413 protein-coding genes, 6 tRNA genes, 2 pseudogenes and 1 riboswitch (2 of these 422 only partly in view) are annotated in these 461,373 nt (G+C 37.6%); of the genes and pseudogenes, 170 read left to right on the top strand and 251 right to left on the bottom strand.

Going from position 1 to position 461,373, the window contains the following annotated elements:
• Window positions 1–4,596, top strand: partial view of an Ig-like domain-containing protein gene (locus RE431_RS02870; protein ID WP_309560446.1) — the 3' portion only. Its footprint begins 5,517 nt before the window's first position; only the last 4,596 of its 10,113 coding nucleotides appear in the window; its start codon lies off the left edge, out of view; its stop codon occupies window positions 4,594–4,596.
• Between the two features lie 150 nt (window positions 4,597–4,746).
• Window positions 4,747–11,274 carry a LamG-like jellyroll fold domain-containing protein gene (locus RE431_RS02865; RefSeq protein WP_309560445.1) on the top strand — a complete coding sequence of 2,176 codons (6,528 nt, stop codon included), beginning with the start codon at window positions 4,747–4,749 and terminating at the stop codon, window positions 11,272–11,274.
• Window position 11,275: 1 nt separating this feature from the next.
• Here RE431_RS02865 and rsmG read toward each other — a convergent pair whose 3' ends face one another.
• Window positions 11,276–11,905, bottom strand: coding sequence for a 16S rRNA (guanine(527)-N(7))-methyltransferase RsmG (gene rsmG / locus RE431_RS02860; RefSeq protein WP_309560444.1), 630 nt, complete (start codon window positions 11,903–11,905; stop codon window positions 11,276–11,278).
• Between the two features lie 160 nt (window positions 11,906–12,065).
• Here rsmG and RE431_RS02855 point away from each other — a divergent pair, with 160 nt between their 5' ends.
• A complete protein-coding gene (locus tag RE431_RS02855) occupies window positions 12,066–13,253 on the top strand; it encodes a pyridoxal phosphate-dependent aminotransferase (RefSeq protein WP_309560443.1) in 1,188 nt (395 codons plus the stop codon).
• Window positions 13,254–13,325: 72 nt separating this feature from the next.
• Here the strand turns inward: RE431_RS02855 and RE431_RS02850 are convergent, their stop codons facing one another.
• Window positions 13,326–14,822, bottom strand: coding sequence for a TrkH family potassium uptake protein (locus RE431_RS02850; RefSeq protein WP_309560442.1), 1,497 nt, complete (start codon window positions 14,820–14,822; stop codon window positions 13,326–13,328).
• Window positions 14,822–16,171: a Trk system potassium transporter TrkA gene (gene trkA / locus RE431_RS02845; RefSeq protein WP_309560441.1), complete on the bottom strand. Its 1,350-nt coding sequence runs from the start codon at window positions 16,169–16,171 to the stop codon at window positions 14,822–14,824. Before trkA ends, RE431_RS02850 begins: the two co-directional genes overlap by 1 nt.
• Before the next feature lie 133 nt (window positions 16,172–16,304).
• Here trkA and ubiE point away from each other — a divergent pair, with 133 nt between their 5' ends.
• Complete coding sequence (gene ubiE, locus RE431_RS02840) at window positions 16,305–17,033, top strand: bifunctional demethylmenaquinone methyltransferase/2-methoxy-6-polyprenyl-1,4-benzoquinol methylase UbiE (protein WP_309560440.1); 729 nt, start codon at window positions 16,305–16,307, stop codon at window positions 17,031–17,033.
• A 4-nt stretch (window positions 17,034–17,037) separates the two neighbouring features.
• Window positions 17,038–17,745 carry a type IX secretion/gliding motility protein PorT/SprT gene (porT, locus tag RE431_RS02835; protein ID WP_309560630.1) on the top strand — a complete coding sequence of 236 codons (708 nt, stop codon included), beginning with the start codon at window positions 17,038–17,040 and terminating at the stop codon, window positions 17,743–17,745.
• Here the strand turns inward: porT and RE431_RS02830 are convergent.
• Window positions 17,732–18,472, bottom strand: a complete 741-nt coding sequence (locus tag RE431_RS02830) for a TrmH family RNA methyltransferase (protein ID WP_309560439.1) — start codon at window positions 18,470–18,472, stop codon at window positions 17,732–17,734. The genes porT and RE431_RS02830 overlap by 14 nt on opposite strands.
• 37 nt (window positions 18,473–18,509) lie before the next feature.
• Here RE431_RS02830 and tamL point away from each other — a divergent pair, with 37 nt between their 5' ends.
• The 9 genes from tamL (at window position 18,510) to RE431_RS02785 (ending at window position 29,440) form a co-directional block, all read left to right on the top strand.
• On the top strand, window positions 18,510–21,074 hold the full coding sequence (gene tamL / locus RE431_RS02825; protein WP_309560438.1) for a translocation and assembly module lipoprotein TamL: 2,565 nt from the start codon (window positions 18,510–18,512) through the stop codon (window positions 21,072–21,074).
• Between the two features lie 45 nt (window positions 21,075–21,119).
• Window positions 21,120–22,187, top strand: a complete 1,068-nt coding sequence (gene fbaA, locus RE431_RS02820) for a class II fructose-bisphosphate aldolase (RefSeq protein WP_309560437.1) — start codon at window positions 21,120–21,122, stop codon at window positions 22,185–22,187.
• 81 nt (window positions 22,188–22,268) lie between these two features.
• A complete protein-coding gene (gene accD, locus RE431_RS02815; protein ID WP_309560436.1) occupies window positions 22,269–23,126 on the top strand; it encodes an acetyl-CoA carboxylase, carboxyltransferase subunit beta in 858 nt (285 codons plus the stop codon).
• Between the two features lie 111 nt (window positions 23,127–23,237).
• Window positions 23,238–23,507: a 30S ribosomal protein S15 gene (rpsO, locus tag RE431_RS02810; protein WP_300437411.1), complete on the top strand. Its 270-nt coding sequence runs from the start codon at window positions 23,238–23,240 to the stop codon at window positions 23,505–23,507.
• Between the two features lie 201 nt (window positions 23,508–23,708).
• The gene (locus RE431_RS02805) at window positions 23,709–25,958 is read left to right on the top strand and encodes a polyribonucleotide nucleotidyltransferase (RefSeq protein WP_309560435.1); all 2,250 of its coding nucleotides are present in this window, start codon (window positions 23,709–23,711) and stop codon (window positions 25,956–25,958) included.
• A 328-nt stretch (window positions 25,959–26,286) separates the two neighbouring features.
• Window positions 26,287–27,150 carry a sigma-70 family RNA polymerase sigma factor gene (locus tag RE431_RS02800; protein ID WP_072552879.1) on the top strand — a complete coding sequence of 288 codons (864 nt, stop codon included), beginning with the start codon at window positions 26,287–26,289 and terminating at the stop codon, window positions 27,148–27,150.
• A gap of 190 nt (window positions 27,151–27,340) precedes the next feature.
• Window positions 27,341–27,742, top strand: coding sequence for a BLUF domain-containing protein (locus RE431_RS02795; protein WP_309560434.1), 402 nt, complete (start codon window positions 27,341–27,343; stop codon window positions 27,740–27,742).
• Between the two features lie 59 nt (window positions 27,743–27,801).
• Window positions 27,802–28,464: a ribulose-phosphate 3-epimerase gene (gene rpe, locus RE431_RS02790; protein WP_309560433.1), complete on the top strand. Its 663-nt coding sequence runs from the start codon at window positions 27,802–27,804 to the stop codon at window positions 28,462–28,464.
• Window positions 28,451–29,440 carry a YpdA family putative bacillithiol disulfide reductase gene (locus RE431_RS02785; RefSeq protein ID WP_309560432.1) on the top strand — a complete coding sequence of 330 codons (990 nt, stop codon included), beginning with the start codon at window positions 28,451–28,453 and terminating at the stop codon, window positions 29,438–29,440. Before rpe ends, RE431_RS02785 begins: the two co-directional genes overlap by 14 nt.
• A gap of 53 nt (window positions 29,441–29,493) precedes the next feature.
• Here RE431_RS02785 and RE431_RS02780 read toward each other — a convergent pair whose 3' ends face one another.
• On the bottom strand, window positions 29,494–29,853 hold the full coding sequence (locus RE431_RS02780) for a hypothetical protein (protein ID WP_309560431.1): 360 nt from the start codon (window positions 29,851–29,853) through the stop codon (window positions 29,494–29,496).
• A gap of 231 nt (window positions 29,854–30,084) precedes the next feature.
• Here RE431_RS02780 and RE431_RS02775 point away from each other — a divergent pair, with 231 nt between their 5' ends.
• Together RE431_RS02775 and RE431_RS02770 are read left to right on the top strand one after the other, a co-directional pair.
• Complete coding sequence (locus RE431_RS02775; RefSeq protein WP_309560430.1) at window positions 30,085–32,031, top strand: sensor histidine kinase; 1,947 nt, start codon at window positions 30,085–30,087, stop codon at window positions 32,029–32,031.
• A gap of 4 nt (window positions 32,032–32,035) precedes the next feature.
• Entirely contained in the window at window positions 32,036–32,701 is a 666-nt protein-coding gene (locus RE431_RS02770) for a response regulator (RefSeq protein ID WP_309560429.1), read from the top strand.
• A gap of 117 nt (window positions 32,702–32,818) precedes the next feature.
• Here the strand turns inward: RE431_RS02770 and RE431_RS02765 are convergent.
• Both RE431_RS02765 and RE431_RS02760 read right to left on the bottom strand, forming a co-directional pair.
• Window positions 32,819–32,892: transfer RNA gene (locus tag RE431_RS02765), tRNA-Arg, on the bottom strand.
• Between the two features lie 12 nt (window positions 32,893–32,904).
• Window positions 32,905–33,354, bottom strand: coding sequence for a GatB/YqeY domain-containing protein (locus tag RE431_RS02760; RefSeq protein ID WP_309560428.1), 450 nt, complete (start codon window positions 33,352–33,354; stop codon window positions 32,905–32,907).
• 128 nt (window positions 33,355–33,482) lie between these two features.
• Between RE431_RS02760 and RE431_RS02755 the strand changes: the two genes are divergently transcribed.
• The gene (locus RE431_RS02755; RefSeq protein ID WP_309560427.1) at window positions 33,483–34,364 is read left to right on the top strand and encodes an alpha/beta hydrolase; all 882 of its coding nucleotides are present in this window, start codon (window positions 33,483–33,485) and stop codon (window positions 34,362–34,364) included.
• A complete protein-coding gene (locus RE431_RS02750) occupies window positions 34,364–36,937 on the top strand; it encodes a glycoside hydrolase family 2 TIM barrel-domain containing protein (protein WP_309560426.1) in 2,574 nt (857 codons plus the stop codon). The genes RE431_RS02755 and RE431_RS02750 overlap by 1 nt, the downstream gene beginning before the upstream one ends.
• A 57-nt stretch (window positions 36,938–36,994) precedes the next feature.
• On the opposite strand, the gene bglX is transcribed toward RE431_RS02750, so the two are convergent.
• The 9 genes from bglX to RE431_RS02705 all read right to left on the bottom strand — a co-directional run bounded on the left by bglX (window position 36,995) and on the right by RE431_RS02705 (window position 54,420).
• Window positions 36,995–39,271, bottom strand: coding sequence for a beta-glucosidase BglX (gene bglX / locus RE431_RS02745; protein ID WP_309560425.1), 2,277 nt, complete (start codon window positions 39,269–39,271; stop codon window positions 36,995–36,997).
• A gap of 6 nt (window positions 39,272–39,277) precedes the next feature.
• On the bottom strand, window positions 39,278–40,075 hold the full coding sequence (locus RE431_RS02740; protein ID WP_309560424.1) for a carboxylesterase family protein: 798 nt from the start codon (window positions 40,073–40,075) through the stop codon (window positions 39,278–39,280).
• Window positions 40,065–41,444 carry a glucoamylase family protein gene (locus tag RE431_RS02735; RefSeq protein WP_309560423.1) on the bottom strand — a complete coding sequence of 460 codons (1,380 nt, stop codon included), beginning with the start codon at window positions 41,442–41,444 and terminating at the stop codon, window positions 40,065–40,067. The genes RE431_RS02740 and RE431_RS02735 overlap by 11 nt, the downstream gene beginning before the upstream one ends.
• Window positions 41,445–41,465: 21 nt before the next feature.
• Window positions 41,466–43,583 carry a glucoamylase family protein gene (locus RE431_RS02730; protein WP_309560422.1) on the bottom strand — a complete coding sequence of 706 codons (2,118 nt, stop codon included), beginning with the start codon at window positions 43,581–43,583 and terminating at the stop codon, window positions 41,466–41,468.
• 52 nt (window positions 43,584–43,635) lie between these two features.
• Entirely contained in the window at window positions 43,636–45,012 is a 1,377-nt protein-coding gene (locus tag RE431_RS02725; RefSeq protein ID WP_309560421.1) for a glucoamylase family protein, read from the bottom strand.
• A gap of 119 nt (window positions 45,013–45,131) precedes the next feature.
• Window positions 45,132–46,847, bottom strand: a complete 1,716-nt coding sequence (locus RE431_RS02720; protein ID WP_309560420.1) for a LamG-like jellyroll fold domain-containing protein — start codon at window positions 46,845–46,847, stop codon at window positions 45,132–45,134.
• 4 nt (window positions 46,848–46,851) lie between these two features.
• On the bottom strand, window positions 46,852–48,432 hold the full coding sequence (locus tag RE431_RS02715) for a RagB/SusD family nutrient uptake outer membrane protein (protein ID WP_309560419.1): 1,581 nt from the start codon (window positions 48,430–48,432) through the stop codon (window positions 46,852–46,854).
• A 12-nt stretch (window positions 48,433–48,444) separates the two neighbouring features.
• On the bottom strand, window positions 48,445–51,453 hold the full coding sequence (locus RE431_RS02710) for a SusC/RagA family TonB-linked outer membrane protein (RefSeq protein WP_309560418.1): 3,009 nt from the start codon (window positions 51,451–51,453) through the stop codon (window positions 48,445–48,447).
• Between the two features lie 228 nt (window positions 51,454–51,681).
• A complete protein-coding gene (locus RE431_RS02705; RefSeq protein ID WP_309560417.1) occupies window positions 51,682–54,420 on the bottom strand; it encodes a helix-turn-helix and ligand-binding sensor domain-containing protein in 2,739 nt (912 codons plus the stop codon).
• Window positions 54,421–54,510: 90 nt separating this feature from the next.
• Between RE431_RS02705 and RE431_RS02700 the strand changes: the two genes are divergently transcribed.
• From RE431_RS02700 to RE431_RS02680, 5 genes are all read left to right on the top strand, one after another.
• Entirely contained in the window at window positions 54,511–56,211 is a 1,701-nt protein-coding gene (locus RE431_RS02700) for a sulfatase family protein (RefSeq protein WP_309560416.1), read from the top strand.
• A gap of 92 nt (window positions 56,212–56,303) precedes the next feature.
• The gene (locus RE431_RS02695; RefSeq protein ID WP_309560415.1) at window positions 56,304–57,563 is read left to right on the top strand and encodes a putative DNA modification/repair radical SAM protein; all 1,260 of its coding nucleotides are present in this window, start codon (window positions 56,304–56,306) and stop codon (window positions 57,561–57,563) included.
• Window positions 57,563–58,339 (top strand): TIGR03915 family putative DNA repair protein, encoded by a 777-nt coding sequence (locus RE431_RS02690; RefSeq protein WP_309560414.1) that lies wholly within the window; start codon window positions 57,563–57,565, stop codon window positions 58,337–58,339. Before RE431_RS02695 ends, RE431_RS02690 begins: the two co-directional genes overlap by 1 nt.
• A 48-nt stretch (window positions 58,340–58,387) precedes the next feature.
• Window positions 58,388–58,642, top strand: coding sequence for a hypothetical protein (locus tag RE431_RS02685; protein WP_309560413.1), 255 nt, complete (start codon window positions 58,388–58,390; stop codon window positions 58,640–58,642).
• Between the two features lie 74 nt (window positions 58,643–58,716).
• The gene (locus RE431_RS02680) at window positions 58,717–58,962 is read left to right on the top strand and encodes a hypothetical protein (RefSeq protein ID WP_309560412.1); all 246 of its coding nucleotides are present in this window, start codon (window positions 58,717–58,719) and stop codon (window positions 58,960–58,962) included.
• Between the two features lie 51 nt (window positions 58,963–59,013).
• Here RE431_RS02680 and RE431_RS02675 read toward each other — a convergent pair whose 3' ends face one another.
• The 14 genes from RE431_RS02675 to RE431_RS02610 form a co-directional block, all read right to left on the bottom strand.
• Complete coding sequence (locus tag RE431_RS02675) at window positions 59,014–59,991, bottom strand: polyprenyl synthetase family protein (RefSeq protein ID WP_309560411.1); 978 nt, start codon at window positions 59,989–59,991, stop codon at window positions 59,014–59,016.
• A gap of 58 nt (window positions 59,992–60,049) precedes the next feature.
• Complete coding sequence (rlmN, locus tag RE431_RS02670) at window positions 60,050–61,093, bottom strand: dual-specificity RNA methyltransferase RlmN (protein ID WP_309560410.1); 1,044 nt, start codon at window positions 61,091–61,093, stop codon at window positions 60,050–60,052.
• 116 nt (window positions 61,094–61,209) lie between these two features.
• Window positions 61,210–62,259 (bottom strand): tRNA preQ1(34) S-adenosylmethionine ribosyltransferase-isomerase QueA, encoded by a 1,050-nt coding sequence (queA, locus tag RE431_RS02665; RefSeq protein ID WP_309560629.1) that lies wholly within the window; start codon window positions 62,257–62,259, stop codon window positions 61,210–61,212.
• A gap of 90 nt (window positions 62,260–62,349) precedes the next feature.
• A complete protein-coding gene (aroA, locus tag RE431_RS02660) occupies window positions 62,350–63,567 on the bottom strand; it encodes a 3-phosphoshikimate 1-carboxyvinyltransferase (protein WP_309560409.1) in 1,218 nt (405 codons plus the stop codon).
• Window positions 63,568–63,597: 30 nt separating this feature from the next.
• Complete coding sequence (locus RE431_RS02655; RefSeq protein WP_309560408.1) at window positions 63,598–63,852, bottom strand: hypothetical protein; 255 nt, start codon at window positions 63,850–63,852, stop codon at window positions 63,598–63,600.
• Entirely contained in the window at window positions 63,852–64,178 is a 327-nt protein-coding gene (locus RE431_RS02650; protein WP_309560407.1) for a nucleotide pyrophosphohydrolase, read from the bottom strand. Before RE431_RS02650 ends, RE431_RS02655 begins: the two co-directional genes overlap by 1 nt.
• Entirely contained in the window at window positions 64,144–66,195 is a 2,052-nt protein-coding gene (locus RE431_RS02645) for a DUF3857 domain-containing protein (RefSeq protein WP_309560406.1), read from the bottom strand. The genes RE431_RS02650 and RE431_RS02645 overlap by 35 nt, the downstream gene beginning before the upstream one ends.
• Before the next feature lie 4 nt (window positions 66,196–66,199).
• Window positions 66,200–68,116, bottom strand: coding sequence for a DUF3857 domain-containing protein (locus RE431_RS02640; RefSeq protein ID WP_309560405.1), 1,917 nt, complete (start codon window positions 68,114–68,116; stop codon window positions 66,200–66,202).
• A 52-nt stretch (window positions 68,117–68,168) separates the two neighbouring features.
• Complete coding sequence (gene dtd / locus RE431_RS02635; RefSeq protein WP_309560404.1) at window positions 68,169–68,621, bottom strand: D-aminoacyl-tRNA deacylase; 453 nt, start codon at window positions 68,619–68,621, stop codon at window positions 68,169–68,171.
• On the bottom strand, window positions 68,621–69,568 hold the full coding sequence (gene rsgA / locus RE431_RS02630) for a ribosome small subunit-dependent GTPase A (protein WP_309560403.1): 948 nt from the start codon (window positions 69,566–69,568) through the stop codon (window positions 68,621–68,623). The genes dtd and rsgA overlap by 1 nt, the downstream gene beginning before the upstream one ends.
• Window positions 69,569–69,665: 97 nt before the next feature.
• A complete protein-coding gene (locus RE431_RS02625; RefSeq protein ID WP_309560402.1) occupies window positions 69,666–70,754 on the bottom strand; it encodes a chorismate mutase in 1,089 nt (362 codons plus the stop codon).
• A complete protein-coding gene (locus RE431_RS02620) occupies window positions 70,744–71,628 on the bottom strand; it encodes a prephenate dehydrogenase (RefSeq protein ID WP_309560401.1) in 885 nt (294 codons plus the stop codon). Before RE431_RS02620 ends, RE431_RS02625 begins: the two co-directional genes overlap by 11 nt.
• The gene (locus tag RE431_RS02615; RefSeq protein WP_309560400.1) at window positions 71,625–72,770 is read right to left on the bottom strand and encodes a pyridoxal phosphate-dependent aminotransferase; all 1,146 of its coding nucleotides are present in this window, start codon (window positions 72,768–72,770) and stop codon (window positions 71,625–71,627) included. Before RE431_RS02615 ends, RE431_RS02620 begins: the two co-directional genes overlap by 4 nt.
• On the bottom strand, window positions 72,767–73,594 hold the full coding sequence (locus RE431_RS02610) for a prephenate dehydratase (protein ID WP_309560399.1): 828 nt from the start codon (window positions 73,592–73,594) through the stop codon (window positions 72,767–72,769). The genes RE431_RS02615 and RE431_RS02610 overlap by 4 nt, the downstream gene beginning before the upstream one ends.
• A gap of 351 nt (window positions 73,595–73,945) precedes the next feature.
• Between RE431_RS02610 and gldA the strand changes: the two genes are divergently transcribed.
• Entirely contained in the window at window positions 73,946–74,863 is a 918-nt protein-coding gene (gldA, locus tag RE431_RS02605; RefSeq protein ID WP_309560398.1) for a gliding motility-associated ABC transporter ATP-binding subunit GldA, read from the top strand.
• Here gldA and RE431_RS02600 read toward each other — a convergent pair.
• From RE431_RS02600 to RE431_RS02545, 12 genes are all read right to left on the bottom strand, one after another.
• A complete protein-coding gene (locus tag RE431_RS02600) occupies window positions 74,850–75,599 on the bottom strand; it encodes a head GIN domain-containing protein (RefSeq protein ID WP_309560397.1) in 750 nt (249 codons plus the stop codon). The genes gldA and RE431_RS02600 overlap by 14 nt on opposite strands.
• On the bottom strand, window positions 75,596–76,699 hold the full coding sequence (locus tag RE431_RS02595; RefSeq protein ID WP_309560396.1) for an acyloxyacyl hydrolase: 1,104 nt from the start codon (window positions 76,697–76,699) through the stop codon (window positions 75,596–75,598). Before RE431_RS02595 ends, RE431_RS02600 begins: the two co-directional genes overlap by 4 nt.
• A 59-nt stretch (window positions 76,700–76,758) precedes the next feature.
• A complete protein-coding gene (metF, locus tag RE431_RS02590; protein WP_309560395.1) occupies window positions 76,759–77,715 on the bottom strand; it encodes a methylenetetrahydrofolate reductase [NAD(P)H] in 957 nt (318 codons plus the stop codon).
• Between the two features lie 187 nt (window positions 77,716–77,902).
• The gene (gene metH, locus RE431_RS02585) at window positions 77,903–80,605 is read right to left on the bottom strand and encodes a methionine synthase (RefSeq protein ID WP_309560394.1); all 2,703 of its coding nucleotides are present in this window, start codon (window positions 80,603–80,605) and stop codon (window positions 77,903–77,905) included.
• A gap of 57 nt (window positions 80,606–80,662) precedes the next feature.
• Window positions 80,663–81,703, bottom strand: coding sequence for a homocysteine S-methyltransferase family protein (locus tag RE431_RS02580; protein WP_309560393.1), 1,041 nt, complete (start codon window positions 81,701–81,703; stop codon window positions 80,663–80,665).
• Between the two features lie 51 nt (window positions 81,704–81,754).
• A riboswitch (SAM riboswitch) is annotated at window positions 81,755–81,859 on the bottom strand.
• Window positions 81,860–81,935: 76 nt separating this feature from the next.
• Window positions 81,936–82,358, bottom strand: coding sequence for an OsmC family protein (locus tag RE431_RS02575; RefSeq protein WP_309560392.1), 423 nt, complete (start codon window positions 82,356–82,358; stop codon window positions 81,936–81,938).
• A gap of 99 nt (window positions 82,359–82,457) precedes the next feature.
• Window positions 82,458–83,087 carry a phosphoadenosine phosphosulfate reductase domain-containing protein gene (locus tag RE431_RS02570; RefSeq protein WP_309560391.1) on the bottom strand — a complete coding sequence of 210 codons (630 nt, stop codon included), beginning with the start codon at window positions 83,085–83,087 and terminating at the stop codon, window positions 82,458–82,460.
• Window positions 83,088–83,213: 126 nt separating this feature from the next.
• Window positions 83,214–83,630 (bottom strand): RrF2 family transcriptional regulator, encoded by a 417-nt coding sequence (locus tag RE431_RS02565; protein WP_309560390.1) that lies wholly within the window; start codon window positions 83,628–83,630, stop codon window positions 83,214–83,216.
• 33 nt (window positions 83,631–83,663) lie between these two features.
• Entirely contained in the window at window positions 83,664–84,881 is a 1,218-nt protein-coding gene (locus RE431_RS02560; RefSeq protein WP_309560389.1) for a trans-sulfuration enzyme family protein, read from the bottom strand.
• Window positions 84,882–84,887: 6 nt separating this feature from the next.
• On the bottom strand, window positions 84,888–85,961 hold the full coding sequence (locus tag RE431_RS02555) for a homoserine dehydrogenase family protein (protein WP_309560388.1): 1,074 nt from the start codon (window positions 85,959–85,961) through the stop codon (window positions 84,888–84,890).
• Window positions 85,924–86,937 carry an alpha/beta fold hydrolase gene (locus RE431_RS02550; RefSeq protein WP_309560387.1) on the bottom strand — a complete coding sequence of 338 codons (1,014 nt, stop codon included), beginning with the start codon at window positions 86,935–86,937 and terminating at the stop codon, window positions 85,924–85,926. The genes RE431_RS02555 and RE431_RS02550 overlap by 38 nt, the downstream gene beginning before the upstream one ends.
• A gap of 63 nt (window positions 86,938–87,000) precedes the next feature.
• On the bottom strand, window positions 87,001–88,293 hold the full coding sequence (locus RE431_RS02545) for an O-acetylhomoserine aminocarboxypropyltransferase/cysteine synthase family protein (protein ID WP_309560386.1): 1,293 nt from the start codon (window positions 88,291–88,293) through the stop codon (window positions 87,001–87,003).
• A 982-nt stretch (window positions 88,294–89,275) separates the two neighbouring features.
• Between RE431_RS02545 and metK the strand changes: the two genes are divergently transcribed.
• From metK to RE431_RS02500, 9 genes are all read left to right on the top strand, one after another.
• Window positions 89,276–90,538 carry a methionine adenosyltransferase gene (gene metK / locus RE431_RS02540; protein ID WP_309560385.1) on the top strand — a complete coding sequence of 421 codons (1,263 nt, stop codon included), beginning with the start codon at window positions 89,276–89,278 and terminating at the stop codon, window positions 90,536–90,538.
• Between the two features lie 126 nt (window positions 90,539–90,664).
• Window positions 90,665–92,029 carry an acyl-CoA dehydrogenase family protein gene (locus tag RE431_RS02535; RefSeq protein WP_309560384.1) on the top strand — a complete coding sequence of 455 codons (1,365 nt, stop codon included), beginning with the start codon at window positions 90,665–90,667 and terminating at the stop codon, window positions 92,027–92,029.
• 16 nt (window positions 92,030–92,045) lie between these two features.
• Window positions 92,046–92,975 (top strand): 2-hydroxyacid dehydrogenase, encoded by a 930-nt coding sequence (locus RE431_RS02530; protein WP_309560383.1) that lies wholly within the window; start codon window positions 92,046–92,048, stop codon window positions 92,973–92,975.
• Between the two features lie 18 nt (window positions 92,976–92,993).
• Window positions 92,994–93,440, top strand: a complete 447-nt coding sequence (locus RE431_RS02525; protein ID WP_309560382.1) for a universal stress protein — start codon at window positions 92,994–92,996, stop codon at window positions 93,438–93,440.
• 95 nt (window positions 93,441–93,535) lie between these two features.
• Complete coding sequence (locus tag RE431_RS02520; protein WP_309560628.1) at window positions 93,536–94,444, top strand: threonine ammonia-lyase; 909 nt, start codon at window positions 93,536–93,538, stop codon at window positions 94,442–94,444.
• A gap of 92 nt (window positions 94,445–94,536) precedes the next feature.
• Window positions 94,537–97,839, top strand: coding sequence for an amidohydrolase family protein (locus tag RE431_RS02515; RefSeq protein WP_309560381.1), 3,303 nt, complete (start codon window positions 94,537–94,539; stop codon window positions 97,837–97,839).
• A gap of 27 nt (window positions 97,840–97,866) precedes the next feature.
• Complete coding sequence (locus tag RE431_RS02510) at window positions 97,867–99,672, top strand: SLC13 family permease (protein ID WP_309560380.1); 1,806 nt, start codon at window positions 97,867–97,869, stop codon at window positions 99,670–99,672.
• 2 nt (window positions 99,673–99,674) lie between these two features.
• Window positions 99,675–100,007, top strand: coding sequence for a DUF202 domain-containing protein (locus tag RE431_RS02505; RefSeq protein WP_309560379.1), 333 nt, complete (start codon window positions 99,675–99,677; stop codon window positions 100,005–100,007).
• A complete protein-coding gene (locus RE431_RS02500) occupies window positions 100,008–100,361 on the top strand; it encodes a DUF6122 family protein (RefSeq protein ID WP_309560378.1) in 354 nt (117 codons plus the stop codon).
• Here RE431_RS02500 and RE431_RS02495 read toward each other — a convergent pair.
• Entirely contained in the window at window positions 100,358–101,305 is a 948-nt protein-coding gene (locus RE431_RS02495; RefSeq protein WP_309560377.1) for a DUF302 domain-containing protein, read from the bottom strand. The genes RE431_RS02500 and RE431_RS02495 overlap by 4 nt on opposite strands.
• A gap of 179 nt (window positions 101,306–101,484) precedes the next feature.
• Here RE431_RS02495 and RE431_RS02490 point away from each other — a divergent pair, with 179 nt between their 5' ends.
• Both RE431_RS02490 and RE431_RS02485 read left to right on the top strand, forming a co-directional pair.
• On the top strand, window positions 101,485–102,099 hold the full coding sequence (locus RE431_RS02490) for a deoxynucleoside kinase (protein ID WP_309560376.1): 615 nt from the start codon (window positions 101,485–101,487) through the stop codon (window positions 102,097–102,099).
• A gap of 12 nt (window positions 102,100–102,111) precedes the next feature.
• Window positions 102,112–102,780, top strand: a complete 669-nt coding sequence (locus RE431_RS02485; protein WP_309560375.1) for a sterol desaturase family protein — start codon at window positions 102,112–102,114, stop codon at window positions 102,778–102,780.
• A 66-nt stretch (window positions 102,781–102,846) separates the two neighbouring features.
• On the opposite strand, the gene RE431_RS02480 is transcribed toward RE431_RS02485, so the two are convergent.
• Together RE431_RS02480 and RE431_RS02475 are read right to left on the bottom strand one after the other, a co-directional pair.
• Window positions 102,847–103,884 carry an App1 family protein gene (locus RE431_RS02480; RefSeq protein ID WP_309560374.1) on the bottom strand — a complete coding sequence of 346 codons (1,038 nt, stop codon included), beginning with the start codon at window positions 103,882–103,884 and terminating at the stop codon, window positions 102,847–102,849.
• A gap of 102 nt (window positions 103,885–103,986) precedes the next feature.
• Complete coding sequence (locus RE431_RS02475) at window positions 103,987–104,235, bottom strand: DUF7218 family protein (protein WP_309560373.1); 249 nt, start codon at window positions 104,233–104,235, stop codon at window positions 103,987–103,989.
• Window positions 104,236–104,619: 384 nt separating this feature from the next.
• Between RE431_RS02475 and RE431_RS02470 the strand changes: the two genes are divergently transcribed.
• Window positions 104,620–105,012, top strand: coding sequence for a hypothetical protein (locus RE431_RS02470; RefSeq protein WP_309560372.1), 393 nt, complete (start codon window positions 104,620–104,622; stop codon window positions 105,010–105,012).
• A gap of 52 nt (window positions 105,013–105,064) precedes the next feature.
• Here the strand turns inward: RE431_RS02470 and RE431_RS02465 are convergent, their stop codons facing one another.
• The 4 genes from RE431_RS02465 to RE431_RS02450 form a co-directional block, all read right to left on the bottom strand.
• Window positions 105,065–107,476, bottom strand: a complete 2,412-nt coding sequence (locus RE431_RS02465; RefSeq protein WP_309560371.1) for a sodium-translocating pyrophosphatase — start codon at window positions 107,474–107,476, stop codon at window positions 105,065–105,067.
• Window positions 107,477–107,609: 133 nt separating this feature from the next.
• Complete coding sequence (locus RE431_RS02460; RefSeq protein WP_309560370.1) at window positions 107,610–108,122, bottom strand: inorganic diphosphatase; 513 nt, start codon at window positions 108,120–108,122, stop codon at window positions 107,610–107,612.
• A gap of 67 nt (window positions 108,123–108,189) precedes the next feature.
• Window positions 108,190–110,682 (bottom strand): DUF5686 and carboxypeptidase-like regulatory domain-containing protein, encoded by a 2,493-nt coding sequence (locus RE431_RS02455; protein ID WP_309560369.1) that lies wholly within the window; start codon window positions 110,680–110,682, stop codon window positions 108,190–108,192.
• 59 nt (window positions 110,683–110,741) lie between these two features.
• Window positions 110,742–111,719: a pyruvate dehydrogenase complex E1 component subunit beta gene (locus tag RE431_RS02450; protein ID WP_309560368.1), complete on the bottom strand. Its 978-nt coding sequence runs from the start codon at window positions 111,717–111,719 to the stop codon at window positions 110,742–110,744.
• Between the two features lie 308 nt (window positions 111,720–112,027).
• Here RE431_RS02450 and RE431_RS02445 point away from each other — a divergent pair, with 308 nt between their 5' ends.
• The 12 genes from RE431_RS02445 (at window position 112,028) to RE431_RS02390 (ending at window position 122,409) form a co-directional block, all read left to right on the top strand.
• Entirely contained in the window at window positions 112,028–112,774 is a 747-nt protein-coding gene (locus tag RE431_RS02445; RefSeq protein ID WP_309560367.1) for an electron transfer flavoprotein subunit beta/FixA family protein, read from the top strand.
• A gap of 50 nt (window positions 112,775–112,824) precedes the next feature.
• Window positions 112,825–113,793: an electron transfer flavoprotein subunit alpha/FixB family protein gene (locus RE431_RS02440; protein ID WP_309560366.1), complete on the top strand. Its 969-nt coding sequence runs from the start codon at window positions 112,825–112,827 to the stop codon at window positions 113,791–113,793.
• A gap of 85 nt (window positions 113,794–113,878) precedes the next feature.
• Window positions 113,879–114,505 (top strand): bifunctional nuclease family protein, encoded by a 627-nt coding sequence (locus RE431_RS02435; RefSeq protein WP_309560365.1) that lies wholly within the window; start codon window positions 113,879–113,881, stop codon window positions 114,503–114,505.
• Between the two features lie 6 nt (window positions 114,506–114,511).
• Complete coding sequence (locus tag RE431_RS02430; protein ID WP_309560364.1) at window positions 114,512–116,218, top strand: NupC/NupG family nucleoside CNT transporter; 1,707 nt, start codon at window positions 114,512–114,514, stop codon at window positions 116,216–116,218.
• A 135-nt stretch (window positions 116,219–116,353) separates the two neighbouring features.
• Window positions 116,354–117,328 carry a YihY/virulence factor BrkB family protein gene (locus RE431_RS02425; protein WP_309560363.1) on the top strand — a complete coding sequence of 325 codons (975 nt, stop codon included), beginning with the start codon at window positions 116,354–116,356 and terminating at the stop codon, window positions 117,326–117,328.
• 117 nt (window positions 117,329–117,445) lie between these two features.
• Window positions 117,446–118,270: a thymidylate synthase gene (locus RE431_RS02420; protein WP_309560362.1), complete on the top strand. Its 825-nt coding sequence runs from the start codon at window positions 117,446–117,448 to the stop codon at window positions 118,268–118,270.
• A gap of 28 nt (window positions 118,271–118,298) precedes the next feature.
• Entirely contained in the window at window positions 118,299–118,676 is a 378-nt protein-coding gene (locus RE431_RS02415; protein ID WP_309560361.1) for an energy transducer TonB, read from the top strand.
• An 18-nt stretch (window positions 118,677–118,694) separates the two neighbouring features.
• Complete coding sequence (locus RE431_RS02410; RefSeq protein ID WP_309560360.1) at window positions 118,695–119,105, top strand: energy transducer TonB; 411 nt, start codon at window positions 118,695–118,697, stop codon at window positions 119,103–119,105.
• 1 nt (window position 119,106) lies between these two features.
• Window positions 119,107–119,880, top strand: coding sequence for an energy transducer TonB (locus RE431_RS02405; protein WP_309560359.1), 774 nt, complete (start codon window positions 119,107–119,109; stop codon window positions 119,878–119,880).
• A 90-nt stretch (window positions 119,881–119,970) separates the two neighbouring features.
• The gene (gene egtB / locus RE431_RS02400) at window positions 119,971–121,134 is read left to right on the top strand and encodes an ergothioneine biosynthesis protein EgtB (RefSeq protein ID WP_309560627.1); all 1,164 of its coding nucleotides are present in this window, start codon (window positions 119,971–119,973) and stop codon (window positions 121,132–121,134) included.
• Between the two features lie 6 nt (window positions 121,135–121,140).
• The gene (locus tag RE431_RS02395) at window positions 121,141–122,109 is read left to right on the top strand and encodes an L-histidine N(alpha)-methyltransferase (RefSeq protein WP_309560358.1); all 969 of its coding nucleotides are present in this window, start codon (window positions 121,141–121,143) and stop codon (window positions 122,107–122,109) included.
• Window positions 122,110–122,127: 18 nt separating this feature from the next.
• Window positions 122,128–122,409: a DUF427 domain-containing protein gene (locus tag RE431_RS02390; RefSeq protein WP_309560357.1), complete on the top strand. Its 282-nt coding sequence runs from the start codon at window positions 122,128–122,130 to the stop codon at window positions 122,407–122,409.
• Window positions 122,410–122,412: 3 nt separating this feature from the next.
• Here the strand turns inward: RE431_RS02390 and RE431_RS02385 are convergent, their stop codons facing one another.
• Complete coding sequence (locus RE431_RS02385) at window positions 122,413–122,703, bottom strand: isoamylase early set domain-containing protein (protein ID WP_309560356.1); 291 nt, start codon at window positions 122,701–122,703, stop codon at window positions 122,413–122,415.
• 194 nt (window positions 122,704–122,897) lie between these two features.
• Window positions 122,898–123,974 carry an aminotransferase class V-fold PLP-dependent enzyme gene (locus RE431_RS02380; protein ID WP_309560355.1) on the bottom strand — a complete coding sequence of 359 codons (1,077 nt, stop codon included), beginning with the start codon at window positions 123,972–123,974 and terminating at the stop codon, window positions 122,898–122,900.
• Window positions 123,975–124,037: 63 nt separating this feature from the next.
• Between RE431_RS02380 and RE431_RS02375 the strand changes: the two genes are divergently transcribed.
• The 6 genes from RE431_RS02375 (at window position 124,038) to RE431_RS02350 (ending at window position 129,964) form a co-directional block, all read left to right on the top strand.
• The gene (locus RE431_RS02375) at window positions 124,038–124,505 is read left to right on the top strand and encodes a 2TM domain-containing protein (protein WP_309560354.1); all 468 of its coding nucleotides are present in this window, start codon (window positions 124,038–124,040) and stop codon (window positions 124,503–124,505) included.
• A gap of 6 nt (window positions 124,506–124,511) precedes the next feature.
• Entirely contained in the window at window positions 124,512–124,994 is a 483-nt protein-coding gene (locus tag RE431_RS02370; RefSeq protein ID WP_309560353.1) for a dihydrofolate reductase, read from the top strand.
• Complete coding sequence (locus RE431_RS02365) at window positions 124,981–125,841, top strand: fructosamine kinase family protein (RefSeq protein ID WP_309560352.1); 861 nt, start codon at window positions 124,981–124,983, stop codon at window positions 125,839–125,841. Before RE431_RS02370 ends, RE431_RS02365 begins: the two co-directional genes overlap by 14 nt.
• Before the next feature lie 99 nt (window positions 125,842–125,940).
• On the top strand, window positions 125,941–126,441 hold the full coding sequence (locus tag RE431_RS02360; protein WP_309560351.1) for a pyridoxamine 5'-phosphate oxidase family protein: 501 nt from the start codon (window positions 125,941–125,943) through the stop codon (window positions 126,439–126,441).
• A 91-nt stretch (window positions 126,442–126,532) separates the two neighbouring features.
• Entirely contained in the window at window positions 126,533–127,414 is an 882-nt protein-coding gene (gene fabD / locus RE431_RS02355; protein WP_309560350.1) for an ACP S-malonyltransferase, read from the top strand.
• Window positions 127,415–127,588: 174 nt separating this feature from the next.
• A complete protein-coding gene (locus tag RE431_RS02350; protein WP_309560349.1) occupies window positions 127,589–129,964 on the top strand; it encodes a hypothetical protein in 2,376 nt (791 codons plus the stop codon).
• Window positions 129,965–130,016: 52 nt separating this feature from the next.
• On the opposite strand, the gene RE431_RS02345 is transcribed toward RE431_RS02350, so the two are convergent.
• A complete protein-coding gene (locus tag RE431_RS02345) occupies window positions 130,017–131,300 on the bottom strand; it encodes a metal-dependent hydrolase family protein (protein ID WP_309560348.1) in 1,284 nt (427 codons plus the stop codon).
• 177 nt (window positions 131,301–131,477) lie between these two features.
• On the opposite strand from RE431_RS02345, the gene RE431_RS02340 reads away from it, so the two are divergent.
• Window positions 131,478–133,841 carry a hypothetical protein gene (locus tag RE431_RS02340; RefSeq protein ID WP_309560347.1) on the top strand — a complete coding sequence of 788 codons (2,364 nt, stop codon included), beginning with the start codon at window positions 131,478–131,480 and terminating at the stop codon, window positions 133,839–133,841.
• A gap of 50 nt (window positions 133,842–133,891) precedes the next feature.
• Here RE431_RS02340 and RE431_RS02335 read toward each other — a convergent pair whose 3' ends face one another.
• Entirely contained in the window at window positions 133,892–135,022 is a 1,131-nt protein-coding gene (locus tag RE431_RS02335) for a DegT/DnrJ/EryC1/StrS family aminotransferase (protein ID WP_309560346.1), read from the bottom strand.
• Between the two features lie 97 nt (window positions 135,023–135,119).
• Here RE431_RS02335 and RE431_RS02330 point away from each other — a divergent pair, with 97 nt between their 5' ends.
• The 3 genes from RE431_RS02330 to RE431_RS02320 all read left to right on the top strand — a co-directional run bounded on the left by RE431_RS02330 (window position 135,120) and on the right by RE431_RS02320 (window position 137,064).
• The gene (locus RE431_RS02330; RefSeq protein ID WP_309560345.1) at window positions 135,120–136,343 is read left to right on the top strand and encodes a 3-deoxy-D-manno-octulosonic acid transferase; all 1,224 of its coding nucleotides are present in this window, start codon (window positions 135,120–135,122) and stop codon (window positions 136,341–136,343) included.
• A gap of 109 nt (window positions 136,344–136,452) precedes the next feature.
• Window positions 136,453–136,692 carry a hypothetical protein gene (locus RE431_RS02325; RefSeq protein WP_309560344.1) on the top strand — a complete coding sequence of 80 codons (240 nt, stop codon included), beginning with the start codon at window positions 136,453–136,455 and terminating at the stop codon, window positions 136,690–136,692.
• A 51-nt stretch (window positions 136,693–136,743) separates the two neighbouring features.
• On the top strand, window positions 136,744–137,064 hold the full coding sequence (locus RE431_RS02320) for a hypothetical protein (RefSeq protein ID WP_309560343.1): 321 nt from the start codon (window positions 136,744–136,746) through the stop codon (window positions 137,062–137,064).
• Between the two features lie 52 nt (window positions 137,065–137,116).
• Here the strand turns inward: RE431_RS02320 and RE431_RS02315 are convergent, their stop codons facing one another.
• The 5 genes from RE431_RS02315 to RE431_RS02295 all read right to left on the bottom strand — a co-directional run bounded on the left by RE431_RS02315 (window position 137,117) and on the right by RE431_RS02295 (window position 141,213).
• Window positions 137,117–137,884 (bottom strand): XRE family transcriptional regulator, encoded by a 768-nt coding sequence (locus RE431_RS02315; RefSeq protein ID WP_309560342.1) that lies wholly within the window; start codon window positions 137,882–137,884, stop codon window positions 137,117–137,119.
• Window positions 137,885–137,966: 82 nt separating this feature from the next.
• Window positions 137,967–139,952: a heavy metal translocating P-type ATPase gene (locus RE431_RS02310; protein ID WP_309560341.1), complete on the bottom strand. Its 1,986-nt coding sequence runs from the start codon at window positions 139,950–139,952 to the stop codon at window positions 137,967–137,969.
• Between the two features lie 88 nt (window positions 139,953–140,040).
• Entirely contained in the window at window positions 140,041–140,457 is a 417-nt protein-coding gene (locus RE431_RS02305; RefSeq protein WP_309560340.1) for a Fur family transcriptional regulator, read from the bottom strand.
• Window positions 140,458–140,562: 105 nt separating this feature from the next.
• Window positions 140,563–140,757: a hypothetical protein gene (locus tag RE431_RS02300; RefSeq protein ID WP_309560339.1), complete on the bottom strand. Its 195-nt coding sequence runs from the start codon at window positions 140,755–140,757 to the stop codon at window positions 140,563–140,565.
• 114 nt (window positions 140,758–140,871) lie between these two features.
• Window positions 140,872–141,213, bottom strand: a complete 342-nt coding sequence (locus RE431_RS02295) for a hypothetical protein (RefSeq protein WP_309560338.1) — start codon at window positions 141,211–141,213, stop codon at window positions 140,872–140,874.
• A gap of 733 nt (window positions 141,214–141,946) precedes the next feature.
• On the opposite strand from RE431_RS02295, the gene RE431_RS02290 reads away from it, so the two are divergent.
• Complete coding sequence (locus RE431_RS02290; RefSeq protein WP_309560337.1) at window positions 141,947–143,062, top strand: DUF2914 domain-containing protein; 1,116 nt, start codon at window positions 141,947–141,949, stop codon at window positions 143,060–143,062.
• Window positions 143,063–143,527: 465 nt separating this feature from the next.
• Here the strand turns inward: RE431_RS02290 and RE431_RS02285 are convergent.
• From RE431_RS02285 to RE431_RS02255, 7 genes are all read right to left on the bottom strand, one after another.
• Window positions 143,528–143,613, bottom strand: a tRNA-Leu gene (locus tag RE431_RS02285).
• Window positions 143,614–143,628: 15 nt separating this feature from the next.
• Window positions 143,629–143,701: transfer RNA gene (locus RE431_RS02280), tRNA-Gly, on the bottom strand.
• A 211-nt stretch (window positions 143,702–143,912) separates the two neighbouring features.
• Window positions 143,913–146,492 carry a DNA mismatch repair protein MutS gene (gene mutS / locus RE431_RS02275; RefSeq protein WP_408914506.1) on the bottom strand — a complete coding sequence of 860 codons (2,580 nt, stop codon included), beginning with the start codon at window positions 146,490–146,492 and terminating at the stop codon, window positions 143,913–143,915.
• Window positions 146,493–146,618: 126 nt separating this feature from the next.
• Entirely contained in the window at window positions 146,619–148,451 is a 1,833-nt protein-coding gene (locus RE431_RS02270; RefSeq protein ID WP_309560335.1) for an ABC transporter ATP-binding protein, read from the bottom strand.
• Window positions 148,452–148,652: 201 nt separating this feature from the next.
• Window positions 148,653–149,213 carry a Pycsar system effector family protein gene (locus RE431_RS02265; protein ID WP_309560334.1) on the bottom strand — a complete coding sequence of 187 codons (561 nt, stop codon included), beginning with the start codon at window positions 149,211–149,213 and terminating at the stop codon, window positions 148,653–148,655.
• 38 nt (window positions 149,214–149,251) lie between these two features.
• Complete coding sequence (locus RE431_RS02260) at window positions 149,252–149,587, bottom strand: hypothetical protein (protein ID WP_309560333.1); 336 nt, start codon at window positions 149,585–149,587, stop codon at window positions 149,252–149,254.
• An 89-nt stretch (window positions 149,588–149,676) separates the two neighbouring features.
• A complete protein-coding gene (locus RE431_RS02255; protein ID WP_309560332.1) occupies window positions 149,677–150,108 on the bottom strand; it encodes a hypothetical protein in 432 nt (143 codons plus the stop codon).
• Between the two features lie 159 nt (window positions 150,109–150,267).
• On the opposite strand from RE431_RS02255, the gene RE431_RS02250 reads away from it, so the two are divergent.
• Window positions 150,268–150,813: an RNA methyltransferase gene (locus RE431_RS02250; RefSeq protein ID WP_309560331.1), complete on the top strand. Its 546-nt coding sequence runs from the start codon at window positions 150,268–150,270 to the stop codon at window positions 150,811–150,813.
• On the opposite strand, the gene folK is transcribed toward RE431_RS02250, so the two are convergent.
• Window positions 150,810–151,946 carry a 2-amino-4-hydroxy-6-hydroxymethyldihydropteridine diphosphokinase gene (gene folK / locus RE431_RS02245; RefSeq protein ID WP_408914505.1) on the bottom strand — a complete coding sequence of 379 codons (1,137 nt, stop codon included), beginning with the start codon at window positions 151,944–151,946 and terminating at the stop codon, window positions 150,810–150,812. The genes RE431_RS02250 and folK overlap by 4 nt on opposite strands.
• Before the next feature lie 106 nt (window positions 151,947–152,052).
• Between folK and RE431_RS02240 the strand changes: the two genes are divergently transcribed.
• Both RE431_RS02240 and RE431_RS02235 read left to right on the top strand, forming a co-directional pair.
• Window positions 152,053–152,757: a queuosine precursor transporter gene (locus RE431_RS02240; RefSeq protein ID WP_309560329.1), complete on the top strand. Its 705-nt coding sequence runs from the start codon at window positions 152,053–152,055 to the stop codon at window positions 152,755–152,757.
• A 27-nt stretch (window positions 152,758–152,784) separates the two neighbouring features.
• Window positions 152,785–155,490: an AsmA family protein gene (locus tag RE431_RS02235; protein ID WP_309560328.1), complete on the top strand. Its 2,706-nt coding sequence runs from the start codon at window positions 152,785–152,787 to the stop codon at window positions 155,488–155,490.
• Between the two features lie 119 nt (window positions 155,491–155,609).
• Here the strand turns inward: RE431_RS02235 and RE431_RS02230 are convergent, their stop codons facing one another.
• Entirely contained in the window at window positions 155,610–156,407 is a 798-nt protein-coding gene (locus tag RE431_RS02230) for a DUF2797 domain-containing protein (RefSeq protein WP_309560327.1), read from the bottom strand.
• Between the two features lie 113 nt (window positions 156,408–156,520).
• On the opposite strand from RE431_RS02230, the gene RE431_RS02225 reads away from it, so the two are divergent.
• A complete protein-coding gene (locus tag RE431_RS02225; RefSeq protein ID WP_309560326.1) occupies window positions 156,521–158,032 on the top strand; it encodes a GH3 auxin-responsive promoter family protein in 1,512 nt (503 codons plus the stop codon).
• A 15-nt stretch (window positions 158,033–158,047) separates the two neighbouring features.
• On the top strand, window positions 158,048–158,644 hold the full coding sequence (locus tag RE431_RS02220) for a sugar O-acetyltransferase (protein WP_309560325.1): 597 nt from the start codon (window positions 158,048–158,050) through the stop codon (window positions 158,642–158,644).
• A 55-nt stretch (window positions 158,645–158,699) separates the two neighbouring features.
• Here RE431_RS02220 and hemL read toward each other — a convergent pair whose 3' ends face one another.
• The 4 genes from hemL to RE431_RS02200 form a co-directional block, all read right to left on the bottom strand.
• Window positions 158,700–159,989: a glutamate-1-semialdehyde 2,1-aminomutase gene (gene hemL, locus RE431_RS02215; protein WP_309560324.1), complete on the bottom strand. Its 1,290-nt coding sequence runs from the start codon at window positions 159,987–159,989 to the stop codon at window positions 158,700–158,702.
• A gap of 15 nt (window positions 159,990–160,004) precedes the next feature.
• Complete coding sequence (locus RE431_RS02210) at window positions 160,005–160,817, bottom strand: glucosaminidase domain-containing protein (protein ID WP_309560323.1); 813 nt, start codon at window positions 160,815–160,817, stop codon at window positions 160,005–160,007.
• Window position 160,818: 1 nt separating this feature from the next.
• Entirely contained in the window at window positions 160,819–161,748 is a 930-nt protein-coding gene (locus tag RE431_RS02205; RefSeq protein ID WP_309560322.1) for a 1-aminocyclopropane-1-carboxylate deaminase/D-cysteine desulfhydrase, read from the bottom strand.
• A 113-nt stretch (window positions 161,749–161,861) separates the two neighbouring features.
• A complete protein-coding gene (locus RE431_RS02200; RefSeq protein WP_309560321.1) occupies window positions 161,862–162,188 on the bottom strand; it encodes a hypothetical protein in 327 nt (108 codons plus the stop codon).
• A 32-nt stretch (window positions 162,189–162,220) separates the two neighbouring features.
• On the opposite strand from RE431_RS02200, the gene RE431_RS02195 reads away from it, so the two are divergent.
• The 4 genes from RE431_RS02195 to RE431_RS02180 all read left to right on the top strand — a co-directional run bounded on the left by RE431_RS02195 (window position 162,221) and on the right by RE431_RS02180 (window position 166,829).
• Window positions 162,221–162,391, top strand: a complete 171-nt coding sequence (locus tag RE431_RS02195; protein ID WP_309560320.1) for a C1orf53 family protein — start codon at window positions 162,221–162,223, stop codon at window positions 162,389–162,391.
• Between the two features lie 6 nt (window positions 162,392–162,397).
• Window positions 162,398–164,386, top strand: a complete 1,989-nt coding sequence (locus RE431_RS02190; protein ID WP_309560319.1) for a urocanate hydratase — start codon at window positions 162,398–162,400, stop codon at window positions 164,384–164,386.
• 25 nt (window positions 164,387–164,411) lie between these two features.
• A complete protein-coding gene (locus tag RE431_RS02185; RefSeq protein ID WP_309560318.1) occupies window positions 164,412–164,954 on the top strand; it encodes a DUF4136 domain-containing protein in 543 nt (180 codons plus the stop codon).
• A gap of 117 nt (window positions 164,955–165,071) precedes the next feature.
• Window positions 165,072–166,829 carry an aromatic amino acid hydroxylase gene (locus tag RE431_RS02180; protein ID WP_309560317.1) on the top strand — a complete coding sequence of 586 codons (1,758 nt, stop codon included), beginning with the start codon at window positions 165,072–165,074 and terminating at the stop codon, window positions 166,827–166,829.
• Here the strand turns inward: RE431_RS02180 and RE431_RS02175 are convergent.
• The 3 genes from RE431_RS02175 to alaS form a co-directional block, all read right to left on the bottom strand.
• Window positions 166,826–167,440 carry a DUF4230 domain-containing protein gene (locus tag RE431_RS02175; protein ID WP_309560316.1) on the bottom strand — a complete coding sequence of 205 codons (615 nt, stop codon included), beginning with the start codon at window positions 167,438–167,440 and terminating at the stop codon, window positions 166,826–166,828. The genes RE431_RS02180 and RE431_RS02175 overlap by 4 nt on opposite strands.
• Before the next feature lie 319 nt (window positions 167,441–167,759).
• Window positions 167,760–168,710, bottom strand: a complete 951-nt coding sequence (locus RE431_RS02170; protein ID WP_309560315.1) for a GSCFA domain-containing protein — start codon at window positions 168,708–168,710, stop codon at window positions 167,760–167,762.
• 45 nt (window positions 168,711–168,755) lie between these two features.
• Complete coding sequence (gene alaS / locus RE431_RS02165) at window positions 168,756–171,371, bottom strand: alanine--tRNA ligase (RefSeq protein WP_309560314.1); 2,616 nt, start codon at window positions 171,369–171,371, stop codon at window positions 168,756–168,758.
• A 131-nt stretch (window positions 171,372–171,502) separates the two neighbouring features.
• On the opposite strand from alaS, the gene RE431_RS02160 reads away from it, so the two are divergent.
• The 6 genes from RE431_RS02160 to RE431_RS02135 are packed head-to-tail and all read left to right on the top strand — an operon-like array spanning window position 171,503 to window position 175,264.
• Window positions 171,503–172,480, top strand: coding sequence for a M23 family metallopeptidase (locus RE431_RS02160; protein WP_309560313.1), 978 nt, complete (start codon window positions 171,503–171,505; stop codon window positions 172,478–172,480).
• Entirely contained in the window at window positions 172,480–172,809 is a 330-nt protein-coding gene (locus RE431_RS02155; RefSeq protein ID WP_309560312.1) for a MerR family transcriptional regulator, read from the top strand. Before RE431_RS02160 ends, RE431_RS02155 begins: the two co-directional genes overlap by 1 nt.
• Window position 172,810: 1 nt before the next feature.
• Complete coding sequence (locus RE431_RS02150) at window positions 172,811–173,407, top strand: LemA family protein (RefSeq protein WP_309560311.1); 597 nt, start codon at window positions 172,811–172,813, stop codon at window positions 173,405–173,407.
• A gap of 4 nt (window positions 173,408–173,411) precedes the next feature.
• The gene (locus RE431_RS02145) at window positions 173,412–173,855 is read left to right on the top strand and encodes a TPM domain-containing protein (RefSeq protein ID WP_309560310.1); all 444 of its coding nucleotides are present in this window, start codon (window positions 173,412–173,414) and stop codon (window positions 173,853–173,855) included.
• Entirely contained in the window at window positions 173,815–174,654 is an 840-nt protein-coding gene (locus tag RE431_RS02140; RefSeq protein ID WP_309560626.1) for a TPM domain-containing protein, read from the top strand. Before RE431_RS02145 ends, RE431_RS02140 begins: the two co-directional genes overlap by 41 nt.
• Window positions 174,655–174,691: 37 nt before the next feature.
• Complete coding sequence (locus tag RE431_RS02135) at window positions 174,692–175,264, top strand: pentapeptide repeat-containing protein (protein WP_309560309.1); 573 nt, start codon at window positions 174,692–174,694, stop codon at window positions 175,262–175,264.
• Window positions 175,265–175,334: 70 nt separating this feature from the next.
• Here the strand turns inward: RE431_RS02135 and clpX are convergent, their stop codons facing one another.
• The 8 genes from clpX to RE431_RS02095 all read right to left on the bottom strand — a co-directional run bounded on the left by clpX (window position 175,335) and on the right by RE431_RS02095 (window position 183,640).
• Complete coding sequence (gene clpX, locus RE431_RS02130) at window positions 175,335–176,567, bottom strand: ATP-dependent Clp protease ATP-binding subunit ClpX (RefSeq protein WP_309560308.1); 1,233 nt, start codon at window positions 176,565–176,567, stop codon at window positions 175,335–175,337.
• Window positions 176,568–176,614: 47 nt separating this feature from the next.
• On the bottom strand, window positions 176,615–177,292 hold the full coding sequence (clpP, locus tag RE431_RS02125) for an ATP-dependent Clp endopeptidase proteolytic subunit ClpP (protein WP_309560307.1): 678 nt from the start codon (window positions 177,290–177,292) through the stop codon (window positions 176,615–176,617).
• Between the two features lie 108 nt (window positions 177,293–177,400).
• Window positions 177,401–178,723, bottom strand: coding sequence for a trigger factor (gene tig / locus RE431_RS02120; RefSeq protein WP_309560306.1), 1,323 nt, complete (start codon window positions 178,721–178,723; stop codon window positions 177,401–177,403).
• Window positions 178,724–178,808: 85 nt separating this feature from the next.
• Complete coding sequence (locus tag RE431_RS02115; RefSeq protein ID WP_309560305.1) at window positions 178,809–179,150, bottom strand: phage holin family protein; 342 nt, start codon at window positions 179,148–179,150, stop codon at window positions 178,809–178,811.
• A gap of 85 nt (window positions 179,151–179,235) precedes the next feature.
• A complete protein-coding gene (locus RE431_RS02110; protein ID WP_309560304.1) occupies window positions 179,236–180,786 on the bottom strand; it encodes a G-D-S-L family lipolytic protein in 1,551 nt (516 codons plus the stop codon).
• Between the two features lie 7 nt (window positions 180,787–180,793).
• The gene (locus tag RE431_RS02105) at window positions 180,794–182,044 is read right to left on the bottom strand and encodes an OmpP1/FadL family transporter (protein ID WP_309560303.1); all 1,251 of its coding nucleotides are present in this window, start codon (window positions 182,042–182,044) and stop codon (window positions 180,794–180,796) included.
• 120 nt (window positions 182,045–182,164) lie between these two features.
• Window positions 182,165–182,926, bottom strand: a complete 762-nt coding sequence (locus tag RE431_RS02100) for an alpha/beta fold hydrolase (protein ID WP_309560302.1) — start codon at window positions 182,924–182,926, stop codon at window positions 182,165–182,167.
• The gene (locus RE431_RS02095) at window positions 182,927–183,640 is read right to left on the bottom strand and encodes a pyridoxine 5'-phosphate synthase (protein WP_309560301.1); all 714 of its coding nucleotides are present in this window, start codon (window positions 183,638–183,640) and stop codon (window positions 182,927–182,929) included.
• Between the two features lie 90 nt (window positions 183,641–183,730).
• On the opposite strand from RE431_RS02095, the gene RE431_RS02090 reads away from it, so the two are divergent.
• The 8 genes from RE431_RS02090 to murI all read left to right on the top strand — a co-directional run bounded on the left by RE431_RS02090 (window position 183,731) and on the right by murI (window position 191,698).
• Entirely contained in the window at window positions 183,731–184,387 is a 657-nt protein-coding gene (locus RE431_RS02090; protein ID WP_309560300.1) for a CBS domain-containing protein, read from the top strand.
• A gap of 3 nt (window positions 184,388–184,390) precedes the next feature.
• On the top strand, window positions 184,391–185,275 hold the full coding sequence (locus tag RE431_RS02085) for an NAD kinase (RefSeq protein WP_309560299.1): 885 nt from the start codon (window positions 184,391–184,393) through the stop codon (window positions 185,273–185,275).
• 100 nt (window positions 185,276–185,375) lie between these two features.
• On the top strand, window positions 185,376–186,077 hold the full coding sequence (gene porG, locus RE431_RS02080) for a type IX secretion system protein PorG (RefSeq protein WP_309560298.1): 702 nt from the start codon (window positions 185,376–185,378) through the stop codon (window positions 186,075–186,077).
• A complete protein-coding gene (locus RE431_RS02075; protein ID WP_309560297.1) occupies window positions 186,078–186,818 on the top strand; it encodes an isoprenyl transferase in 741 nt (246 codons plus the stop codon).
• Between the two features lie 7 nt (window positions 186,819–186,825).
• On the top strand, window positions 186,826–189,447 hold the full coding sequence (locus RE431_RS02070) for a BamA/OMP85 family outer membrane protein (protein WP_309560296.1): 2,622 nt from the start codon (window positions 186,826–186,828) through the stop codon (window positions 189,445–189,447).
• A 31-nt stretch (window positions 189,448–189,478) separates the two neighbouring features.
• Window positions 189,479–190,288, top strand: coding sequence for an OmpH/Skp family outer membrane protein (locus tag RE431_RS02065; RefSeq protein WP_309560295.1), 810 nt, complete (start codon window positions 189,479–189,481; stop codon window positions 190,286–190,288).
• Window positions 190,289–190,325: 37 nt separating this feature from the next.
• Window positions 190,326–190,835 carry an OmpH/Skp family outer membrane protein gene (locus tag RE431_RS02060; protein ID WP_309560294.1) on the top strand — a complete coding sequence of 170 codons (510 nt, stop codon included), beginning with the start codon at window positions 190,326–190,328 and terminating at the stop codon, window positions 190,833–190,835.
• A gap of 71 nt (window positions 190,836–190,906) precedes the next feature.
• Window positions 190,907–191,698 (top strand): glutamate racemase, encoded by a 792-nt coding sequence (murI, locus tag RE431_RS02055; protein WP_309560293.1) that lies wholly within the window; start codon window positions 190,907–190,909, stop codon window positions 191,696–191,698.
• On the opposite strand, the gene RE431_RS02050 is transcribed toward murI, so the two are convergent.
• Entirely contained in the window at window positions 191,695–192,795 is a 1,101-nt protein-coding gene (locus RE431_RS02050; protein WP_472924701.1) for a PorP/SprF family type IX secretion system membrane protein, read from the bottom strand. The genes murI and RE431_RS02050 overlap by 4 nt on opposite strands.
• Window positions 192,796–192,805: 10 nt before the next feature.
• On the opposite strand from RE431_RS02050, the gene RE431_RS02045 reads away from it, so the two are divergent.
• A complete protein-coding gene (locus RE431_RS02045) occupies window positions 192,806–193,720 on the top strand; it encodes a NifU family protein (protein WP_309560292.1) in 915 nt (304 codons plus the stop codon).
• A 53-nt stretch (window positions 193,721–193,773) separates the two neighbouring features.
• Here RE431_RS02045 and RE431_RS02040 read toward each other — a convergent pair whose 3' ends face one another.
• Window positions 193,774–196,044, bottom strand: coding sequence for an inorganic phosphate transporter (locus RE431_RS02040; RefSeq protein ID WP_309560291.1), 2,271 nt, complete (start codon window positions 196,042–196,044; stop codon window positions 193,774–193,776).
• Between the two features lie 181 nt (window positions 196,045–196,225).
• Here RE431_RS02040 and RE431_RS02035 point away from each other — a divergent pair, with 181 nt between their 5' ends.
• Window positions 196,226–198,268 (top strand): thioredoxin domain-containing protein, encoded by a 2,043-nt coding sequence (locus RE431_RS02035; protein WP_309560290.1) that lies wholly within the window; start codon window positions 196,226–196,228, stop codon window positions 198,266–198,268.
• A gap of 72 nt (window positions 198,269–198,340) precedes the next feature.
• Window positions 198,341–199,204, top strand: coding sequence for a mechanosensitive ion channel family protein (locus tag RE431_RS02030; RefSeq protein WP_309560289.1), 864 nt, complete (start codon window positions 198,341–198,343; stop codon window positions 199,202–199,204).
• A gap of 11 nt (window positions 199,205–199,215) precedes the next feature.
• Here the strand turns inward: RE431_RS02030 and tsaB are convergent, their stop codons facing one another.
• The 7 genes from tsaB to RE431_RS01995 all read right to left on the bottom strand — a co-directional run bounded on the left by tsaB (window position 199,216) and on the right by RE431_RS01995 (window position 207,017).
• A complete protein-coding gene (gene tsaB / locus RE431_RS02025) occupies window positions 199,216–199,875 on the bottom strand; it encodes a tRNA (adenosine(37)-N6)-threonylcarbamoyltransferase complex dimerization subunit type 1 TsaB (RefSeq protein WP_309560288.1) in 660 nt (219 codons plus the stop codon).
• A gap of 11 nt (window positions 199,876–199,886) precedes the next feature.
• On the bottom strand, window positions 199,887–201,167 hold the full coding sequence (locus RE431_RS02020; RefSeq protein ID WP_309560287.1) for an efflux RND transporter periplasmic adaptor subunit: 1,281 nt from the start codon (window positions 201,165–201,167) through the stop codon (window positions 199,887–199,889).
• Window positions 201,168–201,171: 4 nt separating this feature from the next.
• Window positions 201,172–202,608 (bottom strand): TolC family protein, encoded by a 1,437-nt coding sequence (locus RE431_RS02015; protein WP_309560286.1) that lies wholly within the window; start codon window positions 202,606–202,608, stop codon window positions 201,172–201,174.
• Window positions 202,609–202,669: 61 nt separating this feature from the next.
• Window positions 202,670–203,788: an efflux RND transporter periplasmic adaptor subunit gene (locus RE431_RS02010; RefSeq protein WP_309560285.1), complete on the bottom strand. Its 1,119-nt coding sequence runs from the start codon at window positions 203,786–203,788 to the stop codon at window positions 202,670–202,672.
• 26 nt (window positions 203,789–203,814) lie between these two features.
• Complete coding sequence (locus tag RE431_RS02005; RefSeq protein ID WP_309560284.1) at window positions 203,815–205,077, bottom strand: ABC transporter permease; 1,263 nt, start codon at window positions 205,075–205,077, stop codon at window positions 203,815–203,817.
• Between the two features lies 1 nt (window position 205,078).
• Window positions 205,079–206,323, bottom strand: coding sequence for an ABC transporter permease (locus tag RE431_RS02000; RefSeq protein WP_309560283.1), 1,245 nt, complete (start codon window positions 206,321–206,323; stop codon window positions 205,079–205,081).
• Window positions 206,316–207,017 (bottom strand): ABC transporter ATP-binding protein, encoded by a 702-nt coding sequence (locus RE431_RS01995; RefSeq protein WP_309560282.1) that lies wholly within the window; start codon window positions 207,015–207,017, stop codon window positions 206,316–206,318. The genes RE431_RS02000 and RE431_RS01995 overlap by 8 nt, the downstream gene beginning before the upstream one ends.
• 184 nt (window positions 207,018–207,201) lie before the next feature.
• On the opposite strand from RE431_RS01995, the gene RE431_RS01990 reads away from it, so the two are divergent.
• Complete coding sequence (locus RE431_RS01990) at window positions 207,202–208,395, top strand: acyloxyacyl hydrolase (protein ID WP_309560281.1); 1,194 nt, start codon at window positions 207,202–207,204, stop codon at window positions 208,393–208,395.
• Window positions 208,396–208,399: 4 nt separating this feature from the next.
• On the opposite strand, the gene RE431_RS01985 is transcribed toward RE431_RS01990, so the two are convergent.
• The 16 genes from RE431_RS01985 to RE431_RS01910 all read right to left on the bottom strand — a co-directional run bounded on the left by RE431_RS01985 (window position 208,400) and on the right by RE431_RS01910 (window position 228,439).
• The gene (locus RE431_RS01985; protein WP_309560624.1) at window positions 208,400–208,642 is read right to left on the bottom strand and encodes a hypothetical protein; all 243 of its coding nucleotides are present in this window, start codon (window positions 208,640–208,642) and stop codon (window positions 208,400–208,402) included.
• 46 nt (window positions 208,643–208,688) lie between these two features.
• The gene (locus RE431_RS01980; RefSeq protein WP_309560280.1) at window positions 208,689–209,228 is read right to left on the bottom strand and encodes a DUF420 domain-containing protein; all 540 of its coding nucleotides are present in this window, start codon (window positions 209,226–209,228) and stop codon (window positions 208,689–208,691) included.
• Window positions 209,225–209,959 carry an SCO family protein gene (locus tag RE431_RS01975; protein ID WP_309560279.1) on the bottom strand — a complete coding sequence of 245 codons (735 nt, stop codon included), beginning with the start codon at window positions 209,957–209,959 and terminating at the stop codon, window positions 209,225–209,227. Before RE431_RS01975 ends, RE431_RS01980 begins: the two co-directional genes overlap by 4 nt.
• A 1-nt stretch (window position 209,960) precedes the next feature.
• Entirely contained in the window at window positions 209,961–210,605 is a 645-nt protein-coding gene (locus RE431_RS01970; protein ID WP_309560278.1) for a hypothetical protein, read from the bottom strand.
• 85 nt (window positions 210,606–210,690) lie between these two features.
• On the bottom strand, window positions 210,691–211,053 hold the full coding sequence (locus RE431_RS01965) for a cytochrome C oxidase subunit IV family protein (protein ID WP_309560277.1): 363 nt from the start codon (window positions 211,051–211,053) through the stop codon (window positions 210,691–210,693).
• A 17-nt stretch (window positions 211,054–211,070) separates the two neighbouring features.
• On the bottom strand, window positions 211,071–212,051 hold the full coding sequence (locus RE431_RS01960; protein ID WP_309560276.1) for a cytochrome c oxidase subunit 3: 981 nt from the start codon (window positions 212,049–212,051) through the stop codon (window positions 211,071–211,073).
• A 45-nt stretch (window positions 212,052–212,096) separates the two neighbouring features.
• Window positions 212,097–212,678, bottom strand: coding sequence for a cytochrome c oxidase subunit 3 (locus tag RE431_RS01955; RefSeq protein ID WP_309560275.1), 582 nt, complete (start codon window positions 212,676–212,678; stop codon window positions 212,097–212,099).
• Window positions 212,669–213,571 (bottom strand): heme o synthase, encoded by a 903-nt coding sequence (cyoE, locus tag RE431_RS01950; RefSeq protein ID WP_309560274.1) that lies wholly within the window; start codon window positions 213,569–213,571, stop codon window positions 212,669–212,671. Before cyoE ends, RE431_RS01955 begins: the two co-directional genes overlap by 10 nt.
• An 88-nt stretch (window positions 213,572–213,659) precedes the next feature.
• Window positions 213,660–215,777: a gliding motility protein RemB gene (locus RE431_RS01945; protein WP_309560273.1), complete on the bottom strand. Its 2,118-nt coding sequence runs from the start codon at window positions 215,775–215,777 to the stop codon at window positions 213,660–213,662.
• Window positions 215,778–215,898: 121 nt separating this feature from the next.
• Window positions 215,899–216,621, bottom strand: coding sequence for an energy transducer TonB (locus tag RE431_RS01940; protein ID WP_309560272.1), 723 nt, complete (start codon window positions 216,619–216,621; stop codon window positions 215,899–215,901).
• Window positions 216,622–216,731: 110 nt separating this feature from the next.
• Entirely contained in the window at window positions 216,732–217,454 is a 723-nt protein-coding gene (locus tag RE431_RS01935; RefSeq protein WP_309560271.1) for an energy transducer TonB, read from the bottom strand.
• A gap of 31 nt (window positions 217,455–217,485) precedes the next feature.
• Window positions 217,486–217,884 (bottom strand): VanZ family protein, encoded by a 399-nt coding sequence (locus RE431_RS01930; RefSeq protein ID WP_309560270.1) that lies wholly within the window; start codon window positions 217,882–217,884, stop codon window positions 217,486–217,488.
• Window positions 217,874–218,254, bottom strand: coding sequence for a glycine cleavage system protein GcvH (gene gcvH, locus RE431_RS01925; protein ID WP_309560269.1), 381 nt, complete (start codon window positions 218,252–218,254; stop codon window positions 217,874–217,876). Before gcvH ends, RE431_RS01930 begins: the two co-directional genes overlap by 11 nt.
• A 61-nt stretch (window positions 218,255–218,315) precedes the next feature.
• Window positions 218,316–225,473 carry a T9SS outer membrane translocon Sov/SprA gene (sov, locus tag RE431_RS01920; RefSeq protein WP_472924700.1) on the bottom strand — a complete coding sequence of 2,386 codons (7,158 nt, stop codon included), beginning with the start codon at window positions 225,471–225,473 and terminating at the stop codon, window positions 218,316–218,318.
• A 5-nt stretch (window positions 225,474–225,478) separates the two neighbouring features.
• Window positions 225,479–226,060 (bottom strand): Holliday junction branch migration protein RuvA, encoded by a 582-nt coding sequence (ruvA, locus tag RE431_RS01915; protein ID WP_309560267.1) that lies wholly within the window; start codon window positions 226,058–226,060, stop codon window positions 225,479–225,481.
• A 90-nt stretch (window positions 226,061–226,150) separates the two neighbouring features.
• Window positions 226,151–228,439 carry an NADP-dependent malic enzyme gene (locus RE431_RS01910; RefSeq protein ID WP_309560266.1) on the bottom strand — a complete coding sequence of 763 codons (2,289 nt, stop codon included), beginning with the start codon at window positions 228,437–228,439 and terminating at the stop codon, window positions 226,151–226,153.
• Between the two features lie 138 nt (window positions 228,440–228,577).
• Between RE431_RS01910 and RE431_RS01905 the strand changes: the two genes are divergently transcribed.
• Window positions 228,578–229,351: an energy transducer TonB gene (locus RE431_RS01905; RefSeq protein ID WP_309560265.1), complete on the top strand. Its 774-nt coding sequence runs from the start codon at window positions 228,578–228,580 to the stop codon at window positions 229,349–229,351.
• On the opposite strand, the gene queG is transcribed toward RE431_RS01905, so the two are convergent.
• The 3 genes from queG to RE431_RS01890 are packed head-to-tail and all read right to left on the bottom strand — an operon-like array spanning window position 229,348 to window position 231,312.
• Window positions 229,348–230,277, bottom strand: a complete 930-nt coding sequence (queG, locus tag RE431_RS01900) for a tRNA epoxyqueuosine(34) reductase QueG (RefSeq protein WP_309560264.1) — start codon at window positions 230,275–230,277, stop codon at window positions 229,348–229,350. The two genes, RE431_RS01905 and queG, sit on opposite strands and share 4 nt — an antisense overlap.
• A gap of 41 nt (window positions 230,278–230,318) precedes the next feature.
• Entirely contained in the window at window positions 230,319–230,861 is a 543-nt protein-coding gene (locus tag RE431_RS01895) for a hypothetical protein (RefSeq protein WP_309560263.1), read from the bottom strand.
• Between the two features lie 28 nt (window positions 230,862–230,889).
• On the bottom strand, window positions 230,890–231,312 hold the full coding sequence (locus tag RE431_RS01890; protein WP_309560262.1) for a cupin domain-containing protein: 423 nt from the start codon (window positions 231,310–231,312) through the stop codon (window positions 230,890–230,892).
• A gap of 91 nt (window positions 231,313–231,403) precedes the next feature.
• Here RE431_RS01890 and RE431_RS01885 point away from each other — a divergent pair, with 91 nt between their 5' ends.
• Window positions 231,404–232,000: a TetR/AcrR family transcriptional regulator gene (locus RE431_RS01885; protein WP_309560261.1), complete on the top strand. Its 597-nt coding sequence runs from the start codon at window positions 231,404–231,406 to the stop codon at window positions 231,998–232,000.
• A 1-nt stretch (window position 232,001) separates the two neighbouring features.
• Here the strand turns inward: RE431_RS01885 and RE431_RS01880 are convergent, their stop codons facing one another.
• The 10 genes from RE431_RS01880 to RE431_RS01835 form a co-directional block, all read right to left on the bottom strand.
• Window positions 232,002–233,333 carry a cytochrome P450 gene (locus tag RE431_RS01880; RefSeq protein WP_309560260.1) on the bottom strand — a complete coding sequence of 444 codons (1,332 nt, stop codon included), beginning with the start codon at window positions 233,331–233,333 and terminating at the stop codon, window positions 232,002–232,004.
• Window positions 233,334–233,336: 3 nt separating this feature from the next.
• Window positions 233,337–234,365, bottom strand: coding sequence for a Holliday junction branch migration DNA helicase RuvB (gene ruvB, locus RE431_RS01875; protein WP_309560623.1), 1,029 nt, complete (start codon window positions 234,363–234,365; stop codon window positions 233,337–233,339).
• A 137-nt stretch (window positions 234,366–234,502) separates the two neighbouring features.
• On the bottom strand, window positions 234,503–236,326 hold the full coding sequence (locus tag RE431_RS01870) for a cytochrome c oxidase subunit I (protein ID WP_309560259.1): 1,824 nt from the start codon (window positions 236,324–236,326) through the stop codon (window positions 234,503–234,505).
• A gap of 17 nt (window positions 236,327–236,343) precedes the next feature.
• Window positions 236,344–237,528, bottom strand: coding sequence for a cytochrome c oxidase subunit II (locus RE431_RS01865; RefSeq protein WP_309560258.1), 1,185 nt, complete (start codon window positions 237,526–237,528; stop codon window positions 236,344–236,346).
• 33 nt (window positions 237,529–237,561) lie between these two features.
• Entirely contained in the window at window positions 237,562–238,983 is a 1,422-nt protein-coding gene (locus tag RE431_RS01860; protein WP_309560257.1) for a quinol:cytochrome C oxidoreductase, read from the bottom strand.
• A gap of 18 nt (window positions 238,984–239,001) precedes the next feature.
• Window positions 239,002–239,721, bottom strand: coding sequence for a c-type cytochrome (locus RE431_RS01855; protein WP_309560256.1), 720 nt, complete (start codon window positions 239,719–239,721; stop codon window positions 239,002–239,004).
• A gap of 12 nt (window positions 239,722–239,733) precedes the next feature.
• Window positions 239,734–240,255: a DUF3341 domain-containing protein gene (locus RE431_RS01850; RefSeq protein WP_309560255.1), complete on the bottom strand. Its 522-nt coding sequence runs from the start codon at window positions 240,253–240,255 to the stop codon at window positions 239,734–239,736.
• A 5-nt stretch (window positions 240,256–240,260) separates the two neighbouring features.
• The gene (gene nrfD / locus RE431_RS01845; RefSeq protein WP_309560254.1) at window positions 240,261–242,075 is read right to left on the bottom strand and encodes an NrfD/PsrC family molybdoenzyme membrane anchor subunit; all 1,815 of its coding nucleotides are present in this window, start codon (window positions 242,073–242,075) and stop codon (window positions 240,261–240,263) included.
• Between the two features lie 35 nt (window positions 242,076–242,110).
• On the bottom strand, window positions 242,111–245,173 hold the full coding sequence (locus tag RE431_RS01840; protein ID WP_309560253.1) for a TAT-variant-translocated molybdopterin oxidoreductase: 3,063 nt from the start codon (window positions 245,171–245,173) through the stop codon (window positions 242,111–242,113).
• Window positions 245,174–245,221: 48 nt separating this feature from the next.
• On the bottom strand, window positions 245,222–246,580 hold the full coding sequence (locus tag RE431_RS01835; protein WP_309560252.1) for a c-type cytochrome: 1,359 nt from the start codon (window positions 246,578–246,580) through the stop codon (window positions 245,222–245,224).
• Window positions 246,581–246,806: 226 nt separating this feature from the next.
• Here RE431_RS01835 and RE431_RS01830 point away from each other — a divergent pair, with 226 nt between their 5' ends.
• On the top strand, window positions 246,807–247,196 hold the full coding sequence (locus tag RE431_RS01830) for an SPOR domain-containing protein (protein WP_309560251.1): 390 nt from the start codon (window positions 246,807–246,809) through the stop codon (window positions 247,194–247,196).
• A 66-nt stretch (window positions 247,197–247,262) separates the two neighbouring features.
• Here RE431_RS01830 and infB read toward each other — a convergent pair whose 3' ends face one another.
• From infB to rimP, 3 genes are read right to left on the bottom strand one after another with little or no spacing between them, the layout of a single operon-like run.
• Window positions 247,263–250,040, bottom strand: coding sequence for a translation initiation factor IF-2 (gene infB, locus RE431_RS01825; protein WP_309560250.1), 2,778 nt, complete (start codon window positions 250,038–250,040; stop codon window positions 247,263–247,265).
• 51 nt (window positions 250,041–250,091) lie between these two features.
• Window positions 250,092–251,324: a transcription termination factor NusA gene (nusA, locus tag RE431_RS01820; protein ID WP_309560249.1), complete on the bottom strand. Its 1,233-nt coding sequence runs from the start codon at window positions 251,322–251,324 to the stop codon at window positions 250,092–250,094.
• A 12-nt stretch (window positions 251,325–251,336) separates the two neighbouring features.
• The gene (rimP, locus tag RE431_RS01815; RefSeq protein ID WP_309560248.1) at window positions 251,337–251,798 is read right to left on the bottom strand and encodes a ribosome assembly cofactor RimP; all 462 of its coding nucleotides are present in this window, start codon (window positions 251,796–251,798) and stop codon (window positions 251,337–251,339) included.
• Window positions 251,799–251,955: 157 nt separating this feature from the next.
• Between rimP and RE431_RS01810 the strand changes: the two genes are divergently transcribed.
• The gene (locus tag RE431_RS01810; RefSeq protein ID WP_309560247.1) at window positions 251,956–252,783 is read left to right on the top strand and encodes a universal stress protein; all 828 of its coding nucleotides are present in this window, start codon (window positions 251,956–251,958) and stop codon (window positions 252,781–252,783) included.
• Here the strand turns inward: RE431_RS01810 and RE431_RS01805 are convergent.
• Complete coding sequence (locus tag RE431_RS01805; RefSeq protein ID WP_309560246.1) at window positions 252,780–254,306, bottom strand: hypothetical protein; 1,527 nt, start codon at window positions 254,304–254,306, stop codon at window positions 252,780–252,782. The genes RE431_RS01810 and RE431_RS01805 overlap by 4 nt on opposite strands.
• A 185-nt stretch (window positions 254,307–254,491) precedes the next feature.
• On the opposite strand from RE431_RS01805, the gene RE431_RS01800 reads away from it, so the two are divergent.
• The 3 genes from RE431_RS01800 (at window position 254,492) to RE431_RS01790 (ending at window position 255,876) form a co-directional block, all read left to right on the top strand.
• Complete coding sequence (locus RE431_RS01800; protein ID WP_309560245.1) at window positions 254,492–254,707, top strand: hypothetical protein; 216 nt, start codon at window positions 254,492–254,494, stop codon at window positions 254,705–254,707.
• A gap of 84 nt (window positions 254,708–254,791) precedes the next feature.
• Entirely contained in the window at window positions 254,792–255,409 is a 618-nt protein-coding gene (locus tag RE431_RS01795; RefSeq protein ID WP_309560244.1) for a metallophosphatase domain-containing protein, read from the top strand.
• 137 nt (window positions 255,410–255,546) lie between these two features.
• A complete protein-coding gene (locus RE431_RS01790; RefSeq protein WP_309560243.1) occupies window positions 255,547–255,876 on the top strand; it encodes a hypothetical protein in 330 nt (109 codons plus the stop codon).
• 60 nt (window positions 255,877–255,936) lie between these two features.
• On the opposite strand, the gene RE431_RS01785 is transcribed toward RE431_RS01790, so the two are convergent.
• The 31 genes and pseudogenes from RE431_RS01785 to RE431_RS01635 form a co-directional block, all read right to left on the bottom strand.
• Window positions 255,937–256,323 carry a response regulator gene (locus RE431_RS01785; RefSeq protein WP_309560242.1) on the bottom strand — a complete coding sequence of 129 codons (387 nt, stop codon included), beginning with the start codon at window positions 256,321–256,323 and terminating at the stop codon, window positions 255,937–255,939.
• Entirely contained in the window at window positions 256,320–258,671 is a 2,352-nt protein-coding gene (locus tag RE431_RS01780; RefSeq protein WP_309560241.1) for a PAS domain S-box protein, read from the bottom strand. Before RE431_RS01780 ends, RE431_RS01785 begins: the two co-directional genes overlap by 4 nt.
• 165 nt (window positions 258,672–258,836) lie before the next feature.
• Window positions 258,837–260,186 (bottom strand): capsule assembly Wzi family protein, encoded by a 1,350-nt coding sequence (locus RE431_RS01775; RefSeq protein ID WP_309560240.1) that lies wholly within the window; start codon window positions 260,184–260,186, stop codon window positions 258,837–258,839.
• Window positions 260,187–260,240: 54 nt separating this feature from the next.
• On the bottom strand, window positions 260,241–262,646 hold the full coding sequence (locus tag RE431_RS01770; RefSeq protein WP_309560239.1) for a GumC family protein: 2,406 nt from the start codon (window positions 262,644–262,646) through the stop codon (window positions 260,241–260,243).
• 2 nt (window positions 262,647–262,648) lie between these two features.
• Window positions 262,649–263,440 carry a polysaccharide biosynthesis/export family protein gene (locus RE431_RS01765; RefSeq protein WP_309560238.1) on the bottom strand — a complete coding sequence of 264 codons (792 nt, stop codon included), beginning with the start codon at window positions 263,438–263,440 and terminating at the stop codon, window positions 262,649–262,651.
• Between the two features lie 60 nt (window positions 263,441–263,500).
• Window positions 263,501–264,625 carry an MraY family glycosyltransferase gene (locus tag RE431_RS01760; protein WP_309560237.1) on the bottom strand — a complete coding sequence of 375 codons (1,125 nt, stop codon included), beginning with the start codon at window positions 264,623–264,625 and terminating at the stop codon, window positions 263,501–263,503.
• Between the two features lie 58 nt (window positions 264,626–264,683).
• Window positions 264,684–265,805 (bottom strand): non-hydrolyzing UDP-N-acetylglucosamine 2-epimerase, encoded by a 1,122-nt coding sequence (wecB, locus tag RE431_RS01755; RefSeq protein ID WP_309560236.1) that lies wholly within the window; start codon window positions 265,803–265,805, stop codon window positions 264,684–264,686.
• A 27-nt stretch (window positions 265,806–265,832) separates the two neighbouring features.
• On the bottom strand, window positions 265,833–267,044 hold the full coding sequence (locus RE431_RS01750) for a glycosyltransferase family 4 protein (RefSeq protein WP_309560235.1): 1,212 nt from the start codon (window positions 267,042–267,044) through the stop codon (window positions 265,833–265,835).
• A gap of 39 nt (window positions 267,045–267,083) precedes the next feature.
• Window positions 267,084–268,718, bottom strand: coding sequence for a heparinase II/III domain-containing protein (locus RE431_RS01745; protein ID WP_309560234.1), 1,635 nt, complete (start codon window positions 268,716–268,718; stop codon window positions 267,084–267,086).
• Between the two features lie 8 nt (window positions 268,719–268,726).
• Window positions 268,727–269,785, bottom strand: coding sequence for a hypothetical protein (locus RE431_RS01740; RefSeq protein ID WP_309560233.1), 1,059 nt, complete (start codon window positions 269,783–269,785; stop codon window positions 268,727–268,729).
• Window positions 269,786–269,787: 2 nt separating this feature from the next.
• Window positions 269,788–270,687 carry a sulfotransferase family protein gene (locus RE431_RS01735; protein WP_309560232.1) on the bottom strand — a complete coding sequence of 300 codons (900 nt, stop codon included), beginning with the start codon at window positions 270,685–270,687 and terminating at the stop codon, window positions 269,788–269,790.
• On the bottom strand, window positions 270,687–272,015 hold the full coding sequence (locus RE431_RS01730) for a phenylacetate--CoA ligase family protein (RefSeq protein WP_309560231.1): 1,329 nt from the start codon (window positions 272,013–272,015) through the stop codon (window positions 270,687–270,689). Before RE431_RS01730 ends, RE431_RS01735 begins: the two co-directional genes overlap by 1 nt.
• 10 nt (window positions 272,016–272,025) lie before the next feature.
• Window positions 272,026–272,478 carry a serine O-acetyltransferase gene (locus tag RE431_RS01725; RefSeq protein ID WP_309560230.1) on the bottom strand — a complete coding sequence of 151 codons (453 nt, stop codon included), beginning with the start codon at window positions 272,476–272,478 and terminating at the stop codon, window positions 272,026–272,028.
• 16 nt (window positions 272,479–272,494) lie between these two features.
• Window positions 272,495–273,520: a glycosyltransferase family 4 protein gene (locus tag RE431_RS01720; RefSeq protein ID WP_309560229.1), complete on the bottom strand. Its 1,026-nt coding sequence runs from the start codon at window positions 273,518–273,520 to the stop codon at window positions 272,495–272,497.
• The gene (locus RE431_RS01715) at window positions 273,517–274,614 is read right to left on the bottom strand and encodes a glycosyltransferase (protein ID WP_309560228.1); all 1,098 of its coding nucleotides are present in this window, start codon (window positions 274,612–274,614) and stop codon (window positions 273,517–273,519) included. Before RE431_RS01715 ends, RE431_RS01720 begins: the two co-directional genes overlap by 4 nt.
• 6 nt (window positions 274,615–274,620) lie before the next feature.
• A complete protein-coding gene (locus RE431_RS01710; protein WP_309560227.1) occupies window positions 274,621–275,814 on the bottom strand; it encodes an O-antigen ligase family protein in 1,194 nt (397 codons plus the stop codon).
• A gap of 5 nt (window positions 275,815–275,819) precedes the next feature.
• Complete coding sequence (locus tag RE431_RS01705; protein WP_309560226.1) at window positions 275,820–277,268, bottom strand: lipopolysaccharide biosynthesis protein; 1,449 nt, start codon at window positions 277,266–277,268, stop codon at window positions 275,820–275,822.
• The gene (locus RE431_RS01700; RefSeq protein WP_309560225.1) at window positions 277,268–277,972 is read right to left on the bottom strand and encodes a sulfotransferase family 2 domain-containing protein; all 705 of its coding nucleotides are present in this window, start codon (window positions 277,970–277,972) and stop codon (window positions 277,268–277,270) included. The genes RE431_RS01705 and RE431_RS01700 overlap by 1 nt, the downstream gene beginning before the upstream one ends.
• Window positions 277,959–278,873 (bottom strand): sulfotransferase, encoded by a 915-nt coding sequence (locus tag RE431_RS01695; RefSeq protein WP_309560224.1) that lies wholly within the window; start codon window positions 278,871–278,873, stop codon window positions 277,959–277,961. The genes RE431_RS01700 and RE431_RS01695 overlap by 14 nt, the downstream gene beginning before the upstream one ends.
• A gap of 9 nt (window positions 278,874–278,882) precedes the next feature.
• Complete coding sequence (cysQ, locus tag RE431_RS01690) at window positions 278,883–279,668, bottom strand: 3'(2'),5'-bisphosphate nucleotidase CysQ (protein ID WP_309560223.1); 786 nt, start codon at window positions 279,666–279,668, stop codon at window positions 278,883–278,885.
• Between the two features lie 144 nt (window positions 279,669–279,812).
• Entirely contained in the window at window positions 279,813–281,069 is a 1,257-nt protein-coding gene (locus tag RE431_RS01685) for a sulfate adenylyltransferase subunit 1 (protein ID WP_309560222.1), read from the bottom strand.
• Window positions 281,070–281,112: 43 nt separating this feature from the next.
• Window positions 281,113–282,018, bottom strand: a complete 906-nt coding sequence (cysD, locus tag RE431_RS01680) for a sulfate adenylyltransferase subunit CysD (RefSeq protein ID WP_309560221.1) — start codon at window positions 282,016–282,018, stop codon at window positions 281,113–281,115.
• Window positions 282,011–282,613 (bottom strand): adenylyl-sulfate kinase, encoded by a 603-nt coding sequence (cysC, locus tag RE431_RS01675; protein ID WP_309560220.1) that lies wholly within the window; start codon window positions 282,611–282,613, stop codon window positions 282,011–282,013. The genes cysD and cysC overlap by 8 nt, the downstream gene beginning before the upstream one ends.
• Window positions 282,606–283,070 (bottom strand): DUF2061 domain-containing protein, encoded by a 465-nt coding sequence (locus RE431_RS01670; protein WP_309560622.1) that lies wholly within the window; start codon window positions 283,068–283,070, stop codon window positions 282,606–282,608. Before RE431_RS01670 ends, cysC begins: the two co-directional genes overlap by 8 nt.
• Before the next feature lie 5 nt (window positions 283,071–283,075).
• Window positions 283,076–284,416: a nucleotide sugar dehydrogenase gene (locus tag RE431_RS01665; protein WP_309560219.1), complete on the bottom strand. Its 1,341-nt coding sequence runs from the start codon at window positions 284,414–284,416 to the stop codon at window positions 283,076–283,078.
• Between the two features lie 260 nt (window positions 284,417–284,676).
• Window positions 284,677–285,685, bottom strand: a pseudogene (gene rfbB / locus RE431_RS01660) (dTDP-glucose 4,6-dehydratase).
• 3 nt (window positions 285,686–285,688) lie between these two features.
• Window positions 285,689–286,565, bottom strand: a pseudogene (gene rfbA / locus RE431_RS01655) (glucose-1-phosphate thymidylyltransferase RfbA).
• 32 nt (window positions 286,566–286,597) lie between these two features.
• Window positions 286,598–287,383, bottom strand: coding sequence for a 3'(2'),5'-bisphosphate nucleotidase CysQ (gene cysQ / locus RE431_RS01650; RefSeq protein ID WP_309560218.1), 786 nt, complete (start codon window positions 287,381–287,383; stop codon window positions 286,598–286,600).
• A 294-nt stretch (window positions 287,384–287,677) separates the two neighbouring features.
• Window positions 287,678–288,355, bottom strand: coding sequence for a porin family protein (locus RE431_RS01645; RefSeq protein WP_309560217.1), 678 nt, complete (start codon window positions 288,353–288,355; stop codon window positions 287,678–287,680).
• Window positions 288,356–288,429: 74 nt separating this feature from the next.
• A complete protein-coding gene (locus tag RE431_RS01640; protein ID WP_309560216.1) occupies window positions 288,430–288,903 on the bottom strand; it encodes a UpxY family transcription antiterminator in 474 nt (157 codons plus the stop codon).
• A 204-nt stretch (window positions 288,904–289,107) separates the two neighbouring features.
• Window positions 289,108–289,180 (bottom strand) — tRNA-Gln (locus RE431_RS01635).
• A gap of 201 nt (window positions 289,181–289,381) precedes the next feature.
• Between RE431_RS01635 and RE431_RS01630 the strand changes: the two genes are divergently transcribed.
• Together RE431_RS01630 and RE431_RS01625 are read left to right on the top strand one after the other, a co-directional pair.
• A complete protein-coding gene (locus RE431_RS01630) occupies window positions 289,382–292,690 on the top strand; it encodes a DUF2723 domain-containing protein (RefSeq protein ID WP_309560215.1) in 3,309 nt (1,102 codons plus the stop codon).
• A 94-nt stretch (window positions 292,691–292,784) separates the two neighbouring features.
• Complete coding sequence (locus RE431_RS01625; RefSeq protein ID WP_309560214.1) at window positions 292,785–293,429, top strand: polysaccharide deacetylase family protein; 645 nt, start codon at window positions 292,785–292,787, stop codon at window positions 293,427–293,429.
• Here the strand turns inward: RE431_RS01625 and RE431_RS01620 are convergent.
• Complete coding sequence (locus tag RE431_RS01620; RefSeq protein ID WP_011708070.1) at window positions 293,413–293,709, bottom strand: thioredoxin family protein; 297 nt, start codon at window positions 293,707–293,709, stop codon at window positions 293,413–293,415. The two genes, RE431_RS01625 and RE431_RS01620, sit on opposite strands and share 17 nt — an antisense overlap.
• 75 nt (window positions 293,710–293,784) lie before the next feature.
• A complete protein-coding gene (locus tag RE431_RS01615; protein ID WP_309560213.1) occupies window positions 293,785–295,011 on the bottom strand; it encodes a metallophosphoesterase in 1,227 nt (408 codons plus the stop codon).
• A 118-nt stretch (window positions 295,012–295,129) separates the two neighbouring features.
• Between RE431_RS01615 and RE431_RS01610 the strand changes: the two genes are divergently transcribed.
• From RE431_RS01610 to RE431_RS01600, 3 genes are all read left to right on the top strand, one after another.
• On the top strand, window positions 295,130–296,107 hold the full coding sequence (locus RE431_RS01610; RefSeq protein ID WP_309560212.1) for an isoaspartyl peptidase/L-asparaginase family protein: 978 nt from the start codon (window positions 295,130–295,132) through the stop codon (window positions 296,105–296,107).
• An 89-nt stretch (window positions 296,108–296,196) separates the two neighbouring features.
• On the top strand, window positions 296,197–299,025 hold the full coding sequence (gene polA, locus RE431_RS01605; protein WP_309560211.1) for a DNA polymerase I: 2,829 nt from the start codon (window positions 296,197–296,199) through the stop codon (window positions 299,023–299,025).
• Between the two features lie 10 nt (window positions 299,026–299,035).
• Complete coding sequence (locus RE431_RS01600) at window positions 299,036–299,545, top strand: DUF3124 domain-containing protein (RefSeq protein WP_309560210.1); 510 nt, start codon at window positions 299,036–299,038, stop codon at window positions 299,543–299,545.
• A 421-nt stretch (window positions 299,546–299,966) separates the two neighbouring features.
• On the opposite strand, the gene RE431_RS01595 is transcribed toward RE431_RS01600, so the two are convergent.
• Window positions 299,967–300,581 (bottom strand): lipocalin-like domain-containing protein, encoded by a 615-nt coding sequence (locus RE431_RS01595; RefSeq protein WP_309560209.1) that lies wholly within the window; start codon window positions 300,579–300,581, stop codon window positions 299,967–299,969.
• A gap of 313 nt (window positions 300,582–300,894) precedes the next feature.
• Here RE431_RS01595 and rplM point away from each other — a divergent pair, with 313 nt between their 5' ends.
• From rplM to RE431_RS01555, 8 genes are all read left to right on the top strand, one after another.
• Window positions 300,895–301,350, top strand: a complete 456-nt coding sequence (rplM, locus tag RE431_RS01590; RefSeq protein WP_309560208.1) for a 50S ribosomal protein L13 — start codon at window positions 300,895–300,897, stop codon at window positions 301,348–301,350.
• Window positions 301,350–301,736, top strand: coding sequence for a 30S ribosomal protein S9 (gene rpsI / locus RE431_RS01585; RefSeq protein WP_309560207.1), 387 nt, complete (start codon window positions 301,350–301,352; stop codon window positions 301,734–301,736). Before rplM ends, rpsI begins: the two co-directional genes overlap by 1 nt.
• Before the next feature lie 168 nt (window positions 301,737–301,904).
• Entirely contained in the window at window positions 301,905–302,804 is a 900-nt protein-coding gene (gene rpsB, locus RE431_RS01580) for a 30S ribosomal protein S2 (protein ID WP_309560206.1), read from the top strand.
• Between the two features lie 88 nt (window positions 302,805–302,892).
• Window positions 302,893–303,717: a translation elongation factor Ts gene (gene tsf, locus RE431_RS01575; protein ID WP_309560205.1), complete on the top strand. Its 825-nt coding sequence runs from the start codon at window positions 302,893–302,895 to the stop codon at window positions 303,715–303,717.
• 147 nt (window positions 303,718–303,864) lie between these two features.
• Entirely contained in the window at window positions 303,865–304,587 is a 723-nt protein-coding gene (locus RE431_RS01570; protein ID WP_309560204.1) for a tRNA1(Val) (adenine(37)-N6)-methyltransferase, read from the top strand.
• 195 nt (window positions 304,588–304,782) lie between these two features.
• A complete protein-coding gene (locus tag RE431_RS01565; RefSeq protein WP_309560203.1) occupies window positions 304,783–305,958 on the top strand; it encodes an acyl-CoA dehydrogenase family protein in 1,176 nt (391 codons plus the stop codon).
• An 11-nt stretch (window positions 305,959–305,969) separates the two neighbouring features.
• A complete protein-coding gene (locus tag RE431_RS01560; RefSeq protein ID WP_309560202.1) occupies window positions 305,970–306,407 on the top strand; it encodes an SRPBCC family protein in 438 nt (145 codons plus the stop codon).
• A gap of 297 nt (window positions 306,408–306,704) precedes the next feature.
• Window positions 306,705–307,490, top strand: a complete 786-nt coding sequence (locus RE431_RS01555; protein ID WP_309560201.1) for a DUF3050 domain-containing protein — start codon at window positions 306,705–306,707, stop codon at window positions 307,488–307,490.
• 55 nt (window positions 307,491–307,545) lie between these two features.
• Here the strand turns inward: RE431_RS01555 and RE431_RS01550 are convergent, their stop codons facing one another.
• The 7 genes from RE431_RS01550 to trmB form a co-directional block, all read right to left on the bottom strand.
• Entirely contained in the window at window positions 307,546–307,899 is a 354-nt protein-coding gene (locus RE431_RS01550; RefSeq protein ID WP_309560621.1) for a 2Fe-2S iron-sulfur cluster-binding family protein, read from the bottom strand.
• A gap of 91 nt (window positions 307,900–307,990) precedes the next feature.
• Window positions 307,991–309,052, bottom strand: coding sequence for an NAD(P)/FAD-dependent oxidoreductase (locus tag RE431_RS01545; protein ID WP_309560200.1), 1,062 nt, complete (start codon window positions 309,050–309,052; stop codon window positions 307,991–307,993).
• Between the two features lie 28 nt (window positions 309,053–309,080).
• Window positions 309,081–309,323: a NifU family protein gene (locus RE431_RS01540; protein ID WP_229341851.1), complete on the bottom strand. Its 243-nt coding sequence runs from the start codon at window positions 309,321–309,323 to the stop codon at window positions 309,081–309,083.
• On the bottom strand, window positions 309,324–310,460 hold the full coding sequence (locus RE431_RS01535; RefSeq protein WP_309560199.1) for an Mrp/NBP35 family ATP-binding protein: 1,137 nt from the start codon (window positions 310,458–310,460) through the stop codon (window positions 309,324–309,326).
• Window positions 310,461–310,606: 146 nt separating this feature from the next.
• Entirely contained in the window at window positions 310,607–310,939 is a 333-nt protein-coding gene (locus RE431_RS01530) for an MGMT family protein (protein ID WP_309560198.1), read from the bottom strand.
• The gene (locus tag RE431_RS01525; protein ID WP_309560197.1) at window positions 310,939–311,562 is read right to left on the bottom strand and encodes a LysE family translocator; all 624 of its coding nucleotides are present in this window, start codon (window positions 311,560–311,562) and stop codon (window positions 310,939–310,941) included. Before RE431_RS01525 ends, RE431_RS01530 begins: the two co-directional genes overlap by 1 nt.
• Window positions 311,563–311,568: 6 nt before the next feature.
• Window positions 311,569–312,243, bottom strand: coding sequence for a tRNA (guanosine(46)-N7)-methyltransferase TrmB (gene trmB / locus RE431_RS01520; RefSeq protein WP_309560196.1), 675 nt, complete (start codon window positions 312,241–312,243; stop codon window positions 311,569–311,571).
• A 66-nt stretch (window positions 312,244–312,309) separates the two neighbouring features.
• On the opposite strand from trmB, the gene RE431_RS01515 reads away from it, so the two are divergent.
• Window positions 312,310–313,371 carry a glycosyltransferase gene (locus tag RE431_RS01515; RefSeq protein WP_309560195.1) on the top strand — a complete coding sequence of 354 codons (1,062 nt, stop codon included), beginning with the start codon at window positions 312,310–312,312 and terminating at the stop codon, window positions 313,369–313,371.
• On the opposite strand, the gene RE431_RS01510 is transcribed toward RE431_RS01515, so the two are convergent.
• Together RE431_RS01510 and RE431_RS01505 are read right to left on the bottom strand one after the other, a co-directional pair.
• A complete protein-coding gene (locus RE431_RS01510) occupies window positions 313,309–314,388 on the bottom strand; it encodes a sensor histidine kinase (protein ID WP_309560194.1) in 1,080 nt (359 codons plus the stop codon). The genes RE431_RS01515 and RE431_RS01510 overlap by 63 nt on opposite strands.
• Complete coding sequence (locus RE431_RS01505; protein ID WP_309560193.1) at window positions 314,388–315,071, bottom strand: response regulator transcription factor; 684 nt, start codon at window positions 315,069–315,071, stop codon at window positions 314,388–314,390. Before RE431_RS01505 ends, RE431_RS01510 begins: the two co-directional genes overlap by 1 nt.
• A gap of 177 nt (window positions 315,072–315,248) precedes the next feature.
• Here RE431_RS01505 and RE431_RS01500 point away from each other — a divergent pair, with 177 nt between their 5' ends.
• From RE431_RS01500 to RE431_RS01485, 4 genes are all read left to right on the top strand, one after another.
• Entirely contained in the window at window positions 315,249–318,047 is a 2,799-nt protein-coding gene (locus RE431_RS01500; RefSeq protein ID WP_309560192.1) for a TonB-dependent receptor, read from the top strand.
• Between the two features lie 61 nt (window positions 318,048–318,108).
• The gene (locus RE431_RS01495; RefSeq protein WP_309560191.1) at window positions 318,109–320,085 is read left to right on the top strand and encodes a hypothetical protein; all 1,977 of its coding nucleotides are present in this window, start codon (window positions 318,109–318,111) and stop codon (window positions 320,083–320,085) included.
• A gap of 164 nt (window positions 320,086–320,249) precedes the next feature.
• Window positions 320,250–320,588 (top strand): T9SS type A sorting domain-containing protein, encoded by a 339-nt coding sequence (locus RE431_RS01490; protein ID WP_309560190.1) that lies wholly within the window; start codon window positions 320,250–320,252, stop codon window positions 320,586–320,588.
• Window positions 320,589–320,669: 81 nt separating this feature from the next.
• Window positions 320,670–321,644: a LuxE/PaaK family acyltransferase gene (locus RE431_RS01485; protein WP_309560189.1), complete on the top strand. Its 975-nt coding sequence runs from the start codon at window positions 320,670–320,672 to the stop codon at window positions 321,642–321,644.
• A gap of 357 nt (window positions 321,645–322,001) precedes the next feature.
• Here the strand turns inward: RE431_RS01485 and tyrS are convergent, their stop codons facing one another.
• Entirely contained in the window at window positions 322,002–323,297 is a 1,296-nt protein-coding gene (gene tyrS / locus RE431_RS01480) for a tyrosine--tRNA ligase (protein WP_309560188.1), read from the bottom strand.
• 81 nt (window positions 323,298–323,378) lie between these two features.
• On the opposite strand from tyrS, the gene RE431_RS01475 reads away from it, so the two are divergent.
• Entirely contained in the window at window positions 323,379–324,392 is a 1,014-nt protein-coding gene (locus RE431_RS01475; RefSeq protein WP_309560187.1) for an NAD-dependent epimerase/dehydratase family protein, read from the top strand.
• On the opposite strand, the gene RE431_RS01470 is transcribed toward RE431_RS01475, so the two are convergent.
• From RE431_RS01470 to RE431_RS01460, 3 genes are read right to left on the bottom strand one after another with little or no spacing between them, the layout of a single operon-like run.
• Window positions 324,389–324,907 (bottom strand): DUF4296 domain-containing protein, encoded by a 519-nt coding sequence (locus RE431_RS01470; RefSeq protein WP_309560186.1) that lies wholly within the window; start codon window positions 324,905–324,907, stop codon window positions 324,389–324,391. The genes RE431_RS01475 and RE431_RS01470 overlap by 4 nt on opposite strands.
• 28 nt (window positions 324,908–324,935) lie before the next feature.
• Window positions 324,936–326,279 carry a dihydroorotase gene (locus RE431_RS01465; RefSeq protein WP_309560185.1) on the bottom strand — a complete coding sequence of 448 codons (1,344 nt, stop codon included), beginning with the start codon at window positions 326,277–326,279 and terminating at the stop codon, window positions 324,936–324,938.
• Window positions 326,279–327,010, bottom strand: a complete 732-nt coding sequence (locus RE431_RS01460; RefSeq protein WP_309560184.1) for a polyprenol monophosphomannose synthase — start codon at window positions 327,008–327,010, stop codon at window positions 326,279–326,281. The genes RE431_RS01465 and RE431_RS01460 overlap by 1 nt, the downstream gene beginning before the upstream one ends.
• Before the next feature lie 102 nt (window positions 327,011–327,112).
• On the opposite strand from RE431_RS01460, the gene RE431_RS01455 reads away from it, so the two are divergent.
• Together RE431_RS01455 and RE431_RS01450 are read left to right on the top strand one after the other, a co-directional pair.
• Window positions 327,113–327,766 (top strand): DUF4271 domain-containing protein, encoded by a 654-nt coding sequence (locus tag RE431_RS01455; RefSeq protein ID WP_309560183.1) that lies wholly within the window; start codon window positions 327,113–327,115, stop codon window positions 327,764–327,766.
• A 24-nt stretch (window positions 327,767–327,790) separates the two neighbouring features.
• Window positions 327,791–328,537, top strand: a complete 747-nt coding sequence (locus RE431_RS01450; RefSeq protein ID WP_309560182.1) for a uroporphyrinogen-III synthase — start codon at window positions 327,791–327,793, stop codon at window positions 328,535–328,537.
• 80 nt (window positions 328,538–328,617) lie between these two features.
• Here RE431_RS01450 and pckA read toward each other — a convergent pair whose 3' ends face one another.
• Window positions 328,618–330,216, bottom strand: a complete 1,599-nt coding sequence (gene pckA / locus RE431_RS01445) for a phosphoenolpyruvate carboxykinase (ATP) (protein WP_309560181.1) — start codon at window positions 330,214–330,216, stop codon at window positions 328,618–328,620.
• Window positions 330,217–330,294: 78 nt separating this feature from the next.
• Window positions 330,295–330,684: a DUF423 domain-containing protein gene (locus tag RE431_RS01440; RefSeq protein WP_309560180.1), complete on the bottom strand. Its 390-nt coding sequence runs from the start codon at window positions 330,682–330,684 to the stop codon at window positions 330,295–330,297.
• 66 nt (window positions 330,685–330,750) lie between these two features.
• Here RE431_RS01440 and RE431_RS01435 point away from each other — a divergent pair, with 66 nt between their 5' ends.
• Window positions 330,751–332,124 (top strand): saccharopine dehydrogenase family protein, encoded by a 1,374-nt coding sequence (locus RE431_RS01435; protein WP_309560179.1) that lies wholly within the window; start codon window positions 330,751–330,753, stop codon window positions 332,122–332,124.
• Window positions 332,125–332,174: 50 nt separating this feature from the next.
• Window positions 332,175–332,645 (top strand): Lrp/AsnC family transcriptional regulator, encoded by a 471-nt coding sequence (locus tag RE431_RS01430; RefSeq protein ID WP_309560178.1) that lies wholly within the window; start codon window positions 332,175–332,177, stop codon window positions 332,643–332,645.
• Between the two features lie 53 nt (window positions 332,646–332,698).
• Here RE431_RS01430 and RE431_RS01425 read toward each other — a convergent pair whose 3' ends face one another.
• The gene (locus tag RE431_RS01425; RefSeq protein WP_309560177.1) at window positions 332,699–333,391 is read right to left on the bottom strand and encodes a zinc metallopeptidase; all 693 of its coding nucleotides are present in this window, start codon (window positions 333,389–333,391) and stop codon (window positions 332,699–332,701) included.
• Between the two features lie 196 nt (window positions 333,392–333,587).
• Here RE431_RS01425 and pyrH point away from each other — a divergent pair, with 196 nt between their 5' ends.
• The 8 genes from pyrH (at window position 333,588) to RE431_RS01385 (ending at window position 344,484) form a co-directional block, all read left to right on the top strand.
• The gene (gene pyrH / locus RE431_RS01420; protein ID WP_309560176.1) at window positions 333,588–334,295 is read left to right on the top strand and encodes a UMP kinase; all 708 of its coding nucleotides are present in this window, start codon (window positions 333,588–333,590) and stop codon (window positions 334,293–334,295) included.
• A gap of 26 nt (window positions 334,296–334,321) precedes the next feature.
• Entirely contained in the window at window positions 334,322–334,873 is a 552-nt protein-coding gene (gene frr / locus RE431_RS01415) for a ribosome recycling factor (protein WP_309560175.1), read from the top strand.
• Window positions 334,874–334,962: 89 nt separating this feature from the next.
• On the top strand, window positions 334,963–337,425 hold the full coding sequence (locus tag RE431_RS01410) for a DUF5686 family protein (protein ID WP_309560174.1): 2,463 nt from the start codon (window positions 334,963–334,965) through the stop codon (window positions 337,423–337,425).
• Between the two features lie 76 nt (window positions 337,426–337,501).
• On the top strand, window positions 337,502–339,916 hold the full coding sequence (locus tag RE431_RS01405) for an efflux RND transporter permease subunit (protein ID WP_309560173.1): 2,415 nt from the start codon (window positions 337,502–337,504) through the stop codon (window positions 339,914–339,916).
• A gap of 73 nt (window positions 339,917–339,989) precedes the next feature.
• Window positions 339,990–341,432, top strand: a complete 1,443-nt coding sequence (gene asnS / locus RE431_RS01400) for an asparagine--tRNA ligase (protein ID WP_309560172.1) — start codon at window positions 339,990–339,992, stop codon at window positions 341,430–341,432.
• Window positions 341,433–341,436: 4 nt separating this feature from the next.
• Window positions 341,437–342,306 (top strand): RluA family pseudouridine synthase, encoded by an 870-nt coding sequence (locus RE431_RS01395; RefSeq protein ID WP_309560171.1) that lies wholly within the window; start codon window positions 341,437–341,439, stop codon window positions 342,304–342,306.
• Between the two features lie 82 nt (window positions 342,307–342,388).
• A complete protein-coding gene (gene rpoN, locus RE431_RS01390) occupies window positions 342,389–343,846 on the top strand; it encodes an RNA polymerase factor sigma-54 (protein WP_309560170.1) in 1,458 nt (485 codons plus the stop codon).
• Window positions 343,846–344,484: a hypothetical protein gene (locus tag RE431_RS01385; protein ID WP_309560169.1), complete on the top strand. Its 639-nt coding sequence runs from the start codon at window positions 343,846–343,848 to the stop codon at window positions 344,482–344,484. Before rpoN ends, RE431_RS01385 begins: the two co-directional genes overlap by 1 nt.
• Here the strand turns inward: RE431_RS01385 and RE431_RS01380 are convergent.
• The 12 genes from RE431_RS01380 to RE431_RS01325 all read right to left on the bottom strand — a co-directional run bounded on the left by RE431_RS01380 (window position 344,447) and on the right by RE431_RS01325 (window position 353,113).
• Entirely contained in the window at window positions 344,447–345,163 is a 717-nt protein-coding gene (locus RE431_RS01380; RefSeq protein ID WP_309560168.1) for a porin family protein, read from the bottom strand. The genes RE431_RS01385 and RE431_RS01380 overlap by 38 nt on opposite strands.
• An 88-nt stretch (window positions 345,164–345,251) precedes the next feature.
• On the bottom strand, window positions 345,252–345,734 hold the full coding sequence (locus RE431_RS01375; protein WP_309560167.1) for an ExbD/TolR family protein: 483 nt from the start codon (window positions 345,732–345,734) through the stop codon (window positions 345,252–345,254).
• A 30-nt stretch (window positions 345,735–345,764) separates the two neighbouring features.
• Window positions 345,765–346,373, bottom strand: coding sequence for a biopolymer transporter ExbD (locus RE431_RS01370; RefSeq protein WP_309560166.1), 609 nt, complete (start codon window positions 346,371–346,373; stop codon window positions 345,765–345,767).
• A 1-nt stretch (window position 346,374) separates the two neighbouring features.
• The gene (locus tag RE431_RS01365; RefSeq protein ID WP_309560165.1) at window positions 346,375–346,812 is read right to left on the bottom strand and encodes a hypothetical protein; all 438 of its coding nucleotides are present in this window, start codon (window positions 346,810–346,812) and stop codon (window positions 346,375–346,377) included.
• Window positions 346,813–346,825: 13 nt separating this feature from the next.
• Entirely contained in the window at window positions 346,826–347,629 is an 804-nt protein-coding gene (locus RE431_RS01360) for a MotA/TolQ/ExbB proton channel family protein (protein WP_309560164.1), read from the bottom strand.
• 67 nt (window positions 347,630–347,696) lie between these two features.
• Window positions 347,697–347,784 (bottom strand) — tRNA-Ser (locus RE431_RS01355).
• A 66-nt stretch (window positions 347,785–347,850) separates the two neighbouring features.
• Entirely contained in the window at window positions 347,851–348,879 is a 1,029-nt protein-coding gene (locus RE431_RS01350) for an asparaginase (RefSeq protein ID WP_309560163.1), read from the bottom strand.
• The gene (locus RE431_RS01345) at window positions 348,869–350,005 is read right to left on the bottom strand and encodes a 1-acyl-sn-glycerol-3-phosphate acyltransferase (RefSeq protein WP_309560162.1); all 1,137 of its coding nucleotides are present in this window, start codon (window positions 350,003–350,005) and stop codon (window positions 348,869–348,871) included. The genes RE431_RS01350 and RE431_RS01345 overlap by 11 nt, the downstream gene beginning before the upstream one ends.
• 50 nt (window positions 350,006–350,055) lie before the next feature.
• Entirely contained in the window at window positions 350,056–350,823 is a 768-nt protein-coding gene (locus tag RE431_RS01340) for a TatD family hydrolase (protein ID WP_309560161.1), read from the bottom strand.
• A 114-nt stretch (window positions 350,824–350,937) separates the two neighbouring features.
• The gene (locus RE431_RS01335; protein ID WP_309560160.1) at window positions 350,938–351,399 is read right to left on the bottom strand and encodes a QcrA and Rieske domain-containing protein; all 462 of its coding nucleotides are present in this window, start codon (window positions 351,397–351,399) and stop codon (window positions 350,938–350,940) included.
• A gap of 109 nt (window positions 351,400–351,508) precedes the next feature.
• Window positions 351,509–352,558 (bottom strand): flavin-containing monooxygenase, encoded by a 1,050-nt coding sequence (locus tag RE431_RS01330; protein WP_309560620.1) that lies wholly within the window; start codon window positions 352,556–352,558, stop codon window positions 351,509–351,511.
• Window positions 352,559–352,615: 57 nt separating this feature from the next.
• Complete coding sequence (locus RE431_RS01325; RefSeq protein WP_309560159.1) at window positions 352,616–353,113, bottom strand: DUF456 domain-containing protein; 498 nt, start codon at window positions 353,111–353,113, stop codon at window positions 352,616–352,618.
• A gap of 108 nt (window positions 353,114–353,221) precedes the next feature.
• On the opposite strand from RE431_RS01325, the gene RE431_RS01320 reads away from it, so the two are divergent.
• The 5 genes from RE431_RS01320 to RE431_RS01300 all read left to right on the top strand — a co-directional run bounded on the left by RE431_RS01320 (window position 353,222) and on the right by RE431_RS01300 (window position 357,476).
• Window positions 353,222–353,584 (top strand): BlaI/MecI/CopY family transcriptional regulator, encoded by a 363-nt coding sequence (locus RE431_RS01320; RefSeq protein WP_309560158.1) that lies wholly within the window; start codon window positions 353,222–353,224, stop codon window positions 353,582–353,584.
• Window positions 353,584–355,197, top strand: coding sequence for a M56 family metallopeptidase (locus tag RE431_RS01315; protein WP_309560157.1), 1,614 nt, complete (start codon window positions 353,584–353,586; stop codon window positions 355,195–355,197). The genes RE431_RS01320 and RE431_RS01315 overlap by 1 nt, the downstream gene beginning before the upstream one ends.
• Window positions 355,198–355,213: 16 nt before the next feature.
• Window positions 355,214–355,714, top strand: coding sequence for an energy transducer TonB (locus tag RE431_RS01310; protein WP_309560156.1), 501 nt, complete (start codon window positions 355,214–355,216; stop codon window positions 355,712–355,714).
• 19 nt (window positions 355,715–355,733) lie between these two features.
• Window positions 355,734–356,879 (top strand): tetratricopeptide repeat protein, encoded by a 1,146-nt coding sequence (locus RE431_RS01305; protein WP_309560155.1) that lies wholly within the window; start codon window positions 355,734–355,736, stop codon window positions 356,877–356,879.
• A gap of 123 nt (window positions 356,880–357,002) precedes the next feature.
• The gene (locus tag RE431_RS01300; protein ID WP_309560154.1) at window positions 357,003–357,476 is read left to right on the top strand and encodes a hypothetical protein; all 474 of its coding nucleotides are present in this window, start codon (window positions 357,003–357,005) and stop codon (window positions 357,474–357,476) included.
• Between the two features lie 10 nt (window positions 357,477–357,486).
• Here the strand turns inward: RE431_RS01300 and RE431_RS01295 are convergent, their stop codons facing one another.
• Together RE431_RS01295 and RE431_RS01290 are read right to left on the bottom strand one after the other, a co-directional pair.
• Window positions 357,487–357,777, bottom strand: a complete 291-nt coding sequence (locus RE431_RS01295; RefSeq protein ID WP_309560153.1) for a YciI-like protein — start codon at window positions 357,775–357,777, stop codon at window positions 357,487–357,489.
• An 11-nt stretch (window positions 357,778–357,788) separates the two neighbouring features.
• Window positions 357,789–358,955, bottom strand: coding sequence for a glycosyltransferase family 2 protein (locus tag RE431_RS01290; protein WP_309560152.1), 1,167 nt, complete (start codon window positions 358,953–358,955; stop codon window positions 357,789–357,791).
• Between the two features lie 73 nt (window positions 358,956–359,028).
• On the opposite strand from RE431_RS01290, the gene ruvC reads away from it, so the two are divergent.
• The 13 genes from ruvC (at window position 359,029) to RE431_RS01225 (ending at window position 369,240) form a co-directional block, all read left to right on the top strand.
• A complete protein-coding gene (ruvC, locus tag RE431_RS01285; RefSeq protein ID WP_309560619.1) occupies window positions 359,029–359,580 on the top strand; it encodes a crossover junction endodeoxyribonuclease RuvC in 552 nt (183 codons plus the stop codon).
• Window positions 359,581–359,603: 23 nt separating this feature from the next.
• On the top strand, window positions 359,604–359,975 hold the full coding sequence (locus RE431_RS01280) for a four helix bundle protein (protein ID WP_309560151.1): 372 nt from the start codon (window positions 359,604–359,606) through the stop codon (window positions 359,973–359,975).
• A 21-nt stretch (window positions 359,976–359,996) separates the two neighbouring features.
• Entirely contained in the window at window positions 359,997–361,121 is a 1,125-nt protein-coding gene (gene hemW / locus RE431_RS01275) for a radical SAM family heme chaperone HemW (RefSeq protein ID WP_309560150.1), read from the top strand.
• 157 nt (window positions 361,122–361,278) lie between these two features.
• Window positions 361,279–362,031 carry a cyclase family protein gene (locus RE431_RS01270; protein ID WP_309560149.1) on the top strand — a complete coding sequence of 251 codons (753 nt, stop codon included), beginning with the start codon at window positions 361,279–361,281 and terminating at the stop codon, window positions 362,029–362,031.
• Window positions 362,028–362,378 (top strand): DUF4260 domain-containing protein, encoded by a 351-nt coding sequence (locus RE431_RS01265; RefSeq protein WP_309560148.1) that lies wholly within the window; start codon window positions 362,028–362,030, stop codon window positions 362,376–362,378. Before RE431_RS01270 ends, RE431_RS01265 begins: the two co-directional genes overlap by 4 nt.
• Window position 362,379: 1 nt before the next feature.
• Window positions 362,380–362,997 carry a DUF4230 domain-containing protein gene (locus RE431_RS01260; RefSeq protein WP_309560147.1) on the top strand — a complete coding sequence of 206 codons (618 nt, stop codon included), beginning with the start codon at window positions 362,380–362,382 and terminating at the stop codon, window positions 362,995–362,997.
• Window positions 362,998–363,089: 92 nt separating this feature from the next.
• A complete protein-coding gene (locus RE431_RS01255) occupies window positions 363,090–363,374 on the top strand; it encodes a GIY-YIG nuclease family protein (protein ID WP_309560146.1) in 285 nt (94 codons plus the stop codon).
• Between the two features lie 116 nt (window positions 363,375–363,490).
• A complete protein-coding gene (locus tag RE431_RS01250; protein WP_309560145.1) occupies window positions 363,491–363,850 on the top strand; it encodes an MmcQ/YjbR family DNA-binding protein in 360 nt (119 codons plus the stop codon).
• The gene (locus RE431_RS01245) at window positions 363,850–365,628 is read left to right on the top strand and encodes a MutS-related protein (RefSeq protein ID WP_408914504.1); all 1,779 of its coding nucleotides are present in this window, start codon (window positions 363,850–363,852) and stop codon (window positions 365,626–365,628) included. The genes RE431_RS01250 and RE431_RS01245 overlap by 1 nt, the downstream gene beginning before the upstream one ends.
• On the top strand, window positions 365,629–366,633 hold the full coding sequence (locus RE431_RS01240) for a metal-dependent hydrolase (protein ID WP_309560143.1): 1,005 nt from the start codon (window positions 365,629–365,631) through the stop codon (window positions 366,631–366,633).
• 24 nt (window positions 366,634–366,657) lie between these two features.
• Window positions 366,658–368,367, top strand: a complete 1,710-nt coding sequence (locus tag RE431_RS01235; protein WP_309560142.1) for a DUF885 domain-containing protein — start codon at window positions 366,658–366,660, stop codon at window positions 368,365–368,367.
• Between the two features lie 74 nt (window positions 368,368–368,441).
• A complete protein-coding gene (locus RE431_RS01230) occupies window positions 368,442–369,020 on the top strand; it encodes a PhnA domain-containing protein (RefSeq protein WP_309560141.1) in 579 nt (192 codons plus the stop codon).
• Between the two features lies 1 nt (window position 369,021).
• A complete protein-coding gene (locus tag RE431_RS01225) occupies window positions 369,022–369,240 on the top strand; it encodes a VF530 family protein (RefSeq protein WP_309560140.1) in 219 nt (72 codons plus the stop codon).
• Window positions 369,241–369,402: 162 nt separating this feature from the next.
• Here RE431_RS01225 and RE431_RS01220 read toward each other — a convergent pair whose 3' ends face one another.
• Together RE431_RS01220 and RE431_RS01215 are read right to left on the bottom strand one after the other, a co-directional pair.
• Entirely contained in the window at window positions 369,403–371,496 is a 2,094-nt protein-coding gene (locus tag RE431_RS01220) for a dipeptidyl-peptidase 3 family protein (protein WP_309560139.1), read from the bottom strand.
• A gap of 127 nt (window positions 371,497–371,623) precedes the next feature.
• Window positions 371,624–373,015, bottom strand: coding sequence for a dipeptidase (locus RE431_RS01215; RefSeq protein ID WP_309560138.1), 1,392 nt, complete (start codon window positions 373,013–373,015; stop codon window positions 371,624–371,626).
• Window positions 373,016–373,320: 305 nt separating this feature from the next.
• On the opposite strand from RE431_RS01215, the gene RE431_RS01210 reads away from it, so the two are divergent.
• Window positions 373,321–373,402 (top strand) — tRNA-Leu (locus RE431_RS01210).
• Window positions 373,403–373,451: 49 nt separating this feature from the next.
• On the opposite strand, the gene RE431_RS01205 is transcribed toward RE431_RS01210, so the two are convergent.
• The 3 genes from RE431_RS01205 to RE431_RS01195 form a co-directional block, all read right to left on the bottom strand.
• Window positions 373,452–375,494, bottom strand: a complete 2,043-nt coding sequence (locus RE431_RS01205) for an ATP-binding protein (RefSeq protein WP_309560137.1) — start codon at window positions 375,492–375,494, stop codon at window positions 373,452–373,454.
• Window positions 375,495–375,714: 220 nt separating this feature from the next.
• Window positions 375,715–376,824 (bottom strand): Gfo/Idh/MocA family protein, encoded by a 1,110-nt coding sequence (locus RE431_RS01200; protein ID WP_309560136.1) that lies wholly within the window; start codon window positions 376,822–376,824, stop codon window positions 375,715–375,717.
• Window positions 376,825–376,944: 120 nt separating this feature from the next.
• Window positions 376,945–377,583, bottom strand: a complete 639-nt coding sequence (locus tag RE431_RS01195) for a class I SAM-dependent methyltransferase (protein ID WP_309560135.1) — start codon at window positions 377,581–377,583, stop codon at window positions 376,945–376,947.
• A gap of 195 nt (window positions 377,584–377,778) precedes the next feature.
• Between RE431_RS01195 and RE431_RS01190 the strand changes: the two genes are divergently transcribed.
• From RE431_RS01190 to RE431_RS01180, 3 genes are all read left to right on the top strand, one after another.
• A complete protein-coding gene (locus RE431_RS01190) occupies window positions 377,779–378,249 on the top strand; it encodes a hypothetical protein (RefSeq protein ID WP_309560134.1) in 471 nt (156 codons plus the stop codon).
• An 85-nt stretch (window positions 378,250–378,334) separates the two neighbouring features.
• Window positions 378,335–380,107: an adenylate/guanylate cyclase domain-containing protein gene (locus RE431_RS01185; protein ID WP_309560133.1), complete on the top strand. Its 1,773-nt coding sequence runs from the start codon at window positions 378,335–378,337 to the stop codon at window positions 380,105–380,107.
• Window positions 380,108–380,339: 232 nt separating this feature from the next.
• The gene (locus RE431_RS01180) at window positions 380,340–382,820 is read left to right on the top strand and encodes a family 16 glycosylhydrolase (RefSeq protein ID WP_309560132.1); all 2,481 of its coding nucleotides are present in this window, start codon (window positions 380,340–380,342) and stop codon (window positions 382,818–382,820) included.
• A 79-nt stretch (window positions 382,821–382,899) separates the two neighbouring features.
• Here the strand turns inward: RE431_RS01180 and RE431_RS01175 are convergent, their stop codons facing one another.
• Complete coding sequence (locus RE431_RS01175; protein WP_309560131.1) at window positions 382,900–383,085, bottom strand: hypothetical protein; 186 nt, start codon at window positions 383,083–383,085, stop codon at window positions 382,900–382,902.
• Between the two features lie 220 nt (window positions 383,086–383,305).
• Complete coding sequence (locus RE431_RS01170; protein WP_309560130.1) at window positions 383,306–383,929, bottom strand: CatA-like O-acetyltransferase; 624 nt, start codon at window positions 383,927–383,929, stop codon at window positions 383,306–383,308.
• 226 nt (window positions 383,930–384,155) lie between these two features.
• Here RE431_RS01170 and RE431_RS01165 point away from each other — a divergent pair, with 226 nt between their 5' ends.
• Both RE431_RS01165 and RE431_RS01160 read left to right on the top strand, forming a co-directional pair.
• Window positions 384,156–384,677 (top strand): DUF4494 domain-containing protein, encoded by a 522-nt coding sequence (locus RE431_RS01165; protein WP_309560129.1) that lies wholly within the window; start codon window positions 384,156–384,158, stop codon window positions 384,675–384,677.
• 199 nt (window positions 384,678–384,876) lie between these two features.
• On the top strand, window positions 384,877–386,286 hold the full coding sequence (locus RE431_RS01160) for a glycosyltransferase family 2 protein (RefSeq protein ID WP_309560128.1): 1,410 nt from the start codon (window positions 384,877–384,879) through the stop codon (window positions 386,284–386,286).
• Window positions 386,287–386,353: 67 nt separating this feature from the next.
• Here the strand turns inward: RE431_RS01160 and RE431_RS01155 are convergent, their stop codons facing one another.
• The 8 genes from RE431_RS01155 to RE431_RS01120 form a co-directional block, all read right to left on the bottom strand.
• Complete coding sequence (locus RE431_RS01155; RefSeq protein WP_309560127.1) at window positions 386,354–386,686, bottom strand: nuclear transport factor 2 family protein; 333 nt, start codon at window positions 386,684–386,686, stop codon at window positions 386,354–386,356.
• 70 nt (window positions 386,687–386,756) lie between these two features.
• On the bottom strand, window positions 386,757–387,308 hold the full coding sequence (locus RE431_RS01150) for a DUF4256 domain-containing protein (RefSeq protein ID WP_309560126.1): 552 nt from the start codon (window positions 387,306–387,308) through the stop codon (window positions 386,757–386,759).
• A 50-nt stretch (window positions 387,309–387,358) separates the two neighbouring features.
• Window positions 387,359–387,856 (bottom strand): hypothetical protein, encoded by a 498-nt coding sequence (locus RE431_RS01145; protein ID WP_309560125.1) that lies wholly within the window; start codon window positions 387,854–387,856, stop codon window positions 387,359–387,361.
• A complete protein-coding gene (locus RE431_RS01140; protein WP_309560124.1) occupies window positions 387,857–388,018 on the bottom strand; it encodes a hypothetical protein in 162 nt (53 codons plus the stop codon).
• 35 nt (window positions 388,019–388,053) lie between these two features.
• On the bottom strand, window positions 388,054–389,277 hold the full coding sequence (locus RE431_RS01135) for an outer membrane beta-barrel protein (RefSeq protein ID WP_309560123.1): 1,224 nt from the start codon (window positions 389,275–389,277) through the stop codon (window positions 388,054–388,056).
• 112 nt (window positions 389,278–389,389) lie between these two features.
• Window positions 389,390–390,298 carry a carbohydrate kinase family protein gene (locus tag RE431_RS01130; RefSeq protein WP_309560122.1) on the bottom strand — a complete coding sequence of 303 codons (909 nt, stop codon included), beginning with the start codon at window positions 390,296–390,298 and terminating at the stop codon, window positions 389,390–389,392.
• A gap of 15 nt (window positions 390,299–390,313) precedes the next feature.
• On the bottom strand, window positions 390,314–391,915 hold the full coding sequence (locus RE431_RS01125) for a glycoside hydrolase family 32 protein (protein ID WP_309560121.1): 1,602 nt from the start codon (window positions 391,913–391,915) through the stop codon (window positions 390,314–390,316).
• 1 nt (window position 391,916) lies between these two features.
• On the bottom strand, window positions 391,917–393,257 hold the full coding sequence (locus RE431_RS01120; RefSeq protein ID WP_309560120.1) for a sugar porter family MFS transporter: 1,341 nt from the start codon (window positions 393,255–393,257) through the stop codon (window positions 391,917–391,919).
• A 372-nt stretch (window positions 393,258–393,629) separates the two neighbouring features.
• Between RE431_RS01120 and RE431_RS01115 the strand changes: the two genes are divergently transcribed.
• Both RE431_RS01115 and RE431_RS01110 read left to right on the top strand, forming a co-directional pair.
• Window positions 393,630–394,118, top strand: coding sequence for a hypothetical protein (locus RE431_RS01115; protein WP_309560119.1), 489 nt, complete (start codon window positions 393,630–393,632; stop codon window positions 394,116–394,118).
• An 83-nt stretch (window positions 394,119–394,201) separates the two neighbouring features.
• The gene (locus RE431_RS01110; protein ID WP_309560118.1) at window positions 394,202–394,918 is read left to right on the top strand and encodes a TerC family protein; all 717 of its coding nucleotides are present in this window, start codon (window positions 394,202–394,204) and stop codon (window positions 394,916–394,918) included.
• On the opposite strand, the gene RE431_RS01105 is transcribed toward RE431_RS01110, so the two are convergent.
• From RE431_RS01105 to RE431_RS01090, 4 genes are read right to left on the bottom strand one after another with little or no spacing between them, the layout of a single operon-like run.
• A complete protein-coding gene (locus RE431_RS01105) occupies window positions 394,915–395,493 on the bottom strand; it encodes a DUF1989 domain-containing protein (protein ID WP_309560117.1) in 579 nt (192 codons plus the stop codon). The genes RE431_RS01110 and RE431_RS01105 overlap by 4 nt on opposite strands.
• Window positions 395,494–395,503: 10 nt before the next feature.
• On the bottom strand, window positions 395,504–396,121 hold the full coding sequence (locus tag RE431_RS01100; RefSeq protein ID WP_309560116.1) for an FMN-binding negative transcriptional regulator: 618 nt from the start codon (window positions 396,119–396,121) through the stop codon (window positions 395,504–395,506).
• A gap of 3 nt (window positions 396,122–396,124) precedes the next feature.
• Complete coding sequence (gene gntA, locus RE431_RS01095; protein ID WP_309560115.1) at window positions 396,125–396,814, bottom strand: guanitoxin biosynthesis heme-dependent pre-guanitoxin N-hydroxylase GntA; 690 nt, start codon at window positions 396,812–396,814, stop codon at window positions 396,125–396,127.
• A gap of 10 nt (window positions 396,815–396,824) precedes the next feature.
• Window positions 396,825–397,346, bottom strand: coding sequence for a DUF421 domain-containing protein (locus RE431_RS01090; RefSeq protein ID WP_309560114.1), 522 nt, complete (start codon window positions 397,344–397,346; stop codon window positions 396,825–396,827).
• A gap of 204 nt (window positions 397,347–397,550) precedes the next feature.
• Here RE431_RS01090 and RE431_RS01085 point away from each other — a divergent pair, with 204 nt between their 5' ends.
• On the top strand, window positions 397,551–398,264 hold the full coding sequence (locus RE431_RS01085; protein WP_309560113.1) for a glycerophosphodiester phosphodiesterase: 714 nt from the start codon (window positions 397,551–397,553) through the stop codon (window positions 398,262–398,264).
• A gap of 60 nt (window positions 398,265–398,324) precedes the next feature.
• On the top strand, window positions 398,325–399,554 hold the full coding sequence (locus tag RE431_RS01080) for a BaiN/RdsA family NAD(P)/FAD-dependent oxidoreductase (RefSeq protein ID WP_309560112.1): 1,230 nt from the start codon (window positions 398,325–398,327) through the stop codon (window positions 399,552–399,554).
• Here the strand turns inward: RE431_RS01080 and RE431_RS01075 are convergent.
• Window positions 399,523–400,002, bottom strand: a complete 480-nt coding sequence (locus RE431_RS01075) for a TspO/MBR family protein (protein WP_309560111.1) — start codon at window positions 400,000–400,002, stop codon at window positions 399,523–399,525. The two genes, RE431_RS01080 and RE431_RS01075, sit on opposite strands and share 32 nt — an antisense overlap.
• Before the next feature lie 97 nt (window positions 400,003–400,099).
• Here RE431_RS01075 and RE431_RS01070 point away from each other — a divergent pair, with 97 nt between their 5' ends.
• The 8 genes from RE431_RS01070 (at window position 400,100) to RE431_RS01035 (ending at window position 408,302) form a co-directional block, all read left to right on the top strand.
• Window positions 400,100–401,188, top strand: coding sequence for a diphosphomevalonate decarboxylase (locus RE431_RS01070; RefSeq protein WP_309560110.1), 1,089 nt, complete (start codon window positions 400,100–400,102; stop codon window positions 401,186–401,188).
• A 49-nt stretch (window positions 401,189–401,237) separates the two neighbouring features.
• Entirely contained in the window at window positions 401,238–402,176 is a 939-nt protein-coding gene (locus RE431_RS01065; RefSeq protein WP_309560109.1) for a mevalonate kinase family protein, read from the top strand.
• 8 nt (window positions 402,177–402,184) lie between these two features.
• Complete coding sequence (locus tag RE431_RS01060) at window positions 402,185–403,090, top strand: geranylgeranylglycerol-phosphate geranylgeranyltransferase (RefSeq protein ID WP_309560108.1); 906 nt, start codon at window positions 402,185–402,187, stop codon at window positions 403,088–403,090.
• A gap of 80 nt (window positions 403,091–403,170) precedes the next feature.
• Window positions 403,171–404,010 carry a pseudouridine synthase gene (locus RE431_RS01055; protein ID WP_309560107.1) on the top strand — a complete coding sequence of 280 codons (840 nt, stop codon included), beginning with the start codon at window positions 403,171–403,173 and terminating at the stop codon, window positions 404,008–404,010.
• Window positions 404,011–404,284: 274 nt separating this feature from the next.
• Window positions 404,285–405,688 (top strand): arginine decarboxylase, encoded by a 1,404-nt coding sequence (locus tag RE431_RS01050; RefSeq protein ID WP_309560106.1) that lies wholly within the window; start codon window positions 404,285–404,287, stop codon window positions 405,686–405,688.
• A 45-nt stretch (window positions 405,689–405,733) separates the two neighbouring features.
• Complete coding sequence (gene speB, locus RE431_RS01045) at window positions 405,734–406,609, top strand: agmatinase (protein ID WP_309560105.1); 876 nt, start codon at window positions 405,734–405,736, stop codon at window positions 406,607–406,609.
• Window positions 406,602–407,573, top strand: coding sequence for a deoxyhypusine synthase family protein (locus RE431_RS01040; RefSeq protein ID WP_309560104.1), 972 nt, complete (start codon window positions 406,602–406,604; stop codon window positions 407,571–407,573). The genes speB and RE431_RS01040 overlap by 8 nt, the downstream gene beginning before the upstream one ends.
• Window positions 407,574–407,654: 81 nt before the next feature.
• Window positions 407,655–408,302: a lipid-A-disaccharide synthase N-terminal domain-containing protein gene (locus tag RE431_RS01035; protein ID WP_309560103.1), complete on the top strand. Its 648-nt coding sequence runs from the start codon at window positions 407,655–407,657 to the stop codon at window positions 408,300–408,302.
• Here RE431_RS01035 and RE431_RS01030 read toward each other — a convergent pair.
• Genes RE431_RS01030 through RE431_RS01010 form a run of 5 tightly spaced genes read right to left on the bottom strand, consistent with a single transcriptional unit; the run spans window position 408,299 to window position 414,791 of the window.
• Window positions 408,299–409,654: an MptA/MptB family glycosyltransferase gene (locus tag RE431_RS01030; RefSeq protein ID WP_408914503.1), complete on the bottom strand. Its 1,356-nt coding sequence runs from the start codon at window positions 409,652–409,654 to the stop codon at window positions 408,299–408,301. The two genes, RE431_RS01035 and RE431_RS01030, sit on opposite strands and share 4 nt — an antisense overlap.
• Window positions 409,655–409,690: 36 nt before the next feature.
• Entirely contained in the window at window positions 409,691–411,157 is a 1,467-nt protein-coding gene (locus tag RE431_RS01025) for a cellulose synthase family protein (RefSeq protein ID WP_309560101.1), read from the bottom strand.
• Window positions 411,154–411,858: a glycosyltransferase family 2 protein gene (locus tag RE431_RS01020; RefSeq protein ID WP_309560100.1), complete on the bottom strand. Its 705-nt coding sequence runs from the start codon at window positions 411,856–411,858 to the stop codon at window positions 411,154–411,156. Before RE431_RS01020 ends, RE431_RS01025 begins: the two co-directional genes overlap by 4 nt.
• A 48-nt stretch (window positions 411,859–411,906) precedes the next feature.
• On the bottom strand, window positions 411,907–413,502 hold the full coding sequence (locus RE431_RS01015) for a 4Fe-4S binding protein (RefSeq protein WP_309560099.1): 1,596 nt from the start codon (window positions 413,500–413,502) through the stop codon (window positions 411,907–411,909).
• A 2-nt stretch (window positions 413,503–413,504) separates the two neighbouring features.
• Window positions 413,505–414,791, bottom strand: a complete 1,287-nt coding sequence (locus RE431_RS01010; RefSeq protein ID WP_309560098.1) for an NAD(P)/FAD-dependent oxidoreductase — start codon at window positions 414,789–414,791, stop codon at window positions 413,505–413,507.
• Between the two features lie 98 nt (window positions 414,792–414,889).
• On the opposite strand from RE431_RS01010, the gene RE431_RS01005 reads away from it, so the two are divergent.
• Complete coding sequence (locus RE431_RS01005) at window positions 414,890–415,921, top strand: glycoside hydrolase family 113 (protein ID WP_309560097.1); 1,032 nt, start codon at window positions 414,890–414,892, stop codon at window positions 415,919–415,921.
• Here RE431_RS01005 and RE431_RS01000 read toward each other — a convergent pair.
• Genes RE431_RS01000 through RE431_RS00970 form a run of 7 tightly spaced genes read right to left on the bottom strand, consistent with a single transcriptional unit; the run spans window position 415,911 to window position 421,758 of the window.
• Complete coding sequence (locus RE431_RS01000; protein WP_309560096.1) at window positions 415,911–416,597, bottom strand: TIGR04283 family arsenosugar biosynthesis glycosyltransferase; 687 nt, start codon at window positions 416,595–416,597, stop codon at window positions 415,911–415,913. The two genes, RE431_RS01005 and RE431_RS01000, sit on opposite strands and share 11 nt — an antisense overlap.
• Window positions 416,598–416,606: 9 nt before the next feature.
• Complete coding sequence (locus tag RE431_RS00995) at window positions 416,607–417,398, bottom strand: DUF547 domain-containing protein (protein WP_309560095.1); 792 nt, start codon at window positions 417,396–417,398, stop codon at window positions 416,607–416,609.
• An 18-nt stretch (window positions 417,399–417,416) separates the two neighbouring features.
• Window positions 417,417–418,385: an arsenosugar biosynthesis arsenite methyltransferase ArsM gene (gene arsM / locus RE431_RS00990; protein WP_309560094.1), complete on the bottom strand. Its 969-nt coding sequence runs from the start codon at window positions 418,383–418,385 to the stop codon at window positions 417,417–417,419.
• A gap of 1 nt (window position 418,386) precedes the next feature.
• Window positions 418,387–419,199, bottom strand: coding sequence for a purine-nucleoside phosphorylase (locus tag RE431_RS00985; protein ID WP_309560093.1), 813 nt, complete (start codon window positions 419,197–419,199; stop codon window positions 418,387–418,389).
• Window positions 419,199–420,308, bottom strand: coding sequence for a TIGR04282 family arsenosugar biosynthesis glycosyltransferase (locus RE431_RS00980; protein WP_309560092.1), 1,110 nt, complete (start codon window positions 420,306–420,308; stop codon window positions 419,199–419,201). The genes RE431_RS00985 and RE431_RS00980 overlap by 1 nt, the downstream gene beginning before the upstream one ends.
• A gap of 10 nt (window positions 420,309–420,318) precedes the next feature.
• A complete protein-coding gene (arsS, locus tag RE431_RS00975; RefSeq protein WP_309560091.1) occupies window positions 420,319–421,374 on the bottom strand; it encodes an arsenosugar biosynthesis radical SAM (seleno)protein ArsS in 1,056 nt (351 codons plus the stop codon).
• A 48-nt stretch (window positions 421,375–421,422) separates the two neighbouring features.
• Window positions 421,423–421,758 carry an arsenosugar biosynthesis-associated peroxidase-like protein gene (locus RE431_RS00970; protein WP_309560090.1) on the bottom strand — a complete coding sequence of 112 codons (336 nt, stop codon included), beginning with the start codon at window positions 421,756–421,758 and terminating at the stop codon, window positions 421,423–421,425.
• A 411-nt stretch (window positions 421,759–422,169) separates the two neighbouring features.
• Between RE431_RS00970 and RE431_RS00965 the strand changes: the two genes are divergently transcribed.
• Together RE431_RS00965 and RE431_RS00960 are read left to right on the top strand one after the other, a co-directional pair.
• Window positions 422,170–423,216, top strand: coding sequence for a helix-turn-helix domain-containing protein (locus tag RE431_RS00965; protein ID WP_309560089.1), 1,047 nt, complete (start codon window positions 422,170–422,172; stop codon window positions 423,214–423,216).
• Between the two features lie 98 nt (window positions 423,217–423,314).
• Window positions 423,315–423,770, top strand: coding sequence for an SRPBCC domain-containing protein (locus RE431_RS00960; RefSeq protein ID WP_309560088.1), 456 nt, complete (start codon window positions 423,315–423,317; stop codon window positions 423,768–423,770).
• A 68-nt stretch (window positions 423,771–423,838) separates the two neighbouring features.
• Here the strand turns inward: RE431_RS00960 and groL are convergent, their stop codons facing one another.
• The 7 genes from groL to miaB form a co-directional block, all read right to left on the bottom strand.
• The gene (gene groL, locus RE431_RS00955; protein WP_309560087.1) at window positions 423,839–425,476 is read right to left on the bottom strand and encodes a chaperonin GroEL; all 1,638 of its coding nucleotides are present in this window, start codon (window positions 425,474–425,476) and stop codon (window positions 423,839–423,841) included.
• Window positions 425,477–425,583: 107 nt separating this feature from the next.
• On the bottom strand, window positions 425,584–425,859 hold the full coding sequence (locus RE431_RS00950; RefSeq protein WP_309560086.1) for a co-chaperone GroES: 276 nt from the start codon (window positions 425,857–425,859) through the stop codon (window positions 425,584–425,586).
• 154 nt (window positions 425,860–426,013) lie between these two features.
• On the bottom strand, window positions 426,014–426,358 hold the full coding sequence (secG, locus tag RE431_RS00945) for a preprotein translocase subunit SecG (protein ID WP_309560085.1): 345 nt from the start codon (window positions 426,356–426,358) through the stop codon (window positions 426,014–426,016).
• A gap of 2 nt (window positions 426,359–426,360) precedes the next feature.
• Window positions 426,361–427,233 carry a hypothetical protein gene (locus RE431_RS00940; RefSeq protein WP_309560084.1) on the bottom strand — a complete coding sequence of 291 codons (873 nt, stop codon included), beginning with the start codon at window positions 427,231–427,233 and terminating at the stop codon, window positions 426,361–426,363.
• Entirely contained in the window at window positions 427,233–427,739 is a 507-nt protein-coding gene (locus RE431_RS00935; RefSeq protein WP_309560083.1) for an LptE family protein, read from the bottom strand. Before RE431_RS00935 ends, RE431_RS00940 begins: the two co-directional genes overlap by 1 nt.
• Window positions 427,740–427,756: 17 nt before the next feature.
• Complete coding sequence (locus RE431_RS00930; RefSeq protein WP_309560082.1) at window positions 427,757–429,022, bottom strand: sigma-54 interaction domain-containing protein; 1,266 nt, start codon at window positions 429,020–429,022, stop codon at window positions 427,757–427,759.
• Window positions 429,023–429,052: 30 nt separating this feature from the next.
• Entirely contained in the window at window positions 429,053–430,498 is a 1,446-nt protein-coding gene (miaB, locus tag RE431_RS00925; protein ID WP_309560081.1) for a tRNA (N6-isopentenyl adenosine(37)-C2)-methylthiotransferase MiaB, read from the bottom strand.
• A 144-nt stretch (window positions 430,499–430,642) separates the two neighbouring features.
• Between miaB and RE431_RS00920 the strand changes: the two genes are divergently transcribed.
• Window positions 430,643–431,869 (top strand): LVIVD repeat-containing protein, encoded by a 1,227-nt coding sequence (locus RE431_RS00920; RefSeq protein WP_309560080.1) that lies wholly within the window; start codon window positions 430,643–430,645, stop codon window positions 431,867–431,869.
• 58 nt (window positions 431,870–431,927) lie between these two features.
• On the opposite strand, the gene RE431_RS00915 is transcribed toward RE431_RS00920, so the two are convergent.
• From RE431_RS00915 to RE431_RS00895, 5 genes are all read right to left on the bottom strand, one after another.
• Complete coding sequence (locus RE431_RS00915; protein ID WP_309560079.1) at window positions 431,928–433,478, bottom strand: carboxylesterase/lipase family protein; 1,551 nt, start codon at window positions 433,476–433,478, stop codon at window positions 431,928–431,930.
• 36 nt (window positions 433,479–433,514) lie between these two features.
• Window positions 433,515–433,814 (bottom strand): TIGR03643 family protein, encoded by a 300-nt coding sequence (locus RE431_RS00910; RefSeq protein WP_309560078.1) that lies wholly within the window; start codon window positions 433,812–433,814, stop codon window positions 433,515–433,517.
• A 99-nt stretch (window positions 433,815–433,913) separates the two neighbouring features.
• A complete protein-coding gene (gene rpmA / locus RE431_RS00905) occupies window positions 433,914–434,174 on the bottom strand; it encodes a 50S ribosomal protein L27 (protein ID WP_026913974.1) in 261 nt (86 codons plus the stop codon).
• 26 nt (window positions 434,175–434,200) lie between these two features.
• Entirely contained in the window at window positions 434,201–434,722 is a 522-nt protein-coding gene (gene rplU, locus RE431_RS00900; protein WP_309560077.1) for a 50S ribosomal protein L21, read from the bottom strand.
• 116 nt (window positions 434,723–434,838) lie between these two features.
• Window positions 434,839–435,303, bottom strand: coding sequence for a DUF4199 domain-containing protein (locus tag RE431_RS00895; protein WP_309560076.1), 465 nt, complete (start codon window positions 435,301–435,303; stop codon window positions 434,839–434,841).
• Between the two features lie 169 nt (window positions 435,304–435,472).
• Here RE431_RS00895 and RE431_RS00890 point away from each other — a divergent pair, with 169 nt between their 5' ends.
• Window positions 435,473–436,795 (top strand): M16 family metallopeptidase, encoded by a 1,323-nt coding sequence (locus RE431_RS00890; RefSeq protein ID WP_309560075.1) that lies wholly within the window; start codon window positions 435,473–435,475, stop codon window positions 436,793–436,795.
• A 20-nt stretch (window positions 436,796–436,815) separates the two neighbouring features.
• On the top strand, window positions 436,816–438,882 hold the full coding sequence (locus RE431_RS00885; protein WP_309560074.1) for a M16 family metallopeptidase: 2,067 nt from the start codon (window positions 436,816–436,818) through the stop codon (window positions 438,880–438,882).
• A gap of 48 nt (window positions 438,883–438,930) precedes the next feature.
• Here the strand turns inward: RE431_RS00885 and RE431_RS00880 are convergent, their stop codons facing one another.
• The 7 genes from RE431_RS00880 to mutY all read right to left on the bottom strand — a co-directional run bounded on the left by RE431_RS00880 (window position 438,931) and on the right by mutY (window position 447,882).
• Window positions 438,931–439,827 carry a DMT family transporter gene (locus RE431_RS00880; protein ID WP_309560073.1) on the bottom strand — a complete coding sequence of 299 codons (897 nt, stop codon included), beginning with the start codon at window positions 439,825–439,827 and terminating at the stop codon, window positions 438,931–438,933.
• Window positions 439,828–439,940: 113 nt separating this feature from the next.
• Entirely contained in the window at window positions 439,941–441,266 is a 1,326-nt protein-coding gene (locus RE431_RS00875) for a RagB/SusD family nutrient uptake outer membrane protein (protein WP_309560072.1), read from the bottom strand.
• Window positions 441,267–441,276: 10 nt separating this feature from the next.
• Entirely contained in the window at window positions 441,277–444,255 is a 2,979-nt protein-coding gene (locus RE431_RS00870) for a SusC/RagA family TonB-linked outer membrane protein (RefSeq protein ID WP_309560071.1), read from the bottom strand.
• An 87-nt stretch (window positions 444,256–444,342) separates the two neighbouring features.
• Window positions 444,343–444,909, bottom strand: coding sequence for a gliding motility lipoprotein GldD (gldD, locus tag RE431_RS00865; RefSeq protein WP_309560070.1), 567 nt, complete (start codon window positions 444,907–444,909; stop codon window positions 444,343–444,345).
• Window positions 444,906–446,228, bottom strand: a complete 1,323-nt coding sequence (locus tag RE431_RS00860; RefSeq protein ID WP_309560069.1) for a gliding motility-associated protein GldE — start codon at window positions 446,226–446,228, stop codon at window positions 444,906–444,908. The genes gldD and RE431_RS00860 overlap by 4 nt, the downstream gene beginning before the upstream one ends.
• A 21-nt stretch (window positions 446,229–446,249) precedes the next feature.
• Entirely contained in the window at window positions 446,250–446,720 is a 471-nt protein-coding gene (locus RE431_RS00855; protein ID WP_309560068.1) for a single-stranded DNA-binding protein, read from the bottom strand.
• A 109-nt stretch (window positions 446,721–446,829) separates the two neighbouring features.
• Window positions 446,830–447,882, bottom strand: coding sequence for an A/G-specific adenine glycosylase (mutY, locus tag RE431_RS00850; protein ID WP_309560067.1), 1,053 nt, complete (start codon window positions 447,880–447,882; stop codon window positions 446,830–446,832).
• Window positions 447,883–448,023: 141 nt separating this feature from the next.
• Here mutY and RE431_RS00845 point away from each other — a divergent pair, with 141 nt between their 5' ends.
• The 3 genes from RE431_RS00845 (at window position 448,024) to RE431_RS00835 (ending at window position 450,962) form a co-directional block, all read left to right on the top strand.
• Window positions 448,024–448,314, top strand: a complete 291-nt coding sequence (locus RE431_RS00845) for an HU family DNA-binding protein (RefSeq protein ID WP_011711414.1) — start codon at window positions 448,024–448,026, stop codon at window positions 448,312–448,314.
• A 318-nt stretch (window positions 448,315–448,632) separates the two neighbouring features.
• Complete coding sequence (locus RE431_RS00840) at window positions 448,633–450,171, top strand: Rne/Rng family ribonuclease (RefSeq protein WP_309560618.1); 1,539 nt, start codon at window positions 448,633–448,635, stop codon at window positions 450,169–450,171.
• Window positions 450,172–450,485: 314 nt separating this feature from the next.
• Window positions 450,486–450,962, top strand: coding sequence for a regulatory protein RecX (locus RE431_RS00835; RefSeq protein WP_309560066.1), 477 nt, complete (start codon window positions 450,486–450,488; stop codon window positions 450,960–450,962).
• Here RE431_RS00835 and RE431_RS00830 read toward each other — a convergent pair.
• From RE431_RS00830 to RE431_RS00795, 8 genes are all read right to left on the bottom strand, one after another.
• Entirely contained in the window at window positions 450,952–451,833 is an 882-nt protein-coding gene (locus RE431_RS00830; protein ID WP_309560065.1) for a cupin-like domain-containing protein, read from the bottom strand. The two genes, RE431_RS00835 and RE431_RS00830, sit on opposite strands and share 11 nt — an antisense overlap.
• Window positions 451,830–452,702 carry a cupin-like domain-containing protein gene (locus tag RE431_RS00825; protein WP_309560064.1) on the bottom strand — a complete coding sequence of 291 codons (873 nt, stop codon included), beginning with the start codon at window positions 452,700–452,702 and terminating at the stop codon, window positions 451,830–451,832. The genes RE431_RS00830 and RE431_RS00825 overlap by 4 nt, the downstream gene beginning before the upstream one ends.
• Before the next feature lie 16 nt (window positions 452,703–452,718).
• Window positions 452,719–453,810, bottom strand: a complete 1,092-nt coding sequence (gene bioB, locus RE431_RS00820) for a biotin synthase BioB (RefSeq protein WP_309560063.1) — start codon at window positions 453,808–453,810, stop codon at window positions 452,719–452,721.
• Window positions 453,811–453,899: 89 nt separating this feature from the next.
• On the bottom strand, window positions 453,900–455,054 hold the full coding sequence (locus RE431_RS00815) for a beta-ketoacyl synthase N-terminal-like domain-containing protein (protein ID WP_309560062.1): 1,155 nt from the start codon (window positions 455,052–455,054) through the stop codon (window positions 453,900–453,902).
• A gap of 57 nt (window positions 455,055–455,111) precedes the next feature.
• Window positions 455,112–455,711 carry an SET domain-containing protein gene (locus RE431_RS00810; RefSeq protein WP_309560061.1) on the bottom strand — a complete coding sequence of 200 codons (600 nt, stop codon included), beginning with the start codon at window positions 455,709–455,711 and terminating at the stop codon, window positions 455,112–455,114.
• A 76-nt stretch (window positions 455,712–455,787) separates the two neighbouring features.
• Window positions 455,788–457,077, bottom strand: coding sequence for an adenosylmethionine--8-amino-7-oxononanoate transaminase (gene bioA, locus RE431_RS00805; protein ID WP_309560060.1), 1,290 nt, complete (start codon window positions 457,075–457,077; stop codon window positions 455,788–455,790).
• Window positions 457,065–457,688, bottom strand: coding sequence for a dethiobiotin synthase (gene bioD / locus RE431_RS00800; protein WP_309560059.1), 624 nt, complete (start codon window positions 457,686–457,688; stop codon window positions 457,065–457,067). The genes bioA and bioD overlap by 13 nt, the downstream gene beginning before the upstream one ends.
• A complete protein-coding gene (locus RE431_RS00795; protein WP_309560617.1) occupies window positions 457,688–458,845 on the bottom strand; it encodes an aminotransferase class I/II-fold pyridoxal phosphate-dependent enzyme in 1,158 nt (385 codons plus the stop codon). Before RE431_RS00795 ends, bioD begins: the two co-directional genes overlap by 1 nt.
• 33 nt (window positions 458,846–458,878) lie before the next feature.
• Here RE431_RS00795 and RE431_RS00790 point away from each other — a divergent pair, with 33 nt between their 5' ends.
• The gene (locus tag RE431_RS00790; RefSeq protein ID WP_309560058.1) at window positions 458,879–459,331 is read left to right on the top strand and encodes an MgtC/SapB family protein; all 453 of its coding nucleotides are present in this window, start codon (window positions 458,879–458,881) and stop codon (window positions 459,329–459,331) included.
• A gap of 3 nt (window positions 459,332–459,334) precedes the next feature.
• Here the strand turns inward: RE431_RS00790 and mnhG are convergent, their stop codons facing one another.
• The 4 genes in view from mnhG to RE431_RS00770 are tightly spaced (at most 6 nt apart) and all read right to left on the bottom strand, a layout consistent with a single transcriptional unit that may run on beyond the window.
• Window positions 459,335–459,736, bottom strand: a complete 402-nt coding sequence (gene mnhG, locus RE431_RS00785) for a monovalent cation/H(+) antiporter subunit G (RefSeq protein ID WP_309560057.1) — start codon at window positions 459,734–459,736, stop codon at window positions 459,335–459,337.
• Complete coding sequence (locus RE431_RS00780; protein ID WP_309560056.1) at window positions 459,733–460,005, bottom strand: cation:proton antiporter; 273 nt, start codon at window positions 460,003–460,005, stop codon at window positions 459,733–459,735. Before RE431_RS00780 ends, mnhG begins: the two co-directional genes overlap by 4 nt.
• Window positions 460,002–460,478, bottom strand: a complete 477-nt coding sequence (locus RE431_RS00775) for a Na+/H+ antiporter subunit E (protein WP_309560055.1) — start codon at window positions 460,476–460,478, stop codon at window positions 460,002–460,004. The genes RE431_RS00780 and RE431_RS00775 overlap by 4 nt, the downstream gene beginning before the upstream one ends.
• Window positions 460,479–460,484: 6 nt before the next feature.
• A protein-coding gene (locus tag RE431_RS00770; RefSeq protein ID WP_309560054.1) for a proton-conducting transporter transmembrane domain-containing protein crosses the window boundary here: on the bottom strand, window positions 460,485–461,373 show its 3' portion. Its footprint extends 626 nt past the window's final position; 889 of the gene's 1,515 nt are visible here — the last part of the coding sequence; its start codon lies off the right edge, out of view — the gene reads right to left on this strand; the stop codon is at window positions 460,485–460,487.

Here is a 461,373-nt window from a genome sequence, read left to right as displayed (position 1 = left end):
GATAATGCTGAAATATGTGTTTCGCCAGGTGCAGTAACGCTATCTTTAGGTGAATACACGGGAGAAATAATTAAGTGGGAATATAAAAATACTTCTACTTCAGATGTTTGGACAGAACCAGCTAATGTCAATTTATCTGCAGAAAGAACTTTTAACAATTTAAAGGAAGATACCGATTTTCGAGTCACCGTTAAAAATGGTGTTTGTTTCGAAGATTACGCTGAAACCAGTATTAAAGTTTGGCAATTACCTGTTGGTGGAGAACTTGAATGGGACACCAATAATGATCGGATTTTCCTTACCTGTGAAAACCCGGCAGATGGATTTGCCAGTTCAGTAACACTATCAGGACATACTGGAGAAATTCAATACTGGGAATATCGAAATGCCCCTTCCACAACCTGGGAAAAACTGAATGTTCAGACGACTTCCCTGAGCGGACAACAGGTTGAAGATGTAATCAATAATTTATCTACAGCTTTTAGAGCCGTTATCAGCAATGGTAGCTGCACGAATGTCGTTTATTCAGAAACAGCTATTACCAGCGTAATTGTGGCAGATATCAAGCCTACTCCAGTTCAGGTAGACAAGGAAGTTATCTGTATAGGTGATGTGATTAGTTTAAGTTCTGAAACAGGATATAGTACTGAAGGTGGAAATCTAGAGGGCGGAGCTTTTGATAATGCCGGAATAAAAAATAATGGCTGGAAATTCACGAACTTGGAGGGTGGTACTAATGATTTTGATTCCGGTGCAAACAATGGAAGAGCAGATCACTGGTTAAGAATGAATCCTCATGGGCAGGGTTCTGAGGATAATGAAAAAGTATATACAGCACATCTGGATCCTATAAATGAACAAAGTCCTACCAATGGATATATGGTAAACTTTGACACGTATGAGGCTCCTGAAGGAAATAAAGGTTTTGCAATTGTAACCGGAGATAATGATTCCTATATGGAAACAGCAGTTTTCTCTCTTAGCGGACTGGATGAGGCAATTCTAACTTTCGACCAGGCGTATAATTTAACGGAAGGAGCTAGAATTATTGTTGAAATTTCTTCAGACGGAGGAGCAACTTACAATACAGTTTTACAGGATATTACTGGAACTGCTACTAGTGGAAACTATGATAATTTTGGAGATTTCACACCGGAAGAAAGACCTTTAAACAAAATGGTTTTTGATCTCGGTGATTTTCTTGGACTGCCAAATCTTCGCGTTCGGTTCCATTTCGACGGAATGATTGATGGTGACGTTTGGGCTGTTGATAATATTGAAATTCCTCAAGGCCCACAAGATGTTTTACTGCAATGGTATTATGACGAAGACCTCAATGATCCTGATAACTCTTTAGAAACAATTGGTGAAGTAAATCAAGGAACGGTTCCTTTTGAGCCAAGAAAAATTGGATGGAACGATTTTGAAGTTCAAACCAGATTAATTTTAGATAGTAACGGCAATGCCTGCCAGAGTATTGATAACTTTGAAACAATAAGAGTTTGGGCATTTGATAGATATACCTCTACCGTAGCTTCTGAAGTTGGTGCATGTGGTAGTCTTTCAGTAAAACTTACCGCCACGGTAGATGCTACTTATCAAGCAAAAACCATTACAGAATATCCAACCTTAGATGGATATGTTGGATCATGGAAAGTGGAGGATCTTAATGGAAATGAAGTTACTTCAGGATTTACAATTACCAATCAGGATAACACTACAGGCTTAGAACCCGTTAATGATCCAAACGCAATTTTCACTGCAGATGAACTTGGAGATTACAGGTTTAAGTGGATTTTAACACCAACAGCTAAAGATGAAAATGACGTACTGATTGATAATTTTGGATGCCCACCAGTTGAAAATCCATCCAATGTAGAATTGGTAGATTGTGTAACTCTAGACTTTGATGGAGATGATGATTATGTTGACCTGGGGCAGGCTGAATATACAGGCAGTTATTTCATAGAAGCATGGATCATGCCGTTTGATAGACCAATAGATGGTGGTGGTACTACAAATGCTACTACCGGTACAATTATAAGCGGACCAGGTTTCGAAATCAAGATGGAAGATTTACCAGCCACGGTAATCCCGAATACAAGATGGTATCATATCGCCGTATCGAATTCTGGAAACATTTGGGTAGATGGTGTGGCCGCACCAGAAAAGGCTTCTGGAAATGGAGGTACCAGAACACTTATTGGAGCTAGATGGAATACCACAAATAAATCGACTGAAAATCATTTTTCAGGATGGATAGATGAAGTTAGAATCTGGAATAATACTCCAGAATTACGAGAAGTTAGGTTTATGATGAACCAGCGAATCAAATTAAATGGAACAAGCGCTACAGATCCAATTGAAGGTGAAGTAGTTCCAAACCTAACGGTAGCAGGAAGTTATCTTACCAAAGATGGTCACAACATGCATCTCGAGGACGATGGAAATTTGAAGAAATTCTATGATCAAAAATGGGGTGATCTTGCCGGTTATTATAGATTATATTCCAACAATCCTGATCCAGATGCCATTCCTTGCTTTATTATTGATGAAAACTTAAAACCATCTGGTGGATATACTCCAGACCATTCTCTAAACCCAGTTGATGGAAGAATGGTTAACATTACTACAGATCAGGAAAATACTTCTCCCACTCCTTATTGTAGCGGTGCAGATGCAACCTGGGCAAATGTGAATACCTGGGCCAGACCAGATGTTTGGGATTATCCTAATAGCACTTCTGGCGGAACCGCAATTGAATGGAATATCGCAAAGGTTAACCATAATATCACCTCAGATAGTAAAACTATTACTATGCTGGGCTTACTTTCAGAAACTGAAAATAAATTATTAAGTATTAATGGAAACCACCCAATTACGGTCACTCATTATTTATTGCTTGATGGAAATATGGATCTGGTAGACGATTCTCAATTATTACAGGATCATGGAAGTATTCTTGCCAATAGCAGTAAAGGATGGGCAGAAATAGACCAGGAAGGTAGAAGAAGTAGTTTTAACTATAATTACTGGACCAGTCCGCATAGTAATCAGGGATCTGATAATAACTCAGGTTTCATGATCAATCAGGTATTAATGGATGGTACCACACCTGGTACACCAAAGGCCATCAATTTTGCGAATGGATATTTTGTTGCAGATGGTGCAAGAACGAATCCTATAACAATTAGTAACGAATGGATCTGGGATTTTAGAGGAGGAAGAAATGATGATTATTCAGACTGGTTACATTTAGGCTCAGACTATACCGAAATTGTAGGTGCAGGATACTCCATGAAAGGAACCGACGGAACTGCTAGTTTATCTGCAAAACAGAACTATGTCTTCCGCGGAAAACCAAATAATGGTAATATCCCCACAGCAGATCTAAATATCCTAAGTGGTAGAGACTTTCTCGTTGGAAACCCTTATCCATCTGCAATAGATGCCAATGCTTTCATTAAAGATAATCTTACACAGATTGGGAACATCACTGGAAATAATGAGAACAACGAGAATGTCTTCAATGGTTCAATTTATTATTGGGACCATTTTGGCGGTCAGACACATATTTTAGCAGAATATATAGGTGGATACGCTACCTGGAATTTATCTGGAGGATTAAAAGCTATTTCTAATGACTGGAGAATTAATGCAACTGAAGACAGACCAGGTGATGAAAATACACCTCAGCAATATATTCCTGTTGCTCAAGGATTCTTCTTAAGCACCGTTGGTGGAGACGCATTTGGTGGTGATATAATATTTAAAAACACCCAGAGAATTTTCAAAACCACTAATTCAGATCCTTCAGTATTCATGCAACATGAAGAGAATATTAAAGGTAAGGTCAGCTCAAAAAAAGCTCCTCTGAGTGATGATACCAGAGTTAAGATAAGGTTGAAATATGAGTCACCGAAAAAATACTATAGACAGATATTGGTGACAATGGATCAGAATACAACGAATGGTTTTGATTTTGGATATGATGCACCGCTCATAGAAAACAATCTTGAAGACATGTACTGGTATTTTGATAAGAAAGGATATGTGATTCAAGGAGTTCCAGATTTTGAAAAAGAACAGGTGTTACCATTAGCTATTAAATCTAAAGAAGGCGGCGAGTTTACCATTAAGATCGATGAAACTGAAAACTGGCCGACTGGTAAAGAACTTTATTTAAAAGATAAAGTATTGGATACTATTCATGATCTTTTAGCTGCCGATTATATTAGCTCTACTGAACAAGCTGGAGAAATAAATGACAGGTTCGAAATTATTTTCTTTAAAGAAAAAGCTGAGATACCAGATCCAGATGAAATAATAGATCCGGATGAATTGCCTGAAATTGACGGACTTGTAGGAATTAGTTATAGTACATTTACTAAACAGGTTAAGATCAGTAATTTCGATATGCTTGATGTCTCAAAAGTGATGATCTTTGACATGGGTGGTAAATTAATACAGGAATACGATGAATTACCAACGCAGAGGGAAATCCTTCTAGGAATGCGTCCTGTAAGGTCTGGCATCTATATCGTAAAAGTGTTCAGTGAGAATGGAATCTCTAACAAAAAAGTAGTTATAAAGTAAATTTTATTTTTGGAAATTCAGAAAATAGAAGCTTCTATTCATTTCTATTCTACTGATTCAAAGAGCCTTATTATAACATTTTTCTAATTTTTTTATCCGTTTATCGATTTTATATGTATTTTTACCGACGAAAATCTAGATCGGTAGCCTATGTACAAAACTACTTGTGGACCCCAATTCCATAGTTTTAAGGCATTTTATATAATTCTATTCACCTTACTTAGTTGGTCTGGTGCTAGCCTGAATGCTCAAAACCTTAGTATTAGTTTAGATTCAAAGACTAATGCAACCTGTCCTAATACCTCGGATGGTGCAATCTCCATTTCTGTAACTGGCGGAAATTCTCCCTACTCCTATTCCTGGACCGGGCCTAACTATTCTAAAAATGAGGCGAATAATATATCCGGATTAGCTGGTGGAACTTATACAGTAACGGTTACTGACAGTTCTGACCCTCAATTATCAGAATCTAAGAATTTCACTATTGATGATACAGACAGCATCAATCCAGATATTACTGCTCCCAATGATATAACTTTTAATTCAGATTCAGTTTCGTGCTTCAAATCAAATTACAATCTTGGAACCGAGTCGACCAGCGATAATTGCGGAGTAGCTTCAGTCACAAATGATGCCCCGTCTGAATTCAAATTAGGGGATACCACAGTAACCTGGACAGTCACTGATAATTCCGGAAATACATCACAAGACACTCAAAAAGTTACGGTTTTAGATGAAACTGATCCCATCATAAATGCGCCGGCAGATGTTACCTTCAACACTGATTCCGATTCTTGCTTCAAAACGAATTATAATCTCGGTTCGGAATCTACAAGTGATAATTGTGGAGTAGCATCAATCACTAATGACGCTCCTACTAAATTCGGATTGGGTGAAACAATTGTTACCTGGACTGTAACCGATAATTCGGGAAATACTGCGCAGGACATTCAAAAAGTTACTGTAATAGATAAGACTGATCCCTTTATAACCGCACCATCTGATGTTCAGGCAAATACAGATTCAAATGACTGTAATGCTTCTAACGTAAATTTAGGAACACCAAATACTAATGACAATTGCGGTGTCGCTTCTGTTGAAAATGATGCTCCTGCTGAATTTCCTCTTGGCGAAACCACAGTTACCTGGATAGTAAAAGATGACGCAGGGAATACTGCATCTGCTACTCAAAAAGTTGTGATATCCGATAAGACAAATCCTACTATCACAGCCCCTGCAGATTTAAGCTTTTTTACAGATTCTAATTCGTGCTTCAAATCAAATTATGACCTCGGTTCGGAGTCGACAAGTGATAATTGCGGAGTAGCTTCAATAATCAACGACGCTCCGGCGGAATTTCCATTAGGAGAAACCACAGTAACCTGGACAGTTACTGATGATTCAGGAAATACCTCACAGGATACACAAAAGATAACCGTAGAAGATAATGTAAAACCTGTTATCACTGCAGGAAATACAGTAGAAGCAACCAATGATACAGGATTATGCCAGGCTGGTCTGGGAATCGCTCCTGCCACAGCGTCAGATAATTGTAGTGTGGGTAACCCGGTTGGAACCAGAAGTGATGGGCTTGGTTTAGATGAGCCTTATCCAGTAGGAACCACCACGATTTCATGGAATGTAAAAGACGCCCAAGGGAATGCTGCAGAAACCGTTATTCAGGAAGTGATTGTAGCTGATAATCAGGCACCAGAAATTCCAACCATCGAAGATATTACCTGGGGCTGCGAATATACCGTTGATGCCCCTGTCACTTCTGATAACTGTTCCGGAGAAATTACCGGAACTACTACAGATCCAATTACCTATTCTAACGCAGGAACTTATACAATTACCTGGAATTTTACAGATGAGAATGGTAATACTGCGCAGGCCACTCAAAAAATAACCATTCAGCCAATCGAAGCTGAAGCTACGAAGGTTGATGTACTTTGTAATGGTCTAGCTACCGGGGAAGTTGAAGCGATTGCCACTGGTGGAGTTGCTCCATTGCGTTACGATTGGGGTTCTCTGGGAACTGGAGCTAAAAAAACAGATCTGCCCGCAGGTAGCTATACAGTTACGGTAAGTGATGCTAATGGATGCGAAGCAGAACCCATTACGGTTATAGTTGAAGAACCAGACACTTTTGTTGAAATCACAGGAGTTCAGACAACTACAGGTTGCTTTGAGGAAAATAATGGCACTGCAACTGTTACAGTTCAGGGAGGTGTTGGATCTTATACTTATCTATGGGATAATGGTCAAACTGATGAAACCGCAACTGGACTAAGTCCGGGTGAGCATACAGTTACGGTTACTGATGCAAATGGCTGTTCAAAAGAAAGAACTTTTACAGTATCTGAGCCAGCCGAACTTTTAGTAACGGGATTTTTAACTACTGAAACCACCTCGTTTGGATCTAACACAGGTAGTGCTACGGCGCAGGTTACCGGTGGAACACCAAACTATACTTTTGAGTGGATTGGAGGTCCAACCGGCAAAAAATATACTGGTCAAACGGCAAGAGATCTGGCGGCTGGAATATATACTGTTACCGTTACTGACGCCAACGGATGTACTGCAACTGGTGAAGTTGAGGTTGTAGATTCCCTAAGTGCTAACATTGTTCCAATTTCCCTTTGTGAGGGAGAGGATGTAATTAGAACTTCTACTTTTAGTGTGGACGGCGGTTCTGCTATTGGAGGAACTGCTCCTTATACGTATGAATGGAATTTTGGAGAAAGTGCTTCTCCAGCTACAGGAACCGGGGCCGGACCAATTGATGTGAAATACGGTCAGATTGGTGATAAATTGATCACCCTTACTGTAACCGATGCTAAGGGTAGAGAATTCACTCAACAAGTTATTCAATTTGTAGGAGGTTGTTTTGCAGATGACTGTGGCTCTAATGACCTTGGACTTGATTATTACTTTATCGGTGATGCCAATCAGAATCCTATTTCTTCTAACGATCAGTGCGAACAGGTTGATCAGAAATTTATTTACATCAATTTTCCTACCCAGGCCACTAGATATTCACTTCAGATAGAATTGATCTATTCTATTGAAAACCTGGAAACAGGAACCATAAATAATTATAAGGTTAAAGATTGCTTCTATGAATATGAAGCAATCCCAAAAACGGCTAAAACCTTTCCAATAGAATACAATTGTGGAGATGAGGTAAAAGTGGAAGGTGTTTATCTAACTTTTCAGAATAATGTGAATCGTGCATGCGGTACCACTGCTACTAACGGTAATGGAAATGGAAATGGAAATGGTGGCGATGGCGGAAATAACCCTAAATGTTTTTCAACCAATAATGAATCCACTGTAAGATCTCCTCTGTTTGCAATTGCCTTTGCCAATGAATTGCTTTGTAACGGAGCAATGAATGGAACTGTTACTTCAAGAGCTTCAGGTGGATCTGGTAATTATTCATTCGAATTACTTGATGAAAATGGAAACCTAGTTGAAGGTCCGCAATCTGACGGAACATTTGAAGAACAATACGGTGGTGATTATTTTGTAAGAGTTACAGACACCGACTCTAATGAAACTTTTACTTCTAAGAAGGTAACAATTGAGGAACCTTCAAACCCACTTACCCTCGAAATATCTTCACAGACAAATGTGAGTTGCTTTGGTGGAACTGACGGACAGGCTACATTAGTGGCTTCTGGCGGAACACCAGATTATATTTACGTATGGCCTGATGGTCAAACCACTGCAAATGCTACAAACTTAACTGCAGGTGAGTATGACGTAAGGGTTGTAGATGCCAATGGCTGTGAAGTTATCACTACAGTCGTAATTGAACAGCCTGTTGAAATTACACCTAATGCAGGACCAGATCAGGTTCTTGGATGTGGTTTCAGTTCTACTCAATTAAAAGCTGAAGAGAATCTTGATGAAAATGGTGAACCTGTGACTGGAAACTGGACAATTGTAAATGGTCCTGCAGGTGGTAGCTTCGCGGACGGCACAGACCGCAATACTATATTTACAGGAGCTCAGGGAACTTATACGCTGAGATGGAGCGTTAGTTGCGGTAAATCTGATGATGTAAAAATTAGTTTCACATCCTGCAGCACCCTTGATTTCGATGGATTAGATGATCATGTTAATTTTGGAGATAATTATGGTTTTACAAATGGTGTATTCACTGTTGAAGCCTGGATTAAACCAAAGTCTAATGACGGCACGAGAACTATCATGTCGAAAAAAGATATTGCTGATCCTGCCTCAGGATTTGAACTAGTAATGGAAAATGGGGTGCCAAATTTTAAAACTTCAGGCTCCTCAAGTTTTACAAGTGATAAAATTGGAACTGATCGTTGGTACCACGTAGCGATTTCCTTTAATGGATCTGCTTACAGTCTATATGTCGACGGTTTGTTATTGGGTACTAATTCTGGATCGGGACCATATGCAAACTCAGCACCATTTTTACTTGGCGCTATATATGATTCTGCTGAACCTAATTTACCTAAAAATCCATTCCATGGCTGGATGGAAGAAGTTAGACTATGGTCAAAAGCACTTTCAGCTGATCAGATTCAATTGATGATGAATCAGCATATTTCTGAAAATAATAGTTCCGTAAAAGGTGAAGTATTACCAATTGTAACTCCAAATCTAACTTGGAGTGATTTACAAGGATATTATAGATTACAACCTTCAGAAATTACCGGAGGCTTTACTGATGATAGAGCGACGAATAAGGTGAAGGGCAGATTGGTTAATATAACCACAACCCAAGAAACTACTGCACCATTGCCATATTATTCCGTTAAAAACGGTAATTGGTGGGATAGCAATAACTGGGAAGAACCGGCAGTTTGGGATGTTCCAAACTCAACTGGAATCAACGGTGAAAAAATCGATTGGAATATTGCAGTTACATCTCATACGCTCACCTCAAATTATAAGGATATAGTTTTACTCGGATTGATATCGAAAAGTGGAACGACCAGTAGATTAGATATGCAAGGATCTGTAAATGATCAAACTGGAAATGAACTTTATGTCAGTCACTACTTACAACTTAATGGGGTGATAGATCTAAATGGAGAATCGCAACTGGTGCAGCCGGAAGGAAGTATTCTGGAAAATTCGAGTTCAGGATATTTAGATCGTGACCAGCAAGGAACGGCAAATAGTTTTAATTATAACTATTGGACCCCTCCTGTATCTTTAATAGGACAGCCCAACAATTCTGGCTTTTCTATCCAAGAGGTACTTAAAGACGGCTCAAATCCAACCGATACCAAAAGCATTAATTTCAATTATCAATACCACTGGGCTGATGGGAAATACTCCGGAAATAAAAGAATTAGCACCTATTGGTTACATACTTTTAAAGGGAACGATAATGATTATAGTGAATGGCATCAATTTGGACCCGAAGAACAATTACAATCTGCCATCGGTTACTCTATGAAAGGCACCACAGGTTATGTCCCAGTTAGAAAACAGCAAAACTACACTTTTAGAGGAAAACCTAATAATGGTGATATTACCGTGTCTATAGGTGCCGGACAAAATTTACTAACCGGAAATCCTTATCCTTCAGCCATTGATAGCAAATTATTTATAGAAGAGAATTTAGGCAGTTTCAATGGTTCACTATATTACTGGGATCACTTTGGAGCAATCAACACACATATTCTTGAGGAATATGTAGGTGGTTATGCGGTATATAATTTATCAGGAGGAGTTGCTTCTGCCTCATCTGTAGATTCCCGTATCAATCCTAATGGCGATAGAAGTTCTAATGATCCACCTGGGAAATATATCCCGGTGGGACAAGGATTTTTTGTGAGTTCAGTGGGAGTTTCGTCACCTTCAACCATAACATTTAAAAATAAATACAGAGCCTTTACACCGGAAACATCGAGTGAGTCTTTATTCCATAGCCAAGAACCTACAAATACTAAAGCGCAGGAACCTCGACAAAAATATACAGCCGATAGTAGATATAAGATCAGATTGAAGTTTGAATCACCTAAAGGTTATCACAGGCAAATACTGGTAACTGCAGATGCCAATAGTACTTCAGATTTCGATTTTGGTTATGATGCTCCACTTATAGACAACAATGTTGAAGATATGTACTGGATGATAAATGAAAATGAGTTCGTTATCCAGGCAGTGCCGAATTTCAATTTAGACCAGGTATTGCCAATAGGCTTTAAAATTGCTGAACCGGGTGAATACGCTATTAAGATCGATGAGCTGGAAAATATCAAGATGGAATTCAATATTTATCTTAAGGATAAATTGAATAACACTTATCATAATCTAAAAGAAGATTTCGTTGCAACTGCAGATGAAACCGGAACTTTCCACGATCGATACGAAATTGTTTTCAGAAAGCCAGTTGCTGAAAAGCCTGAAGAAGAACTACCATCAGAACTAATTGATGAACCAATTCTGGATTTAAGCTATTTTAGAGATACCGACGAAATTGCGGTTTTAAATCCTGATCTTCTTAAGGTAGATCACGTGGAACTATATAGTATTTCAGGACAACTTATTAAAACTTTTGATGAGGTTCCAACAGAGAGATCAATTCTACTAAGTATAAATCAAAAACTAAGTTCAGCGGTATATATCGTAAAAATGTATTCAGGAGAAAAAACTTACTCCAGAAAAGTTATTATTACGAAATAGATTAACCCCTGAATTTCATAGGGAGATAGACCACTTTCTTGGTTTCAAAGAAATCTTCCTCAAAATAATCGGATAGCTCATAGATTTTCGCCGTACGATAATCTTTGAGCTCTTCGCTTAAATCTCCACCTTTTAAATAAATAATACCATTTTTTCTATCATGATTGCTGTCTTTCGCAATTTTTCCTTTAACCCATCTCACGAACGTTGGCATAATTGCTACTGCCCTACTCACGATAAAATCATAATTTCCATCTAAGTCTTCTACTCTTTGATTGAAAGAAGTAACGTTTTCGAGACTAAGACCTTCAGAAACTTCATCTACTACCTTGATTTTTTTTCCGATGGAATCTACAAGATGAAAAGTGCTTTCAGGATACATAATGGCTAAAGGTATGCCTGGAAAGCCACCACCAGTTCCAACATCAAGAATTTTAGAACCTGGTTTAAAACTTTGAACTTTAGCGATCCCAAGAGAATGGATCACATGCCTTAAATAAAGCTCATCGATATCCTTTCTGGAAACAACATTGATCTTTAAGTTCCAATCCTGATATAGTTCTTCTAATTTTTCAAATTTTGAAATCTGATCTTGTGATAAATCAGGAAAATATTTCTTTAGTAATTCCAAGGCCATACATTTTCTGCAAAAGTAGTTATTTTTTATTGCTATTTTTTTTCAAAATCAGATTGATGAAATTTAGAAAATCATAACTTTGAAATTATTCTCATCTACACTGAGGATCACGCGCAAAAAACAGTTGCATCAGTAATTAAAAAAAATTAAAATTATGCAAGAAAAATTATCAGATCGCATTAACTCAATGGCAACATCTCAAACCCTCGCTATGGCTGCGAAGGCGCGTGAATTAAAAGCAGAAGGAAAAGATATTATTGGTCTAAGTTTGGGAGAACCAGACTTTAACACACCAGATTTTATTAAAGATGCCGCGATACAGGCAATTAACGACAATTACAATTCTTATACACCGGTAGATGGTTATGTTGAATTAAAGGATGCTATAATCAATAAGTTTAAACGTGATAATGATCTAACTTATGACAGATCACAGATCGTTGTTTCAACTGGTGCAAAGCAATCATTAGCCAATGTGGCTATGGTAGTGCTTAATCCCGGAGATGAAGTTTTACTTCCATGTCCATATTGGGTAAGTTATGCTGAGATCGTAAAATTAGCCGAAGGTGTACCGGTGGAGGTTCCTACGAGTGTAGAAACCGATTTTAAGATCACTCCTGAGCAATTGGAAGTTGCCATAACACCGAAGACCAAAATGATCTGGTACAGTTCTCCTTGTAACCCAAGTGGAATGGTATATAGCAAGGAAGAACTTCGAGCGCTAGCAGATGTTTTAAAAAAATACCCAGACATCATCGTAGTAAGTGATGAGATCTATGAGCATATCAACTTTGTAGGAGATCATGCTTCCATGGCTGGTTTTGAAGATATGTATGATAGAACTGTAACCGTAAATGGAGTTTCAAAAGCATTTGCCATGACAGGTTGGAGAATTGGCTACATAGGTGCACCGGCCTACATCGCCAGAGCGTGTAATAAAATGCAAGGGCAGATTACCAGTGGTGCAAATTGTATCGCACAAAGAGCTGTAATTACTGCACTGGAAGCACCAGTCAGTAAGATCAGCCATATGATCGATACTTTTAAAGGCAGAAGAAAACTTATTATAGATCTACTAAATGATATCCCGGGATTTGTTACTACAGAACCTGAAGGTGCCTTTTATGTGTTCCCTAATGTGTCCTCTTTCTTCGGAAAAACTATTAATGGTCACGAGATAAAGAATGCCACTGATTTCAGTTTATTTTTATTAGAAGAAGCAAATGTGGCAACTGTTACAGGTGATGCATTCGGAAATCCAGATTGTATTAGAATTTCTTATGCTGCAAGTGAAGATCAAATAATAGAAGCTTTATCCCGAATCAAGAAAGCATTATCATAATAAATAATTACTTAGATCATAACTTTTAAACCGGCTTAGGCCGGTTTTTTTTATTCTAAGCTTTATTATAAATTACCTATTTCTCCAAAAGAAGGGGGTAAGGATAATTAGCACGGTAAAAAGTTCGAGTCTTCCTATCAGCATTAAGAAGGCAGTCCACCATTTTCCGAAATCTGGCAACATATCAAAATTATTCACCGGGCTTAATCCGCCAAATGCAGGACCAATATTCCCTAATGAAGAAGCTGCACCTCCAATGGCTGTTTCAAAATCAAGCCCTAAAGAAGCGAGAACAACCGCACCAATTATAAAAGAAAGCATATAAAGGATAAAAAAGCCAAGAATGTTAAATACGATCTCCTTGCTAATGGACTTCCCGTTGAAACGAACCGGCAAAATCGCATTTGGATGTAATGTCCTTTTAAACTCGATGATCCCGTTTTTAATCATTATTATATGTCGCATCACTTTTACACCACCCGCTGTAGATCCGGCCGATCCACCAAGGAAGAATAGTCCAAAATATAGAATCGTCAAAAATGGCGTCCACATAGTATAATCAGCAGATACAAATCCTGTAGTTGTAATCACTGTTAATACCTGAAATAAGGAATGCCTGAAGGCACTCTCTCCTTCACCCCAAACCATTGGATGATCTATAGAGGAAATACTAACATCTGCCTGAAAATATACAATTAGCGAAGAAATAGCTGTAAAACCAGCAATAAAATAGATATACCATTTAAATTCATCATCATGAATTATTTTGCTTATTCTACCCTTAAAAGCGAAGTAACTTAATACGAAGTTACTTCCCGCTAGAAGCATAAACAAAATGATGATATACTGAATTATTGGATTATCATTCCAGAAAGCCAGACTGGCGTTTTTGGTTGAAAAACCTCCTGTAGATAAAGTACTGAATGCATGATTTATCGCATCAAAGAATGTCATTCCAGCGGCCCAAAGTAAAATAGTTTCCGCAAGTGTATAAGAAACATAGATCAACCATAGCCTTTTGGCTGTATCGGTAATACGTGGTTTTAGTTTATCGGCACTTGGACCTGGAGATTCTGCCGTAAACAGCTGCATCCCCCCTATTCCCAACAATGGTAAGATTGCGATAGCCAGAACAATAATCCCCATACCACCTATCCAGTGCGTTAAGCTACGCCAGAATAAAATTCCTTTGGGAATAGCTTCAATATCATTTAAAATCGAAGCTCCAGTTGTGGTATAACCTGACATGGTTTCGAAAAATGCATTGGTAAAACTTGGAATAGATTCACTTACGAGGTATGGCAATGATCCACTAAGCGCCATAAAAATCCACCCGAACGTTACTATGATATAACCCTCCCTAATCTTGACTTCTTTGCTATGTCCCCTCGTGGTGAACATTAAAAGCGTTCCTATAAAGAGCGTTATTAAAGCTGCAGTTGAAATTTCTAGAGTTACTCCATCCTGGTAAAACCAGCTAACCAAGGTTGCTAAAAGCATGAAGCCACCATTACATAGCAGCAACAATCCCATTACATGAAGAATTATTTTATAATTCAGTCTGGGCATTATAAAAAGAGTTTTTCAACTTTATTGATAGATCGAGGTAGGCAACAAACTACGATCCTATCGCCAGGCTTGATTAAGAAATCTCCAAGAGCAATAAGGCCCTCACCATTCCTGATAATCCCACCAATGATTGCCGATCTAGGAAAGTCAAGATCTTTGATCTTTTTATTGCTAACCTGAGATTTTGGTTTTACAATAAATTCTAGAAGTTCAGCATTCATATTATTCAGTTTGGTCATTGCTACAACCTCACCTTTTCTAACAAATCTGAAAATATTGTTCGCTGCAAGAAGCTTTTTATTGATAAGTGTATCAATTCCAATTGAATGACTCAACTGAAAATAGTCCATATTCTCTACTAAGGAGATTGTCTTCTTTACGCTTTTTGATTTAGCGACTAGGCAAGACATGATATTGGTTTCCGAATTACCCGTAACAGCAATAAAAGCATCCATATCATGGATATTCTCTTCTTCCAGAAGCTCTACGTTTCTTCCGTCACCATTAATGATTAATGTGTCCGGAAGTTCATCTGCCAACTCATAAGCTTTATCTCTATCCTTTTCAACAAGCTTCACCTTGAAGTTATTACGACAAAGATCTCTTGCCGTCTTGCGACCAATCTTACTCCCGCCAAGAACCATTACATTCTTAATTTCCTGCTTGACCTTACCTGTAAGTTTATACAACTCCTCTACCCCATTTTTCAGGGTAATAAAGTACACCTGATCACCATCTTTAAATTGAGTATCACCTCTTGGAATCAAGGTATATTGAGTTCCAAACCTTTGAATAGCAATAGGAACGAAATTTAATTCTGGAAATATTTTCGCCGCTTCTTTTACAGTTTTTCCTACAAAGGTAGCAGTTCTTGAAAGGCTCACTCCTATCATTGTCAACGCCCCTTCTTCAAACTCATAACTATCATTAAAAGCCGACTGATTCAGTAATAATTCAATCTCACGTGAGGCTAAAGCTTCAGGAGAGATCAGTTCATCAATTCCAAATCTGGTAAAACCTAACTCACCCTGATTCTCGAGAAATTCTGTATTAGAAATTCTAGCAATAGTTCTTTTAGCACCTAATTGTTTTGCCAAAACACATACGGTAATATTCGTGGCCTCGCTCGAGGTAACACTAATCACCATATCTGTATGCTTAACCTGCGCTTCTTTCAGAATTCTGATGGAGCTGGCATCACCCTTAACCGTTCTAATATCCAAGTGAGTATCTGCATAAGCCAGATTGTCTCTGTTGGGGTCAATTAGCGTGATATCCTGAGATTCAAAGGAAAGTAATTTAGCTAAATGAAATCCTACTTCACCTGCACCGGCGATAATTATTTTCATATAACAGCTTCAAATTGTGAACGCAAAGTTAAGCTATTTTAGAGAAACGAAAAATCAGATATTAAAAGATAAAAATTTATTGATTAACAAGGAATTTTGAGCATATCGGTTATCTTTGAGCCAAATTTTTTCTATGAGTAAGAAGGTTACGCCTTATAAGGATTCTAAACTCACAAAGAAGAAACAGGTTGAACAAATGTTCGATAACATATCGGGCAACTATGACGGTCTCAACCGGGTTATTTCTTTAGGTACAGATGTTAAATGGAGGAAAAAAGTTGTAGCAACTGTTGCAGCTACTAATCCTGAAAGCATTTTAGACATCGCCACCGGTACTGGTGACCTTGCTATGCAGATGGTAAATACTGGTGCTAAAAGGATCGTTGGTCTTGACCTGTCTGAAGGAATGCTAAAGGTTGGAAGGAAGAAAATCTCTGAAAAAGGAATCGATTCTAAAATCGAAATGATCCAGGGAGATTCTGAAAATCTACCTTTTGAAGACAATTCTTTTGATGCTATTACAGTAGCCTTCGGAGTTCGAAATTTTGAAAATCTTGAAAAAGGTTTAGAAGAAATTCACAGAGTTTTGAAACCCGGCGGTATTTTCGTAGTATTGGAAACTTCGGTGCCTACTAAATTTCCCTACAAGCAAGGTTATCGTTTATATTCTAATCTAATTTTACCCGTAATCGGAAAGATTTTTTCAAAAGACAAGGATGCATATTCTTATTTAAGTGAAAGTGCTGCTAATTTTCCATACGGCAATGCCTTCAACAATATTTTGAAGAAAATCGGGTTTATAGATGTAGAAGATTTGCCACAAACATTTGGCGTTTCAACAATATATATTGCTTCAAAGTAATACCATGAAAAAATTAATTGCGATAATTCTTATTGCTTTAAGTTATAATACTGCCCAATCACAGATTTTTTCTGGAGAGCGTGTTCTTAACCAACAAAATTTTGATCAACAACGTTGGTCGTGGGGATATTTTCTGGGACTGAATAGTTATGATTTTAATTTTGATTATGAGGAATATAATCCTAGCCCTGTTACTGGACAGGATCTAATAGTTGAGACAAGAATGGGATTCAACGTGGGTTTAATTGGAAATCTACGATTAAATAATAATGTAGATTTAAGGCTGGAACCGGGAGTAAACTTTAGCACACGTGGTTTTCAAGCTATTCGTGCGGATGCCGATACATATAGAGAAATCAGCTCCACATATGTACACATTCCACTTTTGGTTAAATTCAATGCAAATAGGCTGAATAATTTCAGACCCTTTGTTACCGGTGGCATCTCAACTTCAATTAATCTAAGTAGTAATGAGAATAATCCGGATGACAATAGTGCCGGGCAATTCCGAATGACAACCAATACTTATTACTACGAAATTGGCTTTGGAATTGATCTATACCTCTATTATTTCAAATTATCACCATCTATTAGAGGAGTATTCGCGATTAATGATGAATTGATCAGAGATGCTGACCCAAATAGTTTATACACTGGTAATGTCGACAAGATGTCTACAAGAGCTATTTTTGTAAACTTTACTTTTCAATAAAAGTAGATCGCTTGAATTCACTTAAGACAATTGAGGTTGCGGTAGCCACATTTAAACTTTCGGTTTTCTGAATTTCACCAAATTGGGGTATTGTAATTTTTCTGGTTATCAACTTTTGAATTTCTTCTGAAATACCATTTGCCTCATTTCCCATGACAATAATAGCTTGTTCAGGTAACTTTTCTGAATAGATATTTTCACCTTCAAGCAGAGTTCCGAAAACAGGAACATTTTGATTTTCATTTAAATAATTCTCCAAATCAATATATGAAATTACTACTCGGGTCATAGAACCCATACTTGCCTGTACGACTTTCGGGTTAAAACAGTCTACGGTGTCTTTAGAGCAAATAAGACTTTTAATTCCGAACCAATCGCAGAGTCTTATAATAGTACCAAGATTTCCAGGATCACGTATACCATCTAAAGCAAGCGTAAGGCCGCTTATTTCAAATCTTTCAGATTTTGGAATTTTAAAAACTCCGAGAAACTTTTGTGCCGAGGTTAGAAAACTTATTTTTTTTAATTCATTTTCAGTTACAGTTTGATAAGATTCTGCCTTCAATTGGGAATCATCTTTAGTAGAAAACAGCGAAACCAGTTCAAAATCAGAATTCAGGAATTCATTGACTCCTTTAATTCCTTCCACCACAAATAGTCCGTGCTTATTTCTAAACTTTTTTTGGGAAAGGCTTTTTATTAACTTAATCTGGCTTTTGCTAAGCATTAAAAAAATGTATTTTTGAGCCACTAAACATCTTTGTTTGAAACGGCTTTTCGCAAAAATATTATTATTTTTTTTAACCTTCGTCTTAATAATTAGCTGTAATGCCGTAAAAAGACTGGATGCTGATCAGAACTTGCTGGTTAAAAATGAAATATTTGATAATGACGAACTAGTTAAGGACTCAAGAATTTACAGTCAGCTTTATCAGGAACCCAACACAAGAATTCTAAATTTCCCGTTAAGCCTTCATGTCTACAATCTGGCAAGACCTAATATTGACAGTATACTATCAGAAAGGTTTCTAGAAAATGAAAGAAAAAAGAATAAATTAATTGGATTACTTTCTAAGAAACAATTCGATAGATATCTGCGTTCAAGAGTAGAATTCAATGAATGGCTCAAAAGAACCGGTGAGGCTCCGGTTATCGTAAGCGAAGAAGAAACCAAAAAATCTGTAAACAGATTAAAATCATGGTACTGGAATAATGGTTGGTTTAATGTGGAAGCTGATTATAAGATCTATCCGATTGAGGATAAGGAAAAAAGAGCACGTGTTGAATATTACGTAACTCCAAATACACCTTATGTATTAGACTCAATCAATACAGATATCACTTCAAAAGCACTGGATTCTTTATACGAATTACACAAATCTGAAAGTGAAATAAAATCTGGAGTTCAGTATAACACACTTGATTTCAACGAGGAAAGGGACCGCTTATCAGATCTTTTTAGAAACAATGGGGTTTATAATTTTGACCAGGAATATATTAGCTTCGACGCAGATACCGTAGATACCAATTATAAGCTGAACACAACCCTTATCATCAAGAATCAAAGAAATAATGTTGGCGACAGCGTAACTAGAGTCCCTTTTAAAGTTCATAAAATTAGCAAGGTGAATATTTTCACCGATTATGCATATTCAAAAAGAAATGAAGCCATTGTAGATAGTGCTTTTCACGAAGGATATTCGCTTTACAGCTTTGAAAAAATGCGCTATAAACCTGAGTCTATCAGTGATGCCATTTTCGTGAAATCTGGTAATATTTATAGCGATACCGATAGAACCAGAACTTATAATAGATTAAATGCACTTCGAGTTTTCAAATATCCGGATATTCAATACACGTTAGATCCAGCTGACAGTACTGAAACTGATTTGGTGACAAATATTTTCCTCTCGCCCTTACCTAAATATAGCCTGGGTTTTGATTTTGATGTATCCCAGAGCAACATTCAGGAATTCGGAATTGGATTTGGGGGTTCCTTTTTGATCAGAAACATATTTGGCGGACTGGAAAACCTTGAGTTTTCCGGACGAGGAAGCATTGCTTCTTCTACCGATGCCGCAGGAAGTAATAATGATAATCGCTTTTTTGATATTACTGAAGTGGGCGCAGATATGAAGCTAAGTCTTCCGAGGATCTTTTTGCCTGTAAACACTGAAAAGATCATCCCGAAATACATGTCTCCATTTACCAATATGAGCCTTGGATTCTCTACGCAAAGAAATATAGGACTTGATAAACAGACTTTTTCAGGAATATTAAATTACAGCTGGAAACCATCCAGAAAACTTTCCAATAGTTTCGATCTTTTAAATATTCAATACGTTAGAAACCTGAATACCGAGAATTATTTTAATGTTTATCGAAATTCGTTTGAAGAGCTGAATGATATTGCCAGAACGAGTAATTTCAACTTTAATGATCCTGATAATACACCAACCTTAGAAATTCCCAATGAGGCAGATGAATTTATCGGTTATGTGATTTCTGATGATTTCCCGAACACTGGTCTGAATCTAGATGATTTCCTAAACGTTTTGGATATCTATGAGCGTAAACTCAGACTTACTGAAAACAACCTGATTTTTGCGTCTTCATATACCTATTTATGGAACACCAGGGAAAGCCTTTATGATAAAGAATTTTCCCGTTTCCGATTCAAAATTGAAACTGCTGGAAATGTTCTTTCAGCATTATCAGGAATTTTCGATTATGATCAGAATGAACAGGGCAAGGATAAAGTTCTAGGTGTCGCATTTTCTCAATATGTAAAAACTGAACTCGATTTTATAAAACATTGGGATCTTGGCAAGGACCAGGTTTTTGCCGTTAGAAGTTTTGGAGGGATAGCTATACCGTACGGCAACGCAACCAACATCCCTATAACTAAAACCTTCTTTGCCGGTGGACCTAATGACAATCGGGCGTGGCAGGCTTACGATCTAGGACCCGGAAGCAGTGGTAGTATCTTAGAATTTAATGAAGCGAACATGAAACTGGCTTTTAATGCAGAATATCGCTTTGGTTTGATAGAAAATTTTAAAGGAGCCCTGTTCGTGGATGTTGGAAATATCTGGAACGTCCTTGATTCCAATAATAACGAGAACTTCGTCTTTGAAGGCTTTTCAGACTTAAAGGAATTAGCAGTAGGAAGCGGTTTCGGCCTTAGATATGACTTTAACTTTTTCATCCTAAGATTTGATATTGGCTTCAAAACTCACGATCCTGCAAGACCTGAAGGCGACCGTTGGTTCAAGGAATATAATTTTAACCATGCCGTTTATAACGTAGGTATCAATTATCCTTTTTAAGCCAGTTTATTTTCTTATTTTTGTAAGCCTAATCAATAAAAAGTTATGAGTCACAATATTAAACCAGGCGTAGCCACGGGAAAAGAAGTTCAGGAAATATTTAATTATGCAAAGGAAAAAGGTTTTGCATTACCTGCAGTAAATGTTATTGGATCCAACACTATTAATGCTGTTCTTGAAACTGCAGCAGAAATTAAATCTCCTGTAATCATTCAATTTTCAAACGGCGGTGCCCAGTTTAATGCTGGAAAAGGTCTTTCAAACGATGGCGAGAAAGCGGCCATTGCAGGAGGTGTTGCTGGTGCAAAACATGTTCACGAAATGGCGAAAGTTTACGGAGCCACTGTAATCATGCATACAGATCACTGCGCGAAAAAATTACTTCCTTGGATTGATGGTTTACTGGATGCCAGTGAAAAACATTACGAACAATTCGGAAAACCATTATATAGTTCTCACATGATAGATCTTTCAGAAGAATCTCTTGAGGAAAATATCGAGATCTGTAAAGAGTACCTGAAGAGAATGTCTAAAATGGGAATGACTCTGGAAATTGAATTAGGGATCACTGGTGGTGAAGAAGATGGCGTAGATAATACAGATGTAGATTCTTCAAAACTTTACACTCAGCCAGAAGAAGTAGCTTACGCATATGAAGAGTTGAGCAAGGTTAGCGATCAATTTACTATTGCTGCGGCGTTTGGTAACGTTCACGGTGTATATAAGCCAGGAAATGTAAAACTTACTCCCAAAATCCTTAAAAATTCTCAGGAGCACATTACTAAAAAATACAATGTAGAAGAAAACCATATTGACTTTGTATTTCACGGAGGAAGTGGTTCTACTGTTGAAGAAATTAGAGAAGCTATTGGTTACGGGGTAATCAAAATGAATATCGATACAGATCTTCAGTATGCATTTCTAGAAGGAATTAGAGATTATATGGGAGACAAGAAAGATTATCTTGCCACTCAAATTGGTAATCCAGATGGAGATGATGTACCGAATAAAAAATACTACGATCCTCGTAAATGGTTACGTGAAGGAGAGCTTACCTTCAAAGCCAGACTTAAAAAAGCATTCGAAGATCTAAATAATGTAAATACATTATAAAATAAACTAACAGTCTTTTTCTATAAAAAGGCTGTTTTTTATTGCCATAAATTGAGAATCAGCAGATAAAAATTGAACGAAATGGCTTGGTTTAAAAGGACACAAAAAGGAATTCAGACCCCTACAGAACAAAAAAAAGATGTTCCTAAAGGTCTATGGTATAAATCACCAACAGGAAAGATTGTAGATGCAGAACAATTAGAAAGTAACTTCTATGTAAGTCCTGAAGATGGATATCACGTTAGAATTGGAAGTAACGAATATTTCAAAATTCTGTTCGACGATAATAAATTCAAGGAACTTGATAAGGGTATGACCGCAAAAGATCCTTTGAACTTCGAAGACACAAAAAAATATACTGACAGGCTTAAGGCTGCACAGGAAAAAACGGGATTAAAAGATGCTGTTAGATGTGCGGTTGGAAAATCTAAAGGAAAGGATTTAGTTATCGCCTGTATGGATTTTAAATTTGTAGGCGGAAGTATGGGTTCTGTGGTAGGTGAGAAAATCGCCAGGGCTGCAGACCATGCTTTAAAGAATAGAATTCCTTTTATGATCATCTCTAAGTCAGGTGGTGCAAGGATGCAGGAAGCTGCACTTTCTTTAATGCAGTTAGCCAAGACTTCGGTAAAATTAGCACAATTAGCAGATGCTAAAATCCCTTACATTTCTTTAGCTACAGATCCAACTACTGGTGGAACTACCGCTTCTTTTGCGATGCTGGGAGATATAAATATCTCTGAACCTGGCGCGTTGATTGGTTTTGCAGGTCCTCGTGTAGTAAAAGATACTACCGGAAAAGATCTTCCAAAGGATTTTCAGACTTCTGAATTTCTGAAAGAAAAAGGATTTCTGGATTTTATCACTAAAAGATCTGAATTGAAAGATAAAGTAAACCTTTACCTGGATCTAATTCAGAATCAACCAGTAAGGGCCTAATCCACTTTAAATAAAAATATCGGTTTAAATAGGTAATATTTAAATAAGTATTATCTTTGCCGCCTGACAGAAAAACTGTCAATACATAAAAATCATTTAAATAATATTGGAATGTATTTAACAAAAGAAAAGAAAGAAGAGATTTTCTCTAAGCACGGTAAAGGAAAAAACGATACCGGTTCAGCTGAAGGTCAAATCGCATTGTTCACTCACAGAATCGCTCACCTATCAGAACACCTGAAATCAAATCGTAAAGATTTTAATACAGAACGTTCTCTTGTAAGATTGGTTGGTAAAAGAAGAAGTCTTTTAGACTACTTGATGAAAAAGGATATCATGAGGTATCGTGCCATCGTGAAGGAACTAGGATTAAGAAAATAATTTTCAGGGGGCTTTGTGCCCCCTTTTTTTATATATTAGTTTGGCCTGATTAGGCATTCAAAAATTGTCGCCCAGAGGGGTAGTTTTTCATTGGTCCACAAACAACTACACACAACACAACCCGGCCGTCCGGATGGCGGAGACCTTTGTTTAACTAAATGATCTGGTTGAAGTTATTCAGATCAAGAATTCGAAATTATTATGATTCCAAAAACATTTAAGGAGGTTATCGATTTAGGAGATGGTAGAACCATTTCCCTCGAGACCGGTAAATTGGCAAAACAGGCTCACGGGTCGGTTGTTGTTCAAATGGGTAATGCAATGTTACTTTGTACGGTAGTGTCTTCATACACTCCTACTACAATGGATTTCTTTCCATTAACATTAGATTACCGTGAAAAATTTGCTGCTGCAGGTCTTTTCCCTGGGGGTTACTTCAAAAGAGAAGCGAGACCAAGTAGCGAAGAAATTTTAGTAATGCGTTTAGTAGACCGTGTTTTGCGTCCACTATTCCCAAAAGACTACAAATTTGAAACTCAGGTAATGATCCAGTTAATGTCTCATGACGATGAAGTTATGCCAGACGCATTAGCCGGACTTGCCGCATCTGCCGCTATTCAATTATCTGACATTCCTTTTGAAACACCAATTTCAGAAGCGAGAGTTGCGAGAATTAACGGCGAATTTGTTCTTAACCCAAGCAGAGAGAAACTAGTTGAAGCAGACATGGATATCATGGTTGGTGCTTCTGCAGATTCTGTAATGATGGTTGAAGGACAAATGGACGAATGTTCAGAAGAAGAAATGGCTGAAGCTATTAAATTCGCACACGAAGCTATTAAAGTTCAGTGTGAAGCTCAGACAAGACTTGCTGAAGCATTCGGTAAAAAAGAAACTCGTGAGTATGAAGTAGCAGATACAGACGAAGCTATTGAAAAGAAAATTCACGAAGCTACTTACCAAAAAGCTTATGATATCGCGAAAAGCGGAACTAGCAAAAAAGAAAGAAGCCAGGCTTTTTCTGATCTGAAAGATGAAGTTAAAGCTATGTTCTCTGAAGAGGAGTTAGAGGAGAAAGGTAAAATGATCTCTGGTTATTTTGCAGCAGCACATAAAAATGCTGTTCGTGACCTAACTCTTAAAGAAGGAATTAGACTTGATGGTAGAAAGACGGACGAAATTCGTCCTATCTGGTGTGAAGTAGATTACCTTCCATCCACACACGGTTCTGCGATCTTTACTCGTGGAGAAACTCAGGCGCTTGCTACGGTTACTCTAGGAACTTCAAGAGAAGCTAACCAGGTGGACCTTCCAACACAACAGGGAGAAGAAACTTTCTATTTACATTATAACTTCCCTCCTTTCTCAACTGGAGAAGCTTACCCAATTAGAGGGACTTCAAGACGTGAGATTGGTCACGGAAACCTTGCACAACGTGCGCTTAAAGGAATGATCCCAGCAGATTGCCCTTATACTGTACGTGTGGTATCTGAAGTTTTAGAATCTAACGGTTCTTCTTCTATGGCAACCGTATGTGCAGGAACAATGTCGTTAATGGACGCTGGTGTTCAATTGAAGAAGCCAGTTTCTGGTATCGCCATGGGATTAATTTCTGATGGTGAGAACTACGCTGTACTTTCTGATATTCTTGGAGACGAAGATCACCTTGGTGATATGGACTTTAAAGTAACAGGTACTGAAGATGGTATTACAGCTTGCCAGATGGATATCAAGATCAAGGGACTTTCTTACGAGATCCTAGTGAATGCATTGAAACAAGCCAGAGCAGGAAGACTTCATATTCTTGAAAAACTTACTGAAACAATTCCTACTCCAAACCAGAATGTAAAAGCACATTCTCCTAAGATCATTACCAGAAGAATTCCTAACGAATTTATTGGTGCATTGATCGGACCTGGAGGAAAAGTGATACAGGAACTTCAAAAAGAGACCAAAACTGAGATCGTGATCAATGAAGATCCGGTAACTGAAGAAGGTATTGTTGAAATTCTTGGAACTCAGCAGGAAGGTATCGATAAAGTTCTTGCTAAGATCGACTCTATTACGTTCAAGCCTGAAAAAGGAAGTGTATACGAAGTGAAAGTGATCAAGATCCTTGATTTTGGTGCAGTTGTAGAGTATGTTGATGCTCCAGGAAACGAAGTATTACTTCACATTTCTGAACTTGCATGGGAACGTACCAACGACGTAAATGACGTTGTAAAAATGGGAGATGTTCTTGATGTTAAGTACTTCGGACTGGATCCTAAGACGAGAAAAGATAAAGTTTCTAGAAAAGCCCTTCTTCCAAAACCAGAAGGTTATAAGGAAAGAGCTCCTAGAGATGATAAACGTGATAACCGTGGTTCACGAGACAATCGTGGTGGTAGAGATAACCGTAACCGCGATAATCGTCGTGATGATAGAAAACCAAGAGAGGATAGAGACTAATCCTTTACTAAATATCGTAAAAAGCCCATGGAAACATGGGCTTTTTTTTATTTCTATTTTTTAAAAACAGGTTGAAATTATTGAAAACTCCTTACGACTACCTGTCTGCTTTGTTAAATAATTTAATTTATTTTTTCTTAATTTTTGCGTTAGGGATTGCAGAGTAAAGCCCACAGCGACAGGAAGGAGCGAGGACTTGAAGCGTAAAGTCCGGCACGAAGTGAAACGTCCAAATAAAAAAAATTAAATATTTTGTAACATTAAGAGTACTTCTTACGTATAAACATGTACAAGAGCTATGCACAATTAAAATCCAAGTAGAAGATAGATGAGACAACTGAAGATTACGAAGCAGGTAACCAATCGTGAAACCGCTTCGTTAGACAAGTATTTGCAAGAAATTGGAAAAGTAGACCTGATCACCGCTGATGAAGAGGTAGAATTGGCACAAAGAATTAAAGCGGGAGATAACCGTGCCTTAGAGAAATTAACAAAAGCGAACCTTCGTTTTGTGGTTTCTGTAGCAAAACAATATCAAAATCAGGGATTAACCCTTCCCGACCTTATTAATGAAGGAAATTTAGGGCTTATTAAAGCTGCTAAACGTTTCGATGAAACACGTGGTTTTAAGTTTATATCGTATGCTGTATGGTGGATTCGTCAATCTATCCTTCAGGCATTAGCTGAGCAATCACGTATTGTTCGTTTACCGTTGAACAAAATTGGTTCAATTAACAAAATCAATAAGACTTTTGCTTTCCTAGAGCAGTCACATGAGCGTCCGCCAAGTGCTGAAGAGATCGCGAAAGAGCTTGACATGACGATTAACGACGTTAAGGAATCTATGAAGAATTCTGGACGTCATGTATCTATGGATGCTCCTTTAGTAGAAGGAGAAGATTCTAACCTATATGACGTATTACGCTCTGGTGAGTCTCCAAACCCTGATAAGGAGCTATTGCACGAATCTCTTAGAACTGAGATAGAACGCGCTTTAGAAACTCTTACTCCGCGTGAAGCTGATGTGATCAGACTTTATTTTGGATTGGGAGATCAACATCCTATGACATTAGAAGAAATTGGCGAGACTTTTGATCTAACAAGAGAAAGAGTACGTCAAATTAAAGAAAAAGCCATAAGAAGATTAAAGCATACGTCTAGAAGTAAAATTTTAAAAACGTATCTTGGCTAAAATATTTAAAGCAACAACAGTTTAGTGGCGGCGTGATGAACCGACATGAAAATAACTGTTCGTTTTTTGATTGATGAATGACCCCGGAGTGATGACCGGGGTTTTTTCTTTAATTATTGGAAGTATGCAGTATTCTCTGTATTTTTCTTCCCGATAGAAAGACCCTACATTTCTTAAATTTAATTACAATATGCGCTACGCAATTAGCTATGTTAGCTCAGCTGCAAGGGATCTATCTGAAACTGAAATAAATGATGTTCTGAAGGAATCGGAGATCAGGAATAACCAGAAAGATATCACCGGCTTATTATTATATTCTGAAGGTAACTTTTTCCAGGTGATAGAAGGAGAAAAAGAAATTATTAAAAGCCTGTATAGCGATATAAATAAGGATTCCAGGCATTTCAATTTGATAAAGCTTTTTGAAAAAACCATTCAAAATGAAGCCTATGATGGTTATAAATCTGACTTTATTTCAGAAGACGCTCGTTACGGCAGATCAGATTTTAAATATTACCAGCACTACCTGGAGGTTCTAGACAAACCGGCAAAACAAGCAACATCCCAGATTTTAAGGGCATTTATCCAATAAGAATTAGAGAAGCTCCTTTTTCTTAGTATTTTTGTGTTCTCAAACACAACACAATTATAATGAGTAACAAACTAATTGCCCCTTCTGTATTAGCTTCAGATTTTGGAAATCTACAACGAGATGTGGAAATGATCAACAATAGTGATGCCGATTGGTTTCACATTGATATCATGGATGGCGTTTTTGTTCCAAATATTTCTTTTGGAATGCCTGTTTTGAAAGCAATTTCTAAGCACGCAAAAAAAACGATCGATGTTCATTTGATGATCGTAGATCCTGATAGATATATTAAAGAATTTGCTCAATTAGGAGCGAATATATTAACTGTACATTACGAGGCATGCACTCATCTTCATAGAACCCTACAGGCAATAAAAGCTGAAGGAATGAAAGCAGGAGTTGCTATTAACCCGCATACTAATGTAGACCTATTGAAAGATTGCATCAAGGATATCGACCTAGTTTGTGTAATGAGTGTAAATCCTGGTTTTGGCGGGCAAAGTTTTATTGAAAACACATACAATAAAGTTCAGCGACTAAAGGAATTGATCACAATGAATAATGCTGAAACTCTTATCGAAATCGATGGCGGAGTAACAGATAAGAACGCAGCTGAACTTGCGAAGGCAGGAGCTGACGTGCTGGTGGCAGGAAGTTTTGTTTTCAAATCTGATGATCAGCCCAAAACAATTAAAAATCTAAAAGAAGTTGCAAATTCGTAATAAATTCCAAGTCGTAATTATCGGTGGTGGTCCAATAGGGATCGCCTGTGCTCTGGAAGCTAAAAAGAAAGGTCTTAGCTATATCATTCTAGAAAAAGGATGTCTGGTGAATTCACTATACCACTACCCTACCAATATGACTTTCTTTTCAACTTCAGAAAAACTGGAGCTGGACAATATCCCATTTATCAGTAATAATCCGAAGCCTGGTAAAAGAGAAGCCTTGGAGTATTACAGAAGAATTGCTACAAATAATGAAGTGAACATTAATTTGTTTGAAAAGGTAATAGATGTAAAATCTGAAAATGATATTCATACCGTAGTCACCTCAAAAAATGAGTATAAAGCCGAAAATGTGATCGTAGCCACAGGTTTCTACGATATTCCGAATCATTTAGGTGTTCCCGGTGAAGAATTACCAAAGGTTTCTCATTATTATAATGATCCGCATTACTACGCCACGCAAAAAACCATTGTAGTTGGAGCCAGTAACTCAGCGGTAGACGCAGCGCTAGAGATTTATCGAAAAGGTGGTGATGTAACGATGGTAGTTAGAAAGCCCGAAATTGGTGAGCGAGTTAAATATTGGGTGAGACCTGATATTATAAATAGAATTGAGGAAGGGAGTATAAATGCTTATTTTAATTCTTCAATTAAAGAGATCAAAGAAAACGAAGTAACTATAGAAACACCGGAAGGTGAACAAAGCATCGCAAATGACTTTGTTCTTCTACTAACGGGCTACAGACCAAATTTTGGTTTTCTTCAGGATATTGGGATCAAACTTTCAGATGATGGTAGAAAAATCCCATTTTACGATGAAGATACTATGGAAACTAATATTCCGGGTTGTTATCTAGCGGGAGTTATTTGCGGAGGCGTTGAAACGCATAAATGGTTCATAGAAAATTCTCGTGTCCATGCTAAAATGATCATGGAACACATTGGATCACCAAAAAGCGAAAAAGTAAAATAAAAAAAGCAATTCTGATTTCTCAAAATTGCTTAATAACCGAGGGGCTTTTATACTTACATCAGAACAACTGAGTTCGATCCAATCCCTTTATTTTTTCCTATTAGCTTACCGTAAAATTCTAGATCTTCAGAATTATTCTTGAAAGAGTGATCTACTTTTTTACCAATTTCACTCAGGCTGAAAGTGTAAATTTCTATTTCTGGATATCCTGCAAAGTCATCAGATTTATCAATACCGATTTCTATATTTCCGTTAGCTTTATCATACATAACAAATTCAGCTGCGAAATTGTGCCTTAAAAGTTCCATACAATCGCGGGATAATTCATTACATTCTTCACATTCTGATACGAATTGCTTCACTAATTCCTGCAGTGAAGATCTTAATTGATTAGAATTGAAATAAGCTGCCATAGGTGTTTCTTTTTATTTGTGAAGGCTAATTTATTAGTTAAGTATTCTTACAAAAACTATTTATACTAGATTTAACGCTAAGGCTTAAAGAAAACCAAATTATTAAAGCGTTATTTTAAATTTTCATAATCCTGAATTACAATCAAATTTTTGTAAAATAAATCCAGAATTGAAGTAAATTTCGCGCGTTAATTATTTCGCATCCTAAAAATTTTTGATATTTATAAAGCTTTGAAAACGCAGGTAATTCCATACATTCGTGTCATGAAATTTTTATGGGCCAGGGTTATATTTCTGTTCGCAATTATTCTTATTGTTTCATGCGAATATGAATCAGGCGTGAATAAGAATATTAAAGTTGACGACGCCAGGCGCTTTTATGAAGAAGGTTCTACTAGCAGAGACCTGGATGAGCAATTATTGTCCTACAAAAAAGGGCTGAAGATTTCAAAGAAAAATGGCGACTCTCTAATTCCATATTTCTATGAAAAGCTGGTTTATACTTTTAACAAGCTTAAGAGTTATCAGCCTGCCATAGCATATTCAGACTCATTACTTGATTATTCAATTAGCAAGGAAGATATAGATTTCCAGGTAAAAGCTTATCTGGCCAAAAGTGAAACATACAGAAATTTTAACAAGGATATAGATTGGTTTAAAAGTGCCTTTAGAGCTAAATCCCTGGCATCACAGTCCGATGATGACCGGTTATTAGGTTTAAGCTTAATATATATGGCTTCAGCTGAAGGCGCTATGGAAGATTTTCGCAGTTCCCAGGAGACTGCCACCAAATCTTTACAATATCTTGATGAAGAAAAAGATTCAATCTATATAAGCGCGGCTTACGATCTAATTGGAAGAGCCTATATTTTTAATAAATTCTATAAAGATGCCATAAAGGAATTTGAAAATTCTTTGAGGTTCGCCGGAATAGACACTACTTGCATTCCCGTTATTCAAAATAATATTGCCTTTACCTTATTCGAACTTGGTAAAGAAAAGAAGGCATTTGAAATTACCGAACAACTGGCGGAGGAAGCCAGCGACCCTATTTTAAAAATATACACTAAAGATCTTCTATTATTCAACAAATGGAAATTCAATAAGGACCTGCACATCGAAGAAGGACTATTATCCAATCTCGAGGAAAGAGAGAAAATGGAAGATTTTCGCGGAGTGATAAGAAGTTACGAGCACCTATTGGCCTACTATGAAGAAAACGATATTAATAAGGCGTTGGAAACTGCTGTAAAGATCTTGAATTATGATAAATACAATAGTGAACGGGCACAAAAAGAGGCTTATGAAACCCTGATCAACTATAGTCCTCCTCAAACATCTAAAGATTATTCTGTAAAATATATAGGTTATAGAGATAGTATCGATCAGGCTAAACTTGAAATTCAAAATACCTTTGCCAAGATCAAATATGATGAGGAAAAGAAACAAAACGAAATAAATCAGCTTGTAGCAAAAAATAAAAAACAAGACTTAGAGGCAAAACATTTGAAGAATCAATTTGCGATCATCTCACTATTGGGACTACTTGTAATTGGAATTTCATGCTTCTATTTTTATCATCAAAAACAAAAACATAAAAAGGAAAAACTAGCTGAAATCTATCAAACGGAAACCCGTTTATCAAAAACCATTCATGATGAGTTGGCGAATGATATATACAACCTCATGGGTAAACTGGAATCTGAAATTTCAGCTTCAGAAATGGATAAACTGGAAAATATCTATAATCGCACCCGCGATATTTCTCGAAAAAATAAAAGTATAGAAACAGACGAAAATTTTAATGAAGCTTTATTCTCGATGCTTTCAGAAAATACGCCTGCTAACACAAGGTTATTTTTAAAAGGCCTGGAAGAAATAGACTGGAATGAGATCTCTACCGAAAAGAAGATCGTGATCTATAGAGTATTACAGGAATTATTTATAAATATGAGCAAACATAGCGATGCCAATTTTGTAAGTCTTCAATTTCAAAAAAAAGGTAAAAAGCTCAATATAGATTATTCAGATAATGGAAAAGGATTTAATCCTGAAGTGAAATATCGAAGCAACGGAATCCAAAATGTGGAAAACCGTATTTATTCTATACAGGGAAATATTAATTTTGAAACCCAGGTTGAAAAAGGTTTGACCGTAGAGATTAATTTACCAGCTTAAGTTCATGTTCAAAAAGGTACTTATTGCAGAAGACATGGATACTGTAAATCATGCAGTAACCAGTGTATTAAAAGATCTGAAGATCGAAAATTCAGACCATGTGCAATATTGTGACAACGCCTATATCCTTGCGAAAAAAGCCTTGAACGAAAATACTCCTTACGACCTTCTCATTTGTGATCTTTCCTTTAAAAAAGACCATCGTGAAGAAAGTATAACTTCCGGACAGGAGCTCATCAGGATTCTTAAAGAGGAAGATCCAAATTTAAAAGTACTGGTTAATTCAATTGAAGATTCTCCGCTCACGGTCAACAAATTATGGGAATCTGGCAACATCAATGCATATGTTTGTAAAGACAGGAATGGAATGTCTTCTCTTAAAAAGGCTATAGAAGCCATACATCGCAATAGAAAATATAATTCGCCCGGTATTGAAGAAAAGTTGAATAAGTCTAATACATTCACTTTAAACGACTTTGAGATCAGTCTACTGGATTGCCTGGCGAAAGGAATGACGCAGGATCAAATACAGGAACATTATAAAACTAACAATATTAAGCCAAGTAGTAAAAGTTCCATCGAAAAGCGACTGAAAGAGTTAAAAGAAGAATTTCAGGCGAATACTACAGCGCATTTAATTGGAATTGTAAAAGATTTAAGGCTTATTTAGAATTGTCAGACCACGAAGGATGGGTGGATTGAGTAGGGTCGGTTTACTTATCTGGTCTGACATTTTAAAATTAAAAAATCCGTAAAACTATCTGTTTTACGGATTTTTATTTTTTAGTGACCCCGGCAGGATTCAAACCTGCAACCCTCAGAGCCGAAATCTGATGCGCTATTCAGTTGCGCCACGGGGCCTTTAAATATTTTCTAACTTAATTTTTTTCTTACGATGGTAGAAATTGTCTTACCATCAGCTTTACCAGCTAATTTGCCGGTGGCCATTCCCATTACTTTCCCCATATCCTGCATTCCTGAAGCACCCGTTTCAGCAATGATTTTTTCTACTTCAGCTTCAATTTCCTCTTCACTCATCTGTTCTGGCAGGAACTGCTCTATAACCTCAGCTTGTTGAAGTTCTGGCTCTGCAAGGTCTTCTCTCCCCTGCTCTTTATAGATCTGAGCACTGTCTTTACGCTGCTTTACCAGCTTTTGCAAAAGTTTATTCTCTTCCTCTTCAGTTAGACCATCCTTAGAAGAAGTTTCGGTATTAGCTAATAAAATAGCTCCTTTCACAGCTCTAAGAGCCTCTAATTTAGCGCTATCTTTCGCTCTCATTGCGGCTTTCATTTCAGCCATTACTTTTTCCTGTAAACTCATAATGCAAAAATTATAGGTGCGAAGATAAAATTTTATAGTTGAATTCGCCACTTATTTATCCCTTCAAAATTAAGTATATTCAGGCTTCAAAAAGAATACACAAGATGAACCGAATTATGATTTTTTGTATGTTTTTATTAGCGCTTCAAAATGTTGAGGCACAGGAAAAATATATAGACAGCCTTTACGAAGTTTCAGAAGTAAGCAGAGAGATCTATGCTGAAAAAGATGATCAGGAATTAATAATTGATCTGTATCAGCCAGATAATTCTGAAAAATCAAGACCATTAATCGTTTTTATGCATGGTGGAGGTTTCTCTGGTGGAAGTCCGCAGAATCCGCAGGAAGTTAAATTTGCCAGAATAGCTGCAGCAAAAGGTTATGCGGTAGGGCTTATTTCTTACCGTTTGGTTAGAAAAGGAACTGAGACAGGATTTAGTTGTGATTATGAAGCTTCAGGAAAAATCGAGACCTTTCAATTAGCTGCTGAAGATTTTATGGACGCCATAGTATTCATGAGAGATAATTCCGAAAGACTCAATATTAATCCTGAAAATATCATAGTTGGAGGAAGTAGTGCCGGTGCCGAAGCAGTACTGAATGCGGTGTATAATCCAGATCTCATGTTCGAAGATCAGGAGAAATACGCTGGAATTAAATTTTCAGCAGTGATTTCGCTCGCAGGCGCCATTATAGATGCCCGATATTTAAACGAAAAGGAATCGATACCTGGAATTTTCTTTCATGGAACCGATGACAACCTGGTTCCTTACGCATCTGCTCCACATCATTATTGCGAAAATAACAAGCCGGGATATTTGATGCTGGATGGTTCAAAAACAATAGCTGACAAACTGGAAAAGCTGGACGAATCTTTTCTATTTTATACATTCAAAGGTGCAAAACATGAAATTTCGGGAATGCCATTTAATGATCTACCGGAAGTTTTCCAATTTCTGAAAAATGTTGTTTTTAAAGATCAGAAAATTCAATCGAGAATCTATAAATAATGAAAAAGCTATTTAGTACCATCCTACTTTTCTTCCTATTTCATCCTGTAGCAAGTAGCCAGAGATTAATTAAAACCATCAATTCAGGATGGGAATTCAGTCTGGAAGGTCAGAATAAATCAAAAACTGTAAATATCCCGCATACCTGGAATGCAAAGGATGCATTTAAGGATGATACCGAGTATTTCAGGGGAAAAGGAATTTACCAAAAAGAGATCTCTATTCCCGAAAATTGGAAAGACAGGTCGGTTTTTATAAAGTTTGAAGGTGCGAACCAGGAAACAAAAGTTTATGTGAACGACCAGTTTGCCGGTGAACATATTGGCGGTTATACCTCTTTCGTCATTGAGATTTCCAATCTTTTAGAATTTGAAGATAAAAACATCCTGAGAATAGAAGTTGATAATTCACATAATAATGATATCCCGCCACTCGAAGCTGACTTTAATTTTTACGGTGGTATTTACAGGGATATCGAGTTAGTTGTTACCGGAAAAAGTCATTTTAAACTTACAGGTCCTGAAGCTGGAAATCTTCTGATCAAAACTCCAGAAGTATCGCAAAAAATCGCCACGGTTTCTTTTCAAGGCGAGATCGTAAACCCTTCTAAAGAACTTTACCTTCAACTAGAGATTACCGATCCTTTAGGAAATATCGTGTTTAAAAATACTCAAAGTGAAACTTCAGAAAAGTTTTCTATAAGGACTGAAATCACAAATCCTCAACTCTGGTCACCAGATACACCCAATTTATATCAGCTCAAGGCTGAACTCATCGATAGAAATTCCGGAGAGATTCAAGATTCGTATATTTCAAAATTCGGCTGTCGCTGGTTCGAAGCAAATCCTGAAAAAGGTTTTATACTAAACGGAAAACCTATCAAACTCATCGGTGCGAATCGCCATCAGGATTTTGACAATATGGGAAATGCAGTTCCGAATTCCCTACACCGAAAAGATTACCAAATGATCAAGGATATGGGAAGTAATTTTATTAGAACAGCCCATTACCCGCAAGATTCCGAAGTTTATAAAATTTGTGATAAACTGGGACTTCTTGTATGGACAGAAATTCCGGTAATCAATGACGTGACTGACTCAGAAGCTTATCATCAAAACTCTGTAAACATGCTTCGTGAACAGATCCTGCAATTGCAAAATCATCCTTCCATCGTATTCTGGGGATATATGAACGAGATCTTCATTCGCCTCGTTTTTACAGGAAACATGCCTGAAGCAGATAAGGCAGCAAAAATTAAAACCAGCATAGAGCTAGCAAGAAAACTGGAGGCTGAAACCAAAAAATTAGATAGCTCCAGGCTTAGTGTGATGGCGCTTCACGATAATAATCTTTATAACACTACTGGTATAGCAGATATTCCTGATGTAATTGGCTGGAATCTTTATTTTGGATGGTATACTCAGGGGCTTGAGAATCTTGGAAAGTTCCTGGATGAACAACATAAGAAATATCCTGATAGACCTATTCTGATTTCAGAATATGGGCCCGGAAGCGATTCAAGGATTCAGACGAATACTCCAAAACCATGGGATTATAGCGAAGCCTACCAATTAAAAAGCCATGTGAGTTATTTAAATCAAGTTATAGAAAGAGATTATATGATTGGTATGGCTGCCTGGAATTTTGCAGATTTTGGATCTTCCGGAAGACAGGATAGTAGGCCGTACATCAATCAGAAAGGATTGGTGAATTTTGACAGGGAGCCAAAAGATATTTATTATTACTATAAAGCGAGACTTGCGAAGGAAAATTCAGTTTTCATCGCTGGTGGAAATTTTGAGCATAGGTTTATCGAAGAAGGAGATTCGGTTAATATAAAAGTTTTCTCCAGCAGTCCGGAAGTAGATGTAATCATCGATGATAATGAAAAACTTACTACTAAAGCTATCGATCATATTGCCAGTTTTAGCATTCCGCTTTCTGAAGGAACTCATTTGATAAAAGCTATTTCTAATGGTAAAGAACACCAGCGAAAACTTCAGATCAATTTCCGTGATAATTTGATTGAACGCTTATCCGCAAAACCTATTCAAGTGAATATTGGAAGTCATTCCGATTTCATAGACGAAGAAACTGGCGAGATCTGGATCAGCGACCAGGAATATTTTAAAAATAATTTCGGTTTTACTGGAGGGAAGGTTTACCAGCAATCTGAAAATAAGTTCCAGGGTTCTGCCTCTAACATAAAGCTTACGACGAAGGAACCTTTGTATCAAACCATGAGAGAAGGAATAAACAAATACACTTTTGATGTTCCGAAAGGAAAGTACCGAATATCGCTCCTAATGACCGAACCTAATAGAAAAGCCTCCAAACAAAGTATTTATAATTTAGGCTCAGAAACCCTAGAAAATACAGAAGGATCAAGAATTTTTGACATTCTTATTAATGGCAAACTGGTTGAAAGCAATTTGAATCTTGCTGCAGATTATGGTATTCTCACTGCTGTGGAATTAAATTACACTGTGTTTACTGCTACAGGTTTGGAAATTAATTTCCGAAGTATTTCAGGTGAACCAATACTGTCAGGAATCCGTATTGAAAAGTTATAAAAAAGCCCCGGAGTAAAAACCAAACTCCGGGGCCAAACAAACTAAAACTATGAGAAATTAGTTTTTGAGAGTAAAAGAGCCGTCAAATTCTGAATCTGATGTTCCTCGAACAAAATATTCGAATTCACCCGGCTCAAACACATGATCCAACTGTGAGTTATAAAACTTTAGTTCTTCAGGGGTTATGGTAAAAGTTACCGTTTTAGACTCCCCTTTCTTTAGCATTATTTTCTGAAATCCTTTTAATTCTTTACCCGGAGGAGTCACATTCCTCACCTTATCATGGATATATAGCTGTACAACCTCTTCACCATCATAATCTCCTGTATTCGTTATAGTCGCACTTACCTCAATGGAACCATTTGAACTTAATTCTGAAGAACTCGCTTTTATATTACTGTATTCAAAAGTGGTGTAACTTAACCCAAAACCGAATGGTAATAATGCAGAATTTGGCGAGTCCAGGTAATTTGATTTAAACTTCTGAAAATCTCCAGATTCAGGACCAGGTCTTCCTGTGGTCTTCATTCTATAGTGAATTGGGATTTGTCCAACACTTCTTGGCCAGCTGTTAGTTAGTTTTCCAGAAGGATTATATTCTCCGAAAAGCACATCGGCAACTGCATTTCCTGCCTCCACACCAGGATGCCATATCTGAAGAATACTTACTGGAAGATCCATTTCTTCCGAAATATCTAAAGGTCTACCACTCATTAATACCAGCACTACAGGCTTCCCTGTTTTGGCCAATTCTCTGATAAGTTTCTTTTGGCTTTCCGGAATCCTAATATCTGTACGGCTTGCTGCTTCACCACTCATTTCAGTTGCTTCACCAACTACGGCTACGATCACATCAGCTTCCTTAGCCAAATTCATAGCTTCCTTCATTAGAGTTTCTGAAGACTCCTCCGAAATTTGAATACGTTCACCAAAAACATTTACTTTCTTCGCAAACGTACTATCATCAGCAATATTCGCACCTTTCGCATATTGAATCGTTGCATCTGGTGCTACATTTTTCAATCCGTCCAAAATTGGTACTGAAAGTTGAGGATTCCCGGTTGGAGCCCAGGTTCCAAGCATATTATTTTTACTATTCGCCAATGGACCAACTAAAGCGATATTAGCATTTTTAGAAAGTGGTAAAGTATTGTTATGCTTCTTCAGCAATACAAAAGATCTCGTAGCAGCTTTTCGCGCTAAACTTCTGTTCTCATCAGTAAGAATATCTCTGGCCGGCCTACTTTCGTCAGAATACAAATATGGATCATTCAAAAGACCAATTTTATGCTTTGCTTCCAGGATTCTCCTAGCAGCCTTAGTGATCTGTTCTTCGGAAACAGTGCCTTCTTCAACAGATTTTTTAAGGGTAGTTAAAAAGCCTTCGCCAACCATATCCATATCCAGTCCAGCATTAATTGCCATGGCTGAAACATCTTGAATGTCACCCATACCATGAGCTATCATTTCATTGACTGAGGTATAATCTGAAACTACAAATCCGCCAAAGCCCCATCTTTTACGAAGAAGATCGGTAAGCAACCATTTATTACCTGAAGCAGGAACTCCATCTATATCATTGAATGAAGTCATAACACTTCCCACGCCAGCGTCTACCGCAGCCTGGTAAGGAGGCAAATATTCGTTGAACATTTTAAGCCTGCTCATGTCTACTGAATTATAATCTCTACCAGCTTCCGGAGCTCCATAAAGAGCCATATGCTTTACTGTAGCCATCATCGTGTATGGTAGGGTAAGATCTTCACCCTGGTAACCTTCAACCATTGCCTTGGCTATCTGAGATCCTAAATATGGATCCTCTCCTGCACCCTCGGCAATTCTTCCCCAACGAGGATCACGTGCAATATCTACCATAGGAGAAAAATTCCAGTTGATACCATCTGCTGTTGCTTCTTTAGCAGCCATCTGTGCTCCGCTTTTGATCAATTCCATATCCCAGCTGGAAGAAAGTCCTAACGGAATTGGATAGGTAGTTTTATAACCATGAATAATATCAGATCCTATTAAAAGCGGGATTCCCAACCTGGAGTTCTTTACGGCAATTTCCTGCGCCTGTCTTACTTTTTCCGGACTGGAAACACCAAATACACCACCTACGTTACCTGCTTTTATTTTGGCTTCAACATCTTCACTTACTACAGATCCTGTAGCGACCCCTCCGCCGGGAGTAAGCAAATTTAATTGGCCAATTTTTTCTTCAAGCGTCATTTTGGATAGTAGTTCTTCAACTTCAGGAATTTTTTCCTGAGCTTGAGTTACTACAGCTCCTCCTAATAACAGCAATAAGACACTTAGTTTTTTCCTCAATTTCATGCGTATTTATTTTTTTGATTGTTTGAATAGCCATTCCAGTAAATAAGGTTCTGAAAATGCAGAATCCCAGCTATTGTGATTATCATCAGGATACAATGATAGTTTTGCATTCCCACCATGATGATTAATTGCTCTCGCCATAGACTTAGAAAATCTAGGCGGTACGATATCATCCTTTTCTCCATGGAAAATCCAGATATTTAAACCTTCCTGATAGTCTTCAGCAATTTCAATATTTGCTCCACCGCAAATAGCAAATGCCGCAGCGAACATATCCGGTTTTTTATATAGAATCTCGTAAGTTCCCATTCCTCCCATAGAAAGTCCTCCTACATATACTTTGTTAGTATTTACAAAATCTTTAGAGGTAATAGAATCCATTAACTTCATGACGAGACTCAATGACTTCGTAGGTTCTTCTTTATTCATAAAGTCAAATTGAAATGGCATTGTATCCCTTTTCACTTCGACTTTAGCCCAATAATCCTCTTTTGGAGCCTGCGGAAAAATTACAATAGCAGGAAAATCTTCCCGGTTCGTTTCATTCAGAAAAATATCACTCCCGTGTACCAATTGAGATTCATTATTATCTCCTCGTTCTCCTGCACCATGAAGGACCAAGACAACCGGATATTTTTCTTCTTCTGAAAAATTTTCTGGAAAAAGAATTCTGTAATTCAAAGTATCAGCATCCGATATGAATTGTTCTCTTTTAAAATCTTCTTTTGTTTGAGAAATAGCATCTATTGAAGGCATAAGCATCAATAGAAAAGCCATTACTGAAAAGCCTATGTTATTTTTCATATTCAAATCCTAAATTTTTTAATCCAATTTGTACTTCGGGTGCACCCATAAAAAGATCCCAGATAAGTCCAGATCTGTAATTTTCGATCATTACAACCATTGGCCCCTGGTCTATCGCTAGATATCTTTGCGCAGCCCATTCTTCTCCTTCAAGACTAAAAGCATCATAAAAACCAGCCGGTCCCCAAACAAGCCCATTCAAATCTGAATAAAAATATCGCATTGCCGCCAGAGATTCTTCCGGAGTATATGGAATAGAACTTATGGCTGCAGTTGGCGAAACCACTCCACGATCATTATCTGGAGAATGAGCTGTATAGCCAATACTACCATCTTCGTTTCGGGTATAACTTGCTGTTAGGCCCCATGAAGCCTGGTTATAGGTTTCAAAGCCTTTTGGGTTTTCCTGGCAGTATTTATAATCTATTAAACTGTGATTTACATTCAGACCCCAATAATTGGCATATTTATCTGAAAGTCCTTTTGGATTTAAACCCAGGTATGAATAGTGCGCCCAGAATAATGGACCTCCCATATCTCCTCTGGTATTATGCTTTAAGATAAGTGGTAACCCATAAGCCTCAACATCGGTAGTGATCTTTCCACTTCTCGCCCAACCATCATGATAAGCTTTCGCATCTATTGCATGATCTGGAGAAGAGGCAGCCATTACATAAGTTATAAGGCACTCATTATAACCTTCGATCATAAAATCCATTTCCCACTCGTAAACAGGAGACCAGTGCCAGTAAACTCCATCTTTATTATTAGTGTACCAGTTCCATTCGATTCCCTGCCATAACTCATCATATTTATTGGCAACTTCTTTCTCTTTCTCAGATCCGTTTTTAAGATACTCTCTTACCACGATAAATCCCTGTGCCAAAAAAGAGGTTTCGACGATATCTCCTCCATTATCCTTTTCTCCGAAAGCCTGAACATCTCCGGTTTCACCATTTAACCAGTGCGACCAGGCTCCATGAAACCTTGGGGCAGCATCCAAAAAATCTGCAATTTTATTCAACCTGGCAACTGCAGAGTCACGAGGAATAAAGCCTCTTTCCATTCCAACTACAATTCCCATAAGTCCGAATCCTGAACCACCGGTAGTAACTACATGCGCGTCATCTTTAGGATAGTTCCCATCGGGATGAAATCGTTCGCGAGCCATCCCACTGTTAGGTTCAGCGTAATCCCAGAAATATTTCAGGGTTTGTTCTTGAACCGTGTCCATCAATGCTTCGTCGGACAATTGCTGCTGAGTAGTTTCAGCGTTCATTGCCAGTTCTTCCTTTCGGTTTTCAGTATTCTTACAGGAAGTAAAAATTAAACCGGTTAATAATGATATTGCTAGATAATTTCTAAACATTTTTGATAGTTATCTATAGTTCTATTTATTGATTTTCTGTTTTTGAATATTTTGCAGAGCTTCTTTTACCTCTTCATTTTGCATGAACAAATTCCATAAAAGTCCAGTTCGATGATTTTCGATCATCACAGTCATTGGTGCCTGATTGAGACCCATAAAAATTGGAGCTACCCAATCTTCGGAAAGATTAAATGCATCTCTAAATCCATATTCTCCCCATAAAAAACTTCCATTTTCTCTATAAAAATGTTTCAATGCTTTCATGGACTTTTCAGGAGTATATGGAAAGGAAGCGATCGCACCAGTTGGTGCAATGGTACCATCATCCTGAGATGGTTTAGCCTCTCTGGCTTTATATCCTAAAGGACCATCACTGGCTGTTAATCCCCAGCTATTTTCAGCATAACCTTCATAACTTCCAGGATTTTCCATGCTATACCTGTAGTTGATTTCCACTATTTTCTTATTATTTTCAAAATAGTTTACATATTGATCCTCCATTTTATGAGGATCCAGACCCAGGTAAGAATAATGAACAAAGAATAAAGGTCCGCCGACGCCTACTCCAACTTCTAGCGGAATTCCGAAATAATTCGTTTCATTCTTGTATTCTGAACCTTTTGAAGTCTCACCCCAATTGGAACGGTAATTTTTTGCTTTTTCCTGTTGGCTTGCCCAACCGCTGTAATACATCTTCGCATCAACTCCATGAGTTTTAGACGCAATGGCTAGAAAATAGGTGATCATGGTTTCATTCCAACCTATGAGCTGATGATCTATCACCCATTGCTGATCTGGGGACCAGTGCCAGGTTAAATATTCACTGCTATTATCCTGAACAAACCAATTCCATTCTACGTCTTCCCAGATCTTCGTGATTCTTTTTCTCAATTCGTTCTCCTGTGGTACATCCTGCGATAGATATTGTTTCACAGTTAACAAGCCCTGCATTAAGAACGAGGTTTCTACCAGATCTGCTCCATTATCCTTATTTCCGAAAAATGCAACCGTTTTTCCTGATGGACCATCGATAAAATGAGAATAGGCACCATGAAAACGATCTGCATTCTCCAGGAAGTCGATGATCTTTTCCATCCTGCCAACAAATTCATTCCTGCTAATAAAATTTCTTTCAGCGCCAACTACAAGTGCCATCAATCCAAAACCAGAGGCTCCCGATGCCACCATATCCTTTCTGCCAGGTATATTTTCAAGTGCTAAACCGCTATTTTCTTCAGCTCCATCCCAATAATAATTAAGTGAAGCCTCCTGAATCATAGTAATAAGTTCATCATCATTCATGCTTTTGGTGGAAACCTTAACAGGTTGAGACAATTCAGATTCTGAATAATCATATCCAATGGCACTTATCTTATAGGAATATGTTTGATCTGGAGATCCGGTGTAATCAGTGTACTTAGAGAAATATTGCGTGTTCTGGACACCAACAGGCTCAAAGTCAGAATTATTTTGAGATCTGTAGATCTTTATAAGCTTGACTTTTTTAGTATCAATATCATTCCAGTTAATCTCTACATGTCTTTCAAATCCTTTTGCGGATTCTATTTCTACCTTTGAAACTGAAGAATATTCTGCTTTAAGATCTAATAATTCAACCTGATCCAGCAAAATTTCATGGGTACCTGAACCAGACTCCGACTGTGAAAATTGAACTCCTGTAATTCCTGAAATTTCAGTTGAATCCAATCCAAATTTTTCAAGAGGAACTATTAATTGTTTCCAGGAGTTTTTTTCAAAATTTTTAAGCTGTTCTGAAATTTTTAATGATTTTGAAATATTGTCACCAGAAATAATCGCTATTTCTGGTAATTGCTTTAGTTCTGTATCAGACTTTACATAAAACCACATACTAAAGTGATCTGCCTTATTGAATTGATCTTTACCTCGCCATTTTGGGTAATTCAATACAACATTCCAGTCACCATCAGGATTTGAGTCATATATCAAAGAAAGACTGTTTCCTGGCGTAAAGGCTTCTTTATTATTAACCGGAAGTTTGCCCTCCAGATTTAATACAAACGAAGGATTGCTATACTCAACATCAGAATTATACCAGCTCTTGTTCATTAGACCGTTCTCGAAGAATACCTTATCATAGGCAGAACTTTGAGAAAACATTGAAAATGAAATTAAACAAAAAAGTATGTAAACTGATATCGATCTCATTCTGTTAATAGCTAAAATCAAGTTTATCTAATCCCGACTTAACATCTTCATCTGCCATGAAAAGATTCCAAAGCAACTGAGTTCGATGATTTTCGATCATTGCAATAATAGGACCCTGGTCTATTGCCAGATATCCGTCGGCATACCAGTTATATTCTTCAGAAAAAGCGTCATAAAAGCCCATTTCTCCCCAGAGATCGTCTCCCTGTTCTTCATAGAAATAGCGCAAGGCAGCCATCGATTCTTCCGGAGTGTATGGAAATGAGGATAATGCGGCAGTTGGAGTGATCACTCCAAGATCATTTGTAGGGCTATGAGCCGCATATCCGTCTTTACTATCAGAAGCAGTTAAGCCCCAGGAATTTTCTCCATAACCTTCAAAGTTCTTTGGGTTATCTATGCAATAGTTATAATTGATCAAGCTATGCGCTTCATTCTGTTCCCAATATTGAGCATATTGGTCTTCCAGTTTTCTTGGATCCAGCCCAATAAATGAATAATGACTGAAAAATAGAGGTCCGCCATAATTAGGTCCCATAGGCATATTTATACCATAATGAGATCTACTGGTTACGATTCCTCCGTTAGATGCCCAACCTTCTGTATATACTTCTTTTGAAATGGGATAGGTTGGAGACGCAGCCGCCAGAACATACACAATCAAAGATTCATTCCAACCCTTGATCTGCAGGTTAATCGCAAACTGATTATTTGGAGACCAATGCCAGTAAAGCACATTCTGACCTTGTGTGTACCAAGTCCATTCAACCCCTTCCCAAATCTCTGTTATTCTCGCATTTATTTCATTTTCTTTTTCTGAATCACTATCGAAATATTGACGGCAAATCAAAAGTCCCTGAAGTAGAAAAGCTGTTTCCACGAGATCTCCCCCATCGTCCAGATCACTAAATGGTCTTGTTTCAGCAGAATTTCCCATATACCAGTGAGAGAACGCACCATGATATTTTGGAACAGCATCCAGAAAATCGAGGATCTTTACCAATCGGTCTGTGGCTTCATCTCGGCTAATCCAGCCACGTTCCACTGCGATAGGAAAGGAGGCCAGACCAAAACCTGTACCACCTGTAGTTACAATCTGTGGTGCTTGCCCTCCATAGGCATCATCCTGCGATCTTTCGCGAGCCATACCACTATTAGATTCTGCAAAATCCCAGAAATATTTAAATGTCTCCTTCTGAACAAGATCCAGTAATTCATTATCTGTAAGTGTTTCTTCCGCCGGCCCATCATCTCCAGACAAATCATCAGTAGGATCAGGAGTGTAGGGCTCCTGGTAACCTGGTCCTGAATCATCTGAACAGGAAAATAATAGAATAAATACTGGGAATAACAAAAATCGGGATAGATTGAGTTTTAGCATAATGGTGTTATTATCCACTCCTTTTCATCATAGATCATGAAGTAGAAATTTTTAAAGTAAAAAGCTAACTTAAAATCAAAGCTCCGAATTGAATCTCCGGAGCTCTGACCTGATAAATGTTATTCAGTTGCCATAGCCTGAATTTCTTCAGGAGTAAGCACTTTGTTGTAGAATGTAAGTTCATCCATCATGCTGGCATCTGCAAGGTGACCCCAACCAGTAAATCTCGGCGCACCAGACATAATGGAAACAATATCTGTCCCTGTCCAGTCTACCGGAGCACCTAATGAACCTGTATTTACTAATTCTCCGTCCAGATAGATCGCAGTTTCGGTTTCTGAAATGGTAAAGGCCACATGAACCCACTCTCCAGCGGTCACATCAATAACACCTCCGTCATTCCAACTTTCAGCTTCACCTGTACCAACATTAAGTTTGATACGTTGTTCGGTAGCATTTCCTTCACGGAAAAGTCTGAATCCGCTAGTTCTCACATTCTGAGCATCCGGATTTTCTGAATCTTCCGGACCAACAACAATAATTCCAGCACGATCTGGAGTGGCGTTCACCTTATACCAGAATGTTGCACTGAGAGTTTTACTAAGCAGTCCTTCTGAAGGTAAAGTTAAGTAAGAGTCTGCCGCACCGGCATAAGCTCCTGAACCTTCAAAAGTATCAGAAGAAATAGACGGACTTCCTACCACAGTAACTTCTTTGTTGGAAGCATCGTCCTGGTAAGAACCATCAAATGACAATTTCAGGGTTTCTGAAGAGGCATTAATTAGACCTTGAATTTCTTCCTGGCTTAGAGCCTTATCGAAGAATCTCAACTCATCTAAAGAGCTGGTATCATGCTCATGACCCCAGTAGCTAAAGGTTTCACCTCCAGCACCAATTGTAAGATTTTCAACACCTGTCCAGTCAATAGCCATTCCAGCCATATTTCCGGTATTCACAAGCATTCCATCAATATAAATGGCAGTTTGTTCAGCAGTTACTGTGAAAGCTACGTGAACCCATTCATCAGAGCTTGGATCTACGGTACCACCATCATTCCAAACTTCTCCTTCACCTGTACCAACATTCAATTTAATTCTCTGTTCTGTAGCACTTCCCTCACGGAAAAGTCTGAATCCCTGGGTACGGTTTTCATCTGCACCGGCTACTAAAATTCCGGCACGGTCTGGATCACCGCTTACATTATACCAGAATGTAGCAGTAAATTCAGTTCCTATTGATCCATCAAATGGAAAATCAAGATATGAATCTGCAGCTCCCATATAAGAATTAGATCCAAGAAAGGATTCTCCAGCAAAACCAGGATTTCCGGTAACATCAGAAGTCTTTAGGGTAATTAAGTCTACATAATCACCATCAAATGGCATATATAAATATTCATTCTGAAACTTCGGAGTATACGGTGGTTCTTTACTAAAGTTAACAGTTTTAGACGCCGTATTTCCATCAAGGTCTGTAGCTGTAACGGTAACTGTGTGTTCACCGTTGGTAACATTATCAAAAACAACCTCTTCATTCACGATCCTGTAATCTAAGAACTCATTCATAGAAGCGATCATGTTTCCATCTACCATTACATCAATATTGGCAACTTCAATATCGTCTACCACTTTAAATTTAATATTGATACTGGATACTTCCTCCAACACTTTTATGGTATTACCCTCTGCAGGTGCCGTGATAGTAATCTCTGGAGCTCCTTCATCTGCTCCCGGATCTACGGGAGTGATAGAGTCGATCCCATCATATTCACAGGAAGTGAAAAGCAGCAGAGAAAAAATGAATCCGAAGAATTTAATATTAGAAAATTTCATCATCTGTTTAGTTTAAATTGTTAAGAGCTTCGTTCATTGCAGTATCCGTATCAACCGGAGTAGCATTCAACGGCAATGCGTCTACTTGCGCCTGTGGATAAGGAAGATATTCATTTGCAGCAGAGAAAGATCTGCCATCATAACTCAATTCGTTATAATTATCCAAACGAATCATATCATAATATCTAATTCCCCATTCCATAGCCAGTTCAGCAAATTTTTCATCCAGAACCTGCTCTGTAGTAACACCAGAAAGTGCAGAAAGACCAGCTCTTGAACGAACCTGATTTACAGCCTCATCTGCTGAAATTGCACTACTGCTAGCGCCTTGAGTAAGAGCCTCAGCATACATTAATAGAATTTCAGCATAACGAATAACGATATAGTTCTTTCCAGCTCCATAATCATTTCGCATATCTGTAAGTTGATTAGATGGTAAATAGTGTTTACCACTTGCAAAGTATGCTCTAGCGTAATCGTTAATTATATCGCCATCTCTGGTTGTATTATTAACAAAAGAAGGTAAGTCTGTATATCCGTCAGCTTCCAGTTCAGCAATTCCCCTGTCGGTGAATAATACACTGGTTTCTAAACGAACAGTTTCATCCCTATCAAGCATGAATTCGATCCATTTAAAGCTTGGCTCAAAGAATCCCCATCCTGCAGATGCATTTTCTCTTGCAGGAGTCCAGTTAGAAGGACCAAACGGAGCATATAAATGATAAAAACTATCTCCTGTTTCCTGACCATAATCTGAAAACTGAAGTTCAAGTAAACTTTCGTCACTTAATTCACCTGGTTTTTTGAATAGTTCATAAAAATCTGGATAAAGTGAAAACAATCCTGAACCTATGATGGCTCCGGCTGCATCAGCCACTCCCTGGTAATTCTGTAATTCTTGTTGTGCCTGTGCTTTTATTGCATAAGCTGTATACATGGTCACTCCACCAGGAATATCTGTTCTTTGATTTGGTCTCAAATCCGGTAAATCCTGAATTGCTTCATCCATCTGGTCTGAGATCCATTGCATAATTTCTTCTTTCGAAGAAACACCATTTTCAATCTCTTCTTCTGGCTGATTGCTGGTGATGATAAATACATCATCCCAGGTACGAGCCAGGTTCAAATGAAACCATGCTCTAATCACCTTCATTTCTGCAATGTATTGATCTGCTCTGGCCTGACCATCTTCATCTGCAAATTCTCTGAATTGCAGAATTTGCTGAATTGCAGTATTCGCAGTAATAATATCACTATACTGTTGGTTCCAGAGTGAATTGTACATCCAGTAGTCTTTAGAATATGTAAACATATCTGTATCAGCAAAAGGTTGCTGATCTCCAAGTCCACCTGCATTTACATCATCACCACGAACAGATAGTAATAATGGATCTTCCCAGCCTCTTGTATATAGCTCATAATAAGCACCTATAACGGGCTGTATCATTTCTTCTGTGTCAGTATAGTCAAGATCTCCAGTATTTAATTGACCTTCCCGGGTATCCAGTTTGTCGGAGCAGGAAAATATCAAAGTAAATCCGGCGATCGCGACCATACTCTTCAAAATTGTTTGTTGAATGTTTTTCATTTCGCGATTTTTTTAAATTTTTATATTCAAGCCTACTGTATAAACAGCAGGAATTGGGTAAGTCTGTCTATCTACACCATTTGGAACTTCAGGACTAAAACCATTATAATCGAAAGAAGTAAATGGTCTTTCAGCAGTCATGTAAAGCCTTGTCTGCGGTAATCTTTCAGAATTAATAGTGTATCCTAATTGGATATTCTGAATCCTGAAGAAATCTCCGTCTTCCACCCAGAAATCACTTAATCTCTGGTTCCAGGCTTTTCTTAAACCAGCAGAAGAAGGGTAAGAATTACTGGTTCCTTCACCATGCCATCTGTTAATAGCTAGATCGGCATCCATATTGGTATCCTGAGTAAAGATTATTTCTCCTCTTTTTCTGTTCAGAATTTTATTACCTCCCTGACCATAGAAATTCATTGAGAAATCCCAGTTCTTATAATTAACCCCGATATTTCCACCATATGTATAATCTGGAAGGAAAGATCCTAAAATCGTTCTATCGGCATCATCTATAACACCGTCTCCATTTCTATCGTTGTAAATAAGATCTCCTGGCTCTAGATCATTAGCCACAGCTATAGGGTCATTATCAATTTGTTGCTGATTCTGGTAAACCCCAACTCTTTCATATCCATAAAATCCGAATAATGGTCCACCTACCTGAGTTCTTTGACGAAATTCTGCACTTCCAGAATCTATATAACCTGCCTCATTTTCAATATAAGTAGCTTCGTTCTTAAGAGTTGTGAAATTAGCACCGATAGAGAAGCTAAAATCATCAGAAACCTGTTGATTCCAGCTAGCACTCAATTCTAAACCTTCATTCCTGATCGTTCCAGAATTTCTGGCAACAAAAGTATTTACGATAGGAATATAAACTGGAAGAATTGCATTCTTAGTATCTCTAATGTAATAATCGGCAGTTAATGACAGTTTATTATCAAAAGTCTCAAAATCTAAACCAAAGTTCTTTTCTTCAATAATTTCCCATGTATTATTAGAAAATACACTCGTAGCAGTAGTACCTGTATATTGAGTATCTCCAAAAGGAACTGTTATAACATTGATGGTATTGGAACCTGCACTTGCTCCTACATTATCATTACCTAACTTACCCCAACTGGCTCTTAATTTCAAGAAATCTACAGCTGAATTATCGCTAAGGAAATTTTCTTCAGAAATCACCCAACCTAAACCAACTGAAGGAAAATAACCCCAAGGGTCTCTGGTAAATTTAGAAGAACCATCTGCTCTTAAAGTTCCGTATAATAAATACTTATCATCATAGTTATAGGCTATTCTACCAAAATAAGAGATCCCATAATAACGCCTTCCAATTTCACTAACGCTATTATTAAAAGATTCTGGATCGGCAAAATTCAGATACCAGCTAGTTTCCAGGCTTATTCCGGCTATATCTCTACCAGTAGCAGAAAAAGTATTAGAAGCTTCATCTCTATATGAAGCACCTGCCATTACTGTAAGATCATGGTTTCCGAACTCATCATTATAGGTTAGAATATTGTCCCAATATTGATTGGAAAATGTATTATTCCCTCTTGTTATGCTTGAAATTCTTTCAACATTGTTACCTAATGTAAAAGGAAGATTCACGTAACGCTCCTCTAGGGCAGTCAAATTATGGCTATAAGTTGTCTTAAAGTCAAGCTTTTCTGGAATAATATCATATTGCAAGTAAATACTTGCTAATATCTTACGAATCTTCTGACGGTTATTATTATACTCCATATCTGGAAAAGGGTTTTGAGTACCTCTATAACCAAGATTTTGAGCATTTGAATACATAATAGGAGCTGCATCTGTATTTAATGAGTCCATAACAGGCATAATCGGCACAGCGAAATATGCTTTAAACCATGCTGAATTTTCCGGAGTATACTTTGTAGCATTACTAAAAACTGAATTTACTCCGACTTTGAATCTATCTGATAAATCAACATCAACCTTCGACCTAATATTAAAACGTTCATATTCGTTCTTCATATCAAGGATACCTTCCTGCTCGAAGTAATTTGTACCTACAGAATAGGTTATCTTTTCTGCTCCTCCAGATACTCCAATACTATGACTTTGCATAAATCCATCTCGCATTACCTCTTTGTACCAGTCAGTATTCACTGCAGGTACATTAGGATTTATTCTGCTTCTTCCGTAGCGCTGCATGGCATTCATGATAAATTGTACATCCGGATCTGAACCAGATTCATAGGCCATAGTTGTGAATTGCTCGGCATTCGCCATTTTTACAACATTCTGAGCTCTTTGAATACCTGTATATCCATCATATTCAAATACAGGTTTCTGGTTTTTCTTACCAGATTTCGTTTCAATTAGTACAACACCATTCGCCGCTCTAACTCCATAGATTGCAGATGATGATGCATCCTTAAGTACATTTATAGACTTAATATCTTTAGTATTCAAAAAATCAATATTGTCATAAAGTACTCCGTCCACTACGTATAAGACACTTGTTGCATCTTGAAAAGTTCCTAAACCACGTACTCGAACTGTTGGCGAATCTCCAGGAGATCCAGCACTTACAATCTGAACACCAGAAACTTTCCCTTGTAATGATTGCATTACGTTGGCCGTAGGAGTTTTTTCTATTTCTTCAGAATCTACTGTAACTATAGAACCTGTTAGATCTCTTTTCTTCTGAGTACCATACCCAACAACTACAACTTCATCAAGTTGCCCGGCATCCTCTTCCAGGACTACAGAATAATTATCACTTTCTCCAATTTCAATTTCCTGGTCTGAAAATCCAAGAAATGTTACACGAAAAACATCTCCAATCTCGACGTCCTCGAGAGTGAAGTTTCCGTCAAAATCTGTTACACTAAAGGTTGACTTACCTATAACTTTAACTTCAGCACCAGGTAAGGGAACTTGATTAGCATCTGTAACAATACCATTAATGGTTTTGCTTTGCTGTGCATAAGAAAGGCCAGAGAAGACCATTAAAATTACACTAGCCAAGAATAGTTTTACTTTCATACTCGTTGGGTGTTTTTGCTTAATTTGTTCTAGAAAGATACGCTGACACAAAACTTTTACGCAAACGTTGTAGTACACAACTACTACATCAAAACAATTTAACATTTAAATTACTTAATATCAAGTATTTAAGTAATTATTGAAGTATGATTTTAAGAAAATATTTTATAGGTGATGTAGTAATGTAGTAGTAGAATTTGTGAATTTTTTGACCTTTTAATTAAGAAATTAAAAATTCTTTATCAGGAATTTTGTCAAATTTACATCACTATCAAGTTCCATTTTTTTCCTAAGCCTGTATCGATGAACTTCTACCCCACGAACCGAAATTCCCATTAAAGGAGCTATTTCTTTTGAACTTAAATTCATCTTGAGGTAAGAACATAATTTTAAATCCTTGCTGGTAAGTTTTGGATATTGATCCAGAACATCTTTAAAGAAATCTTCATGAACTTCGTTAAAATTAGTTTCAAATACCTTCCATTCATCCTTACTTTTAACAGCACTATTTATCTTATTCATTATATGCTTCAGGCGGAATTGATTCGAAAATTTGGTTTTATCCTTATTTAATTCTCCCTGGATTTCCATCAAAACTTCATTCTTCTTCGCTGCCATCATAGTAGTATTGGCTAATTCCTTACGTTTTAAATCTATTTCGTTCATTAAACGTTCCTTCTCTATTCGATTTAATCGCTCTGCATGTTCCTTTTCAAATTTCTCCTCCAGTTGAAATTGATGTTTTTTCAGTTTTAATTGATTCAACCAGTAAATAAGAAATATGAGGCCAATAAATAAGAAAACATATATGGTCTTCATCCAGGCCGATAAGTACCAGGGTGGAGCAATACTAAAATGGAATTTTCTTACTGCACTAGAATCTTCATTACTACCACTGGCGGTAAGAGTCAACTCATAGTCGCCATGTTCAAGATTTCTTAGATTGATCATTCCATTATTCAAAGTTCCCTGAATATTTTCTTCCCCATCCAATCTATATTTAAGATTGACAGCATCAGAAACTGGCATTCCTGCCTTCAATACAATATTCCTGGAATTTTTAAATGGGATGACTGGCGTTTCCGTAAGATTGTATCTATTTGAAAGATCTGAAAACTCTTTTATGAAGGGTTCACTTATCCATTGTCCTGAATCTTCTCCCTTGAGCTGATTCAAGTTCAATCTGGCAAAACCATCATTTAAGGTGATATAGAAAATAGAATCATTCTCCTTAACAAAATTCTCATTCGACCTAACTAGCCTATTGTTTAAACTTTCAGTAGGTATGACGATTTTCTCATCCTTTAGATCGGTGATGATGATGGATCCATCATCTGAACTGGAAAAGACATACTCAGCATTTTCCTCAAAAAGCAACCTGGATTTGCTGTATTCACCAAGCTCTTCAAATATTTCGAAATCAGCTTTGAATGGATTGTATTGAAACCATTTTTCATTTACATAGATGATGATCTGCTTGTTAAGCTCATATAATTTAGGATTGAAATTGGCCTTCCCCCCTAATGCGGAAATCTTTTCCACCTGAACATTACTAAAATCATCATGTGTTATTCTATATACGCCTTCATAAGGATGTGCTGCCCATAAGGTGGAATTATCGCCAATGATTACCTCTTTTATAGGAAAATTAACTGATGAAACTTCAGAAATTTCTTTTGAATCTAAATTATAAAGACTTAAACCTGTATAATTCGCTATTAATAATCTGTTTGAGCCATCAGTAAGTTTCTTTATACTAAAACTTCCTGTTCTTGCCTCTATAGGAATAAACTGATCGTTCTCTATCCTATAAATACCAGTGTTGTGGTTTGCATAAAGTACACCATCTATAACTTCAAGATTCCATGTATGATCCTCTGCATTTTCAATTAGATTTAAGTTGTTTTCAGAAAAACTATAAACCCCGGTATTACTAGCCAGGTAATAATCATCATCAAATTTCTGAATATCATATACAGCACCAAGCTCTCCCGTATTATCTGTATAAAATCTTACCGGAGCTTTAAGATCTATCATATCCACTCCTTTATCTAAGGCGAGCCATAATCTACCTTTATCGTAGCTCATCCCCAGAACGGTATTATTCTGAAGTCCGGAGGTTCTGTTGAAAACCTGAATCTGACCGGTCTTTAAATTATAATTTACGATCCCATTTTTAATGGTACCAATAACTATCTCATCTTCCGAAATAGAAATAATATGATTCAACTCAGAACGCTCCAAGATCTCATTCAACCGATTATCAGGAAACTTCTGAAATCTATTGTTGGTATAAGTATAAATTGATTCCTTCCCTGCTATAAACAAAGTGTCTCCTTTCGATTCGATATCTATAATATTAATATCGTCGAGTATTTTTTGGTCTCCCTTTAAGGGTATTAGTTCATTATTATCAAGATATGCCAGGCCTTCCTTACGTAGAGTAAGTATTATTTTATCCTGAAAAACACCTAAAGCTGTAGATACAACATCCTTAATTTTGGTGATCCTGTCACCTTCATATTTATAAACTGCACCAAAAGACCTGAAATAAATAGCTTCCTTATATGATATAATTTCCCAGAATTCATCACTCTGCATGTTGAATTCACTCATTAACGGAGTTAATGAATTATAAGCCATATCACCGTCTGGGAGATTCTCCCAGTATCCGAATTCTTTATAAGAGCCTGTATAAATTCTATCGGAATGCGGATAAACAGACCGGATAATTGACTGACTTTCTAGGGTGAATATTTCCCAGCTTAAACCATCATAAACTAATAGTCCCTGGTTATTTGCAGTATACACCACACCGCGATCATCAAGTGCTATATCCCAATTCTGACTTGCAGCAACATAATTCGATGGCGAAAAATTTTGTATAGGTGGTACAAGTTCCTGCGAATAAGCATTATTAATCATCAACACTATCAGAATCAGGTATTTATGCATATTATATATCATCCTGTAGTTGGGTTTGTGCAGTCATTGTGCAGGTGAAAAGTAACAATTTTCAACGAAAACTTTCGTAATTTTCATTTCAAAATATTTTTTATGCAACTTTCTTTACCAACTAAAAACCTTGGGCATTTTACATTCATGGTTATTTCATTCCTTCTTATTAGCTGCGGCGAAAAAAATGATAATGAAGAACAAAAAATTACTTCTAAAACCAAAAGACCCAATATTGTATTTATCATGACCGATGATCATGCTGCACAGGCAATTAGTGCATACGGTCATCCGGTTAGTCAAAAGGCACCAACTCCTAATATTGATAGAATAGCAAATAATGGAGCAAAGTTTTTGAATAATTTCTGTACCAATTCAATTTGTGGACCTAGCCGTGCCGTAATTCTAACAGGAAAATTTAGTCATATAAATGGATTTAGAATGAATGGAGAAGTATTTGATGGCTCTCAACCTACCCTACCAAAATTTTTAAAGAAAGTGGGATACCAGACTGCCATTGTTGGCAAATGGCATTTACATGGCAAACCCCAGGGCTTTGATTACTGGAATATTTTAAAAGACCAGGGTAACTATTATAATCCGGAATTCATTCATGAAAACGACACAAGTATTGTTAATGGTTACGCAACAGATATAATTACTGATATGGGGATAGACTGGATGGAGAAGAAGAGAAAAAAAGACGAGCCTTTCTTCTTAATGGTCCATCACAAGGCCCCGCACAGAAACTGGATGCCACCCCTAAGACATATTAATACTTATGATTCTGTAAATTTCCCATTGCCAGAAACTTATTTTTCAAAACATAGGAATCAGGTGGCCGCACAGGAACAGTTACAGACTATTTATGAAGATATGTATGAAGGTCATGATCTGAAAATGACCGTTAAAAAAGGAAGTGATTCTTTAAGGCACAATCCGTGGAAAACAGATTTTGAAAGAATGTCTTCGGAACAGAGAAAAGCCTGGAATGATGCCTACAGACCAAAGAATGATGCATTTCACGATGCAAATCTAAGCGGAAAAGAACTAGCTGAATGGAAAGGTCAGCGATATTTAAGAGATTATATGGGCACGGTAGCCGCAGTTGATGAAGGAGTTGGTAAGATCTTAGATTACCTCGAGGAACAGGGTTTAACCGAAAATACCATAATTGTTTACACCACAGATCAGGGATTTTATTTAGGAGAAAAAGGCTTCTTCGATAAAAGGTTCATGTATGAGGAATCTTTAGCTATGCCTTTATTGATGCAATATCCTAAAGGAATTAAAAAAGGAACCACTATAGATGCACTGACTCAAAACCTTGATTTCGCTCCAACCTTTCTGGATTTTGCCGGTGCAGAGATACCCGAAACAATGCAGGGAAAATCATTAAAACCACTTCTTGCTGAAAATAGACCTGACGAAAAATTTAGAGATGCTGTTTATTATCATTATTATGATTTCCCGGCCTTTCATATGGTAAAAAGACATTATGGAGTAAGAACGGATAGATATAAACTAATCCATTTTTATGACGATATAGATACCTGGGAATTATACGATCTGGAAAAAGATCCTAAGGAAGAGAATAATCTATATGATGAAGCAGATTATGCCGACATTCAAAAGAGCTTACATGAAAAACTGAAATCTCTTCAGGAAAAGTACATGGTAACCGACCAGGAATTTCAAACCACACCTAAGGAAAAAGTAGATCAGGCATATAGAAACTTTGCAAGACTCTCCGGTGAAAATCCAGACACTTATCCAAAGGAGAAAAAATCGAGTTTAAAATAAGTCCTTATTGGTTGATTTGAGTTAAAAGTTGATTTTCATTAATTAACATGTAATTGGAATTTTTCCTAATTTTGGAAAAATTCCAATTTTTTATGGACTTCGATCGTATCAAAGAAAAATTAAACATCCTTGCCGATGCGGCTAAGTATGATGTTTCATGTTCAAGCAGCGGAAGTAAAAGAAAGAATACTAAAAAAGGTTTAGGTGATTCCTCAGGCATGGGAATATGTCATTCTTATACTCAAGATGGCCGATGTGTTTCTCTTTTAAAAATTCTGCTTACCAATCACTGTATTTTTGATTGTGCTTATTGTGTTACCCGCCGAAGTAATGATATCAAAAGAGCCGCCTTTAAAGTTCAGGAGGTTGTAGATCTTACCATAAGTTTTTACCGAAGAAATTATATAGAAGGCCTGTTTCTTAGTTCCGGAATTTTCAAAAGTCCAGATCATACGATGGAAAGACTTATTCAGGTTGCTAAAAAGTTACGCGAAGAAGAAAATTTCAACGGTTATATTCATTTAAAGAGTATTCCAGGAGCAAGTGATGAACTTATGCGTGAAGCCGGGTTATATGCAGACCGTTTGAGTGTTAATATTGAAATTCCCACAAAATCTGGTTTAAAACTATTAGCTCCAGAAAAAAATCACGAAGATTTCATGAAACCGATGAAAAAGGTGAAAAATGAAATCATTCAATACAAACAGGAATCTAAATTGATAAAAAGCACTCCTAAATATGCTCCTGCCGGACAAAGCACCCAAATGATCGTTGGAGCTACCGGTGAAAGCGACAGGGACATTATGTATTCCTCCGCCTTTTTTTACAAGAATTATAATATGAAACGGGTTTATTACTCGGGCTATGTCCCTATTAGTAATGACCCTAGACTTCCCGCCTTGAATTCCCAGGTGCCGATGCTTAGGGAAAATCGTTTATATCAAACTGACTGGCTTATGCGATTCTATGGATTTGATGTGCGAGAATTGCTTAATGAAGATTTTCAATTCCTTGATATGGATATAGATCCCAAATTGACCTGGGCCTTAAGGAACAGACATCTTTTTCCGGTAGATATTAATAGAGTTGATAAACAATTATTATTAAGAATTCCGGGAGTAGGATTAAAGTCAGTCAACAAAATTCTGAACGCGAGGAAATTCAGAAAATTAAACTGGGATCATTTAAAAAAGATCGGGATCGCCTCTAACAGAGCAAAATATTTTATTACCTGTGACTCCAGGGAAAAGGAATTAAGAGATATTTCAAGTGAAAACTTGAAGTCCATAATAATGCAGAATTCGCAAAGCAAATTCAGAAAAGACCTGAGCAATCAATTAAGCCTGTTTTAATGACTCAGAAAGTATTAAAATATGACGGTAGCTTTATGGGGTTTCTCACCTGCATCTTTAATGCTTATGAGCAGAAAATGGATGTGGTAGAGATCGTACCGGCAGGTGAAGATCAAAAACAACTTTTTAGCGAGACTGAAAATATTATCACTGAAGATCTAAAGGCGCTCAGGGTTTTGAAAGGTCTTAAATCTAAAGTTTCTTCTAATGGATTAAGAAGAATGAGGTGGGCTTTTCTAAGTGAAGCTCAAGGAATAGAGATTAAGCTTTACGAAATGATAAAATATATCTTCGCCTCTAAAACTAAAGTAGATCTTGATTATTCAAATCCAGTTGTGCTTTATATAGAAAATATTGCCAAGCAGGTTGGTCGCGAAAAACATCGTATGGAAGCTTTTGTAAGATTCAGACTGACTAAGGATGATATATATTTTGCCATTATTGAGCCAGATTTTAATGTGTTACCTATTATTACACCTCATTTTAAGAGTAGATATGCAGATCAGAAATGGTTGATCTATGATATAAGGAGAAAAATTGGTGTCTATTATGACCTCTCAAAAACCGAATATGTATCGATAGATCTTCCCGAAGATATGGGCGTTTCTGGAGGAAATTCAGAATATTTTGAAGCCGGTGAAATCTATTTTCAAAAATTATGGAAGGAATATTTCGACTCTACAAACATCAAAAGCCGAGTAAACATGAGGCTTCACGTGCAACACGTACCTAAACGATATTGGAAATATTTAAGTGAAAAGAGTCCTTTTGCATAATTAAAATTTGTTTAACTTTGTTTCTTCAACTAATTAAACATTTTAACAATGAAAAAATTATTCTTACTATTTGCTGTTGCAACAATGTCTCTTTCTATCTACTCTTGTAGAGAAACAACTGAGGAAAAAACCGAAGATGCTGTAGAATCTATGGGTGAAGATATGGAAAATGCTGCTGATGAAGCAGGAGATGAGATCGAAGAAGCTGGACAGGACGTAGAAAACGCTGCTGAGAACGCAGAAAATGAAATGGAAGAAGAAGTAGAAGGAACTGACGACATGAACGGTGACGATGATATGTAATCATCTTCTTTCTTTATAATAATAAAGCCATTCAATTGAATGGCTTTTTTTAATTAACCCTAAATTGTATTGTAATGAAAAAAACAGTGATTTTACTAATGGCTGCAATATTCAGCCTTTCAATTTACTCTTGTCGTGAAACCACACAGGAAAAAACTGAAGAAGCTGCAGAAGCGATTGGTGAAGATATCGAAGCAGGTGCTAAAGAAGCAGGTGAAAAAATCAAAAAAGGAGCTGAAAAAGTAGAACAGGAGATCGATGAAGAAATTCACGAAACAGATGACGTGAATGGCGAAGAAGCTACAGATGATGCTGCTTAATTAGGAGGATATCCTGAATAAAAAAAGCGAAGATTAAGATCTTCGCTTTTTTTATTTTTTTCTTTCTATAACATAATTTACCATGAGTTCCAGACTTTCCTTATAAGGTGATTCCGGATAATCCTCCAGGATTATTAATGCTTCGCGCTGGAATTCTTTCATACGCTTAACCGCATAATCCAGACCACCTTTATCTCTTACAAAATCTATAACCTCTCTAACCCTCTTACGATCTTTATTGTGGTTCTTAATCGAATTGATCACCCAGTCGCTTTCCTTTTTTGAAACATTGTTCAGAACATAAATAAGCGGTAAGGTCATTTTTTGTTCCTTAATATCAATTCCTGTTGGTTTACCAATCTTTTGTGTTCCGTAGTCAAAAAGGTCATCTTTTATCTGAAATGCCATCCCGATCAATTCTCCAAAGCGTCTCATTTTAGCGATCTCATTACTTTCAGGCTTTACCGAAGCAGCCCCAAGGCTACAACATGCAGCAATTAGGGTCGCTGTTTTCTGCCTGATAATATCATAATAAATAGCTTCAGTGATATCCAGTCTTCGAGCCTTTTCTATCTGGAGAAGTTCCCCCTCACTCATTTCTTTAACCGCAACCGATATGATCTTAAGTAGATCAAAATCATTATTATCAATTGATAGCAGCAGCCCTTTGGATAAAAGGTAATCACCAACCAAAACTGCGATCTTATTTTTCCATAAAGCGTTAATGCTGAAAAAACCTCTTCTTCTATTCGAATCATCTACGACATCATCATGAACCAGAGTAGCCGTATGAATTAACTCTATCACAGAGGCGCCGCGGTAAGTTCTTTCATTTACTGAACCTTCAGAAACCATCTTAGCAACCAGAAAAACGAACATAGGTCGCATCTGTTTTCCCTTGCGATTAACTATATAATGAGTGATACGGTTTAGAAGCGCAACTTTTGAAGACATGGATTCGAAGAACTTTTTTTCGAAAAGTTCCATCTCTTTCTCCACGGGAAGTTTTATTTGGGAAATAACCTTCATAAAGGCCGTAAATATACATATTTAAACCGAAGGAAAAGCCGGAGAAATACTCATGAAATTATGCAGATTTGTTAGCAAGTTGTCCGCAGGCAGCATCAATATCCTTACCTCTGGAACGTCTCACTGTAACGGTAATTCCGTTTCTCTCTAACATGTCCTGATACATATCTGTAGCCTTTGAAGGAGCTTGCTGGAAATTCCCGTCATCAATTGGATTATATTCGATCAAATTCACCTTACACGGCACGTATTTACAGAATCTAACCAATGCCTGAGCATCTTCCCTAGTATCATTTATATCTTTCCAAACTATATACTCATAGGTGATCCTGCTTTTGGTTTTAGAATACCAGTATTCCAGGGCTTCTCGCAGATCTTCCAACGGGAAGGTTTCGTTAAAGGGCATAATTTGGGTACGCACTTCGTTTCTTGCGGAATGAAGGGAAACGGCAAGCTTGATCTTGGCTTCGTCATCTGCCAGTTTCTTGATCATCTTCGGCACACCAGAAGTTGAAATGGTAATTCTCTTAGGAGACATCCCTAAACCTTCCGGAGAAGTGATCTTTTCTACCGCTTTCATCACATTATTGTAATTCATCAATGGCTCTCCCATTCCCATGAACACAATATTTGATAGAGGTCTATCAAAATACAAGCGGCTTTCGTTATCTATCGCCACCACCTGATCGTAGATTTCATCAGGATTTAGATTTCTCATCCTCTTTAATTTGGCCGTAGCGCAGAACTGACAATCAAGGCTACAACCAACTTGTGACGAAACACATGCAGTTGTACGTGTTTTCGTAGGTATCAAAACAGATTCAACTGTTAGACTATCGTGAAGTTTCACGGCATTTTTTATAGTACCGTCACTACTACGCTGCATCCTATCAACACGAATATGGTTGATCACAAAGTTATCTTTCAGCATTTGCCTGGTTTCTTTTGAAATATTGGTCATATCGTCAAAAGAATGTGCTGCTTTATTCCAAAGCCACTCATAAACCTGGGTTCCGCGGAAAGATTTATCACCTTCAGAAACAAAGAATTTCTGAAGTTGTTCTTTAGTTAATGCCCGTATGTCTTTCTTTTTGTCTTTCACGCTCCTAAATTACAAAGTTAAAACCGAATGCTTCAGTCTTTTAAATATCAATAGCTTACAAAAAAGGCCATAAACCGGAAATTCGATTTATGGCCTTTAAATATTTTGATGGCTGATTATAAGATCAGCATGGCATCACCATAAGTATAGAATCTGTATTTTTCCTTCACAGCTTCTTCGTAAGCCTTCTTCATAAAGTCATGTCCTGCAAAAGCAGAAACCATCATCAACAAAGTAGATTTAGGTGTATGGAAGTTTGTGATCATACAGTTCGCGATATTGAAATCGTATGGAGGGAAAATAAATTTATTCGTCCATCCACCAAACTCATTAAGGGTTTGATCTGAAGAAACAGCACTTTCAAGCACTCTCATTACCGTGGTACCAACGGCACAAACCTTACGCTTTTCAGACTTCGCAGAGTTAATAGTTTCTGTAGCATCTTTAGTAATAAATGCTTCTTCGCTATCCATTTTATGCTTGGAAAGATCTTCAACCTCAACAGGGCTAAATGTTCCAAGTCCAACGTGAAGCGTTACCTCAGCAAAATCGATCCCTTTAATCTCAAGTCTTTTTAAAAGATGCTTGGAGAAGTGCAATCCTGCTGTTGGTGCAGCTACAGCTCCTTCATTCTTAGCATAGATGGTTTGATATCTATCTTCATCTGATGGCTCAACATCTCTTTTAATATATTTTGGAAGTGGAGTTTGCCCAAGTTCCTTAAGTTTCTTTCTGAAGTCACTATAAGACCCGTCGTATAAGAATCTAAGTGTTCTACCTCTAGAAGTAGTATTATCAATAACTTCAGCAACTAGACTCTCATCTTCACCAAAGTAAAGTTTATTTCCAATTCTGATCTTTCTTGCAGGATCTACAAGAACATCCCATAATTTGGTTTCAGGATTCAATTCCCTAAGTAAGAAAACTTCGATTCTAGCTCCTGTTTTCTCTTTATTACCGTATAATCTCGCAGGAAAAACTTTGGTGTTATTAAGAACCATCACGTCTTCCGGCTCAAAATAATCAATTAGATCTTTAAATTTTTTATGTTCAATCGTCTGCTCTTTTCGGTTTAGAACCATCAGTCTCGCTTCATCGCGATTTTCAGATGGATACTCAGCCAAAAGTTCTGGTGGCAGTTCAAAATTGAAATTCGAAAGTTTCATTCCCATAGTTCCTGTTTTAAAAGGCGCAAATATACAATCTCAAGGTAGGGGTTGTCAAGTAAATGCGGATTTATTTGGCAATAAAATAATTTATTGCACTAAAAAGTCTAATTCCTTAAGGTCTTTCCAAAAATCTGGATAAGATTTAGAAACAACATCGGCATCCAGTACTCTAATTGGGACTTTTTGAGCCAAAGGAGCGAAAGCCATAGCCATACGATGATCATTATATGTTTCTATCTCCACGTTCTCTTTCAAAGATTTGCAAGGTAGTAAATGCAGGCAGTCGTCTGTGATCTTAACCTCAGCACCAAATTTTCCCATCTCATTTTTCAAGGCTTGTAATCTATCTGTCTCTTTGATCTTTAGCGTGTGTAAACCATCCAATTTACATTCGATCCCTAAAGCCAGGCAGGTCACTGCAATTGTCTGGGCAATGTCTGGTGAATTTCTTAGATCCTCACAGATCCTAACCGATCGGGTTCCAGCTTGTTTTTTTAAGGTGATACTATTTCCGTCAAAACTAGTTTGCACACCAAAATGCTTGTAAATTTCTGCAAGACAGGAATCTCCCTGACGGCTTGTTTTTCTATAATTTGATAATTTGATTTCTGCAGTATCAGCAATCGCTGCGATGCTATAAAAATAGGAAGCTGAACTCCAGTCAGATTCTACTTCGATGGTGGATGACTCTAGTTTATTGGTTGGTTCAATATAAATACGATCATCTTTAAACTCCCCTTTAATTCCAGCGTGCTGAAGGATCTCTAAAGTCATTAAAATATATGGCGTAGAAGTTATCTGACCTTCCAGAATGATCTCCAGACCCTTCGGAAGTGAAGCGCCAATAAGCATTAAAGCGGAAACATACTGACTACTAACATTCGCCTGAAGTTTCACAGAATCTACATGTAATTTTTTTCCTTTTATCAGTAATGGAGGATATCCGCTCTCATTCTTATACTGAATATCGGCTCCCATTCTTTGAAGTGCGTCCACTAACAATCTAATAGGTCGCTCCTTCATTCTCTTGCTTCCCGTTATCTCGACCTCACAACCTTCTTTAGCCGCAAAATAAGCAGTAAGAAACCTCATTGCTGTACCTGCATGATGAATATCGATCACGCCTTCACCCTTCTCCAGTGCTTTTTTCAGAACTACTGTATCATCACTGTTTGAAAGGTTTTCAATAGAAATATTTGGATATAAAGCCTGTAAAATCAATAAGCGGTTCGACTCACTTTTAGAGCCCGTGATCTTAAGATTTACAGCCAGGTCTTTATTTGGATTATGGATGGAAAGCGTCATTTCAAAAAATAAAAAGAATGAAATACTAAATTAGTCTTTCTTTTCTTTTCCACGAAACTGTCCGAAGGCTAAAATAAAACCATATAGAAATGCTGCCAGAAGTTGACCTATAATAAATCTAACCAATTTACCATCTGCCGTTCTTTCTTCAAAAAAGGTTTCAACAGCAAATTCTCCATATTCAAAAAATATCGTGATAACATTGTATAGGACTAAAAACGACAGGCCTAACCAGAAAACAGATTTCCAGAAAGACCTTTGTGAAATAATAGATTTAAACTTCATTATTTCAATTTATCGTTATTCTTATGACGATCTTTATCTCTTTTGGTTTTGATGTCGAGTTTTCTATCAAAAGCTTCCTGAAGATCTACACCTGTTTGGTTCGCCAGGCAAAGTACCACGAAAACAACATCTGCAAGCTCTTCCCCTAGATCTTTATCCTTATCGCTTTCCTTTTCACTTTGCTCTCCATATCTGCGGGCTATGATCCTGGCTACTTCGCCTGTTTCTTCAGTAAGCTGAGCCATATTGGTCAATTCGTTGAAATAACGAACACCATGCTCTTTGATCCAATTATCTACCGCTTTCTGCGCGTTCTTCAAGTCCATCAGTCGAAATTTTTCTCAAAACTATGCTTTCGTTTTGTTTTTCTACAATGTTGTTGAAAAACTTTTTAATAATATCATAGTCCTCGGCCAGATATACGGTTTGGGATAGATTCACTTCAGAATCAATTATTAAATAACTACCGCTTTGCTTGACAATGTACCTGAATTCACCTGAATTATCTTTCAACTTTACGATCACGCTCTCTGGCACAGAAACCACTTCATAATCTTCAGGAATCATGATATTAACCAGATTGTGCTTCTGAGTTGGGAAATCAAAGAAAATAGGATATGTCCTCTTTTCAGCTTTGAAATCATTTACGGTATTAGTTTCAAAAAATAAGGGTTGGAAGTAAATCTTATCACCAATTACTTCCTGTGCTTTAGTGCTTTCAAATATATAGGAGTTGGTAATTTCTCCTCCAACCTTAGCAAAATCCTTAATCTCAGCATTAGAAATTTCGTAAGTATTAAGAGATTCCGATAATTCATTAACTGCATTATCCAGCGAGTTGTGATTCATTCGGTAATTCTTTGCATGCAGTCCACTTAGTTTATTGATATATTTTCCTTTGATAGAATTTTCAGCTATTTGAATGTTCATTACAGTTCCATCTTTAGAATAATAATTTGGTTGTAAACTTACCCATTCTGATGTTCCATCTTCCCTGATCAATCTTCCTTGCCAGTTTCTCGCTCTTTTTGGCAATTCTCCCATTCCTGCAGCCTGATCTGTAGCATCTAATAGCAATTGCTTTCCATTTATCTTTACAGAAGCTAACAGGTAATTGAATCCGCTTTTCGTTGGGAAAGAAGGAACACCGTTGCTTGGTGTGCTTACCAATACTGGATTGGCGTCCAGTTTTGCATATTTAAGCATGGATACCAATAAAAGGTTAATATCTCCCGTATTCCCTGAACCGTCTTTATATGCGTTCTTTAAACCGTTTTCTGTCACAAAACCTATGTAGTCATTCCACTTTACTTTCTGCTTTACAAAATTAAAAATAAGAGCAGCCTTTTTCTGAGGATCAGATGTCCCTCCGATTAATGCGTTTAATTCATCATCATAATAATTTGAATTTCTTAGTTCTCTCTCAAACCCATTATCAAGATAGATTGATTTCGCAACTCCCTCCCAGGTATTCGAATAGTTTTCTATAGCTGAATTTGGAAATTTGGTATACTTCAATTCCCAATCAAGATAAGCGGCATAATTTTCAAGATAATCTACATGATTTTCTTCGATAAGAGATGGGATGTTTTCTTCTTCAACTATATAAGAATTCTGCATGAATTCTACTGAATAGCGGTTAGTTTTCATACTTTGATTACTCGATATACTTCCACTAGGACGCGTAGATTTTGAAAAACTTCTTTTAAATGGTTTTGAATCCTGATCAACTTTCACGTAAAAAGCCGCTTTAGGATTGTTATAAACCCCATAGTTCAGATATTCCGGAACCGTAACCTTCACGTCAAGCTTGTTGATAGGAATTGTATACTGCAATGGTATTCTATCTATTGAAGATGACAATTTATCTGCAGTGATCTTATATTCAAATTCCACCACGCTGCCTTCTTTTATTGCAGGCATGGTAAACTTGGTTACTTTACGATATTTGCTGGCATCCTCTTCGTATATATTATCGCGGTCCAGTTTTGTTTCTTCAACTTTTCCATTTTCCATATTATAAGTGATCCCTTTGATACTCACTACACTTTCATCAATATTTCCCTGGCTGGCACTTATCTCTTTCGTAGCCCATTCAAAACCTTCTTTATTGTAGATCTTGATTCTCTGGTGATATTCTGAAATGATCTTAAAACCTGTAACCTGATTATAATCATAATAGGTTCTTTGATAAGAATAAAGTACCGCTGCATCAGCATTTTCCTCTAAAGGATGCTGCTTTTCTGAAACTTCTTCCTTGGAGACTTTTCCGAATTTATAATTCTGCGCATTTGTAACAGCTCCTACCAGTAGAAAAAGAGCCAGAATAATTGATCTAAACATAATTTTAGGATTTTGCATTATTTACTATAACCGCTTTTAGATTGTTTAACCTGCTTACCATTCCAAGAAATAACTGGAATTCGTCAAACCGGTCTTTAGGCCATTCTCCTTCTTTGATCACAAGAAGTCTTTCAATTTCAATGGCGGAATTTTCATCCTCTAAAGCAGTAATTTTAATTGAGAATTCTCCAAAATCTGAAGCAATGTTCTGACTCTCTGGTAGGGCTTCGATCTCAAAACCTTCTGGAAGTTGGAAAATAAAATGATCTTTATATGTTTTACCACGACTCACATGAAGCGGCATGGTTCTTTCGCTGGTCGCTCTGATATTCAGACTTTGCTGCTGAATAAAATTTAAAGGAATAAGTAGACGATTTCCTGCATTAGTAGCCAGTCTATCCCCGGAAAATTTTAGTTTCTCCTGAAATTTGATGTTATTTCTATCATTTTCAAGTTCGATATTTCCAAACTTCAAATTTTGAAACCTTGCCCAGCTATTGCGATAATGTTCCTTTAGTTCATCCTCATCTTTATCTGCGAGATAATATTTATCTCCATAAGGCACGCCAAAGGAAGCTCGTGTAAACTCTGCATGAAAACCACCATTTTCATTCAACTGAAGCAGGCATTCTATTTGCTGAAGGTTCTCCTCTGCATCATACTTTTTAGTTTTAATGATCTCTCCTCCGTCATTTGAAACCCTTAAGGCATAACGATCATCTGTAAAATCTCCCAGGTAATTGAATGGTGCTTTCTGGCTGGTACATTCTAACCAAATATCTGTAGAATCTTTTCTGGGAATGTTCAAAATCACATGATTTCCCTGCATCAAAGCAAAATCTGGAGAAATGTTTCGCTTGGCTCCTCCATAGATAACAGTGTAGAAAGAATCTATTCCTTGCGTTTTTAATAAGGCTTTCGTGTAATTGGTAAGCGCTTTACAATCACCATAACCAAGCTGATCTACCGATGTTGCATTTTCCGGCTTCCATCCACCAATTCCATATTGAACAGATATATACCTTGTTTTATCCTGAACATATTGATAGATGATCCTTGCTTTCTCTTCTAAAGTTTCCGCATCCTTGGTAAGTGAAGTAATCTCGGTTACAGTAGAAGCCGGCAATTCATCATGACCCTGCACAAGATTATCATGCATCCATTTCCCAAATTGCTTCCAGTCCACAGTTTTACCACGAACGCCTTCCAATTCAAAAACATCCAGAGAAAATAATACTTTTGGAATTGTATTATTGAGATCCGGACTCAGCGGCTCTGATCTTCTTGCAGGTATATTCTTTACTGAATAATTGAAATTCCCATTCGAATTAGATCTGGAAATATCGTAACCCTTCAAATTCAGTTCTTTATGCCTAATAGGAAAATTTTGAGGATTCTCTAATTCGAAAACCGCCTTTTCTATACTTATATCATAACCTTCAACAGGGTGCCAGCTATCAAGAAATACAGAGTTTTCTCTTTCAAATTCACTGGTGTAAACTACGGTATAGGGATATCTTCTTGCTGTATAATCAAGAAAGCTAACTCTTGAGTCTGAAAATAATGTGGAAGAACCATAAGCACTAACATCATTAAAATCTTTCTGCTTTATCTTTTTGATCTCATTTCCAGCCGAATCAAGGATTAGAGCTTCCTGATCTTCCACTTTATCGCCATCACTGTAATATTCGTAGGCATCTATAAAATTCTCACCCTGCTCATTAAAAATAGTAATAACACGGGTTGTATAGGTCACAACCTTATTAAGATCTTCAATAACAGTTTTTTGATGAATGCTTCTAATTACCGCATCAGCATTTTGAAGTAATTCTGGAGCTATATGAGATGTCGCATATTCCTGCTGAGCATAGGCCGACGGAAAAGTAGCCAGTAGCAGGAAATACAAAATTTTCTTGCGCATTAATTAAAAAGAGAATTTGATCTGGGCGCAATATATAAAATTTTAACTCTTTTTAACGTTTTTCTTTCGAATCTATTATAATTGTAACCGGCCCATCATTCAATAATAAAACTTTCATGTCGGCTCCAAACTTACCAATGCCTACATCTTTGCCTAATTCTTGTTCAAATTTCGCAATGAACTTTAAATACATTGGTTCAGCGATCTCCGGCTTGGCTGCTTTAATATAACTAGGTCTATTTCCTTTTTTTGTACTTGCGTGAAGGGTAAACTGACTAACTATGATCGCGTCTCCGTCAACACTTTTTAGAGAATCATTCATCACTCCCTCATCATCATTAAATATTCTCATATTAATGATCTTACGGCAAAGCCAATCAATATCATCCTCCGTGTCTTCCGCCTCTATTCCCAATAATATCAATAAACCCTGATGTATTACAGCGCAAACTTTATGATCTACGGTTACTGAAGCTTCTGAAACTCTTTGTATTACTGCTCTCATTATTTCTGATATTGATCTACTCTGTAATTGTCTTCTTCACCTTCCATGATCTGCAAATAGCTTTTATACCTGGACCAGGCAATCTCTCCTTCTTCCAATGCATCTTTTATAGCACATTTAGGTTCCTCTATATGAAGACAGTTATGAAATTTACAATCCTGTTTACGTTCAAAGAATTCAGGAAAATAATCTCCGATCTCTTCCCTATCCATGTCAACTACTCCAAAACCTTTTATGCCCGGAGTATCAATAATTCTGGCATCGATTGTGAGATCGAACATTTCTGCAAAAGTTGTGGTGTGCTGTCCCTGGCTGTGTTGCCTGGAAATTTCAGAAGTTTTGAGATCCAGAGTAGGTTCTATAGCATTGATAAGGGTAGATTTTCCGGTTCCACTATGTCCTGAGATCATACTGGTTTTACCAATCATTTTATCTCTAACCTTATCTACATTTTTACCGTTTTTAGCAGAGATCCCGATACACTCATAACCGGCGATTCTGTAAAGTTCAGCCAGGTATTTAACTTCCGCAAGTTCTTCAATTGTATAGGTATCTACCTTGTTGAATAAAAGGACCGCTGTAATGTCGTATGCCTCCGCTGTCACCAGAAATCGATCTATAAATGTGGTAAGTGTTGGCGGATTATTTAAGGTCACGAGGAGAAAAACCTGATCGATATTCGAAGCGATAATATGAGTTTGCTTTGAAAGGTTCACAGATTTTCTAATGATATAATTCTCCCGTTCCTTTATTTTCTTGATGACTCCGGTATTGCCTTCTACTCCTTCTTCAAGGTCAAAGGTCACTTCATCTCCTACCGCTACCGGATTGGTACTTTTAATTCCTTGAATTCTGAATTTTCCTTTAATTCTGCATTCGTAGAATTCACCATTTTCCGCCTTCACCTGATACCAGCTACCTGTAGATTTATAAACCGTTCCCTGCATTTATGCTAAATTATTCATATCCTGAATCATATAATTTTCATTGCAAATTTATAGGTTTAATTCAAGACCGCACATACTAAGCACGATTGCTTTCAAATTACCTGGTTCCGTCAAGGATTTTTTGCTGATGATTAATTGACTCCTGGTGAATCGCCTTGAACATTCTTAACACGAATTCTTCGCTAAGCCCTTTCTCTTCCCCTTCAAGAACCATTTTTCCCAAAATCTCATTCCATCTTTTGGTTTGAAGAATCGCAACGTTCTGATCCTTTTTAACCTGACCTATCTCTTCTGAAATTTTCATTCTTTTAGAAAGTATTTCCAGGATCTGGCTATCTGTTATGTCGATCTTAGATCTCAGAGCAGTTAATTTATTCTGAAAATCTTCACTGGCTGAAACTTCTTTTCTCACTTTTAGATCATTCATAATTTGAATCAATGTTTCTGGTGTAATTTGCTGGGCAGCATCACTCCATGCTTTATCTGGAGTATGATGAGTTTCTACCATGATACCATCGTAATTTAGATCTAATGCAGTCTGGCACAGATCAAAAATGATATCTCTCCTACCTGCAATATGTGAAGGATCAAGAATTAGTGGAAGATCTGGAAATTTGTTCTGCAGCTCGATTGGGATCTGCCATTCCGGGTTATTTCTGTATTTGGTCTTTTCATAAGCAGAAAAACCTCTATGGATAACACCCAGTTTATTGATGTCTGCCGTATGCAAACGTTCAACTGCACCAAGCCATAGGGAAAGATCGGGATTTACCGGGTTTTTCACTAATACGATCTTATCAGTTCCTTTAAGAGCATCAGCAATTTCTTGCACGATAAATGGAGAAACGGTAGTTCTTGCCCCAATCCATAAAATGTCTACATCATGTTTTAAAGCAAGATCTACATGATTAGGATTTGCAACTTCAGTCGTAGTTAACATTCCTGTCTCTTCTTTAGCTTTCTGAAGCCATTTTAATCCCAAGGCACCAACGCCTTCAAAATTACCAGGTCTTGTTCTTGGTTTCCAGATTCCCGCTCTTAACACAGTCGCATCACTATCTTTTAACTGATGCGCGATCGTTAACACCTGTTCTTCTGTTTCAGCGCTGCAAGGTCCTGCAATCACCAATGGATGTGACAATCCGAAATCGTCCAACCACGTTCTAAGTTCTTTCTTATTTTCCATTTTCCACTATTTTAAATTCTTCGTTCTTATTTAATCCGTTTAATACTTCTCTTATATGATTTGTTCTTTCCATTTCACTGAAAACTTCCTCAAAATTATCTTCTTCCATCAACCGGCGGAAATGTTTCAGATTTGAAATATACTCGTCCAGCGTCTCCATCACATTCTTTTTGTTCTGATTGAAAATTGGCGTCCACATGGCGGGTGAACTTTTTGCCAACCTTACCGTAGAAGCAAATCCACTGCCAGCAAGATCAAAAATATCACGCTCGTTCTTCTCCTTTTCCAGAACCGTTTTCCCAAGCATAAATGAACTGATATGCGATAGATGTGATACATACGCGATATGCCGGTCATGTGAAGCAGGATCCATATACCTAATTCTCATGCCAATTGCCTGAAAAATTTCCAGCGCTCTTTCCTGAAGTTTGAAAGCTGTCTTCTCTACCTCACAAATGATATTCGTTTTATTTCTGAACAGTCCGTGAATCGCCGCTTTAGGTCCTGAAAATTCAGTTCCGGCGATTGGATGTCCTGCCAGGTAATTTCTTCTTTTGGAGTGGCTGGAAACTGTCTTACATAAATGTTCTTTTGTAGAACCTGCATCAATCACAACGCAATTGTCATTTACTAAATCAAGTATTTTTGGAAGTACATTTAGCGATACATCTACCGGGATTGCTAGAAAAACCAGGTCGGCAATATTAAGATCATTTAATTCAGCTTTAGTATCAATAAGACCCAATTCCAGAGCTTGCTCTAGATGGTCTTCCCTTTCATCTATTCCGAAGATCTTAACATTTTTCAATGACGCTTTCAGATCCAGTGCAAATGAACCTCCAATCAACCCGAGACCTATTACAAAAACTTTCATTTTTTTATTCTTTTTAGTGCTTCTTCAATTGCACCCAGAGATGCACACAGTGAAAATCTAACATATCCTTCTCCCTGCTCTCCAAAAATAAAACCGGGTGTTATAAATACATCTTTCTCATAAAGCAACTCATCTACGATATCTGCAGAAGTTTTTCCCTCCGGCACTTTTGCCCAGATGAACAAACCTGCCTGGTCATCTTTAACTTTACAATCTAATTCGTTGACCAGCTCCAGTACTTTTACTTTTCTTTCTGCATATACCTTATTCTGCTCCTCAAACCAGGATTCAGGAAGTTTCAAGGCTTCAACCGCCCCAGCCTGAACAGGATAAAACATTCCACTATCCATATTCGATTTTACTTTTAAAACCGAATTGATATTTTTTTCACTTCCGGTAAGAATTCCAACGCGCCATCCGGCCATATTAAAACTCTTACTTAACGAATTAAGCTCCATCACATAATCGCTTCGCTTCTCTTTACTCAATATACTTCTGGGAGCATCATTTTGAATAAAACTATATGGGTTATCGTTTACGATGAGGATCTTATGCTTTTCAGCAAATTCAGTGAGATTGTCAAAGAATTCAGCTGAAGCCTTGGAACCTGTAGGCATGTGAGGGTAATTCACCCACATTAATTTTACTTTTTCCAAGCCTTGCTTTTCCAATTCAGCCAGATCTGGCAACCAAGCATTTTCTTCTTTCAAGCTGTAATTTCGCTCCTTAGCCTCAAGCAATTTCGCTACTGAACTATAAGTGGGATAACCAGGATCTGGCAAAAGCACTTCATCACCAGGATTTAAAAAAGCCATGGAAATATGCATGATACCTTCCTTACTTCCCATTAGCGGAAGGATCTCGGTTTCAGGATTTAATTTCAATGCGTAATATCTTTGGTAAAAATCAGCGATCGCGTCTCGCAATTCCTTAATGCCTTTATATGGCTGATATTGATGTGCACCATTATCATTAAGTGCGTTGTTTAAAGCTTCAATAACCGAAGCTGGAGGTGCAAGATCTGGACTACCAATTCCAAGATTGATAATATCCTTTCCTTGAGCTCTCAAATCTGCGACTTCCCGAAGCTTTTTCGAAAAATAATATTCCTGAACTGTATCCAGTCTTTTTGCCGTTATCATGACAAATTGTTTTTATAGATCCCTAAAATTTTTAATTCTTCTGTCATCAGTTTCAAAACACTCACCGCCTTTTCAAAATCCTGTGGTTTCTCAAAGATGACATCAACGAAAAACGAATATTTCCATGGTTCATCAATGATAGGTAGAGATTGAATTTTTGTAAGACTTAGAAAAGAGTCTCTCAGAATGTTCAATACCGATACCAGACTGCCACGATCACTACTAAGATCAAATTTCAAAGAAGCTTTATCTAACTTAACTCCGTTTGACTTCTGTCTCTCAGTGCCTAATATTAAAAACCTTGTTGCATTACTTTTAATCGTATGAATTTCTTTCGCCAGGATCTCTAGTCCGTACATTTCTGCTGCCGCCGGACTTGCAACTGCAGCTACTTTCATTTTCCCTTTATCTGAAATTCTTTTAGCAGCTTCCGCAGTATCAGCATCTTCAATAAGTTTTATATGCGGATATTTTTTAAAAAACTCCTTACACTGAAGTAAAGCCATAGGATGAGAGAACACTTTCTTAATATCCTCAATCTTCTGACCTTTAAGTGCCATCAAATTCATGTTTACCGGCGTATAATGTTCTCCAATAATGCTGAGATCATATTCATCTATCAAAGTGTAATTGGGGAGAATGGACCCGGCGATACTATTCTCAATGGCCATCACAGCTTCATCAGATTCTTTGGACGCGAGTTTCTGGGCCAGCTCATGAAAGGACAGATGCTCCATCACCGAAACATCTTTATGATAATAATCCATTGCCACCAGATGATGAAATGAACCTTTTATTCCCTGTATCCCAACTTTCTTATTCATATAGGTATAAATAAAAAAAGTCCCGATCTAAGATCGAGACTTTTATATAATTCTATGTTTAAATTAATCATATAGCATTCCCGATCCTATCTCTGGTATAGAAATAAAAATAATAGATTGCGTTCCAATTAATTACTGTTGTCATTTTGCAATAATAATGAAAGACTAAAGTAGCGCTTAAATTTTAGATTCAAAATAAATTATAATCAAAATTCCCAGTTTTCTGAAATTCGGAAAATTGATGACGTTTTAATACAAATTACAATTTTTACCTACTCATTTTCGTTGAAACTTTGAAATATTTTCATCGGGCTGCCTTATTATTTATTCCTAATTTTGATTTCTGAAGCTATGTCTATAACTGTAAACAACATATCTAAACATTTTGGAAGCCAGAAAGCGCTGGATGAGATAAGTTTTGATATTTCAAAAGGTGAGATCGTTGGATTTCTAGGTCCGAATGGAGCAGGGAAATCTACACTAATGAAAATCCTTACCGGCTATCTAACTGCTGATAGCGGAGAAGCAAAAATTGATGGATTAGATCTAAATGATCAAATCGCTGAAATTCAAAAACGCATTGGTTACCTTCCTGAACATAATCCTTTATATACTGAAATGTTCATTAGGGAATATCTCAGGTTCAACGCATCAGTTTACAAGATCGATAAGCAGAGAGTTGAAGAAGTTATAAAACTTACCGGTTTAACTCCCGAAGCTAACAAAAAAATAGACCAACTTTCTAAAGGTTATCGCCAGAGAGTTGGATTGGCTGCTGCTTTACTTCATGATCCTGAAGTTTTAATTCTGGATGAACCAACAACCGGCCTTGATCCAAATCAGCTAGTGGAGATCAGGAATTTAATTAAGAATATTGGCAAGAACAATGCTGAAGGCAAAGCTGGTAAAACTGTTTTTCTTTCCACGCATATCATGCAGGAAGTAGAAGCGATATGTGATCGGGTAATTATCATCAATAACGGAAATATTGTTGCCGATAAGAACTTAAAAGAATTGCGCCAGGGTAACGACCAGATCATTTTCGTGGAATTCGATTATCGAATCGAAGAAGTTGCTTTACAGAAAATACCTCATCTGGTTTCAGCTAAAAATACCGGTGGATTCACTTATGAGCTGATTTTTGATACTGATAAGGATATGCGCCCGGCAGTATTCGATTTTGCTCACGATAATGGCTTAAAGACACTTCAGCTAAATCAGAAGACGAAGAACCTGGAAAGTCTTTTTGCTGAGCTTACTCAAAAATAAGCTGTCCTCTAAAATGCTCTTCAACATCAACTTCAGGAGGGCGATTCACCGAAATTATATCACCATAACTAAAAATATCTCCCTTTAAACTTTGCTGCGGATTTATAATTAACTTGTTAGTTCCACGGTGAAAAAGATCATAATTCTGTACGATCAGGTCTCTTGCTTCCAGTCGGCCGTCTCCAGCGGCAAAAAAGCCATCAAAATTCTGAACAGTTCCGGTTAGGAAATAATGTGAATAATTATCGTTGGTTACTCTAAGGTTTTCAACCTGCAGATCCAAGATAAAATCTCCATTAGTATGGATTTCAGGATCCTGGTCCTGATTTTCAGAAACCAGCCATAGATCATCAAATTTCAGGGTTCCAATACTTTCTAATGGAATATTCCCTGCGTGGCGTAAATACTTAAGATCTGGAATCGTGATATATATCTTGGTGATCTCATATTCTCGCACAAGATTACAAACATTTTCATTTTTAAGAACCAGCTGATTATTGATCACTTCAGCCGAGATCTCATTCATTAGGTTCTCGCCACTTTCAATTACAACTTTTTGCTCGGGTCCTTGCTCTATAAATAGTTTGATCTTATCGTAAAGCATGATTTCATTGAAAGTTTCAACTTCAACTTCCTTCTGAACTATCGATCCTGCCTTCTGGAAACAGTCCCCTGTATCTTCAGAATCACAGCCTAAAATGGTGATGCTTAAAAATAAAAATATCAGTCTTTTCATAATCTGTATCCAATTGAAAATTCTACTGCTTCAGCATTAGCCCCATGTGATCTAACTGTTGCCGAAGCCCACCAATGATCTGTGATCTCCCTCTGCAAACCCATTCTGTTATAAACCTGTTCCACATAATCTGTATATGGGTAGTAAACATAGTAGCCCAGATGGGAAATAAGAGACATCTTATTAAATGTAAGTTTATGACCCACAAAAATCCCGACTCTCTTGGCATCTTCATCTCCTGTTGTTCCTTTCTGTGGAAAAGCTGCAGCCTGATATTCTATAAATTCTTCCAGTGATCTTGAAAAGAATAATTCTGCTCCACCTTGCAAGGTGCTTTTACGATTCAGTACTTTATCTGCGTAAGCCGATAAAGTTAAAAACGGAAGTCTTGGTGAACCCACAACCCCGGATGTATTCACACCGCTTCGTAAGGCAAAATTATAATGAAAAGGCTCCGTATACTTTTCTTTGGGACCACGCGGAATATAATCTGGATGCTCTTTATAATCCAGTAAATAATTCAATCCTACATTAAAAGTAAAAGTATTGGTGCTATGATTAGGTGAACCAAGATCGGCATTGGAATAATGGATTATCGTCACCCCAGCATTTATACCAAGCCCTCCAATAATATTCTCTTTGTGAATATTCCCCATGAGGTAAGTAGAACTCAGAAATCTCGTTCCGTAAGCGTTATTCTGGTAATTGGTCTCAGCGTCATAAGGGTTAGTAGTATAAGCAACTCCCTGCCCTATTCTAAACATTAAAAGTCTTTTCAGATAATAGAAACTAAAATGCCCGTAAACTGAATAGTTCTTTCCCAGGTATGGATTCTTCATATCCTGATAGATAAATGAATACCCAAAATCAGGATAATTATACCTGCTTTCCCATTTTTCCAATCCATAGGTTTTCCTGTTAAAACTCAATAGAAAACCATTTGGATGATCTGTAATAAGATGAGCAATATCAGGATTATGTTCCAATATGGTACCGTAAAAATAACTGGCGTCTAAGGAAAAATACTTCTTGGGTTTCTCTTCCTGAGCCTGCGCAAACAGACCACAAAAGAAGAAGAGCAATGGGGCAATTCTTTTCATACGAGAGCAAATCTAACATATTTACGAAAAAAACTGCCTATTGGTTGAAATGTAATTCTTTAGAAAACTGCCGATGCGATTTTCTGAATATTTGTGCTTTTCCCCATTGAATAATAATGTAGAACTGGCGCGCCTCCAGCGATAAGATCCTTACTTTGCTGAATACACCACTCTACCCCAACCTGTCTAACCGCCTGGTTATCTTTACATTTTTCAACTTCCCTAATCAGGCAATCCGGCATATCCACATGAAATCTATGCGGAATTATACTTAGTTGTTTCTTGGTAGCCAGCGGTTTTAAACCAGGAATGATAGGAACTGTAATTCCGCTTTCTCGACATTTTTCTACAAAATCGAAATACCGTTCATTTTCAAAGAACATTTGGGTTACCACATATTCGGCTCCGGCTTCGATCTTTTCCTTTAATCGCTGAATGTCTTTATCAATGCTTGGAGCTTCCATGTGCTTCTCGGGATATCCGGCCACACCAACACAAAAATCGGTGTTATGACCTTTTTCAATTACCTCATCAAGATATTTCCCGCCATTTAATTCCACGATCTGCGACACCAGGTCTTTAGCGAAATTATTTCCGTCGGCTTCCGGTTTAAAATAAGTTTCGCTTTTCACCGCATCTCCGCGCAGTGCCATGACATTTTTGATTCCAAGAAAATCAAGGTCTATCAGGAAATTCTCGGTGTCCTCTTTGGAAAATCCACCGCATAAAATATGAGGGACAGTGTCAACACCATACTTGCTTTGGATTGCCGCACAGATTCCCACAGTTCCAGGCCGTTTTCGAACGATCTTCTTTTCCAGAAGGCCGTTTTCCCTTTCAGAATACACATACTCCTCCCTGTGATAGGTCACATCAATGAATGGTGGCTTAAATTCCATCAAAGGATCTATACTCTCATAAATTGAATTAATATTCTGGCCCTTTAGCGGCGGCAGAATTTCGAAAGAGAATACGGTGCGGTTTTTGGCAGCCGCTAAATGTTCTGTGATCTTCATGGATATTTTACTTTTCTTTTTATTCTGGGCGTTGCCTTTCCGGCCGGGCTTTTCGCTATATCTTTTTCTGAAAAAAAGGATGCCGCTGCAATCCCTAACGCGTTAACTATATCTTTCAAATTTTCGTCAAGCTGAATTTATTTCAGCTTCCCATGAGATTCTGAAACAAGTTCAGAATGACGTCTAATTAGTCAGCAATATTCGGATTCAACCATTTTTCTGCTTTGCGGTAATCTATCCCTTTTCGCTCCGCATAATTTTTCACCTGGTCTTCCTTAATTTTCCCCAGTCCGAAGTATTTCGCTTCAGGATTGGCAAAATAATATCCGCTTACACTGGCCGCAGGCCACATGGCCAGGCTTTCAGTAAGTTCCACTCCTATATTTTCCTTCACTTTTAAGATTTCCCAGATGGTTAATTTCTCCAGATGATCTGGACATGCGGGATATCCCGGAGCCGGTCGAATTCCCTTATAATTTTCTTTGATCAGGTCTTCATTGCTAAGATTTTCATCAGAAGCATAACCCCAATCTTGAGTTCTAATTTGTTTATGGAGGTATTCTGCAAAAGCTTCCGCAAGTCGGTCGGCCAATGCTTTGATCATAATCGAATTATAATCATCGTGCTCTTTTTCAAATCGCGCGGCTAATTCCTGGGTTCCAAATCCGGTTGAAACACAAAAACATCCAATGTGATCCTGAATTCCCGAATCTTTCGGCGCTATAAAATCTGATAATGCATAATTTGGCTGATCTCCATGCTTCTTCAATTGCTGACGAAGTGTTCTGAAAATCGCAGTTTTCTGTTCTGAATCTTTAGAATATCTAACTTCAATATCATCATCATTCACTGAATTAGCTTCAAATAATCCAAATGTTGCTTTAGCTTTCAGTAGATTTTCAGATAAAATCCGCTGCAGTAAAACCTGCGCATCATCAAATAAATTTTGTGCCTGTTCACCAACCTTTTTATCCTTGAGAATATCTGGATAGCGACCATGCAGATCCCAGCTTCTAAAAAACGGACTCCAGTCTATATAATCCACCAGTTTCTTCAGATCAAAATCTTCAATAATTTGAATTCCGGGTTTATTCGGCTTAAAGATTTCGGTTTTGTCCCAGTCGATCTGGAATTTATTTTTTCTGGCTTCTTCAATATTTAGAAAAGATTTGACCTTGCTTCTCTTGCTAAAATTCTTCCTGAAAACCTTATACTGGTCTTTCAGTTCTATTTTATATTTTTCGCGGGAACTTTCTTTTAAAAGATCGCCGACCACGGTAACAGCACGGGAAGCATCATTCACGTGCGCTACCGCATGCTTGTATTGCGGATCTATTTTTACCGCCGTATGTGCTTTCGAAGTGGTCGCGCCACCAATCAATAACGGTACAGAAAAATCCTGCCTCTCCATCTCTTTGGCTAAGAAAACCATTTCATCCAATGACGGAGTAATGAGTCCGCTAAGACCAATCACATCCACATTCTCTTTTTTGGCAGTTTCAATGATCTTTTCCGGAGGCACCATAACACCCAAATCGATGATCTCGTAATTGTTACATCCCAAAACCACCGCCACGATATTTTTACCAATATCGTGCACGTCTCCCTTTACCGTGGCCATTAGAACCTTTCCAGCCGATTGTCTTTTATTCGATTTATCAGCTTCAATGTATGGTAACAAATGTGCAACTGCTTTTTTCATCACCCGCGCCGACTTTACCACTTGCGGAAGGAACATTTTTCCACTCCCGAATAGATCACCAACCACATTCATCCCAATCATTAATGGACCTTCTATCACGTCCAGAGGTTTTTCAGCTTCTATACGGGCCTGCTCAATATCTTCCAGAATATAGGCATCGAGACCTTTTACGAGCGCATGCGTAATTCTCTCCTGCAAAGGTTTTTCACGCCAGGATAGGTCAACTTTATTTTCCTTCTTTCGTCCAACAACATTTTCAGCAAAATCCAGTAAACGCTCGGTAGCATCTTCCCGACGATCTAAAATCACGGCTTCTACATGCTCCAGCAGATCTTTCGGAATCTCATCATAAACCTCCAGCATCGAAGGATTCACGATCCCTATATTCATCCCGGCTTTGATCGCATGATATAGAAAAACCGAATGCATCGCCTCCCGAACCGGGTTATTCCCACGGAAAGAAAAGGAAACATTACTCACTCCGCCGCTCACACTGCAATGCGGCAGATTTTCTTTTACCCAGCGTGTACCTTCAATAAAATCGATAGCATTTCTTTTATGCTCATCCATTCCTGTTCCCACCGGGAAAATGTTTAAATCGAAAATGATGTCTTCGGGTGGGAATTTTACTTTATTCACCAGAATATCATAAGACCGCTTCGCTATTTCGATTCGGCGTTCATAATTATCTGCCTGCCCTGTTTCATCGAATGCCATTACGATCACGGCGGCGCCGTAGCGTTTTATTTTTTTGGCATTTTCGATAAACTCCTGTTCTCCCTCTTTCAGGCTAATGGAATTCACCACGCATTTCCCCTGCACCACCTGAAGTCCGGCTTCAATAATTTCCCATTTTGAGCTGTCTATCATTATAGGAACACGGGAAATATCCGGTTCAGCCACCAACAAATTCAGGAATTTCACCATGGCTTCTTTGCCATCGATCAACCCATCATCCATATTTACATCGATGATCTGGGCACCATTATCAACCTGTTCGCGAGCAACATCAAGGGCTTCATCGAATTTTTCTTCTTTGATGAGCCGAAGGAATTTTTTAGATCCGGCGACATTGGTACGTTCACCAACATTTATAAAATTACTATCCGGTGTGATCACCAGTGGTTCGAGTCCGGAAAGTTTTAAAGGTCTAATACTCTTTCTATTATTTGTAGTAGCTAAACTCATATACTCAATTTTCGTCACCCTGAACTCGATTCAGGGTCTCCTTTTTTTTTTTAGATCTTAAATGTTTGATTGTTGAGATTCTGAAACAAGTTCAGAATGACGTTCTGTATTCAATTTTCTTGGCTCGTAATCTTTAGCAATTTCAGCAATAGCCTTAATATGATCTGGAGTGGTTCCGCAGCATCCACCAAGAATGTTCACCAAACCTTTTTCCAGATATTCTTTGATCTGCGAGGCCATTTCCTGTGCATCCTGGTCGTATTCTCCGAACGCATTAGGCAGGCCGGCATTAGGATACGCTGAAACACCGGAATTCGCATAACGATTCAAAACTTCCAGATGCGGAGTCAATTGTTTTGCTCCCAAAGCGCAGTTAAAACCTACGCTCAACAAAGGAATATGTGAAACCGAAATAAGGAAAGCTTCGGCTGTCTGACCCGATAATGTTCTTCCGGAAGCATCAGTAATGGTTCCGCTTACCATAATTGGAATATCAATATTCAGTTCCTCCTTGAGCTCTTCGATCGCAAAAAGAGCAGCTTTCGCATTCAACGTATCAAAAACAGTTTCTACGAGAAGAACATCAACACCCCCTTCTATTAATGCCTTTGCTTGTTGCTTGTAAGCTTTCCGAAGTTCATCAAAAGAAATGGCGCGATATCCGGGATCATTCACATCCGGACTCATACTCGCGGTTTTATTGGTTGGACCAATCGCTCCCGCCACAAATCTTGGTTTTGAGGGATCTTCAGCAGTCACCTGTTCTGCCACACCTTTGGCGATCCGAGCCGACTCAAAATTGAGTTCGTAAACAAACTCTTCCATTTGATAATCTGCCATCGCGATAGTGGTTCCGGAGAAAGTATTGGTTTCAACAATATCGGCGCCGGCGTCAAAATATTTACGATGAATGGTGGCAATCGCTTCAGGTTGCGTGATGGAAAGCAGGTCGTTATTCCCTTTGAGAGAAACGGGCCAGTCAGCAAAACGCTGCCCACGAAAATCCTCTTCAGAAAATTTATATTCCTGAAGCATGGTACCCATGGCACCATCCAGTATTAATATTTTTTGAGAGAGTAACTCTTCTATTTTTGACATGATTATTTAAATAAATCGATATCAAAAAAAGAAGACTGGAAAGAATTCTGTTGGTTATCTATCCGAGATTGAACTCAGTAGAATGTAGCACCTTCTCCAAAAGGAGGGTTGCTAAGGTTTCACAGGGTCTAATCCCTCAACCTTTCTTGATAACGAATGTTAGTAAACAATGAACTTACAGGGCAAATATAATGTTATAATGCACCCAATAGCAAGGATTTAAGAAATTTTTCTATAAAACCTTTTCTCCATTTAACTGGATTGAATAGCTAATCTCGGCAGCTTTCTCCAGCATTTTTGATACAGAACAGTATTTATCCATCGATAACTTTACCGCTCTTTCAACTTTGGCCGGCGGCACATCACCTTTCAAAATGAAATCCAGTTGAATCTTTTTGAAAACATTCGGAATAGCACCATCTTCCCGATAACCATCTACCTCAACCCGAAGATCTTCCAGCTCATGTTGCTGCTTTTTCAAGATCATCACTACATCAATACTACTGCATCCTGCGATCCCTCTTAGAATTAAGTCCATAGGGCTTGACCCTTTTGGCTCCTCATCAGATTTATTGTCCAGGAGAACAATATTGCCACGCTCATTTACAGTTTCAAACAGGTAATTATCGTTGATTCTTTTCAGGCTGATCTTCATTGTCTTGAATTTTGATCAAAGATAGGAATTCTGAATCTTCTTATTTGTAACCCGGGTTACTATATAAGCTTGTTTGAGTAAACAGATACTAAATTTAAATTATCCATGAAGACCACATTCCCTATTAGAAAGTACCTTAGTAGGATCAAAATATTTGAACTCATTAGGCAGATGGTTCTGTTTTAAATAAGTATCCAGTTCTTCATCTGTCCAATGATAAAAAGGACTAACTTTTAGCAATCCATCTTTACTATAGCTCAGAATATCGATACTATCTCTAAAGGCAGTCTGACCCTTTCTTAGGTTAGTGAACCAAAGGTCTGGCTCCTGTTCAGCCATAGCTCTCTGAAAAGGCTCTAATTTTACTTGTCTGGTAAATTCTTCATGTTTACTACTATCAACACCTGGAATACCACCATTTATAGCATCCCTGTATGCTGCGGTTTGCTTAGGAACGTACAAGGCTATATTCAATTTTAACTGACTAATTAGATCATCTGCATGCTTATAGGTTTGAGGAGTATTATATCCTGTATCACACCAAACCACCGTAGTCCCGGGACGTACATTTGTTACCGCATGTAATATAGCCGCTTCATAAGGTCTGAAATTAGTTGTAACAACAGGTTTTGAGCTGTCTATAAGAATTGTCCTGATTATTTCCTCCGGGGTAGAATTCTTTAATTGACTATTGAGGTTCTTAAGTTCTTCTGTTGAAAATTTTCTCATGATTATGCTATTTATCAGTATAAAATTTATACCCTATAGATTTAGTAGGTTTTAAGCAAAACTACACTTAACATGATAATTGGCAAATTAAATCACTATTTAAAAATCCCATTTTAACACTTCAGATTATTGCGGGATAGCAATATCTTCCAGAGTGTTTTCGCCAAGTACATTTAGTGAAGCATCCCTGACCTGTATCATCAATTTATGAACTGAACAGGCATTTTCATCAGGACAATCGTCACACTTTTCATAGTAATTTAGGCTTACACAGGGAACCATTGCAATAGGTCCTTCTAGAACCCGGATAACGGCGGTCATTTTAATTTCCTGAGGTTCCTTGATCAAATAATAACCTCCACCTTTACCCTTTTTCGAGCCAAGAAATCCTGATTTTCGTAATTCAAGTAGAATACTTTCGAGAAATTTCTGAGAAATATTCTCACTTTCAGATATTTCTGAAGCCTGGACCGGTTTCCTGTCCTTTTTCCTGGCGATATAGGCCAGCGCCTTAATACCGTACTTGGTCTTTTTGGAAAGCATAGGACGAATATAAAAATATTCCCTTTGCTTTCTCTAATTGTTCAACGCGTTTTTTAAATCGTTAATAATATCATGAATGTGTTCCAGGCCAACAGATATCCTTACAAGTCCGTCGCTGATTCCTGCTTCTAAACGTTCATTTTCATTTAGTTTGCTATGAGTTGTTGAAGCAGGATGGGTTACAATGGTCCTGGTATCTCCGAGATTAGCAGACCTGCTGCAAAGCTGTAGCCGATCAATAAATCTTCTTCCCGCTTTTATTCCTCCTTTTATTTCGAAAGCCACTACATTTCCACCTAGCTTCATCTGTTTTTTAGCCACTTCAAATTGGGGATGAGATTTTAAAAATGGATATTTCACATTTTCAGTTTTGTCCAGTGCTTCCAGAAATTCAGCTACTTTCAATGCATTTTCGCAATGTCTTTCTAATCGAACCGGAAGCGTTTCCAGGCTTTTAGAAAGTATCCAGGCATTGAATGGTGAAAGCGCAGGACCGGTATTTCTACTGAATAGATAAATTTCCCTAATCAGATCTTCTCTACCTACTGTGACTCCACCAAGCACCCTACCCTGCCCATCAATCAATTTAGTGGCAGAATGTATTACCAGATCAGCTCCAAATTTTATAGGATTCTGAATGTATGGCGTGGCAAAACAGTTATCAAGGATCAGAATAAGTTTATGTTTTCTGGCGACTTCACCCAGATACTCCAGGTCCAGGATATCAACTCCGGGATTTGTAGGAGATTCAGCAAACAAAATCTTTGTTTCAGGTTTAATTAGTGCTTCAATGCCCTCTGGTTGGTTGACATCAAAATAAGAATGCGAAATATTCCATTTTGGAAAATACTTCGTGAACAAACCATGGGTGGAACCAAAGACAGATCTTGCCGCCACAATATGATCTCCGCTATTGAGCAAAGCCGCCAGCGTTGAAAAAACAGCTGCCATCCCGGTAGCAAAGCTAAATCCTGCTTCAGCACCTTCCATTTTAGTAACCTTTTCAATAAATTCTGAAGTGTTAGGATTGCTATATCTGCTATAGATATTGCGTTCTTTTTCCTCAGCAAAACTGGCTCTCATATCTTCGGAATCTTCAAAGACATAACTCGAGGTGAGGTAAAGCGGTACTGAGTGCTCCTGAAATTGCGTTCTTTCGCTTTGCGTTCTTACCGCGATAGTCTCAAAATTCTCATGAGAAAAGGCATTCCCGTTGATTCTTTCTGTCCCGATAGCTTGTAGGTTTTCCATCTTATTCTAGTTTAATCGTTCAGATATTTTCAAAATATCTCCAAATACTCCTCTCGCGGTCACCTCAGCTCCGGCTCCGGCTCCCCGAATCACTAATGGCTGATCTTTATAAGATTCCGTATAGATCTCAAAAATATTATCAGCTCCTTCGATCTGGCCTAAAACTGAAGTCTTTGGTTCATTAATAAGTTTTGCTTCCAGATCTCCAGTTTCGGCATTTAATTCACCAACATATCGCAAAACTTCATGAGCTTGTTTCTTAGTTTTAAAATCCCCAAAATGAATATCCAGTTCTCCCGTTCTTTTATTGAATTCTTCTAAAGTGGTATCTCCGTTCAACTGGTATGGGATTAGAGACTGGATCTTTACTTCTTCGAATTCCTTTTGCAATTCAAGTTCGCGGGCAAGGATCAGTAATTTTCTACCAACATCCTTTCCGCTTAGGTCTATCCTTGCATCGGGTTCAGTATACCCCAAAACTCCAGCTTCTTTCAGTACTACTGAAAACTCTTTTTCTTCTTCAGAAAACGTATTGAAGATATAACTCAATGAACCAGAGAAAACTCCTCTTATTCTCGTAACTTTCTCTCCGGACAGATGCAGATTTCTCAAAGTTTCAACTATCGGAAGTCCTGCACCAACATTGGTTTCGTAAATGAATTTTTTATTATTCCTCTTAAGTTCCTGCCTTAGCTTTTTATAAAATTCAGAAGACAGGGTATTGGCAACTTTATTGGCCGCTATGATATGACTTCCGGAATTTATCAGCGAGATGTAATTTTCCGGAAATTCATCACTGGCCGTTGTATCTATAGAAACCAGGTTCTCAAAAGCATTTCTTCTGAAATATTCCTCGACCTCCTTAAAAGAATAGCGCTGAGAATTTATTTTAAAATTACTATCCCAACCAGATTTTATTCCATTTGGATTTAGAAGTGCATGAGATGAATCTGCCACCAGGATCACCTTCACGGAGATACCGGAAGAATTTTTCAGATGTTCCTCAGATTTAGCAAGTTGTTCCAGCAATTTGCTTCCTACCTTACCCGGCCCAAACAGAGCGAGATGTATTGTTTTCATAGTTTTGTGTAGTTATTTGAAATATTGGTTTTAAAAATTGGTTGAGCTGATCTGTCTCGATCAAAAATGCATCGTGCCCATGAATAGATCTTATTTCATGAATACTGATGTTTGGCTTAAGCAGGGATAGTTCCACATAAGTATTCCAATTTTCTTCGGCTAAAAAGAAAAGATCTGAATTCACTGTTACCAGATGCACATTTCCTTTGATCCTGCTGGCTGCTTCTAGATAATTCCCGCTGCCATCACTAATATCTATAGTGGTGAGCAAGTGATTCATCAACTTATAAGAAGGAAGCGTGAACCTATTTTTCAACTTTTCACCATGATGCAAAAGCCAGTTCTCTACTTCATAAGCCTGGTTTTCATTATTTCTTTTTCCTTCAAATTTTTGAGCCAGAGACTGCGGAGTCCTGTAAAATGTCATCGCATGCATCCTTGCATCGTGCACAGGATCTGAAGAATTATTCAGAATATGATCCTGGATTCTGCAATTGGCCACCAACCAGTCTGTAGACTTATAATCGCAGGCGATGGGAATAATATTTTCAGCCAGATCTGGTTTTAGGACTGCCAGTTCCCAGGCCAGTGCGCCACCAATACTTCCGCCAATAATAGCAAACAGCTTAGTGATATTTAATTTTTCCAGCGCCAGCGCCTGAATCTCTGCGATATCTTTTAATTTGAATTCCTTATAATTTTCAAAGAACTGATCTTCGTGACCTTTGAATCCGTTACCCGGAATATTAAAAGCTAGCACGCAGAATTTATCTGTCTCGATACATTTATTTTTTCCTATCAGATCTTTCCACCATCCTTTGCTTCCGGTTACCAGTGAGTTACCGGTGAGCGCATGATTCACCAGAATGATCGGGGCCTCTGTTGGCTTTTTTCCGAAGAACTGATAGCTCAGGTGAATATCCTGAACCGTTCCCGCGGAATTTTTATAGTTTTCTATTTTAATCTCTTGAAGCATCTTTTTTAATTTAATCCGGAAGAGGCCTTGACCTTTCCCGGACCTATTAACCAAACCAACATTTTAAACCAATGATTTCTTTTTAATTTGTGCGAAGGCCTCCTTGAGATCTGTCTTAAGATCTTCAACATCTTCAAGCCCAACTGAAAGCCTGATGAGATCTGGAGTAACTCCTGTAGATTCCTGCTCCTCCTCTGATAACTGCTGATGGGTTGTACTGGCCGGATGAATGATAAGAGACTTTGTATCCCCAATATTGGCCAGAAGTGAAAAGACTTTTGATTCGTCAACCACAGTTTTTGCAGCTTCAAAACCTCCTTTTACTCCAAAAGTCACCAGTCCGCTTTGGCCTTCCGGAAGATATTCCTTGGCGAGTTTGTGGTATTTGCTGGATTCCAGTCCCGGGTAATTAACCCATTCTACTTCCTCCTGTTCCTGCAGCCACTCTGCCAATTGCAATGCATTTTTACTGTGCTCCTTGATCCTGATCTTTAAAGTTTCCAGACCCTGAATGATCTGAAATGCATTAAACGGACTTAGCGCCGCACCATGATCTCTTAAACCTTCTATTCTCACCTTGGCGATAAAGGCTGCTTCTTCAAGTGCCTCATGATAAACTAATCCGTGGTAACCCGGTGAAGGCTCGGTAAATTCCGGGAATTTTCCGTTTGCCCAGTCAAAATTACCGGCATCAATAATCACTCCGCCTAGAGTAGTTCCATTTCCATTAATATATTTCGTCAGTGAATGAATAACTATATCAGCTCCATGATCAATTGGATTAAGCAGATATGGTGTTGCTACTGTATTGTCCACAACGAAAGGAACTTTAAAAGCTTTGGCTTCTTTAGAAATCCCCTTGAGATCTAACACATCAAGTTTTGGATTCCCTACAGATTCCGCAAAGAAAACTCTTGTATTTTCTTTAGCTGCTTTCGTGAAATTCTCAGGATCTGATGGATCTACGAAAGTTGTTGTGATCCCGAACCTTGATAAGGTGTTTTTGAACAGATTATAAGTTCCACCATAGAGACTATTAGATGAAACGATATGGTCTCCGGCTTTGAGTAAAGTTAGCAAAGCAGTATTCGTAGCCGCAGTTCCGCTTGCAGTAACCACTGCCGCGATTCCACCTTCCAGCGCTGCAAGTCGTTGTTCCAGAATATCCAGAGTTGGGTTATTGATCCTGGTATAGATAAACCCTGGTTCGGCTAAAGAAAATAGATTTGCCGCGTGATCTGAATTATTGAAAACGTAAGAGGTTGTCTGATAGATTGGAACTGCTCTTGTTCCAACGTTCTGTGTTACATCGTGCCCTGCGTGTAATGCCTTAGTTGAAAAATTCTTTGTGCTCATAATATTGATTTTAAATATTGATATTTTACTAATAAAAAAGTCCCCCTGATATGCTATTACCAGGGGGACTTTTGAATTGAACTTTATAACTAATTAAATTCTACAGTTTTGGTAATAGCTTGTCATGTAACGCATACACATCATGTACATGCACATAGTCATCATTAGGTTACAAGTAGTTCTCATTAGTTTTCTCATCGTTTAAAACTCAATTTGGGAGCTTTGATTTTTTTACTGTTTCAATTTTTTCTTTTTCGTCAGGCTGAACTCGTTTCAGCTTTTTAAAAAGATCCTGAATCAAGTTCAGGATTACGTTATATTTTATTTCAACTCAAAAATTCGGATATAAAAAAAGCCGCTGCGGTTGGCAGCGGCTTTTTGCAATTATCTTTTCAGTTTATGCAATAGAGTACGCTGCGGAAATCTCCGGCATCATACACATCATATTACAAATATTACTGATCATTTTTTCGTTTTCTGAATTACAAAGATATGCACGGAAATTTTTAATATCCAAGCTACTAGAAGAAAAATAATTAAAAAAAATTTTCATCTCCTTATTTTACTGGCCTTTACAGACTGATTTTTTTAGATCATTTTTTCATTAAAAAATTATGCGTTAGGGATTGTGCGGGATGTTTGAGCTCTCCCGATCTTTTCATCGGGAAGCGAGCCGCGAAAGCCCGGCGCGAGCCAGTAATGGCGGAGTGCAACGCCCAGATCAAGATTGAGAATTACAGGTTACGAGTTAAACAAAGCCTATAAAAACTTGAAATTGGATAAAATGACGTTAAATGCATTTGCCATGATATGAATTTTTATACATTTGTAGCCAACATATTGAAAGGGATAGATTTGACTGATTGCAACCCTATTATACTTGAAGAAAGTATTTTAAAATGCTAAAGCAGAATGTTTACTACACTCCACTTAGCTCTTCACGTCAAATTTTTCCATTCTTATAATTAAAAAAAGGAATTAAATGGCTTATTTATTTACTTCGGAAAGTGTTTCTGAAGGGCACCCAGATAAAATTGCAGATCAGATTAGTGATACTTTATTAGATAATTTCCTGGCATTTGACGGGGAATCGAAAGTTGCCTGTGAAACGCTGGTAACTACAGGACAGGTGGTGCTTGCTGGTGAAGTTAGAAGTAATACATATTTAGATGTTCAGAACATCGCCAGGGATGTGATCAATGACATTGGTTACACCAAAGGCGCTTATAAATTTAGCGGGGATTCTTGTGGCGTAATTTCTTTAATCCATGAACAATCCCAGGATATTTATCAGGGTGTAGATCGTGGAAATAAAGAAGAACAGGGAGCTGGTGATCAGGGAATGATGTTTGGTTATGCGACCAACGAGACTGAAAACTATATGCCATTGGCCCTGGATATCTCTCACAAGATCCTTATTGAACTGGCAAAATTAAGACGTGAAGGAAAAGATATCGAGTACCTAAGGCCCGATTCTAAAAGTCAGGTAACTATAGAATACAGTGATGATAATGTTCCGCAAAGAATCGTAGCGATCGTGGTTTCTACTCAGCATGACGATTTTGATGCTGATGATGAAAAAATGCTTTCTAAGATCAAGAAGGATATCATAGAAATTTTGATCCCAAGAGTGAAGAAACAACTACCTGAATATGTTCAGGAATTGTTTAATGACGATATCATATACCATATAAACCCAACCGGAAAATTTGTAATTGGTGGACCGCATGGTGATGCCGGACTTACAGGAAGAAAAATTATTGTAGATACTTACGGTGGAAAAGGTGCTCACGGTGGTGGTGCATTTTCAGGAAAAGATCCTTCTAAAGTAGACCGTTCTGCGGCTTATGCTTCAAGACATATTGCAAAGAATCTTGTTGCTGCCGGAGTTGCTCCGGAAATCCTTGTACAGGTATCTTATGCGATTGGTGTGGTTGAACCTACTTCAATTTCGGTATATACTTACGGAAAGAAAAATACAGATCTAACCGATGGCCAGATCGCAGAAAAGGTCAAGGAAATTTTTGACATGCGTCCTGCTGCTATTGAAGAAAGACTTAAACTTAGAAACCCAATATATCGCGAAACTGCTGCTTATGGACATATGGGAAAAGAACCTCGCACCGAGACTAAGGTTTTCGAGAGTCCGTACAGTGGTAAAATCACAAAAGAAGTTGAATTATTTACCTGGGAAAAGCTGGATTATATAGACAAGGTGAAAGATGCGATTTCGATCAACGATTAGTTATCTTTTTACACAAAATTATAAAGGCCGCCAGTGTGCGGCCTTTTTTTATCATTTCTTCGGAAAACCTTAACAGCAGCGAGCTTTATTAATTCCTATTTTTAAAACTCACCAACCGGTTTTCTAATGTCTATATTCAAAAAAGTAAAAAACACTATCAACCTTCTAAAGTCGGTTGACATGGATCAATTAGCCAAGATCAATGAAAAAATAGATCTGGCAGATGCCATGAAATCTTTAGGAAGTTTAGACGAACGTCAACTGGCCGGATTGATGAAAATGTTAAAATCAAAACGGAAAAAAGGTCAGCATGATCTCCCTCCCATCGATGGCGACTTTTATAATCTGGATCTTAAACTCACGGAGAAACAACGTGAAATTCAGTTGAAGGTTCGCAATTTCATGGAGGATGAAATTAGGCCATTAGTCAATGAATACTGGAAGAAAGACCAGTTTCCATTTGAGGTTATTGAGAAATTCAAAGACCTTAATATCGTGGGAGTTCCTTATGAAGGATATGGATGCCCTAACCTCCCATTTTTAATGGAAGGGATAATCGCCCAGGAAATTGCCAGGGTTGATGTATCTATTTCAACATTTTTTGGAGTCCACAGTGGTTTAGCAATGGGCTCAATTTATTTATGCGGAAGTGAGGAACAGAAACAGGAATGGCTACCCCAGATGCAAAAAATGGAAAAGATCGGTGCCTTTGGACTTACCGAACCAAATGTAGGTTCTGGAGTTGCCGGTGGACTAGAAACCACCTGCAAATTTGATGGAGAGAACTGGGTCCTGAACGGACAGAAAAAATGGATAGGAAATGCAACTTTTGCCGATGTAACTATTATCTGGGCAAGAGATTTAGACTCCAATCAGGTGAAGGGATTTTTAGTTAGAAAAGAAAATCCCGGTTTTAAAACCGAAAAGATCAAAGATAAAATGGCGCTTAGAATAGTTCAGAATGCTATTATCACTTTGACAGATTGTAAAATTCCGGAAAGCGACAGGCTACAAAATGCCAATTCCTTTAAAGACACTGCCAACGTTTTAAGAATGACCAGAGCCGGAGTGGCCTGGCAGGCGGTAGGATGTGCTAGAGGAGCATATGAAAGCGCCTTAAAGTATACCAAGAAAAGAGAACAATTTGGAAGGCCGATAGCTTCTTTCCAATTGATCCAGAATCACCTGGTAGAAATGCTGTCAAATCTTACGGCAATGCAAACTCTAGTTTTCAGATTGTCTGAAATGCAGGATCAGGATCTTTTAACAGATGAACATGCGAGTCTTGCCAAAGTGTATTGTAGCATGCGTATGCGTGATGTTGTTAGCCGGGCCCGTGAGGTACTTGGTGGAAACGGAATTTTACTTGAATATGATGTAGCTCGATTTGTGGCAGATGCCGAAGCGATCTACAGTTATGAAGGAACCAAAGAAATTAATTCGCTTATCGTAGGTCGTGCCATTACTGGTTACAGTGCCTTTGTAAGCTAAAAGGAAAAGAAAAATTATGTCTGTATTGATTGTATGTCCGGGGAAGGATCCGGAAAACTGGGTGAATGCTTTAAAGAATCAGCACCCTGGAATGAATGTTTATGTTTATCCTGAAGATCATGATACTGAGGAAGTTGAATTCGCCTTATCATGGAACCACCCTAGAGGTTTGTATAAGAACTATCCGAATCTAAAGGTAATTGCCAGCATGGGCGCAGGAGTAGATCATATATTAAGCGATAGTGCCTTGCCCGAAGGTGTAGAAATTACCAAAGTAGTAGATGATACGCTTACGGAAGATATGGGTGATTTTGTACTGAGCCAGGTAATGAATCACATTAGAGGTTTACATCACTATGTAAAATCTCAGAATAAAAAGGAATGGGAAAAATTTCAATATAAAAGACCACAGGATACTACTGTTGGAATTATGGGATTAGGAGTCCTTGGTAATGCCGTGGCAGATAAACTGCACAAAAATTTCTTTAAGGTAAATGGTTGGTCCAGAACCGAGAAGAACTGTGAGAATGTAAAAAGTTACTTCGGAAAAGATCAATTGGAAGAATTTCTTCAGAATTCCGAAATTCTAGTATGTTTATTACCATTAACTGAGGATACTGAAAATATCCTGAATGCTGATCTTTTTGACATGCTACCTGAAGGCGCGTATGTTATCAACGTTGGTAGAGGTGAACATTTAGTAGAGCATGACCTTATGGAAATGATAGATAATGGACATCTTTCTGGAGCATCTTTAGATGTATTCAGAGAAGAGCCTTTACCAGATGAACATCCATTTTGGGAACATACAAAGATCAATATTACTCCCCACATCGCAAGTTTAACTATGCCTGAATCTGTAGTTCCTCAAATTGCTGAGAACTATGACAGGATGAAAGAGGAAGAACCACTGAAGAACAAAGTGGAATTAGATAAAGGTTACTAACCAATTAAGCTTTTACAGATGGACACATTTAAGAATATCATGGTTGCTGTAGATTTTAATGACAGTATTGGGGAACTGATGGTTTACGCCGATAGCCTGGCACAGAAATTTGGTTCAAAAGTATGGGTGCTCCACGTAGCCGATCCTGAACCCGATTTTGTAGGTTACGAACCTGGACCACAATACATACGTGATATTAAGGCTGAAGAATATCGTGAAGAACATCATAATCTTCAGGAGATCTGTAAAAACTTTATAAGCGAAGAAGTTCAGGCTGATGCTCTACTCATTCAGGGATCAACCGTAAAAACAGTTCTTAGTGAAGCTCAGAAATTAAATGTAGATCTTTTGATCGTCGGTACCCATAAGCATAGCTTTTTACACAATCTTTTGCAGGAAAGTGTCTCCATGGAGCTCATAAAAAAAGCTGAGATTCCCATGCTCACAATTCCTATTGAAGAATAAAGTCTAGCAAAATTCCCTGATATCCTCAGGGAATTTTTATTTTCACTCTAAACTTACAAATCTTGAATATAGAGAAGTCTCAATTGGAAAAAGTCATGGAAAGGGTGAAGCCCCATATCCATCGAACACCTATTTTAACTTCAGGTCTTCTTAATCAAATTTCTGAATGTGAGCTTTACTTCAAATGTGAGAATTTTCAGAAAATGGGAGCCTTTAAAATGAGAGGAGCTACCAATGCTATTTTGAATCTTTCCGTAGAAAAAAAGCAAAAGGGAGTAGTCACTCACAGTTCTGGAAATTTTGCCCAAGCGCTTTCTCTTTCCGCCAAAAATCTCAATGTCCCCGCTTATATCGTAATGCCAGATTCTGCTCCGGAAGTTAAAAAAGCTGCCGTAAGAACTTATGATGGAAAGATTACAGAATGCCCTTCAACACTAAAAGACCGTGAAGAAACAGCCAGTAAAATTCAGGAAGAGACTGGCGCTACTTTTATTCATCCGTCAAATAATTTGGATGTGATCTTAGGGCAGGGAACCGCTGCGATGGAATTACTTGAAGATTATCCCGATCTTGATTATGTAGTCTGTCCTGTTGGCGGTGGCGGACTCATCGCCGGAACAGCTCTTACAGTAAAATATTTCGGAAATAATTGCAAATGTATTGGTGGTGAGCCTATGGAAGCAGACGATGCATGGAGATCTCTTAAAAGCGGAAAAATAGAAACCAATGAATCTGCAAATACAATGGCAGATGGACTTAAAACTCAACTAGGAGACCAGAATTTCCCAATTATCCTGAAACATGTAGACAAAATTATCAGGGTGACTGAAACTGAGATCAAAGAATCCCTGAGACTTATCTGGGAACGCATGAAGATCATTGTAGAACCTTCTAGCGCCGTGCCGCTTGCGGCCATTTTAAAAGAAAAGGAGAACTTTAAAAATAAGAAGGTTGGGATCATCATTTCTGGTGGAAATGTAGATCTAAGCAAACTTCCATTCTAAGCCAGATTAGGTAGTTATAGAAAATAATAAACAGGCCAACTTTCAACAAATTGAAAGATGCTGTATATTTAAATACTATAAACTACTCAATCATGCATTATTACTTAAAGGTTTCAATCCTTTTACTTATTATTTTCAGCTTTAATTCTGTTTTCGCTCAAAAAGACGAAAAAAAGGAAGAGAATTGGGATGTTTCTGACCCTTATACCGATGACTGGAAATTCAAAATCCTAAACCTTGATACCGATGAAGGCACCTGGATGAATCTGGACGTTAGCCCAGATGGAAAAACAATCGTTTTTGATCTTCTGGGAGATATCTATAAAATGCCAGTGAAAGGCGGAAAAGCCACAATCTTAAGATCTGGAATTCCATATGAAGTTCAGCCAAGATTCAGTCCTGACGGATCTAAAATTTCATTTACGAGTGATGCCGGCGGGGGTGATAATATCTGGATAATGGATACCAATGGTAAAAATACTGAGCAGATCACTGAAGAAAAATTCAGGTTATTGAATAATGCGGTCTGGACTCCTGATGGAAACTCACTGATCGCGAGAAAACATTTTACATCAGGCAGATCACTAGGTGCTGGAGAAATGTGGCAATATCATATTGCAGCAAAAGCCGGTTTACAACTTACTGAACGCAAAAATGATCAGCAGGATGTAAATGAACCAAGTATCACTTCAGATGGGAAATATCTCTTTTATAGTGAAGACATGTATCCTGGAGGAAACTTTCAATATAACAAAGACCCGAACAAGCAGATCTATGTTATAAAAAGATATGATTTTGAAACGGGCGAAACAATTACGATCACCGGTGGTCCGGGAGGAGCGGCCAGACCTGAAGTCTCTCCTGACGGAACTAAACTTGCCTTTGTAAAACGTATCAGAACAAAATCGGTTCTCTTTATTCATGATCTTGAAACAGGTGAAGAATGGCCAGTTTTCGATAAATTAAGTAAGGATCAACAAGAGGCATGGGCGATCTTCGGAGTTTATCCAAATTATAGCTGGATGCCGAATAACCAGGAATTAATATTCTGGGCGAACGGTAAGATCAATAAAGTGAATATTGAAAATTATGAGGTTTCAGAAATTCCATTCGAAGTATCTAACGAATTGAAGATCGCTGAAACACTTCAGGCAGATCACCAGGTATTTTCAGAAAAATTTGACGCTAAGGTGATTCGTCACGCGGTAACTTCTCCAGATGGAAAAACTTTAGTTTTTAACGCGGTTGGATATCTGTGGAAAAAATCACTTCCAAACGGGAAACCTCAACGAATTACAGATTCAGATGATTTTGAATTCGAACCTTCATTTTCACCCGATGGGAAAAATATTATTTATGTAACCTGGGATGATTCAGAATTGGGAAGTATCAAAACCGTATCATTATCGGGAAATTCAGAAAAAACCCTGACAACCAAAAAAGGGATTTACAGAAACCCATCATTTTCGAATGACGGACAAATGATCGTTTTTTCGAAGGAAAGTGGGAATAGCGACCAGGGACAAACCTTTACGAAGGAGCCTGGTGTCTATACCATGTCTGCAGAAGGACAGAATGAAAAAAGACTAGTTAAAGAAGGTCTTTTCCCTATTTTCAATAAAGATGATTCCAGGATATTCTATCAAACCGGTGGATATTTCTTTGGAAGTATTACAAAAAGTCTGAAAAGTGTAGATCTTAATGGTAAGGATGAAAGAACCCATATCAATTCAAAATATGCGAATAGAATTCTGCCGAGTCCGGATAATAAATGGATACTTTTCAGCAATCTGCACAAGGCCTATGTGGCGCCGTTTGCCATGACCGGTCAGCCGGTTGAGCTTACCCCAGATTCTAAAACCCTTCCAGTTACACAGGTAACCAAAGATGCGGGAGTGAATTTACACTGGTCTAATAATAGCAGAAATATACACTGGACTTTAGGAGATGAATATTTTACGAATGATATTGAAAAGAGGTTCACTTTTCTGAAGAATTCACCAGATTCTATTGCTCCAATTACCGAAAAGGGAACAAAAATAGGCTTGCAAATAAAGACTGATGTACCTGAAGGAATTATCGCTTTCACCAATGCTCGCATCATAACCATGAATAATGATGAAGTTATTGAAAATGGGAGCATTATTATTAAAGGAAATAAGATCCAAGCCATAGGAGCTTCAGGTGCAGTAAACGTTCCGAATTCAGCAAAAGTATATGATGTAGAAGGCAAAACAATCATGCCGGGAATCGTTGATTCTCATGCTCATATTGGTGCTTTTAGATACGGACTAACTCCAAAGAAACACTGGCCATCTTACGCCAATCTTGCTTTTGGTGTGACAACCGCGCATGACCCTTCGGCATTAAGTGAAACGGTATTCGGAATTGCAGAATTGATCAAAAGCGGTGATATGGTTGGCCCAAGACTTTATTCTACAGGGATCATTTTATATGGTGCTGATGGAGATTTTAAAGCAGAGATCAACAGCATTGAAGATGCAAGGTCGGCGATTAGAAGAACAAAAGCATTTGGGGCGACTTCAGTTAAAAGCTACAACCAGCCAAGACGTGAGCAAAGACAACAGGTTCTTCTTGCGGCAAAAGAGCTTAATATGAATGTAGTTCCGGAAGGTGGTTCTACATTTTTCCATAATATGAACATGATCGTAGATGGTCACACAGGAATAGAGCATAATATTCCGGTTGCGCCGGTTTATAAGGATGTACTTAGTTTATGGGGTGCATCTAATACCGGCTATACTCCTACTCTTATCGTAAATTATGGAGGAATTAATGGTGAATATATTTTTTATGATAAATCCAACGTATGGGAAAATGAAAGGCTACTTACTTTCACTCCAAGAGAACTTGTAGATTCACGATCAAGACATAGAACTAAATTACCTGAAGAAGAATACGAAAACGGACCTGTCCTGGTATCTAAAACTGCCAAAGCACTAGCCGATGAAGGTGTAAAAGTAAATATGGGTGCTCACGGACAACTTCAGGGTTTAGGAGCACATTGGGAACTTTGGCTACTTCAAATGGGTGGTTTAAGTAATATGGAAGCCCTTAAAACAGCGACCATCAATGGTGCGCAATACATTGGAATGGATAAGGAAATTGGTTCCTTAAAAGAAGGTAAACTCGCAGACCTTATTGTTCTTGAAAAAAACCCGTTAGATGACATCAGGAATTCTGAGTCTATCATCTATACCATGGTTAACGGCAGACTTTTCGATGCAAAAACTATGAACCAGATAGGGAATGAACCGAAAGAAAGAACTAACTTTTACTGGGAAAATAATAAATACAACTCGGCCTTCCAATGGCACGAAAGCACCCAAAGCTTCACCAGACCTACTTGCGTTTGCCATGGCACAAAAAATTAATGCATAGCATGAGATAGACCAGGGATTATGGAATTGTATCTAACAGTCGCGATTATCATCATAGGGATCATTCTCTTTGTGCGCGATTATTTTTCGATAGATACCACTTCCATTATCATTATGGCCCTATTCATTGTTTCAGGTGTATTGAGTCCTGAAGAAGGTTTTTCCGGATTTAATCATCCGGCTACCATCACGCTTGGTTGTATGTTCGTGGTGAGCGCTGCGGTTTTTAAATCGGGCGTAATCGATGGCTTAAGCGCTAAACTTATAAAGATCGCCCGAATCAATTATTTCCTGGCTCTGGTTTCCCTTTGTATTACCTCCGCTGTACTTTCAGCATTTATCAATGATTCGGCTGTTGTTGCTATCCTAATACCCGTAGCACTGTTGGTTTGTCGAGAAGCGAATATCAGCCCGGCAAGATTACTGATTCCTATTTCATTTTCAGCATTGTTTGGAGGCACCTGTACTCTAATTGGTACGTCCACCAACATTCTTGTTAGTAGTTATGCGGAAAAGTTGGGCTCAGAGCCATTCGGAATGTTCGAGTTTTCACTGGCAGCACTTTGCCTGCTTACCATCGGTATGACCTACATTTTTATAGTCGGGCCAATATTATTACCTAAAAGAGACCTCCCTGATCAAGCGGGATTAAAAAAAGAAGCCGAAAAATATATGGCTGAAATAGAGCTTCTCAATAGTTGTGACGACGTAGATGTATCTATTTCCGAGTCAAAACTTGTAAACGATTTTAAAGTTCAGATTCTCAGAATTAAAAGAAAACATTATCGTGTCTATGAGATCAATGGAGAGACGGTTTTACGTGAAAGTGACCTCATCAGAATATTGGTAGATCCTGTGAATCTTGCAAAATTAAAAGTGCGCAAAGGTTTAAAAGTGATCGGTGATAAGGAAAATGTTCATGATGTTGAACCTAACGATAAGATTAGTGCGAATAACGTAAATCCTCACGAAGACAAGAAAATCTATGAAGTGATGATCCCCTACGGTTCAGAACTTGCGGGAAGGTCTATAAAACAACTCAATTTCAGAAGTACTTATTATGCGTCTGTCCTGGCAATAAGACATCGCAAGGAAACAATTACAGAAGATGTTTCTCATGTAGTTTTAAGGGAAGGTGATATGATGCTTTTGTTCGCTTCAGAAAAGGCTATATCCTTGCTAACTGCAGAAAAATTGATCGTTACCCTTTCAGAATACCAAGGTAGAAGAGTTGATTATAAAAAGGCTATACCTGCTCTTTTGATCGTCATTGGTGTGGTAAGCGCCGCTGCATTCAATATAACCTCGATCCTGATAAGTGCTATGATCGGTAGTTTATTACTGGTAACCCTGACTATTTTAAAACCTCAGGAAGCCTACGAAGCTATTGAATGGAAAGTTATATTTATGATCGCAGGTGTACTCTCCATGGGTAAAGCCCTTGAAAAAACCGGTGGGTCAGATATCATTTCTCAATACATTTATGAATCACTTGGAACCATGGATCCCAGGTGGACCCTGAGTTTGATATTCCTGTTTACTTTTCTTTCCACTAATGTTTTATCCAGCAAAGCTGCAGCAGCTCTTATGACGCCTATTGTTATTAGTCTCGCCGCGGCAATGCAGGTAAGTGAAAAGCCTTTTTTGATAGGTGTAATGTTTGCCTGTTCCCTTACCTTTATGACTCCGGTAAGTTATCCAGTAAATACTATGGTATATGCTCCGGGAAATTATAGGTTCAGAGATTTTTTAAAGTTCGGAACTCCTCTTAACTTTATAATCTGGGTTGCAGCATCATTTGTGATCCCAATATTTTTTCCTTTTTAAATATGAGAAGAGTTAAACTCCACAATCCATTTAAGACCAGAGTAATTGATGAAAAGCTTGTTCGGGAGCATCTTGCCCTGGAAAGAACAAAGCTGGCCAATGAACGCACGTTACTTTCATATATACGCGCTTCCATTTATCTGCTCATTAGTGGCCTGGCTCTTCTTCAAATTAAAGATTACCAGGGAATAAGCCTTATGTGGGTGGGTTATCTATCTTTATTTATCTGTATCGTATTTCTTCTGGTTGGTATATCCAGGTATATCGCATTAGAAAGAAAGCTTAATAGGTTATTAAGAGATGATGATCATGAAGCATCTAAAAATTCGAATTAAGTGATCCAGCAAATTGTTCATTATTCCCTTCATTTCTTTGTCATTGGAGCGATCGCGTATTTTTATGATAAAAATAACTGGTTAAAATACTGGCTTATTTTGGCAGCTACTATGATGGTAGACCTTGATCATTTGCTCGCCGATCCTATTTTTGATCCGGAACGCTGCGGTATAGGATTTCACCCTTTACATTCTGAATTAGCGATTACCGCATATGTTTTAGGTATGATATTTATAAAACACAAGGTCATCAGGTTGATATCAATCGGCTTATTTTTTCATATGCTTACAGACCTAATAGATTGTATTTGGACCTATGCAAAATGCGCGACCTGTTTACAGGATTTCTTTTAATTATTGATTGCCTCATCTGAAATCTTATTCAGAGCAGTTGAAATTGTATTAAGAACATCCTGATTATCTTCGATATCATGCCTCTCAGCTATATAGAATGGGTCGTTGTAGGAGATAAAAACTTCAGCTTCATCATTCTCCCATACCAGCATTTTCTGTGGAAGGTCTAGGCCAATACTTTGCTCTTCCAGCATCAAAGGTGTTCCAAGTTGAGGATTACCGAATATTATGATCCTGGTTGGATTAAGTTCCAGACCGGCACTTTCGGCATTCTTTTTATGATCCAGCTCTGCGATTATTGAAATATTCTCATTAGCATTTAGTACATTCTTCAATCGGCTATAAGTATCTTCAAAATTATTGGAACTCGTTTTGGTTATGATCCCTTCTCCAGGACCTACCGTTTGTTCCGCAGCATAATTTATTTCAGTTTTAGTTGCTCCAGAAACAAGATTTTGCAAGGCTCCAGAAATTTTTTCCAGAGATTCAAGACATTGCAGTTCGTGTCTTGAACTCAAATAATCCATACTGTTATATAAAGCTATGTCATTCTTTTTTGAATTTCTATAGAAAAGGATCTTTTGAGGAAGGTCAAGGCCGGCAAGTTGATTTTGTTGCATTAATGGAGTTCCAAGCACAGGATTTCCAAAAAATATGATTTTGGTGTAATCCAGTTTTTCATTCACCATCCTGGCATTTTTTGAATGATCAACTTCAGCGACAATACTAATTGCATCATTTTTTACCAGGTTTTGCTTTAGCTGATTGTAAGCTCCCTCTGCAGCAACCTGACTTCTGGTATATGCTGTCCCAACCGGAAAAACTTTATTTTCATTGGGGATTTCAATTTTTGCATCTGCAATAGTTAAAGAATCTGCCGGTTCATTTTGCGAGCAGGAATTGAAACCTGCGATCAAACCTATAACTAAAAATAACTTCTTCATATTCTTTTATTATTTATTAAAATAGTTTTATAAAATACTGTATTTCAATTAATTAATATTTTTTAACTGCCAATTGTTAAGCATCGCAAAAAAATATCTTTAGTCCGAGCCGGATTTCTCCCATTTTAACTCAATTATTTTATCTTTACAGTCCTTAATTCAGCCTAAGAAATCAAATTATGCATGTAGCCATCGCCGGAAACATTGGTGCAGGAAAAACCACTCTAACCAGATTACTCGCAAAACATTATAATTGGGAACCACAGTTTGAAGACGTTCTTGAGAACCCGTATTTAGAAGACTTTTACAACAAAATGGAACGTTGGTCGTTTAACCTTCAGATCTATTTCTTAAATAGCAGGTTCAGACAGATTTTGCAAATACGTGAGAGTGGAAAGAAGATCATTCAGGACAGAACGATCTATGAAGATGCTTATATTTTCGCGCCAAACCTTCACGCGATGGGATTAATGACCAATAGAGATTTTGAAAATTATAAATCTTTATTTGATCTGATGGAGAGTGTGGTGCAGGGACCAGATCTTCTAATTTATCTTAGAAGTAGTATCCCGAATCTTGTTGCTCAGATACATAGCCGTGGTAGAGATTATGAAAACACGATATCTATAGACTATCTAAGCAGGCTGAATGAACGCTATGAAGCCTGGGTGCATAATTACGATAAAGGAAATTTGCTGATTATTGACGTAGATAATATTAACTTTGTAGACAATCCTGAAGACCTTGGTGATATTATCAACCGTATTGATGGAGAGTTACACGGACTTTTTTAAAAGAGAATGAACATGGAATCGACAAAATTAAAAAGACCTAAGCATAAGGGATCACCAAAGTTATTTGACAACCCTATACTTGAGAAATTAACGCATACCCATATTTCCATACCATTGATCATCTTTGGCCTTATCGCCACAGCATTGGTTTATTACGGAATCATAGAAAAAGGATTTGAAGCACCAGCGATGATAGGATTGTTCCTGGCGGGTCTTTTCTTCTTTACTTTCATTGAATATGTTATGCACAGGTATTTATATCACATTCCTGCCACTTCACCCAGAAAGCAGAAATTATCTTATACCATGCATGGTGTTCATCATGATTATCCGAAAGATAAATCAAGACTTGCCATGCCTCCACTTTTAAGTTTGATCATTTCTACGGTATTATTCATTATTTACCGTGCAGTTTTAGGAGATTATGTGTTTGGATTCCTTGCGGGATTTCTAATTGGATATGCAGGCTATCTTGCAGTACATTATTCTGTACATGCATTCAAGGTGCCTGGTAACTTCTTAAAGATCTTATGGCATCATCATAGTATTCACCATTATAGAGAGCCAGACAGAGCTTTCGGAGTATCTTCTCCGTTATGGGACCAGATCTTTAGAACTATGCCAAGAAAATCACCAAACAGCAATCGAGCTGCGGTTGGTACGAGTATAGACCCGAGTTAGTAAGAAAATATTATAAATAAGAAATCCCGGCATCAACCGGGATTTTTCTTTTTACTTATGTTTCAGTTATTGAATGAATCCATTCTCACGGGCATGTTTTTCTGCTTCATTAGAATCTTCAGCCAGCAGAACGGGAACAGTATCAAATTCATCAATGATACTTCTAACCCTTTCCATCCTCTTTTTATGCTTTACACTTCTAAGATAAATCGCCAGAATTCTGTCTGAATATTGCGCAGCGATATCTGTATAAATGCTCGCGTCATGTTCTCCACTATCCCCTATCAAAATGAATTTTAGATCTGGGTAAGTCTTTAGAATGCTAATGATCTCTTTTTGTTTGTGAGGTTTCTCCGGTTTTAAAGTGCTTTCAAATGGCGTATTAAAATCACGCAATAAAATTGGCCCTTTTGGAAACTTATTGAAACCTAAAAAGAGTTTTAAGTATTCATACATATTCCAAGGACTATTGCTCAGGTAAAACATCGGGTTCTTATTCTTACCGCTTTTACCTTTGTGTAATTTTTGATAAAGATCTGGCGCATCCTTCAGCGGAATACGTTTATAAGCATTGGTTAAAAGGGAGTTTTTAAGCAAGCGCCATTTTAAGAATGAAGTAACACCCGTATGCAAAATTGTATCATCGATGTCGCTAATCACCCCAAATTCGGCATCTACCTGCGGCACCAGAAATTCTCCCTTAAACGGATTCGCGATCAATTCTGTATTTCCCTTAACTTCGCTTCTGTAAAAGATCTCGTAATCTACCCAACCTTCATCCGAAGCATGTTCAGATAGATTTTCTTCTATAGTCTTATCAAAAAGGAAATAGCCTTCATCATTGGTTTTGGCTTGTAAAGTGATCTTATCTGGAATTCTTAATTCTATCTCTGCATCTGGAATTTCAAAACTATCGAATTGTTTCCAGGTATTTTTGATGGTTCTGTAAATAGACTGATCTTTTACGATCTTTAATGGCTCATTGTCCAGAGCCCTTCCTTTTACATACAAATGAGAGAATGTGCCGTAACTGCGATAAGGAATTATATATACCTGTTCAAGTTTTCGGTATCTTCCAATGATCTTTTTAAAACGTTTTATCATTAAAACTGAAGCTTTGAAGTCAATTTAGTCTTATTTCTGAAGAGCATTAAATTCAGATATAAGTTTTATAAAACATTTAATATCTGAGGTACAATTTCCGGTTTAATTATTCCGAAGAGCCTTTATAAGTTCATCTTTGGACATTTTACTTCTTCCGTCTATACCAATTTCTTTCGCTTTCTGATAAAGCTCATCTTTGGTTCGCTCTTCATACTTTTCAGCTTTACCACCTTTTTTACCAGAATCTGGATCATTAGCAATACGAGCTGCCTTTTGCTTGCTCATACCCTGCTTCACCAATTCCTCATACTGTTCATCGTTCTTAATACTTGGGCCGTGATCTTTTGCCATAATTCAAATAATTTAATTACCTATAAACTTACGATTTCAAAGCATTAATTCTTTCGCTGTAAAATGAGATTAACCAGAGTTTAACGCTTGTAATTAACAGGAAAATTCTAAAATTAAGAGTTTATTAGTAGGTTGGAATATTCTGAAATGTGTTTACTGAGTCTTTGCATTATTTCTAACCTCGGGCTCTAAAAAATTTTATAATAGAGCGTTAATTAGGTTAAAAACCTGGCTCTTTTGGTAGGCTGGTTCTAAATTTAAATTTGAAAATATTAAAATCAGAAATCGTCAAAAAACGGAGGAAGAATCATGCATGTTGGGGAGAAGAAAAAAACATTAAAACTACTTGAAAAATTAAGGGTGCTGAATTATAAAAGTGCTTATATGTACAGAATCAAGTCAGAGGACGAAAAGAGATTAATGCTGAGAAGTTTTTATGCGAACATTTACCAGCAAAAACTGGATTTCCTTAAAGATATAGAAGAAAATATAGATAGACTAAAAAAGGAAATATCACCATTACTGGATCCGAAAACTTTATCCTTTTATAGAAGAAAAAAATGTGAGTTATCTCAATTCTATTTGAAATATAAGCTCAAGTATAAATTTGCCGATATCCATAGAAGAGAATGGAAGGCTTTCAAGAAATATGATAAATACCTGCCTAAAACAAACCATGCTATAATTCGAGAATTAATACTGGAACATAAACACAAGATCAAGAACAACCTAACCAATATGAATAATTCGGGTGTGATGAAATATCCCGTAGCATAAAAAAACCTCCACTAGTAAGTGGAGGTTTTTAATTATTATAGTAAATGATGATCTATTTTATCTCATCTACTTTGGATCTTACTTCAGATTCTGTTCCTTCAAATTCAAAAGTCTCAGTAATTTCTTCTCCGTTTTCAGATTTAGTTACTACAACGTATGCGGTTACATAATCATTTTCAGAGTTCTTCTCCATTTTAACTTCTTTCGAGATCATTTCAGAATTAACATCAGAAACCATAACCGTTTCCTCCTGATTTGGAATATCACCTTCAGTATGTCCTCCAAGAATCGGAGCGATCACAAGACCGATCAAACAGGTAAGCTTAATAAGTATGTTCATTGATGGTCCTGAAGTATCTTTGAAAGGATCACCTACCGTATCACCAGTTACCGCTGCCTTATGAGCATCAGATCCTTTATAGGTCATTTCACCATTGATCATAACCCCAGCTTCGAATGATTTCTTAGCGTTATCCCAGGCTCCACCGGCATTATTTTGGAAAATAGCCCAAAGTACACCGCTTACCGTTACTCCAGCCATATATCCTCCAAGCATTTCGGCAATAAGAACATTTTCGTAACCGAATAACATTGGCAGGAAAGCGATCAAAATCGGGAATCCAATGGTAATCACACCAGGTAATAACATTTCTTTAAGTGCAGCTTCAGTAGAGATCGCCACACATTTATCGTATTGAGGTTTTCCTGTTCCTTCCATGATACCAGGAATTTCTTTGAACTGTCTTCTAACCTCTCTAACCATTTGCATGGCTGCTTTACCAACTGAGCTCATAGCCAGGGCAGAAAAAACTACCGGCACCATTCCTCCTACAAATAGCATTGCGAGAACTGGAGCTTTAAAAATATTAATTCCGTCTATTCCGGTAAAGGTTACGTAGGCCGCGAAAAGAGCTAAAGAGGTTAATGCTGCCGAAGCAATTGCAAAACCTTTACCAGTCGCGGCAGTAGTGTTTCCTACTGAATCAAGAATATCTGTTCTTTCACGAACTTCTGAAGGCAATTCACTCATTTCAGCGATACCACCAGCATTATCAGCAATTGGTCCGAATGCATCAATAGCAAGTTGCATGGCTGTAGTAGCCATCATAGCTGAAGCCGCTAACGCTACTCCGTAGAATCCTGCAAAAGCATATGATGCCCATATCGCCACAGCGAATAGTAATATTGAAAAGAAAGTTGAGATCATTCCGGTTGAAAGTCCGGCGATGATATTAGTCGCGGCTCCGGTACTTGAATTCTGAACAATTCCAAGAACCGGCTTTTTACCAAGACCTGTATAATATTCGGTAACTGCCGAGATCACTCCACCAACGATAATACCTACAAGTGAGGCGTAAAATACATTTAGAGAGCTGATAGAAACCATCTCAAAACCATCCTGGCCTCCAACAAAGAATCCCATGGTCATAGGTTCTGCAGGCAACATCCAGGTTACAAGGAAATAACTTGCAATAGCAACCAGTATTATAGAAACCCAATTTCCGATGTTCAAAGCTTTCTGAACCTCAGCTTCTTTTGCGTCATTAGAAGAAATTCTAACGAGTAACGTTCCGATAATAGAAATAATAATTCCGGCACCGGCAATGGCCATTGGTAAAAGAATTGGTCCTATTCCGCCAAAACCTTCAGAGGTAATATCTCCTCCCATGTCTTTTATGATGTAGTTACCAAGAACCATCGCAGCCAAAACGGTCGCCACATAACTACCGAAAAGATCGGCACCCATTCCGGCAACATCTCCTACGTTGTCTCCAACGTTATCTGCTATGGTTGCAGGGTTACGCGGATCATCTTCAGGAATTCCAGCTTCTACTTTTCCAACAAGGTCGGCTCCAACATCGGCTGCTTTGGTATAGATACCGCCACCTACTCGAGCAAAAAGCGCGATAGATTCAGCACCTAATGAGAAACCAGCTAAGGTTTCCAGAACCACGGTCATCTGTTCTGTATTTGTCCATTCTCCTCCCATAAAATAGTTGAAGAAAAGAATGAAAAATCCGGTAAGACCTAGAACGGCAAGGCCAGCAACTCCAAGTCCCATAACGGTTCCTCCTCCAAAAGAAACATTTAAAGCTTTTGGAAGGCTGGTTCTGGCAGCCTGGGTTGTTCTAACATTTGTCTGGGTTGCGATCTTCATCCCCATATTTCCAGCAAGAGCTGAAAAAAAGGCTCCAAAGATAAATGCAACTATAATAAGGTAGTGTGTGGTAGGCACAAAGTACGCAATAGCAGCCAATGCAACACTGGCACCAATCACGAAAAGAGTTAATAATTTATATTCTGCTTTTAAAAAGGCGAGGGCGCCTTCATAGATGTGAGATGAGATTTCTTTCATTTTCCCGTCTCCGGAATCCTGTTTCATCACCCAGGATCTTTTGACCCACATATAAATGAGTCCGATTACCGCCAGCACAGCAGGCATATAAATCATTATTGCTTCCATATTTTAGCTAGGTTAATTTGTTAATTATTTATTAATGCCCGCTAATGTAGTAAATTCAGCAATAATTAAAAAAGCAATAACTTTTTAAGGTTATTGCTTTTAATATCTCAATATATATGGAAAATATTTATGATTATATACCGAAGCGTGATTTATCACCTTCATAGTTCTCAAAACGCTCAACACATTGTCTAATGATCTCGCGTGCTTCACTAGCATCTCCAAAATCACCGGTATCAACCTTTTTCTTTTCAAGATCTTTGTACACTTTAAAGAAATGTTCGATCTCCTTGATCATGTGACCATTCAATTCCTTAAGGTCATTAAGTCTATTCCAGATAGGATCTGAAACCGGCACACAGATGATCTTCTCATCAGGGCCTTTTTCATCTGCCATGTGGAATACACCAATAGGCTTAACTTCCATCACTATTCCAGGGAAGGTAGGCTCTGTAACCAATACAAGCACATCTAGTGGATCTTCATCCAGTGCTAAAGTGTTTGGTATAAAACCATAATCTGCAGGATACATCATAGAAGAGAAGATCATCCTGTCATAACGTACCTTCTTTAATTTAAAATCATATTCGTATTTGTTTCTACTCCCTTTTGGGATCTCGATCAATACATCAAAAGTATCAGACATTGTTTTTGTTTTCTTCATTAAAATTAAAGGCTGCAAATATAGTTAATTCTGATCTTTAAAACCTTAACTAAAAGTGAAATCCGAAATCTATTGTAAATGCCATGGATCTGGCATCGGGATTATCAAAATAATTTCCACGGAAATGGACGTCAAATCGCATGACTTTAAAGATGTTTCCTATACCTACACTGTATTCATAAAAGGGATCTGAATCTGGTGCGATCAATGGCAAACCTGAAGCATCGATATCACGGCTCTCCTGAGAAATATCTCCGTAAACCGCTCTAAAGCCGACAAGCTCACGCAAGTTCAGCTCACGAAGTAACGGAATTCTTGAAAAAATACGACCATTAAAATTATGATCGATATGGATCGCTGAATAAGAATCGGTTACAAATTCGTAGAAATCCAGGGTTGGAAAAGTATTGTATAGTGCAAAATAAGTCTGGTTACCTGGAACCACGCTTAGCAGTCCTAAAGGTATAGCTCCAAAGGTTTTTCCCGCCTCCAGACTAACATTAGATCTTCCGAGACCACCAACCAACAAAGGCTGATTATAAAAGAACTGCAATTTCTTATACTCAAAATCACTTTTGAAGACATCTTTAATACCCAGACTGTAATTCAGGAATATCGTAGGAAAATCTTCTTCATTAATAACATTTCGTTCCACTCCAAAACCTGAAACCTTTCTACCCGGAGTCCAGGTTAAAATAGTGGAAAGTTCAGTCTGGTTAATTTCAGAATCAACGATCGTTCTATCTTCGTCCACATAATAGTCGAGGCTGAATTCAGGAGAAGCAGGTTTTAAAACCCGATAATTCGCTCCCACCCTAACCTTAAAATTCTTCAATGGCTCCATTTCGATCGCGAAAACACTCAGATTAATAGAACTCAATTTATCATTATCACCAACATTCAATAATGATGAGGAAGCAAGACTTCTTCCAAGAACATCTGTTGAATTGGTAAGGCTCGTTCCTAACTGTTCAACATCTCTCCTGTTTCCTCCTGTTAGAATCAACCTGGATTTATGATCCAGTAATACCTTTCCTGAAATTCCATATTTGAATTTCTTGTCTTTAAATCCGTACGCACCGTAAGCTTCTATCCTCCAGGGATCATTTTGTCCAAAGTATGTTCTTCCTCCAAACCTTGTTCTAACTCCTTCCACATCATTAAATCCGAAGGTGGAATAAACAGGGCCGTAATCCCAGCCATCAAATTCTACATATCCAGATTGAGCGATGGTAGCGATATCATATAATCTATTAAAAGCTTTTGTTTTGGTAAGACTATCCAGCATTACATAAATACCTTCCTCATCTTCATTCAACCTTTCCATTCGATTCTCTGCCCAGAACTCTTCACTTCTACTGTAAGCTTCAGATTGTGGATTATAAACCGGTTGTTGGTAGAATGAAGCAGCCTTCTCCTTATTAAATTCATATTCATCATATAATAAGGTCCTTTTCGCATAAATACCCCTACTGGTCTTTTTCTTGTTCAGACCAAAATCTGCCATGAAAAAATCCTTTGTAATAACAAATACTGAATCATTAAGAACTTTGAAATCCTGTTCTATATATACCTGTTTGATCCAGTTGATATTTACATCCTTGGTAGTTTCAAGATTGATATTCTTAACCGCCCAGGTGGTATCATTTACCCAGAAATCTCCTTTAAAGGTCAGCTCATTTTCCCGCCTTGGATAATAGACAATATTATAACACCATTTATTGTCTACATAAGCACTATCAGATAACACATAATTATAGGTATCAATCCCGGTGGTGGAAATAGGACTTACAAAGCTCTTATCGAAGAATTTGATGTAATTCTTATAAATGTCATAATCGTCATAAATATCTTTCACATATTCAATCAGGTTTCTGTTCTGGCTAAATCCTGAATTCTTATTTCCCAGTAGAACTTCTTTTTCCTGATTCAGTATATTATCACCATAGACCTTATTTAGCGATTCATTTATGAACATGGGTAAATAGGTCTTACCGGTGACATTATTTGTATCGGCATAATCAAATATGAATTCCATACCATTAAAAATACGACTCTCAATGAGTGTGCTATCTATGGTATTGATATCGAATTCCAGTTTTTCATATTCCTTATATGAATACTGGTCAAATGCTTTCACTCCGTTGCTTCTCCTGTTTTCCCATACCCTTTTCAGGATATCTATGGCAGGATTGTTCTTTTTTGAAGTTTTTCCACGATAGATCACCACCTCATCGAGACTGGACGCTTCCTGCTCCAGAGTGATCTCCATTTTCAGATTTACAGAGGACTCTAAAGGAACTTCCAAAGTTTTGTAGCCGATGAAAGAAACTATGATCGTATCAAAATTCGCATCAGATTGAAGGTAGAATTCTCCATCTTCATTGGTAGTTGTACCGGTTGAAGAATTGGCAAAAACAACATTGGCAAAAGGAACGGTTTTTCCGGCATCATCATTTACTACTCCTCCAACCTTAGTTTGCGCCTGGAGAAAGTTGATACCGATAAAAAATATGAATAAAAAGTAGGCTTGTTTGCTCATTATAGGATAAAAAAAAACTTCATCTAAAAGATGAAGTTTCAAAGATAAGTTGATTAAGGTTACTTATACATTACCTTTTTCACAGCTTTAACAACATCTTCACTATTAGGGAGCCATTCTTTAAGAAGACCCGGTGAATATGGAGCCGGAGTATCGGCCGTATTCAGTTTTACAATCGGAGCATCCAGGTAATCGAATGCTTTAGATTGCACCTGATATGTAATCTCAGTAGCAACATTTCCAAAAGGCCATGCTTCTTCAAGGATCACTAATCTGTTTGTTTTCTTCACTGATTCCAGGATAGCATCATGATCCATAGGACGAACCGTTCTAAGATCTATGATCTCGCAGGAAATATCTTCTTCAGCAAGTTGTTCTGCTGCTTTATATGCTTCTTTAATAATCTTACCGAAAGAAACGATGGTCACATCTGTTCCTTCTCTCTTAATATCAGCTTTACCTATTTCAATTAGGTATTCCTCTTCCGGCACTTCACCTTTATCACCATACATCTGCTCACTTTCCATAAAGATAACAGGATCGTTATCACGAATAGCCGATTTTAAAAGTCCTTTCGCGTCGTAAGGGTTAGAAGGTACGATCACTTTTAAACCAGGAGTATTTGCATACCAGCTTTCAAAAGCTTGTGAGTGAGTCGCCCCTAACTGACCTGCAGAACCTGTAGGCCCACGAAATACGATTGGAATATTGAATTGTCCACCGCTCATCTGTCTCATCTTAGCAGCGTTATTAATGATCTGGTCAATTCCAACTAGAGAGAAGTTGAAAGTCATGAATTCAATAATAGGTCTGTTACCGTTCATTGCAGATCCAACTCCAATACCAGCAAAACCAAGTTCAGCAATTGGAGTATCTATAACTCTATCAGGACCAAATTCGTCTAGCATTCCTTTAGAAGCCTTGTAAGCTCCATTATATTCAGCAACTTCCTCTCCCATTAAATAGATGCTGTCATCCAGACGCATTTCTTCGCTCATCGCCTCTGCAACGGCTTCTCTAAATTGAATTGTCCTCATTATATAATATCTTATTTTTTATTCCTGCACAGCAAAAATAGTAATTCATAAAGGTATATACCATATTTGCTGATTAAAATTTTCGTAAGTCTTTTATTCTCCATCACTCTAAAAATTCATAAATAAGATATCTCAAAATTTTAGACATTATTATGAATTATCCACAGTAGAGTTGAACAAATTCTAAAAATCACTTAAAATACACGTTATATTTTATATTAAATTTATTATGCATGCATAGCTTTTTTTGATTAAAAATACTTACCTTCGTCAACGAAAACGTTTTATTAAAAAAAAGAAACTTATATATGAAAATCTTAGTATGTATTAGTCACGTGCCTGACACTACATCGAAAATCAATTTCACTGATGGAGACACCAAATTTGACACTAATGGTGTTCAATTCGTAATTAACCCTAATGATGAATTTGGTCTTACTAGAGCGATGTGGTTTAAAGAGAAGCAAGGCGCGAGCGTAGATGTTGTGAACGTTGGTGGTGCTGAAACTGAACCTACGCTTAGAAAAGCATTAGCAATTGGTGCAGACAGCGCAATTAGAGTGAATACTCCTGCAACTGATGGATTTCAGGTTGCGAAAGAACTTGCTAAAGTTGTAAATGATGGTGGATACGATCTAGTAATAGCGGGTAGAGAATCTATTGACTATAATGGAGGAATGGTTCCTGGAATGTTAGCACAGATCATCAAAGCAAATTTCATCAATAACTGTATCAGTTTAGAGATTGAAAACGACAAGGCAAAAGCAATTCGTGAGATAGATGGTGGTAAAGAGACTTTATCTACATCCCTTCCATTGGTTATTGGTGGACAGAAAGGACTGGTAGAGGAAAGTGATCTTAGAATTCCTAATATGAGAGGAATTATGCAAGCGCGTAAGAAACCTCTAAATGTGGTAGAACCTGCAGATACTTCAGTGAAAACCGAAGCTGTGAAATTTGAAAAACCAGCTCCTAAGGGAGATGTAAAACTTATTGATCCAGAAAACCTTGATGAATTGATCGATCTGCTTCACAACGAAGCTAAGGCGATCTAATCATATAAATACGGATCAAAAGGAATTTCAAAATTTAAAATCAAAAGAAAATGTCAGTTTTAGTATATATAGAATCAGAAGAAGGAAAATTCAAGAAAGCTTCTTATGAAGTTGCTTCTTATGCCAAAGGAGTGGCTGATAAGATGGGGACATCTGTTACCGCAATCGCTTTTAACGCAGAAGATGTTTCTGAACTTGGAAAATATGGTGTAGAAAAAGTTCTGAATGTAAAGAATGATAAATTAAAGAACTTTAACGCTGAAGCTTATTCAGATGCCGTTAAACAGGCAGCAGAAAGCGAAGGAAGTAAAGTTGTAGTTCTTAGCCAGAGCGCAAATAGTAAATACTTAGCGCCACTATTGGCAGTACAACTGGAAGCAGGATACGCTTCGAACGTAGTTGAATTACCAGAAAGTACAGATCCATTTACGGTGAAAAGAACAGCTTTTACAAATAAAGCTTTCAATATCACAAAGATCTCTACAGACATAAAAGTTCTTGGTCTTTCCAAGAATGCTTACGGACTAAAAGAGTCTGAAGGAGCTGCAACAGCAGAAGATTTCAATCCAAGCCTTTCTGAAGAAGATTTTTCAGTAAATGTAGAGTCAGTAGATAAGGCAACAGATAAAGTAACTATCGCAGATGCAGAAGTTGTAGTATCTGGTGGTAGAGGACTCAAGGGACCTGAAAACTGGGGAATGGTAGAAGAAATGGCTGATATTCTTGGAGCTGCTACTGCTTGCTCTAAGCCGGTAAGTGATATGGGATGGAGACCGCACAGCGAACACGTTGGGCAAACAGGAAAACCTGTTGCATCTAACCTTTATATTGCTATTGGTATTTCTGGAGCTATACAGCACCTGGCAGGTATCAATGCCGCTAAAACTAAGGTCGTGATCAATAACGATCCAGAAGCGCCTTTCTTTAAAGCTGCAGACTACGGAGTAGTTGGAGACGCCTTTGAAGTTGTACCTAAGCTAAATGAAAAATTGAAGGAATTTAAAGAGAAAAACGCATAATTTTCATAAATTGCGAGCCATAAAGGGGCTGTCTAAATTTGGTAAATGTCCTTATTTTAGACAGCCTTTTTAATTTTACTGAAGTATGAGTTTAGTGCGACTGAATATCAAGGGAATATCTTATAGTCAAACACAAAACGGAGCTTACGCATTGATTCTCAACGAAGTTGGGGGTGAACGCAAGTTGCCTATTGTGATCGGGGCATTTGAAGCACAATCAATTGCAATAGCCTTAGAGAAAGAGATAAAACCTCCAAGACCTCTTACCCACGACCTTTTCAAGAACTTTTCAGACAGATTTGCAATCGTCGTTAAGCAGGTAATTATTCATAAACTGGTAGATGGTGTGTTTTATTCGAGCCTCATCTGTGAGAGAGACGGGATCGAGGAAATCATTGATGCCAGAACCAGCGATGCTATAGCATTAGCACTAAGATTTGATGCTCCAATATTCACTTACAAAAACATTCTCGATAAAGCCGGGATTTACCTGAAGGCTGAAGAGAAGCAGCGTGAGCAGGACGAAAAAGAAGAGGAAGAAATCATTGAGGAAGAACTTCTGAAAGAGGAAATTGAATTAAAATCTGATGATTCTACAGATTATAAAAAAATGTCTCTGGAAGAACTAAAAGAAATGCTTGCACAGGCTGTTAGTCACGAAGATTACGAAAAAGCCGCCCGCTTAAGGGACGAAATTTCCAAAAGAAAATAACCCGAAATGAATAAAATCTGGTGTTGCCTCATCCTGATCGTATTTTCTATTACATCAGCTTCCTCACAAACAATTTCTAAATCCTGGCAACTCGACACATCGGCAGACAGCATTAGTCAGGAAACTGCATTTGGCGGAGCAAAACAATTAAATTTCAAAGAAGGTCAGTTTAACTTCCTGGCTGAAAAAGATGGTGATACTCTGGCTACAGGTGACTACCTGTATCAGAACAAACTACTGGTTCTTTTCTATAATAGCCCAAAAGACACCATTCAAAATTTAAGAATTTCTGAACTTACAGATTCGAATATGATCGTCACTTCTGGTAGATCAGAATTCAGTTTGAATGCACAGGATCAGGAAGCTTCAGAAGTGATACCTGCTGAAACCGCGAAGGAAATGATCCCAAGCGCCGGGATAAGCACGTCAAGTATTACGAGAGGTGTTATTGGTATGTTCGCTTTGATCTTTATCGCATTCCTTTTTAGCAGCAATAAAAGAGCCGTAAACTGGAAAACTGTTGGTATTGGCCTGGCAGCACAATTATTACTAGCTATTGGTGTTTTAAAGATCACCGTAGTACAGAAAGTATTTGAATTCGTTGGAAATATCTTCGTACTTATTCTTGACTTTACCGCCGCTGGAAGTGAGTTTCTACTTGGTGGAATGATGGATGTGGATAGTTTTGGATTCATATTCCTATTCCAGGTTTTACCAACAATTATATTCTTTTCAGCCCTAACATCGGTACTTTTCTACCTTGGAGTGATCCAGATAGTAGTAAAAGGAATGGCCTGGGTTTTAACCAAATTATTGGGTATTTCAGGACCTGAAAGCTTAAGCGTTGCAGGTAATATTTTCCTGGGACAAACCGAAGCACCCTTAATGATCAAGGCATATCTTGAAAGAATGACCAGGTCTGAGATCTTGCTTGTAATGGTGGGAGGAATGGCTACCGTTGCTGGTGGTGTACTCGCTGCCTATATTGGATTTTTAGGTGGAGATGACCCTGAACTTAGATTACAATTTGCGAAACACCTTCTGGCTGCATCTGTTATGGCTGCACCGGGAGCAATAGTAATTTCAAAAATTCTTTATCCGCAACAGGAATCTGTAAATACAGATGTAGAAGTTTCTTCGGAGAAAATCGGTTCAAATATTCTGGATGCCATTGCCAATGGTACGACAGAAGGTTTGAAACTTGCTGCAAACGTAGCAGCGATGCTACTTGTTTTTATTGCATTCATTGCTATGATCAATTATATTTTAGGATATATTGGCGGCCTTACAACCTTGAACAGCCTAATGGCTGAATACACGCCTTATTCTAAGTTCTCTCTGGAATCTATTCTGGGAATCATCTTCGCGCCACTTATGTGGTTAATTGGTGTTGCCAAGGAAGACATGATGCTTATGGGGCAATTGCTAGGAATAAAGCTTGCTGCTAGTGAATTTGTAGGATATGTTCAGCTCGCAGATCTTAAGAATCCAGCAAATGCTTTAAGCCTGAATTATGAGAAATCTGTGATTATGGCTACTTATATGCTATGTGGATTCGCCAATTTTGCTTCTATAGGAATCCAGATTGGAGGGATTGGATCACTAGCCCCGGGACAGAGGAAAACACTTTCTGAATTCGGAATGAAGGCTCTAATTGGTGGAACTTTAGCATCTTTACTTTCTGCAACTATCGCAGGAATGATCATCGGATAACCCATAAAAAACAATCTTAGTTTTTAGAAAACTTTCTAATTTCATTTTCTTTCAGGTGAGTTATAAACTCTAAATTGCCTGTCGGTCTAAAATTAAATATTGTGATTAGACCACAAGCAAATCTGGCTGTAGAAAATGAGTGAAGAAAAGACCAAATCTGTATATCGCGGTGAAGAAGCCCAGTGGCCCCATCATATTCCTTTGAAAGGCTGGATAGATATTGGTAAACGTGTATGGCACGAAATGAAAGTTGATCATGTGCAGATCGTTTCTGCCGGAGTTGCTTTCTATTTTTTTCTTTCCATTTTTCCAACCATTGTTGCGGCAATTTCAATTTACAGTTTGGTACTAGAGCCTTCGCAGATCCAGGACCAGATATCCCGACTAAACCTTATCCTTCCAGAAAAGGCCTTCGGAATGATTAGCGATATTTTGAATCCGGTAATTCAACAAACTCGCAAAGAGATTGGATGGGGATTAGTGGTAAGTATTTTAATTAGTATCTGGAGTGCAAACAAAGGCACAAATGCTTTATTTCAGGGAGTTAATATCGCTTACGATGAAATTGAAAGCAGGAATATTTTCAAAAAAAACCTAATAACCCTTCTTTTTACCTTATGCGGACTGGTATTAGGCCTGATAAGCTTATTAATAGTGATCTTTTTTCCACTGCTAATAGATAAGATAGGTTTTACCAAAGAAATTGAAGATGTTTTAACCTGGTTTAGATGGGTCATTCTGGGACTAATACTTATCTCTACTTTGAGTATGGTTTATAAGATCGCACCAAATAGAAGAAGTCCACGATTTAGATGGGTTAGCTGGGGCGCATTTCTAGGAACAGGATTGTGGCTTGCAGGATCTATGGCCTTTTCTTGGTATGTAAGTAATTTTGGTAGTTATGATGATCTTTACGGAAGTTTTGCGGCCGTAGCAATTCTCATGCTATGGTTATTCCTAACAGCTTTTATCGTTTTAATGGGAGCTGAGATCAATTCTGAAATGGAACACCAGACGCGTTATGACACTACCATAGGAGCTGAAAAGCCCATGGGCGAACGTAATGCCTGGCATGCAGATCATTGTGCAGTAGATGAAAGTAAAGATTAGTTGATACTAAGTTGATAACTCTTCCCTATTCCATTTAAAATTCAGCCCTGTTTTTTACTCATTTTGTTATTTTTATTGGAATTAAACCTGAAGTATTTCCGATAAAAATATGCTCCTATGAAACAATACCACGACCTTCTGAATCATGTTCTGGAACACGGCGCGCAGAAAGGAGACCGTACCGGTACGGGAACAAAAAGTGTATTTGGTTACCAGATGAGATTTGACCTCAGCAAAGGCTTTCCTATGGTTACCACAAAAAAATTACATCTGAAGTCTATAATCTATGAGCTTTTATGGTTTCTGAAAGGAGATACTAATATTGACTATTTAAAAGAAAACGGTGTACGCATCTGGAACGAATGGGCCGATGAGAATGGTGATTTGGGTCCTGTCTACGGTCATCAATGGAGAAACTGGAACAGTGAGGAAATAGATCAGATAAAAGAGATTGTTCATACATTAAAAAATAACCCGAATAGCAGGAGAATGCTGGTTTCTGCCTGGAATCCTTCAGTTTTACCAGATACTTCAGTTTCATTTTCAGAAAATGTCGCAAATGGCAAAGCTGCACTTCCACCCTGCCATGCCTTTTTTCAGTTTTATGTGGCCGATGGAAAGCTTTCCTGCCAGTTATATCAAAGAAGCGCGGATATCTTTTTAGGCGTACCTTTTAACATTGCTTCTTATGCTTTATTAACCATAATGATGGCTCAGGTTTGTGGTTATGAGCCGGGTGATTTTGTTCATACCTTTGGGGATGCTCATATTTACAGTAATCATATGGAACAGGTAGAGCTTCAATTAAGTCGTGACCCACGGCCTCTTCCAAACATGAAGATAAACCCAGAGGTAAAAGATATTTTTGATTTTAAGTTTGAAGATTTTATATTGGAGAATTACGATCCGTATCCTGGCATTAAGGCCAAGGTCGCGATCTAGTTTAACCTTATAAAATTTTTAAATTATTATGAAGAAGTTAATTGTTATTACATGTTTTTTACTTGGAGGCGTTGCCCTTTCTAATGCTCAGCAAACATCACCTGTTTGGCCGGGTTGCGAAAACAGCGAAGATGTAAAAAAATGTTTTAACCAGAAGCTATCTCAACATGTGAGTGAGAATTATGAATATCCTCAAAATGATGCTGGAGAATATATTAGAGGAAAGGTAACTATTTCATTTGCTATAGATGAGAATGGCGAGGTTGTTGTAAACTCTATAGAAGGTGATGAACCTAAAGTTAAACAGGCAGCAAAGGAAATGATCATGGAGATCCCAAAAATGCAACCGGGAACTCTTAATGGTGAAGCCGATTCCAGAACTTTTACGGTTCCCTTCAATTTCTAATTAAAACTAAAAAATACTATGAAAAAATTATTCATTATCGCATTGATGTTTACAGGCCTTAGCACTTTTGCACAGGATGACGTTAGTGTAAAAGGTAATTCGGTAACCATGAAAGAGACAGCTCCAGTATGGACCGGTTGTGAAGATAGTTCAGATACCAAAGCCTGCTTTAATAAGATGCTAATGCAGCACATTAAAGAAAATATCAAATATTCTAAAAATTCTAAAGGTGAATGGATTCGCGGAAAAGCGATCGTGAAAATGGAAGTGAATGAAGAAGGAAATGTGGTAGTAAATTCTGTAGATAGTAAATACCCTGAGCTAAAAAAGGAAGCTAAAAGGCTTATGGAATCTATTCCAACCATGACCCCTGGTAAGCTCGGAGGTAAAGCAAAAGCTATTAAATACACCATTCCTTTAACATTCTAGAATGAGAGAATTTAGTGTATTTTTACTTTTAATTTTAAGTATTACAATAGCTAGATCTCAAGAATCAAATAATTTAATTTCATGGGAGGACGTTCAATCACCTCCCATTTTTTCTGGCTGTGAAAATGCAGATTCTTCAGATAATTGCTCTAAAAAATCCCTGATCAATTTTATAAAAAATAATTTTGATTATGAGGCAATACCTGATTCTATTGCTAGTCCAGCGATTAATTTTAAATTAATCATTGGCACCAATGGGAAATTGAGATGGTCTTCTGTTCAAACAGAAAATCCCGTTGTCAAAAAGGAGGCAGAACGCATTCTGCAATCTCTTCCACAGTTAAAGCCAGGTTACCAGGATGGAGATCCTATGAATGTAATGACCAACATTCAAATTTTATTAAATAGAGTAACTGATATAATGGAATTTAATTTGGTTGACACTCCTCCAATTCCACTAAACTGCAAAAAAGCATCGAATAAAACTAAATGTTTCACTGAATCAGTTTCCAGATATGTCAATTCACATTTTGACACCAGATTAGTATTGAATTTAAGGGGAAGTCAGAACATTTTTCGAACTAACATAAGTTTTGTAATCGACGAAAGCGGCGAAATCAAGAATATTAAAGCCACTGGAGATAACGAAATTATGAATAATGAAGCTATTAGAGTTGTAAAAGAGATTAATAAGATGGAACCAGCAATTTATAATGGTAAGCCAGTTAAGGTGAGTTTTCAATTACCTATAGTTATTGGCAGGAGCAGCCGTTGATACTTTAACTCCACCTTAACGACTGATTAGCAAAGTCATTTTCAAAAAATTGTAAATTTGAGTGATACCCTAAAGTATCACTCTTTTTTTATGCTTTCACAAAAAGAACTAATTCAACTTTTTAAAGAGACTAGGCTGGATTCGGAAAAGATTTGTTCTTTTCTTGAAACAGAAGATTATGTTGTGCAGCCGGTGGAAAATGTTTCTCCACCAAAATGGCACTTAGGCCATACCACCTGGTTTTTTGAAGAGTTCGTTTTAAAAAAATATGCTAAGGATCATCAGCTTTTTGACGAGAATACAGCTTATGTGTTCAATAGTTATTATGAAAGTGTAGGCGAAAAAGTGATCAGGACAAACCGCGGTAACCTTTCACGTCCTACAGTGGCATGGATTTATAAGTTTAGAGAATATGTTACCAAGGAAATGCTGAAACTCCTTCAGGAAACCGAACTTGATAAAGAAGCTCTGGAGGTTGTGGAAATTGGTTGTCATCATGAAAAGCAACACCAGGAATTGCTATATGCAGACATCAAGTATATACTAGGCAACAATCCTCTTTTCCCTAAATATAACGATGATTTTCAGGAGAATCTAATCGAAGATTTTGACAGAGAATGGATAGATGTTTCCGAAGGTATATATAAGATAGGTCATAAGACCGATGATTTCTGTTATGATAATGAAAAGGGAGTACATAAAAAGTATTTATGCGACTTCAGCATTTCTAATAAGCTGGTTACAAACCAGGAATTTATTGAATTTATAGAAGCCGGAGGATATAGTGACGTTCTTCTCTGGCATGCCGAAGCATGGGACTGGCTAGAAACAAACAAGATCGATGCTCCCTCCTACTGGCATAAGATAGATGGAAACTGGCATCAATATACTTTAAACGGACTTAAAAGACTTGATCTAAAAGCACCGGTAACGCATATTTCGTATTACGAGGCTTTCGCTTATGCGCAATGGAAAGAGATGCGACTTCCCACGGAAGAAGAATGGGAAACGGCTCAGGAACAATTCGCCTGGGGAAGCCGATGGGAATGGACCGAAAGCGCTTATTCCCCATACCCTGATTATAAAAAACCAGAAGGAGCCCTTGGTGAGTACAATGGTAAATTTATGGTAAATCAAAAAGTATTAAGAGGAGGATCTGTTGCAACCTCCCGTAACCATACCAGGTTTACATACAGAAACTTTTTTCATCCACAGCTGAGATGGCAGTTTACAGGCTTCAGACTGGTCAAATAAAATTTTATGAAAAACCCAACGGAAACAATGTTTGAAACGGCCTTTGCTGAAGATACCTATAAAGGTTTAACCACCTATCCAAAATATTTACTATCTAAATATATATATGATAAGAATGGAGATAAGCTTTTTCAGAAGATCATGGAAATGCCAGAATATTATCTCACTTCCTGTGAATATGATATTCTGAAACTGAATGCAGAAAGCATATCAAAATCTTTCAGTAGTGATTCCGGGTTCGATCTAATTGAACTTGGTGCTGGTGATGGTAAAAAAACCAAGATCTTACTGAAAGAACTGATCTCGAAAAAATTTCATTTCGACTATCTCCCGATCGATATTAGCCGAAATGTTCTTGAGGAGCTTGAAGAGTCATTGAAAAAAGAGATCCCAGAAGTAAATGTCAACATTCAGGAAGGGACTTATTTTAAAACGCTGGAAAAGCTTTCAGAATATAATACTCGTAAGAAGGTCATCATTTTCCTTGGAAGTAATATTGGTAATCTTTCTCATAAGGAAGCGGTTGAATTTCTTGAAAATATTGCGCAGGCGATGAGTGAAGATGATATGTTGTTTATGGGATTTGATCAAAAGAAAAATCCTCAGACCATACTTGATGCTTATAATGATCCCGCTGGAATAACAGAAGAGTTCAACAAAAATCTACTAGTAAGGATAAATCGTGAACTCGAAGGAGATTTTGATACCGATAAGTTTCTTCATTGGGAATCCTACGATCCGGAAACCGGAACAGCCAAAAGTTTTCTTGTAAGCAAAGAGAAGCAAACTGTGAAAATCAAGAAACTGGGATTAGATATAAATTTTGATGCCTGGGAAAGTATCCACACCGAAATATCTCAAAAGTATGACGATTCTATCGTGCACTGGCTAGCCGATGAAGCCGGCTTAAAGGTTGAGAAATCCTTTGGCGATAAGGAAGACTGCTATAAAAATTATATCTTTAGAAGAAAGTAACTTCTAAATCTATTAAGCATGAAAGCTGTCTGGAATGACACGATAATAGCTGAAAGCAACAATACCAAAATCGTTGAAAACAACCATTATTTTCCTCAGGAGGATATAAAGAAGGAGTACTTCAAATCCAGTAACGAACATTCAAGATGTCCCTGGAAAGGAAAAGCCTCTTATTATCATATTGAAGTTAATGGGCAGACCAACGAAAATGCAGCCTGGTATTATCCTGAAGCCAGTTACGCAGCAAAGCCAATTGAAAATCATGTGGCTTTCTGGAAAGGGGTAAAAGTGACCGAATAATACTTAAACGATCACTACACTATTATCTGAAGCTGCAAAATCGTTCCATTTATAATCATCAGCTTCAGCATCATTAACCCATTCGCCATCTACGATATATTTAAACTGATATTCATTATCAACTGGTAATGTAAACTGACCTATGAATTTTCCGTTTTTGTATTTTTTAAGTTCCGTTAAACTCCAGTCATTAAAATCTCCGGCAACCTCAACTTTAGTCGCCTCTTTGGCAGGAAGACAAAATGTGATCTTACATTCCGGCTTCGATTTTAGATATTGTTTAGTTATAGACATGCTATTTGAATTACAGGTTTTACACTTCAAATTAAAATAATAAACACCTATAAAACAATATAAATCAGTGCATTAAAGTCACTTTTTCGAATATGAAAATTTATTCTGAAATTTTTAATGAAGTTGAAAATACGCAAACGATATAATAGATTTTTTATCAAATTATTTCGCCTAAAATCAATGCGAGAACGATGCTAAATTTTCAAAACTCTGAAAAGTTTATCCAGATCCTGATCTGAATTGAAGTAGTGAAGACTAATTCTTATACCATCACCCCTTTGAGAAGTAATAATCCCTTCTTCTCTTAAATTATTAAAAAGCTTTTCATCTCCTTTAATATTGAAAAGGGAAGAAAAATCATCACGACCTAAAGTCCATTTTTCAAGCAATCCCGCACTTGCAAACCTATCCCTGGCGATCTTCTTTAAATGATCTATCTGTTTACTGATATTTTCAATACCCTTTTGTTCTATAAGATCCACCGCAGTTTTGAGACTTCCGAAATTGAGAGTATCGTAATGACCGGGTTCAAATTTACCAATAAAGTTACCTTCATGAGCCTTGTACTTTCCCTGCAAGGATCCGAAACCAAGATGCTTAGGAGATAATTTCCCCTGGATACTTTCATTAAAAAGCATGAATCCGTTACCATAACCCGCATTCATCCATTTATAGCAGCTGCTAATTACAACATCAATCCCTGTAGTATCAAAATTGAATTGTTCTGTTCCGAAGTATTGTGTGCCATCAGCGATCAGGATAAGATCAGGGAAACGCTCCTTTAGTTGTTTTAAAAATTCAATGCTAAGCTTGACACCGTTTATATACTGTACGATGCTAAAAGCAAAAAAATAAGGTTTTTCCTTTTCTATCTGCTCAATGATATTATCTTCCAACTTTTCATTCAATTCAGCATATACAACCTCAAAATTTCTGGACTCAACCGGCCAGTTAATAGATGGATAATCGTTCTTAATTAACAGCGCTTTTTTAGGTTTATCAAGACTTTCCAAAACCGAATTGAAGCCATACGAGAAATTAGGAATTAAAGCGACTCGATTTGGTGCACATTTCATAAATTCTCCCAGACGCTCCCTCACTTCGGTAAGCATCTCCCCCATTTTTTCTTTTAATATGCTACCCTGGATCAAAAAATCCATATCATGATCCTGCCTGAATTCCCAAACTCTTTCATGTAAAAGTCCGGAGGCCGCCGTGTTTAAATAAGTATATTGTTCTAATACCGGGAAGCCTTTTCTTAAATTATCCATAAGCCTTTGGAAGTTCTTTTTATAAAAATGTAAATTTGAAACTACACTAATGTAACTGTTATTATGTTTTCTAAAAAGAAAAACACTTCAGAAGTAGATTACGAACAGCGCGAGCTTTACGAAAATGCAAGAACCAGGGCGAAACAAAAAAAGCGTCTTTTTCAGCATTTTGTAGTATTTCTAATTGGTGCGGTATTCCTTATTGTACTTAATGTAGTGATTGGCTACCAGGAAGATTTTAAACCACTTGGTTATAATTGGTTCGTTTGGGCAGTTTTACTCTGGACCTTATTATTCCTAATCCATTTCTTTAATGTTTTTATAGTAAACAGTTTCATGGGAAAAGAATGGGAAACTAAACAGGTGGACAAACTGGTGAAAAAGCAAAAGGCCAGAATTGCCAAACTTCAGGAACAGGTGGAAAAAGATCATCCTTTACAAGAAAGAACCAAGGCGAATATCAATGTTGAAAAAACAGATAATTCCAGGAAAATAAGTCCGGAAGATCCAGAAAGACCTATAAACAGCTAAGAATACATGCTTACAATGATCGCTGCTGCAGCAGAAAATAATGCTTTAGGAAAAGACAATGACCTTGTGTGGCACCTGCCAGACGATTTTAAAAGGTTCAAACTTCTTACATCTGGACATTACATCATCATGGGTCGAAAGACTTTTGAATCTTTCCCGAAATTATTACCTAACAGGACTCATGTGATCATCACAAGGCAGAAAGATTATAATCCAGACAATACCATCGTGGTTGGATCTCTAGAAGAAGCTATTAGAGTTTCGAAATTAGATGATCAGGCTTTTATTATTGGCGGCGGTGAGATCTATAAAATGGGTATGGATCATGCTGAAAGAATTGAACTTACAAGAGTGCATGGTGAATTTGAAGCAGATACTCATTTCCCTGAAATAGATGAAAGAAAGTGGAAACTTGTAAAGGAAGAATTTCATGAAAAAGATGAAAAGCACGATTATTCCTTTACCTACCTAACCTATGATCGCAAATAATACGAAGGAAATATTACATGAGATCGCAACAGACTTTGGAGAAAAGCTAACGGGTCTCTCAGCTCTGACCGGTGGAGATATTAATGAAGTTTTTCTGATAGAAACAAATTCCGGCAAATTCGTGGTTAAACTAAATGACCACAAAAGATTTCCAGGCATGTTTGATGCTGAGAAATCAGGTCTGGAAAAACTACGAGAAACCAAAGCTATAGATATTCCGGAAACTTTCAAGACTGGCATTTCAGTCTCAAAATCCTACCTAATCCTTGAATTCAAAGAATCTGCCTCAAAGACTGGAAATTTCTGGGATTTGTTCGGGGAGCAAATGGCTCAATTGCATCTTAACACTTCAGAAGAATTCGGGTATGAAAAAGACAATTATATTGGAAGTCTTCCTCAATACAATGAAACCAGAACTTCTGCCGCAGAATTTTATATCGAAATGCGCTTACAGCCGCAAATAGAAATGGCCGAAAGAAAAGGATTCGATTTAAAGATCCCGGCTAGTTTTTATAAGAATTTGGAGCAATTGATTCCAAATGAACCGGCGTCCCTCGTACATGGGGATCTCTGGAACGGAAATTTCATTACCAATTCAATTGGACAACCTTGCCTAATAGACCCTGCAGTTGCCTATGCTCCGCGTGAGATGGATCTGGGAATGATGAAACTCTTCGGCGGTTTCAACGAAAGCCTGTTTGAAGTTTATATGGAAACCTATCCTCTTCAGGGAAACTGGCAGGAAAGAATACCATTATGGCAATTGTATTATCTGCTGGTTCATTTGAACATTTTTGGGGCAGGTTATAAATCTCAGGTGACTTCAATCATTCGTAAATACAGCTGATTTTACAATTCTTAACAGGAGCTATTCTTTTTTTAGGACTTCATTAGCGCATCAACCATACATTCTAAAGTATCTTCATATCAAACTAAAAAATTGACTATGAGTACTAAAAATTTGTATGACGATAAGGCAAGAGAAAAGATCAAGGAACTGGCAGAAGATGTAGATTTCTGTATGCTGGTTACTAATATGGACGAGAAACCATTGAGTGCTGTACCAATGTCTACCAAACAGGTTGACGATCATGGAGCAGTATGGTTCCTGAGTAAGAATGATAGCGAACACAATAGAAATATTGAGAAGGATAGCGATGTACAATTATTATACAGCGGAACTTCAGACATGGAGTTTTTAAGCGTATATGGGGAAGCTTTCATTGAAACAAACAGAGATGTGATCAAGGAATTATATTCCAAGGCTGATAATGCTTGGTTTGATGGCGAAGATGATCCAAGTGTAACTGCTATAAAGGTTAATCCTAAAGAAGCCTATTATTGGGATAACAAAGACAATAAAATGGTAACCATGTTCAAATTAGGAATGGCAGCGGTTAGCGGAAACAACCAGGATATTGGAGAAAAAGGAAAATTAGAGCTATAAAAGCTGTATTTGTCGGAAGAGACCTCATAACGAATCTTTGTTGTGAGGTCTTTTTATTTATACCTATTTTTGTTCATCTAAACCAATATTTATGAAAGCATATGTATTTCCCGGCCAGGGAGCCCAGTTTTCGGGAATGGGATTGGATCTTTATGAAAAATCTCCCGAAGCTCAGGAACTGTTCAACCAGGCAAACGAAATTCTTGGATTTTCCATTACAGATATAATGTTCGAAGGTTCTGCTGAAGACCTTAAAGAAACCAAAGTTACTCAACCTGCTGTCTTCCTACATTCGGTAATATTAAGTAAGGTATTAGGGGATAGTTTTAAGCCAGATATGGTTGCGGGTCACTCATTAGGAGAATTCTCTGCGCTGGTGGCTAACGGAGTCTTGAGCTTTGAAGAAGGATTAAAACTGGTTTCCCAGAGAGCACAGGCAATGCAAAAAGCTTGTGAATTGGAACCATCTACCATGGCTGCTGTTTTAGGTCTTGAAGATGAATTAGTAGAATCTGTATGTTCAGAAACCGAAGGAATCGTAGTAGCTGCGAATTACAATTGCCCTGGACAATTAGTGATCTCTGGTGCCTACGATGCTGTGGAAAGAGCTTGCGAAAACCTTAAAGAAAGAGGAGCGAGAAGAGCGATGATCCTACCGGTTGGAGGTGCATTTCATTCTCCATTAATGGAACCAGCGAGAAAAGATTTAGCTGCGGCTATAGAAAATTCAACATTCAATAATCCAATTTGTCCGGTATATCAAAACGTAAGTACATTTGCTGTAAATGATCCGGCAGAAATTAAAAAGAATCTTGTATTTCAATTAACTGCTCCGGTGAAATGGACTCAATCAGTTCAAAATATGATTAAAGACGGTGCTTCAGAATTTATTGAAGTTGGCCCAGGTAAAGTTTTGCAAGGGTTAGTTAAGAAAATAGATCGAGGAATGGAAACCTCTTCCGCATCCATCTAAATGAATTTCAGGTATTTAAGATAAAGGCTTCCATATAGGAAGCCTTTATTATTTGAATAATATTAAACGGAATTTAATTTTTTAACATATCGGCATAGAGTTTGAGCACTTTTTTTCAATTAAATTGTTCTTTCCCTATATCGAGCATCATTATTAATCAAAAAACTAACCATTTTGAAAAAAACTACCATCCTGAGTATGCTCATATTCGCCAGTATGCTTAGTGTCGCCCAAATTAACCCGAAACTAAAAGAATTTCAGAACAATTATTCCGAAAATCTTTCAAACAACGCTAAGACTGTATTTCTTCATCTTAATAAAAATCTTGTTCTAGAGAAGGAAAGCCTATGGTTCGCAGGCTATATTTATGATCTTAAAACCGGGCGACCAGATAGTGAAACTACAAATCTGAATATCAGCATTTTTAATGAGGATGGTAAATTTCTAGATTCTAAAGTATTGTACACATGGTCTGGGAAGGCTTCAGGCTATTTACAACTGAAAGATCAAAAATTTAAACCGGGTAATTATATCATCCGTGCTTCTACAAGTTATATAGATAGTTTTGAAGATAATCACAGCTACACCGGTACTTTCACCATATTAGGCTCAAAAAAAACACCTAAACCTCAACCACAACTTAATTATGATTTACAATTATTACCGGAAGGTGGGCATCTTCTTGCGAATGTGATGAATACTGTTGGTGTAAAGTTGCTCAACAATCATGGAAAAGGGGTAGAATTTGATAAAGGTTATGTTCTAAATAATGACAACGATACCATAAGTCGTTTCAATTCAAATAGATTTGGAATGGCCAGTTTCAATATTCAGCCTAAACCCATGGACGGTTATAAGGTTGTAATTAACATGAAAAATGGAGACCAGGTAAAAAGCCCAATCGAAAGGGCTGAAACAACAGGTATTAGTCTTGCTTCAACCATATCTTCTAAAGACGTTCGCCTTAGTTTACTAACTAATGAAAGTACATATCCAGATATCAAGGATAATACTTTCTATCTTGGATTAACTAAAAATGGAAAAATAAAGACCTATGCATTTAAATTTCCTGAAGAAAGCTTGACTGCTAATTTTCAGCTGAAAAAAGACTCTTTATTTAGCGGTGTAAATACGATTACTGTATTTAATGAAACCTTTGAGCCAATCCTTGAAAGACTTATTTTCAACGACTACGACACTAAAAGAGTTTCGATTTCTGCTGAAACAACCCAAACAAAAGGCGATTCTCTAGGTTTACAACTTTCAGGTCTGGAAAATCAAGTTTCAAGCTTATCTGTTTCTATATTACCAGGTAAAACTAAAGCCTATAATGCTCAGAATAATATTCTTTCCAAATTTCTACTTGAGCCTTATTTAAAGGGAGAAATTGAAAATGGTTCTTACTATTTTTCCAATAGTATCTCTGAAAGAAGGAGAAATTTTGATCTGGACTTACTTTTATTAACCCAGGGTTGGAGTAAATACAGCTGGAAGGATTCTTCAAAAAATAATTTGAACCAACCAGAATTAGTTCAGGGGTTTAATATCGATGGAAAAGTATTTGAAAATATTAAAAATAAAAATCAGGTTTTTATCAGAAATGAAAAATCTGGGGTGATGGAGATTCTTGAATTAGAAGAGGACAAAAGTTTTGCCCTAGAAAATGTCTTTATAGAAGATAGCACTGAAATTGCAATTGGAATTATAAGAGATCGTAAAGGGAAAATTCAGAAACCTTCTATCTCTCTAAATATAACTCCCGCAAAAAATAAAAGCAACCTGGATAAAAAAATTGCATTCTTTAAAGATAACCAAGTACAAACAAAGGAGATACCTCAGGACTTCATCTCCGATGCTGAAGTTCTGGATACAGTTAATATCAATGGTATTAAAAAGTCCGATAGGAAAAAAGATTTTCTTATAGCCCCAACAACGGGAGCTAGCTCAGATTATATTGAAATAGATGAGAATATTGCTCGTTCTAACCTGTATATTACAGATCTCATTCAAAAGAAGTTTTTCATGGTAAGAAGAACACCTGCAGGTGTTGAAATTACCGCCAGAATGCCTAGTAGAATAATAAATGACGGACCATTTCCAACTCCCCAAATATTCTTAAATGGAGCCAGACTACGCGATGATCTGAATATTTTAGCAACCTTGCTAACTTCTGAAGTAAAATCTATCTACATTAATAGGGCTCCAACCGCGGGCTTTGGAGGTTTCAATCAAGGTGGAGGAGTTATTCGAATAAAAACTAAAACTGGAGCTGAAAGATTTGGAAGCAAGGATAATTCAGTGGCAAAAGTTACCGTCAAAAACGGATATCAACCTTATAAAAAATTCTATGCGCCGAAATATGATTCTTATAACAATTGGATTTTTGAAGAATATGGTGTGATTGGCTGGTTCCCGGAAATTAATACTGGACAGGGGGAGCCAGTAAATTTATCTGTTTTAAACACTTTGCAAGACGAATTGAAAATTTATATCCAGGGAATCACTCCCGATGGTAAATTGATCTCCGAAGAACTATCGTTAAATCGATAATATTAAAAAGCCCGGTTACTAACCGGGCTTTTCATTTATTATAAGTCTATACTTACTCTGATTTATATACTTTTCCTTCCTTCATTACGAAAACAACATTCTCCAATGTTTTGATATTCTGAGTTGGATCTTCATCTACGGCAATGATATCTGCATAAAATCCTTTTGCTGCCTGTCCACTTTCATTTTCCATATTCAGAATTTTTGCCGGAACAAGGGTCGCAACCTGCAAAGCTTCCATTTCGGGCATTCCTGCTTCTACCATGAATCCAAACTCCTTAGCATTCTCTCCATGCTTAAAAACACCAGCATCTGTTCCAAAAGCGATAGGCACTCCCCTTTTGTAAGCTTTTGAAAAAGTATTCTGGATCTTAGGACCTATCTCTTTAGCTTTTGGTACTACCAGTTCCGGATAATAATTTTCAATCTCCGCCTTTTCAGTAACCTCTTTACCAGCCGTGATCGTGGGCACCAGGTAAGCTCCTTTTTCTTTCATAAGATCCATGGTTTCCTCGCTCATTAAAGTCCCGTGTTCAATAGTTAGAACACCAGCCCTTACGGCACGTTGCATACCTTCATCTCCATGAGCATGAGCAGCAACATGATAGCCGTAATCTTTTGCCGTTTTCACGATCTCTTCGATCTCTTCATCAAAAAATTGCGGATTAGAGCTACTTTTTGCCACACTTAGAACTCCACCTGTCGCAGTGATCTTAATAAGATCGGCTCCATTTTTATAACGTTGTCTCACCGCTTTTCTGGCATCTTCCACACTATTCACTACACCTTCTTTTGGTCCAGGATCCCCTACCATACTATTATTCATTCCGTTGGTTGGATCTGCATGTCCTCCGGTAGTCGCCAGAGATTTCCCAGCTGTAAAAATTCTTGGTCCGGAAACCTTGCCTTTATTAATAGCATCGCGAAGAGCGATATTCACTCCAGAACCACCAAGATCTCTTACAGTTGTAAAACCTGCCATCAAGGTTTTTTCAGCAAAACCTATAGAACTAAAAGCATCATCAGCAGGATTATTGGTAAATCTCTGAAGATATTTACTTGGGTTAGTTTCACTTTCAAGGTGCACATGCATATCGGTTAGCCCAGGAAGCACCGTTTTATTTTTAAGGTTGATCACCTTATCATCAGGATTCGCAGGATCTGAATATCCTTTTCGAACTTCCTTAATCTTATTCCCTGAAATTATGATTGTTTGTTCTTTTAGAACTTTTCCATTTTTAGTATCTACCAGTTTACCTGCATGAATATAAGTATCCTGTGCGGTAAGATTTAATGAGAGAAGAATGATTGAAACGAGACTTAGTAATTTTTTCATAGATAGTTAGTTACATTCAAATTAGAACCGTTAATATAAAGGTTTTTAGGGTTGATTTTTTAAAGTTCCTAAGGCATTTCTATAAAAGCCTCAGAATTTACAAGGATTTTGGTATAAAAATTGTGATTTTTCAAGCCTAACCGTCTTGCCCTACCTGAGACTTAAACTTCTAAAATTTTGACTAAAAACTACTTCCTGGGAGTTGCTTTGATTTTTTGCTTTAGCATGTTTTCCCAGAAAAATCAAAATCTGCAAAATCTTCAGAATAAGTATTCGATAAAAGATATAGAAAATCAAAAGTCCTTATTCCTTCATTTATCTAAAACCAAGTTCCTTCCGGGAGAAGATCTGTGGTTTTCTTCGTATGCCTTCAATCACAAAACTTTAAGGCCTGTTTCAGGCGATCAGAAAATTCATATTCAGATATTAAACCGAAATGGAAATATACTTGAGTCAAAAACTTATTTATCTTCTTTGGGACATGCTGAAGGTATGATTGAATTATCTGATAAAAAATTCAGAAGTGGCGAATATCTCCTGGTAGCTTACACCGATTCTAAAATAAATTATTTTTCACAAGCGATTGAAATTTTAGGACCAACTCAAAAAAATATAAATACGAAAGAACTGGACTATGATCTCCAGCTTTTGCCTGAGGGAGGGCATTTGGTTGAAGATATTTTAAATTCTGTTGCCGTTAAATTGATAGATTCGAAAGGTCAGGGAATATATTTCTCTGAAGCTTACCTTGTAGATGAAAATCAGGATACACTTACAAATTTCAGTTCTAATAAATTCGGTCTCGCTAAATTTCCTATTATTCCAAAAAAAGATGTTGAATACTCGGTAGTAATTCCAAATAAAGTACAAAAGTACTCGGCTAAACTTCCTGAAATTGAAAGAAATGGAATCACCCTAAGTGCTAATTCACTTCAGGGCCAAATTATATTTTCAGCAAAAACTAACCAGATCACCAATGAGAACATTCGGAATAATAAGTATTTCTTAGGTGTTGAAGATCGTGGGGAAATAAAGTTCTATGAATTTCATTTTCCTGAAAATCAGCTACAGGTTAATATTGCCATTGAAAAAGATTCATTGATTCCGGGAACGCATAGAGCAACTTTATTTGACGAAAATCTAAAGCCCATTGCAGAAAGAATTGTATTCAATAATAGAGATTTTAGATCGAATATAAATCTGGAAATCACTGATAATTCGGGTGATTCGCTTCAGGTTAAAATCTCTTTAAAGGATAAAACTGCAGCACTTTTTAGTATTTCTACCTTACCTGCTTCAACAATAGCATACGGAAATCAGCAAAATATTTTCTATACCGCATTTATAAAGCCGTATGTAAATGGCCTGGTGGAGCAACCGGCATATTATTTTGATACTGAAATGAACGAAAGAGAAAGGTTATACGATCTGGATCTGCTTTTTCTTTCTCAAGGCTGGAGTAAATATGACTGGGAAAATACTTTTGAATCAAATGCGCCTATAGCTTCATCAAATATTGGGTACAGTATTGAAGGTAGAATTCAAAGCGATTTTGACGATTCTAATAAGATCCTTATAAAATCTACCGATTCAGGTCTTTTTGAAGTTCTGGACATCCAGAAAAATGGAAGTTTTAAAATGGACAGTCTTTTTGTTTTAAAAGATTCAGAAATTTCAATTGGCCTATTGAACAAGAGAAATAATGTAACAAAACCAGTTTTATTTGCGAAAATTCTACCTAGAGAAAGTAATTTATCAATAGAAACAACAGGTGCTGATTGGTTTTACGATGATACCGAATTTTCTGCTAGTGATGCCGGTGATTTCAGAAATTTCACCAGAAATACAACACAACTGGATACCCTAACTATAAATGTTAAAAAGAAAAGAGTTGAAGAAGTAGACTTAGATCCATTTATGAAGCGAACACCCATGACAGATGTGAAAATTGTTGATGATAATATGAGGTCTTCTTTTGCACTCGTCCTGGATTATATAAGGTCTAGAGGTTTCACCGTTAGATCTTCAATATCTGGCGTAATGGTTTGTAAAAGAGCAACTGGTTTAGGAGGATGTACACCTGCTAGGATCTATCTAGACGGAATGGAACTTGGAGACGATTCTGGACGATTATCAAATCTTATGACTGAAAATATTTCGGCAATTTCTATTAATAATTCAGGAATAGGACTTTTACAACCAAGCCAGGGTAATGGCGGTGGCGGAGTTATTCGCATTCAAACACGCAAGAATTATGAGACCGAGAATAAATATAATGAGGAAACCACTTTCAAGTTAAAAGCGAAAAATGGATTCAGTCTGGCCAAAGAATATTATAATCCAAAATATGGTTCCTATACTTCCAGTTTATTCGAGAATTACGGAATAATAGACTGGCAGCCACTTGTTTATTTTTCAAAAGATAAAAGCGATGAAACTTTTAAAATATTAAATACTACAACAAAGATGATCAGCTTTTATGTGGAAGGGATCACTGGTGATGGAAAATTGATCTCCCAACGTATCGATATGGATCTATAATAAAAAAACCCGGCATTTAGCCGGGTTCCTAATTTAATATAAGTTCTGAATTACTTCAGAAAATCAATAATTGTATCTGTTATATGTTTGATCTGGTCGTCTTCCAGCTCAGTATGCATTGGTAAAGAGATAACTTCCTGCACCAACTGGTTGGTCACAGTAAAATCTTCCTCTTTATATCTTTCATCTAGATATGCTTTTTGACGATGAAGCGGAATTGGATAATAGATACCGAAAGGAATTCCTCTATCCTGTAGATGCTTTGCCAGAGCGTCTCTTTTACCATTCCTGATCTTTAAAGTATACTGATGGTAAACATGGGTATCACAATCTCCTGTTCTTACAGGAGTTTGAATATGCTCATTTCCATGAAATGCATTGGAATATTTTAAAGCGGCTTCTTTCCTGGCTTCATTATAAATATCCAGATTTTTCAGTTTAGCCCTCAGCACCGCAGCTTGAAAACTATCTAATCTTGAATTCACTCCAACCACATCATGATGATAACGCTCATACATTCCATGATTTACAATTCCGCGGATGGTATGGGCCAATTCATCATTATTGGTGAAGATCGCTCCACCATCTCCATAACAACCAAGATTTTTAGATGGAAAGAAGGAAGTAGCAGCAACATCTCCAATGGTACCAGCTTTTCTAGGCTCTTCGTTTTTTGAATGATAATCTGCACCTATTGCCTGCGCATTATCCTCTATTACATAGAGATCATGTTCTTTGGCAATCTCCATGATCGCATCCATATTCGCGGTTTGTCCGAAAAGATGAACCGGAACTATTGCCTTGGTGTTTGGGGTGATCGCTTTTTTAATCTCTTCAGGATCTATATTAAAAGTTTCAGGATCTACATCTACAAGCACCGGAGTTAACTGTAGCAAGGCAATCACTTCTACCGTCGCAGCAAATGTAAAATCGGCAGTGATTACTTCATCTCCAGGTTTTAATCCCAGTCCCATCATAGCGATCTGAAGCGCATCTGTTCCATTGGCACATGGAATTACATGCTTTACCCCAAGATAATATTCTAATTCCTTCTGAAATGCATGAACATGCGGCCCGTTGATAAAGGATGTTTCTTCCAATATCTCCTGCATCCCTTGATTTACTTCATTCTTTATACCTTCGTATTGACCTTTAAGGTCAACCATTTGAATCTTTTTCATCTACAATATTTTTCAGGTCTACGAAAATACGAAATATAGGTCCTACTGGCAATCCATTTATTGGAAAGGCCTATTTTAGCAACTTCAAGTAATTATTGTGCAGGGAATTTACAATGTATTAGTAAAGCTAAGCGGAGTCGTTCTTAAATCGGCGGGGAGTTTTAGTCCTAAACTTAAGGAATTCACCGAAGGCCGAAAAGATCTTTTTTCTAAGCTGGAAAATGAAATAGATCCAGAAAAAGAACATTTATGGATACATGCGGCCTCGCTTGGGGAATTTGAAATGGCAGTTCCGGTTCTGGACATGCTGAAAAAAAAGTATCCCGAAACCAGAACGGTGGTAAGCTTCTTTTCTCCCTCAGGATATAAGAATAAAAAGAAGCATCCGCTCGTAGATCATTTTACATATTTACCGCTGGACTCTCCAAGTAATGCTAAAAAATTCCTTGATATCATTCAGCCGAAAATGGCATTTTTTATCAAGTATGATTTCTGGCCTAATTTCCTAGCCGAACTTAAAAAAAGAGAAACCAGAACCTTCCTCGTTTCAGGAGTCTTTAGAAAAGACCAGGCATTTTTCAAAGCATATGGAAAATGGATGCTGAAATCCTTAAATGCATTTGAACACTTCTTTGTGCAAAACGAAGAGTCGGCCACCTTGCTTAAGAGAGCAGGATTTGAAAATAGTACTGTTGGCGGTGATACAAGGTTTGACCGTGTAGCCGCACAAATAGAAGCTGATAACAGGATTCAATTCATTGAAGATTTCAAAGAGGACAAAATGCTCGTAGTTCTGGGAAGTACATGGCCGGAAGATGAAAAACTATTTATTGATTTCATCAATAGATCGGTAAAGATCAAATTCATTATAGCTCCGCACGAGATAAAATCAGAGAAAATTGAACGCTTATTTTCAGAATTAAAACTTCCTACTATAAAGTATTCTGAAATGAAAAATAAATCATTATCAGATCATTCGGTATTGATCCTGGACACTATAGGCTTGCTTGGTCGTGCCTATAGTTATGCAGATGTAGCATACGTTGGTGGCGCTGCCGGAACTACTGGTTTGCATAATATTCTTGAACCGGCAACCTTCGGAATACCTATAATAATAGGTGAAAATTTCAGTAAATTTCCTGAGGCTGAGCGGTTAAGACAGTTAGCAGGCCTGTTTTCTGTTAAAAATTCAACTGAATTTTCCGCAATTATGACCAAATTATATACAAATTCAGAGTTCAGGCAGAAGTCTGGAATGATCGCAGGACACTTTATTAACAGTAATACCGGCGCTACCCGGATCCTTGAAGAACACCTTTGATCCCGATATTTTTCTTATTAACATTCTTTGCTAAAAAAAAGTAAAAATTAATCGTTCGATTGGTTTTAGTTGTAATTTCGACCCCTATAACCAAATAAACTATTGAACCATGAAACGATTATCAATCTTAGCCAGCGGGCTAATAATGTTTTCTGCGGTACTTACTTCTTGTAGAGATACTACCGAAAAAGAAACGATTGTTAAGGAAGTGGAAGTAGAGAAAAAAGTAGAAACACCTGAAGAGGCAGAAGAAAGAGAAGGAATTCTTGAGAGAACTGCTAAAGAGGTAGATAAAGAAGTTAACAAAGAAATTAATGAAGAAATTGATAAGATTGGTGACGATAACTAATCTTCACACTTATCAACTAAATACTGAATAACTAAACCAAAATTAAAAACGATGAAAAAACCAATAGTAATGCTGGCTTTAATGCTCTCAATGGGAGTAATTTTTACATCTTGTAGAGATACAGCAAAAGAAAACGAAGCTGATGACATGGAAATGTCTGACGACATGGATGATGTAGCTGACGATATGGAAGATGCTGCTGATGACATGGATGATGTTAATGACGATAATAATAGCGTTGGAAGCGACATCGAACAAGCTGCAGATGATGCAGGTGATGCGGTAAAAAATGCTGCTAACGAAACTGGTGATGCTGTAGAAAATGCAGCTAACGAAGTTAGTGACGAAGTAGATGGAAACGACGATTATTAATCGTTCATTCTTATAGAATTAAAGCCCTTTCAAATGAAAGGGCTTTTTTTATTTATTGCTTAAAAGATTTTAATTCTCTTTTCAGTTCATTCATAGATTGCTGTAATTCCTGGAACAATCCGCTATTGGAAGGATTATCCAAATTGAAAGTAAGTTTGGAATTCACCTGCCAGACCTCCTGGATATCGTGAACATTGATCTCTAACGGCAAGTATTCTTCATTTAGTGATATAAGTAAAACCTTAGATGGATCTGGCATCTTCTGAAGTTTCTTAACCAGAACAGAATCATACATCACGATCACATAGACTCTGTTGTTGCTTGCCTCTTCTATACTTGGCACGGCTTTTCCCATCACCCATTCTCCAGGCCTGTAATCAGGCAACATACTATCCCCTTCTATTTGAAAACCTCGGTAAGTTGCATTTCGAAATTCTGGTAAGGGAATATCAAAAGCCGGAAGCTGATTGTACCATTCCACATCCTGAACATTATGCGGATAACCTGCAGCGGCTTTTTGGTTCACTAATACGATATTCTCATTATCCGCATTATCTACGGTAACCACCTTAGGGCTCACATCTCCTTTAGAAATCTTCAAATATTTCTGACCACTTTCGCCAAATAACCAAAGTGGATTTATGGCAAATTGACGAAGTAATTCGGCAACCACTTTACCCGAAAGTTTAGTTCTTCCGCGCTCGATATCTGCTGTTGAATTCTTGATACCTAGTAAGCTGGCAAATTCAGATTGCGTAAAATTATTTTCTTCGCGCACTTCCTTAAAGTGCTTGATCTCAATTGATCCTGGTGTACCCATATTTGATTTATTAGGAATAATTCCAAAATTTACTCAAAAATATTGGATTAAATCCTATTTAACCAAAAAAGCTGCATATTTTTTAAATATTGCTGTATTTATCTTTGAAGGCCAGCAAGCGAAGTGCATTCAACACTACTACGATTGTAGAACCTTCATGAAATAACACAGCAATTCCAATATTCGCCCAGCCGAAGATCGTGGCTGGTAAAAGTAATGCGACTACGCCAAGGCTGATCCATAAGTTCTGTTTTACGATCTGCTGAGCTTTTCTACTAAGAGCTATAGCAAACGGTAGGATCTCTAGCCTATCGGCCATTAGAGCAATATCTGCAGTTTCCAAAGCGACATCACTCCCAGCTGCGCCCATGGCGATACCAACAGTAGAATTAGCCATAGCCGGCGCATCATTTACCCCATCCCCGATCATGGCAATTTTAGATTCATCTTCTTTTAATTGTTTGATACGCTCTACTTTTTCTTCGGGCAGTAAACTTCCATAGGCATTTGTGAGACCAATTTCTGAAGCTACCGCATTGGCCACTTCCTGGTTATCACCGGTTAACATGATCATTTTCCTAATGCCAATCTTTTTAAGTTTCGCTAGCGTAGACTTCGCAGCTTCTCGTGGAGTATCCATCAAAGCTAAAATACCACTGAATTCATTTCCATTTTGAACAAGCATCACAGTTTTACCTTGCTTTTCAAGGCTTTTAACCTGGTTCTGAACCTTAACAGGCACTTCAGAGTTCTCTTCAAACAGCTCTAGATTTCCAATTTGAACAAGTTCACCGCCTATATTTCCTCTAATTCCCTTACCCTGAACAGCTTCAGAATCATGGACTTCTGGAAACCCATTTAACTGGGTCATTTTTGATTTCCCATCTCTTACCACAGCTTTAGCGAGCGGATGATTACTGGAGCTTTCCAATGCGATCACATTCCGTAGAAATTCATCATTAGACAATCCATTTAGAAGTACCACATCGGTCATTTTTGGTTTTCCTTCTGTGAGCGTTCCTGTTTTATCGAAAGCAATCGCTCTTAAAGTTCCAAGATCTTCGAGTGGCTTCCCTCCTTTTATCAGCACTCCTCCTTTAGCTGCGCGAGCTATTCCGCTTAAAACAGCAGAAGGAGTTGAAATGGCCAAAGCACATGGACTAGCGGCAACTAGGGCAGCCATAGAGCGATAAAAACTATCCTGCCAGGTTTCATCTACCACCAGAAATGCGAAGTTCATGAGTACAATTAGTATGAGTACTGCGGGAACGTAATATTTTTCAAATTTATCGGTAAGTAGCTGTGTTGGTGATTTCTTTTCCTGCGCCTCCTGAACCATATTAATGAGTCGGTTCAAGGTTGAATCTTGCGATTCTTTGATCACTTTAATTTCAATACTATTATCTCCATTAATAGTTCCTGCATAAACCCTGCTCTTTTCGGGAATATCAGAATCTGCAGAAAATTCATCTTCAGGATTTTTAACCGGTTCTTTATCTACAGGGATACTTTCTCCTGTTATGGGCGCCTGATTGATACTGGTTTTACCTTTGATAAGAACACCATCAGCACTCACGGCAGAATTTGGTTTAATGCGAATGATATCAGCAATTCTTAAGGCTTCAATACCAACCTCAACAAAAGAATCACCTTCTTTTCTCATAGCGATCTTTGGAGATAACTTAGTCAAAGATTCAATAGACTTCCTGGCTTTTGCCATAGCGAGATGTTCCAGCGAATGCCCAAGGCTGAAAAGAAATAATAACAAAGCACCTTCTGCCCACTTATTTAAAAGAGCTGCACCAACTGCGGCAACCAGCATTAAAAAATCGATCTCAAACCTACCTTTAGAAATCTCCGTTATAGCTTCTTTAAGAGTATAATAACCACCAAGAATATAAGAAATCAGGTATGGTACCAGGATATATATGAAGCTGAGAGCTGAAAATTTATCAAGTAAAAACCCGATAAGTAGAAATACACCACTACCTACAGCAAAGATCAGCTCGGTCCTCTCGCCAAAAATTCCATGACTATGTTCACAACTGCCGTGATTATGTCCAGACATTCAAATCAGAGTTTAGAATTATTAAACTTACAGACTAATCTGTAAACCAGGCACTAAGTTAAGATGAATTTAATGCAATCTTAGTGCATTAAATCTTACTGCATTTTTCACAGGTTCCTTTAATCACAAGGTTGATATCCTGTGTTATAAATCCTTTTGGCAGGCTGATATGCGGAATTTTATGATCGGTAAGGCAAAGCGTTTCATTACAATTTGTACAATGAAAATGCAGGTGAAGGTCCTGCGCGTTTGAGGAATTAGATTCCGGTAGGTCTAAGGCATATTTAGGAACACCAGTGCCATCATCTATCTGGTGAACGATTCCGTTCTTTTCAAATGTCTTAATAGTTCTATATAAGGTAGTTCTTTCAGATCTATCAAAACCGGCTTCAATATCATTTAGAGTAACTGCCACACTTTTGTCGCGTAAAAACTTATATATCAACAAACGAATAGCTGTTGGGCGAACCTTATGCTTTGTCAGAACCAATTCAATATCATTCATATAAAAGTCTTATCATACAAAGTTAGGTGGAATTGCAAAAAAATAAAACCGCTACTAACAAAGTAACGGTTTTGAAAAACAAGTTCTAACAATAATAATATAAACTTAAGTGCAGCATTTACAAACTTTCACCTTGGCCAGCTGTAGTTCGTTCTTTGCTGTTTCCATTGCGAGATTCCCATTGGGAAACATCCCAATATATATTCTTCCCAGAATATCTGGAAGACTCTTGCAGGTTTCGGCATGAACCCTAATCACTCCATAAGCGTCGGGTTGCTTTCCTGAATAGTAAAATTTCATGCGGCAATTTATCTCATTGCCTATTCTGAGAATACGGTAATTCGTAAATATTTTGACCTATTTCGTAATTAAATGTTAAAAGTACAGGTCTAAAATTGGGAAGTTTAAAACCTTCTATAATCCTTTTAACTGAATCGCCCAGAAACCAATAATGAGGATAAGAGATATAAACATCCCGCCGAATATCATTAGTAATCCTCGGTTTTCAACTTTCATATTATTGATCTCCTCGTTGAAAAATTCTTTTTCAACCTTTTCCATTTTCAGATAATTATCCACACCAAACTTGGATGCGACTCTACCTTTAGGAGTTAAACGTATTTCTCCTTTTCTGGTAATTTCAATTAAATCGTTTTCGCGTAGGGTATTGATAAAATTAACCGAAGTATTCTGTCTTAATTCTGACACCATCATACCCTCCTGGAAGTTCGCTGCTGCTTTGATTGTTGTATCCATATTAACACTTCATTAACTTTTTAGTAACACTAATTAACAACTTAAAAAAGAAAAATCAAAATGAAATCGGTGAGGATTTATCAACAGAGTTAGAGCAACATAAAATGAATTTTTAGGGAGATTTAATTCTTTTTACGCCATTCAAATTTTAATTGTTTGGAATACAGTTAATTAATTCTACACAATTAAGAGAGCGAAGGAAAGAACAAATTCTTTGGAATTACTAAAATAGGTACAAATGATCAGAACTTTAACAAATATGGGGGTAATAGGAATTTTTTTTGATCTCAAACAATGGAATTTTAAAAAAAAATTCTGCTCTATCATTATGATAATATTCTTTGTTCGTACATGATACCATCAACAATCCTTTGTTTAATTAAAATGCGCATAAGCCTGTTAAAGTTTCACTGAGATTAAAATCATTATTTGAAACAGATGATGTGAAGGAAGTTAGAATTTATTTCTCTACTTAAGATAAGCCCTATGAGTCACAGGAGTTTCAAGTTTTGACTTCAGATGGACAGGAAGCAGGGGGCGTATTTAAAATTAGCAGCTAAAAGATCTTTAATATATCCATAGATTTTTTGAAGCATCAAATAATCAAGTCTCTTCTAATGGAATATAAAATATGATCCTGATTCTGCCTTTTTTAGCAAGCTCTCTGGTATTAAAGACAGATCAAATATTCGGATGAAGTTTTTATCCTAAATTTGGCCCTACTAAATACAGTATGAAAAGAACTTTAGTAAGATATAGAAATACTGCTTTTGGAAGATTTGTTTTTCGCAATCAAAAGTACGCCCCCATTCTATTTTTTATGGGTGGTTTTATTTTTGATACCCTGACCTTAGGCCGAATAGATCGTGTATATGATACGGTGGTACTTTGTTCGCATATGACCTTATTATCCATTACGCTTTATTTGTATAATATAGTGGATGAAAACAAATGGGGAGGTACTTTTATCGAACGTTATTCCGAATATTTTCCGCTAGCCATACAGTTCTTCTTTGGCGCACTTTCAAGTGCTTTTGTCATCTATTTTTACAGAAGTGTGTCCATGTCCAGAACGATGTTTTTTTTCATACTGCTGGTAACACTATTATTTGCGAACGAATTCCTTAAAAAGAAGATCTCTAACAAATACCTTCAGTTTAGTGTTTATTTTTTTATAAGTTTTACCTTTTTCGCCTTTATTATTCCTACGCTGATCAAGGAAATGAACACCTTTATTTTTATCATTTCGGGGCTCATAAGTTTGGGGTGTACGCTAGCACTCATCACTTTTATTTACAGTTCAAGTCCAGGCGCAAGAGCTGAGATAAATCTAAAAATACTGATTAGTCTTATCCTTTCTATCTATATAACGATTAATGTTTTTTACTATTTCAATCTTATCCCACCAGTACCTTTGGCCATGGATACCGGATTGGTGGCTCACGATGTGCGAAAAATAAATAATGAATACATCGTTACTTACGAGAAGAACCCATGGTATATATTCTGGCGCAGACATGACACCAATTTTCATCACCAGGCAGGTGAAAGAGTTTATGTGTTCACTTCTGTTTTTGCGCCTACAGATCTAAAAAAGGCCATTTTTCATAGGTGGAAATGGTACAATCCTGAAATCAGGAAATGGGAAGTTACTGATGATATTGATTTTGAAGTTGCCGGTGGGCGTGATCGTGGTTTCCGTGGATATACCTATAAAAATAACCTTAAGGAAGGCCAATGGAAAGTTGAAGTAATTACAGAAGAGGAACTGATACTTGGTATTGTGGATTTTGAAATTAAAAGTACTTCTGAAACTAGTAAAAGAGGATTGGCAAAGAAATCGTTTTAATTGTTTTGCTCCAATTATAAAATACCTGGTTAATTTTAAAGAACTTCACAGAAAAAACATCAAAGCACTCGACGACCAAAAACTTGTTATTCCTTCAAAATATGTCATTAAGGTTACTAGATTAATGTTAATGCTAACAGAAGATGATTTATTTTGGGAGGATGTCGAGAAGCACTCTTATTTCTTGGGCATAAAATGGCGAGCAACCCAGTATCTAACTGAGCTACCTTAAAATACTATTGCGGGTTTAATAGCGCACAAATATTTCATTAGACGATATAAGTCATATTCTACGCAAGAATTTAACTGGGGATTCGTAGGTAATTACAAACTCCGGAACGATAATGTTGCTTTATCAGAAAATGCATACCAGCTTCATAAAGCTTTTTTGGAACTGGTTGATTAAATGTTGACTAAAAAACTTATCTAAAACAAAAAAGCCCCTGCGATTGCAGAGGCTTTAAGTACTCGGAGCGGGACTTGAACCCGCACGACCGTTGCTGGTCATTGGATTTTAAGTCCAACGTGTCTACCAATTCCACCATCCGAGCGTAAATTTATAAATGAGCGAAAAACGGGATTCGAACCCGCGACCTCCACCTTGGCAAGGTGGCGCTCTACCAACTGAGCTATTTTCGCGATTTTTAAGAACATTGCAACTCCTGCCGTAGCGCTTGTTGCGGAGGCAAATTTAAGACAAATCTTATAATGGCAAAGAATTTTTTAAGAAAAAAGCAGCAGGAAAATCTATAATCTTAAACCCGCACTTCTTATCCCTTCAAAATGAGATAAGAGCACCTGAATTTTCAATGTTTAAATAACATCAAAAAAAGAAAAAGCTGAAAATTTTCTATTGTTTCTTATTGATAGAAAGCATTCGTTTGATCTCATTAAGCTTCATCAAAGCTTCTACGGGAGTTAATGTATCTATATCTATCCCCAGTAATTCCTGCTTAAGATCTTCCAATAAAGGATCGTCCAGATTAAAGAAACTCAATTGCATTTCATCTTCCGCAGATCTTTTCAATATTTCCCCCGAGTCTTCCATAGAATGCGATGCTTCTAGTTTCGCCAGGATCTTATTTGCTCTGTGCAATACCATTTGAGGCATTCCGGCCATTTTTGCGACATGTATCCCAAAACTATGTTCACTCCCTCCCGGTACAAGTTTCCGTAGAAAAAGTACATTATCCTTTAGTTCCTTCACAGAAACATTGAAATTCTTTATCCTGTTAAATGTCTCACACATTTCATTTAATTCATGATAATGTGTGGCAAATAGTGTTTTTGGCTTAGCAGGATGTTCGTGTAAATATTCACTAATGGCCCAGGCGATGGAAATCCCATCATAAGTACTGGTACCGCGGCCAATTTCATCCAGTAAGACCAAACTACGGTCTGAAATATTATTCAGAATACTGGCAGTCTCATTCATTTCTACCATAAAGGTAGATTCTCCCATAGAGATATTATCACTGGCTCCAACTCTGGTAAAGATCTTATCTACAAGCCCAATTTCAGCAGCAGTAGCCGGAACAAAACTTCCCATTTGTGCCATTAGCACAATTAAAGCTGTCTGCCTTAAAATAGCCGATTTACCACTCATATTAGGTCCGGTGATCATAATGATTTGTTGCTCTTCCCTATCCAGATGAAGATTATTGGTCACATAAACTTCCCCAGGCGGCAATTGCTTTTCTATAACCGGGTGTCTTCCATCTTCAATATCTAAACCATAAGAATCGGCGATTTCTGGTTTAGAATAATTTTCAGCCTGCGCCTGTTGTGCAAATGAGCAAAGACAATCCAACCTGGCGATCAATCTCGCATTCTGCTGTACCGGGTCTATATATTCTCCCATCCAGGTGATAAGCTTTCCAAAGAGTTCCTGCTCTAGTTGCTGGATCTTCTCTTCAGCTCCAAGTATTTTGGATTCATATTCCTTTAATTCCTCAGTGATGTATCTTTCAGCATTTACAAGAGTCTGCTTACGCGTCCATTCTTCAGGAACTTTGTCTTTATGGGTATTCCTAACCTCAATGTAATAACCATAAACATTATTATTACCGATCTTTAAAGATGAAATTCCGGTAGTTTCCGTTTCCCTCTTGATCATATTATCGAGGTAATCCTTTCCGGAAAATGCAATAGCTCTAAGATCGTCCAATTCTTTAGAGAAGCCTTTTGCAATGACATTCCCCTTTTGAAGATTTACAGGCGCATCTTCACTGATACTTTCCGAAATTTTCTGCCGCAGGAGATCACAGGAATTAAGATTATCACCAATGACCTTTAGAGCATCGTTATCGCAATTCGCCGATAACTGTTTTACCGGAATAATCGCATTCAGGGAATTCTTAAGCTGATTTACTTCACGCGGACTTATTCTTTGAGTTGCCACCTTCGAAATCAATCTCTCCAGGTCACTTATCTCACGAATTTGGTCCTGGATATCTGCCAGTTTTTCCGGGTTTTTTATAAGAAAATCAACCACTTCCAGACGCTTATTGATCATTTCTGCATCTTTAAGCGGAAGAGCAAGCCATCTTTTTAAAAGTCGGCCACCCATTGGAGAGATCGTTTTATCTATCACATCCAGCAACGTTACCGCATTTGCTGCGGTAGAATGATATAATTCAAGGTTTCTAATCGTAAATCTGTCCATCCAGACATACTGCTCTTCAGCAATTCGATTTATGGAACTAATGTGCTGTAACCTATGATGCCTGGTTTCTGCCAGGTAATAGAGAACGGCACCGGAAGCGATCACTCCTTCATCCAAATGGTCTACACCGAAACCTTTAAGCGATTTAGTCTGAAAATGTCCATTCAGAGTTTCTTCAGCATAATCTGTTTTAAAGATCCAATCGTCGAGGTAAAAACAATGCAGATCCTTCCCGAAGCTATCGCTGAATTCTTTTTTAAATTTTTTCTGAACAAGGATCTCACTCGGCCCGAAATTCTGAAGTAATTTATCAATATACTCACGATTTCCCTGGGCACACAAGAATTCACCTGTAGACACATCCAGGAAAGAAACTCCAAGATTCTTTTTTCCGAAGTGAACGGCGCAAAGAAAGTTGTTAGATTTACTCTGAAGTATATCATCGTTCATCGCTACACCAGGAGTCACCAGCTCGGTCACCCCACGCTTTACGATGGTCTTGGTCATTTTAGGATCTTCCAGTTGATCACAGATCGCCACGCGCTGGCCGGCTTTAACCAGTTTTGGTAAATATGTGTTTAGTGAATGATGCGGAAATCCTGCAAGTTCGGTTCGCTCTCCACCATTATTACGATTGGTTAGAACTATATTTAAAATTCGTGCTGCCTTGACCGCGTCTTCACCAAAAGTTTCATAGAAATCTCCAACCCTAAAAAGCAACATCGCATCGGGATATTTGAGCTTGATGCTGTTATACTGCTGCATTAAGGGAGTGACTTTCTGAGATTTCTTTGCTGCCAAGGTTGAGATATTTTGTTGGTCGCTAAAGTAAGTAAAGTATCCTATTCAAGTAAAGTGCAGAAACTTCAATTTTTGATTGTTCGCAAACTCCTATTGATATCCCGCAGCCTGAAGGTTGAAAAGTTCCGCATACAATTTATCATTTTCCATAAGTTCCAGGTGCGTTCCAATTTCAAGCACAGCTCCGTCCTTCAAGACCATGATCCTGTCGGCAATTCTTACGGTACTGAAACGGTGAGAAATGATCACTGCTGTTTTCCCTTCAGTTAGTTTTATAAAGCGCTGAAATGCTTCTGTTTCTGCTCTTGCATCTAATGCAGATGTAGGCTCATCAAGCACCAAAACCTCAGCATCCTTCATATATGCCCTTGCGATTGCGATCTTTTGCCATTGCCCGCCGGAAAGATCTTTCCCATGCTTGAATCTTTTTCCTAATGGCTGATTGTAACCTAACGGAAGATCGCCAACAACTTCCTGCGCCAGACTCTTTTCTGCTGCTCCATCAATCCTTTCCTGGTTATTTATCTGCTCAATTTCACCCATGGCGATATTCTCTCTAAGGGTCAGTTCAAATTTTACGAAATCCTGGAAGATCACTCCAAAATACTGCCGGTAAGCTGCCTGGTCGTATTTATTAATAGATATTCCGTCAAGAAGAATTTCTCCTTCACTTGGTTCGTAGAATTGTAATAGCAATTTGATAAGCGTGGTTTTCCCAGCGCCATTTTCTCCAACAAAGGCTAGCTTTTCCCCTGCCCTAAGTTCAAAATTGATATTTCTAACCACCCATTTTTCAGACTTTGGATATTTAAAACCAACATTTCTGAATTCGAATCCTTTTTCGATTTTCTCAGGCAGATCCAGTTTTCCGTCTGTGCTGCTTTCTTCAAAGGCCAGGTCCAGAAATTCAAAATAATCCTGGAGGTATAAAGCACTTTCAGTAATCGCGGTAAACCTGGTAAAGAAACCCTGTAATTTTGATCTAAGCCTGTTGAATGAACCTGAAAGAAAAGTAAGATCACCTAAACTGAAAATCCCGGCAACCGTTCTGAAAATTATAAAAATATAAGCTCCATAATAGGCTCCGGTACCAATCACATTAAAGAAGGATCCCCAACTGGCGCGCTGTTTTGCCAGCCTTTTACTTTGTAAATAATATTTATCTGAAAGGCCTTTAAAACGATCGGCCAGGTAATTTGATAAGCCGAATAACTTCACTTCTTTTGCTGTTACATCACTGGCACCGGCATAGCGCAAATAATCCAGCTCACGCCTCTCCTGCGTCCAGCTTCTGGCCAGTGAATAACTGGTTCCGCTGAATTTGATCTCGTTGATGATCGTTGGAATTATGGAAACTACAAGTAAAATAATAAGCCAGGGCTCAAAAGCCACTACCCCGGCCAGAAGTGAAATAATAACAATAACATCTTCACCCTGGGTTAATATATTAGACATCAATCCAACTCTTCCGGTGGTTTGCTGCCTCGCTCTTTCGAGTTTATCATAGAATTCAGAATCTTCCAGCTGATCCAGGTTCAATTCTGAGGTCTTTTTTATAATTCTAACCGATGTGTCTATAGAGTATTGATCGCCAAGCAATGCATCACTTAGACTAATACCCCGACTTAGCAAATCTGAGATGATCGCCAGCCCAAATTCAGCTGCTACAAGCAACCACAACTTGTCAAGGTCTTTAGTTTCAGCAGCGATCTGGACAACTACCTCGTCTATGATCAGTTTTCCCAGCCAAAGCATAACTACCGGAAGTATGGCATTCAGTATCCGGCCTGTAACATTCGCATAGAATAATACCGGATTAACTTTTCGGATCTCTTTAAAGAATCTTGGAATGAACTTCAGGGAAGCGAAACTTTCCTTAAAATTGATATTATTGGTTTCGAAGGATTTTTTAGGTCTTGGCAAGCTTTCAAATTTAAATTCACTGCAATTTAAGACAATCTCAAATTAAGCCTTTCCTCTGTCGTTATTAAGCACTGAACATTTCAGAAAGAAGAAAATGACACCAAATAGATGCCATTTTCCCCTTCAACTAATTAACAAAATAATACCTAAGTCATGTTTTTCCTTAGCTTTTAAAACGTCTTAGAATTACTGAAATTTTCATCATATAAATGTGGCCACCACGTAATATACAACGATGATTAGCAAAAAAATAAACTGCACTGCCAGGAATTTTAAAGCCTTCTGAACATTCCTGAATTTCAGGTTTGCAATCTTGGCATTGATGAAAATCTGCTGCCCCAATTGATCGAATAACTGATCTTCATCTATACTAATTGAAAAAAAGGTTTTTGAAAATTCCTTAATATCTCCAAACTTCGTGATCACATCTCCGAAGAAAAAAATGTTCTTATCATATTTAGATTCTATCCTAGGCATAAAACACCTGATGCTATAATAAATGGAAGCCACCGCGCAACTAAACCAGACGGCCAGTAATATGTAAATGATCGTATCGTCATCGAAATGATCCAAAACCAGGCTGATGTTCTGGTAGACAAAATTCAACAGGATCCCGTAAAAGGACAAAATTAGCCCTGCTTTTATCTCTGAAGCTTTGATCAGGCTGGACACATAGCTAATACTACCCCAATAATGATCAATAAGATCATCTGTATGCTTATTCTTTAAATGAGTGGAGGGTTTATTATCTGGTGTATCCATAGGCTGAGCTTCAGAAAATTTGATTACCTATATTTATTCTAGTAAAGTATATTATTTAGTATCTTGTCTAAAGTATTTTCCATCTGATTGAATTTTTTATCTGAAAAGAATACCTCGAACATTTCCTTTCTCAAATTCACCAGCTCCTTATGTGAATATTCATGTAACACCAGGTTATCCTGAATTTTTTCCAGGCTTTCATCCTCGCTATCCTTCGCAAATTCCTGGTAGAGTCTTTCAAAAGTGTCTTTATCAGTCTTTGTTTTAATCACCTCTAACTCTTCATTAGTAATATTGGAATCGGCATTAGCGCACAGCATTAAAATATAGATCTGGAGTTCAGATTTTGTCCATTGCTCTAGCTTATCTTTCATAAATTCATTTTTTGGTTGGTAATTTTAAGTCGAATCAAATAAAAGATGGGATTTTTAAATCCCATCTTTCCATATAAGCTTAACGAGGTTCATTCTCTACGTGCCATTGTATTCTCCCATGCTTCTACATAGGTCATGAATTCATCTAATTTCGCCATGGCCTTATCCTGCCCTCCGGCAATTTTAGACATAGATTCCATCCATTTTACATCACCCGGAGTTGTTTTCCAGTTCAATGTTTCAATGCCGTCTTCCATATCCCAAATCACCATCATATCATATTTTCCCATCGGAAAATTATAGGCTACAGGTGGATCTATTCCTGCATCCTGGTCTGCCTTAGCAAAATAATTCTCAATAATACTCATCGCGGGACCTTTTTTCATCGGTTTGAATTTGATGTAAGAAATGCTGACCCATTGCGGATTCTCATACTTTTCAGCTTTCATTTCCTGAGAAAAGCTGAAGCTGCAAGCGAATAGAAATACTAAGACTGCAATTGTTGTTTTGAAAAATTTCATAATGATTGGTTTTAGTTAATAACTGAACCATAACAAAAACAAGCGTCTGTGTGAAATAGGGGGAAATAAGTATTCTAATTTAGTAAAAAAATACTAAAGTTTTGAATAACAGTATATTATAAAAATTAAAATAATACTTCAAATTTCTATTTTTGCGGAATGGAAAAGAGAAAATTACGCAATAGCGAACTGGACAGGAAAAGCGTAAATGAGTTTAAAGAAGCCAAAAAAACTCCTATAATCGTAATCCTGGATAATGTAAGAAGCCTGAATAATATAGGTTCGGTTTTTCGCACCGCTGATGCTTTTCTAATCCAGAAAATTTATCTCTGCGGAATCACGGCGCAGCCACCGCATAAGGATATTCAAAAAACCGCTTTGGGTGCGACTGAAACTGTTGCCTGGGAATATGTTGAAGACAGCCTGGAACTTGTTGAAAAGCTAAAGTCTGAAGAAATTAAGGTTTATTCTATCGAGCAAGCAGAAGGCGCCATTATGCTCAATGATTTCAATCCTGATAATGATAAGATATGCGCTGTAGTTTTTGGCAACGAAGTAAAAGGAGTGCAGCAGAAAGTGGTATCAAAAAGCGATGGAGTTATTGAGATACCTCAACTTGGAAGTAAGCATTCACTGAACATTTCAGTAAGTACGGGTGTTGTTCTTTGGGACCTGTTCTCTAAGCTAAACCTGAAAAATACTTAACTAACCGCTTTATCAATTTCTGAAAGAAGCCATAAATAGTCTTTTCTATTAGAAACAAAGTCCAGGCCTGAAATATCTATCACCTGCACTTTCATGTTACTTTGAGACTTTATAAAATTCAGGTAGCTTTTATTGATATTAATCAAATATTCCGGCTGGATATTCTGTTCGTAGTCTCTTCCTCTTTTCTTGATATTCTCAAGTAAGCGCTCTGTATTCTGATACAAATAAATATAAAGCTCCGGCTTTACCAACTCTTTGTACATCAAATGAAAGAGCTTGTGATATAGAGAATATTCATCTTCGTGCAGCGTGATCTTTGCAAAAATCAATGATTTGAACACATCATAATCTGAAATCACAAAATCTTTAAATAGATCATATTGAGCAAGATCATCTGAAAGTTGCTGATATCTATCAGCTAGGAAAGACATTTCCAGAGGAAAGGCATAGCGCTCTTTATTCTCGTAAAATTTTGGCAGAAAAGGATTATCCTTAAAACGTTCCAGGATGAGCTTCGCATTAAAATCTTCAGAGATCATCGTGGAAAAACTCGTTTTTCCCGCTCCAATATTTCCTTCTACCGCAATATAATTACAGGCTGGAAAATTATAATTAAAGGCTGGTTTTTTTAATTCTTCGGTAGTAATTGAAATTTGCGAAGTGTCTGCAGTTTCCTTTAAAAGCTGACTTATTTTTTTTCCGGAAACAGGATGTTTTTCTGAACCGGCAATATCATTCAGCGGCTTCAAAACAAAACTTCTATCAGGGATTCCGGGATGTGGAATTCTAAGAGAATCGGTTTCTATTAGTTCCTCTTCGAAAAGTAAAATGTCAAGATCTATAGTTCTGTTCTGATAATTTTCAGCATCAGATCTTTCTCTTCCTAATTCGGTTTCTATAGATAAAAGTTCAGTTAGAATTTGCTGAGGTTCCAGTCTTGTAGAAACAGAAATACAGGAATTCAGAAATGAATTTCCTTCAAATCCCCAGGCTGGTGTTTCATATATCTTTGAAACTTCAAGGATCCAACCAATATTTTCATGTATCTTTTCAAGGGCTTGTTGCATGAAACCAAGGCGGTTACCGAGGTTACTTCCCATTGCTATTATTACTGTTCTAGGGGATTTCAAAGCGAATTAAGAAAATTTTAATAGGTAGCGCCAAATAATTTCACAGCAAATTAAGCAAAACAAAAGCACATACTATTAATTTTGATAAAAGACTTAATAACAAAATTTGGCAAAACTCTACCCAAAAGATAAGCTTAAGGCTCAGCAAATTTATTTGGTCTTAAGTGCGCTTTTTATCGCTTCACTGGTCGTATCTAACCTCATCTTTCAAAAGTTTTTTTACTGGGATTTTTTCGGACTATATACTTTTGAGATTTCAGTTGGGATATTACCATACCCGATAACCTTTTTAATAACAGATATTATCAGCGAGGTTTATGGTAAAAAGAAAGCAAACCTGGTGGTTACCACCGGAATTTTCGCGTCGTTCTTTTCCTTATTGATCGTTTACACAGCAGATGCAGTCCCGGCCACGGCATGGTCTCCAATAAGTGATTCATTATTTGAAAAGGTTTTTGGAGCTACGGCTATCGCGGTATTTGCCTCTATGGTTGCCTATTTGCTGGCGCAATACATAGATATACAGTTATTCCATTTCTGGAAAAGACTTACTAAAGGTAGGCATCTCTGGTTGCGTAATAATTTTTCGACTTTCCTGTCGCAATTCGTAGACACTTTTTCGGTCTTGTTTTTGCTCTGTAGCTTTGGAAAGATCGACTGGGAATTATTTGGCGGACTGTTGCTTAGTGGATTTTTATTCAAAGTACTGGTTGCGGCGCTGGATACACCGTTTTTATATGCGGCAGTTTACGGTTTGCGAAGAATGTTCAAACTTAAACCTGCAGAAGAACTCAAATTTGAAGCTGTTTAAAGCAGCTAAAAATAAATTTTATATAAGATGAAAAAGGCTTTAAAAATTTTCGGATTTATCATCCTTACTATTATCATCCTATTGGTAGTAGCTCCTTTCGTTTTTGAATCACAGTTAAAAGACCTTGTGAAGAAAACATTGAACGATAACCTGAACGCACAGGTAGATTTTGAAGATATAGACTTGAGCATGTTCAGAAGTTTTCCGCAGGCGACTTTGGTGATCGAAGATCTAAGCATCATTAATAATGAACCTTTTAAAGGAGATACGCTGGCTATTGGTGAAGAAGTTACTTTGGAAATGTCTGTTAAAGAACTTTTCAAAAGCAGCGATGAACCTAAAAAAATAGATCAGCTTACATTGAACAATGCATTTATCAATATAAAAGTTGATTCCCTCGGAACTGCCAATTACGACATTGCTGTAGAGGACACTACCACTACAGGTTCTGAAAGCACGCCTTTCAGCCTAGATCTGAAGCATTACGAGATCAATAATTCCAGGGTAAAATATGACGACAGGAATTCAAAAGTTTCCTTAGAAGTTAAGAATTTGAATCATGAGGGAACCGGTGATTTTTCATTAGATCAGTCTGAACTGGATACTTATTCAGAAGCTTTGGTTTCGCTTGATTATGACGGAGTGAATTATCTAAATCAAAATGAAATTAGCCTTGATGCCGTTTTCCAGATGGATCTTGAGAACATGAAATATACTTTCCTCGAAAATGAAGCAAGGGTAAATCAGTTGCCGTTGACTTTTGACGGTTATGTACAGGTGAATGATGAGGATACTGAAATGGATATCACTTTTAAAACACCTTCTTCAGACTTTAAAAACTTCCTGGCGGTGATCCCAGAAATTTATGCGAAGAATATTGAAAATGTAGAAACCAAGGGAGATTTTGTAGTGAATGGTAGAATTTTCGGTAAGACTGACGACACTTATATTCCAAAAATGGATATCAAGATCGCTTCGGACAATGCCTCCTTTAAATATCCAGATCTTCCAAAAAGCGTTCAGGATATAAGCCTTGATATGGAAATACTGAATGATTCAGGATTAGCAGAAGAAACTTATATCAATATAAATAACGCAACTTTCAGAATAGACCAGGACAGATTTACTGCTAACGGAAATATTAACAATATCACTGAAAATATGTTGGTTGATCTGGCTTTAAAAGGCACCGTAAATCTTGCAAATATCAGCAAGGCTTATCCACTGGAAATGGAGCAGGATCTCAATGGTATTCTTACTGCTGACATAAAGACGAACTTTGATATGAATTCCATTGAAAAGGAACAGTATCAAAATGTAAAAAGTAGCGGTAAAGCGTCTATAAGGGATTTCAAATACTCTTCTCCTGAAATTCCAAATGAAGTGAAAATCGCCAATGCAGATATGAGTTTTAACCAGGGAAATGTGAACGTGCCTAATTTGAAGATGACCACTGGAAAAACTGATATTTCTGCCTCAGGAACCCTTCAGAATCTAATGGGATTCTTGTTCACAGATCAGCAATTAAAAGGAAATTTCCAGGTGCAGTCTAACACATTTTCAGTTAACGACTTTATGGTTGCTGAAACCGAAGAGATCACTACTACAGATGAAGACGGAAAAGATAAAACGGTTGCAAAAACTACCGGAAAAGAAGCTGTAAAAGTGCCATCCTTCCTGGATATGGAATTAAGGTTTAATGCCAACACGGTACTTTATGATGATCTTGAATTGAAGAATGCAAAGGGTATTTTGGTTATTCGAGATGAAACTGCCAGACTTCAGGATATTTCAACTAATATTTTCAATGGGAGTATTGGTCTTAACGGATTGGTTTCCACTAAGAATGCAACACCTGTTTTTGAAATGGATCTTAACCTGAACTCTCTGGATATCGCATCTTCTTTCGATGGATTAGATTTGATGCAAGGTCTTGCTCCCTTAGCGAAAGCAATCGAAGGTAAGCTTCAGTCAACGATGAGTCTCAAAGGAAATTTAAATGAAGATCTTACTCCTCAATTAACCAGCCTTGCCGGGAATGCCCTGGCTGAACTATTAACTGCAGAGATCAATCCTGAAAAGGCTGAATTATTGTCTAAACTTGATAGTCAGCTGAAATTCATCAATTTTAAGGATATAGACCTGAGCAAGATCAAAACGAACCTGACTTTTACAAATGGAATGGTTCAAATTGCTCCGATGAATTTCAATATCAAAGGAATAGATTTTCAGGTTTCCGGAAGTCACGGATTTGATATGAACATGAACTATGACCTGAAACTGGATGTTCCGGCTAAATATCTTGGTTCTGAAGTGAGTTCTACTCTTGGAAAATTAAGCGGTGAAACTATTGAAAATACTACTGTAGAATTACCTATCGGGATCACCGGAAGTTTCCAGAGCCCGAAGATCAATTTGAATATGCAACAGGCGGTAAATTCACTCACCCAGAAAGTGGTAGCGCAGCAAAAGAAAAATCTTGAAAATAAAGCGGTAGATGCGATCAACGATATTCTTCAGGGTAAGCGAGACCCTAACAAACCATTCAATAAGAATGATACTACTGCGGTGAATTCTCAAAATGCAGATTCGACTGCCACCAAAGCTCCGGTAACTAAAAGAGATTCAATTAACCAATCTCAGCAAAAACAGGTTCAGGATGCAGCGAAAAATATTCTGGGTGGTATTTTAAAGAATTCCAAGAAGAAAACCGATACAACTTCAAATAATTAAAGAAAAAGCAGTCTTAAATTGAGACTGCTTTTTTTATTACTATTAAGTGATTCTGAACTAGTTTCAGGATCTTAAGAGATGCTAAAATAACATTAGCATGACCTAAAATGAAATTTGCTCTAAACCAAAACCTTTAATTCAACTACTAAACCTTCATTCCCGCGGACGTTGAAAACGGTCCCATCCTCAAAAATGAGGTATTGCCCTTTAATGCCTTTCAACTTTCCTTCGTAAAATGGGTTCTTTACCAGATTCAAGGATTTCACTTTCTCCGGAAATTGTATCACCGGGAATTTGATCTCCGTTTCCTTGTTGCTGGCGATAAAATATTGCCTGGCCTCATCAGGTATAAAATCCTTTAATTTCTCTCTTTCCTCTTCAAGGTTAAGATCCACGATATCATTCGTAAGCATTTTACGCCAGTTGGTCTTATCTGAAACATGGTCTTTCAAAGCAACTTCTGTAATTCCGGCTAGATATCTATTAGGCACTTCAACAATTTCTATCGCCTCATGTGCTCCCTGGTCTATCCACCTTGTTGGCAGCTGACTTCTTCTAGTAACTCCAACTTTTACGTCACTTGAATTCGCCAGGTAAACCACGTGTGGTTGTAACTGTGCTTTCTTTTCATATTCAAGGTCACGATCTTCTTCGTCCAGATGCGCTTTACTCAATTCTGGTTTCATGATCCAATCTCCGGCTTGAGGGATCGAGCTAAAACAATCGTAACAAAATCCCTGCCTGTAGATCTTTTTTTCCAGTCCGCAATTTAGACACTGATACCTCAGAAAGTTCAAACTTATTTTTTTGTCTATCAACTGGTTGAAATTGATAAAATCATTATCCCAAATCAGATAATACTGAACTACATCTGTAATTTCCGTTCTCATTTTCCTTAGAACTCCTTCGTATCTCATCTAAATTTTTGTTTTAAGACTGAATGAAATTTTTGCAAGCTTCAAAGTTTCGTTTATTTTTAACCAAATAACCGAACGCCCTTTAAATATAAGCGTTAAAGATAAGAAGAATAATGCCAATTCCATTAGTTAACTCAATAGCCTCATGGTTTCTTAAAAAGAGAATTCATCAGATGGAATTGTTCATAAAGTACCCTCATGAGGTTCAGAATGAATTGCTTAAAGACCTCTTATCTAAAGCAAAAAATACTGAATTCGGGAAGCGATATAATTTCTCAGAGATCAATTCTTATGAGACTTTTAAACAGCGTGTTCCAATTCAGAAATATGAAGATTACCAGGATGTGATAGAGCGCAGTCGTAAGGGTGAGACAAATATTTTCTGGCCTACTCCTATCAGATGGTTTGCAAAATCTAGCGGGACTACAAGTGCTAAAAGTAAATTCATCCCGGTTAGCCAGGATTCATTAGAAGAATGTCATTATGCGGCTGGAAAAGATCTTTTATGTATTTATCTGAATAACAATCCGCAATCTCAAATGTTCACGGGTAAAAGTTTGAGACTTGGAGGAAGTAAAGAGCTTTATCAGGAAAATGGAACGTCCTATGGAGACCTTTCAGCAATTTTGATAGATAATATGCCTTTCTGGGCAGAATTCAGTAGTACACCTAGCAACGAAGTTTCTTTGATGCACGACTGGGAATACAAGATGCAGGCGATCGTTGACGAAACCATTAAAGAAAAAGTGACCAGCCTTGCCGGAGTTCCAAGCTGGATGTTAGTTCTTTTAAATAATGTTTTGGAAACTACAGGTAAGGAAAGTCTTTTTGAAGTTTGGCCGCACCTGGAAGCCTATTTTCATGGAGGGGTGAGTTTTGAACCTTATGCTTCACAGTATCAAAAAATACTTCCTAAAGAAGATTTCAGGTTCTATGAAATCTACAATGCTTCTGAAGGATTTTTTGCCTGCCAGGATCATAATGATACCAAGGACATGCTTTTAATGCTGGATTATGGTATCTTCTACGAGTTCATCCCCATGGACAACTACGGAACCGATGAAGAGATCGCTATCCCTTTAAGTCAGGTTGAAGTTGGAAAGAATTATGCGGTAGTTATCACCACAAATGCCGGACTATGGAGATACAAGATAGGTGACACCGTAAGATTTACAGATGTAAACCCTTACCGAATTAAAGTATCTGGTAGAACGAAGCATCACATCAATGTTTTCGGAGAAGAATTAATTATAGAAAATGCAGAATCAGCACTTAAAAAAGTTTGCCTGGTTACCAATTGTGAAATTATAGATTATACCGTTGCACCTATTTTCATGGAAGGAAAAGAAAAAGGGGCACACGAGTGGATCGTTGAGTTCAAGACTCCACCAAAAGATTTTGACAGTTTTACAAAGCAACTGGACCTGGCATTACAGGAAGTAAATAGCGATTACGAGGCTAAACGTTATAATAATATGACGCTGAATATGCCAAAAGTACACAAGGCCCGGAAAGATCTATTCTACGACTGGCTAAAAAAACATGATAAACTTGGAGGTCAGCATAAGATCCCAAGACTTTCAAATTCGCGCACTTACCTAGAGGAACTGCTGGAAATGGCTTAATCTAATTCTAAAAATATGGCGACAGAAAAAGGTAAAATGCTTGGGCAGCTGCCATATATCGCTTCAGATCCTGAATTATCCAAAGAACGAATCCTTGCTCAAAAAACTTGCTTTCAGATTAATTCAACTTCACCGGAATTGGTTGAAAAGCGAAATGAACTTATGAAAAATATCCTCGGTTCAACTAAAGATAATTTCTATATAGAGCCTCCTTTCCACTGCGATTACGGCTATAATATTTCATTGGGCGAAAATTTCTATTCCAATTATAATCTTATCATTCTGGATTGTGCTGAGGTGAAAATTGGAGATAATGTGATGCTTGCTCCAAATGTGAGCATTTTCACAGCGGGACATCCAATCGACGCTGGAAAAAGAAATGAAGGCTGGGAATATGCTATACCAGTGACCATTGGAAATAACGTCTGGATTGGTGGAAATTCCGTCGTTAATCCCGGAATTAATATTGGTGATAACGTGGTAATTGGTTCAGGAAGCGTGCTCACTAGAGATTTGCCTTCTAACGTGATCGCCGCCGGAAATCCCTGTAAAGTAATTAGAGAAATTACTGAAGAAGACAGGGCATTTTATTTTAAAAAACGCAGATTTTAAAAAAAAATCCGGAAAAGCTTAGCTTCCCGGATTTTATGTATTCTGAAATCTTATTCTATAAGTCTTTTGAAACCTTAGCGACTGCCGCAATCGTTTTGTCCAGATCTTCATAGCTCAATGCTTCACTGATAAACCAGGTTTCATAAGCACTTGGTGCTATGTAAATTCCGTTATCCAGCATTCCGTGGAAAAATTTATTGAATAAGCCAAGATTTGCAGATTTTGCAGCCGAATCGAAATCGGTTACCGGTTCTTTTCCAAAATGAACAGAAATCATTGATCCAACTCTATTTATTGTGAAATCAACTTTATTTTCCGTCAGAACTTTTTCCATTCCTTCGTGAAGATATTTGGTCTTTTTCTCAATGCTTTCAAAGATCTCTCTTTTAGAATCAAGTTCTGTCAGCATCGCTAATCCGGCAGCCATCGCCAAAGGATTTCCGCTTAAAGTCCCAGCCTGGTAAACAGGTCCTACGGGCGCCAGGTAATCCATAATTTCATTACGTGCTGCGAAAGCACCAACCGGCAATCCACCGCCGATCACTTTTCCGAAACAAACAATATCTGCCTTTACTCCTGCTCTTTCCTGAACTCCTCCGGCCGCAAGTCTGAAACCTGTCATCACCTCATCAAAAACCAGTAAAATTCCGGTTTCATCACAAATCTTTCTCAGTCCTTCCAGGAAACCTTCCGCAGGTGGGATACATCCCATATTTCCGGCAACAGGCTCTAAAATAATACAGGCGATCTCATCCTTATTAGCTTCAACCAGCTCCTTTACATTTTTAAGATCATTATATTTTGCCAGTAGTGTGTCTTTGGCAGTTCCCTGAGTAACTCCCGGGCTATTAGGACTTCCGAAAGTCACCGCTCCACTTCCCGCTTGAATTAGGAAAGAATCACTATGGCCGTGGTAGCAACCAGCGAACTTGATTATCTTTTCTTTCCCGGTAAATCCTCGAGCCAGACGAACTGCACTCATGCAGGCTTCAGTTCCGGAATTCACCATTCTTATCTTATCTATATTCGGAACCATTTTAACAGCAAGTTCCGCGATCTTCGTTTCAATTTCCGTAGGAGTTCCAAAAGAAGTTCCTTTTCTGGCTTTTTCAACAACCGCATCAATAACAGGTTTATGAGCATGTCCTAAAATAAGCGGACCCCAGGAATTGATATAATCGATTAATTTATTTCCGTCTTCATCATACAAATAAGCACCTTCAGCTTTTTCTACAAAAATTGGCTCTCCACCTACAGCTTTAAAAGCTCTCACCGGGGAATTCACCCCGCCAGGGATCACCTTTTGCGCTTCTGCGAATAACTGACTACTTCTTTTATAAATCATAAAATCTTGTCTTCTCTATTTTACACTTAGAACCTGGCCGATAGAAATCGTATTTCCATTAAGGCCGTTCATTTTTTTTATTTCGTCTACGGAAGTGTTATACTTTTTGGAAATTGAATACAAAGTATCTCCCTTTTGCACCACATGAGTTTCATTACTTTCTGGTGTTTTTTCCACATATCGTGGCGCGGCAATTCTTGCAGATCCTGAATCGAACTTATAAAGTTCGTATCGCTCTATAAGATCAATAAGTTTGTCGGGGTATCGGCGATCTGTAGCATAACCTGCTTTTCTTAAACCTTTTGCCCAGCCTTTGTAATCATCGGGATCAAGCTCGAAAAGCTCTGAATACCTTCCTCTTCTGGAGAGAAATAAGGAATGATCGCGATAAGAATATTTGGCGTGTTTATATTTTCTGAAACATTCTCCACGACGATCGTCGTCATGATAAACTTTTTCACCATTCCAGTCATGGCACTTAATTCCGAAGTGGTTATTGGCCCGTCTGGTCAATTCACCATTTCCAGCACCAGATTCCAAAATTCCCTGTGCCAGCGTAATACTTGCCGGAATCTTATATAATTTCATTTCTTCCTGGGCGATCGGTGCGTAATCTCTAATGTAATCCTCTATCCTGTAGTGATAGGTTTTGGGAGGTAATTTCTCTTTAACATCATCAACTACTTCTGCCGGAGTTTCACGGTTCTCTTCTCCCCGGTTGTCCATTTCAACATCATCTTTCTTCCTGGTCACCACTTTCTTTTTACTTCCGCAAGAAGCAGCAAAAATAATGATCATTAAAAGAGCTAAAAGGCTTGTGATTTTCATATTAATACTCGATTTGAGGCAGATCTTTTTTCTTTAACAACCGGTTCATTCCTTCTATTCCCTGCAGTCCGCCGGTATGGATTGCAAGTATCTTAGAATTTTCAGGAAAATATCCCTGTTTAACAAGGTCAAAAATACCAAAAACTAATTTTCCTGTATAGACAGGATCCAATATGATTTTATATTTTTTGCTGAAATCATTCATAAAATTAATCAGATCTGCATTCACCCTGGCATATCCTCCAAAATGATAATCCGGTATTATTTCCCAATTATCTGAATTCACCGATTTAGAAATTTCATCTTTCAGATAATCAGTTTTTAGAGATGAAAAACCTAGAACTTTCTGACTTCCATTTGCTGAATTGATCAAACCGGATAAAGTTCCGCCGGTACCAACCGAAGAACAGATATAGTTAAAGTCATCGTCCTGTTTCGATAATATTTCCTCACAACCTTTGATCGCCAGATCGTTGGTTCCACCTTCCGGAATTATATATGCCTCCGGGTATTTCAGTTTCAGGTTTTCTAAATAGTCTTCCGAATCCTTTTTTCTGTATTCTTCGCGACTGATAAAATCAAATTTTATTCCGCAGGAACTGGCATATTTAAGTGTAGGACTCCATTTCTCTTCAGAATCTGTTAGCTCTTCCCCTCTTACAACAGCAATCATTTCAAAACCCAATATTTTTCCAGCAGCTGCAGTAGCCGAAATATGGTTGGAATGGGCACCGCCAAAAGTCAGAATCTGTCTTTTTCCAAGCTCTTTCGCTTGCAGCAGGTTGTATTTTAATTTGCGGAATTTATTTCCTGAAACTTCAGGATGCAGTAAATCTTCCCTTTTAATATAAAGCTGAATACCTTTATCGAATTCGGCTACAAATTGATTCGGGGTATTTTGAGAAATTGCATTTTCAAATAAGTCCTGCATAAATGCAAAAATACCTATTGAATTTCAGAATGAATAAAATCTCGAAGAAATCGTTTTCCTTAACTTGATTCAGGATCTAATAGAAGCTGAATCAAGTTCAGCTTGACGAAAAATTACATAAATTTCAGAAAAGCCCAGAATGATCTTTTCTTCAAATATTTAAGATCTGCTTCTCTTCTATAAGCCTCGCGTTCAAAACTTATATTTCTGTAGGCCAGCATTCCGTCGCGGCAATCTATATAGCGAACAAAGAATTCTATCGCATACCACACATAAAAGAAAATGACCAGAAGTTCGAGTTGTTGCCTTAAATGTATTTTTTCATGATTAAGGAAATAATCATCTTTCTTCAGCTGCTTACTTTCCAGTATGACAAAGGGCCACAAACTTATACCCTTAAACCTACCCGAAAGCAACCTTTTGTTGACGATCAAAATCATGCTTTCAAGATAAGAAATTGTATTTTAGCCTCATGAATTTTCAGAAAAAAAGAATCCCGATAGAGGACGGAGACTACTACCTTACTCCTGAAGGCTACCGCTGTTTTACTGAACAATATCACCTGAAACGAGGTTATTGCTGTGAAAGCGGATGCCGGCATTGCCCCTACGGATATAACAAAAAAACCAACTCTCAAGAATAATACAGAATGAATTTTAAGGATCAGATACTTGAAGGAATACCAGATGAATTACCGGCAGCGAAGGCTTATGATGAGTCGCTGAATCACGCTCCAAAACGCAAGGACATTCTTGATAAAGACGAGAAGAAGCTTGCCCTGGAAAATGCCTTAAGATATTTTGACAAAAAGCATCATGAAACTTTACTTCCGGAATTCAAAGAAGAGCTGGAGAAATATGGAAGGATCTATATGTACCGTTTTAAGCCAGATTATGATTTCTACGCAAGGCCTATAGACGAATATCCTGGAAAAAGTGTGCAGGCGAAAGGAATTATGCTGATGATCCAGAATAACCTGGATCCTGAAGTTGCACAACATCCTGAAGAGTTGATCACTTATGGAGGGAATGGAGCTGTTTTTCAGAACTGGGCACAATACAGGCTTACGATGAAATATCTGGCAGAGATGGACGATGACCAGACTCTCGTGATGTATTCCGGGCATCCTATAGGATTATTCCCTTCACACCCAAACGCACCTCGAGTGGTTGTAACCAATGGAATGATGATCCCAAATTATTCTCAACCTGATGACTGGGAAAAATTCAATGCGCTTGGAGTTACACAATATGGACAAATGACCGCGGGAAGTTATATGTATATAGGTCCGCAGGGAATTGTACACGGAACTACCATTACCGTTTTAAATGCGGGAAGAAAAATCTCTAAAGATGGTGAAGGCCTTGAAGGAAAATTATTTGTGACTTCAGGACTTGGCGGAATGAGTGGAGCTCAACCAAAAGCTGGAAATATCGCCGGATGCATCACTATTTGTGCGGAAGTAAACCCAAAAGCTACTCAAACCAGACATAAGCAGGGTTGGGTAGATGAAGTTATAGATGATGTGGAAAAGCTGGCAGAACGAGTTAAAAAAGCTAAAGCTGAAAAAGAAGTGGTTTCCATCGCGTTTCAGGGAAATGTTGTGGAGATCTGGGAATATTTTGCTGAAAATGATATTTATATTGACCTTGGAAGTGATCAGACCTCACTACACAATCCTTGGGCTGGAGGATATTATCCGGTTGAATTGAGTTTCGAGAAAGCTAATGAAATGATGTCTTCAGATCCTGAAGAATTCAAAGAAAAAGTAAAGGAAAGTTTAAGGCGACAGGCTACCGCCATAAATAAGCATACAGAAAAAGGAACTTATTTCTTTGACTACGGAAATGCATTTTTGCTGGAAGCTTCCAGAGCCGGAGCAGATATCATGAAAGAAGATGGAAAGGGATTCCGATATCCAAGTTATGTACAGGACATTATGGGTCCAATGTGTTTTGATTTTGGATTTGGACCTTTCAGATGGGTTTGTGCTTCAGGAAAGGATGAAGACCTTCAAAAGACAGATGAGATCGCCACAGAAGTTTTAAATAAATTAAAAGAGAATTCTCCTGCTGAAATTCAGCAACAGATGCAGGATAATATACAGTGGATCAAAGGCGCTCAGGAAAATAAACTGGTGGTTGGTTCCAAAGCTAGAATTCTTTATGCAGATGCTGAAGGTAGAATTGCGATCGCTAAAGCTTTTAATGATGCGATCGGCAAAGGAGAAATTGGCCACGTTATACTCGGTCGTGACCATCATGACGTTTCAGGAACCGATTCTCCATATCGCGAAACCTCTAATATTTACGACGGATCCCGCTATACCGCAGACATGGCCATACAGAATGTTATCGGTGATAGTTTCCGCGGAGCTACCTGGGTTAGTATACATAATGGCGGCGGAGTCGGCTGGGGAGAGGTTATCAACGGGGGATTCGGCATGATTATTGAAGGTGATAAGGCATCAGAAGATCGTTTAAAATCTATGTTATTCTGGGATGTGAATAACGGAATCGCTCGCAGATCCTGGGCCAGGAATGAAGAAGCAATATTTGCCGCAAAGCGTGCGATGGATATGAATCCGCAACTTAAAGTTACAATTCCCAACCTCGTAGATCCGAAACTTCTGGATTAAATTTATATAAATTAAAATCTAACCTATGAAATTTCTAAGATTTACTCCTATTATTCTGCTGTTTGCAGTGCTTTTATCTTCCTGTAGTAGTGTAAGAGTAGCATCAGATTACGATCATGAGGCCGACTTTACTAATTATGGGACCTATGCTTTCTTTAAACCCGGCATAGATAAAGCAGATATCTCTGATCTGGATAAAAAAAGAATCCTGAGAGCAATTGAAACTGAAATGGAGAAAAAAGGCTTTTCAAAGTCTGAAGATCCAGATCTTTTAATCAGCATTTTCACAAAAACCAATGAAAATATAAACATATACAATAATATGAATCCTTATTGGGGTTATGGATGGGGATGGAACCCTTGGTACTGGGGTAGCGGTTTTAATACTGTGAACAGAACCAGCGAAGGAACATTGTACATAGACCTCATAGATTCTGAAGGAAAAGAATTGGTTTGGCAGGGAATGGGAACTGCAGCCCTGGCTCGTGAAGTAAATAAAAAACAGGAACGTATAAATGAGATCGTTGCCAAGATCATGGAAAAATATCCACCGGGAATGGATAAATAGAAATTCAATTAGAACCCCTTCTTAGGGGTTTTTTTATGCACAGTCGTTAAGCGATATTCTTCCCTTTCTCTTTCAAATTTTGTACTTTTAACGCAAACGTTTTAGTTTAAACTAATCATGTTAGATAATATACAATCCAACGAAATACTAGATAGGCTTCCTGCACATCTTCAGCAATATATAAAACCTCAGAACTATGATGATTACAGCCCTATAAACCAGGCTGTTTGGCGATATGTAATGAGGAAGAATGTAGACTACTTAAGCAAAGTAGCTCATGATTCTTATTTAGAAGGTTTGAAAAAGACCGGAATTTCTATAGACAGCATTCCAAATATGTATGGAATGAACAGGATTCTCGAGGAGATTGGCTGGGCTGCAGTGGCTGTAGATGGATTCATTCCACCAGCTGCATTTATGGAGTTTCAGGCCTATAATGTCCTGGTTATAGCCAGTGATATTAGGCAATTGGAACATATTGAATATACCCCTGCCCCAGATATTATTCACGAAGGCGCTGGGCATGCTCCTATCATCGCCAATCCTGAATATGCAGAATACTTGAGACGTTTTGGGGAAATTGGCTGTAAAGCGATCTCTAGCTCACATGATTATGAAGTATATGAAGCTATCCGCGAGCTTTCAATTTTGAAAGAGGCAGAAGATACTCCTAAAGAAAAAATCGAAGCTGTTGAAAAGCGTGTTGATGATCTTCAAAATGCTGATGTAAAGCCGAGTGAAATGGCTCAAATAAGAAATTTGCACTGGTGGACCGTGGAATACGGATTGATTGGCACTCCCGAAGAGCCAAAGATTTACGGTGCGGGGTTACTTTCCTCAATTGGTGAAAGCAAATCCTGCATGACCGATGCGGTGAAGAAATTTCCATATACGATTGAAGCGGCCAAGAAAGAGTTTGATATTACCAAACCTCAACCTCAGCTTTTTGTAACTCCAGACTTTGCCCATCTAAGTCTTGTCCTAGAAGAATTCGCTAATAAAATGGCTTTAAGAAGAGGTGGCCTGGAAGGAATTCAAAAATTGATAGATTCAAAAAATTTGGGAACGGTAGAATTCAGCACAGGAATTCAGGTTTCAGGGAATTTCTCAAATGTAATCGAACATGAAGGAAAACCAATCTATATTCAAACCAAAGGTAAAACGGCACTTTCATATAGAGAAAAAGAACTGGTAGGACATGGTATTTCAACCCATCCTGAAGGTTTTGGGTCACCTATTGGAACTTTGAAAGGAATCAATCTTGCAATTGAAGATATGAGTCCGCGTGATCTGAGGGCTTATGCCATTTATGAAGGCGAAAAGGTTAGCCTTGAATTTGAAGGCGGAGTAAAAGTGGAAGGAGAAATTATCACCGGAACAAGGAATCTCCAGGGCAAGATCATTATCATAAGTTTCAGAAACTGTACGGTGACGCATAATGATGAAATCTTATTTCAACCTGAATGGGGTAGATACGATATGGCAGTAGGAAAAGAGATCATATCAGCTTTTGCCGGGCCTGCAGATCACGAATCCTTCGATCTTATCACGCATACGCCTTCAACAACCACAATAAAAAGCAAGAAAACTCCCGAACGTGAAGAGCTTGAGTCACTTTACAAATCGGTTAGAAATATCAGGAATGGTGAGAACACTAAATTCTCCCTTAACGCAGCTTTTGATATTGTAAAAAAACATCATCCTAAAGACTGGTTGCTTTCTGTTGAGATCTATGAACTGGCCACGGAGAATGATCAGAAACTGGCGGAAGAGGTGAAAAACCGATTGCTGGAGATTAAAAAAGACAGACCTGAAGTTGTTCATTTAATTGATGACGGAATCGAAATGACCGAATCTAAAATGGTGACACCTTAAAGCCTGATATTTTCCAGGCTTTCAGAACTTTCAATGGGCTGGTTCTCATATTCCAGGGTCCAGCCCATACTATTCGTTAGAATATAAATCTTTTGTAATTCACTAACCAATCTGTTCTTGGCATTGGTCTTAAGACTGGATTTCTCTATTTTCTCTTTTAACCCCTTCTCTATTCGCGTTTTAATTTTATTATAGTCTTCTGCTTCAAACTGATTTAGATAATCTTGGGTAACATCATAATACTTGATATTGGGATTAATATTGATCTCTTCCTCCGGAATTCCTTTTATGATCACTCTCTTAGCTTCTTCATCTACTTCAATATCCAGTTTACTTAGATCGTAAGCAACGCTTACTTCAGCATTCACCACAATCAGCGCTTTCTTTCTAGCGGAAAGAACATCAAAATAGAAGCTTTTAGAGTTTTTGTAAGTAAATACCTGGGAAAACGTACCTTCAGTAACTACAAGCTTTCCAACATTTCTAATTTGCTCCTGAATAAGTGCGGTATTAGCATCTAAACTTTCCTTTTCATCATTCTTTTGATCCCAATACATAAATCCTAAAATGACCACTGCAACCATTAAAATGGCCAAGAGAATATTCTTCATAAATTTTCGTTTAGAATAAGGAAAGTAGAAAAAAACTGAGAAGATGAGGATTTTTAATACTGAAAAGAAAGTTAAAATAGTCTTATCACAAAAACTAAAGGACGGCCCCACCCGCCCTTTAGTATATTCTAAAATCTACCCCAACAAATTTTAGAAAACAAATCTTCTATAATTATCTGATTATTCGTGGTCTACAAGAATAATAATAGACGTAAATTATTTTAGATCTGCATGGTAAAAATACGAATATTTTGATATAACACATTAAAAATGTGTTGCATTAATTTTAAAATTTTAACAATCTCAGTAACGACAAGGGCTAAGAAAAGGTAATTTCAGGGTGCTTTTTATGGATTTCCTCGATTTTCGTTTGTAGATTCGTAAGAAATTTCCTATGAGTAGGCGAATTTTCTTCCCGTGGACGATGCGATAAAGCTCTTTGTATCTTATCTATTTCTTCATTTAATTTCAAGGACTTTTCAGAGATCCATTTTTCAGAAAAAATGGACCATATATAATCGATGGCCAGATCATTTGGATGAATCATATCTTCTGAATAAAATCTATAATCTCGAAGTTCATCCATTAGAATCTCGTAAGAAGGAAAATAAGAAGACTCCTTACTTCTTTCCAGAAATTGATGAATTGCCGCGATCAAATGCGACTTACTCCTTTGATTCTCCTGAAATCCATCCTTTAGATGTCTAACCGGGGAAACTGTAAATATGATTTTGGCATTTTTATTTATTTGAGCAACCGAATGACTTATAACTTCAAGATCATTGACGATCTCCTGTACAGATGAAATTTCCTTCCTGAATTTTTTTTGCGGGATCTTATGGCAATTTGCAGCGATCTTATCGCTGCTCTCATACACATAACCCCAGGCAGTTCCAAAGCTGATTATTATATGACTTGTATTTTTTAGGAATTCCCTACTTTCCATTAAGGCCGAATTTAAAGCATCCAGACATTCAGATTCTGAATTGCGACGCATGTCTGAGTGTGCCTCCAGTGATTGCCAACCATCATTAAATTCAATGAGATTCTTCTTCTGAAATGCTTCATTATTAGACATTCTCTGGAAGAACCGTCTAATTGGAGATGGATGAAAGATTATTCCTGTAGGATTCTGATAATTCTTAAACTTGAACCAATCCAGTTTCTTCCCGATATTTTCTACAAAACAAGACCCAATTAAAAATACACCGGATGCATGCTCCATCTTTGGAGCACCTTCTTCAACCGGAATTTTGGTTCTAAAATCCATATCCTTAAATTAAAAAATCCCGGTGAATTTCCGGGATTTTTCAGGTTATTTTATAAAGCTTTCTGCCTTTTGAAGTGCTTCATTCAACCCGACCGGGTTCTTCCCTCCGGCCGTAGCAAAAAATGGCTGACCTCCGCCACCTCCCTGGATATATTTACCAAGTTCACGAACTATCTGGCCGGCGTTAAGATCACGCTCCTCAGTCAAACTCTTAGAAATATAACAAGAAAGTAAAGCTTTTCCATCCTGTTCTGTTCCGAATAAAATAAATAGGTCATCGATCTCTTCTCCCAATTGAAACGCCAAATCTTTAATACCCGCAGCATCAAGATCTACTTTTCTAGAAAGGAAGTTTACTCCATTAAGAGACTTCACTTCTTCCTTGAGTTCTGACTTTAAATTCTTAGCCTTGTCTTTTAATAGAATTTCAACCTGTCTTTTCAGACTTATATTTTCATCCTGAAGGTTACTAATAGCTTTCACCGGATCATTCGCATTTTTCAGTCCGCTTTTAATCTCTTCAAGAATATTCGTCTGCTTCTCAAAATAATTAATAGCTGCTTCACCTGTAATCGCCTCAATTCGTCTGATTCCAGATGCAACCGCAGATTCCCCTGTAATCTTAAAATACCAAATATCTGAGGTATTCTTTACGTGGGTTCCACCACATAATTCCATAGAATCTCCAAACCTAATCGCTCGAACAGAATCACCATATTTTTCGCCAAATAACGCAATTGCTCCTTGTTCCAGAGCTTCATTGTATGAAATACCTCTCTGTTCTTCTAGTTTAAGACTTTCACGAATTCGGGCATTTACAAACTTCTCCACCTTTTGTAATTCTTCAGAACTCACCTTACTAAAATGAGAGAAATCGAATCTTAGGTAACCGCTTTGCACCATAGAACCTTTTTGCTCCACGTGATTTCCAAGAACACTTCTAAGTGCCTGGTGCAATAAGTGCGTTGCCGTATGGTTTGATGCTGTATTTGATCTTTCAGAACTATTTACTAATGCTTTAAAGTCTGCTTCAGTATTCTTTGGTAGTTTTTTGGTGAAATGAATGATCTGGTTGTTCTCTTTTTTAGTATCCACAACTTCTATTGCTTCGCCGTCTGAAGATAAGATCACTCCCTTATCTCCTACCTGGCCACCGCCTTCAGGATAAAATGGAGTCTTATCCAGAACTACCTGAAACATTTCACCTTTTTTCTTAGATTCTACTTTTCGGTATTTCGCGATCTTCACCTCAGCTTCAAGCTCATCATATCCTACAAATGACTCTTCATTTACAGAATTCAACTCCACCCAATCTCCGGCGCTAACCTGAGTTGCTTCACGTGAACGATCTTTCTGCTTTTTCAGTTCGGCTTCAAAACCTTTTTCATCCAGATCATATCCATTTTCTCTTAGAATAAGCGCAGTAAGGTCTATTGGAAAACCAAAAGTATCATAAAGCTCAAATGCTTTTTCGCCGGAAATGGTCTTATCTGCAGAATCTTTCATTAGATTTTCAAGCAACACCAATCCCTGGTCCAGGGTTCGAAGGAAAGACGCTTCTTCTTCACGAATCACATTTTCGATCAAACTTTTTTGAGATCTGAGTTCAGGAAATGAAATTCCCATCTGGTCACTAAGAATAGCTACCAGTTTATATATAAATGGCTCTTTAGTATTCAGAAATGTAAATCCATACCTGATCGCCCTTCTTAAAATCCTTCTGATCACGTAACCAGCACCAGTATTACTTGGTAACTGCCCATCAGCTATTGAAAATGCTACAGCCCTAACGTGATCGGCGATCACACGCATAGCGATATTAGTATCATCTGAAGCACCATATTTTACTCCAGTAATGCTTTCTATTTCTTTAAGCAAAGGCGTAAAAACATCGGTATCGTAATTAGACTGCTTGTTTTGAAGAACCATACAAAGGCGTTCAAAGCCCATCCCTGTATCTATATGCTTAGCAGGTAATTCTTCAAGGTCTCCGTTAGCCTTTCGATTATACTGCATGAATACAAGGTTCCAGATCTCAACTACCTGAGGATGATCCATATTCACCAGGTCACGACCAGGAATTTCAGCTTTTTCTTCTTCTGAACGAATATCTATATGGATCTCAGAACAAGGTCCACATGGTCCCTGGTCACCCATTTCCCAAAAGTTATCTTTCTTATTTCCGTAGATGATCCTTTCTTCAGGAACGATCTTCTTCCACAATTTCAATGCATCTTTATCCAGACCAAGATTATCCTTATCATTGCTACCTTCAAAAACTGATACGTATAAGTTTTCAGGATTTATCTTATACACTTCAGTAAGTAATTCCCAGGCCCAGCTAATAGCTTCTTTCTTAAAATAATCTCCAAAACTCCAGTTACCGAGCATTTCGAACATGGTATGGTGATAAGTATCATGCCCTACTTCTTCCAGATCATTATGCTTACCGCTTACACGCAAACATTTTTGAGTATCGGTCACCCTGTTGTTTTTCGGAACAGAATTTCCAAGGAAAAACTCTTTGAACTGAACCATCCCGGCATTGGTAAACATCAACGTAGGGTCATCTTTTAAGACCATAGGTGCAGATGGCACAATGCTATGAGATTTCGATTTAAAAAACTCTAGAAACTGTTTTCGGATATCCTGTGACTTCATTCAGTTATTTTCTTGCAAAATTCATTAAATTATGAAGACGGCAAAACAATTCATATATTTGTTCGTTTACCGTATAAATTTACACGGTAATTTAGCCGTTTCTGGACGCAAAAATAGCATAAATTTAACTCATGTCGAAGGTTAAATATTATTACGATAGCGAGACCCTTTCTTACAAAAAGATCGAGCAAAAAAAAGGCAGGCGTTTAGGTATTGCCCTGCTTAGTGTTACCGGTTCATTTCTAGCCGGTTTTATTCTTTTAATTATCTATTTGAACATTCCTCAGATAGAAACTCCTAAGGAAAAAGCGCTTAAGCGTGAATTACAGAACATGAAACTTCAATATGGTCTTCTGAATAAAAAGATGGACCAGATCCAGGACGTTATGGCAAATATTGAGGATCGAGACAATAACATTTACAGGCTATATTTCGAAGCAAACCCAATTCCTGAAGAACAGCGAAGAGCTGGATTTGGAGGGATAAATAGATATAAGGATCTTGAGGGATTTGACAACAGTAAGTTGATCAAGGAAACAACTAAAAGAATAGACGTTCTAACTAAAAGGCTGGTTGTCCAATCAAAATCATTAGACGAGATCGCCGGTCTTGCCAAAGAAAAAGGTGAATTACTTGAAGCGATTCCGGCCATTCAGCCCGTTAACAATGAAGACCTGAGTAGAATTGCTTCCGGATATGGATGGCGAACAGACCCTTTCACGAAGGTTAGAAAATTCCATTATGGTATGGACTTTACTGCTCCACGTGGAACTCCGGTATATGCTACTGGTGACGGAAGGGTGGTTAGAGCCGATAGCAGGTCTACCGGATATGGAAATCATATTAGGATAGATCACGGCTATGGCTACACAAGTCTATATGGTCACCTGTACAAGTACAATGTTCGAAGAGGGCAAAGAGTGAAAAGAGGTGATGTGATAGGTTTTGTAGGAAGCACAGGGCGATCTGAAGCTCCACATCTTCATTATGAGATCTTCAAAGACGATGACAGGATTAATCCTATTAACTTCTACTACGGAAACCTTTCTCCGGAAGAATTTGGAGAAGTACTTGAAAAAGCCCAGAGAGAAAATCAATCGCTCGATTAATGCACATAGATCTTCCTGAAAAGCGTTATTACAGCATTGGCGAAGTTGCCGAAGCTTTTAAAGTGAACACTTCCCTCATTAGATTCTGGGAGAAGGAGTTTGATGTGATCAAACCTAAGAAGAACGCCAAAGGAAATAGAAAATTTACTCCAGATGATATTAAAAACCTGGAATTAATATATCACCTTGTAAAAGAAAGAGGTTTCACCCTTGAAGGAGCGAAAACTCATCTTAAAGAAGAAAAACAGAAAACACTTACCAATTTTGAAATCATTCGAAAACTGGAAAGTGTAAAAGCAGAACTAGTTAACCTGAAAAACCAATTGTAATATGAAAAAGTGGCTAATCCCATTAATAATAATCGTTATCGGAGTGGTTGTGATCTGGAGATTCACAGCTGGATTTAATAACAATGCCGTAGCGAAAGAAGAAAATGCCAAGCTTGCCTGGTCTAATGTTGAAAGTTCTTATCAACGAAGAAACGACCTTATTGGTAACCTTGTAAAAACTGTGGAAGGTGCCGCAGATTTTGAAAGAGGAACATTAAAAGAGGTGATCGAAGCTAGGGCAAAAGCAACTTCAGTAAATGTTGATGCCGAGAATTTAAGCGCAGCACAGATCGAGCAATTCCAGCAGGCACAACAAGGAGTAACTTCAGCATTATCGAGGTTATTAGTTACTGTTGAAAAGTACCCTGACCTCAAAGCAAACCAGAATTTCCTTCAGTTACAATCGCAACTAGAAGGAACTGAAAACAGGATAAATGTTGCTCGTGACCGTTTTAACGAGGCAGTGACAGATTACAATACTTACATCAGGGTATTCCCGAATAATCTGTTCGCTGGAATGTTCGGTTTTGAAAGAATGGAGCGCTTCCAAGCAGATGCCGGAGCTGAAAATGCACCAGACGTAGAATTCGACTTTTAAAATAATGAGCAAACAAAGCGAAGATTTTCTAAGCAAATCTGAAGAAGAGGAAATTGTTGATGCCATAAGACAGGCTGAAAGAACTACTAGTGGAGAGATTCGAGTTCACCTGGAGCCAAGCACTGGAGAACTGGATATTTTTGAACGTGCCATGGAGGTATTCCATATGCTTAAAATGGATAATACTAAACAGGATAATGGCGTATTGATCTATGTTGCCGTTGAGGACAGAAATTTTGTGATTTACGGAGACAAAGGAATCAATGATGTAGTCGCTGATGATTTCTGGGAAAGCACAAAAGACCTAATTGTTTCACATTTTAAAAAAGGTCGTTTTAAAGACGGCCTTGTAGAAGGAATCATCAAAGCGGGAGAACAGTTACAAAAACACTTCCCGTGGGATGAAAATGACACGAACGAATTATCTGATCAAATCTCTAAAGCTTAAGCTTATCAAACAATATATACTTTTATTCATTCTTTTTATTGGATTCACCGCGATTGCACAACGTGATATCCCTCCTAAACCTTTAGAACAAACCAGCGTTTATGATGAGGCCGATATGCTTTCATCATCTGAAGAAAAAAGACTGGAACAAAAGCTTATCAATTACGCAGATACTACATCCACCCAGATTGTTATTGTCACCATAGAATCCTTACAGGGAGAATATGAGGGAACCTATGCCGCTCACTGGGCTCATGAGTGGGGAATTGGCCAGAGTGAGAAAGACAATGGCCTTTTAGTTCTCATCGCCGAAAATGAGCGAAAGATCTGGATGACTACTGGTTACGGACTCGAAGCTTATCTAACTGACGCGAAATCTAAGGAGATCATTGAGCTAATTATTCTTCCAGAATTCAGAAATGGAAATATTTACGCCGGACTAAATAAAGGGACTACTGCAATTTTCCAGGTTCTAAATGGAACCTTTAAAGGCGCCCCGGGCAGGAAAAGTGGTTCTGGAGGCGGAATTCCACTTAAAGCCATTGTAGTATTTTTTATTTTCATCATGATCATTATCTCTATGTTCAATAAAAGAGGTGGCGGAAGAAATGGTGGAAGGAGAACCGGTAGAAGCGTTCTTTGGGATGCCATTATTCTAAGCTCACTTGGCCGAGGCAGTTTTGGCGGAGGCGGAGGTTTTGGAGGTAGTTCCGGTGGCGGCTTTGGCGGCGGTGGAGGCTTTGGAGGAGGTTTCGGTGGCGGAGGCTTTGGCGGTGGCGGTGCTGGTGGAAGCTGGTAATATCTAAATTATCCTATCAAATCTTTAAAACTTCCAAATGAACGATCAATTCTTCGAGGAAGAACAATTTGAAAATATACACTTCAATTCTGGCAACTTCAACATTGCAGACTACGAAGCCTGCAGCTTTATAAATTGCAGCTTTTCAGAAGTTAAATTAAATGGTTCGAAATTTACCGATTGCGAATTCAAGGATTGTGATCTTAGTAACGCAAAAATAGTTCAGACTGCTTTTCAGGGTTGTGAGTTTTTCAATTGTAAAATGATTGGTTTAAGATTTGACATCTGTGAAAGTTTTGGGTTTTCTATTAATGCAATCGAATGCGTTTTAAATCATTCAAGCTTTTTCCAGCTAAAGATGCCCGGAACCAACTTCTGTAAAAGCACACTTGAAAATGTCGATTTTTCCAGCGCTTTAATTTCGAAAGCTAAATTTTTTGAATGTGACCTTTCCGAAGCTATTTTTGACAATACGAATCTGGAGAATGCAGATTTCAGAAAAGCGACGAATTATATTATTGATCCTGAATTGAATAAAATTACCGGCGCGAAATTCTCAATGCCAGAGGTTACTGGCTTACTTGACAAGTATAAAATAATCATCGACTAGAATCTCGCTTAAAAACATAAAAAAAGCCACCTGAAATGGTGGCTTTTTTTCTATTACATAGTCAAATCTTTTAAGAAACTGCTTTCAGTTTACTCATTGTAGACTTGTTCAATTTATCATTTGCGTACTCTCTGGTAACGGTGAATTGATCTTCATCACTTTCAGGAAGCTCGAACATTGCATCTGTAAGTATCGCTTCACAAAGAGAACGTAGTCCTCGAGCACCTAACTTATACTCTACCGCTTTATCTACAATATAATCTAAGGCATCATCGGTGATTTCAAACTCGATATCATCCATTTCGAATAACTTCTTATACTGCTTAACGATCGCGTTCTTAGGCTCGGTTAGAATAGCTCGTAATGTTTTTCTATCCAGCGGATTCATAAACGTAAGAGCCGGTAAACGACCAATGATCTCTGGTATCAATCCAAATTCTTTAAGATCTTTCGGAATGATGTATTTAAGAAGATTAGTGCGCTCTATGGCATCTTCACTTTTTGAAGCACTAAATCCAACAGCCTGCATGTTTAATCGCTTACTGATGATCCTTTCGATTCCATCAAAAGCACCACCTGCGATAAACAGGATATTTTCAGTATCTACTTCTATAAATTTCTGATCAGGATGCTTACGCCCACCTTTTGGCGGAACATTTACAGTAGTTCCTTCAAGAAGTTTCAACAATGCCTGCTGAACACCTTCTCCTGAAACATCACGAGTAATTGACGGGTTATCACTTTTACGGGCTATCTTATCTATCTCATCGATAAATACGATTCCGCGTTGCGCTTTTTCAGTATTATAGTCGGCAGCCTGAAGAAGTCTGGTTAGAATTCCTTCTACATCTTCACCAACGTAACCAGCTTCAGTAAGTACTGTAGCATCAACGATTGCTAAAGGCACATTAAGCATCTTCGCAATTGTTCTTGCCATAAGGGTTTTACCTGTTCCGGTCTCCCCTACCATTACAATATTACTTTTCTGGATCTCTACGTCATCTTCACTTGCTGGTTGTAATAATCTTTTATAGTGGTTATAAACAGCAACCGACATTACCTTTTTTGTCTCTTCCTGACCGATGATGTATTCATCTAAAAACGATTTGATCGTTTTCGGTTTGCTTAACATCAGGTCTGAAGAAAGCTCTCTCGCTTCTCCCTGCTTGGATTCTTCAACTACAATTCCGTGAGCCTGTTCTATACAGCGATCACAAATATGAGCATCCAAACCAGCAATAAGCAGATTTGTTTCGGGCTTTTTTCTACCACAAAAGGAACATTCTAGATCTTCTTTCGCCATCATTTAAATTTTCGGGGTAATTACCTTCTTCAAAAGTAATTTACAATTTATCCTTCTCTTTTTAAAATTTCATCTATCATACCATACTCTTTAGCCTTTTCAGCTTTCATCCAGTAATCACGATCACTGTCCTCATGAACTTTCTCGTAAGTTTGCCCTGAATGCTTGGCAATGATATTATATAATTCCTCTTTTAAAGTCACTATTTCTCTTGCTGTGATCTCGATGTCACTTGCCTGTCCCTGTGCACCACCCATTGGCTGGTGAATCATCACACGACAGTGAGGAAGACCACTACGTTTTCCTGCCTCACCTGCACATAGAAGTACTGCTCCCATAGAAGCCGCCATTCCTGTACAGATCGTTGCAACATCTGGCTTTATGAACTGCATGGTATCATAGATCCCTAAACCAGCATAAACACTTCCTCCTGGTGAGTTGATATATATCTGAATATCTTTAGAAGCATCTGTACTTTCTAAAAATAACAACTGTGCCTGCACTATGTTAGCTACCTGCTCATTGATTCCGGTACCCAGGAATATGATCCTGTCCATCATCAATCTTGAGAAAACATCCATTGCCACGGCATTCATCTGGCGTTCTTCTATAATATTAGGAGTCATGCCTTGAGGCAACATACTACTAACAATCTTATCGTAATAATTGCTGTTTATGTTATGATCTGAGACAGCATATTTTCGAAATTCCTTTCCGTAGTCCATCAATTTTTTATCCTTTTCTTTTGTAATTAGTATCCCGGAATAAACAAAAAAAGGCGTTACCCCGGTTGAGTTAACGCCTTAAAGATAGGTAATATATCGTAAAAAGGCTTACTTATAAATAGCTTTCACAAATTCTTCGTAAGTAACCTCTTTTTCATCAAATTTCATGTTCTCTTTATAGAACGCAAGAAGCTTCTCATTCATCAATTGCTCTGAAAGTCTCTTCACTTCTTCCTGGTTTGACAAAATTCTTGCAGAGATATCATCAAGCTCTTTTTGAGAAGGATCCATCTGTCCAAACTGAGCCATTTGTTGTTTAATTTTTTCTGAAGTGAATTCTTTAAGGTCGTTAAAGTCTACATTCAGATTATTATCATTTACAACTTTTCCTTCGATCAACTGGTAACGAAGTCCTTTTTCGCTCTTTTCGTATTCTTCTTTAGCTTCCTCTTCAGTCATTGGTTTTTCACCAACCGTCTGGATCCACTTCTGAAGAAATTCTTTTGGCAATTCAAAATTAGTCGCTTCAATAAGAGCTTCAGTAATATCGTTCATCAATTGCTGATCACTCTGCTGCTCAAATTGCTTCGCTGCGTCTTCCTTGATCTTTTCTTTAAGTTCAGTAACCGACTTAACTTTATCCTTTCCGAATAATTTGTCGAATAATTCCTGATCAAGATCTGCAAGTTCTCTTTCGTTAACTTCAGAAATAGTGAATTCTACCTCGATATCAAGATCGTGAGCCTTATCATGCTCAATGCTTAAATGATTGATTAGCGCGTGATCATCTTCAAATAAATTCTTTGTCTTAAGAGTGATGGTATCACCCACTTTAGAACCTACAAATTTATTAAGGTTACGTTTCCCTTTGATGTTTTCAAGCTCGATAGTAGTTTCATTCTCGATACCTTCTTCTTCATTCTTGAAAGTACCTGCAACTGTATCTCCTTCAGCAACCTCTTCTTTTGTCTTTAGTTTTCCATATTGCTTCTGGATGCTGGTGATCTGATCGTTCACCATCTTCTCGTCTGCAACGATGTTATATTTTGTAACCGGCTTCTTAAGATCAAGGTCTACATCAAATTCAGGAGCGATTCCAAGTTCAAATTCGAAGCTATAGTTATCACTTTCCCAGTCAAAATTTTCCTGATCTTTTGGAAGCGGGTTCCCAAGAACGTCTAGTTTCTCTTCTGTAAGGTATTTGTTAAGACTTTCCTGAAGTAATTTATTTACCTCATCTACCAATACAGCCTGACCATATTGTTTCTTAACCATCCCCATAGGTACATGACCTTTTCTAAAACCGGGAATATTGGCATTCTTACGGTAATCCTTTAAAATCTTATCTACTTTACCGGCATAATCTTCTTTAGCGATATCAACTTTAACTACCGCATTTAATTCATCAATATTCTCTCTGGTAATATTCATTTTGATCTGTTATAAAAATTGGAGTGCAAAATTACGTTTTTTATTAAAGTCTGCAAACTTTCAAAATGTTGAAATTCAGTTAAATCTAATCTGTTTTAAGAATTGAGAAAAGTATTGATTGGATAAGAGACAGTAACAAACTAAATATTATAGCGATAAGCCATCCATCTACGTCAAATCCTCCTACAAATCCGTCTGCCAGGAAAATAATAACGGCATTAATCACCAGTAAGAATAATCCTAAGCTAAGAATGGTTACCGGAAGGGTTAATAGCACCAGTATCGGCTTAACTATAAAATTGAGTAATGCCAGTACTAAAGCTACTATGATGGCGGTTAAATAACTATCTACACTTACTCCAGGAAGCAACTTTGCCAGTATAACAACTGCCAGTGCGGTAAGCAATAATCTTAATATGAAATTCATAATTTTATTTGTTGGTTATTGGTAAAGTTGCAAAAAAAAGGTCGGGAATATCCCGACCTTTTTAAAATTTATATCAATTTTAATACTACTGAACGTTGTTGTTTATAGTAACTGTACCATAACTTCCAACATCTACACCAGGCACATCTGCACTGTAAGTAGCATTAATCTCGTTAACGATTTCATTAGCAATAACAGCATAACCTCTAGGAGTTAAATGAACACCATCTAGAGAAAAAGCTCCACCTGTAACAAAAGCAGATGAAACTGGCACACCGTCATAAAGTGTTCCTCCGTCTGCACCGATAGTTGCAAGTAAAGAATTAGCATCTACCAGACCTAAAGAATAGTTCTGAGCGATAGAAGCGATAGCTCCATTATACTGGGCAGTTACCTGAGCAACCAATGCCTGCTCTGAAGCAGTTAGCACGTGTTGATCACTAAGAGGCACAGAAACACCATTTACTAACATAGGATTATTATTCACGGTCGTTCCTATGAATGAAGCAGAAGTCAACGGAATAAGATCTGATGGAGTAGCCTGTCTCAACTGACCAAGTAATCCTGCAGTTTGAGCATCAAGACTAAATGGCGGTTGTTGAAGAACACCAGAAATATCTGTAAGATCTTCATCAACTAAAGTTACAAAGTTCTGAGAGCTTTCAGCGAAAGTGATCTTTCTACTGTTAGCTTCAGCTTCAGTTAACAATCCAGCCTGAACAAGACCTGGAAGAATTTGCGTGTTGTAAGCTCCAAATTGAGCGTTAAGCGCTCCAGCTGTCGCAGCATCTAATGGAATTGGATTTACTGGAACAACATTAAAAAATGGTATATCTGTAACATTAGGAATATTGATCAATACTCCTTCAGCTCCAAGTCCACTTTCACCTGCTAATTGAGAAACCAATGAATTATATACAAAAGCGAAGGCGTTTGCATCTGTAATATCATTAGGACCATATTGAGTAAAATCAGTCACATTTTCCTGGTATACACCAACACCACCTGAAGTAGCATAGCTTAATACATCATTGTTTCCAATCCATAATGTAAAGAAAGTTGGATTCTGAGCAATCGCATCTGCAAGAACTGTAGTAGTTTCAGAAGAAGCGAATCTAGCGAAATAAGGGTTTGCAGCACCTGTTGCCACACCAGCTACGCTACCGTATCCAGGAGCAAGAAGATGATAAGACTTGGCACCTGGAACGCCCATGTTTCCAAAAGGACCGCTAAGTTTATTAGAAACTTCTGTAGTAGGAGTTCCGTTATATCTAGCTGGACGTGCAGTAGCAAGAGATTCACCTGCCAATACAAATCTTGGTTCAGCAATCTGGTTTCCTCCTAAAAGAAGACCACCAACATTATCATTTACTAATGGCTGAGTAAAATCCATAGTTTCCTGAGTTAGAGCAAACTTGCTCGCCAGAATGTTAGGATATGAATTTTCCTGACCTGTAATGTAAAGAGATCCATCAGCGTATCCGGCTGTTAAAGAGTTTCCTAAAGCTACATAGTTAGAAAAATCTGCCTCTCCATTACTATAAACGTTTCCGTCTTCAATTGGATTGTCTAATTCAGGCTCACAGGAAACAACTCCAAGGGCCAGAATAGCTATATACTTAAAATAGTTTTTCATCGTCAAATTATATTTTAATAGTTACACCTAAACCTGGCACAAATGCGCTAGACTTGTAAGTTCCCTCAAAAGGAACATTTTGTCCGTTTTCCTGATAGTAATCATAAGATTCATCGATCTCTTTGAATTTACTGTAAAGGAAAGAAACATCGATTGCAACACTATCAGTAATATTTACTGAAAGTCCTCCGGTAAAGTTGTTTGAATCGTTTCTAGGAGTTTCAGGAGCAAAGTATCCTGATTGTACTGGTGATTCATCAAAGTAATAACCAGCTCTCAAAGTAAACATATCGTTAGCAGTATACTGAAGACCGAATCTATAGATTGAAGAATCTTCATATTCCCTTGGATTAAACGAATCTGGAGTTCCCGGAGCAGCAAAATCTACATCCAGTGATTCATAAACACCCCAAAAGGTTCTGTTATAATCAAAAGCAAATAACCACTTATCGTTTAACTGGTACGATGCACCAATGGTCAACTCAGCAGGTAGCGGTAATTCCGCATCAAAAGTTGTATCAGGGAACGCAGTTAGAGGTGAATTTGGCACATTCTGAAAATCTGCATCTCCATCTTCAGCCTTCACGATGATTTCTGAACGGTAATTCACACCAATATTCAGACTATCAATAGGGCTCCACATAGCACCAGCAGACCATCCAAAGGCACTTACACCAGAAGCGTCAACGGTAACATTCGTACGATTCCCTTCAAGATCGGTAAGTGTTCTATTCAGGTTTCTATTGAAGTTAACTGAACCGCTAACATAGATAGGTCCACCACCAACAGCTAGGTTATCAGTAATTTTATAAGAAGCTAACGCCTGCACATAAATAGCAGCCAGCTCAATATCATTTACAAGATGAGAACCTGCCCAATCTTTTTCCCATTCAACTGAACTTCCGTAAGGAGTGTAAGCCGCCAGACCAACACTAAATTTTTCACTTAATTTATACGAGAAATAAGCGTAGAAAGGGGTTCCTACCGGGCTATCGGTTCTGGCCATTTGCCCGTACTCTTCATTTTGCCATACTACATCAGAGAATACAGCACTCACACCAACAGCAGCATTGATCTTGTCTTCAAGAAAAACCAAACCAGCAGGGTTAAAGAAGGCCAATTCTGCATTGTTCACCACAGCAACTCCAGTGTGTCCCATAGCAAGTCCACGCTGACCTTGTAGACTTACCCTGTAACCACCGGCATAGTTCACTGCCGTAGCCATAACAAACAGGCCAAGTAAAAATAGTCTTTTCATAATTTAATTAGGATTATATTTAATATGTCTTAAAAAGCTCGTCCAAAAATAGCATAAAATACATATTATGCAATATTTTGACGCTATTTATTATGCATACATAATAAATTTAGAAAGAATTTAAACAAATTGAATTACAGCTTCGAAAAAGTCTTTCATATTTTCAGCATGAACCCAGTGCCCAGCTTTGGAAATCGTTTCGATCCTTGCTTCAGGAAAATGCTTTTTAATAAGTGGTTCCTCAGCCTTTGTGATATAATCAGAAAGCTCTCCGTTTATAAATAATGTAGGTCCATTATATTCCGCATCCTGAGGAAGCGCTCTTCCCACCTGCTCGATATTTTCTTTAAGAGCGTGAAGATTCATGCGCAGAGAAAGTTTTTCTTTAGTTTTCCAGTAAAGATTTTTCAAAAGAAATAACCGAACACCGGTTTCTTTAATATAGCCTTCAAGAAAATCTTCGGCATCTCCTCTGGAAGTGAGATTAGCCTCATCCAGTGCCGTTAACCCTTTTAAGATCTGCTGATGATGTGGCTCATAATATTTTGGCGCAATATCTACAATAACTAATTTCTCTACCAGGCCTTCGTTCTCGCAGGCGAGCAACATAGCTGTTTTCCCTCCCATAGAATGCCCCATTAAAGTGATATTTTTAAGATCGTGAGATTGGCAATATTCAACTACATCTGCAGCCATCAATTCATAAGAAAAATCATCACTATGTGGACTCTTACCATGATTTCGCTGATCTATCAAGTGAACCTGAAAACCGTTTTCGGCAAATTTCTTACCCAGAGTTTTCCAGTTATCGCTCATTCCTAAAAATCCGTGTAGAATTAGCAAAGGCTTTCCTTCACCAAGTATCACTGAATGTAATTTCATCTATTTCAATAATTTTAAATATTGCTGAATCGTTTTCTCCAACCCCATATAGAGCGCTTCTGAAATTAAAGCATGCCCAATGGAAACTTCGTCCAGATGCTGAACACTATCTTTGAAGAATTTAATGTTCTGCAAGGAAAGATCATGCCCTGCATTGATTCCTAATCCTAATTTATTTGCCAGCACAGCACATTCGGCATAAGCTTTGGCTGCGTTCTTATCTCCTTTGGCATAATCTACCGCGAAAGATTCAGTGTAAAGTTCGATCCTGTTAGTGCCTGTTTCCGAAGCACCTTTAATCATTTCATTTACCGGGTCTACAAAGATCGAAGTTCTTATTCCGTTAGAATTAAACTCTGAAATCACTTCTTTCAGATACTCCTTATGTTTAATAGTATCCCAACCGGCATTCGAGGTAATAGCATCTTCAGCATCTGGCACCAAAGTAACTTGCGCTGGTTTCACTTCCAGCACCAGATCTATAAATTGCTGAATTGGCTTACCTTCTATATTAAATTCAGTCTTCAGAATTGGTTTTAATTCACGAGCATCTGCATAGCGAATATGTCTTTCATCGGGTCTTGGATGCACAGTAATCCCTTCTGCCCCAAAAGATTCAATACTCCTTGCTGCTTCCAGAACATTGGGAACATCACCGCCTCGTGCATTTCTAAGGGTGGCGATCTTATTAATATTTACGCTTAATTTCGTCATTTTCACATCATTTATTTATCAAAAATACAAAGTGTAGTCTGCTTCAATGAATTTTATTTTGATTAATTTGCATAAAAGGAATAGATAGAAATGAGTTTGAAAGAGTACATATTGAATGATGTTGAGATCATAAATCTTTCCGAAAAGATTGGTGAGGTTCAGAAACTTTTCAATCAATTAACCTTTACACATCTTCCGGTAGAAAGTGAAGGTATTTATATTGGTTGTATCTCAGAGAACGATGTAAGATGTTTTGAAAACGACAAAACCCTGGAAGATTACCGCTATGCCCTGGAAGGTTTCTTTGTAAAAGAAAGCAATTACTGGCTAGATAGCCTGGAAACTTTTGCCCAGAACAATTCCAATATTTTACCTGTTCTGGATGAAGACAACACTTATATGGGTTATGTAGAATTGAATGAAATGATCTCTTTATTCAAGGAAACTCCTTTTTTAAATGAACCCGGAAACATCCTGGTAGTAGAAAAAGCATTTAAAGATTATACCTTTGGCGAAGTAAGCCAGATCGTAGAATCTAATAACGCCCATCTTTTAGGAGCTTTTGTTTCTAAAATGGAAAATGACATGGCAGAGATCACTTTAAAGATCACTCCATCTGGAATGAATGAGATCATTCAGGCGTTTAGAAGGTATGGCTATATTATAATTTCAGAACACCAGGAAGATACTTTTAATAAAAATTTGAAAGATCGCTCTAAATATCTGGATAAATACCTGAACATATAATTTATGAAAATAGGCATTTACGGTCAGTTCTATCACGCCAATGCAGCTCAATATATAGGTCAGCTTCTAGAATTACTCGACCAGAAAAGTATAGAAGTATTTATTGAAGAGGATTTTCTAAAACTCATTCATAGTAATAATAATATTGAAAAAGATTATAAACACTTCAGCGCTTTTGAAGAGTTAGATAATTCATTTGATCTATTTTTCTGTATCGGAGGTGATGGTACAATCTTAAAATCTATTAATTATATAAGGAACCTGGATATTCCTATCGTTGGAATTAATACCGGAAGACTTGGGTTTCTTGCGACTATTCAAAAAGAACAGATCAAAAGTACCCTGGAAGAAATTCTGGAAAAAAAGTTCAGTCTTTCTCCAAGATCTGTTCTTACCATGGAAACTAATCCAAAAAGTTTTGATCCTGTCTTTTCCCACATCGCATTGAATGAAATTGCCGTTAGCCGTAAAAACACGACTTCCATGATCACTGTAGATACATGGCTGGACGATCAATACCTTACATCGTACTGGGCAGACGGTTTAATAATCGCAACCCCAACCGGGTCTACTGGTTACTCCTTAAGTTGCGGCGGCCCGGTAATCACGCCAGATGCCGACTCATTAGTAATAACTCCTATCGCACCACATAATCTTAATGCAAGACCACTTGTAATTAAAGATCACACCAGAATAAAATTAAAGGTTTCAGGACGAGGAAAGGAACATTTGGTTTCCATGGACTCAAGAATCGCTACCCTACAAAACGATACTGAGATCATTATTAAAAAAGCACCCTACACCATTAATTTCGTAGAACTACAGGAAGACAGCTTTCTTAATACCCTTAGAAAAAAACTTCTTTGGGGTGAAGACAAGCGTAATTAAGCAATAAAAACTTCCAAAAACTGTTTATACGTATGTACAAATCTGCTCAAATTATTGCAGAGCAAACAGAATTGTTATATTTGCAAACTTTTGAAAACCTATGAGGTACCTAATCGCATTTGTGTTAATGGCGTTTTTTACTGTAAGTTCCTACTCTCAACAAGTTGAGATCGGGGCTTTTGCCGGAGGTGCAAATTTTATTGGAGATGTTGGAAAATCCAATTATATCCTACCGAATTCACCGGTGGGCGGCTTGGTTGCCAAGTGGAACCGAAGCTCCAGGCATGCATTAAGATTATCATTATTATATGCACAAATTTCAGCAGATGATGAAAAATCTGATGATACAAGAAGACAGCAAAGAGGTTATTCATTTGATAATACCATTGCTGAAGCTACTTTAGGACTGGAATTCAATTTTTATGATTTCGATCTTAGCGAACCGCTACCTCAAAAAACCCCTTATTTATATACGGGGATAACCTATTTCAAAGCAGATCACCTGTATCTTGAGAATGGGAGAGCTAACAACCTGGTAAATCAGGATGCTGCAAACTGGGAATTTGCCATTCCCATGGTGATGGGTTATAAAGAAGCTGTTAGTGAACATATTATCGGGGCAATAGAAATTGGTGCGAGATACACCTTTACCGATAATATAGACGGTAGCTGGCCTGAAGAATATTTAGGAAGAAGAGAGCCGGCAGCCGAATTTGGAAATAGAAATACAAACGACTGGTACGTTTTTACCGGTATAACATTCACTTTTACTTTTGGGCGAAAGCCATGTTATTGCTTTTAAATGAAATATAAAGACAATTTAAACCTTCAAAAATTACCCGAGCACATTGCCATCATTATGGATGGTAATGGCAGATGGGCTAAGCAAAAAGGTTTCCTTAGGGCATCAGGGCATAAAGAAGGCACTAAGGCGGTAAGAGATGTTGTAGAAGGTTGTGCTGAAATTGGAGTGAAAAACCTTACACTCTATGCTTTCTCTACTGAAAATTGGAACAGGCCTAAACTTGAAGTTGACACTCTTATGAAACTCCTGGTTTCGTCATTAAAAAAAGAGATCAAAACTTTAAAAGACAATAATATTAAGCTTAACTGTATTGGAAATATTTCCAGTCTTCCTAAAAAGGCAAGGCATGAACTACTGGATGTGATTGAAAAAACATCTTCCAATAACAGAATGACCTTAACTCTTGCTTTAAGCTACGGAAGCCGTGAAGAAATCACGAATTCTTTTAGGCAGATTGCAACGAAGGTTAAAAGTGGAGAATTATCTGAAGATGCTATTGATGAATCGGTTATAAATGAGCATCTTTACACCCAAAATTTACCAGATGTGGATCTTTTGATCCGCACCAGCGGTGAGCAACGTATAAGCAACTTCCTTTTATGGCAGATTGCTTATGCCGAATTGTATTTTACGAAAATCTTATGGCCTGATTACAGAAGGGAAGATCTTTTTGAAGCCATATACAACTATCAAAACAGAGAAAGAAGATTTGGAAAAACAAGTGAGCAACTCAGTTAGTGCATTCATGACGAAAAAGATATTTACACTTTTTGCAATTTTTTTCATTTTCAGTATAGCTGCCAAAGCACAGGACCTACCCCTTGGAGATTCAAAAAAATATACCATTGGAGAAATCAAGGTTACCGGTACTACTACCTATAATGAAAAAACCGTAATCACCTATACAGGACTTAAAGAAGGAGAGGAAATTTATATTCCGGGAGAAAAATTACGTGATGTAATTAACAAACTCTGGAAACTGGAACTCTTCAGTGATATCAACTTCTACATTACAAATGTTGATGGTAATGTTGCAGATCTTGAACTTGAGATTAAAGAAGTTCCTGTACTTAACCAGGTTAAATTTACAGGGATCAAGAAAAAGAGCGAACGTGAAGATCTAATTGACGAGAGCGATCTAAAGCCCGGTGTTAAAGTAAACGAAAACCTGCTTACCACTTCTCAGAATTATATCCAGAACAAATTCAAGAAAGAAGGTTACTTCAATACGAAAGTTGATATTCGAACTTCAGAGGCTACAGACACCACCAATTCAAATAAAGTGAATATGGTAGTTGATATCGAAAAAGGTGAGAGAGTAAAGATCGCCGATATCGATATTATTGGTAATGAAAAACTTTCTGATGCGAAGTTGAAACGCAACATGAAGAATACCAAGGAAAAGAAATTCTACAGATTCTGGAAGCGTTCTAAGTTTGTAAGATCAGATTATCAGGAAGATAAAGTTTCCCTGATAGATAAATACAAAGAAGAAGGATACAGAGATGCGAGAATCATTTCAGATACTTTGGAAAAGGTAGGTGAAGAGGATATTGCTCTTACATTAAATGTTGAAGAAGGAAATCAATATTACATCGGTGAAATAGATTTCCTTGGAAACTCTGCTTATACGGACGAAGCTTTAGGAAGAGTTCTTGGACTGGAAAAAGGAGATATATACAACGGGGTACTTATCGATGAAAGAATCCAGGGAAGAGAACCAAATAAAACTTCGGTTGCCAACCTTTATCAGAATAACGGTTATTTATTTTCTACTATAGATCTTGTTGAAACAAACGTTTATAATGATACTATAGATTTTGAAGTTAGGATCATAGAAGGTAAAGAAGCTTATTTCGATGAAATTAGAGTTACCGGTAACGAAAAAACGAAAGATCACGTGATCTACCGTGAAATGAGAACGAAGCCTGGACAAAAATACAGTCAGGAAGCAGTTGTCGCTACCGTTCGTGAACTTGGTGCACTTGGTTTCTTTGATGCTGAACAATTGAATCCTGAATTCGTTGAACCAGATCCAAGAGAAGGAACCTTAAGCCTGGAATATCAGGTTGTAGAGGCCGGAGCAAGCCAGATCGAACTACAAGGTGGTTACGGTGGAGGTGGTTTCATTGGAACCTTAGGTCTTTCTTTCAATAACTTCTCTATACAGGGATTATTTGATAAAGACGCCTATGACCCAATCCCAATGGGAGATGGACAATCGCTTTCGCTTAGAGCTCAGGCAAGTACTTTTTATCAGACTTACAGCCTATCGTTCAGAGAGCCTTGGTTAGGAGGTAAAAGACCGGTTAGTTTATCTACTTCTTTCAGTTATACCAGACAATTCCTATTCGATTATATTGAAAGAGAAGCAGATAAAACTAGAAGTTTTGATATTCTTGGAGTTAGCGTTGGTCTTGCAAAAAGACTTACTTCTCCAGATCAATACGTAACCATCGCCAACAATGTAGGATTCCAGAGATATAATCTTAACAACTATAATACTGGATTATTTACTTTCGGTAATGGTCACTCTAACAACCTTTATTACCAATTAGGAATTACTAGAGATAACACAGCATTCAACCCTATTTTCCCTACAAGAGGTTCTAAATTCGCATTTACTGCGAAACTAACCCCTCCTTACTCATTATGGAATGGTGTAGACTACGGGAATTTGGAGAATATGGATGAATACCAGTTAAGAGATGATAATGGTAATCTAATTGACAACCAGGGGAATCGTGTAACAAGAGAAAACTCTGTTCCAGATCAGGAAAAAGTTGATCAGAAAAAATACAACTGGTTAGAATTCTATAAAATTAAACTTGACGGTAGCTGGTATGAAACTCTTGCTAGTTTTGGACCAAGTAGCAACCTTGTATTAAGAACTCATGCCGAATTTGGATTCTTAGGAGCGTACAATAGTGAAAGAGGTGTTCCACCATTTGAGCGTTTCTACCTTGGTGGTGATGGTCTTGGTGCTTATAGCCTTGATGGTAGAGAAACAATCCAGTTAAGAGGATATCCAAACCAGTCTGTTGTACCTTTAGATAGACCAGCAGATGAGAGAGATGATGGAGCTGTGATCTATAACAAATACTCTCTGGAACTTCGTTTTCCAATTACTTTGAAACCTGCAGCATCTATTTATGCACTTTCATTCCTGGAGGCTGGAGCGACTTATGACAATTTTAGAGACTACAATCCGTTTCAATTAAATAGATCTGCGGGAGTTGGATTAAGAATATTCATGCCAACCTTCGGATTATTAGGTATTGACTTTGGATACGGATTTGACGAGATAGTTGGTCAATCAGGTCCAAATGGATGGGAAACACACTTTATCATTGGTCAACAGTTTTAATTTGGCACGATATTTTCTATATTCGATTTAAATGAAAAAAAGAATATTATCCATAGTAGCAATTGCAGCACTTAGTATATCATCGCTATCAGCTCAAAAAAGCATCAGACTTGGTTACATAGATATGGAGTATATTCTTGAAAATGTTCCGGAATATCAACAAGCCAGCAGGCAACTTGATAATCGCGTTCAGGAATGGAAAGCTGAAGCTGAAGCGAAAATGCAGAAGGTGGAAGATATGAAGACCAGACTGGATAATGAAAGAGCTCTTTTGACTAAGGAATTGATCGAAGAGCGCGAAGGAGAGATCGCATATATGGAGCAACAGGCCAGGGAATATCAGCAAAATAGATTTGGCCCGAATGGTGATTATATGATCCAGAAAAAACAATTGGTAAGACCAATCCAGGATCAGGTTTTCACCGCTGTTCAGCAGATAGCTGAAAATAGGAATTTAGATTTCGTTTTTGACCGCACTGCAGATATTGGAATGATATATGCAGATCAACAATACGATGTTAGCGAAACTGTTCTAAGAACTATTAAAAGAACTGCAAACCGTGAACAACTTGAAAACAGGGATGAGATCAAGAAATTCGAGCAGGAAGAAAACAGAACTGTTGAGCAGGACAAAGAAATAACCGAAAGAGAAGAATTGGTTGAACAGCGTAAAACTGAACGTGAAGCTTTTATCGAAGAAAGAAAGAGAGAAAGAGATTCATTAAAGGCTGCGAGACAGAAAGAGTTTGAAGATAGAAGAGCTAAAATTCTAGCTGAAAGAGAAAGAAAAAGAGATTCTATTATCAATGCAAGAGAACAAAAGAACGATACAATAAATTAAATTTTTTAAACCTTAATTAAACTTAACGAAGATTACAATGAAACAATTCAGAACACTTTTTATAGCTTTAGCTTTAATGATTGGCGCTACTGCTTTCACAAATGCACAGTCTAAGGTTGCACATATCGCTACTCAAGATCTAGTACAATCATTACCTGAGTATAAAGGCGCGATGGATCAGCTTCAAAAACTAGAAAAGACTTATGACGCAGAGATAAAAGATATGTTATCTGAAGCTCAAAGTACAATGCAACGTTACGAAGCAGAAGCAAATACTAAGTCTGAAGAGGAAAACCAAAAGAGAGCTACAGAACTTCAAGCTGCACAAAGAAGAATTCAGGAGCATAGCTCTAAAGCAAGACAGGATCTACAGAAAAAAGAAACTGATCTACTTAGACCAATCCTTGAAAAAGTTCGTACAGCTATTCAGAAAGTAGCAAGAGCTAAAGGTTACGATTACGTTCTAGATTCAACTACTGGAACTGGAGTACTTCTAGCTGATGGTTATGATCTAATGCCAGACGTAAAGAAAGAATTAGGACTGTAATTACAGCCCATTCCAAATAATTTTATAAAACTGCGTACAGAAATGTACGCAGTTTTTATTTTTGTACATATATGAATGATCCCAGACCTATTGGAATTTTTGATTCAGGCGTTGGTGGCACTTCCATCTGGAAGGAAATCCACAATCTATTGCCGTCTGAAAAAACGATCTATTTATCTGATAGTTTAAACGCTCCGTACGGAATTAAAACCCAGGAGAAGATCATTCAGCTCTCCATTAAGAATACTGAAAAGCTCCTGGAGATGAATTGCAAGCTTATTGTTGTTGCTTGCAATACAGCTACCACAAATGCCGTAAAAGTGCTTCGTTCAACTTATAATGTTCCTTTTATAGGTATTGAGCCGGCTATTAAACCAGCAGCATTAAAAAGTTCGAATAAAGCCATTGGAATTCTAGCGACTCGCGGAACACTTACCAGTGAATTATTCGCTCAAACTTCAGAATTATATACCAGGGATATTGACGTTATTGAAGTTGAAGGAAACGGGCTCGTTGAATTGATTGAAAGCGGAAAAAAAGATTCAGAAAAAACAAGGGAATTACTGGAGATCTTATTAGCGCCTATGATTGAGGCCAAAATTGATTACCTCGTGCTAGGCTGTAGCCATTATCCTTACCTGATACCACTACTTACCGAAATTTTACCTGAAGATGTAAAGATCATCGATTCGGGAGAAGCTGTCGCGAGACAGACGAAGGCAATTTTAAACAATAACAATATTCTAAATTCAAATTCTGTGAAGGTTACTCCTGAATTCTACACGAATATTGATCCACGAGTGCTTTCAGAAATTATCAACGCAAATGTAAATGCGTATAAAGTAGAACAGCTGGATTTCTAGTTGTTGATAGCAGGACATTTACAATGGTAACGTTCCCGGCTTTCACCAAAGTTATATCCCAGAGTCAATTGGTGAAATCCTCCATTACTAAGTACAATAGAATTCAATTGATAACTATAGGTATATCCAAATACGAATTTCTTGTAATTGATTCCTACAAAAGGTGTGATATATCTTAATTGCTGATTATTCACCTGCTCACCGTCCCTAGTATATTCTGCACTTTCAAAACCATTACGGTAAGAAAGCCCTCCCCATAATTTTCCATTTTCAAGTTCATAATACGCTTTGGCATTTACATCCAATGCCATTTCGTTAGTAGCTTCACGGGCCTGAAAAAGTATGGAAGGTTCAAAACTCCATGGATCATATTGATTCAGAGAAAATACATAACCTGCCGAAAAAAGATACTTTCTCATATTACTCGGTACGGCATCAGAATAAAATAATTCCCTGCTTACTGAAAGAATATTTTTTGCTGCAAAATGGAAATAAAGATCTCTTACGTAGTAAGATATTCCAAAATCCATATTGGCAAAAATATCTGAATCATTCTCCCCAATTAAAGGATCAAATCTGGTAAAACCACTAGTATCAAGTCGATGTTGGATGACTCCAGCACTAATCCCAAAAGACAATTGATTAAGATCTACCGTACTTCTGGAAAACATTAAATGATAAGCAAAAGTGGCATAACCACCAAGCTTGGAATAATTACCATTTTCATCCCTGAATAAAATTCCCCCTACTCCAATTTTATCACTGATCCTGGAATTATATGCCAACGTTTGTAAGTTGGGTGCTTCCTCAACGTCGAACCACTGCTGCCTGGCAGTAAGTCTTAATTTATCGTAATTGGAGGCCCCGGCCATCGATGGATGGATGAGATATAAATTGTCGGTTAAGTAATCGGAATATGTTGGAATTATTTCCTGTGCCTTTACTGCCGAATTATTAATTAATAAACTCAACAATAAAAACAAGGAATACTTTAGAACATTAGGACGTCTGGTATAAGCCCAAAAAATAAGTGTATTAGTCCCCATAAAGGCTGTAAATATATGTAATAGCTTGTTTTTCTTTAGTATTTTTGTCAAAAATTTTGAAATGAAAGATTTCACTATCAACATAGTAAGAACAACAACTCCTTCGATTGTAAAATTTGAAGCAGATAAATTTCTTACACGCCACGAAAATTTTGAATTTAAGAATATCGATGAGGCTTCAAGATCACCTCTTGCTCAACAATTGTTCTACCTCCCTTTTGTTAAAACGGTTTATATCGCACAGAATTTCATTGCGATAGAAAAATATGACATTGTTGAATGGGAAGACGTTGAAAAGGAAGTGGCTGATCAAATTAGCGCCTACCTTAATAAAGGCGGAGAGGTTATTAAAGAAGTTAAGGCAACTTCTGGAAAGGTACCGGTAACGGTCTACGCTGAAAGCACTCCGAATCCAGCGGTGATGAAATTTGTCGCCAACAAGAAGCTGGTTTTAAAATCGGTTGAATTCAAGAATATTGATGAAGCGAAGAACGCACCATTAGTGCAGAAACTTTTCCATTTTCCATTCGTAAAAGAAGTTTTTATTGACGAAAACTATGTTTCTATCCAGAAATACGACATGGCGGGATGGGAAGAGATCACTCTTGAATTACGAGAATTTATTAAGAATTACATCGAAGAAGGAAATGAGGTTTTAACTGCTGAAACGGTTGAAGCTACCAATAAAGCTTCAAAAACTCAGGAAGGAAAAACTGCTGAATTTGATCATCTTGATGATACTTCTCAACAAGTGATCGCGATTCTTGATGAATATATTAAACCTGCTGTTGCCAGTGATGGTGGTAATATTTTATTCGACAGCTATAACGAAGACAATAAGACCGTTCGAGTAATCCTTCAGGGAGCCTGCAGCGGATGCCCTTCTTCAACAATGACATTGAAAAGTGGAATTGAAACCATGCTTAGAGATATGATGCGAGGTAAGGTTGAATATGTTGAAGCGGTTAATGGTTAAATAGAAATTTGATATACAAATAAAAAAATCCCTTTTTCAAGGGATTTTTTTATTTAATAAGTTGTTGTTCTTGCTTCATTGTAAAACTCCTGGAACAATTGGAGCAAACTCATCGTTGACCCGATAAGATCTTTTGTCTCCAGAAGAATGCCGAAGTATAATTTAGTGTTTTTGGGACTTGATTCAGAAGTTCTGATCCTTTCAATCTGTTTCTGGATAAGATCGCTTACATAGTTCATTAATTCCTGCTTTTCGCTTAGCAGGTTATCAATATTTCCGAATTCATGATTATCAAAAGTTTCTGTGATCTCATCAAATAGGATCTGCATTTTATCGTCAACTTTCTTCAGATCCCTGATTTGATTGAACTTTAAATTTTTATGGTTATTATGAACGTGGTTGTAACTATTCCTTGTAATAAAACCAATAGATTGAACCATATCCTGAAGATAATCCAGGGTTAGAATATAGAATTTACTTGCTTCAACCGAATCTTCATCCAGAGATTTAATGAAGTAAAAAATATTGTCTTTTAGTTCATCTACTTCAGATTCCAGTTTCTCAATTCGCTTATAATTCTTCTTCAGTTTGCTTAGATCATAATATCCTAATTGATCTACAGTCCTGGAATACATTTTATTGATCCCTCCTATCACATTTGAAATATTTTCAGAGGTTTCTGAAGTGATCTCATTAATGGTAATAATATCACTCTTCTTAAATTTCTTATTCGTTTTTTCTGCCTTGGCTTTTTTCGAATGCAAAAATCCACTTCTTACCACAAGTACTATCGCCAGAATGATTAGTACGGCTAGAGCAATGGTACCGCCAAAATATATGATCGCACCAAAGATTGCTGCTGCCGTAAAGGCAACTATTGCTGTAACAAACCAGCCTCCAATAACATTAAGAACTCCTGCTACACGGTAAACGGCACTTTCCCTATCCCATGCCCTGTCAGCTAAAGAGCTCCCCATAGCTACCATAAAAGTTACATAGGTGGTAGAAAGAGGTAATTTCATATTGGTGCCAATAGAGATCAGCACACTTGCCACAACAAGGTTCACAGAAGCGCGAACCATATCAAATGCAGGAGCATCAATCCTTCTATTTTTTAATCTAGCGGTTGGTTTATCGAATTTATTATCAATCTTCCTCTTCATTCTTTCCGGTAGTACTGTAGAAACCGCATTCCCGAATAAAACCGAATATCTTACAATACCTCTGGAAAGCCAGTTAGGCTCAAAACGTTCAACTCCATCGCCCTGCCTGGCCAAGTTAATCCCTGTATCTACTACAGAACGTGCTTTGCTAGAAAACCACAAGGTAATTACCATGATTCCCCCTGCAACAACCAAAAGTATTTCTGGAGTGGGAACACTTCCCGATAAACCTGTCATCGCAAATTCTGAAGGAAGAACACCGGTTGCCTCGTGAGCACTTTGCCAAAGATCAAAAGATTGCCACGCGGCTATTGGAACCCCGATAAAATTCACCAGGTCGTTTCCGGCGAAGGCTAAAGCCAGTGCGAAGGTCCCGATGATAATGATCACCCTTAAAATATTCACTTTAAGAACACTCATTAAAAATTGAGAGATCGCGGTAAATATCACGAATCCAATAAGTACAATTATGAATGTATTGGTATTGATATACTCCACTACCCCATCAGAGATAAATGAAACACTTTTCATCCCTTTGATCACAATGAAAAAAAGAATCGCAGTAAGGGAAAGTCCTCCAAAGGCAGAACCGAAGTATTTTATTTTACGTTCAAATTGAAATGAAAAAACGAGCCGGGAAATATACTGTACTATCGCTCCAATGAGAAAAGCAATCACCACAGCCATTAGTATTCCTATAATAATTTCGGTTGCTTTCGAAGTATTTATATAATCTGTAAGAAGACTCAAGTCTCCATTGCTTTCCTTATAAATCTTGATTGCTGCCATACAAACTGCAGCTCCAAGAAGTTCAAAAACTATGGAAACAGTTGTAGAGGTCGGTAGACCAAGGGAATTAAAAAAGTCGAGTAAGAGGACATCTGTGATCATGACGGCCATGAATATGATCATGATCTCTTCAAAATAGAATTGTCCTGGCATGAATATACCTTTCCTGGCAACTTCCATTAATCCGCTTGAAAAAATCGCTCCAATGGCAACACCCACACTGGCGACAATAAGAATGGTTCGCATAGATATGGCTTTGGAACCGATTGCCGAGTTAAGAAAGTTAATCGCATCGTTGCTAACTCCAACAACTAAGTCTGTAATAGCAAGGGCTAAAAGCGCCACTAACATTACCAGGTAAATGTCTTCCATAGATAGATCAATTATCAGCCTGCAAAATTTATAATTAAATTTTACATTGGCTTGGGGCTTAAAGTTATTAAAAGATTATTATTCCGGGCTTTTTTAAGCATTTCTTATATAATCACTAATTTTAAATCACAGATTCTGCTACAAGTCTTTTATTTAAATACATTGAAATTTTCTTCCGAATATGAATAAAGAAAAAAATACTAATGAACTTATTCATGAAACCAGCCCTTATCTCCTTCAGCATGCACACAACCCTGTTGATTGGAAAGCATGGAATGATGAAAGTCTGGACTCCGCAGAAAATGAAGATAAATTGTTATTGATAAGTGTAGGATATTCAGCCTGCCACTGGTGTCATGTTATGGAACACGAAAGTTTCGAAGACTTTGATGTTGCAGAGATCATGAATTCTAATTATATAAATATTAAGGTAGATAGAGAAGAACGCCCCGATGTAGACCAGGTTTATATGAATGCCGTGCAGGTTATGACAGGAATGGGTGGCTGGCCCATGAATGTGATAGCCTTACCAGATGGCAGACCAGTTTGGGGTGGAACATATTTCAAAAAAGAACAGTGGATGGATGCTTTAAAGCAAATATCGCACCTATACAAAACTCAACCTGAAAAATTAATTGAGTATGCAGATAAGCTGAAACAAGGATTAAAACAGATCCAGATCATAGAACCGGCAAAGGATTCTCAAAAAATTCACAGGGACATTTTCTTTCCGATAATTAATAAATGGAAAAGATCTTTTGACAAAAAAAACGGCGGCTATCAAAGAGCACCAAAATTTATGATGCCGAATAATTATGAATTTTTGATGCGATATGCTTTTCAGAATTCTGATAACGAAATGATGGATCACTGCCTTTTCACCTTAAATAAAATTTCCTGGGGTGGAGTTTTTGATCCTATAGATGGTGGATTTTCCCGGTATTCTGTAGATGAAAAGTGGCATGTGCCGCATTTTGAGAAAATGCTTTACGACAATGCCCAACTGGTAAGATTATATTCAAGAGCTTACAAGATCACTCATAATGAGTGGTATAAAAGCGTGGTGGAGAAAAGTCTGGAATTCATAGAATCGGAAATGACCGATGCTTCGGGAGCATTTTATTCAGCATTAGATGCCGATAGCGAAGATAAAAAAGGGCATAACGAAGAAGGTGCCTATTACGTTTGGAGTAAATCAGATTTAATAAAGTTGCTTGAAGACAATTATGAGATATTTTCTCAGGTCTATAATATTAACAATTTTGGTAAGTGGGAGGAGAATAAATATGTGCTTATCAGAACTAAATCATTTGAACAGCTTTCTGGAGATCTCAATTTATCTGAAAAAGAACTTCATGAAAAAATTTCTTCATGCCATGAAAAATTAAAATCTGCAAGAGCTACTAGAAAAAAACCAGGTCTGGATGACAAATCCCTTACTTCCTGGAATGCTTTAATGATTAGTGGTTACACGGAAGCTTTCAAAGCTTTTCAAAATTTAAAATATCTAAAAATTGCTGAAAAGAATGCAGAATTTATCATCAACAATCAAATCCAGGAGAATGGAAATCTCTATCATTCCTATAAAAAAGGCAAAAGCACCATTAATGGATATCTAGAAGATTACGCCTTCAGCATAACCGCCTTTCTGGATCTATACGAAGCGACTTTCCAAGAGAAATATCTGCAAACTGCCTATACTCTGCTCGAAAACGTGGAAAATAATTTTCAGGATAAGGATTCAGGTCTGTACTTCTTCAAATCTAAAGAAGACCGTAAATTAATAACCAATACTTTGGAGATAAATGATAATGTTATTTCAGCCTCAAACTCTGAGATGGCCAAAAATCTCTTCAGAATTGGAAAATTAAAAAGTCAGGAGGAGTTGATAGAAAAGTCTGAAAGTATGCTAAATACGGTACTTGAGCAGATTAAAGAACATCCTCATTCCTATTCTAACTGGCTCGATCTGGCTTTAAACTTCAGCCATCCATTTTACGAAGTGGCTATTACCGGAGATGAATTCAGAAAAAAGGCAAAAGTTTTTCAAAAAGAATTTTTACAAAATATTGTTATCGCCGGAACTGATAATGAATCTGAGCTTCCAATATTAAAGCAACGTTTGGTGAAGAATAAAAATCTGGTCTATATTTGCGAAAAAGGTGCTTGCCAACTTCCTCTAAGCTCGGAAAGTGAGTCATTACAACTGATTCGGCAAGTTTAACATAATTTAAAGAGGAAATAAACTCTATTTTTTTACAATTAGGGCTTAATTAAAAATACTAACAAAAAATTTATGGAAAAGCTGGATAGCTGGGGCGATATCGTCAAAGAATACGGAGCTAAATTTATCGATTATCTTCCTACATTAATTGGAGCGATCGTTCTACTTTTCGTAGGACTATGGATCATTAAACTGATCGTAAAATACCTGAAGAAACTATTTGAGAAAAAGGATTACGATCCAACACTGGAGAAATTCACTGTGAACGCAGCGAGCTGGGGATTAAAGATCATTCTTTTCGTACTTGTAATCACTCAATTAGGAGTTGAAAGTGCTTCGCTGGTAGCCGCAATTGGTGCCGCAGGTTTAGCCATTGGTCTTGCATTACAGGGATCTTTAGCGAACCTTGCCGGTGGTGTGCTCATCATCGTACTTAAACCTTTTAAAGTTGGAGACTGGATAGAGGCTCAGGGAGTTTCAGGAACTGTAGTTGAAATTTCTTTGTTCTACACGAAACTTGATACTTTCGGTAATCAACGCGTAGTGATCCCTAATGGTGAATTGAGTAATGATAATATCACCAACTACTCTTTCAACAAAACAAGGAAGGAAAATCTTTCTTTTGGTATTTCTTATGATGATGATATCAAGAAAGCGAAGGAAGTTCTTACTAATATGGTGATGGAGCAGGAAAACGTACTGAAAGATCCTGCGCCGCAGATCATTGTTTCGGAACTAGGTGATAGTTCTGTAAACTTCTCAGTAAGATATTTTGCTGAATTGCCTAATTTCTGGGATCTGCATTGGTACATGATCGAAGAAGGTAAAATAAGACTAGAAGAAGCAGGAATGACAATTCCTTATCCTCAGAGAGATGTTTATCTATATGATCAAACCAAAATGAGAGGTACTGTTAGAGAGAAAAAATCTGAATAGATCTAGAATCTTTAACCAACAATAAAGTCTTTTAAATAATAAGGCTCGAAGTAAGCGACATCTTCGGTGTCGCTTTTTTGATGCTTGAATTCGGCAATTTCAGCCATTTCTTTTGCTGAAGGAAATTCCTGTTTATGAAAAATGGCATTGGAGTTCTTACAGATATCTTCAAACTTAGCTACTCCATTTCCAATGAAATGAACCTTCGATTTTTCAAGGTATTCAGCAAATGAGTTTTCATCCAGAACCTGTGCCTGGGTATCTCTCACCTGCTCAAGATGAGAATTAAATACAGCGGAATAAACTTCCATTCTACGTGCATCCAGCATAGCAATGAAAATTCCCTCTTCCTCTTTCAATTTATAAGCGAGAAGATCTAAGGTAGGTATCGAGATAAGCGGTATATCCAGCGAAAAACATAATCCTTTAGCTGCAGAAACGCCAATCCTAAGACCTGTATAAGATCCAGGGCCTTTACTCACGGCAACAGCATCTAGTTGGTTTTTACTAATGCCAGCCTCAGACAATGCCTCATTGATAAACAGATGAAGCTTTTCTGCGTGAGAATAATTCTTACTATTATCTTCTTTTAGGGAAAGTAATTTTCCATCTTTAGCTATCCCAACCGAACAATTGGTCGTAGCTGTTTCAAGACATAATATGATTGCCAAAATATGCGGATTTACTCAGTTTCTTTCTCTTCTCCTTCTTTCTTCACTTCAATTTCGTCCCCAGAATCCAGGCTTTTAGTCACGGTACTATATGGCCCGGTAATTACAATATCACCCTTTTTGAGACCTTTCTTGATCTCGATATTAGAGTCATCCTGTATTCCAGTTTCTACCACGCGAAGTTTAGCTTTTCCGCCGTCTTTTACAAATACACATTCAAATTTTTCTTCATCATTCCCGGCTGGTTTTGCTGAAAATGATTTCTTCGTGGAAGTCGTATCACTTTTGATCACAATAGAGCTGATCGGGATACCGATCACTTCCATCCTCTTATTAGTAATTATGTCTACAGTTGCCGTCATTCCAGGTCTGAAAGGTGAATAATTTTCCGACTTTCCTTCCATAAGATCAGCATAAGATTCTTTAAGAATTCTAACTTTCACCTTAAAGTTGGTCACCTGGTCTGTAGTGAGTTCATTGTCTGCTGTATTCGAAATTTCAGTAACAACGCCGCTAAATTCCTTTCCAAGATATGCATCAACCTCAACGATCGTAGAATCACCCACAGAAACTTTCACAATATCATTTTCATTTACATCAACCTCCACTTCCATATTATCAAGGTTGGCTACACGAAGAATTTCGGTACCGGCCATTTGCTGAGTTCCAACCACTCTTTCACCAAGTTCAGCATCAAGCTTGGAAATAGTTCCGGTCATTGGCGCATAAATATTGGTTCTTCCAAGGTTATCCTGAGCTTCGGTTACGGTTGCCGCACTACTCTGCATGCTGTAATATGATGATTCTTTGTTCGCCTGAGCCATTTCGTAGTTAGAAATAACACCATCCCATTCAGCTTTAGAGATAACACCTTTTTCAAAAAGTGTTTTATTTCTGTTGTAATCTGCTTCAGCCTGCTTTAAGTTAGCCTGAGTCTGAGCATAATTAGCTTTTGAATTCTGATAACCAGCTCTAGCTCTTTGTACGCTAGACTGGTAAAGATCAGGGTTTACTCTTACTAAAAGATCCCCCTTTTCAACACTTTGCCCTTCTACAACCGGTAATTCAATGATTTCCCCAGATACTTCCGATGATAGTTTCACCTCAACTTCAGGCTGGATCTTTCCAGTAGCAGAAACGGTTTCGGTAATATCTATAGGCTGAATTTCTGTGATCTCAACCTCCTTAATATTTGCTGATTTCCCAAACCAACCAGCTTTTTTACCGATTACCAATACAATAATCAAGGCTACTACAACCCCGAGAATGATGAAAAGTGTCTTTTTATTCATTTAATTAAAATTTTAAATCCCTTACCGGAATTCCAAAATACAATTCTACAACCTTTAATTTAAAAATATAGTCGTACTTAGCCCTTAAAGCCTCTCTTTGAGTGTTTTCGTAACGAATTTTTGCCTGACTGAAATCAAAGGCATTGGTCAATCCCACATCATACCTTTCGGTCGCGTATTCGTAAGCCTTCGCCTGAGCTTCAGAAGCAACCAAGGCAGCTTCGTAAGCTTCGAAAGCACCTTTAGCATCTGTGTAAGCCTGGTAAACATTTGCTTCCAGATCAAGTTCTGCCTGCTCTAACTGAAATTCAGCACGCTTTACATTGATCTCATTTCTCTTCACCTGGTTTCTTGTTGCAAAGCCGTTCAGGATCGGCACATTCAACTGCACACCATAGCTAATACCGTCATTTCTATACAATTGCTCCATAAATGGTAGCGGACTCCCAACTGTTGGGATTGTATTTGGCGCCACAACGATCTCCTGCGATCCTTGCACAACACCTATCTGCCTTGATGGTTCATTAGGATCTAATACTGCACCGGTAATTCTACCCTGTCCGGTTTCCCTGGTATTATAATTGAAAAATGCATTAAGAGTTGGTAAATAGGCCCCTCTTGCAAGTTCAACATCTTTTTCCGCAAGTTCCTTATTAGCTTCTGCTATCCTGATCTCTGAACGCTCTTCTTTTGCTCTTTCAACAACCTCATTAGCCGAATTCTCAAGGATCTCATTTCCGAAAACATCGTAATCACGATCTACGATATCGAAATTCTTGTAATCCTGAATTCCAAGGATCTGCGCAAGGCTGATCAAAGAGATCTGGATCTGGTTCTCAGCAAGGATCATTCTTTGTTTTTCATCTGCCATGCTCGCTCTTATCTCCAGAAGATCACCTTCCGGTAAAACACCAGCATCAACAAGATCCTGAGTTCTTTGAAGTTGCTCTACGGTAACTTCATTCTGTGCACGCAGCACCTCAAGACTTTGCTTATTGAAAAGCACCTGTAAATATGAATCTGCTACAAAAAGAGCAATATCATCTTCCATTTTATCCAGGGCATATTCATTGGCCATTTTAGAGATACGAGCTCTTTGTAACTGTTTAAAATTTCTAAGTCCGTCGAATAAAGTGATCCCGGCACTAACTCCTGCAGAGAAGTTTCTCACGGTTTGGTTTTGAAGGATACCGGTGGTAACGTTCTGCGTTAAACCTGTATTCCAGGAATTGGAAGCCTGTGCATTGATACTCGGAATAAAATTTCCAAGGGCATCTATTCTTTCAATTTCAGAAACCTCCAGATCAAGCTCAGATTGCTTTACCTGAATATTGTTCTCAAGTGCATAATTCACACACTCTTCTAAAGTCCATTCCTTTTGTTGAGCGCTCACCTGGCTACAAAAAAGCAATAATATGGCTATTAAGCTAAAATTCTTCATAATGTTATTCTGTAAGATATGTCTGTAAAATGTGTAGGTTGTTACACAAGGAATAAATTTTCTAGTTTTGAGCGATGTTCATTGCCGGTTTCAGCTGGTTCCAAACCTTGATCTTATCTCCTTTTTGCACTCCGCTAAGCACCTCAACATTAATTCCGTCGCTAACACCCAGCTCAACATCCTGCTTTTCGAATTCCTGGTCTCCGGTCATAATTTCAACATATGGCTCCTGAGTTTCTGAATCAAACTGAACCAATGCTTCTTTGATGGAAAGAACATTTTCAGCTTTAGCAAGGATAATGGAAGCATTTGCACTTAATCCTGCACGAATGAAGGTAGTATCAGATTTGCTCAATGTTCCTTTAATTTCAAATTGGATAGCTCCATTCTCTTCAACTCCTTTTGGTGCGATATAATCAAGTATAGCATCAAAAGATTTATTTTCTATCGCTCCAACCGTAACTTCCAGTGGTAATTCTTCTTTGATCTTTCCTACTTCGCTCTCGTCAACTTTTCCTTCAAAGATCATTTCATTCACATCTGCAAGGGTTGCAATGGTAGTACCGTCATTGAAGTTGTTACTTTCAATAACCTGGTTACCGGTCTTCACAGGCACATCCAGCACCATACCTTCAACAGTAGACCTGATCAAGGTATTGGCTGCACTTCCAATACCGCTGGTAGTTCCAGTTCTTACGATCTCGTAGTTCTGTTGAGCCGATTTGTAATTCTGCTCTGCTCTTTTAAAGCTCACTTCAGCTCCGTCAAAATCGTTGGCAGCAATAACTCCTTTATCAAAAAGCTCTTTCTGCCTTTCAAAAACCTTTCTTTCATTTTCTAAATTGATCCTTGCAGTTGCTACAGCATCTTTTGCACTCTGAAGTGAAGATACGTTAGGAATCACCCTGATCTTTGCAATTAGATCTCCAGCCTTGATCTTGTCTCCGGCTTCAATATATATCTCATCGATAATACCTGAAATATTAGGCTTGATAAGCACTTCTTCTTTAGGAACTATCTTTCCTGTTGCAACGGTTTTCTTGATGATTGTTTGTTCAGTTGGCTCCTCGGTTTCATAAACAACTGGATCCTCCTGGTTTTTTTGATACAAATAGTACAAGGCTCCAACAAAGGTCACAGCGATAAGCACTAAAATTCCGATGGTTACAAATTTTTTCATTTTTTGATTGTGTTTCTATTTACTTTCTATTCAGTACGCAAAGCATCAACAGGCTTTACCTTTATCGCATGCTGTGCTGGGATTAGACCGGCTAACAAACCGGATATTATTAATATGGTTAATGCGATCATTACTACGCCGAGATTCACCGACGGATTTAAAAACATCATTTCTGAAGTATCCATGCCGTCCAGCTGAAGATTCACCAGCCAGATAACTGCGGTTGCCAGGATAATACCTGCCATCCCAGAAATTATGGTAAGGAAAATTGACTCCATTAAGATCTGACCACGAATAGACCAGGGAGTTGCTCCAAGCGCCCGGCGCACTCCAATTTCATTCGTTCTTTCCTTTACTACGATGAGCATAATATTGCTAATACCAATAATTCCAGAAAGCAATACCAGTACACCTACGAAATAGGCAACTGCTTTCAATGCTATAAAGAGTCCGTTAACTTTGCTAAATTCCTGGTAGAGATCAAAATTTCCTACCGCACGGTCATCTTCAGGATGAATTGTGTGTCGGCTCTTAATGATCTCAATAATATTCCCTTTTAAATTAGTAATTGAGGAACCATCTTTTGCCGTAATAGCCATCCAACCTACCTTATTTCCGCGGTTGAAAGCCTGTGAAAATGCTGTAAAAGGAACATAAATTTCCTTTTGTCCTTCTTCTGCATCACCTCCACGACTCTTTTTCTTATAGGTACCAATGACCATGAAATTCACTCCGTTGATCTTAATATAAGTTCCTAAAGGATCTTCACCCTTATCGTATAAGGCAGATTCAACTCCGTCGCCAATAATGGCAACTTTCCGCTTCCCATTTATATCTGAGTAATTCAGAAATCTACCTGAAGTAATGTCCATGGTTTCCTGCTGAATGATCTCAGGATAATCTCCATAGACATTGAAAGCTCCACTATTCAAGCCTCTAACTACATTATTATCACCACCAAATCCTCCTAACTGATTTCTTGGAGAGACAAATCTCAATCCCGGAACCTGCTCTTTTATAGCCGCTACATCTTCGATCTCAAAACTGTATCTGCGGCCCTTAGGCATTCCTTTATATGGTTTAGATGCTACCTGAGTCCACATGAACATGGTATTTGTAGCAATTCCACTAAAACCTTGTTTTACTCCGTTTTCAAGCCCTTTACCTGCCGCCAATAGAATTACAAGGATAAATATTCCCCATAACACTCCAAAAGCTGTTAGAATGGTTCTGAACCAGTTCGCAGTTAGTGCTTCTATTATTTCTTCCCAACGATCCCTGCTAAACATATTATTCGTCTCTTAAAGCTGTTATCGGTTTGATCCTTGCGGCTCTCCAGGCTGGGAAAAATCCCGCCAGTGCTCCGGCAAGAACAAGTATGAAAACTGTATTTATGGCTACAGTAAAGTTCACTGTTGGATTGTAGATATATTGCGTTTCTATAGCAGGACCAACAAATTCAAGTAAAGCAAGACTAAAGATGAGTCCTAGAAATCCAGCAATCGCCGTCACAAAAATAGACTCATGAAGAATCATCCCAATGATAGACATAGGCTGAGCTCCTAATGCTTTTCTAATACCAATCTCTCTAGTACGTTCCTTAACGATGATCAGCATAATATTACTAACCCCAACAACCCCAGCGATTATGGTACATATACCAACTCCCCAGAAAAAGAATTTGATCATATCCATTAGAGTGAAGAATCGCTTAGCATTTTCCAGTGTATTATTAATATAGATCGCACTGTTATCATCAGGTGCAATGGTATGTCTTGATTTTAGAAATTCTTCCAGATCGGCAGAGAATTGAGTTGAAACTGCAACTGCTTCATCAAAGCTATCTTCAGGTTTCAAAGTGATATATAATCTATCGATATTATTACCACCTCCAAAGGCCTTCTGCGCAGTAGTGATAGGTATTACCGTTCTGGTTTCTTCTCGTTCACCACCCGGATCTGTATAAACTCCAACCACCTTAAAATTCACTCCGGAAACCTGAACAATTTCACCAATAGGATCTTTATCTTTAAAAAGATCCATTTTAACCCGGTTACCAATTACCATGGTTTTTTCAGAGTTCTCTACATCATGAATATCGATGAATCTCCCACTCATCAGCGATATGTTCTCCAAAGTCTGGTAAGCCGGAAAGCTACCACGCACGTCGTAAGAACCAGATTCTTTTCCGTAACTAATAACTCTACCCCAATTCTGAAAAGTTGATGCAGATTTATCTAATTTATCTCCAAAAAGAAGAAGTATTTTATTGTAATCATCATTCTTCATCTGTATCCTTCTACCAGGATTTAAACCTTTATACTCTTTTGAAGTAACGCCAGGAAAGACATAAATGAGATTGGAAGCATCTTGCTCAAATTCACGAGCAATTCCGTTACGCATTCCTTCACCAATACCCAGTAAAATCACCAAAATAAATATCCCGGAAGCAACCGAAAGTCCTGTTAGAAACGTTCGTAATTTATTCTTACGAATGGTTTCAAAAATTTCGTTCCACCTGTCTAAATCAAACATTCTCTAATGCTCTTACCTGTGAAACTACCGTGTCCTCTATAATAACACCATCTTTCAGATTCACGATCCTTTTGGTCATCTGAGCGATATCGTGTTCGTGGGTTACGACCAGGATAGTTCTTCCGTCGTCGTTGATCTCCTGAATAAGATCCATTACCTCGTACGAGGTTTTAGTATCTAAAGCTCCTGTAGGCTCATCGGCCAGCAGAACTTTAGGATCACTAGCCAGCGCCCTTGCAATGGCAACCCTTTGTTTTTGCCCTCCTGAAAGTTCATTTGGTAAATGTCCTGCCCAATCGGCGAGACCTACCTTTTCAAGGTAACTGTTAGCTCTATCCATTCGCTCACCTCGGGAGAATCCCTGGTAATACAATGGCAAAGCAACATTATCTAAAGCTGTTTTATACGATATGAGGTTGAAAGACTGGAAGATGAAACCCAGGAACTTATTCCTGTATTTCGCAGCTTTTTTCTCGTTAAGATTCTTAATAGGCACTCCGTCAAGAATATAAGAACCCTCATCTGCTTCATCTAACATTCCCAGAATATTAAGAAGAGTAGATTTTCCAGATCCTGAAGAACCCATGATAGATACGAGTTCACCTTCCTTTACGTCAAGATTAATTCCCTTAAGTACATGAAGAGAATTAGCACCCATTTTATAGGATTTGTGAAGATTTGATATTTCAATCATGATTGATGGTTATTAATTGGAGAAATGACTCTCTACTTAATAAGACTATCAAAAAAATAAAATGTTACAGTTATGTTATAAAAATCATATAATCTTTACGTTTCTTTGCTTTCATTTCAGGCTTTAAGAGGCCTAGATACTATTATCCTAAAATCTATTTGCAATACTTCTACCTTACCATTTCATGAAAAAAGCCTTTTCATTTCTGCTTTTCGTTATATGTTTAAACAATCTATTTGCTTTCCAGGATTCCGACGAAAAGAACTCTCTCAAGGGACTATATCTATCTGCAAGTTTTGGAGTTATAAATTATGATTACTCCGAAAATCTTCTAATTGGAAATTATGAAACCACCGGAATCACCGGAAGAAATGCATTTGCTGGTAGATTTTCTGTTGGATATCATCTTACTGAAAAATGGGATATTGAATTTAGCGTAATGAGACCAGGTGCATGGGTTCAGTATAATTTTGACGAACCCAGGAAATTTGATAAATCTGTCTGGACCAATATCTGGGCGCTCAGCGGAAGAAGAAATTTCAGGTTTTTCAGCAATACCAGATTATACCTTGAAGCTGGTATCAGCAATGTTTCAAGAACCGGTTTCGACATTAATAAAGAAGTAGTCATTCCTTCAGTTAGATATATCTACCCTATCACTTCGGCCGGACTTTTATATCCTATCTCCTCAAAGATCGATGCAGCTATAAATTTCACATATTCTCCGCAGAGTAATAAATACAATCAGCCCGCGACCAGTTTTATTGCCGGAGGAATCGTATACCATGTTAGAGAACAATCTGATGAAGTAAAGAATAAATATTTGAATACTGAATACAAATTTCCAGATCATCTATTTCATATAGGATATGCTTCAGATGCCGCAGGATTTAATATTAACAGGCAATTCTCCAGCGGATTGGACACAAGTATTCCAATGTTCTGGCTTGGTGATGTTTTTGTAGAAAATGGAATTACGGCTTCCTATCAGAAAAACATTTTTCATACCGAAAAGAATTTCTCTTTTAGTGCAGGCGCGAGCCTTTCCTATTTAAATACGCAGAAAGACGAGTCATTTTATACAATTTCAGTTTTTCCGGTGATCAAGTGGTGGTTTCTAAGAACAAAACCAGTGGACCTGTACTTTAATTATTCACTTATTGGGCCGGCCTATATATCTTCGAGCGTACTTGACGGACTGGATACCGGTGAAGAATTCACTTTTCAGGATTTTATGGGCATTGGATTTTTATTTGGAAAAGGGCGCAATTACAATCTTGACCTCAAGATCGCGCATTATTCAAACGGAAACATTTTCACTGATAATCCCGGAGTAGCTGTACCTCTTATGCTAAGCTTTGGATATGCACTATATTAATATTCTAAGCTTCTGAAGGATTTTTCTTTCTTTTCTTACGGGAGCGATATATGAAGTATCCCACTCCACCTATTAAAAGGTAAGGAAAGATCATAAGGTAAAGAATGCCATCGTTTATTCCTTTGGCGGTACTTTGATCTGCTTCACTTTCAAGAACTGCACGACACATGGCACATTGAGCTTCGGCAAATTCTGGAATTAGAACTAACACCAGTAAAATAAAACCTATGTATTTAAAATTCTTCATCATCAATTCATTTACCTAAATACACTCAAAATTAAGCATTTTCAGATCAATAATATGGCATCATGAATAGAAACACCAATACACCTGTAATTGCAACATATAACCAGATTGGGAAGGTATACCTGGCGATCTTTGAGTGTTTACTGTATTGCCCACTTAAACCTCTGTACATCGTAAAAAGTACTAGGGGAACTATGATCCCAGAAAGCACAATATGAGTAACCAGGATAAAGAAGTAAACATATCTTAGAATTCCTTCACCTCCATAAGGCACAGGTTCATTACTAATTTTGGAAAGCACATAACTCAAAAGAAATACCACTGATAGTCCAAAAGCAGCGATCATGGTATTTCTATGTTCAAGATATTTTTCAGATTTCATGAAATAGTAACCGATGATCAACAAAATCGCTGTCAAAAAATTCAGAATTCCATGGTAAAGTGGAAATGTTATAGCATCAACCCCAAACATATTATAACGCTCAGGCAACAGCATAAGAACTAAAACGATCACCGGAACTGCGATAGAAAGTCCAATAATTACAGGTACGGCAACCTTATCTGATGATTTTATTGTTGTCTTCAAAGTAATTTCTTTATATCCTCAATTAATATTTCAATTTGCGGTTCTTCTTCTCCACGAACCACAGACTTATTTCTTTCTACCGAACCTCTGTAATAAATGAGCGGATTTCCAAACTGATCTTTTCTTGACCTAATGTAACCTTCCTGATCTACCAGCGCAAACATTCCCTGGTGAGCAAAACCACCTGCAGCGTCTGCATCTTCACCAGCATAAAGACCAAAACCCTTATTTGCCAGGTTATAGATTTTTGTTCCTTCACCAGTCATAAGATTCCAGTTTGGATGATCAATACCATAATTTTCAGCATATTCAGCAAGTACTTCCGGAGTATCGTGACCAGGATCTATGCTGAAAGAAGCAATGCCGAAATCATCTTTATCTTCAAATTCGTCCTGAATTTCTACCAGATTTTTATTCATAATCGGGCAAATGGTGGGACAGGTAGTAAAGAAAAATTCTACCAAATACACCTTCCCTTGGTAATCTTCATTACTGATTGTATCACCATCCTGATTGATAAATTCAAATTCAGGTGCTTTCTTTTTCTCTCCATCGAGAACGATATAAGACAGTGCTTCTCCAGAATCTTTACTGGTCTTTTCTCTTTTCTGATTTAACCTGTCTGATGAAACCACTTCATCTTCACTTATCCTGTCTATGATCTTCGGAATGAAAAGTATCCCGAAAACAAGAATAACCAATGATATACCTACGTAAGAGTAATTTTTCATTTTACTTTTTTCTTTCAGAATTATTTCTTTTCAGCGCTAATCTGTATTCTGCGAGGATCACTTTAACATCGTCGTTCATCTTATTATTAAGCTCGGCAACATCCCTGGAATCATAACCGTATAATTCTCCATAATCTTCATCATCATCCCTTCCTCGAAGGTTTCCATCTTTATCTACTATAAAAACATATGGAGTGTGACTTTCTGAATCTAATTTATGAGTTGTCTGGAAGCTCTGGAAGACTTCTGAAATTTCTTCCGGGCTGGCATAAGCGATGCGCCATTCAGAAGATTCTGTGATTTTCTCAAAGCTCTGTATATATTCGTTAGTTTCCTGCCTGGCTTCTTCCGGTAGTACTAATACAAATTGAAAATCGTCAAAACTGTAATATTTTTCAAGGATCTTTTTATCGAGGTTGAAAGTATTCCCCTTGATCTTTTCAAGGTCTGAACCAAAGAAAGCCACAACGCTAATATGATCCTGAAAGCTGATAGACTCCTTGGAATCTGTCTTAAAAGAAGAAATGTCTTTTACATTTTCTGTCAATACGGGGAGCCTGGCAAAATTGTTCTTTCCGGAGGCAAAAAACAAGTATGCGGTAATTGGGAGGGCAAATAAAATACCGAGTACCAGAAACTTTTTCATAAGCTGAAAATCCAGTTTTACAAAGGGCTACAAAAATAAAAAGACGGTTTCATAAAACCGCCTTTTCAAATGCTTTTAACTTTTGTTAAAAATCCCAGGCTACATGACCCGACTTGTAAACGTCGTAAATGTAACCTCCTTCAGTAAGAAGGATAAAGATCAAATAACAAATTAGGAATACCGCTGTCCAAACAATTGCTCTACGCAATCCTTTGGTCTCATGCTCAAGGTGCATGAAAGCCCATGCGATGTAGTATGCTTTATAAATAGTAAGGATAATGAAGATCCAGTTAAGCAACTTCATTCCCAACAGGTAAGTATTAGTTAAAATTTCAGGTTTAATAATACCCAGAATAACTTCAATAATAGTTACAACTGAAAGTATTGCGAAAACTGACCAGATCCTTTTGCTTGCCGATCCGTGATTATGTGTTGTATCGTGAGCCATAATAATTTATTTCAGAATTAAACCAAGTAAAAGAATGTGAATACGAATACCCATACAAGGTCTACAAAGTGCCAGTAAAGTCCAACTTTTTCAACCATTTCATAACTTCCTCTTCTATCGTAAGTACCAATGATCACGTTAAAGAAAATAATGATATTGATGATCACTCCAGATAATACGTGAAATCCGTGGAATCCTGTAATGAAGAAAAAGAAATCTGCGAATAACGGTGTTCCATATTCGTTCTGAGAAAGGTTTGCTCCTTCAACAGTACCTATGGCATCATTATTCAGTTTCATTAGAGACTCTTCTCTGGTAAGAATTGTTTTCTCACCCTCTTCGGTAAGCATTTGTGTTCTTATAAGTAGATCTTCATTCTGAATGAATCCTGCTTTTACTTCGTCAAGACTATAAGTTGGAAGCGCTTCACCAGAATCGAACCAGATACCGTTGTTTGCATCGTGCTCCACTCTGTCTCCAGCGATAGGCACTGCAATTTCTGAAAGTGCTACTCTCTCTCCCTCTCCATCTATGAACTGAAGGATGTTTCCACCTTTAGTAGTAACAGCTCCATATTCTCCGCTAATGAAATTTTTCCACTCCCATGCCTGAGATCCAACGAAAATCACACCACCAATAATGGTAAGGAACATGTAAATAGTAACTTTCCCTTTTTTCATATGATGACCAGCATCTACAGCCAATACCATCGTTACAGATGAGAAAATAAGTATAAATGTCATCAAGGCCACATAATACATTGGAGCATCTACTCCATGTAAAAATGGGAAGTGAGTAAACACCTCATCGGCGATTGGCCATGAATCGATGAATTTAAATCTTGAAAAACCGTAAGCGGCAAGGAATCCTGAAAATGTTAAAGCATCAGAAAGGATGAAAAACCACATCATCATCTTTCCGTAACTTGCTTTTAGTGGTTGATTACCACCACCCCAGGTTTTACCTTCTGTGCCTGTTCTAACGACAGTAGCCTCCATAGAAGTAGTTTAATGTTAAAGGATGCGCAAAAATACGCAATTTTATTATCTAAAGAAATATAAAAAGAAAATCAAGTAAAGCCATAGCAAGTCAACGAAATGCCAGAAAGTTGCACCTAGCTCAAATCCAAGCATTTGTCCTGCTTTATAACGTTGTTTAAAATGGTTATAAATTAAGACCAAAAGCACTATAATTCCAATAGCTAGGTGGGCAAGATGCGCTAAAACAAGTACATAGATGAAAGAAGTGGTGATTGAACTCTCACTTCCTGTAAAATAATACCCATTCTGAATGATCTCAGAAAAGCTGTAAAACTGAAACACAACAAAAAGAATGGCAAGGATCAACGTGCCAATCAAAAAAGCACTCGCATTTCTCCTATTCCCAGCCTTGATCATTCTTTTACTAAGTATCAGCGTAAGACTACTTCCTACGATAACCAATGTGCTCCATAAGAATGAGATTGGTAATTCAAAGTCGGTTAGCCAGTCTGGCCTGTTCTTACTTACCACATAAGCACTGGTAAGTCCTGCGAAGGTCATCACCATACTTATGATCCCAAACCAGAGCATCATCTTCTTGGCTCTGCCGTGTTTTTTCTCTTCAGATCCCTGAGTTAAATCCATTGTCTAATAAATTTATCCAATACGTATACAATTTGCAGTAGCGTGATATAAGACACACTCGCAAACATTAGTTTTTTGGCTGCTTCAGCCGTCTTTTCTTTAAATAACTTTATCGCGTAATAAAGCATTCCCATGCCCAAAAGGAAGATAATAACTCCTGAAACCGGTGTCAGCATTAGTTTACCTGTAACTCCAAATACTGGAATCAACGAAACCATGATCGTCCAGCAGGTATAAAGAATTATCTGAATAGCCGTTCCGCGATCGCGCTTTCCGGTTGGCAACATGAAGAAACCTCCTTTTTTATAATCATCGAATAACCACCAGCCTATAGCCCAGAAATGTGGGAACTGCCAGAAGAATTGGATCATAAACAAGGTTCCCGGTTCAATGCTAAAACTACCTGATGCAGCAACCCATCCCAACATAAATGGAATAGCTCCCGGAAATGCTCCTACAAATACTGAAAGTGGTGTTTTTGTCTTTAGCGGAGTGTAAATACTAACGTAAAGAAATATACTTATCGCCCCGAACATTGCTGTCTTCGGATTAATAATATAAAGCACTATCAAACCAAGAACGGTAAAAACACTGGCAATTGTAAAAGCAACCGGAACAGTCATTCTACCAGCAGGCAGCGGTCTGTTTTTGGTACGATCCATCAAAGCATCCAGGTTCCTTTCAATGATCTGGTTATAAGCGTTAGAAGCGCCAACCATAAGATAACCACCAATCGCAAGAAGCGTCACTACCACGAAATCTATATTATCTGCTCCAAGAAAATACCCTGCAACAGATGAAAAGACTACACTTATAGCCAACCTCATCTTGGTAATTTCCTTAAAGTCTGATAGAATGGAAGCGTTGGGATTATGTACGCGAGTGTTGCTCAAAAAAGCTTTTTTTTAACTGGCGCAAAGATACTTCTTAATTAGGTTTTAACAAGGAAGGCAATGTGTTAATTTTCAAACATGAAAATCTCTAATAATCAAAGTACCAATTAAAAATATCGGTTCTGAGTCCAAAATTTATCCAGGTGGTAGAATTTTCAAAATTGGTAACTGTCTTTGCCTGGGGATTAAAATCACGATATATAAAGCTCGCGAACAATTTTAAATTAGTGGTTGGATTAACCAGATAACCTGCTTCAAGTTCAGAATAGAATGAATTTGTAGTATTTCCCTGCCCTATCTTCACTCCAGAATCAAAGGGTCTGTCTTCTTCAGTTCTATAAATATCCTGCCCGTAATAATCTCCGGTTTCAGAAAAATCGAAACCTCTTTTTCCGTAGATAAGTTTAGCCGAACCATACCACCTATCTTTACGATACCTGGCAACACCAATAATTTCCCTGAAGTTAGCTCCCCAAAGATGCGCCATAGACTGGTTATTATGCCCGTAATTGAGGGTTATTGAATTATGAGAATATGTATATGGCCTTACCTGGTTGTATTCTGCCTGCAAATACAGGTCGTCTACTCCAAATGCATTAAAATATTTTAGGCCAGCCTGGAAGCCAAGTTTATTTTTCCAGCTACCATCACCGCCAAATACGTCTGTAGAGGAAAATTCATCGATCAACCATTGACCATAAGCATACATCTGGTTGGAGAATTTATACTTCCCGGTTAGACCAATAATGGCATTCCCACCATCTGCTCCGGTGGCGAATTCAATAGCACGATAAAAGATCACTGGATTCAGGTAATTGAGATCAAAACCACGGTCATTATCATTTTCCCACATTACCGATTCGAAGAAACCAAGATTCAACCTTTTGCTGATGTTTAAACTCAGGTAATGATTGGCAATGTATTTAGTTCTGAATGATCCGCTATTCACCACCTCCGGACGAACGTCTCTTAAAGACATCCAGGTATTGGTATATTTTATTTTCCAGAATTTAGTATTCAATTTTAGATATGGATGCGGAGTTGGATTATCGCTTAATAGCAAGGATCTGTAACCATCACCTATAAAATTGTTACCATGACCAAACTGGATATTTATAAATTCTGAAGGTGTAAATGACAAATATCCTTCAGCAACAGGATAATCGTAACCATCATCCATAAAAGTTTTGGCAATTCCCCTACCCGGAACAATGGCTGGATCTCCTCCCGCCGGCCTAATGGATTCAGCATAATTATTATAATATTGGGCAAATCTTCCCTGGTTCTCATAAATGACCGAGTAGAAATTGAATTTCTTTCCTAATCCGCCCTGGATAATTAATTCTCTAGTATTGTTATAAGTGAAATCATGTTCGGTTTGTTCAAAATCCTTTCCTATTTGCAGATCAAATCCTGGGTCTAAGGTAAACCAGTATTTCTCGGTCTGAAATCTGATTAAATGTTCATTCCATAATTTTCTTCCAGCAAGACTATTTCTATCCTGAAGCAACTCATCTCTGTTAGCCTTAAAATCATAATAAGGATTTACTTCAGCAAACATTAAAGGTTTAGACGCAGAGTGCGTATTAGTTCCAATCTCATTAAAAGCAGCATCAAACCTGCTATAGAACTCATGTGAAAGTGGAATACTTATCTGGCTGGTATAGCGCGGACTCGTAAATTCATCAGACTTAATTCTTTCATATTCTGACAAGGCATTCGGCTCCTCCTTATCTTCAACCTCAACATCATCCCTTAGTTGAATTTCATCTTCTTCACCAACAGGTTCTACTACCACATTATTCTGTAAAGGAATTTTTAGAGGCATTTTGAATTGCATATGAACTGGCCTGCCATTGTATGTAGCAGGTTTAATTTCCGGAAGCGCTTCAAAAACTCTTTGAGTTTCCGTTTTCAATTCATCATAGGCAGCATCCATATAGATAAGCTGAAATTTTCCAGTCTCATCTACTTCAAAAATAATCGTAAGCTGACCTTTATAATTTTCGTTTTGAACTATTTCAGGAACCTCAAAATTTGATTTTATAAAATTTACCAGCGTGCTATTAAAGCAATATTCCTGAGAAGAATAATCTACGCTTGCACATTCTTCGAATTCCGGGTAGATCTCAGAAGAGAGATTTACATCCTGTGCGGAAATTTGAAAACTAAATAATAATAAAGGAAGAAGTAAAATATACTTCATACGCCGGGGACCTATGGTTAATGATTTATGGGTGTAATATACATTTTTTCCAAAAGGGAATTTATATAAAACAAAAAATCCCGGCCATAGCCGGGATTTTCTAAATTATATCAAGAGTAAATTAGTCCTGAACTTTAAATGCAATTGGAAGTGAGTACATAACTCCTACCGGTTTACCACGTTGCTTACCTGGTTTCATTTTAGGTAAACTATTGATCACTCTTGCAGCTTCCTGCTCAAGTCTAGGGTGTGGAGCACGAGCTCTTACCTGACCGATATTTCCTTTTTCATCAATTCTAAACTGAACGATTACACGGTTAATTCCGCTTAGCCCGAGTTCAGACCCAAGATCTGTATCAAACTCTTTGTTCACATATCTACTGATCTTTTCACTCATACACTGCTTACGCTCATTGTTGTTACTTAAGTTTTCACAACCAGGGAAGATTGGCACATCTTCAATAACCGCGAAAGGAACATCTTCAACTTCTTCCTCTACAGGAGCCTCAACAACTTCTTCCACTTCAACGATCTCATCAAGATTAGTTTCGGTAGATTCAATTTCATCCTCCTCAACATCTTCCTCATCTTCTACTACCTCGATAATTTCCGGTGCCGGTGGAGGTGGTGGAGGTGGTGGAGGTGTGTTCTGCATTTCAGTAATTGGCACATCCTCTTCTTCAAGGGCGTCCATATTCACCTGTCCTATATCTATATTATCAGGGTCATAAGTCTTCCACTCTATTGCCTGCCAAGTAATTAGCAGTACAACAATAAGACCCAGCTGCAGATAAAGAGTTCTGTTCCTGTTTAAATCAGCCTTTGGATTTTTCTTAGGTTCCATAATGCGTTATATTGTTAAGGGTTGCTAAAATAAAGATTTTTTCTAAAAAACTAAATTTATCTGGGATAATAAGTAATTAAAACTACGGTTAATTTCTAAACCGTTCATTATCATTCCTGAACTTTAAATCGAATTGGTATTGTATAAGAAACCGGAACAGGCTTTCCTCTCTGTTTTCCAGGCTTCATTTTAGGCAATTCCCCAATAACTCTTCGAGCTTCCTTTTCTAGTTCAGGATGCGGAGCTCTGGTTTGAATTTGTTCTACTTCGCCTTCTTTATTCACCACAAACATAACAAGCACAAGATTTGCACCAGTGAGACCTAACTCACCACCCAATGCTGTATTGAACTCCTTATTCACAAATTTACTGATTTTAGAACTCATACAGCTCTTACGTTCATTATTATCAGTCAGGCTCTCACAACCGGGAAAAATGGGAACATCTTCAATAAAATCAAAAGGAACGTTTATAGGTTCGTCATCTGGTGTCTCCGGCTCTTCGATATCTGAAGGTTCAAGAATATCGTCAAGGTCAATTTCGGTAGGTTTTACCGGATCTTCTTCAATATCTGAATCATCAGGGATTTCCTCAATTACGTCTACAATCGTTTTTGGAGGCGGCGGAGGAGTAATTTCAGGCGTTATAACTACAGGAGGAGTTTCTTCCTCTAGAACATCCATCCCAATCTTTGGATCGTTAAATGATTTCTCATCATAAGTTTTCCATTGGAAAGCTTGAAGGGTTGTAAACAATATTAGGATAAGTCCGATTTGCAGAAACAGGACCCATCTCCGACGAAGGTCGGCTTTCGGGTTTTTCTTAGGTTTCATAAAAGTTTAGTTAATAAAGGTTATAATTTAGCTAGGCTACTTTATGTTTTAACTTCTTTATCGTCGGCGCCATGACCATAAAAAAGAAAACAGCAAGCAGTACACCAGTTGAATTTGCCAGAACATCCCACCAATCGGGTGTCCTGTAACTGGTTAGGGTTCCTTGCAAAACCTCAATTAACATACCAAATATGAAACATGCGAGTGCTACCCACCATAAATTGGAGGTATACCTTTTAAAATCTGAATTTTTAAATAGAAAAAATAGCTTCCACAAGAAAGCTAAAAACAAATATGCTCCGGCATGGAGCATTTTGTCTGTAGGATCAAAACCGGCTACACTTACCTTAAAGTCCATCACTATTAAAGAAAAATAAGTGATGGCACTGGTATAAAGCAGCGCGGCAATAAAAAATATCTTAGCTACCAATTACTTCCTTGTATTCATCAGCAGAAAGTAGGTCATCTAATTCAGAAGTATCAGAAAGTTTGATCTTGATCATCCAACCTTCTCCATAAGGATCTTCGTTTACCTTTTCAGGCTCATCTTCAAGACTATCGTTAAATTCAATAATCTCACCAGATACTGGCATATAAAGATCAGAAACAGTTTTAACTGCTTCTACCGTACCGAATACCTCTTCTTTTTCAAGAGTTTCGTCCAGCGTTTCAACCTCAACATACACGATATCCCCAAGCTCTCCCTGGGCAAAATCTGTAACTCCAATAGTTGCGGTGTCGCCATCAATCTTAACCCACTCGTGGTCTTTAGTGTACTTTAATTCTTGTGGAATATTCATAGTATAGTTTTATAAGATCGCAAAGGTAGTTTTTTAGCCGAATTGTTCAAATATGCCTTCGTTAATTTCCGAAATTATATATAAGCGTAAATCCAGACCTGATGGTAGTTTGCGGAAAGGCTGTGGAAACTGCATATTCTGAGAACGTATGATCGTAATAGAACCTGGCGGTAAGATTTCTGGTAAAGGCATAATCTGCCTTGAAATTGATAGACCAGATATCCTGTCCAGATATGGTTTGGTTATTAGCCAGATCTAGATACCTCACAATGGTTCTGTTCTTTCTGTAAGAAACATCGGCACGGAAGTTAAGATCACTGCTTAGAACTCTTCTTGTTCCACCCAGGGCTGTTGCAATTTTAAGATCCTTGATCCTGTAACCTAATCCAAGGGTATATTCATTTCCACTGTATTCGGTCAATAAATTATTATCAAAACTAAAAGCTAGTGACCTGTCTTTTTCCATTTCGGCTAGGATCTGGATATTCCCTTTAGTCTCAAAATCCACTCTGGCCAGAGGAGTAAATAATTCAGTCAAGACAAGATTTGAGAATAAGACCGGATTTTTGAAATCTCCTGCCTGATTTAATTCCTGCGGATTTGCCGGATCGTAATCCAGGTTCGTCTGAAATTGATTTAATGTGTAATCTGATCTATATCCATGGTTGATGGAAAATCTTCTGAATTTATCTCTAAACCATTCCAACCTCATCAATCCAGTATACTTCAAATTCCAGTTTGGCAGCGGAAAACTTCGTAAAGCACCAAGCTTCACGCTTCCCGCATCCTGACCGGAATATGCCGCAACAAATGCCGGTAATAGCACTGCCTGATTTGTTTTTCCTATACCACGAGGGAAACCATCTTCGTCTAAATCATTCGGATCAAGCCCTCTTTCGCGAGCCAGTCTTTGAGCGATCTCGATACGATTCTGTCTGAATGTCTCAAAGGTTTGAGAGCTGGTTTCGGTTGAATTATTAAAAGCGGTTTTAATAAGTATTGTTGAAATATTCAGGTTTCCGAAGGTATATGGAGTTAATGATTGATATTCTAGCGTAATTGGATCTACTTTATAATTTTCAGAGTAATTCTCTGAATAGTTTTTTCTACCTGTTAATTCAATGGTAAGGTCTGGTAAAAAGCCTAAACCGGCCTGGTAATCTAATTGTTCGTTTTTAAGCGCGGTATATTGCTGGTTGAAATTCTGGAATAGCGTTAACCATCCTCTCTCCGCAGCCATATATCTAATATCATCCTGCAATCCGAAAGTGAATCCCGCAGTTGGCCTGAAGGTCCCCATAAAACCGATACTTTCTGTATAACCCGGAAGAAAAATACCACGGCTGTTTCTATAATTAACCTGGAAAGTTTTAATCCCTGTAACAACACTAATCATAGTGTTGTACGTCTTATTTGATCGGTTTCTTGGTTGCGGTGCAGCTTCCTCCTCTTCTTCCTCTCCTGGAGGGCCAAGAGTTGGCACTCCCCGACTTCTTTCCTGGATAGATTTTCCAGCGCTATTATCTTTTTTCTCAACCAGTCCGAAATAGTTGTAAAGATCCTGCATATTCAAACTCGCATTGATCTGGTGTGTATTCGAGTTTTGAACGCTATTTCCAATATCAGGCACTCCTTCCAGTTGTTGAAAAACTCTGGAACCCCTTTGCCATTGGAAATCTCCAGTATAGGAATAGGTAGCTTTCACAAATCTTAGTACAGGGATCTTATCAAATGGCAACTGATAATTTACCTGCAAAGTCTGGAAATGAAGATTCGGCTCACCAATATTGAAGAAATCGTCCCACAAACCAATACTATTATCTGCAAAACCTTCTTCATCGATGTAATTTCTAATGATCCTGTTATTACTGGCATTAAAAGAGAAGGTTAAAGACCTCGTAAGATTATAATTGACCCCATATTGCCAGTCGAATAGATAGTTTCTTTGATATAGAGTTGGAATTCTAATATCATCTGCTCCCAGTTCCAGAGATCTGAATTTCTGCTCATTATACTGCCTGAAAATATTGGAACTGGCATTGATACTTGACGGAAGGTAGTTTATATTGAAATCTCTGAAAATTGTGAAATAATCACTACTATCTAAAACTGCCACATTTTTAAGAGGCTCGATCGTTTTTTCCGGGAAATTGAATTCGTAAGTACCGCCAACCCGAACACTTTTATCTACGCTTTCTTCTACCTCAAAATCCCGATGGTCTACCTGGTTATAAGATGTCGAAAAAGCAAAGTTTTCCACATCATAAGGCATTGGAGTTTTTTCTCCAACCCGTTCCTTTCTAAGGCCGATCACATTTACACTTTCCCTCTTTGTGTAAGATTGAGATTGCTTTTCAACTCGGTCTCTTTCCACAGGATCCTGGATATTCGCAAGTCTTGTATCGAGTTCCACATCCAGAAATTCCTGGTCGTATTTTGGTGTAATTAACTCTTCTCCCCTGCTATAGTTCACCGGAAATTTAATTCCCCATTTCTTCGGAAGTAACTGTCCCATATTCACATTGGTAACAAAATCATATTGCTTTAGATCTTCCCTGCTTCGCTGATTTGGGCCCTGCTCTATACTTCCAAAACCAACCGTACTTCTTCTTCCGGTAGCAGAAACATTGGCAAAATCTGCCAGGTTACTATCCATACTTACAACTCCGGCCCATCCACCTTCATTTTTCAAGTCTGAAAGTCTAAGCTCATTGAACCAAACCTCACCACAAAGATCGGTTACACCTTCTACGCTGGTTCCGTTCTTCACACCAACCATCAGCAATCTTACGTTTCCAAAACTTGGATTACCTTTTACACCTAACCTCAGACTTCCCATATCATAAGGCGCTTCAGCATTCACTGGCTGCAATTCTTCGGTAAAAAAATTAAGATCTGTAGAAGTCAGGGATGGATCACCCAAAACTGCTGTTTTTATTTGTTGTAAAAGATCAAGCTCTAAATTCAACCGGTTGATCTCAGGCCAGATCTCTTCAGGCGTAGAAGCTCCGAAAAGCGTAGGTGATAATGGGATTTCAATTTGATAAAAGTTATCGGTAAAATCTGTTCCCATTCTTACGAAGGCAACTAACTGACCATCTTTAAGAGGCTGCCTGTTCAAAAGTGACTCGGCGTGTAAGAACATTTCCAGGTTCTTATACTGACGCATGTCTATCTGGAAATTCTTATAAACCGCTCTGGCATCCTGAGGTTGCAAATCACAGGTTCTCAAGGAAAGTGACTGCTCATTCTGCCTGATATTAGAATTACTCTGGTATAATTCTTCTCTTTGCACTCCAGGAGGCAATACATACGGAATTGGCTGCCTGTTTTCGTTCTCTTCAATATTTACCGCATTTACTTCAAAAAGCGTATTCGGATTTTCTATCTGGCTTTGATCTTCAAAAAGGCTTTGGTTATATCTTCTGTAATCACCTCTCACAAGATCCATCGTTCCAAATCTCAAAATAGTTTCATTCTGAAAATCTGAAAGGAACATTCTAATAAATCTGATAGACCTAAAATCTGCGATTCCTCCAACAGCATTGGTTGGTTCAAAAATTGGAACTTTGAATTGCAACCATCTTACCGGTAATTCCTGACCATTTCTCAGGGTTACATCAAGCTCCTTTACATCTGTGATGTACTGGTTATTATCAATATTCATCCCCTGGAAAAATGGAATTTCATATTCAAAATAACTGTTTATCGTATTCATCGTGTTATCACGATTGATGTCTTCTGTAGTTGGAAGCGTGGTATTCCCTCTATTCGTATCGGTTACCTGAGTTGGCGAGTTTCCTTCGGTCCCGTTATAATTTCTATATCGCTGCAGGATGCTACCTTCAGCACTTAGGAAATATTCGTAATTATCTGCAGAGGGATCGGGCAATCCTGCGAAATCAGAAAATTTTGTTCCTTCTTCAGCATCCAGAAGTCCATCAAATCCAGCATCTTGTTGAGTTCTGGCTTCTCCTTCAGTATCAAAAGCATAAACCAGCGAATTGTCCGCAGGAACTATACCGAATGAAGTATTTATCGTGTTTGCCTCACCCAGACCTTCAGGCAATCCATTTTCGTACTGTTTTCGTCCATCCTTCAAAACATCTTCAGAAATATTACCAAGGTTAAAATTGATAGTCCCTCTGGAATTTCCGGCGTTTTCAGAATAAATATATGGGTCCATCACCCAGAACTGGATATACTCTACATTAGATTGCTCAAAATTCGTGGTGTTGATAGAGCGCATGATCCCACCAAAATTTCCTCCAGGATTTGGTAAACTATTAGATCCTGTTGCAGCCGGATTGTAATTGTAAGGTCCACGCTCGGTTGGATCGTAATTCACATCCATGGTATAAACTACCTGAGGCTGGCCTTGCACCACATCTGTATTTGGGAATATTTCGCTTAATGCCACTCTCCTGGCCTCATAAGTAGAAATATCTGAATCGCTTATCCCATCAGGTCTTCTATTGCTATAGAAAATAGGATCTATGGTATACCAGGACAATTTCCCTCTTTTATATCCTACAGAAAGATCTCCGTTAGCCAGTTCTCCTCCAAAACCAATTGGAACACTCGACAATTCCCAGCTAAGCGGATTGTTGATATCTATAGAAGTTTGTGCGGCTTCAAAATCATCTATATAAGTAGTTGCTTTCCCATCAAAGTCGTTCGAAGCAGGAGATCCCGGGATCAGGTAAGCGAACTCACCTCGAACCGATACATTAGATTTTACATCAGTATCGATATTTGGCAATTTATTTACCAGCCTGGTTAGAAAAGGAACTTCAGTACTGTAATTCATGTTGAACCCAAGAATGGTATTATTAATAGGTTCATAACTGTAATTAGCCTTTTGAGTTAAAGGACGCTCTTTAAGGTTAATGAAAGTACCACCAATCAGGAAGTTTTCATTGAATTGATGTTCTACATTCAATCCGGTAAAACGTTTTGTTTGCTGACCGAAAAGTGCATTGTTCTCTGTATTTACCTGAATTGGAATATCTGAGGCAAGCAAAGCTTCATCAAGAATCTGAACCCTTCCCAGCTCATAGTTCACTACATAATCTACACCCTCCTGAAGAATTCTACCTCCGGCAGTCACGGTCACAGATCCTGGTGGAAGATTAAAACCGATCGGAATCCCTTCAACTTCAGCCGATTTATATCTACCCTTCAGCTGGAATTTGTTCTTATCTGCTTCTTCCTGCTCTGCCTGTGTTTTGGTGGTTCTATACATGGCACGGAAAACATACCTCTGCTGGTTCTCATTCCAGGTATCAGGAAGCGTATAATCCTCTGTCCCGCTATTTGGCGTTTCATCCAGCTTTCGGAATAAATGACTACCAAAAGGCTCTACCGTGGTAAAAATGATATTACCGTTCTGAGGATCTATGGTGATTTGCGGTACATAATCAAAGAAACCATCTCCACCATTAATAGGATCGTTATTGTTATTTAACTGGTCTAACCTGAAAACCCTTAATAAAGGCGTTTGAGTTACATCTCCAGGAAGAGTAGTCCCTTCTACCGGCTTGATATAATTTAAAGGCTGCGGATCTGTATAAAGAATGTTCATTCTAAAATCCTGGCGTTCTAACTGGTAAGCACCAAGACTATAAATGTTCTTCATCATCAGATCCCAGATAGGTTCATTTACATTGGTAATGGTACTTTTAAGCATCTTCACCACAAGATTCTGGCTAGCTCTCGGGTTATTTCCTGTATCTGGCTGTTCGCCATTATCCTCATTCGTGGCATTCACTCCGTCATTGGCAAATTCACCAACCTGGTAGACCTGCCCGTTGATAGTATATTGAAAAGCAACCCCCAAAACCTCATCATTACTAAGTCGCTGGTTTAAGGAAATATATCCTAACTGAGTATTTACCGTATATTCATTCGGTTTTAACTGTCTTGCATTTTCAAGTTTCGCATAATCTGTTCCTTCGGAAACTGTTACCGGACCAAAACCCTGATCTACGGTAGCAATATCACGAATAGCAGGCGTTAAGACAGATTCTCCCGCACCTGTAATTCCGAATGGATTAAAATCATTCACCGTGTTATCTGGAAATGCTCCTGTAGGCTGATTGAAGAAACCACCAGGAGGTGTATCCAGACCGATATTACCCGGAATATTGGTTTCCCCAAGATCCTGAATAGCCACAATGTTACGTGTATCCTGGATATTCTGAATATTATTAGTTCGGTTAGTCACCCAAACCTGAATTCTTTTAATCTGAATATTGGTATTGATAAACGGATAGTTCACCAAGGCTTCATCATAAGTATCACGGAAGTAATGCGCCAGGAAAAAGTGCCTGTCCTGATCGTAATCCAAAGCGAATTTTTCAAAATCCTCTACGGTTGCTCCACCTTCAACATTCACCGTTCTTCTCTCCGATTTCTGTTCAGAAAATACACCGGTTATCCTTGTTTTCCCGAATTGCAATTCTGTTTTAAAACCAAATAGACTTTGAGCTCCCTGGATTAAGGCATTATTCAAAGGCATATTCACGTTACCAACTTCAATCTTTTGAACAATATCGTCCTCATTCGGAGTATATTCAAGTTTCAGCTGGTTCTGAAAATCAAAAGTAGACTCTGTATCGTAATTGGCTGTTACCTGAAGCCTTTCACCTATCTGCCCTAGCATGCTCAGACTTATTCTCTGATCAAAATCAAAAGAAAGGTTACGCTGGTTACGGGGAGAAAAAGCCGGGTTATCCTGTTTTGTATATAATAACCCAAGATCCAACTCAACAGAACCCTGTGGCACTATATTGATCTCTGAGCCACCAAAAATGGTTTCAAAAAAATTATTGTTTACGTAAAAGTCTGGAAGCAGGTCTCTTTGAATATCTTCTGAACCTTCCTTTCTACCAGTAAGCGCGTCATTCTTTAGCTTGAAATACTTACGCATTTCCTCCTGGAGAACCAGATCTTCATATTCCTGAGGGGTTAAAACCAGTGGCAAGCCAAGATTGATCCTACCTAAACTTTCCTTATAGAAATAACGGTTAAGGATAGGGTCATATTCGTATTTTGATTCTATACTTTCAGGGTCGGGAAGGCTTATCTGACCGATCACATAGCCGGTGCTAGTGGTATCCTGAGGTGTGTCCTGTGCTACCGCATCTACAGAGAATGCTAGTAATATCAGGAATGTTAGGCGTACCGGTAAAGACAATTTCGGGTAATTGTTCCTCAATTTACTTACAGCTTTTTAAGTGCCAGTTTTATAATAGATTCTACGGTAGAGTCGGGATCTTCTTTCAGGATCTTTTCAACAACTTTGCCTGCCTGGCGTCTATTATATCCTAAGATCTCTAAAGCAGATAACGCTTCTTCCTTATTTGTATTGCTTTGAGACACAAAAACTTCATCCTCGCCAAGGATTTTTAAAACCTTATCTTTAAGATCGAGGATCACCCTTTGAGCAGTTTTTGCACCTATTCCCTTTACACTTTGAATTGTTGGCACGTCGCCAGAAGCAATTGCGTCTATTACTTCTTTTGGCTGAAGCGATGATAACATCATCCTGGCTGTACTTGTTCCTACTCCCGAAACTGAGATCAATAACCTGAATATCTCTCTTTCAGATTTTTCTACAAAACCATACAAGGTATGAGAATCTTCCTTTACCTGGAGATGAGTGTATAAGCTCACTGCCTCCGAGTCTGGAATTAATGAAAATGTGTGAAGTGAAATATTTACAGAGTAACCAATCCCGTTGCATTCAATAACAACATATGTAGGATTTTTTTCAATTAATTGCCCTTTTAAATGATGAATCATGAAAAAAACTTGTGTTCAATCTCAAATGTAGTAAAATAAACTAAAGGCAGAAATCTACTTTCTGCCTTTTAAATTGAGGGTTTATGTGTATTATTTTTTTAGTCTCTTTTCTTTCTCCTGGGCATCTACCACTGCAACAGCAGCCATATTCACCATTTCCTCAACACTTGCTCCCAGCTGCAAAATATGCACCGGTTTCTTCATTCCCATCATAATAGGACCAATTGAATCCACATTATTCAGTTCTTTAATCAGTTTATAAGTACTATTTGCTGAATCAAGATCTGGGTAGATGAGCGTATTTACTTTCTTTCCTGCCAGTTTAGAAAAAGGGAATTTACTCTGAAGCATTTCACAATTCAGGGCGAAATCTGTTTGCAGCTCACCATCTACATTTAATTCCGGATGAAATCTATGTAAATAAGAAACCGCATCTTTCACCTTCCTGGCTCTCGGGTCTTTTGACGAACCGAAGTTTGCATAAGAGATCATGGCGATCACCGGTTCCATACCGAACAACTGAACTGTACGAGCAGTCATTTGCGCGATCTTGGCGAGATCTTTTGCCGGCGGATCTATATTTATAGAGGTATCACTTATAAAAATAGGACCTCTTGAGGTATTCATTACGTTAGTCGCTGCAACTCTTGAAACTCCCTTGGCCATTCCAATTAACTCCAGCATAGGTTTTACTACTGTTGGGTAAGCACGGGAATATCCAGAAAGCAATGCATCTGCATCACCTTCATTTACCATCATCGCTGCAAAATAATTGCGTTCACGCATCAGCTTTTCTGCGTCGTACTTGGTAACACCATTACGATGTCTGGTTTCCCAGTATTTCTGAGCGTAAGCTTTCCTATGCTCTTCCTCTTCATCAGATTTTGGGTCAATGATCGCTACTTCTTCCTCTTCAAAGTCGATCTCTGCCATCAATTCTTTAATAACCTCACGTCTTCCAAGAAGAATAGGAACTCCAATCCCTTCATCACGTACAATTTGAGCGGCTTTTAGAACATCCAGATGATCTGCTTCAGCAAAAACAATACGTTTTGGATTCGTTTTAGCCCTGTTAAGCAACAAACGAGTGATCTTGTTTTCATTACCCATACGTTCCAGAAGCTCTTCTTCATAACGTTGCCAATCCTGAATATCCTGTCTGGCAACGCCACTTTCCATAGCAGCTTTCGCTACAGCCGGCGGAACTTTTGCTATAAGCCTTGGATCAAATGGTTTCGGAATAATATAATCTGCACCGAAGTTCAACCTCGTTTCGCCATACGCGATATTCACCTGCTCCGGCACTGCTTCCTTGGCAAGTTCAGCCAGGGCTTTTACTGCAGCCTTCTTCATTTCCTCGTTGATCTTCGTAGCTCTTACATCAAGGGCGCCACGGAAGATAAATGGAAAACCAAGCACATTATTTACCTGGTTAGGATGATCACTTCGGCCAGTCGCCATAATGATATCCTTCCTGGTTTTCATCGCCAGTTCATAATCTATCTCCGGATTTGGATTAGCCATCGCGAATACGATAGGACGCTTAGCCATGCTTTTCAACATTTCAGGAGAAACGATATCTGCAATAGAAAGCCCAACGAAAACATCAGCGTTTTTCATGGCCTCTTCCAAGGTATCTATTTTTCTTGCGGTAGCGAATTCAGCTTTTTCCTCGGAAAGATTTGAGCGGTCTTTTCTAATCACACCTTTACTATCCAGCATTACAATATTTTCAGCTTTGGCGCCGAAAGCCTTGTAAAGTTTGGTACAGGAAACTGCCGCCGCCCCCGCTCCACTAATAACGATCTTTACCTTTTCGATCTTCTTTTTAGCAAGTTCTAATGCATTCAATAATGCAGCAGCAGAAATAATTGCGGTTCCATGCTGATCGTCATGCATCACCGGTATGTCCAGTTCTGCTTTTAAACGCTGCTCAATTTCAAAAGCTTCAGGAGCTTTGATATCTTCAAGGTTAATTCCTCCAAAAGTTGGAGCGATATTCTTTACAGTTTCGATGAATTTATCTACGTCTTTGGTATCTACCTCAATATCGAAAACATCAATATCTGCAAATATCTTAAACAGTAGTCCTTTACCTTCCATTACGGGCTTTGAAGCCTCAGGTCCTATGTCACCAAGTCCCAGAACTGCGGTTCCGTTAGAGATCACGGCAACTAGATTTCCTTTAGTAGTATATTTATAGGCGTTTTCCTTATCCTTTTCTATCTCAAGACAAGGCTCTGCAACCCCTGGAGAGTATGCTAACGAGAGATCCCTTTGTGTAGCGTATTTTTTTGTTGGTACAACTTCAATTTTTCCTGGCTTCGGTTTCGCGTGGTAAACCAGTGCCTCTCTTCTCTTCCTGGAAGTGTTACTCATAATTATATTTTTTCAGCTGACTAGCAAAGTTAACAAGGTTACCGTCTTAAATAAAATAATAAAGACAAAAGCTTTCTGGTGGAGGCAAAATTTAAGAATCCTATTATTTTACCTAAATTCGAGTTCTAAACATACTTAATGAAAAAATTGTTATTACTGGTATTTCTTGCAATACCATTCACCCAGACTTTTGCTCAAAATTTATCCATTCAAAATGTAGACACCGCTCCCAAACTTAAAGCTGAATGTCTAAAAGATGATTCAACTGAATGCTTTGAAAAGTCTATCATGAATTATATCAGAACTAATTTAGATATCACCAAACTAGTGAATAATGAAGGAGGTACAGCTTATGCACAATTTGTTGTGACAGAGGAAGGAAAAATTACAGATATTAGAACAAGATCAACCTCCAAACCGCTTGAAAAAGAAGCTAAACGTCTAATTAAGAAACTTAAGATCAAGGAACCAGCGGTAAAGAATGGTGAAAATGTTTCAATTATATATACTGTACCTGTAACATTCCAAAAAAGACAGTTTAATAATTATGATGAATTTCTGGATAGTGAAACTGCAGGAAAAGAATTTATAGAGTTAACCGATGTATACAAGGCTCCCAGCCTTTCAGGATGCGAATCAAACAAAAACTGTTTAAAAGAAACAATTCAAGATATAGTGCTGAATAAATTAAAGGATGAAAAATTCAGTAGTGGCGAAATAAAATTATTAAATCTCAGCTTTGTAATTAATAAAGATTCTGAAATAACCAATATTATGGCAATGGTTCCGAATGCTGAAATGCAGAGAGTAACAAAATCGGTTTTAGAAGCTATTAAAATCGAAAGCCCAGGTTTAGATGAAAAGGGAAATGCTGTAGATGTACTACTGAAATACAAATTCAATAATATTTAATCATTTTTCAAAAAGCTAATATTTCTCTTTAAACCTTCGAATTTAGTTCTTTTCACCGCAGATTTTCTAAAGATCTCATTGAATGTTTCCCGAGTGATCTCCTCCCAGTCTTTCTTATCATTTGATAATAATTCAGGATGCGGATTAAATAAAGGCTCATTATGCGGTTTTGAAAATCGGTTCCAGGGACAAACATCCTGGCAAACATCACAGCCAAACATCCAGTCATCAAACTCATTTTTATAAGAATTTGGCAGCTCATCCTTCAGCTCGATCGTGAAGTAAGAAATGCATTTGCTTCCGTCAACTTTATAAGGTTCTACGATGGCATTCGTAGGACAGGCATCAATACAAGCGGTACAACTACCGCAGTGATCGGTTACGGGAGTGTCATATTCAAGATCCAGATCAACTATAAGCTCTGCAATAAAATAAAATGAACCGGTCTTTTTTGAAAGAAGGTTCGAATGTTTTCCTATCCAGCCGAGTCCGCTTTTTGCCGCCCATGCTTTATCTAAAACTGGTGCAGAATCTACAAAAGCCCTGCCATGAAAATCTCCAATTTCCTGCTGAAGGCTTTGGAGTAATTCTTTCAGCTTATCTTTTATTACAAAATGATAATCTCTGCCATAGGCATATTTACTGATCTTGTACGATTCATCATTTTGAAAATCTGAAGGATAATAATTGAGCAATAAAGAAATAACACTTTTTGAGCCGGGAACAAGTTTTGTTGGATCAAGGCGTTTATCGAAATAGTTTTCCATATAACGCATTTCGCCATGCATATTTTGATTTAGCCAATTTTCTAATCGCGGTGCTTCTTCTTCCAGAAATTCAGCTTTGGAAATACCGCAAGAAAGAAAGCCGAGGCGCTTGGCTTCGGCTTTGATTAAACTGGAATATTTTTGAGCTGATGTATTCAAAATTGAACTTTGATCAGCTAATTTAAAATTAATATTGGAGATTATTGCAGTTTAGGATTATATGGCGCAAAAACTCCATCCGGGTTTTCCAGACCTACCCAGGCATGTAAGGTCCATCCACCGGCGGTACAATTTAAACGCCAGTGATCCTGATCCCCCAAAAATCGATCGGTTGGCGGTGTATGATCTTCTTCCAGACCGCAATTTTTTACAGGAATTAAATATTCTGCAGCAACAAATTGCATCACACCGTTTTCATCCGGATGATATACCAGGATCTCTGGTTTTAAAATTTCGAAATTCATATCTACATACTCAAATTTCGCGTAATGTATTCCCATCCCTTCTACCAATGGACTTACTGCTACATAGCCCTGATCTACGGCCACATCAAAATTGTGAAATCTTCTCATGGCCTTGGTGAGCATTTCCAACTGATCTTCTACAGTCTCAGCTTTTTCAATTTTGAAATCATAACTTTCCAGAACCTCTTCTTCTAACTTATCGTTACTACAGGACAATACTGAAAACATAAGAATTAAGATCAACGAAGGCTTGATGAATTGTAATACTGCATTTTTCATTTTATAATATTAGTTGGTTAATAAATAGTTACATTTCCATTTGAATCTTCATATCATAGTCAGCAGCTTTTTGCAGCACATTTTGAATAATTTCAGGAGCTACAGATTTTTGCATCGCTTCAGGATCTTCTTCATCAATTCCATATTGCTGAAAAAATTCAGCGAAACCCTTCGGACTATGCACATTCACCCACTTACAAACCTTATCACCGGAATTCTTAAAAGTATGTAGCGTACCTTGAGCAATATCAATAGATTCACCTTCTCTTATGGTTTTCACCTCTCCATTAATGATAAAATCCATTTCTCCCTCAACAATTAGAAAGCTTTCATGATAATTTTCATGAAAATGAGGCGGTGGCCCCGGTACATTAGGTGCTGATTCACCCGTTGCTAAATCGTAATCCCCTGATAATTGATGACCTGAAACTTTATGCCCTAACACCCACATATTGAATATTTTAATTAAACTTATGAGATAATTGTCTCGTAAATATATTTTTAAATTTTCATTTCTCAAAATTTTATGAGACTTTTGTCTTATGAAAAAGAAATATTTAGGATCGGGACGAAAGAATCAAAAGCTCAAAACCAGGGATAAGATTCTTAATAGCACTCAGGCTCTACTTGAAAAGAAGAAGGATATAACTCTTGAAGAAGTGGCAAATCATGCGAAAATATCCAGAGCTACTATTTACCGATATTATTCAAATATTGATATTCTAGCTGCAGAAGCTATTCTGGATTTGAGCACCAAAAGTTCAGAAGAAATCATCGAGGAAGTAAAAGATCTGAATTTAAAAGAGGCAATTATGCATATTCAGAAGTATTACAACGATTTAGCGATAGACCACGAACCTGGTTTTAGAAAATATTTGAGTGTGACCCTGAATGCGGATCAAAATAATAAAATGCGGGGCGCTCGAAGAAAGAAAACTATTCTAATGCTTTTGCAACAAAGAGAAAAGAATATGCACCCAGATGAAATTGAAAAACTGGCTAACCTGGCAACTGTTTTAATGGGAATAGAGCCTTTTATTGTAACTAAGGACGTCTGCCATCTAAATAATGAAGAATCTAAAAAGGTTCTAAGCTGGGGACTTGAGCAATTCCTAGAAAAAATTATTGGGAACAGATAATCTATCGCTTTTCAAACTTTAGAATTGCATTTTTAGGTTTTAGAGTAATTAATGGTTTGATATCAATTTCTCCTGAAACAGATTGAAACTTAAATCTTAAGACAAGATCTGAAACTGCAATGATCATCTCAAACATTGCAAAGTTATTTCCTATACATTTTCGAGGTCCCGCACCAAATGGGAAATATTGAGACGAATATTTTTTTCCGCCGTCCTCAAAACGTTCCGGTAAAAATTCATCTGGCTTTTCCCATAAATCAGGATGTCTGTGTATTTCATGTACCGAAAAAAGTAAATTCTCACCAGGCTCTAGGATCTTACCATTGAATTCATCGTTTTCAACGTTCACCCTGTCTATAAAATATGCCGGAGGATATAATCTCATTCCCTCCTCGATCACCTGCTGGGTAATTTTTGAACGGGTAACCAATTCCATCAAGTCTGAAGTAGCTTTTTCAAGATCGTTACTTTCTTCCAAAATCTTTTCCTGCCATTCAGGATGAAGTGCCAGGAGCTGAGTAATAAAAGTTAGCGCATTAGATGTTGTTTCATGCCCGGCAGTAAAAAGTATCAATATCTCATCTATCAATTGCTCTTCATCCATAGAGTTTCCATCTTCATACCGCGCATCGAGAAGCATATCCAGCAGGTCATCATATCGTTCTCCAGAATCTCGGCGTTCCTGAACCATTCCTTTTAAAATCTCCCTGGCCTCAGCAGTCAATTTCAGGTAAGAGTCAATTTTACCACTTGCTTTGAACCACCAACCCAGATAAGGCTGTCTGAGTTCTTTAACGAGCATTTTCTGAGCAGATTCGGTTATATATTGCAGCCTATTGATCTCATTTTGATTTGCCGCACTACTGAAAAGTGATTTCACCACCGTTTGAAAGGCCAGATGATTAAAGATCGGAAAGATGTCTATCTCCTTATCAGTCTCAATTTTATCATACTCTGTATTGATAGCTTTTTTTATAGAATCTAAAAGATTTGCCAGATGCTTTTTATGAAAAGCAGGTTGAATAAGTTTTCGCTGTTTTTTCCAGTGTTCCCCATCTGAAGTTAGTAATCCTTTCCCAACATATTTCGCCAGGTCTTTGGTTTGAATCTCAGATTTGATATAATTTCGCTGGTTCTTCTGAAGCACATATTCCAGGAAACCGGCATCTCGGGAAAATATTACGGATTTACTAAAACCAATATTAAGCCTGAAACTATCTCCTTTTTCAGTAAAATTATTATGATGAAAAGGCAGCGGATTTTTGAGAATATTCGCTGAATGTTTTAAAAACCGAAGCAGAGATACTTCGGGTATTTTACCATAATCAGCCATAAATTATTGATTAAATAGTCCGCCCTGAGTACTTCCTTTTATCCTGCCAAGATGCTTATAAGCATGCTCAGTCACTTCTCTACCACGAGGGGTTCTGTAAATGAATCCCTGCTGAATTAGGAATGGCTCATAAACTTCTTCGATGGTTTCTGCGCTTTCACTTACGGCAGTGGCCAAAGTAGTGATCCCTACAGGACCGCCTTTGAATTTGTCTATTATCGTAGCCAGGATCTTATTATCCATCTCATCCAGACCGTGTGCATCCACATTCAATGCTTTCAATCCAAATTTGGCAATTTCAATATCAATTTTTCCATTTCCTTTGATCTGCGCAAAATCACGAACCCTGCGCAATAAAGCGTTTGCAATTCTAGGTGTCCCTCTACTTCTTCCGGCAATCTCAATGGCCGCATCCTGAGTAATAGGGACTCTCAAAATATCTGAACTTCTTTCAACGATTCCTGAAAGTAATTCGGTAGTATAATATTGAAGCCTGCTGGAAATCCCGAATCTTGCTCTCATAGGAGCAGTTAATAGACCTGATCTCGTGGTTGCACCAATTAGAGTAAACGGGTTCAAATTTATTTGAACGGTTCTGGCGTTCGGGCCTGTTTCTATCATGATATCGATACGATAATCTTCCATTGCCGAATACAGGTATTCTTCAACAATAGGGCTTAACCTATGAATTTCATCAATAAAAAGTATGTCTCTTTCTTCAAGGTTAGTAAGAAGTCCGGCAAGATCTCCCGGTTTATCCAATACAGGACCAGAGGTGATCTTAATACCAACATTCAACTCATTAGCCAGGATATGCGCCAGGGTGGTCTTACCAAGCCCCGGAGGCCCATGAAAGAGCGTATGATCTAATGCCTCTTCACGTAAGTTTGCAGCCTGAACAAAAACCTGAAGATTTTCCAGCACCTGCTCCTGACCAGCAAAATCATCAAAACTTAAAGGTCTTAATGCCCTTTCTATATCAAATTCTTCCGGAGAGAAATTGTCTCCACTCGCATCGAGGTTTTCGTTCATCATTTAAATAAGTTATCCGGATGAATATAAGAAATAATAGGTCAAAAACCGGATAGAAATTGAGAATCAAAGATAATTAAAAAAGCCTCTTCCGATTTGGAAAAGGCTTTTCTATATAGTGTTTAAAAAACTTCTGTTTAATGATTCAGCTCTTCTTCGCCATCCTGTAAAGGAGTGATCTGAGAAACGAAATCCTGACCTTTGATCACATACTCTCCATCTTCACCAGTCTTAGAGTAATCATATGCCCAACGGTAAACTGAAGGTATTTTTCCAGGCCAGTTTCCGTGAATATGCTCTACAGGAGTAGTCCATTCTAATGTATTTGATCTCCATGGATTCTGAACAGCTTTCTTTCCGAAGAAAATAGAGCTGAAGAAGTTGTAGATAAATACTAACTGAACTAATGCAGTGATAATCGCCGCAACCGTTATAATAACGTTCACATCTGCATAATCATCAAAGTAAGGGAAGCTAGTATTCGTATAATAACGTCTTGGAAGACCTGCTATCCCAATAAAGTGCATCGGGAAGAAAACTCCGTAAGCACCAACCGCAGTTACCCAGAAGTGGATATAACCAAGGTTCTTATTCATCATTCTACCGAACATCTTAGGGAACCAGTGATACACTCCGGCAAAAAGACCGTAAAGTGCCGAGATACCCATTACTAAGTGGAAGTGAGCTACCACAAAGTATGTATCGTGTACATTAATATCCAGTGTTGAATCTCCAAGAATAATACCTGTTAGACCACCTGTAATAAAAGTTGATACAAGACCAATAGAGAATAGCATTCCAGGATTCATCTGGAGATTACCTTTCCATAAGGTGGTGATATAGTTAAATGCTTTTACCGCAGAAGGAATCGCGATCAATAGTGTTGTAAAGGTAAACACAGATCCAAGGAATGGATTCATTCCAGAGATAAACATGTGGTGACCCCATACAATAGTTGAAAGGAATGCAATTGCTAATATAGAAGCAACCATCGCACGATAACCAAAAATTGGTTTACGTGAGTTAGTTGAAATAATTTCTGATGTTATACCAAGTGCCGGTAGAAGTACGATATATACTTCCGGGTGTCCAAGGAACCAGAAAAGGTGTTCGAACAATACCGGAGAACCACCCTGGTGACTCAATACTTCCCCTTTTATAAAGATATCACTAAGGAAGAATGATGTACCAAAACTTCTATCCATGATCAACAGTAAAGCAGCTGAAAGTAAAACCGGGAATGAAACCACACCGATAATAGCTGTTACGAAGAAAGCCCAGATAGTAAGTGGCAATCTGGTCATAGACATTCCTTCAGTTCTTAGGTTGATCACAGTAACAATATAGTTAAGTGAACCAAGTAATGAAGAAGCAATGAATATGGCCATAGAGACTAACCAAAGCGTCATACCTGTACCAGAACCACTAATAGCCTGAGGTAATGCACTCAAAGGAGGATAGATTGTCCATCCCGCCATTGCTGGTCCAGATTCTACGAATAATGAACTTAACATGATCACACTTGAAAGGAAAAATAACCAGTAAGATACCATGTTCAGGAATCCCGATGCCATATCACGTGCACCAATCTGCAACGGAATTAATAAGTTAGAGAATGTACCACTCAATCCTGCTGTAAGTACAAAGAATACCATAATGGTACCGTGAATCGTAACCAAGGCAAGATACATACTTGGAGTCATAACCCCGTCTGGAGCCCATTTGTCACCAAGTAAAGCTTCAAATACCCAGAAAGATTGTTCTGGCCACGCAAGTTGGATACGGAATAGGATCGACATCCCGATACCTATAATTCCCATAATTAATCCGGTAATAAGATATTGCTTGGCAATCATCTTATGATCCTGACTAAAAATGTACTTTGTTATAAAAGTTTCTTTATGATGATGTCCGTGATCGTCGTGGTGATCGTGTGCCGGTGCTGTTGCAATTGCTGACATATCTTTAATTCTTTATCTTAGTTTTGTTCGTTATCTACTACAGCCACTGCATCACTCTCCTGTGGCTCCTCTGTTCCGTTTTCCTGCTCTGAAGGCACTTCTTCACTTTCAGTTGCTTCTGAATCTTCAGAATCACTATTCTGATCTTCCATTGTGCTTCCAAAAGTTGGCTGCTCTTCAAGCCATGCATTGAAGTCTTCTTCAGATTCAACTATAATCTTCATTTGCATATTATAGTGAGCCTGCCCACAAATCTTATTACAAAGAAGGAAATAGTCGAATTCATAAGAATCTAAAGTAGGTTCTCCATTCGCTAATAGCTCTTTATTACGTTCGTTTCTTTCTTCATTTACACTCTTTACTTTATCAACCATGTATTCACTTTCTCTCATTTCTTCAGAAGTGATGGTTGGAGTAAATCCAAACTGAGTGATCATTCCTGGAACAACGTTCATCTGTGCTCTAAAGAATGGGAAGTATGCAGAGTGTAATACATCCTGAGATCGGAATTTGAATAAAACTGGCTTACCCACTGGTAAATGTAATTCGGTAACGATCTTATCATCTTCTCCATAAGAATCAGATTCATCTACACCTAATTGGTTAACACCTTCAATAAAACGAACATTCGCTTTCCCAAGAGTGTTGTCTTCACCAGAATATCTTGCTCTCCAGTCGAACTGATATGCATAAAGTTCAACTATCATAGGATCTTCATCTTCGTTGATATTCATGATATCACTCCAGGTAAATAATCCGTAGATAATAAGTCCTGCAAGAACAATTACCGGGATGATCGTCCAGATAAATTCCAGCTTATCGTTGTCTGCATAGAATAAAGCCTTCTGAGTTTTCTTCCCTTTGTATTTATAAGCGAAGTAATGCAATAATCCCTGCGTAATGATCTGAACAAACATGATCAGAGCGATAGAGATAAACATTAAAGTATCGTATTCACCACCATGTTCAGATGCTGATTCCGGAAGATAGAATCTACCGTATTCCCAGAAGCAGAAAATGGTAATTACATAAAGGAAAATTACGAAAGCTAACATCAATATCCCGTGCAGCTTGTTATCCTTATCATTTGCAACCTGAGAAGTATCGGCATCGTGTCTCTTAGATAACTGAAAGATCTTTGAGATCTGCCAACCTGTTACGGCCAGAAGTGCTAGTACTATGATTACTAAAAATACGGTCATTTTATAAGTTCTTCTTTAAACAATCAATCTTAATTAATAATGGTAATGCTTACTCTCCTTGATAAATGGATTTCCTTTAACCAATAAAGGTGCTTTTGTTAGCGCATTGAATACTATGAAGGTAAACAACCCACCAAATAACAATACGGCACTTATTTCAGGAATTCCAATAAACCATGACTCTCCAACGGTTGCAGGCATTACTAAAACATAAACGTTAAGGTAATGACCACAAAGGATCACAATTCCGGTCATGATCACGAACCAGTTAACTCTCTTATAATCGCTGTTCATCAATAATAGAACAGGGAAAAGGAAGTTAGTTACAAGCATTCCGAAGAATGGTAACTGGTAATCTTCCATTCTCTGGATAAAGTATACAACTTCTTCAGGAATATTTGAATACCAGATCAGCATGAACTGAGAGAACCAAAGGTACGTCCAGAAAATACTGATACCGAACATGAACTTAGCAAGGTCATGAATATGACTATCGTTCACAAACTCAAGGTAACTTCTTGATTTCAGGTAAATAGTTATAATAGCAATAGTTGTAATCGCAGATACAAATAAACTTGCGAATACAAACCATCCAAATAAGGTACTAAACCAGTGCGGATCTAAACTCATGATCCAGTCCCAAGACATCATAGATTCAGTCACTATGAAGAATACAAGAAAACCTGCAGCCAGTTTAAAGTTCTTTTTAAAGTATACGTTATCTGTTGCATCATCCATCTTGATAGAGTTCTTTCTTAATAGATGTCTGAAAAAGATCCAACCTCCAAGGTAGATCGCAGCTCTAATAAGGAAGAAAGGCACATTTAAATAGGCCGTCTTCGCCTGGATGATCTCATCGTGTGCTACTACTTCAGGATCCATCCACACAAACAAGTGGTTTAAATGAAGCCCTGAAAGCACTAATAATACAAATACAATAATCCCTCCAGGTAAAAGGTAAGCTGTAATTGCTTCCATCACTCTGAAAAGTACCGGAGACCATCCTGCCTGTGCAGCATATTGTATTGCATAGAAAGCAAGAGCTCCTAGAGATATCATAAAGAAAAAGAATGCAGCTACATATAATGCAGCCCAAGGCTTATTCTGTAATTGGTGTAAAATGTGTTCGTAATGCTCGTTATCATGAGCCCCCTCTTCACCATGAGCAGCTTCAGCACCATGCTCTGCAGATGCCTCTTCGTGTGTTCCGTGCTCGTCTTCCTGTGCATGAGAAGCAGCCGCATCAGATTCCATTTCAGCGTTTTCACCTCCTGGAAGCTGTTCAACATTTACCTCATGAGTATTTTCTTCACCATGTTCACCATGAGAAGCCATCATTTCTTTGACATCCTCTACGGTTTCCGGTGCGGCGATGAATCCATAAATGAGACCTATTGCGCCAACAATCATACAAATGATTGCCGTTAATTTTAATTTACTGGATAGCGTATACATATCGATAGATCTAAATCTTTATTCTTGAGTTTCGGTTTGGTTGTTTGCAGTTTCCTGCCCGTTTTCATTGTCCTGCATAGACTCTTCCTCACCTGCATCTGGAGTTACCTCTGCATCTGCTCTGGAAGGTAGAAGCTGAGTTTGTTCCTCAGTTTCTTCTTCATATTCTCTTTCAGGCTTTCCTTCCAACTTATCTTTAAGGCTCATCACATAGTGATCTATCTGCCAACGTTCTTTAATAGTCGTTTGAGCAGCATACGATCCCATATTATTGATCCCGAAATACATTACGTGGTAAACACTACCTTCAGTAATTGCACGTCCTGCATCGTCATAAGATGGTATACCTAGAATCTTTTCACGTTCAGCAAGAATTCCTTTACCGTCTCCTTTATCACCGTGACATACTGCACAATAAATAGTGTAAAGTGACTTTCCTTCTACCAGGTTATCCTGGGTATAAGGAAGTGGATTCTTAAGATTTGCTTTTGCTTCTGCAGATCCTTCCGGAGTATTTTCATAATCGTAAGGCATCCAACCACGAGGCACAGTACCTTCTACAGGTAATTTAGCTTCCTGACCGTTCTCGAAAACGTCGTACTCACCGTAAGCTTCGTAACCTACCGGCTCATACATATCTGGCATGTACTGATAGTTTGGATCCTCCTTGTCATGGCAGGAAACAACTGCAAAGCCAAGCAGACAAAATCCTATAGTTTTATGGAACAAACTTCTCATTATCACTATTTATTATTCTATTAATTTAATTTCAGATGCACCAGTTTGATATAAAAAGTCGGTTAGGTCATCTATATTATGATTGGCAGCATCAACCTCCATCAAGAACATATCATCTGTAGTTCTTACATCTGGGTTTTCAGCTTTTTTGAATGGCCATAGTTTACTTCTCATGTAGAAAGTGATCACCATAAGGTGAGCTGCGAAGAATACCGTTAATTCGAACATAATTGGCACGAATGCCGGCATGTTCTGGAAAAAACTGAAACTTGGCTTTCCACCGATATCCTGTGGCCAGTCTTCTATCATGATAAAGTTCATCATAGCAACTGCTACAGATAGTCCAACTAAACCATACATGAATGATGTGATAGCAAGTCTTGTTGGAGCAAGTCCCATTGCCTTGTCAAGTCCGTGCACCGGAAATGGGCAATAGATCTCACCAATATGATAGCGTGCTTCGCGAATCTGTTTTACGGCTTGTAAAAGCAGATCGTCATCTCTGTAAATAGCGTGTAAAACTTTAGATGCCATCCTGATTATTTATTTTTTAGTTTGTTTGCCTGAGCAACCCATCCTTCTCTATTCTCTTCGATAGGGAAGTTTTCGATCACTTCATCAAGCAATTCAAAATCCTGTTCTGTTAATTTGCTTACCTGATCAAACAGATAGATACCAACCTGATGTAAGTGCTGCTGAAGTAGCGGTCCAACATTTTTCAGTTTTGTTAGATCATTAGCATCCTGAGTTTTCGGATCATAAGTTCCAATTCTGGAAAGCATTTCGTCAATACGGTCTTTCATCACTTCAGATACAACCATACCATCTGCATTCACAGTCTCTTCGTGAACGTGATCTGCTTCAGTTCTTTTAGTATGCTCCGTATCTTCTATCTTATTATGAATTCCGGTCTCCTCATTCATTTTTGGATCACGACCTACAGCTTGCGGATCATAATGCAGAACATCATCTCCATGTTCAGCTCTAAGTTTCTTATACTTTTCTCCTGAAGCCTTCAAGATAGTCTTCACCTCTGCCTGTGCGATCACCGGGAACGAACGTGCATAAAGAAGGAACAATACAAAGAAGAATCCAATAGTTCCGATGAAAATTCCAATATCTACAAAAGTCGGAGAGAACATAGTCCAGGAAGATGGAAGGTAATCACGGTGAAGCGAAGTCACGATAATTACGAAACGTTCAAACCACATACCGATGTTCACAACGATCGAGATAAAGAAAGAGAACATGATACTAGTACGTAGCTTCTTGAACCACATGAACTGTGGAGAGAACACGTTACAGGTCATCATACTCCAATATGCCCACCAGTAAGGTCCGGTAGCCCTGTTAAGGAATGCATACTGTTCGTATTCAACACCAGAATACCATGCAATAACCAATTCGGTAATGTAAGCAGTACCAACGATAGAACCCGTAATCATGATTACAATGTTCATCAATTCGATATGCTGAATAGTAATATAGTCTTCAAGATTAGAAACCTTTCTCATGATTATAAGCAAGGTGTTTACCATCGCAAATCCAGAGAAGATCGCACCCGCAACGAAGTAAGGAGGGAAAATGGTGGTATGCCATCCCGGTATTACCGAAGTTGCGAAGTCAAAGGATACAATGGTGTGTACAGAAAGTACCAGTGGAGTTGCAAGACCTGCAAGTACCAGAGATACTTCTTCAAAACGTTGCCAGTCTTTAGCACGTCCACTCCATCCAAAAGATAATATTCCGTAAACTCTTCTAGTGAAAGGCGTTATTGCTCTATCACGGATCATCGCGAAATCTGGAAGTAATCCTGTCCACCAGAAAACAAGTGATACAGAAAGATACGTAGAGATCGCAAATACATCCCAAAGAAGCGGTGAGTTAAAGTTCACCCAAAGAGACCCAAACTGGTTAGGAATTGGAAGTACCCAATATGCCAGCCATGGACGCCCCATGTGAATTAATGGGAAAAGACCCGCCTGCATTACAGAGAAAATGGTCATAGCCTCTGCAGACCTGTTAATCGCCATTCTCCATTTTTGACGGAACAGTAAAAGTACCGCGGAAATAAGTGTACCGGCGTGACCAATACCTACCCACCATACAAAGTTGGTAATATCCCAGGCCCAACCTACTGTTTTGTTTAATCCCCAGGTACCAATACCTGTAGAAATAGTGTAAACTATACATCCAACACCCCAAAGAAAGGCAACAAGTGAGATAGCAAAAACTATCCACCAGGTTTTATTAGCCCTTCCTTCAACCGGAGCAGCAACATCCACAGTCACATCGTGATAGCTTTTGTTCCCGGTAACTAGAGGCTTTCGTATAGGTGCTTCGTAATGAGACATATCCTTATCTGATTGATTCTTAGTTATTCGTTAATTTAAGCTTCGGTTGTATTTCTAACTTTTGTCTGGTACATCACGTTTGGTTTTGTACCTACATACTCAAGCAGATGATACATCCTGTCATCATTTTTCTTTTCTAGAACTTTCGAGTCCTCGTTATTCACATCTCCAAATACCATCGCACCTTTATCACATGCAGCTGAACAAGCAGTCTGGAATTCACCATCTTTAATTGTTCTACCATCACGCTTAGCGTCAAGAATAGTTTTCTGAGTTTTCTGAATACACATAGAACATTTCTCCATTACCCCTCTAGAACGTACAGTAACATCTGGGTTAAGCACCATTCTTCCAAGGTCATTGTTCATGTGGTAATCAAATTCATCGTTCTGCGCATAGTTGAACCAGTTGAAACGACGAACTTTATAAGGACAGTTGTTTGCACAATATCTTGTACCAACACATCTGTTATAGATCATTTGGTTCTGACCCTGCCTACCATGTGAAGTAGCCGCTACAGGACATACAGTTTCACAAGGAGCATGGTTACAGTGCTGACACATTACAGGCTGGAATACAACCTGAGGATTATCAGCTGGCTGCTCTAATTCACCAAATTCTGAAAGTGAACTTCCAAGCCCACCAATATTTTCTTTTTTCTCAAGGTCGCTAGTGAAAGAATCTTCAGAAGAGAAATAACGGTCAATACGCAACCAGTGCATATCTCTAGATTTTCTCACTTCTTCTCTACCAACAACAGGAACGTTGTTTTCAGAATGACAAGCGATCACACAAGCACCACAACCTGTACAGGCGTTAAGGTCTATACTTAAGTTGAAGTGAGGACCAGTTGATCTGTCAAAACTTTCCCAGATATCAACATCTGGAGAAGTCACCGGAGTTTCCTGGTGATCTAAAGAAACTTCAGGAACGTGGTTCCAAACGTGAGCATCTTTAGTATTGAAGATCTCAAGGGTAGTTTCCTTGATAATATCACCTCTACCCATTAAGGTATTATGCAACTGCACACATGCAAATTCATGCACACCTGCAGCTTTTTCAATCTTAACTTTTTGAACTGAACTGAAGTTCTTATACAAAGGATAAGCATTCACCCCTGTTTGCATTTCAGACTGAATACCAGCTTTTCTACCATATCCAAGCGCAAGACCTACAGATCCTTTCGCCTGACCAGGCATAATGTAAACAGGCACATTCTGAACTACAGTATCACCTACGCTTAGGTTCACATAACTTCCGTTAAGCCCACCGTTGGCAACATTTTCATTCTCAAGACCTAATTCTTCAGCATCAGCTTTAGAAACAGTTACGTAGTTATCCCAGCTCGCTCTTGTTAGCGGATCTGGTAATTCCTGTAACCATGGGTTGTTAGCCTGCTGACCATCACCAATAGCCGTATTGGTATAAAGGGTCAACTCATAACCATCACCTTCCATTTCATCCATATTGAATGAAACAGCAGAAGAAGTTGAATTTCCAGGGTTAGTTACAGTAACCGGAGACGATGCTTCGAAAACTCCATCATGAAGTACTTCATTCCAGCTTCTATCTCCCAGTCCACCAGACCAGGTCTCTTTAATATATTCGTTATAAGACATATTATTATCTGTCCATCTCAGAAGTATCTCCTGGAATTGTCTGGTATCAAATAATGGTCTTATAGTTGGCTGCATCAAGCTGAATGATTTTTCAGAAAACTGAATATCACCCCAGCTCTCCAGGTAATGAGGAGTAGCAGCAACGTATTTACTTAATTTTGAAGTCTCATCGGTTCTGGTAGCAAAATCAACTACAGTTTCAACCTTCTTAAGACCTTCAGCGAATTCCTTTCCGTTTGGCAGAGTATGCACAGGGTTAAGTCCAGCGATCAATAAAGCACCAACACTACCGTTATTCATATCTTCAACCAACTGAGCAACTTCAGCAGCGTTACCCTGACGGATAACTCTTGCATTTGAAGTATCCATCACCTGGCTACCAAGAGCTTCGTTAATTTCTAATGCCCATGATTGAGCTTCCTCATCTGGAATTCCACAAACTACAACAGCACCGCTTCCAGCCTGTCTTAGTTGTCTTGCAGCCTTCACTACAGCGTCATCTATATTTGCAGGAAGTTCACTTGTAGAAGATCCTCCAGCTACATATCCTCTCAATGCTGAAAGAACTGCTTTTTGCTGAGATGGCTTTAATGGCACACGCTTATCTGCGTTTGCACCGGTTAGAGACATATTAGACTCAAACTGAATATGACGAGACATTTCGCCATTTTCAGGAATTCTTGTTTTTGCGAAAGCAGAGTCAAATCCTCCACCTTGCCAGTCAGCAAGAAAATCTGCACCTACACCAACTACCGTTTTCACTTTCGAGAAATCATAGTTTGGCAAAGCACGTCTTCCGTACTTAGACTGAAAAGCATTCAGAGCAGCATCTTCTGAAACCGTATCATACACTACGTGACGTACGTTTCTATATTTTGAAGAAAACTCCTGAATTAATTTTGAAGTCGAAGGACTTGCAAATGTCTGCGTAAGAAGAACAATATCTCCACTTGCATTATCCAGCGCAGAACCAACCTCACGGTCAAATTCTTCCCAGGAAACATTTCTTCCCTCGATCATTGGGCGTTTCACCCTTTTTGTATCGTATAAAGAAAGTACCGAAGCATGAACACGTGCGTTAACACCGCCTTTGAACTTCGATAGATCATTATTCTCAATTTTTATTGGACGACCCTCACGAGTTTTCACCAAAACGCTTGCGAAGTCGAAACCATCAGCAATCGTAGATGCATAAAAATTCGCGATTCCCGGTACAATCCTTTCAGGTTGCACAACGTAAGGAATAGACTTGGTCACAGGGCCTTCGCAGGCAGCCAGTGATGCCGCTGCTGTACTGAATCCAACATACTTAAGGAAGTCTCTTCTTGAAGTTTTTGAATCTCCAAGATTCTCTTTATCCCCAAGGAAGTCCTCTACCGGGATCTCCTCAGCAAATTCCTTTTGTTGGAGCGTCTCAACAACAGAGCTGTTTTCATTTAGCTCTTCAACACTTTTCCAGTATTTCTTGTTTGATGACATATTATATCTAGATATTAGCTTCTTATATTATACCTGAACTTCAGGATTTTAATAGTGACACTTACCACATTCCAATCCGCCCATCTGAGCAGCAGTAAGTTCTTCTACACCATATTTTTTAGACAACTCCTCGTGGATCTTTTCGTAATACTCATTACCCTCGACCCTGATATTGGTTTCACGGTGACAGTTAATACACCATCCCATAGTTAAAGGAGCGTTTTGATATACAATTTCCATCTCTTCAATAGGCCCGTGACATTTCTGACACTCGATACCCGCTACACTTACGTGCTGAGAGTGGTTAAAGTATGCGAAATCTGGAAGGTTATGAATACGAACCCACTTAACTGGTTTCTCTTCTCCAGAATAAGTTCTGGAAGCTGGATCCCATCCGGCAGCAGCGTATAACTTCTGGATTTCTTTATCGTAAAATTCTTTTGAATATTCTTCTGTAGCAGTTTCAGGAGCAACTTCTCCAATTGCTTTGTGACAGTTCATACATACATTAAGAGAAGGAATCCCTGAATGCTTAGATGTCCTTGCTGAAGAGTGACAGTACTTACACTCGATCTCATTATCACCTGCGTGAATTCTGTGAGAATAATGGATTGGCTGAATTGGTTGATACCCTTTATCAACTCCAACCTGCATTAAAAATCCGTAGGCAAAGTAACCAACAGCTAAAAGAACCATTATTGCACTTACAAGTACCAGGAACTGATTTTCAACAAATGCTTTATGAATTGGTTTTCTTTTCGGCTTTTCAGGAATTACAATTCCGGAAGCATCTGCGAAATTTCTAAGCGTTTTATTAACTAGAAATAAAACAAGAAGTAAAATAGCAAGTACAAAAACAAGTATCCCCAGGATCACATCTGTAGAAACTCCACCAGAACCACCAGATGTACCAGCTTCTCCGGCAGTACCACCAGCAGCCGCTTGAGGCTCAGGTTTTGGCTGCTCAACATAAGCAAGGATATTATCAATATCTCCATCTGACAATTGAGGAAAAGCAGGCATTGCCGTTTGACCCCATTCTTCATAAATAGCATTCGCTTCAGAATCTCCACTTGCGATCAAAGCAGCTGAGTTTTTCACCCACTCATGGATCCAGGACATATCGTGTCTATCTGTCACACCATTTAAGGCAGGACCAATAGAATTAGAATATGGTTTATGACATGCAGCACACAAAGAATTAAATAACTCTTTACCTGCAGCTGGATCACCTAAACTTGAAGCCGCAGCATCTGTAGCAGCAGCCTCCTGACCAGCTTGCGCCTGAGCGGTCGTATCTTGTGCCGCCTGATCTTGCGAAAACCCGGATACGGTGAATGTAAATAAAAATGCTACGCTTAATAGTAGTTGTCGCGAAGTTGAATGGCGGAAAATCACCTTTTTCATATTATAAGTTCGATTAACGTCTAAACTTTGGTACGGTTTTTACACTCAGTATTTTAGGGCTAAAAACCTAAAAAGGTACCTTTAAATTCAGGCACAAAAGTAATACTTATAGACGATTTTAGGAATGTTACATAAGTGTTAATAGGTAATTTATATTAGTTCTAAATAATAAATTACAACCTGTTTAAGTTATTTAATTTTACATTTGTCAAAAAGCCAAAATATTATGAGAAAAACAAATTCTGCTTTCCTACTTATTATCGCTGTTTTTCTATTCTTTTCCAATACAGAAATGAATGCGCAACAAGGTAATGTTCAGATTCAACAAAACAAAAAGATAGAAAAATTAATGGAAGTGAAGTCTGAGCTGAATAAAAACAACAAGATAGGTGACCGTTTTGTTATCCAGCTTTTTTACGGAGATAATGGAGAGGCAAGTGAAGTAATTCAGAAATATAAAACTTTATACCCTTATCCTTCTCAGATCACCTATGAAGCTCCAAACTATAAGGTTTGGGTAGGAAACTTCAGAAGTCGCCTGGAAGCAGACAGAGCTCTTCTAAAAGTGAAAGAAAACTTCCCGTCGGCTTTTATTCCGAAGCCACAGAGAAAGTAAAATTTAGTTTTAATGCATAAAAAAAGCGACTTATTTCTAAGTCGCTTTTTATTTATTTATCTAATATTATTTAGATTTCAGTGTTTTCTTAACCTCTACTTCTCTAAAGGCTTCGATAACATCTCCCTCTCTAATATCATTGTAGTTCTTAACCTGCATACCACAGTCGTAACCTTTCTTCACTTCTTTAACGTCATCTTTGAAACGTTTCAGCGAAGCCAGCTCTCCTGTGTAAACAACCACACCGTCACGAATCAATCTAACTCCGGCACTTCTGTAAATAGTTCCTGAAGTAACCATACAACCCGCAATGGTACCAATCTTAGAGATCTTGAATGTTTCTCTAATTTCAGCAGTACCAGTAATCTCTTCCTTCAGTTCTGGAGAAAGCATACCTTCCATCGCATCTTTAAGATCGTTGATCGCATCGTAGATGATCGAATAAGTTCTGATATCGATTTCTTCTTTATCAGCAACCATTCTCGCATTTCCTGCTGGTCTTACGTTAAATCCAATAATTACCGCATCTGAAGCAGAAGCCAACAGAACATCACTTTCTGTAATTGCTCCTACCCCTTTATGGATAATATTCACCTGGATCTCTTCAGTAGATAGTTTCTGGAATGAATCTGTAAGTGCTTCAACAGAACCATCCACATCACCTTTAAGGATAATATTAAGCTCTTTAAAGTCACCAAGCGCAATACGACGTCCAATTTCATCAAGCGTAATGTGACGCTGAGTTCTAACATTCTGCTCACGTTGTAATTGTGTACGTCTTGCAGCGATATCTTTAGCTTCTCGCTCATCTTCCATCACTTTAAAGGTATCACCTGCCTGAGGCGCACCATCAAGACCAAGGATAGAAACCGGTGTAGAAGGACCTGCCTCTTTCACCTCATTTCCACGCTCATCGTGCATCGCTTTAACCTTACCACTATTTCTACCGGCAAGCACATAATCTCCAACCTTAAGCGTACCAGCCTGAACAAGGATAGTAGCTACATAACCTCTACCTTTATCAAGGAAGGCTTCAACTACAGTACCTTTAGCTAATTTCTTAGGATTTGCCTGCAATTCAAGAATTTCAGCTTCAAGAAGTACTTTTTCAAGTAATTCCTTCACACCTGTACCTGTTTTTGCAGAAATATCATGTGATTGAATCTTACCACCCCAATCTTCTACCAGAAGATCCATTGCAGCAAGTTTTTCTTTAATCTTTTCTGGGTTCGCAGTTGGAAGATCAGATTTGTTGATCGCGAAGATAATTGGAACTCCTGCAGCCTGAGCATGAGAAATAGCCTCTTTTGTTTGAGGCATCACATCATCATCTGCTGCAATTACAATAATCGCGATATCTGTCACTTGCGCACCACGAGCACGCATCGCCGTAAAGGCTTCGTGACCCGGTGTATCAAGGAAAGCGATTTTTTGTCCGCCTTCCAGCTTCACTCCGTAAGCCCCGATATGCTGAGTAATTCCTCCACTTTCACCTGCAATTACATTCTCTTTACGAATATAATCCAGAAGGGAAGTTTTACCGTGGTCTACGTGACCCATTACCGTTACGATTGGAGCTCTTGTTTCAAGATCCTCCGGGTTCTCCTCTACTTCTTCAACAGTTTCTTCAACATCAGCCGTTGTAAATTCAACCTCGTAACCAAATTCTTCAGCAACGATACTTAAAGTTTCAGCATCAAGACGCTGATTCATTGTTACCATCATTCCAAGAGACATACAAGCAGAGATTACCTGAGTTACTGAAACATCCATCATGGTTGCAACTTCACTCACCGTAACAAATTCTGTTACTTTTAAGATCTTCTCGTCAGACTCCTGTTGAGCAAGATCCTGCTCAGAACGCTGTCTGTGCTCGTCACGTTTCTGTCTTCTATATTTTGCACCTTTACCCTTAGAAGATTTTCCCTGAAGTTTTTCAAGTGTTTCACGCACTTGTTTTTGCACTTCTTCTTCAGTAGGCTCTTCCTTAGTAATTGGTTTACTTCTTCTTTTACCTCCTTTGTTTCCACCACGCTGGTTTCCACCTCCACCTTTTACATCTTTACTAATGCGGCGGCGACGTTTCTTACGCTTGTCCTTATCGTCCTTCTTATCATCTTTCTTCTCATCCTTTTTCTTAACAGGCTTTTTGAATTGAGACAGGTCGATCTTTTTACCGGTGAAATTAGGACCATCAAGTTTAGTATACTTGGTTTCGATCCTATCGGAAGTTTTCTCTTCAGAGACTTCAGATTTTTCATCTGATTTAGACTCTTCAGTTTTTGCCTCCTGAGGTTTAGCTTCTTCCTTCTTAGGCTCGGCTTTTTTCTCCTCTTTTGGCTTCTCTTCTTTTTCTTCAGCTTTCGCAGCAGGCTTTTCTGCTTGCTTGGTCTCTTCAGCTTCTTTGACAGGTTCTTCAGCTGGAGTTTCCTTTGCTTCTTCTTTAGAGGCTTCGGCTTCTTTCTCTTTAGACTTATCGCCTGGTTTTTTATCCAGATCTATCTTACCGACAGTTTTAGGACCTTCAAGCTTAGCTCTAGACGAAACAGCTTCTTCTTCCTTCTCCTTCTTCAACTCGTCTGCCTTACGCTTGTCTTCGATCTCCTTACGCAGCTCTTCCTTTTCCTTCTTTCTCTCCTCTCCAACTTCTTTAGAAGCAACTTTTTTACTCTTGTCGGTTTGGAATTCATCAGAAAGCACCTCGTAGATTTCTCCCGAGATCTTGGTAGTTGGACGTGCATCTATCTCGTAGCCTTTGGAATTAAGATATTCCACAGCCCTGTCTAACGAGATATTGAACTCACGTAGAACTTTATTTAATCGCGTTGTTTTCGCTTCTGCCATAAATTGCCCTCTAAATTAACCTCTTTTAATGTATTCTGTATTAAAAAAATATTATTCTTCAAATTCTGAACGAAGAACTGCCATTACATCTTTAATGGTTTCTTCTTCAAGATCTGTACGACGAACAAGGTCATTAACATCCTGCTCTAATACAGCCTTTGCAGTATCCAGACCAATTTTTGAAAATTCAGCAATTACCCAATCTTCAATTTCGTCTGTAAACTCTTTTAATTCCACATCTTCCTCAACACCTTCACGATAAACATCAATTTCATAACCCGTCAGTTGACCAGCTAATCTAATATTGTGCCCACCTCTACCAATAGCTTTAGAAACTTCTTCCGGCTTCAGCATAACCTCAGCAGTCTTCGCTTCTTCATCCATTTTAATGGAAGTTATTTTCGCCGGACTCAATGCACGGGTGATAAATAACTGCTCATTATTGGTGAAATTGATCACATCAATATTCTCATTCCCCAATTCACGTACGATACTGTGAATTCTAGAACCTTTCATACCTACACAAGCTCCAACAGGGTCGATTCGATCATCATAAGAATCTACTGCTACTTTCGCTTTTTCTCCAGGAACTCGAACTACTTTCTTTATAGTAATTAAACCATCAAACACTTCCGGGATTTCCTGTTCGAATAATTTCTCAAGGAAACCGGGAGCGGTTCTGGACATAATGATTGTAGGCTTGTTACCTTTTAATTCGACGCTCTCTATAATTCCTCTTACATTTTCTCCTTTACGGAAGAAATCTGAAGGAATCTGGCGGTCTTTTGGAAGCACAATTTCATTCCCCTCATCATCAAGAAGAATGATAGCTCTGTGCCTAATATGATGAACTTCTGCAGTATAAATCTCTCCTTCAAGATCTTTGAACTGCTTGTAAATATTCGTGTTGTCATGCTCATGGATCTTAGAGATCAAATTCTGACGCAATGCCAGAATCGCTCTTCTACCAAGATCTGCAAGCTTCACTTCTTCAGAAACATCTTCACCAACTTCAAAGTCTGGCTCAATCTTTCTTGCCTGAGTAAGAGAAATTTCCCTGTTAGAATCTTCTACTTCACCATCTGCTACCACGATTCGGTTTCTCCAAATCTCAAGATCCCCTTTGTCAGGGTTTACAATAATATCAAAATTATCGTCTTCTCCATACTTTTTCTTTAAAGCATTTCTAAAAACATCCTCTAAGATCGCCATCAGCGTTACACGATCTATAAGTTTATCGTCTTTAAACTCTGAGAATGACTCAATCAACGCGATATTTTCCATATCAATTTGTGATTAAAATGTTATTTTAACTTTCGCTTCCACAATATCAGCATAAGGCAAAACCACCTCTTTCTGTACTGTTACTTTCCCTTTACCAACTGGCTTAGGCTCTCTTGCTTTCCATGAAAGCTTTATTTCACTATCATCTGCAGATACGAGATCGGCCTCGAACTTTTCGTTCTCAGTCTTCACTTTTAATCTACGTCCAATATTCTTTTTGTATTGTCTCGGCATTGTTAGAGGCTCAGAGACTCCTGCCGAAGTAACTTCAAGAGAAAAATCTTCCTCTTCCCTATCAAGGTTATGCTCAATTCCCCGGCTCACCGTGATACAGTCGTTTACCGAAACACCTTCATCACCGTCCAATACTATCTTGATATGATTGGCGGAGTTCACTTCAAGGCTGATTAAAAATAATGAATTATTTTCTTCAAATACCTTCTCTGCTAACTTTTCTACCTTCTCCTTCAGCATGGTTATAAAAAGAGGGGACTTCTGTCCCCTCGCTGTACTTTTTTAGTTTCAACGCTGCAAATATAGCAATATTTTCCAAGTATAAAAACGTGGAATTAAATGAAATATTCTTTGTAAATTTAATAGAGCTTTAATTATTAAGCCTTTAACTTCAATCATGAAAAATATTCTAGTTCCCACAGACTTTAGTGACCAGGCTGAGATCGCTCTCAAAGTGGCCGCTCAATTAGCCAGAAAATTTGATGGCGAGATCTTTTTACTACACATGCTTGAACTACCGCTTCAGCTCATAGACCCTATAGGTGGCGGAAGTCAGAATATTCCAGAAGCTATATTTTTTATGAAACTCGCACACCAACGCTTTTCCAAGATCATGCGCGAACCCTATCTGGATGGAATTAAAGTTCATGAGACTGTAGAGTTTCATAGAGCTTTTGACGGGATCATGGAAATTGGAAAAGAAAAGAAATGTGACTTGATCGTTATGGGCTCCCATGGCGCCAGCGGATTCCAGGAGATGTTCATTGGTTCTAATACTGAAAAGGTGGTGAGACATTCTGAAATCCCTGTCCTGGTTATTAAAAATGAAATACCAGATTTCAAAGTCAGTAATTTTGTTTTTGCCACCGATGCTAATGAGGATCATAAGCACGTTTTAAAAAAAGCCATCAAATTCGCTAAAACTATCGATGCTAAACTGCATTTGTTGTTTGTAAATACGCCAAACGATTTCATGACTAGTGAAGAGGCAACTAAAAGAATTAACGATTTTGCAAAAGATTCCAATTCAGGAAATTACCAGGTGCATATATATAATGACATCAGCGTAGAAAAGGGAATTCTCAATTTTGCCAAAAAAATGGATGCCGGTCTTTTAGGCATTGGAACCCACGGAAGAAAGGGTATTGCTCACTTCTTTAATGGAAGCATTAGCGAAGACCTGGTTAATCATGCGAATAGACCCGTGGTAACCTTTAAGATCTAAAGAAATGATTTTAAGGCGCCATTCTTTAGTAGATTCCATAGGTAATTCCAGAATGATTTAGTTTTATCTCGAGTAAAACTGATCTCCTTGTAATTTGCTTTTTTATTAACTGCCTTGTTCTTAACGATAAGATTAGCAAGGGCCGAAATGATCTTATTCTTTCTTTCTCCATCCTTTCTAAGCACCTCAACTTTAAAATCTTTATACTCCAGCTTCATATCACCACTTCCCTGAGTATTATTTCCATAAAAATTGAAATACATATCTAATATTTCCCCTTTAGCTTCCACATTCATTGCCGGTTTCATAAAGCGATTCATTTGTTCCGCAGCAAGCCTACCCATGTTTCCAGTAATATGAAATCTATCGCTTTTGTCACTTACATCAAATTCCATAGTTACCTTTAGCGGAGCTCTCTTCATAAAATTAGCATCTGCTTTAAGTACGGTTTTCGGAAATTCTTTACGATCCAGACCAACATTGGTAATATTGCTGATTTGTGCATTCAGATTTGAAAAATCTACAACTCCACTTTTCCTGTCTGCATGTATGCGTTCTTCATACCTGATATATGAATTTTCAACTACCACACTATCCAGCTGTATTAAAATGGGCATTTTTCTAATCATTTTACTGTAAAGAGGTTTTATGCTGGTATCATCGGGCTGAAGTTTATCTCTGTATATATCGAAATTGGCTCCGGTGATTCTAGTAAGTGAATTCTGAACTTTCAGGGAGTCATCCTGCATAGACCAGTTGAAACTATCTAATGAAATAGAATCGATACTCAATTCATACCTGTCTTTTTCAACGGAAGTAGTTTTTTGATGTCCAGCCTTGGAATATTTTGGAGATATTCTGAATTTCTTGATCAGTACTTGATTATTGTCAATAACAAAATCTGCCGCTGAAAGTTCGTGTCTTGGATCAAGATCATAGAAAATACTATCTGCATTCAAAAGGATAAGATCATAGTTAAATGGCACAGTTTCCTTAAGGGTTTTGGAGTTTACCCTAACCTGCTGCATTTTCACATCTCTAATCTTCGTATATAATCTATGTTCTAAACTATCTTTTTCGAAAATCTGAAAACTACCTCCCTGAATACTCACATTTTTGATCAGCAGTTTATTTTTGAACTTTGAATTCTTTTTTTTAGTAGAAGTTAAATCCTTTTTTTCATTCTTGAGGTTATAGATCTTTATAACTGGTTCTGATATATCCAGTTCACCAATAATAATTTCTTTATTAGTTATGTAATCCCATAATTGAATGTCATTCAAAAGAATTTTATCCACCTGAAGTGTTTTACCTTTAATTACAAATGAAGGATTAGTGACTTCAGCACGACGACTCAGTAATTTCACATCTACGTTCTCATAAGTCGCGCTTGCCTTTTTGAGATTATCCTCAATACTTTTTTTGATCTTACTTTCCAGAAGATTATTTACGAACAATAATGCGAGAGCTAAAACACCTATCCCAATGAGTATTCCGACAGCAAATTTTGTAGTTTTTTTCAAATTATATTTTTCTTTTCCAAAAGCAATTTACAATTCAAGTGGCTTCAAATAAGGCAGTTTAAGATTTTTTAACTTAAAAGATTGTAATACAGATGTTATCAAAGTTAAATTTTCGTCAAACTTGATTTTTCGTTTCCACGGTATTGTATTTGAGTGGTATATTTGAACCAAATCAAAAAAAGAAAATGTTTTTAAAAGTCGGTATAAAAGTATTGTTTGTTCTAATAGAGATCTTCCTAGGTTTTTACAGTTTTGTAATTACAGAAAGTCTATTGATCAAATTTTTATTCTTTGCCGTTACAGCCGCGATTATTGCTTTTGCTGTTTTAAAAACCATAAATAAAATTCTTCCAACTGACAGAGCTTTAATAGATATTCAAGCAGATGAAAGAGATCTCTAGATCTTTTAAAATATACAGTGAAAATCCGTTGACAAAATCAACGGATTTTTTTATTTAATTTGCTCAACATAATAATTCAAATTTATGAGGCTAGTCTGCCTTTCAGATACCCACAATTTTCATCACGATGTAATAATTCCTGAAGGAGATATTTTAATTCATGCAGGAGATTGTACCGACGGCGGAACCAGAAATGAGACTGAAAATTTCCTTAGATGGTTCTCTTCTCAACCTCATAAATTCAAGATTCTCGTTCCAGGCAATCACGACTTCTATTTTGAAAAACCCAAACTTCTTGAAAAAGTACCTTCTAATATAAATCTTCTTATTAATGAAGGATTAGTAATTGATGGAATTAATTTCTGGGGTTCTCCAGTAACTCCTGGAATGGAAAACTGGGCATTTAATAAAGAAAGAGGTAGCCAGATTAAACAGTTTTGGGACCTCATCCCGTTAGAAACCGATATTTTAATAACACATACTCCACCACAAGGTATTCTGGATGAAATAAGCAGCGGATTAAAACTTGGATGTGAGGAATTGGAGCAAACTTTAAAAGTTGTTAAGCCAAAACTCCATTTCTTTGGACATATTCACCACGCAGCGGGTAGTACGAAAAGGCTAAATACTAAGTTTTTTAACTTATCTATCCTCGATGAACGCCATCGTATCATGCATTCCCCGCTTATTCTCGATTTGTAGTCTAAATTAAATCTTAAGAAGAAGCCCATCTAGTTAAAAGTTTATTAACGAGGGAAGTATTACATTTTTTTTAACAGCTTTTGCCCTGTCTAGTAGTAATTTAGCCTCAGAAGAAAATGTCGAATAAAGGATTACTTATGAATAGATTTACTACCCCGGAGATTCTTGATGAAGTCAAAAATCTTATTTCTTACAGCATAATCAACAGAACTCAGGAAAATTCTAATTTCCAGACAATGCACCGCGCTATCGTGAAGAAGTATTTCGAAGCTAAGCATGTCAATATTAATTATAACGAGCAGACTATCGATTTACAATTACCGGTAGGTCAAAGGAAATACACTAATCTGACATTTGAATGCCAGGATCTTGAGAGATTTTTAAGATCTTGTTTAAAGAAAGATGAAAAAAGTCTATTCTTTTATCAGAATATCCTTAATCACTATAATATTACAACTGCAGCGTAGTTAAAAATATTACCCCAATACTATTTCAGTATAAGCCTTGGTCCCTACACCAGGCTTTTTTTATGCCATAGAATTGCCAATCTCTTCAAGCTTCTCCACACTTAAAGGTTTAGATAAGAAATCAGATACCTTTGGGAACTCTTCTATTTTATCTTTATCTGAATAAGCAATGGATGATGTAACTATATAAACTTTAGTATGATCATAAAGACTCGGGAAAGTATTTTCCAATTTTTTCAGGAATTGCCAGCCATCCATGATCGGCATATTGATATCTAGTAAAATTGCTGAAGGTAAATTTGAAATATTTTCATCAAAATTCTGCAGAGCTTCTGTTGCACTCATGAAATATGAAGTCTCATCGAAAGCCTTAGCTTTTGTTATCAGCCTTTTGATGATCATTTGATAAATCTCATCATCATCTATTACACAGATGCTCTTTATCATTTAAAAGTCACTTTAAAACTAGTTCCCACTCCAGTTTCGCTTTCCACTTTTACGGTTCCGCCCATGGCGTTGATCTGGTTCTTGGTAATAAATAAGCCAACACCCCTAGAGTCTTTTCGATCAGAAAAAGTCTTATAAAGACCAAAAACTTTTTCTCCATGTTTGTCCAGATCAATTCCAATCCCGTTATCCTTAATTACCAGAACCCAGTTTTTTCCTTCTTTATAACCGATCAATTCAATAATAGGTGATCTTTCCGGGTCACTATATCTCAATGCATTTGTAAGGAAATTCAAAAGTACGCTTTCCATATATGCCGAATTAAACGAAACCTGCATCTCTTCAGGAACTTCATTTATTACTCGAGCTCTCTTGGAATGCATCTGTAAACTAAGAATATCGAGCGCCTGGTCTATAAATTCTGAAACATTTACCGTTTCAGCTTTTATATCCATATTCGTATTAATAGATACCACTTCATTAAGATCATGCAGCGACTGATCGAGATTTTTCGAAACCTTGCGTAACAGATGAACATAAGTATCCTTTTCTTCCTGAGATTCCTCAGTATCATAAAGCTCGAGAATGGAAGACATATTGCTGGAATGAGAACGTAAATTGTGAGATACTATATATGCGAAATTGAGCAGTCTTTTATTTTGTTCCATTACCAACTCGTAAGATTTTACCAGGTTTACCTCAGCTTCTTTCTTACCGGTAATATCCCTTAGATTGATCACAAATCCGTTCACGTTATTTACGGCAAGCATATTCGTAAGTGTCGCATTTACCCAGAACCAGTTATTTTCTGCATCCTTAACTCTAAGAACTATATCAGAAATTGGAACTCCCGGCTTTGTATAGGCATTTTCAACTTTAGATCTCAACAAATCATGATCCTCTGGATGAATATAGAAAAGTACGCCATTGGCCGCAAAATCTATTTTCTCGTATTTGGAGATCTTCGCTAAGGATGGAGAATAATATTTCACTCTATTCTGATCGTCGACTATTAGAATGATCTCGTTTGAATTTTCAACTAAAGATCGAAATCTATTCTCATTATCTACCAGCCTTTGTTTTGCCTTCACCCTGGCCGAAATATCCTCAACCAATGCGATGTGACTGGTTACTTCTTCGCCGACCTCCCACAAAGGAGAGACATTGATACGCACCCAAATTAGCGTTCCGTCTTTACGCTCCAATCTTTTCTCCAGGCTATATTGCCTTATTTCATCTTTACTTAGCCGACGCATTAGATCGGAATTTTCAGTAAGATCATCGGGATGAGAAATCACCTTATAATCCATTAATTTCAATTCCTCTTCTGAATAACCTAAAAGGTCCTGAAACTTTTTATTTGCTTCGAGGATCATTCCGCTCCTGGAATTCACTCGGGCCATACCGATAGCAGCCTGATTAAATATTGTTCTGAAATGTAATTCGCTTTTGGCAAGTTCACCTGCCTGCTCCTTTACCAGTTCCTGTAATTTAGCTGGTTGCTTTAAGCTATTATAAACGATCCACCCAAGTGCTCCTGAAATTATAAGGATCATAATGGCCACAGGAATGATCGTATAAAAAGGCTCATATGGATTTACCGGAATAATATAAATTTTCCAGTCACCGTCTGGCAATACAAGTTTTTCAGAATAAGATTTATCCATTTCGGATGTATCATTCAGAAAAAACTCTTCCTTTTTTGTAACCGGATTAATTTTAGAAAATTGAAATCTGAATTCATCTCCTGCAAGATCTTCCAATCCGGACTGATCAACGAGGTTTTCAAAATGAATTAAAACAGCCACAAAACCCCAGAATTCATTTTTCTTAAAAACCGGAAGTCTTCCAATGATCGCGAGTCCGCCCTGACGAAGTTGTAAAGGTCCGGCGAAAAACATTCGTTTTCTTTCAATGGCGATAAAAGCTTCACCGTTACGAGTACTATCTTTTAGAATATTGTAGTTAATAGCATCCTTATTTTTTTCATAAGGATACACCTTAGTGATGATCCCATCAGGCACAATCTCAATAGCATCAATGTTTGGATTGTTATCTACCAGTTGAGGAGCTACTTCATCAAAGTTTTCAATCTTCCCGTCTTCATCTATCTGAAGTGCCAGAGAAAGAGCTGCGGAGTAACTGTATTTAAGAGACTGATCTATGTTTTGCTCGGCAACACCAATTATTGCTGCCATTTCACTTTGCCGATCATCAAGTAAGATCTGATAACGTTGCCAGAGCATAAAAAATCCTGCCAGCAATAGCATAAGGAAGGTTAGAAAACCTATGAGAATAGGTCGCCTCTTTGCTTTTAATCTGGTAGGGTTTTCTACTTTTTTTGCCATTAAACTAGAATTACAATGCTAGTATTTAGGAGAAGTTAGAATTTCAGCAGGCCAAATATACCTAAATAACTGTAAAATAGGTTTTTTAAAGAAAAACTCTTAAGCCTAAAACGAAAGAACCCGGATTATGAAATCCGGGTTCTTCTTTAAATTGATTTAGAATTTTTAAAAATGTTTCGAAATGCTGATGCCGGCACCGATATTGTTACTTGAATCAGAGTTAAAATCGGCTCCAAAAAGAAAGTTTAATTGAATTGGCATTCTTAAAACTTTCACTTCAGCATAATAGCTCAATCTATCTTCATTTAATTCATCAATTCCAGAGGGGACGCTATATAATCCTTCATTGTTAGAATAGCTTACCATAAATTTATAAGGTATCAAATTATCAAATATCGATAGTTGGCCACTTAAACCTATATGATGCGCTAAAAATTTATTATTTATGATATAATTGTATTCTGAATGGTAAGTAAAAAATGGGCTTCCGATTACTCTGCCTTTATATGTCCAGCCAAAGGGATAAACTCCATTATTAAAATAGTTGTCGTAAAGATGAGGCCCTGTTTTACTTTGGTCTTTTGTATAATAAAATTCATATAATAATGAATTTATTACTTTTTCGGAATTCGATGATTCGTAAAAAAAAGTATATCTCCCGTCTGGAAAATTAGCCAATCTACTACCTGAACCATCTTCAAATAGATTATTAAAAAGAAATTTGACAGATGAATTTTTCCCTTGTCTCTTAACACTGAATATCCAGGAACCCAAATGATTCCCTAAAGCATTTGCCTGATCAGATTCAATAGAATTTTCTCCACCTCCGCGCCCGGTTATTACCTTTAAATAATCTGTAAATCCCGAAGGTTGAGTTCCAAATCTTTCCGAAATCCCTCCCCATTGCACAAAATGCCTTAAACTTGCTTTGAATTGCCAGTTTTCATTTAAATTATATAATAATTGAACCTGCTTATGATGTAATCTAACATTTTCCGCACCCGGATTGTCTCCCAAATAAGATTCACTCCAATAAAACTCCAGTCCTAATCGCTCCTGTGAAGAGAAATAAACCGGTCTTGATGTTTCGATCTTAAAACCTGGTATAGCACGAGAATTTAAAGACCATAAAATGTTCTCATTTGAAGCGCTTAGACCATTATATAAATCCTTCTCATGTTTTGACCCAGCTATAAGGCTAAGAAACTTATAGTTATATTGAGCATATAGTTCATCTATATAAATTTTATTAGAACTATTATCATTATAAAAAAATCCAGCACCTATTTCAAAACTGGATTTCTCAGAGGATTCATAGCTGGTTCGAGCATTTACCCAGGCAGCCAAATTTGTATTTTCAGAAATTCTCCCACGTTGATTGGAATAAAACCAGAATGGCAAAGCTTCATTTTCGGTATAATAACCTTCTAAAGTTGCACTTCCGCTGAATTCAAACTGACCAAAACTGAGCTGTGACCAGATGATGAGGACAAATACTAAAAACTTGATTTTCATTTGCATAAAAAAAGCCCTGATCAATTCAGGGCATATTTTAAAAACTAATTAATATTACCAGATTGCCGCTTTGTTTCTTAACCTGGTAAGAAAAGATTTTTCCTCCTCTCCGTAGGCATAACCATATTTATTTCCGTAACCAAAATTAGCCCACTTAACATCATTCAACACAAAACTTACGTCATGCAGTTTACCGTCATTCTTGGAGTCAACTGCAAAGTTCAGTAATTTCTTTTCGGTATAGCCCGCGCGAACCACATAAAGAGTAAGATCTGCCCATTTATTGATGAGGAAGGTATCTGTAACCAATAAAGATGGAGCTGTATCAACTATTACGTAATCATACATCGCTTCTAATTGCTTAAACATCTCACCGGTCTTTTCCCTTCTCCATAATTCTGAAGGATTTGGAGGAATCGTACCTGAAGGAAGTAATTCCAGATTTGGATTATCAACATTTGTTTGTCGAATTAAATCCTGGAGTTTCAAATTATCGTTAGCTAAATAATCGCTAACCCCAATATGTTCTCGTGCATCAGCTTCAAATCTTTGCAATTGCGGATTACGAAGATCAGCTCCTACTAATAGAACTTTTTTATTAGTATTTGCCAAGGTAGCGGCCAGGTTAAAAGAAACTAAAGTTTTACCTTCTCCTTTTACCGTAGAAGTCACAAAAATGGTATTTCCCTGCCTTTTATCTGCTGTATTTACGATTAAATACTGAAGGTTCGTGTGTAAAATTCGAAAAGATTCTGCAAGTACACTACGATCATTTTTCAGAATCATTTCTCCATCTTTCTTGGAAACACTTGGGATCTCACCAACTACTGGAATATCTGAAGTAATCTTCTCAATATCTTCCCTGCTCTTTACTTTATTACTTAAGAGACCTTTCAGGTAAATAATTAGAAATGGGATCAATAACCCCAGAATCAAACCTGCAAGCAGAATAATTTTTGGTTTTGGAGAAATAGGAGCGACAGATGAATATGCACGGTCAACAATCTTTGCTTTTGGTGCTGTAACGGCAAGACTTAAAGAATTCTCTTCTCTTTTCTGAAGTAAGAAAAGATATAGTGATTCCTTAATATTCTGTTGCCTTTCTATTCCTCTATACTGTCTTTCTTTTGCCGGAACTGCAGAGATCTTTGAGTTGATTACTGATCCCTGGCGTTCTAATTCCTGCTGGGAAACTCTTAGGTTTGATCTTAACCTTTCAAAACTTGCCAGAACATTTCCTCTTATCTGATCTATCTGACTATTAAGTCTTTTTACGATCGGGTTTTTTTCCGTAGACCCGCTTAATATCCTGTTTCTCTCTAATACAAGATTATTATATTCTTCTATACTCGAATTTACCGACTTTTCTTCTATTCCTAAATTCGCAGGTAACAGATCAGATCCCGAATCTGAATTTAAATAACTTATCATTGTATTTACCAATTCAAGCTGAGTTCCTATCTCCTGTTCGCGTTTATTGTAATCACTAACATTTTCAATGAACATTTCAGATTCAGCTTCTATATCTGTAAGCCTATTCGCTTCTTTGAACTCTTCCTTACCTGTTTCTACTGAGTCAAGCTCTCCATTAATTATCTGTAACCTCTCATCAATAAATTCAGCAGTATTTCTGGCAACCAGGTTTTTATCTTCAATTGCATCCCTGTTATATTCATAAATTAACTGATCCAGAATATCCTGTGCTTTCTCTTTTACAGAATCATCCAGGCCTAATTCAATTAAACTTGAATTTTTGTCAGTAAGATTTATTTGAAGTTTTGTGCGATAATTTGAAACAACAGCTTCTAAAGTGGAAAACTTTACATTTAAGTCGGGCATTTCCTCTTCTTCATTCAAAACAAAGTCCGCATTTTCAACCAGGATAATATCAGCAAAAGGAATTTCCATAGGCTGCCCTATTTTACCTTCGAAAACTTCCTCTGATTCAATATTAGTGAGTAAAACTTTTCCATTCTCATTGCTCTGAATATCAAATTGACTACCAACGCTTTTGACATAAGTTTTCAATCGATTTTCATCCATTTTAAGTACCTCGATAAAATAAGGTGATTTAGAATAAAGCTCAGGACTCTTTACCGCATTGCCATCTAAATATATTACATTCAGATTCAGAGCCTTCACCACATCGGTCATCATCCTCTTGGATTTGAGTATTCCTATCTCATTTTCAATAGAATTTGTTCCCATGCCACCTAGTAATCCAAGATCAGCAAATGCAGCCATTTCACTAGAAGGTGATTTAGACTTCTCATCCTTTATAATTATACTCGCAATGGTATGAAATGTAGGTGTTGTTAATTTTAGATAACTAAAGGCCAGGATAACACATATAAGAACGCCCAGCACAAACCAGGGCCAATGCTTCAAATATCTCTCCAGTTCCTCACGCAGGTCTATTTCCTCTTCCTTGGGGCGATTATTATAATTTGTCTGAGCCATAATTAATTTGTTATTAAAACTGCAAGTGAAATTAGTACCGAGGCGATGCTTATATAGACTCCGGCATTTCGGTTGTAACTCGCCGATTGCATTTGAGCACCATTAGGCTCTACATATACGACATCATTCTGCTGTAAATAATAAAAAGGGGAATTTATTACGTTTGGATCTGTTAGATCAAGATACTCATGTACTTTCTGACCATTTTCCTCTCTCATCACCAGAACATTGCCTCTTCTACCGTAGATGGTTAAGTCACCGGCAAAACCAAGAGCTTTAGGTAAACTTAAATACTCATCCCGAACATCAAATGTACCGGGCCTCATTACTTCACCAAGAACACTCACCTGGAAATTTACCAATCGTACGTTCACAATAGGATTCTGAACATATTCTGAAATTTGTTTTTTTAATTTTCCAGAAAGTTCCTGCCGGTTTAGTCCTGCTACAGACACCGTACCCAGCACAGGAAACTCAATATTCCCTTCTGAATCTACTAAGTAAGTTTGCAATTGTTGCCTTCCATTTACTGAAAGACCTCCTAATTCCATTGCACCCTGGGGAACACCTACAACAGGAAGATTAAAAGGCATTGCTGCTTCTTGTTCCGGAGCCGACACGCTAATAGTTAAAAGATCATTATGCTTTATACGAAGACCTTTGTTTTGATTTTTTTCTAAAGCCGCACTAGCTTTGTCTATTCCCTGGAAGTATACAATTTCCTTTCTGGATACACATGAAGAGACCAGAAGAAGGCTTAAAAAAGTCAAAGTAATTAATTTGGGGTACTTCATGTTTTTCAAAATTTTTGCGAAGTTAAGTTTTTTCAATCGTTAAAAAAATGTCAAAATAAATTATGCGTAGGATTTAACCTGCTGGATCTGATTCGCCTTTTTTCTTAATCCTCCAAATATGAGAACTACTAAAAGTGCGATTACTGAGATAGCAATTAGTAAGTAATCATGTAACAAGTAGTTGCTAAGAATTATAAAACTGGCAATCATAAAGACATTCAGTACAGCCAAACTAAAACTAGCTTTGAAATGAGATAGTCCTAAATCCAAAAGGATATGATGAATATGATTTCGATCTGCTTCAAAAGGACTTCTGCCGTCAACTACTCTTAAAACCATCACTCGTAATGTATCGAACAACGGAATGAATAATACTGAAGCTAAGTAAACCAGCCTCCCATTATTTAAATAAGCGACCTTGGAATCAAACGGCAACGCAATCACTTTTAAAGTAAGACAGGCTAATACTAATCCTATGATCAATGAACCAGAATCTCCCATAAAAATTTTATTCTTCCCTCTTGAAAAGTTAAATCTTAAATAAGCCGCCAGAATACCGGCAACGGTTACACTAATCAAAACAAAATAAGGATTGCCCGATGAATAAAAGGCTAAAGCAAATGCAAGACTCATTACTATTCCGGCCATTGAAGCCAGGCCATCTATCCCATCAATTAAATTATAAGCATTTATAACGGCTATAACTATAAATGCACTTATAAAGTATCCAATTACTTCAGGAACCTCAGAGATACCGAATAAACCATGCAGACTGGTGATTTGTAATTCCGGAGAAAAAACGAGGAAGAAGGCAGCACTTAATTGTCCAAAAAGTTTTACCCTGGCTGTAGAAATGACCAGGTCATCTTTTAAGCCTACCATAAATAATAAAGTAGCTGCTACGATTAGATGGTTCCCTGTAAAAGTAGTTTTTACGCTCTGGAGTATTGAAATAACCAGGACTAACACCATAAAAAACGCTACACCTCCAAAATTAGGAATCAGTTTATCGTGAGAACTTCTTTCATTAATAGTTTTCATAAGGTTCTTTTCCTTAGTCACCCATAATACCTTTGGTATAAAGTAAAAAGTAGCCAGGAAAGCGATCCCAAAAACGCATAAAACAAAGAACAGGTAATTACTTCGAAATAATCCTAAGATTACTTCGTGATCGAGGATGTTCATAATTGTAGATTGTTTAAGTGATTAACCTATTGGTAGGGCAACAGCAAAAGTTAATATATCAGGAATTTGAATGAATATGTATTAGTGATTTAATAATTCTTTCCGCTGTTTTACCATCCCATAGTGGAATTTCCGAACCCTGTTTCCATTGGTCGTTCATTAATTTTTCCAGATAGGGTTTTAGATTTTCAGGATTTGTTCCTACAAGTTCATTGGTTCCCATTGTTATGGTTTCAGGCCTTTCGGTGTTATCACGCAGGGTCATGCAAGGCACCCCCATAACCGTGGTTTCCTCGGTTATTCCTCCTGAATCGGTGATCACAGCTTTCGCATGCTTTACCAGGTAATTGAATTCCAGATAGGATAATGGCTCCACATAATGCAGGTTATCATGTTCGATACCGAGGTTTTTAAGGATCCTCGCAGTTCTTGGGTGAACCGGGAAGATCACTGTTAGCTCGCCTGATCCATCGATAATCGCCTGCATCATATCTTTTAATTTCTCTTCCTCATCCACATTGGCCGGCCTGTGTAGAGTTAGCACCAGGTATTCACCGGCTTTAAGAGACTCCCCATCAACTTTAATTTCAGGATTTATCAATCTGTCCTGGTTGGCTAGTAGGGTATCGATCATGGTATTTCCTACGTAATGAATACGATCTTCTTCAATTCCAGCTTTTCTTAAATTCTCGTTGGCAATTTCAGAAGTGGTAAAGAAATGGTCGGTGATACTATCAGTTACCATACGGTTGATCTCCTCCGGCATGCTTAGGTCTCCAGAACGGATTCCAGCTTCCACATGCACTACCTCAATGTTCAATTTCTTAGCCGTAATACTACAGGCCATGGTAGATGTAACGTCACCCACTACTAAAACCACATCTGCAGGATTTGCTAATAATTCTTTCTCAAAATTAACCATGATCTTAGCTGTTTGCTCGGCCTGGCTGCCGCCTCCTGATTCCAGGTTTACATGTGGCTCTGGAATTCCCAGTTGATCAAAAAAGGATCCGGACATCTTATTGTCGTAATGCTGGCCTGTATGAACTAGTCGAAAATCAATATTTTCTCCTTCGCTTTTAGCTTTTTCGATCGCTTTGATTATTGGCGCGATCTTCATAAAATTTGGCCGCGCTCCGGCGATAATGGTGATTTTTAGCATAAGTATTTCTTTAGTCATCCTGAACTTGTTTTCAGGATCTTATTCTTAAACAACTTTTCTTAAACATTCCAGCATATCTGAAGCTATCTTACACCTGTCAAAATCAGCTAGCAATTTTTTAGAGCCTTTTACTTTCTCCTCATAACTAGATCTTTCACTTATTTTCTGAACCGCTTCGAAAAACGAATTCTGATCTTCGGGCATATAGCAGATTCCAGCATCATATTTCTCAATTATTCCCTTGGTCTCTCCTTCCAGACCTAAAAGAATAGGCTTTTCCATTGCAGCCGCTTCAAAGATCTTAGATGGAATAACCGTTTTAAAAGTGTCACTCTTCTTAAGATTAACTAAGGCCACATCCATGACACTCAAATAATCTACAACCTCCTTTTTAGAAACAGAATTTACGAATACGGCATTTGTCAACTCGAGTTCTTCAGCCTGCTGCAAGAGATTTTTCTTTTCAGCTCCATCACCAATAAAAAGAAATTTGAGATCTGGATGACTAACCTCTAGTGGTTTGATAGAATCCAGAATGAAACTTAAGCCATGCGCCATCCCGTGAGTGCCTATATAGGCAAAAACCTTATTACCTTTCAATCCGAGTTTTTCTTCAATATTTTCATCCTTTGGTTTTGGCTGAAATAAATCCAAATTTGCTCCATTCTTAAACACTGATATTTTTTCAGAAGCAATCCCCCTTTCAGAAATCTTTCTTTTGAAGGTATCAGTAACGACTATAATATGATCGGCAGATTGATAAAGTCGTTTTTCTATCCACTCGAAAAACCGGATCGCACGATTCCTTTTCATGGCTCCAACTGCGATAATGGATTCAGGCCAAAGATCCCGAACTTCAAACACCCACTTTCTCCCTTTGAAAAAAGAAAGCCATCTCCCGGCGACAGCTGTAAAGAATTGCGGAGAGGTTGCTATTATAAGATCGGTCTTAATAAAAAGACCGGCAAAAAACGCCATAACAGCAAAACTGATATAATCCATGATGCGCTTTATAAAACCTTCATTCGCTGTAATATAGCTCCAAACCCGAATTACTTTGATACCATCAATTTTCTCTGATTGGTATATCTTATTCTTATACCCTGGATAAACTTCACCCTTTGGAAAGTTAGGAGCACAGGTGATAACGGTCACCTCCACACCCTTTTTTACCCACTCCTTACAATGCTCATAGGTTCTGTTGGCTGGAGCATTTACTTCAGGTGGAAAGTTATCGGTTAAAAAAAGTAATCTCATAAATTATTTGTCTGTTCGAACGGAATCGAAAACTCCTACTCAATTATTTAGGGCTGCTTTAAAAACGGTCTGCAAATCGTAATTTTCATGCACTGTCCTATTATTGCCAATTATGGACTGAATATTAATTCTCACCTGGTGTTTGAAATCGTAGGCTATTTTCCGGGCAGATTTCAATTGATTAAAGCCCTCAGCAAAATCATAGGTCATCAATTCCAGTTTTTCTGCTCCGAGTATATGGACTTCTATTTCTTTATTGATTATTATCGAACTTTCTTTTAATTCGATGTCGCAATCGGGATGGAAATGTATATGTCCTGTAGCTTCATAAGTTTCATTTGAAGCGACTAGTTTATCTTCTATGCTAAACTGGGCTTCAGCAAACTGAAACTTCCTATGGTGAATTACCCCTTGTTTTGTGAAACCATTATGGTAAGCCTCTATCTTCTTTGACTCATCGCTAACCAGGACAACCTTCGCTCTATCGGCTACTCTAAAGCCGCCCCAAACCTTTGAAGAGTTCTCTCCATTTATAGTAACGGTATTATGAGATGCTGTAGATCTTTCCAGTTGTCTTCGCTCATTTTTTTCATAAGTCGAAATTCCAGTATCCACGACAATAGGCTTGTCCTTATAATTCAAAACAAATTGCAGACTGTCGGCATGGGAATGACCGGGCTGGTAGGAGGGGGCGATCTGACCCACATCCATGATAATTTCCATATCATTCACATTCCATTTCCGGTATCCTGAATCTCCAAGCCTCATCTTTTTTGGTTTTAATCCAAGACTAACTGCATACTCAGTCAATTCTGAGGTTGTTGGAGCTATTCCAAAGGTTGAATCATTGAGGTAAGGAATTTCACCGTTTTTAAAGCTAATGCTTTCCAACCACCCAAACATTAACCTAGCTTTTTCTCTCAACAGTAAAATTAATTCCTGATCCTTCCACCTGTTATTTTTCACCAGGTTATAAGAATCAAGGAGTCTGTGAAAAATGATCTGATGATACATGGGGCTCAATTCAAAATGAGTTCCATCTTCAAGTATCTGTTCCTCTAATTCCTCTTTTAATATTTTATCAGCCTTTTTGTAAAGATTATCATCCTGGAAATAATAGGCTCCAAAAAGTAAAGAAAATCCATTTTCCAGGAGGTGATTGGCTAATAGATGGTATTCAAGATTCTTACTTAGTCGTTGATAATCCCTGTATAGAAATGAATCAATACTAGAATCGGTTATACCGTATCGACTTAAAAATTTTATCCAGTTGATCCCTCTCAAGGAAATGGGATAGGGCTCAATTCCGTCCATTAAATCAGGTCCTTTCTCAATAAAATCCTTGATCAGCTTTAGTCCGGCAGCTTCAGAAATATGTTCCTGATTCAGAAAATCAAAATAGTTCAGATTGTAGGTCCAGAGTTTACCGTAGGAATTATAATTCCAGTCAATATCGGTAAATTCCTTTTCGAGATTTAAGAATTCAAAGCTTTGATTCCCTTTGTAAGAATCTTTAAATAAAAGAAGGCTTTTCAGATGAATAGGAAAACTCTTAAGACTACAGGAACTGAGAGAATCTTTAAAAAACCGGTTCTTTAACCTGTAATAAACCTGATAGTAAAGCTGAATAGGCTTTACGTGTTTCAGAGTATGGTAATAAAGTGAAAAATTCATTTTAAAGCTTAAAATCTACTATTTGAGAGGAACTCAATAATTTCACTTTTTTTCCATTGAATCAAACCACTTCCACCTTTTACAGAACGGGCATAACCAAAAATGTAGTCTGAGTTATTTGATCCGGGGGTAATACTAACTTCGGTATATCTGGTAATTCCCTGATATTTTATTGGGATGAAATCTTTTTTAAATACAGAAATACATTTCCAATCAACTCCATTTAAACTTGCAAAGACATATGCACTATCAGTAATATTTACGTCACTCGGTTCAGTAACAGTTGTAACGAAATAAATATTATTACTTAAGGTAGCGTGAAAAGCACTTCCAGGGAGAGATTTCAACTTTGTAAAAATCTTATCTTCCAAATCAATATAATGGATATAATTCCTTTCCAGAGGACTGTCCATAGGTACTATTATACCTTCTTTTGTCGGAATAATTTGAACCGCTCTCGCTTTTTGAGAACCGGATAGTACTTTTTTCAAAGTCTTAAATCTATCAGAGGTAAACCATAAACCAGATTCTGAATCGGAGTCCCCGGTAAGACACCAATAACCTTTTCTATATGGATCGGCAAAAATACCATGAACATGCCTGATCGCTTCCTTTGGGAAAGTATAACATTTATTCCAGCTTACTCCGTCCACAGAATCATAAACATGAACCTCATCACGCTTATCGTTTCCAAAATATTCACCAAAACAAGCCCAATTCTCCTTGTTGTCTGCAAATACGTTTAACGGTCTACTTCCCCGAAATCCCGAAAATACATTTTCAAAATTGCGAGAATGATTTTTTTTAAAAACAATATTTCCTTTTTGAATTCCCAGTAAGCCATCATTAAAAGGCTGAATGCTATGAAAACCTAATCTTCCAATCCTGTTTCCAAATTCTGTTAGGGCCAGGAATTTTTGAATTATGCCAGAATTATATTTTCCGACAGCAACGATCAGATCCTCTGCAATCTTATTTTCAAAAACCGTATTTCCTTTAGATAAAATTAAATTATCATCCTTTATAAAATGAGGGTGCAATCCTTTTTTAAATACAAAATCTACCACTGTTATTTCTTTAAAAAGCTAATTCTTAAGGGGTATAGTATTTTAAAAATTTTTGATGCCATTTTGTGAATATTATTTTTCACAAAAGATTGGTTCACCTTGGCCTTTTCATAAGGTAAATTAGAAAAGGTATAATTACACACTTTTTGTATAAGATCAATCTGGGAGTCAGAAAATTCATTTTTCCATTTGTTTTTATTGGAGGATAAAAGGGGACCCATCGTTTCCTTTTTCCATTGTAATTCCGATTTATCTACTAATTCTTTGGCAGAGGAGCTAAACTCCAACATCGCTGTCTCAAAATCGATTCCAATTAATTCGCATATTTTTTTAAGCTCCTTTTCGGGTGTCATGATGAGATCTTCGTAGCAAATTTCGAAATAATTACTTCCAAATAAATTCCTGCCAATCTTTCTGCCCCTACCAATTTGTGCATTATACATATATGCATGGAGGTTAAAAGGCCAGTGTTTTGACCAGTCAGCCTTGGTCCTCGACAGTACTACATCTCTAGGGTCGCGAATAATATGGATTATTTTAGCATCTGGGAAATAATTTTTTAAATGGGGTAGGAAATCTATATTTCTAGGATCTTTGTCTCCTATTATTTTTTTCCCTTTAGTTTCAAGATATATATCTAATAATTCGTTGTAAACTTCTAAATAAGAATTTCTATTATTAACAATTTGATGGGGATCTATTTTAACGCGTTGTAAATTTTCATCTTGTTTTAATTCAGTCATTACCTCTTGCTCTCCTGGAAATATCTTATTGGTAAATACGTATTTACGCAAAAAATGAGTCTCCGGAATAAATGCAACCTCAGAATGAGCATTTAACATACTTTGCAATAGACTGGTTCCTGATCTACCTACACCTACAATAAAAATTTTATTATTCACTAGATTTCCTCTTTGATTAAGTATGGAATTTTACCTCTATTAGTTTTGTGAATTTGTTCTAAGGAACATACTTCAGTTTTAATAGAAAGATTCGGAAGTTTTTGCGAAAATTCCTGTTTGATTTCTTTTAATGACTTTTCGTTTAATTCTGAAAATGGAACACACTTAATAACCAACTCACCCACTTCCTTTTGATATAATTGAATATACCTAAAATCAAATTGTGCAGGCGAATGGACGTTTATCGCAGTTGTAAAGATCTTATTGTTATTTTGGTCTAATATAAAATCCTTTCCCCATCTTCCTTTAAGATCTTTAATCTCTGTAACAAAACCTTTTTCTATACAGGCAACCACTGCTGAATCTCCAGTATCGTATCTCACTAAAGGCATTGCAGGATTAATAAAACCAGTGCATACAATTCTTCCTCTTTCCCCAAGGCTGGCATCGTTTCCATCATCCTTCAATATTTCCATTAAACCATATTTTAAAGCGATACGATAGCTTCCTTTCCTATCCGGCAATTCATAAGCAAATCCCGCTCTTTCAGTGAAACCATATGTTGACCTTACAGGTGTTTGTAATACTTCCTCCACATAATTCCTTCTCGTATTTTCAATTGACTCGCTGGCGAAGTAGATCCCTTTTAACTTTGTATTTAAACTAGAATTAGATTTTTGCATTAATTGTGCAAAATTGTACCAAGCACTTGGGTAACCGTGTCCAAATACTGGTTTATATTTATTTACGGTCTTGAGAATATTAGAGAAATTATCTTCATTTAAAAGAAAAATATTGATAAGTAGTTCATTATTCATTGGGTTAAAGTGATAGAGCTTATCACCAAGATTAACTCCCCGTAACGTCAATTTCAGGTCTCCTTTTGAATAGCCCAGGGTAGACCAGGCATAAAAAGCATAAACCCGATCCTTAAAATAGCTTTTGTTGCTTAAGTAAATCCTTAAGGGATTTCTTCCTGAACCACCGGTAGTAGTGAAATAGCCTGGAATTTTAGTGTTAATAAATTTATCTAGATTATCCCTAACCAAGGAGGTATGCAAAATTGGAAGAGATTTCAAGTTTTTGAATTCAGGCTTTTTGATAAATTTAGAGTAAACTGAAGACTCATAAAATTCCATCTTTTCGAGATCATATGATAGATTTAATAGCTCATCATATATTTCGACTGATTTAATACCTTGGCCTAATCTTTCTACTTTTTCCCAATGTCGTTTAGAAAAAATTGGGACAATTCCAGTAATTTTTATGATCGGAAGAGATATATGTGCTGGAATTAAACTATATATTCGCTTTATGTGATTCAGCATTATCTAAATCTTATGATTTTATGTCATTTCTATAATCGGAAAGCTGAATATTCTCTTTGATCACTTTTGCCGGAATACCAGCAACTACACAATTTGAAGGAACATCTTTCACAACAACGGAATTTGCCCCTATAATCACATCATTTCCAATAGTCACAGGACCAAGGATTTTTGCTCCCGTTGATATTTGAACTCTATTTCCAATAATCGGAACCTCATATTTTTTGGAAGTACCACCAATAGTAACATTAGTCCCAATTTTACAATTGTCACCAATAACTACTCTCTTATGTAACACAACTCCAATACCTCCATAACCAAAAGTGGACTTCTTCCCAATTTTAGTTTCAGAAGGAACAGCACAATTAAAAAGTAAATACTGGATATAATAAATGAGTTTGGGTAAAACTGGAACATTACACCTATACAGAAAATTTCCAATACGATAGAAATGAATGAGCATTGATTAAGACAGTTTTTTATAAATGAATTTCATGTATTATTCTTTTCATAACATCCTCATTATTAAACTTTCGGAAGTCATTTTTAGCTTGCTCAGAATAAATTGAGTAATTTTCTGAGGTGAAATACTTTATTTTTTGTTTGAGAGCCTCACTATCCTTTGGGTTGACAAAAAATCCCGAGGCATTTTCTGTAACCATTTCTTTAATTCCTTTTAATGGCGTGACTATAACCGGAAGCCCTGCAGCGAATGCTTCAATAATAATTCCAGGATATCCTTCTCCCTTGTGATATGTCGGAAGGAGAAGGACATCATATTTTTGAAGCGTTTTAATTACTTCATTTGATGAAAGCACTCCCTTATAGCACATCTTAAACGCATCCTTTAAATGAGAAGGACAGTCATAATTCAGAGGCCCGTAAATATCAATTATAAAAGTTGCCGGTAAATCTTTACGAGCTTCCAGAATTTCTTGTATACCCTTATCTCTCTTTACATTACTGATAAATACAAACCTTTTAGAAAACGGATTGTTTTTTTTAGCTAAATCACTTACTGATCTCACATTAGGAAACCATCTGGGATTATTGGCTGTTGTTTTAAAATGCTCAATTAAATACATTGTTTCAAAATAATTAATATCCGCATTCTTTAAAGCATAATCGATTGCCTTCTTACTCAACCCTGAGATTTCATGATCGTAGTAATGATCAAAATTTCCGGCAAATTTCCTGAGCACTACCTTTTTACGAAATAACTTTCCAAAACCTGTAAAAAACCATGAGTAGTATTTATACTCCCCGGCAGTACCGTTAAAAAAGACAATGTCACAGAACGGTAATTTTATCATTGCCTTGATATAGTTCAATAAAACACCAAGGTTAGGTAATAGATAATTTCTTCTATTAAGGTCTAAGATTTCAAAATTTTTATTTAGCCTGGTAAAGTCTGAAATCAATTGCTCAAAAAGAACAATTACACCACCGGCGGATGATGGATTTGACTCTGTCCTACATTTTCCTATGAGGAGAAACTTTGTCATCCTTTTAATAAATTGAGATATTCCCCAACAATTTTTTCTTTATTAAATTTCTCGGCAGCCATTGTTCTATTCGCTTGACCGATTTTAACCTTATCCTCACTACTTAAATGAATCAAATATTCCAACCCCTTATTTAAATCTTCTATATTTCCGGGATTCACTATTAGGTTCGGCTCATTTTTCAAAAAAAAAGGTAAATCTGACACGTTTGAAGCTATTACAGGCTTACCTAACGCCATAGCTTCACAAATAGCATTAGGAAAACCTTCATAAAAACTAAACAATCCAACGGCATCAGCTTCTTCCATTTCTGATTTAATATTTTTAGACGGCGGACATAGTTCAAAATTTTTTTCAAGTTGGTATTTTTTAATTTTTTGTATTCCAGCTTCGTAAGAACCATCATTCGGATTTGTATTGTAATTGCCAAACCATTTTATTTTCAATTTGGTTTTATCCTGCTCAGTTAATCTGTTTACTGCTTCAATCAACCCATCGAAATTTTTAAGATATTGATGACGAGCAGCAACCACAATAGTGAAATAAGATTTAGATTTTTTAGAAGTCTCAGTTTTTGGTTTCCAATGATCTATATCCAAAGTATTATAAATAACCTGAAACTTATTTCTTTTAATTAATGGATTAATATTTTTTATCAAATCGATATTAGCTTGAGAGTTTGCTACGATGTAATCAGATAAAAAATGGAAAAATCGGAATAATCTTAATTTTAAAGAGGTTCCAATTTTAGGATCAGCGCTTCTCTCTCCAACAATAAGTTTCCATTTTTTAGAAGGTAAACTAGCAAACTCGCATATTAAATTTGAAATAACTAAAAAGGAAATAATGGCATCAAAATTACCAGACCTAATAAATCTTCTTGCATTTATAAATCGGTAAAAAAAATTCTTGTTTTGGATTATTTTAACAGGAATATCTACCTTATTTAGCTCTTCCAAAAAAAAATATTTTGGATGAAATATTAGAAAAGATACATTATGCCCCTTTTCCTTTAAGGATTTCGACAATTCAACCAATTGTTTTTGGCCGCCACCAGAATTCAAACTTTCAATAACACAAAGGATATTCTTCATAATTTTTTAATCATTGTCGATGTCAATACCACTCTGATAAAAGTAAACAGAAGAAAAAATGATTGCGGCCAAGACCCACATCGTATTATTATTAATTACAGCACCTGTTTTAGAAATATTAGTTAAATAAAAAAGTAAAATTACAAGCATAATGGGATCAGCATTGATTTTATAATAAATCCAGCTGTTTTTAATTAACCTAAAAAGAAAAAAGATAAAAATTGTTATCCCAATTATTCCAGTTGTAACCATGAGATACAAAAAAAGGTTATGCGTATCCCAATATATACCATTAAAATTGTTCATAATCTGCTTTTCATATCCAGTTTGTCCCCATCCTAAAACAGGTTTTTCAAGAAAAATATTAAAAGCAGATGACCAAATTTCACCTCTTGGACCCAGTTCTTGGCTATGCATCGTTTTTTCTATCCTTTTGGCCATAATTTCAGAAGAAACAATTTTCTCTAATGAATAACCTACGAATAATGTACCGAAAGAAAGAAGAATAATTTTTTTCCAGATTTTGGTTTTAAAAAATAAAAAGAAACACAATAAGGATAGGCCGACTAATATTAAGGCGCTTCTTGACCCTGTCATGCCAATCATTGATAGAATTGGTAATACTAAGAATAATAGTAAATAACTCTTCTTGCCGAATTTTTTTTTATAACTCAAATAAATTATTAGAATTAATGCTAAACTCAGAAAAACCGCAATATTATTCGAATTTGCACCAAAAAATGAAAGTCTTTGTTCTCCTAACTCCATTTCTAAACTTATCCCAATACCGAAAGAAGATAGGGCGACCATAAGTGCTACCCCAAGAACAATTGCCAAAAAAATAAATTTAATTATTTTCTTATTCCTTATTATATCTGAAGATATTAACCAAAATAGTAGAATATTCTGTATTAAAGAAAATTCCATGATACTAAACCTTGTATTGTACCACCAATGAACGAGAGATTGTATTGCCATTAAAATCCAAATAAATAATAATAGCCTTACCACCGGTAAAGTAATTCCTCTTTCAAAACTTGATTTAAAAGTTAAAAAGGCAAAAATAGCATACATAAAACCAAAGGCCTTCGTTATTGAAAACATGGATGCTATCCCAAGAGGGTCCCAATAAGAAAATGGTAAAGCAAAAACAAATAACAATAAAGAAGCTATTTTAGTTTTATAAAGCGCTCTTTCCATAAAACCTAATTTATTATTAATTGATATACTTTTCTACACTCTTTCCAACAATCGAAAACCTGAATTTTTTTTAAAAGAAAAAAATAAATCAAAACCACTATTGGTATAAAAAGTAAATTTTTGACTCCAGACAGGTTGAATCCCAATTTTATGGCTATATAGAATCCGCCACTTAAAACTGAACAAATTAAGATTTTTCCCACCGTATTTATTTCCTCACGGAGGTTATTTATTTTGATAATCTTTCGAGAAGCATTTAGATTTATGAAATAACTTATAATACTAGTAAACACATATCCATAAAGCAAGATGTCCAAGTTTTTTGTGACTACTCCAACCAAAATAGTTATTGATTGAATTCCTTTTTTAACTAGTTCTAACCCAAGAATTTTTTTAGTTTTATCAAAAACTTTAAATACAACCCTATTAAATTGTTCTTGCATATAAAAAAAGGATGCTAGAATTAAAATTTTAAGATAAAAAACTGATCTTAACCACTCAGCAGTAAAAAGAATTTGAATAATCTCTTCAGAAAATAAATAGATCAAGCTTGCGATAAGCGCTGTACCAATTGTAAACAAAACAATAATCTTTTGGTATAAATTTACAAACACGGGTAGATCATTTTGAACTTTTGACAAAGAGGAAAAAACAACGCTTTGAGATATTGTATTTAAAATTCCATTTGGTACGCTTTGAATTTTATTTGCCTGATAATAATACCCAACTTGGGAAATGGAAAAATACTTTCCCAAAATCAAATGATATATATTTTCAAAGGTTGTGTTAATAATTGAAGCTAAAGTTGTGTTTGCTCCGAAAGAAAAAAGCTTTCGAAATGATCTTTTACTGAATATGAAATTGATTTTAACACTCGCAAAAATTTTCAGAAGTAAAAGCATTGTGAGTGAATTTGAGATTTGCATATATACTAAGGACCAAACGCCAAATCCATTAGACGCCATATAAATTCCAAATATGGATGAAATTATTACAGCACATAACTCATATATCGTCTTTTCCTTAAACCGTAATTCTCTCATGAGTTTTGCTGTATTAACGAGATATAGAGAGTTTAAAATCAAAACTGTCCCAATAAATATTAATAAATCAGCAAGGCCAGGATCATTATAGAAGATACTTATTTCAGAAGAAAAAGCTATCAGAAGTAAGTAACAAATAACACTAATAACAAGGTTAAAAATAAATACGGTCGAATAATCCTTTGTATTAACAGTCTTCATTCTCACAAGTGCTCCAGCCAACCCTCCACGGGTAAAAACATTTGCAATTACAATAAAAAACAGGATTACCCCAACTTTTCCAAATTCGGAAGGAGATAACATTCTTGCTAGAATAATATTTGTTAGTAATGAGATTAAGACTATTGAGAGTTGTCCCCCCGAAGACCAAAATATACCAAATATTAGATCTTTCTTTAAATTACTTGACACTAGGAATATGTCTTGTCGTAGTTGAAATACTCAAAATCTACCGAGTATATATAATTAATTTTTTCGATTGCCTCGTAGGACAAATACCTAGTTCTTTTTCTAGCAAATGAAAAACTTCTAAAATGTGAAAAATCATCGGCCATTTTTCGAATTAGAGCGTGATATGCCAACCGCCTATTTGATTTGTTATAATGCTTTAATTCCAAAGTCTTAAATCCAATTTCACTTTTTACAGTTTCGAAATCATTTTTCAGATTTTCAAGTTTACCAATAAAATCAACCAGTAAATCGCCTTTTTCATTACAGATATAATTAACTTGAGGTAATAAGAAATAATTATGAACGTGTTCCGAATCTAGGTATCTATCTAATATTTTTAGGATAAAATTATCGAAACTGAAGTATTCATTGTAATGAAAAAATTTATAGGTTGAATATAGCCGATCATAAGGGTTCCTAACTATAGCAAATTTAAAATAGTCTTTGAAAATTTGTTCCGATATATAATGCCCTTTTACAAGTTGAGTAGCAGTTAAATGGCTAATCCTTTTTGGTCCTATAGTTTTATTAGAACTAAGACCTAATAAAAGAGAATGCCTATTTTCCATATCAATATTCAAATCTTCCATAAATGCTCTTTCAACACTAGTTCCAGCCGCTTTAGGTATATGAATAAAAATAGTTTTATGCTTATGCGATACCATTCTCTATTTTTAAATTTATATTATTAATTGCTTCTAAAGTTTGTTCTGAGAAATAATCAGTATCGATTTTATTTCTATCTTCAATCCTTAATTTTGATAGATAATTAAAACAAACTTTGGCATTTTCAGTCAAATCAAGAAAATTTAAAGTATCTGCGAGTATATTTGAAGGATTTGCAACAAAACTCTCATAACTGACATTTTTGCACACGGGATTTAACTCGTTAATCTCCAACTCCGTAACGATTTTTATTTTTTTAACTTGAAAGGCAGTTATTAAAATTGGATCATGAAATAAACTATTTGCATAATTCAATTCCTTTTGTGTATAAGCTCCTGTCCACCAAAGTTTATTCAAACCTCGTTTTTGCCAAAACGGAATTTTAAGGAAGGAACTAATTACTGGAATATCATTTCTTGTAAGGTTTATAAATACAGCATCTGGAAAAATTTTTAATAAATAAGAAATCCTTGATGGACCAGTAATCTTCAATGCTAATCTCTTTTTACCCTGAAATCGCACAAGGTTTTTAAAATATTTTCGAGTATGTATTATTTGGGTTTCGCTAATTTCATGATCAATTAGAAAACCTCGTGAAAAAACTTTGTCGCCACCTACCAAGTTATTCCATATATTAAATCCTTCAACAGGATTAAACGCAAACCTATTAAATAAACTAATCTTATTTAATTGTTTTTTTTGACCTTTAAAATTCCATAGTTTATTCTCGAATATTATTCTAATTAAATTAACTACAGGATATTTCGGAAATTTAACTTGATAATTAGAAATATAGGCTAAATCCGGATGCCGCATGATTATCTCAGAGAAAATTGTCGTACCTGACCTACCTGTTCCTATAAAGATTATTGGTTTTTTTAAATGATTACTATTATTCAAAACCTTAAGCTATTTTACCAAAAACCAGTTATTTAATAATTGTTCACTATTATAGAGCATTTCTTCTTTTGTTTGCCAGTCTAAAACCGTCTTTCCTGCAAAAGTGCAGATCGCCTGCCCCGCTGCGGTATCCCATTCCATGGTAGGTGCAAATCGTGGGTATTGATCTGCCTTGCCTTCTGCCACCATACAAAGTTTTAGAGAACTTCCCTTGGAAATAGTTTCCACAGCTCCATGTTCATTTTCCAGAGACTTTATATAATCTTCGGTTTCCGGAGAAAGATGAGATTTGCTTGCTACCACTGTAAATGGCTGGGAGTTCGTAGTTGGGAGTTTGGAGGCCTTCTTTGAAATATCTTCAAGACTGGTACATTCGGTAATCGTATTTGTTTTGAAGGATCCAAAATCTTTAGCAGCGAAATAAAGTTCCTTTAGAGCAGGTACATAGATTACCCCTAAAACTGGTTTCTGGTCCTCCACCAAAGCGATGTTCACCGTAAATTCACCATTACGTTTGATAAACTCCTTGGTACCATCTATTGGATCCACGATCCAAAGCTGTCTCCAGTCTTTTCTCTCTTCGTAAGCAAGATCCTTTCCTTCCTCAGATAAGACAGGGATCTCTGTATCCTTTAAATGCTCCATGATAATCTCATGAGAAGCAAGATCTGCTTTGGTTAGAGGTGAATCGTCTCCTTTGAAGTCGACCTCGAAATCCTCATTTTCGTAGATCTCCATGATCCGTTTTCCCGCTTGGAGAGAGGCTTTGATGGCTATTTCTAGTAGTTCTTTCAATTTTTATTTTCTATTGGGACCCTGAAATGAGTTCAGGGTGACATTTTTAAATTATCCTTCGACTGCGCTCAGGATGACTATCCTGCCTTTGATTGATTATTTTTGGATTTCTGCTTAGAGCTTATAGCCTACAGCTTAAAGCTTCTAAACAATCATTCCCGCCGCAACAGTTTCGTTAGTGTTTTCATCAATAAGGATGATACTTCCGGTATTCCGGTTATCTCTATAAGAATCCAGCATCAACCTGTGCGTAGTTCTTATAGTTACCCTGGCAATATCGTTCATAGCAAGATCCTTATCTTCGGTATTGCGGTTATAGGTATTGATATCTACCTTATAAACCACATCCTTGATCATCGCTCTTTGCTCGTTGGAAGTATGCATCACCGTATATTTAGCTCTAGACTTCGCTGCATCATTGTTCAACCAGCATAGCATCACATCGAATTCCTGCTCACCTTCCGGCTGATTATTCTTTTTAACTATCATATCGCCACGACTAATGTCAATATCATCTTCAAGGGTCATGGAAACAGACATAGGAGCGAAAGCTTCCTCTATTTCCTGCTCTCCGGTATTCATAGATCTTATCTTCGAAGTAAAACCTGAAGGTAATACCGCTACTTCATCCCCTGTTCTATAAATCCCGCTAGCAACCCTTCCGGCATAACCGCGATAATCCCTGAATTCCTCGCTTTGTGGCCTAAGTACAGTTTGTACCGGGAATCTTGCATCGATCTTATTGATATCACTGCTTATATGTAGGGTTTCCAGGATACTTAGTAAAGTGCCTCCTCCATACCAATCCATATTTTCGGAACGGTTTACCACGTTATCACCCAGCAATGCACTCATTGGTACAAAACGTACGTCCTTTACCAGAAGCTTAGAAGAGAACTCTTCAAACTGCGAAACGATCTCGTTATATCTTTCCTCAGAAAAATCAACCAGGTCCATTTTATTGATACAAACAACCAGGTGCGGTATATTCAATAAAGAAGCAATAAAAGAATGCCTTTTGGTCTGCTCGATAACTCCATGTCTTGCATCGATAAGGATCAAAGCTGCATTAGCAGTAGAAGCACCGGTCACCATGTTACGGGTATACTGTATATGACCCGGGGTATCCGCAATAATGAATTTCCTTTTTGGAGTAGTAAAATATCGGTATGCTACATCTATAGTAATTCCCTGCTCTCTTTCATCTTTAAGACCATCGGTAAAAAGTGCCAGGTCCACGCCATCATGTCCTTTTTTAGCTGAGGTATTGGTTACTGATTCCAGCTGATCTTCGAAGATGGATTTTGAATCGTATAGAAGTCGCCCGATAAGGGTACTTTTCCCATCATCTACACTTCCTGCAGTTGTAAATCTTAGTAATTGATTGTTGTTGATTTCCATTGTTCTATTGCTTTAAGCTTTAAGCTTTTGGCTTTAAGCTCCTTTAAAAGTATCCCTGTTTTTTCCTGTCTTCCATTGCTGTTTCTGAACGCTTATCGTCTGAGCGATCTCCACGTTCGGTCTTCCGCATTGCCGAAACCTCGCTGGCTATTTTCTCCAGGGTATCTGCATCAGATTCAATTCCCCCGGTTATGGTTATATCACCAAGGGTTCTGAAACGGATCTTTTTCTTCTCAACTTTCTCTCCCTCTTCCAGCTTTAAGAATTCAGAAAGTGGAATCCAGGAATTAGCACGATTTACCACTTCACGTTCATGCGCAAAGTATAATGAAGGAATACTAATATTTTCTCTTTGAATATAGTTCCAAACGTCCATCTCGGTCCAGTTACTTATTGGAAAGGCACGGAAATGCTCACCTTCATAATGCTTTCCATTCAACAGGTTCCATAGTTCCGGACGCTGATTCTTTGGATCCCATTCTCCGAAATCGTTCCTATGTGAAAAGAAACGCTCCTTGGCGCGGGCTTTTTCCTCATCTCTTCGTCCCCCTCCAATGGCACAGTCTACTTTATTCTCTTCAATGGCGTCTAAAAGTGTAGTGATCTGCAAAGCATTACGTGTTGCGTTCTTTCCTTTTTCTTCAGCAACCCTTCCCATATCTATAGAATCCTGAACAGAACCAACAATTAACTTAACTCCAAGTTCTTTAATAAGATCATCACGAAACTGAATGGTTTCCGGAAAATTATGACCGGTATCTACGTGCATCAAAGCGAAAGGGATCTTGCTTGGATAGAATGCTTTTTTAGCTAAATGTGTAACCAAAATAGAATCCTTACCTCCTGAAAAAAGGATGACAGGATTTTCAAACTGAGCCCATACCTCCCGAAGTATATAAATAGCTTCAGATTCAAGCTCATCGAGATAATTTAAATAGTACTTATTCATTATAATGGTTTTCTAATTTGGTTTTTAAAAATTCAACTATATTTTTTGCTGCAGTTTCAGGATCTGCTTCTTCTGTTCTTATTTCCATATCGGGTTGTACCGGAGCCTCATAAGGAGCATCTATACCCGTGAAATTCTTAATCTCGCCGGCTCTTGCTTTTTTATAAAGTCCTTTTACATCCCTGGCTTCACAGATCTCTATAGGAGTATCCACAAAAATTTCCAGAAAATCTTCCTGCCCAATGATCTCCTTTACATACTTCCGATCAGATTCCAGGGGCGAAATAAAAGAAGCGATCACCACTTCTCCAGAATCCACAAAAAGTTTTGCTACTTCTGCGATCCTGCGTAAATTTTCTTTACGATCTTCCCGGCTAAAACTCAGATTATTATTTAAACCTCCACGTACGTTATCTCCATCGAGCGAAAAAGTATGCACTCCTTCCTCATGTAATTTATATTCTACCAGGCTTGCCAGGGTAGATTTCCCTGAGCCAGATAATCCGGTAAACCAGCATACAAAACTGGAATGTCCTTTAAGTGCATTCCTGTCTTTCCGTTCTACCTGGAAAGTATGCGGAATAATATTATTCATTAGTATATTTTAATTTGTTCGCTAATGCTTTCTTTTTTTCACGTCTTTTTTTCAAGCCAAAATCGATCTTATACCAGGCTCTTTCGTGCAGATAATAAAGACTCATTTTAGTTACCAACTCTACTGCTCCAATCTTTAATCCTGTAAAGGGATTTCCGGAAATCCACCAGGCTATTAACATGGTATCAAGGGTTCCAACAAACCTCCATGTGAAGGTTTTGGCTATATGACGTTTCCTACTGTCTCCATTTTTAGTGATTCCTGCCTTTATAGTGTACCAAAAACGCTCATGCAGATAATAAAGTAATGTCTTCGTGGCAACTTCTGAAAAACCAATTTTTAAACCGGTATAGGGATTGCCGGTGATTAGCCAGGAAAGAAAAATAGTATCTAAAGTACCTATTAATCGCCAGGTAATGGCCTTTGCTATATGTCGTTTATGAGAAGTAGCCAAAATTAACCCTAAAGCTTACTTTGTGCCTTATTTCCAAGAACTCCTTTCACATCATAAACCACAGCATTATCATTCTTAAAATCATCTATATTCAACTCTAAAAATTCCCTATGAGCTACGGTAAGAACAATGGCATCAAACTTTTGCCTCTCGGCTAGTTTAGAATTACAATTAAGGGTATATTCCTTCAGGACCTCAGCTGGATTCGCTAGTGGATCATAAATCGTTATTTCGGTTCCGTAAGACTGAAGTTCTCTTACTACATCTACCACTTTTGTATTTCTTACATCAGGGCAATTCTCTTTAAAGGTGATTCCCAGGACCAGGATGTTAGCTCCTTTTACTTTTAAGTCATTCTGCAACATGAGTTTTATCACTTCAGAAGCGACATATTTCCCCATAGAGTCGTTCATGCGCCTTCCGGCAAGAATGATCTCTGGATGATAGCCAATTTCCTGGGCTTTTTGCGCCAGGTAATAAGGATCTACCCCTATGCAATGACCACCAACCAGACCAGGTATAAATGGCAAAAAGTTCCATTTGGTAGCTGCTGCTTCCAGGACATCATTGGTATCGATCTCCATCTTATTAAAGATCTTCGCTAACTCATTCACAAATGCGATATTGATATCTCTTTGAGAGTTTTCGATAACCTTCGCAGCCTCGGCAACTTTAATAGTCGGGGCTAAATGAGTTCCCACCGTGATCACGCTTTTATAAAGCTCATCCACTCTTTTACCAACTTCTGGTGTGGAACCGGCAGTTACTTTTAATATCTTCTCTACAGTATGTTCTTTATCTCCCGGGTTGATTCGCTCGGGTGAATAACCTACAAAGAAATCCTCGTTGAATTTGAGTCCGCTAACTCTTTCCAGTACAGGAACACATTCCTCTTCAGTCACTCCCGGGTAAACGGTAGATTCATAAATAACAGTATCACCCTGTTTAAGAACACTGGCTACAGCCTCACTACTTTTATAAAGAGGGGTAAGATCTGGGCGGTTATTCTTATCTATAGGTGTAGGTACGGTAATGATATAAAAATTACAGTTGGCAATCTCCTTTAATTCTGAAGAGCAAAACAAACCAGTTTCACCCATCTCTTCCAGTCCAAGATCTCCCGCGATCTCAAGCTTAGAGCTATTTATTGGATTTGATTGCCTCAAAACAGCCTGAAGGATTTCATCTTCAATTTCTAAGGTACTGTCGTGTCCTTTTTTCAGCTCATTAATCCTTGACTGATTGATATCGAATCCTACAACAGGAAATTTTGTAGCAAATAGCCTGGCCAGTGGCAGACCCACATATCCTAATCCAATTATGGCAATTCTTGGTTTTTGGTTGATCATTCTTTAAATAAATATTTGTGTAAAAACATGGCTTCGCCGCCGTGAGTCACAGAAAGACTCTCGTTAGGAAATTTTTGTAAAAACCTGATAGGGAAAAATTATTCAGAACTGAATAATTCTAATAAGTAGGGTTTATGAGTTCAGGTTAAATTCAGCCCGCAAAAATACTTGGTTTAATAAGTTCAATCAAAATTTAAATGTTAAAATTTTAACTTAGATTTAAGAGATATTAACTGGTGAGAAACAGCCTTTTATATAACTTAATCCTTATTGAGATACCAAAGAATGGTTTGTTTGATTCCGGAGGCGAAATCTTCATCAGCCTTCCAGCCTAATTCTTTTTCAATTTTAGAAGCATTTATAGCATATCTCCTATCATGCCCAGCTCTATCTTCAACAAAGCTTATCTGATCTTTATAGCTTCCGTTTAGTTTAGGCCTGAGCACATCTAAAATCTCACAAAGATGATTGGCTATAAATAGATTATCCTTTTCATTCTTGCCACCAATATTGTAGGTCTCACCAGATTGGCCATTTTCAAAAGCGATTAGAATTCCCTTACAATGATCCATCACGTACAGCCAATCTCTGATGTTTTGTCCATCACCATAAATTGGGATATTCTCATCGAGCAAAGCCTTTCTAATGATCGTTGGAATTAACTTTTCTTCATGCTGTTTAGGTCCGTAATTATTCGAGCAATTAGTAACAACAGTGTTTAACCCATAAGTATGATGGTAACTTCGTACTAACATATCTGCGCTAGCCTTACTTGCAGAATACGGAGAGTTTGGAGCATAAGCGGTATCTTCTGAAAATAGCCCCGAATCTCCAAGGCTACCGTATACTTCATCCGTTGAAATTTGATGAAACCTGGAACTAGAATATTCTTTTTTATATTCTCCAGGTTTTATTCATCCAAAGTTGGTAAGCAATATTTAATAAATTGAAAGTTCCATTAACGTTGGTTTGAACAAAAACTTCAGGACCTTCGATTGAATTATCTACATGAGATTCCGCCGCAAAATTTATAACACTCTTTATATCAAAATCCTTAAAAATTTTTTCTACTAATTCTTTATCATTAATATCGCCGTGAATGAAATGATGCCTTGGATTATTCTCAACCTCATTTAAATTTTCAAGGTTTCCGGCATAAGTAAGCAAATCAAGATTGACCACCTTTACATCAGGTTTAAAATCAAGAAAGTAAGGAATAAAATTAGATCCTATAAAACCCGCACCACCTGTAATTAAAACTGTCATTATTTTTTATTTTCCTGCTCTTATAAAAAGATATTCTCCGTAGGAATTTTTTCTTAATGGTTCCGCCAGATCGATAAGCTGTTGCTTAGAAATATATCCTTTTTCATAGGCAATCTCTTCAATACAAGCAACTTTTAAACCTTGCCTTTTTTCGATTGTATGAATAAAATTTGAAGCTTCGAGCATAGATTCATGAGTACCTGTATCAAGCCAGGCATAACCTCTTCCCATAACCTCTAATTTCAATTTAGATGATTTTAGATATTCCTCAATCACAGAAGTAATCTCCAATTCACCTCTTTTACTCGGCCTTACTTTTTTTAGCTATATCTACGACCGAATTTGGAAAAAAATAAAGTCCGGCAATTGCGTAGTTGCTTTTGGGATTTTCTGGCTTTTCTTCTACACTTAATACATTGCCTTTTTCGTCAAATTCAGCAACCCCATATCGTGACGGTTCATTCACATAATAACCAAAAACTGTTGTTTTGTTTTCCTTTGTAACATTATCAACAGAATTTCGAAGCAGCGATGTAAATCCCTGTCCGTAAAATATATTATCCCCCAAAATTAAAGCGACATTATCACTGGCTATAAAATCCTTTCCAATAATAAAAGCCTGTGCAAGACCGTCTGGACTTGGTTGTTCTTTATACTGAAGATCTAGACCTAAATCCTGTCCATCTCCTAATAATTTCTGAAAGTTAGGTAGATCTTCAGGAGTAGATATGATTAAGATCTACTTGATACCGGCAAGCATTAAAATAGAAAGCGGATAGTAAATCATTGGCTTATCATATACATTGAGAAGTTGCTTAGAAACACCTCTCGTCACTGGATAAAGCCTGGTTCCCGAACCACCTGCCAATATAATTCCTTTTATTATCTTTTAATTAAACAAATTACACACTATAGTTATTTCACAAGAAACCAATTATTAAGCAAGTTTTCGCGATTATAAATCATCTCTTGCCCAGATTTATAATCGAAAACAGTTTTACCGGCAAAAGTACATATCGCTTGCCCAGCCGCAGTATCCCATTCCATAGTTGGTGCAAAACGCGGATATTCATCTGCCGCTCCTTCAGCTACCATACATAATTTTAAAGAGCTACCCTTAGAAATTCTGTCTACTGCACCATGTTGTTTTTCCAATTCATTAATATAGTCAACCGTTTCTTTAGAAAGATGGGATTTACTCGCAACAACTGTAAATACAGTCCTGTCTGATTTTATTGGTAACTTTTCAGATTTGCTAGAAATCATCTTTATACTAGAGTCAGGAGTAACAGCTGAAGTTTTAAAACTTCCATTCTCATCTGCATAGTATAGTGTATTATTTGCCGGAACATAAATAACTCCAAGAACTGGTTTTTGATCAATTACCAAAGCTATATTCACGGTAAATTCGCCATTCCTTTTGATGAATTCCTTTGTACCGTCAATGGGATCAACAATCCAAAGCTTATCCCAGTTTTTTCTCTCATCAAAGGAAAGATCTTTCCCTTCCTCTGAAAGAACAGGAATTTCTGTATCCTTCAGATGTTCCATAATAATTTTATGAGATGCCAGATCTGCTTTGGTTAATGGAGAGTCATCTCCTTTAAAATCAACTTCAAAATCTTCATTTTTATAGACTTCCATGACACATTTTCCAGCTTTCAAAGCTGCCATGATTGCAATGTCTAGTTTTTTCTTCATCAAATATTGGTATTCTTACTGGTTAAATAGTATTTGTTCTTCTGAAACTCATTCTTAATAATAAATCAGCAACGATTAAATTAAAAATTACCAGTTCAAATTTTTGAACTAAAGCCCATGCAAGAAGCTATAAAAACAATTACTTATCTCATTTTTTAATTTATCGAATAAGATGAGTTATTTCCAGAATTATTAAATAAATCTAGCGGTTTAAAATTTTCTGACTTTAAAAAAAATGAAATTTTTTGAAATCGCTATTTTATGTTTAACCATAATTCCCTGAATTTCGGAAATTTAGTTGAAGCAATTCCCACGGCGTCTGCCTGAATTGATATTACTGCCAAAAAGTTTATAGTTTATATTCAACATCACCTGATTTAATCTTCCTTCATCAAAATACGAGGTATTAAAATCTCCATCAAAATTAACTCTCTGGTAATCCTTGGAAGGTAAAGTGAAATCATATCGCAAATCTATTTGCAACCTGTTAAGATCGAACTTAAATCCCGCCTGGGCAGCGATATTACTATGATCATTAATAAGCGGACTAATAACCTCCTCAATATTTTTATCCAAAATATGCTGATAAGCCGGCCCAGCGAAAATATCTACGGAATCAAAAATATTATATCCCAGCAATAAAGGAACACTGATTTTTTCAAGACTGTAAACGGTAGGAGAATCTGGAAATTCAAAAATACCATTCGCTTTATGATAGAAGGCTTCCGGACGTAGCATAAATTTCCCTAACCGGAATTCGAAGAACACTCCAGCCTGAAATCCAAAATCTGATTCAGCACTAAGTTGTGTTCCATTTCTTACTATTTCAGATCCATTGTCGTTTAAACTATAATTCAAGCCACCTTTTATTCCGGCGCTATATTCCTGCGCCTGTGATACAAAAGTTGAAAGGAAAATAAAAATGAATAGGATTTTTTTAGGATTGAGATTCAATCTTAGTCTATTGGCCATTTATTTGGGGTTTATTCTAAATTGGAGGTAATTTTAAGGCTGTAATAATGGGAAACGCTACATTCTCTTCAATATTACACTACATCCTGAACATTGGCTGTCAAAGTCCAGCCAAGGTTATTCAGGATCAATTTCAACTTTTTATTACCTACTTCTTTTATAATTGCTTTTTTATTTGCGAGTTTTCCTGATTTGATCTGTACCTCATCACCTTCTTTCAAATTACTTACTTCAAAATCAGCCAACCTATCATTATTCAACCAGGATCTGATTGCTTCTATTTCTTCATCTTTCGCGATTGCCGGTTTTTGCAACCACTTAAGATATCCAACAACTCCGGGAGCATCAAAAACTATATTTCTCTCCTTTGCTTGAATATTAACAAATACATAGGATTTAAATAATGGTACTGTCACCTTTTTCTTCCTATCACTCCATTGTCTAACTTCAGTAACTACAGGGCAATAGACATCTATTCCACTTCTTTCAAGAAACTTGGCAGATTTTATCTCATGTTGTGGCTTTGTACGTACTACATACCAGGGCATACTGCGATCATTTTGAATTTTAAATTTCTCGCAGTAGGGTTTGTGGAGAAATTTGAGTTGCAAATATCGTAATTTATAGGTTGGCTTCAAAAATGAACAGCCTTAACAATAAATCACCAATATCCAGTTTAGAGAATGAACTCATTATGTATTTATTGCATAAAGGCATAAAAAAAGCCCAAACTTATCAGTTTGGGCTTTTTGTTGGCCTACTAGGGCTCGAACCTAGACTCTTCTGGACCAAAACCAGACGTGTTGCCAGTTACACCATAGGCCAATGCTTAAATGCGGATGCAAATTTAAGACAAACTTTAATTTACACAAACTTTTTATTGAAATTTTCTTGAAAAAATCACACACATTTTATTTGCGCTTCATTTTCAGCATTTTCCAAAATAAATGCTTTTATCTTCCGTTTTTAAAGCATTCAGCATTTTATTATTAAATTCGCCACTTTAGTACAAGCACACGAGTATTTATGACTGATTTTAACTTTGGTAAGTGGAGCAAAATTCTGGGATGGCTGGTATTTGTGATTGCTCTAACCACCTACACACTTACTTTGGAACCAACGGCAAGTTTCTGGGATGCCGGTGAGTATATTGCGACATCTGCAAACCTTGAGGTTGGACACCCTCCCGGGGCACCTTTTTACCAGATGATGGGAGCATTCTTTTCAACCTTTGCTGCAGATAATACACAGGTTGCATTAATGGTTAATTTCATGTCTGGTTTTGCCAGTGCCATTGCCATTATGTTCATGTTCTGGTCTATTTGCCTTTTAGTGCTAAAAGTTGCAGGACCAACTACCGAGTTGAATTCTTCTAAAAAGATAGCTGTTTTAGGAAGTGCCTTTGTGGGCTCACTTGCTTTCACTTTTACAGATAGTTTCTGGTTTAATGCGGTAGAAGCTGAAGTTTATGCCATGGCCGCATGTTTTATGTCGGTTATGTTCTATTTAGGACTTTTATGGGAGCGCGACATGTTCACTCCACGTGGTAACCGCTGGATCATCTTGATCTCACTGGTTATCGGTCTTTCATTTGGGGTTCACTTCATGGGACTGCTAACGCTGCCGGCCATCGGATTTCTGTATTTCTTTAAAAACTATAAAAAGGTTACCGTTAAAAATTTCATCATCGCCAATATAGTAGTAGTGGCCGTCCTGATGTTCATTTTTAAACTGCTTTTACCTTATACACTTACTTTCTTTTCGGCTTCAGAATTATTCTTTACGAATAGCCTGGGGATGCCGTTTAATACAGGGACAATTGTAGCTTTATTAGTAATTATCGCTGCTTTTTACTTCGGAATAAATTATACCAGGAAGAAGAATTTATACAAATACAACACCCTATTATTATGTGTTCTATTTGTTTTGGTTGGGTTTTCAAGTTGGGTAATGCTACCTATCAGAAGTAATGCTCCAACCGTGATCAATGAAAACAGCCCTGATAACGCAAGGGAACTCCTCGCCTACTATAACAGGGAACAATATGGGGAAACTCACCTTTTCTATGGTCCACAATGGTCTGAAATGTATTCTGGTCTTGATGCCAACAATCCATATGAAGATGCGAAACCGAAATATGAAAAAGACGAGGAACTGGGAAAATATGTGATCGTGAACGACTGGAAGAATGCAAAACAAAATCTGGACGACGATCACAAAGCGATCTTACCAAGAATGTGGAGCACCGAGCATGCGGTTAATTATATGGAATTTACTGGTCCTCTGAATTTCAAGATCAAATCTGAATATCAGGGAGAAGAAAGATTGCTTAAAGCAGTAAATGATTTCAAAAATCAGTTTTCCAGGGGAGAGCGTGATATGGAAGATTATCATAATTTCCTGAGACAGATGAGCGATTATCTGGATGTGGAAAAACCGACATTTGCAGAAAATCTTGGATATTTTCTGGAGTACCAGGTTGGTTACATGTACTGGAGATACTTCATGTGGAATTTCACAGGAAGACAGGATGATATTCAGGGAAAATATAACGACCTCCATGGTAACTGGCTTAGTGGAATTGACTTTTTTGATGAAATGCATATTGGAAGTCAGGATAATCTCCCTTCAGATGTCAAAGAAAATAAAGCGAGAAATACTTATTTCTTTCTTCCATTATTATTAGGACTTATTGGTCTCGTTTTCCACCTGAAAAGAGATCAGAAAAATTTCTGGGTTCTCATGGTTTTCTTCCTGTTTACAGGAATTGCTTTAAAAGTTTATTTGAATGAACGTCCATTTGAACCACGTGAAAGAGATTATGCTTTAGTAGGCTCCTTTTATGTCTTCGCTATCTGGATAGGCTTTGGTGTTTACGCAATATTTGATAAACTCCGTAACTCTATAAGCCCAAAAATACTTGCGCCGGTTGTCGTAGTGGTAAGTTTGCTCTGTGTACCAACTTTATTGGCTTCAGAAAACTGGGACGATCATGACAGGTCTGGAAGAGATACTGCTTTAACCATGGCCCGGATGTATCTGGACTCGGTCGATGAAAACGGAATTCTATTTACCATTGGAGATAATGATACTTTCGCCCTATGGTATGTTCAACAGGTTGAAAAATACAGGACCGATGTAAGGATCATTAACACCAGTCTTCTGGCCACAGATTGGTATATAGACCAGATGAAACGAGCAGCTTTTGAAAGCGACGCGATTCCATCTCAGTTAGAGAATGAATTCTATAATGGAAAGAATGATGCCATCTTCCTTAGAGAAGTTACTCAGGATACTATTCCTATCAATACATGGATGAATTATATTGAAAATGAAGATCCAAGAACTCAGGCAGAATTGCAGAGCGGAGCCATGATCAATACATTCCCATCAAGATATGTTAGAATTCCGGTAGATAAACAAACTGTTCTTCAGAATAATATCGTTGATAAATCTGAAGCAGATCAAATTGTAGATCATATAGACATTGCCATAGGTGACCAGATCCTATACAAGAATCGATTATTAATGCTCGATATTCTTGCAAATAACAACTGGGAAAGACCTATCTATTTCACCGGTGGAAGCTTTGGAGATGAAGATTACCTGTGGATGAAAGATTACCTGCAACTGGAAGGAGTTACCTATAAGTTAGTTCCAATTCGTACACCACTGGATCCTCGAAATCCATTTGATATGGGAAGAGTGAATACAGAGAAAATGTACAACATTGTAAAGAACTGGGATTGGGGTAATATGGGATCAAAAGATATTTATCATGATCCTGAAACCCGTAAGAATTCTATCACCTATAGAAGCAACCTTGCTCGTTTAACCGAGAATCTTCTGAACGAAGGTGATACAATTCACGCTGAAGAGATCCTTGATCTTGGAATGGAAAAAATGCCTTTGGAGTATTACGAATATTATACGTTACTAGAGCCATTTGTAACCGGTTACTATGAGGTGAACAGACCGCAGAAAGCTCGTGAGATCTGGGAGAAGATCGTAAAGAAATACCAGGAAAATCTTACGTATTACAGTAGTTGGGATGTTGAAAGACAATATATGTATGCTGATGAGATTATAACAGACATGGAGCGTTATAGAGGCTTGGTTGATATTATGATGGTTTATGAAGATCGTGACACAGCGATGAAGAAGGCTGAAGAATTCAATAATTACCTCAAATTATTCAGGCATTTCTATAGAGAAGATGAAGAGATTGATGCAGATATGCAATCTCCGCAGCAAGAAATTCTACAAGGTATAGATGGAGCTGTTCCAGTTGAAAGCTCGATTGATAGCACTTCATTAGATTCTTTGGAAGAATAACTTTTTATTCGGAAATAAAATTAAACTGCCCAGGGCAAAATCGCTTCGGGCAGTTTTTGTTTGAATCTATCATGATATTAGTATCTTCAACTTAATGAAAATCTTTTTGCCTAAATATCCATCACTGCTTAAAATTCTTTACCCTGAAAGGATTTCCAAAGTTAAGGATAGCAATGCTATTTACTTAAGCTTTGATGACGGACCGGTTCCCGAGATAACTCCATGGGTTTTGGATATTTTAAAAGATTATAAAGCGAAGGCAAGCTTTTTCTGCATCGGCGATAATATTCGAAAACATCCGGAGATATACAACCGCATAATTATAGAAGGACATATCGCAGGAAACCATACTTTCAATCATCTTAACGGCTGGAAAACTGAAAATAAGGGTTATCTCGAGAATACTTTAAAAGCCCAGAAGGTTGCTACTGAAGTTAATCCTGAAACCAGTACATTATTTAGACCACCATACGGCAGAATCAGGAACTCGCAGGCCAAAGCTATTAGAAAGGCCGGTTTTAAAATCGTGGTCTGGGACGTAATTAGTGGCGATTACGATAAGGAAATTAGTCCGGAAAAATGCTTCAGAAATGTTACTGATACTGCCGAACCAGGCAGCACAATTGTTTTTCATGATAGCATCAAAGCCTCGAAAAATTTAAAGGCTGTACTACCTAAAGTTCTGGAATATTATTCAGAAAAAGGATTTGACTTCAGAAGTCTTAAAGATGTTCTTTAAGTAAGCCAATAAGTGTATTTGCATCCTGCTCACCACTATGCCTCCACTTCATCTCACCAGACTTGTAGATCATTAAAGTAGGAAGACCTTTCACGCGAAGTGCTTCAGCCAGTTGAGAGTTCTTATCAACATCGATCTTGATCACTTTAGCCTTGTCTCCCAAAGCTGCTGCAACATCCCTTAGAACCGGATGCATAGCTACAGAAGCATCATTCCATTCTGTGTAGAAATCCAATAGAACAGGAATATTCAAGTCTACTAATTCACCAAATTTTGACATAATTCAGGATTTATTTTTAGCGCATGGTCAAAACCACGTATGCCAGCTTTAATCAAATATAGGAAATTCTTCTAATTATGCGGGTTTCGAACCTTTTTTCAACTCGATCACACTAATTTCAGGCCAAATCCCAACGCGACCGGGATAAGCTAAAAAGCCGAATCCGCGATTAACATTAATATATCTTCCCGCCTCTTCATAAATACCGGCCCAATGTTTATATCTGTACTGCACAGGGCTCCATTTGAACCAGCCCGGAATCTCTATCCCAAATTGCATCCCGTGAGTGTGCCCGCTCATCGTTAAATGATATTTTTTAGGATGGAATTTTACTTCCTGCTCCCAATGAGAAGGATCATGACTTAGAAGGATCTTGAAATCCTTATCCTCTACTCCTTCACCCGCTTTATTAAGATCTCCTGCTTTCTTGAAACCACCGGCTCCCCAATTTTCCACACCAACTAAAGCTATTCGCTCACCATCCTTTTCGATAAATCGATTTTCATTCAGCATCAGGTTCCACCCCATATCAGCATGAGTCTGTTTTAACGTATTCAGATTTTCCTCCTTAGCGGTCTGACTTTCCCAGTTATGATAATCTCCATAATCATGATTCCCCAGGATTGAAAACACACCATCCGGCGCGTTGATCTCCGAAAACAGATCTTTCCATCCTTCCATTTCAGAAGCTTTGTTATTCACCAGGTCTCCAGTAAAAACCACAAGGTCACTTTTCTGTTCTTTCAAAAGGTCAACCCCATATTTAATCTTATTCTTATTATCGAAACTACCGCTGTGAACATCACTAATCTGGCTAATTCTATAACCATCAAAAGCAGTCGGTAGATCCTCAAAATACAAGGTATATCTTAATACTCTGAAGTTATAACGACCCTTATACATTCCATAGAGCAAGCCGGCGAATGGAATAGCAGCAAGACCAATCGCGATCGTACTTATGAATTTTCTTCTTGAGGGTATCTCAAAACTTTCAGATGAACCAAATAACTTTTGGATACCAGCCATTGGAACACGGATAATATCTTCTCCTAACATCACGAAAGAGAGCACGATCTTCCCTACAAAAAAAGCAAGGAAAATTCCGATAGCATAACCACGCCCTCCTCCAAAACCATCATTTGGAGCAGGCTGATTGAACTGGTAAATTAAGTTTGCTATGACGATCGCAGAAATAAGGAAATACAGTAATGCGATCCAGATATTTTTTGAAAACACCCGTAATGCCTGATAAGCATATAAATCTACAACTAGATAGATCGCTGCGAGAATGAACCAACGCATTTAATCAATTTTTCACGAAGATATTGTGAATCGTTAGCCTTGACTATTTTTTTACTTCATTTTAACTAATGCAGGAATAGATAGACCAAATAATTATCTTTATTGGATCATATAAATTATGCAAAGAAGAAAATTTATAAAGAATACAGGAATAGCGGGAGCTGCATTATCGGCAACACCTTCCCTATTCTCTAAACCTATAATAAAAGAATTAAATATGATTCAAAAATATCCTGTTGCAGTGGCAACCTGGAACTTTCAGAATGCCACAAAAATGGCAGGCAGTATTTTAGAAAAAGGAGGCTCTGCTCTAGACGCTGTAGAAAAAGGAGTCATGGTTGAAGAAGCCAACCTGAAGAATACAACCGTTGGAGATGGTGGTGCACCAGACAGGGATGGAAATGTAACTCTGGATGCATGCATCATGTCGCCAGATGGAAATGCAGGATCTGTAGTTTACCTGAAGGAAATTCAGCATCCGGTTTCAGTAGCCAGAAAAGTGATGGAAGAAACTCCACATGTGATGCTGGCAGGTGAAGGTGCATTACAATTCGCCATTCAGCAGGGATTTCAAAAGAAAAATATTTTAACGAAAGAATCAGAAAAAGCATGGAAAGAATGGCTGAAACATAAAGAATATAAACCCATCATTAATATTGAAAATCACGATACCATCGGGATGCTTTGTATGGATAAAAATGGCGACATCGCCGGTGCCTGTACAACATCTGGACTTTCTTATAAAATGAACGGAAGAGTTGGAGACTCCCCTATCATTGGCGCCGGATTATTTCTAGACAATGAGATTGGCGGAGCTGTGGGCACCGGAATGGGTGAAGCGATCATGAAAAGCGTGGGTAGCTTTCTTATTGTTGAATTAATGCGACAGGGAAAATCGCCGCAGGAGGCCTGTAAGGAAGCTGTAATGAGAACCGTAAAGCACAACCCTAAATATAAAGATTTCCAGGTGGCTTATGTCGCGATGAATAAACAAGGTGAGATTGGATCATATTGTATACATAAAGGCTTCAGCTATGCGAAATTTCACATGGGCGAAAGCACCGATAATCTTAGTGATTCGTATTTAGACTCATAATTACAGATTTATCCCTGCTTACTTTAAGCGGGAGTGATTTTATCTTTGTAGTTTTGAAATATTCTCAATTTTATATTTAAACATTTCAGATGGCCGATCAAAAACGCCTTTTTTTACTAGACGCATACGCTTTAATTTTCCGCGGTTATTACGCTTTTATAAAGAATCCAAGGATCAATTCTAAAGGATTCAATACGTCCGCGATCATGGGATTCACGAATTCTCTTTTTGATGTGATCAGAAGAGAAAAGCCAGATCACTTAGCGGTTTGTTTTGACAAGGACGGCAGTAAAGAACGAACTGAGATGTTTGCTGAATATAAAGCGAACCGGGACGAAACGCCGGAGCCAATACGCGAAGCAATTCCAATTATCCAGGATATTCTCAAAGCAATGCATATCCCTGTTGTGGAATGTGCCGGAATGGAAGCCGATGATATAATTGGAACGCTGGCGAAACAGGCCGAAAAAGAGAATTATAAGGTTTATATGGTAACGCCAGATAAGGATTTTGCTCAGTTGGTTTCAGAAAACATATTTATGTATCGCCCTGCCAGAATGGGGAACGGAATCGAGATCTGGGGTATTCCTGAAGTTCAGAAGAAATTTGAAGTGGAAAAACCGGAACAGGTGATCGATTTTCTTGGGATGATGGGTGATTCTGTTGATAATATTCCTGGACTTCCGGGAGTTGGTGAAAAGACCGCTAAAAAGTTCCTTAAGAAATACGGAAGTATGGAAGCGCTTCTTGAAAATACCGACGATCTAAAAGGTAAGATGAAAGAGAAGGTGATCGAGAATGCCGAATTAGGCCGTTTATCCAAGAAACTGGCAACGATATTCACCGATTGTGATGTTCAATTTCATGCGGAGGATTACGAACTTTCCATGCCCGATGGCGAAAAAGTTCAGAAGATCTTTGATGATCTCGAATTTAGAAGATTAAAAGATCAGTTCATAAAATTATTTAACGGAGAAGATGATGCGCCGCAAACGCAGGTGACAAATTCACCTTCGGCTAAGAAGAATGCGCAATCTACAGCCGGAGCAGGTCAGTTTTCATTATTCGGCGGTGATGGGGAGGAAATCGAAAGAACCTCTTCCAGAACGAATCTTTCTGATACTCCTCATTTTTATCAGGCATTAAACACCGAAATGGCCAGGAAGATCTTTATCGAAAGACTGCTGAAGCAAAAAAGCGTTTGTTTTGATACAGAAACTACCAGCCTGAATCCGCTGGAAGCTCAACTCGTGGGAATAGCATTTTCATGGGAAGCCGGGAAAGGTTTTTATATTCCATTTCCTGAAGACAAAGAAGAAGCTCAAAATCTTATCGAGGAATTGAGACAATTTTTCGAAAATGATAAGATCCAAAAAATAGGTCAGAACCTTAAATATGACATTGAGGTTCTGGATAAATATAATGTTGATGTGAAAGGTCCGCTTTTCGATACGATGATCGCTCATTACCTGATCAATCCGGATATGCGCCATAACATGGACGTTTTAGCGGAAACTTATTTGAACTATACTCCGCAGCCTATTTCAGAATTGATCGGAAAGAAAGGTAAAAATCAGGGTAACATGAGAGATGTTGATCTTGATAAACAAACCGAATATGCCTCTGAGGATGCTGATATCACTTTTCAGCTGAAAAACTTATTTGAAAAGGAACTGGATGAGGCAGAAACCAGAAAGCTTTTTAACGAGATAGAAATTCCGCTAGTGAAAGTTCTGGCCGACATGGAGCTTGAAGGAATAAAACTGGATGAGAAATATTTAAAATCTCTATCTGAAGCCCTGGCTAAAGATATCAAGGAACTTGAATCTAAAATATATGAAGATGCCGGGGAAGAATTCCTGATCAGTTCTCCAAAACAGCTTGGGATCATTCTATTTGAAAAATTGGAATTATCCAAAAAGCCGAAAAAGACCAAAACAGGACAATATTCCACCAGTGAAGATGTGCTTTCTGTACTTGCAGATGAACATGCTATCGTAAGACACGTGCTCGATTATCGCGGACTGGTAAAACTTCAGAATACTTATGTAGATGCATTGCCAAACCAGGTTGAAAAAACTACCGGTCGCGTGCATACAGATTATGTTCAAACCACAGCCGCTACGGGAAGATTAAGTTCTAATAATCCCAACCTTCAGAATATTCCTATCAGGACTGAAAGAGGAAGACAGGTTAGAAAAGCATTTGTTCCAAGAGATGAAAATTTTGTGTTGCTTGCTGCCGATTATTCCCAGATAGAATTGAGGATCATCGCCGCTTTAAGCAAGGAAGAAAATATGATCAAAGCTTTTCAGGATGGAGAAGATATTCATGCTTCAACTGCTGCAAAAGTTTTCAATGTTCCTTTAGACGAAGTAACTCGTGAACAAAGGAGCAATGCAAAAACTGTGAATTTCGGAATCATTTATGGAGTATCAGCTTTCGGATTAAGCAACCAGACGACACTTTCCAGAAGTGAATCCAAGGAATTGATAGACACCTATTACAAAACCTATCCAAAACTAAGCAGTTATATTGCCGACCAGGTAGATTTTGCCAGGGAACATGGTTATGTTTCAACAGTTTTGGGTAGAAGAAGATATTTAAAAGACATTAATTCCAGAAACCAGGTGGTTCGCGGAGCTGCCGAACGTAACGCCGTGAATGCACCAATCCAGGGAAGCGCAGCCGATATTATAAAGCTAGCGATGATCAATATTCACAAAAAGCTGGAAGAAGAGAATTACAAAACCAGAATGCTGCTTCAGGTGCATGATGAATTGGTTTTTGATGCTCACAAGGATGAATTGGAAAAGGTTAAAAAAATGATCAAATCTGAAATGGAGAATGCTTATAAACTGGAAGTACCATTAGACGTTGATCTTGGAATAGGTGAAAACTGGCTGGAAGCTCATTAATATCGATTTTATGAAAAAGGGAATTTTACTTTTAGTGCTTGCCGGTTTGATATTCTCCTGTGAAGACAAAAAGACGATCAGCTCTTACGATCCTGTTGATTGGGAAGCACGCGGAGTGGAAAAGTCGGTTACAGATTCCCTTAAGAAAGGTCAGTCGTATCTATCCGTTTATTCTGAAATTTATAGCCAGACAGAGCACAGAACTCACAATCTTACATCTACTGTAAGTATGAGAAATGTGGATATGAATGATACTATTTATATAGATAAGGCCGAATATTTCAACACCGCCGGCAAGCCGATCAGAATCTATTTTGATCATCCAATTTTTATAGCTCCAATGGAAACAGTTGAGATCGTAGTTGATGAAACAGATGTAGAAGGCGGAACGGGTGCCAATTTTATCTTTGAATGGTCTACTAAAGAATCATCGCCAGAACCTCTTTTTGAAGGAGTTATGATCTCAACTTCAGGACAGCAGGGACTTTCTTTCACGAGTAAAGGTGTCCGAATAAAATAATACGAATTCCCCTCCAACTAACCACTGCAATATAAATCTATAAATCGCTTTGATAAGAAAAGTATTCTGAGGTCTTTACCTTAGAAGCTGATTAGCTACAACAGCGCTAAACTTGTCATTTAAATCTCCCAAACCTGTAATACCCTGGGACCAGACGAAGAAGATTTCAGATCCTGGAATATATTCTCAACTCGCTACCAGGTTTGAACGGTATCGAAAAAGCTGTAAACAGCCAGACAAATTGATAATTTAATGAAATACGTTGATCATAATTCATTGATGTTTCAAATTAAAAGACCCGGAAAAATATAAAGTGTTCCAGCATCAGTAATTCTTGAATATATCAAGCCATAAAAAAACCTCACAGTTGAATCTGTGAGGTTTTTCAAACTAACACTAAAACTACAATTAGAAAGGTATACTATGATTTAGTATACTCAAGTTCTAAAATTCTTATTGGAGATGCCTGGGTATTTCCAGGATCATCTACGTATTGATCTGACTCAATTTTAGTGACATCAAAAGAGAATTTATTTGTCTCTAAATTGATGAGCTTCTTATGGGTATAGGTAGAACCATTTACCATCATCGTAAGAATCAAACTGTCGTTTCTCACTTCCCAGCGTCCGTTGTCCATACGATCAGTCAAACAAGAAAACTCATTACTTGATGTACCAGACTCAAATGTCATTTGAGCATTATTAGTTACAAACGTACTATCAGCATCAAATGTTATACTCATTGTGTTAAAACAATCAGTTTCATCCAGTAAATTTTTACTTGACAGTTCGTCTCCATTTAGATTAACGGCGGTATCGGCCATCATACCGGAAAGATCCCAGTGGCCAATCATATCATTCGTAGTAACCGTGGTTGCATTACTCACCTTTAATTGGGAGTCCATCGATATCTCTTCTTTGCTACAGCTAGCCATAGCAAGGATTAACAGGCCAAAACTCGCTAAAGTCTTAGCTTTAAAAAGGTTATTCATCTTCTTAGGGCATTTAGATTTCGGAACAAACTTAGAAAACTTCATCTAATTTTATGACTTTTTTAACATTAATATTGACGTTAATCGACCATTAACGCTCTTCATCGTACTGGAGAAAGAGGAATATTGCTTCACATTACCGAAATGACCTACAGAATATTTAGACAGATAATAAGATTTGTAATAAAAATATGTCTTACTTAGATTTGACTGAGAATCAAGCTCTTCAAAGCAAATAAAATAATCTTTTCGCTATTTGCTATATGAATTTATAATTGTACATTTGCACCCCTGTTTTCCCGATTGAGATTCGGGCAAACGGGATTGGAATGTTTAATAATTAGTAAAATCAATTGGTGTGGACACATTAAGTTACAAAACAGTATCGGCTAACAAAGCCACCAGAACCAAAGAATGGGTTGTGGTAGATGCTGAAGGACAAAATTTAGGTCGTCTTGCTTCTAAAGTAGCATACCTACTTAGAGGGAAGCACAAACCTAACTTCACCCCACACGTTGACTGCGGAGACAATGTAATTGTATTGAATGCGCAGGGAATCAACTTAACAGGAAAGAAATGGGACGCGAAAGAATACATCCGTCACACAGGCTTCCCGGGTGGACAAAAAAGTCTAACAGCTGCCGAATTATTCGAAAAAAGTCCTGAGAGACTTGTCGAAAAGGCAATCAAAGGAATGCTTCCAAAGAACAAACTTGGAGCAGACCTATTCAGAAATTTAAAGGTTTATGTAGGATCTGAACATGATCACGAAGCTCAAAAACCTAAAACTATTAACTTAAACGACGTTAAGTAATGGAGGTAATTCACAAAATTGGCCGTAGAAAAACTGCTGTGGCCCGTGTATATGTTTCAGAAGGAAAAGGAAACATTACCGTAAACAAGAAAGACCTTAATGATTACTTCACAACTGGAACACTTCAATATAAAGTGAACCAGCCAATGATGCTTACCGAAAACGAAGGGAACTTCGACGTTAAAATTAACGTATATGGTGGTGGTATCACTGGACAAGCTGAAGCGATCCGTCTTGCACTTTCCAGAGCAATGGTAGCGCTAGACCAGGAAAACCATGGCGCACTTAAGCCAGAAGGTCTTCTTACTAGAGATCCACGTATGGTAGAACGTAAGAAATTCGGTCAGAAGAAAGCCCGTAAGAAATTCCAGTTCTCTAAACGTTAATATTATTACCGGAATATTTTCCGGGGAGTTCATTAAAAAATTAATTTTTTGTTGTTATTCTGTTCCTGCCGGGCAGAAGTTAGTTTAGCATCTAAACAGCCAGGGCCGTACTTTATTAAGTAGCCACCTGGATGTTGCTATCTCAACAGAACGTAAACTATTACAAAAATGGCAAACAAAGTAGAAGTAAAAGAATTACTTGATGCTGGTGTTCATTTTGGACACTTAACAAGACGTTGGAATCCAAATATGGCCCCATATATCTATATGGAGCGTAACGGCATCCACATCATCAACTTATATAAAAGTGCTGCTAAAATGCAGGAAGCAGGTGATGCTCTTGCAAAGATCGCAGCAAGCGGAAGAAAGATCCTTTTCGTAGCTACAAAGAAACAAGCGAAAGAGATTGTTGCTGAACAAGCTGAAAAGGCAAATATGCCTTATATCACTGAGCGTTGGCCTGGTGGTATGCTTACCAACTTCGTAACTATTCGTAAAGCTGTTAAGAAAATGGCTTCTATTGATAGAATGAAGAAAGACGGAACTTTTAACTCTCTTTCTAAAAAAGAGCGTCTTCAGGTAGATCGTCTTAGAGCTAAGCTAGAAAAGAACTTAGGTTCTATCGCAGACATGTCAAGACTTCCAGCTGCGCTTTTCGTTGTAGATACTACACGTGAGCACATCGCGATCAAAGAAGCACAGAAACTAAACATTCCAATTTTTGCGATGGTAGATACCAACTCCGATCCACGTGAGGTTGATTATCTAATTCCATCTAACGACGATGCTTCTAAATCTATTAGCAAAGTTGTTTCTTATGTTGCAGATTCTATCGTAGAAGGTCTTTCTGAAAGAAAGTCTAACAAAGACTCTAAGAAGAAAGAAGAAAAAGCTTCAAAAGAAGGAAAAGAGGACAAAGCTCCTAAAGCTAAAAAGGAGAAGAAAGCTGAAGTTCCTTCAAAAGATGCCGAAGATAAAAAGGCAATGAAAGAAGCTAAGAAAGATGTAAAGCTTGAATCTAAGAGTGAAACTCTAGACAAAGCAAAATCATCTAACGAAGAAGAATAAAATAACGTTTTCATAAAATCTAAAAGTCGTTTAGTTTCTTTCTTTACAGTGAGTTTCTAAACGACTTTTTTAAATAAAAGACAATATTATGGCTAAGATAACCGCCGCTGAAGTAAATAAATTAAGAAAAGCTACTGGTGCAGGAATGATGGACTGCAAGAAAGCATTAGTTGAAGCTGATGGTGATTTTGACGCTGCAATCGAACTGCTTCGTAAGAAAGGTCAGAAAGTTGCTGCAAAAAGAGCCGACAGAGAATCTTCTGAAGGAGCTGCTATCGCACAGGTAAACGGAGACAACACTAAAGGTGTGATCATCTCTCTAAACTGTGAGACAGACTTCGTTGCTAAAAATGATGACTTCATCAAATTAGCTAACGATTTCGCAGATATGGCACTTAACTACTCTTCAAAAGAAGAATTATTAGCTGCAGATTACAAAGGGATCACTGTAGAAGATAAACTTACTGAACAGACAGGAGTTATCGGTGAGAAGATCGAAATCGGTGCATTCAAAACTTTAGAAGCTCCATTCGTAGGATCTTACATCCACGCTGGTAACAAGATCGCTGTTCTAACTGGTCTTTCTAAGAACGTAGACGGAGCTGAAGAAGCTGCCAAAAATGTTTCTATGCAGGCTGCTGCGATGAACCCGGTTGCACTTAATGAAGATGGAGTTGATCAAGCGACTATCGATAAAGAGATCGAGATCGCTAAAGATACTTTGAGAGAAGAAGGAAAGCCAGAAAACATGCTTGACAAGATCGCTCAAGGGAAACTTCAACGTTTCTTCAAAGACAACACTTTGGTACACCAGGCGTATATCAAAGACAACAAGCAAAGCGTTGCACAGTATGTTAAGTCTGTAGACGGTGACCTTGAAGTTGTAGGATTTGAAAGAGTAGCTTTAGGATAAGCTCATTCTATATAATTTAAGAAAAGAGGTTTTATTCATTTAAAACCTCTTTTTTTGTATTCATAATTTTGTTTCGTCAAGCTGAACAAATTTTAGCTTCTCAAAAGATCCTGACTCAAGCTCAGGTTGACTTAATACTTTTAAGAAATGTCTCAGAAACCTTTTAAATTCAAACAATTTAGCATAGATCAGGATCGTTGCGCCATGAAAATTGGTACAGACGGAGTACTTCTGGGAACATGGTCTTCTCTTGATCATCAGCCTGAAAGTATTCTGGATATTGGCACCGGGACCGGGCTTATCGCCTTAATGATGGCACAGAGATCTGATGCTGAACTCGTAGACGCAATAGAGATCGAAGAAAATGCTTATGAGCAATCGGTAGAGAATTTTGAAAAAAGTGATTGGGGCGATCGTCTTTTCTGTTACCATGCAGGTTTTGATGAATTTGTAGACGAAATGCAGGATGAGGAAAAATATGACCTCATTATTTCTAATCCGCCTTTCTATTCTGAAAATTATAAAACTGGCGATGAAAATCGTGATCAGGCGAGGTTCGCAGATGCGCTTCCGCTTTCCGAATTAATTCCCGGAGCTTCCCTCCTGCTTTCCGAAAATGGTCATTTTGATATCATCATACCTTATGCAGAAGAAAAGAAAGCCATTGAATTAGCTGAAAAAAATAATCTGTTTCCTATCAGGATAACGCGAGTGAAAGGCACTGAATCCTCTCCTATTAAACGAAGCCTGATCAGTTTTGGTTCTACCAGGGAGAAACTGATTATAGATGAACTGATCCTGGAGATATCAAGACATAATTATACTGAAGAATTTAAGAACCTGGTCAGGGATTTTTACTTGAAACTATAATCTTCGCTGCTCAGTGTATCACCCTGAACTTGTTTCAGGATCTTTAGGCAACAGATTTGAGATGCTGAAAAAAAATCAGCAGGACTATTTTTTAAAAAATTCTCTGATGCTTTAAGAATTCTACTTGTTTATTCTTAAAAAATAAGATTGCTTCCCATAAAAGACTTGGTTACATTTGTTGGAAACACTACACAAATGAAACCAGATCAATTCCAGGCTCCTGATTATTACAATCTCGACGAGCTTTTAAGCGATGAACATAAAATGGTTCGCGACGCCACCAGAGAATGGGTGAAACGTGAAGTTTCACCTATTATCGAAGAAGCCGCACAAAACGCAAAATTCCCAAAACAACTTATAAATGGCCTTGCCGAAATTGGTGCATTTGGACCATATATCCCGGAAGAATATGGCGGAGCCGGATTAGACCAGATTTCATATGGTTTGATCATGCAAGAAATAGAACGTGGCGACAGTGGAATTCGTTCTACAGCATCGGTTCAATCATCACTGGTAATGTATCCGATCTTTAAATACGGAACTGTAGAACAGAAGAAAAAATTCCTTCCTAAACTGGCTTCAGGAGAATTTATTGGTTGCTTTGGTCTAACCGAACCAGATCACGGATCCAATCCTGGTGGAATGACCACTAATTTTAAAGATAAAGGAGATCATTACTTGCTGAATGGAGCAAAAATGTGGATCTCTAATTCACCTTTTGCAGATATAGCCATTGTTTGGGCGAAAAATGAAGAAGGAAGAATTCACGGTTTGATCGTTGAACGTGGAATGGAAGGTTTTACCACGCCAGAAACTCACAATAAATGGTCACTTCGTGCCAGCGCCACCGGTGAACTTATTTTTGACAATGTAAAAGTTCCGAAGGAAAACCTGATGCCGGGAAAATCTGGATTGGGAGCACCACTAGGCTGCCTGGATTCCGCACGTTACGGAATTGCCTGGGGAGCGATTGGGGCTGCTATGGATTGTTATGATACAGCTCTACGATACGCCAAGGAAAGAGAGCAATTTGGAGTACCTATCGCTTCAAAGCAACTTCAGCAAAAGAAACTAGCCGAGATGATCACCGAAATCACAAAAGCTCAATTAATGGCGTGGAGACTTGGAACATTAAGAAATGAAGGAAAAGCAACTTCTGCCCAGATCTCGATGGCCAAAAGAAATAACGTGGAAATGGCCATTAAGATAGCAAGGGAAGCCAGACAGATTCTTGGCGGAATGGGTATCACCGGTGAATACAGCATTATGCGACATATGATGAACCTCGAAAGTGTGATCACTTACGAAGGAACTCATGATATTCATTTGCTTATCACAGGGATGGATATTACCGGACACGCAGCATTTTAAATCTAAATAGTATGAAAAAAGTTCATTTTCAAGTAGAGATCGATTGCCCTAAAGAAAAGGTTTTTTCAATTATGCTAGACAAGGAGCATTACCGTAAATGGACAGCTGAATTCAATCCAACTTCACATTATGAGGGTACCTGGGAGGAAGGCAGCAAGATCTTATTTCTGGGTGAGACCGAAGATGGAGAAAAGGCTGGAATGCAAAGTGAAATAGCAAAGATGGAACCAGCGAAATTTATTAGCATTAGACACCTGGGAATGCTGGAGAAAGGCAAGGAAACTCGCTTTGAGCAGGAACTCTATGAAAACTATTATTTCGAACAGAAAAATGGTTCCACTTTACTAAAAGTAGAGATGGATACCGAAGATGACTGGTTAGATTATTTCGGAAAAACCTGGCCTAAAGCACTTCAGAAATTAAAAGAAGTCTGCGAAAGTAATTGCTAGAATTAAACCAGATCAAAACAGGGGCAACGTTTACAACGCTTGCCCTTTTTGTATTTTTCACAGCATATTTTCTTTAAAGGCTTCGGTTTTTTGGCGTAAACACCTTCTACCCTCAAATAATCCTTTGATTTATTTGAATAGAATACAATCACATTTATAATATTCACAACTTTAGGTGTCATATTTTTAATTTAACCCAAAAGGCTGATTTTCTGCGTTAAACAAGCGATAAAAAGCTTCTAAGATTTTCTAAATAGCCTTCCAGCTTTTACCTTTGCAAAAAAAATTGAATGCATTATGATTAAAGAGATAAACGCAAGTTTAGAGCCTCTAACCAACCAGTTAATTAATCATTCTTTATACAAAAAGATCAATTCTCCTGAACAGCTTCAAATATTCATGGAGCATCATGTTTTTGCCGTTTGGGATTTCATGTCTTTATTGACCGCACTTCAGGAAAAACTTACCAAAACCACCAATCCGTGGTTGCCTGTAGGAAATCCTGAAACAAGGTATCTTATAAACGAGATCGTGCTTGCAGAAGAAACCGATCTCAATATTCACGGTAAAAGGCAAAGTCATTTTGAGATGTACCTGGATGCAATGACTGCCGCCGGAGCGAGTAAAGCTAAAGTTGAAGATCTATTGATGCAGGTGACCCATGGAACAGATATCTTTTTGATCATTGCCACCAGTAAACTACCAATTAGCATCAAGCAATTCCTGAAACACACTTTTGAAGTTGTTTATAGCCGTGAACCTCATAAGATCGCTTCAGCCTTTACATTTGGACGCGAAGGATTGATTCCTGATATGTTTTCATCTATTATCGAAAAAGTGCAAAAAAACTTCCCTGATGACGACCTGAGTCTTTTCAAATACTATTTTGACCGTCACATAGAATTAGATGGCGATGAACACGGACCGATGGCCTTTAAAATGGTGGAAGAACTCTGCGGAAATGATGAAAGAAAATGGCAGGAAGTAAAACAAACTGCTGAAAAATCTCTGCAAAGCAGACTGAAACTCTGGGATGGAATTGAAGCTGAAATAGAAGCCAAAACAAAATTAGAAATGGCTTAAAGTCTAAATTCCACTAAAAACAAAAAATCCTGAATTCTTCAATTCAGGATTTTTTTTATTCAATACTAAAAATATCATTCTGATGCCGAGCGATTCTCACTTCCAGACCGTCCAAACCATCAGTGATAGGGATCTGGCAGCTTAAGCGGCTATTATCTTCCACAAAAAATGCCTGATCCAGCATATCCTCTTCCTCAAAACCTTTTTCAGGTAGCATATGCTCAAAATTAAGCATATAGCATTGGCAGGATGCACACATTGCCATTCCTCCACAAATACCAATTGTCCCTTCAGGTGCAAGTTCATAAGAACGGATCACCTCCATAAGATTCATATTCATATCTGTTGGTGCATCTACTACATGAGCCTCTCCCTCGCGGTCTATTATAGTGATCTTTACGTCTGACATATCCTGATCAAATTCTAGAAAATCAATCCTCAAGCTGAACTTGTTTCAGTTCCCAGTGAGATACTGAAGCAAGTTCAGAATGACTAAAATTCTAATTTATACTTTTTACTACTTCTCTTTTTGCTTCTTTCTTACTTCCGTCGAAACCGCTAACTCCACTCACAGTGGTATATTTCATCACGTATTTCTTATCAGGATTAATTCTCTGGTAAGCACTCTGACACATGATTGCAGCCTCATGGAACCCACAAAGGATGAGCTTTAATTTTCCTTTATAGGTGTTCACATCGCCAATAGCATAGATCCCAGGAATGTTGGTCTGATAATCGTACGAATTATCAACCTTAATCGCATTCTTTTCGATCTCCAGTCCCCAATTCGCAATTGGTCCCAACTTTGGTGAAAGTCCAAAAAGTGGAATAAAATGATCAGTTTCTTTGATTTCCTCTTCTCTGGCTTTGTCCTTATGACGAATAACCACCGAATCTAATTCACCTTCTCCTTTTAAATCTACGACTTCAGCATCAGTGATGAGGTTAATCTTCCCTATTTTTGAAAGTTCCTCTACCTTTTCCACAGAATCTAAAGCACCACGGAAATCTTTTCTTCGGTGAACCAGTGACACTTCTGAGGCAACATCGGCAAGGAAAATACTCCAATCTAATGCTGAATCTCCTCCACCGGCGATAACTACTTTCTTATCTCTGTAGACTTCAGGATCTCTAATAATGTAAGCAACCCCTTTATCTTCATAATCTTTTATTGAAGGGATAGGTGGTTTTCTAGGCTCAAAGCTTCCAAGCCCCCCAGCGATCACCACTACAGGAGCGTGATGCTTGGTTCCTTTACTCGTAGTTACGATAAAACTACCATCATCCTGCTTATCTATAGTCTCTGCTCTTTCCCCTAAAGTAAATCCAGGTTCAAAAGGTTTGATCTGCTCCATAAGGTTATCAACGAGATCTCCTGCAAGGACTTCCGGAAATCCCGGAATATCATAAATAGGTTTCTTTGGATAAATTTCAGAACACTGACCTCCCGGTTGCGGGAGCGCATCGATAAGATGACATTTCAGTTTTAATAATCCAGCTTCAAAAACAGCGAAAAGACCAGTAGGTCCCGCGCCTATGATAAGTATATCGGTTTTAATCATGCTTCAATTCAATTAAAAGGCTGGCAGACTATCTTTCAATATTTACCACCTTCTCGATTTGGGGTACATACTTTTTTATCGTCATTTCCACTCCGCTCTTGAGGGTCATCTGGTTAACCGTACAGCCAACACATGCACCTTCCAGCTGCACCTTTACCAGTCGATCATCTTCAATGGAAACCAATGAAATGTTTCCGCCATCACTTTCCAGAAATGGACGGATCTCGGCCAAAGCCTTCTCGACATTAATTTTAACTTCTTCGCTTGTCATTTATTTCTTATTAACAGCACTGCATCCCGCCATCGTAGTAATCTTAATGGCTTCTGTTGGAGGCAGATCTTTGTTTCTGTTTACGGTTTCCTGCACCATATTCCTGGTGATTCCTTCAAAAGCAGATTCCAGTGGAGTTGCTGTTTGAAGTGCCGCAGGTCTCCCTATATCTCCTGATTCTCTTAGGCTTTGCACCAGAGGAATTTCACCTAGGAACGGAACTTTTAGATCTTCTGCAAGATTTTTAGCGCCTTCCTGCCCAAAGATATAATATTTGTTTTCCGGCAATTCTTCAGGTGTAAAATAGGCCATATTTTCTATGATACCTAGTACAGGCACATTAATACTTTCCTGCTGGAACATCGCCACACCTTTCTTAGCATCTGCTAATGCTACATTTTGCGGGGTACTTACGATCACAGAACCTGTTATAGGAAGTGACTGCATTATGGATAAGTGAATATCACCTGTTCCCGGAGGAAGGTCGATCAACATAAAGTCAAGCTCTCCCCAATCAGCATCAAAGATCATCTGGTTTAAGGCTTTTGCCGCCATAGGTCCTCTCCAAACAACTGCCTGATTTGGCTTTGTAAAGAATCCAATTGAAAGGATCTTTACACCATAGTTCTCAACCGGCTTCATTTTTGATTTTCCGTTTACATTTACTGAAAGAGGTCTTTCAGCTTCCACATCAAACATCATTGGAGTAGAAGGCCCGTAAATATCGGCATCCAGAATACCAACTTTGAAACCCATTTTAGAAAGTGTCACGGCCAGGTTAGAGGTCACTGTAGATTTCCCTACACCACCTTTTCCTGAAGCGACTGCGATAATATTCTTAATTCCGGGAATTGCTTTCCCCTTGATTTCAGGCTGTTTTTTCTCTGGAGCTTGAACTTTAATATTCACCTTAACTTTTGCCTTTTCATATACCTTTTCATGGATAGCTTTCATCACATCCACTTCCGCTCTTTTCTTAATATGAAGCGCTGGCGTACTTAGAACAAGGTCTACTACAACCTCATCACCAAAAGTCATTACATTCTGAACTGCACCACTTTCAACCATATTATTTCCTTCACCTGCTACAGTTATAGTTTCCAGGGCTTTTAAAATCTCTTTTCTGTCTAATTTCATATATGAATTTTAATCAGATTCTTTAGCTTATATAGACTGATTCTAAATGCAAATATAGTTGGAAAAGCTAAGAATACGAAGAATTTAGCCATTTTAGATTTATGAAGTAATAGGTGTAAATTATAGCTCGAATTAACCTAATTTTCCTATGAAAGCTCCTTCATCGGATCCCAGAAATATTGCTTAAAATCGATGATCTGTAGTTCCTTTACAGGAATACCTTCTTCTTCAAGTAATTGCTGCATGGCATTACTGCCTCCAAAATGATGTTTCCCGGTAAGAACCCCATTGCGGTTTACCACACGATGGGCAGGCACATCTTCAAGATTATGAGATGAATTCATAGCCCAACCTACCATTCTGGCACTTTTAGCAGCTCCAAGATATTTTGCGATCGCGCCATAAGAGGTCACGCGACCTCTCGGTATTAATTTACATACCTCGTAAACCTTTTTAAAAAATCCGGAATTATCACTCATCAGGAATTGAAAATTCTAACCAGCGCAACCCCGATAAGGATCAACATTAAACCAGCCATGAAGTAATTAGAATACTTGGCGAAAGATTCGGCCTTCTTCTCGATTTTATCAAAAAGCACCACATAGATATATAGGGCGGTAAAACTTCCTGCGCAGGCTGCAAGAGTAAAGGCAATATTTAGAGACCAGTCATATTCCATCCCACCGCTAAGATTCATGGTACCAGCGATAGCTACGAAATATGGAATAGGAAAAACATTCAAAGCGGCAATAAGCATTCCTTTAAAAACGCTATTTGCATTTGCTTTTTGCTTATTATGATTAATTCCCTTTTTATGTCTGGCTTGAATAAAGAAGTAAACCGCCAGGATGCAAAAAATCACTAAGCCTGCCCGGAGTAAAATTCTTCGAACAATAGGGTTATCAAATATATATTTCGCTAATAAAACAGCGATAAAAGCCTGAATCAAGATCACGATTCCAGCTCCTATAGCTACATAGAATCCGTTTCTCTTACCTTTCTCTACACAGGTTTTAGCAACAGTCATATTTACCAAACCCGGAGGGACCACTCCAATAAAAGCAGCCAGGTAAGTTATCAGGAAAAGTTTTGTTTCTTCCAATACCCCTTATTTAATCTTAAATCGAATATACGTAATAGGTTTTCCTTTTTCAAGGTACTGTTTTTCATAGAAAGTCTGTATACCCGTTACCTCTTTTGGCGAATATTCGTTCTTGTAAATATCATGATGGGCATATAAAATCTCATGACCTTCACCATGCAACAATCCTAAAGTATATCCATGCATGAATTCTGAATCTGTTTTAAGATGCATGATCCCATCGTTTTTCAAAATATTCTTGTATCGCTGAAGAAATTCAGTATTGGTAAGCCTGTGCTTGGTTCTCTTGTACTTGATCTGCGGATCTGGAAAAGTGATCCATATTTCACTAACCTCATCAGCTGCAAAAATATATTCGATAAGCTCTATCTGAGTTCGTACGAAAGCAACATTATTCAACCCTTCTTCAAGAGCCGTTTTAGCTCCACGCCAGAACCTGGCTCCCTTGATGTCTATCCCAACAAAATTCTTTTCTGGATTCTGTCTTGCCAGTTCTACGGTATATTCACCTTTTCCACAGCCAAGCTCCAATACGACCGGATGATCGTTCTTGAAGAATTTTTCGCTCCAGTTTCCTTTTAATTCGAATAAATTATCTGTAAGCTCCTCCCTGGAAGGCTGGATTACATTGTCAAATTTTTCGTTTTCCCTAAAGCGCTTAAGTTTATTCTTGCTTCCCACTAAAAATTAATATTTTGGTAAAATTAAAGAAAATCACCCACCTGTCTATAAGAATATATTTGTAATATGCGAAAGAAGAGAATATTGGTGGCTGCACTCAATTGGGGTTTAGGTCATGCCGCCAGGTGTATTCCCATCATAAGAGAACTTCAGTTAAATGGTTTTGAACCCGTTATAGCTTCAGACGGGCAAGCACTGGAACTGTTGAAAAAAGAATTTCCGCATTTAAATCATATAGAGCTTCCCTCCTATAATATCCAGTACAGCAAAAATGGATTCTACCTGAAATGGAAAATGATCATGGACAGTCCCAGGATTGTAATGGCTATTCGTGAAGAGAAAAAACTTACCAAAGAGATTGTAAAGAAATATAATATTAAAGGAATAATTTCTGACAATCGTTTGGGTGTGCGATGTAAAAAATTAAAAACGAATGTTTTTATCACCCATCAACTTAATGTACTAAGCGGAAATACTTCCTTTTTAAGCAGTTATTTGCACCAGCAGTATATTAGCAAATTTGATGAATGCTGGGTACCTGATGTGGCTGACAAAAAAAATCTCAGCGGAATTCTGGGTCACTTAAAAAGGAAGCCGGTTAATGTAAAGTATATAGGCCCAATAAGCAGATTGGAAAAAAGAAACACTCCGGAGTTTTATGATTTTCTGGTTCTTTTAAGTGGCCCGGAACCTCAGCGCTCTATTCTTGAATCTATATTGCTGAAAGAATTCAAAACCGCAGAAGCAAGAATTCTTTTTGTAAGAGGAGTTTTTTCAGAAGATGAATTAGACTTCCCGAATTGCAATATCAATATTAAAAATAATCTATTCGGAAAAGCTTTGCAGGAAGCCATCAACGCCAGTAGATATATCGTTTCTAGATCTGGTTACACTACCTTGATGGACCTGGCAAAACTGGAAAAAAAGGCATTTTTTATTCCGACTCCAGGTCAGAATGAACAGGAATATTTAGCCGAAAGGTTATCTAAACTGGGAATTGCTCCATTTTGCAAACAGGAGGATTTTGATCTTACGCAACTAAGGAGAATTGAAAATTATGAAGGATTAAGTGATTTCGGGAATCACGTTGTCTTCAGGGATCTTTTTTCTTTTTTCGAGCGTAAATGAAAATTCACTACCAACTCCAAAAACGCTTTCTACATAGATCTTTTCGCCGTGAGCTTCCAGAATATGTTTTACAATAGAAAGACCAAGGCCTGAACCACCTTCTTTTCTTGAACCACTTTTATCAACTCTATAAAAACGCTCGAACAATCGCGGAATATTTTCATTTTCTATACCCTCACCATTATCTGTAACTCTAACGATTACCTTATTCTTGATAAGATTTTCTATACTTATTTCTGTTGTCCCACCCTTTTTCCCGTATTTGATGGAATTGACGATAAGATTGGTTAGAACCTGCTGAATCCTTTCCCGGTCGGCCCTTACAAAAATTGGCTCTTCATAGTCAAAATCAAAAGTCAGCGTGATGCTCTTTTTAGCCGCCTTCATTTCAAGCAGATCAAAAGATGCCTGAATTAATTCAACAATATCAAAAGTTTCGTAGCGCAAATGAAGATCTCCCGTTTCAAGCTTGGTGATCATATCCAGATCTTTTACGATATAGATAAGTCTTTCAACACCTTTGTTTGCCCTGGCTAGATATTTCTTTCGAATTGCTTTATCCTTATGCGCTCCATCTAACAGAGTTAAAATATAGCCCTGAACTGTGAACAACGGAGTTTTTAATTCATGGGAAACATTCCCCATGAATTCCTTCCGATAAGCCTCCCTAACTTTTAAAGTTTCGATCTCCAGCTTTTTGTCTTCAGCAAACTTTTTGACTTCACGTGTAAGACTGGACATATCTGTGGTGATCTGGTCCCGACTTAAAGTTTTCGAGTCTAAAAGAGTAACATTATCATAGACCTTTTTAATTCTACGATATATAAATCGCTCTACCCTGTATTGAATGATGAGAAATGTAAACAGGTAACATAAAATGGCAAATACAATTAAAGCAATCCAGATAGATTGAAAGTCTATAAATATAAAAACAGCCATGATCGCTGTGAGAAACACACTTATATATAGTGCAGTTCTAAGAGCAAAGCGATATGAGCGTTTAAATTTTTGCGACATTAAACTACGAACTTATAGCCAACTCCTTTTATGGTCTTGATCTTGTCATCACCAATTTTTTCGCGGAGTTTTCTTATATGCACATCTATAGTTCTACCACCAACCACAATATCATTCCCCCAGACATTATCAAGAATATCTTCACGAGTAAATACCTTTCCTGGTTTTGAAGCTAATAAAGAAAGTAACTCAAATTCTTTTCGCGGTAACCCCATTTCCTCACCGTTCTGAACGATCTTGTATTCTTCACGATTAATAGTGATATCTCCAAGTTTCACAATATTCTCCGATGTATCTTCATCACGATATCTTCTTAACAATGCCTTTACTTTACTAACAAGCACTTTTGGCTTGATTGGTTTTGTGATATAGTCATCTGCACCGGCATCAAATCCTGCCATTTGAGAGTAGTCTTCTCCTCTAGCCGTTAGAAAAGTGATAATCGTCCCTTCCATATCTGGCATCTTTCTGATCTGTTCACAAGCTTCAATACCATCCATCTCTGGCATCATAACATCAAGAATTATAAGATGCGGCTTCTTTTTCTTCGCAAGTTTTACAGCGTCTACACCATTATCTGCAGTGATCACGTCGTAACCTTCAGAAGAAAGGTTATATCCCACTATTTCAAGGATATCCGGCTCGTCATCAACTAATAAAATTTGAATGTCTTTTTTCTTCATAACGTATTAAGATGTGGTTAAGAGCTCATAAAATTAACCAATAATTTGAACTATAAAGCGATTAACACATTAGTAACATTAAACTAACTCTTTAATGACAAATGATTAATTCTAAGGTAACATCCCCCACTCCTCTTCGCCGTTAATTTGCAGCGAGATTTTATAGCAAATACAAAAATGAAAAGATTCTTATTATTATCATTCTTATTAATTGTAGGTGTAATGCATGCTCAGGACAGTACAACCGGTTCTATTGCCGGGAAACTTTCTGACCGCGAAATGAGCGGAGAGCCTCTACCATTTGCAAATGTTTTAATAAAGGGTACCACTAAAGGTACAACATCAGATTATGATGGTCTATATATTCTAGACAAACTGGAACCAGGAACCTATACTGTAGTTTTCAGTTTTGTTGGTTACGAAACTCTTGAAGTTCCTGATGTTGTGGTTACAGCAGGAAAAGTTACGGAAGTTAATACAGATCTTGGATCTAGTGCTGCTGCCCTGGACGAAGTGGTAATCACTACAGTTTCCAGAAGAGATTCTCAGGTAGCTCTACTAATAGAACAAAAAAATTCAGTTGAAATCAAGGAAAGCATCGGCGCTCAGGAATTAGCCAAATTAGGAGTTTCCGATGCTGCGACAGCAACTACAAAGATCTCGGGAGTTTCCAGCAGTGAAGCTTCCGGAGATATATTCGTTAGAGGTTTAGGAGATCGTTATTTGTATACAACCATGAACGGTTTGCCAATACCTTCTGATGATGTGGAGCGTAAGAATATTGATCTGGGTCTTTTCCCTACAAGAGTTATCCAGAACATCAGTATTAGTAAAACTTATGCCGCTCAGAATTCATCTGACCAGGCTTCAGGAAGTGTTGATATCACTTCAAGAGAATTAAGAGGTAAAAGCGAATTGGATCTTGGTCTTCAGATTGGAGCTAATACAAATGCGATCGGTCAGTTTGGAGATTTTAAAGTTTCACCTAACCAGGATGATGTTCACTTCGGATTTTACGATCAATTAATTCATACTCAGTATAGCCTGAATAACCAGGATTGGGATCCAAAAGATGCAGCTTTACCAATGAACAGAAAGTACGCTTTAACTGCTGGAAAGAGATTTGGTGATTTTGAAGTGTTATTCACTGCCTCTAATTCTACCGCTTTTGAATATAACGAAGGAGTTTTCAAATATTACCGAGCTAACATCCTGGAAGATCAATTCAGCGATGCGACGAATTTTACTAAGACAGATAACAACACTGCCTTATTAGATCTTGGTTATGACTTCAATGATAACAACCGAATCAAAGTAACCACTCTTTTTATCAATAAAGTGACCGACCAGGTGTTTGAAGCAGGTAGAAATGGAATGGGAGAGGTTGAAGATGAAGATGATTTTGATCCTACCTTAAACCAATTCATCCGTGACCAGAATATCAAGCAAACCAGACTTTGGGTAAACCAGCTTCATGGTTCACACGATATGTGGGAAGGAAAAAATGAACTTGAATGGGCAGTTGGTTATAATATAGTTGATGCAGATGAGCCGAATAGAATCAGAAATGAGATCAATTTTAAGCCTGGAGATATCCAGTTAGCTCAAACAGGACAATACCAACAGAGAAAATCTATCCAGGAAATTGACGATACAGAGTTGAACGCTCTTATCAAAGACCAATACAATTTCATTAAAGAAGATAACGAAGAAGGAAAAGTTTTCAATCTTACTTTAGGTGGAAACTATCGTAACAAAGAGCGTACTTTCTTTTCGAGATTCTATGGCGCTGAAGAGGTAAATTATAATACCGTAAAACCAACTTCCCTTGATAATTTAACGGACGTATTTACTACTGAAAACTTTAATAACGATCTTCTTAATTTTAACGAAAGATCTGCCGACAGATATAACGCAGTTCTTGAATCTGGTTCAGGATTCGCATCTGTAAACTATGGCAACGATATCTGGAACCTGAATGTTGGAGCAAGATACCAGAGAGACCAGATAGATGTGGCTTTTGATGTGAACAACTATTCTCCCAATGCACCAAAATTTGTTCAGAAGATCTATGATAATATTTATCCTAGCATTAACCTGAAATTTTCTCCAAACGAAGATTCGAACATCAGGTTAGCTGCGAGTAAGACGATTACACTACCTGAATTTAAAGAGATCGCTCCTTTTGAGTATGTATCTCCAACAGCACAGGTAACAAAAGGAAATCCAGATCTGGAAGCTTCAAATAACTATAATCTTGATCTGAAATATGAGTTTTTCCCAAGCTCTGGAGAATTACTTTCTCTAACAGGTTTCTACAAGAAAATTAAAGACCCTATCAATAAAGCACAACAAAGAGGTGCTGCAGGTATCTTCTCTTACTTCAACGCTGGAGAAGAGGCAAATATTTACGGTCTTGAACTTGAAGCAAGGATGGATGTGATAGAGAATGAGAATGAAGCCGGACTTGATATGGCTGTTTCTACAAATATCACCAGAATGTGGCATAAACAAGACCTAAGAGATGTTTTTGATAATGGAGTTTATAACTACACCTTCAAATACGGTGGAAAAAACGAAATAGGTCTTCAGGGAGCTTCAGACTGGATCCTGAACTCTTCCATTAATGTGTCTACAGAAACAGAAAATCCATTTAGAGCAAGTCTTGTTGGAGCCTACGCATCAGATAAAATCTTCGCACTTGGCAACCCAGAAACTACAAATCTTGACCTTATTGATACGGATTACAATGATGAGATCATGGAAAAAGGTTTTGTAACGCTAGACCTAATCATGTCTAAACAGCTTGGAGAAAACTGGGAATTTGAATTTAAAGGCCAGAACTTACTTAATCCAGAAATAGAAAGATATCAGGCTATTAAGCCAATGTCTGGTGACCTGCCGGAAACTAACCAAACCGTGCGTTCATACACCAGAGGTTCTATCCTGACATTAGGAGTAAGCTATACATTTTAACCACTTTTAAATTAAACTTTAACACAACTCAAATTAAATTTTGAAAACAAAAACAACAAAAATGAAAAGAGTAAAAAACCTATTGTATTTATCCGTTTTGTCATTGGGATTAATGGCAACTTCGTGTAGTGATGATGCAAACATCGATCTAATTGATGATACTGACGATACTCCGGTAACAGGAGGCACAGACCTTACAGGTTCTCTTGAAGAAGATATGACTCTGGATGCTTCAAAAACCTATAACCTTACCGGAACATTTTCTATAGAATCTGGCGTAACTCTTACTATTCCTGCCGGAACTGAGATAGTAGCCGATGCAACTTCAAGTTCAAGCGACGAAACTGAGGTTTATATCGTCGTTCAAAAAGGTGGAAATATTGAGATCAATGGTACTTCCAGCTCACCGGTAATTATAAGAGCGGCAAGTAACCGTGCAGGAAGCTGGGGTGGTCTTGTGATCGCTGGTAATGCTTCTACTACTGCAGGATTGGATGCCGAGGCGGAAGTAGGTGGAATTCTTTACGGTGGCGGCGATGATACAGATAGCTCTGGTTCTATAAAATATCTAATTCTAAAGGATGCTGGTGCTTCAATTAACCCAGAGTCTCAATATAATGGTCTTTCTCTTTACGCTGTTGGATCTGGAACTTCTATTCAGAACGTGGCCATCACCAATGGTGCAGATGACGGAGTTGAATTTTTTGGAGGAACAGTTTCTGTAACTAATCTTTACCTTGAAGATAACGAAGATGACGCAGTAGACTGGACTGAAGGATGGAGTGGTACTATCACCAACACCTACGTTCTTCATACTATCGGGAATTTCTCTACGGCAATAGAAGCTGATGGTGAAGATAACAGCCCTAAAATCAACAACTTTACTGCAGTATCTACTACTGGAGGAACTGCTCTTCAATTCAAGAAGAATTCAGGCGCAATTATCACAGGACTTTCTCTATCTGGATATGATAAATCTTTAGATATAGCTGATGCTAACAGAACCGATCTTGCCAATATCCAGATCAATGGCTCTACTGTAGATCAGGCAAATGCATACGCAGTTACACCAACGGTTGACGCTTCTTTATTCAACTGGATCGATAATAGAGGTTCTGTATCTGTACTTCCTGCATCTGTAGATAATGATTTCAGTCTGGATGGAAATACGCAGTATGTTCTTAGCGGAATCATGTCTGTTGAAGAAGGTGCTACCCTAACAATACCTGCTGGTACTACGATTACTGCAAGAAGTGACAGTAATACTGAAGCTACAAGTATCTACATCGTAGTTCAAAAAGGAGGAATGATCGATATTCAGGGAACTGAAAGCAATCCTGTGATCATGAAATCTACTACAGGACAGGCTGGAAGCTGGGGTGGTCTTGTGATCGCTGGCGATGCTCCAACTACTGCAGGTACTAATGCAGAAGCTGAAGTTGGCGGAATTCTTTACGGTGGAAATACTTCAGATGATAACTCTGGTTCTATTCAATACCTTATATTAAAAGATGCTGGAGCTTCAATTAATCCTGAATCTCAGTACAACGGACTTTCTCTTTACGCAGTTGGTTCTGGAACTACTATTGAAAATATTGCGATCATGAATGGTGCTGATGACGGAGTTGAATTCTTTGGAGGAACTGTTTCTGTAACAAATATCTACCTTGAAGATAATGAAGATGATGCTGTAGACTGGACTGAAGGTTGGAATGGAACGATCACTAACACATATGTACTACATACAATCGGGAATTTCTCAACTGCTATCGAGGCAGATGGAGAAAACAATAATCCAATGATTGTAAACTTTACCGCTGTTTCTGAAACAGGAGGAACTGCACTTCAGTTCAAAAAGAATTCTGGAGCAACAATTACAGGTCTATCATTAACAGGATATGATACAGTTCTTGATATCGCTGATGATAACAGAACAGATTTAAGCGGAATTCAATTAGAAGGAATCACAGCAACTTTAGAAGCTACTTTTGAGGTAGGTGCTACTGTAGATGTTTCAACTTTTAACTGGGCAAAATAAAAGCTCGATTATTCTGTAATAATTTGAATATCAATAATTAGCCTATATATTAGGGTTGCCAAGTGCAGCCCTTTTTTATTTCCATATTTTTTGATGGAACTTGTAATTAATGGCAAGATTTTTGAAATTTTATTTGTAAGTTTGTCTAAACCTCGATCGAAAGAATGAAGCAAAAGTACCTATTTACCTTTTTTCTTATTTGTTTCCTGATAGTTGCCGCTCCGGCAAGTGCTCAGGAATTTGATCGTGCTCCACAGCGAACAGAAATTCCAATTGATGGCCTTTCTATTTATCCTAACCCGGTTACCGGCGGGAAAGTTTATATTTCCTCCACCAAAAATCAGGATAAGATAATAGAGATTTACAATGTTCTTGGAAAACCTGTTCAAAAAGCTCGTTTAAGAGGGAGAGAACTTGATGTATCTACATTAACTCCTGGAATCTACATTCTGAAAATCCAGGAAGGTAAAGCGAAAGCGACAAGAAAGCTTGTTGTAAAATAAACTTTATCCCTTCAAATTTAAATGGCTTCTGTTTCAGAGGCTTTTTTTATTCCTTAATTTTGGGCAAAACTTCCAACAGTTATGCTTGAAAATAGAATTTTTGAGATCTCAAATAATACCGAATTTGAGGATGTAGCCTTAGAAGTTTACAAACATCAATTCCATAACAATACTGTATACAGGGAATTTTCCAGCTATCTAAATAGAAATCCCGATAACGTAAAAAGTATAACTGATACACCTTTCTTACCTATTGAATTCTTCAAAAGCAGAAAGATTATTACCGGAAATCAAGAACCGCAAGTCACTTTTACCAGCAGTGGAACTACAGGAACTACCACCAGTAAACATCATGTAACGGATCTTAAGTTATATGAACAGAGTTTTTTAAGAACATTTAAAAAGTTTTACGGTGATCCTGAAGAATATATTTTCCTGGCTCTTTTACCCTCCTACTTGGAGCGCCAGGGATCTTCATTGATTTATATGGCCGACCATTTAATAAAAGCTTCTAATAACAAGGAAAGTGGATTCTATCTTAATGATCTCGAAGCTTTATCTAAAAAATTGACTGAACTTGATTCAGTCTCTAAAAAAGTATTTCTTATAGGTGTATCATTTGCCCTTCTAGATCTTATTGAGAAGAAAAAATTTCATCTTGAAAACACTATAGTAATGGAGACTGGTGGAATGAAAGGTCGAAGAAAAGAAATGATTAGGGAAGAATTGCACAATCATTTAAGGAAAGGATTTGGAGTTGATGCTATTCATAGTGAATATGGAATGACAGAATTACTCTCCCAGGCTTACTCTAACGGTGCTGGAGTTTTTGAATGTCCATCCTGGATGAAGATCCTCGTTCGTGATCCTGAAGATGCTTTGACCTATCTGCCTGAATCAAAAACTGGCGGAATGAATGTCATAGATCTCGCCAACATAAATTCTTGCTCTTTTATTGCTACCCAAGATCTTGGGAGAATAAAAAATGATAAAATCGAAATCCTGGGAAGGTTTGATAATAGTGATGTTCGAGGCTGTAATCTACTATTATTATAAAAAAATCCAGGGATTTGTAAAGTTTCTGAAAAATTTACGACGTACCTAATGCAGAATGAAAATGATCCTAAATCATTCATATTCTGCAGGCTAAGTGAAATTTTTCATATTAGATTGGTTAGTTAGTTGCGAAGCCTTCAGATATCCTCTGAAGGCTTTCGTTTTTATAACTATATATCCAATTATCGAAACTTAGACTTTGTAAAAAAAAGTAAGATAAAGGATCATTGCCATGGCTATGGCAATGATAATTACACTGGCAATATTTTCGGCTTTTGGGTTATCCATATCTGCTTCTTAAAATACTTACGTAATTTCTAGTGATATGGTTTAGAACCGATTAGAATTTTATAATTTCTATTTCGCCTGAATGATATACGTATTTTTCTTTCCTTTATTCAGGATCACATATTTGTTATTGATAAGATCTTCTTTAGTGATCTTGTAATCATCTTTCACCTTTTCCTTGTTTACAGAAACAGAATTCTCTTTTAAAGCTCTTCTAGCTTCTCCATTAGAATTAAGGAAATTGGTTTTAGCTGATAGCGCAGCGATCATATCAAGACCTTCTTCAATTTCGGTCATCGCGACCTCGGCCTGAGGAACCCCTTCAAAAATATCCAGGAAAGTAGCCTCGTCAAGTTTTCTGAAATCATCTGCGGTACTTTTTCCGAATAAAACTTCTGAAGCAGCCAGCGCATTTTCATATTCAGCTTCAGAGTGCACCATTCTGGTCACTTCTTTTCCAAGAACTTTTTGTAATTCTCGCTTATGCGGTGCTTCTCTATGTTGCTCGATCAAAGATTCAATTTCTTCCTTACTCAAGAAAGTGAAGATCTTAATGTATTTTTCAGCATCTTCATCACTGGTATTTAGCCAATACTGGTAGAATTTATAAGGAGAAGTTCTGTTAGCATCCAGCCAAACATTTCCACCTTCAGTCTTACCGAATTTTGTACCATCTGCTTTCGTGATCAAAGGACAGGTCAAGGCATATCCTTTTCCGTCGCCAATTCTTCTGATAAGTTCAGTTCCGGTAGTAATATTTCCCCATTGGTCGCTGCCTCCCATCTGGAGAGTACAATTCTTTTCTCTGAAAAGATGGAGAAAGTCATAACCTTGTACAAGTTGGTAAGTAAATTCAGTAAAAGACATACCTACAGAGGATTCTGAAGATAATCTCTTTTTCACTGAATCTTTCGACATCATATAATTTACGGTGATGTGCTTCCCTACATCCCTGATAAACTCAAGGAAAGAGAAATCTTTCATCCAATCATAGTTATTCACCAACACCGCAGCGTTTTTCATATCTGAGTCAAAATCTAGAAACCTTGAAAGTTGCTCTTTTAATGAATTCTGATTATGTCTTAAGGTTTTTTCGTCCAGAAGATTTCTTTCCGCAGATTTTCCTGAAGGGTCACCAATCATACCGGTTGCTCCACCTACCAATGCGTAAGGTTTGTGTCCGGCAAGCTGAAAATGTCTTAGCATCATCACCCCTACCAGGTGTCCAATATGTAAGGAATCGGCAGTTGGATCTATACCCACGTAAGCCGATCGCATTTCTTCCATTAAATGTTCTTCTGTTCCCGGCATTGCATCATGCAACATCCCACGCCAGGTTAATTCTTCGACGAAATTCTTTTCCATATTCTAATAATTCAGATAAAAACAGGCGTAAAGATACCATTTACTCTTATTTTTCCTAAGTGCTTTAGCTATATTTACCACATGATTTTGGTAACCGGAGGAACCGGATTGGTAGGTTCCCATCTTTTAATTGAACTTGCCAGCAGGAATAAAAAGCTTAAGGCGATCATGAGGTCTTCCAGTGATCTAACTAAGCTTAGAAAAGTTTTTGGTTATTATGCTGAAAGGTCGGAAGCAGATGATCTCTTCAAGCGAATTGAATGGATAACTGCTGATATTAATGATATTCCGTCATTAAATACTACTTTTGAAAACGTTTCAGAAGTTTATCACTGTGCCGCTTTGGTATCCTTCGATCCTTCCGACGAAAAAAAGCTTAGAAAGATTAATATTGAAGGAACTGCAAATATTGTAAACCTCTGCATTGCAAATAGGGTCAAAAAGCTTTGTTATGTGAGCAGTGTAGCAGCAATTGGTTCATCTTCTAGAAATGGCGGTCTTGATGAGACCGCGAAATGGAATCCCGAAGAAAATCATAATGATTATGCTATCTCTAAATATGGAGCAGAGATCGAAGTATGGAGAGGCACCCAGGAAGGCGTTGACTCGGTAATTGTAAATCCGGGAGTGATCATTGGACCCGGGTTCTGGAATTCTGGCACTGGGAAGATATTTTCAAAAATTGATAAAGGTTTGAAATATCACTTCCCCAAAGTCACGGGATTTGTTGGAGTGAAAGACGTGGTTAAAAGCATAATCCAGCTTATGGATTCTGATGTAAGAAATGAGCAGTTTATTCTTGTTTCTGAAAATATCAGTTTTGAAAAAATTTTAAGAATTTCTGCAGAAGCTATGGACAAGCCTGCACCGAAGAAACAACTCACAAAAAGTATGGTTTTTCTAGGCTGGATATTTCAAAAAATTGGAAGTTTATTTGGAGCTAAAAGGCAGATCACTCGTGAATCTATCCAGGGGTTATTTACAGAAACTCAATTTAATAGTTCAAAGGTCAAAAGTGAATTGAATTTTGAATTTACCCCAATGAAAAATGTTTTAGAAGAGACAGTAAAAATATATAATTCTGAAAAGAATTAAATAGAATCTGTTTCTGTAGAAACTGCCGGAGGAATCAGGCTATCCAATTCTTTTTTATTCAATTTCTCAATTTCTCTTCGCTTAATGGAATCCAGTCGAATGGAATCTCTCAATCTGGGATTCTGCTTTAAGGAATCAATCAACTGAAGAGAATCCTTTTGCGCCTTCATGATGCTATCTTCAATTTTAACTTCGATATCCCTTAGAGAATCCAGTTTACTTTTCATCACCTGAATTCTTGCTTTTACACTATCATAAATACCTTCGTATTGAGTGTAATTTTCAGAATACCAACTGCTGCTTCGTTCAAATTGGAGGCTATCTATTCCGAATTTTTCGTAGATGTAGCTGTCTGGATTTAAACCTGTAGCTTCAAGTTTTTGCTTATTATAATTTCTTGCTGCATGTAGAAGGGAAATTTCGGTAAGCACATCAATCATTTTTGCTTCAGGAATAAGATCGCTGGGCTTTTCAGATTTTTTCAGATCCTGGCAGGATACCGAAAGTATCAGCAAAGCAAAAAATAGAAATATTTTATTCCGATTAACGATCAAAACTTAATCTTTCAGCATTTTGGGTAAATGGAGTATGCTTAAAATTCTTATATACCAGTTTTCCATTCACAAAAGTATGGGTTACACGAGATTTAAAAGTTGTTCCTTCAAAAGGTGACCACTGGCATTTTGAAAATATATTATCTGGTTGTACAGCCCATGGAGAATTTAGATCTACCAAAACAAGATCTGCTTTGTAACCTTCTCTAATAAATCCACGCTTTTCAACATCAAATAAAATTGCAGGATTATGACATGCTTTTTCCACAATTTTCTCCAGAGAAATTTTCCCTTGGTGATGCATTTGAAGCAACGCGGGTAGAGCATGCTGAACTAAAGGTCCGCCACTTGGAGCTTTCGTATACACATTCTTCTTTTCTTCCTTGGTATGGGGTGCATGATCTGTAGCCAGAACATCCAGATGATTATCCAGTAACCCGGCAAGCAATGCTTCCTGATCCTTTTTAGTCTTAACTGCAGGATTCCACTTTATAAGAGTTCCCTTTTTTGCATAATCTGAATCATTGAACCAAAGATGATGTATACATACCTCAGCGGTGATCTTCTTATCCTTCAAAGGTTTCTTATTATTGAAAAGACTTAATTCCTTTGCTGTAGATACATGAAAAACATGTAGTCTCGCACCTGTTTTCTTTGCCAGCGCCACAGCTCTGGAAGAAGATTTATAACAAGCCTCTTCACTCCTTATCTTCGGATGTAATTCGATTGGAATATCATCTCCATAGCGTTCTATACAATCTTCAAGATTCTTTTTGATCGTTGCTTCATCTTCACAATGTGCGGCGATTAAAACAGGAGATTTTTTAAATATCTGTTCTAGGACCTTTTCATCATCTACCAACATGTTTCCGGTAGAAGAGCCAAGAAATAGTTTTAAAGCAGCTACATTTTTTGGATCGATCTTTTCGATCTCACTAAGATTATCATTAGTACCTCCAAACATGAATGAATAGTTCGCATAAGAAGTTTCAGATGCGATCTTGAATTTTGCCTCCAACTCTTCCATATTGGTGGTCTGAGGCAGCGTATTTGGCATCTCAATAAAAGAAGTGATCCCGCCGGCAACTGCAGCTCTGGATCCTGTTTCGATAGATTCCTTATGAGTTAAACCGGGCTCTCTAAAATGCACCTGGTCATCTATTAAACCAGGTAGCAGATAAGTACCTTCAGCATCAAAAATATTTACATCTGGAGATTTCGCACTTATACTTTCAGAAATTTCTGAAATGATTCCGTCTTCTATAAAAACATCACCATCAAAAATTTTTCCTTCGTTTACAATCTTCGCATTCTTGATTAAAACCTTCTTCATTAGACTTTTTTCCTGTTAAACAGACTTTTAAGCTTCATTTTAATTACCCCAAAAACGGCTTCAGAAATTATGGAGCCGCTCATTTTAGACGTTCCCCGGGTTCTATCTGTAAATATTACCGGGACTTCCAAAATTTTAAAATTATGAAGATGAGCTTTGAACTTCATCTCTATCTGGAAAGCATATCCTACAAACTGTATTTTGTTAAGATCTATTGTTTCCAGCACCTCTCTTTTATAACAAACAAAACCTGCAGTAGTATCCTGAATATCCATTCCGGTTACAAACCTTACATATCTGGACGCCAGCCAGGACATTAAAACCCTGTTCATTGGCCAGTTGATCACGTTCACCCCGGTTATATACCTTGAGCCAATTGCAACTGCCGCTCCATCCCTTTTACAAGTGTTATATAATCTTATAAGATCGTTGGGATTATGAGAAAAATCGGCATCCATTTCAAAGATATATTCGTAATCTCTTTTCAATGCCCATTTAAATCCATGAATATAGGCTGTACCTAATCCCTGTTTTCCAACTCTCTCTTCAATGAACAAACTATCAGAAAATTCAGCCTGTAATGTTCTAACCCGGGTTGCGGTACCATCTGGAGAATTATCATCTACTACCAGAATATGAAATTTCCGTCTTTGAGAGAACACGTTCCTAACAATACGTTCTATGTTCTCAATTTCATTAAAGGTGGGTATAATAATTATCCCATTTACCATTCCCGAATATTTTGCACAAATGTATGCAAATTAAAACTTCAAAACTTTAAGTTAAGTCACCGGAATAATGGCCAAAATTTTACATTTGTAAAAATTTATTTCATGCAGGCAACCGAAAGAATTTATGAATATCAGGATTGGATTACCATCATTTTCCTGACATGTTTCTTTCTTCTGGTTCTTGCAAAGCTATTATTTCCTCAGCGTTTCGAGGAATTCACGGCGTTACTCAACTCCGGCAAATTTATAGCCTTTAAAGGAAAAGAGAATAAGGCTTTTCACGCTTTTAACATTTTATTACTAGCGGTTCAGGCACTGGCTGTTTCAGTCTTTCTTTATATAGCTTACAGCTTCTTTTTTGAAACTTCTTCTACTCCACTTATAGTTTTCATTAGAATACTTACCGCTTACTTCTGCCTTATACTTATCAAGGCAGGTGTTGAGAAGATCATTGGGAACGTTTTCGGGTTGGATGATAAGTTTGACTACTATATTTTTCAGAAATTCAGCTACCGGAATTTTATAGCACTTTTTATCCTGGCTGCATCTTTATTTTTAGTTTATACCTTAAATCCCACTTCTCTACTTATAGTTATAATAGGAGTCTCGGCGATTCTGGCAAATACTATTGGCCTGATTATCATATATAGGAGAAATCAAAGTGTGCTTAGCGCTAATTGGTTCTATTTTATTTTGTACCTTTGCGCACTTGAAATCGCCCCTTATATTATTTTGTACAAGCTAATTACAATATAAAAAGGATCTAATAAAGTTTTATATATGAAAGTGAAAACAATTTTGGTTTCTCAGCCTGAACCTAAGGTCGAAAATTCTCCTTATTTCGAGCTAGAGGAAAAGCAAAAAGTTAAAATTGATTTCATCCCCTTTATTCATGTTGAAGGCGTACCTTCTAAGGAAGTAAGGCAACAGAAGGTTGATCTTACAAATTATTCGGCTATCATACTTACCAGCCGAAATGCAGTTGACCATTTCTTTAGAATTGCTGAAGAAATGAGATTTAAAGTGCCGGATACCTTAAAGTATTTCTGTTTAAGTGAAGCTGTTGCTTATTACCTTCAGAAGTATGTAGTATACCGTAAGCGTAAGATCTATGTAGGGAAGAGAACATTTGCAGAATTGGCTCCGCTAATCAAGAAGTATAAGAACGAAAAGTTTCTATTACCTTCTTCAGACATGCTTAAGCCAGATGTGCCAAAGACCTTGAACAAACTTGGTGTAGAATGGAAAAAAGCTGTTTTTTACAGAACGGTAGTTAGTGACCTGTCTCACCTTAAAGATGTGACTTACGATATCCTTGTATTCTTTAGCCCGAGTGGAATTAAGTCTTTATTTGAAAACTTCCCTGATTTTAAACAAAACGATACAAGAATCGCTGTATTTGGTAATACCACTATAAAAGCAGCAAAAGAGCATGGTCTCGTGGTAAATATCAAGGCTCCTACTCCGGAGACTCCAAGTATGACCATGGCAATCAATAAATATATAAGTGAAGTAAATAAGAAGTAATTACTTTCACTATTTTCTAAACATAAAAAATCCGGTCTTTCGACCGGATTTTTTGTTTTCAACATCTAACAAATTAACACTTATTCGACCGGAGCTCCATTCATGATTTCTTCATTTGCATATTCCTCGAACTTACTGAAGTTCTTTCTGAAGAAATTTGAAAGCTCTTTTGCTTTAAGGTCGTAAGCATTCTGATCTTTCCATGTATTTTTAGGATTTAAAACTTCTGAAGGTACGCCTTCACAGGTCTTTGGCATTTGTAATCCAAAAATATCATGCTTTTCATATTCTACATAGTCAAGTTTCCCTTCCAAAGCAGAACTTATCATTTCACGTGTATATTTTAATTTCATTCGGCTACCAACACCGTAAGGTCCACCTGTCCAACCTGTATTTACAAGCCAAACATTTACATTGGCAGCTTTCATTTTTTTGCTTAACATCTCAGCATATTCTGTAGGATGTAAAGGCATAAATGGAGCTCCAAAACAAGCTGAGAAACTAGGTACCGGTTCATCTACACCAGCTTCGGTCCCTGCAACTTTAGCCGTATAACCACTTATAAAATGATAAGCAGCCTGTCCCGGCGTTAGTTTACTTATAGGAGGCAATACTCCAAATGCATCGGCGGTAAGGAAGAAAATATTCTTTGGATTCTCCCCCGTAGATGGCTCCTGGATATTATGAATATGATGTATTGGATAACTTACCCTAGTATTTTGAGTGATCGTAGTATTTTCAAAATCTACATCTCCTTTGGCATCTAGCACAACATTTTCAAGGATCGCACCAGGTTTGATGGCTCGATAAATATCTGGTTCATTCTCTTCTGAAAGATTGATCACTTTTGCATAGCAACCTCCTTCAAAATTGAAAATGGTATTTTCTTCTGTCCAGCCATGTTCATCATCACCTATCAGTTTTCTTTCCGGATCTGCAGAAAGAGTGGTTTTTCCAGTACCTGATAATCCGAAGAAAATGGCAGTATCACCATCTTCACCAACGTTGGCCGAGCAGTGCATTGGTAAGGTATTCTTATAAACAGGTAAAATAAAGTTCAACGCGGAAAAAATTCCTTTTTTGATCTCTCCTGTATAACCGGTTCCACCTATTAAAGCGATCTTTTTGCTGAAATTAAGAATGGCAAAATTCTCCTGTCTGGTTCCATCAACTTCAGGATCTGCTTTAAATCCCGGAGCATTTACAATCAACCAGTCTTCCTTAAAATTGTCCAGCTCTTCATCTCCGGCACGCAAAAACATGTTGAAGGCAAAGAGATTAGACCACGGATATTCATTTACAACTCGAATGTTCAAACGGTATTTGTCGTCTGCACATGCATAAGCATCTCTGGCATAAACTTCTTTCCCATCCAGGTAAGAAGTTACCTTTTTATAAAGTTTATCAAACTTTTCCGGATCAAAAGGGATATTGATATCTCCCCACCATACTTTATCTTTAGTAACCTCGTCTTTTACAATGAATCTATCCTTCGGAGACCTTCCGGTAAACTGTCCGGTATTGACAGCCAAAGCTCCAAATGAGCTTTCAACTCCCATTCCGAGTCTTAAGGTTTCTTCATGTAATTCTTGCGGAGATAGCTGATAGTGTACTGTGACGTTTTTGATCCCGTAATCCTCTAACGAAATCGTTTTCGTAATTTGGGTGTTATCGACCATAAAAAAATCAATTCTGTAGTTTGTTTAGGCGTACAAAAGTAAAAATCTTAAGTAGATAAAACGTTAAACAGTTTTAATTTATTTCTTTTTTAACTTTATGAATTTCAGGAGTAAAATGGCCCAGCCCAGTATTAATAAGGTTCCGCCCAATGGTGTTACTAAAGCTATTAAAGTAAAATCAATTCCGATTATACTTCCAGTGGATAACAGATAGATAGATCCGGAGAAAAGAATCACGCCTAAACAAAAAAGATAAAATATCGTATTCAGTGATTTTTCAGCAAAAGATTTCCAGCTTCCTATAATGAGTAATAAAAATGCATGATACATCTGGAATCTAACACCCGTCTCAAAAGAATTTAAAGATTCAGAAGAAATGGACTCTTTTAGTCCGTGAGCGGCAAATGCTCCTAGAATTACTGCCAATAATCCAAAAACCGCTCCTGTGATCAAAAATTTCCTGTTCATACTTTCAATTTTATTTAACTCAAAGTTTTAATACATTCGTCCAACTACACAAAACTAACTTAATTTATGCGAGAAATTTTAATTGTGGGAGCAGGAAAATCTACCTCTGTTCTCATTAATTACCTGCTACAGCAGGCAGACAAAGAAGATCTTTTTTTAAGGATTGGAGATATAGATTTAGAAAACGCAAAAAAAGCCTGTAATAATCATCCCAAGTGTGAAGCTTTTGAACTGGATGTCTTTAAAGCTGAAAGTAGAGAGCCGGCGATAAAAAGAGCTAATATCGTGATCTCTATGCTACCAGCGAGGTTTCATATAGAGGTTGCCAAAGATTGCCTGAAATTTGGTAAAAATATGGTCACCGCCTCCTATATAAGTGACCAGATGAAAGCCCTGGATGAGGAGGTAAAAGAAAAAGGCCTCGTTTTTATGAATGAAATTGGTGTTGATCCTGGTATAGACCATATGAGTGCGATGCAGGTCATAGATCGTATTCGTGATAAAGGAGGGAAGATCCTTTTATTTGAATCTTTTACTGGCGGTTTGGTTGCTCCTGAAAGTGATAACAATCTCTGGAACTATAAGTTTACCTGGAATCCAAGAAATGTCGTAGTTGCTGGCCAGGGTGGTGTTGCCGAATTTATCCAGGAAGGAAAATATAAATACATTCCTTATCATAGATTATTCCGCAGAACAGAATTTTTAGAAGTTGAAGGTCACGGAAAATTTGAAGGCTACGCCAATAGAAATTCTTTGAAATACCAAAGTATCTACGGCCTGGAAGATGCTCTGACTCTATATAGAGGAACCATTAGAAAAGTAGGTTTCAGCCGAGCATGGAATATGTTCGTGCAGCTGGGAATGACAGATGATAGTTTCGAAATGAAGAATTCAGAAGAGATGAGTTATAGAGATTTCATCAATTCATTTCTGCCCTATTCACCAAGTGATTCAGTAGAATTAAAAGTGCGCCACAACCTGAAGATAGACCAGGATGACATCATGTGGGATAAACTTATTGAACTTGATCTATTTAATCCTGATAAGAAGATCGGAATTAAAAATGCGACACCAGCCCAGGCTCTTCAGAAGATATTAATGGATAAATGGTCTCTTTCTCATGATGATAAAGATATGATCGTGATGTATCACAAATTCGGGTATGAGCTTAATGGAGAGAAAAAACAAATAGATTCAACAATGGTTCATATTGGTGAAGATCAGTCTAAGACTGCCATGGCGAAAACGGTTGGATTACCGGTGGCCCTTGCTACAATTATGATCCTTAATGGAGAAATAAAAACTCCAGGAGTACAATTACCTATTCAAAAAGAGGTTTATGGTCCCCTATTGAAGAAACTCGAGGAGCATGATATCAAATTTGAAGAAAAAGAGACAGAATACTTGGGATATAATCCATTTGGAGAGGTAGGTAATTAAAATTGGAAAGCATTTTTTGTATTTTAGCTTAACGACCAAAAATTTGACCTATGAAAATAGTAAATGATAATGTTAAGCTGGACGGAATTGATAAAACCATTCTCAATTTCCTGATGAAAGATGCTAAAAAACCAATTTTAGAGATAGCAAAGAATATAGGAATAACGGGGGCTGCAGTACATCAGCGACTTAGAAAACTGGAAAAATCTGGTTTAATAGAAGGTTCCAAAATGATGCTGGACGCTCGATTGCTAGGCTATAAAACCATGGCTTTTGTTGGGGTCTACCTGGATAAAGCGGTTAGTAATCCACAAGCCGTGAAAAAACTGAGCGAAATCCCTGAGGTTATTGAGTGTCACTATACCACCGGAAACTGGTCTATATTTTTAAAAATTCTGTGCACAGATAATGAGCATCTAATGAATGTTCTTAATAAAAATATTCAGGCTATAGAGGGTGTTTCAAGAACAGAGACATTCATCTCCTTAAATCAGCAAATAGATAGACAGATTAAGATCTAAAAAGAAAAAGGCTGCTAAAACTAGCAGCCTTTTTCTTTATATCATAAATTCAATTAATCCCTTCCCATAAATAAGCTCACAAAGTATAGTAGCGTAGCCAATGAACCAATAGCAGCAACCACATAGGTTCTGGCAGCCCATTTTAATGAATCTTCAGCTGCATCATGTTCAGCAGCAGTTAACATATTTTCAGTTTCCAGCCATACTAAAGCTCTTTTACTAGCATCATATTCTACCGGCAAAGTGATAAAACTGAATAAGGTCCCCATACCATACATAATAATTCCGATAAGTAAAACGGTTTGCCCTACTCCAACACCTACCATGGTCATAAGTATTAATCCTCCAAATATCGCCCATTGCGATAGTTTAGAAGCTACACTAACAACCGGTACCAGCTTACTTCTCATTTGCAACCAGCTATATGCTTTAGCGTGTTGCACTGCGTGACCACATTCGTGTGCCGCAACTGCCGCCGCAGCAGCATTTCTTTGAGAATACACACCTTCACTAAGATTTACTGTTTTCTTAGAAGGGTTATAGTGGTCTGATAACATACCCGGAGTTGAGATCACTTTTACATCTGTGATTCCATTGTCACGAAGCATTTTTTCAGCGATCTCCTTACCGCTCATCCCATTTTGAAGATGAACCTTGGAATACTTCTTAAATTTACTTTTGAGCTTATTGCTCACGTACATACTTACAATGAATATAAGTCCTGCAATTATATAATATCCTAACATCGTGTTTTAAGTTTGTCGGTTTAAATGAGGATTAAATATATCAAAAATCTAGCCATTAGAATTACATGACAGACCTTAGAAACCAAAGCTCACGTTAATAATTATTAAAACTCTCTGAATGAATTTCAAAATAGTCGCTTTATATTTCACAAATTCAGATATTAGCTATATTTGCAACGATTAATAAAAATCAGCTATGCAATACGAAAGAATACTTTTAAAACTATCAGGAGAAGCTCTAATGGGAAACCGCCAATATGGCATCGATCCGGAGCGACTGGCAGAATATGCCGCAGAAATCAAATCGGTAGTTGATAAAGGTGTTGAATTAGCGATCGTAATTGGAGGAGGAAACATTTTTAGAGGTGTGGCCGGTGCAAGTCGCGGAATGGACCGTGTACAGGGAGACCATATGGGAATGCTAGCCACAGTAATCAACGGACTTGCTTTACAAAGCGCCCTTGAAGATGCAGACATTCAGACCAGATTACAATCGGCGATAAAAATAAATGAAGTAGCAGAACCTTTTATTCGTCGTAAGGCGATAAGACATCTGGAAAAAGGCAGGGTAGTGATCTTTGGAGGAGGAACCGGAAACCCTTACTTCACCACAGATTCAGCTGCAGTTTTAAGAGCAATCGAAATCAAGGCAGATGTGATCTTAAAAGGTACACGTGTAGATGGGATCTATACTTCAGATCCAGAAAAAGACAAAGGAGCAACCAAATTCGATTTCATTACATTTGAAGATGTAATCAAAAAAGGACTTAAGGTAATGGACACTACTGCTTTTACATTAAGCCAGGAAAACGAATTACCAATTATAGTTTTCGATATGAATAAACCAGGCAACTTGCTTAAAGTGGCTACCGGAGAACGTGTTGGAACAAAAGTGAACTTATAAATCTCAAATTGTAAATCAGATTAAAAATGGATGAAGTTGAATTTATTATAGAAGAAGCAAAAGAAGGAATGGAAAAAGCCATTTCGCATCTTAAAAAACAACTTTCAAATATACGTGCCGGAAAAGCCAGCCCAAATATGCTTGGTAGCGTGATGGTTGAATATTACGGATCTCAAACTCCGCTTCAACAGGTGGCAAACGTAAATACTCCAGATGCCAGAACCCTATCTATTCAGCCTTTCGAAAAAAGTATGATCCACGAAATTGAAAAAGGGATCATGATGGCAAATCTTGGCTTCAACCCAATGAATAATGGTGAAAGCGTGATCATTAATGTACCACCACTTACTGAGGAAAGAAGAAAACAACTATCTAAACAGGCAAAAGCTGAAGCAGAAGATGCAAAGGTTGGTGTTAGAAATGATAGAAAACAGGCTATGCAGGAATTGAAAAAGCAGGATATATCTGAAGATCTTCTAAAAAGTTCAGAAGAAGATGTTCAGGAACTAACAAATTCCTACATCGAGAGAATCGATAAAATTCTTGCCGTAAAAGAAACAGAGATCATGACCGTATAATGGTCTTCAACCCACATAAGTTTGCCGGTTTGAATCTGATAACAACTCAGATTTAATCCGGCATTTTTATTTATAGCCACCAAACTAGCATGCGAAATTCCCTAATTTTATTTTTTATTTTAATTGCCTCGAATCTTTTCGGGCAAACGCTTATTCCGGGAAAGGTTATAAATAAAGAAACAAGAGAGCCACTCGCCTATGCTGAAATTCAGCTAAAAAAAGGGAATCAATTACTCACTAATATAGACGGAAGTTTCGAACTGAGACTTACAGGAGATTCAGATAGTCTCCAGGTATCTTATGTTGGTTTCCAAACCATCAATATCCAGATTAGCAAAGCCACAAGGTATCTTCAAATAGGAATGACCCCTAAATATGAAGAGCTTGAAACCGTAATGATCTCTGATGGCCCGAATCCTGCCGAAGAACTCATCAGGAGGGCGATAGAACAAAGAGATTCCAACGATCCCGAAAAAGTCCTGAAAGGTTACAAGTACAAGTCCTACACTAAATTCATTATCGATAATGAATTCAATAGTATCTCGTTGCAGGCAGATTCTACTTCTTCTACAATGCAGACTATTATTAACGAGGGAAGAGCTTATCTGTCTGAAAAAGTTGCCGAGCATTCATATTCATCCAACAGCGGTAGACGCGAGGATGTTATAGGGATCGAGACGGCTGGATTCAAAAAGCCGGTATATAATGTACTGGCCATGGAAGTGAATCCATTCTCCCTATATCAGAGGGATTATGAATTGTACAAAACCAAATATGCGGGACCTCTTGCCAATAACGCCCTACGAAATTATGATTATCAGATACTTGATACCATAGATTCAGAAAGGCCGGCATATATGGTCTATTTCAAACCTAAAAGGGAGCAGATCGTAGCCGGACTTGAAGGAATTTTATACCTGGATACAGAAAGCCTTTCAATTCAGAAAGCCATCGCACAATTACTTGGAGCTATCAAACTGGAGGTTACCCATAATTACAAATACTATCCGGAAAAAGAATTGTGGTTCCCCTCTGAACAGATCACCAGAATTAGACCTGGAGCTGGCGGTAAGGAAATCTCAGTCTTTGGCGGAACAATTTCAGTTGGCGCAGTTCAAAAAGGTAAAGGATTACTCAATAATGTTTTCGGCTCAAAGACAACATCTAATAATGATCTGTACCTAAATTCTACTACCAGGAATTATGATATCGATCTTGAATATAATGCTGATGTAAAAAGGTCTGATGCTGATATTTATGTTGATTCAGAATCCACAAACAGGGACAAAGATTTCTGGAAGAAGAACAGAAAGATCGAATTCTCTTCCAGGGATGAGGCTACAAAAGCGAAAGTGGACAGTCTAATTGAAGCAGGGGATGTAGAGCGGAAGATCGAGATCAAAAAGGCGATGGCTTCTGGCTACTATCCTATTGGTTTCTGGGATCTTGATCTAAGTAAGATCTTTAAATTCAATAATTATGAAGGTATAAGGTTAGGTTTTGGTGGTAAAACTAACGACAGGCTTTCAGACAATTTCAATATTAACGGATATACTACCTACGGCTTTAAGGATGAAGTGATCAAGTATGGCCTGGGGACACAGATCTATCTTAATAAACAGAACGGTACTTTCCTGAACTTCAATTTTTCTAGAGACATCAAGGAAGTGGCCTCTTTCACCTATTTAAAAGGCCAGAACACGTTTTCTATTCTGGAACCAAGATTCGTGAATATCAATTTCTTTTATAATTACAGAAGATATTCTGCCGGGCTTGAACATCGCTTCACCCCTAATTTTGATACGCAATTAAGGATCTCCAGGGAAGATATCTGGCAAACCAAAGAATATAGTTATGTAAATAATTCAGAAGAATTTCAGGATTACGATCTAACAACGGCGACATTTTCATTTTTATGGAGGCCCTTTTCCAGGTTTTTAAATACGCCTGATGGCAATATCATTCTTGAAAAAGACTTCCCTCAATTCACCGGGCAGGTAGAACAATCCTTTTCAGTATTTGATGGAGACTTTGAATTCACCAGGCTTGGATTAAAAGCAGAACATGAGATCAAGAGGCTGGACAATTCCAGAACCGAATTTATACTGGAAGGAAATTATGCTTTTGGAGACATCCCTTTAACCCACGCGTTTCATTCCTACCCCAATAACCCCAATAGGAGCAGCATTTTTAGAAGGTTTTCGGTAGCTGGAAGAAATAGTTTTGAAACTATGTATTTTAATGAATTCTATAGTACAAGTCAGGCGATGCTGCATGTAAGACATCAATTGAGGCCATTCAAAATTTCGAACAGCTTTCAACCTGAACTGGTTTTCATATCCAGGCATGCCATAGGAGATTTTGAAGATCCTGAAAAACATCAGAATGTGAGTTTCAATACGCTGGAACATGGATATTCTGAAGCGGGCCTTGAACTTAATAAGCTATTTGCCGGTTTTGGTTTAAGTACAGCCTATAGATATGGCGCTTACCACCTTCCCACCTTCAAAGAAAACTTCAGTTTTAAATTCACCCTTCAGCTACAACTTTAATATTTCGCAGATTAATCATTTAATTACAAACTATTTAAACTTCCTTTTTTTACCTTTGCGCCGCTAAAATGAAGCCATGCAAAAGATCTTTAGCTTTGGATTCTGGAACTCCATTGCCAGCCTTATTTTAAGGAATAGAATTGTAATCATTATCCTCATTGGGATAGCGACTTTTCTACTTTCTACCCAATGGAAAAACATGCGTTTTTCTTACACCGAGGCGAATCTAATGCCAGACGATCACGAGGTAAATATTAATTACAATGATTTCCTTGATAAGTTTGGCGAGGAAGGTAATCTTATTCTCTTAGGTGTTCAGGATTCCGCTTTATTTACTCCTGAAAAATTCAAAGCCTGGAACGAACTAACAGATAGCCTTACTAAATTTCCAGAGGTAGACCAGATCATTTCTCCGGCTAGTCTTCAGGAATTAAAGAAGTTTGAAGATCCGAAGCGTTTTGAAATGGTTCCCGTTCTTCAAAATGATTCGCCAGACGCTTCCGAATTGAAGGAGTTTGAAAACAAGCTTTTTACAGCGCTACCATTCTACGAGAACCTTGTATACAGCTCACATTCTAACACGATACAATCTGCATTATATCTAAATAAGGAGCTGGTAAATACAAAGGCCAGAAAGATATTTGTACTGGAAGAACTTGATCCTTTAATTGAAGAATTTGAGGATACCTATGATATTGACGTAAGGGTTTCCGGAATGCCATATATCAGGACATTAAATGCCCAAAATATCGTAGATGAAATTGGGCTTTTTATTCTTGCCGCACTTCTAGTAACATCTCTTATTTTCTTTTTCTTTTTCAGATCTATCAGAGCAACCATCATCTCCATGGTCACAGTTTCTATTGGAGTAATGTGGGCATTTGGTTTTATTGGTCTTCTGCATTATGAGATCACTATTCTTACGGCATTGATACCGCCACTAATTATCGTAATAGGAATTCCTAACTGTATTTTCCTGATCAATAAATATCAGCAGGAAATTAAAAAACACGGGAATCAGGCGAAGTCTTTACAGCGTGTGATCACTAAAGTTGGTAATGCTACTTTAATGACGAATGTTACCACGGCTTCAGGATTTGCAACCTTTATCCTTACCGACAGTCAATTATTGAGGGAATTTGGTGTTGTAGCCTCTATAAACATTCTGGCGATATTCGTTTTAAGTCTATTGATCATCCCGGTAATTTATAGCTATTTAAATCCGCCAAAAGACAGGCATTTAAAACATCTCAACAAAAGATGGATCGGTGGCTTTGTGAACTGGATGGAAAACATGGTTCGTAACCACAGAATTGCGATCTACATATCTTCAATTGCTCTATTAGTCTTGAGCATTATAGGAATTTATACCATCAAAGTTTCAGGAAGTATTCTTGAAGATATGCCTCAAAACACTCAATTTTACAAGGATGTAAAATTCTTCGAAAGTGAATTTGACGGGGTTATGCCTTTGGAAATTCTAATCGACACCAAAAGACCGAAAGGAGTTTTGAAACTTTCCACTTTAAAAAGGATGGAAGAACTTGAGAATTTCATTCAGGAAATCCCGGAGCTTTCAAAACCTTTATCGGTTAACAGAATAGTAAAATATTCTAAGCAGGCTTATTACAACGGGAATCCAAAATATTACCAGTTACCTTCAAGTCAGGAACGAAATTTCATCATGCCTTACGCAAAAAGTCTTTCTTCAAACGAAGGGATCATGCAATCTTATGTAGATTCAACCGGGCAATACGCAAGGATTACGACTTTTATGAAAGACGTTGGAACTGAAAAAATGGAAGAGATCGAAAATGATCTTTTACCGCAGATCAAAAAAGTATTTCCTGAAGAACGTTATGATGTTTCAATAACCGGTAGAGCATTACTATTTCAGAAAGGAACCAATTACCTCGTAAAGAACCTGATCATTTCATTAGGCCTTGCCATTTTATTGATTGCAGGTTTAATGGCATGGATGTTCAGAAGTTTTAGAATGATACTTATCTCGTTAGTTCCCAACTTACTTCCACTGCTGGTAACAGCCGGAGTAATGGGCTTCCTTGGCGTACCAATAAAACCTTCAACAATATTAGTATTTAGTATCGCCTTCGGAATTTCGGTAGATGACACTATTCACTTCCTGGCGAAATACAGGCAGGAATTAAAAGCCAATAACTGGAAAATAAAGCGTTCAGTTTATGCTGCGCTGAAAGAAACCGGAGTGAGCATGTTCTATACGTCTATTGTACTTTTCTTCGGATTTTCGGTATTTATGATCAGTAGTTTTGGTGGAACGGTTGCGCTTGGAGGACTGGTTTCTGCTACCTTACTATTCGCAATGCTGGCTAACCTCCTTCTTTTACCATCTCTACTTCTATCTCTTGAAAGAAGTATAGCTAACAAAAAGACTTTAAAGGAGCCATCAATGAAGATCATTGAGACCGAAGAAGACGAGAATAATTATAAATCTGAGGAGCAAAAGAATTAAAATGTTAATAAAACAGCCTGCTTGCTAAGCTACAGGCGAAAAACTATCTTTGTTTATTCTAAATTTTAACTAAATGATACAAGCAAAAATCGCTGAAATACTGGAAAGCGATCAGTTTTTACAGGAATACCATATTCAAGGTTGGGTGCGCTCTTTCAGGAGCAATAGATTTATCGCACTTAATGATGGTTCAACCCTAAAAAACCTTCAGTGTGTTATCGATTTTGAAAATACTGATGAAGACCTCATAAAGAGAATTAATATTGGTGCAGCCATTTCTATAAAAGGTACTTTAAAAGAAAGCCAGGGAAGCGGACAGCGTGTAGAAATCGAAGTTACAGAGATCAAGATTCTTGGTGACGCTAATCCAGAAGAGGTAAAACTTACCATTCTTTCGCCTAAGAAACATAGTCTTGAGAAGTTGCGTGAACAGGCTCATTTAAGAGTTCGCACCAACACTTTTGGAGCGGTTATGAGAGTTAGAAGTAAACTGTCTTTTGCCGTTCACCAATATTTTCAGCAGAAGAATTTTTATTATGTAAATACTCCAATTATTACGGGTAGTGACGCCGAAGGTGCAGGAGAAATGTTCAGAGTTTCTGCATTAGATATGAAGAATCCACCAAAGAATGAAGATGGAAGCATCAATTACAAGGAAGATTTCTTCGGGAAAGAAACAAATCTTACCGTTTCCGGACAGCTGGAGGCAGAAACTTTTGCTTTAGGATTAGGCCAGGTTTATACTTTTGGACCAACATTTAGAGCTGAAAATTCTAATACTTCCCGTCACCTTGCAGAATTCTGGATGATCGAGCCAGAAGTAGCCTTCTGTGATCTTGACCAGAACATGGATCTTGCGGAAGATTTCATAAAATATGTGCTTAGGTATGTTATCGAGAACTGTAAAGAAGATCTTGAATTCCTTGCTGAAAGACAGGAAAGTGAAGATAAGCTTAAGCCAAAAGCAGAACGTAGCGAAATGAACCTTCTTGAGAAATTGAATTTTGTACTAGACAACAATTTCAAAAGAGTAAGCTATACAGAAGCTATTGAGATTCTTAAGAATTCTAAGCCAAACAAAAAGAAGAAATTCAATTATATTATTGAAGAATGGGGAGCAGATCTTCAAAGTGAACACGAAAGATACCTTGTTGAAAAACATTTTAAATCTCCGGTAATTTTATTTGATTATCCAGCCAAGATCAAGGCATTCTACATGAGATTGAACGAGGATGGCAAAACTGTTAGAGCAATGGATATCCTTTTCCCTGGTATCGGAGAGATCGTGGGAGGAAGTCAGCGTGAGGAGCGACTGGACGTTTTAAAAGAAAAAATGGCTGAGCTTGATATACCTGAAGAAGAATTATGGTGGTATCTTGACACTCGTAAGTTCGGAACCTGTGTACATAGTGGATTTGGATTAGGTTTTGAAAGACTGGTACAGTTCACCACAGGTATGGGAAATATTAGAGACGTAATTCCTTTCCCTCGTACGCCGCAAAACGCAGAATTTTAATTCTTTGAAAATACTTGAATCGCATATAGTTCCTGCAATCTCTGAAAAAATTAGGTTGCAGGAATATGCGGTTTCTATCTTCACATCTGTTACTACGCGTAGCGGTATCAAAAAAGCCATCAAAAAAAATCTTTTACTAATTAATGGCGAAATTGCACAAACAGGAGACTGGATCAAAGAAGATCAGAAAATCGATCTCTTGAAGGAGACCCATTCAGAAAAAAGGATCTTCAAGCTCAATTTTGAGGTTTTATTTGAAGATGAGTTTTTAGCTGTCGTTCATAAACCTCCAGGATTTCCAACCAGTGGAAATTATTTCAAAACCATTGAAAACGCCTTACCTCATAATTTATCCCGATCAAAAGAGATCGATGCGCTCACCAATCCATTACCCGCACATAGATTAGACAACCCTACTTCAGGTATATTGCTTTGTGCAAAAACAAGGAACAGTTTAATTCAACTTCAGGAAGCTTTTGCGCAAAAAGATATTCAGAAAACTTATTATGCGGTGGTCAATGGAAAAATTAAAAATAAGTTACAGTTTGATTCAGAAATTGAAGGAAAGAAAGCCTTGACAGAAGTAAATTCGATCAAAAAATTTAAAATTGATCAGCAAGATTATACGCTGGTAAAATTAAATCCGTTAACTGGAAGAACCCATCAATTGAGAATCCATTTAAGCGAAAATTACACTCCCATAGTTGGTGATCAGATTTACGGAAAAGATGAAAATAAATATTTTAAAGGGAAGAATTTATATCTGTTCGCGGGTGATATTTCTTTTGAGCATCCGGCCACAAAAGAGCAAATGAAATTCAATCTGCAACTGCCTAAAAAATTCAGGAACCTAGACTATTACAGGGCGCATTAACAAAATTTTACCACAAACATAAGATGTGCCAAAGTCGAGTTGGCCTCTATTTTCCTTATTTTTGTTAGACAAGCAAAAATTTATGCTAAAGCAACAATTAAATTTTAAATTATCTCAGAAGCTATCTCCGCAGCAGATCCAGCTCATGAAACTTATTCAACTGCCTACACAAGCATTTGAACAAAGGATCAAGGAAGAACTGGAAGAAAATCCTGCATTGGAAGATGGGAAGGAAGAGCGAATAGATGAGTATGATGATCTGGGAAATGAAAATTCTGAAGACGATTACGATAACGAAACAATAGAAACTGAGATTGATGTTGATGAATATCTCAGTGATGACGAAATCCCAAGTTATAGATTAAATGCAAATAATTACAGCCCGGATGATGATGACAAGCAAGTACCATATGCTGCCGGAACTTCATTTACTCAGCATTTAAAAACACAATTAAGCACTTTCAGATTTGAGGAAATTGAACAGGAGATCGCAGAATTTCTTGTTGGTAGTGTTGATGAAAGTGGATATATAAGAAGAAGCGTCCAGGATATTGTGGATGATCTTGCATTTACACAGAACGTTTATACAGACGAAGAAACAGTAGAAAAGGTTCTGATGAAAGTTCAGAAATTAGATCCGGCAGGAGTTGGTGCAAGAAGCCTGGAAGAATGTCTTTTAATCCAGTTGAATAGAAAAGAACCTACAAAACAGGTGGAACTGGCAACTGACATCATGGAAAGGTCTTTTGATCATTTCAGTAAAAAGCATTACAAAAAATTATTATCGCGTCATGATATTTCTGAAGATGAACTTCGCGATGCTATCGAGGTTATTGAGCATCTAAACCCAAAACCGGGTGGTGCTTATTCCGGAAATACAAGAATGGTTGAACACGTGATCCCAGATTTTACGATCAAGATAGAGGATGGTGAACTACAACTTACTCTTAACGGAAGAAACGCACCCGAAATGCATATTTCCAGGGATTATAATAATATGCTGAAAGGCTATAAAGAATCTAAGGAGAAAACAAAAGCGCAAAAAGATGCGGTAATGTTCATCAAGCAGAAACTTGATGCTGCCAAATGGTTTATCGAAGCGATTAAGCAGCGTCAGCAGACTTTAATGGTTACGATGAGTTCTATTATGAATTACCAGAAAGAATACTTCCTAACTGGTGATGAGCGTAATTTGAGACCTATGATCCTGAAGGATATTGCTGATGAGATCGAGATGGATGTTTCTACAGTTTCCAGGGTTGCAAATTCTAAATATGTAGACACTCCTTATGGAACTAAACTGATCAAGGAATTTTTCTCTGAATCTATGACGAATGATCAAGGTGAGGAAGTTTCTACAAGAGAGATCAAGAAGATCCTGGAAATGTCTATTGACGAAGAGAATAAGCGTAAACCTCTTACCGATGAAAAACTTGCGAAAGTATTAAAGGATAAAGGTTACCCGATTGCCCGTAGAACCGTGGCAAAATACAGAGAACAGTTAGACATTCCAGTTGCGAGATTGCGTAAAGAAATTTAATGAAATTAATACTTAAGCTTGCCTCTTATCTATTTCACCCTCTCTGGATGCCATTCCTGGGAAGTCTTTTTTATTTCCTGTTAATTCCCAGATATTTTCCTGAAGAGATCGTAAAGGCAAAGCTTATGGCTATTGCAATAATCACCATTTTTATTCCGATAGTTTTTTATTTTCTACTGAAGAATTTAGGAAAAGCCAGTAATATTTTTCTAAGTGAAGTCAAAGAGAGAAGATGGCCATTATTTTTCTTCAGCCTGTTGTGCTTTATGGTACTTCACCAGATCCTGAATATTTATAATTATCCGGGACTCCACTATTATTTTATCGGAATATTGGTTTCGGCCCTTATCAGCTATATTTTCACATGGCTGAATGTTAAGGCTAGTTTGCATATGGTTGGAATGTCAGGATTACTGATGTTCGTTGTAGGCTTTTGTATCTACTTTCATCTGTATTTCATTTACACCATTAGCTTCCTTATTATTGCTACGGGGCTAACTGCATCATCAAGGTTATACAATAAAGCTCATTCTTCCGGAGAGCTGATAATTGGTTTTCTTGTTGGAGCAATTCCTCAGATCTTGGTGTTCAGTCTTTGGATCAAAGAATATAGAATGTCAGACCTATTTTCAGTGTAGACAGATCAATTTTCTCACCATCTAGCTCAGCATCTTTAAAGAATGGATTTAAAGCATAGTAAAACTGAAAATTGAAAGTATTGTAGCCAAAGGTAAAAGTTGCTCCTAAACGAAACCTATTCAGCTCAGGCAAGTCATTTACGATTACTTCCTGCGCAGGATCTTTATAGCGACTTCTGAAGTTATACATATAGCCTAGTCGCACTCCGGAGTAAATACGCCAGAATTTATAGGTTTCCGGAGTAGAAGTTCTCCACCTAAATTCAATAGGAGCCTCAATTAATTGAGTAGTGAATCTATTTCTGGAATAATCTTCATTATTCTCAAGACTCATAAAATTAGTTGAGCCGTCTTCATTTTTCCCGATAAAAAGGTTTTGACCATAGGTATTAATAGACCAACCCACACCAATTCCTAATGCTATATTTCGTCTTTCATTTAGCGGAAGGTCTCTTATTACTCCTATATTCAAACCGCCCGAAAAACTTTCCTGATCTATGGCTGATGGCCTGTTAGTAACCAGGTTAAAATGAAAGCCTGCATAAAATTGGTCTTCTCTATATAAACTATCTATAGAGAATGGCAGAGTATCAGGTATTTTATTGCGCTCTTCATCTTGCGCCCGAAGGAATAACGGGCTGATTAGCACAAACAGGGCCAGTAATTTTTGAAGTTTCATTTATAACTCAGATCTAAAGTTTAAATATAAAAAAACATCCTGTCTGGATTACCCAAACAGGATGCTTTATATAATTAAATCGAAAAGATTATTCTACGTTCTGCTGAGCATCACCCACTACAGTTGTGTAGTTGATCTTTAATGCTTCGGCTTTACGCAATTCTTGTTTGATATCTGAAACAAGACCCATATTAGTCTCTTCATCTACTTTTAATGCAGTAGTTAAGTAAGGGATTAATTCTTCCCTTTTAGACTCTCTTTCAGAATAGATAAATTGCTGTACTTCTTCAACACTCGCAAATTTATCATTTAACTGAATACGGGCTTCTGTTCCATATTTAGCCTGGTATCTTTTGCTCGGTTTCCCGGCGTAGATATACATGATCAAATCTTTCTTGTCAAGCTTTTCAACCTGATCTGCGAACGGTAATTTGTTTTCAATCATTAAAGTATTGTCACGCATTACAGTTGCAACCATAAAGAAAAATAAGAGCATGAAAACGATATCAGGTAAAGATGCCGTACTAATAGCGGGCAATTCTCCAGACTTTTTCTTTTTAAATTTAGACATAATTAAAGTCGTTTTCGTTTGTTAAAAGCTCTAGCTTTTTGGTTCGGCTTCAGATAATTTCTGAGGAATCATATCCTGAATTACATCGATCTTCTCTTTTAAGGCTTCTTTATCGCCATTAAAACTAGGATCATTATAATTCTTCTCCATCTGAACGAAAGTCATACCATACGTTCTCTGAGCTTCACGATCTCTAAGCTGGTTGTATGCAGCCACAAGTTCGTTTTGTACAGCGATATATGTTCCGTACTCCGTTCCTCTGTTGTTCATCAATGAGATAATGGCCTTCTGAGGATTCACAGATGATGCAGGATCTTTAGCACCTTGACAGAAGCTACAAGCTTCATCTCCAGTACCCGCACCGTTATCTAAGAACTCAACAGCTGCTTCCTGAAGTTCAGAAAGCTCCATCTCTTCCTCTTCTACCAATAGTTGGTTATTACTGTTAACCTCTACTGTAAAAATATTACGTTGTTTAATAATCGGAGGCTCAACGTCTTCAGGTTGCCATTGCGGCAATTTCCTACTTATCCCGCTATCTGTTTCAATGGTAGTAGTTACCAGGAAAAAGATAAGAAGTAAGAAGGCAATGTCCGCCATAGAACCCGCGTTGACTTCCGGTGCTGATCTCTTTGCCATATTATTTAGCCAATTTTTTAATTCCAGAGAATACCATCGCAGCGATAGCTATTCCGGCAAGGATGTAGAAGGTGATTAAACCTGCTCCAACCCAATGATCACCAGATGCTGAAAGCATAGTACCGTCCTTAAGTTCTTTTGCTGTACCGTCACTTAACACGTAAGCAACGACTACGATCACTAAAAATGATCCTATAGCAATAATAGTGTTCTTAATATTACCTCTGAATAAACCTACGATCACAAATATTCCAACTAGCACGATAACGGCTAATAGAACCAAGTAAGCAATCCACATGTAAGGGTCTAAATGACTACCCTGAAGGTCTGCCGAGGCTTTAATGGCATCGTCACCGGTAGCGATAATCCTTCCCAGAAGGATCATCCCTATCACACCAATAACAAGTGCCAGATATTTTAATATTTTATGTAAGGTCATAATTTACTTTGTCTTAGATTCTTTTTTTATTCTTGTAAGCTACTAACATATCGATAAGAAGGATAGAAGCATCTTCCATATCGTTAACGATACTGTCTATCTTAGCAATGATATAGTTGTAGAAAATCTGAAGAATAATCGCAACGATCAAACCAAATACTGTAGTAAGAAGTGCTACTTTAATACCTCCTGCCACAAGTGATGGCTGCATATCTCCTGCTGCTTCAATACGGTCAAAAGCCTGAATCATCCCGATTACAGTACCCATAAACCCAAGCATAGGAGCTAATGCGATAAATAAAGAAACCCAAGATACGTTCTTCTCAAGTTGTCCCATTTGAACACCTCCGTAAGCAACAACCGCTTTTTCAGCAGCTTCGATGCTTTCGTCAGCTCTATCAAGTCCTTGATAGTAGATAGAAGCAACAGGACCTTTTGTATTTCTACAAACTTCTTTAGCTGCTTCAATACCACCACTATTAAGTGCATCCTCAACATTCTGAGCAAGCTTTCTAGTGTTAGTAGTTGAAAGATTTAAAAAGATAATTCTCTCAATGGCGATTGCCAGTCCAAGAATTAAACACAATAGAACGATCCCCATAAAGGCAGGACCACCTTCGATGAAACGTTTTTTAAGCTCCTGGTGAAAACCAAGTTCTTCTTCTTCCAATTCATCACCGGCTGCTGCTTCCTCGTCATCCTGTACAAAGGTCACAATCGTTCCTGGCAAAGTATTAGCGCTGTTAGCCGCCTGTAGATTGTAGGTTCCAAGAACCGTAATCGCGGCGATTACCAAAATAGAAAATAATCTTTTCATTACTGTTTGTCTTAATTTAATTAGTTAAAGGGTTAAAGATATAAATTATTTTTAATAAAACACTTAGCAGAGAGGAAGGGATTCGAACCCTCGATACGCTTGTGACGTATACACACTTTCCAGGCGTGCGCCTTCGACCACTCGGCCACCTCTCTGTTTCTTGTTTCGGGGCGGCAAATAACAAAAAAAAACCGTTCCCGTCAAGTATGACACCGTTAATTTTAGGACATTTCGCCCCTTAATGAAGTTTCAAAAATAGTCTTGAATACTTTAGGAGACAAATCCTTTCCTAATAAGTACATTAATTTTGAGACCGCAGCCTCTGTAGTGATATCCTTTCCAGAGACCACTCCTATTCGTTTTAATCCCACGCTAGTTTCGTATTGACCCATCGTGACACTCCCTGCCACACACTGAGTTACGTTTACAACGCTTAATCCATTTTTGATCTTTTCTTTTAAGATATTCAGAAACCACGGAGCATTTGGCGCATTACCACTTCCAAAAGTTTCTATTACAACTCCCTTCAAATTTGGCTTGGATAATATATACTCTACCGTGCTTTCACTTATTCCAGGAAAAATCTTTAAAACCAGCACTTCATTATTAAAACCGGTATGCAATTTCGTTTTTTGCTTGCGGTTTGGTTTCCACAAAGCTTTGTAGTTTACTGATAGATATACACCAGATTCTGCCAGGGCCGGATGATTCATGGATGAAAATGCCTGGAAATGTTCGGCATTTATCTTCGTTGTTCTATTGGCACGGTATAATTTATATTCAAAATATAATCCAACTTCCGAGATCACCGGCTTTCCATTTTTCTGTAAACCTGCGATCTGAATACTTGTAATCAAATTCTCCTTAGCATCTGTTCTAAGATCTCCAATAGGTAATTGTGAACCTGTAAAAATGATTGGCTTGGTTAAGTTTTCAAACATAAAACTTAAGGCAGAAGCGGTATAAGACATGGTATCACTACCATGAAGCACTACAAATCCATCATATAAATCATAATGATCATTGATAGTCCCTGCGATTAATTCCCAGTAAGCCGGGTTCATATTGGAAGAATCTATAGGATCATCAAAACTTAAAGTTTCGATATCATGCTCCAGGATCTTCAGCTCAGGAATGTTTTGTAAAAGCTCATCAAAATTGAAAGCTTTCAAAGCCCCAGAATCGTAATCTTTGATCATACCAATGGTACCACCGGTATAAATAAGTAGTATTCTAGACCTATTCTTCATTCAAAGACATTTTATTGATCACCGGGTTTGCATACATCAATAAATAACTGTTCAGGGCAAGTGGATTCTTCACATCTACCCTTCTGCTTATTCGTCTATCAAACTGTCTTTTCTCCTTTTCGGTATATTCATCTACAAATCTCTCCTCGTTCTTGAGAAGATCGTAAGCGATGTAATTTGATGGCCATAACTTATAATTCCTGTAAATGGCTTTATCTATTAAAGAGGCAACCTCTTTTAGCTGATCATTAATAGAAAGTTCTTTCTTTCTGATCTCTTCAAAATCATCTTCTGTAATTACTTTTCCAGCATTTATCTGTATACGTCCCTTTTGCCCCATCGCTCCCTGCATGATACTATTGAAATCTTCATTGGCCGACTTCTTATATTCCTCCTTCATTCTTTTAGCCAGAACTTCAGGCATCTTAAGCATATCTGTAGGATCAAATTCATAAGACATTGCTATTGGAACGATCTTCATCTTGGCGAAATAATCTAGAACATCAAGATCTCCTTTGGCCATTCCTACCATTTTCAGAACTCCCTGTTGTGTAAAATCGTTACCATCCTTAGTTCTTCCTTCACGTTGAGCCATCCAAACGGAACGGTCCTCCTCAAATAGCAATTGCCTGATGTATTCTGAAAGTCTCATTGAACTTTTCAGCATTTCACGCGGACTCTGATTTCTCTGCACAAGGAAATTCCTGTTCAACTTAGATAAAGCCATTAAGAAGGGCTTTTGAACCAGGTTATCTCCAATTGCCGAAGCAGTCATGGTTAGATCGTGATCGTGCAGCGTGTAATTGATAAGCGAAGTATCCAGAATAATATCGCGGTGATTGGATATATAAAAGTAAGTTTCTGAAGATTCCAGATCATCGAATCCGCCATCTGTCAAACCTTCACTAGTTTTCTCCAAAACCTTCTCAACGGTGAGATAGATCACCTTGCTTTGAAAGTCTGAAATGGAATGGCATTCCTTTAAAATCGCCTCTATATCTCCAGATTTCAACTCCGGAAAAGTAAATTGTAGTAAGGCTTTTACCATAGGATGCTTCATATATTCCTGCAAAGCAGGATTCACTTCCTCATCCTTGTAAAATCTTATATCGTCAAAATTCTGCACCTATATCTAAAATTAATTCAACAAATGAACAAAATTTCTGTTTAACAGCTTTAAATTCCGAAAACTTCCTTCGAGTTTTTTGTGGTTATCTCGGCGATCTTTTCTAGTGGAAGATCATATATTTCCGCAAGCTTCTCTGCAACCTTTAGAATATAGACAGGATCGTTTCGTTTTCCTCGGAAAGGCGTTGGAGCAAGATATGGTGAATCTGTCTCCAGTACGATTTCATCAATTGATATTTGATTCAGGAATTTATCTATCCCACCATTCTTAAAGGTAACAACCCCTCCAATACCTAATTTCATATTATAAGACAGTGCTTTCAAGGCCTGTTCATGAGTTCCGGTAAAACAGTGAAAAATGCCAAATAACTTATCATCCTTCTCAGATTCAAGAACTTCAAAAATTTCATCAAAAGCTTCACGACAATGAATCACGATGGGAAGATTCTTCTTTTTGGCCAGCTGGATCTGTCTTTTAAACGCATCTTTCTGAATTTGCAGTGTAGATTTATCCCAGTATAGATCTATCCCGATCTCACCTACAGCATAAAAATCTCTTTTTTCAAATTCGTCTTCAATATGTTTTAATTCCTCTTCATAATTCTCTTTTACATGAGTAGGATGAAGCCCCATCATTAAAAAGACATTTTCAGGATAGGCTTTTTCAAGCTCATACATGTTTTGGGTCGTTTCAGAATCTATGGCGGGAATAAAGAAACGTTCGATATTATTATCTATCGCACGTTGAATTGCTTCCTTTCGATCTTCATCAAAAGAGTCACTATATAAATGAGTATGTGTATCTGTAATTATCATGCTGCAAAAGTAATGGAAGAATGCAGAACGATAAAAATGAATTAACTAAATATCAAATGCCTGCCGATTGGTTTTAAACCGGGAACAAAAATTCAATTAGCAAAAATTGAAATATTAGCTTTTGGTAGCTGTAATAGTCCCCCCACTAATAGACGTGGAATAGATTTTTAGATCTCTAGTATTTCCTGAGGCGTTTTGCGGACCGCGAATGGTGTCACCATCATTTTCATACCTCGCAAAGTGTAATTGACATTCTATATATCCCTGATCTTCTACCCAAATCAATTGGCCTCCCTGATGCGGACAAACGGCCTCTGTAGCAACAAAGTCTGAATTAGAATTTCCGAAACCGATCCTGAAAAAGAGCACACCTTCTTTGGTGATTTGATCTCCTACTGAAGCAAGGCTGGAAAGTTCTACGGAAACGGTACTTGAACTACCGCCTCCACCATTTCCACCAACCGGTGGCGTTACCATTCCTCCGCCACCATCATCACCCGTACTACATGCAGTTAAGGCACAGGCTCCGGAACAGGCCAATAGTACTCCTTTAACTAAGAATTCACCTCTTTTCATAATCGTAAAATTTAGTTTGACACGTATTAAATATATCTCAAGAAATTAACATATTTAAAATAGTTACGTAAATATTACGAGCAAAGTTTTAAGGAAATGAGGTTTTTATTTAATTAAGCTGATTGTTTTTCAAAATCTGATCGGCAAGATAACTAGCATCCTTTTTTATACCACCAAGTGTGGCTGAACCTCGAGTGTGTAACCACGGAAGACCTATAAAGTATAAACCTTCAATATTACTTACTCCTCTATAATGTTTTGGATAACCGTCTTTCGCAAGCTCGAGACCTTCTATCCAGCTGAAATTTGGGCGGTAACCGGTAGCCCAGATAATATTTCGGATATCTGAGATCTTTTTATTTTCCGTAAAAATAAGTTCGCCTTCGGCATTTTTAGTTTTTCCAACCGCCTCTACATTCTGTCTTTCTAGAATCTCTTTCACATCAGTACCAATTACTGGCTGCCTGGATTTGGAAATTTTTCTACCTAACCAGGTATCCCGACTAAAACTTAGAAAACCAGATTTAGTGAACCACCACCATAAAGTTTTACCAAGTATCTCCTGCGGAAGAACTTTTACATCTGTGGTTCCTGAAAAATAAACTCCGCGTTCATCCTGAGAAACCTCATCCAGAATCTGAAAGCCGCTATCTCCAGCTCCAACCACCATTGCTTTTCCCGGCTGTAATTGGCCTGGATTTTTGTAATAGTTGCTATGGATCTGAAAGATCTCCTCATCGATCTTCTTTGAAAAAGGCGGAGTATATGGTATATGGAAAGGTCCGGTTGCAATCACCACATTTCTAGCCTTCAATTCGCCTTCTGAACTTTGGATGACAAAATGATCATCGTGATGTGAAATATTCTGAACCAACGTATTCAATTGAACCGGAATCTGAAATTCATCAACATAATTCTTGAAATATTTGGCAACTTCAGTCTTTGAAGGATAGTGACCTTTCTCGGCAGGAAATTGCATTCCCGGCATATTATTAAATTCAGAAGGAGTAAATAAAGTAAGTGAATCCCATCGGTTTAGCCAGGATGCACCAATTTCTGATTCCTTATCTACAACCAGAAAATCTTTTCTCTGCTCTTTTAGATAATAAGCCATGGCCAATCCGGCCTGTGCAGCTCCAACAACTATAAAATCCAACATTCCTTTACTTTTTTGCAAAAGTAAGGTTTTTAAAGCTTTCTGAAAATCAGCCTCATTTTAGAAGATAATATCCTTATAGCTCCAGAATTGATATAAGAAAAGGATCAAAAATGCGAAGGTAACCACAAATTCCATAAAGCTTGATGCCAGCAGACCTAGAAAAGATCCGAAAGCCGCTTTTCCAGCAACTTTCGAAGTACTCTTATTCAGAATTTCACCTATAAAGGCACCAATGAAAGGACATATAAGGATAGCAAAAGGAAAAGGCGCAAATATACCGATGATCAAACCTATGGTGGCACCAATCATACCTTTACGACTACCACCGAACTTTTTTGTTCCCATGGCCGGGATTATAAGATTCAACACATAAAAAAGGATAGCAACCGCCAGGGTAATACCTAAAAACAAATAATTGATACCTACACCGGGAATCAGATAAAATATCAATAAACCTATCCAGCTTAAAGGAACACCCGGTAAAACCGGAAGAAAACTTCCCAGTATTCCCAATATCATAAATAAGCCTGCTACTACTAGTAATAATATCTCCATCTCATATCTTTAAAAAACGAAGATAATCAACTTAATTTCAATTTTTAACTAAAATATTAGTTTAAACTAAAAACTTAGTTTATATTAGCAAAAACAAATTCACTTACAATGAAGCAATTAACCAAAGCTGAAGAAGAGATTATGCAAATTCTCTGGGATCTAAAAGAGGCGAATGTTGCCAGCATTATTAAAAAAATGCCTGAACCGAAGCCTGCATACAATACTGTCTCCACGATTGTAAGAATTCTTGAAAACAAGGAATTTGTAGACCATCGCCAGAAAGGTAAAGGATACATCTACTTTCCGGTAGTGGAAAAAGAAACTTATAGCACCCAGAGTATGAATCAGTTAGTGAATAACTATTTCAACGGCTCATTTAAAAGCATGCTATCGTTCTTTATGAAAAAGAATGATATGAGCACAAAAGAGCTGGAGGCTATCTTAAAGGAAATTGGTAAAAAAGACGCGTAATGGCACATTATATATTACAGATCATATTTTTCCAGCTATTCTTTTTACTGGTATATGAGTTCTTCCTGAAGAAAGAGACTTTTTTCAACTATAACCGTTTGTATTTACTGGTAACACCCATACTGGCATTTCTTATCCCTTGGTTAAGACTGGAATTCCTGGTAGAAGCAGTCCCGGAAACTGCACGAATAATAATCCCGCAAATGATAGGGAATCAAACGGGAATTTATACCGAAACCCTTCCTACTGTAACAGTTTATGGCGAAAGCGGATTGCAACTGAACTGGTGGCTCATCACCTACCTAACCGGATTTTCATTTGCCTTAATACTGTTCATCAAAAAATACAGAAACCTAAATAAGCTTTTTAGTTTCAAACAGGTTTCAAAGGAAGAGAACTTCAGGATCATTGAAGTTCCAGATTCTGATGCTGCTTACACCTTTTTCAATACGGTGTTTTTGGGAGATCAATTATCGCAGGCTGAAAAGCAACATATTCTTTCCCACGAACTGGTTCATGTAAAGCAAAAACATAGTCTCGATCTGGTATTCTTTGAAATTTTAAAAATCGTATTCTGGTTTAATCCTCTCATCTACATCTATCAAAACAGGATTGCAGGACTGCATGAATTTATTGCAGATGACGAGGTCGTAAAGACCACCGAAAGAAAAACATATTATGAGCAATTACTGAACACGGCTTTCAGCACTCAGAATATTTCATTTATCAATCAATTTTTTAATCATTCATTAATCAAAAAACGAATTATTATGTTACAGAAAAACAAATCATCAAAACTTTCTAAATTCAAATTTTTAATGGTAATCCCATTAATGTTGGCCATGCTTACTTATGTTGCATGTTCAGATGATGAAACTCAGGAAGAAACAGAATCCTCATTATCTCAATACAGCTATACGCTGGATAAGACTCAAGGCATGACTGCTGATAAGCAAAGGATACATGATAAATTCGAAGAGTTCCTTTTTAATCATCCGGATTATGTGGCTTGGGCTTCTATAGACTACGTTGCGGAAGAAGTAAAATATTCCGTTCATAGCGTTTCTGAAGATGTTCCAGAATCATATGATAAAATGATTGTTTCAAAAAAAGATGGAAGTGAGTACACTATGTTTATGAATTTGAGATCTAAAGGTTCAAATTCTGCTGGTGCTCCACCTCCACCACCAGCGCCAGGTTCTGCAGAAGATCTTTACATCCGTAAACACAATAACAGCATGTATGATGGCAAGCTTGACGTACCCTTCGCTGTGATAGATAAAGCTCCAGCTTTTGAAGGTTGTGACAAATGGGTTGATGATCCAAGAAGAAACTGCACCAGCAGTGAAATTTCTAAATTTGTAAATGAAAACTTCAATACAGATTTAGGAAAAGAACTGGGCCTAACTGGTATTAACAGAGTTATTGTTCAATTCAAAATAAACACTTCTGGTCAAATTGTAGAGGTAAAAGCAAGAGCTCCTCACCCGGCGCTTGAAGAAGAAGCTAAAAGAGTGATTTCAAGTATGCCAGACATGATTCCTGGAGAACAGAATGGGCAGCCGGTTAATGTGATGTATTCATTACCAATCGCCTTTCAAGTAACCGAATAAATTTAAATACTTAATTATGAAAACATTTATCAAATATTACGCTTTAGCGATCACCCTAATTCTTACTTCGTTTCAGGGAATAAGTCAGGAGAAAGATTCTAAAAGTGAATTGGACACCTATCCATTTGCGGTAGCAGATCAGGTTCCAGCTTTCCCAGGATGTGAACAACTAAGCGGTAAAGCCATGAAGGATTGCACAGTAGAAAAGATCACGAATCATGTGAATAAGAATTTCAATACAGCGCTGGGTAAACAATTAAAAATTGAAGGTACCACTCGCATTGTCGTTCAGTTCAAAATAGATAAGGACGGCAGCATTACTGAAGTTCGTTCTCGCTCCCTGGCAGACAAGGCCAATGTAAGAGAAACTCTTCAGACTGAAGCTAACCGAGTGGTAAGCAGTCTTCCTAAAATGCAACCTGGACAAAAAGATGGTAAAGACATTGCTATAATGTATTCATTGCCTATAGCTTTTGCGGTTCCAGAAGAAGACAAGAAAGAGAATAAGAAAGGATAAATCAATAAAACCTTAATTTGTGAAAATTAGATTTTTAATAATTCTAGTTTTAGGTTGTTCGCTGACGGTTTCTTCCCAGGAAGAAACTATAAAGGCTGCGGACAGCCTTTTTTCTTTTGGAAAACGATCTGAAGCTATAGAATTACTCGAAAAAACTGAACCAAAATCGGAAAAAGTATTTTTAAAGCTTGCGAAACTTCAGCAAGCAAATTCTCAGAATGAAGACGCTTTGATGAATTACAAAAAAGTATTTGAAAAAAATCCCGATCGAATTCTGACTACTATTGACTATGGTGAATTGCTTTTAGAAACCGGGAAAGCAGTTGAGGCAGATAGCCTATTCAGCAATCTAAGCGAAAAGTACCCCGATAATCCTGGATTTTTATACCGAATTGGTTTAGCAAAAGAAAAGAAAAAAGATTCTGTTGCGATAAAGTATTTTTATAAAACGCTTAGTAAAGAAATTACTCATCAGGGAGCTTTATACAAAGTCGCAAAAAACCATTTACAGAACGGTAAATCGTACAACGCCATAACTTATTGCAATGAAGGTTTAGCGGTCCGCCCAAATAATGTTTCATTACTATCCATTTTAGGACAGTCTTATTCCAGGTCATTGCAATTTGAAAAATCCATTGAGCCATATGAGAAACTAATAGAACTTGGCGAAAGTTCTGAATTTATACTTGAAAAACTGGCGAAATCTTACCGCGTTACCGGGCAGGATGATAAGGCTATTGAAACCTACGAAAAAATGCTGGAGATCAATGAATACAATTCAGGTGTTCATAGCAATCTTGGGGCTCTTTATTTTCAAAAGAATGAAATGGAAAAAGCACAAGATCATTTCTCCAAGGCTTTAATGATAAAGGATCAACCGGTAGACAGAGAATACTTAAACTTAGGATTAATTCAGAAAGACAAAGAGAAATTTAAAGAGGCATTGCAGTTTTTTGAAAATGCCATAAAGGAAAATCCTGAGAATGAAAGAGCTATTCTTGAACGCGCTATTGCTGCAGATGCCTATTTTGAGGATAAAGAAGCCGTTTTAAATTTATACGAGTCATATTTAGAGAAGTTTGGAGAGAATGGCAGAAACGATATGCTTTCGGTTGCGCGCTACCGTGTAAGCGAATTAAAAAGTGAAATCCACCAGGCGAAATAAAGTCTTTCCCACTTATAGCATGAGCTTCTGAATGTTGAAAATCAGGTTGAAATATTTTAATTCGCGCAATTTTTCCTAACCTGCTATATTTCACTATTTTTGGAGTCCGAAAGCGGATTGCCAATGAAAAAAGTTTTACTATTCGTATTTACTTTAATACTAACCTCCTGCAATTTTGAGACGAAAAAGATCTCTTCTGAAGAGGTTTTAGAACAGGAATCGCGGTCTCTAAACTGGAAAGAAGTAGATGAATATCCGGCTTTTGAAAACTGCCAGGACAAGACAGGGCTTGCAGCGGCTAAAAACTGTTTTGAAAGACAGGTCGCTACTACTATTTATTCTTTTCTGGCGAGTCAGCAACCGGTAGTCACTGAAAGTATTAATGACACTCTTTATCTTTATTTAGAGATCACAAAAGAAGGAAAACCTCAGATCGATTCGGTGAAAATAGACACTACAGTTACGAACCAATTACCGGAAATCGAACAATGGCTAAGACAAAGTATAGATTCTCTACCAAAGATCTATCCGGCTAGTAAAAGAGGGATTCCGGTTTCGACAGTCTTTAAAATGCCGGTAGTAGTAAAGGCGGAATAATAAAATTTGATCAGCCCTCAAATTTACTACCTATCACAGCATTCCATTTTCTAACTTTCCATTCTTTGATTAGTCCATTTTTCAGATAAGGATCATTTTCTGCGAAAGCTTTTGCTGCTTTATCTGTTTCTCCTCTAAAGATTAGAATAGCCTCATCTGCTGGATCATCCATAGCACCACCCAGAATAAGTTCTCCTATTTCAGTAGCTCTTTTCGCCATTTCAAGATGTTCTGACCTGTATTGGCCACGATCTTTTAAATAATTTTCTGCCAGTTTGTAAATAAGCATATAGTAATTCATAGTATAATTTATTAAGTCTTAAACTTTCTCCCTTTCCATTCGTAACCTTTCAAAAGAGACAGAATTGCCACGTAAACACTAAAAAATGGATACATAATACTGCTCCATAAATAATAACGCATAAGATTTTCTCTATTCATAAATTTTGCCGCTCGGTAGATCAAAATAAAATCTGCATTGAATTTTATAAGAAATACAATCAACAGGAACTGAGAAGGAATTATCCTAAAAAGAGCGAGTCCGGTGAAAACGATCAGGCAAAGATTCATCATAAAAACGATCACTCCCGTAAATTTTGCAAAATTGCTTTTATAGGAAGATGTCTTTGCCGCCCAGCGAGTCCGCTGATTGATCAATTCTTTTAAGCTGTCTTGATAATTGGTAAATACAGCCGCCTTTTCAGATTTAATAAAGGACACCTCGAATCCTTTTTTTCTTAATTCCTGCAATAGAAAAACATCATCTCCACTGGCAACTTCACTGTTTCTCTCAAAACCAGACTCTTCGATAAAAACTTTCTTCTCGTAACACATATTTGCCGCATTACACATAAAAGCTTTTTCAAGCCCAAAGGCTCCTATTGTAGAAGCCTGTAAACTCATAAAATCCATTTCCTCAAAATTCTGAAAATAAGCTTTCTTATTTCCTTGATCCTGAATAAAACCAACCGGTCCCGCTATCAGTTTAGCCTGAGTTTGTTCGATACATTCATCGAAAAACTGCAGCCATTTCGCCGGGACCACGCAATCTGCATCGGTGGTTGCGATGTAATCGAATTGAGATTTTTCAATAGCTGTTTGAATTGCGTCTTTTTTTGGTGAATTAGATCTTCTATCGTTTTCAAGAATAATGATTTTAAATTCAGGAAAATCCATTTTAAAATTTTCAGCAAGAAATTTCGAATCATCCTCAGATTCGTCGTTAACAAGTAAAATTTCGAATTTACTGGTAGGATAATTCAGGTGCGATAGCGATTTAAAAAGTGCAGATAGATTTTTTTCTTCGTTTCTGAAGGGTATGATGATCGAAAATGTATTGTTAGAAGTTCTTCCTTTAAGCCCAAATTCTGGAACTCTTTTAAATCCAAAAATAAACGCGATGATAAGGCCCATATAAGCAGCTGTGGTAAGACCCAGGAAAATGAGCAAAAGCATAACCGATAAGTTTGATGCTGCCAAGACAGAATTGTTTAGCTTTGTGAAAGTCCCAAATTAGGTAATTTTTGTGAGCAAATCTTCGGAAAAGTCAGTTTTGAAAAGCGAAAGGATCATACTTGGTATCGATCCGGGAACCACCATTATGGGTTTTGGGCTCATCAAAGTGGAAAATAAAAAGATGAGTTTTGTCCAGATGAATGAGCTCCAGCTAACGAAATATAAAGACCATTATAAAAAGTTGAAATTGATCTTTGAAAGAACCATTGAACTAATTGATAATTATCATCCAGATGAGATCGCAATTGAAGCTCCTTTCTTCGGAAAAAATGTTCAGTCCATGCTTAAACTTGGCCGTGCCCAGGGAGTGGCGATGGCTGCCGGACTTTCCAGAGAGATCCCAATCACGGAATATTTACCGAAAAAAATTAAAATGGCGATCACGGGAAACGGAAATGCCAGTAAGGAACAGGTGGCAAAAATGTTGCAGAGTCAGTTGAAGATTGGTGAGCTGCCTAAAAACCTGGATGCAACAGACGGACTTGCCGCCGCGGTTTGTCATTTCTACAATTCTGGAAAAACCGATCTTGGCAAAAGTTACACTGGCTGGGATGCGTTTATCAAACAAAACCCGAAAAGGATCAAATAACAATTACCAATAAACAATTATCAATGGCTGAATTTGAGAAAAAGAATGTTCTTGCCGACAAATCATATCAGTTTGCATTGAAAATTGTTTTTCTCTGTAAAAAATTAGATAGCCGAAAAGAATATATTTTATCCAGACAATTACTAAAATGTGGCACTTCAATAGGGGCTAATGTATCCGAGGCAAACGGAGCTATTTCAAATGCCGATTTCTCTTCAAAAATATCTATAGCGTACAAGGAAAGTCTTGAAACTAAATATTGGCTTAAATTATTAAAAGATTCAAAATCGTTAGATGAAAGCCAATTTCTAGAATTATTTGAGCAAGCAGATGAATTATCAAAAATTCTATATTCGATTCTAAAATCAACCAGAATCAACAAACCCGATAATTGATTATTGTTAACTGATCATTGTATGAGCGGTATATATATTCACATTCCTTTTTGCAAGCAAGCTTGCCATTATTGTGATTTTCATTTCTCTACCTCTACCAAAAAGAAATCACAGTTAGTTGAGATGCTTTGCAAGGAATTGGTTTTGAGAAAACATGAATTGGAAGAAACTATTCAGACCATTTATTTTGGCGGAGGTACCCCATCTCTACTAAATGCTCAGGAGCTTGATCTCATTTTTAAAACGATTTTCGAAAATTTTGAAGTTTCAAAAAATGCTGAGATCACTCTTGAAGCCAATCCCGATGACCTTACTGAAGAAGTGATAAAAATTCTGAATTCTTCCCCGGTTAATCGCTTGAGTATTGGAGTTCAATCTTTTTTTGAAGAAGATCTGAAATTGATGAACCGGGCGCATAATTCTGAAGAAGCTTTAAAGTCACTGCAATTAGCAAAGCAGTATTTTGACAATATCAGCATCGATCTTATTTACGGAATTCCGGGACAAAGCAACGAGCAATGGATAGAAAACCTGGAAACCGCACTCAAACTTAAAATTCCGCATATTTCCAGTTATGCCCTGACCGTGGAACCAAAAACTGCCCTGGAAAAATTTATTGAAAAAGGGAAAATAAAACCGGTAGCAGACGAAACTTACCGGGATCAATTTGACATTCTTTTTGAGACTCTTACTAAGAATGGTTTTGAACATTATGAGTTCTCTAATTATGGAAAACCAGGCTTCCATTCTCAGAACAACATGGCTTACTGGCTGGGTAAATCATATTTAGGTATAGGCCCTTCTGCACACTCCTATGATGGAATTTCTAGGAAATGGAATATAAGCAATAACAGTCTTTATATTAATTCAATCGAAGCTGGGAAACTGCCCCAGCAAACCGAAGAGCTCTCCACAACCGATTCTTATAATGAATATGTTATGACACGGCTTCGAACCAAATTTGGGATTTCTGTAGAAGACCTTCAGGAGAAATTTGGTGAAAAATACAGTTCACATTTCTTAAAAGATTCCGGAAAATTTATTGAAGACGGACTTATGGAAACTATAGAAAACACTTTCCATATTACTTCAAAAGGCAAGTTCTTAAGTGATGGGATCGCGGCAGATCTGTTTTATATAGATTAACCGGAAGCCTAAAGTAAGTGTGGTCATGCTGAACTTGTTTCACGGTCTTCTGAGATGCTGAATCAAGTTCAGCAAGACTCCATAGGAAAGATAATTTTTAATTGTAGATCTTCAATTTTCAACTAAATGCTACATTTGTTAGGACCAATCAAGCAACATGTTAGCGAACATCAGCCATAAAGGCAAATCCTATAAAATAAATTTCTCTCATCCGCTGGACATTTCCATCAGCCTGCGCGGGGACAACAAAAATCCGATGGCCTGGTATCTAAAGCATCCAGAAATAGAGCCGGTGGTAGACGGTGATTTTATAGGGAAAGTGAGCAAGGGATCTTCAGTGAATTTCAATAATATCTGGTTCAATCCGCACGCTCATGCTACCCATACCGAGTGTGTTGGCCATATTAGTTCTGAATTCAACACTATTCAGCAACATTTGAAAAGCTTTTTTTTTAAAGCTAGGTTAATTTCTATTGAACCTCTGAAAAAAGGAGAAGACCTGGTCTTTACAAAATCTCAGATCGCTTCAAAACTTAAGAATCTCGATACGGAGGCATTGGTGCTCCGAACAGTGCCAAATTATATTGGTAAGATCTCTAAAAATCATTCGCATACCAACTGGCCTTATATTGAAGAAGATGCAATGGTTTTGATTAGAGAATCTGGAATAAAACATTTTCTAATAGATCAGCCATCTGTAGATAAGGAAAAGGATGAAGGTAAATTGCTGGCTCATAAAGCTTTTTGGGACTATCCAAAAAATACTCGTTTTAACGCTACGATCACTGAATTGATCTATGTTCCGAATAAAATTGAAGATGGAGAGTATTTCTTAAATCTTCAGCCGGCTTCTTTTGAGAATGACGCGGCGCCTTGCAAACCGGTACTTTATAAAATTATCGAAGAATGAATATTATTTTAAAACTGGAAGAACTGGCGATGCTATTACTTGGCATCTGGGCATTCAGTCTTCAGGATCTAAGCTGGTGGTGGTTCATGGGTTTGTTCTTTGTTCCTGATATTGGAATGTTGGGCTACGTGGCAAACAATAAAATTGGAGCATTTTTTTATAATATTTTTCATCATAAAGGTCTCGCCATCATCATTGGCTTAGTTGGATATTATCTTAAATTGCAGGAACTGGAAGTCGCCGGTATTATTTTGTTTGCGCACTCCAGCTTTGACCGTTTACTGGGATACGGATTGAAGTACGAAAAAGGCTTTAAATTTACGCACCTGGGAGAAATAGGAAATTAATATGGAATTACTCTTTATAGGACTGGCCGTTGGTGCCGTGATCGCTTACTTTATTTTCGCCGCTTTCAACAAGGATCGCTCAAAACTTAAAACCAGTGAGCAGTCGGTCGTTTTGATGGATAAAATCAAAAGTGTTTGCAAGTTCATTAGTATTGAAGGTGACTTCTCTGAGATCTACCACTACGAGAATATGAAGGAAAAATACCTTAGTCTGGTTCTCGGGAAGAAAAAAGCAATTGTCCTTGTTACCGCAAAAGCGCATATTGGTTTTGATTTAAGCAAGATCCAGATGCAAAGCGATAATGAGCATAAAAAGATCATTCTTACCAATTTTCCTCAGCCGGAACTTTTAACGATTGAAACAGATTTTAAATATTACGACAAACGCGAAGGATGGGCAAACCCGTTTACGACTTCTGACTTAACGGACATTAATCGTGACGCGAAAAAAGCCATCGTTGATAAGATTCCCCAAAGCGGACTCATGGATCAGGCTCGTAAGGAAGCCCTGGACACCATAGTTTTGATGGAAAAGATCGTGGAAACCATCGGATGGAAACTGGATTATACGGCGCTTACCATTGAAAATGCTGAAAACAAGAAGATCGAAAATCAATAAAAGATGCTGAAACAAGTTCAGCAAGACGAAATATTGAAAATGAAAATTATAATGTCACCCTGAACTTGTTTCAGGGTCTTTTATTGATTAAAATGAAGGAAAGCTACACCTATATTTTGGCTAATAAGAACAGAACAGTCTTATATATTGGTGTAACTTCTGAATTGAAGACCAGACTAATTCAGCATAAAAGAGGTGAAGGATCAATTTTCACCAGAAAATACAATATTAACGATCTGCTGTATTCTGAAGAATTTACGGATATAGGTCAAGCGATTTCGAGAGAAAAACAATTAAAAAATTGGCATAAAGACTGGAAATTGAACTTGATTAAAACTAAAAATCCAGAATTGAAAGATTTGTTTTCCGAACTTTGAGATGCTGTAACAAGTTTAGCATGACGGTTTTTTGAAAATATCAATCATTAATAATTACGTTACCCTATTCCGATAGCGATCAGAATTGTTTCAGGTTCTAATGAATTTAAATAAAAATGAACATCGACACTTTTAGAGATTATTGCCTCAATAAAAAAGGGGTGACTGAAGGCCTACCTTTTGGTCCGGATAATCTTGTATTAAAAGTGATGGGTAAAATGTTTTCTATCGTTTCGCTGGACGAAGTTCCATTGCGGTCGAATCTGAAATGTGATCCAGAACGAGCTATTCAACTTCGTGAGGAATATGAAGACAATATTCTGCCGGGTTATCATATGAATAAGCAGCATTGGAACACGCTCGTCTTAGACGGAAGATTAGATGCGAAGCTGGTTTTTAAATTGATCGATCATTCTTATGAACTCGTTGTAGACGGACTTACCAAAAAATTAAAGAAGGAACTTGAAGATTTATAATGACAAAAGCTGAAGAATTTTATTCCTCGCAAGAAGCGAAATATTCCGATTTAAAAAAACAGATCTCCAAAAAACTAGCTTTATCGAGTAGCCTTCGACTGCTCGTTTTCCTGACAATTTGTGCTTCGATTTACTTTTTTTACAACAACATCAATATTCTATTGCCGCTGGTGATAGTTTTAATAGCAGCTTTCCTTTTTCTCATTTCTAGGCATTCCAACATGAAAAAAGAAAAGGACAAATTAAAAGCGTTGATCCAAATAAATAAACTCGAATTAAGAGTTCTTAAAACCCGAGATTTTTCAGACCTGGCAGACGGAAAGAAATTTGAACCGGTTGATCATGCCTATGCCCAGGATATTGATCTTTTCGGAAGAAAATCTTTTTTTCAGTTTCTTAATAGAACAGCATTAAAAGAAGGTAAAGCCAGACTGGCCAGGATACTTCTCTCGAACAAGACTACTGATATTATTAAAAAACAGGAGGCTATAAAAGAACTAGCTTCCAAAGCCGACTGGAGACAAAACTATTCTGCAACAGCCACCCTTGTAAAAACAGAAACCGATTCTAAATTCATTATAAACTGGATTAGAAATTATAAAAGTTTCGTGCCCGCATATATGAAATGGCTTCCAACGCTATTTTCTATATTGTCAATTGGCGTTTTAGCGCTTTATTATTTAAGCATAATAGGTGGTTCACAAGTACTGTTATGGTATTTAATAGGGATGATAATTACCGGAGTTTTCCTCAAAAAATTAAAAATTTTATCAGAAACTGTAAGTAAGGTTCAGGATACCTTTCAGCAATATCACCAGCTACTGGATTTTCTAGAGACTGAAACCTTCGAATCTGAATTAATGAAAGAGGTTAAGGATTCGATCATTTCAGAATCACAAAAAGCTTCAAGTACCTTAAAGGATTTTTCCAAAGCTATAGATGCACTGGACCAGCGAAATAATTTTTTATTTGCCATTTTCGCCAACGGATTACTTCTATGGGACCTTAGACAATCTTACAGAATTGAAAAGTGGATCAAGAAGCACCATGCTGCCGTGGAACATTGGTTTGAAGCGGTAGAAAAGACTGATGCTTATAACAGTTTGGGAAATTTTGCTTTTAACCACCACCATTATACCTATCCTGATATTGTACCTGAAGGCCAGGGAACCAATGCTTCTGAACTTGGGCATCCATTACTGCATCCTGAAAAAAGGATCGATAATGATTTCAGAATTGATGGAAAGCAATTCTTTATTATTACCGGCGCAAATATGGCCGGGAAAAGTACTTTTCTCAGAACCGTGGCCCTGCAAATTGTAATGTCAAATATCGGACTTCCGGTTTGCGCAAAAACCTGCAGTTATTCGCCAATCAAGCTTATCACCAGTATGAGAACCAGCGATTCACTTGGGGATGATGAATCTTATTTCTTTTCAGAATTAAAACGGCTGAAATTTATCGTTGATAAGATTCAGACAGAGAATTATTTTATAATACTGGATGAAATCCTGAAAGGAACAAATAGCACCGATAAAGCAATAGGTTCGAGGAAATTTGTTCAGCGACTTGTAGGGACAAATTCCACCGGAATTATAGCTACGCACGATCTAAGTCTTTGCGAAATTAGTGAAGAATTGGAGCAGGTTGAAAATTACTATTTTGATGCTGAAATTGTGAATGACGAGTTACATTTCGACTATCATTTAAAAGACGGCATTTGCAAGAATATGAACGCCTCTTTCCTTCTTCGGAAGATGAAAATTGTGGAAGCATAGATGGATTCATTAACCCAGATCGTACTAGGCGCAGCCGTTGGAGAAGCAGTACTTGGAAGAAAAGTTGGCAATAAAGCCATGCTTTACGGAGCGATCGCCGGAACGATTCCCGATCTAGACACTTTCGTGGGCAATTTTTTCGATACGATCACAGCTATTGAAATTCACCGTGGTTATTCACATTCCATCGTATTTGCAGTGGCCTTCGCACCCATTTTTGGCTGGCTAATTTCAAAGATCGAAACAAAATCTGAAGCCAGCTGGAAGAACTGGTCATGGCTCATGTTCTGGGGATTGTTCACCCATCCATTACTCGACGCACATACCACCTGGGGAACGCAACTTTTCTGGCCTTTCGATCTTCGATTGGCTTATAAGAACATATTCGTGATAGATCCGCTTTACACTTTGCCATTCCTGGTGTTTTTAATCTTGGCTTTACGTTTAAAACGAACAGATCCTAAAAGGAAAAAATACAACCAGCTTGGATTGATCGTTAGCAGCCTATATTTACTAATTATTACGCCTGCTTTAAAATTCTATACTTTTCAGAAATTCGAAAATGCGCTGGAAAATCAAAATATTCAGTATGAACGAATGGACACCAGGCCTACTCCATTAAACTCGATCTTATGGACTGCAAATATTGAAACTGAAAACGCTTTTCTTATCGGGAACTATTCGATATTCGACTCACAGCCGATCAGCTTTCACAGTATTCCGAAGAAATATGAACTGGCGGGTGAAATTGCCGACGATCCAAATCTTAATAGATTAATTCAGATCAGTGAAGGCTGGTATACTTTTTCCAAGGAAAGTGATGAGTTGCGTTTTAATGATCTCCGCTTCGGAACTATGGATATTGAAAATCCCGATTCCGAATTTATTTTCAGTTATAAACTTTCCAAAGAGCACGGAGAATTAGTAGCCACGGAAACTGAAAAAGAGATGAGTGATGCAAAAAACCTTCTTCCCCGACTATGGGCACGCATTCTAGGTAATTAATTATATTTAGGAAAAATTCAGTTTATGCGAGTCATTCCGGCATTTCTTGCCATTTTTATTCTTCTTTCAAGTTCTGTTTTTGCTCAAATAGATTCAAATTCTTTAGAAAAGATCATTGAAAAATTTCAGCAATATGAATACTATAAGAGATCAGATTACCCCCTTGGTTTATATACGGAGGAACGTTATGAACATGAAGCTGATTTCGCGGAAAAACTTTTAAAAGACCTTGAAAAACTTGATTATTCTGAGCTTTCAGAATCAGAAAGAATCTCAGCCGATCTTTTAAAATATGATCTACAAAACACGGTTAAAACATATGAATTCGAGGCTTTTTTGAACCCGTTACTTTCTGATGCGGGATTTCACCTCAGCCTAAATTATCATATTCGCGAGCTCAACAATTATGACCAGGTAAAAGCATATCTCAATAAATTAAATGCGATCCCCTATTATACAGATCAGCATTTTAAACTTTTAAGAGAGGGCTTAAAAAAAGGGATCACTCAGCCATTGGTGATTTTTGAAGGTTATGAAAATACTTATAATAGCCAGATCGTTGATAATTATAAGAATAGTTATTTCTATCAGCCATTCGAGAATCTGCCTTCCTCTTTATCTGAAAAACAAAAGGATTCAATTCTGAATGCAGCTGAAGAAACGATCACTAAAAATGTGATCCCTGAATTTAAAAGGATCAAAAAATTCTTTGAAACCGAGTATTTTCCGAAAACCAGAAAAACCTTGGGTGTTTCAGAAAGACCGAACGGTGAGGAATATTATGATTATTTACTGGAATACTATACCACTTTAGACCTCAGCGCCGATGAAGTTCATAACATTGGTTTAGATGAAGTGAACAGGATCAATACAGAAATGAAAAAGGTGATAGCCGAAACCAAATTTGAAGGTTCATTTTCAGAATTCTTTAATTTTCTAAGAACAGACGAACAATTCTATGCGCAAACGCCGGAAGAACTACTCATGTTCGCCAGGGATATTGCTAAAAGGATCGATGCGAAACTGCCAGCCTATTTTACCAAACTCCCAAGGAAACCATATGGAGTCGCTGAAGTTCCTGATGCTATTGCCCCAAAGTACACTACGGGAAGATATATTGGAGCCTCAAACGATACACAGCCCGGGTATTACTGGGTGAATACTTATGATCTACCCAGCAGACCAAAATATGTTTTACCATCCCTTACAGCTCACGAGGCTGTTCCCGGGCATCATTTACAGATTTCTCTGAATAATGAATTAGGAGAAGAAATTCCCGAATTCAGAAGGAATTTTTATATCTCTGCATTTGGCGAAGGCTGGGGATTATATTCTGAATTTCTAGCTGAAGAAATGGGCATTTACCGAAATCCATATGAGATCTTTGGCAAATTGACCTATGAACAGTGGCGTGCCTGCCGACTGGTGGTCGACACAGGAATCCACGCTAAAGGCTGGACCAGAGAACAGGCGGTAGATTTTATGAAAAAGAACACCGCCCTATCCATTCATGAGATCAATACCGAGGTAGACCGTTATATTTCCTGGCCAGGGCAGGCAGTTTCCTATAAGATCGGAGAAATAAAGATCAGGGAACTTAGAAAAAAGGCTGAAGAGGCTTTAGGACAGGATTTCGATATCAGAAAATTTCATGAAGTCATCCTGGAAGAAGGTGTGGTTACCTTACCAATTCTTGAGAAAAGAGTGATGAATTATATCAATTCTAAAACCTAGATCAAAAAAGTAATTACGGGAATATATTTCCTAAGGCTGGGTTTAAACTATCTTTGCAGCCAAATTCAGTGAACATGACCATAGAACAAAGCCTAATACAACGAAGTGATTCCACCTGCGAATTATGCGCAAATAAAGACGAACTTAGCGTATTTGAGCTTCCAGATTCTCCGGAAGAAGGACTTGAAAGCTGCATTCTGATATGCAAGACCTGTAAAGAACAGATTGAAGATCCGGAAAAGGTTCAGCCTAATCACTGGCGTTGCCTTAATGATAGTATGTGGAGTACCATCCCGGCGGTTCAGGTAATGGCCTGGAGAATGCTTAACCGACTTAGATCTGAAGGCTGGCCGAATGATCTTCTGGATATGATGTATATGGAAGACGACGTAAAAGCCTGGGCAAAATCAGGAGTTCAGGAAGAGAAAGCTGAAAATTCCATAATTCATAAAGACAGTAATGGAGCTGTTATTGAGGCCGGAGATACCGTTGTATTAACCAAAGATCTTAATGTAAAGGGCTCCAGTCTTACCGCAAAACGTGGAACTGCAGTGCGAAGAGTTTCGCTAGTTCACGATAATGCCGAACAGATCGAAGGAAAAGTGGAAGGTCAGCAGATCGTGATCCTTACCAAATTTGTCAAAAAAGTATAGTTTGCAAAGTCAACCTAATAACCCACTTCACGGAGTCAAGCTAGCCACGATCGTTGAAAAACTTCATGATTATTATGGATGGGATGGGCTCGCAGATCGAATTGACATTAATTGCTTTTCAAGCAATCCTTCAGTAAAATCAAGTTTGAAGTTTTTGCGCAGAACTCCTTGGGCCAGGGAAAAAGTGGAAAGACTTTATTTGAAGACAAATTTTAAATAAGAAGTGATCCTGAAACAAGTTCAGGATAATGAAAAATTAACTTTCAAGCCGTCAAGCTGAACTTATTTAACTTCGTTGAATCTTCGATTTCAGCTTCTCAAAAGATTTAAAGCAAAAAAGCCCGGCAATTGCCAGGCTTTTTTAATTTCTAAAGAAGGAAATTTACATTTCAGCTGCAGCCTCTGCAGTTTCTTCTTTCTTAGTGTCCTTTTTAGCTTCCTTCTTTTCAGTTAAAAAGCTAAAGTTTTCAGCATAATCCATCATCTGCTTTTCGAAAGATTCCGGCTGAGTAACTTTGATCGCAGTAATCTCTCCATTCTCATCCATTTCAGGAACCAGCACAGGATTAATAAATCCGCTATAAGGAGCCGACTTGAACTGAGCATTTCTATCAAGAACTTCTTTATGAAGTTTCTGATCTACTTTCACACCGTAGTTTTCTACATGATTCTTTGCAGCCTCGTAGTCTCCTTCAGACTTAATTCTTTGTGTTTCTTTTAAAAGTTCTCCGAATAGTTCACGAAGTTTCTGGTAATCTTTAATATCATATGAAGTTTTACCATCTTCTTCAACCTTTTCGATCACGCCTTCTTCCTGACCTTTTTCAAAAACCCAGGCGCTAACCCACTGGCGGTTTCTCATGTGAGCTTCTTCAACATCGTCTCCAAGCTCCAATCTCACCAACTGAGTTACCATTCCGTTTCTGATGTAATCGTTGTAAGCAGCTTTCCCAAGCTCTTCAGCATTATCGGTTAGTCCAAGCTCCTCAAGTTTCGGATCCATCAGGTAATACAGTCCTACAAGATCTGCACGTCCTTCTTCTAGTGTAGAAGCATAACTCTTCAAAGTTTCCTTTGTAGTTCCAACTCCCTGGTTTAATTGACCAGAAGCATGACCTACTACTTCGTGAAGTGCTGTATGAAGTTTATCTGCCTGCTTTCCGTATTTTTCTGAAAGGGCAACTTCTTCCTCATCATGAGCAAATTCCTTCAACCTGTCAGATCCACCTGCATTTTCGTATGCGTTGATAATGTTTCCAAGAGAAACAGACTTACTTCCGTGGGCTTTTCTGATCCAGCTTGAGTTTGGAAGATTCACACCGATTGGAGTACTTGGAGAAGCATCTCCAGCCTCACCGGCAACGATCACCGTTTTGTAAGTAACTCCAACTACAGAATCTTTTTTGTGCTCGTCCATGATAGGAGAGTTATCCTCGAACCACTGTACGTTCTTTTCTACCACGCTCATCTTTTCAGACATATCAAAATCCTTGATCTGGATAATGCTTTCGTAAGAACCTGTATATCCTTTAGGATCGTTATAAACCTCGATAAAAGAGTTGATATAATCGATATTCCCTTCCGTAGCTTCTACCCATGCAACGTTATAATCGTCCCAGGTTTGAAGATCTCCCGTGTTATAATATTCAATTAAAAGACCTAATGCATTGGCTTGCTTCTCATTTTCAGCTACACCTTTTGCTTTCTCCAGCCATTTTACGATCTCATCGATAGCATCACCGTAAAGTCCGCCACTTTTGTAAACTTTCTCTACAAGCTTTCCATTCTCTTTAACCAGCTTGGTGTTGATCCCGTAAGCAAGAGGCTTTTCAGCATTTGGAGATTTTTTGTTGGCATAAAATGCATCTACCTCAGCAGCAGTCACTCCTTCTCCATACATGTTCACCGCAGATCCTTCGATCAATCCGTCAGCTTCATTTAGGTTTACTTTTTTAGCATCCTTATCATTAAAGATCACTTCATAAGCTTCGCCGGTAAGATCTGTATTGGTTTCTTTCAATAAAGTATCGAAATATTCCTTGCTGAATTCAGGCTTCAACTTAGCATTCGAATAATGGTGGTGAATCCCGTTACTGAACCAAACCCTTTTAAGATAAGTTTCAAAAGCGGTCCAATCTTCAGAAGATTTATCTCCTTCGTAATTCGCATAGATATTCTCTAAAGCTTCACGAATTTTTAGATTATGACGATAGTTCTGATCCCAGATAATATCACGTCCTGAAAGTCCAGCCTGAGTAAGGTAATAAACCAGTTTTTGCTCTTTCAAGCTTAAGTTTTCCCATCCCGGGATCTGGTAACGCAGGATCTTAAGATCTGCAAATTCATCAGCTTTAAAATTGAAATCTTCCTGTGAAGTTTTTTCGGTCTGAGCCATATCAGCATCCTTTTTATCCTCATTACAGGAAACAAAAGAAAGGGCTGTAGCTAACAGACAAGTACTTAATATTTTGTTCATGTTATTAAAAAATTTGAGGCGCTAAGATATAAAAACGGGGAATCAAAATTGAATAATTCTGATTCCCCGTGATTTCTGATCATATTTAGGAAAGTTCCTGAAACGAGTTCAGCACTACATCTTTTAGCTATTTCTTGCTCATCTCTGTAAAGTGCTTGTAAAACCACGGAATGGTTTCAATTCCTTTGAGGTAATTCCATATCCCAAAATGTTCGTTTGGCGAATGGATCGCATCGGTATCGAGACCAAAGCCCATTAAGATGATCTTACTTTTCAACTCTTTTTCAAACAAGGAAACAATTGGAATACTTCCTCCACTTCTTTGCGGAATTGGCGTTTTACCAAAAGTTTCTTCATAAGCTGCGCTTGCCGCCTGATAACCGATAGTATCTATTGGAGTTACGTATGGATATCCACCATGGTGTGGCTTCACCTCAACTTTTACAGAATCTGGAGCAAGACTTTCAAAATGCTTTTTGAATAATTCGGTGATCTCTTTCCAATCCTGGTCTGGAACCAAACGCATCGAGATCTTAGCATAAGCTTTTGAAGGAAGCACAGTTTTAGCACCTTCACCGATATATCCTCCCCACATTCCGTTCACATCCAGTGTTGGTCTTATCGAACCTCTTTCCAGAGTTGAATATCCTTTCTCTCCATGAACATCTTTGATATCCAGTTTTTCCTTGTACTCTTCTAAACTGAAAGGTGCTTCTGCCATCTTAGCTCTTTCTTCGTCGCTGAGATTTTCAACATTGTCATAAAAACCTGGAATGGTGATATGATTATTCTCATCCGTAAGCTGAGCGATCATCTGGCTCAAAATATTCAATGGATTCGCTACCGCGCCACCATATAAACCTGAATGCAGGTCCCTATTTGCGCCGGTCACTTCAACTTCCACGTACGATAGTCCGCGAAGACCCGTGGTAATAGACGGAGTATCTTTGGAAATCATTCCGGTATCTGAAATAAGGATCACGTCATTCTGAAGTTTTTCCTTATTCTCCTTGATCCACCAGTCAAGGTGCTCACTCCCAACTTCTTCTTCACCTTCTATCATGAACTTGACATTACATGGCAGCTCATCATTCTGGGTCATGTATTCCATCGCTTTCACGTGCATATACATCTGCCCTTTATCGTCACAAGAACCTCGAGCAAAAATTGCTCCTTCAGGATGGATTTTGGTTTCCTTGATCACAGGTTCAAATGGTGGCGAATCCCAAAGATCTAATGGATCTGGCGGCTGAACATCATAATGCCCATAAACCAGTACCGTTGGTAAATTCTTATCTATGATCTTTTCAGCATATACTACAGGATGCCCCGGAGTTGGAGAAACCTCTGCATTATCACAGCCAGCTTCCAGCAACCTTGCTTTAACCGCATCTGCAGCTTTCAGCATATCGCCTTTATAAGCAGGATCGGCCGAAATGGAAGGAATTTTTAGAAGATCCACCAGCTCATCCAAAAACCTGTCTTTATTCTTATCTAAGTATTCTTTTATTGAATCCATGAATTTAATTTCGAATTTGCGTAAAGTTACTAAGTTCTCTTTGGAAAACTATAATCGAATTCCCGGCTCTTTCTTAAGTGTGCGCTAAAATTTTTTGTTATTTCTAAAAAAATTATGAATTCAGGAGAATCTGAAAATCAGAACGTTGAAAACAGCGATTTTTAAAGGCTGATTTTTTCGCGAAATTTTTTTCAATATTTTCTTCGAACACTATTTGAAATTTAAAAACTATAATTATATTTGCACCCGCTTAAGTAATTAAGCAGGGAATCACAACGAGTCCTAAGTGTTGTGAAACTTTAAATGCGGGCGTGGTGGAATTGGTAGACACGCTAGACTTAGGATCTAGTGCCGCGAGGTGTGAAGGTTCGAGTCCTTTCGCCCGCACGAAAAAAGCCGACTATTCTTAGTCGGCTTTTTTATTTTCTGTACTTTCTTATAATTCCGTTAGATATTTCTTTAAAACCTTCAGCAGTCTTACCTCCTCTATATGTTTATTGATATAATCATTACACCCCATATTTATTGCAATATCCCTGTAACCGTCTTTTGAAAAAGCAGTCTGCGCAATGATTGGGATCACTTTATCAAATTCCCTGATATTTTTAGTGGCATCCAGCCCACTAATTTTTGGCATTTTAATATCCATTAGAATCAGATCTATATTCGGATTATTCCTGGCAATTTCAACCGCTTCTTCCCCATCTTTTGCACGAATACTATTCAAACCAGATTTTTTCAGATATTTGGAAATAAGCAGGTAGCTAATATTATCATCTTCAGCTACCAGAATATTTCTATTCATAAGCCTTTCCGGCAATTGTACTTCTTCCACAACTTTCTTTCTTTTCATCCTTTTATATGGAATTGAAAAGTAAAAAGTACTTCCTTCGCCAACTTCAGATTCCACCCAGATATCACCCTGGATCAAATCAATATATTCTTTTACGATTGACAAGCCCAGTCCGGAGCCTTCATATGCCCTGCTTAATTCCTGATCTCCCTGTACAAATGGATTGAAGATAGCTTTGATTCGTTCTTCAGATATTCCCTCACCAGTATCCTGAACGTAGAAAACAAGCATGTCGTTCTCTTGATAATTTCCGAAACTCACTTCACCAGCCTTACAGAACTTTATAGCATTACTAATAAGATTAGTGAGAATTCCGTCCAGAATATTTCTATCTGACTCAATCAACGCCTCTGCACCTGTAATCTGCTCTTTGATACTAAATTCAACATCTTTTTCCCTGGCCAGAGTTTGAAAGAACTGCAAGTGGTAATTCATGACTTCCTCAACATTCACCAACCTAATCCTGACCTCAACAATTTTTGACCTGATCTTCGAAAATTCCAATATATTATTGATCGTGGTTAGAAGTCGTTTTCCACTTTTGGAAACGATGTCTATATATTTCTTCTGAGCATCCTTATCCAGATTTTCAGATCGCATTAATCTCATGAAGCCAAGAATTCCATTCATTGGTGTGCGGATCTCATGAGACATATTCTGTAAAAATGCAGTTTTAAGGCGTTCGCTTTCTTCTGCTTTTTCTTTTGCTTTCAGCAATTCGGCATTACGCTGCTCCAGAGCCTTTGTTTTCTCCCTAACCTCACGACGAAGCAGAAAAGTAAAAACGGTCGCTAAAATCAAGATTAACAGCAATCCGAGAATGATATATTTCAGATAGACAGGAAAAGGACTGCTTACATCTCTATTGAACCAGTCATGAATGATCTTGTAATATTCAGAATTAGAGTCGTTCTTAAGTTGAGAGAGATTTTTATCAAATAAAACAATGAGATTGGAGTCTACATTTTTAGAAAAGGCCAGATAAAGATTTCCTGGCCTAAGCATAATACCGGTTGCCACTATACTTTTCTCATCATATAACTCTGAAAAATAAAAGAACCGAGTTGCTAGCAACACATCAATTTCAGAATTTTCCAGAGAAGCAATACTTTCAGGATAGGTAGAAAAAGTTAATATTTCATAATCAATATCGAGTTCGTCCTTTAAATCATCCCTTAGATATTCCTCCTGAACGGAACCTTCCAGAACTCCGATTCGTTTACCTTCCAATTCTAATACTTCCCCAATCTTATTATTCGGCGTTGTGTAAATCTCCAGCCAGGATGAGATCACAGGAACAGAATTAAATTTGAAAATAGAATCCCTGGATTTAGAATATGCCACATCTGGAACAATATCTATTTCCCCATTACTGGCTGCAGTCAGAAGATCTGCCCAATCTTTATGAATATACCGTACCTTTAAATGTTCCTTTTCGGCTATATAATTGATAATATCCACGAAGATCCCATCAGCATCGCCCTTCTCATTAGTGAAGATCTTTGGCGGATTTTCATAAATACCCACTCTTAGCTCTTGCTTTTTGCGTCCATTTTGCTGTGCCTGTAAGCTACTCAAGCCAAACAGGCAAAAGATGCAAACAAGTAGAATTAAGTATTTTTTCATTTAATAGAAAATAATAGCAATCTTGATTATTTCGGGATAACAGTAATTCTCCAGGGATGGAAAAAACTACCTATCAAATATAAATAATTAAAAGGTAGGGTTTTAGATATTCGTAATTATGGGGTTATTGAACAGATCATCTTCAGAATTTAAACTGATGTTTGATTTAGTTTTTAAGATTGAGTGATTCAATGTTCTAATTGATACCATGAGAATTGCTTTACTCTAAACTGATGGTTTTACCCGTTTTGGAGCTTCTTAAAGCAGCATCGAGAATTTGCATTACGATCATATTATTCTCTAGAGTACTTAAAGCAAATTTATCCAGCTTGATTTCGTTTCTAATAACTGCCCTGAAGAGAGAAAAAGGATCGTTATATGGATATTCTCTTTCTTCCAGTTTGAAACTCTCTTCCTGAAAACCATCATAACCTTCCGCGATTCTTAGTCTAAGATCATTTCTATTATCGGCATAGATTACACCTGTAAGTCCGTAGATCTCCATATCCTTTCTTCCGATTGGCCAATTCCAGGATGCTTCGATCAAAGCATTAGAATCATCATAGGTAAGAATAATATTGGCCTCATCATCTACATTTGGATTGTTCTCTTTCTGAAGTTGCTGAGTTACTGCAGTGACCGTGTTTGGCTTTTCTCCATTTTTCAGCCAGGTCATCAAATTGGCACCATAACAGCCAAAATCCATTAAAGCACCTGCTCCGTTCTGCTTAGGATCAAGCAACCAATTTAGAAACTCCTCGTTAATTCCCAATTTCTTTGGCCCTTTATGTCCATCACGAACTATGACCTTTCTTAATTCGCCAACCCTGTCTTCCTTTAGCATTATATAAGCCTCATGGTTCGTGGGATACCAGGTTGTTTCATAATTAGTGAATAGATGAATGTTATTTTCTTCTGCCAGGGACTTCATTTTACTGGCATGTTCCAAACTCACCGCCAGAGGTTTTTCCACCATTACATGAATGCCTCGGGGGGCAAAGAATTCCACCACTTCTAAATGCTCATAAATACTTCCAAAAGCGGCAACCGCTTCAGGTTTTGAATTTTCCATCAGTTTTTCCATTGTTGGGTAGACGAGATCCATCGAAAAACCATGTTGTTTAGCATATCTTTCCGCTAATTCATTATCAGGTTCTACAATTCCAACAATCTCGACATCTCCAATTTCCTCACGACCTAAGATCCAGTGAACATGGGTATGGGTTAGGCCAATAACACCCAGCTTAAGAGGATCGGTTTCGGTTTGAGCATATATATTTGAAAATACATTCATAGCAATTAAAAGGAATAATAGTAATCTGGACTTCATATTTTTATTTTAAATGTTCAACTCGTTCTGTATTAATTAAGATTTTCCTGAATTCTGGGAGATACTTATAAATCCAATTAACAGGAAAAGAACTGTAAATAGTTTTTTAATCATGAGATACTACTTCAATTTTTGAGCGATGAGAACAAGGTCCTTCACCCCTTCTTTGTTATTCCTATTTTCCAATCTTTCTGTAAAGATTATTTCCAGATTACACTGGCTGGCGATCACACGCAGATCCTTTTCCTGATAAAAATATGTTGGTAATTGCTCACCCGTATTATTTGATGAACTCATGTTGCCAGACTTATCATATTCATCTTCCATCAGGCTTAAATACAAATATGATTTTGATTTTAAAATGTTACTTGCTTCCTTCAAAAACAATTCAACCTCGTTTTTTGAAAGATAAGGCAAACAAAATCCCGCGACGATAGCATCAAAATTTTTATCAATTTCAGAAATATCTGTACAATCCAGCACCCTAAAGTGAGCTTCCGGATTATTCTTTTTTGCCAGCGCTATCATTTTTTCCGAAATGTCAATTCCCAGAATTTGAAGATCCGGTCTTCGGTCTAAAAGATATCTGCTAATATTTCCCGGTCCGCAGGCTACATCAAGAATGTCTATATTTTCAGTACCTAACTCGTCTAGCAATGTATTTAAAGATCTGGAATACATGGTAACTGACATGTATTTATCCTGATACGCCTTGGCGTATTTTTCGAAAATTGCTTTTATGTTATCCTTACTTTTCATTCACTTAACAAAAACACTCATTTATTTGATTTTCAGTGTTTTAATAATATTTTATACCTTTATACGTAGTTCATAAAAGGATTTACAATTAAATCCGAAAAAAAGACTAAATTAGATTTCCCCCATTTTATTTTACTGGTTTACAGCAGAATACCCGGAACGCTCTCCTACATTTTACCAACCAAAAACAATGTCATGAAAGCAAAAATTACCATTCTTGTATTCTTCATCAGTCTATTTTCCATCAACACATCAATTTATTCGCAGAACAACCCAATGATCACTCTTGAAGTTGACACTGAAAACATCAATGAAAACAATATTGATGAAATGGCCACCTTCGGGCAGCCTTCAGAAACTAAAAATAGAGATTTTACGCTTGAAGTTGAAATGGGAGATGTAATTATCTGGCAGGGACGCGCAACTCAATCCAGTGGAGGGCTGGTTAGAATTAAATTATTTCGCCATGATGATGGTGTGAAATTACTTGGCACCTCAAGAATAGCTGAACAGAATGACACTGGTGTAGTTGTAGGTAAAGTTCAGGCCGGGAACCCGGGAGATATCGAAAAGTATACCTTAAAATTTGAAGTTCGTAAACGAGGCTCGCAAACCTGGACCGAATATTTCATAGATCCGAAATTAAAACTAATTCTTTCAGAATAAATTACCGTGTATGATTAAAAGGCCTGGAGGGCATATAACTTTTCACAGCTGCAGAATCTCATGTATCCTGCTGTTATGCCTTTCCATGTTCTATTCAAATAGCTATTGCCAGGAACAGGCTATTGCAGACAGTCTCGAGATCTTGTATGAAAAAGGCGGGAACAATATTAGAGCAGATCTTAGCTTTCTAAAACAATTAGCTGAAAATTACATTGAGCCGGCAAAAAAATTAAAATATTCCCGGGTGCTTATTAAAGCTGCGAAGAAGGTAGACAGTACAAGATATATCTATTCCGGTTTATTACAGCAAGGAAACGCTTTTCAGTCTAAAGGAGACTACAGCAATGCACTGGACAGTTATTTCCAGGCAGCCAAACTTGCCTCCACAGATGAAGAGTCTGGAATTATAAAACTCACCATTGCCGATGTCTACTCACTAACCAAGAATTACGCACGTTCAGTAACTTACTACGATGAGGCCATACAATTTTTCCGGAAGGCCAATGATTCAATTCCACTGGGCTCTGCACTATTCAACGCGGGAGACGGTTATCTTAAATCTAATCATCTGGACAAAGCCCTGGAATATATTAGGGAGGCTGAAACCATCTTTCTGGATCAAGGTTTTAAGATCGGTGCGGCATATTGCACGGGGACTTTAGGTTTGATCTATGCAAAGCAGGGTGAAAATGAAAAAGCTGAAGCAAATATTCAGAAGGCAATTCAGATCCTGGAAAGGGAAGAAGACTACTCTCCAATTTCTGAGTTTCTAACCGGTATGTCTGAGATCTATACTGAAAAAGATCAGGATTCTATTGCAGCGGAGTTTGCGATACTCAGCCGGGATCTCGCTAAAACTTACGGCTATAAGAATGAAGTGATCGCAGCCAACCTGAAACTGTCAGAAATCTACGAAAAGACAGGTAATTTCCCGGAAGCTTACAGATCTTACAAGGAATATATAGTCTATAAGGATAGTGTTATCAATGTTTCTACTGCGCAAAATATGGCGGGTTTGAGGGCAGATTATGAAGTTTCTCAGAAACAGGCTGAAGTAGATCTTTTAAACGAACAGCGGAAAAACCAGCAATTGGTGGTAATCTCTATTGCTGTCGCCTCTTTTCTGATATGTCTCCTTGCTTTCGGACTATATCGCAGGAATCGATTTATCAAAAGAACAAGCGCTATTATTGAAAAAGAAAAGAACAGGTCAGAATTGTTATTATTGAATATTTTACCTGAAGAAACCGCGAAAGAACTGAAGAAAAATGGCAAGGTAAGAGCCAAAAAATTTGAATCGGTCACCGTTCTTTTCGCCGACTTTAAAAGATTTACACTAATCGCAGAAAAGCTTCCACCGGAACGACTTATTAAAACCATTGATTACTATTTCTCAAAATTCGACAAGATCATGGAGAAATATGATATAGAAAAGATCAAAACTATAGGAGATAGCTACATGGCAGCAAGCGGACTGCCCTTCCCGACACCAGATCACGCATATAGAATTCTGATGGCTGCATTTGAAATGACCCAATTTGTAAAAGACACCAAGGAAAACTCACTTTACGACGATGCCGATTTTGATGTGCGTATAGGTTTAAACTCGGGCCCGGTAGTTGCCGGCGTGGTAGGCACCAAGAAATTCGCTTATGATATCTGGGGTGACACGGTGAATATCGCTGCCAGGATGGAATCACATTCAGAAATTGGCAGGATCAATATTTCAGAAAACACCTATGAGCTCATAAAGGATAAATTTGAGTGTGAGTATCGTGGGGAAGTTGAGGTGAAAAATGGCAGAATTCTAAAAATGTATTACGTGAATATCGCGAAAGAAAATAAAATGGTTGGTTAATTCGTAACTCCTTCAAATCACTTTTTTTAGTCTCACTTTACAGAATTTATAATTTTCCTGCGCAATCATTTCAGATTCCTGAATTTTCGGGAATCAATTTCACGATTCTGTTAAAACTTGTCGATTATCGATGATTTTAGGTCCTTGTAGAGGTCATGTATAGGTAGTATTCTTGCGACTCCACAGCATTCACTATAGTTTTATGCGAAACTATTAATTTAACCTATCAATTATGAAGAATACTACATTAAAAAGGCTAAAAAATTACGCCTTTTTCATTTTTATGATTTTCGGAATTCAGAATATTTCGGCACAATGCCCAAATATTGTCTGGCAGGATGAATTCGACGGAAATTCATTAGACCTTACAAAATGGAATTATCAGATTGGTGATGGTTGTGACCAGAATATTTGTGGCTGGGGAAACAATGAATTACAATCTTACCAACAGGATAATGTAGAGGTTAGCAATGGAACTTTAAAAATTACTGCAAGAAAAGAAAGAATCAGAGGTAGCCAGTACACCTCAGGTAGAATCAATTCTAAAGGAAAAGGTGATTTTACCTATGGAAGATTTGAAGCGTCTATTAAATTACCACAAGGTGACGGATTGTGGCCGGCTTTCTGGATGCTATCTACCAATGAAACCTATGGCTCATGGCCTCAAAGTGGGGAGATTGACATCATGGAATATGTGGCCTCCACTCCAGATGAAATCCTTGGATATATACACTACGGTGATCTATACCCAAATAACCAATCGCAGGGGAATACCTATAACCTTCTCAACGATGTTTATTATAATGACTTTCATGAATTCGCTATAGAGTGGGAACCTGGAGAGATAAGATGGTATATGGACGGTATATTGTTCTCCACTAAAACTCCAGAAGATCTTGACCCTGCTAACTGGCCCTTCGATAAGGACTTTCATTTCCTTTTGAATGTAGCCGTTGGTGGTAATCTAGGAGGACCGGTGACAGACAGCATGTTACCTGCCACCATGGAAGTAGATTATGTTCGTGTCTATGACAGTTTTAAACCTTCAATAAAAGGAGAAAATGTTGTTTCAAATCAGGAAGAAGGAGTTATTTACACTTTAGATAATTTAAACTCTGGAACGAATGTAAACTGGACAGTGCCAAATGGTGCGACAGTTGTAAGCGGACAGGGTACAAATTCAGCTACTTTTAATTTTGGATCTGAAAGCGGAACAGTAACTGCCAGTTTTGATGATGGATGTGCATCTCGATCGCTAAGAATGCAAATTGAAGTAGAACCACCATATGTAAAGTCATTTTCTTTTGAGAACTTTGATGAGCCAGCTACAGCAACTTTTGATTCTGCTACAGGAACCCTGACCGAAGTTTCCAATCCAGGATCTAACAGTATTAACTCGAGCTCACTTAGCGGTAAATATGACAGAAACAGCCAGGAACAATACGACCTTGTAGTTTATAATGTTTCAAATTTTAATGATGCTTCTTTATATACTAAAAAAGACAGAAAGTTTTATCTAGACGTTTATACTTCAGCGCCTATTGGTACTGAGATCATTTTACAACTTGAAACTACAGAAGCCACAGCTTCGAATTTCCCAACAGGACGTCACAGTAGATATGTAGCAACTATAACCGAAAATAACAACTGGCAGCGTCTAGAATTTGACTTGTTAGACAGACCAGATCCAGCAGCTTCAAACAGCGGAGTTTCTAAAATGATACTGCTTTTCAACTCAAACAGTTTCACAGGAGACACCTATTATTATGACAATCTGGATAGTTATGAAGTTGATAATGGTACAAGTACAAATCAGGATCCAACAGTTACTATAACAGATCCTACTGATGGCGCTGAATTTAATACAGGTGAAACCATTAGTATTACAGCAAATGCTTCAGATGCAGACGGAACGATTTCTAATGTTGAATTTTTTATCGATGGAGTTTCTGCAGGAACCTCTACATCTGCACCTTATTCCGTAGACTGGCAGGTAACCCAGGGATCTTCAGAAATTACAGCAATTGCTACAGACGATCAAAATGCTACCGCTACTTCAGCTATAGTATCAGTTACAGGAATTTCAACTGGCAGTGCTACTTCCATGCATGTCGCTTCAATAACCACAGGAACAGCTAGTGCCGGAAAAGGAGCGAAATTTGGAACGGCAACGGTTAGCATCATAGATGATCTTGGAAATCCAGTTCAGGGCGCGAACGTTACTGCTACATTCTCAGGAAGTTTTTCTGAGCAGGTATCTGCTGTGACCGATAATCAGGGTAACGCCGCTTTGCAGACTCAGAACAGTGCTAAAGGAACAGTTATAGTGGAACTATGTGTAGATGATGTAACAAGCACTTCGCTTGCTTATGCTCCATCTGAAAATGCGCTAACCTGTACCAATACAAATAAACAAGCCTCAACTTTAAAAACGATTTCAGTGAATGAGAACGATAAATTAACTGAAGAACCGGAAATTAAATTTTTGATATCTCCAAATCCAACTCGAAATGTTGTTAGATTCTCACTAGAAGATATTAAGAGTGCCAATCAAATCAACATTTATGATATGAGTGGTAGAATGATGCTAAAAAGAAGGATCACTTCTGAAACAGGACAGCTGGATATTTCAGATTTTCCACAAGGAGTTTATATAGTAAAGATCCAGAATGAGAAGAATGAGACCAAGACAGTGAGACTGGTTAAGAAATAAAAGATTTTAAAATAAATGTAGAGAAGCATAGATCGAAAGGTCTATGCTTTTTTAATTCGAATAGAAGGTTAAAAATTGGCTATTCCGCTCTTAACCTTGAACTTCTGGTTCTAGGATGTGTCATTAATCTACCGGTAATAGTCCAGCCAATCCCAAGTCCAACTAGCATTCCTGCAACTATATGAACATCTGTTCTTGGAAAAAAATAACCGATTAAAATTCCACTAATAATAGCCCCGATCCCGAAGATTCGCACTTTGTTCATAATTACTCATTTGTAGGTCTTTGTAATCAAAATGCTTAGTAGGGCTGGCATTGACGTAGGTTTAAGACCTGATTTGGACCATAAACATAAACAATAATTTCAAATACCGGTTACTTTCAACCATGAAATTTGCCATTTTTCGACAATTTAAGCGCTGATTATCAGCTGATCATGATTTTACATTCATTACAGCTCATACTAAAGCTGGTTTTTCTACTTCCTAGGAATTAAGCAGCTTTTGAAATTTTTCCACGAAAAGTCCTAAATGATAGCCATCCATTAAAGCGTGATGAACGTGAATGGAAACTGGCATCATTTTTTTTCCATTTTCAGTAGTGATCTTTCCGAAAGAGATTTTTGGACAGGAATCACCTTTCTGGAAACTTCTGGAATGAGACAGCGAAGTGAATTTCACCCATGGTAACGCAGAATAGTGAACTTCATCCAAACGCACTTCGTCAAGCATTAATCCGCTGCCAGACCTAATTCGCTCGATTTCCTTCCCGGCATTTTCCAGGAATTTAGATAGATCATCATTATGAGCAATATTAGAGAAACCAAAGGTCTTATCTTCCCTGCTAATGGTAGCAGATGCATTGATCTTATCATATATAAAAACCTTATTATTTTCAATGCGATATCTAAAGGATTCAATAGAATTAACGGTTTTAGAAGCCAGGTAGAGATAATATAAAAAGAAGGAAATATTCTCATTCTTACATTTTTTATAAGCCAGAGTACAGTCTACATCTACCGTCAAACCGAAGAAAGGCTCTTCAAATTGGGTGAAAAAATTAAAGTGTTCTTTTCTATTCCAGGTAGAGATATCAAGTTCAGTCTTCATTTCGCTTTGGTTTCAGCTTTTAAAAAGAGGCAAAATTAAAATTTTAATACTTATTTCTGTTTAGAAAATTGAGCGATTTGAGAAACATTCAAAATTTTTCATCTTATTAAATTCAGTTGAAAAAAGTTTTATTTTAACAGCTTTCGAAATTGTGAATATCTATTTTCTTCTGAAGGATCCCGAATTTCTTTAAGGTCTATATTTGGCCTCCCAAAAAAAAGAAGATATGAGCGTAATATGGTACGAGTGTAAAGTTAAATACAGAAAAACACACGAAACCGGTGAAAGCAAAATAACTACTGAAAATTATCTTCTTGATGCAGTTTCTTATACAGAAGCCGAATCAAGAATTACGGAAGAAATGGCTGCTTACACCAGTGAAGAATTTAAGATCACGAATATTAAAGTTGCTAATTTTTCTGAAGTACACCCTTTTGAAAATTCAGACAGATGGTTTAAATCGAAAGTTTCTTTGATCTCTTATGATGATGAAAGCGGGAAAGAAAAGAAATCGAATATCTATATGCTTATTCAGGCCAATGATGTGAAAGAAGCATATGAAAACACTGAGCAGGCATTGCAAAATACTACTGGCGACTATTCTATACCTGCAATTGCAGAATCACCAATTTTAGACGTTTTTCCATATTTTACAGGAGACGAAGAGGAGGCAGAAAAATTTGCAACTATTAAGGATTCTGAACCAGAAAAAGAGGAAGAGGTTCTGGAAGAAAATGAAGTTATCTAGATAAAAAAGAGGTTGTTTCAATAATACTGAAACAACTTCTACACTTATGGGTATTAATTTTAAATACCAGATTTTATGGCGAAAAACTACACAGCCTGAATTGAAAACCCAATCGCAATTACCTTATAATCAAATTCAAACAACGCTGGCATAAGACTTGCTAGTGAGCAAATCAGTATGATTTAATACATCAGGCAATATGAATTCTAGCTATAAAAATTTAGCACACAATATTCCGGCATCGAATGAAGCAGAAAGTATTCAAGACGGAAAAAAGCCGAGGAACATCTGGGGAATAGTTGTTCTTTTCAGCACATTTATTTTGATGATCGGGGCGGCATTCCTGGTTTTTAATCTTCAAAGTGATTTTACAGCATATAACATGGAAAAAATGAATACCACATGGGGATTCATTTTTTCAATTATCGCCGGAGTATTATTCCTATATCGGGCGGCATTTTTTATCTATAACCTTTACCTGTATTTCAGATATAAACCTATCAAATCTGTTAGCAACGAGGCATTACCAACCACGACGGTAATAGTTCCCGCATATAACGAAGGAAGGCAGGTTTACGCGACCTTAATGAGTCTGGCAAAAAGTGATTTCCCGGAAGAGAAATTGCAGTTACTCGCTATTGATGACGGAAGTAAGGATGATACCTGGCATTGGATGCAGGAAGCAAAAAAGGTGCTTGGTGACCGTGTAGCGATCTATCAGCAACCAGAAAACAAAGGAAAAAGGCATGCACTGTACCGAGGTTTCAATCTTGGAACTGGAGAGGTATTCGTAACCGTGGATAGTGATTCTGTTGTTAACGAAGATACATTGCGTAACCTCGTGAGTCCATTTGTAGTGAATGAAAAATGTGGTGCCGTGGCTGGTAACATTAGAGTCCTGAACAATCAAAAGGCGCTTCTACCAAAGATGCTGAACGTAAACTTCGTTCTTAGTTTTGAGTTTATGCGTTCTGCTGAAAGCACCCTGGAATCTGTTCTTTGTACTCCTGGTGCATTAGCTGCTTATCGAAGTTCAGCAGTTTTTGAATGTCTTCCGGAATGGATCAACCAGACTTTCATGGGTCAGGCTTCAGATATCGGGGAAGACAGAGCCATGACCAATATGATACTTAAACGTGGTAATCATGTGCTATTCCAGAGAAACGCTTATGCTTACACCAATGTTCCGGAAAGGTATAGTGGACTGTACAAGATGTTCATTAGATGGGGGCGAAGTAATGTGAGAGAAAACATTGCGATGTCTAAATATGTATTTACAAATTTTAGAGAAGGTTCAAAAATTGGTTCAAGATTACTGTTTATCAACCAGTTCTTGAAGATCATCATGAGCTACCCGCTTATATTCTTAATGTTCTTTTTTGTAGCCTCACATCCTGTACTGTTTTTGAGCTCAACGCTATTAAGCATTTTTATCTTATCAAGTTTCCCGGCACTCTTCTACGCTAAAAGATATAAGTCAACAGAATCGTTCTGGGCGTATTCTTACAGCATTCTATATACATTCGGGTTATTCTGGATCACACCTTACGCGATCGCTACTGCTAGTAAGAGCGGCTGGTTGACCAGAGAATTGAGTCAGAAGAGATAATTTGAACTAATAAAAATTGAAAGCCGCCTATCGATATCAATATTGGGCGGCTTTTTTATTTTATACTTTAATACATTTTATTGTTATGTTGAGATTTGTCCGGGATCTGCTGAATAGCATCCGAATGCTCACAGATCTTTCCTTTCTCATCAAAACGGAAAAAATCCATCGTGATATATTCATCATTTCCTGGCCAGGTTTGATACGTATGCAAGGAGACCAGATTTCCTTCAGCTATACATCTCACAAATTCAATTAATTTCTCAGGATATTCATCCTGCATCCTATTAAAATAGTCGATAAATCCCTGTTTCCCATCCTTTACATCTGGATTATGTTGAATGTATTCCTGGCCAACATAAAATTCTACAGCCCTTTCTGGATTGCCTAAATAAGCCATTCGGTAAAAATCAACAGCAGTTTCCTTGTTTTCTTTAAGACGACTCTTAGCTTTCTAATTTGATAATTTATTATAAAACTAGAATGCCTCTGAAACCTCTTGCGGCATAATAAGATTCAGCTCCATTATGATAGATAAAAACATGGTTATATCTAAAATCTCCGAATAATGCTCCTCCTAATTCACGAATTTCATTAGGGGTCTTTAACCAGCTAGAAGTTTTACTATCAAAATTTCCCAGTTCCTGAAGCTGTCGATATTGAATCTCATCTAATAACTCCACTCCCATTTCATTTGCAACGGTCAATGCACTATTTACAGGCTTATGTTTTTTTCTTGATTCCAACGCCGCATGGTCATAACAATAACTTCTGCGTGATTTCGGACTTTCAGCAGAACAATCAACAAAACTGATGTTTTCACCGTCTAATGCAAAACCTACAACATCCGGTTCACCACCAGTCTCTTCCATTTGAAAAAGCGTGTTTAATTTATCAGGATCCTCATTTAGTCTGGATTCGATAGTCTTCCATGAAAGATTTTTATGCCGGTGCATGTTCGCTTCAAACCTCTCTCTCAAAATGTTTTTAATTTCTTCCCTTTCTACCGTAGACAATTCCATTAATATCAGATCTATGAGACTTTCCTGAATTAAAATTTTCCAGAAGTCTATTATTTTTTATAGCTGAATTTAATGAATTCTCCGGTGTCTTTCAACATTATAGTTTCGGGAACAAATGATTTTGAACCAGCAAAGTAAATTTTACGACCCTTTTCCTGGTTTGGTTTCAATTTCATAATTTGATTGGCCCTGGCATCTATGGCAGATTTCATATCATACCTCACAGGCTCGAGGCAGGAATTATCTGCATTACAAAGAAGAATATCACCAAGATCTATTGATTTCTGTTGTTTGGAGTTATTCTGAATTTCTATAGTAGCCATGTAAAATTTACCGATTTTACCGGTTTTTCCATCTCTTACAGTCTGGCTGAAGATCATTCCTCTGGTATTTAACTGGTTGTTCTGCGAAACACTAACCAGTTGAAATTTTACTTCATTGGAAGTAAGCTGTAAAGGTTCATTTTGATGCACTATCCTATTGCTGAAACAGGAGGACAGCGAATTAATAAGAAGAATTGAAAGTACTATTCTTGTTATACGGTTCATCTATTCTTTTGAAAATGAATTTACATCTGCTCTGCTTTCATTATAGCCCTTTTTAAACGATGCTACATTCTCCTCCCAGTCGTAAATTGTTGCAAAAACGAATGCTGCAAAGATTCCAAGTATAAAGAATTTAAGGTCTCTTCGTGTAGGTTTTAGTTTCATAAATTTAGATTTAAGGTTCTAATGATTGAGCAAATTTAAAAGAACGAGTATCCCAGGATTACAGAAAAAGTTTTATACTCAGATTTCCACTGGGTAAACTGCCCTAGAAGTTCCCGGCTCGTCTGGTATCGTAATTCCATGGAAAATCTGTCATTATGTTTATATCCCAGACCCAAGGCATAATTTGGCTCACTCTCTATCTCAAGTTCATCAAAACTACTTCCATTAAATGCCCTTGTAAACTTGATCTCAGATTCATTTGAAAAATCGATCACATAAGCGATGTTCGCAAAGATCTTCGAGTTCTCATTCAAAAAGAAATAGTGCCTAACTCCTATTGGTAATTCAATAGAACTGTAATCTACTTCTGAGTTTAACTGTCCTCCGGAAACAGTTTCCACTTCCGTAGTTGTAGTAGTTGAATAGGATTGATAGGTTGGCTCAACAAAAACGCTCCATTTATTCTTGTTAAAGGGTAAAATAAGTTCAGCCTCCAAACCAATACCAAAAGATGTTTCATTGTCAAAATCGGTACTCCTCAGGCTGGATGAAGGGTTTGATATACTAAGACTGGAATTATTCAATCGCGGTCGTATATTCAGGTTGAACAGATCCCGTTTTACCTGTGGACGATAGTCTTTATAATCAGCATTTTTGCACTCATTGTACTTTTCAAAGAAATTATAAAGGCTTCGTTGATCATATTCCAGATTTTCTAATTGAGACATACTAATTCCATCACATCTCAGGTTATTCCAAATATCCTGTTTGTATTGATTATTCTCTGCAACATTTCCATCTGGTGTAAGGTACTTTTTCCATACTAATTGAGTGATCTCCTCGTCTGGTAATTTGTAGAAAAAACGATCCAATCCGCCATCTTTATATAGATAAAGATTTGCATCACCTTCGATCAAAGTCTTTAAAAAAAGTTCTTCCTGCTTCATCACCGGGGCATTATTCTTTTTAAGATCGCTTAAACGCTCTGAACTTCTATCGATATCGACATTTGCACGGATAAACTTTGCATAATTATCGATTCCAAACTCTTTTACATTCTTGATTCCAATTATCTTCTCTTCTGAATTTTCGCCATTTCGATAGGTGAATTCTGTAGGATTGCTACGCCAGTCTTTATTCTTGATCTGAACTTCCCTTCGCTCTCCCGAATTATTAATTATGTATCCGCTTTCAAAAATGACCTGTGCAGAGGCAGCATAACTCAACAGTAACGTGAGCACGCATAATAAATTTTTCATGTAAAGATTTGATTGTAATTGATAGTAGTTTTCTGTATCCTGAAATAGGAAAGGGCTAATATAATAGAATAAACAATACTAACCCTTTGCTATAAATTTTATTGAAAACATTTTACTTTTTAGCAGCTCTCATCGGATTCATAAAAGTATTTAAAAGTGTCTCAGAAATTTCTGGATTTGCACCTTCCTTTGCGGCAACCAATGCACCCATGGCACATGCTTTATCCAGCGCTTGCTGCGGTTCTTCTCCCTGTAATAGTTTGGCGAGCAATGTTCCTAAAAACGAATCTCCCGCGCCAACAGTATCCTTCACTTTTACCTTATAACCGGAATTATAATAAAGCTTTTTATCGTGCAGAAATACTGCTCCATGTCTCCCTTTAGTTACACAGATCTGCTTCGCATTAGATTTTACCGCGATGAACAAAAGATTCTGTTCAAGCGAATTGTACTCAGATCCTAATAATTCAGCGATCTCAAAAAGTTCATCATCGTTGAATTTCAAAAAATCTGCATGCTGCATTAGTTCCAGCAGCAACTCTTTACTGTAATGTGGCGGTCTCAGATTGAAATCAAGCACTCTGAATTTTGCCTTCGGAATAAGCTTAAATAAGGTATTTCTACTTACCTCATCTCGGCAAACCAGGCTCCCAAAAATAAAGGCATCTGAATTTCTTACCGAATTTACCATTGTATCGGTCAATTCTATTTTATCCCACGCAGACGGATAGGCAATATTGTAGGTAGCAGAACCACTGGCAGAAAGTTTTACATTGACTACACCCGTAGATCTTTGTTTATCTTTCAGGATATTTCCTGTTTCAATATTTTGCGAATTGAGATATTTTAATAATTCATCTCCTTTTTCATCAACACCTACTTTGCTTATCATTTCGGTATCGATCCTAAAACTGCTTAACCTGCTCGCAACGTTTAAAGGTGCGCCACCTATTCTTTCCATATCTGGAAATACGTCATATAGGATCTCACCAAAACAAACTGCCTTAATATTTTTACTCATCTTATTATTTAATTCTTAAAATTTTAATTCGTAAGCCTGAATATCTCCAAGGCTAAACTTTTCATTTTCTGATTCCAGAGAAAGTTCTGTCCAGGGTTGATTAGGAAAGAATATTTCTGTCATTACCGTTGTGCCATCATCAAAGAACATTTCAACCGAAGTTTTGTCCAGTATCATTAAAACCTTTAGATCTTGTGAATCTGAAATCCTTGGAGCCGTTGAATTCTTTTCTGTAAATTTTTCTGAAAAATCTATCTGTCCAGCATTTGATCTATCAACACTAAACTCTTTTGCTGTATGATCATAGTTCACAATAAATTCCTCATTATTCCCATTAGATAATATTATCTTATAATTGGTTTCCTGAAGATCTTTGATACTGAATTTCACTTCAGCTTTCGCCAGGTCTAGATCAGAAGAATCCAGCAGTACAGCCTTTTCATCAACATCAATAGCATCTTTAGAAATTTCTGAAGATCTGTATTTTTCAAGTTCCTTTACGGGACTAGATTTAACCAGGTATGTTTCATCTTCCTGCACAAGTTTCAGTTCTCTTGCTACGGTCATTGCACTTCTCCAGGTTTCCGTAGGAACTTCCTGTGCGTAAAGCCAATTAGACATCCAGCCAAGAAATAGCTTTCTACCGTCTTCTTTTGGAACATTCGCCCAGGTTACCCCGGCATAATTATCTCTTCCAAAATCTATCCAGAACTTATGTTTTTCTTCCAACTCTTTCATGTTTTCTTCCGGAGTGAATGTTTTTCCGTCAAAATCTCCAACGAAATATTGGGTACCAGAACCTCCGTTATAACCTCCCGGATTAAGACTTTGTATCAGTACCCATTTTGTTTCACCAGTACCATCCACTCTCATTGGGAAGAAATCAGGACATTCCCAAACTCCATCATGAGCTCCTGTGCCAGCTCCAAATTCAGATAATTTCTTCCACTCCTTTAAATTCTGAGAAGAATAGAAAAGTGTTTTTTCACGAGTGGCCAATGCCATTAACCATTGTTTATTGATATCGTCCCAGGTGACTTTTGGATCTCTGAAATCAACAATCCCCGGATTCGGTATCACCGGATTACCTTCATATTTTGTCCAGGTCATACCTTCATCAAGGCTGTAAGCGATCGCCTGGGACTGATAATTTTCTTCCTTATTTTCAGCTCCAACAGGATCATGATAGGTGAATATTGCAATGACCGGAGTTTTACCGTCCTCTCCAAAACCAGAGGTATTATCATTGTCTACCACGGCACTTCCCGAAAAAATATATCCTTTTTCATCTGGATAAAGCGCAATTTCCTGCTCCTCCCAGGTGATCATATCTTTACTTGTTGCATGCCCCCAATGCATTGGGCCCCAAACGTTATCATCGGGATAATATTGAAAATATAAATGATAAGTGCCATTCATATAAAACATCCCGTTTGGATCGTTCATCCAATTCTTTTCAGGAGTAAAATGGAAATTTGGCCTGAAGTCCTCATCTTTCTGAACCTCTGCCATTTTTTTATCTTCGGTATTCTCTGACTTTTCAGTTTCATTTTTACATGAGTTGAAAGTAAAAAGGAATAAGCCTAATAAGAGGATCGGTTGAAATTTTCTTTTCATATTAATTAATTGAAGTTGAAACCTGTTCTTTTAATGATAATTCTTCCGCGAGCTGCTCCAAAGACTTTCCTTTTGTTTCCGGCATCATGAAGATGACAAATAAAAGCTGAAGCACCATCATGAAGGCGAAAAATGCGAAAACATATGCCGGACCTATAGTGGAAAATAGAAAAGGTATGGAAGATGGGATGATCGCCGCCAAAACCCAATGGGTTGAACTTCCAAATGCCTGCCCTGAAGCACGTAATCTATTTGGAAAAATTTCTGAAATGAATACCCATATCACCGCTCCCTGACCAATAGCATGTGATGCTATAAACAGGAATAAAAATATTGGCACCCAGAGTCCTCCCCAGTTTAGAAAGAAGGCTGCCGCAACCAAAGAAAGGGATATGATATACCCAACAGAACCATAAAGCATTAATTGCTTTCTCCCCAACCTGTCTATAAGGAATACTCCCAGCAAGGTAAAAATCAGGTTTATAACTCCTATTCCAATGCTACTCAAAAGTGCAGTGCTTTCTCCCAGACCTGCAGATTCAAATATCCTGGGAGCATAATATAAAAAAGCATTGATCCCGGAAAGCTGATTAAAAAATGCAATTAAAAAGGCCAGGATTAGTGGAAACCTGTATTTCTTCATGAAGATATTCTCTCCGGTTTTTTCAATATCATCCTGATGTTTTATTTCAGCAACCTTAGTACTAACATCAATTCCCGGGTCTATAATTTCTAGAACCTGTTTAGCTTCTGCCATTTTTCCTTTGGAAACCAGCCAACGCGGACTTCTGGGAATAAAGAATACAAAAATGCAATAGATAAATGCTGGTATTGCTTCTACACCCACCATCCATCTCCATGGTTCGTCTCCAGTGCTTCTTAATAAGTAATTCGAAAGGAAAGCGATGAGTATTCCCAAAACGATATTAAATTGATAAAGTGATACTAGTTTCCCTCTTTTATCTGCCGGTGCAATTTCTGAAACATAGGCCGGAGCGGCTATTGTTGAAGCTCCAACTCCCAGGCCTCCCAGGAACCTGAAAATGGCAAAACTTATCGGGTCATCTACCAGTGCAGAGCCTAATGCGGAAATAAAGTAGAGAAAACCAATCACCATAAGAGTATTTTTACGGCCAAATTTATTTGTTGGAATTCCACCAAAAATAGCTCCCACAACGGTTCCCCACAGTGCCATAGCCATAACCACAGATCCATGAAACGCATCTGAAGTACCCCATAAAGCCTGAAGCTGTTTATCGGCTCCCGAAATAACTACCGTATCAAATCCAAAAAGAAAGCCGGCGAGTGCCGCGCTAATAGACCACGTAAGAATCTTATTCATATTTGATTTATTAAAAATGGAAAAATTCGGGATAATTTCTAATAATGAAAAATAATCATCAAGGTTTATAAAAATTCCGAATTGTTTTGCCGTAGAATTTATAAATTTTTTAATGATTATTCATTGTTAATCAATAGAATTGAACAATTTCAGTCAATTTAAAGCCTCTATCTGTAGCACTTATTGAAAACTTTATTCCTTTTCATAATTGATAAATTTTCAGGGCTTTCATTTAAATAGGAATTTTTTCCAGTAGTACTTGGCTTCAAATTTTATTACTATCTTCATAACCGACCATAAATCAAAAGCTTAAGCAACCTTAAAAAAATTTCAGGACCTGCAGCCGTCTTGGCTTCAGATTAATTTTCATGAATGAAAAAGATTTTTTTACTGTTGCTCCTTATTTTGCCAATTCAGGCCATTGCTCAATACTGGATTAGCAGGGAAGACACCTACTTTTTTGTAAGCACCGGTCTGGACCTTAGAAATGCGACTTTTGGCGGAACCGTAAATCCGGCCGCTTATGATGGTACCTGGACTGCAGGTTATAGAAATGAGAATTTTGGAATTCACGCTTATTATGAAACCTTCTCAGCTATTAGATACGAATCTGCCGGAGTAAATCCTGAATATATCTTCAGGCCAGGAAAAATGCTTATTCCAGTAGCTGACATTTCTCTTTCATTTATTCGAAGACCCTGGAAAGTATATCCATCTTTGGCGATGAATGTCAGGATGGAATATCACTTCTCTCGCTTCTTTGTTTATGTAAGAGGTGAATCCAGATGGCGCACAGATTATGACTTTTTCCAGTTTTCAGTATACGGCGGAGTTAGTTTTAAATTTGGATTTCCTAAATAAACTCCCAAAAATATCTTTGTAGAAATTTTAACTTGAACGCATTCAATTTTGTATAATTTTGAGGCGCTAATAAGCTCTTTTCTATGGAAATATTCTTACAACCTGACACATGGGTCGCGTTACTAACTCTGACCTTTTTAGAGATCGTACTCGGGATAGATAATATTATTTTCATCTCACTGGTTGCAGGAAAAGTGCCGGAAGAAAAACAGAAGAAAGCAAGACTTGGGGGACTTTCCATTGCCCTGGTCATGAGGATTCTCCTGCTATTAAGTATTACCTGGATCATTGGACTTACAGAACCTGTGCTTACAGTTGCCGACTTTGAACTCAGCTGGAGAGATATTATTCTGATCGCTGGAGGGATATTTTTATTGATCAAGAGTACTCTGGAAATTCATCATAAAGTGGAAGGTCAGGTAGAAAATGCCAAAAATGGGAAAAAATCAAATACACTTTCCTTTACTTCAGCAATCATACAGATCGTTCTCTTAGACCTGGTATTTTCTTTCGATTCTATTTTAACGGCTGTAGGACTAACTGATCAGATCATATTAATGATCATTGCCGTGGTTGTAGCCATAATTGTTATGATGATCTTCGCTAAACCCGTAGGCGAGTTTGTAAACGAGCATCCAACAATCCAAATACTGGCTTTATCGTTTTTAATATTAATTGGTGTAATGTTGATCGTAGAAGGTGCTCATTACCATGTTCCCAAAGGATACATTTATTTCGCAGTATTCTTCTCTCTGGCCATTGAGATGCTGAATATGAGGTATAGAAAAAAGAATGATTAGTCCAGGATCTCGTAATGGATGGGCTTAAAACTTCCGCCGTTACTATCTTCTGCAGAACACGCGGTAAGACCAACGATTAGATCCATTTTAGCCTCAAAGGTCACATAATCACCTGCTTTACTTAAAGGCGGATCTACCGATATTTTCCCAAATTCATCGAACTGCACGTTCATGAAAATATTGAATGCTGTTGGTATTTCATCGGGCTCAATTCCGAATTTTTCAAGATTGGTATAAAGATTTTCAAAGCAACTTGGATGATATTCTTCATTGCTATACATGATCTTGAAAGTTTCAGGACTACAGGGCGCTAATAGAAAATCATTTCTTCCATTAGTATCTTCAAGAATTTCCATCATTTTATTGCTTCGGTTGCTCCAGAGATAATTCGCCTTAGTAATAAGAATACTTTCTTCAAAATCTATGGTTTTTCCACTGGAAATCTTTTCCCGCTTATCATCGGCATTGAAAAGAACCATATCGCTCACCTGCTCCCCTTTTGGATCGATCACTTTTAGCAATTGTCCTTTTTTCAACTTAAAAGCTGCACCGCTTTGCTTCTCAATAATTTCCATCTTAATTATTTTAATCGATCTTATTTTCTTTTTTTATCTCTTCCGAAAGCTGTCTATCATTCGAATTATCTGAATTTCCAAGCTTCTCAACCGTTCTCCTAATATCATATTCTGGATAAGATTGATGTAGCTTTTTTATTCCCTGAATTTTGTAGGGTTCCAACCAAAAACCTGTAATTAACGGCAAATGTTCCAGCAGCATTTGCTTCGGAATATCCTTATAAAAGAGTGGTTTCTCCTGAAATTTTTCAAAATGATGAACCAGTTTCTCTAAAGATTTCTCCAACTCTTCAGGACTCTGAATTTTAATTTTTGCATTTACATGAACCGCGGAATAATCCCAGGTACTAATGTCTTTTTCTTTATACCAGGAAGAGGAAATATACGCATGAGAACCCTGAAAAATGATTAATACGTCTGCTCCATCCTTAAGATATTGGTATTGCTCATTATGATTAGCAATATGAGAATAAAGCCTCCAGTTTTCTACATCACCTTCTATTAAAATTGGAATATGTGTTGCAATAAGATTTTCTCCATTCATGATAAAAACCCCGAAAGGATGTTGTTGAATAAAAGAATAGATAAAATCCTTATCATCTTTCCGGTATTTCGGAGGTCTATACATATACTAATTGTTATGATGAAAAGGACATTTCCACTCCTTTTCTACTTTTCTGCCGCTATATTGCTTTGCTTCACTACTGTTTCCAAAATCTTCCAGCATGGGATTTATATTTCCCTGCAATTTTATATCCCGGTCTCTAATTCTATCTCTAACCGCTTCATAACTGCCCATTTCTCTAAGCTTTTCAAACTGCCAGTGCAAATTGAAAGTAAGTGTTGGATAGGGGCTTTGTCTTGCCAGTCTCGAAGAATTAGGATGCAAACCCACTATATAAAAAGCTTTTCCCCCAATACTAAAGCTGAAATTTTCATCTATAGAATTCGTACTAACTTCAGGATCCCATCTTTTATCATCTAAATTGTGAAGATATTGTAGTTGCTTCCAAAGTAATTTTTCGAAACTAATTTCGGAATATTCCGGAGATTCAGGAAAAACGGCCATAAATGTTTTGAAATCATTAGATTCAAAATTATATTTCTCAATGTAATTTTCCAGGTCTTTAAAAAGTCGTTTTGCCGTTTCTAAAGAACCTAACTCCTGGTAAGTTTTCAATTCAACTTTATCCATGCTAAAAACTGTTTTAGCCATCATGCATGGATGATCATTTTTCAGGATAAATTTCTCATATTCTTTTTTGATCTTAATATCCTGAGATATTGAAGCTCGTTTTCTTTTCACATCAATCATTTCCATCTCCCTATTTTTATCTAGTTACGTCTTTTATCAGCCAGTCTTCTAACTGCTCATCCATATCCCCGGTATGCAATACCGAAATATCACCGGTAGCCTCAAAAACCACAGCTCTCACTTCTTTTAATCTTATAACATTCGCTTCCCTAAGTTTGGAACGAAGATCTTCTTCGGTTACCCGTGATTTCTTAAGGTTTTCATGTAGAATATTCTGACCATCCATCAATAACAAAGGGCCATTATCTACAGAATCTCTTACTATCTTAAATCTTCGTAGGATTGCTACAAATAATTGCAAAATGTAAATTATTGCCAGTCCCATTATTCCTTCCCAGAGACTTACGCTTTTTGAAAGTACTGTGGTTGCGATCATAGAGCCCAGTGCCACGGTCATGGCAAAGTCGAAACTGGACATTTTGGAAAAACTTCTTTTCCCCGCAATTCTTGTAAAAACAATAATCGCGATATAAATCCCGATAGCTGTAATAACGATAGCTAGCATAGAGCTCCAGTCAAAGGCAAACCATTTCTTCATGATCTTAAATTTTTAAAGCAAGTGAATGGCCTGAACAGGAGGTTGCTGGCTAAATGAATTCTCTTGATCTTTTGGTTGACCTCTAAATTAGAGACATAATCAGCTAATTAAATGTTAAGCAATCATAATCCTTTGCAAACCTTGAGACTTCTAACTGATTGAGTTAAAAAATGGTTCGAATGGATTATTTCGATATTTTTGAATATGAACAATTTTTTAAAAATAGGCCATCGAGGTGCTAAAGCTCATGTAGCAGAAAACACTTTAGAAAGTATCCAGAAAGCTTTAGAAATTGGGGTTGATATGATAGAGATCGATGTGCACAAATGCGCCAGCGGTGAACTTTGGGTAATTCATGATTTCACATTAGATCGAACCACAAATGGAAGTGGGGAAATTGCAAAAAGAACTGCGGAAGAACTTAAAAAACTAAGAATAGAAGGTCAGTTTAAAATTCCGTTGCTTACAGAAGTACTGGAACTAATAGAAGGCAAATGCCTTATCAACATTGAACTGAAAGGCCTAAATACAGCTCCACCGGTTTGTAAGCTTGTTAAGGAAAAGATCGCTTCCTCCAAATGGGAGTATGCAGATTTTATCATCTCTAGTTTTCAGAAAAATGAACTTTTTGAAGTTAGAAAGAACGACCAGGAAATTCCCATTGCTGTGCTTAGTAAAGCCAGCGTTCCCGAAGCGATTGAATTAGGCAAACGTTTAAAAGCTTCAGCAATACACCCATCTTTAGGTATCATTACCCGCGACAATACAAAATTGAGTCAGGAAAACGGATTCAAAATAAATGTTTGGACAGTGAATGAGCGTGAAGATATGCAGCGGATGATAGATTTTGGAGTTGATGGAATTATTTCAGACTACCCGGATAGACTGCACAATCCAGTTCTCAATCTGAAACCCTAAACAAACTTTCTTGCTTCAGGAATATCTGCCTATTTTTGCCTTTCAAAATAAATTCAGGATTTGGATACATACGATATTTTAATTGTTGGCGGCGGCGCAGCAGGATTTTTCACGGCTATCAATGCTGCGGAATTTAATCCTAAACTAAAGATCCTGATACTGGAACGAGGGAAAGAAGTGCTTACCAAGGTTAAAGTTTCGGGTGGTGGAAGATGTAATGTTACTCACGCTGAATTTATTCCGGCGGAACTAGTTAAACGATACCCACGTGGAGAAAAGGAACTTCGAGGCCCATTTCACAAATTCATGACTGGTGACACGATAGGCTGGTTTGGACAAAGAGGCATTGAGCTTAAAACTGAGGAAGACGGGAGAATGTTCCCAATTACCGATAGTTCCCAAACCATCATCGACTGTTTTCAGAAGGAATGTAAAAGACTGAACATTGAAATTCTGAAAGGACAGAGTTTAAAAAATCTGAAAAAAGAAAATGATCGATGGCTAATCGAAACCACTAATGATTCTTTTTCAACCGAAAAGCTCATGCTTGCTACAGGAAGTAATTCAAAAATCTGGAATTTGCTGGAAAAAATAGGCCATCGCATTGTACCAGCCGTACCTTCTTTATTCACTTTCAATATTAAGGATAAAAGGATTAAAGGTCTCGCGGGAATTTCTTCAGAAGCTGAAGTGAAGATCCTTGGCGAAAATCTGGAAAGTTCCGGTCCACTATTAATCACGCACTGGGGAATGAGCGGTCCGGGAATTTTAAAATTATCGGCCTGGGGAGCAAGACAATTAAATGATCTTAATTATAATTTCAGTATTGAGGTAAACTGGATTCCGGGAAATACCTCTACAGATATCTTGGAGGAATTGAAGGAGTTAAAGTTTTCAAACTCTAAACAGCAGGTTTCAACCAGGCCTCAATTTGATCTTCCAAAAAGATTATGGCATAGTATCGTTGAGGCATCAGGAATAAATACCGAAACTAAATGGGCCGATCTTAATAAAGTGCAATTAATAAATTTAGCTGAAGAACTTACAACAGCAAAATTCATGGTGGAGGGAAAAAGCACTTTCAAAGAGGAGTTCGTTACGGCCGGGGGAATTGATCTTAAAGAGGTTGATTTTAAAACCTTTGAAAGCAAAATCCTTAAAAATCTTTACTTCGCTGGGGAAATTCTGAATATCGATGCAATTACCGGAGGATTCAATTTTCAAAATGCCTGGACTGGCGGATATTTAGCGGCGAAGGCTATGAGTTCAAACGCCATATCTCAAAATTAAAAACGATTGCAAAAAGCACCCATACGGCATAAGGAATTAAAAGCCAGGCTGCGGTATTATTTACAATTCTAAACCACCTGATCGTAAAAAGTATCATTATAAAAAGTACCACGAGATCCAGCAGGGCGATAAATGGTTTTTCCAAAGCGAAAAACAACAGAAACCAGAACCCGTTTAAAAATAACTGAAAGCCGAAATGATATAAGGCTGTTTTCACCCATTTATGGTAAAAACCTCTACTCCACACAATTCCCGCTGCTACACCCATTAAAACATACATCAGGATCCAGATAGAACTGAAAAGATCTTCTTCAATATGAAACCAGGGTTTTTTAAGAGCCGGATACCATTCTGCAATACCAGTCTTGGTCGCTACGGTACCCATAAAGCCAAAGATGAGGCAGATTCCCACCGCGAAAGAACTTCTTATGAACAGTTTTTTAGTCATAATTGGCTGGTTGAATTCACTAAAATAGGAATTATTTTGAATTGTTTAAGCTGCCAGACAAGACATAAAAGTTTAACTTTGGCAAAAATTTTTGAGGATGACCCCAACGGATTTTATCCCTAAGCAAGACATTACAAAGATCAATTCAGGTGAAGTTACCTGGCAATCTCCAAGCAACATCGCACTGGTGAAATACTGGGGTAAAAAGGAAAATCAAATTCCGGCAAACCCGTCCATCAGTTTCACTTTAAGCAATTGTCATAGCACTACAACTATGAAGTATCAGCTTAAAGACAACGCTTCAAATACTGGAGAATTTGACTTTAAATTTTATTTTGAAGGAAAGGAAAAAGAAGATTTTAAGCCGAAGATCATTAAGTTCTTTGAGCGAATTGAATCTTATTGCCCTTACCTCAAGGATTATAGTTTCGAGATCCATAGTGAGAATTCATTTCCGCATAGTAGCGGAATTGCTTCTTCCGCGAGCGGAATGAGTGCCCTGGCGCTTTGTGTGATGAGTCTTGAAAAAGAAATTTCCAAAGATCTTTCAGAAGAATATTTCAATAAAAAAGCCTCGTTTCTGGCAAGGTTAGGTTCTGGAAGTGCAAGCCGAAGTATTGAAGGTCCTTTAGTAGTTTGGGGTGAACAAAATAAAATTGAAGGTGCTTCCGACCTTTTTGGAGAGATGTATCCGTATAAAATCCACGATGTTTTCAAAAGCTTTCAGGATACCATTATGTTGGTAGACAAAGGCGAAAAACAGGTTAGCAGCACCGTTGGACATAATCTCATGCACGGACATCCTTTTGCAGAACAAAGATTTCAACAGGCAGATGACAACCTTGAAAAGCTAATTCCTATTCTTGAATCTGGAGATCTTACTGAATTTATCAAGATAGTGGAAAGTGAAGCTTTGAGTCTTCACGCGATGATGATGAGTAGTCAGCCCTATTTTATTTTGATGAAACCAAATACACTTGAGATCATTAATAAAATCTGGACATTTAGAGAAAAAACCAAAATCCCCGTATGTTTCACCCTTGATGCTGGCGCGAACGTTCATATTCTATACCCTGATAATCACAAGGATAAAATTTTAGAATTCATTAATAATGAGTTAGTTGTATATTGTCAAAACGGACATTATATTTGCGACCAAGTTGGTGATGGTGCAAAAAAATTGTAATTTTAATACGTTTTTAGCCCGTCAATTACTTACAAGACCTTAGATACTTATGAAAGGACCTCTATTTTATTCTAAAATCCTTCTCTTCGGAGAGTACGGGATCATTAAAGATTCCAAGGGTTTATCCATTCCTTACAACTTCTATAATGGTGCTTTGAAACTGGATGAAAATCTTGGTGACGTGGCAAAGAAGTCTAATGAAAATCTTAGAAAATTCGCAGCTTATCTTGAAGCACTTCAGGAAAATTCGCCTGAATTGGTACAATTTGACCTTGAAGAGCTGAGAAAAGACATTTCAAACGGGATGTATTTTGATTCCAGCATTCCTCAGGGATATGGAGTTGGAAGTAGTGGAGCTCTGGTTGCAGCTATTTATGATAAATATGCTACAGATAAGATTACGGTTCTTGAAAACCTTACCAGAGATAAATTATTAAAGCTGAAAAAGATCTTCGGAGAAATGGAATCTTTCTTCCATGGAAAATCATCAGGTCTTGATCCACTTAATTCATATTTGAGCATTCCTATCCTAATTAATTCTAAGGAAAATATTGAGCCTGCCGGAATTCCTTCACAAACGGAAAATGGTACCGGAGCGGTTTTCTTACTGGATAGCGGAATTACCGGAGATACGGCACCAATGGTGAGCATTTTTATGGAAAATATGAAGCAGGAGCCATTCAGAAAAATGCTGAAAGATCAGTTCGTAAAACAAACTGATGCCTGTGTAGATGATTTTCTAAAAGGAGACGTAAAATCTTTATTCTCAAACGTTAAGAAACTTTCTCATACGGTTCTTGATAACTTTAAACCAATGATCCCTGCTCAATTTCATAAATTATGGAAGAAGGGTATTGAAACCAACGATTATTACCTGAAGCTTTGTGGTTCTGGTGGTGGAGGTTACATCCTTGGATTTACTGAAGATATTGACAAAGCCAGAAAAGCCTTAAAAGATTATAATTTAGAAGTAGTTTATAACTTCTAAATCCTGCTATGGCGTCTACTGCTAACAAGCGCTTATTACTGAAGATATTCAGCCTTTTTTCGGTAGTAAGAGGTTACAATATTCTTGTTGTAGTTTTTGCTCAATACCTCACCTCAGCTTTTATACTTGCTCATGATAAACCACTGAGAGAAGTATTATTTGATCCCAATTTATTCTTTTTGATACTGGCATCCTCAAGCGTTATTGCTTCTGGTTACATTATTAATAATTTCTACGATAGCGAAAAAGACCTGATCAACAGGCCTAATAAAACAATGCTAGACAGGATCGTTAGTCAGCGAACCAAGCTTTCGGTTTACTTTATCCTGAATTTCGCAGCCATTTTTTTTGCCAGTTATGTATCCTTTAAGGCAGTAGTCTTCTTTTCTATATACATTTTCGTGATCTGGTTATATTCCCACCGACTCAAAAAGATTCTTTTCCTAGGAAACCTGGTAGCTTCAATCCTTACCATCACTCCATTCTTCGTAATATTCATCTATTACAAGAATTTCGAAACAGTGATTTTCATCCATGCAACATTCCTATATCTCATGATCGTAATGCGGGAATTGGTGAAAGATCTGGAAAACATGCAGGGAGACCTAGTTCAGAATTACCATACTATTCCACTGGTGTATGGAGAAAAATGGAGTAAATTTTGCTTAGGTGTTTGTACGCTGTTGGCGATTATTCCTATCTACCTTCTTATAACCAGGTTTGAAACCGGTTATATGGATTATTACTTCTATACTTCCTTTTTTTTATTAATTGTATTCCTACTAATGCTGTATTTCAGCAAAGTTAAATGGCAATATCTTTTACTCCATAACATCCTCAAACTGATCATTGTTGCGGGAGTTTTTAGTATTCTGCTAATTGATATTGATGAAGTTCTAAGCAAGGTTTTTTAGATAAACCGCTCATTCTAAAACTTTTCTCAAATACTTGGCTTCCTCATTGGGGATGATGTATCTTTGCAAAAAATTACGCGATGAGTAGAAACGACAGATCTTCAGGCAAAAAATATAGTGGAAGACAAGGCGGAGGCCAGAAAAAGAAATCTTATGCCAGAGGAAATGCTCCAATTAAACCTAAAATGGAGAAAAGCCCTTTATCTAATGTTGAGGGAATTCGTCTAAATAAATATATCGCAAATTCTGGTGTTTGCTCTCGTAGAGATGCAGATATGTATATCGCAGCGGGGAACGTAACTGTAAATGGTAAAACCATTACTGAAATGGGTTACCGCGTAAAACTTGAAGATGATGTACGTTTTGACGGGAGAAGACTTAATCCTGAAAAACCAGAATATATTCTACTTAACAAACCAGCAGGTTTCTTCGTAACCGGTAACCCTGAAAAAGGTGGAAGAACAGTAATGGAGCTTATTTCGAAAGCAACCTCAGCAAAAGTTAGCCCGGTTGGAAAACTTGATAATCAGGCAAAAGGATTATTGCTTTTCACCAACGATGGTACTCTAGCTAAAAAACTGGCTAAACCTAAGAACGGTATTCGCCAAATCTATCAGGTGACCTTGGATAAAAACCTTAGCAAGGAAGATCTAGAAAATATTGGTAAAGGTGTTTATATCGAAGGTTCAAAGATCAGTATCTCAAGCATCAGCTTTATAGATGACAAACCTCATAATGAAGTTGGTATTGAGATTTACAGCATTAAGGAGCATATCGTGACCAGAATTTTCAAAAGTCTTGGCTACGAAGTTGAAAGTCTTGATCGTGTTGTTTTTGGCGGACTTACCAAGAAAGATCTGGGACGCGGAAGACACCGTAACCTTACTCAGCAAGAGGTAATTAACCTTGGAATGCATTAATTTTATTTTTAGGTTTTTCATACTGTTTTTTTAATACATTTACTGCGTCAAAAACCGAAGCAGCAGCGTCTGTTTCTTTTCGATTTTTATGTAATTGAACAGAATTTCTTTTTTTCAGTCTGAAGAGATTTCAGCAACCAACCTTGAAGGATATCACCTATTGTTTGATCTGGTTTCGGGTTCCCTTGTTTTATTCTTAACATTTATTTACCAGTCGATTCTTTTGACCCTATAAATTATTCTCTAATTTTTAGCCTTAAATCACTTTAAGAAATTGAATACCAAGTACAGCGATCTAATTGACCAAACTTATTACTTCCCTCAGGAAGAATTTACTCTAGAAGGAGCAGAACTAAAATTCCACGACATAGACCTTATGGAATTGGTAAAAAAATACGGAGCTCCTTTAAAATTCACTTATTTACCAAAGATTTCTCAGAATATAAATCGTGCAAAAGGCTGGTTCAAATCTGCCATTGAAAAACACGATTATAAAGGAACTTACAACTACTGCTATTGCACTAAAAGCTCCCATTTTGAGCATGTATTGAATGAAGCTTTGAAGAATGATATTCATATTGAAACATCTTCTGCTTTTGATATCAATATTGTTGAGAAACTGAAGAAATCAGGAAAAATATCTGACGATAGATGGGTGATTTGCAATGGATTCAAAAGAGATCAGTATGTAGATAATATAAGTCGATTATTGAATGGCGGTCATAAGAACTGTCTCCCGGTTATTGATAATTACGAAGAACTGGAACTTCTTTCAGAAAAGATCGACGGTAAATTCCAGGTTGGGATTAGGATCGCATCAGAAGAGGAACCGAAATTTGAATTTTATACCTCAAGACTTGGAATTGGATATAAGAATATTGTTCCATTTTATAATAAACAGATCAAAGATAACGACCAGGTAGACCTGAAGATGCTACATTTCTTCATTAATACCGGTATTCGAGACACTGCTTATTACTGGAACGAATTGAATAAATGTCTAAAAGTTTATATAGCCCTTAAAAAGATTAGTCCAAATCTGGACAGTCTGAATATTGGCGGAGGATTCCCTATTAAGAATTCCCTGGCTTTTGAATATGACTATGCTTATATGGTAGATGAGATCATTAATCAGATCAAGCTTACCTGTGAAGAAGCTGAAGTTGATGTGCCTAATATTTTCACTGAATTTGGAAGTTTTACCGTTGGAGAAAGTGGAGGTGCGATCTATGAGGTACTATATCAAAAACAACAGAATGATCGTGAAAAATGGAATATGATCAATTCATCTTTCATTACTACACTTCCAGATACCTGGGCGATCAGTAAAAAATTCGTAATGCTGGCCGTGAATCGCTGGAACGATGAATATGAAAGAGTTCTTTTGGGAGGTTTAACCTGTGATAGCGATGACTATTATAACTCGGAACAACATACGAACGCAATATATCTGCCCAAGTTCAAAAAGGAAAAACCACTTTACATAGGTTTTTTTAATACCGGAGCCTATCAGGATACCATTGGAGGATTTGGAGGATTACAACACTGTTTGATTCCTCAGCCAAAGCATATATTGATAGATAAAGATGAAAATGGTGAATTAACCACCCGTTTGTTCAGCGAGCAGCAAAATTCTGAGGACATGCTGAGTATTCTGGGTTATGACAGAAACAATTAATATTTTATAACTTTAAAATCAACTAACTAATCAATTCAATTAGCCATGAGCAAAAAGAATTATGCCGGGATACCCGATAAATACGCTCGTATAGACGAAGCAAAAGTGGTATTGATTCCTGTTCCCTACGATGGTACCAGTACCTGGCAAAAAGGCGCCGATAAAGGCCCTGATGCATTTTTGAACGCTTCTGAAAATATGGAGCTTTACGACATTGAGACTCGCAGCGAGGTGTATAAAAAAGGTATTTACCTTGCACCGCCTGTAACCGAAGACTCTTCACCAGAAAAAATGGTGGAAGCAGTTTACAAAACAACCAAGAACTACATCAAGCAAGATAAATTTGTAACTCTTTTTGGTGGAGAACATTCGATCTCGATTGGAAGCATCAGAGCATTTAACGAGTCTTTTGAAGATCTTACCGTAGTTCAATTAGACGCTCACGCCGACCTTAGGCCGGAATATGAAGGATCTAAATGTAACCACGCTTGTGCCCTGCATGAGGCCAGCAAAAACACAAACCTTTTACAGATAGGTATTCGTTCTATGGACGTTTCAGAAAACGATCATATGGATGAGAATCAGGTGTATTTTGCTCATGATTTATACGAAGACTGGCAGGATGATGCCATTGGACAAATGACGCCAAACGTATTTATTACAATTGACCTTGACGCTTTTGATCCAAGCATTATGCCTTCTACAGGAACTCCGGAACCGGGAGGATTATTCTGGTATGAAACCCTGGAATTCCTGAAAATGATGTTCAAAAAGAAAAATGTTGTAGGCTTTGATATCGTAGAACTTTGCCCTAATAAAGATGAGAAATCTTCAGATTTCCTGGCGGCGAAGCTTTACTACAAGATGTTGAGCTACAAATTCAAATATCAAGATTATAACGAAGAAGACGAAGATGAGTAAAGGACAGATATCTCAATTCATTGAGAAATACTATTTACATTTTAATGCTGCAGCCCTCGTGGACGCTGCTAAAGATTATGAAAAGCAATTAGACAACGGCTCTAAAATGCTTGTTTCACTTGCCGGGGCAATGAGTACCGCCGAGCTTGGGAAGATCTTTGCAGAAATGATTCGCCAGGATAAAGTTCATATTGTTTCCTGTACCGGTGCAAACCTGGAAGAGGATGTAATGAACCTTGTAGCACATTCACATTATAAAAGAGTTCCTAATTATCGTGATCTTACTCCACAGGAGGAATGGGATCTTTTGGAAAAAGGATTGAATAGGGTAACCGATACCTGTATTCCTGAAGAAGAAGCTTTCAGAAGAATTCAGGATCATATTTTCAAGATCTGGAAAGATGCTGAAGAAAAAGGAGAACGTTATTTTCCGCATGAATTCCTTCATAAACTACTTTTAAGCGGAGTAATGGAAGAGCATTACGAAATAGATCTTAAAGATTCATGGATGTACGCTGCTGCTGAAAAGAATTTACCGATGGTAGTTCCGGGTTGGGAAGATTCTACATTAGGGAATATTTTCGCCTCTTACGTTTTAAAAGGTGAATTGAAAGCAAGCACTATGAAGTCTGGTATAGAATACATGACTTTCCTTGCCGACTGGTATACGGAAAATTCTCAGAATGGTATTGGTTTCTTCCAGATTGGTGGAGGTATCGCCGGAGATTTCCCGATTTGTGTGGTGCCTATGTTATATCAGGATATGGAAAGAACAGACACTCCTTTCTGGAGCTATTTCTGCCAGATCTCAGATTCTACTACTAGTTACGGATCTTATTCCGGAGCGGTACCGAATGAAAAGATTACCTGGGGTAAATTAGATATTAATACTCCAAAACATATTATAGAAAGTGATGCGACTATAGTTGCCCCCCTGGTATTTGCATATCTGCTGGATATGTAATTAACAAATAATTACCGGAAGTTAAAGCTGTTCAGTATTAATAATTGTCTAATATTGAACAGCTTTTTTAATTGATGATATATGGAGAACTGGCCAATTTTTGCGATCGGGTTTTTAGCCCAACTTTTGTTCTCGGCCAGACTTATTTCTCAATGGTTCTTATCTGAAAAATCTAAAAAAGTTGAGACGCCTGTTCTATTCTGGAAGCTTAGTCTGCTGGCTTCTATCCTACTTTTCACTTATGGTTACTTAAGGGAAGATCTTGCCATCATGCTGGGTCAATTCCTAATTTACGGTATTTACTGGCGTAATCTTAATTTAATGGGCGAATGGCACAAACGAAATATTTTCTTTAAGATCCTTGTGGTCGCTTTTCCTTTTGGAATAGCCGCATACATTTGGTTTTTTGGAACTCTAAGCTGGAGAGACCTTTTCAAAACTGAAAATATATCCGGCTGGCTCATCGCTTTAGGTATTCTTGCCCAGATCATTTATACTTCCAGATTCTTTTACCAGTGGTATCATTCTGAAAAAACTCAGGAGTCATCGCTACCCATGGGATTCTGGGTCTTAAGCCTTTTTGGTTCTGCTTTATTGTTCACCTACGGAATATTCAGAGAAGACCCGGTACTTATTGCTGCACATTTCTTTGGCGCGATCATTTATATGAGAGACATGTATCTATTGAAGAAATCTGATGCGCAGGTTGGAGAAAAATTTGAAGCTTAAACTGCGGTTGTTTTTTCTTTGCTGAATAATTCTTTTATTAAGATGTAACCTACCACCAGATATTCCAGCGCGATCAACCAGAAGCTCTCCTGATAATCAGGATTGGAATAAGCGTAATAACTGAGCATTATCAGGCCAGACCATATCAATATATATTTATATTCTGTAAAGACGCTTAGAAGCAATGGAATTGCCAGATACCAGGGATGAACAGTGGTTGAAAGCAAGAGATAAGCCGTTACTGCGAAAAGCATATTCGTAAGCAACAGCTTTGTGTTCTGATACTTTCTTAAAAATGTCAATCCTAGAATGACCAAAATGGTAATTACCGGCAGAACTTTTCCAGCGGTTTCGATAATGTTATATCCTTTAACCTGGAAACCTATCCATCGCACGATATAATAAATACTGGCATTAAATTCGAATTTCCCAAACCATAAGCCAACGCTGGCCATAAAATTAGAAACCACTTCAGCTGAGTAAAATGGAAGAAAAGTCAGTATAACAGTCAGGAGGCAAGTCAAATTGTAAATAATAAGCTTTCCTAAGCCGAGTTGTTTATTTGAATTGCTGAAATACTTAAAAAGTAATGGCAGGAACATTAGTGGCAACAACTTGACTGATACAGACAAACCAAGAATAATAGCACTTAAGAACCATTTCCCTCTATGTAATAAATAAAGCGAAACCACGAGAAAGAACACCATGACCGATTCAAAATGCAGGTTCCCGGTCATTTCGATGATTATAAATGGATTTAGGATATACCAGAAGATCCTGTACTCACCCAGCCCCATAGCTTTTAAAAGTTTTCTTCCGAAAATGAAAGTTCCAATATCTGCCAGTATGATCACCAATCTGAAAATGATCACCGAGCCCAGAATACTAGAAGAAGATATCCAGCCGGCAATAGCGAAAATCAACTGGTTCAGCGGAGGATAATTCGAAAAGTGACCTGCACTCAAACCACCCATCCCGGTTATTAATTTTTTTGCCTGAGCAATGCTGAAAGTTTCAAGTTCTATTAATTCATTCGGAATGTATTGATAAGGATTCCATCCTTCTGCAATGAGTCTTCCATCCCAGATAAACCTGAAGTAATCCTGTGATAGATTTGGCAGAGAAAACAAGTATATAAGCCTAAATATCACTGCAAGACCTATCAAAAATCGCAGATCGGTTTTCAGCATATTTACCAGCTTATAACTTAAAAAGCACAGCGCGGTATATAGTAAAATAAGCCTTGGAAAATCTGACCGTTCTAAACCATATCCAAATGTAAAATAAAAAGCGGCACAAGAGACGGCCAGCAAAATTGGTATTTTATAAAGTTGGAATAATCTGAGATCCATTGATGAGCAGTAGGCTTTCAGCTAAAGTATAAAAATTTACGCTCTCAGACTTTTAAAGAATACAAAGCCGAATCCTGTAAATAACATGAGGTGAAATATAAGAAGTCCATAATCGTTTAGCTTGAACGCGCTCCAGATTGCGAAGCCGAAATAAAGGAATAGAAGACCCTCGATTATCACATTTTTTGAAAACCGATTGGTAAGATATTTATTTCCCTTCCATGAGTCTTTTACAGAATTGATATTGAATTTAGGAGTTCTGATAAATTCAGACCTTTTACCAAAATGTCCTTCTAAAACTGCCAGCGTATTATGAACCGAAAATCCCATGGCAATAGAAAAGAACGTAATAAACATACCAACGAATTTGAAAAAGCTTTTGATTCCTTTCCCATGGATTTTTGTGTAAGCCACATAATAACAGGCAAAGAATATCAGGGTGCTGATTGCAAACCCGGCCATTATATTGAAATAACCTGAAAACGCAGGATTGTTGTGTTTAATGTAAAGTACAGGCACACTTAGAACCGCTAATAAAAGTACGATCATAAACATGCTTGAATTAAGTAAATGAAAGAATCCATGAAATTTCGTGGAGAAAGAAACCGACTTGTCCTTTAGTAATTTTCCGTAATTTTTTCTAAAATTTTCTGCCGCTCCTTTGTTCCATCGAAACTGCTGGCTACGTGCCGCACTTATCACTACTGGTAATTCAGCCGGAGTTTCCACATTCTCAAGATATTTAAATTCCCATTTTTTCATCTGGGCGCGGTAGCTCAGGTCAAGATCTTCAGTCAATGTATCACCACTCCAGTTCCCGGCATCGAGAATACATTCCTTACGCCATATCCCGGCTGTCCCATTAAAATTGATGAAGTTCCTACCAAAATTCCTTCCGGTTTGTTCCAGAATAAAATGGAAATCCAATGCAAAAGCCTGGATTCGGGTCAGTAGTGAATAATCCCTGTTCAAATGCCCCCAACGAGTTTGCACCACCCCTATTTTTGGATTCTTGAAATAAGGGAGCGTTTCCATCAACCAATTCTTGCCCGGAACAAAATCTGAATCGAAAACCGCGACATATTCGCCTTTGGCAATTTTCAAACCTTCTTTAAGAGCACCTGCCTTAAATCCGGTTCGGTTTGCCCGCCTGATATGCTGAATATCAAGTCCCGTTTTTTGCAGTTCTTCAATGATCTCAGAAGTTTTCTCGATTGAATGATCTGTAGAATCATCCAGAACCTGGATCTCAAGTTTATCTTTCGGATAATTGATCTTGGCTATATTTTTCAGCAGTCTTTCAACCACATAATATTCGTTGTATAAGGGAAGTTGTATGGTTACCTGCGGCAATTCTTCCGAAGAGAAATCGAATTTCTCGGATTCGTCGGTACTCTTTGTAGCCTTTAAATAATTTATTAATAAATGAAGCTGGGAAAGGCTGTAAATGAAAATGACGAGTAAGGCAAAGGTGTAAATTATGATTACCGCGAAATCTATCATTTAAAACTGTATTTAAAAATCCAACCAAGAATCTTCACGCCTGCAAAGATAGCACCTTTGATGGTTCCTGAAACTTTTGACACACCAATCCTGTTCCTGTAATGTACAGGCACCTCAGCGTAACTAAAGTTTTGTCGTAAAGCCTTAAGCTGCATTTCAACCGTCCATCCATAAGTTTTGTCTTCCATGTTAAGCTGAAGGAGTTTTTCATACTTTATCGCCCTGAATGGGCCAAGATCTGAAAACCTTGAATTGAAGAATAGCGTCATTAAGGTTGTAGCCAGTTTATTTCCGAAGATCTGCGGAAAAGTCATGGAGCCATTTTCTCTCCATTTTCTTACCCTGGCGCCAACTACAAAATCTATATTTTCCTGAATTATTGGATCCACTATCTTAGACATTTCTTCAGGAAAATCTGAATAGTCTCCATCAAGAAAAACGATGATATCAGGTTTATTTTCCTGTTTTGAAACATAACCCATACCCTTTAAACAGGCATACCCATATCCCTTTCTAGATTCTGAAAGCACCGTAGCACCGGCCTTTTCAGCATTCAATTCGGTATTATCTGTCGAATTATTACTAACCACGACAACCTCATCAACAAAATCCGGAATATCAGCGATCACATGAGGAATGGAATCGGCTTCGTTAAATGCGGGAATAATTACCTTAATAACAGGTGGCACCGGGGTTTGCAAAATTTAGCGTTTATTAGGAAGTGCGAAAATACGCTATTTCCTTCCAATTTATTTGCTCTTTTGATTGATCAAATCCAGAAGATCTACATTATCACCAAGCACTGCCTCATCTGAATTTATACGGTTATTCTGAGAGCCATTTTCAAGCTTTAGTACTCCTCTTGGGCAAACCGCTGAACATATTCCGCAGCCAACACAACTGGATCTAACGATATTCTGACCTTTTTGAGCATAAGCTCTAACATCGATACCCATTTCACAATAAGTGGAACAATTTCCGCAGGAGATACACTGACCACCATTAGTAGTAATTCTGAACTTTGAAAAGAGTCGTTGCTGCATCCCCAGGATTGCGGCCATAGGACACCCGAATCTACACCAAACGCGGTTTCCAAAGATCGGATAAAATCCGGTTCCAATAACTCCGCTAAATATCGCACCTACTAGAAATCCGTAGGATTGTCTTAAAGTTTCAGCATTGAAAAGAAACAAATTTTGTCCACTCATATAATGAAAACCTATCAAGGAAAGAACGATCACTAAATATCCAATAGCACCGTAACGAGCATCCTTCTCGAGTTCCTCCCTTTTGAAGTACCAGATTGCGGCAAATAGCAGGGTAAGAAACACCCCCACACAAATGAGAAATGTATCCCTGGTTAACCAGTATTTCGAGGAATCATCGCCAAGATAAGAATAGATAACAGCGGTAGTCATAACCACCACAAAAACCAGTACGCTATGTACCACCCAACGTTCCACTTTCCAGGCAAAAAGACTTTTATCTGATAAATGCCTGTAAGGATCTCCGGCAGTTTCTGCCAGTCCGCCACAACCACATACCCAGCTGCAATACCAGCGTTTCCCATACTTGTAAGTAAGAATTGGGGTGATAATAAATATCGAAGCGATCCCGAAAAGTAATAAAGCCAATCCTATGTTTCCGGCAGAAATAAAATCATCTACCCGATATTGTTCAAAATTATAATAGTTAAGCGGCCAGATATTTTTGAGGTCGTAATATGGCAAACTGAAACCTTTGCCATTAAGCCTCGCCATAAATTCGGGAATTAGAAAGGCAAAGGCAGTTTGAAAAAACATTACCGAAACCGTCCTTAATTTCTCGTAACGATTATGTCGGTACTTCCACATGAATTTTATTCCGAAAGCAGCAATGGCAATGGTATACAGCGTTCCGTACACAAACCACTGACTCGCGGGATTACCACTAAGCAATTTACTTAAGGGATCAAAAAGGGCTACTAAGCCAACATTATCACCTTCGGCTCTCAAACCTATATACTCAGGATAGAAATAAAGAAGAATGTAAAATCCCGTAAGTGAAATTCCTGCAATCCAGGCCAGGTAACCTCTGCTAGACATAGATTTAAACCAGACTCCGTCATTTTTAATTCCGGGATGCGTGCCGGCATAAGCAGCTTTTGCAAACCAAACTATTCCAACAAATATGGAAATGAGAGAAATACTTAGCCATAAAATTTTATTCGGAAAATTGAGATTAAACGCGGCAAGCACAAGTATAAAAAGCCCGGCCATTCCTAAAAATGTCGCTAACTTCTGCTGTAAATTAATGGCCGCAGGAGCATCTCCGGTAAGTGACATATTATGTTCTATTCTACTCATAATTATGCTTGCTGTAGATTATTTTTGAAACTTCTGAAGATATCCTTTTCATGACTTTCATAGAATTCGGGATCAAAATTGGCTAATTTCAAGTTGGCCAGTACGTGGTCGATCTTTCGGTTTTCATTTAGCCAAACATCAAAGATCTCCTGTCTCATTCTAATTCCGAAAGTATTAATTCCTAAAAATTCATTTGTTTCAGAATTAAAAGAAATGGTGATCACTTTATTTTCAGTTTCGTGTTTCCAGTGAAAATGTTGTTCATTGGCTCTCGGCTTTGGCCAAACCCAACCATACGTTTGATATTCGATATCAAAAAATTTAGCTGAATTGAACCAGTTTCCGGGTTGATAAGCAGTTCTGTTTCCGGTTAAAGTTTCAGCAATGGTCTCACCCATGATCCTTCCGGTGTACCAAACTGCTTCTACCGATTTTCTTAAACCTATTGCATTTCTTTGCTGAGCACAATCACCCAAGGCGTAAACATCCGGAATATTCGTTTCGAGGTATTTATTTACGAGGATCCCCCTATCGGTTTCCAACTCTGATTCCTTTAGAAAATCTATGTTCGGTCTTACTCCGGCACAAAGTCCCACCAACTGGCATTCAATTTCTTCTCCATCTTTAGTAAGCACAGCCCTCACTCGTCCATTTTCATCTGAAAGGATCTTATCTAATTCAGAATTATGTCTAAGATCAACTCCGTGTGAAGAAATATGTTCAGAGATCATTTCAGCTTCCGGAAGTGGGAGAACATTGCTCCAAAAAGCCTTTTCCCGAACGAGGAAAGTCACTTCAATATTTCGCGTTCTAAGCATTTCAGCCAACTCCACCCCAATCAATCCACCGCCAATAATAACCGCTTTTTTAGTATGAGGAGTATTTTCTTCAAGTTCAATAAGATCCTGTTTGGAAACAAGCCCTTGAACTCCTTTAAGATCTTCACCTTCCCATCCGAATTTATTATAAACAGATCCGGTGGCAATTACCAGTTTATCATACTCCAGAGGTTCACCTGAAGAAAAACGTAATTTCTTTTTCTCAAAATCTATCTTTTCCACCCAGGCTTTTTTCAATTTGATCCTATTCTTTTCCCAGAACCAATCTTCATAAGGTTCGAGATGGTTCCACTTCATGTGGCCCATATATACATACATCAATGCGGTACGTGAAAAGAAATAATCTGATTCTCCTGAAACCACCGTAATTTTATGATCGGAAGCTTTGCGAATATTTCGAGCTGCAGTGATGCCAGATATTCCGTTTCCAATTATTACAATATGCTCCATTAATTTTATAATTTGGCTTAGAGCCGGATAGTGCTTAAGTAAAGTAAGTCGAAAATAGCCAGAATCCCAAGTAGATCAGGCTTTTTATAATTTTAACGATGTTTCAGGAATTCAGAAATAAATGCATGTGTTTGATCTTATTGACGATCAGTGTTCTGCTTGCTTCCTGCCAGGCGGAAATTCCTGTAAAAAAGATCAATGGAATTAGTCTAGTAGCCTCTCGGGATAGCCTTAAACCTGAGCACCTGGAACCTATAGTTAAATTAAACGCCAACTCGGTCGCATTGATGCCTTATGCTTTTATGCCCAATTCAGAGAATACAGAACTAGTATTTAATATCGAAAGACAATGGTTTGGTGAACGCGCGGATGGAATTGAGCATACTATCGCTTTACTGAAACAGAAAGACCTTCGCATCATGATGAAGCCTCATATATGGATACGGAATGGGGAGTTTACCGGTGATCTTAATTTTGAAAATGAAAATAACTGGCGAAAATTTGAAAACTCTTTTAGAGAATATATGCTTTTATATGCGAAAATCTCTGAAGACGAGCATATAGAGATCTTTTGCATTGGAACCGAACTATTCAATTTTGTAAAGTCAAGACCTGAATTCTGGGATCAATTAATCACCGATATAAGAAAAGTATTTTCCGGAAAACTTGTCTATGCTGAAAACTGGGATAAAGTAGATCAGGTAGATATCTGGGAAAGACTGGATTTTATTGGTGCAGATGCCTACTTTCCAATCAGCGATAAAGTTTCTCCCAATGAAACTGAGATTGCCGAAGGTTGGTTAAAGCATGCTAAAATGCTTCAGGAATTATCAGAGAAATATGATCGTAAGGTACTATTCACAGAATATGGATATAGGAGCATCGATTTTGCTTTAAAAGAACCCTGGAATTCGTCCCGTGAAATCTCAAAAACTAATCACGGATTACAGGCCAGAGCATTAAAAGTTTTATACGAAGATATATGGCCTCAAAACTGGTTTGCCGGTGGTTATCTTTGGAAGTGGCATCACCATGAAAGTTCTGGCGGTTTGACTAATGATCGTTTTACACCGCAAAATAAACCGGCAGAACAAACTATTGGTGAGTATTATGGTAAATTCAGGAATTAAGCCTTTTGTAGTAGTGGCTGTAGAGTTCTTCTGCGCTAGCTCCTCTCCGTCTTTTCCAGTAGATCTCAATAAAAAGCCATTGTGTATTCCAAACTCCCATACGATTGTAGAGTCTTGCTGAAGTTGTGATCCAGCTTTTTATAATACTGAATTGCTTTTTATCGTATAATCTTTTAATGATCTCATTGTCTTCGTAAACTTTATATGACTCATCAAATCCACCAATTTCCTCAAATAAGTTTTTTTCTACAAAAAGTGATTGATCACCTCCCCTGCAACTAATATGATTCACTTTGGTGAAATAACCCATCAGCTTCAACCACCAGTGATCCTTATCAAACTTCATTTGAAAGCATCCGGCTTTTTTACCATTCTCAACCTGGTTTACGATCAAAGAATCGAATTCTTTCGGAGGAAAGCTATCAGCATGAAGAAAATATAAAATTTCACCTTTGGCCAGCTTTGCACCAGTATTCATTTGAACAGCTCGTCCCTTTTCAGAAGTAACATAAAAAACTTTAGGATGGTCTTTAGCAATATTAGCCGTATTATCTGAGCTTCCCCCATCTACCACGATGATCTCAGCTACGTTTCCTGATGAAGCAACTTCCAGATGCCTTAACAGGTCTGGAAGTTGTTTCTCCTCATTATATGCAGGAATAATAATACTAAGCATTAGATGTGATTATTTGGCTTCGTTCAGATTCCAATCATATTCTTTATACGAGATCGTAGCACCAGGTTTAATCTTGGTTTTAGAATACTGGTTAACATAATCTATAACAGTTCCGTTTTCTTTAAAATCCTTTTTATACCAATCGAAAATGGAAGAAAGCTTTGCTGAATTCGCTGATATCTCGTTCTTATTAGAATTAACGAATTCCATGGTTACTTTTTCTAGTTGTTCCTCAATTTTATCGGCAGTGTAGGCCTCATTCAAAAGTTTTGGACAGGAAATAGAAGCGCAATTAATTGCAAAATGAATTCTAGGTTCATTCATCTTTCGAAGAACACTATTTTCAATTCCACCTAGAGAAATTTCGGTATCTCCTACTTTTACAAATTCCGAAGTCCACGGACTGTCAATATCTTTAATACTCTTAACCGGATAATTTTTCAGGATGAGATCTACAGTATAAGCATTATATAGATTGATATAGTAGGCCAGCAATTCATTAGTTCCCCATTCATCAGAAGGTTCCTGAGAAGAGAGTAATTTCAAATATTCATCAAGTTTAGATCTATCCTCCTTAAAACCTTTATAATCAACCATTCCACTGGCGCTAACATGTTCTTTCAGAAGATCGTCCCATATCGAGTGGTCTACCATTGCATCGTTATCTACTGAGGTTTGTTTGGAAGCATCAGGAGTTGGTAGTCCTTTACTATTCAAACCTGCACTGGAGATAAGGTTGCACGAAGCAAACATACATGCACCAGAAATTAGAACCGCAAAACTTACTATTATCTTTTTCATAGCTTGAAATATTAAATTTTAGCAGCAGCCTCCACCATCATAATGAAAGGTAGATTCGCTGATGAAAATATCATCACGTCCCAGAGAAGCCAAGGCATTTGCCGTCTTATCACAGATAGCCAAAGGTTGATTTTTTAAAAGTACATGTCCCTTTTTGTCATCAAAATGATCATCTTCTCCATAATAGATGGCTGCTTTTCCTGTAAAAATACAAGGTCCATCCTCCGGCATCGGATCTTTGATCGCTGCAACTTCTATAGACTCTATATATACGAGTTCTTTGGTTGGATAGTTTTTTGGATCCAAAATTCGGTAAGGTTTTCTCGCTCTAATTTCGATAGTTCCAAATCCGGCATCGGTTAGGGCTTTTACATAATCTTTGATGGATAAACTCCCGCTCAAACAAAGTGCTCTTAGCCTTTCATCATTTCTTAGCTCATCATTCATTTCCTGTTCACAAGTTGGGTCGCTCATCACTAACTTCCCATGTGGCTTTAGCACCCTGTACATTTCCTTTAACGCTTTGGTGAGCTCTTCAGTCTTGAAAATATTAAATAGACAGTTTTGGGCGGCTACATCAATAGAATTATCCTCAACAGGCAATTCTGTTGCATCTCCTTTTTTAAGATCAACGAATTCAGATTTGAACCATGGATTCATCTCTTCAGCTTCCTTAAAATTTTTCCTAGAAGCTTCCAGCATTTCATCCACGACATCTATACCCACAACACCAGATTTCTGCCTCGAGAAATAAGCGAATTGCAATAATTCCATTCCGCCACCAACACCAACATAAAGAATTCTTGGGTCATTGGTAAGGTCTCTAGCGTGAACGGTGGTTCCGCAACCATAATTCATTTCCTGCATGATCTTAGGGATCTTAAGTCCAGGAAGCTCCCATATTGGGTTCGTAGTACAACACAGGCCAACATCCGGGGTCAAAGCCGCGTCTCTATATACATCTTTCGTAGTTTCTAAATAGCTCATCTTATATCTTCTGAAGTAATTCTTTAAATAATTTTACCATATTCGGCTCTGCTTTGGCCGCATTCGCCAGTATATTTTGAATATCCACTTTTTCGAGATTATCAGGATCTCCCTGATCTGTGATCACAGAAATTGCCGACACTGGTATGTCTAAGTGATTAGCCACAATAACTTCGGGAACTGTACTCATCCCAACCGCGTCTGCACCAATCAGTTTTAGATACCTGTACTCAGCTCTTGTTTCGAGTTGCGGACCAAGTACTGAAGCATAGACTCCTTTATGCAAGGTGATATCATTAGCTTTTGCAGCCTCTTCAAATATCTTGTTCATCCCTAAATCATAAGGCTCGCTCATATCTACAAAACGTTCTCCTAGTTTCTCAACTCCGTGAAACGCCAGTGGTGAACCACCTTGTAAATTGATATGATCGTCAATAAGCATTAATTCGCCCTCTTTAAAATCCAGATTAATAGCTCCCGAAGCATTTGAAACTAATAGTTTCTTCATTCCTAATCGCTTCATTACTCTTACCGGATAAGTCACATCAAAAAGGCTGTAACCTTCATAAAGATGAAATCTACCCTGCATCACGACCACTTTTTTACCGTTCAATGTTCCAAAAACAAGTTTCCCTTTATGAAATTCTACGGTAGCGGTTGGAAAATACGGGATGTGATTGTAGCTAGCTTCAACTTCTACCTCAACATCATCGAGAAGTTTTCCTAATCCTGTGCCAAGTATGATCCCAACTTCGGGTTCTCCAAAACCTTTCGACTTTAGATAGTCTACAGATTCATTTATTCTGTCTGTCATTATTTTATAAATTTTTGAAATGCGGGGTGATCCTTAATGTCATCCAGCAGGTCTACATCGTTCCGGGTTTCCAGAAAAGCTACGTCCTCAGAATCTAGTTCCTTAAGAGTATCTTTTAAAACACTGGAAGTTCCCCATTCTTTATTTTTAAAAACGTCCGAATTTAGGGATTTCATTCCGAATAAATAGTAACCTCCATCTAAAGCTGGTCCAATCACATATTCATGATCGTTCAGTTTCTGAAATGCCTTTTTAATATCTTCAGTATTGATATCATACATATCGCTGCCAATCACTATGATTTTCCTGAATCCTTCATTAAATCCGGTTTGAAAAGCATTCTCCATTCGAATTCCCAGATCATCGCCGTTCTGTTTCCTTTTTGAAAAAATATCATTGCTCCAGATATCATTTTCATTCACAGCATCTGAATAATAGACCTGTTTGGATGAGTTTACAGAAGTTGTAAACTTTACAGTATGATCTATAAGAAATTTATAGATCTCGAGCGCCTTATCGTCTCCAAGGTCTTTTGCCAGCCTGGTCTTCACTTTTCCCGCAACGGGATTCTTTGTAAATATGAGGAGTAAATTATCCTTATTTTCTTCTTGCACTTGGTAAATTTTTTCGCCCTTTTTCAACCATTTCGCCCAATGCCCGGAAAAAGCATGGACTTTTTCAGTTTCCCTTCCGTCTGAATCCAGGACAGGAAAATCATTGTTTTTCCATTCAAAAATGCCTCCATATAAATTCTGAACATTGGTAAAACCTGACTTCCAAAGTTTTTTGCCGATATTTTCAGATCTAATTCCCAGTGAACAATACACCACAATCTTTTGATCTTTAGAAACAGTCTCTAAAGCAGTATCGTCAAAATCATTATACCCGACAAAAATGGAACTTTCCAGGTGGCTTACGTCGTATTCCTCTCTTTCACGAGCATCAAGTATGATCACTTCCTCATCCAGCTGATACATTCTCAACTCCTGAACTGAAATATATGGTATCACACCAGAATTATGTTTTTTGAGTAATTCATCCAGCGAAGACTGAGCGTTTAACTGGCCTGCGACCAATATAAAAAGAAATATATAAAGGCTGTTTTTCAATATTTAGATCTTAGGTTACAGTTCCCTGGCAACTACTTCCTGCACCGGCAGTACAACCATAACAATGTTGTGAAATAATGATCTCCCTGTCATTCAACAGATCTTCATTGTACTCACTTATATGTTTCACCTTACTATTTACCTTTAATTCAAGCATCTGGTTAAAATCGCAGTCATATAACCAGCCATCCCAGCTTATCGATATTGTATTGGTACACATTACATTTTCAAGTGCTGCAGGATTATAGGCGTCTACAAGAGCATACATATAATCTTCATAATTATCTGAAGCGATAAGATATTCCAGAAATCTACTTATAGGAAGATTGGTAATCGCAAATAAGCTATCAAAGTCGATATTGAAATCCTCTTTTAAAGCTTCTTTGAAATCCTTTTGCATAGCTTCCTGATCTGTAGGTAAAAATGCACCTGAAGGATTGTATACCAGATCCAGTCTTAAACCAGTTCCTTCCTGAGCATAACCAACTGCATTAAGCATTTGTAAAGCTTTGATGGATTTATCAAACACTCCACTTCCACGTTGCTTATCAGTTTTTTCTCTTTTATAGAAAGGAAGAGAGGAAACTACATGAACATTATGCTTTTTGAAGAATTCCGGCAGATCATGATATTTCTTATTGGCAAGTATTATGGTAAGATTAGACCTTACGATGAAATCTTTAATTCCTGCTTTTGCAGCTTCTTCTACAAACCACCTGAAATTCGGGTTCATTTCTGGAGCTCCTCCGGTAAGATCTAAAGTATGCGCGCCAGTGGTTTTTATCACCTCCAGGCATTGTTGCATAGTTTCTTTGGTCATGATCTCCTTTCTATCTGGACCGGCATCTACATGACAATGTGAACAAACCTGGTTGCACATATATCCAAGATTTAGCTGAAGTATCTCCAGCTTTTTCGGTTTTAAAGGAAATTTTCCAGTTTCAGCAATCTTTTCTCTAAATCGAGGTAAATCTCCATATTTAAAGATACCATTGCTAAGAAATTTCAGTTGATTTTGAGGGCTTGAAAGATCATCTTTTCTCGCCTTAAGGGACTTAGTTAACATAAAATGTTTTTCTTGCTTAGACAGTTAGTTCAGATTTCCTGAATTTACTTACATACTAAGCTTTTTGTATTTATTCATCATTTGCACACCATGCACCAACGTTGCACCACTTTCTATAGCGGCACCGGCATGTACGGCTTCCATCATTTCTTCTTTGGTGATCCCACGCTGTAATCCGTCTTTTGTATAAGCATCTATACAATAAGGACATTTTACAACATGCGCAACAGCAAGAGCGATCAATGATTTCTCCCTGGCTGAAAGCGCACCTTCTTCGAAAACTTTTCCGTAATAATCGAAAAACTTTTTCCCAAGATCTTCACTCCATTCGGTAATTTCTCCAAACTTGCGAAGGTCAGCAGGATCGTAATAATTTTTAGACATAATATATTTATTTTGGCCTTTCCAATATTTACGTAAGATAAAGGCGATTAGTTTTTAAGAATTAAGTTTTCGGAAAATAAGAAGAATGACTAGAATATCCCTGGTTTTTCATAAATCATTCAATTCTCGCATAAATTTAGTCTAAAAAGGATTCTGAAATCGGGCATTATTTTCTTTAACATTTTTTTCAATTTAACGATTTGCAGGCCAAAATCCCTCGAAAGAACCGAAAAGCCCGAAAACATTCTTGTTCAATAACGTTTTTCGCATTACAATTACCTCAAAAAAAGATAACTTGAGAAAGAATTCTTAATTTTTTCACACAATTGATAATTTTACATACCCATTTCTATAAAATTATTTGTTAAAAATCGCTTAACTTTAGAAAGCGATATTTTTTGAAGTTTACGAATGAGAATTGATGTAAAAACATTGCCGGTTAATGAAATCTTAGAAGACATTGCCGAATCCCTGAAAACCGATTTAAGAAACAATAGCGGAGAATTATCTATTGACATTCCCAAGGATCTTGGTGAAGGTTACATTAGAGGCGTTAGTTTTGATTCTGGGATGGGCTTTGTGACATACAATTGTAAATTCTACGAAGATGTAGAAATCCACTTCTCTTTAAACACAGTTCACCCTCTCAAATTCATCTTTTGTTCTGAAGGAAGTGTTGGACATCGTTTTCAGAAAAAAGAGAAGGTACATAATATAGACACTTACCAGAATATCGTGGTTAGCAGTCATGGTTACGATGGCCACATTCTATATTTCAAAAAAGATATTCCAACGCATGTTTCCAGCCTGGAGATCATTCGTTCGATCTTCACTCATAGATCTAATTACGATTTTAAAGACCTTGATCCGACTTTAAAAGAACTTTTTAAGGACGCGGTATCTAAAAAGCAATTCTTCTATCAGGGGAATTACAGTATTAAGGCTGCAGATTTAATGGAAGACATCAACACGAACGATCATACCGGATTTCTAAGAAATCTATTCCTGGAAGGTAAGACCTTTGAAATGCTGGTTATCCAGATCGCGCAGTATGAAGATGATGAAAACGGTGAAAATCTTCCGCAGATTTTAAGAAAATCAGATATCGAGAAGGTAGATTATGTTGCCAAAAGAATACAGGGTGATCTAAGCACTAACTTAACCGTGGAAACGCTCGCAAAAGAAGCCGGAACGAACGTGAACAAGCTTCAGGAAGGTTTTAAATATGTATATAATCTCACTGTTAATAAATACATGCAGCATGTGAAGCTGGAAGCAGCAAAAGAGATGCTGAAACTTTCTGAAAAGAACATTTCAGAGATTGTGACTTCTATCGGTCTCAATAACAGAAGTTATTTCTCCAAGATCTTCAAGGAAAAGTATGGTGTAAGCCCGAAATATTTCCTGAAAAGCAAAAAGAGCCTGAAAGACGCTGAGATCGAGGAAGAACAGGATTAATCTTTACACATATTTCGAAGAAATAGAAATTTTGAAATAGTATTTGAATATTCCATTTTACTTTAATTGCCGATATTTATAATTATAAATGAACAATTATGGATGAATTGGAGATAAAAGTAAAGCTGCAAATTTCCAAGCCGGTTTCTGAAGTCAAAGATGCAATTATAAGAGCTGATAAAATGGCTAATTATTTTATTGCTGAAGGCGCAAGGAATATGGAAGAAGGTAAGAATATTCAATGGACTTTTCCAGAATTTCCTGAAATGATCATCGATGTAAAAATTTTGAAAATTGATTCAGATCAGGTTATTTTCGAATGGGAAGGCAGTAAAAATAAACAATTAGAAGTGAGAATAGATCTGGAAGAGAGACCTGGAAATTCCACACTAATTACTGTCTCAGAAGGAAAAATGAAATATGATCCCGAGGGAATTGTTTGGTTAAAAAGAAATACAGAAGGATGGTCTAATTTCCTGGCCTGCATGAAAGCGTATTTGGAATTTGGGATCAATCTGCGAAAAGGCGGTTTTGAATTTATGAAGGCTTCCTAATTCTAAGATTACTTAAAATAAAAAGCCCGGCTTAATTAGCCGGGCTTTTTAATTCTATAAAGATGTGATTACATCATTCCAGGCATACCTCCGCCCATTCCTTGTGGCATTCCACCACCTTTTTCATCTTCAGGAAGGTCGATAAGTGCACACTCTGTAGTTAAGATCATTCCGGCAACAGAAGCAGCATTTTCAAGAGCTACTCTCGTTACTTTCTTAGGATCTATAATACCAGCTTTCATCATATCAACGAAAGTATCAGTCTTGGCATCATATCCGAAGTCTTTTTTACCTTCAAGAACTTTATTGATCACTACAGATCCTTCTCCACCTGCATTTTCAACGATAGTTCTCAATGGAGCTTCAATAGCTCTGGAAACGATCTGTACTCCTGTAGCTTCGTCAGCATTTTCAGTCTTGATTTTCGCAAGTACAGCCTGAGCCCTTACAAGAGCAACACCACCACCAGCTACGATTCCTTCTTCTACAGCCGCTCTGGTCGCATGAAGCGCATCATCTACACGGTCTTTCTTCTCTTTCATTTCAACTTCTGAAGCTGCACCTACATAAAGTACGGCTACACCACCTGCTAATTTAGCAAGACGCTCCTGAAGTTTTTCCTTGTCGTAATCTGAAGTTGTAGATTCAACCTGAGCTTTGATCTGATTTACGCGTTCTTTGATCGCTTTATCATCTCCAGCTCCGTTTACGATAGTTGTATTATCTTTATCGATCGCTACTTTTTCAGCAGTACCTAACATATCAATTGTCGCATTTTCAAGAGAGAAACCTCTTTCTTCAGAAATCACAGTACCTCCAGTAAGAATCGCGATATCTTCAAGCATTGCTTTTCTACGGTCACCAAATCCCGGAGCTTTAACAGCTGCGATCTTAAGTGATCCACGAAGTTTGTTTACAACAAGAGTAGCAAGTGCTTCTCCGTCTACATCTTCAGCAATGATCAATAATGGTTTTCCAGACTGAGCTACCGGCTCAAGTACAGGAAGTAGATCTTTCATTGAAGAGATCTTCTTATCGAAAAGAAGAATATAAGGATCTTCAAGATCTGCAGTCATTTTCTCTGAATTCGTTACGAAATACGGAGAAAGATAACCTCTGTCAAACTGCATACCTTCAACCACGTCTACGTGAGTTTCAGTTCCTTTAGCTTCTTCTACAGTAATAACTCCTTCTTTACCAACTTTACCGAATGCCTGAGCGATCAAATCACCAATAACATCATCGTTGTTAGCAGAAATTGAAGCTACCTGCTTGATCTTTTCTGAAGAATCACCAACTTCTTTGGTTTGTTTTGCAAGATCTTTAGTAAGAGATTCAACTGCTTTGTCTATACCTCTCTTAAGATCCATAGGATTTGCACCAGCAGCAACGTTCTTAAGACCTTCTTTTACGATAGCCTGAGCAAGAACTGTTGCAGTAGTTGTACCATCACCAGCAAGATCATTGGTTTTAGAAGCAACTTCCTTCACCATTTGAGCTCCCATATTTTCAAGTGGGTCTTCCAGCTCGATCTCTTTCGCTACAGTTACACCATCTTTAGTTACCGTTGGTGCACCAAATGATTTACTAATGATAACATTACGACCTTTTGGCCCTAAAGTTACCTTTACCGCATTGGCCAATGCATCTACTCCACGTTTGATCCCGTTACGGGCCTGGATGTCAAATTTTATATCTTTTGCCATTTTTATAAATTTTACTTTTCAGAATCAATATTCTGAAAAAATGTGGTTAATTAATTTTTGTTGAATTGATACCTCGCGGCTGCAAGGCAAGTTTATTTGGTTGAAACTTATACTATCGCTAGTATATCATCTTCCCGCATGATTAGGTAATCTGTTCCTTCAAGCTTAAGCTCAGTACCAGCATATTTACCATAAAGTACCATATCACCTTCTTTAACGGTCATTTCGTGATCTTTGGTTCCTTTTCCTACAGCTACTACTTTACCTCTTTGAGGTTTTTCTTTAGCAGTTTCAGGAATGATAATACCAGATGCAGTTTTGTTTTCTGCAGCAACAGGTTCAATTACAACCCTATCTGAAAGCGGTTTAACGTTTAGTCCCATTTTTTTCGAAATTTTATTATAGGTTAATTAATTTTTCAAATGTCGGTTAAGGATATTTCTAAAATTATGCCAGTAGTTTATTCCTGCCAATACCAAATAAAAAATGCCAGCTTGTCATAAGCTGGCATTTTCAAATTATAATATTTTGTGAAATTTACTGAGTACTGTCAGTTCTAACCGGTTGTTGTGCCGGAGTCTGAGTTGCAGGAACTTCAGTATTTACAGGCTCATCACTTTCAAAAACTCTCGTTCCTGCTTCTGCAGGAGCATCCATGATAGTTACGTTAGAAAGTAAAATTAGAACCAATAATAAGGTTGCTAACGTCCAGGTACTTTTATCAAGAAAATCTGATGTTTTCTTTACACCTCCTATTTGCTGACCTCCGCCACCAAAAGATGAAGAAAGACCTCCTCCTTTAGGATTCTGTACCATAATCACAACTACCAGCAAAAATGCTACGATAATTATTAAAGCTAAAAAAATAGTGAATGTACTCATTCTTATTCGTTATTAGTGTCTTGTAATTTCTCTATTGCCCGAATTTGGTCTGCAAAGAAACCACTTTTTTCGGGATTTTTCAAAATTAATATTTTATATGCCTGCTTGGCTTTTTTATAGTTTTTCTGCTCGAGGTATACCTTAGCTAAAGTCTCTGTCATCAGGGACTCAGGCGTCATTAGACTCTCCTCTGCAAGGTTTGCCTTATTAGCAGTTTTGCCAGGTTTTATCTTTGGATTTTTAGAAATAAAATCTTCAATCAGCTCAAATTTTCGCAAGCGAGTTTCATCATTCTCAGTATCCTCAACCTTCTCTTCTCTTTCTATGGGTTGAGCCCTGGTTAATTTCAACCATTCTGAAAAAGAATGGGATTCCTTACCATCAAATTCCAGTGGCTTACCAATACCCAATTCCTCTTCTGAAGATTTCTCTTTTTCAGGTTGCGATTCTACTTCCGGAAAAATGGCTCTTTCAAAAAGTGCAGGATCCATGACTCTTTCAGATTCTGACTGCTTCATTTTTATAGCCTCATTTATATCAAGACTGCGTTTACCGTGAACTTCTTCCGCTTCGTATACCGTAATCTGCTTCAGTCTTTCTTCCTGTTCCCTGATCTGATTGGCGATCTGGTTCTGATTGAATTCCGGAGAAGTAATAAAATCAAACAAGATGCTCCTATCGGTGGTATAAGCAGCAGTTTTCTTTAGTGCATCATTATAACTGAATTCCTGATGCTCTTTTAGTCCTTTGAGTCTAATCGCCCTGGCCGCCTGAAAATAAGGCGCATTTGCCAGAAGCTTTTCAATCTCCCGCGTTTGTTCTGAAGTGATCTCTCCAGGATTGTCTAAAAGATATGTAAGTTCCTTTACATCCATTACCAATCGGTCAATGCCGCGTTAAAAATATCCTGAGTAAGCCTGGTATAAATTTCGTCAAGCGCAGTTTCCAGTGCTGCACCCACTAATTGAGTCTGTGCCGGATAATCATAATAAAATGAGAACCTGTTCTCGAAATCCTTTTCCGGTTCCAGGGTATTATAATATCTCACATTTACTGAAATTGTCAACCTGTTTTGGGCTGCTGTATTTTCTGCCGTGGCAGACATTGGTGAAATATAATATTCGATGATCTCACCTTCAAAGATCAGATCTCCATTAGTATTGGTAAGGCTAAGACTGGTTTGATTCAAAATAAGATCCTGGAGCGAATTGGTGAAAATCCTGTCTATTCCAGGTTCTACAAGATCGGCGTTATTCTGAAAAAAGTTCACCTGAAAACTTTCAGCTTCACCGGTATCTGCACCCGTGAAAGAATAAATTCCGCAAGCCTGAAACAGAAAAGTGAATGCGATTAGACTTGAGAAAATGATTAGTTTTTTCATAGAATAAAAACCTGTAATTATAGATTATATTGTTTGATCTTACGATATAGCGTTCTTTCACTAATCCCAAGTTCTTCTGCAGCAGCCTTACGCTTACCGCTATGTCTTTCCAGTGATTTCTTGATCAATTCCAATTCTTTATCCTGTAAAGAAAGAGTTTCTTCTTCTTCAATTTCCTCGGCAAAATAATATTTATCTTTCTCCTCCTGTCTTGATGGTGCAGAATTTTGTTGTGGAATTTGAAGAACATTCAGTTCATCTTCATCAATATCGGCTTCGTCGATATCATCACCGCTATTTCCATAGATCTTCTGGATCAAGCCTTCATTTTCATCCTGAACCTGCTTACTATCGCCTTCCTGCATCAATTTGAGAGTAAGCTTTTTAAGATCGTTCAGGTCATTTTTCATGTCAAAAAGAACCTTGTAAAGGATCTCTCTTTCATTACTGAAATCTCCTTCTTTCTTTTTATCTGAAATGATTGCAGGAAGATTACTTCCCACATCCGGCAAATAATGTCTAAGATCTTCAGCGCTGATGCTTCTGTTCTGTTCCAGAACCGAAATTTGCTCAGCGATATTCCTCAACTGACGAATGTTACCACCCCAACGATATTTCTGAAGTAAACCAACTGCTTCATCTTCCAGTTTTATAGTTGGCATTTTATATTTCAACCCGAAATCTGAGGCAAATTTCCTGAAAAGCAAATGGATATCATCCTTTCTTTCACGAAGAGGAGGAAGATTTATTTCAACCGTACTCAATCGATAATAAAGATCTTCTCTGAATTTATCCTTCTGAATAGATTCAAACATATTAATATTCGTAGCAGCTACGATTCTCACATTTGTTTTCTGAACTTTGGAAGAACCAACCTTAATGAATTCTCCATTTTCAAGCACACGAAGCAATCTTACCTGTGTGGGAAGTGGAAGTTCCCCAACCTCATCCAAAAATATTGTACCTCCATCGGCCACTTCAAAATAACCATTCCTGGTTTGAGTAGCTCCGGTAAAAGCTCCTTTCTCATGCCCAAAGAGTTCACTATCTATTGTTCCTTCTGGGATCGCACCACAGTTTACGGCGATGTATTTTCCATGCTTTCTGTGAGAAAGCGCATGAATTATCTTTGGGATACTTTCTTTACCTACACCACTTTCTCCAGTAACCAAAACAGAAATATCTGTTGGAGCAACTTGAATGGCTTTTTCAACCGCACGGTTAAGTTTTGGATCGTCACCAATAATGCCAAAACGTTGTTTAATTGCCTGAACTGATTCCATATATTCTAGATCCTGATATCCAGGAATTATTTAATTGTTATCACTTAAACCTATTGGCTCTCCTATAAGGGTCGCGCTGGTACAATCATGAATTTTCACATTCACAAAATCACCAATTTTATAATTTTCCTTCGGAAAAACAGTAACCGTATTTCGCTCATTCCTTCCGCTCCAGTGAGCTGAAGACTTCTTCGATTCTTTCTCAATGAGAACTTCAACTACGGTTCCAATAGCCTGCTTTGTATTTCTTCTACTATGCTTTTGCTGAAGATCGACGATTTCCTGAAGTCTTCTTTTCTTTACTTCTTCCGGCACATCATCATCCAGTTTACGCTCGGCCGTAGTTCCCGGTCTTTCAGAATAGGTGAACATATAACCGAAATCATACTGCACATATTCCATAAGCGATATTGTGTCCTGGTGATCTTGTTCGGTTTCTGTAGGGAAGCCTGCAATAAGATCATGAGAAATACCGCAATTCGGGATCAGTTCCTTTATATTATCTATAAGTCTGAAGTATTCTTCCCTGGTATGAAGACGATTCATTTTTTTAAGGATCCTGTCGCTACCACTCTGTACCGGCAAATGAATATAATTACAGATATTTCTGTATTTCGCCATTACTTCAATTACATCCATGGTCATATCCTGCGGATTGGAAGTAGAGAAACGAATTCTCATTTTCGGCTGAGCTTCAGCTACTAATTTCAATAATCCTGCAAAACTGGTTGCCGTAGCTTTCTGGATTTCGGTAGCATTTTTAAAATCTTTCTTTAATCCTCCGCCATACCATAAATAACTATCTACATTCTGTCCTAAAAGAGTTATCTCTTTATATCCTTTTGCGGCCAGATCATTTACTTCTTCAACTATACTCTGCGGATCACGACTTCTTTCTCTTCCGCGGGTAAAAGGAACCACACAGAATGTACACATATTATCACATCCACGAGTAATAGATACAAATGCTGAAACACCGTTGGTTTGAAGTCTTACCGGAGAAATATCTCCGTAAGTCTCTTCCTTGCTCAATATTACATTAATAGCATCTCTACCTTCCTCTACCTCATTTATAAGATTTGGAAGATCTTTATAAGCATCTGGACCAACTACAAGGTCTACGATCTTTTCTTCTTCTAAAAATTTACTTTTTAAGCGCTCTGCCATACAACCAAGAACACCCACTTTCATTCCCGGGTTAATTCTTTTTACAGCATTATATTTTTCAAGACGTTTACGTACAGTTAACTCTGCTTTCTCTCTAATAGAGCAGGTATTTACCAGAACAAGGTCTGCCTCTTCAAGATTTTGAGTTGTATTGAATCCTTCTTTTGAAAGTATTGAGGCTACGATCTCACTATCGCTGAAATTCATCGCGCAACCGTAACTTTCTATAAATAATTTTCGACTATTATCAGCCTTAGGCTCCATTACCAAAGAGTTTCCCTGCTTTTTTTCGTCTATGATCTTCTCCATAATTCTTTAATAACCTGTCGGTTTTTAGATTGGCAAAGATAGGGCTAAACACACTTCTGACAAAGTGACAGAAAAAAATTTATAAATATCTACGCAACCATTTTAAAAAACAGGCATCTAATAAACAACTAACCTGGTTTAATAATGAAAAATCTACTACTTCCGCTCTTCCTGGTTTTTATCTGCCTTGTATCCTGCGAGGATGATAAAGAAACCGATCTGGCAAGTGTCGCTGTGCCGGTTACTCAAAGTATTGCCGACTTCAGAGCCTCTGTAAAAGTTCAGGAGCCAAGAAGTATTAAAGAATCAGGTAAGATCTATGCCTGGAAAGATTATATCTTCATCAATGATAAAAACGAAGGTGTTCATATTTTAGATAACACCGATCCTTTCAATCCTCAAAATATCAAGTTCCTTAAGATCCCTCGTAATATGGACATCGCCATAAAAGACGAAAAGCTTTATGCTGATAATGGGATGGACCTGGTTGTTTTTGATATCAGCAACATTAATAAGATCTATGAAGTTGGAAGGGTTCAGAATGTATTTCCAAATTATTATTCATCTGCACCGGCAGGCGCAAACTATGTAGATTTCGAGAATTTTGATCCTTCTAAAGAAGTGATCGTTGGTTACCTGATGGAAACTCGCAAGATCGAGTTTGCTTACAGAACAGATACATGGACATCTGCAGAGACTCAAAGCGCTTATGGCAGTAGTACCGGAACCGGTGGAAGTATGGCGAGATTTAGCCTAAACGATAATATGCTATACGTAGCAGATGAATCATCTCTTTCAACATTTGATATTTCATCACCTGAGAATCCAACCAGATTGAATAATGAATATGTTGGATGGCAGGTTGAAACGATCTTCAATTACGATGAACACCTTTATTTAGGCAGCAGTACAGGAATGTATATTTATGACCTGAAGGATCCGGCGAGACCAAATAAGGTTTCATTCCTACAGCATGTTCAGGGATGTGATCCCGTAGTTGTAAAAGATGATTACGCCTATGTAACGATTCGAGGCGGAAATTCCTGCGGACAGGACAGCAATCAACTTGACATTGTAAATATTTCAGATAAATCAAATCCTCAGATCGTCCAGACCTACGAAATGGAAAATCCATATGGCCTGGGAATAAAAGACAACTGGTTATTCGTTTGTGACGGAAATGCCGGCTTGAAGATCTTTGGAATAGAAGACACCCCTAACCTTGAGTATATCAATCAATTCAGCAACATTAACACCTATGATGTCATCCCCCTTGATGATAGGTTGCTTATGGTTGGGGATAATACACTTTACCAGTATTCCTATAAGGGTAACGAGGTTAATTTAATTAGCAGCTTTGCTTTGAATTAATTCCCTTTTTTGTTTGGTTTTTTTAGGAATCCCTGTGTAAAAGCAGGGATTTTTTCATTTAATTATTGCCGTACGAGACATCAAGAAATTGATAACGTTTTTCTATTTCTGAATTCTTCACTTTAAAGTCTTCATCCATAATTAGAACTGGTGGATTTTTATCGTTCGGCTCTACAGATGGCCAATCTACTAGTCCGTTACCGTTAGGGTCGCCAGTTTTTATAAAATTGAGCAGGTATTGCTGAATAGTTTTTGATATTTCAAAATCTGTTTCAGTTAGATATGGAAATTGATCTTTGGAAAGATTACCCAAAAAATATTCAATTTCTGATGCATGTGCAGCTCCAACTGGTTTGTAAGAGGAATTTGGATCTGAAGGTCTAATTCTGCTAAATAAATAGCGAAATACTGGCTTTTCAGAATTATTCGCGTGCAAGTCGGCCCATTTCCAGGTGCTGTAGGAGATAAACCTGTCTGAAGCCAGTTCCGCAGCCATCATTCTCACTTCATCTTCAGATTCTGGTTTATACAATTGGAAGACTTTTTCAGAGTTTTCGGGATATAATTCATCTAGTTTTGATCTGTAATTTTTCAGATTCATCACATTATCCTGCATCAAAGCTTCAGCACTGACTTCTGCAGAATTCCATCCTACCAGAAGAGGAATTTGAGCCTGTTCTTTATCCCTGAATATCTCCGGTAAAGTCTTCGGAAGAAAATAATTATCTATCACCGTAGGGAAACCAAATCGCCCTGATTCCTGGTAAATTTTATATATAGTATCTGAAGGTAAATTTCTAAACTCAGAAAAAGAATAACCAGCCTCGTTCAAAAAATCTACTCCTATTTTTTCAGCTTCAGTTAAAGAAACCGGAGCGAGCGTTGGATTGATTGAAGAACCACTTTCCCCAATAGCACCAGCCAGAAATTCTTTTGATAACGGAGAAGCCATTTGAGCACTAACCGAAATGGAACCGGCAGATTCTCCCGCAATGGTTATTTTATCTGGATCACCTCCGAAATTCTCGATATTTTCATATACCCATTTCAACGCGGCAGATTGATCCAGTAAGCCGTAATTTCCTGAAGCATTATAATCAGCCTCTTTACTCAATTCAGGATGAGCAAAAAAACCAAAAATGTTCAATCGGTAATTTACGGTCACAGTCACTATACCTTGTTTAGCCAAAGTGGAACCGTCATATCTAGGTTCCGAACCATCTCCTGCTACAAAACCACCTCCATAGAAATAAACCAGTACCGGTAGTTTTTTATCTTCATCTATTTCTGGTGACCAGATATTCAAATAAAGACAATCTTCACTTTTCCCATCACTGCGATAGATCATATCCCCAAAAACATTGGTTTGCATAGCAGATGGAGCAAATTTTTTAGTTTCTTTAATTCCTTCCCACTCATCCAGCTCTACCGGCTTATGCCATCGTAATGAATTTAAAGGTGGTTGCGCATAGGGAACTCCCAGGAAATAGTTTAAGTCATCTTTAAACTCACCTTCAATTTTCCCGTTTTCAGTTTCAACGATTACGTTCTGGGAAAAAACGATGGTGGATAGCAATAAGCAACAAAGAATTAGAAATGGATTTTTCATTTTATTCAAGATTGTTCCTTTTAAAAGTACAACAATCTAATATTTCTTTTTTGAAATTCTGTTCCCTGTAATTTGTCGCTGGCGATCACTTTTAAATCTTTGTACTTCGTCATTATCTCGTAATTTTTCATGCTTGGTCTTTCTACCCTGCACTCTTGCTCGCCATTTACGCCAGTTTCTGGGATGCATCTGCTCCTTCATGAATTTAATCACCTCTTTTTCCGTTAATCCAAATTGATACTCTATTGCCTCAAAAGTGGTTCTATCTTCCCAGGCCATGGAAATGATACGATCTGTTTCCCTTTCAGTAAAATTATTTTCTTTAGTTACACTCATTTGTTTAACTTTTTGATTATAAATTTAAACATTTTTATTTGAATCATAAAAAAACCCTCTCCGAAAAGGAAAGGGTTTCTATATAAGAGTCTGTTTTAATTAAGCTTCGAAAGGCTCAATAGAAACATAAGATTTATCATCTTTCTTTTTTGTGAACTTAACAAGTCCATCTACTTTCGCATGTAAAGTATGGTCTTTTCCTGCATACACATTGTCACCTGGACGATGAGCAGTACCTCTTTGTCTTACGATAATATTTCCAGCAACAGCAGCTTGTCCACCAAAGATCTTCACACCTAAGCGTTTCGATTCTGATTCTCTACCGTTCTTGGAACTACCAACTCCTTTTTTATGTGCCATTTTATTTCGTTTTTAGTAGTTTAAACTTAGCTTAATGCAGCAATTAATTCTGCTTTCTTCATAGAAGAATAACCTTCGATACCTTTGTCTTTAGCCATTTCTTTCAGCTCTACAACTGTGTGTTGGCTAAGATCTTCAGATTTCTTATCAGTTTTGGTTTCAGTCTTCTTAGATTCTTTCTTTGCTTCTTCTTTCTTAGGCTCAGCCTTTTTAGTTGAAGTAGCTTTCTTTCCTCCTTTAAGGTCTATTCCTTCAATAAGAATCTCTGTTAGAGCCTGACGGTGACCATTCTTAACACGGTAACCTTTACGTCTTTTCTTTTTGAAAACAATAACCTTATCACCTTTTAAGTGACGGTTGATCTTTGCTCCTACTAGAGCTCCATCTATAGCCGGGGCGCCAACGGTTACATCGTCACCATCTGCAGTAAGTAATACTTTATCGAAAGAAATGCTATCTCCTTCTTTACCTGCTAAACGGTTAACAAAAACCTTCTGGTCTTTTGCAACTTTAAATTGCTGCCCTGCTATCTCTACAATTGCGTACATAGCGTATAATTAATTATTTAAATACTTAAAATATCAACTCACGTTTTCACGCAAGCGGGTGCAAATATAATTCTAATTAATTAATTGACAAAGGTTTTTTGTCTTTTCAAAATCTGTTATAAAGTATGCTTTTTTGCTTCTTTCGTATTCCAGGAATCCTTGAATAATTGCATATATGCAAGGGTAAGAACAAGACTGGTGGCAAATCCCATTACCGCAACTACAAAAAGTACAATTCCAATATTAGTATTATAATCTGTGATCCAAACCGTAATTAGGTCATCCAGAAATCCTGGATTGAATTCTGAGGCATATAATCCGAAGAAAATGGTGAATATAATTGTAGCATTAAATCCGGTTAATAAGCTCGCCATAAAACCTTTCTGGTATTTGAACTTATTCCCTTTATGTAATCTATAGTGTTTGACAGCCTCGAACATTCCGTAAGCCATAATAACTCCATTAAAAAGACTATATATAGGATTTGTATGTGCCCCGAAAAGAGAAAGTATTAAAAAGTAAGCAATAAGACCCGCAGCAATAGCTACTCCATATTTTATTGGAATACTGAATTTACTCATAGCATTTATAGATTTTAGTAGTAAATTTCCAAAAAATGTCGCGGTTTTTGCCTTAATAGCATGTTAATTTTAACACATAACGCACAGAACCAAAATTTAGATTCAAATTGTGTAACTTTTTACCCTTAATCGTTACTAATTATTACAATTGAAAAAAACCTATTTTAAAATGATTAACAAACTAAGACTTGTTGCCTGCTTTTTCTTCATAGGAATTGTAGGTTTCGCTCAGGAAGTTGAATTCACTGAGTATGATTTAGACAACGGGTTGCATGTGATCCTGCACCAGGATAACTCGGCACCGGTTGTTACAACTTCAGTAATGTACCACGTTGGTGGTAAAGACCGTGAAGATGGTAGAACAGGAATGGCTCATTTCTTTGAACACCTGTTATTCGAAGGAACTGAAAATATTCCGAATGGAAAATGGTTTGAGATCGTAAGCTCCAACGGTGGAAGCAACAACGCTAATACCAGCCAGGATAGAACTTATTACTACGAAGTATTCCCTTCTAACAACCTTGAACTTGGATTATGGATGGAGTCTGAAAGAATGCTTCACCCAATTATTGGTCAAAAAGGTGTAGACACTCAGAATGAAGTGGTAAAAGAAGAAAGAAGACTTCGTTATGACAACTCTCCTTATGGAAACCTTTTACAATCTATGCAGGAAAACATGTTCGAGAAACATCCATACAAAGACCCAAATGTTGGGTACATGGAAGATCTTGACGCTGCTACTCTTGACGAATTCAAAGCGTATTTCGATAAATATTATGTTCCTAACAACGCAGTTCTTGTGGTAGCGGGAGATATCGAAATAGATGAAACCAAAAAAATGATCAAGGATTATTTCGGACCTATTGAAAAAGGTGAAGAAATCGCTAGAAATTATCCGGAAGAAGATCCAATCACAGAACAGATCAATGCAAAAGCTTACGATTCTAACATCCAGATCCCGGCATCTGTAATAGGATACAGAACTCCGGCTTTCACTGAAAAGGATTCTTATGTTCTTAATATGATCTCAGATTACCTAAGCAACGGGAACAGCTCAAAACTTTACAAGAAACTTGTAGACGAGCAGAAGCAAGCTCTTCAAATTGGAGCATTCAACCTGGAGCAGGAAGATTACGGAATGTATCTAATTTTCGGAATACCTCTTGGAGAAACTACTCTTGACACTCTAAATGCAGAAGTTGAGGAAGAAATTGCAAAACTTAGAGAAGAAATGATTTCAGAAAGTGATTTCCAGAAACTTCAGAACAAAGCTGAGAACAGCTTCGTAAATTCAAACTCTAGTGTTGCAGGAATTGCTAATTCTTTGGCAAGAAATTATTTATTATATGGTAACACAGACCTTATCAATGATGAGATCGAGATTTACCGTTCTATCACTCGCGAAGATATTAAGAGAGTGGCAAATGAATACCTAAAGCCAAACCAGAGAGTAGTATTAGACTACTTACCTGCTAGCGAACAAGCAGAATAATAAAACTAAAATTGAAGATAATGAGAAAAAATATACTAACTCTTGCAGCAGTTTTAACCCTGTCTGTTGGAGTTTCAGCTCAAATAGACCGCAGCAAGATGCCCGAACCGGGACCTGCACCAAAAGTGAATGTAGACGAACCTGAGACTTTTGATCTGGACAACGGATTACAGGTAATGATCGTAGAGAACCATAAACTACCACGTGTAGCCATGTCTCTAAGATTTGACAATCCTCCGCATTCTGAAGGTGCTAAAGCAGGAGTTTCTGGAATTACCGGTGACCTTCTAGGTACTGGAACCAAAAACATGTCTAAAGATGAGTTCAACGAGAAAGTAGATTATCTTGGAGCAAGACTTAACTTCTATTCAGGTGGTGCAAATGCAAATACACTTTCTAAATACTTCCCTGAAGTATTGGCTTTAATGGCAGATGGAATGGTAAACGCTCAGTTTACTCAGGAAGAATTTGACAAGTCTAAAGCAAGAACCATAGACGGATTAAAAAGCAGTGAAAAAGATGTTTCTTACAATGCAAGAAGAGTTCGCTCTGCACTTGCTTATGGTAAAGATCACCCTTACGGAGAATTCTCTACTCAGGAAACTGTAAACTCCATTGCATTAGAAGATGTAAAATCTTATTACAGCAAGTGGTTCTCACCTAAGAACGCTTATTTAGTCGTGGTTGGAGATGTAGACGAAGATGAAGTAAAAGATCTTGTAAAAAAGAACTTTTCTAGCTGGAAAGGAACTGCTGCACCAGAAGCTAAATTACCTTCAGTATCTAATGTTGAGAAAACAGAGATCGATTTCATTGATATGCCAAACGCAGTTCAAAGTGAGATCGCTGTCGTGAATACGATCAACCTTAAGAAAAAGGATGATGATTACTTCCCGGTTCTTGTTGCCAACAAGATCTTAGGTGGTGGTGGTGAAGCGAGACTTTTCCTTAATCTTCGTGAAGATAAAGGTTATACTTACGGAGCTTACTCCAGCACAGGAAATGACAAGTATGCCTCTACTTTCGTAGCTAGCGCAAGCGTTAGAAATGAAGTAACAGATAGTTCTGTTGTTGCTTTTCTTGACGAGATCTATAAGATCAGAAACGAGCAGGTAACAGATAAGGAGCTAGCTAATGCTAAAGCTAAGATCACAGGAGATTTCGTTCTTTCTCTAGAGCAGCCTTCAACTATTGCAAATTTCGCGATGGAAATCGAAACTGAAGATCTTGATGATAACTTCTATGAAGAATATCTTGAAAAGATCGATGAGGTTACTAAAGAAGACGTTCAGAGAGTTGCTAAGAAATATTTCATGGCAGATAACTCAAGAATCGTGATCGCAGGTAAAGGTTCTGATGTATTAAAGAATCTTGAAAAGATGACCTATAATGGCAAAACGCTTCCTATCAACTATTACAACAGATTTGGTGAAAAGACTGAAAAGCCTGAGGCTAAAAAAGTAGATCCTTCTGTTTCAGCAGAAACTGTTTTCAATAAATACATTGAAGCTATTGGAGGTGAGGAAGCTGTAAAATCTGTAGAAAGCGTTGTAATGATGGCTGAAGCTGAGATCCAGGGAATGAAATTAGATCTTGAAATGAAGAGAACTAAAGACGGGAAAATGAACCAGTCTATTTCTATGGGTGGAAATGTAATGAACAGGCAGGTATTCGATGGTGAAACTGGATTTGTTATGGCTCAGGGTCAGAAAATGCCTTATAACGAAGAGCAGATCGAAACTGCTAAAGCAGACGCTAATCCTTTCCCAGAATTAACTGTTGGTGACGCCAAGGTTACTGGAATTGAAAAAGTAGACGGTAAAGATGCTTATGTAGTTATGATAGACGAGAATAATAAAAGTTTTTATTCAGTTGAAACTGGATTGAAAGTACAGTCTATTAAAACAGTTAGTCAGGCAGGTCAGTCAATGACTATTCCTACTGGTTACAGCAATTACCAGGAAGTAAAAGGAGTTAAGTTTCCATTTATGATCTCTCAGAGTATGGGACCTCAATCATTTGAGTTCAATGTTTCTGAAATAATGGTAAACGAAGGAGTAACTGAAGCTGATTTCGCTACAGAATAATCCTTTTCCAAATAAATTGAATGAAAAGCCCCGAAAACGGGGCTTTTTTTATGTTGCCTGTTTCCTGAATTTGGAAATAATATCCTTAGATCTATTCACTATAAATACACCTATAAGTATCACGAAAGAAGAAAACAATTGCCAGATACTAAAAACCTCTCCATCAAGTATTCCCCAACCTAAAGCCACTACCGGAATCGTATAGGTTACAGAAGTCGTAAATACCGGATCTGAGATCTGTACAAGTTTATTAAAAATGATCATTGCCACACCCGTTCCAACTACACCAAGAATTCCAACATAGATAAGGGAAGCTTCAGCCTCAGCAGTAAGATCTGAAAATTCAAATCCCGATGAGAATAGAATTATAATTGCCGGAATGAGCAATACAGAGAAATTACCTGCGGTGATCCCCAAAGGAGTGATATCGCTCATTCTCGTTTTCAGGATATTTACGTTCATAGCATAACATGCCGTAGCCATTATGACCAAAAATGAATAAAAATAATTCTGATCTGGATTTATGCTAGCTCCGCTTAGTATCAAACTAAAAGTCCCTAGCAATCCTATGATCACACCAACAATTTTATTTTGAGTAAAAACCGAGCGAAAGAATATTACTCCGAAGATTAGCGTAAGCAATGGTGTGGTCGCGTTTAAAATAGAAGCGATCGCACTATCTATTTCAGTTTCAGCAAAGGCAAATAAATAGACAGGAAAAAAAGAACCGAGAAAGCCTGAAAATATGATCCATTTCCACTGCCTTCGGTATAACCTGCTAATGCTTTTAAATCCGACTAAAATGAGAAATAAAGCCGCGAAAATGATCCTGAATGAACCTACCTGTAGAGCCGACAATCCTATAAGCGCTTTCTTGATCAAAATGAATGAGCTTCCCCAGACAATTGAAAGAATGATGAGATAGATCCATTTAATATTTTTCAAGGCAGAATATTTTAATTGAGACTTCGAAGATAAATTTTAAGATGGTTTCTAAAATGAAAAAATCCATTCCGAATAGATCGAAATGGATTCTTAATGAGTTCTAATGATTTATATTATTGATTCTCTGTTAGCGGAATAGGAAATTGCGTAAATACATCATCCCCTTCTCTGTCTATAGGAAGCTCATCCAGCATATCATACCTTCTTACATCGAGCCACCGGTGACCTTCAGCAAATAAAGAATATCTTCTCTGCATAAGCATTTCATCTATCAGAGCCGCTTCAGAATCTGCTCCTACATATGAATCCAGACCGGCAGCATTTCTAATAATATTAAGAGCATTCACTGCTTCCGCAGGATCTGAATAAATATTCGCTTCAGCATACAAAAGGATCAATTCCTCATTTCGAATAATTGGAATCGCATCTGTATTCGATTTATATCTGAAAACAGCATAATCACCAGTTAGAAAATCAAAGGTTAATGGCTCGCTTCTTTGAGCAACCTTATTCAACCTTTCATCTCCATCCTCAGCGTCTGTTATAAAATCTGGCTGAACAATCCTTGCCCCCGCCGTAGTAGCTTCTACTGGGAAAAACATCGGGTTAAGGATATCTGTTTGATCTGCACTAAAAGTATAATACACACCTTCATCAAGATTAGACCCGTCCAATGTCAGGAATGAATCATCAAGATAAGTTAGAACGCTAGAGAAATCACCCTGATAAGCAGCAACTCTTGAAGCGATCGCTTTATTCACCTCAACAAAAGAGCCGGGAGAATCAAATCCTGCAAATCCGGAAGAAAGCGTGAATGGGAAAGCATCACCACCACTTTGCAGATCTCCAGCCGCTTCATCCAGTAAAGCACGAATAGCAGTTAAAGATTCTGAATATCCCAAAAATGAACCAAGGTTATTCTCATCTGCAGTTTCTACTCTAATTCCATTCTGGTATGTCAGGTTAAGATTTAGAAGCAGTTCGTATGCTTTTACGGTTTTCAGGAATCCCTGAGTTGCATTGATTTCAGCATCGGTAAATTGAGCCGAAACATCCTGACCTTCTATAAATTCAAGAATTAAGTTTACATTCTTTACCGTTCTATATCTGGCTGCCCATGGATTGGTAATATAAAAAGTATTGTTATCCAGCACTGCATTTTCCTTTCCTAAAAGATCTGCTGTAAACCTTGGATCTGAACTTGAAAATCGCCAGTATTCTCTACCTATTACTCCAAGGTCATCGTAATAAGTACCGAGTCTAACTCTCATACTGTAGAGCACTCCTCCAACAAGGTCCTGTAGATCTCCACGGGTTAGATTATCCCTGAAAGCATCTACTTCAGGATTATTTAGATCTGAATACTCCTCTACGTCACATGCCTGCGTTAAGCTTATGACTGCAAAAAGTATGAATATTTTATTTATAATTTTTTTCATCATCTACGTATTAAAAATTAACTGCTAAGTGAAAAAGATATCTCTTTGAAGAAGGGAATGGAGTAACGTCTACACCAGTAAAGATCCCATTCGCTCCAAAGTTGGAAACTTCAGGATCATAACTGTTATAATCGAAGATATTGATAAGGTTAGTTCCTGAGAAACCAACTTTAATATTATCTATCGTTCCATTCAAGAAACCTTCATAAGCTGAAGTAGGAATATTATAATATAGTCCAAGTTCTCTCAATCTTAAGTAAGAAGCATCTTCAACAAAAACTTCTGCGGAAGAACCAAGCTGACTCACCCTGTAAGGACCATTTCCAACCTGTCCGTCTGGATCAAGGTCTACGGTATCATAATCATGACTGGTTCCATTTAGGTCGGTCAATAATGTGGTAAGATTCACGTTCTCACCTCCATTCTTCCATTGCCAGACAAAAGAAAGATCAAAATTCTTATACAGTAATTGTGAGTTGAAACCCATTTGAAAATCAGGTTCAGCATCTCCAAATTTCTGAAATCCGCTAGGACCAGGATTAGGCCCGATACCAACGATTTGTGTAGCACTTTCACCTTCTTCAATTCGGAAAGTACCTAACGTAGCTCCAAATGCACCAATGTTAAACGGATCTACATCCAGTCTTGTAATCTCTGAAGTATTCTTATAAAAGTTCACACCAAGATTCCAGGTGAAATCTTCAGTCGCTACAGGAACAGCATCAAGCGAAAGCTCAATACCATTATTTCTCAATTCACCAGCGTTCACAAATTGTGTGGTAAATCCTGTTGAAGGCTCTAAAGATGCCTGAAGTATCAGGTTTTCAATAGTTTTGATATAATAGGTCGCAGAAAAATTCAATCTGTTCTGGAAGAAACTTACATCTGTACCAAATTCAAGTTCCTTCTGTCTTTCCGACTCCAGGTTTCTGTCTCCACGAACACCAATCAGACTAATTCCCAACAGACCATCTGTAGAAAATGTGTTATACGAAGTGAACAAGGCTCCAAATGGAGGGAAGTTTCCCGCCTCTCCGTAAGCCGCTCTTAGTTTAAATTGTCCCCAGTTTCCTTCTTCATTCCAGAAATCAAATTCATTGAAGTTCACGGCTACCGAAGCTTTTGGATAATAGAATAACTTGTTAGCATCTCCATTATTTGAAGATTTGTCACCTCTTACCCCAACGGTAGCAATAATCTTATCCTGAAAATTCACCTCTTCCTGAACAAAGAAACCAGAATCCTCCTGAAGCAATCTCGTTTGATTTACACCAGTATTCGCCGCCTGATCTACATTTGTTTCAGAAGCCACTAGTCCTGTTGCCGTGATCAACTGAGTATTTCTATCAAAATATTCACGAGTTAGACCCGCCTGTGTTCTGAAATTAAGGTCACTATCTGTAAAGAAATTATGAACCAGGAAGGCAGAAAGGTTGTAGTTCTTATTCTGCGTATCACCCTGGACAGAAACTCCATTCAAACCACCGTTAGAAGGTTTCTGAAATTGAAGTTCTTTCGGAAATATCGCCCTGGTCTTTAAACCATAGAAATCAAGACCACCACGAAGTATCATTTCAAGATTGGAATTATCTGCTCGATATAGATCTATGTTCGCGGTTCCACCAACGATAAACCTGTTAACCGTTTCATTATTTCTAACAAGATCACGGGTTTGCAATGGGTTTGATGCTCCAGCCGGGTTATCAGGATAAATCCCGTCTTCATTAGGGAATAATTCTAACCATGGAGTTGTTCCGGTTAGAGTAACCCCTATCGTAGTACCTGAGTTATCGTTATTAAAGAAACCTCTGTTTGCTGAAGAATGTGTGTAACTCGAGCTAAGACCTAGCTTAATAAAATCCGTTGGCCTGTGATCAAGATTCAATCTTAAAGAGGTCTTTTTATAACCTGACCCTTTTACTATTCCATCTTCATCATTATGAGTAAGACCTGTATAGAATCTTGTATTCTCATCTCCCCCACTCATACTAAAATTAGTAATGCTGATAAGTCCTTTTTCACCGAAGATTTCCTTCTCGTAATCTACAAGCCTGTTTTCCTGCTGCGCTTCAAGGAAACTTTGTGCGGCATCATCTCCAAAGCTTGCTCTAACCCTTTCTTCATTATAATCTCGTAGCCCTAATAGGTTTGTAACTTCTGTCCATCCAGTAGCCTGAGAGAATTTAAACTGAGTTTCTCCAGCCTTACCCTTTTTAGTTGTAATAATAACAACACCAGCGGCTGCCCTGGACCCGTAGATCGCGGCAGCTGACGCTCCTTTAAGTATCTCGATATTTGCAATATCCTCAGGGTTAATATCTGCAACCCTATTTGATGGGTTATCCTGGTTGGAAGCACTACCTCCGGCAGCCGCAGCTGATACTACATTAAGACCCGCAGAAATTGAAGAGTTATCAATATATACACCGTCTATAATATAAAGAGGCTGTGTATTACCCTGAATAGAAGTAGCACCCCTCAATTTTACAGAAAGACCACCACCGGGAGCACCAGAATTGGCACTTACGGTCGCACCGGCAAATTTACCATACAACGCACCATCAAGGGTTGGAGGAGGAGTTCTTCCTGCAATATCATCTGCTGAAAGAGAAGATACCGCATTTGCCGCATTTTCTCTTTTAATAGATGTTGCAAGTCCCGTCACTACAACTTCATCTAGCGCTGCTGCAGATTCAACGAACTCGATCGTCATTGGAGAATTACTGGTAACATTGATCTCCTGAGTTTCAAAACCTAAATATGAGAATACCAAGGTTGTGGGGAGTGACTCTACCGTAAGGCTAAAATTACCTTCAAAATCACTGGTAGTTCCATTACTAGTTCCCTTCTCGATCACATTTACAAAAGGCACTACTTCACCGGTAGCCTCATTGATCGTTCTTCCCTCCAGCACTTCCTGAGAAAGAAGTAACGAAGGACAGAGTAGAAAGAAAATCACTTTGAAATAACTCAAAGAAAATTGCCTCATAATTGTTAATTTTATAGTTATATTAACAATAATAAGCAATTTTATTAAGGATTATATAATATTTGAAGAATTTTCCTACAAGAATTGTTAAGGATTCCAGCGCAAACTTTCCATTAAATGTTTGATGTCTTTTTTAAGATACTCGGCAGCAGGTACTATAGAGTCAAAATTTGGTAAAATGTTAAAGTATACAGATCCGGTAATAAAATGATCTGTACTATCAGTCAGGTAGAATTGAGCCTGGGAAGCTGCATTACCATCAACTTCATAGAAAATACCATAGGTATTATTCAATTCATTGGTGTATACATCACCTTCAATTACATCAGCCTTAATAGTATGCTGCAATGGCAATTTTTGAGCATCTAATAACAGAGAATCGAGGTTATTTCGCACCGGCTGATAAGTGAGAAAAATCGCTCCATTCATAGCCTTATAGTTTAGGTCTATCCAGCACGGAATTCTATTCCTGGAAGGTGCGATTTCAGCTACAGTATTAACTTCAAATGAATATGGGCATCCAATATCGATTCTTTTATAATTGGCTTCAGGATATTCAAGAGCCAGGAAACCTTTTGGCTTTGGCTGAGGATCGTCCTTACATGAAACACATAAAAGTAGAACTCCCGTAATTGCCAAAATCAATTTTCTCATACTGGTGCAATGCTCAATTTTATTTGCTTGATCCTTTTATCATCAATTACTTCGATGATAAAGGAATAATTCAGAAACACGATCTCATCATTCTTTTTCGGGAAACCTCCAGATATTTCTAGCAAGAAACCGGCAAGTGTGTCTGCTTCTCCTTTTTGATCTTCAAAAACCGTTGGATCTTCGATCTTCGCGATCTTATAAAAATCTTTTAAAGGTGTTTTACCCTCGAAGACGAAATTGTTTTCATCTAATTTTGAATAAATAAGGTCCTCATCATCAAATTCATCACTAATATCTCCAACGATCTCTTCAATAATATCCTCTAGAGAAATAAGTCCGCTGGTTCCTCCATACTCATCTACAACGATGGCCAAGTGGTTTTTCTTGTTCTTAAAGTCATTTAGAAGGTCATCCAGCTTTTTATTTTCGGGAACGAAGTATGGCTCTCTCAATAAACTGGTCCATTCAAAATTCTTTTTATTCAGGTAAGGCAATAAATCCTTTATATATAATATCCCCGTAACATTATCTACATTCTCTTTGAAAACAGGAATTCTGGAATAACCATTTTCAATAATCTCCGGAATAATATCTGAATAATTACTTTCTTCATTCAAAGCAAAAATGTCCATTCGAGGTCGCATCACTTGCTTCGTATCGGTATTCCCGAAACTAACTATCCCCTGGAGTATCTTCTGCTCTTCCCTGGTGGTATCTTCTTCACTTGTTAGTTCAAGCGCCTGGGACAAATGATCTATACTTATAAAAGACCTTTGCTTCCCGAATTTCTCATGGAAATATAAAGTGACGGCCCTCATTGGCGTGCTTAGAGGCGAAAAGAAACTATCCAGAAAATTTATGGGATAAGCCATGAAATTGGAAAATTGCACCTTATTTCTACTCGCATATACTTTAGGAAGTATTTCTCCGAACAAAAGGATAAGGAAGGTTACAAGACCAACTTCAAAAAAGAATCTAAGGTCTATACCATAAACTTCAGTATTGATTCCTGCAAACAGATCGTCTGCGAGGCTATCAAAGAGTAAAACTATGGCGATATTGATGAAATTGTTAGCTACAAGGATGGTAGCCAGCAATTTTTTAGGCTTTTCAAGAAGATTAATAACAATATTCTGTGTCTTGGATCTCTTTCCATCTTCGGTTATAAAATTAGCCGGAGTAAGAGAAAAGAATGCCACTTCAGCCCCAGAAATTAAGGCAGAACATAGCAATAGCACAAATAAGGATATTAAGCTGATAAGATGGGTAATTCCCATTGTGGTCCACAACAAAAGCAAACTGGGAGGTTCCGAATCCAAAGGCGAAAATTTTAATTAAACTTAGAATGGTAAATCGTCTTCCTCTTCTTCCTGAGAGTAGGACTCATTCTTATTTGCAAAGTTATCATTTTTAGGTTTAGCAGGAGCATTTCCAGACATTTGAGAATTTCCTGAAGGTTCAGCGCCAGATTCATTCTTAGGAGTTAAGAAAGTAAATTCTGTACAGTGAATTTCTGATGAATACTTTTCTACACCGGCATCATCCTGCCACTTACGCGTTTTAATACGCCCTTCTATATAAACCTTGTCTCCTTTTTTTAAATACTTCTCACAGATCTCTGCGGCCTTATTTCTAACAACCACATTATGCCATTCAGTATTCGTTACACGCTCACCGGTAGTACGGTTCGTATAGCTCTCATTCGTAGCAAGTGGAAATCTTCCAATGGAACCTCCACCTTCAAAATAATGCATTTTCACGTCATCTCCTGTATGCCCTATCAACATTACTTTGTTTAATGTACCTGTCATTACGTATATATTTAGATGCCGATAACCGACAATTCAAATTAAATTTATTCTAAAATACTAAAAATTTCTGCCTGCAAATGCAAAAACGGTCAAAGATATAAACAAGCAACTATTTATAAGCATCAGGAAGGTAATCATTCAGGAAATTTTCAATTAAGACCGGAACCGGATAATCCTGAACTCTTTGCAGCTGAATTGAATTCTCAATATCCTCGTTTGAATTTACCACCCAGAACCGGGTAAATAAGTGCTGATGCGATAATTTATGAATTACGGGATCCTCATTAAAAAGTGATAATTCAATTTTTAAATTTGAAATTGAAGCTTGGAAATCTTCCATTTTCATTAAATCAGCCTCATCTATCAAAGCATTGGATTCTATCAACGGAAATTGGTATAATCCATTCCAGATCCCTTTTCCAGTTCTTTGTTCCAGAATCGTTTTTTCATCATCAATATTAAAAACAAGATAATTAAAGAATCGCTTTTTTACCTTGGTCTTTTTCAATTTCACCGGCAATTCCTTTATCCTGTCATTTTTTAAGGCCAGGCACTTATCATTAAAAGGGCAGGTACCACATTTAGGATTCTGAGGTTTACAATGCAAAGCACCAAATTCCATGATCGCCTGGTTGAAGGTGGCCGGATCTTTTTTATCAAGTAACTCCTGAGCAAGTTTTTTAAATTCTTTAATTCCTGCAGTACTATTAATAGGAGTATCGATCCCAAAAATCCTGGCGAGGACCCTATAAACATTTCCGTCTACAACAGCCACGGGCTCATCATAGCAAATAGAAGCAATGGCACTAGCCGTGTAGTCACCAACACCCTTTAGTTTTAATAAACCTTTAAAGGAATCTGGAAAAACTCCATTGAGTTCAAAGGCAACAAATTTTGCGGTCTCATGGAGATTTCTAGCGCGTGAATAATAACCTAGTCCCTGCCATAATTTTAAGACATCATCTGCGGGTGCTTTTGCGAGGTCAAAAACGCTTGGATAAGCTTCAATAAATTTATAATAATAAGGTAAGCCTTGCTCTATTCGCGTTTGCTGAAGCATTATTTCACTTAGCCAGATGTGGTACGGTTCGTGTGTCTTTCTCCAGGGCAGGTCACGTTTATTGTGCAAGTACCAATATGTCAGTCTTTTGGATAAAACCATATTATATAAGGAATCTCCGCAATAATAGGAGTTTATTCCGTTATTATTAGTGAATTAGGTTTGAAATATTGCAGATTTAATTCTTATATTTGCCCCCTTGAAAAATTGAAACCCCAATTTATAAATTTAAATAGCACGAAAATGACGAAAGCAGATATCGTAGCAAACATTTCAGAAAAGTTAGGAATGGAAAAAGGAGACGTTCAAGCTACTATTGAATCTTTTATGGATGAAGTAAAAACTTCCCTAGAAAGTGGAGATAATGTTTACCTTCGTGGCTTTGGAAGTTTTGTTGTAAAAACAAGAGCTGAAAAGACCGGAAGAAACATTTCTAAGAACACTACTATCAAAATCCCAGCGCACAATATTCCGGCATTTAAGCCTGCTAAGATTTTTGTAGAAGGAGTTAAATCTAATGTTGAGGTAAAATAATTGATCTCTCCCGCTCTTGCGGGAGGTTTCAAATGAAATAATTATTAATTTAAATGACATTGCACTATGCCAAGTGGTAAAAAAAGAAAAAGACATAAGGTGGCTACGCACAAGCGTAAGAAAAGAAGAAGAGCTAATCGCCACAAGAAAAAGTAGTGTGACAACTACTTTTTTTATTTAAATCGTTCTTTGAAATCGAAACCCCCGACAGAATTCTTATGTCGTAAAGGTTTCTTCAGGATTCAAAACCTGTGAAAAAATAATGTTTAATCCATCTATGTTTGTTTTATGACAGATATGGATAAAAAATCTGGAAGTGTGGACAAAGAATTAATTATCCGGTCCGAACCTTCTGCTGTAGATTTTGCCTTATTAAAAGATGGAAAACTTATTGAGCTTAACAAGGAAGAAGACAGCAATAAATTTAATGTAGGTGATATATATATCGCTAAGATTAGAAAAGCTGTTCCCGGGTTAAATGCCGCATTTGTTAATGTTGGCTACGAGAAAGATGGTTTTTTACACTATCATGATCTTGGACCTCAGGTATCTTCTTTATTGAAGTTCATAAAACGTGTAAGCACAGGTAAATTAAAAGATTATTCTTTAAAGAATTTTTCTTTTGAAAAGGATATAGACAAAAACGGCTCTATTGCCGATGTCTTAAAATCAAATCAGTCGCTACTGGTTCAAATCGTAAAGGAACCAATCTCTACAAAAGGCCCAAGAATAAGCTCAGAGCTATCTTTACCCGGCCGTTATATTGTATTAGTACCTTTTTCAAACCGAATTTCAGTTTCACAGAAAATTGAAAGCAAAGACGAAAAGGAACGCCTAAAGAGACTGGTAAAAAGCATTAAACCCAAAGGTTTTGGGGTTATTGTGAGAACCGTAGCCGAAGGCAAAAAAGTAGCAGAACTGGACAGAGATCTTCAAAATTTAGTAGGTCGCTGGACAGCCATGTGTAAAAAACTGTATAAACCGCATCATCCTTCTAAAGTACTGGGAGAATTGAACAGGGCTTCGTCCCTGCTAAGAGACATTTTTAATGACTCCTTTACTTCTATTTGCGTAGATGATGAAACGCTTTATACTCAAATCAAAGATTATGTGAGCGAGATCGCTCCAGAAAAAGAATCAATCGTAAAATTGCATCAATCCAACCAACCCATTTTCGAGAAGAATGGTATCGAAAGACAAATTAAAACTTCCTTTGGGCGTACCGTTTCCATGAGTAAAGGCGCCTACCTGGTCATAGAACACACCGAAGCCATGCACGTTATAGACGTGAATAGTGGAAACCGTTCTAACAAATCCAAGAACCAGGAAGATACCGCTCTTGAGGTGAATATGATTAGTGCTACCGAGATTGCCCGCCAGTTACGATTACGTGACATGGGAGGGATCATTGTGGTAGACTTTATAGACATGAATAAAGCCGAGAATAGAAAGACGCTTTATGACCACCTTAGAAACGAAATGAGTGACGACAGGGCAAAACATAAGATTTTGCCTCCTAGTAAGTTTGGATTAGTTCAAATTACGAGACAGCGCGTAAGGCCAGAAATGAACATCAAAACCCGTGAGGAAAACCCGAATGGTAATGGTGAAATTGAAGCACCAATTAGCTTGGTGAACAAGATCAAAGTTGACCTTGAAAAACTGATCAAGAAAGAACATAAGAAGATCACGTTAAGCGCACACCCTTTTATTGCAGCCTTTTTAACTAAAGGCTTTCCATCTCCCCGATCTAAGTGGTTTGTTGACCACAAACGTTGGGTGAAAATTTTACCTCGCGATGCTTACACGTATTTAGAGTACCACTTTCACGATAAAGACGGGAAAGTGATTAAATAATAGAAAACGCCTTTCAAGCAATTGGAGGGCGTTTTTTTATACCCTAAATTTAACTCAGCTCGATTTTCAATATATTTGAACCATGACAAAATTCTCCTTATTTATTTCTGTATTAACATTGATCCTGGGGTACACTTTTTATGGAGAATATCTCACAATAAACATTTCTGACACCTATTATCTAATAGCTGCAGAAGTTGTTTGCTTTACCTTATGGGCGCTATTCATGGTTATTTTTCAGATTATAAGAATCAGAAAATATTTTCTAAATAAAGCTTCATCAAATTAATTTTCTTGCTATAATCTTTAATTAAATGCAGAATAACCAGAAATCGTATGCCATAGAGGAAGCTCTTCAAAAATTGATGCACTATTGTGCTTATAGGGATAGATCGCAAAAAGAAGTTGAAACCAAGCTTGATGAAATGCGAATGATCCCTGAAGCCAAAGAAAAAATTATCATTCGCCTGATGCAGGAAAATTTCCTGAACGAAGAACGATTTGCACGCAGTTTTGTAAGAGGGAAATTCAGGATAAAAAAATGGGGACGAATCAAAATCACCCAGGAGCTCAAGAAAAAAGAGATTTCTTCACCTATAATAAAACTAGGTCTTACAGAGATCAAAGAATCAGATTACCGAAAAGCACTTTATGAAATCGCTGAGAAAAAAGAAGCTATAATCAAGGAATCTAATACTTTTAAAAAGAAAAAGAAACTAGCCGACCACCTTCTACGAAAAGGCTACGAACCATCTCTGGTTTTTGATTGTGTAAATGAAATTATTCACTGATATCATTTCTTTTATGAGTTCGCTTAACTGCCTGCTCATTTTTATAATCTATCCACTTCTGCCCTTTTAATTTTCTCATGTAATTATCAAAGTGACGCATGAAAATAAGATTATACACTGCCTTGGAAAAATTAGTCAGAGTTCGTGGAGTAGCTCTTAGACTCATAGAAAATCCAGCAGTAAGATAGGTCATATGATGCCAGTAACCTTCAGGCATATACAGCGTATCACCATGATTCAACTCGGTTATATACCCATTTGCCCTCTTTAATGCCGGGAATTTTTCAAGATCCGGATCATTAAAATCAATATCTTCTCTAGCTATCAAAGCATGCGGAACCTTATACAGGTGTTTACTTTCTGAAGGAGGAAATAGAATACATTGTTTTTTTCCGTGGAAATGAAAATGAAGAATATTTGCGTAATCTATATCGTAATGCATAAATACACGGGAATTCTCACCTCCAAAAAACAACATGGGAAGTTGTTTTAAAAATCTTAATCCAACATCAGGGAATTTAAAGTCTTTCTGAAGGCTTGGCACCTCCTTCATTAGGTGATAAAGAAATATTCTATAATTAGTCGGTTTCGATTTTAAAAGATCAATATACTCGCTCATTTTCATTTTCTCGTGAGCTTCATTGAACTTATATTCTGAAGAAATTGGCCTGTCATCATAAAGAGGGACTTCTTTGTCACCAGCTATTTCTTTAATATAATCAAGATTCCACTTTGTATATGCCGGCCAGTCTTCAATAAGCTCTTCAATGACAACTGGTTTCTGCGGTTGCACGTAATCCCTTAGAAAATCTGACTTTGAGATCTTCTTGATACGTGGTATTTGCTCAAGATTCATTTTTTCTTGCATCATTCGTCAATTCCGGCATTTCTATTCGACCTTTTTACCGCTATTCTATTCTTGTAATCTATCCATTTCTGGCCTTTAATCTTCCGCATCAAATTATCGTAATTCCGAATAAATAAAAGATTATTCAGAACTTCAGCGATCTGTCCCGGAGATTTGGGCAATGACCTTAAAGTTAAGGATAAACTAGCTGTTTCGTATTTTATAAAATGCCACCAGTGACTTGGAATATAGAGGGCATCGCCATGTTTTAATCTTCCTTCAAATCCCTTGGCTTTCGCCAGTGCAGGATATTTTTTAAAATCAGGATTATCCATATCTATAATTTCCATACTCACTATGGAATACGGCACCTTGTATAAAAGTCCGGTTTGATCTGGCGGATATAAGATCACCTTTTTCTCTCCTACAAAATTGAAATGAAAATTATTCGCCAGATCCATATCGTAATGCATCACCACCTTGGAACCTTCTCCGCCTACAAAAAGAACTGGCAGCTTTTTAAAGAATTTCACCCCAAGATCTGGATATTGAAAATCATTCACCAGATCAGGACAATTTTGAAGAAGATTAAAAAAGAACATTCTTAGATCTGTTGGCCCTTTTTCAAGAATATCTATATACTCCCGAAAAGGAACCTTCATCGCTACACCATGAGAGTTCTGTCTTCCCTTTGCTGGTTTCCCATCATATAAAGGTACAACTACATCACCTGCTTTTTTTCTGAAATAATCAAAACTCCAGTTATTATATGCAGGCCAGTTCTCTGTAAGATCTTCAATGATCACCGGTTTTTTCGGCTTAAAATATTCACGTAGAAATTCCTCTTTTGAAAGGTTTTTTCTTCTGGGAATATTTTGAAGATCTAGTTTCAATATTTAAGGTTTTAAACTAGGCTTTGGTCTTTGCTTTTTGTTGAGCTTCAAGATTTCTTTCGATCTTGTGAGCAGGACGCGTCCATTTTGGCTTTTCACCCTTACTCTGATATTGAGAGTTTTCAGCATCTACACTTTCTGGCTGGGATTTCTTTTCAAATGCCTTTTGCGGATTCAATCCTAACATCTTGAACATTTCCATATCCTCATTCACATCTGGATTAGGAGTTGTAAGAAGTTTATCGCCGGCAAAAATCGAATTCGCCCCCGCGAAGAAGCACATCGCCTGACCTTCTCTGCTCATCTGAGTTCTTCCGGCAGAAAGTCTTACCTGAGTCTCCGGCATTACAATCCTTGTTGTAGCTACCATTCTAATCATATCCCAGATTGGTACTGGTTGCTGTTCTTCTAAAGGAGTTCCTTCAACTGGAACTAAAGCGTTGATCGGCACCGATTCTGGTTGAGGATTCAATGTTGAAAGCGCTACAAGCATTCCTGCACGATCTGCCTCACTCTCTCCCATTCCAATGATTCCTCCACTACAAACCGTAACATTGGTTTTTCTAACGTTGCCAATAGTATCAAGCCTATCCTGGTAACCACGGGTAGAGATCACTTCTTTATAATATTCTTCTGAAGAGTCAAGATTATGATTATATGCATAAAGGCCTGCCTCTGCCAGGCGTTCAGCCTGATTTTCTGTAAGCATACCAAGAGTACAACAAACTTCCATATCCAGTTTGTTGATAGTTCTAACCATTTCCAGAACATTGTCAAATTCTTCACCATCTTTTACATTTCTCCAGGCTGCTCCCATACACACACGAGAACTTCCAGAAGCTTTTGCTCTTAAGGCCTGAGCTTTCACCTGATTCACACTCATAAGATCGTTTCCTTCGAGATCTGTATGATATCTGGCTGCCTGCGGGCAGTAACCGCAATCTTCAGGGCATCCACCTGTTTTTATTGAAAGTAAGGTTGAAACCTGTACCGTATTAGGGTCATGATGTTCACGGTGTATAGTCGCTGCTTGGTAAAGCAACTCCATAAAAGGCTTATTATATATCTCTAGGATTTCTTCTTTTGTCCAGTCGTGTTTGATTGCCATGTAATTCAATTTGTATTCAAAAATAACGAAAACTAAGGTTTAATAAGGAAAGCTACCGTAAGAATTATAAACGGGAATGCTAAAAATTTCTATTTTCTTCCAACAAGAATTGAAACTGCATTCCCTCCGAAACCTACGGAATTCACTATAATATTCTCTAATTTATCGGGTTGTTTTTTAAATTCTGAAAAAGGTACGGTCAGAAATCGCTGATTATCAAGCATCAAAATAGCCATTTGAAGGCTCAGAATTCCTGACGCAGCGAAACTATGTCCTGTTTTCCATTTATTACTCGTGATCGCGGGAATTTCCTCATCAAAAACAGATTTTACAGCATTTACTTCTGCCAGATCTCCTCCAATAGTTCCCGGAGCATGCATTACGATCCCATCAATATCCTTCGTTGCACAATTTTTCATGGCCATCTTCATTGACTTCTGAAGACATTCACCATTTTTACTCAACGAAGCACCATGTTTTAAAGTTTCATTCGCGTAACCAATGCCTTTGATCACTGCTTTTGAATTTTCATTCATTTCCGAAGTCAGGGAAACAATTCCGGCTGCTTCACTAAGTATCATGGAATTTTTTGATTTCTCTATATCCAGAGACCTACACGGGAAATCTAGATTTTCAGAAGCATAGATCTTCATCGCTCGCATTTGTGCAAGTGTAAAACCGGTTAATGGAGCTTCACTACCACCGGCTAAGAATGTATTAGCCATTCCGCTTTGCAGCCAGGCTATCGCGTTTAATATGGAATGCATTCCTGTAGAACAGGTAACGCTGTGTGAAAATTCAGGACCTTCTAACTGTAGATCTTGTGCAACCCAAGAAGAAATATTTCCCAGCGTTGTACTTGGCGAACTATACGTTGAGGATTTACCGGTCTTTATAAATTCTTCATGATATTTTTCAAAAAGACCAGTAGCCCCACGGCTACTTCCAACGTTGATACCCGCCTCGCGGTCTGAAATCTTAAGATCGCGAAAAGCTGACCTAGCTGCCAGGATCGCGAATAATACTGAATCATCCAGATATCGATATTTGGAATTTTCATTCCGCAGATCTATTACTTCTTTTTTTAGATTTTCGGGAAGATCACCGGTCCAGGAAAGCTGGTCTTTTTCTTCATTTAGTTGAAAAAAATGATCATCAGATAAATAATTTTTCCAGATCTCTTCTGGTGTATTTCCCAAAGGAGAAATAGTTCCGATTGAAGATATAGATACAGGCGTTTTCAAAAGCTTACTTTTTGAGCAAAAATAAGGCTGAATTAATGACTGGCTAAATTTCGGAACCTAAATTCTGCTTTTTTCAGGTTTAAAATAAAGTGTTTTGGTGGATAGCATTTGTACCTCGCTATTTGAAATTTTCCTGATCTCCTTTTTTAACTTATCAGATAGCAGTTCATATAAAGGCTGATCTAATTTTTCAAGCTCAGAAAATAATGGCTCCAGAATAGCATCCCATTCCCTATATAATTTAAGAGTGTCGTCAGGATTCACTTTTTTCCGCTCTGTGCCTTCATCCTCTGGAACAAAAGATTCGGTAAGGTTCAGATATCCATAATCATCGGTAAGCTCTTCATCTATCTGAATATCTCTAATCGCGACTTCAAAATTATAGGCGGTGGAAAGGCAGTTCGATTTAAAACTATGATTTACATATTTGGCGATATCCCAGCAAAGCACATGCTCTCCTTTTCTATTTCTGAAACTATACTTTTCCAGCATTTCCCTGGCCATAGGCTTGTAAGACTCAGGTTCTTCAGGAGCAAAAACCCGGTCTAGCTCATCCTGAACCCAGGTTATAGTTCCTTTAGGAATGATCTTAGTTGCAACCACACCAATTCCCTTTTCATCACTTATCCACTTCAACTTCGTATCAGGATGCATCATAATATTCAGATTAACCTATCTAAATTAGATAAAAATCGAATCCAAATTTTAAAAATGTTATCCTGAATGATTTTTTTTAAAACTCTGTAAGAGCACTTTCAATTACGGAATAAATTTTACTGAGCTCCTTGTCTGAAATTACAAATGGTGGTAAGATATAAATAGTGTTTCCAAGTGGACGTAGAAAAACACCATGATCCATAAAGAATTTGAATAGCTTATTTCGAAGACCGCCATAACGATCTGTTTCCACATCAAGTTCAAAAGCCATGATCACGCCTCGGCTTCTAACATTCTTGACCTTTGAATTGCCTTCTAACTTTTTACAGAATTCGATATTAGCCTCAGAAATGTGCTGAATATTAGCCTGTATATCTTTAGAAACCAGCAATTCTACTCCTGCCAATGCTGCAACACAAGCGAGAGGATTTGCAGTGTAGGTATGACCATGAAAAAGTCCTTTTGCAATATCGTCGGAATAAAATGCTCCGTAAATTTTCATGGAGCAGGAAGTAAGACCCATTGGCAGCAACCCAGCAGTAAGCGCTTTAGACATACAAACTACATCTGGTTTTTCAGTGATATGATCTGAAGCAAAATATTTTCCTGTTTTCCCAAAACCGGTCATTACTTCATCTGCAACGAGGATAATTTCATTTTCCCGGCATTTCTTCAAGATGGCATTTAGACCTTCAGGATCATGAAATTTCATTGCGGCCGCCCCTTGAATTAAAGGTTCATAAATAAATCCGGCGATATTATGTTTCTCTATCTTCTCCTCTAGAATTGACAAAACTTCGGAAGTATTGTCCTTCGTCGGAACAGGAATTCTTTCAACTCTGATAAAATGATCTTCGAAAGCTCCATTATAAACCGAAAGTCCCGAAACCGACATGGCACCAAAAGTATCTCCATGAAATCCTTCTTCAAAAGCCAGCATCACTTTACGATCATTCCCAAGATTATGATGATATTGCAAAGCCATTTTTATTCCAATTTCTGTGGCGGTAGAACCATTATCATTGAAGAACAATTTTTGCTGACCATCAGGCAGGATCTTCACCAGAGCTTCAGATAATTTGATCGCCGGTTCATGAGTGAATCCGCTAAAAACAACCTGATCTAATTGCTGCATTTGCTCAGCTACCTTTCCAGTAATATATTCATTACAATGGCCATATACAGCGGTATACCAGGAGGAAATTCCGTCGATATATTCTTTCCCATTTTCATCGGTCAAAAGACATCCTTTTGCTTTTTTTATCGCCAGCATTTCAGGACTGGTTTTATGCTGGGTAAGCGGATGCCATAAATGTTTTTTATCTCTATCTGAAAGACTTTCTTTCGCCATTTCTATATCTCGCATAATCTCTTTCTAAATTTTTCAGCATATTCCCTGATCACCATCTGGTCAAAATATGGCTCTTCATCAATTCTACCAATAACGCCTACATTTCCTATTTTTCTGATAGCAGCTTCTGTGGTTGGATGTTCTGCGCCGCTAAAGATGACCCCAATTTTACTTAATCCTCTACTTTTTAATGCTTCTATACTTAACAATGTATGGTTAATGCTTCCTAAATAATGTCTCGAAACAAGAATAACAATATCTTCATTTGAAATAAGATCGGCAATAACTTCATCATCATTTATAGGAACCATTAGACCTCCAGCTCCTTCGATCACCAGATCCTTAGAAGTTTCAGGTCTCTTAATTTTTGAAACTTCGATCTTAATTCCATCTATTTCTGCTGCTGCGTGCGGACTCATTGGAGTTTCAAGCGCGAAGGCATTATCAAAAAAAACGGTTTCTTTATTACTCACCAGTTTCTTCAATTTATGAGAATCAGAATTATCCAGATCACCTGCCTGTATCGGCTTCCAGTAATCACCTTGAATAGATTCAGTAATAATTGCTGAAACCACAGTTTTCCCAACTTCAGTTCCTATTCCCGTAATAAAGTATGTTTTCGGCATTATTGATTATTTGCCACAAAATTACCCAAGACTTTTAAGACCTCCGAGATTTCTGCAAAGGAATTGTAGCTATGAATGCAAAATCTTAAACGTTCACTTCCCCTTGAAACTGTTGGTGAAAGGATTGGCTTTACATTAAAGTTCTTTTTCTCCAGTAAGTCGGCTACCATTTTTACATCATCGTTCCCTGAAATTACACAGGCCTGAATAGCAGAATCACTTTTGATAAAGATATTCTCAAGATGATTATTTAAAATCTCCTTTTTAAAATGCTGAATATTTTGATGCAATTTTTCAAGTGATGACTGGTCTTTTTCCAGAAATCTATACGCTGAGCTTATCGTTGCCACACTATGCGGAGAAAGCGCAGTGGTATAAATTAAACTACGTGAAAAATTGATGAGATAATTCTTAAGATCGCTCCCGCCCAGGATTGCTGCTCCGTGGCAGCCCATTGCCTTTCCAAAAGTATGAATTCGTGCAAAAATTTTGTTCTCCACGCTCATTTCCTGAACCAATCCTACCCCATTTTTTCCAATTACTCCTGTAGCGTGGGCTTCATCAACGATCAATGATGCCTGGTGATCTTCACATAATTCAGCAAGCTTCTCCAGATTTGGCGAATCACCGTCCATAGAAAATACAGATTCTGTCACTACATAAATTTCAGAATTTTCAAATTCACTGTTGAATTTTGACAATTTCTTTTCAAGATCATCCAGATCGTTATGCCTGAATTTTACGCTTTTCGCTAAACTCATTTTAAGACCATCACGGATAGATGCATGAGAATATTCATCATAGATGATTAGATCATCCTTTTGAGGCACTGCTGAAAAGAAGCCAATATTTGCGTCGTAACCAGAATTAAAAATGAGAGCCGATTGAGAATTATGAAAACTAGCTAACTGATTCTCTACTATTTTGAACAATGGATGATTTCCAGATAATAATCGTGAACCCGTAGCGCCGTTCACAACTTTATACTCCTGCAAAAGTTTATGAGTTTGATCTGATATTTTTTTGGAACTTGAAAAACTGAGATAATCATTCGAAAAAAAATCTATCCCCTTAGAAATTAATGATAGTTTCCTAAAAGAATTGTCTTCTTTTCTGTTTTCAAGTTTTTTTTCTAATTTCTTCGGCAACTTATGCATGAAAACAAAAATACACATTCAATTGGTTAAACTATGAATTGGGAATTATTTGCACTTAGAGCTATTCTAGCAACCATCGCCGGGTTAATAATTGGTTTGGAACGTGAAATTCAGGGAAAAGAGGCTGGTTTAAAAACCAATGCGCTCGTCTCCTTAGGTTCAGCCATGTTCATTTTAATGTCGATGGAATTTGAGGGAGACAAATATGTAGATATCACTCGTGTTTTAGGCCAGGTAGTTGTTGGTATCGGATTTATTGGTGCAGGAACAATACTTGAGAAACAAAGAAAAGTAAAAGGTCTTACTACTGCTGCAACGGTGTGGTGTAGTGCCGCAACTGGATGTTTAGCAGGTTTCGGGATGTATACAGAACTGGGAATCGTGAGTGCAATTATCCTTATAATTAACCTTGTTTTTGGGTATATTGAACATAAAATGAAAAAGAAGGCGAAAGCCGAAGAAAATGATAAGGAAGAACAGGATTAAAACCTACTTATCCATTTTAGTGTGATCCACGTTATCTTCAGGCGTATCATCTACCACACTTTTTAAGATATGTGTGTTTTTTTGGTATTTACCTCTTAATTCATCCATCACAGATTTATCCCAAAGTTTTACTCCTATAAAATAAGACGCTCTACCTATTAGATGCGCGCTTACGGGAGCAGTAAGAAAAAGGAATAGGATGATTACGAAAGCTTGTGAGGTTACGTCGGCATTGCTGAAGTAAACTGTTGTAGACATTAAAACCAGACCAACTCCAAGGGTTGCAGCTTTAGTTGTAACAGATATTCTTAAATAAGTATCTGGCATTCTCACTAGCCCAATCGCCGCGAAAAGCACGAAAAGAGCTCCAAAAGTTGCTAATATTCCTATTATAATATCTATCATTTTCTTTTCCTTTTTTCCAGGTAATAAGATAAAGCTACCGTACTTAGAAACGCAATAAGCGCTAGAATAAGAGCAGTATCCATTAATGTAGATTGATTGTAGATAATACTATAAACAGCTATCACACCAATTCCTGTAGTAATTAGAAGGTCTAATGCCACGATCTTATCTGCAATACTTGGCCCTTTAATAAAACGCCATAAGATGAGCACTGCCGAAACGACTAGAACTGGTAAAATGATAAAATGTAAATATTCAAATAGTGTCATGATAGTACCTCCATTATTCTACGTTCAAATCCATCCTTAATACTACGTATGAATTTCTCTCTATCCTTAATGTACATCGCATGTACAAAAAGCACCTTCTTATCGTTAGACACATCGAGACTCAAGGTTCCCGGGGTTAACGAGATCATATTTGCCAGAACAGTGATCCCTATATCAGATTTCACATCTAAAGGAACCATAATAATTCCCGGGGTCATGTTCAGTTTTGGGGTTATTACTTCATAGGCAACCTCAATATTCGCTTTGATAAGCTCATAAAGAAAGAATACCAGTAAAATGATGATCTTAGGAACTATAAGAAAATATCTGCTTCTCTTACGACCCACTGTAATCAACCACAGAATATGGAAATTAAGGAAGAATCCAAAAAGATAATTTTCGAATGAAAAATCTCCTGTCAGGGCAACCCAGACAAAGGTCAATAATATGTTCGAAAGAAATTTATTCTTCATTATTCCTTAATTCTTCGATTTTAAAACAGCGTCTATATAACCCTGACTATTCACCAACTCATCTGCTATCCTTGCAGATAACTCCTGAATATGTTCCGCACCAAAACCTATATACAAAGATACTATACTCAAAAGAGTCACCGGAACGATGAACTGCATTCTCTTTGCTTTGGTCATCTTAGAGAAATATCCAAAATTACTTCTCAACGGAAGTTCCTTGTCTTCTTTCCAGAATACTTCGGCCCATAATTTAGCGATGATCACCAAAGTGATAAAACTTGCAAAAATGATCGCGCCAACTGTGATATAAGATTCATTAATAAAACCTGATTTAATCAGATTGATCTTTGGCCAGAATCCTGATAAAGGCGGAATTCCTACTAATGAAAATAATGGGATAAAAAGAAGCAAACTGATTTTTGGCCATTTTGCATAGATCCCTCCCAGATCACGCATGCTGTTAGTCCCTTTAATTCTATAAACAACACCGCTAAGCATGAAAAGGTTCGTTTTTACGATAATATCATGAATAAGGTAAAAAATAGCCCCCGCAATGGCAATTTCAGTAAACATTCCAAGCCCGGCAATCATATATCCAATATGACAAATGATTAGGTATGAAAATACCTTTCTCATGTTATTCTGTACCAGAGCTCCTATCCCACCACTTACAAGCGTTAGAATAGCTATGATCATAATAATATTATTCAGGAATGGATCATCCACAAAGATGAGCGTGAAGACTCTTATTAGAGCATAAACACCAACTTTGGTTAGCAATCCTCCGAAAATTGCCGAAACAGCAAAAGGCGGTGTATGATAGGAAGCAGGAAGCCAGAAATAAAGCGGAAACACCCCTGCCTTTATTCCGAAGCCTATTAAGAACAATAATGCT

Source organism: Christiangramia sediminicola, from assembly GCF_031344135.1.
GTDB lineage: Bacteria > Bacteroidota > Bacteroidia > Flavobacteriales > Flavobacteriaceae > Christiangramia > Christiangramia sediminicola.
Note: the sequence above shows the minus strand (reverse complement) of the source record. Positions and strands in the feature narration are given on the sequence as shown.

Coding starts and splice junctions, on each gene's coding strand:
- RE431_RS02865 (WP_309560445.1), top strand. CDS start 4,747: ATGTACAAAACTACTTGTGGACCCCAATTCCATAGTTTTAAGGCATTT.
- RE431_RS02855 (WP_309560443.1), top strand. CDS start 12,066: ATGCAAGAAAAATTATCAGATCGCATTAACTCAATGGCAACATCTCAA.
- RE431_RS02850 (WP_309560442.1), bottom strand. CDS start 14,822: ATGCCCAGACTGAATTATAAAATAATTCTTCATGTAATGGGATTGTTG.
- trkA (WP_309560441.1), bottom strand. CDS start 16,171: ATGAAAATAATTATCGCCGGTGCAGGTGAAGTAGGATTTCATTTAGCT.
- ubiE (WP_309560440.1), top strand. CDS start 16,305: ATGAGTAAGAAGGTTACGCCTTATAAGGATTCTAAACTCACAAAGAAG.
- porT (WP_309560630.1), top strand. CDS start 17,038: ATGAAAAAATTAATTGCGATAATTCTTATTGCTTTAAGTTATAATACT.
- RE431_RS02830 (WP_309560439.1), bottom strand. CDS start 18,472: ATGCTTAGCAAAAGCCAGATTAAGTTAATAAAAAGCCTTTCCCAAAAA.
- fbaA (WP_309560437.1), top strand. CDS start 21,120: ATGAGTCACAATATTAAACCAGGCGTAGCCACGGGAAAAGAAGTTCAG.
- accD (WP_309560436.1), top strand. CDS start 22,269: ATGGCTTGGTTTAAAAGGACACAAAAAGGAATTCAGACCCCTACAGAA.
- rpsO (WP_300437411.1), top strand. CDS start 23,238: ATGTATTTAACAAAAGAAAAGAAAGAAGAGATTTTCTCTAAGCACGGT.
- RE431_RS02805 (WP_309560435.1), top strand. CDS start 23,709: ATGATTCCAAAAACATTTAAGGAGGTTATCGATTTAGGAGATGGTAGA.
- RE431_RS02800 (WP_072552879.1), top strand. CDS start 26,287: ATGAGACAACTGAAGATTACGAAGCAGGTAACCAATCGTGAAACCGCT.
- RE431_RS02795 (WP_309560434.1), top strand. CDS start 27,341: ATGCGCTACGCAATTAGCTATGTTAGCTCAGCTGCAAGGGATCTATCT.
- rpe (WP_309560433.1), top strand. CDS start 27,802: ATGAGTAACAAACTAATTGCCCCTTCTGTATTAGCTTCAGATTTTGGA.
- RE431_RS02780 (WP_309560431.1), bottom strand. CDS start 29,853: ATGGCAGCTTATTTCAATTCTAATCAATTAAGATCTTCACTGCAGGAA.
- RE431_RS02770 (WP_309560429.1), top strand. CDS start 32,036: ATGTTCAAAAAGGTACTTATTGCAGAAGACATGGATACTGTAAATCAT.
- RE431_RS02760 (WP_309560428.1), bottom strand. CDS start 33,354: ATGAGTTTACAGGAAAAAGTAATGGCTGAAATGAAAGCCGCAATGAGA.
- RE431_RS02755 (WP_309560427.1), top strand. CDS start 33,483: ATGTTTTTATTAGCGCTTCAAAATGTTGAGGCACAGGAAAAATATATA.
- RE431_RS02750 (WP_309560426.1), top strand. CDS start 34,364: ATGAAAAAGCTATTTAGTACCATCCTACTTTTCTTCCTATTTCATCCT.
- bglX (WP_309560425.1), bottom strand. CDS start 39,271: ATGAAATTGAGGAAAAAACTAAGTGTCTTATTGCTGTTATTAGGAGGA.
- RE431_RS02740 (WP_309560424.1), bottom strand. CDS start 40,075: ATGAAAAATAACATAGGCTTTTCAGTAATGGCTTTTCTATTGATGCTT.
- RE431_RS02735 (WP_309560423.1), bottom strand. CDS start 41,444: ATGTTTAGAAATTATCTAGCAATATCATTATTAACCGGTTTAATTTTT.
- RE431_RS02730 (WP_309560422.1), bottom strand. CDS start 43,583: ATGTTTTCTCAAAGTTCTGCCTATGATAAGGTATTCTTCGAGAACGGT.
- RE431_RS02725 (WP_309560421.1), bottom strand. CDS start 45,012: ATGCTAAAACTCAATCTATCCCGATTTTTGTTATTCCCAGTATTTATT.
- RE431_RS02720 (WP_309560420.1), bottom strand. CDS start 46,847: ATGATGAAATTTTCTAATATTAAATTCTTCGGATTCATTTTTTCTCTG.
- RE431_RS02715 (WP_309560419.1), bottom strand. CDS start 48,432: ATGAAAAACATTCAACAAACAATTTTGAAGAGTATGGTCGCGATCGCC.
- RE431_RS02710 (WP_309560418.1), bottom strand. CDS start 51,453: ATGAAAGTAAAACTATTCTTGGCTAGTGTAATTTTAATGGTCTTCTCT.
- RE431_RS02705 (WP_309560417.1), bottom strand. CDS start 54,420: ATGATATATAATATGCATAAATACCTGATTCTGATAGTGTTGATGATT.
- RE431_RS02700 (WP_309560416.1), top strand. CDS start 54,511: ATGCAACTTTCTTTACCAACTAAAAACCTTGGGCATTTTACATTCATG.
- RE431_RS02695 (WP_309560415.1), top strand. CDS start 56,304: ATGGACTTCGATCGTATCAAAGAAAAATTAAACATCCTTGCCGATGCG.
- RE431_RS02690 (WP_309560414.1), top strand. CDS start 57,563: ATGACTCAGAAAGTATTAAAATATGACGGTAGCTTTATGGGGTTTCTC.
- RE431_RS02685 (WP_309560413.1), top strand. CDS start 58,388: ATGAAAAAATTATTCTTACTATTTGCTGTTGCAACAATGTCTCTTTCT.
- RE431_RS02680 (WP_309560412.1), top strand. CDS start 58,717: ATGAAAAAAACAGTGATTTTACTAATGGCTGCAATATTCAGCCTTTCA.
- RE431_RS02675 (WP_309560411.1), bottom strand. CDS start 59,991: ATGAAGGTTATTTCCCAAATAAAACTTCCCGTGGAGAAAGAGATGGAA.
- queA (WP_309560629.1), bottom strand. CDS start 62,259: ATGAAACTTTCGAATTTCAATTTTGAACTGCCACCAGAACTTTTGGCT.
- aroA (WP_309560409.1), bottom strand. CDS start 63,567: ATGACGCTTTCCATCCATAATCCAAATAAAGACCTGGCTGTAAATCTT.
- RE431_RS02655 (WP_309560408.1), bottom strand. CDS start 63,852: ATGAAGTTTAAATCTATTATTTCACAAAGGTCTTTCTGGAAATCTGTT.
- RE431_RS02650 (WP_309560407.1), bottom strand. CDS start 64,178: ATGGACTTGAAGAACGCGCAGAAAGCGGTAGATAATTGGATCAAAGAG.
- RE431_RS02645 (WP_309560406.1), bottom strand. CDS start 66,195: ATGTTTAGATCAATTATTCTGGCTCTTTTTCTACTGGTAGGAGCTGTT.
- RE431_RS02640 (WP_309560405.1), bottom strand. CDS start 68,116: ATGCGCAAGAAAATTTTGTATTTCCTGCTACTGGCTACTTTTCCGTCG.
- dtd (WP_309560404.1), bottom strand. CDS start 68,621: ATGAGAGCAGTAATACAAAGAGTTTCAGAAGCTTCAGTAACCGTAGAT.
- rsgA (WP_309560403.1), bottom strand. CDS start 69,568: ATGCAGGGAACGGTTTATAAATCTACAGGTAGCTGGTATCAGGTGAAG.
- RE431_RS02625 (WP_309560402.1), bottom strand. CDS start 70,754: ATGGAAAATAAGAAAGAACTTAGAACGTGGTTGGACGATTTCGGATTG.
- RE431_RS02620 (WP_309560401.1), bottom strand. CDS start 71,628: ATGAAAGTTTTTGTAATAGGTCTCGGGTTGATTGGAGGTTCATTTGCA.
- RE431_RS02615 (WP_309560400.1), bottom strand. CDS start 72,770: ATGATAACGGCAAAAAGACTGGATACAGTTCAGGAATATTATTTTTCG.
- RE431_RS02610 (WP_309560399.1), bottom strand. CDS start 73,594: ATGAATAAGAAAGTTGGGATACAGGGAATAAAAGGTTCATTTCATCAT.
- gldA (WP_309560398.1), top strand. CDS start 73,946: ATGTCTATAACTGTAAACAACATATCTAAACATTTTGGAAGCCAGAAA.
- RE431_RS02600 (WP_309560397.1), bottom strand. CDS start 75,599: ATGAAAAGACTGATATTTTTATTTTTAAGCATCACCATTTTAGGCTGT.
- RE431_RS02595 (WP_309560396.1), bottom strand. CDS start 76,699: ATGAAAAGAATTGCCCCATTGCTCTTCTTCTTTTGTGGTCTGTTTGCG.
- metF (WP_309560395.1), bottom strand. CDS start 77,715: ATGAAGATCACAGAACATTTAGCGGCTGCCAAAAACCGCACCGTATTC.
- metH (WP_309560394.1), bottom strand. CDS start 80,605: ATGAGTTTAGCTACTACAAATAATAGAAAGAGTATTAGACCTTTAAAA.
- RE431_RS02580 (WP_309560393.1), bottom strand. CDS start 81,703: ATGTCAAAAATAGAAGAGTTACTCTCTCAAAAAATATTAATACTGGAT.
- RE431_RS02575 (WP_309560392.1), bottom strand. CDS start 82,358: ATGAAGATCAGCCTGAAAAGAATCAACGATAATTACCTGTTTGAAACT.
- RE431_RS02570 (WP_309560391.1), bottom strand. CDS start 83,087: ATGAGAAAATTTTCAACAGAAGAACTTAAGAACCTCAATAGTCAATTA.
- RE431_RS02565 (WP_309560390.1), bottom strand. CDS start 83,630: ATGCTTTCCAAAAAGACCAAGTACGGTATTAAGGCGCTGGCCTATATC.
- RE431_RS02560 (WP_309560389.1), bottom strand. CDS start 84,881: ATGGAAAACCTACAAGCTATCGGGACAGAAAGAATCAACGGGAATGCC.
- RE431_RS02555 (WP_309560388.1), bottom strand. CDS start 85,961: ATGAAAACAATACATCTCGCTCTGTTTGGGCCGGGTAAGGTAGGAAGC.
- RE431_RS02550 (WP_309560387.1), bottom strand. CDS start 86,937: ATGCTTCAAGAGATTAAAATAGAAAACTATAAAAATTCCGCGGGAACG.
- RE431_RS02545 (WP_309560386.1), bottom strand. CDS start 88,293: ATGAGCACAAAGAATTTTTCAACTAAGGCATTACACGCAGGGCACGAT.
- metK (WP_309560385.1), top strand. CDS start 89,276: ATGGCTTATTTATTTACTTCGGAAAGTGTTTCTGAAGGGCACCCAGAT.
- RE431_RS02535 (WP_309560384.1), top strand. CDS start 90,665: ATGTCTATATTCAAAAAAGTAAAAAACACTATCAACCTTCTAAAGTCG.
- RE431_RS02530 (WP_309560383.1), top strand. CDS start 92,046: ATGTCTGTATTGATTGTATGTCCGGGGAAGGATCCGGAAAACTGGGTG.
- RE431_RS02525 (WP_309560382.1), top strand. CDS start 92,994: ATGGACACATTTAAGAATATCATGGTTGCTGTAGATTTTAATGACAGT.
- RE431_RS02520 (WP_309560628.1), top strand. CDS start 93,536: ATGGAAAGGGTGAAGCCCCATATCCATCGAACACCTATTTTAACTTCA.
- RE431_RS02515 (WP_309560381.1), top strand. CDS start 94,537: ATGCATTATTACTTAAAGGTTTCAATCCTTTTACTTATTATTTTCAGC.
- RE431_RS02510 (WP_309560380.1), top strand. CDS start 97,867: ATGGAATTGTATCTAACAGTCGCGATTATCATCATAGGGATCATTCTC.
- RE431_RS02505 (WP_309560379.1), top strand. CDS start 99,675: ATGAGAAGAGTTAAACTCCACAATCCATTTAAGACCAGAGTAATTGAT.
- RE431_RS02495 (WP_309560377.1), bottom strand. CDS start 101,305: ATGAAGAAGTTATTTTTAGTTATAGGTTTGATCGCAGGTTTCAATTCC.
- RE431_RS02490 (WP_309560376.1), top strand. CDS start 101,485: ATGCATGTAGCCATCGCCGGAAACATTGGTGCAGGAAAAACCACTCTA.
- RE431_RS02485 (WP_309560375.1), top strand. CDS start 102,112: ATGGAATCGACAAAATTAAAAAGACCTAAGCATAAGGGATCACCAAAG.
- RE431_RS02480 (WP_309560374.1), bottom strand. CDS start 103,884: ATGATAAAACGTTTTAAAAAGATCATTGGAAGATACCGAAAACTTGAA.
- RE431_RS02475 (WP_309560373.1), bottom strand. CDS start 104,235: ATGGCAAAAGATCACGGCCCAAGTATTAAGAACGATGAACAGTATGAG.
- RE431_RS02470 (WP_309560372.1), top strand. CDS start 104,620: ATGTACAGAATCAAGTCAGAGGACGAAAAGAGATTAATGCTGAGAAGT.
- RE431_RS02465 (WP_309560371.1), bottom strand. CDS start 107,476: ATGGAAGCAATAATGATTTATATGCCTGCTGTGCTGGCGGTAATCGGA.
- RE431_RS02460 (WP_309560370.1), bottom strand. CDS start 108,122: ATGTCTGATACTTTTGATGTATTGATCGAGATCCCAAAAGGGAGTAGA.
- RE431_RS02455 (WP_309560369.1), bottom strand. CDS start 110,682: ATGAGCAAACAAGCCTACTTTTTATTCATATTTTTTATCGGTATCAAC.
- RE431_RS02450 (WP_309560368.1), bottom strand. CDS start 111,719: ATGAGGACAATTCAATTTAGAGAAGCCGTTGCAGAGGCGATGAGCGAA.
- RE431_RS02445 (WP_309560367.1), top strand. CDS start 112,028: ATGAAAATCTTAGTATGTATTAGTCACGTGCCTGACACTACATCGAAA.
- RE431_RS02440 (WP_309560366.1), top strand. CDS start 112,825: ATGTCAGTTTTAGTATATATAGAATCAGAAGAAGGAAAATTCAAGAAA.
- RE431_RS02435 (WP_309560365.1), top strand. CDS start 113,879: ATGAGTTTAGTGCGACTGAATATCAAGGGAATATCTTATAGTCAAACA.
- RE431_RS02430 (WP_309560364.1), top strand. CDS start 114,512: ATGAATAAAATCTGGTGTTGCCTCATCCTGATCGTATTTTCTATTACA.
- RE431_RS02425 (WP_309560363.1), top strand. CDS start 116,354: ATGAGTGAAGAAAAGACCAAATCTGTATATCGCGGTGAAGAAGCCCAG.
- RE431_RS02420 (WP_309560362.1), top strand. CDS start 117,446: ATGAAACAATACCACGACCTTCTGAATCATGTTCTGGAACACGGCGCG.
- RE431_RS02415 (WP_309560361.1), top strand. CDS start 118,299: ATGAAGAAGTTAATTGTTATTACATGTTTTTTACTTGGAGGCGTTGCC.
- RE431_RS02410 (WP_309560360.1), top strand. CDS start 118,695: ATGAAAAAATTATTCATTATCGCATTGATGTTTACAGGCCTTAGCACT.
- RE431_RS02405 (WP_309560359.1), top strand. CDS start 119,107: ATGAGAGAATTTAGTGTATTTTTACTTTTAATTTTAAGTATTACAATA.
- egtB (WP_309560627.1), top strand. CDS start 119,971: ATGCTTTCACAAAAAGAACTAATTCAACTTTTTAAAGAGACTAGGCTG.
- RE431_RS02395 (WP_309560358.1), top strand. CDS start 121,141: ATGAAAAACCCAACGGAAACAATGTTTGAAACGGCCTTTGCTGAAGAT.
- RE431_RS02390 (WP_309560357.1), top strand. CDS start 122,128: ATGAAAGCTGTCTGGAATGACACGATAATAGCTGAAAGCAACAATACC.
- RE431_RS02385 (WP_309560356.1), bottom strand. CDS start 122,703: ATGTCTATAACTAAACAATATCTAAAATCGAAGCCGGAATGTAAGATC.
- RE431_RS02380 (WP_309560355.1), bottom strand. CDS start 123,974: ATGGATAATTTAAGAAAAGGCTTCCCGGTATTAGAACAATATACTTAT.
- RE431_RS02375 (WP_309560354.1), top strand. CDS start 124,038: ATGTTTTCTAAAAAGAAAAACACTTCAGAAGTAGATTACGAACAGCGC.
- RE431_RS02370 (WP_309560353.1), top strand. CDS start 124,512: ATGCTTACAATGATCGCTGCTGCAGCAGAAAATAATGCTTTAGGAAAA.
- RE431_RS02365 (WP_309560352.1), top strand. CDS start 124,981: ATGATCGCAAATAATACGAAGGAAATATTACATGAGATCGCAACAGAC.
- RE431_RS02360 (WP_309560351.1), top strand. CDS start 125,941: ATGAGTACTAAAAATTTGTATGACGATAAGGCAAGAGAAAAGATCAAG.
- fabD (WP_309560350.1), top strand. CDS start 126,533: ATGAAAGCATATGTATTTCCCGGCCAGGGAGCCCAGTTTTCGGGAATG.
- RE431_RS02345 (WP_309560348.1), bottom strand. CDS start 131,300: ATGAAAAAATTACTAAGTCTCGTTTCAATCATTCTTCTCTCATTAAAT.
- RE431_RS02335 (WP_309560346.1), bottom strand. CDS start 135,022: ATGAAAAAGATTCAAATGGTTGACCTTAAAGGTCAATACGAAGGTATA.
- RE431_RS02325 (WP_309560344.1), top strand. CDS start 136,453: ATGAAACGATTATCAATCTTAGCCAGCGGGCTAATAATGTTTTCTGCG.
- RE431_RS02320 (WP_309560343.1), top strand. CDS start 136,744: ATGAAAAAACCAATAGTAATGCTGGCTTTAATGCTCTCAATGGGAGTA.
- RE431_RS02315 (WP_309560342.1), bottom strand. CDS start 137,884: ATGGGTACACCAGGATCAATTGAGATCAAGCACTTTAAGGAAGTGCGC.
- RE431_RS02310 (WP_309560341.1), bottom strand. CDS start 139,952: ATGTCTGGACATAATCACGGCAGTTGTGAACATAGTCATGGAATTTTT.
- RE431_RS02305 (WP_309560340.1), bottom strand. CDS start 140,457: ATGAATGATATTGAATTGGTTCTGACAAAGCATAAGGTTCGCCCAACA.
- RE431_RS02300 (WP_309560339.1), bottom strand. CDS start 140,757: ATGAAATTTTACTATTCAGGAAAGCAACCCGACGCTTATGGAGTGATT.
- RE431_RS02295 (WP_309560338.1), bottom strand. CDS start 141,213: ATGGATACAACAATCAAAGCAGCAGCGAACTTCCAGGAGGGTATGATG.
- RE431_RS02290 (WP_309560337.1), top strand. CDS start 141,947: ATGAAAAGAACTTTAGTAAGATATAGAAATACTGCTTTTGGAAGATTT.
- mutS (WP_408914506.1), bottom strand. CDS start 146,492: ATGCAGCAGTATAACAGCATCAAGCTCAAATATCCCGATGCGATGTTG.
- RE431_RS02265 (WP_309560334.1), bottom strand. CDS start 149,213: ATGGATACACCAGATAATAAACCCTCCACTCATTTAAAGAATAAGCAT.
- RE431_RS02260 (WP_309560333.1), bottom strand. CDS start 149,587: ATGAAAGATAAGCTAGAGCAATGGACAAAATCTGAACTCCAGATCTAT.
- RE431_RS02255 (WP_309560332.1), bottom strand. CDS start 150,108: ATGAAATTTTTCAAAACAACAATTGCAGTCTTAGTATTTCTATTCGCT.
- RE431_RS02250 (WP_309560331.1), top strand. CDS start 150,268: ATGGAAAAGAGAAAATTACGCAATAGCGAACTGGACAGGAAAAGCGTA.
- RE431_RS02235 (WP_309560328.1), top strand. CDS start 152,785: ATGAAAAAGGCTTTAAAAATTTTCGGATTTATCATCCTTACTATTATC.
- RE431_RS02230 (WP_309560327.1), bottom strand. CDS start 156,407: ATGAGATACGAAGGAGTTCTAAGGAAAATGAGAACGGAAATTACAGAT.
- RE431_RS02225 (WP_309560326.1), top strand. CDS start 156,521: ATGCCAATTCCATTAGTTAACTCAATAGCCTCATGGTTTCTTAAAAAG.
- RE431_RS02220 (WP_309560325.1), top strand. CDS start 158,048: ATGGCGACAGAAAAAGGTAAAATGCTTGGGCAGCTGCCATATATCGCT.
- hemL (WP_309560324.1), bottom strand. CDS start 159,989: ATGATTTATAAAAGAAGTAGTCAGTTATTCGCAGAAGCGCAAAAGGTG.
- RE431_RS02210 (WP_309560323.1), bottom strand. CDS start 160,817: ATGAAAATCACAAGCCTTTTAGCTCTTTTAATGATCATTATTTTTGCT.
- RE431_RS02205 (WP_309560322.1), bottom strand. CDS start 161,748: ATGCAGGACTTATTTGAAAATGCAATTTCTCAAAATACCCCGAATCAA.
- RE431_RS02200 (WP_309560321.1), bottom strand. CDS start 162,188: ATGATTTTGATCGTCAACAAAAGGTTGCTTTCGGGTAGGTTTAAGGGT.
- RE431_RS02195 (WP_309560320.1), top strand. CDS start 162,221: ATGAATTTTCAGAAAAAAAGAATCCCGATAGAGGACGGAGACTACTAC.
- RE431_RS02190 (WP_309560319.1), top strand. CDS start 162,398: ATGAATTTTAAGGATCAGATACTTGAAGGAATACCAGATGAATTACCG.
- RE431_RS02185 (WP_309560318.1), top strand. CDS start 164,412: ATGAAATTTCTAAGATTTACTCCTATTATTCTGCTGTTTGCAGTGCTT.
- RE431_RS02180 (WP_309560317.1), top strand. CDS start 165,072: ATGTTAGATAATATACAATCCAACGAAATACTAGATAGGCTTCCTGCA.
- RE431_RS02175 (WP_309560316.1), bottom strand. CDS start 167,440: ATGAAGAATATTCTCTTGGCCATTTTAATGGTTGCAGTGGTCATTTTA.
- RE431_RS02170 (WP_309560315.1), bottom strand. CDS start 168,710: ATGGATTTTAGAACCAAAATTCCGGTTGAAGAAGGTGCTCCAAAGATG.
- alaS (WP_309560314.1), bottom strand. CDS start 171,371: ATGAAGTCACAGGATATCCGAAAACAGTTTCTAGAGTTTTTTAAATCG.
- RE431_RS02160 (WP_309560313.1), top strand. CDS start 171,503: ATGTCGAAGGTTAAATATTATTACGATAGCGAGACCCTTTCTTACAAA.
- RE431_RS02155 (WP_309560312.1), top strand. CDS start 172,480: ATGCACATAGATCTTCCTGAAAAGCGTTATTACAGCATTGGCGAAGTT.
- RE431_RS02150 (WP_309560311.1), top strand. CDS start 172,811: ATGAAAAAGTGGCTAATCCCATTAATAATAATCGTTATCGGAGTGGTT.
- RE431_RS02145 (WP_309560310.1), top strand. CDS start 173,412: ATGAGCAAACAAAGCGAAGATTTTCTAAGCAAATCTGAAGAAGAGGAA.
- RE431_RS02140 (WP_309560626.1), top strand. CDS start 173,815: ATGACACGAACGAATTATCTGATCAAATCTCTAAAGCTTAAGCTTATC.
- RE431_RS02135 (WP_309560309.1), top strand. CDS start 174,692: ATGAACGATCAATTCTTCGAGGAAGAACAATTTGAAAATATACACTTC.
- clpX (WP_309560308.1), bottom strand. CDS start 176,567: ATGGCGAAAGAAGATCTAGAATGTTCCTTTTGTGGTAGAAAAAAGCCC.
- clpP (WP_309560307.1), bottom strand. CDS start 177,292: ATGGACTACGGAAAGGAATTTCGAAAATATGCTGTCTCAGATCATAAC.
- tig (WP_309560306.1), bottom strand. CDS start 178,723: ATGAATATTACCAGAGAGAATATTGATGAATTAAATGCGGTAGTTAAA.
- RE431_RS02115 (WP_309560305.1), bottom strand. CDS start 179,150: ATGAATTTCATATTAAGATTATTGCTTACCGCACTGGCAGTTGTTATA.
- RE431_RS02110 (WP_309560304.1), bottom strand. CDS start 180,786: ATGAAAAACTATTTTAAGTATATAGCTATTCTGGCCCTTGGAGTTGTT.
- RE431_RS02105 (WP_309560303.1), bottom strand. CDS start 182,044: ATGAAAAGACTATTTTTACTTGGCCTGTTTGTTATGGCTACGGCAGTG.
- RE431_RS02100 (WP_309560302.1), bottom strand. CDS start 182,926: ATGAAATTACATTCAGTGATACTTGGTGAAGGAAAGCCTTTGCTAATT.
- RE431_RS02095 (WP_309560301.1), bottom strand. CDS start 183,640: ATGACGAAATTAAGCGTAAATATTAATAAGATCGCCACCCTTAGAAAT.
- RE431_RS02090 (WP_309560300.1), top strand. CDS start 183,731: ATGAGTTTGAAAGAGTACATATTGAATGATGTTGAGATCATAAATCTT.
- RE431_RS02085 (WP_309560299.1), top strand. CDS start 184,391: ATGAAAATAGGCATTTACGGTCAGTTCTATCACGCCAATGCAGCTCAA.
- porG (WP_309560298.1), top strand. CDS start 185,376: ATGAGGTACCTAATCGCATTTGTGTTAATGGCGTTTTTTACTGTAAGT.
- RE431_RS02075 (WP_309560297.1), top strand. CDS start 186,078: ATGAAATATAAAGACAATTTAAACCTTCAAAAATTACCCGAGCACATT.
- RE431_RS02070 (WP_309560296.1), top strand. CDS start 186,826: ATGACGAAAAAGATATTTACACTTTTTGCAATTTTTTTCATTTTCAGT.
- RE431_RS02065 (WP_309560295.1), top strand. CDS start 189,479: ATGAAAAAAAGAATATTATCCATAGTAGCAATTGCAGCACTTAGTATA.
- RE431_RS02060 (WP_309560294.1), top strand. CDS start 190,326: ATGAAACAATTCAGAACACTTTTTATAGCTTTAGCTTTAATGATTGGC.
- murI (WP_309560293.1), top strand. CDS start 190,907: ATGAATGATCCCAGACCTATTGGAATTTTTGATTCAGGCGTTGGTGGC.
- RE431_RS02045 (WP_309560292.1), top strand. CDS start 192,806: ATGAAAGATTTCACTATCAACATAGTAAGAACAACAACTCCTTCGATT.
- RE431_RS02040 (WP_309560291.1), bottom strand. CDS start 196,044: ATGGAAGACATTTACCTGGTAATGTTAGTGGCGCTTTTAGCCCTTGCT.
- RE431_RS02035 (WP_309560290.1), top strand. CDS start 196,226: ATGAATAAAGAAAAAAATACTAATGAACTTATTCATGAAACCAGCCCT.
- RE431_RS02030 (WP_309560289.1), top strand. CDS start 198,341: ATGGAAAAGCTGGATAGCTGGGGCGATATCGTCAAAGAATACGGAGCT.
- RE431_RS02020 (WP_309560287.1), bottom strand. CDS start 201,167: ATGAATAAAAAGACACTTTTCATCATTCTCGGGGTTGTAGTAGCCTTG.
- RE431_RS02015 (WP_309560286.1), bottom strand. CDS start 202,608: ATGAAGAATTTTAGCTTAATAGCCATATTATTGCTTTTTTGTAGCCAG.
- RE431_RS02010 (WP_309560285.1), bottom strand. CDS start 203,788: ATGAAAAAATTTGTAACCATCGGAATTTTAGTGCTTATCGCTGTGACC.
- RE431_RS02005 (WP_309560284.1), bottom strand. CDS start 205,077: ATGTTTAGCAGGGATCGTTGGGAAGAAATAATAGAAGCACTAACTGCG.
- RE431_RS02000 (WP_309560283.1), bottom strand. CDS start 206,323: ATGTTTGATTTAGACAGGTGGAACGAAATTTTTGAAACCATTCGTAAG.
- RE431_RS01995 (WP_309560282.1), bottom strand. CDS start 207,017: ATGATTGAAATATCAAATCTTCACAAATCCTATAAAATGGGTGCTAAT.
- RE431_RS01990 (WP_309560281.1), top strand. CDS start 207,202: ATGAAAAAAGCCTTTTCATTTCTGCTTTTCGTTATATGTTTAAACAAT.
- RE431_RS01985 (WP_309560624.1), bottom strand. CDS start 208,642: ATGAAGAATTTTAAATACATAGGTTTTATTTTACTGGTGTTAGTTCTA.
- RE431_RS01975 (WP_309560279.1), bottom strand. CDS start 209,959: ATGAAAAATTACTCTTACGTAGGTATATCATTGGTTATTCTTGTTTTC.
- RE431_RS01970 (WP_309560278.1), bottom strand. CDS start 210,605: ATGAAAAAGTTTCTGGTACTCGGTATTTTATTTGCCCTCCCAATTACC.
- RE431_RS01965 (WP_309560277.1), bottom strand. CDS start 211,053: ATGGCTCACGATACAACACATAATCACGGATCGGCAAGCAAAAGGATC.
- RE431_RS01960 (WP_309560276.1), bottom strand. CDS start 212,051: ATGGAGGCTACTGTCGTTAGAACAGGCACAGAAGGTAAAACCTGGGGT.
- RE431_RS01955 (WP_309560275.1), bottom strand. CDS start 212,678: ATGGATTTAACTCAGGGATCTGAAGAGAAAAAACACGGCAGAGCCAAG.
- RE431_RS01945 (WP_309560273.1), bottom strand. CDS start 215,777: ATGAAGTATATTTTACTTCTTCCTTTATTATTATTTAGTTTTCAAATT.
- RE431_RS01940 (WP_309560272.1), bottom strand. CDS start 216,621: ATGGAACCTAAGAAAAATCCAAAGGCTGATTTAAACAGGAACAGAACT.
- RE431_RS01935 (WP_309560271.1), bottom strand. CDS start 217,454: ATGAAACCTAAGAAAAACCCGAAAGCCGACCTTCGTCGGAGATGGGTC.
- gcvH (WP_309560269.1), bottom strand. CDS start 218,254: ATGAATATTCCACAAGAATTAAAGTACACTAAAGACCACGAGTGGGTT.
- ruvA (WP_309560267.1), bottom strand. CDS start 226,060: ATGATTCATCATTTAAAAGGGCAATTAATTGAAAAAAATCCTACATAT.
- RE431_RS01910 (WP_309560266.1), bottom strand. CDS start 228,439: ATGAGTAACACTTCCAGGAAGAGAAGAGAGGCACTGGTTTACCACGCG.
- RE431_RS01905 (WP_309560265.1), top strand. CDS start 228,578: ATGAAAAAATTGTTATTACTGGTATTTCTTGCAATACCATTCACCCAG.
- RE431_RS01895 (WP_309560263.1), bottom strand. CDS start 230,861: ATGAAAAATGCAGTATTACAATTCATCAAGCCTTCGTTGATCTTAATT.
- RE431_RS01890 (WP_309560262.1), bottom strand. CDS start 231,312: ATGTGGGTGTTAGGGCATAAAGTTTCAGGTCATCAATTATCAGGGGAT.
- RE431_RS01885 (WP_309560261.1), top strand. CDS start 231,404: ATGAAAAAGAAATATTTAGGATCGGGACGAAAGAATCAAAAGCTCAAA.
- RE431_RS01880 (WP_309560260.1), bottom strand. CDS start 233,333: ATGGCTGATTATGGTAAAATACCCGAAGTATCTCTGCTTCGGTTTTTA.
- ruvB (WP_309560623.1), bottom strand. CDS start 234,365: ATGAACGAAAACCTCGATGCGAGTGGAGACAATTTCTCTCCGGAAGAA.
- RE431_RS01870 (WP_309560259.1), bottom strand. CDS start 236,326: ATGTCAGCAATTGCAACAGCACCGGCACACGATCACCACGACGATCAC.
- RE431_RS01865 (WP_309560258.1), bottom strand. CDS start 237,528: ATGACCGTATTTTTAGTAATCATAGTACTAGCACTTCTGGCCGTAACA.
- RE431_RS01860 (WP_309560257.1), bottom strand. CDS start 238,983: ATGTATACGCTATCCAGTAAATTAAAATTAACGGCAATCATTTGTATG.
- RE431_RS01855 (WP_309560256.1), bottom strand. CDS start 239,721: ATGAGAAGTTTGTTCCATAAAACTATAGGATTTTGTCTGCTTGGCTTT.
- RE431_RS01850 (WP_309560255.1), bottom strand. CDS start 240,255: ATGGCATCTAAAGTTTTACACGCTATTTACAGAGATGACGATCTGCTT.
- nrfD (WP_309560254.1), bottom strand. CDS start 242,075: ATGTCTCATTACGAAGCACCTATACGAAAGCCTCTAGTTACCGGGAAC.
- RE431_RS01840 (WP_309560253.1), bottom strand. CDS start 245,173: ATGTCATCAAACAAGAAATACTGGAAAAGTGTTGAAGAGCTAAATGAA.
- RE431_RS01835 (WP_309560252.1), bottom strand. CDS start 246,580: ATGAAAAAGGTGATTTTCCGCCATTCAACTTCGCGACAACTACTATTA.
- RE431_RS01830 (WP_309560251.1), top strand. CDS start 246,807: ATGAGAAAAACAAATTCTGCTTTCCTACTTATTATCGCTGTTTTTCTA.
- infB (WP_309560250.1), bottom strand. CDS start 250,040: ATGGCAGAAGCGAAAACAACGCGATTAAATAAAGTTCTACGTGAGTTC.
- nusA (WP_309560249.1), bottom strand. CDS start 251,324: ATGGAAAATATCGCGTTGATTGAGTCATTCTCAGAGTTTAAAGACGAT.
- rimP (WP_309560248.1), bottom strand. CDS start 251,798: ATGCTGAAGGAGAAGGTAGAAAAGTTAGCAGAGAAGGTATTTGAAGAA.
- RE431_RS01810 (WP_309560247.1), top strand. CDS start 251,956: ATGAAAAATATTCTAGTTCCCACAGACTTTAGTGACCAGGCTGAGATC.
- RE431_RS01800 (WP_309560245.1), top strand. CDS start 254,492: ATGTTTTTAAAAGTCGGTATAAAAGTATTGTTTGTTCTAATAGAGATC.
- RE431_RS01795 (WP_309560244.1), top strand. CDS start 254,792: ATGAGGCTAGTCTGCCTTTCAGATACCCACAATTTTCATCACGATGTA.
- RE431_RS01790 (WP_309560243.1), top strand. CDS start 255,547: ATGAATAGATTTACTACCCCGGAGATTCTTGATGAAGTCAAAAATCTT.
- RE431_RS01785 (WP_309560242.1), bottom strand. CDS start 256,323: ATGATAAAGAGCATCTGTGTAATAGATGATGATGAGATTTATCAAATG.
- RE431_RS01780 (WP_309560241.1), bottom strand. CDS start 258,671: ATGGCAAAAAAAGTAGAAAACCCTACCAGATTAAAAGCAAAGAGGCGA.
- RE431_RS01775 (WP_309560240.1), bottom strand. CDS start 260,186: ATGAAAATCAAGTTTTTAGTATTTGTCCTCATCATCTGGTCACAGCTC.
- RE431_RS01770 (WP_309560239.1), bottom strand. CDS start 262,646: ATGGCTCAGACAAATTATAATAATCGCCCCAAGGAAGAGGAAATAGAC.
- RE431_RS01765 (WP_309560238.1), bottom strand. CDS start 263,440: ATGAAGTACCCCAAATTAATTACTTTGACTTTTTTAAGCCTTCTTCTG.
- RE431_RS01760 (WP_309560237.1), bottom strand. CDS start 264,625: ATGAACATCCTCGATCACGAAGTAATCTTAGGATTATTTCGAAGTAAT.
- wecB (WP_309560236.1), bottom strand. CDS start 265,805: ATGACTAAAGAAATACTTATGCTAAAAATCACCATTATCGCCGGAGCG.
- RE431_RS01750 (WP_309560235.1), bottom strand. CDS start 267,044: ATGAGATTACTTTTTTTAACCGATAACTTTCCACCTGAAGTAAATGCT.
- RE431_RS01745 (WP_309560234.1), bottom strand. CDS start 268,718: ATGAATTTTTCACTTTATTACCATACTCTGAAACACGTAAAGCCTATT.
- RE431_RS01730 (WP_309560231.1), bottom strand. CDS start 272,015: ATGCTGAATCACATAAAGCGAATATATAGTTTAATTCCAGCACATATA.
- RE431_RS01725 (WP_309560230.1), bottom strand. CDS start 272,478: ATGCTCATTCATTTCTATCGTATTGGAAATTTTCTGTATAGGTGTAAT.
- RE431_RS01720 (WP_309560229.1), bottom strand. CDS start 273,520: ATGACAAAGTTTCTCCTCATAGGAAAATGTAGGACAGAGTCAAATCCA.
- RE431_RS01715 (WP_309560228.1), bottom strand. CDS start 274,614: ATGAAGAATATCCTTTGTGTTATTGAAAGTTTGAATTCTGGTGGCGGC.
- RE431_RS01710 (WP_309560227.1), bottom strand. CDS start 275,814: ATGGAAAGAGCGCTTTATAAAACTAAAATAGCTTCTTTATTGTTATTT.
- RE431_RS01700 (WP_309560225.1), bottom strand. CDS start 277,972: ATGGTATCGCATAAGCATAAAACTATTTTTATTCATATACCTAAAGCG.
- RE431_RS01685 (WP_309560222.1), bottom strand. CDS start 281,069: ATGGAAATCAACAACAATCAATTACTAAGATTTACAACTGCAGGAAGT.
- cysD (WP_309560221.1), bottom strand. CDS start 282,018: ATGAATAAGTACTATTTAAATTATCTCGATGAGCTTGAATCTGAAGCT.
- cysC (WP_309560220.1), bottom strand. CDS start 282,613: ATGAATAATATTATTCCGCATACTTTCCAGGTAGAACGGAAAGACAGG.
- RE431_RS01665 (WP_309560219.1), bottom strand. CDS start 284,416: ATGATCAACCAAAAACCAAGAATTGCCATAATTGGATTAGGATATGTG.
- cysQ (WP_309560218.1), bottom strand. CDS start 287,383: ATGAAGAAAAAACTAGACATTGCAATCATGGCAGCTTTGAAAGCTGGA.
- RE431_RS01645 (WP_309560217.1), bottom strand. CDS start 288,355: ATGGCCAATAGACTAAGATTGAATCTCAATCCTAAAAAAATCCTATTC.
- RE431_RS01640 (WP_309560216.1), bottom strand. CDS start 288,903: ATGCCCTGGTATGTAGTACGTACAAAGCCACAACATGAGATAAAATCT.
- RE431_RS01630 (WP_309560215.1), top strand. CDS start 289,382: ATGACTGATTTTAACTTTGGTAAGTGGAGCAAAATTCTGGGATGGCTG.
- RE431_RS01625 (WP_309560214.1), top strand. CDS start 292,785: ATGAAAATCTTTTTGCCTAAATATCCATCACTGCTTAAAATTCTTTAC.
- RE431_RS01620 (WP_011708070.1), bottom strand. CDS start 293,709: ATGTCAAAATTTGGTGAATTAGTAGACTTGAATATTCCTGTTCTATTG.
- RE431_RS01615 (WP_309560213.1), bottom strand. CDS start 295,011: ATGCGTTGGTTCATTCTCGCAGCGATCTATCTAGTTGTAGATTTATAT.
- RE431_RS01610 (WP_309560212.1), top strand. CDS start 295,130: ATGCAAAGAAGAAAATTTATAAAGAATACAGGAATAGCGGGAGCTGCA.
- polA (WP_309560211.1), top strand. CDS start 296,197: ATGGCCGATCAAAAACGCCTTTTTTTACTAGACGCATACGCTTTAATT.
- RE431_RS01600 (WP_309560210.1), top strand. CDS start 299,036: ATGAAAAAGGGAATTTTACTTTTAGTGCTTGCCGGTTTGATATTCTCC.
- RE431_RS01595 (WP_309560209.1), bottom strand. CDS start 300,581: ATGAAGTTTTCTAAGTTTGTTCCGAAATCTAAATGCCCTAAGAAGATG.
- rpsI (WP_309560207.1), top strand. CDS start 301,350: ATGGAGGTAATTCACAAAATTGGCCGTAGAAAAACTGCTGTGGCCCGT.
- rpsB (WP_309560206.1), top strand. CDS start 301,905: ATGGCAAACAAAGTAGAAGTAAAAGAATTACTTGATGCTGGTGTTCAT.
- tsf (WP_309560205.1), top strand. CDS start 302,893: ATGGCTAAGATAACCGCCGCTGAAGTAAATAAATTAAGAAAAGCTACT.
- RE431_RS01570 (WP_309560204.1), top strand. CDS start 303,865: ATGTCTCAGAAACCTTTTAAATTCAAACAATTTAGCATAGATCAGGAT.
- RE431_RS01565 (WP_309560203.1), top strand. CDS start 304,783: ATGAAACCAGATCAATTCCAGGCTCCTGATTATTACAATCTCGACGAG.
- RE431_RS01560 (WP_309560202.1), top strand. CDS start 305,970: ATGAAAAAAGTTCATTTTCAAGTAGAGATCGATTGCCCTAAAGAAAAG.
- RE431_RS01555 (WP_309560201.1), top strand. CDS start 306,705: ATGATTAAAGAGATAAACGCAAGTTTAGAGCCTCTAACCAACCAGTTA.
- RE431_RS01550 (WP_309560621.1), bottom strand. CDS start 307,899: ATGTCAGACGTAAAGATCACTATAATAGACCGCGAGGGAGAGGCTCAT.
- RE431_RS01545 (WP_309560200.1), bottom strand. CDS start 309,052: ATGATTAAAACCGATATACTTATCATAGGCGCGGGACCTACTGGTCTT.
- RE431_RS01540 (WP_229341851.1), bottom strand. CDS start 309,323: ATGACAAGCGAAGAAGTTAAAATTAATGTCGAGAAGGCTTTGGCCGAG.
- RE431_RS01535 (WP_309560199.1), bottom strand. CDS start 310,460: ATGAAATTAGACAGAAAAGAGATTTTAAAAGCCCTGGAAACTATAACT.
- RE431_RS01530 (WP_309560198.1), bottom strand. CDS start 310,939: ATGAGTGATAATTCCGGATTTTTTAAAAAGGTTTACGAGGTATGTAAA.
- RE431_RS01515 (WP_309560195.1), top strand. CDS start 312,310: ATGCGAAAGAAGAGAATATTGGTGGCTGCACTCAATTGGGGTTTAGGT.
- RE431_RS01510 (WP_309560194.1), bottom strand. CDS start 314,388: ATGTCGCAAAAATTTAAACGCTCATATCGCTTTGCTCTTAGAACTGCA.
- RE431_RS01505 (WP_309560193.1), bottom strand. CDS start 315,071: ATGAAGAAAAAAGACATTCAAATTTTATTAGTTGATGACGAGCCGGAT.
- RE431_RS01500 (WP_309560192.1), top strand. CDS start 315,249: ATGAAAAGATTCTTATTATTATCATTCTTATTAATTGTAGGTGTAATG.
- RE431_RS01495 (WP_309560191.1), top strand. CDS start 318,109: ATGAAAAGAGTAAAAAACCTATTGTATTTATCCGTTTTGTCATTGGGA.
- RE431_RS01490 (WP_309560190.1), top strand. CDS start 320,250: ATGAAGCAAAAGTACCTATTTACCTTTTTTCTTATTTGTTTCCTGATA.
- RE431_RS01485 (WP_309560189.1), top strand. CDS start 320,670: ATGCTTGAAAATAGAATTTTTGAGATCTCAAATAATACCGAATTTGAG.
- tyrS (WP_309560188.1), bottom strand. CDS start 323,297: ATGGAAAAGAATTTCGTCGAAGAATTAACCTGGCGTGGGATGTTGCAT.
- RE431_RS01475 (WP_309560187.1), top strand. CDS start 323,379: ATGATTTTGGTAACCGGAGGAACCGGATTGGTAGGTTCCCATCTTTTA.
- RE431_RS01465 (WP_309560185.1), bottom strand. CDS start 326,279: ATGAAGAAGGTTTTAATCAAGAATGCGAAGATTGTAAACGAAGGAAAA.
- RE431_RS01460 (WP_309560184.1), bottom strand. CDS start 327,010: ATGGTAAATGGGATAATTATTATACCCACCTTTAATGAAATTGAGAAC.
- RE431_RS01455 (WP_309560183.1), top strand. CDS start 327,113: ATGCAGGCAACCGAAAGAATTTATGAATATCAGGATTGGATTACCATC.
- RE431_RS01450 (WP_309560182.1), top strand. CDS start 327,791: ATGAAAGTGAAAACAATTTTGGTTTCTCAGCCTGAACCTAAGGTCGAA.
- pckA (WP_309560181.1), bottom strand. CDS start 330,216: ATGGTCGATAACACCCAAATTACGAAAACGATTTCGTTAGAGGATTAC.
- RE431_RS01440 (WP_309560180.1), bottom strand. CDS start 330,684: ATGAACAGGAAATTTTTGATCACAGGAGCGGTTTTTGGATTATTGGCA.
- RE431_RS01435 (WP_309560179.1), top strand. CDS start 330,751: ATGCGAGAAATTTTAATTGTGGGAGCAGGAAAATCTACCTCTGTTCTC.
- RE431_RS01430 (WP_309560178.1), top strand. CDS start 332,175: ATGAAAATAGTAAATGATAATGTTAAGCTGGACGGAATTGATAAAACC.
- RE431_RS01425 (WP_309560177.1), bottom strand. CDS start 333,391: ATGTTAGGATATTATATAATTGCAGGACTTATATTCATTGTAAGTATG.
- pyrH (WP_309560176.1), top strand. CDS start 333,588: ATGCAATACGAAAGAATACTTTTAAAACTATCAGGAGAAGCTCTAATG.
- frr (WP_309560175.1), top strand. CDS start 334,322: ATGGATGAAGTTGAATTTATTATAGAAGAAGCAAAAGAAGGAATGGAA.
- RE431_RS01410 (WP_309560174.1), top strand. CDS start 334,963: ATGCGAAATTCCCTAATTTTATTTTTTATTTTAATTGCCTCGAATCTT.
- RE431_RS01405 (WP_309560173.1), top strand. CDS start 337,502: ATGCAAAAGATCTTTAGCTTTGGATTCTGGAACTCCATTGCCAGCCTT.
- asnS (WP_309560172.1), top strand. CDS start 339,990: ATGATACAAGCAAAAATCGCTGAAATACTGGAAAGCGATCAGTTTTTA.
- rpoN (WP_309560170.1), top strand. CDS start 342,389: ATGCTAAAGCAACAATTAAATTTTAAATTATCTCAGAAGCTATCTCCG.
- RE431_RS01385 (WP_309560169.1), top strand. CDS start 343,846: ATGAAATTAATACTTAAGCTTGCCTCTTATCTATTTCACCCTCTCTGG.
- RE431_RS01380 (WP_309560168.1), bottom strand. CDS start 345,163: ATGAAACTTCAAAAATTACTGGCCCTGTTTGTGCTAATCAGCCCGTTA.
- RE431_RS01375 (WP_309560167.1), bottom strand. CDS start 345,734: ATGTCTAAATTTAAAAAGAAAAAGTCTGGAGAATTGCCCGCTATTAGT.
- RE431_RS01370 (WP_309560166.1), bottom strand. CDS start 346,373: ATGGCAAAGAGATCAGCACCGGAAGTCAACGCGGGTTCTATGGCGGAC.
- RE431_RS01365 (WP_309560165.1), bottom strand. CDS start 346,812: ATGACCTTACATAAAATATTAAAATATCTGGCACTTGTTATTGGTGTG.
- RE431_RS01360 (WP_309560164.1), bottom strand. CDS start 347,629: ATGAAAAGATTATTTTCTATTTTGGTAATCGCCGCGATTACGGTTCTT.
- RE431_RS01350 (WP_309560163.1), bottom strand. CDS start 348,879: ATGAAGAATAGGTCTAGAATACTACTTATTTATACCGGTGGTACCATT.
- RE431_RS01340 (WP_309560161.1), bottom strand. CDS start 350,823: ATGATAATTACAGATACACATACTCATTTATATAGTGACTCTTTTGAT.
- RE431_RS01335 (WP_309560160.1), bottom strand. CDS start 351,399: ATGAAAAGAGGTGAATTCTTAGTTAAAGGAGTACTATTGGCCTGTTCC.
- RE431_RS01330 (WP_309560620.1), bottom strand. CDS start 352,558: ATGTTGGATTTTATAGTTGTTGGAGCTGCACAGGCCGGATTGGCCATG.
- RE431_RS01325 (WP_309560159.1), bottom strand. CDS start 353,113: ATGGAGATATTATTACTAGTAGTAGCAGGCTTATTTATGATATTGGGA.
- RE431_RS01320 (WP_309560158.1), top strand. CDS start 353,222: ATGAAGCAATTAACCAAAGCTGAAGAAGAGATTATGCAAATTCTCTGG.
- RE431_RS01315 (WP_309560157.1), top strand. CDS start 353,584: ATGGCACATTATATATTACAGATCATATTTTTCCAGCTATTCTTTTTA.
- RE431_RS01310 (WP_309560156.1), top strand. CDS start 355,214: ATGAAAACATTTATCAAATATTACGCTTTAGCGATCACCCTAATTCTT.
- RE431_RS01300 (WP_309560154.1), top strand. CDS start 357,003: ATGAAAAAAGTTTTACTATTCGTATTTACTTTAATACTAACCTCCTGC.
- RE431_RS01295 (WP_309560153.1), bottom strand. CDS start 357,777: ATGAATTACTATATGCTTATTTACAAACTGGCAGAAAATTATTTAAAA.
- RE431_RS01280 (WP_309560151.1), top strand. CDS start 359,604: ATGGCTGAATTTGAGAAAAAGAATGTTCTTGCCGACAAATCATATCAG.
- hemW (WP_309560150.1), top strand. CDS start 359,997: ATGAGCGGTATATATATTCACATTCCTTTTTGCAAGCAAGCTTGCCAT.
- RE431_RS01270 (WP_309560149.1), top strand. CDS start 361,279: ATGTTAGCGAACATCAGCCATAAAGGCAAATCCTATAAAATAAATTTC.
- RE431_RS01265 (WP_309560148.1), top strand. CDS start 362,028: ATGAATATTATTTTAAAACTGGAAGAACTGGCGATGCTATTACTTGGC.
- RE431_RS01260 (WP_309560147.1), top strand. CDS start 362,380: ATGGAATTACTCTTTATAGGACTGGCCGTTGGTGCCGTGATCGCTTAC.
- RE431_RS01255 (WP_309560146.1), top strand. CDS start 363,090: ATGAAGGAAAGCTACACCTATATTTTGGCTAATAAGAACAGAACAGTC.
- RE431_RS01250 (WP_309560145.1), top strand. CDS start 363,491: ATGAACATCGACACTTTTAGAGATTATTGCCTCAATAAAAAAGGGGTG.
- RE431_RS01245 (WP_408914504.1), top strand. CDS start 363,850: ATGACAAAAGCTGAAGAATTTTATTCCTCGCAAGAAGCGAAATATTCC.
- RE431_RS01240 (WP_309560143.1), top strand. CDS start 365,629: ATGGATTCATTAACCCAGATCGTACTAGGCGCAGCCGTTGGAGAAGCA.
- RE431_RS01235 (WP_309560142.1), top strand. CDS start 366,658: ATGCGAGTCATTCCGGCATTTCTTGCCATTTTTATTCTTCTTTCAAGT.
- RE431_RS01230 (WP_309560141.1), top strand. CDS start 368,442: ATGACCATAGAACAAAGCCTAATACAACGAAGTGATTCCACCTGCGAA.
- RE431_RS01220 (WP_309560139.1), bottom strand. CDS start 371,496: ATGAACAAAATATTAAGTACTTGTCTGTTAGCTACAGCCCTTTCTTTT.
- RE431_RS01215 (WP_309560138.1), bottom strand. CDS start 373,015: ATGGATTCAATAAAAGAATACTTAGATAAGAATAAAGACAGGTTTTTG.
- RE431_RS01205 (WP_309560137.1), bottom strand. CDS start 375,494: ATGAAAAAATACTTAATTCTACTTGTTTGCATCTTTTGCCTGTTTGGC.
- RE431_RS01200 (WP_309560136.1), bottom strand. CDS start 376,824: ATGAAGTCCAGATTACTATTATTCCTTTTAATTGCTATGAATGTATTT.
- RE431_RS01195 (WP_309560135.1), bottom strand. CDS start 377,583: ATGAAAAGTAAGGATAACATAAAAGCAATTTTCGAAAAATACGCCAAG.
- RE431_RS01190 (WP_309560134.1), top strand. CDS start 377,779: ATGAAAGCAAAAATTACCATTCTTGTATTCTTCATCAGTCTATTTTCC.
- RE431_RS01185 (WP_309560133.1), top strand. CDS start 378,335: ATGTTCTATTCAAATAGCTATTGCCAGGAACAGGCTATTGCAGACAGT.
- RE431_RS01180 (WP_309560132.1), top strand. CDS start 380,340: ATGAAGAATACTACATTAAAAAGGCTAAAAAATTACGCCTTTTTCATT.
- RE431_RS01175 (WP_309560131.1), bottom strand. CDS start 383,085: ATGAACAAAGTGCGAATCTTCGGGATCGGGGCTATTATTAGTGGAATT.
- RE431_RS01170 (WP_309560130.1), bottom strand. CDS start 383,929: ATGAAGACTGAACTTGATATCTCTACCTGGAATAGAAAAGAACACTTT.
- RE431_RS01165 (WP_309560129.1), top strand. CDS start 384,156: ATGAGCGTAATATGGTACGAGTGTAAAGTTAAATACAGAAAAACACAC.
- RE431_RS01160 (WP_309560128.1), top strand. CDS start 384,877: ATGAATTCTAGCTATAAAAATTTAGCACACAATATTCCGGCATCGAAT.
- RE431_RS01155 (WP_309560127.1), bottom strand. CDS start 386,686: ATGGCTTATTTAGGCAATCCAGAAAGGGCTGTAGAATTTTATGTTGGC.
- RE431_RS01150 (WP_309560126.1), bottom strand. CDS start 387,308: ATGGAATTGTCTACGGTAGAAAGGGAAGAAATTAAAAACATTTTGAGA.
- RE431_RS01145 (WP_309560125.1), bottom strand. CDS start 387,856: ATGAACCGTATAACAAGAATAGTACTTTCAATTCTTCTTATTAATTCG.
- RE431_RS01140 (WP_309560124.1), bottom strand. CDS start 388,018: ATGAAACTAAAACCTACACGAAGAGACCTTAAATTCTTTATACTTGGA.
- RE431_RS01135 (WP_309560123.1), bottom strand. CDS start 389,277: ATGAAAAATTTATTATGCGTGCTCACGTTACTGTTGAGTTATGCTGCC.
- RE431_RS01130 (WP_309560122.1), bottom strand. CDS start 390,298: ATGAGTAAAAATATTAAGGCAGTTTGTTTTGGTGAGATCCTATATGAC.
- RE431_RS01125 (WP_309560121.1), bottom strand. CDS start 391,915: ATGAAAAGAAAATTTCAACCGATCCTCTTATTAGGCTTATTCCTTTTT.
- RE431_RS01120 (WP_309560120.1), bottom strand. CDS start 393,257: ATGAATAAGATTCTTACGTGGTCTATTAGCGCGGCACTCGCCGGCTTT.
- RE431_RS01115 (WP_309560119.1), top strand. CDS start 393,630: ATGAAAAAGATTTTTTTACTGTTGCTCCTTATTTTGCCAATTCAGGCC.
- RE431_RS01110 (WP_309560118.1), top strand. CDS start 394,202: ATGGAAATATTCTTACAACCTGACACATGGGTCGCGTTACTAACTCTG.
- RE431_RS01105 (WP_309560117.1), bottom strand. CDS start 395,493: ATGGAAATTATTGAGAAGCAAAGCGGTGCAGCTTTTAAGTTGAAAAAA.
- RE431_RS01100 (WP_309560116.1), bottom strand. CDS start 396,121: ATGTATAGACCTCCGAAATACCGGAAAGATGATAAGGATTTTATCTAT.
- gntA (WP_309560115.1), bottom strand. CDS start 396,814: ATGGAAATGATTGATGTGAAAAGAAAACGAGCTTCAATATCTCAGGAT.
- RE431_RS01090 (WP_309560114.1), bottom strand. CDS start 397,346: ATGAAGAAATGGTTTGCCTTTGACTGGAGCTCTATGCTAGCTATCGTT.
- RE431_RS01085 (WP_309560113.1), top strand. CDS start 397,551: ATGAACAATTTTTTAAAAATAGGCCATCGAGGTGCTAAAGCTCATGTA.
- RE431_RS01075 (WP_309560111.1), bottom strand. CDS start 400,002: ATGACTAAAAAACTGTTCATAAGAAGTTCTTTCGCGGTGGGAATCTGC.
- RE431_RS01070 (WP_309560110.1), top strand. CDS start 400,100: ATGACCCCAACGGATTTTATCCCTAAGCAAGACATTACAAAGATCAAT.
- RE431_RS01065 (WP_309560109.1), top strand. CDS start 401,238: ATGAAAGGACCTCTATTTTATTCTAAAATCCTTCTCTTCGGAGAGTAC.
- RE431_RS01060 (WP_309560108.1), top strand. CDS start 402,185: ATGGCGTCTACTGCTAACAAGCGCTTATTACTGAAGATATTCAGCCTT.
- RE431_RS01055 (WP_309560107.1), top strand. CDS start 403,171: ATGAGTAGAAACGACAGATCTTCAGGCAAAAAATATAGTGGAAGACAA.
- speB (WP_309560105.1), top strand. CDS start 405,734: ATGAGCAAAAAGAATTATGCCGGGATACCCGATAAATACGCTCGTATA.
- RE431_RS01040 (WP_309560104.1), top strand. CDS start 406,602: ATGAGTAAAGGACAGATATCTCAATTCATTGAGAAATACTATTTACAT.
- RE431_RS01035 (WP_309560103.1), top strand. CDS start 407,655: ATGGAGAACTGGCCAATTTTTGCGATCGGGTTTTTAGCCCAACTTTTG.
- RE431_RS01030 (WP_408914503.1), bottom strand. CDS start 409,654: ATGGATCTCAGATTATTCCAACTTTATAAAATACCAATTTTGCTGGCC.
- RE431_RS01025 (WP_309560101.1), bottom strand. CDS start 411,157: ATGATAGATTTCGCGGTAATCATAATTTACACCTTTGCCTTACTCGTC.
- RE431_RS01015 (WP_309560099.1), bottom strand. CDS start 413,502: ATGAGTAGAATAGAACATAATATGTCACTTACCGGAGATGCTCCTGCG.
- RE431_RS01010 (WP_309560098.1), bottom strand. CDS start 414,791: ATGGAGCATATTGTAATAATTGGAAACGGAATATCTGGCATCACTGCA.
- RE431_RS01005 (WP_309560097.1), top strand. CDS start 414,890: ATGTTTCAGGAATTCAGAAATAAATGCATGTGTTTGATCTTATTGACG.
- RE431_RS01000 (WP_309560096.1), bottom strand. CDS start 416,597: ATGCTTAGTATTATTATTCCTGCATATAATGAGGAGAAACAACTTCCA.
- RE431_RS00995 (WP_309560095.1), bottom strand. CDS start 417,398: ATGAAAAAGATAATAGTAAGTTTTGCGGTTCTAATTTCTGGTGCATGT.
- arsM (WP_309560094.1), bottom strand. CDS start 418,385: ATGAGCTATTTAGAAACTACGAAAGATGTATATAGAGACGCGGCTTTG.
- RE431_RS00985 (WP_309560093.1), bottom strand. CDS start 419,199: ATGACAGACAGAATAAATGAATCTGTAGACTATCTAAAGTCGAAAGGT.
- arsS (WP_309560091.1), bottom strand. CDS start 421,374: ATGTTAACTAAGTCCCTTAAGGCGAGAAAAGATGATCTTTCAAGCCCT.
- RE431_RS00970 (WP_309560090.1), bottom strand. CDS start 421,758: ATGTCTAAAAATTATTACGATCCTGCTGACCTTCGCAAGTTTGGAGAA.
- RE431_RS00965 (WP_309560089.1), top strand. CDS start 422,170: ATGAGAATTGATGTAAAAACATTGCCGGTTAATGAAATCTTAGAAGAC.
- RE431_RS00960 (WP_309560088.1), top strand. CDS start 423,315: ATGGATGAATTGGAGATAAAAGTAAAGCTGCAAATTTCCAAGCCGGTT.
- groL (WP_309560087.1), bottom strand. CDS start 425,476: ATGGCAAAAGATATAAAATTTGACATCCAGGCCCGTAACGGGATCAAA.
- RE431_RS00950 (WP_309560086.1), bottom strand. CDS start 425,859: ATGGGACTAAACGTTAAACCGCTTTCAGATAGGGTTGTAATTGAACCT.
- secG (WP_309560085.1), bottom strand. CDS start 426,358: ATGAGTACATTCACTATTTTTTTAGCTTTAATAATTATCGTAGCATTT.
- RE431_RS00940 (WP_309560084.1), bottom strand. CDS start 427,233: ATGGATGTAAAGGAACTTACATATCTTTTAGACAATCCTGGAGAGATC.
- RE431_RS00935 (WP_309560083.1), bottom strand. CDS start 427,739: ATGAAAAAACTAATCATTTTCTCAAGTCTAATCGCATTCACTTTTCTG.
- RE431_RS00930 (WP_309560082.1), bottom strand. CDS start 429,022: ATGGAATCAGTTCAGGCAATTAAACAACGTTTTGGCATTATTGGTGAC.
- miaB (WP_309560081.1), bottom strand. CDS start 430,498: ATGGAGAAGATCATAGACGAAAAAAAGCAGGGAAACTCTTTGGTAATG.
- RE431_RS00920 (WP_309560080.1), top strand. CDS start 430,643: ATGAAAAATCTACTACTTCCGCTCTTCCTGGTTTTTATCTGCCTTGTA.
- RE431_RS00915 (WP_309560079.1), bottom strand. CDS start 433,478: ATGAAAAATCCATTTCTAATTCTTTGTTGCTTATTGCTATCCACCATC.
- RE431_RS00910 (WP_309560078.1), bottom strand. CDS start 433,814: ATGAGTGTAACTAAAGAAAATAATTTTACTGAAAGGGAAACAGATCGT.
- rpmA (WP_026913974.1), bottom strand. CDS start 434,174: ATGGCACATAAAAAAGGAGTTGGTAGTTCCAAGAACGGTAGAGAATCA.
- rplU (WP_309560077.1), bottom strand. CDS start 434,722: ATGTACGCAATTGTAGAGATAGCAGGGCAGCAATTTAAAGTTGCAAAA.
- RE431_RS00895 (WP_309560076.1), bottom strand. CDS start 435,303: ATGAGTAAATTCAGTATTCCAATAAAATATGGAGTAGCTATTGCTGCG.
- RE431_RS00890 (WP_309560075.1), top strand. CDS start 435,473: ATGATTAACAAACTAAGACTTGTTGCCTGCTTTTTCTTCATAGGAATT.
- RE431_RS00885 (WP_309560074.1), top strand. CDS start 436,816: ATGAGAAAAAATATACTAACTCTTGCAGCAGTTTTAACCCTGTCTGTT.
- RE431_RS00875 (WP_309560072.1), bottom strand. CDS start 441,266: ATGAAAAAAATTATAAATAAAATATTCATACTTTTTGCAGTCATAAGC.
- RE431_RS00870 (WP_309560071.1), bottom strand. CDS start 444,255: ATGAGGCAATTTTCTTTGAGTTATTTCAAAGTGATTTTCTTTCTACTC.
- gldD (WP_309560070.1), bottom strand. CDS start 444,909: ATGAGAAAATTGATTTTGGCAATTACGGGAGTTCTACTTTTATGTGTT.
- RE431_RS00855 (WP_309560068.1), bottom strand. CDS start 446,720: ATGACAGGTACATTAAACAAAGTAATGTTGATAGGGCATACAGGAGAT.
- mutY (WP_309560067.1), bottom strand. CDS start 447,882: ATGGTTTTATCCAAAAGACTGACATATTGGTACTTGCACAATAAACGT.
- RE431_RS00845 (WP_011711414.1), top strand. CDS start 448,024: ATGACGAAAGCAGATATCGTAGCAAACATTTCAGAAAAGTTAGGAATG.
- RE431_RS00835 (WP_309560066.1), top strand. CDS start 450,486: ATGCAGAATAACCAGAAATCGTATGCCATAGAGGAAGCTCTTCAAAAA.
- RE431_RS00830 (WP_309560065.1), bottom strand. CDS start 451,833: ATGATGCAAGAAAAAATGAATCTTGAGCAAATACCACGTATCAAGAAG.
- bioB (WP_309560063.1), bottom strand. CDS start 453,810: ATGGCAATCAAACACGACTGGACAAAAGAAGAAATCCTAGAGATATAT.
- RE431_RS00810 (WP_309560061.1), bottom strand. CDS start 455,711: ATGATGCATCCTGATACGAAGTTGAAGTGGATAAGTGATGAAAAGGGA.
- bioA (WP_309560060.1), bottom strand. CDS start 457,077: ATGCGAGATATAGAAATGGCGAAAGAAAGTCTTTCAGATAGAGATAAA.
- bioD (WP_309560059.1), bottom strand. CDS start 457,688: ATGCCGAAAACATACTTTATTACGGGAATAGGAACTGAAGTTGGGAAA.
- RE431_RS00795 (WP_309560617.1), bottom strand. CDS start 458,845: ATGCATAAGTTGCCGAAGAAATTAGAAAAAAAACTTGAAAACAGAAAA.
- RE431_RS00790 (WP_309560058.1), top strand. CDS start 458,879: ATGAATTGGGAATTATTTGCACTTAGAGCTATTCTAGCAACCATCGCC.
- mnhG (WP_309560057.1), bottom strand. CDS start 459,736: ATGATAGATATTATAATAGGAATATTAGCAACTTTTGGAGCTCTTTTC.
- RE431_RS00780 (WP_309560056.1), bottom strand. CDS start 460,005: ATGACACTATTTGAATATTTACATTTTATCATTTTACCAGTTCTAGTC.
- RE431_RS00775 (WP_309560055.1), bottom strand. CDS start 460,478: ATGAAGAATAAATTTCTTTCGAACATATTATTGACCTTTGTCTGGGTT.